The sequence below is a fragment of the Thiomicrorhabdus sp. zzn3 genome, assembly GCF_029767755.1.
Taxonomy (GTDB): domain Bacteria; phylum Pseudomonadota; class Gammaproteobacteria; order Thiomicrospirales; family Thiomicrospiraceae; genus Thiomicrorhabdus.
Genome location: NZ_JARUQS010000001.1, coordinates 345,367 through 806,739 on the forward strand (window position 1 = coordinate 345,367; position 461,373 = coordinate 806,739).

Sequence of the window (461,373 nt, forward strand, 5' to 3'; positions counted from 1 at the left end):
TATTTGCGGATGTGTCGCGCGATTCGCAGAATATTACGCCGGAATCGGTGCGCGCGGTGTTATCTCCGAAGACGAAGGCGGTTATGTGTGTGCATTTGGCGGGGTGGCCGTGCGAAATGGATGGCATGATGGCCTTAGCGGATGAGTTTGGCCTCTATGTTATTGAAGACTGTGCTCAGGCACATGGGGCAAAGTATAAGGGCAGGCCTGTTGGTTCTATTGGACATATTGGTGCGTGGAGTTTTTGCCAGGATAAGATTATGAGCACTGGAGGCGAAGGCGGTATGGTGACCACCAATGATGAGGCTTTATGGAAGACGATGTGGGCCTATAAAGATCATGGCAAGTCTTGGGATGCGGTGTATAACACCGAACATCCACCGGGGTTTCGCTGGTTGCATGAATCTTTCGGTACAAACTGGCGTATGACGGAAATGCAGGCTGCAATTGGAAGAATTCAGCTTAGAAGAATGCCCGAATGGCATCAAAAACGTTTGGCGTATGCGAATCGCATTTGGCAAACTGCACAATCTCTAAAAGGGTTACGCGTTCCCGAAGTACCAGGCTGTATCGATCATGCTGCTTATAAATGTTATGTTTTTGTGGAACCGTCCGAGCTGGCTGAAGGTTGGGATCGTGATCGTATAATGCGAGAAATAAATGCAATGGGTGTGCCATGTTATTCAGGCTCTTGTTCTGAAGTGTATTTGGAAAAGGCATTTGATGGCACCGAATTTAGACCGAATCAGAGATTGCCGGTGGCTAAAGAACTGGGTGAGACGTCATTAATGCTTTTAGTTCATCCGACGTTGTCAGAATCTGAAATAAACTTCACCTGTGAGGCTATCATTGCAGTGATGCAAGCTGCAGGAAAATAGGTTTTTAATGGTGCCAGTCAAGTATTTACTCTCTCTTCCTCGCTTCCAAAAGCGCCTGATCTCTATTATGGTAGATGTCATCGGTTTATGGTTTGCGACCATATTTGCAATTTGGTTGCGATTTGGGGAATCGGTATTTCCTATTACCGAATTTGTTCCGGCGATTGTGTTGTTGCCGGTTGTGGCCTTACCGGTATTTATTAATCAGGGCTTATATCGGGCCGTTATTCGCTATATTGGTCACCGCTTTGCCATTACCGTATTAACCTCGGTTTCTATTGTGTTTGCCTTGTGGGCGGCAGCTATATTTATGCTTGATTTGGCGTTTCCCCGTTCGGCGATTGTTATTACTTGGTTGTTGGCTCTGCTTTATATTTCCAGTACACGTATTTTGGCGCGCTGGTTATTGGCAGAAGGTGCGGTTACGGGCAAATCCAACAAGCATAAAAATGTCGTTGTATTTGGGGCAGGGGCATCGGGCAAACAGTTGGTGAGTGCGGTTCAAAAAATTCCCTGGATCAAGGTGATCGGCTTTATTGATGATGACCCTAATTTACAAAATCATGACATTTATTCGGTAAGGGTGTTTGCTCGCCAAGATTTGGATCGTCTGATTGCCGATTTTAGTGTGGCTGAAGTGTTTATTGCGATTCCTTCGCTTTCCGCTCTGCAGCGTAAACAGGTGATTGAATGGCTTGAGCCCTATCCGGTGAAGGTTTCTACGTTGCCGGGTATGGATGAAATTGTTTCCGGAAAAATTTCCTTTTCTGATATTCGCGAGGTGAATATTGAGGATTTGCTCGGGCGAGATCCGGTGCCACCCAAGCCGGAATTACTATCTCAATGCATTACCGATCAAGTGGTGCTGATTACCGGTGCCGGCGGGTCGATTGGCTCTGAGCTATGCCGCAAAGTGTTGCGACAAAAGCCGAGTGTTTTAATTTTGTATGAACTGAGCGAATTGGCGCTTTATACAATCGAGCACGAATTAAAGCAGATGCTGGATCCCAGTCAAACGGAGCTGATTACGATTTTGGGCAGTGTGTTGGATGAAGCCAAGCTTCGCCGGTTAATGCAGTGTTATAAAGTCAACTCGGTTTATCATGCCGCGGCTTACAAGCATGTGCCAATGGTGGAACACAATATTCGGGAAGGGATTGTAAACAATGCGTTTGGCACTCATGTGTGTGCCAAGGCCGCGGCCGATTGCGGTGTACAAAACTTTGTACTCATATCCACCGATAAGGCAGTGCGTCCTACCAATGTGATGGGGGCCAGCAAACGCTTGGCGGAGATGGTGCTACAGGCATTGCAGGAGGTGTACCCTAACACTCGTTTTGTAATGGTGCGCTTTGGTAATGTTTTGGGCTCTTCCGGTTCGGTGATTCCTCTTTTTAGAAAGCAGGTTGCTCAGGGAGGACCGGTGACGGTCACCCATAAAGAGATTACCCGTTATTTTATGACCATTCCCGAAGCGGCATCCCTGGTGGTACAGGCAGGTTCCATGGGTATCGGCGGCGATGTATTCGTCCTTGATATGGGCGAGCCGGTCAAAATCGACGCGCTGGCCAGAAAAGTCATCAAGCTTTCTGGTTTGGAAGTAATGGATGAAAACGGCGATGGCGATATTGAGATTCAATATTCGGGACTGCGTCCGGGGGAGAAACTTTATGAAGAGCTGTTGATTGGCGATAACGTCGATGGTACCGATCATCCTCGGATTATGAAGGCGCACGAAGAGTTTTTGCCTTACGATGTGTTACAGACTGAATTTATAGAGCTGGAAGCCGCTTTAAACCGCTATGACTTCGACTTGGTATTGAATCAGTTGGCAAAAGTGGTGTCGGGCTTTAATCATTCGTCGGGCATAGTGGACTATTTGAAGTGCGAAGCAGTCGATAAAATAACGAGGTGGTAGTATGAAAAAGGCGCTGCAAGATTGGATGAAACAGAACCCGGATAAGGGGGCTAAGCGTGGTAAGAGTAATCAGTTTGAGGCGTATAAAGAAGAGCTCAAGGTCTTATTGCAAGCAGGCTATACCACCCAAAAAATTGCTCTGTACCTTGAAGAGGTGGAAAAGGTAAAGTTTAAGAAAAAAGATGGGAAAAATGTGATAACCTCCTTGTCCTCTTACTTGCGCGAATTGGCGAAAGTGCATGGTATTAGCAGAAAGGGCCGAAATCCAACTTCTTAAATAAAGTGTATTTGTATCCCAATTAATTCAACAAAAATATTTTACTAGGCCATTTATTTATCATGCTAGAGAACTACTCACCGTTTAATCGGTTTGGTTTTGTGAAGGGTAAGTGTTCTGAGTATTTCTTGTTGATATTGTTGACGGCATTTTTTATTTCTATTGCAGGCCTTTTGAGCTGGGTTAACAGCTTGCTTGTAAGTGTCGTTATTCTCAGCGGAATTGTGCATTGGCATCAAAAATCTAGACCTATTCCTCAAAGTGTTAAGCATTATTATGCGATAAGCGTTGTCTTTTTTTTATATCTCTGTTTTACAGTTTTTATGTATGAACCATTGGTTTTTTTTGAAAACCGTTTTGAACCATTTCGATATCTAGTTCTTTGGTGGCTTGTTTTTTATTTTTTTCTAAACTGGTTTGATGATGAGGCTTTGCTTTTTAAGGCCCTTGTCGTTTCTGGATTCTTCCTTTTTGTTTGGGTTGTATTGGTCCTGATTGAGCAGCCACATCGTAGTCGGGGGTTACTTGAAGATCCTATTCAAAGAGGCAACTTAGCGATGTTGTTGGGCATAATGTCTCTTGTCGCTTTTTTTTACTTTAAAAGAGGGTGGAGATTTTTAGCTTTAGTTGCATTTTTATCGGGTGTTGTTCTTAGTATTCTTTCGGAGTCTCGTGGAGGCTGGTTGGCTTTGATCATTTCCGTTATCACTATTTTGCTGGTTTTGAGAAGACTGGATGACAAAGATTTCAAGTTAGGGGTTGGCTTGATTCTTATTTTTGGCTCGATTTTTCTATTGTTTCTTGAACAAACCCCGGTTCCAAGTCGACTTGAAAGAGCATGGTTGGATATATCCACTTATTTTTCGGGTGAGAATCTGAATACATCTTTGGGTGCACGGTTTGAGATGTGGAAAGTGGCTTTATTGGCTTTTATCGAAAAGCCTGTATTTGGTTGGGGGTTTGATTCTTTTAACGCTGTTTACAATCACTACTTTGAGGCACATGAAGCGATTAAACCTTCTAAAGCAAGTGGGTGGGGACAACCGCACAATGATTATTTGCAATTTCTAGTGGAAACCGGTGTGATCGGTTTTGGTTTGTTAATGATTTTTCTTTTGTATCCTCTCAAGGTGTATTTTAATGCACTGATATTAGGGTTAAAGCAGAATCAACGTAGACTCGTATTTGTTGCCTTATTGGGCATTGTGATGTTGGAATGCTTGTTGGAATTTATGTTAAGTGATCGTAACTTTACATTTCGACACACTTTGTACTTTTTTGTAACAGTAAATGTGATGTGTCTGATGTTTATAGCTCGGATTAAAAACGAGAGTTCGGAGGCAAGACTTGAAAAGACTGATATTTGATCTGGATGATACGTTGTGCACAACTTATAAGGGAGATTATCGTAATTCCGAACCTCGTTGGGAAGTAATTGAAAAGCTTAAACATTATCACGCTCAGGGATTCGAAATTGTGATTTCTACCAGTCGAAATGTGCGAACCTATGAGGGTAATGTTGGGAAGATCAATGCTAATACTTTGCCGTTAGTTATTGAGTGGCTTGAACGACATGACATTCCTTATGATGAGATTTACATGGCTAAACCTTGGTGTGGGTTTGATGGGTTTTATATTGACGATAAAGCGATCAGGCCTTCGGAGTTTCTAGAAAAAGATTATGAAGAGTTAAAAGCATTAATTGATGGTGAGAAATGTTTTTAATTCCATCCGCTGCATATATAGATCCAGAATTTCAGGCTGAACTAGGAATGTTGCCCCCGTCTTTGTTGCCCATCGCTAACCAGCGCCTGATTACCTTACAAGTTGGTTCCATAAGAAAATTTTCCGATGAACCTATCTACCTTTCGTTGCCGAAAGGTTTTCTTTTAGATGAAAAAGATAAGAATTTATTGCTCAAGCTAAGGGTTCAAATAATATGGGTAGATGCTAGCTTGTCTCTAGGTGAATCCATTAATCAGGCGTTGACCCAAATTGTTGAAGACGGAAAAGTTTCTATTCTTTATGGGGATACCTTACTAAAGGAGTTGCCCGACAAAACGAATTGTGTTGCTATTGCCGAAACGCATGAGAATTACAGCTGGTATGTAGATTCTGAATGTGAAGGAAAACAATTTGTCTGGGCCGGGTACTTCAGCTTTGACTGCAAGAATGACCTGCTGGAACAGTTAAAAATACAAGGGTTCGATTTTTTGGGATTCGTGCAAAAGTCTCTTGATGAAAAGAAGCTTGTAAGGGAAAAGGTCTCAAGTTGGTTTGATGCAGGCCACATTAATACTTATTTCAATACAAGAAGCTGTTTAACGTCCGAACGCTGCTTTAATTCAATCAGTATCAATAAAAATGTCGTGACTAAAAAAGGTTTACACGATGACAAGATCGCTGCTGAGGCATACTGGTTTCAGACTGTTCCTTCAGGAATTAAGCGCCTGACGCCTAATTTGATCGAATCGGGAATCGATGCTGATGGCCGAAGTTTTTATAGTATTGAGTATCTTTATTATATGCCGCTTAACGAACTGGCCGTGCATGGCAGGTTGCCTATTGAGGCGTGGGTTGGAATTTTTGATGCTTGTCTGGAATATTTTGAAGAGGCGAAACAGACACAGGTACCCAGCGAGCTTTTGGGGTATTTGTCCATTGAGAGAGAAACCCTATTTAAGCAAAAATCATATCTCAGGGTAAAGGCGTTTGAAAAAAACTCGAGAATTCGCTTTGATCAGCCAGTTTTGTTTAATGATCAACCGCTTCCAGCGATTAATCAAATTGTCGATGAATTAATCGGGTTAGCTTTAAAGATTCCTGCCCAATTTTCTGTAATCCACGGTGATTTTTGTTTCAGCAATATTATCTACGACAGCAGATCGAGGTCGGTTAAGTTGATCGATCCGAGAGGAATTATGTCGAACGGGAGCCAAAGCATCTATGGTGACTTAGTTTATGACTATGCAAAGTTTATGCATTCACTTGTGGGCTATTACGACTTTATTATTGCAGGGAGTTACGAATTAAACATTGAAGGACAAAATATCAAGTTTAAGATAAATGTCCGTGATGATATGGACTCACTATTAAGTTTGATTTTACACAAAGAAATCGTGGAGGGGATTAGTGCTGAATCTGTACTGCCACTCACTATTTTGCTTTTTTTCTCGATGTTGCCATTACATTCCGATTCGGAAGAAAGGCAATATGCGTTGTTAGCTAATGCATTAAGGTTATACTGCGAATATAAAGGAATTAAATGATTGTGATACCAATGGCGGGGCTCAGTTCTCGTTTTTATAAGGCTGGTTATACTGTCCCCAAATATGAACTGCCTTTAGGGGATAGAACGGTGTTTGATCATGCGGTATTGAGTTTTAAACGTTACTTTGAAGATGAGATGTTTTGCTTTGTGACGAGAAAGCATCTCGATGCGAAAAATTTCATAGAAAATTCTTTGAGTGATTTGGGGGTGAAGTCATTTAAGGTTGTTGAACTTGAGTCAGAAACATTAGGTCAAGCAGATACCGTATATCAGGTAGTCAAAGATATGGCGGATGAGTCACTGATTATTTTTAACATAGATACTTTCATTCAAGATTATATAAAGCCGAGCTGGCTCGGTGATTGTGATGGTTATCTTGAGGTTTTTCACGAAGAGGGAGAACACTGGTCTTTTGCGGTGCCAGGGCCTGAAAACACTGTTTTAAAAACAGCTGAAAAAGAACGTTTGTCAGATTTATGCTCAGATGGGCTTTACTACTTTAAAAGCAGTAAGGAGTATACCAATTTAGTGAGAGAAGCTATTGACTCTAAGTCGTTTGTCAAAGGCGAGTTATACATTGCCCCTCTGTATAACAGGCTGATTTCAAAAGGAAAAATAGTGAAGTATGAGCTGGTTAAGCGAGACAGAATTACGCTTTGTGGAACACCGGAAGAGTACAAGAGAGTAAAGTCCATTCTGGGTTAAGTAGTTATTTATGAGAGTAGCGTTGTGTATTTCAGGGCAAATGCGTTCTTTTGAAGAATGTTATCCAAGCCAGTATCAAAACTTGATTGAGATCTTCCAACCCGATGTTTTCATTCATACATGGTCGGACTTAGGGCAATCCATTAGAGAAAAAGTCGCTTCTGACGTGATTACTCCGGAAAGTTTGGATAATAAATTATCAAAGTTGTATGCACCAAAAAGAATGGTTATTGAAGATTATCATGCTTCTTATTGTGATCTCTTTCATGGTGTCAAGGTCCCCGAAGTTTTGAAAGAGGCTGAGCCCGTGAGTTATAAGGGGGCGTTGCCGATGTTTTATAAAATCTGGGCTTGTAACCAGCTCTGTTTAGAATATGCATTGGAAGTTGGTATAAAGTACGATTTGGTGATCCGTCTTAGACCTGATCTCTATATTGATGAACCTCTATCCGAATTTAAGCGTTTGGTTGGTAGAGAAAATGAACTGCTGTTAGGACATTTAACAGATGTTTTTGCAAGTGATCGCATCGCAGCCGGTTCTCCAGAGGCAATGAGCTACTATTGTTGTGTGTGGGAAAGGTTGGAGCAGTATTGGCAAAATCCTTTGCAGGATGGCAATAAAAATAACCACTTAGTCGGTGAACGTTTAATGCGTTGGCATTTACGTTGGTCAAAACTTGAGTACCGTTCAATGAGAGCGCTTACTCACATCAAACGATATGATGAATCCATTTCGGCAATACGAAAAAAGTTGTTTAAAAAGAAGGTTAAGCGGTTTTTTAGGGAGTTAGTGGGCGCATGAACTTTCAGTATATGAAGTGTTTGATTGGCTATGCATTGAAAAAGCCTATAAAACTATGGCGTTTCATTAAGTTTGGGTATGTTTGCGGAACTGAAGTCTGTGTCAATGAACAATATAAGGTCGCTTATGTTGTTAACCCGAAGGTTGCTTCAACATCGATTTTGGAGATGCTTTCTGGAGTAAATAGAGAACAGCTTCAAGAGCAGGGTGTGGATATCTCAGAGATTAGAAAGAGACTGCAAACCACACCAGTTACTTCATATAACCAATTGCGTGAGCTACAGGAGCGGGGCTATCTAGTCTTTACCTTTGTTCGAAACCCCTATGAAAGAGCGATTTCTTTTTATAAAAATAAGTTTCGCGATGAGGGAGGGCTTTTTTTAAAACCGGTGCTTTTCGCTGAACGTTGTGGCTTTGAAAAATGCCGTGGTTTTGAGGATGTTATCAAGCAAGTTATTCAAACACCTTCAAGCATCGGTGATGCTCACTTTATTCCTCAAACGGATGTTCTATACGGCAAGACTTCCGACTTTGATTTCGATTTTATCGGGCGTCTAGAAAGGTTTGAGCAAGATTATCAAGTTCTCAGCGGAAAGGTGGGTGGGTTGCCTGAAGTTAAAAAACGCAATACGACCGTTGAATCAAAGTCAATCGATGTGGATGCATGGTTTTCACCGGCCTTAAAGGCGGAATTTTATAAGAGATTTAATGAAGATTTTAATCGCTTTAATTACCCTGATGATTGTTAATCCTTCTTCGGAAATTGATTGTGAGACTTTTAAGTGAAAAATTTATGGAATGATAAAAAAAACAAACAAGTAGTATTTTTAGATAAGAGGCATTTCGTACTCGGGCTGTTTTTGATATTGCCTTTTGCAAAAATACAGGCTAATGATAGTAATGAAATTTCAGCTAACACTGTTTATGGTGCAACAGGCTTGCTGACAATTCCTGCCGCTCAGACGTTGGATTATGGAACGATTTCATTTGGTTACAATAATTTTGTAAACCCCGAATATGTGTCTCTGGGTAATCGTGAAGCGCAAAACTATCTGTTTGGTGTGGGGGTTTTTCCCGGGCTGGAGGTTTATGGGCGATTGGCGGAAGTACATCGCAAAGATTATGACCCGCATGCGTGGGGCGATTTTGACAGCCGGGATTTGATTGTCAACTTTAAGTATCGTTTGCCTTTGCCTGAAAGTTGGCCGGCATTTGCCGTGGGTATTCAGGATGCGGCCGGTTTGGCGGTGAAAGAGCGACGTTATTATGCTACTTCGACTTATCAAACACCTTATGTGGATGTGACACTGGGTTACGCCAAAAAAGGTGAGGATTCCTGTCATAATGCGATGTTGGAAGGCCTGTTTGGGGGTGTGGATGTTAAGCTGGCAGAGTATGCCCGTTTGCAAATGGAGCATGATGGTTTTGAACAGCGCGCAGGTGTGGCATTAAAGTGGCAGAAGCCGTTTGGTTGGGATGTGAATGTTTCAGCGAGTGGGGTTTTATACTCTTCGTTAACGGATGAAGAACCGAGTTTTTCGATCGGTTTGCAAATTCCGTTGATGGAAAATTCCTCATCTGGCTATTGGGTTGAACCTGATAATGACGATTCAGTCGTTAGTGATTTATCTCAAGAAGAGAGACAACAAGTCGAATACGTCAAACCACATTCCGATTACCAGCCCCCATCATTTTATCGGCAAACGCTTGATGCCACAGGTGAGTGGCTGGGAGCGTTTTCGGTGATGACATCGGATGACCTTAGATCACAGGATGAAAATATTGCCCCAGTTGCTCGCGATATGCTGGCTGAGCGTGTGCAATGGGCTGAGGATTTTAAAAACCGATTAGTTGAACATGGATTTGAATATATCGCCGTTGGCTATAAGGCAAAAGAAAATACGCTGACGCTCTCCTATGAAAACCGAGCTTTTGCACATGGTGATTTGGATGCGCTAAAAGCACTGTTTGAGCTTTTGGCTCAAGAAAAAGCGCTGAAGCAGTTTGAGCGCCTGCAAGTGTTGATATTAAAAGAAAAGCAGCCTTTGATCAAGCTGGATACGCAGGTAAGCTGGCTGCTGGAAAATGCTGGAAAATCTCCAAAAAACTTGCCGACATGGCAGCAGTTTAAGGTTACGTTTGCCAATCAATTTGACGATACAGGGGTGTTACTGGCTAAAAGTGAACGTAGCGAATGGTTGGATATAAAACTCTCTCCGGCCTACCGTGCGTATTATGGACATGAAAAAGGTGTTTGGGACTATTCGTTAGCCTTGCGAACTGATTTTCAGGTGCCACTGTGGCAAGGTGCTCGCGCAAGCTTTGTGCATGAACTCCCGGTGTCGCATAGTTATAACTATGATCATGGTGAAGTGTTTGAAGATAAACGCCACGAAAGCATGTGGCGTCAAGCGATGTTGTATCAGAACTTGCATTTATTACCAGGCCTGTTGAATGCTACGGTTGTGGGTCGTTTGCATATATATGATCGCCCTTATAATGCGATTATTAACAGCACGCGGCTGTATGCGTTTGACGGCAGTCACCAGCTGTATGCGCGGGTGGGGCAGCTGTATGGCGAGCTGTATGGCCCACATGACTATCGGTTAGCGGATCGCGAAGTGCGCATCTTTGGTTATGAATATTTATTAAGCCGTTATAATGTGGCGTTAAATTACGAATACGGACAGTATTACGAGCAGGACATTACCAGCAAACTGACTCTGAAATCGTACTTAGGCAATTCGACCGTCAATCTTCAGTATGTCAATTCCGATTTGGGCTGGGAACGTGTTGGAGTGGGCATTTCTGTGCCGTTATGGGCTAAGAAAAAAGTGACATTAGGTCCTTTGTCGATTTCAGGTGATGAAAACTGGACCCATCAGATTGCCACGACGATAGACAATCCAATCAATGCCGATGCCAATCTGACTAGCGCTAATGCGGGCTATGTCAATGTTGGTGTTGAACCGAGCGGTACTTACCGTCTGCACAACGATTGGATGCAGGGAGGGCGATTGACCCCAGATTACATTTTAAAGAACATTCAACTGCTCTTTTAAGGAGTTAGTAAAAACGATTATCTTTAAAAAATTAAATACTTAATTTTAAGAGCGGAGTGATTGACAATCTGTATTTAAGTGGGTGTAATTCATAAGTATTAAATGCTTGGCATTGTTGGTAATTTGTATTTTATTTTAATCGGAAGGGGATCATTATGAAGATGAGAAAAATTGTTTTGGCCATGTTTGCTTCAACGGCAATTGCGGGACTTTCTGGGTGTTTTAGCAGTAGCAGTAGTGGTTCGGATTTGGATACGAACACAGAAAGCGGATCGGTGGTGGACTGGTATTTGCAAAATGCATTTGTTTTTGCAGATTTTAATGGAAACAGTCAATACGATGCAGATACAGACGTTGCTGCTGAAGGGTTAACGGATGAAAATGGTGCGTTCACGTTGAATGTTCCGGCTTCTATGGGAACAGATTATGTCATCGTCTCTCAAGGTGGTACGGATACGGCTACGGGGGCAACCTTTAATGGTATTCTTAAAGCGACTCCAGGTGCCACAGCGGTTACTCCATTAACAACTTTGGTGCAGGCAACAGGCGATGCAGCAGCTGTGCGTTCGTTCCTGGGGCTGGCCGAAGATGCTGATCTTTCTGCAGATCCTGCTACAGATAAAACCCTTTATGCCGCATCTCAGGCGTTGGTTTATGTTATTTCATCAATCACCAGTTTGATTGATTACGCTACAACTGAGACCGTTGATGCTGCCACAGCAGAAACAACATACAGTAATTTGGTAACGGCAGCGATTGCTGACGCAATTGCGGCTGGTTCAACGACTTTTGATGTAGCATTTGTAACTCAGACTATTACCAATGTAGCAACAGATTTGGGTGTTTCGTCTGAGGATGCCGATACTTTAGCGAATAAATCAACTCAAATCGTTAATCAAACTTCTCAGATCATCGATGACATCAATGCCGTGGCTACTTTGGATGCAACTTCTGCTCAAACCGTGCAGACTGATGTTGAAACAAGTGTAGAAGCTGTGCTAGAAACAGCTCCTAGCATCACGCCGGTTGACGTTTCGGACGATTCATTTATTTCTAATGATGAAGTGGAGTATCTAACTGGTACTGGAACAGATACGGGTGCCGAGACTATTTAATGGTTGTTAAATGGCTTGATTAAAAACCTCCTTCGGGAGGTTTTTTTTTTTGCAATGCGCTAAAAAAATTAGGGTTGTGTGGGTTTTTGTCACAAAAAATGCTTATACTCTGTTATTGATTTTAAATTCGACGGTTTTTATCAGGTTTTTAACAATGCGATTCAGTTTTCGTCTTCCGACAGTGGCATTATGGTTTTTGGTGTTGATTTCTTGGCAGGTTCATGCGGCTGTGCCTAAGCTTGATCAGGACCAAATCGATTTATTTAAATCATTGCCGAAGGAGCAGCAACAAAAATTGCTGGACTCACAGGGCCTGAGTTCGGGTCTTCTCAAGGGCAATTTAAAGCAGGAAGAGGCTACCGAGCCTTTTGTCGATACGGTTAAACCTCTTTTGACTGACGATGAAGAGCTTCAGGACAATGGTGTTGACACAGTTTATGAAGTGGGAGTTCAACCTCTAAAACGTTTTGGTGCGGAGTTGTTTGCCGGTCAGCCCACCACCTTTGCGCCGGTTAACGATATCCCGGTACCAACCGACTATATTTTAGGGCCGGGCGATCAGTTGAAGGTTCAGCTTTACGGCGCTAAAAATAACGCTTACGAGCTGGTTCTGGATCGAAACGGGCAGATTAATTTTCCTGAAATTGGTCCGGTGAACCTGGCTGGCTTGAGCTTTTCCGAAGCGAAGTCCGTCCTGATCAAACGTATCGAAAGCTTGGGGATGGGGGTGAATGCCAGCATTACCATGGGGGAACTGCGCTCGTTTCGCATTTTTGTGATGGGCGAATCGAGAACGCCGGGATCTTATCTGGTGAGTGGTATGGCGACGATGACGCACGCGTTGTATGTCAGTGGCGGGATTTCAGAGATTGGTTCTTACCGAAACATTCAGCTTAAGCGAAAAGGCAAACTGATTGCTACGTTGGACTTATATGATCTGTTGGTGCATGGCGATACCCAAGATGATGCCCGCTTACAGCCGGGCGATACCGTTTTTATTCCACCCGCCGGTAATCTGGTGACTCTGCGTGGTGAAGTGCAGCGTCCAGCGATTTATGAATTAAAAAATGAAAAGACCTTAGCTGATGCCATGCGTTTAGCCGGGGGCATGAAGCCGACCGCCTTGACTTCAGGTGTTAATATTACGCGGATTGAGCATAATGGGCTGTCAGTAGTTAAAAGTATTGATTTGGCAGTGAGCGATGTACGTTCGGTGGAGTTGATTGATGGCGATGAGGTTGAAATAAAGCGCGTTTCCGATGTGCTTAATAGGGTTGTAGAATTGAATGGCAAGGTTCTGCATCCTGGAGTATATCAGTGGTCAAAAGGATTAACCCTGGGGCAGCTACTGGAAGGGTACGAAGATTTTGAAAGAGAGGCTGATTTAAGCTATCTGGTCATTCTGCGCCAGAAACAGGTAGGCGCACCTTATGAGGTGGTCAATGCTGATTGGAATGCGATTCGTAAAGGCACGGCGGCTGATGTGATTTTATGGCCTCAGGATCAGGTGTTTGTACTGGATCGCGATGATGGTGAGGCTAGAAGAGAATTGGTAGGCCGTATTTTAGACAAACTGTATCAACAGGCTACGTCCGAAAATGGCGCCAGTATCGCCTCGGTGTCAGGTATGGTGCGTTTTCCTGGCGTGTACCCGTTAGGCGATTCGGATCGTGTCAATGATTTGATTCGTGCCGCAGGAGGACTTAAAGAACAGGCCATGCTGAATGGTACGGATTTGGTTCGTTACGACATTGTGGATGGTGAGAAGCGTGAGGTAGAGCGTATTCACTTTAACCTGATGCAGGCCCTGAAAGGTGATGAGCAGAATAACTTCAAGCTCAAAGCTTATGATCAGTTAAGCATCAAGCAGGTGTCGGACTGGTCGGACGCCTCACACCAAGTCACGATTAAAGGGGAAGTGCGTTACCCTGGAACCTATACGATTGCACCAGGTGAAACGTTGGAGTCTGTTTTACAGCGTGCGGGAGGCTTTAGCGAATGGGCTGCACCTGAAAACGCGATTTTTATCCGCGAGCAGTTAAAAGCGCAGGAAGAACGGGAGTTGCAGCAACTGGCAATGGAGCTTGAGAAAAACCTGTTACTGGCGGCACGCCGTGATGCCGGTATTATGGAAAATAATAATGGCCCTGCGATGATTGCAATGGGGGAATCCTTGATTGAAAAGATCAAGCAAACCCCGGCGATTGGTCGCTTGGTTGTAGGGCTGGATCCGGATAACCCGGCTCGCTATGCCTCGACGATGAAGGTGGAAATGCGCGATAAAGATGTGCTGTATGTGCCCAAACGTTCTAATGAAGTGGTGATTATGGGTGAGGTATCACGCACCATTTCGGTGATTCATGAAGAAGGTAAACGCGCCACCGATTATATCGCGATGAGCGGTGGACTGACCAAGCGTGCCGACAGCGATTCCATTTACGTGGTACACGGTGACGGTGCGATTGAGCGTTTAGAGCTGGGCTGGTTCAGTACCGATGAAAATCTGGAAATTCTACCGGGAGACACCATTGTGGTGCCCATGGATGTAGAACGCATCAATCCGATTATTACTTGGACCAATGTGTCTAAGATTTTGGCAAATTTTGCTGTGTCTGCGGCAACCTTGAAGACCATTGGGGTGTTTGACTGATGAGTGAGTCACTGCAAAAACAATCAAGGCTAAATGAAACCCAGCAGGCCTGCTATTCAGGGATTGATCAGAGTGATGAAATCGACTTAGTGGAACTGTTTTCGGTACTCGCTAAAAGAAAATGGTTCATTATCCTGTTTAGCTTAGGGCTGGCCATGGTCACAGCGGTGATCGCTTTACAGATTCCCAATCAGTATCAGGCTAAAGTGCTCATGGTGCCTGTCAATTCCGGTTCCGGCGGCGGGCTGTCATCACTCGCTTCAAAATATGGTGGTTTAGCGAGTATGGCCGGCATAGAGCTGCCTCAGGCTGGCGGGGATATGACCCAGGAAGCGATCAGTGTTTTAAAGTCCAGACGCTTTATCAATAGTTTTATTACCGAACATGAGCTCAAACCGGTGTTGTTTTATGAGCAATGGGATGCCGATCAGAAGCAGTGGCGGGTAGAGTCGGAAGGTTGGGGCACAAGGCTGAAAGCCCTGGCAGGCATTGACACTTCGAAGAAAACGCCGTCTTACCCGGGGAAAGAGGAATTGAGTCCTGGCGAGCCCTCTCTTTGGGAAGCTTATAAACTTTTTAACCAAGGTATTCTTCAGGTCAGTGAGGATAAGAAAACGGCTGCGATTACTCTGTCGGTAGAATGGTACGATCCCGTTTTGGCGGCGCAGTGGGCCAATCAGTTGGTTAAGGAGCTGAATGCCAAATTACGCGACGAGACCATTCAGAAATCGCAGAGAACGATTGAATACTTGCAAGAACAGATTCAGCAGACGAATCTGGTTGAATTGCGTGAAATTCTGTTTGGACTGATAGAAGAGCACGTCAAGAAAATTACCCTAGCGAAAACCCACGAAGAATTTGTATTTAAGGTGATTGATCCGGCGGTGGTTCCGGAAGAGAAATCCAAGCCCAAACGAGGGCTGATAGTCGCTGTGGTTTTTGTATTAGGCCTGATGCTGTCTGTATTTATTGTGCTGATTCAGAATTGGCGAGCGCAAAATAAAGTATTAGACGATTTAAAAAGCTAAAAAAATAGATTGAGAGATTTCTCTTGGGCAGTTTGTTGCATTAGAGATAATAAAAAAGCCCCGCTATCTTAAAGGTGCGGGGCTTTTTATTTTGCCTTTATGTTATTAATTGGACTTGGCTGATGGATACAGGGTTTTGATGGTTTTTAATTGCTCTTCTGATCAGGGCGATAAAGACACCCAGCATCAGACCTAAAACCCCACCAACAGCCACAATCAGAGCTTTTTTGGGTTTGGCTGGGGAGGCTGGCGGTATGGCATATTGATCCACTGTGACCACGGCAAATTTGTTTACATCGAGCTTAAGTTCTTGTAGCTCGGTTAGGTTTTGTTGCAGGCCGCGCAACTGGCTAATGAATGGATCGTCATTTTCCCGTTTTCTAAGCGCGTTTAATTCGGCTTCGAGTAGTTTATAGCCCAGATAGTAGGTTGGCAGCCCTTGGTTGGCGACACCTTGAACATTGATTTGTGGGCCGGCGGACAATGGATCGGCCAGATTTAATGATCTGGCGATGTTAGCCGCTTCTTCAAGCCGGGCAATTCGATCCAGACGGCGCTCTTTTTCAATTTTTCTTAGGCTGGCGATTCTATCGTGCAGACGCTGTTTGCGGATATTCAGTTCGGATTGAATATCCTTAAGGTATTGCTGAGCTGTTTTTATCTGTGCAAGTCGCACCAGTTCATTCAAGATGTCTGCCGTTTCTTGAGGGGAACGTTTTAATGCAAGGTCAATTGAAACTTCATTGCTGGTACTGTTTTTCTTAGGTGTGTGCACACTGATGTCGCTGGAAAATGTTTCAAAGGCTATGTTTCGAATGGCATCTTGCTCGTTTTTAGCTTTTTTTTCAAAGTCCGGCTGGTATAGGGAAATCAGATTGAATTGGTTGAAAATAGCTTGACTGACATCACGAGATCTCAAGTGTTCAATAAAGTTCTTATACACCTCTTCTGGTTGATAGAAATCACTGCCGGTTACAAGGTTTAACGCATTCATCTCTTGCACGTCTTCGACAGAAGGCGGAAGGAAATAAGCGGTTGCTTTATAGACAGGCGTGGCTGTAAAGGCATATAGCAATGCAAGGAGGGTGGCAGCAAGAAAGCTGATGATGACAGTCCATTTCTCTTGGAGTATTCCATTCCATAGTTCAAACAGGTCTATTTCATCGTTATATGTGTTGTTAGAGGCTGGTAAAGAAGGGGCTTGGTTTTCTTGACTCATTGAGTAATTCCAGTCTGTGTGTATTAGCAAATTTCCGATGTATATTCAGAAAATCAGTGTAGGAAATTCTACTACATATGGCCTTTTTGTGTGGATTTATCCCTTTTTTATCTTCTTCAAGTTGGTGTGATTAACAAAATTCTAGTTTCTGAAAGTGGCTGTTTAAGAGTTTTGCTTTTATGATAAAAGTTTATTAGTATTAAGTACGTACTTTGTAGTACTTTATTTTTTTAGCTTGGAGAAATTAAGATGTTGAATAAAATCTTGGTATTGATTGGTGCTTTCATCGTTTCTGTTAGTGCTTATGCAAGTCCGGTGAATGTGAATACGGCGTCGCCAGATGAAATTGCTTCGGCTTTAAAGGGGATTGGACCGGCCAAAGCCGCGGCGATTTCTACCTATTGCAAAGAAATGTCTTGTTCCAAACCGGAAGATTTATTGGCCGTAAAAGGCATTGGAGAGAAGACGCTGGAAAAAATCAAAAGCGATCTTCGTTTTGAAAAATGAAGTTGATAGAAATTGTTGAGAGCTTTATGAAATCTCGAATTTGGACAGGCCTGGTGGTTTTACCGGGCCTTTTTTGTTTTTGGGCTGCTGCATTATTAGCAAATGATACTGCCCCAATTTCTGGTGAACCACCTAAGCTATTGCTGTTGAAGCACTATAATGAAAAACAGGATATAACTGGTTGGCTGATGAGTGAAAAGCTTGATGGTGTGCGTGCTTATTGGGATGGAAAATATTTAATCAGCCGTCAAGGTAAGCGGTTTGCTGTGCCCGCCTGGTTTACTCAAAACTTTCCACCTTTTGCATTGGATGGCGAACTGTGGTTAGGGAGGGGGAAGTTTTCCGAGACCGTTGCGATCGTTAATCGGCTTGAACCACATGATGGCTGGAGGGAATTAGGCTATTACATTTTTGAGGTGCCAAATCAATCTGGAGGCTTTCTGGCACGTTTATCGGTATTGGAAGACTATTTAGGCCGTTTTCCGGCGCCTTACTTGCACATCATTGAGCAGGTGCCAGTCCGGAATAATGATCACGTAAAGCAGTCCTTACAGAATGTGATTCATTCGGGTGGAGAAGGCTTGGTGGTCAGAAACCCAAAGGTACTTTATGCTGTTGGCCGATCCGATCAGGCGTTAAAGGTAAAATTAAAACAGGACGCAGAATGTACGGTCAGGGGGTATACGCTGGGAAACGGTAAGTATACAGGCCAGGTGGGGGCGTTATTATGCCGTTTGACTGACGGGGAGTTTAATCAGCTATCCGCAGATCAAAGAATCATTAAAATCGGTAGCGGCTTGAGTGATGCGGAGAGAAAACTGCCTCCGCAGATTGGTGCTTTAATCACCTTTCAGTATTCCGGGCTGACCAAAACAGGCCTGCCCAGATTTCCGGTGTTTTTGAGAATTCGTGAAGATAGAGTCGATTAACCGACTAAGCCTTCATAAACGCATTCATACGATCCAGTGCATTCACCAGATTTTCCATGCTGGTGGCAAAGGAGATGCGCAGATGTTTATCTGCTCCGAACCCTGAGCCCGGTACGGCTGCAACCAATTGTTCTTCCAATAATGCTGAAGCAAAATCGGTATCGGTTTCAAACCCTTTGATCCTCATGGCTTCGGAAATATCCATAAACGCATAAAAGGCGCCGTCGGCGTGAATGCATTTAAAGCCCGGAATCTGATTAACACGCTCTACCACATATTCGTGGCGTTTTTTGAATTCCGCCAGCATGGTTTGAATGCACGCTTGGGAGCCGTTCAGCGCTTCGACCGAAGCCGCCTGTGAAATCGAGCATGGATTAGAGGTGCTTTGCGACTGCACTTTGCGCATGCCGGTAATGATATCTGCCGGTCCGCCAGCATAGCCGATACGCCAGCCGGTCATCGAATAGGCCTTAGACACTCCATTCATGACCACGGTGCGGTCGTAAAGCTCCGGGCAGACTTCCAGGATGTTGGTAAATGGCATATCCCCCAGCAGAATATGCTCGTACATGTCGTCGGAGGCGATAATCACGTCCGGATGCTGTTTTAACACCTCTCCCAAGGCTTTCAGTTCATCGGCTGAGTAAACGGCCCCGGTCGGGTTGGATGGACTGTTGATGACGACCATGCGGGTGTTAGCGGTGATGGCCGCTTGCAGCTGTTCTGGGGTGATTTTGAAGCCTTGATCAATACCGGCTTCCACAATCACCGGTACGCCACCCGCCAATAAGGCCATATCGGGATAAGAAACCCAGTAAGGCGCTGGAATGATCACTTCGTCGCCGTCATTCAACACGGCTTGGCAGAGGTTAAAGAAACTTTGTTTACCACCGGATGAGACCAGAATTTGGTTGGCGGCATACTCCAGGTGATTGTCACGCTTGAATTTAGCGATAATGGCTTCTTTCAATTCTGGGGTTCCATCCACTGCGGTGTAACGAGTTTGTCCTTCTTGAATGGCTTTGATTCCGGCCGCTTTGATGTGGTCCGGCGTGTCGAAATCCGGTTCGCCGGCACCAAGGCTGATAATATCTTTTCCGGCACGTTTCAGTTCGGCCGCTTTGGCGGTAATCACAAGGGTCAGGGAAGGTTTTACTCGATTGACGCGATCAGATAGGGTTGCCATGTAGTGTTTCTCTCGAAATAGGGTGGAAGCCTGTATAATATTGCAATTTATTTGCAGTGTTCGGCGTGTTTTTCTGCCGAGGTCATAAAATTGTCATTTTACTGGATTTTAAGCTGGTTTTTAACCGATTTTATAAGCATTTAACGGGATTTTATCGTGGCAAAAGCATTTGAGTTGGTATCACAATATCAGCCTGCCGGCGATCAGCCTACGGCGATTGCGGAATTGGTTGAAGGACTGGAGGATGGTGAGGCCTACCAAACCCTGTTGGGGGTGACCGGTTCCGGTAAAACCTTTACCATTGCCAATGTGGTGCAAACGGTGCAGCGCCCAACGATTATTCTCGCCCACAATAAGACCTTGGCGGCACAGCTTTACGGTGAAATGAAAGGCTTTTTCCCGAACAATGCGGTGGAGTATTTCGTTTCCTACTACGACTACTATCAGCCGGAAGCCTATGTGCCGGCGTCCGATACCTATATCGCCAAAGACTCTTCGGTCAACGAGCAGATTGAGCAATTAAGGCTCTCTGCGACCAAAGCCTTAATGGAACGCGAGGATGTGATTTTGATTGCCACCGTGTCCGCGATCTACGGTTTGGGGGATCCGGAAATGTACCTGAAAATGATTCTGCAACTGCGTCTTGGCGACCAGATCTCTCAGCGCGACATCCTCAGCCGCCTGACCTCGATGCAGTACAACCGCAACGACATCGAACTGTGGCGCGGAACCTTCCGGGTGCGCGGCGATGTCATCGACGTGTTTCCGGCGGAGGCCGAAGAGTATGCGGTGCGTATTGAACTGTTTGACGACGAGGTGGAAAGTCTGGCCTGGTTCGATCCGTTGACGGGAGAGGTGATCGCGCGGCCGACACGGGTCACCGTGTATCCTAAATCGCACTATGTAACGCCCCGGGAACGTGTATTGCAGACGGTGGATCAGGTCAAGGAAGAGCTCAAAGCGCGTTTGGAGCAATTGCGCTCGATGAATAAATTGGTGGAAGCGCAGCGACTCGAAGAGCGTACCAAACTCGATATCGAGATGATGCTGGAGTTGGGTTACTGTACCGGCATCGAAAACTACTCGCGCTATCTCTCCGGGCGCGATGCGGGACAACCGCCGCCGACGTTGATGGATTACTTTCCCCAAAATGCGCTGCTGGTGATTGATGAAAGCCACGTGACCATTCCGCAGGTAGGGGGGATGTACAAAGGCGACCGTTCACGTAAAGAAAATCTGGTGGGCTACGGTTTCCGCTTGCCTTCCGCGCTGGATAACCGGCCGTTGATGTTCGAGGAGTTTGAACGTTTGATGCCGCAGACGATTTTTGTCTCCGCGACACCGGGTAAATACGAAGCCGAACACTGTTCCAAAATTGTCGAACAGGTGGTGCGTCCGACCGGCCTGCTGGACCCGGAAATCGAAGTGCGTCCGGCGTTGACTCAGGTGGATGATCTGCTCGGCGAAATCAAGCAGCGCGTCGAGTTGGATCAACGTATTCTGGTGACCACGCTAACCAAACGTATGGCGGAGAATCTGACCGAATATCTTGAAGATCATCAGGTGCGGGTGCGTTATCTGCACTCCGATATCGACACCGTGGAGCGGATTGAGATTATCCGTGACCTGCGCTTGGGTGAGTTTGATGTACTGGTAGGGATTAACCTGTTGCGGGAAGGGTTGGATATTCCGGAGGTCTCCTTGGTGGCGATTCTGGATGCCGATAAGGAAGGTTTTTTGCGTTCCGACCGCTCCCTGATTCAGACGATCGGGCGTGCAGCGCGTAACGTCAACGGTAAAGCCATTCTGTATGCGGATAAAATTACCCGTTCGATGAAAACCGCGATTGATGAAACCGAGCGCCGCCGTGCCAAGCAGATCCAACACAATGAAAAACTCGGCATCACCCCGCAGGCGCTGAATAAAAAAGTCAGCGATATTCTGGAGGATTCCCCGTACGCCGGCAAAGCCAGTCGCCCGGCTGCAGCGAAAAAATCCGCAGAATCCGACGCACATTATCATCCTGACATGGCGCACTTGAAGCCGGCGGAATTGGCGAGTCAGATCAAGAAGCTGGAAAAAGCCATGTATAAAGCGGCTAAGGATTTGGATTTTGAAGAGGCCGCTATGTTACGCGACCAGATCAAAACGCTGAAAGGTAAAATGGTTGGTGTGGGCGATTTAGGCAAACAGCAGTCTTAGTCGTTTGGATAGAGAGGGGGCGCAAAACTGAGCAGGCCTGCCCAGTTTTGAGGAGCATGTCTTACACTTCCGTATCATCTTGCACGCGGAAACCTTCGCTTCCATCTGCATTAATGATCTCTTCCTCGGCCATTTTCGGCAGCGGCAGCTTACTTTCCAGTTTAATTTTCAAACGCAGGTTATTCATTGAGTCGGCATTACGCAGTGCCTCTTCGTAGCTGATTTTCCCCGCTTCATACAGGTCAAACAGCGCCTTGTCGAAGGTCTGCATCTGCTGATCTTCGGAATCCTGCATCAGTTTTTTGATTCCGCTGATATCCGCCTTAAAAATCAGGTCCTGCATGCGCGGCGTATTGATCATGACCTCCACAGCGGCGACGCGACCGCCGTCGAGGCTTGGAATTAGGCGCTGCGAAATAATTGCGCGCAAGTTCAAGGACAGATCCATCAAGACATGGTTACGTTGGATCGGAGGGAAGAAGTTGATAATACGGTCCAACGCCTGGTTGGTGTTGTTGGCGTGCAGAGTAGACAAACATAAGTGCCCGGTTTCTGCAAACGCGACCGCATGATCCATGGTATCGTCAGAACGGATCTCCCCAATCAAAATGACGTCCGGAGCCTGGCGCAGCGTGTTTTTCAAGGCGGCATCATAGCTTTCGGTATCCACCCCGACCTCACGTTGGGTGATGATGCAGTTTTTGTGCGAATGGACGAATTCGATCGGGTCTTCAATGGTAATAATATGGCCGCTGGTTTTCTCGTTGCGGATATCGACCAAGCTCGCGAGCGTCGTGGATTTACCCGAACCGGTTCCCCCGACGATCAAAATCATGCCGCGTTTGGACATGATCAGCTCTTTCATCACCGGCGGAAGATCCAAACTCTCAAAGCTTGGGATTTCTGTGCGGACGGCGCGGATGACCAAGCCTGGGGTGCCGCGCTGGATAAAAATATTGACACGGAAACGCGCGGTCCCGGCAATGTGGTAAGCAAAGTTACATTCATTGGTTTCATGGAACTCGGCAAGCTGGCGTTCATTGGTAATCGCATTGACCAACTCGTGGAGCATGGCCGGGGTCAGTTTATCATCGGTGACATTAACGAAATTACCGTCTTTTTTCATTACCGCCGGACGTCCGGCCGTCAAAAACAGATCCGATCCTTCCTGTTTTGAAAAATAGATAAGCAGCTTATGCAGTTCTTCTTTTACGGCATCTGACATGAGGGCCTCCGGTCATATTCAAAGGGTATCGATTCAAGGGCTTTCGTTCAGCCATAACCCAGTTTTAGCTCATAAAGGTGTCTTTGTTTACAGCCTTGGTGCGAGCGTTTTCCAGCGAAATGATGCGCGCATTGACCAGACGCTTGAGGTCTTGGTCGAGGGTTTGCATCCCCAGTTGGTTAGAGGTTTGGATGGTCGAGTACATTTGGGCCACTTTGTCTTCACGAATCAGGTTGCGGATCGCGGCGGTGCCGATCATAATTTCATGGGCGGCTACGCGTCCGCCTTCGATGCGCTTCAAAAGCGTCTGCGAGATAACCGCTTTCAGCGACTCGGAAAGCATGGCTCGGACCATGGCTTTTTCGTTGGCAGGGAAGACATCGATAATACGGTCGACCGTTTTGGCGGCCGAACTGGTGTGCAAAGTACCGAAGACCAAATGCCCCGTTTCCGCGGCGGTCAAAGCCAGGCGGATGGTTTCCAAGTCACGCATCTCCCCGACCAAGATGATATCCGGGTCTTCACGCAGGGCCGAACGCAGGGCGTTGGAGAAGCTGTGGGTGTCGCGGTGGACCTCACGCTGGTTAATCAGGCAGCGTTTGGAAGTGTGTACGAATTCGATCGGGTCCTCAATGGTCAAAATGTGTGAGTTTTTGCGTTCATTCAGATAGTCGATCATCGCCGCCAGGGTGGTCGACTTACCCGAACCCGTTGGCCCGGTCACCAGCACAATCCCGCGTGGGGTTTCGGCAATATTTTTAAAAATTTCCGGTGCTTTAAGGTCGTCCAGAGTCAGTACCTTGCTGGGGATGGTACGAAATGCCGCTCCCAGTCCGCGGTTTTGCATAAACACATTGGTACGGAAACGCGCGATGTTCGGCAATTCAAAAGAGAAATCCAGTTCGTGGTGTTCTTCAAAGGTTTTACGTTGCTCGTCGTTCATGATGTCGTAGATCATTTTATGCGTTTCTTCATGATCCAACGGCGGTGTGTCGAGACGCTTGACGTCGCCGTCCAATCGAATCATCGGAGGCAGCCCGGCTGAAATATGCAAGTCGGAAGCGCCTTGGCTTACACTGAATTCTAGGAGTTGAGTGACGTCCATAATGGTATGTTTCCTCAAAGCGGAATGGCATGGAATTCGGAACCCGTAGGCCATCCTTTGTTGGTGTAAATAGCCGCTAGGTAAAATCTATTATATAGAAGTTTGCGTGAAAAAAGAAAGCGCCCAACGTCGAGGCGAGGAAGCGGACCATAGGCTGCAAGAAAGGAAAGCGAAAAAGCGAAAAAGCGGAAAAGGTAGGGAAGGCATGCTGAGGGGCGCCGCCTTTTTATGGCGCTGCCCCAACAGAAGCGACGAGCAGGAAGTGAGTTAGACGGATTGTTTCGGGTTGTCGCCATTTTCTTGTGATTCGCGGCGCTCTTCAGCTCGTCGTTCTTCTTCACGCCGTTCTTTATGACGGCGCTCGATCTCTTCCCAGTCGATGTTGTTGCACGCTTCGCATGGTTCTTCAATCAGTTTCAGCCATACGAGAAGTGCGTGGATTTTACAGCCAACACAAAAGCCGAGGACGGTTTCCAGCCACATAAAGCCGAGACAGATCCAGACCAAATACAGCGGGATCCAGTAGGGCATGTAGTTATAGGTGGTGGGAATCTCTGTACTGAACCAGTCGTTCATCCAGTTGGCGAATACTTCAGGGTTGAAGAAGATCAGGCAGGTGACGATAAACGTGGAACCCAGCGACCAGGCAAAACGTTTAGGAACCAGAGGTTTCCATACCGCTTTATGGTTTTTGGCTAAAAAGCTGGCAATCAGGATGGTTGGAGATAAGCGCGAAGTTGTGACAAACATGCCTGATATCATTTCAAACAGGGCGTACCAAAGTACCCAGGTTTGAATCGTGTAATCGTAAGTTCGTCTTACCGCCTCGACCGCATAGATAATTTGGTCATCCCAGTTGAGTTCATAGGTGTCGACCGCAGTGTTGCCGTCCACTACCCAAGTAGAGCCATACACCACATCAATAAGCGTGTAGAGCATGTAGATAGGGATAAACAGTAAGAATCCGGCGCGAATTCTGACCGCAGTATCATTGATAAAGACCGGTTTTTCTTTGGTATCACGGAACCAGAGGTTTTTGAAGGTATCGACGACAGTGTTCAGCATGATATTCCCTCTTTGAAATATGGAAATAAAACATATCACAGGATGGTTATATAAGAAAAATCCGATCTATTTATGTGAGTATAAAATTGCTTAGTGTAATGCTCGGTTTTTTGTTGGGGCCGCTGAGCAGGAGGTGGCCTGATGGAAGGTGGTGGTTTAACCAGATTTTTTAACGTTTGATGTTACTCCTTTTTCAAGTGTATGTATATGTAAAACAGCTTGATACTTTTTAACGGGTGTTTCTGGGTTTGGATGTTAGGGAACCTTTGATTTAAGCAGATATTCCTTAGGCAGAGGTTCCTTAGGCCAAAAAAACAGTCGTGGACAATTCGCCGCGCAGACGGGGCGTTTGTAAAATGCATTGACTTTTAAGGTTACATTCTTTTATATGATCTTTTATATGGTTGTATAATATCTGTATATATTTCGGTTTAGGTTAATTATGCTGCTGAATCAATCTGATAGTACGTTATCTGTATTTAAGCGAGTTTGGTGGAGCTTGGTCGCCAGTATAAGTATCCTTGTACTCGTCTCCAGTGTGGCCGGTTGTACGCAAAAGCCTGAGCCGGATCTACGAATCAGTTCGCTGTTGTGGCCTGGGTATGAACCTCTGGTGTTGGCTCATCAGTTGGGGTATTTTGAAGGCCAAAACGTTCATGTCCTGGATTACCTTTCCAATACCGATGCCATGTCGGCTTTTGAAAATCATAATCTGGAAGCGGGGGCCTTTACCCTGGATGAAGCGTTGCACATGCTCGCAGACGGGGCCGATCTTAAGATTGTTCTGATTATGGATTCGTCTTTGGGAGGCGATGTCATTATGGCGAATCCGGGGATAGATTCTGTACGCGAGTTAAAGGGTAAGGCGATTGCGGTTGAGTCTTCTGCGGTGGGGGCTTATGTTTTAAAGCGGGCTTTGCAGTTAAACCAGATGACGATGTCTGATGTGGATGTCATCCCTACCAATGCAATCGAACAGGTTCACAAATTTCAAAGCGGTGAAGTCGAAGCCGCAGTCAGCTTTAATCCTTATCAGTTCCAGCTTTCCGAGCTGGGTAAGAAGGTCATTTTCGATTCATCGCAAATCCCGAATGAGATTTTGGATGTGCTGGTGGTGCGAAATGACATTATCGAGCAGCAACCGGAAAAAGTCAGGCTGATCGTGAAGAACTGGTTCCGTGCGGTTGAGTATCAGGCTGAGCATCCGCATCAAGCGGCGACCCATGCCGCGGAGCGTTACAAAATGTCCCCACAGGAATATATCGGTTCCCTTTCCGGGTTGCAGTTTGTGGATGTGGCAACCAATAAGCGCCTGCTGAACCCGGATAACAGCCCTTTGTTGAATTTAGCGCCGCAAATGCTCGAAAACTTGCAAGCCTTGGGGCTGGTTAAGGAGGGGGATGATTATGGAGATCGTCTTCTAAAAACGGCGCTGACAACAGAGTTCTTGCCAAAATGAACCTTTTTTCCAAGCTGCCCATTATTTTCTTTTTTTTAATCGTTTCTACGCTCAGCAGCGGCTTTGTTACCACCTATTCATTTTGGTTCGGCAGTAAAGAGCAGATGGAAACATTTAAGCTGAACAAGCTTGAACAGATCAATCAACGACTGGTGGAGCTGCAGGGAACACTTAACGACTTCAATCGGCGCGGAAATGAGCTGGCCATGATCCGCGAGGTATCGAGGCTGACCACAAATCGCGAGCTGGAACTGTTGGCGATTGTCGATGCGGACAGATGGGTTTACTACGCAACCCGTGCGGAGCTCCGGCAAAACCGCCTTCCGGAAAGCTATACCCGATTTGCGAGTCTCAAGGGACAGCTCCATAACGCCGTGCAGGGCAAAGTTCACTACGAAGAGGATGTCCATAAGGTACATGGCGTTTTCCCTTTGGAAGCACTCAAGGTGGGGGAAAACCGGGGAAGCAAACATTACTATCTTTATGCCATTTTCAGTCTTGAGCGAAGCTGGCAGCATATTCTTTATCATTTTCAGCAGGAAATGATCAAAGCCGGTGTGTTTCATACGCTGTTTTTCTTTTTGGCTTTCAGTCTTCTCTATTGGGTCATTAAAGGTCGGATCAATAAGATCGTTTTCGGGGCACAGACCTTGGCTTCCGGCGACTATCGTCATCGCATCCGATTGCAAGGCGGTGACGAGTTTCAGCAGATTGGCTTAGCCATCGACAACATGGCCGCCGCTTTGGAAAAACAGACTGACCAGCTGATTGAACTGGCTGAAAAAGACGCTTTGACCGGTTTGTATAACCGGTATAAGTTTTTTAAATTGGTTGAAGATCAGATTGATCTCCATCCGGCGCAGCCATTTGCCATTTTTTTCATTGACCTGGATCGCTTTAAGGTGATTAACGACACTTTGGGGCACGATGTGGGGGATAAGTACTTGAAAGTGGTTGGGCAGCGCCTGAAACGGGTGTTGAGTAAGGGGGATATGCTTTCACGTTTCGGCGGCGATGAGTTTTGTATTCTCTTTCATGATATTTTTCCGGTTACGAAAATGGAGCGGCTGGGCGAACAGATTCTTGAATTGTTAAGAGAGCCGGTTATGATTGGCGAGCAGTCGCTGTTCAGCGGCGCCAGTATCGGAGTGTCACTCTACCCTCAGGACGGACGTGATATTCACGAGTTAATCAAAACCGCCGATATCGCTATGTACCACACCAAGAACGGTGAAAAAAACAGTCTTCATTTTTATCATGAATTGTTCGACCCTAACGATCCGGGGCTGCTCGAAATGACGGCTCATATTAAGCAGGAGATTGAGCGTGGGCATGTGTTTGCGTTTTTTCAGCCTCAGATTGATACCCAGTCGGGAAATACCACCGGCTACGAAGCTTTGGCACGAATGAAAGCGAAAGACGGTGGATGGTTAAGTCCGGCTCAATTTATTCCGATTGTTGAGGAAAACGGCTGGATGATTCAATTTTCGGAAGTGATGTATCGCAATGCACTCAAAACGTATTGTCAGTGGGTTCGGCGGCAACAATCAGATGATGTGCCGACGCTGTCGCTTAATTTGTCAGCGATTCAGCTGGACCATCCGCGATTTCTGGAGAAGCTCGATGCGATTCTGCAACAGTTTCCGGAAATGTCTCGCCATATCGAGTTGGAGATTACCGAAGATATCCTCATCAACAATATTGAGGAAAAAATAGCGGTACTGAAAGCCCTTCGAATCAGAGGTATTCGCATTGCGCTGGATGATTTCGGAACCGGATATTCATCATTGAGTTATCTGAAAAAAATTCCTTTGGACCGGTTAAAAGTGGACCAGTCATTTGTGCGCGATATCAATCAGGATATTAACAGTAATGCGATTGTTGAAACCATTATTGATATGGCTCATAACCTGGGGCTGGAGGTGATCTCCGAGGGGGTGGAAACCGAGGAGCAGCTCTCCTTTTTACAGGCACACAACTGCTATGCGGTACAGGGCTATCTGACGGGAAAACCCCAAGAACGGCTTCCTTAAAAGACACCACATAGATGTGTCGAGAAGAGGTGGAGGGGATTCGTGCTTTGTTTGGATTCAGAATCCGATTTTATGCACGGTCGGTTCGATGCCTTGGGCTTTGTACGCTTTGTAGCGTTCGCGTCCCATTTGCACCAAATAGTCGGTTTGATCCAAGATTTCGATAGTCCGTTGGTAGTGCTGGAACTGCTGCGGAAATTTCGGGTGCAGGTTCACCAACACGTCTCGGCACGGTTTGGCGATGGTTTCGCCATAGAGCTGGATCGGTGCCGGAAACTCATTCATCACACTGTGCACGATAAAACTCTGCGGGGTGTAATCCCACAGAGTCAGGTCGTAGCGTTGCGCTTCCTGTTCGTTTTCAAAACGCACGTCACAACGCCGATGTTCTTGCTGAATTTTATTGAGCAGTTTGCTCAGAAAGCGTGAACGCTTTTCCGGCTCGGTACTGTTGAGCACATAAAACAGCACGTCTTGAGACGATTGGGAAGCAGAGGTCGAAGCATCCGTCATGATTAAACGTTCCTAGCAAACACACTCAAATTCGGTTTTGATCAGGCCTGGTTCAACAGGAATTCGACCACCGCAGGCACTGGACGCCCGGTGGCGCCTTTCTTGTCGCCACTGACCCAGGCTGTGCCGGCGATATCCAAGTGAGCCCAGGAAACGTCTTGGGTAAAACGTGCCAGGAACTGTCCGGCGGTAATGGTTCCGGCAGAGCGACCGCCGATGTTGGCCATATCCGCAAAGTTGGATTTAAGCTGTTCGTCCCACTCTTCGCCTAAAGGCAGTTGCCAGAAGCGGTCATAGGTTTCCTGACCCGCCTTAAACAAGGCATCCGCCAACTCCTGGTCGTTGGCCATCAGTCCGGAAACGTGGTGCCCCAAAGCAATGATGCAGGCACCGGTCAGGGTGGCCATGTCGATGACTTTGCTTGGTTTATAAGTCTGCTGGGCATAGGTCAGGGCGTCACACAGAATCAAGCGGCCTTCGGCATCGGTGTTGAGGATTTCGATGGTTTGCCCGGATAGAGACGTGACCACATCTCCGGGTTTGATCGCGTTGCCGGACGGCATGTTTTCCGTTGATGGAATCACGCCGACCACATTGATGTTAGGCTTGAGTTCGCCCAGCGCCTTAAACACCCCAAGTACGGTGGCCGCACCGCCCATGTCGTATTTCATTTCGTCCATGGCTGCGCCCGGTTTTAAGGAGATCCCGCCGGTATCAAAGGTGACCCCTTTCCCCACCAGGGCAATCGGTGCCTCCTCTCCCGCGCCTTTATAGGAAAGGCAGATCATTTTCGGCGGGGTATTGGTGCCTTGGGCGACCGCCATAAAAGAGCCCATGCCCATGCGAATCATTTCGTCGCGGTCCAGAATGTGGGTTTCAAAACCGTAGGTCTTGCCCAGCTCTTCGGCCGTTTCTGCCAAATAGCTTGGCGTACAGAAGTTGCTCGGCATATTCGCCAAGTCTTGGGTCAGCGCCATGCCCAACGCGGTGGCCTGGCCTTGAGTCAGAGCGGCCTCATTGTCGGCGTTGTCTTCACAGGCCAAGGCCATGGCATTCAATTTAGGGTCTTTAGGGTGGTGTTCGCCGCGGCTTTCATGGGCGTAGTCGTAAAAACTCTGCTGGAAAATTTGTGCGTTCTGGCGCACCGACCAGGCCTGTTGAGATTCATGCGCTGTCGGTTGTACCAGTACCAAGGCGTTCAGGACGTTTTCGGCACCGCTGTTTTCAATGGCGGTGGCCGCGGCACGCACAGCAGTCAAGTAGGTCTTAACACTCAAATCATCGGCTTTGCCCAAGCCAACCAAGAGCGTGCGTTTAGGATTCTGTCCTGCGCCGGACATCAGCATCAGGGTTTTGCCAGGCTTGCCATCAAAGTCGCCGCTTGTGTTTAACTCTGCAACTTGTTCCGCCAACGCCGATGCGCCATCGAGCGCGTGGCAGTTTTCCGCCAGTTGGCCGTCGGCAAAAACCGGCAGGATTAGGGTGTCGAAATCGCGGGTTTGGGTGTGAAAACTAAAAGCAATGCGTTTCATGTTGATTGAGCCTTCCTTTATTCATGATGTTGGAGGACAGAAATTATCTGTTTTCGCAGGCAAAACACGCATCAATGCGTGAATTAAAACTTTGCCGGTGCGGTTTTTGTATAATGCAAAGCAAAGGCCGTTTTCGACGATAAGCTGAGTTCAAACTCGGCAGGCCTGCTTGGCATTTTGAGTCTTTGAAAGTGATCTCCAGCGGTATCGGTGTGCTACATCGATTGACGCCGCAACCTCGGCTGGGGAAAATGCCATTAATCTTATCATTTTACTGTTTCAGGGGACGGTTTTGCGAATTCTCGACCGATATTTATTAAAAGAGTTGGTTGCGACCTTTTTGGCCGTCCTTGCCGTACTGTTGCTGATCACCTTTGGAACCGAAACTACGAAGCTGCTGGCGTTGGCGGTGGAAGGCAAGTTGCCCTCTTCGGTGGTGTTTCAGGTATTGATGCTGAAAATTCCGCCTGCGCTGGAAGTGATTCTGCCGTTGGTGGCACTGTTAAGCGTGATGCTGGCGGTGGGGCGACTCTATCAGGATCACGAAATGGTGGTAATGAACAGTTGCGGCATCTCCCCGCGCTATTTCCAGAAAATCGTGTTTTGGTTTCTGTTGCCGATTGTGCTGCTCACCGCTGCCATCACCCTGTATGTGACGCCGTTGAGCTATGAAAAAGAGACCGATCTGATTCTTGAGGCGCAGACCAGTGCGCCGTTTGCCGGACTGGTTTCCGGTAAGTTCAATGAACTGCCGAACGGCAAGGGCGTGCTCTATGCACGGCAAATCGATGCCAACGGTCAGATGCTGGATGTCTGGATTCAGCTACAAGACAAAGAACGTGACTTGGTTCTGACGGCACCTTTAGGACGTTTTGAGTGGATTGACGAGCGTCTGGCGTTGGTGTTGTTAAACGGCAAAAGTTATGACGGTTTGCATCAGGTTCAGGAAAATTTGACCGTGCAGCACTTTGAACGTTTTGAAGGCTATCTGCCGGAAATTGAGGCGGTGACCAAGCACAAAGCCAAGGGCATGTGGGCACCAACCGAGGTGCTGCTGGCGTCGGACAAGCTGGAAGACCAGGCTTTGCTGCAATGGCGCTTTGTGGTGCCGTTCAGTGTGTTGGTGTTGGGATTGTTGGGCTTAAAACTCAGCAAAACCGGCCCAAGGGAGGGGCGTTTTGCCAAGCTTTTTATCGCGATCGTGTTGTATGTCGTCTATAACCAGTTGTTGATTACCGCCCGTGACGGGGTCAGTGATGGTGGCATACCGTTGGTGATCGGAGTCTGGCCGATTCCGCTACTGTTCCTGTGGTATGCCTTGTCCTTGAGCCGTGTCAGAGACACTCTGCGCAAATGGATGCCGCAAAAAGCGAAAACGGAGGCGACATCATGAATCGCACTGAACGCTATCTGGGGCAAGTGGTACTGACGCATACGCTGTTGGTGCTGTTGGTGTTATTGGTCATTCTCGGGTTTTCCGAGTTTATGATTCAGCTTGGCAAATTGACCGAACAATATACCTTGGCGAAAGGGGCGTTATACACGGTGCTGAAACTGCCGGTGTATGCCTATGAAATTTTTCCGGTGGCTTTGCTGATCGGTGCCTTGATGGGGCTGGGAGCGTTGGCGAACCACTCCGAGCTGACGATTTTGCGCGTGACCGGCTGGTCGATTGGACGCATTCTCTGGGGGGTGATGAAAACGGCGCTGTTGATGTGGTTGTTGGTGGCGTTAATGGGCGAGTTTGTCGCCCCGAGCAGTGAAACCTATGCCAAAACCCTGCGCAGTGAAGCCTTGCAAAAGGGCTTTTCCGTAGGCAGTGGCAGCGGATTTTGGATTAAGGATCCCAACCGTTATATTCATGTCGGCCAGGTAGTATCCAGCAGCGAGCTGCGCAAGGTAACCATCTACACCCAAAGCAACGGTGAAATCGAAACGGTGGTGTTGGCGAATAAGGCGGTTTATGAAGCGGGGCAGTGGTTGCTCAAGGGGGTTCGCCAGCAGGAGTTGAGTTTTACCTCTTATTCTCAGCAGGACGTAGCGCATGATGAAGCCAATGTTCCGCAAGCTGCGTTGGCCGTTCCCGTATTGGACTGGAAGCTGCAAAGGTTGGCGACCGGTCAAGTTGACTTTCCGTTACAGCCGCAAGTGCTGGAAAGCCTGAATATTGAAACCCGTTATATGAGTTTGGCGGATTTGTACGCCTATATCGATTTCTTAAAAGCCAATGAGCTGGATGCCGAAGAGTATCAGCTCGCTTTCTGGCGCAAACTGGCGATGCCGCTGGTGGTGATCAGTATGATGGCGTTGGTGTTTCCGCTGATTTTCGGCTCGCAGCGTCAAGTGAGTATGGGGCAGCGGGTGTTTGTCGGCATTCTTATCGGCATGGGCTTTCATCTGCTCAATCAGATGTTCGGTAATCTCAGTGTGGTTTACCATCTGCCTGCAGTGATCGGGGCGTTTGTGCCGGCGATGGTGATGCTGGTGATTTCGGTTTTCTGGCTGCAACGGGTGCGTTAATCCTGCTCAAGCCTGTCATTTGCATCGGATTGCAGATCAATCTGAGCAGGCCTGTTCCGTGTGAGTGAAACTTTTGGCTTCTTACTCTTCCACAAGCTGTTGCAGCTGATAAACGCCTTGCTTGCCCGCTAAAGTTTCCGCCAAATAGGGCAACGCACTTTCCATCTCGTTCCATAGTGTCCATGGCGGGTTCACCATGATCATGCCGCTTGAGGTCATACCGCGACCGCTATGATCGGCTTCCAGACCGAGTTCAAATACTTGAATATTGCGGATGCCGCTGGCTTGAACGGCGTTGAGCAGGCTGTCGATCTGACCGCGTTGCACCATCGGATACCAGATGGCGTAGGTGCCTGTGGCAAAGCGTTTATGACACTGTTTCAGGGTTTCAACCACGCGCTGGAACTCGTTGTCTTTGCCGGTTTTGACTTCGTACGGCGGGTCAATCAGTATCAAACCGCGACGCTCTTTGGGCGGCATGGCGGCAATCGCTTTTTGAAAACCGTCCTGGTTAAACATTGTAATGCGGCGGTCGCCTTTAAAATTGTCTACCAGGGTTTGGTATTCGCGTGGATGCAGTTCACACAGTGTCAAACGGTCGTGTTCACGTAACGTATGCGCCGCAAACCACGGCGAACCGGGATAGTGGGTTAAGCGCTTTGAATCTTGGCTGCATTCGAGCTGAAAGCGCTTGACCGTCTGTACATAGTTTTCCACGATTTCCGGCAGGCCTGTTCGGTTCCATAAGGGGCCAATGCCGTTTTCGAATTCACGGTTTTTTTGTGCTTCGCCAGTGGCGAGTTCAAAGCCGCCCGCTCCGGAATGGGTATCGAAATAAAGAAACGGTTTCGGTTTTTGTGTGAGGTAGTTCAAGCAGTGCAACAGAATGCTGTGTTTGAGTACATCGGCAAAATTGCCGGCATGGAATGAGTGCAGATAGCTAAGCATGGTCACGGCCTCCGGCCGCAAGAAGCAAAAAACGGATTATAGCCTGTTTAGCAAAATATAAGCAAAAATGTGCATTTGCTCTCTTTTGACTTTGGCAAAAAAGAGGTTCAAAATCAAAAGGGTATCAGAGAAGATAGCCGTATTTATTTGGGCTGAGTAGTATACTTGTTCTAATGCGGTCAAGGATCGGGTCGTAAGGTTTGTTGATTTCTGTACCTGATTACAGCGTCCGCTTAATTCGGTTCAAGAGCCGTTTTCTTGAAGGTCGGTAAGTATCGAAGCCCTTCTCTTTCGATGAAGTCGTCTCTGATTTGACTTTTTAGATTGGAGTTAACCTCCTCTATAAAAAGTTTGGTTGCAAACACAGAAAGGGGGCAAATTATGAATCAGTCAATCAAATCCTTGCTGCTGACATCGATTATTGGGTTTTCCACGTTTTCTTACGCCATGGCGGATGATTTTGAAAGACCTTATCACCATGGCATGATGGGGGGAGCGCCACCTATGGGCACTCCCTCTCAGGGCTACGGGCCGTGTTACGGGTATGGACCGGGCTATGGCATGATGTATGGTTATGGTGTGGGACCAGGATACGGCATGATGCAGGGCTACGGTATGGGGCCGGGGTACGGCATGATGTACGGCTACGGCATGGGCCCTGGTTATGGGATGATGTATGGTGGTCCGGGTATGTTGAATTTCAATGATTCCCAGATCAAACAGATGGACCAAATCCGTAATCGCCACTTCAAAAAACAAGAACCCTTAATGCGTGAAATCTGGCAAGAACGTAACCGACTGCAAAGGCTGCTGAACTCCGAACGACGTGACAGCAAAGCGATAGATCGTGCCTACGATAAAGTCAGGGATCTTGAGCGCAAAGCATTTAAGGAGCGTATGCAAATGCAAAATGAAATGGAGGGTATTCTTACCAAAGAGCAAAGAGAAGCATTACGCCGCGGTTACCCGGGAGAGTGATGGGGTAAAATCAATAAACTTGAATAATAAAAAAGCCAGGTCTTAATTCCACAATGGTGGATTAAGTACCTGGCTTTTTGAATTTGGCTCCCGATGCTGGACTCGAACCAGCGACATACGGATTAACAGTCCGGTGTTCTACCAACTGAACTAATCGGGATTGGTAACCAAGCTCGTCGCTTGATGAGTGCGTATTATAGGGAAAATTTTAGGGTGCGCAACCCTTTTTTTGAAAAAGTTTTCATTTTTATGACGCTTCTTTTAAACGGTATTGAAAATGCAAACGTTTTCTCTATTTTTGAGCAGGCCTGGTGTTTTAGTGCTCTAGATAAGCATCGCCGTAGTGCTTGCAGATGACTTTGTCTCGTCCGCTTCGTTTGGCGTCGTATAGGGCCATATCGGCTCGGCCAACCAGTTCTTCGAGGGTGTCTTCGCTATGCACCTGGGTCACCCCGAAACTGGCAGTAATGGTTTGATTCGGCAGCAGCGACAGGGTTTTGATTTTGCTACGCAGGTTTTCTGCAATCTGGCCGGCTTGTTCTATATTGGCCGAAGGCAGCAGGATGAGGAATTCTTCGCCACCCCAGCGACAAATCACGTCCACTTGACGTTGCTGGAGTTTGATCAGCCGGGCGACTCCAACCAGGACTTGATCGCCTTGGTTGTGGCCATAGGTGTCGTTGATGTGTTTGAAATGATCGATGTCGATCATGACCAAGGACATGGCGTTGTCACGTGATTTCATAGTGAGAAATTCGGTGGCAAACACTTCGGTGAATTTATGGCGGTTATAGAGCCCGGTTAACGGATCGGTAGAGGCCAGCGCTTGATAGCGCTTGTTTTTGTTTTCCAGCAGTTCGTTAAGTTCTTGCAGTTCTTCTTGAAATTGACGCATCAGCATAGCCCATTTGTTATAGGTCATGGCAATGAGATCGCGCTGCAAGATCATGCCTTCGAGTTTGCCGTCATCGTCGACAACAATCACCCGTTTAAAGGGTTTGGATTTGATAAAGACAATCGCATCTTTAACGGTGGTGTTTTTGTGAATGGTTTCTACAGGCTGTGTCATGTAGGCCGACAGCGGTTGCTCCAGGTCTGACTGTTTCTCGAACAGGTGCAGTACATCTTTAGTGGTGAATATGCCGCTTAGACCACCTTGAGGATTCAGTGCCAACACGCAGTCGGCGTTATGGGTGCCCATTTTATGAATGATCGAACGCGTGGGCTGGGTGTCGGATTCCCAGAGATCTCGGCGGTTTTTTTGTAAAACGTCGCCTATGGCGTAGTTGTCCATGAGGATTTCAGGGTCAATGCTGTTGATAAGGTCGGTATGAGTGAGCAAGCCGCAAAAATCGCCTTGTTCATCTTCCACGCCAAAATATTCATGCGCATCTTTAAGCAGGTGGATGCTCTCAAGAATATTATCTTGGGCTTTAACCATCGGTAAACGCGTTAACTCAAGCTGGGCTAAAGGGGTGGCGGTATCGAGGTGCTGGTTAAGGTTGAAACGTATGACATCTTCTATGAGCAAGATGTGGAAGTAGTGGCCGCCATCGACAACGATGTTGCGGTGTTGAGACTGAATCATCTTCTCAATGGCTTCTTTTAAAGAGGCCTGTTCAGAAATGGTTACGACATCGCGGGTGCAGATTTCCAAAATGCTTGGGAAGCGCATAGAACAACGGATCCTGTTTTTAATAAATGCAATTTTTTATTATCGCATAAATCGGGAAGTGTCCTCAAAAGGCTCAGGGTAAAAGGTGTTAGGGCGTCGGATGTGTACAGTGAGACGGATAGAAGAGAGCAAAAGCGAATTTATGCAGCAACAATCTGCGTAATCAAACGGTTGGAGAGTTTAGAAACGTTTTGGAATAGGGATAAAGAATGGTACGTCCGAGTGGATTCGAACCACCGACCCCCACCATGTCAAGGTGGTGCTCTAACCAGCTGAGCTACGGACGTAAAATGGTACCAGTGGGCGGACTCGAACCGCCACGCTATCGCTAGCATCGGATTTTGAATCCGACGTGTCTACCAATTTCACCACACTGGCTAAGTGGATGCGAATTATAGGAGCAATGAAAAGAGCTGTCAAGCAGGCTGTGAGCTTTTCTGTTTAAAAAGGCAAATTAAAGATTGTTGCGGTCGGTGTTAATGAATCCGAATGAGGGTGCAAGGATAGAGTGAAGATCCCTTGAATGTGATTAAAGCGATTGAATGCATTGACAATTTTAGGGTGTCGATAAAAATTTGTGTTTTGACCTCTCTAAAGGTTTTTTTAATAATTCTCTATCCAAAAAATTAATAATAAGTAAAAATTACAACACTAAAGAGGTGTTGGCTGCACTAGGGGTGGTTTTAAGTGGCGTTACTAAAAAGTATTCAATTTAAAGATTTGCTGCTGATTTATACCAAGTCTTTTTTGTTAGGCTTGCTGTTTATTATGCCGTTTGCCTATATTCAGTTTAGTCAGATTCAGTCTGATATGCAGGTCAGCTATTTTATTATGCCGGTCTTGGCGGCCCTGCTGGTAGGCGTGCTATTGTCACAGGTCTTGCTGCTTAAATCCAAAATCGCCAGGGAGCGCACGCTATTTAAAGCGGCGGTCGACTTTACCCTGGAGTTCACCTATATCCGTTCGGTCTCAGGGAAGTACGAGTATGTTTCACCGGCGGTTATGGATATTACTGGCTACAGCCAGGAGGATTTTTATAATCAGCCGAACTTTATGGACATGATTATTCACCCTGACGATCTGCATCTTTGGCATGGTCATGTGCACAATGTGAATGGCAATGGGGATCCGGAAAATATTGAATTCCGCATTGTGACGCGCTCCGGGGAGGTGCGGTGGATTCAGCATCTTTGCGGCCCGGTTCAAGGCGAGCATGGTGAAATTATCGCAGTGCGTTCAACCAATATCGATGTCACCGAGCGCCGCTTGCAGGAGGATCAGGTTAAGAAGATCGGTTTTTATGATCCGCTGACCAACTTGCCAAACCGCCGCTACATTGCAGATTATATGGAGAATTTGATTCGTAGAAACCAGATGGCGATTGAAGGGCAAGAATTTGCGGTGATGTTTCTCGATTTGAATCGATTTAAATACGTGAATGATGCCTACGGGCATTCCATTGGTGATGAGTTACTGGTTCAAGTGGCTCAGCGTTTTAATAGCAGTTGTGTGCAATCGCAAAAAGGCATGATCAGCCGTTTCGGCGGGGATGAGTTCTTAATTGTCAAGAATGAGGGGGTATCTGAGGCCGAAATTCGAGATTGCGTTTCGATGATGAATCAACTCTTAGAAGCACCTTTTATGGTGAAAGGGCACAGTCTTAGTGTCGGTGTGAGTGTTGGGGTGGCGGTTTATCCGCGTGACGGTTTGAATGCGGAAACTTTGATTAAAAACGCGGATGCGGCGATGTTCCAGGCTAAAAACCAGGGGTTGTCGATGAAATTCTTCTCTCAGGAGATGGAGGAACACGCCTCGAACATGGTGGGGTTGCAGGCCCGTCTGAAGAGCGCTCTGAACGAAGGGTTGATTCAGCCGTTTTATCAGCCTTTGGTGGACATGAAAACCGGGCATACTATTGGGGTCGAGGTCTTGGCTCGTTGGGTGACTCAAGACGGTTCTCAGGCCCCTTCTCCGGCCGTGTTTATTCCTGTTTCGGAAGAGACGGGGTTGATCTGGTCTCTCAGTGAAGTGATGATTTCCCAAGCGGGTCGGCAAATTTTGAAGTGGCAGGAACAGGGGGTGTCGATGAAATACTCGATCAACGTTTCTGCACGTCAATTTGCGGATGAAAACTTCTGTTCACAAGCGATTAATCAGTTTAAACGTCTGGGAATTGATCCGAGATCCGTGCAGATTGAATTAACCGAAACCGTTCTTTTGAATAATATTGAGCGCAGTATTGAAAAGGTGCAAATGCTGAAATCTGAAGGCTTTTCGATTGCTTTGGACGATTTTGGAACCGGTTTTGCCTCATTGCACTATTTGACCATGTTTCCGCTCGATACGCTTAAAGTGGATCGTGCTTTTGTGGTTAATATCCTGGAAGATGAACGCCAATACGCCATCGCGCGTTCCATTATCAATCTGGCGCACGACCTGAATCTGGTGGTGGTGGCTGAAGGGATTGAAACCGAGGAGCAGCGTAAACTGCTCGCCGAACTGGGGTGTGATATTGGCCAGGGCTATTTGTTCAGCCGTCCAGTTGAGCCGGAACACATTTCGCTAAGCCATATCGGTGGCGGCGACAGTTATATTCCTCGAGGAGCCTCATTGCAATAGCCGTGGAGTGAGGTGTTCCTATCGCTAACGGCTTGAAAGATCGAGTAAATTCGGCGAAAATACACGGCTTTATTTAAGGAAGCCGAAGAAGGGACCGTTCCCTTCGGTATAACCTCTCGTGAAACGACAAGATTTTTTCTTTGAACTCCCCGACGCATTGATTGCTCAACAGCCAGCCAAAGAGCGCCGTGGCAGCCGCCTGCTGGTGCTTGATCCTGCGCAGCCGACCGAACAAAGTGTGACCGATCGGCAGTTCCCCGACCTGCTCAATTATCTGCGCCCAAATGATTTATTGGTGTTCAACAACACCAAGGTGATTCCGGCCCGCCTGTTCGGGCAAAAAGCCACAGGCGGCAAAATTGAATTGCTGATTGAGCGGGTGATCGATGATCAAACCCTTTTGACCCATATCCGTTCCAGCAAGTCGCCGAAACAAGGCGCGGTGCTGACGATTGAAAACGCCTTTGATGTGGAAGTCGTCGGGCGTCAAGACGCTCTGTTTATCGTTAAAGTGTTGGCGGATAAAAATGCCTTGGAGCTGATAGAAACGCATGGTCATATGCCGTTGCCGCCGTACATCGAACGCCAGCAAGATCAAGAAGAAGACAAAGAGCGTTATCAAACGGTGTATTCGGCTAAGCCTGGAGCAGTAGCGGCTCCCACCGCGGGTTTGCATTTTGATGAAGCGCTGTTACAGGAGATTGCCGATAAAGGGGTCGATTTAGGCTTCGTGACGTTGCATGTGGGGGCGGGGACCTTCAAGCCGGTGCAGGTCGACGATATTTCCGAACATGTTATGCACTCGGAATATTTTGAAGTCGATGAACCGCTGGTTCAGCAAATTGAGCAGGCCCGGTCAAAAGGCGGGCGGGTGTTTGCCGTGGGCACGACCAGTGTTCGCTGTTTGGAAAGTGCGGCCTTGATGAGTGGCGATGGCCCGTTAAAGGCGTGCCGGGGTGAAACCGATATTTTCATTACCCCAGGCTATCAATTTAAACAGGTGGACGGTCTGCTGACCAATTTTCATCTGCCTGAATCCACACTGATTATGCTGGTCTCCGCTTTGGCAGGCTATGAGCACACTATGAACGCGTATCGACATGCGGTGCAGCAGCAGTATCGCTTTTTCAGCTATGGTGATGCCATGCTGATTTTGCCGAAATCCAAATAGATAAAATACAAGCAGGCCGTACCAACTGAGCAGGCCTGTTCCAACCCGATGAGCAATGGAATAAAACATGGAATTTGAATTAGATAATACCGATGGGCGAGCCCGCCGAGGGCGCTTGAAGTTTGAGCGCGGCGTGGTGGAGACGCCGGCGTTTATGCCTGTGGGAACTTACGGTTCCGTCAAAGGGATGACGCCGGAAGAGGTCAAAGCGACCGGCGCGCAGATTATTCTTGGTAATACCTTTCATCTGGCCTTGCGTCCGGGTACTGACATTATCGAGTTGCACGGTGACCTGCATGACTTTACCCACTGGGAAGGTCCGATCCTGACCGATTCCGGCGGGTTTCAAGTGTTCAGCCTGGGCAAGATGCGTAAAATCAAAGAAGAAGGGGTGACGTTCAGCAGTCCGGTAGACGGGGCCAAAATTTTTATGGGGCCGGAAGAATCCATGGAAATTCAGCGCAAGTTGGGATCCGATATCGTGATGATTTTTGATGAGTGTACCCCGTACCCGGCGAGTCACGAAGTCGCGAATGAGTCGATGCAGTTGTCGTTGCGTTGGGCGAAGCGTTCCAAAATTGCGCACGGCGATAACCCTTCTGCACTGTTTGGCATTGTCCAGGGCGGCATGTATGAAGATTTGCGCCGCGAGTCGATCGAAAAGCTCAAGGAGATCGGTTTTGACGGCTATGCGATCGGCGGCCTGTCGGTCGGCGAACCCAAAGAAGAGATGATGGCGACATTGGATTACACCGAGCCGCATATGCCGAAGGACAAGCCGCGCTATCTCATGGGGGTGGGTAAGCCGGAAGATATTGTTGAGGCGGTGCGTCGCGGGATTGATATGTTTGACTGCGTGATCCCGACACGCAATGCGCGCAACGGGTTCCTGTTTACTTCGGAAGGCGTGGTGAAAATCCGCAATGCCAAGCATAAAACCAGTTTGGAACCACTCGATCCGAATTGCGACTGCTATACCTGCCAAAACTATACCCGCTCGTATCTGCATCACTTGGACAAGTGCCATGAAATTCAGGGCGCGCGTTTGAACACCATTCATAATTTGCACTATTATCAGACCTTAATGAAAGGGCTGCGTGATGCCATTGCCGGCAATCGTTTGGATGCATTTGTTGAGGCGTTTTATGCGGGAATCGGTCAGCCGGTTCCGGCGCTTTAAGGTCGTTAAAGTTGCATAGCAGGCCTGCTGAGTTTTGGATTTGTAGAAAAAAATCAACAGGCCCGCTCTTTTAGGTGATTTTTAGCAGATTTTTCATTTTTCCTGTGCCACAATACACAGGTTTTATTACAGCTTATTGATAAGAAGAGACCTTTGTACGAGCCAATGCCATGGCTGAAAAGGTTAAAATCCACCGATTTTCGTTAAAAAACTGGGCAATAGCCTGCTATTACCTGCGTTTTTGTCTTAAATCGGCGAATTTTTCCACTTTTTCTACCTACGTCCTGACTCGTGCAAAGGTCTCCAGAATTAGGAGAAAATTATGAGCTTTTTCATCAGTGACGCGATGGCAGAAGGAACGGCAGCAGCACAAGGCGGCGGTTGGGAAGGATTGATTCCGCTGGTTCTACTGTTTTTGGTGTTTTATTTCTTGTTGATTCGTCCTCAACAGAAAAAAGTTAAAGAGCACAAAGCTTTGGTCGCGGCGATTAAAAAAGGCGATGAAGTGGTCACTTACGGCGGTTTATTGGGTAAAGTCCGCGAGCTGGATGAAAACTTCTGTGATCTAGAAATTGCTGATGACGTTATTGTGAAGGTTGAACGTCAAAACGTTGCGCGCCTTCTGCCAAAAGGCACCATGAAAGGCGAATAAGCGATTTAAGAGTAACGAAAGGGGCGGACAGCCCCTTTTGTCGTTTCATAACCTTGGTTTTAATCTTTTAAATTCGGAATTTCAATATGTTCCAAACACAGCAAAAAGTGATTGCAAACCGCTATCCGGCATGGAAATACCTGTTGTTGGTGGTGGTTACCGTGATCGGTTTGATTTATGCCATGCCCAATCTATTTGGGGATGATCCGGCCGTTCAGGTCTCTCCGGCCAAATCCGTGACATTTGATGAGGACACGCGTCAACAGATCGATCAGATTCTGACGCAGGCTAATCTGGCGGTGAAGTCGTCAGAGTTTGCAGAAGGTCGCTTTTTGATTCGCTTTGATAATACCGAAGATCAGCTTAAAGCCAAATCGTTGCTTAAGGATGCATTGGGGCGCAGTGCGGTGGTGGCGCTGAACTTGGCTCCGGCTACGCCGGAGTTTTTGCGTGCCATGGGGGCTCAGCCCATGTATCTGGGGCTGGATCTGCGCGGCGGGGTACATTTCCTGATGGATGTGGATATGGACGCTGCGGTTGAAAAAGCCTATTTGCGTTATGAAGACGAAGTCAAAGGTGCGTTGCGTGAAAACAAGGTGCGTTACTTAAGTGCGGATTATGAAAACGAGCAGTTATTGGTTAAGTTTCGCGATGTTGACAGCATGCAGGCGGGACAAAAGGTATTGCAAAATCAGTTTGGCGAAGAGCTGAAAGCGGTGGCGAACCAGGAAACGGCTACGCCATTGGTGGCGCTAAAATTGTCGCCAAGCAGTATCGCCGAAACCAAAAAGTTTGCTCTGCAGCAAAACATCACCACCTTGCGTAACCGTATCAATGAATTGGGGGTGGCCGAACCTGTGATTCAACAGCAAGGTGAACGCCGTATCGTCGTTCAGCTTCCTGGGGTGCAGGATACGGCGCGTGCCAAGGAGATTTTGGGCGCGACGGCGACATTGGAATTCCGCCTGGTGGAAGAACGTGGTGACCCATACCGTGCCGAAGAGACCGGTTATGCACCGCATGGTGCCAAGTTGTATAAATTCCGTGACGGCACGCCTTTGCTGTTGCAGCGCAGCGTCATTGTCAGCGGTGAAAACGTCATTAATGCCCAGTCGGGGATTGACCCTGAACAGGGCTCGGCCATGGTAAATGTGACCCTGGATGGTGCCGGTGGGCGCAAGATGTTGGCGACCACCAAGAAGAACGTTGGTAACCGCATGGCGGTGGTATACATTGAAAACCGTGTGGAAACCATTGAGCAAAATGGCGAGAAACTGAAAAAGCGCATTACCACCAAGGACGTGATCAATGCGGCCGTGATTCGCGGCCAGTTCGCCAACCGTTTCCAGATTACCGGTTTGGATTCACCGCAGGAAGCGCAAGACTTGGCGTTGCTGCTGCGTGCCGGTGCCTTGGCCGCACCAATGGAGATTGTGGAAGAACGTACTGTTGGGCCAAGCTTGGGTCAAGAAAACATCGACCAAGGTTTCATGTCGGTGATTGTCGGTTTTATTCTGGTGTTGATCGTCATGGTGTGGCGCTATAAAACTTTCGGCATGGTGGCTAACCTGGCGCTGACGTTGAACCTGGTGATTATTGTTGCGGTATTGTCGATGCTGCAAGCGACTTTGACCTTGCCGGGGATCGCCGGGATCGTATTGACAGTGGGGATGGCGGTGGATGCCAATGTGTTGATCTTCGAGCGAATTCGCGAAGAGTTGAAAAACAGCTCGATTCAGACGGCCATTTATGCGGGGTATGAAAAGGCATTTGTGACCATTGCCGATGCCAATATCACAACCCTATTGGCGGCGATTGTTCTGTTCAGTTTTGGAACCGGGCCGATCAAAGGCTTTGCCATTACCTTGTCGATCGGGATTCTGACCTCAATGTTTACCGCCATTTTAGGCACGCGCGCCATCATCAATTTGATGTATGGCAATAAGCGTGTTGAAAAGCTGTCGATTTAGGAGGTTCAGATGAGCGAAACAACCATGGAAAAGCAGATTAATTTTATGGGGCAACGTCATCTGGCGATGGCGTTGTCCCTGTTGATGATTGTCGGTTCCTTTGTCGGTTTATGGATGAAGGGATTGAATTTTGGGATTGATTTTACCGGCGGAACCCTGATTGAGGTGGCGTATCCGCAAGCAGTCGATCTTAAGGAAGTGCGTAGCGACTTGGCAAATGCCGGTTATGACGAAGCAGTGGCGCAGCACTTTGGTTCGGCCACCGACGTTCTGATTCGCATCGCTCCGCGTGAAGGCTTGAACTCGGCGCAGTTGAGTAATCAGGTAATGGACGCGTTAAAGGCGAGTACGGAGAACGGAATCGAGTTGCGTCGTGTGGAGTTCGTCGGCCCTCAGGTAGGGGATGAGTTGACTGAAGACGGGGCTTTGGCGGTGCTTTATGCGCTGATTGGGGTGCTGATTTATGTTGCGTTGCGTTTTGAGTGGCGTTTCTCTGTGGGGTCGGTCGCGGCGTTGATCCACGATGTTATCATTACCTTGGGGGTATTTGCCTGGACGCAGGTTCAGTTTGATCTGACCGTATTGGCCGCGATTCTGGCGGTCATCGGTTACTCGCTCAACGATACCATTGTCGTATTTGACCGGGTGCGTGAAAATTTCCGTACCATGCGTGAAGGTGAACCGGTCGAAGTGACCAATGTCGCCGTCAACCAGATGCTGGCCCGTACCATTATGACCTCGCTGACGACTTTGTTGGTATTGCTGGCACTGTTCTTCCTGGGAGGCGAAATTATCTACGGATTTGCTCTGGCGTTGATTGTCGGGGTGGTCGTTGGGACTTACTCCTCCACTTATGTCGCAAGCGCTGTGGCGTTGATGCTAGGTGTGTCAAAAGAAGACTTGATGAAAGCACCTAAGGAAGAAGGTGATAAAGAGGCGGAAGAGGCTGAATTGCAGCGCATTTTCCTGGAGCAGGAAGCGCGTCGCGAAGCGCGAGAAATCGCGAAGGCACAAAGACAAAACGCCGAAGAGTGATTTGAAATAAAACGGGGTAACATCAAAGGTTGCGTCGTTACGTTAAGCCGCTTAACTCTTAAGCGGCTTTTTTATTTTAATCGCTCTAGGTTACGGTTTGTATTTTGTCTCTAAAATTAGGTTGTTCGTTGTTTATTAAGGGATTTTAAGCGACAATAACGCCATTTTTGTAGTAACCCCAATATCCAGGTCTGGGATTTCACTGTCGAACTGTATTGTTAACAGGCCTGGTTGAACCAAAGAAGATAGAAGTTTCATGTCCAATTCAAATCTATTGGAAATCAGCAAGCGACGCACGTTTGCGATTATCTCTCACCCGGATGCAGGGAAGACCACCGTTACCGAGAAGCTGTTGTTATACGGCGGCGCAATTCAGATGGCGGGTGCGGTTAAAAGCCGTAAGACCGACCGTGGGGCCACCTCAGACTGGATGAAGATGGAGCAGGAGCGCGGGATTTCGGTGGCTTCATCGGTGATGCAGTTCCCCTATAAAGAGGTGATGATGAACCTGTTGGATACTCCGGGGCACGAGGATTTCTCCGAAGATACTTACCGTGTATTGACCGCGGTGGATTCGGCGTTGATGGTGATCGACGTCGCCAAAGGGGTTGAGGATCGTACCATCAAGCTGATGGAAGTCTGCCGTCTGCGTACCACGCCGATTTTGACCTTTATCAATAAGCTTGACCGAGAAGGGAAGGAACCGATCGACCTGCTGGACGAAGTGGAAGATGTGCTCAAAATCGCCTGCGCGCCGATGACTTGGCCGATCGGCATGGGCAAACGCTTTAAGGGTATTTATCATCTGTACAATGATACCGTGCGTTTGTTTGCACAAGCCGACGGCCAGCGTGCTTCGGAAGGGGAGTTGATTGAAGGGCTGGATAATCCGCGTTTGGACGAAGTACTTGGGTCCCAGGCCGAAGAGCTGCGTGAGGAAATTGAACTGGTGCGCGGCGCCAGTCACGAGTTTGATCTGGATGCATTTTTGCAAGGCGAGTTGACCCCGGTCTTTTTCGGTTCGGCGGTGAACAACTTTGGTTTGCAGGAATTGCTGGACGGATTTGCCATGTATGCGCCACCGCCGCATGGACGTGAAACGGAAACCCGTTTTGTCGAAGCCAATGAGGATAAGCTGACTGGTTTTGTGTTCAAGATTCAGGCGAATATGGATCCGCAACATCGTGACCGTGTCGCCTTTATGCGCATTGTCTCCGGTAAATACGAAGCGGGGATGAAGCTCAAGCAGGTGCGTATCGGTAAGGATGTGAAAATTTCCAAAGCAATTACCTTTTTGGCCAATAAGCGCGAGCAGGCGGAAGAAGCCTATGCGGGCGATATCATTGGTTTGCACAACCATGGCACCATCAAGATCGGGGATACCTTTACCCAAGGTGAGGAGTTGAAGTTTACCGGAATTCCGAACTTTGCGCCGGAGCTGTTCCGTCGCGCCCAGCTGAAAGATCCGATGAAAATGAAAGCGCTGCAGAAAGGGTTGACCCAGCTTTCGGAAGAGGGGGCAACACAGTTGTTCCGCCCGATTGCCAATAACGACCTGATTCTGGGCGCGGTTGGGATTTTGCAGTTTGAGGTGGTGGCGCAGCGTCTTAAAGACGAATACAACGTGAGCTGCATTTTTGAGCCGGTTAACGTCAATACGGCGCGTTGGGTCATCGGCGAGAAAGCGGAAATCGATAAGTTCCTGGATAAGGTGCGGGACAATGTCGCTTATGACGCCGCGGATCAGCTGGTTTATATTGCGCCGACACGCGTCAATCTGTCTCTGATCGAAGAGCGTTGGCCGAATTTGCAATTCGTTGCGACCCGCGAACACTGATCGACAGATAACGCTAATAAAAAAGCCCTGCAATACACCTGTGTTGCAGGGCTTTTTTATGGGTCGCTGTTACAAACCAAACAGGCCTGTTCGGTTTGTCGTTTGCATTAGATTTCGCTGATCAGGAAGGTAACACGGCGGTTTTGGCGTTTGCCTTCCGTCGTATCGTTGCTGGCAATCGGGCGGTCTTCACCGTAACCGTAAGTTTTAATGCGGTTACTGGCGATGCCGTTGTTCATCAGATGCAAAGCCACCCCTTTTGCACGGTTTTCTGAAAGCTGCTGGTTATAAGCTCTGGAACCGTCGGAGTCTGTATGCCCTTCAATATGCACAATGGTGTTAGGGTGGTTGTTCAGGGCATTGATCACCGGCGTTAAACGCGACAGTTCATAAGGCTCCAAGTCGGCAGAACCTGAGCGGAAGTTAACATTTTGCACGTTGACCTGGATGTACTCTTGATTGCCGATTTTGACCGCGTCTACCTGAGTGTTGGGATCACTGGCGGTATCTTTGTAGATTTCGCTGTACACCGCTCGTGCGGTTACCCCGGTAATCGCCCCGATAGCGACCTTGCCGACGTTGTTGTCGACACCAAGCGCATTGGCTGCAAGGATGCCGCCGATGACGGCCGCACCGGTTAGGATGTTTTTCTCTTGTTCGCGTTCTTCAGCTGTTTTATATGGGCTGCTTGAGCAACCGTTAAGCATGAGCGTTGAAAGTGCTAAAGAGGTGACGGCCAAAGTGGCTAGTGCTGATTTTTTCATAACCTGCTCCATTAAGTAAGATGCCGACGTTGGCATATTTTGAGGTCGTTAATCAATTTAACTCTATTTATAGACAGTTTGCGAATTAATTCAAGTGGTTTGCAGCAATCTCAAAGATATTTAAAGCCTATCGTCACCATTAAAACGGAACAGGTCTGCTGGTTTTTTTACAGTAAGACGATCGTCGCCAAGCCAAGGAACACGAAGAAGCCCAGGGAGTCGGTGACGGTCGTCAGCATCAAGCCGGAGGCCAGTGCCGGATCAATGCGCATGCGTTGCAGGACGAGCGGGATGGTCGCACCGGCGAGTGCGGCTGCGACCAGGTTAATCATGAGTGCGGAGGCGAAGATCAGGCTAAGAGCCCAGTCCTGGAACCAGATAAGTACGGCAATCCCGGTAAGCACGGCCCAGATCAGGCCATTTAACGCGCCGACGGTGGTTTCTTTAATCAGCAGCGAGCGGCTGTTTTGTGCTCCAAGTTTTCCGGTGGCCAAAGCACGAATGACGATGGTCGCGGTTTGCGTGCCCGCAATCCCGCCCATGCTGGCGATGATTGGCATCAAGACGGCTAAGGCAACGATCTTTTCAATCGACGCGTCAAACAGGCCGATGACGATGGAGGCGAAAATGGCGGTCAATAGATTGATGCCAAGCCAGAAGGTACGACGCTTGGCAGAACGTGTTGCTGGGGCGAAGATGTCCTCATCTTCATTCAGACCCGCGCTGGCCATTTGCGCGTGTTCACCTTCTTCACGGATGATGTCGACGACGTCATCGATGGTGATGCGGCCAAGGATTTTATTGCTGTCGTTGACGACGGCAATCGCGATCAAATCGTGTTTTTCGAACAGTTGAGCGACCTCTTTTTCCGGGGTAAAGGCTTTGATGGTCGGCTGTTGGCTATCGACGAGATCGGAAACCAGTGTATCCGGGTCGTGGGTTAACAAGGCATCCAGTTTAAGTGTGCCGACATAATGCTCTTCACGGTCCCGCACGAATAGATCGACAGTGGAACGTGGCAATTCGCCAAGTTTGCGCAGGTAGCGCAGCACGACATCGAGAGTGATGTCGGCACGGACGGCGATGAAATCGGTACTCATCAAACCACCGGCGGTATCTTCCGGATAGGAGAGGGCCATTTCCACCGCTGAGCGCTCTTCCTCATCGAGAGATTCCAACAGGGTCTGTTGACCTTCTTCACTCAGGGACTGGGCGATGTCGGTAATGTCATCGGTTTCTAAGTTTTCGGTGATTTCGGTCAGTTCATGGGGGGCAAGCTGCTCAAGCAGGCTGGCTCGAACTTCATCGTTGGTATGCGCGAGGATTTCCCCTTGAATGTCCGCATTCAACACGTCCCATAGAAAGTGACGCCCTTTAGGCGGCATGGATTCAAGAATTTCGGCGATGTCTTCAGCGACAAGGTGGACGCTGAGCTCAATGATTTTATCTTGATTTTCTTCCTGAACGGCAGCCAGAATCTGTTGAGTAATTAGGGTCTTATCTGTGACAGTGGTGCTTTGTGTCATAGTGCCTCCTGTGTGATTTTGGTTGCCGGTTAGGAATAAATTTTTATTATTTTAGCAGGGGAATATGGCAAGTTAATGAAAAAGAGCATCTATAAACGGTTTTCTTGTCATTTTAAGGCATAAAAAAACGCCCAAAAGGGCGTTTTCAGAAAGGTTAATGATCGCTCACCTCTGACTTAGGCTTCCGCCATGTTTTTAACACCGCCAGATTTTTGTTTGTGATCACCGATTTTTTCTTTATGTTTGATGATTTGACGATCCAATTTGTCGATCAAACCGTCAATAGAGGCGTACATGTCATCTGTATCGTGTTGGGCAAATAGATCTGTACCAGAGACGTGAACGGTCGCTTCCGCTTTTTGATTTTGTTTTTCTACAGTCAGAATGACGTGAACGTTGGTGACATGGTCGAAGTGACGTTCTAATTTGCTCATTTTTTCAGTGACGTAATCACGCAATGCATCGGTGACTTCTACGTGGTGACCAGTAATATTGATTTGCATTTTATCGCTCCTTTCTTCTTGTGTCATGCGATGATGAAATTCCTTGAAAAAGTCCTCAAGTCACTATTTTCATTGTATTTGGGCTTTAAGGTCACTTTTTAATTTCACTTTCAGTATAACATTAAGTACTCAAAAATTAGCAGATTAATTCCGGACTTTGCTGTTTGTAAAAACCGTTTTTGTGGCGTTAAACCGATTGGAGTCAGGAGTGGCTTGGTTGGCAGAATTAGGCAACAACGTTTTCTATGAAGCGAGGTGAATTAAGCAAAATCTTCACCTAAGTAGACGCGTTTGACTTCGCTGTGGTTGAGAATTTCTTCCGGCGTTCCCGAGGCGAGAATCGTCCCGGCATGGAGAATATAGGCGTGATCACATACGCCTAGGGTTTCGCGAACATTGTGGTCGGTGATTAAAACGCCGATACCTTTGTCTTTCAGGTGAAGAATGATGCTTTGAATGTCTTTTACAGAAATCGGATCCACGCCGGCAAAGGGTTCGTCCAGCAGAATGAAACGCGGCTCCATGGCCAAGGCACGGGCAATTTCCACGCGCCGACGCTCGCCGCCGGAGAGGGCTTGCCCGGGTTGTTCCAAAATATGGCCGATTTGCAAATCATCGATCAGGTGTTCAAAAATGGCATTGCGCTGATCCCGATCAAGCTCCGAGCGCATTTCCAGAATGGCACGGATATTCTCTTCCACGGTGAGTTTGCGAAACACGGAGGCTTCCTGTGGTAGATAGCCGATGCCGCGGCGGGCGCGTTCGTGGATCGGTAGGCGACTGATCTCCTCATTACCCAGGTAGATTTCACCGCTGTCATTGGTCACCAGCCCGGTCATCATATAGAACGTGGTGGTTTTTCCGGCCCCGTTGGGTCCAAGCAGGCCAACGACCTGGCCGTTGTACACATCCAGATCGACGGAGGTGACTACAGTGCGTTTTTTATAACTCTTAGCGAGGTTGCGAGCGTAAAAGTGAGTCACTGTCTAATCCTGTTGCTCTCGGTTTTTATCGGGTTGGTTTTCAGGAGTGATGGTCACGGAAATACGCTGCTTTTGTTGCGGTGTACTTTCCGCTTGCAGCGTCTGTTTTTGCATGTCATAGAATAGCTTTGGCCCTTTAATATTATGCTTTCCGGGCTGTTCCACTACGGCGTTACCGGTTAAAAGAACGGTTTTGGAGGTGGCGCGGTAATCGATAAAATCGGCTTGTCCGGTTACCCAGCTTTGTTCGACAGGGTCAAAACGTTTGAAACGAGCGGGTTGGCCGGTAACTTCGATTTTTTGGATGTCTCGTTGCGGGTGATAAAGTGTGACCTGATCGCCGTAGAGGGACATTTTGCCTTGAGTGATTTCCACGTTGCCTTTGTAAACGCTGATTCCTTTTAAGTCTTGAATGTCCAGCGAGTCTGCGGTGATGTGAATAGGCTGCTGATCGTCAGGCAGAGCTTGCTTCACCGTTTTCGTATTGTTGGCGTTTTCAGCCGCCGCCGAAGATGGGGCGATTGAAACAAATGCGGGAAGTCCAAGAAAGGTGGCTAGGAAAAGCGTTCGAAGCGGTCTCATTCACATTCCATTTTATTACTTGGGCGTTGATTTAGAGTGGCCAGTCTCTTCTACTTGGTATAGCCCTTCTACATTGGAGAGCAGTTGAAAATGGCGATTTGCAATGTCCGCTCTCAGGCCGGTTCCACTGGTCACATTTTTTTGGTGAGTCAGTGTGACCGGTAGATCCGTATAGGCCTGTTGAGTATTGGCATTATAAGTGATCTGTTCGGTTTTCAAGAGGCTATTTTGGCTTGTTGTTCCAATCTTTGCAATTGGCAATGCGTATTGGCGCAGCTGCACATGGCCCTCAAGTTCAATCAATGAGTCATCCAGGGTTTTTCCTGAGCGGCTTTCGATAGTGATGGTTTGCTCAGGTTCGATCAGTGTGATGACCGGTTGCCTTAAGTCGCTGCTTTTTTGCGATTCCTGATAAAACACGCTGTCTGCTTGGGTAATGATGTGGCGCGGTTCGCTCTTTTTTTCAAATTGCCAGGTCGTGCTGTTGAAAAGTTGCCAGCTGTAATCAGTCGACTTGAGTGACGAGTCGGTGATTTGAATCGAAGTGGGCGATTGTTTAAATGCAATCCATAAAGCGAGCGCGGATAAAAGTAGAGTGAAAATAATGAATCGGGCGTTAAACATCCGTTTCTCCGGTCATCGCTTGTTAAGTTACTTTACGCAATCATGCACTGGTTGAAAAGGCGGTGCGTTTGGTGGTCAGGCCTCTGTATTTTAGTACGAGTCGCCTTGGCGGAGAAGTTTTTTACGATAACCGTTGGTGAGGTTTAGAGCTGCCCTGGATGGATTTTTGGTTTAGAGCGACTCGCGCAAGTAGAAATCCATATGCTGTTGCCAACGGCCCTGCGCTTTCATTAGCAGTTCGCACATTTCGCGGACGCATCCGCGTCCTCCTTCAAAGGTGGAGATGTGATCCACACGAGATTTGACCTCCGGATCACCATCGGCAGGCGTCGCCGATAGGCCCACACGGGTCAGGATGGGGAGGTCAAGGATGTCGTCACCGATATAGGCCACTTCATCAAAGCCGATTTGCAAGGAATCCATCAGCTGGAGAAAAGTGGGTAACTTGTCAGGTACCCCCTGATAAACGTGTTTCACCTTGAGGTCACGCATACGATTGGCAACTAACTGAGATTTGCGCCCGGTGATAATGCCGATATCGACGCCGGATTTTTGCAGCATCACCATGCCGTGCCCATCGCGGGTATAAAAGCTTTTCAGTTCTTGTCCGTCATCGCTGTAATAGAGAAAATTGTTGGTGAGAACGCCATCAACGTCTAATAGCAGTAGTTTGATTTTTTCGGCTTTCGCCATCAACTTTTCTGAAAACATCATAAGACTCCGAGTTGGGCTTGTGTCTGGCTTAGGCGGCAATGGATCGCATGTATAGCAATGCGATATAGCTGATAAAGGCGATAAACAGAAGCACCCCTTTAAATTTATTGATCATTGAAGGGCCGCCGCGACGCGACAGGGCTAAAACCAGCATGGCAAGCGTAAAGCCAAGCATGATCGGGAAATCTTCGTTTAGCAGGGCGCTTTCAAGTACGGTCGGTGCCAGCAAAGCGGGAACAGACATGACGGCCAAAATATTGAACAGATTGGAACCGACGATATTGCCGATCATTAAATCGGCTTCGTTTTTGAGTGCAGCACTGATGGCGGCGGCTAATTCCGGCAGGCTGGTCCCGATGGCAATAATGGTCAAGCCAATGACCAGTTCCGAGACTTCAAAATATTGGGCAATCTCGACTGCGCCCCACACCATCATTTTGGCGCTTCCCATCAAAATAAGTAGACCGGTAATCAAGAGAATCAACGATTTTTTGAGCGGCATCTCCGACATGGTATCGACGGCTTGCGACGTCTCGCTGGTGAGCGGATCGCGTGGGTCGGCGTCTTTATTGACGCGAATCATCCAGATCATAGCAATCACCAGGCCTGCTAATAGAATCAGGCCGTCGATAAACTCCAAGCGTTGGTCGATGACGAGTAGGTATGCGCCAATGGAAATGGCCAGCAAGACAGGGATTTCGCGCTTGATCAATGACGATTTAACTGCAATAGGTGCGATGATGGCGGTCACCCCTAGAACGAGGCCGATGTTGGCGATGTTGGAACCAACAGCGTTTCCGATCGCCAGTTCAGGGCTGTTGTCAAGCGAGGCTTGAATGGCCACCAGTACTTCCGGCATAGAGGTTCCAAAACCAAGCACGACAACGCCGATAATCAGTGGTGAGATTGAAAGGTGTTTGGCGGTGCTGACTGAACCGTCAATAAAAACGTCTGAACTCCATACCAAAAGGGCAAGGCCAATCAGAAGAATAAAGCTGGGAAGAAGCAGGGCAGTTGCCATAATGTCTCAATCTGTCTGTTTTTGTCGCAATTTGCACGGTTTATTTAGCGCAACATTATAACTAAAGAGTCTTGTTTTAATAAGTTTTTTTTATGTCTAAGTCGGAATGATAAAAGATAGTAAAATAGCCGACATTTTAAATGCTATGGTGGAGCGTGCGTTTCTTATGTGGCCTGAAGATAAAGTTTTTCATGGTGATTCAAACTGGGCAATGGAGGAGCAAACGGTATGAATAATCTGCAAATTGGTACGTTTGGTTGGCAGCATGCGGATTGGCTTGGGACTTTTTATCCTGAAGATCTGCCGCAAGACTGGGAATTGGACTATTACAGTAATGCATTTCGCGTTGTGTTGTTGCCTCAGGCGCAATGGAGACAATGGGGAGAGGAGGAAATCGAAGATGCTTTGGATGCCGTGGAAGGCGATTTCTCATTCTTTTTGGCGTTGTCGGAACCCTTAAGTGAGGTGTTGGCTTCTCAGATTGAAGTGGTGAAATCACACATGGGGTCCAAGCTAGGAGGGGTGGTGGTATTTGCCGAAGATTGGCTACCGGATGAGTGGATTTGCGGTTTGCCGGTAAGTTTGGTGTCAAGCAGTCAGACGTTACCTGGCTGGCGCTGGCAATGGGCGAATCAGGTTTGCTCTGGAGCGCCTTTCGGTTTTGTGGCGGATCTGCCCAGAGAGGGGAAAGAGCAGGCAAAAATGCTACAGAACTTTATGCAAAGCTTGCCTGAGAATTTGCTGGGTGCCCCCTTTTTTATCGGAGGGGAATCCATTAATATGGCGCAGGTTACGGACCTTAAAGTCATCGGCGAGATTTCAGGTTATTAATTCAAACTAAGGTCTGAAATGAAAATGAAGTCGGCAGCTGGTTCGTTAATTCGCAAGTAAGCAGGCCTGGTGTCTTGTTCTAAATACAGTGTTTCTGTAAAACTGTTAAACATCCATTGTTCTAGGCAATGGCGTTACCATGAGAGAACGGTGTTATGTCGTCTGATAAGTTGATTGAAATTCAGAATCTGAGCTTTTCCAGAGGAAGTCGTAAGATTTTCGATCAGCTTGACTTGGTGATTCCTAAAGGCAAGGTGACTGCGATTATGGGGCCCAGCGGTACAGGTAAAACCACGCTGCTGAAACTGATTGCCGGCCAAATTAAGCCGGATAGCGGGCGTATATTGGTTGAAGGCGAGGATGTCCATAAGTTAAAACGCTCGCGCTTATATGCGCTTCGCAAGAAAATGGGGATGCTGTTCCAGAGCGGCGCCTTGCTGACAGATTTAAGTGTGTTTGATAATGTCGCCTTCCCTCTTCGAGAGCATACCAAACTTCCCGAATCTTTAATTTATCCCCTGGTTTTGATGAAGCTGCAGGCGGTTGGTCTCAAGGGCGCAAGAGATTTGATGCCTTCCGAACTTTCCGGGGGCATGTCGCGCCGAGTGGCATTGGCTAGAGCCATCTCCCTGGACCCGGAAATGATTTTTTACGATGAGCCTTTTGTCGGTCAGGACCCGATTACTATGGGGGTGCTGGTAGAGTTGATTCGCAAACTTAATGATAGTTTGGGTATTTCCAGTGTCGTGGTATCTCACGATGTGCATGAGGTGCTTTCCATAGCGGATCATGTTTGCGTGTTGTCGGAAGGGCGTATCATCGTGCAGGGCAGTAAAGATGAGGTGCTGAACTCGGGTTCTGAGTACGCTCAACAGTTTTTGCAAGGGTTGCCGGATGGGCCGGTGCCTTTTCATTATTCTTCTGAAGGTTATCTCGAGGCCTTGCGCCCAAAAGGTAAAAAGTGATGCAGGGTATATTGAATAAGCTGACCTATTTGGGGCGTTTTGCGCTTGATGTGCTCTCCGGGCTGGGCCGTATGGCGTTTTTCTTCGTGTCGATTCTGCCTGCGATTCCGAATGCGTTTGTGCGCCTGGAACTGTTGGTCAAACAGGTGTATGTGGCAGGGGTCTTGTCTTTACCGATTATTCTCACCGCTGGGCTGTTTGTGGGCATGGTTTTGAGCCTCCAGGGGTATAATATTCTTGTTGATTTCAACTCCGAAGAAGCCGTGGGAACCATGACAGCGCTGTCGCTTTTACGTGAGTTGGGGCCCGTGGTGGCGGCTCTGTTGTTTGCCGGACGAGCGGGATCGGCTTTAACGGCCGAAATCGGCCTTATGCGCTCGACTGAACAAATATCGGCTCTGGAAATGATGGCCGTCGATCCACTTAAGTTTATTTATGCGCCACGTTTTACCGCCGCTTTAATTGCGTTGCCGATGCTTTCGTTGTTGTTTATTGCGATGGGGGTTCTGGGCGGTTACCTGGTTGGCGTTGGTTGGTTAGGTGTGGATGAAGGGGCTTACTGGGCACAGATGCAGGATTCAGTTGATTGGCAGGATGATGTGGTTAACGGCATTATTAAATCCGTCGCCTTTGCCGTATTGATCGCAGTCATTTCGCTGTTTCAGGGGTTTGATGCGATACCGACTTCGGAGGGTGTGAGTAATGCGACGACCAGAACCGTGGTGCACTCCTCGTTAGGCGTTCTTGGCTTGGATTTTATTCTGACAACTTTAATGTTCAGTTAAGGTTTCGCAAACCCAAAGCGGGTAAAATGATTTTATAACGGTTAAGGAATGAAGATATGAAAAGACAACTTAAAGTCGAAATCTGGGTAGGGGCCTTTGTGTTAATGACCTTGGTTTCACTGGCGGTCATTGCTTTTCAGGTCAGTAACTTTAATAGCTGGAAAGATAAACCCAGTTATCAGGTTTCTGCGTTGTTCAACAATATCGGCGGTTTAAAGGTGCGCGCTCCCGTCAAGATCAGCGGCGTAGTGGTGGGACGCGTGGTCGATATCAGTGTCGACCCGAAAACTTATCAGGCTAAAGTCGTGATGAGTATTTATAACGAATACAATGACCTGCCGATCGACACGTCGGGTTCGATTTTAACTTCGGGGTTATTGGGGGATCAATATATTGGTTTGGTCATCGGGGCGGATGAAGAGGTCTTAAAAGACGGGGATCAGTTGGATCTCACCCAGTCGGCCTTGGTGTTAGAGGATTTGATCGGTCAGTTCCTGGTCAAGTTCAGTGAAGGAGATTGAAAATGTTGAGCAAAAAATTGCGCGTGTGGCTGATTGGTTTGAGTTTGATATTGACGGGGGGGGGTGCTAACGCTCAGGAAACGACGATTTCTCAAGATAATCCCGAAGTGATGATTGCTCAGTTATCCGAGACGGTGATGAATGCACTCAACGAGCAACGCGAAGAGTTGGAAGGGAATCCGCAAAAAATTAAAGCCTTTGCTCAGCATTATGTATTGCCGTATGTGGATACCCCTAAAATGGCGCGTTATGTCATGGGAAGATATTGGCGTACGACGACACAGGAACAGCAAAATGCATTTGTTGAAGAGTTTACGACGACGTTGTTGCGCTCTTATTCGCAAAGTCTGCTGAAACTGAAAATCACTCAAGTCGCAGTAAAACCGCAAGTTGAGGAGAAGCCCGGACGGGTCACGGTGCCTTCTGAAGTCACTCAAGCGGATGGGAATAAAACGGATGTGATTTATCGTGCGTATCTGGATAAAAAACAGAACAAGTGGATGGTGTACGATGTGACGGTTGAAGGTGTCAGTATGCTTTTGAGTTACCGTAAAACCTATGATTCTGAATTTTCCAAAGTCGGTGTCGATCAAGTGATCGCGACGATGAAAGAAAAAAATAAAGAGTTTAATGGGGCTTAATGGTGGTTAAAGCGGCAGAGGAAAATCAAAGTCTGCATTGGTTGAGTGAAACCAGTCTGGCGCTTCCCGGTGTGGTGACCGTCAAAACGGTTCCCACGCTGTTACGGCAGTTCGAAAAACAGCCGGGAAAAGTTGAGATGGTGGACTGTACAGCAGTGCATCAGGCGGACAGTTCGGCTTTAGCATTATTGCTTTCTTGGCAATCCCAGCTGGACCAACCCCTTAAAATCAAAGGATTGCCCGAGCAGCTGCAAACGCTGCTTCATCTCTATGATCTTGAATCGGTTCTGGTCATCTGAGCTGTTCTCATCATCTGTTTGGCGCTGTATCAAGCGCCAAAAATAACATTCTAAAATTTCGGATTGAAAACTAAGGTAAATAAGCAGTATGTCATCTGCGGTAAAGTTTGAACAAGTCACCAAACAGTACGGTGATTTTGAAGCGCTTAAAGGCATTTCGTTTGACGTGGAAGAAGGAGCTTTTTTTGGCCTTCTTGGACCGAACGGTGCCGGCAAGTCGACGCTGATTAATGCGATGTCGGGATTGTTGGTGCCGTCAAGCGGTCAAATTCGAGTACACGGTTGTGATGTCATTAAGGATTATCGCCAAACCCGTCGATTGTTGGGGCTGGTGCCTCAGGAGTTGATTTCCGACCCTTTCTTTTCTATCCGTCAGCTGCTTGAGTTGCAGTCGGGGTATTTCGGTTTGAAAGGCAAACAGCAGAAGGCGTGGATTGATGAACTTCTGCATCGCCTGGCCTTGGTCGATAAAGCGGATGCCATTACCAACCAGCTTTCAGGTGGCATGAAACGTCGCGTTCTGATTGCCATGGCGTTGGTGCATAAGCCTAAGGTGCTGGTGCTGGATGAGCCAACGGCAGGCGTTGATGTTGATCTAAGGCATACGCTTTGGGAGTTCACCAAAGAGCTGCACCAGCAGGGACATACGATTATTTTGACCACGCATTATCTGGAAGAGGCGGAAGCGCTGTGTGAAAAGGTCGCGATCATGCAAAAAGGCGAAGTCAAAGCGCTGGATACGACGAGTCAGTTGCTGGCGAGCCATCCTTTCCGCTATGTACGCGTTTCTTTTGAAGAGGCTAATCCGGATTTGAATGAGGCGTTGGCATCTCGTTTGGTCGAAAGTGACGCTTCCGGCCATTTGTTTAAGGTGGAAAAAGAGCAGACGATGTCCGAGATGTTGGGCATGATTCATAGCAGTGGCCTGCAGGTAAAAGATATCCGCAGTCGGGATGCCACGTTGGAAGAGGTCTTTATGCAGTTAACAGGAGCGGCTCAGGCATGATGGAGTTTAATTTTGCTGGGGCTTGGGCTCTGTTTGTTAAAGAGGTTCGACGCTTTTATTCGGTGGCGGTGCAGACGATTTTTGCGCCGGTGGTTTCAACCCTGTTGTACCTGTTAGTATTCGGTCAGGTGATCGACACCCAGATTGAGGTATTTAGTGGTCTGAATTACAGCCAGTTTTTAATACCGGGGTTGGTGATGATGGCGATTTTGCAAAACGCGTTTGCCAATACTTCATCCAGCTTGATCCAATCGAAAATGCACGGCAATTTGACATTTGCCTTATTAAGTCCGATCTCGCCGCTGGAATTTTACCTGGCGTTCATCGCTGCATCCGTGATTCGCGGTCTGGCAGTGGGAATTGGTATTTTAGTCGTAGGCAGCATCGGCTTTGACCTGGCGTTTAATGCGCCGGGGTGGGTTTTGCTGTTTGCCGTACTCAGCGCGGCGATGATGGGCGGGCTGGGCATGCTGGCCGGTATTTTGTCGGATAAATATGATCATCTGGCCGCGTTTCAGAACTTTATCATTATGCCTTTGACTTTTTTAAGCGGCGTGTTTTATTCGATTCATGCGTTGCCGGAGATTTGGCAAACCGTTTCTCACTTTAATCCGTTCTTTTATATGGTAGATGGTTTCCGTTATGGTTTCTTCAAACAGTCTGACGTATCGGCGGGGTTAAGTTTGGTGGTTACCGTCGGGTTCTTGCTGTTGATAACCGCGATTAATCTGATTTTATTGAATAAAGGCGTTAAAATACGCAAATAATTTTTAATAGGTCAAGATGTAACAGATGTCTCCAGATAAGATTAAAGAAATGATTCAGGCGGCGATTTCTGACGCGCAAGTGGAAATGTCAGGAGCGGATTGCAATTTTTCGGTCGTGGTCACCAGTTCCGAATTTGAAGGTAAAAGCCCGCTTCAGCGCCATAGAATGGTGAATGATATCTTTAAAACTCAATTTGAGAGCGGAGAGCTGCACGCTCTGTCGATTAAGACCCTTGTGAAATAAAGTTAGCGCAGATTGAGTTTAAGACGTAAAAGATGGATAAGTTAGTCATAGATAGCCGCGGTCAACTCGCTGGCACAGTTGAAATTTCGGGTTCTAAAAATGCCGCTTTGCCGATTCTGATGGGCTGTCTTATGGCTGAAACCTCGGTGACCCTATCAAATGTCCCACATCTTAAAGATGTGACCACCACGATTCAGTTGCTGGCGTCAATGGGGGTGGTGATCACCTTTGACGAACGTCTGAATATCGAAATCGATGCATCTCATGTGGTGGTCAAAGAGGCCGAGTATGATCTGGTCAAAACCATGCGTGCCTCTATTTTGGTCTTGGGGCCTTTGTTGGCCCGTTTTGGTGAGGCCAAAGTTTCCCTGCCCGGCGGATGTGCCATCGGTTCCCGCCCCGTCAATATCCATATTGAGGGAATGCAGAAGATGGGGGCGGAGATTCGAGTTGAAAACGGGTATATCATTGCCAAATGTGACCGCTTGAAAGGCGCAGATATTACGATGCATCCGGTGACGGTCACCGGAACGGAAAACCTGTTGATGGCGGCCGTTCTGGCGGAAGGAACGACCACACTGCGCAATGCGGCCAGAGAGCCTGAAGTAGTGGACTTGGCGCACTTTCTGAATGAGATGGGCGCGAAAATTTCCGGAATTGGCAGCGATGTATTAGTCGTCGAAGGGGTGGATGCGCTTAAAGGCGTGAATTACAGCGTGATTCCCGACCGGATTGAAGCCGGAACCTATTTGGCGGCCGCGGCAATCACCCATAGCCGGGTTACGGTAACCAAAGCAAATCCGGGGCATTTAACCGCCGTACTGGATAAGTTCGAAGAAGCCGGGGCGTTGATTGAAATAGAGGGTGATGCGATTACCCTGGACATGCGTGATCGTGCCCTTAAACCGGTCAATATTGTAACAGATCCTTATCCGGCATTCCCTACCGATATGCAGGCGCAGTTTTTGGTTATGAATACGTTGGCAGAAGGCGAGTCGACGATTACCGAAACGATCTTTGAGAATCGTTTTATGCATGTTTCCGAGTTGATTCGTATGGGGGCCGATATTCGCGTAGAAGGCAATACCGCTTATATCAAAGGGGTGAAAAAGCTGACTGGAGCACGCGTGATGGCGACCGATCTGCGCGCCTCGGCCAGTTTAATCCTGGCAGGCCTGGTGGCGGAAGGGGAGACCGTGGTCGAGCGCGTTTACCATATCGACCGTGGTTACGAACTGATTGAAGAAAAGTTCCATAAATTAGGCGCGCATATTTATCGCGTAACGGACGAATAGATTGCGTCTAAAAACGAATTTTAATTTTTAAGTGATTGATGTAGATTATGAAACAGCCTTTAACCATTGCACTTTCAAAAGGGCGCATTTATAAAGACACTGTGCCTTTACTGGAAGCCGCCGGGATTGAACCGCTGGAAGATCCTAGTAAAAGTCGTAAATTGATTATCCCGACAAACCACGATAATGTGCGCTTGTTGATTGTCCGTGCAACCGATGCGCCGACGTATGTGGCCCATGGCGCAGCGGATATCGGTGTGGCCGGTAAAGATGTGTTGATGGAAGCGCCTGCGGACAACCTGTATGAGCTTCTGGATTTGCAGATCGCTAAGTGTAAATTGATGGTAGCCGGTCCCGAAGTTGAAAAACCGCACGGCCATCGCCTCAAGATTGCGACCAAATATCTTAAATCCGCTCAGGCCTATTATGCCGAGAAAGGTGAGCAGGTCGATTTGATCAAATTGTACGGTTCCATGGAGATCGCGCCGTTGATTGATCTGGCGGATCGTATTGTGGATTTGGTGGATACGGGAAATACCTTGCGTGCCAATGGATTGGTTCCGCTGGAGCATATCGCCGATATCAGTTCGCGTTTGATCGTGAATCAGCATGCATACAAAACTAAATTTGAACAGATTAATGAAATTGTTAAACAATTCCAAACAGTGATAGAGAAACAAAATGCTTAATATTCGTCGTTTATCTGCTAACGCAGCAGGCTTTAGAGAAGAGTTGGATCAATTGTTGGCGTGGGAAACGGTATCGAACCAGTCGGTCAATGATATCGTCAACGAAGTCTGCGCACGCGTTCGTAACGAAGGTGATGCAGCTCTGTTGGAGTACACCGCCAAATTTGACCGTTTGTCGCTAAATTCCGCTGCGGAATTGGAAATCTCTCAAGAACGTTTACAACAAGCGTTGCAAGCGATTCCAGCCGATCAGCGCGAGTCACTGGAAATTTCTGCAGAGCGTGTGCGTGCCTACCATGAGCGCCAAATTCAAGAGTCTTGGACTTACGAAGAAGCCGACGGCACCATGTTGGGACAGCAGGTTACACCTTTGGATTCGGTGGGCCTCTATGTTCCGGGCGGAAAGGCGGCTTATCCATCATCCGTCATCATGAACGCGATTCCAGCGAAAGTGGCGGGCGTTGAAAAATTGATTATGGTGGTGCCGACCCCGGACGGTGAGGTGAACGAAATGGTGTTGGCGGCTGCCGCGATCTGCGGTGTAGATCGAGTATTCACGCTTGGCGGTGCGCAAGCGGTTGCCGCTTTGGCGTACGGTACGGAAACCGTGCCGGCCGTGGATAAGATTGTCGGTCCGGGTAACATCTTTGTGGCGACAGCCAAGCGTTTGGTGTTCGGAACCGTCGGTATTGATATGATCGCCGGGCCGTCGGAAATTTTGGTGTACTGCGACGGTAAAACCGATCCGGATTGGATTGCAGTGGATCTGTTCTCGCAAGCGGAGCACGATGAAGACGCGCAAGCGATTTTGGTGACGCAAGATGCGGAGTTTGCCGAAAAAGTCTATGAAAGCATGAACAAGCTGTTGCCGACCATGCCGCGTCAGGAAATTATCCGTAAGGCTTTAGACGATCGCGGTGCGATTATTGTGGTCGATAATGAAGAGCAGGCGGTGGAGATGATTAACCTCATCGCACCGGAGCACTTGGAGTTGTCCGTGGATGACCCTAAAGCGTTGTTGCCGAAGATCCGTCACGCGGGCGCCATCTTTATGGGTCGCTATACGGCCGAGGCGCTTGGTGATTACTGCGCCGGGCCTAACCACGTATTGCCGACTTCACGTACCGCGCGTTTCTCGTCACCGTTGGGCGTGTATGACTTCCAGAAGCGTTCCAGCCTGATTATGGTTTCTGAAGAGGGCGCTAACACGCTTGGTAAGGTGGCCGGTATTCTAGCCGACGGTGAAGGTTTGCAAGCACACGCGGCTTCGGCACGTTACCGTGTAAAAGGGTGATTTGAGTAACCTCTTCAAATAAAGCTATTTAAAAAAACCACCAATTTTGGTGGTTTTTTTTAGCCCGAAAAAGCGATTTAAACTCAGCAGGCCTGGTTTTGGGTGGTTTTAAATGCAAGGAGTCAGTTATGCAACGCGACGAGTTGGTTTCCTATCTGCAGACTTATTTACAGGTTGCGGACTATAAAGATTACGCGCCGAATGGACTTCAGGTCGAAGGCAAGCAAGAGATTAAAACGATTGTGACCGGCGTCACCGCGTGTCAAGCGCTGATTGACGAAGCGATTCGCCTGAATGCGGATGCAATCCTAGTGCATCACGGCTATTTCTGGAAAAGTGAGCCGGTTGAAATTGTCGGTTTTAAACAGAAGCGCATCAAATTGCTGTTGACGCACGACATTAATTTAATGGCCTATCATTTACCTTTGGATGGCCACGCCGAACTGGGGAATAATGCCATGCTCGGCAAGCTTTGGAAGTTGCAAGATATTACCCCGCAACCCGGCCTGCTCAGATTGGGCAAACTCAACAGGCCTGTTCAAATTGATGAGTTTGTTGAAACAGTTGAACGCTCTTTAAACCGGGCTCCGCTGCATTTGCCGGGCGGGCCGGAGCAAATTCAAACCGTGGCCTGGTGCAGCGGTGGTGCGCAAGGCTATATTGATCAGGCATTAGCTTGGGGAGCCGACCTGTATATCAGTGGGGAAGTTTCCGAACAGACCACCCATTTGGCCATGGAAGGAGGAATTCACTACCTGGCCGCTGGGCATCACGCTACGGAGCGACTCGGCATTAAGGCTTTGGGTGAGCATTTGGCGGATAAATTCGGCTTGAGTTGTCATTTTGTAGACATCCCCAATCCCGTCTGACAGGGCGAAAGCACTGTTCGTTACGTAATTAATCTATTGAATGAGATGTTATAGATAGAATTTATTTCTGGTATCATAAGCAAACTCATTTAAGTTTAGAACCCGCTTAGGTAAAATATAGGGCCTTTGCTTGTGAATAATAGGAAGACAATATGTCGACAAAAGAACAAAAAAGCACAGGCGTTGACCTGCAACGTCGCAAAATCCTAACAGGAGCAACGGGCGTTGTCGGCGCCGCTGGAGCGACCTTTTTGGCGGTCCCCTTTGTCAGCTCTTGGCAACCAAGTGAAAAAGCGAAAGCAGCCGGTGCGCCGGTGGATGTGGATGTCAGCAAACTGCAACCCGGTCAGATGTTAACTGTCTCTTGGCGCGGCAAGCCGGTATGGGTGGTTCGCCGTACTCCGGAAATGTTGGAGCGTTTAGAGTCATTAGACAAACAGTTGAGAGATCCGGCATCGCAAGAATCCATTCAGCCGAGCTATTGCCAGAACCCTTCACGAGCAATTAATAAAGAATATTTGGTAGTGGTTGGTATTTGTACCCACTTGGGCTGCGCTCCTCTTTATCGTCCAGCGATCGGTTCGCCGGATGTGGGTGCGGATTGGCAGGGCGGTTTCTTCTGTCCATGCCATGGTTCACGTTTTGATTTGGCCGGACGCGTGTTCCAATCGGTGCCTGCACCCACCAACCTGGAAATCCCGCCTCACCACTTTAAAACCGCGAACGTGATTCGTATCGGTGAAGATCCACAAAAAGAGGGAGTTGCCTAATGTCTTATCAAGAGTCTAATCAACAGGCTACCCAGAAAAAACAAAATTCACTGTTGGCTTGGTTGGATCGTCGCTATCCGCTGGTCAGCACCTGGAATGAGCATGTTGGCGAATACTATGCGCCGAAAAACTTCAACTTCTGGTATTTCTTTGGTTCATTGGCGTTGCTGGTGTTGGTGAATCAGTTTATTACCGGTATTTGGTTGACCATGAGTTATAAGCCAAGCGCCGCTGAAGCCTTCAACTCGATTGAATATATTATGCGTGATGTTGAGTGGGGATGGTTGATCCGCTATATGCACTCTACCGGCGCTTCAGCCTTCTTTATTGTCATCTATCTGCATATGATGCGCGGACTGCTTTATGGGTCGTACAAAGAACCGCGTGAGCTGGTTTGGCTGCTAGGAATGTTTATCTTCCTGGTATTGATGGCGGAAGCCTTTATGGGGTATCTGTTGCCTTGGGGGCAAATGTCTTACTGGGGAGCACAGGTGATTATTTCCCTGTTTGGTGCCATCCCTGTGATTGGCCCGGACTTGGCGGTTTGGGTGCGTGGTGACTTCGTTATCTCGGATGCCACCTTGAACCGTTTCTTTGCCTTGCACGTGATTGCTCTGCCGTTGGTGCTGATTATTCTGGTGTTCATGCACATTGTGGCGCTGCACCGCGTCGGTTCGAATAACCCGGATGGCGTAGAGATCAAAAAATACAAAAACGAAGCGGGTCTGCCGATCGATGGCATTCCGTTCCATCCTTACTACTCGGTGAAGGACACCATGGGGGCGGTCTTCTTTATGATTCCGTTTGCCTTGGTTGTCTTCTATTGGCCAGAAGGGGGCGGGTATTTCTTGGAACCGCCTAACTTTGAACCGGCCAACCCCTTGAAGACGCCTGAACATATTGCGCCGGTTTGGTACTTTACGCCTTACTATGCGATTCTGCGTGCAGTACCGGATAAGTTCCTGGGCGTGGTGGCCATGGGAGCGGCGATTGCCGTGCTGTTTGCGATGCCGTGGCTGGACCGTTGTAAAGTGAAGTCGATCCGTTATCGCGGTCTTTCTTTCAAGTTGCTGTTAACGATGTTTGTCATCAGTTTTATCGTTTTAGGTTGGTTGGGGACGCAACCCGCGACACCTGAGCTGACGAAAGCGGCGCAGATTTTCACGTTGTTGTATTTTGGATTCTTCTTAGTATTGCCGTTTACCTCGGCTAATGAGAAAACCAAGCCAGTACCGGAGAGGGTTCACTAATGAAAAAACTTATCGCTATTGCTAGTTTTTATTTAATGTTGCCTTTGTCGGTCATGGCGGCCGGCGGTCCGGCGATTGAGCTTGAACCCGCGCAGAACAATTTGCGCGATCAGGACTCTTTACAGCGTGGAGCCGTGCTGTTTTCCAACTACTGTATGGCCTGTCACTCTTTGAAGTATATGCGTTACAACCGTATTGCCCGTGACATCGGTTGGAGCGATGAAGAAGTGGTTGCCAAAATGGCTTATGGTCAGAATAAAGTGGTGGATGACGTCACCACGCGTATGCTTCCTGGCGTGGCCTTGGACGTGTTGGGTACCGAGCCGCCTGATCTTTCTTTAATGGCGCGTCTGAAGGGAACCGATTATATCTACACTTTCCTGCGCGCTTATCATCAGGATGAAAACGGCAACTGGGACAATACCGTATTGAAAGGCACCTCCATGCCGAATGTCTTGGAAGGGATTCAGCGTCATGCGTCGAGCGAAGATTATGCTCAGGCTGCGCGTGATATCGCTAACTTCCTAGAGTATGCCGGTGAACCGGGCAAGATGCAGCGTTTAGACCTGGGGTGGAAGGTCATTGCCTTCTTACTTGTCTTGTTGCTTCTGACTTATATTCTGAAGAAAGAATATTGGCGTGATATCAAGCACTGATGGCTGTTTGATCCTCGCTCTTAAAAGCCCGCTTTATGCGGGCTTTTTTGTTTGCCCTTATTGGTAGAGTACGTTTAAATAACTAGACAATTGGGTCCCCAAAGGTGCGGATAGGTTATGACAGAATCAATGACGACTTGGGTATCGGTCATTTTGCATTGGATGGCCGTTGGTTTTATTATCTTTGTCGGAATCGTTTCGGCAGGCCTGATCATTTTGTATTTCATCGATCGTTTCCAAACCGAGCACGCCCTGCGGCATAACTTTCCTCTGATTGGACGCTTTCGCTATCTGCTCGAATATCTTGGACAGTTTTTTCGTCAATATCTCTACAGTTCCGATCAAGAAGAATTTCCGTTTAACCGTGCACAACGCAGCTGGGTGTATCGAGCAGCAAAAAACCTGGCAAACACGCAAGGCTTCGGTTCCACACGGAATCTTGATCATAGCGGCAAAATCTTGTTTACCCACTGTGCGTTTCCAGTGTTGGAAAAGGAGACCGTATCGACGCCGCCTATGGTGATTGGCGAAGGCTGCAAATATCCTTATAGAGCGCCGTCCTTTTTTAATATTTCCGCTATGAGTTATGGGGCGCTTTCCAAGCCCGCTGTGTTGGCCTTAAGCAAGGGGGCTAAACTGGCCGGGTGTTGGCTCAATACCGGTGAAGGCGGTATCTCTCCCTATCACCTTGAAGGGGGCGCTGATTTGGTGGCGCAAATTGGAACGGCTAAATACGGGTTTTGTGATAAAAGCGGTAATCTGAGCAATGAAAAGCTCAGAGAGTGGGCCGCTCATGATCAGATCAAGATGTTTGAGATCAAGTTGAGTCAGGGGGCTAAGCCGGGAAAAGGCGGCATTTTACCGGCGAAAAAAGTCACCGCCGAGATTGCGAGTATCAGAGGGATTGCTGAAGCAAAGGATTCCATTAGTCCAAATCGCCATCCGGAACTTGAAGATAACGAAAAATTGTTGGAGATGATTCAGTTGGTGCGTGATGTGACCGGAAAACCGGTCGGCATTAAATTTGCCATGGGCTTGCCAAGCTGGTTCGAATCCCTCTGCCAGAGCATCGAACATAAAGGGGCTGAGCGTGCGCCGGATTTTATTACTATAGACGGCGCCGAAGGCGGAACGGGTTCCGCTCCTGTTGCCTTGATGGACGATGTGGGCTTACCTCTCGCCGAAGCCTTGCCTTATGTGATCGATACTTTGACGAAATATCGTTTAAGGCCAAGAGTTAAGGTGATTGCTTCCGGTAAATTGATCAATCCGACCAAAGTGGCCTGGGCGTTGGCGATGGGGGCGGACTTTATTAATTCTGCGCGCGGATTCATGTTTTCGTTGGGGTGTATTCAGGCGATGCAGTGCCATAAAGACACTTGCCCAACCGGGATCACCACGCACAACCCGCGCTTGCAGAAGGGGCTGGATCCGGAGAAGAAATTCAAACGAATAGCCCAGTATCATCAAAACCTGGTGCATGAAGTCTCCTCTATGGCGCATTCATGCGGCGTGAGCCAACCACGCGAACTGACGCGAGACCATGTCAGGATTGTGCAACAGACGGGCCGATCGATACCGTTGTCAGAACTGTATCCATATCAATAACTCAAAATCACCGGATTTGTTTAAAATAGCGTGTTTCTACATGAACGTTTACTCAGTTAACACGGGTTGAGAATGGCAAAAAATAAAAGCGCCTATGTGTGTACCGATTGCGGTGCCGAACACAGTCAGTGGCAAGGGCAATGCATGGCCTGTAAGGCCTGGAATACCTTAAAAGAAATTAAGCTTAGAAGCGGTAAAGCCAAGTCGCCTTCGGCTGCGGTCGGTTATGCTGGTGCGAGTGAGCAACAGGTCAAGGCGATCCATGAAGTGAGCCTGACGGAGGTGCCGAGGATGGCTTCCGGAATGTCCGAATTGGATCGCGTACTCGGCGGCGGGATCGTGCCTGGTTCCGTGGTGTTAATCGGTGGCGACCCAGGAGTCGGAAAATCTTCCATTTTGTTGCAGACGATGTGTCAGCTCAGTACGCAAATGCCTGCGTTGTATGTTACGGGTGAGGAGTCGCTACAGCAAGTGGCGATGCGCGCGAAACGTATGCAGTTGCCTGATGAGCATTTGCGTTTGTTGACTGAGACCGATGTCGAATCCATTGTCCAGGCGGCACAAAAGGAAGCGCCCAAAGTGATGGTAGTGGATTCGATCCAAACCATGCAGTTGGCAGACATTGGCAGTGCCGCCGGCGGGGTGTCGCAGGTGCGGGAAACCGCCGCGTTCTTGACCCGTTTTGCTAAACAGAACGATGTGGCGATTTTTTTGGTGGGCCACGTCACCAAATCCGGTGAGGTAGCCGGTCCGCGCGTGTTGGAGCATATTGTGGATACGGTGGTGTTTCTGGAAGGCCAGTCCGACAGTCGTTTTCGGACCTTGCGTGCGATTAAAAACCGTTTTGGCGCGGTCAATGAATTGGGCGTGTTTGCGATGACGGAGAAGGGTATGAAGCAGGTTAAAAACCCTTCTGCCATTTTCTTGTCGCGCGGAGAAGAAGCGGCACCGGGTTCGGTGGTTATGGTGGTGTGGGAAGGTTCGAGACCGTTATTGGTCGAAATTCAGGCTTTGGTGGATGAATCGCCCTACGGATCACCGCGTCGGGTCACGGTCGGCCTGGATCAGAACCGGATCGCCATGCTGTTGGCGGTGATGCATCGTCATGGTGGCATACTGGCGGCGGATCAGGATGTCTATGTCAATGTGGTTGGCGGGGTCAAGGTCAGTGAAACCAGTGCCGACCTGGCACTGCTGTGCGCCATTCTTTCAAGTATGCGCAACCAGCCTCTGCCGCAAGATTTGATCGTATTCGGCGAGGTAGGCCTGGCCGGTGAAATCAGACCTGTCCCTAGCGGCCAGGAGCGAATTATCGAGGCGGCTAAACATGGGTTTAAGCGTGCGATCGTCCCGTTTGCCAATGTACCTAAAGGTGGCGTGGCCGGAATGGAAATTACAGGCGTAAAAAGTCTGCAACAGGCGCTGGATGCGCTTTAGGTCAAGTTTTGACTAGGATATTGAGTGCTTTTATTCCTGAGCAGGTAAATTCAATCGAGCGAATTAACAAGCGTGATAAAATCGCGTAGTTTAAACAATCGAATTGAGGAATGAATATGAAACCATTTGCACGCATTGTATTTCCAGTTTTAGCGATGTCGTCTCCAGCGGCTATGGCATCCGGTTTTGCCCTGATTGAGCAAAGCGCCAGTGGGCAAGGGCTTTCCTATGCAGGTGCGGCGGCGAATACTGAAGATGCGAGCGTGATGTGGTTTAATGCCGCAGGTTTGACGGACATTGAAGGCAATCAGGCGATTGCCGGTCTGCATGTGATTTTGCCGGAAAATAAATTTACCAATAATGGTTCGAATATAGGCGGCGTAGTGCCTTTGACCGGAGACGATAATCCGGCAACGACCGGATTGGTTCCGAACCTGTATTGGAAAGGGGATTATGCCGGTTATGCGATCGGTTTTGGTGTGAATGTGCCCTACGGACAGAAGCTTGAGTATCAGGACGATTGGGCGGGAAGATACCAGGCACTGAAAACCGATCTGAAGTCGCTGAACTTGAACGCCAATGTTGCACGCAAAATATCGGATTCCACCTCGATCGGTTTGGGAATCAACGCTCAGTATGTCGATCTGGATATGTCTTCAGCGGCCCAGGTTGGAGAAGCGCAAATCAAGGCGAATAGTTGGGGCTATGGTTTTAATGTGGGGGTGTTGAGTCAGTTGACGCCGGCGACCAAACTGGGCGTGGCTTACCGTTCAGAGGTGGTGCAGAATGCCAAGGGGGATTTAGAGACCGTGTTGGGCACGCAAAAAATTCAGTCGGATGTAACCTTGCCGGCAACAGCGAGCATGAGTTTCGTTCATTCGGTAAGCGATAGAATGCAGATTTTGGCCGATGCGACCTGGACGAATTGGAAAGCGTATGATGAATTGGTCATTGAAGATTCAGCCGGCAACACTTTGAGTGAAACCAATCAGAACTTTAAGGACTCTATGCGTTATTCTGTGGGGATGATTTACGATTACAGTGATCGTTGGCGTTTGCGTACCGGTGTTGCGTTCGATGAAACGCCGGTTCCCGATGCGGAAAGCCGTTCTCCGCGTACGCCTGACAGCAATAAAACATGGCTGTCGGTCGGTTTTAATTACCAGGTTTCTCCATCCATGAGTCTGGATGCGGGCTATAGCCGTCTATTTGCCGACAAGGCTAAAATCAATAAATTCGACGCTTCATCGAACAGTTATCTTATTGGAGAGTATGAGACGTCAGTCGATATTATCAGCGCGCAGCTGGTGTGGAATTATTAAACGCGTCAAGACCCTTCATCATAAGTATATAAGTATAAAAAAACCGAACCGAGCAGGCCTGCTCGGTTCGGTTTTTTGCTTTATTGGGTTTATGGTTGTTATTGGGAGGCGTGTTGAAGATGGTTTTGCCAGGCTGTGAACAAGTCCGGCGTGGTCGCCGCCAGAGCTGATCGCTTGATCACCTGAGTGACGACGACGCATTCCCCATCCAGGGTGGCGCTTTTACCCCCGGCTTCTTCTAAAATAAGCCAACCGGCGGCGTAATCCCAAATGTTTTGTGCTCCATGCAGGTAAATCTGTCCGCGCCCGGCGGCAATCCAGCACCAATCCAAAGCCACCGAACCGAAGCTGCGTTGGGAAGAGTAGGGTGGCTGGGTGGCCAAATTAGCCGCTAAGGGCGCCTGAAGGCGTTTAAAATCAACTATGCCGCTACACTGTTTCAGGGCGTTTTTAGCGGTTGACGCGATGAGCGTTTGATCGTTTAATTCGGCTCCGAGTCCTTTTCGTGCCGCAAACATTTCATTTCGGCTTGGGTCATAAACCAGTCCTAAAACCAGTTCTCCCTTAATCATCAGGGCGAGCGAGACCGAGTAAAACGGAATGCCGCAAGCGAAGTTGCTGGTGCCGTCAACCGGGTCCAAGATCCAGCAGCCTTGTTCGCTTTCCATGGCTGCTTGCTGTTCTTCCAGAGTGGATTCTTCTCCCAATAAGGCAAATTGCGGCCAATGCTGCTTTAAAAAGGCCTTCGTATGAGCTTGCATTTGAGTGTCGGCTTCCGTCAATAAAGAGCCGTCGTCCTTGGTTTCGGCAGAGACTTTTTCAAAACGGCTCAATACCTCTTGCTGCGCCAGCTGGATAATGCCTTGCTTGAGTTGTTGCCATGTTTGCTGGTCTATAAAAGGATGTGTCATGATGTGTTAGTTTCAGTTTATGTGAGTTCAATCAATTTTACTTTTTCAATGGCGTTAGAGGAGGTTTCAAGAACTTCCAGAACATAGCCGTCGATGCGAATGCAGGTGCCGATGTTGGGCAGAGATTCAAGCTCTTCCTGAAGCAGGCCGTTTAGGGTTTTCGGGCCGTCGGTCGGCAAGTTGAATTGATACTGTTTGTTGAGCTCGCGGATAAATTCACCAGCATCGAAGGTCCAAGAACCGTCTTCATTCATCTCCACCGCTTGAGGTTCCTTGGACTTGGCGTCGGTCGACAGTTTACCGACGATCTCTTCCAATAGGTCTTCCATCGTCAGCAGTCCCTGGATGTCGCCATATTCGTCGACGATCAGCGCCATACGGCGTTTGTTTTTGTTGAACTTGTCCAACTGGATGTTCAGCGAGGTGGTTTCCGGCACGTAGTATGCAGGCCTGGTGAGTTTCACCAAGTCTTTCAGTGAGACATTGCTGCGCATCAGTGTCGGCAGGGCTCTGCGTAGATTCAGAATGCCGATCAGGTCGTCATCGATGGTGCCTCGATATAGGGGAATGCGGGTATAAGGCGATTTTTGAATCGCCTTTAGGATCGCCTCGATCGGCTGATCGATGTTGACGCCGTAAACTTCCTGCTTCGGGATCATGACGTCTTCCACGGTAACGCTTTCCAACTGTAAAATGCTGGTGAGCATCGAGCGATAATGAGACGGCAGTTGTCCCGTCGCCTCATCAATTAATGTGTGCAGTTCCTCCTGGCTTAAGGCGTAGGATTCCTCCTGGTGCAATCTGGCCCCAAACAGCTTTAGGAAACCGTTAGCAAAGAAGTTGACAAACCAGACGATCGGATAGAGCAGCTTGAGCAACGGCTCCAGAAAATAGGCGGCCGGGTAGGCGATTTTTTCCGGATACATCGCCGCCAGTGTTTTAGGCGCCACTTCGGCAAAAATCAAAACCACTAGGGTCAAAAGCCCCGCAGCCAGTGCAATGCCGGCTTCACCAAGCAGTTGCATCGCGATAATGGTGGCGATCGAGGAGGCGAAAATATTAACGAAATTGTTTCCAAGCAGGATTACGCCGAGCAGACGGTCGGGCGTTCGCAGGAGTTTTTGCGCTTTAATGGCCGCTTTATTTCCGGATTTGGCATGGTGTTTCAAGCGGTATTTGTTGAGCGCCATCATGCCGGTTTCTGAGCTTGAAAAAATGGCGGATAAAATAATGAGTAGCAATAAAATGCCAAACAGTATTGGAAGATCTAATGAGTTCAAAGGGGTGTAATTAGGTTGTGGATTGGAGTGAAATTATAACGGTTAATGGCAGGATTAAAAAGTCTTAAACTACATTTAATCCTGAATTTTTTGGAAGGGTTTAGGGGGTTAACTGATTATTTTTACATGGGTTTTAGTTATGACTGCATGAAAAAAAAGACCAGTTCAGTGCCGATGTAACTCAAAATCAAAAAGCCGTAGGCCCAGATGCTGTACTTGGCGGCTTTCTGCCCGCGCCAACCTCGTTGGAAATGCCCCAGAAGAAAGATCGCATAGATCGACCATGCCAGAATGGCAAAGAAGGTTTTGTGTACCAGATGTTGTGCAAACAGGTTTTCAATAAAGAACACCCCGCTTAGCAGAGCGAAGCTTAGGAAAACAAATCCAATGACAATTAACTGAATGAGGGTTTTTTCCATAATCTGCAAAGGCGGCAAGGCACGGAGCAGAGTAGAAAGCTGTTTTTTGCGGAAACGTCTTTCCTGAATACTATAAAGTATCGCTTGAGCGGTGGCTAAGCCCATGATGCTGTATGCAGAGATGGAAATCAGAACATGCGAACCGAGTTCATAAGGCAGTGGATGGGTATCCGTCAGGCCAAATGGCAATAGAGTGGTCAGGGCTGCCAGCGGGAAGATAAAAATTCCTAAGGTGTCGGTCTCTTTATTGAAGTTGGTGATCAGTAAAATAGAACTGGCTAACCAGGCGATCAGCGAAAGGCCGTTACCGAAGCCAAACAGAATTTCATTTTCACCAGCCAATGTGGCGTTTAAGGAAATGGCGTGAAGGGCAATGGCGATCACGGCAATGCCGAGGATGCGATTTCTGAGTGGCTTTTGAGTCTGTATTTTGTGCCACAGCAGGAAGCTGGCATACAGGTAGAGCAAGCTCGCAAAAAGTGCGCTGAAGCCACTTGTTATCATAAATCTTACAACCTTAGTTTTGTGAATGGATTTCTGAATCCGGTTTTTCTGCCAATCCGCTAAAAGATCAAAACAGGATTGCACAGCATAGAGTGTTTATCAGGCGCTTAAACAGCCGTTGTTTCTTTCTTTACGGGAAAAGAGATCGCAACTATTAAACCTGATATTCCGTTATAATAGCGGAATTAATCTTTGAATAGAAGAGCGTTTCTTGCCCGTGGAAATAGCAAGAAAGCGCGCTAGGAGAGTCTTCATGTTTGACAATCTGTCAGAACGTTTAACGAAAACGTTTAAAACCCTCAAAGGGCAAGGCCGCCTAACCGAAAGTAATATTAAGGATGCTTTGCGCGATGTGCGTCGAGCGTTGTTGGAAGCAGATGTGGCGCTGCCTGTGGTCAAGAGTTTCATTGCTAAAGTGCAAGAGCGTGCAGTTGGGCAGGAGGTGTCGACGAGCCTGAATCCGGGGCAGGCCTTTATTAAGATCGTACGCGAACAACTGACCGAAGTCATGGGGCAGGAAGCTGCGCCGCTGAATTTCAATGTTGAACCGCCGGCCGTAATTATGGTTGCCGGTTTGCAAGGTGCGGGTAAAACCACGTCGGTCGCAAAACTGGCCAAATGGCTAAAAGAGCGTGAGAAGAAAAAGGTGATGGTGGTGTCGGCCGACGTCTATCGTCCAGCGGCGATTAAGCAGTTGGAAACCTTGGCGCAACAGGTTGACGTCATTTTTTATCCCTCTTCCGCAGATCAAGATCCTGTCGAGATCGCGCGTAATGCGCATGCCGAGGCACGCAAGCAGTTTGTTGATGTCTTGATACTGGATACGGCGGGTCGTTTGCACATTGACGATGAAATGATGCAGGAGATTAAACATCTGCATGAACACGTCAAGCCGTCTGAAACCCTGTTTGTGGTGGATTCGATGACCGGTCAGGATGCCGCGAATACGGCTAAGGCGTTTAACGACGCCCTGCCTTTGACCGGTGTGATTCTGACTAAGACGGACGGGGACGCACGCGGTGGCGCGGCCTTGTCGATTCGTGAAATTACCGGCAAGCCGATCAAGTTTATCGGGGCCGGAGAGAAAACCGATGCGTTAGAAACCTTTCACCCTGACCGAATGGCTGGCCGCATTCTCGGCATGGGGGATGTGCTAAGCCTGATTGACGAGGCTGAGGCGAAAATCGACCGCAAAAAAGCAGAGAAGTTTGCGAAAAAGATTCAGAAATCGGGCGAATTCGATCTGGAAGACTTTCTGGAGCAGCTGCAGCAGATTCAACGTATGGGCGGTGTTGGCGGTCTATTGGGTAAATTGCCCGGCATGGGGCAGTTGAAAGGCCAGGTAGATAGTGAGCAGGCGGAAAAAGAGTTTCGTCGTTTGGAAGCGATTATTCACTCGATGACTAAGCAGGAACGGGCCTTTCCAGCCGTGATCAAAGGGTCACGCAAGCGCCGAATCGCGATGGGGTCTGGAACTTCAGTTCAGGATGTAAACAAACTGCTAAAACAGTTTACGCAGATGCAGAAGATGATGAAAAAAGTCTCCAAAGGCGGTATGAAAAATATGATGCGTGGTTTGGGTGGCAAGCTGCCTCCCGGTTTAGGAGGTATGGGGGGATTGCCCCCAGGGATGCGCTAACCCGCTGTTTTAATAAGTATTTAGAGTTGCAGGCCGCTGATCGCATTACGTCGAAAAGCGGTTTTTTGTTTGATTGATTATTTGTCAACTAACTGTTTGAAAAATCAATTTTTTATCTGTATAATTCCGCTTTTCCCTCAGTAGTGGGAAGTTGAGCTAGAAGAATTTGTTGGAGAGATTTCTCTTCATCGCCTGATTTAAATTTTGGAGAAAAAAATGGTAGTTATCCGTTTGGCCCGTGGTGGTTCTAAAAAGCGTCCTTTTTATAAAATCGTAGTAGCTGATCAGCGTAATAGCCCGACTGGCCGTTTTATCGAGCAAGTTGGTTTTTATAACCCGATCGCCAGCGGAAACGAAGAAAAAATCCGTTTGGATCAGGCGCGTATTGATCACTGGGTGGCGCAAGGCGCGCAACTAAGCCCGCGCGTAAAAAGTGTTATTAAAAGCGCATAATCGTTTTTAACTCGACCTTAATTGGAAGCGCCACACATGTCTGAACCTTCGGTTGATGAAAAAATCATTGTAGGACAGATCAGTGGCGTTTTTGGCGTTAAGGGTTGGGTGAAAATTTTTTCCCATACTGACCCCCGTGCCAATATCCTGAACTACTCCCCTTGGTGGTTGAACTGTAAAGGGGAGTGGAAGCTGGTTAAGGTGGTAGATAGCAAGACTCAGCAAGGCGGTAAAGCCTTGGTGGCTCTGCTTGAAGGTGTTGATGATCGTGATCAAGCCCGTGAATACATGGGGTGCGAGATCGCGATCAACCGTACTCAATTGGTGAATCCTGAAGAGGAGATGTACTGGATTGATTTGATCGGCTGTCAGGTCAAGACAGAAGACGGTACCTTGTTGGGAGAAGTGACAGGCCTGGTCGAAACCGGTGCACACGATGTGCTTCGTGTAGAGGGTCCGCACAGTGAATTGATCCCTTTCGTGATGGATGAATTCATTCTCTCGGTGGATATTAAAAACCGCGTGATTGTGGTTGACTGGGAAGTGGAAGCAGACCAGTGAGATTTGATGTGATTACCTTATTTCCGGAGATGTTCAGTGCATTGACGGAATCAGGAGTCAGTCGTCGTGCACTGCAATCAGGATTATACGAATTAAAAACTTGGAACCCGCGTCAGTTTACCCACGACAAGCATAAGACGGTCGACGACCGCCCTTATGGCGGTGGGCCCGGCATGGTGATGATGTACCAGCCGTTAAAAGAGACGCTGGATGCAATTCGTCAGCAATCTTTGGAAAAGCCGCATGTGGTGTATTTGTCACCGCAAGGGCGGCCGTTGACACAAAACAAGGTGGAGTCTCTTAGTCAGAAAGAGCAGATTGTTTTGTTGTGCGGACGTTATGAAGGGGTGGATGAACGTCTTCTAACTTCCGAGGTGGACGAAGAGATCAGTATTGGTGATTTTGTTGTCAGTGGCGGTGAGTTGCCGGCAATGATGCTGATGGACGCCGTGATTCGCCTGATTCCCGGCGCACTGGGGCATAACCAATCGGCCGAGCAGGACTCGTTTTCGGATGGTTTGCTGGATTGCCCGCATTACACCCGTCCGGAAGTGGTGGACGGCATGGCGGTTCCAAGTGTGTTGCTGGAAGGCAATCATGCAAAAATTGAAGCCTGGCGACAGGCGCAAAAGTTAGAGCGGACGCGTCAGCGCCGCCCTGACTTGCTCGAAACCGAACAAGACGACTAGTTCGTTTGTTTGGTTTCATCACAATTAGGGTTCAACCTCTGGCCAGTTTTGGGTGTATGTTGGATGGACGAAGTGGAAAATGCAGTTTGGCATTTTCAAGTCTGGAAACCAGTAGAAATGGGTCCAGGCGACAAATTGGAGAGCTTAAAGATGAGCGATATCATCAAGCGTATTGAAGCAGAACAGATGAATAAAGAGATCCCAGCATTCGGTCCGGGTGATACTGTTGTTGTTAAAGTAAAAGTTATTGAAGGGAAGAACGAACGTCTTCAGGCTTATGAAGGTGTGGTGATTGCCAAGAAAAACCGTGGCATCAACTCTAACTTCATCGTGCGTAAGATCTCTCACGGTGTGGGTGTTGAGCGTACTTTCCAAACTTACAGCCCATTGGTTGACAGCATTGAAGTGAAGCGTCGCGGTGACGTGCGTCGTGCTAAGCTTTACTATCTGCGTAACCTATCCGGTAAAGCGGCTCGTATCAAAGAAAAAGTATAATCTTTACAGTACTTTTTCATCGATGCTCGATGTCTCAAACGCCCTGTTTTTACAGGGCGTTTTTGTTTACGGGTTTAAACCTTGATTGTTTAGCCTGCTGAATAAACGGTTTTGCTATACTTCAACGTATGCGAAATGCCAAATATACCCAACCCCTTGCTTCGTTGTTTATCTCCTTTCTGGACTATTTGTCGATCTCCGAAGGCTTGAGCCGTAATACCCTTTTGGCTTATCGAAAAGATCTGCAAATCTACCAGGCCTGGTGGAGTGAGCATCAATCCGGCGATATTGTCCACGCCAATAAAGCACAGCTTGAGGATTTCCTGTTTCATCTTCAGCAGAGTGGTCGTCAGGCAAAAAGTAATGCCCGTCTGTTATCGACCCTAAAACGTTTTTACCAGTGGGGGGTTAGCCAGAATCATTTCGAGGCCGATCCGACAGGCCTGCTCAAATCCCCTAAAATTCCCAAAGCTATCCCCAAAGTCATCAGTGAGCAGCAAGTAGATGCGTTGTTGGATGCACCGGATTTGGGTACGCCTTTAGGTGTGCGAGACCGAGCGATACTGGAGTTGATGTATGCTTCCGGATTAAGGGTGTCTGAACTGGTTGAGTTGCCCTTTGAACAGATTAATTTATCGGCAGGCCTGGTTCAGGTGACGGGAAAAGGCAATAAAGAACGGATTGTCCCGATTGGCGAATTGGCCATAGAGTGGGTGGAGCGTTATTTACAGCAGGCCAGACCTCAACTGGCTAAAAATAAGTGGGTAGAAACCTTGTTTGTGTCTCGTCTTGGACGCCCGATGACTCGGCAGACTTTATGGCACCGGATTAAAAATCTGGCCTGGCAGGCGGGGATAAAAGGCAGCCTTTCGCCACATGGGCTGCGTCACGCCTTTGCGACCCATCTGATTAATCATGGCGCCGATCTGCGAACAGTGCAGTTGCTGCTCGGGCACAGCGATCTGTCAACCACACAAATCTATACCCATGTCGCCAAAGAACGTCTTCATCAAATTCATCAGCAACACCACCCCAGAGGGTAGACCTGCACAGAATAAGGCCATGATTACCTCAATAATTCCTTAATTTTATTACGGTTGGGGATCACTGTTGGGTGTGGTATAGTGCCGAGACTTCGTTTTGGATGAAAAGAGAATAAGATGATTTCGTATATGAAAAAAGGGATTTTATCCCTGTCCTTAGTGACGTTAAGCAGTATGGCCATAGCGGATGACAAGCAGGCCATTCAAGCTCAGTTGAAGAAAATTATCCCGGATGCGCCAGAAGCGGTCATTGAACAGAGTGTCGTCCCCGGGCTTTATCAGGTGATGGTCGGGCCCATGGTTGTCTATATGACCGCAGACGGCAAATACGCTTTTAACGGCAGCCTGATCAATCTGGAAACCCGAGAAAACCTGACCGATATGGCCAAGGCCAATGCGCGTAAAGCGGCTTTAGCAAAAGTGCCGGTAGAGACGATGATCGAGTATAAAGCCAAAGGGACTGAAAAGCATACAGTGACCGTATTTTCCGACATTGATTGCCCTTATTGCCATAAATTACATAAAGAGATTCCGGCACTCAATGAGGCAGGAGTAACGGTTCGTTACCTCTCATATCCGCGTGCGGGTATGAGATCTCCCTCTTATTTCAAGGCGGTTTCTGTGTGGTGTAGCGATGATCCGGCCAAGGCGATGGACGAGGCCATGAGCGGTAAGGCCGTGCCTAAGAAGCAGTGCGATAATCCAGTTGCTGAGCATATGCAGCAGGCTCAGTTTTTTGGGGTCAATGGGACACCAAATATCATTTTGGATAATGGCCATGTGATTCCCGGCTATGTTCCGGCAAAAGAGCTGATTCAGATGTTATCGCGTTAAAGGAAGGTTGAATAAGCGGGTACAGCGGGTACAAAAAAGCCCTCATAATGAGGGCTTTTTTGTATCCAAGATAAATGGGATAAGGTTGCTTAGAACTCACCCCATTTCTGGCGTTTTTTAGGTACTCTGAAAAAGCGGCCTAGCAACAATCCTAAGAGCAAGACTCCGCCGCCAGTGAGGAACCATTGACGTTTAATCGCATCGTCCGATTGATCAATCTGTTCACGCATAATGGCATTTTCGTCTTCGAGTCGTGAAAGGCGGGCTTTCATTTCCTGATTTTGCTCGTCCAGTTGTACCGCGTTGCTGGAAACCTCTTTCAGGTGGTTGAACTTTTGGTTAAGCTCAAACTTTTCCTGCTTAACGGTTTTGAGCTCGCTGCTGATGCCGTCAAAGCGAGTTTGCAGTGTATCTAGCTCTTGTTTGAGTTCATTGTATTTGGTTTCTACCGCACTGGTTTTTTCAATCTGAGCGGCCAGGCGAACGCGTGCCACCGGTTGGTTTTCCAGCATGATTGCGGGCATCCAGCCATCGGAACCCTTGTATTCGATGCGCGCCCAACCTTCCGGGTTCACTTCCAGCAACTGCACTGATTGACCCGAGGTAATCATGCGTTTGATGCGGTGCTTGTAAGAAGGGCCGCTGCGCATAGGGACTTCAATGGAGTCCGTTATATAACGCGTGGTGCTGCCGCTGGTTTCTGCCGCGTAGCTAGCAGAAGAGAAGCCGCTGCTCAGCACAAGTGAGGCTAAGCATACAGGTAGAATAGACTTAAAGCTGCTGAATTTTTTCATGTTGTTCCCTTAGGTTTCTCAACGCGGTTTCGTAATCGCCGAGTTTCTGACGCTCTTTGGCAACCACGGCTTCAGGGGCTTTGGCGACGAAACCTTCATTACTGAGTTTGCCGCTTAAACGTTTTATTTCGCCTTCCAGTTTGCCGATCTCTTTATCCAGTCGATTGAGTTCGGCCTCTTTATCAATCAATCCCGCCATTGGAATCAAAACTTTCATTTCGCCGACCAGGCTGACCGCTGATTCGGGCGCGGCTGACTCGTCATCGAGAACGGTGATGCTCTCCAGTTTGGCCAGGGTTTGCAGGAACAAGCGATTGTTTTCTAACCAGGCCTGATCTTTTTCATTCAGACTTGCCAGCAACACCGGCAAGGCTTTGCTCGGTGCAATGTCCATTTCTGAACGAATCTTACGCACGCCGATGATAAACTGTTTCACCCATTCCAGTTCGGCCATGGCTTCACGGTCAATACGGCTCTCATCTGTTTGTGGGTAAGCCTGCAACATAATGGTTTCGCCATCTTTGCCTGCCAGCGGTGCCACGGCCTGCCACGCTTCTTCGGTAATGAACGGAATGATCGGGTGCAGTAGACGCAGTAACGCTTCCAGTACGCGTACCAGGGTTTGACGGGTTCCGCGTTTGGCTGCATCCGAGCTGGTGTCGCTATTTAAAATTGGTTTAGACAGTTCCAGATACCAGTCGCAATATTCGTTCCAAGTGAACTCATAAAGCGCGGTGGACGCCAGGTCAAAACGGTAGCTTTCAAAATGTTTGCTGACTTCGGCTTCCACTTCCTGCAGGCGGGAGATAATCCAGCGGTCAGCCAGAGACAGTTCAATCGCCTGGCCCTCATCAACACCGGTGTCGTAGCCCTCGGTATTCATCAACACATAACGCGTCGCATTCCACAGTTTGTTGCAGAAATTGCGGTAACCTTCGGCCCGGTTTAGATCAAAGCGAATGTCGCGTCCAGTCGAGGCGAGAGAAGCGAACGTAAAGCGCAAGGCATCCGTTCCGTAGGCTGGGATACCGTCGGCAAACTGCTTGCGGGTGGCTTTTTCGATTTTGGCGGCTTTCTCCGGCTGCATCATGCCGTAGGTGCGTTTGGAGACCAAGCTTTCCAGGTCGATACCGTCAATCAGGTCGATCGGATCCAGAACATTCCCTTTGGATTTGGACATTTTTTGGCCTTCACCGTCGCGCACCAAACCGTGAACGTAAACCTGTTTAAAAGGCACTTCTCCGGTAAATTTTAGGGTCATCATGATCATACGCGCGACCCAGAAGAAGATGATGTCAAACCCGGTGACCAGAACAGAAGATGGGTGGAATTTTTCCAGTTCCGGAGTTTTTTCCGGCCAACCAAGCGTCGAGAAAGTCCAAAGTGCCGAGCTGAACCAGGTATCCAGTACGTCATCATCCTGGCTTAGAGCAATGTCGGCAGCCAAGTTGTGTTTCTCACGCACTTCCTGTTCGGAACGCCCAACGTAAACATTGCCTTGGTTGTCGTACCAAGCCGGAATACGATGCCCCCACCAAATTTGACGGGAAATACACCAGTCTTGGATGTTGTTCATCCATTCGAAGTAGGTGTTTTCCCAGTTTTTAGGCACAAATTCGATATCCCCGTTTTTAACCGCATCAATCGCCGGTTTAGCGAGTGATTCCACTGCGACATACCATTGGTCGGTCAAAAGAGGTTCAATGACGGCATGTGAGCGGTCTCCGCGAGGTACCATTAGTGTATGGGGTTTAATCGCTTCCATCAGGCCTAAAGCTTCAAGATCGGCTACAATTTGCTTACGAGCTTCATAGCGATCCAATCCCTGGTATTTCTCCGGGGCTTCCTCATTGATCGTTGCATCGACCGTGAAGATATTCAGCGTCGGCAGATCATGACGTTTGCCCATTTCGTAGTCGTTGAAGTCGTGCGCCGGCGTGATCTTGACGCAGCCGGTTCCGAAGTCCTTGTCGACGTAGTCGTCGGCGATGATTGGAATGTCACGGCCAACCAGTGGCAGGGTAATGGTTTTGCCAATCAGGTGTTGGTAGCGCTCGTCTTCCGGATGGACGGCTACGGCCTGGTCGCCAAGCATGGTTTCAGGACGCGTTGTCGCCACCACTAGGTGGCCTGAACCGTCGCTCAGAGGGTAACGCATGTGCCAAAGGTTGCCTTGTTCCTCTTCTGAAATCACTTCCAAATCCGAGACGGCCGTATGAAGCACCGGATCCCAGTTAACCAGGCGCTTGCCGCGGTAGATCAGGCCTTCATCGTAAAGTTGAACAAACACCTCTTTGACCGCATTGGATAACCCTTCATCCATGGTGAAGCGTTCACGGGACCAGTCTGGAGAGGCGCCTAGACGACGCAATTGCTTGGTGATGGTTCCGCCGGACTCGGCTTTCCACTCCCAAATTTTTTCGATAAAGGCGTCACGTCCCAAGTCGTGGCGACTCAAACCTTTCGCGGCTAGTTGGCGTTCTACCACCATCTGAGTAGCAATACCGGCATGATCCGTTCCAGGTTGCCACAAGGTGTCATTGCCTTTCATGCGGTGGTAACGAATCAAGGTGTCCATGATGGTGTCTTGGAAAGCGTGCCCCATATGCAGACTGCCGGTGACATTCGGCGGAGGAATCATAATGGAGTAGGGGGAGGATTGGTCGTATTTAGGCTTGAAGTAACCTTTGTTTTCCCAGGTTTGATACCACTTTGTTTCAATTGTATTGGGGTCGAAATGCTTATCCATGACTCTCTTGATTCTGAAATAGTAATAAGCCCAAAATTATAGCAAAGAGGCGTTCGGCGTGTTTGCCCGTTGTGCAGAAAAAATAGAAAAAAGATAAAAAAATCGGCCATTTCTGGCCGATGGAATGCTTCTAGGAGGAAGAAATTCTGGCTAATTATCCATGGAGTAGAAAATTAGCTTCCCAGAAGTTGTAATAAGGTGCCGCGCGACTGGTTGTTTTGCGCCTGCATGGCCGCGGAACTCTCATTTAGAATGTTCTGGCGAACCAGTTCAGTCATGGCGCGCGCCATGTCGGCATCGCTGATTTGACTGCGAGCGGCCATGGTGTTGAGGTTTTGTGAGCTTAGGTTGTCAATGGCTGAGGTGAGCCCATTTTGTTGCGCGCCAAATTGGCTACGCTGTGTCATAAGTTGTTCGCCTGCTAAATTAAGGCTTTCCATAGCCAATGACGCACTGGCCGGATCGGAGATGGAAAGGCCAGTCAAGCCTAAGCCGTCTGTTGTCATGTTTGGCAGGTTTAAAGTGCTGGATGAGTCACCTAAGGCGATGTCAACAGAGGCTGTATCCGCATTCAGGAGGTTGATGCCGTTAAAACTCGTGTTGTTGGCAATGCCATTAATGGTTTCCAGGTTTTGTTGGAATTCCATGTTGAGCATCTCACGCTGTGAAGCGCTCAACACGCCGTTTTGTGCCTGCACAGCAAGTTCGTTCATGCGTTGAAGGCTTTGGGTAATGGCTCCGCTGCCTGCATCTGCCGTTTGTAGAAGCGAAATGCCGTCATTGGCGTTGCGTGTCGCCATATCCTGTTCATTAACCTGGGTCGTCATGGTGGCGACGACGGCTTGCCCCGCTGGGTCATCTGCAGATTGGTTGATGCGAGAACCGGAAGCCATACTGCTTGTTGCCGACAAGCTTGAAGCGTAACTGCTTGAAGGGATAGGGCCAAAAGATTCGATTGCCATGATCCAACTCCACAACTTAAAATAATTTTCCTAATTTCAAATTTTACGCTTTTCAGGCGCTAAAGGAAAGAAAAATGTCTTGTTGTTCAGGAGGTTATTGTCAGTTTGAGTTTCCCGAAGGTCCTCCTTTGGTGGATAACCCGGTGACGAATTTAAATGCGGTTTACCAGTTTTTGCCTTATGGAACTTTGTTGCAGGAAGGCGAGGTGATTCGCATTTGGATGGAGTCTGGTAAAACCAAGACGGTTATTTTAGGTGAAAAAATCGCATTGAAATTCGGTGCTTCCGGACCCTATTCCGAAGATGGTCGAGTTTTACCGTGGCAGTTGATCGCGCTGGACTCAGGGATGGATTATGACGTCCTGATGCATTGGCAGGATCATCCTCTGAACAATCCGTTGGAAACGCCGGTGTTGCTGAAGTTTGATCACCCTATAGAAGTGAAGCCGAGTCTGAAAATGCGCCTGTTAAGTTGGCTGTATAAAATTCGCAATTTATAAAACCGGATATAAGATATAAAAAAGCCCCGGGAACCGGGGCCGTGTATTAAATTACAGGGTGTAATTTAAGACTAGGGGGGGGGTTATTTGTTTGCAAACTCAGGGTAGGCTTCCATTCCGCATTCAGATTGGTCTACACCTTCGTACTCTTGCTCTTCGGTAACACGCACGCCCATTACGGCTTTAATGATGCTCCAAGTAATGAAGCTGGCGACGAATACCCAAGCAAAGATCACTGCCGTACCGATTAACTGGGCACCGATTGATGCATCAGCATTAGTGAACGTCACTGCGATTAGACCCCAGATACCTACGATACCGTGTACAGAGATCGCACCGACAGGATCGTCAATTTTGAAGTTTTTATCCATCATTAGGATAGCGAACACGACGATCATACCGCCAATAAGTCCGATAATCGTTGCCGCTAGAGGCGTTGGAGTTAATGGTTCAGCGGTGATGGAAACCAGACCAGCCAAAGCACCGTTCAGCGCCATGGTTAGATCCACTTTTTTGAACAAGATCTTAGAGATGATGATCGCACCGATCACACCACCAGCCGCAGCCATATTGGTGTTAACGAAGATCATTGCTACTGCGTTCGCTTCTTCGATGTTAGAGATTTTAAGTTCAGAACCACCGTTAAAACCGAACCAGCCGAGCCATAGGATGAAGGTACCTAGAGCAGCTAGAGGTAGGTTGGCACCTGGAATCGCGCGAACTTCACCGTTAGGTCCGTATTTACCTTTACGAGCACCGAGTACCAATACACCCGCCAAAGCAGCCGCCGCACCAGTCATATGAACGATACCTGAACCGGCGAAGTCTAGGAAGCCAAGCTCGTCAAGGAAGCCACCACCCCATTTCCAGAAACCTTCTACAGGGTAGATGAAACCAGTCATCACGATCGCAAAGACGAAGAATGACATCAGTTTCATGCGTTCAGCCACCGCACCGGAAACTACTGACATGGCTGTCGCGACGAAGACCACTTGGAAGAAGAAGTCAGACATCGCTGAGTAGTAGGTGTCACCGTTGCTGGCAAGAACGTCAGCCGTTGCGTTGTCACCACCTAGCAAGAAGCTGATGCCAGGAATGTAGCTGTTAATGCTGTCGCCGTACATGATGTTATAACCAACCAGCATATACATAATACAGGCAATTGCGAATAGACCGACGTTCTTAGCTAAGATTTCGGTCGTGTTTTTTGTACGGACTAGACCCGCTTCCAGCATGGCAAAACCAGCGGCCATCCACATGACCAGGGCCCCTGACATTAGGAAGTAAAAGGTGTCTAGGGCGTAACTCAAATGTGTTATTTGTTCCATAATTCCTTTCCTTTATTATTGTTTAAAGAGCGACATCACCCGTTTCTTCGGTGCGAATTCGAACCGCTTGCTCGACTGGCATGACGAAGATTTTTCCATCTCCGATTTTGCCGGTACGTGCAGCCGATCCAATTGCTTCAACCACGCCATCAACCTTGTCGTCCGACACGGCAATTTCCAAGCGAAGTTTTGGCAAGAATTCGATGGCGTATTCAGCGCCACGGTAAATCTCGGTGTGTCCTTTTTGACGCCCAAAACCTTTTGACTCGGTGACTGTCATGCCATGCACGTCAACTTCGTGTAGTGCTTCGCGGACATCATCGAGTTTAAAAGGTTTGATAATTGCAACAACCAGTTTCATACTAACCTCTCTGATTTGATTGATATAAGAGTTCGAATGGTTAAAAACAATCATTGTGCCAATATGTTAAAAATATCTTTTTAATCAATGTGTTAATTGTGTTTATTGGTCTTTTTATTGGTTTTAATGTAGCAGTTTCAGGTGGGTTTTTTTCATAATGGTGCAATTAAGTTTTTGTTTGGTGCCGGTGGCTGAAAGGAAGATGGGATGGCGCTCTTAATCAAAGCACTGTTGATTCAAGTTTTTGCTTTTCTATTCGTATTATCCAGTACCTTTATTCTGCCTGTTTTTATCTCTCCTCCTTATCCGTTATGGGGGTATGTTGCCTTGCAGGCGCTCGCAGCAGTAAGTTTGAGTTGTTTGTTTCGGCTTCCTATGTGGTGGTGCTGGATTCAGCTGATATTGCCTGTAGGTTTGTATCTTGGTGTTTATCTAGAATCGGTATGGCAGCTAAGCGGTTTGTGGTGGCTTTTAATTTTTGCGTTGATGTGGCTGGTTTTTTTCAATGTGGGGCGAGAACGGGTACCGCTTTATTTGACGAATGCCGAGACCCGAAAAGCGCTGCAGCATTTGATTGCACAGCAGTCCAAAGTGTTGGAAAGAAAGATCAATTTTGTGGATCTTGGTTGCGGCTTAGGCGCAACGGTCTTGGAAGTCAGTCGTTTTGGAGCGGTCAACCGTTCTGTTGGCGTGGAAACAGCGCCGCTTCCCTATTTACTGGCCAAGCTCCGCAGTTTTATGGCTGGAGGGGAGGTTTACCGACAAGATCTGTGGAAGGTGCATTTGCGTGATTATGATGTGGTGTATGCGTTTTTGTCGACCGAACCTATGACGTCTCTATGGCGGAAGGTTTTGCGTGAAATGCAGCCGGGTTCCTTGTTTGTAAGTAACAGTTTTCCGGTGGAAGGCGTTGCGCCTTCCGAGGTTTGGGAGTTAGCAGACCGTAGGCAAACCCGATTGTTTATTTACCGTATTGGCGAATGATGGATGGATATTGATCATTGTTAAGTGCTCGCACATCGAGAGCTGGCATAATGTTGCTGGGATTTAGTTGGCCGGACTATACAAGTGTTTTAGGCATTATAAGTTAAGTATTGCCATTGCGTATACTGATTAAGATTTGAGGAGTTTCAGATGGATTACAACCTACAGGCGATAACGGAGTGGAGTCGATTTGTCGAGATGGTGGGGCGACGTTATCCTCAGGTCTTGGAGGAGAGTTATTGGCAAACTGCTTTTGCTGACGGTGAGTTATATCGATCAGTTTACAAAGCCGTCATTGAGGCGGAAGACGAGGCGAGCTTGAAAAAGCGATTGCGTCAGCAGCGTAATCAGCAGATGGTCCGCATTGCCATTCGCGATTTAGCAGGTCTGTCTGGTTTGGAAGAATCTATGCGGGATGTTTCGGACTTGGCGGATGCTTTGGTGTCTGCGGCTTTGGATTGGCATTATGTGCGGTTCTGCGAACGCTATGGTACACCAATAGGAAGCGAATCCGGATTGCCGCAGAAACTGATTGTGCTGGGAATGGGGAAGTTAGGTGGTCAGGAATTAAATTTTTCTTCCGATATCGATCTTATTTTTGTCTATCCGGAAGCCGGCGAAACTCAGGGGGCTGGGCGAGCCATTTCCAACGATCAATTTTTTGTGCGCTTGGGGCAGGCGTTGAATAAATCATTGGTTGAAGTCACTGAAGACGGGTTTGTCTACCGGGTGGACATGCGTTTACGGCCTTTCGGTGATGCCGGGCCTTTGGCGATCAGTTTTGCCGGGATTGAGCATTATTATGAAATTCATGGCCGTGCGTGGGAACGTTACGCCTTGGTGAAAGCGCGTGCGATGGCTGGCGATAAAGAAGAGGCGCAATCTCTGTTCAATATTCTGCGTCCATTCGTCTATCGGCGCTATGTTGATTTCAGTGCGATGGAATCGCTGCGAGAGCTTAAGCGCATGATCGCCGTTGAAGTGAATAAAAAGGGCATGCAGGACAATATTAAGTTGGGCCCGGGCGGAATTCGTGAGATTGAGTTTATTGTTCAAGCCTTTCAGTTGGTTCATGGGGGGCGGGATCGAACTCTGCAAGGACGATCGTTGATGCCGACTCTGTCTTTATTGTTGGAGCGTGGGTTTATCGAACAAGATGCCCACGATGGGTTAATGGCGGCGTATCACTTTTTGCGCCGTGCCGAAAATCGGCTGCAAATGTGGATGGATCAGCAAGTCCATAGCCTCCCTGAGGAGTCACATCATAGAGAAATGTTGGCCCAGTCTATGGGGTTTGAAAGCTATGAGGCGTTTGACCAGGTGCTGCAAACACACCGCGATTACGTCCAGGCCCAATTTGTTCAATTGTTTGCTGAAGAAGAGCAAACTGAAGAGGCCTGTCAGTTGGCCAATGTCTGGTTGGGTGATCTGACCTCTGTTGATGATTTGAGTGGACTGGCTCTAGACGATAAGGAAGGCTTTCTCAAGCAACTGCGAGACTTTAAGGCGACGCGTAGCGTAGGACGATTAAGTCGCGAGGGAGTGGAGCGTTTAAATGCGTTTATGCCATTGCTATTGAATGAGTTTATTCAGCATGGCAGTTCACTGGAGACCCTAAACCGCTTGTTAAAAGTGGTTGAAAGCGTGGTGCAGCGAAGCGTGTACTTGGTATTGCTTAAAGAAAACCCTAAGGCTTTGAAGCATTTGGTGGATCTCTGCGAAGTCAGTCCTTGGCTGGCGGATATGTTGTCACGCTATCCGGCATTGATGGATCAGTTGTTGGATGAGCGAAGTCTTTATGCCCCTTTGGAACTCGACGCGCTTAATCGAGAAGTGACGCGATTGCTGGATGAAGTCGGTGAAGATGAAGAGCGCTTTATGGAGCAGATTCGGCAGTGGCGACATGCCCAGGTTTTTAAGGTGGCCGCCGCCGATGTCACTGGGAGCGTGCCTATCATGAAAGTCAGTGATTATCTGACGTGGATTGCTGAGGCGGTGTTAAACGGCGTGGTGCAGTTCGCGTGGCAGTTTATGTTGAAGCGTAATGGAATTCCCGGTGGTTTGGATGCGGCTAATTTACGCAACCCTTTTTTGGTATTGGGTTACGGTAAGCTGGGTGGAATCGAACTGGGTTATGGGTCAGATCTTGACATAGTGATGCTTTACCAGGGCCTAGAATCCGGTGCCTATGCAAAAAACGAGAGAGGGCGAGAGCTGGAAAATTCGCTTTATTTTGTCAGAATGGGGCAGAAAATCATTTCATTGATGACGACATTGATGCCATCGGGTGTGTTGTATGAGGTCGATACCCGTTTGCGTCCAAACGGGGCTTCCGGTTTGATGGTGACCGACCTGGAAAGTTATAAAAGTTATATTGAGAATAAGGCGTGGAATTGGGAGCATCAAGCCTTGATTCGCGCTCGGGCGGTGGTTGGTGATCAGTCATCACGGCAAGCGTTTGATCAGTTTAGATGCCAGTTCCTGCAACAGGCCAGGGATGCGGAAAAGGTCAAAGCGGAAGTGGTGGAGATGCGCCAGAAAATGCGTGAGTCGCTCGACAAATCCGATCAAGCGATTTTTGATCTTAAACATGGCGAAGGGGGAATTGTCGATATTGAATTTATGGTGCAATATCTTGTTTTGGCGTGTTCGGCACACTATCCGCAATTGGCTGTCTACAGCGACAATATTCGTATTCTGGAAGCTCTTCAGGAAACCGGCGTGTTGCAGGCGCGTCAGGTTGAGGCATTGACCAGCGCTTACAAGGTATACCGTTCCAAGTATCACCGTGTGGCTCTTCAGAATCAAAAACCTCTGGTTGAGCAGAGCTGTTATCTTCAAGAGCGGGAGTCGGTCAAAGCGATTTGGCAGCAATTGATGCGGTAGAGCATCGAGGATGGGGTTCTGACCAGGCCTGATTGATTTTGTTTTGTTGTCGGTGAAATAAGCTATAAAAAAACCCGCATAAAGCGGGTTTTTTGCTTTTGGGCTAACTGAATTAGCTAGAGTAGTACATGTCGAACTCGATTGGGTGAGTCGTTGCGCGCATACGAGTAACGTCTTCCATTTTTAATTTAATGTAAGAGTCGATCGCAGCGTCAGTAAATACGCCACCCGCTTTCAAGAATTCGCGGTCTTTATCCAATGCATCTAGCGCTTCTTCCAAAGACGCACAGACTGTGTTGTAAGTCGCTTCTTCTTCCGGCGGTAGATCGTATAGATCTTTTTCCGCTGGCTCGCCTGGATCGATCTTGTTAAGAATACCGTCAAGGCCGGCCATCAAGCTGGCAGCGAACGCTAAGTATGGGTTGGCTGTCGGATCAGGGAAGCGCAGCTCAACACGGCGTGAACGCTCAGATGGTGCATATGGGATACGGATAGACGCTGAACGGTTTGAGCCTGAGTAAGCTAGTAGAATGGGCGCCTCAAACCCAGGAACCAAACGCTTGTATGAGTTGGTGCCAGGGTTGGTGAAAGCGTTCAATGCACGCGCATGCTTCATCAAACCGCCGATATACCATAGGGCTTCTTGTGAAAGGCCTGAGTAGACATCACCCGCGAAGATGTTCTTGCCATCTTTGGAAAGGGATTGGTTGATGTGCATACCGGAACCATTGTCGCCAACGATAGGCTTAGGCATGAAAGTGGCCGTTTTCCCTAGAGCGTGACAGGTGTTGTGAACCGCATACTTAAGGATTTGAACTTCATCCGCTTTAGCGGTTAGGGTGTTACCGGCAACTGCAAGCTCACACTGGCCGCCAGCCGCTACTTCGTGGTGGTGCGCTTCTAGGGTAAGCCCCATTTCTTCTGCCATAGCACAGATGTCAGCACGCACTTCATGCAACTGATCCACTGGAGGAACAGGGAAGTAACCACCTTTAACTTTAGGACGGTGACCGATGTTACCATCGTCGTACACTTTTTCAGAATCCCATGCAGACTCACCTGATTCGATCTTAACGAAGCAGCCTGACATATCTGCGCCCCAGCGAACGTCGTCAAAGATGAAGAATTCAGGTTCCGGGCCGAAGAATGCCGTGTCAGCCACACCGGTTGATTTCAGGTAAGCTTCCGCTTTCTTTGCAATGCCACGAGGATCTTTTTCGTAAGATTCCATGGTGGATGGTTCAACGATCATACAACGAATGATCAAAGTAGGATCATTGGTGAATGGGTCCATGTAGTAGCCGTCTGTCTGAGGCATTAACAACATGTCGGAATTGTGAATTCCCTTCCAGCCTTGGATAGATGAGCCGTCAAACGTTTCACCGTCGGTGAAGAAATCTTCGTCAACTTTAGAAGCTGGGATGGTGACGTGCTGTTCTTTACCATGGGTGTCGGTAAAGCGCAGATCAACCCATTTGACGTCGTTGTCTTTAATTAAATCTAAGATTGCTTGTGGCATTTTAATCTGTCCTTCTAAGGTGGTTTTATAAAATTTTCACGTGTCTGATAATAGCTTGAACCGTGCCAAATTTCCAATAAATTTTATTCCAAGAGCAACCCTTTGATTTGGCGTTGTTTTTAGCAAAAATGACGGGAGGGTCGGAGGATTAGGGGGTGAAATTTCATGAACCTAAATGGTGCCATTGATTATTTTTGGTGCGTATAAAGCCATGTTTATGGCGTTGAACTCCTTTAGAATAGGCGATTCAAAGTTCAAGGGTAAAAATTTCTAAAATGAAACCTATTTGTAACATAAAAAAAGTATAGTACGTGCAAAATTCAATTTATAGTCAGCTCATCGAGTTGTAGGGTAGTAATTTTATGAATAGTCAAACGCAACAAATGTTGGATAAGGCCTTAAAGGGGCCGGAGTTCGAAAAGCGCGTCAGACGCCGAAATGCAAAAGATACGGCTTCAAAGGTGGGAATTTCTGTCGGCGGTGTCGGAGTCATTCTTTCGGTATTGTTGATTATGTTCTTCTTGCTTTATGTGGTGTTGCCGCTGTTTGCACCTGCAACAGTCAATAAAAGCGTTGAATATGCTATTCCAGGTTCCGATAGTGAAACTACTCTTTATTATGGTATGGATGAGTACCAAGAAACAGCCTTGCGTTTTACCCAGTCCGGGAGGTTGTTCGGTTTTGATGTGGTGCAAGGAAAGCTGATTTCAGAAGACGTTTTACCACTGCAGGGGCAAACGATTACCAGTTTTTCGGTGATTTCTGAAATGGATAACTTGCTTGCATTTGGACTTTCCAGTGGAGGCGTGCTGGTCGCCAAATATGAATACTCGGTTAGCTACCCGAATAATGTCCGTACGATCACGCCCAAGGTGCTCTTTCCATTCGGTGAGGAGGCTGTTGAGTTAGGCACGGCTGAAATTGAAAAACTTGCCGTCAGAAAAATGGATTCCGATCTGGTGTTTGCTTATGCAGAAAAAGGCTCTCATGAGATCAAGATTAAACAGTTTTCGACAATTGAATCGATGCTAAGCGATACCATTTCTTTAGAGGAAGGCTATAGCGGTAGCTTTGTCAGCGAACAAGCGAGTGATTGGCTGCTGTTGGACGGCAGTATGCGTAATTTGTACGTGATCGATAAAACAGGACAAACCAGCTACTATGACATTCGCGATATTGAGTCGCCTCAGAAAGTTGAACAGGTGCAGATGTTGCAAGGCGATGAGACGCTGTCGACCGTGCGTTTCCTGCTGGGTGATTACTCTTTGATGCTTGGCACATCTAAAGGTCGTGTTATTCAGTGGTTCCCGGTACGTGGCGAAAATAATGAATTTTCTTTGCATGAGATTCGCAGCTTTAATGTGGGGGATGCACCGATTCACACGATTGCCATTGAGAAGGCGCGTAAGGGGTTTGCGACAACAGACGCTTCTGGTGCATTTAACCTCTTTCACTCAACTGCGGAACGCCATCTGAACCAAACTCAGGTGTCAGACTCGTCGACAGGATTTGTCGTGATTTCAAATCGAGCGAACGGCGCTTTGGTTGAAACGGGAGACGGCCAGTTAGTCCATTACCTGATTGATAACCAGCACCCAGATGTTTCGGTCTCTAGCCTATGGGGCAAGGTTTGGTACGAAGGTTACACAGAGCCGGATTATGTTTGGCAGTCTTCATCTGCCAGTTCCGACTTTGAACCTAAGTTTTCGATGATGCCGTTGACCTTCGGGACCATTAAGGCTGCACTATACTCGATGCTGTTTGCGGTCCCAATTGCCGTCTTGGCTGCGATTTTTACCGCCTTCTTTATGGATAAGAAAACCCGTCAATGGGTGAAGCCTTCCGTCGAATTAATTGAAGCTTTGCCTACTGTAATCTTAGGTTTCTTAGCAGGCCTGTGGTTAGCGCCTTATATGGAAGCGAATCTACCTGGTTTCTTTGCCTTGTTGTTGGTGGTGCCCATCGGGATTTTGGCGTTTGGTTTTGCATGGTCCAGATTGCCAGAGCATATTCGTCTGCTGGTACCGGTAGGGAAGCGAGCAGTCTTAATGATTCCTGTGGTATTTTTTCTTGGGTGGTTTGCTCTGCAGTTAAGTGCGCCAATTGAAGATGCTCTGTTTAATGGGGATATGCGCCACTGGTTGACTTTTAGTGCCGGGATTGATTTCGACCAGCGAAATGCAATGGTTATCGGGTTTGCGATGGGGTTTGCATTGATTCCGACGATTTTCTCAGTGACCGAGGATGCGATTTATAACGTGCCGAGCTATCTCGTGAACGGCTCCCTTGCTTTAGGTGCGAGTGGCTGGCAGACGTTGGTTGGTGTCGTGCTGCCGACAGCAAGCCCCGGGATTTTCTCGGCGATTATGCTCGGATTCGGCCGAGGGGTTGGGGAAACCATGATCGTACTGATGGCGTCAGGAAATACCCCGTTGATGGAGGTAAACCTGTTTGAAGGTTTGCGTACGCTTTCCGCCAACCTGGCTGTAGAAATGCCGGAAGCTGCGGTAGACAGCTCACACTATCGTGTGCTGTTCCTTTCCGGTTTGGTTCTGTTTATCTTTACCTTTATTTTTAACACTCTGGCCGAAGTTGTTCGTCAACGTATGCGCCGTAAATACGGATCGTTATAAGGAGTCTGCGCATGAAAGATTGGTTTAGAAAAGGCGAACATTGGATTTGGTTTAGCGCATCCACAGTCAGCATCAGTATGGTGCTGGTTTTTGGTCTGTTGGGCATGATTGCCTACAAAGGGTTGATTCATTTTTGGCCGCATGAGGTGTATCACGTTGAAGTACTGCATGCTGACGGCCAGAAAGAGATTGTCGTGGGTGAACTGCATGATTCTAAAACCAAAGAGGTTGAAGATCCTACGGCGGAAAATGGCCATAGAGAAATGGCGCAATACCTTTTTAAAGTCGGTAACCGAGATGTTTATGGTATTGACTTTAGATGGATTAATGCGGATGAGATTGTCGGCGGAATTAATGAGCTTGAACAAGACGTGCTGGTTATCGAACGCTATGAGTATGGTAATGTTTATGGCCACATTCAGTCGGTCAGTGTAGACGGCCAGACGATTTCGGATAAGAAGCAGGCATTGAAAATTTTGCAACAGCAGGTCGAAAAAGGGAGTCGCCTGCATAGCGAAATTCGCCATATAGAGAAAATCAGCATTGGTGAGATCAACTATAAAATTGAAGGATTGCGCCTCGAAGAGAAGAAGTTGCGCGCCAACAATGCGTTTGATGCACAGGAAGAAGCGCGTTTGCAGGCTGAACGATCGGCGCTTCAAGAAGAGTTTGATGTTCAGCATGCCAGTGTGCAGTTGCTTTACAAGCAGGCGGATAGTCTAGGTCAGGTGACCGTCGAGATTGCTGGCGGCAAGCAGCTGGTCGTGCCGGTTAAAAAGATTGTGCATTTCTGGCAGCCAAACAATATGACCTTTGCTCAGGAAGTTGGGTTTTTCTTTAATGCGGTGGGTAATTTCCTGGTCGATGATCCTCGGGAAGCGAATACTGAAGGCGGCGTGTTCCCGGCTATTGTCGGTACGGTGACGATGGTGATGCTCATGGCCGTATTCGTGACTCCTATGGGGGTCATTGCCGCGATTTATATGAGTGAGTATGCGAAGGAAGGTACCGTTCTAAAAATGGTGCGCATCTCGATCAATAACCTCGCCGGTGTGCCGTCGATTGTGTTTGGTATCTTCGGTCTGGGCTTTTTTGTTTACATCATGGGGTCGTCGATCGATGAGCTATTCTATAGTTATGCGTTGCCAAGCCCAACCTTTGGAAGCCCGGGGCTTTTGTGGGCTTCCTTGACGATGGCGCTGCTTACGCTACCGGTGGTGATTGTGTCGACACAGGAAGGTTTGTCTCGAATTCCTCGTGCGTTGCGAGAAGGAGGCCTGGCTTTAGGGGCGACTAAATCCGAAACCATTATGCGTATTATTCTGCCGATGACCATGCCTGCGATTATGACCGGGTTGATCCTGGCGATTGCGCGTGCAGCGGGTGAGGTGGCGCCGTTAATGTTAGTGGGTGTGGTCAAGCTGGCACCGGAGTTGCCTTTGGATACGATTGCCCCGTTTGTGCATTTGGACCGTAAGTTTATGCACCTTGGTTTCCATATTTATGACGTTGGTTTTCAAAGTCCTAACGTAGAGGCATCGCAGCCTCTGGTCTATGCAACTTCGCTGCTATTGGTTCTGGTGATTTTGAGCCTGAACTTTGGTGCGATTACGATTCGTAACAAGTTGCGTGAAAAATATAAGTCATTGGATAACTAATAAAGGACAGCACCGGATTGGATAGGTGTATTGGCATTCAGAATATTAGGATTGATTAACTAGCCTGTTGCAGGTGTGGAATAGGTTGAAAGGATTAAGAAAGATGAGCGAGCAAAATATTAATGTAGCCTTGGATCGAGATCATCGCAGCTTGTCGCTGGAAAACGAAAAGGTCGCAATGGAGGTGAAAGACTGGAATCTTTATTATGGTTCTAAGCAAGCCTTAAAAGGAATCAATATGATTGTCCCGGAAAACCGCGTTACCGCGTTTATCGGTCCGTCAGGGTGTGGTAAATCGACGCTGTTACGTTGTTTTAACCGTATGAATGATCTGATTGATATTGTTCGCGTTGAAGGTCAAATGACATTGCATGGTGACGATGTCTACGCTAAAGAAATGAACGTGGCTTCCTTGCGCCGTCGAGTGGGAATGGTGTTTCAAAAACCGAATCCGTTTCCGAAATCAATCTATGAAAATGTGGCTTATGGCCTGCGTTTGCAAGGCATCAGTGATAAGAATGTATTGGATGAAACCGTTGAGTGGGCTCTAAAAGGAGCTGGGCTGTGGGACGAGGTCAAAGACCGTTTGAATGAAAATGCTTTGGGCATGTCGGGGGGGCAGCAGCAACGTCTGTGTATTGCTCGCGCGATTGCAATCAAGCCTGAAGTGTTGTTGCTTGATGAGCCGACCTCCGCTTTGGATCCTATTTCAACCTTGGCGATCGAAGAACTGATTTTTGAATTGAAAAAAGAGTTTACGATTTTGATTGTGACCCACAATATGCAACAGGCGGCACGTGTTTCTGATTATACGGCTTTTATGTATATGGGGGAGTTGATTGAGTATACTGATACCGATAGCTTGTTTACCAACCCGCAAGTTAAGCGAACTGAAGACTACATTACCGGACGTTACGGTTAATTGTCTGTAGTGAAGATTATCGATTTCCGGTAGATCAGATTAAGAGGATAGGTCATGGAAAGAACAGAATTTAAAAGCCATATTTCAGAACAGCTTAACCGTAACTTGGAGGATCTGTTCAATCAGGTCCTTGAGATGGGTGGGTTGATTGAGCGTCAGCTTGAAAATGCGGTAACAGCGGTACAAAATGCCGATGTTAAGCTAGCCAAGCAGGTATTGAAGCTCGATAAAGTCATTAATAATGAAGAGCTTGAAATTGATCGTTTATGCGCGCGCGTTTTAGCCCGCCAACAACCGACCGCATCTGATTTACGCTTAATTATCATCGCTATTCGTATCGCAGTTGATTTAGAGCGCATGGGAGATGAAGTGGTAAAAACAGCCAAATTAGTGATTAAGATGGATGAAGAAGGCGTTGCTTGCCACACTTTACCCGGATTCTCTTCATTATTGGAAATCACTACCTGTGCGAACTCGATGCTTAAAAAGGTCCTAAATGCGTTTGCACGTTTGGATCTTTCCGAAGTGATGGACGTGATGGATGATGAAGAGCGTATGGATGAAACCTTAAAATCGGCTCTGGCCGAGGTAACGGAAGGGTTTAAGACATCTGATCTCCCGCCCGAGTGTTTGCTGGAAATGGTTTATTCGCTGAAAGCGAGTGAAAGGGTGACCGATCATGCGGCTAACATCGCTGAAAGCATCGTTTACCTTGTAAAAGGCCAAGAAGTTCGTAATATCGATCCAGAAAAACTGGCAGAATACCTGCAATCTGTTACTGAATAAGTCTATCTTGATAAGGAACCTGTGACTTCATGAGCAAGCACACCATACTGATTATCGAAGACGAAGCGGCCATCCGCGATATGCTTAAATTTACCTTAAGTTCTGCGGAGTACGATGTGCTGGAAGCGCCTAATGCCGAACAGGGCTGGCAGATCGCTTCCGAGAAACAGCCGGATCTGATTTTATTGGATTGGATGCTGCCCGGTGTCAGCGGTGTTTCGTTAGCGCAACGCATTCGACAAAATGAAAAGACGCGCGCCATTCCTATTGTCATGTTAACGGCAAAAGGAGAGGAAGATGATCAGGTGCAAGGCTTTGAAGCGGGTGCGGATGACTATGTGGTTAAGCCATTCTCTCCACGAGCTCTGGTGGCCAGAATTAAGGCGTTATTGCGCCGTCAAGACACGGAAGCCGGTGAAGAAGAAAAAATGGTAGCGGGTCAAATGACGCTGGATTTAAGCAGTCACCGTTTTATGGTGGATGATCAAGAGGTCCGTTTGGGACCGACCGAATTCAAGTTGATTCATTTCTTTATGACGCATCCAAACCGTGTGTATTCGCGAGTTCAGTTATTGGATCGTGTCTGGGGTGAAAACGTGGTGGTGGAAGAGCGCACCGTCGATGTGCACATTCGGCGCTTGCGTAAATTGCTTGAACCGGTTGGCGTCGCCGATTACATTCAGACAATTCGCGGTTCGGGTTACCGTTTTTCCGTCGTAGAGGCCTGAATTGTTCTCATCGGGTGTCACGCGTGAATTGACATGGGTGATTACCACTCTGTGGTTACTTCTGTTTTTCTGCTGGCTCACGGATTGGTGGGTTGAAAGTTTAATTGCCTATCTTGTGCTCTATATCTTTCGTCAGTTATGGAGTATGCGCAAGTTTGAAAAATGGATTGAAGGCGGCACGGTTAAAGCCTTTCCTCCTGCCTCCGGTTTTTGGAGTCAGCTGACTTATCTTGTTTCACGTAAACAGCGCGCATTAGAAAAACATGCGGATCTGCAACTCTACAAATCCGAGCAGTTTAAGTCCGCCTCCATGTTGATCCCTGACGCGATCGTATCGCTTGATCAAGAAAACCATATTGAGTGGTTTAATGCCTCATCTGCAAAAATCCTGGAGCTAAGACGTCAGGATGTCGGACGCAAAATAGAAGGGTTGATTCGTCAGCCGGAATTTATCCACTATCTAAAAGACGAACAGTACCAGGACACCTTAACCATTCATTCTTTGCAAGGTGTGCAACGGACCTTTAGTGTGCGTGTGATTCCTTATTTTGATAGCCATAAGCTGTTAATCGTTAAAGACATTACCGAGCTTTATAATCTGGCGCAGATTCGCCGCGATTTCATTGCCAATGCTTCTCATGAACTTCGCACTCCGTTAACGGTTCTTAAGGGGTATTTGGAGGCGATGATCGATACGCCCGGTGAACACCAGAAAATGTGGGCGCCGGCTTTGCAGAACATGCAAAACCAGTCTGATCGCATGCAGGCGATTATTGAAGACCTTTTGACGCTCTCCAAAATGGAATCGGAAACCTTTTCGTCAGAAGTTGAAGTGGTGGATGTTCCCGCTATGTTGACCAGACTCAGGGTCGAGGTCGAGCAGTTAAGTCAAGGGCAGCACCAATTTAGCTTTCATATTGATCAAGATTTGAAGCTGAAAGGGTATGCCGAACCTTTAAAAAGTGTGTTCATGAACCTGGTCTCTAATGCGGTGCGTTATACGCCCGAACAGGGTCGCATTGAAGTACGCTGGTTTTCTGACTCAGACGGTGCGCATTTTGAGGTGGAAGATAACGGTATTGGGATCGCCAAGGAGCACATACCGCGTTTGACAGAACGTTTCTACCGAGTCGATACGGCACGTTCCCGCGCGACTGGCGGTACCGGTTTGGGGCTTGCGATCGTCAAACATGTGCTTGAGCGTCATCAGGCGACTTTGCATGTGGATAGCCTGATCGGCAGAGGTTCCATTTTCAGTTGTAATTTCCCTGTGCAGCGCGTGGTCCATCAGCGTTCGGATTCGGCGTTGTAAAGCTTTAAAAAAACGCATCTTGCAACTTTGAAACGGCAAGATAAGGTTTGAACAGGCCTGTTCAGTTTGGTGAACATCCGTACTTGTATCTTGGGTTATTCGCTGTAGTGGCTTTTAATGTGTTTTCAGAGAGGCAACAGGTCAGGCGTGCTGACCTGTTGAGGGCATTCGAAGGGTTAGGGAAGCATCATGCCGCGAATCGCAAAATAGAAGATGGCCGCTAAGGTGGCTGATGCCGGAACCGTAATGACCCATGCCGCTACAATTTTCAAGAAGGCGGAACGTTTAACAAGCTCTTTTTGATAAACCTTATTCAGTGATTTGCGTTCTTTTTTAGTCAGTTCAATATCCGCTTTTTTCTGTTTTAACTGAGCCAGCATCTCTTTTTTCTCTGCCAAAGACGCTTTTTCAAACTTTTGAATAAACAGATCAACTTCTACTTGGTCCTGTCCCTGATAGTGATCGCGAATCTCTTGAATGGTTTTGGCGTAACTGCGTTTAAGGTACTCACGCAGGAAGCCAACCCCGAAAATGCCGCCGACAGCGATATGGGTGGAACTGACGGGTAACCCGAGCTGGGAGGCAATAATAACGGTAATCGCTGCCGCCATGGCGATGGAGTAGGCGCGCATTTGATCGAGTTCGGTAATTTCCTGGCCGACCGTGCGAATCAGTTTCGGGCCGAACAGGAGCAGACCTAAACTGATCCCCAGTGCGCCGATCAGCATCACCCACAATGGAATTTCCGCTTTGGTGGAAACACCGTGGGTCTGGATGGCATCATTGATCGCCGCCAGAGGGCCGACGGCATTGGCGACGTCGTTAGCACCATGCGCAAAGCTGAGCAGGGCCGCAGCAAAAATCAAAGGGATGGTAAACAGTGAGTTAACACTGGCTTTGCTGTTTTGCAAGGCTTGGGCTTGTCGGGCGATCATTGGTTTGACGATCAGGTAGATGGCGACAGCCATCGCCAGTCCAAGGAGTAAGGCAGTCATGAAATCGACCTTCCATACCTTTTTTAACCCTTTCATAATCAGGTAGGTTGAGAAGGCCCACGCCATAATGGCGATCAACAGCGGCAGCATTTTCTTGGACGCCGCAATCATATCGTCCTTATAGGTGATGCTGCGTTTGATCCACATTAAAAAGGTCGCGGCAATTAACCCGCCTATCACCGGAGAGATCACCCAGCTTGCAGCAATGGCGCCCATTTTATCCCAGTTGGCAATTTGCCAGCCGGCGGCGGCAATACCTGCGCCTAAAACCCCGCCCACAATCGAGTGCGTCGTCGAGACCGGTGCGCCAATCGCCGTAGCGACATTTAGCCACATAGCGCCGGCGAGAAGAGCCGCGATCATCAGCCAGATAAAGGTATCGCTGTCGCCGATCAGGGCCGGGTCAATAATGCCTTTTTTGATGGTGCTGACCACGTCCCCCCCGGCAATCAGGGCTCCGGAAGACTCAAATATGGCCGCGAGAATAATCGCGCCGGTCAAGGTCAAAGCTTTGGAACCCACCGCTGGGCCGACATTGTTGGCGACGTCGTTGGCACCGATATTCAATGCCATATAGCCACCGATCATGGCGGCAATCACCAGTTCAACACTCACCACACCGGTACCGGTTTGCAGGTTGGCGGTAAACAGCATGATGAGAATAATGAACAGAAGGGCCGTTCCGAAACGGAACATCTCTTTACGGCTTTTATGCGTGGCGTGTTCAATGTCGTTGATATCGCGGAATTCCATAATTGAATCTCTGAGCTTGTAAGTTGAGCGAGACCGCACAATACAGGCGCTATCGGTTGTGTCGCGCCTGATTGTTCAATAGGCCTGGACCGGGTCCCGAATTGAATCTTCGCATATTGTAAGGGGTTTGCATGCGTCTGTCATATATATGTCATAATTCCTTAAAAATACTGTTATGGACGCTTCCTATAATTTGCCCTGTTGAAACGATTTACTTTTTTTCTATTTGGAGAATACTCACATGTTGAAACGTCAAGTGCTTCTAGCAATGGGTCTGGCTACAGCGGTAGCTTCACAAACAGCTTACGCAGCAGTCGATGCAGATCTGCCAACTTATGAAAAAGTTTCTGGTGTCTCTGGTAACTTGAACTCAGTCGGTTCTGATACTTTGGCTAACCTAATGACTCTATGGGCTGAAGAGTTTAAGCGTAACTATCCTAACGTAAACATTCAGATCCAGGCCGCTGGCTCTTCTACTGCACCTCCAGCCTTGACTGAAGGAACTTCAAACGTCGGTCCTATGAGCCGTAAAATGAAGTCTAAAGAAGAAACGGCATTTGAAAAGAAATGGGGTTACAAGCCGACTCCAATCGCAGTGGCGATCGACGCTTTGGCCGTTTATGTGAACAAAGACAACCCAATCAAAGGTTTGAGCATTCCACAAGTTGATGCGATTTTCTCTTCTACGCGCAAGTGTGGTCACGCTACTGACATCACGACTTGGGGTGAAGCAGGTGTTGAAGGTGCTTTAGCGGCTAAGTCTATCCAGATTTACGGACGTAACTCAGTATCTGGTACTTACGGTTACTACAAGAAAAAAGCCTTGTGTAAAGGTGACTACAAGTCTTCTGTTAACGAACAGCCTGGTTCAGCGTCTGTCGTCCAGTCTGTATCAGCTTCTATCAACGCGATCGGTTACTCTGGTATCGGTTACAAGACGGCCGGTGTAAAAGCCGTTCCGTTGACCAAGAAAGAAGGTGGTAAATTCATCGAAGCAACCAACGAAAACGCGTTGAACGGAACTTACCCTCTGTCTCGTCTGCTTTACGTTTATGTAAACAAAGCGCCTAACAAGCAAGTTGAACCAGTTGTTAAAGAGTTCTTCAAGTTGGTTCTTTCTAAGAGCGGTCAGCAAGTGGTAGAAAAAGATGGTTACATCCCGCTACCAGCTAAAGTGGCTGCTAAAGAGTTGGCAAAATTGAACTAAGTTCAACTTAGCTAAGTCGGATAAAAACCCCGCTTATGCGGGGTTTTTTTATTTCTGAACAGCAGACTTCCCCGATCTAGGGGCTTAAATTTGAACAGGCCTGTTCAAACTCTATTGGACGAACCCCGTTTCGTAGTTACGAATGGTCCCGCCTTGATTTAAAGCAGTTCGATCTCAACGTCGGTTAAAGGAATGACGCTGCACGTCAAAATTTCGCCTTCGCGAACATCATAGGCTGGAGATTGAATTTCTTCGACATCACCTGATAAAAGCTTGACCGCGCAAGCTCCGCAATTCCCTCCGCGGCAGCTGTAAGGCATATCAAACCCATTCTCATCCAAGGCTTCGAGCATGGAGAATTGTCCTTCAAATTCACATTCACCTTGTCCGACGACTGTAATTTTTGCCATTTTTAATATCCCGATTTTTTTATTCAAAGCTGCATTTTAACAATTTTAATTACAGGCCATTTGAGTAGAATATACAAAAAATTTATAGCAGGTTAATAGAGGTTTATAAAGCATAATGACTTGGCAAGATTTTCAGTTGAATTTTCAACGTATTAGAGACAATAAGCTGTTTGAGATCTTTGTGATTACCATCATTTTATTCTCTTCCTTAATGATCGGTATTCGCACCTATCAACTGCACCCGATTGCGGAGAATGTATTAGCGTTTCTCGATTATGCCGTCACGCTGTTCTTTTTGGTCGAGATTCTGATTCGCATGGCCGCAGAGCCGCGCCTGCGCGACTTTTTCAAGAAGGGATGGAATGTCTTTGATTTTGTCATCGTCGTCGTCAGTTTGATTCCGTTGGACGATTCCGAATACGCCTTGATTGCGCGCATGCTGCGTCTGTTCCGCGTGATGCGTTTGATCTCTTTTATTCCGGAGCTGCGCGTTTTGGTCTCAGCCCTGATCAGTGCGTTGCCACGCATGGGGTATGTGGCCTTATTGATGTTTATCATTTTTTATCTGTATGCGGTCATCGGTAATCTACTGTTTTCGCAGATCAATCCTCAGCTTTGGGGAGATTTGGGGATCGCCTTGCTGACTTTGTTCCGTGTCGCCACTTTCGAGGATTGGACCGATGTCATGTATGAAACCATGGCCGTCTATAGCCTAAGCTGGATGTACTATATTTCGTTTATCTTTTTCTCGGCATTCGTGTTTCTGAATATGATGATTGGGATTGTGGTGGATGTCTTGGATGAAGAGCATAAAAAAATGGCAGCGGAAAAGCTGGGGGAGACATTGGAAGAGCATGAAACGTTCGAAAAACGGATTGAGTTAGAAGTGGCTGAATTGCATCGTAAACTGGATCGTCTTTTAGAGCAGAAAAGTACCCGGCCCTGATCTTTTTTCAGCGGTGATTTCGACCAGGCCTGTTCAGTTTGACAGGCCTTTTTTATAAGTGGAATTCAGTAGTGGAATCGGCGGTTAAAACCAAAACTAATATCCTTTAAAAGGCTTGTTAATTCATAGGGTTATTGGGTGTTTAACAGATATTTAATTTTCAACTTCTTGATTTTTAAACTAATTTTATTTATAATGACGCACTAAGTTAATAACCCAAAAGGTTAAACCATCAATTTATCAGTTGTATCTAATACACTGTCATTTGCGTTTAGGCGCCTTTCTTATTTAGACCTGTATTTTGTCAAAAACGGGTCGAGTCTAATCCAAAGGACGAGTCCTGAGGAATCAATCGTATGGCTTTCGCCAAGCTCTATTCGTGACTTCTTTAAGTCTTTTGTAGCTCAGCATGCCATAGTCAGTCCTGTATCCTTGTTGATGCATATTTTCCTATTCCTGCGATTGGTTGAAACATTCACCTTCAAAGAAAAACGGTAAATCATCATGGAGACCGATACGTCAAAGAAGACGACATCAAAAACAACAGACAACACCCCAACCCATTATTCAGACATTTCATTTCGCCACCCGTTGCTTGCCGATGGCAAAGCAATTTATGAATTGATCCGGCGTTCACCGCCTTTGGATCTGAATTCACGCTACCTCTATTTTCTGCAGGCCAGTCACTTTGCCGATACCTGTGTGATTGCGGAGTCTGAGCAAAGAATCGTCGGGTTCATCTCGGCTTATTTCAAACCCAATGAACCCGACAACTTATTTGTCTGGCAGGTCGCGGTGGATGAAACCATGCGGGGCAGAGGGTTGGGCGTCAAACTGCTTGAAGAGTTGGTTGCTTTGCAGAATAACAGCGAGCTTAACCGAATCTCAGCGACGATCAGCCCGTCTAACATCGCTTCACAAAAGCTTTTTGCACGTTTTGCGAGCCAACATGGTTATCAGGTTCATAAGGAATCCTATATTGAAGCCGAACAGTTTGGCGAAGATGCCCATGAAGCGGAAGAGCTCTATACCTTAACCCGTATAGAAACGGAGTAGGGCGACACACCAGAATAATCCAAATTAACGTTTAATTTTTCCTCGGCCTAGTGGGGTTGGGGAAGCTATGTAATTTTTATTTAAGTAGAGTGATTAAAAGGAAAAATCATGTCTTTATCTATTTTTGACCAGTATGAATCTGAAGTGCGCGGTTATATTCGTTCGTTTCCGACGACGTTTGCCAAGTCCAAAGGCGCGGAAATCTGGGACGAAGCCGGGAAGCGCTATATTGACTTTTTTGCCGGTGCCGGTGCCTTGAACTATGGACACAACAATCCGGTTATCAACAACGCGGTGATTGATTATCTGCAAAATGACGGCATCGGCCACGCGCTGGATATGGCGACCGTCGCCAAACGCAATTTTATTGAAGGCTTTGTGAATAATGTGCTTAAGCCACGTAATCTCGATTACAAATTGCAATTTGTCGGGCCGACCGGAACCAATGCGGTGGAAACGGCACTGAAAATTGCACGTAAAGTAAAAAAACGCACTCAGGTGATGTCTTTTACCAACGGATTCCATGGTATGACCATGGGCTCTTTGAGTATTACCGGTAACAGTTATTACCTGGACGAAAACTACGGTGTGCCGGCTTATACCACTCAGGTGCCATTCCATAACTATCTGGGATCGGAAGTGAACACCATCGCCTATTTGCGCAAAATTCTTGAAGATGAATCGAGTGGAACCGAGTTGCCTGCGGCTATTGTCCTGGAAACCATTCAGGCCGAAGGCGGGATTAACGTCGCCGGGGCGGAGTGGCTGAAAGAGCTAAGAAAAATTTGTGATGATTTCGACATTCTCATGATCGTCGATGACATTCAGGCCGGTAACGGACGTTCAAGCGACTTCTTCAGCTTTGAACGCGCCGGTATTGAGCCGGATATTGTGACCCTTTCCAAGTCAATTGGTGGTGGACATCCCATGTCATTAGTGTTGTTGAAGCCGGAACTGGATAAGTGGAGTCCGGGGGAGCACTCCGGTACTTTCCGCGGAAACAACCTGGCGTTCGTTGCGGCCAATGCGGCGATTCGTGAATACTGGGGCGACGACCAATTCTCTACCGAGGTCAAAGCTAAATCACAGCTGGTCGAAAGCAAAATGCGCGACATGCAGGCGAAGTACCCTGAGCAGATTGTTGACGTGCGCGGTCACGGCATGATCTGGGGGGCCGAGTTTAAAGACCCTGAACTGGTTTCCAATACTTGCAGTATTGCTTTCGACAAGGGGTTGGTGATTGAAACCGCCGGATCGGAAGGTCAGGTGATTAAGTTCTTGGGGCCATTGATCATTAGCGAAGCATTGATCGAAGAAGGCTTCGCCATTCTGGAAGCGGCTTTGCAAGCTGCGATGCAACGAGCCTAATAACTCTCAAAGGAAAAGAAGATAGATGATTGTTCGAAATTTATATGACGACATTATTGGTACCGAAGCCGATGTAGACAGCAAACAGTGGAACAGCCGACGTTTGTTGCTGGCTAAAGACGGCATGGGCTTCTCGTTGCACGACACCTTGATTAAAGAGGGCGAGGATCTGCACCTGTGGTACAAAAACCACTTGGAAGCGGTCTACTGCATCGAAGGTGAGGGCGAGATCGTTGAGAAAAAAGACGGTACCGTACACCCGATTCGTGAAGGCACCGTGTATGCGCTGAACGAACATGACCAGCATATTTTGCGTGCCAACAAAGGGGTGGCGATGCGTATGGTTTGCGTGTTCAATCCACCGGTAACCGGGCGAGAAGTCCATGATGAAGACGGCTCGTATTCTTTGCCTGACGCCTAAGACTTATCCTGAAAAACTGATTTAAGGCGAAAAAAACCCAACAGGCCTGTTGGGTTTCCATTCGTTACCTTCAATCGGACTTAAGTGAAATACACATCCTAAAGGAACCATGTCACAGTTAACAGTTGAAAAAATTGGTGGCACGTCAATGAGTGACTACCAAGCGGTAAGAGACAATATTATTCTTTACCCGGAAAATCCCTATCAACGCATTTTTGTCGTCTCGGCTTACGGCGGCATTACCGATGATCTTTTAGAGCATAAAAAAACCGGACAGCCAGGCGTGTATGGCCTGTTCGCCAATGACGATGTCGAAGACGATTGGCGCATTGCGCTGGATCGACTCAGTCTGAAAATGAATAAAATCAACGCGCGACTGTTTGCCGATGAACGCCTGCGCAGCATGGCCAATGATTTTATTGACGAACGCATCGCCGAAACCAAGCAGCTGCTCAATCACCTGCAAGATTTGTGCAGTCACGGCCATTTTTCACTGGAACAGCACCTGTTGACCGTCCGTGAACTGCTTGCTTCCATTGGCGAAGCGCACAGTGCCTGGAACCTGGCTCACCTGCTGCAAACCGAGGGGGTGAACGCACGCTTTGTCGACCTTTCCGGTTGGCAGTCTAATGAGACTTTGCCGCTCGATGAGATGATTCAGAAGCATCTGACGCACATCGATTTTTCACAAGAATTGCCGATTGTCACCGGTTATGCGCACTGTCGCGAAAACCTGATGCACACCTTTGACCGAGGGTACAGTGAGATGACGTTCAGTCGCATCGCTGTGTTGACACAGGCGCATGAGGCGGTCATCCATAAGGAGTATCACCTGAGCAGCGCTGACCCTCGTCTGGTAGGCGAGGAGTGTGTGGTGCCGATTGGAAAAACCAACTACGATATTGCCGATCAGCTGGCGAATTTGGGGATGGAGGCGATTCATCCCAAGGCGGCGAAAGGGTTGCGTCAGGCACAAATTCCTTTACGCATCAAAAACACGTTTGAACCAGAGCATCACGGCACGCTGATCACCGACGATTACGTTTCTGAATCGCCACAAGTTGAGATCATTGCCGGCATGAAAAACCTCATCGCCGTTGAGGTGTTCGATCAGGAGATGTTGGGGCAGCAGGCGGATTATGAGCGTGAGCTGCTGAATATTCTGCAGCGTTTGCGCTGTCAGGTGGTCACTAAGGATTTTAACGCCAATACCATTACCCTGTATGTGAATGCCAGCTTGAAAAAAGTGAAGCAGCTGACCGGGCAGATCGAAACCGCCTTGCCATGCGCAGCCGTTTCAACCAGTAAAGTGTGCCTGGTCTCGGCGATGGGAAGCGATATGGCCATCAAAGGATTACTGTCAAAAGCCGTGCAGACGCTGTATGAACAGAACATTAACATTGAAGCGTTGCACCAGAATACACGCCAGGTTGAGATGCAGTTTTTACTCAATGAATCCGATTTTGAAACTGCAGTACAGGCTCTGCACGCGGTTTTGATTGAAGTCCACGATCACGGTACCGCGATATGCGAACATTAATTTTTACTTTGTTGCTGGCGTTGCTTCCAGCTTTTGCACAAAGCGCAGAAGAGCGTCACGACAAGCAGACACATTCTTTGGAAGAGCTCAATTCGCTTGATGAGCCGATGTACAACCCGTTTATAGAGCGCTATGTCATAGACGAACTGCGTCAGTTGCGGGTGGATATGAATGATCTGCACGTTGAGGTGACCAAAGAGGTGACCAATCGGGAGTTGGAAGCAACGACCTTGGCCGTCACCTATGCGTCGGATACGGTGACCTATTTTTTCTATCTGATCGCCGGAGTCTCCTCCATTTTGGTGTTGGTGGGCTGGAATTCGATTCGAGACATTAAAGAGAAGGTGCATAGCCTGGCCGATACCAAGGTCAATCAGGTGATTACCGAGTATGAACAGCGTTTGGAACATCTCGAAGAGGAGCTGAATCGCAAATCTCGCGGGATCACCAGTGCGCAAAAACGCATCAGTCAACATCAGGATATTCACAGCCTATGGCTGAAGGCCGGCCAGGAATCGATCCTAAGTAATCGCATGGCGATTTACGATCAGATCCTGGAATTGGACCCGGAAAATACCGAAGCCTTGACCTACAAAGCGGATGTGGCTCTGGAGATGAACGAACCTCAATGGGCTTTGAATCTGTGTAATCAAGCCTTGAGGATTGATGGGGATAATAAACACGCTTTCTATCAAATGGCAGGTGCTTACGCGTTATTGTCCAAGCCCTCGGATGCGATCGAATATCTCAAAAAAGCGTTAGAAGACTCGGAAGGGTATAAGGATCAGGTCAAAAACGATCCGGTATTTGACTCGCTGCATGAGCATGAAGAATTTCAAGCACTGATTGAAATGAAAGAGTAGAGGGGCTGCCCTTGTCGCTTGGTCTAAAAAAACCGCCATAGAGCGGTTTTTTTAGACTGTATCGCTAGCTATCAGGAAAAGGGTTACCATACAAGAAGCTTATAGCCTTCTTCTTGCAATTCCATTAGCGCTGCAGCACCTACTTCTGCGTATTCGGCAAACGGACGGATGTCCGAGTGGTTCCAGTGAATCGTATTCATCGTATTGCCGCAGGCAATCCAACGTACCTTGTAGTCCTTGGCAAAGCTTTCAATGCGATCGTAAGTGAGAGGGTCTACCTCTCTTTGGGGTTCTTTCGCCAAGGCATGCAGCCCCGGACCGATTGCCACCACCGCGATTTCGACGTTGTCGCCATACTTTTTAATCATCGCTTTGATCGAGTTGAGAATCGCTGTCTGATAAGCGGCGTCCGCTTTATTCCACATATAGACGGCCTTATGTTCCGCCGGATCGCCTGGAAAGCGGTCGCTTGGTGGGTCTTGCAATTCCGGCACGGGTTTCAGTACGAAGGTCGGGTTCGTCGATTCGCCAGCCGAACTGGCTGCAAATACCGTACTGGTCATTAACAAGCTCAATGCCATGATTGCGATCTTGGTAACGGGCATAACAAAACTCCTAATATTTTAATTTCTTATGCATTATACTGAGGAATTTCGATAAGATGAGAAGGTTGGGATATAAAATCTTTTTATAAAGAGGGTTGCAATCCGTCAGGCTTTTTCACGGCTTTAATTTAGTGTTATGTTTAAGAGGTAGGGCCATGTCAATTCAGTCTCAGATTGAACAAGCGATTCAATCAAACTTTAAGATTTCTTTTTTTGATTTGAAAAACGAAAGTCATATGCATGCCGGCCCGGATACGGAATCGCATTTCAAATTGACCTTGGTATCGGAGGATTTTGACGGCGTTACCAAGGTGAAGCGTCAGCAAGCGGTCTATCGTGCTTTAAAAGAGATTATGCCGAAGTTTCATGCCTTGGCATTACATACCTATACGCCACAAGAGTGGGGAGAACTTCAACAGGTTCCGGCGTCTCCTCGCTGTAGCGGCGGACACTAAAAGCCTAAAGCAGGTTTTATGCGCTCTGTTCCGCTTCCGAATCCGCTTCCTCATCCGCAACCAATTCCGGATGTTGTAAGTGCCAGATTTTGGTGAATTTTTCCAGTTTTAACTGAGTTTGCAGTAAAGCGACGGCTTGAATGTACTGATCGATATACATATAGCGGCCTTTACGCAGCGATTGCCAGAGATGACGATATTTCTCCGGCAAAAAGTCTTTAAAGTGCGGCACCAGGCCAAATTCACCTTCGGTGGCGGCAATGCGTTGAATGACCACATTGCGTGCCTGAAGACGAAACTGCTGATCGTATTGGTCCAGCAGGCGGGCGATAAAATAGAGCAGGCCTGCTGAGATGAGAAAGCTGGCAATCAGGGCATTAAACAGAAAGGCGCCGAGCAAAGTAAACAGAACCAATAGGATGGCGCTCACCGGGATAGTCAGGATCGAAATCCACTGTTTGTTGCCCTTAAGCTGATTGGTGGTTTCAATCACATCAAACTGTGCTAAATCGACCGATTTTAAACGGTTAAACATCTCTTCCGCACTAGGAACCGTCGGTTCCTGCTGAAGGTTTTCCGCTTCTTCGATCGGCGCTTGTTGTGCTGCATCCATAGACGGGTTAGCTCTCTGTTATTTTAAGCATACGGGTCGGTTTGGTTTCGACCGCATCATGCCGTGGGTGAACTATTTTTTCTTCTTTTTAGGTTTGCTGTGCTGCTTGCAGGCAAGTGTATGCCGCTTGCGGGTTTCCAAGCAATAAGCCGTTAGTTTACCGCCCCATAAACAGCCGGTATCCGTTGCATGAACCTGGTAGGCGTCGATTTCACCCAAGGTAGACCAATGCCCAAAAAAGATTTCATGGGTTTTGTTTTTACGGTTGTCGAAGACAAACCATGGTTGATATGGCGTATCGTGCTGACCGGGTGCGGATTTGAGTTTAAACTCTAATTCGCCATCGGCATCGCAGTAACGCATGCGTGCAAACGCATTTACAATATAACGAATTCGTTCCCAGCCGCCAAGCGTATCGTTCCAACGATTAGGTTCGCTGCCAAACAGGTGTTCGGTCACGAAAGTCTGCCAGTCTTCGGCTTGAAGATGTGCCTCGACTTCTTTTGCATGGCTCTGAGCTTCAGAAATGGTCCATTGCGGTGGAATGCCGGCATGAACCATCACCGCTTCATAAACCGGGTGGCTGACCATCAGTGGCTGATGACGCAGCCAGTCAATCAATTCGGGGGCGTCGTGTGCTTCAAAAATCGGGTCCAGAGTATCCGATTTGGACTGAAAACGTTTCAGGCCGGAATAGGCGGCCAACAAGTGAAAATCGTGATTGCCCAGAACCATCTGCGCCTGGCCTTGCTGTTGCAGTTGTTTGACAAAACGCAGGCACTCTAGAGACTTGGGGCCACGATTGACAATATCGCCGACAAACCACAAGTGATCGGTTTCCGGACGGTAGTCGATCTGTTGCAACAGGGCTTGCAGTTCGTCGAAACAGCCTTGGAGGTCGCCGATCACATAAGTGGCCATAATGGGGTTATTCCTGTGTATTGTCCGGGTTAGAGGTTTTGAGTTGGGTAAAATAATTACTCAGTTGCACAAATTGTGCCACACTCAGGCTTTCCGCGCGGGCACCAGGGTCAACATCGCAGGCTTCTATCTGCTCGCTGTTCAGCCAGCCTTTCAGGGTATTGCGCAATGTTTTGCGTTTTTGACTGAACGCCTGTTTGACCAGGTCGGCAAAATCGCTCTCATTTTCGGCGACAAAAGGCTTTTGCGCGTAGGGTACCAAACGAACAATGGCCGAGTCGACCTTGGGCGGCGGGGTGAAGTTTTCCGGCCCGACGGTAAACAGGTACTCGGTCTGGCAGGCGTATTGCATCATGACGCTCAAACGGCCAAAGGTTTTGCTGCCCGGTTCGGCGCAGATACGGTCCACCACCTCTTTTTGCAGCATAAAATGCATGTCACGAATATGCGGGGCGTAGTTAAGCAGATGGAATAGCAGTGGACTGGAAATATTGTAGGGCAAATTGCCGACCACGCGAACCATTTCACGGTCGTGTTCCAAGAGCGTGGCGTAGTCCAGGCTCAAGGCATCGGTATGGTGCAGATGAAACGCCGGGTTGGTTCCAAAACGTCGGGTTAGGGGAGCGATCAGATCGGTATCGATTTCAATGATGTCCATCTTGCGGACAACCTGCAACAGCGGTTCGGTCAAAGCCGCTTCCCCCGGACCGATTTCAATCAGGTGGTCGTCGCTTTGCGGACGAATTGCGGCGACAATCTGATCAATAATGCGCGGATTGTTGAGAAAGTTCTGCCCGAACTGTTTTTTATGTTTGTGTCCGCTTCCTTTTGGAGAACGTTTTTTTTGCATGGCCATAGTTGTCTGATCGGCTTGGTTATTTTTAGTTAGAAGAGGTCGGCGTTGCATGGATCATCTGCAAGGCGACCTCGATGGCATAACGGAAACTGCCGGTATCCGCTTTTCCGGTTCCGGCCAGCTCCAGCGCGGTACCGTGATCGACCGAGGTGCGCACGAACGGCAAGCCGAGGGTGACGTTAACCGCCTTGCCGAATCCCATGTGTTTGAGCACCGGCAGTCCTTGGTCATGGTACATGGCGACTACCGCATCCGCCTGCTCCAGATATTTCGGGGTAAACAGGGTGTCCGCTGGCAGTGGTCCGTAAAGTGCCATCTGCGCCCTTAAGGTTTCCAGAACCGGTTCGATGATTTCAATCTCTTCACGCCCCATATGACCGTTTTCACCGGCGTGCGGGTTCAGTCCGGCGACGAGCATTTTGGGATCCGCAATGCCAAACTGCTCCACCAAGGCGCGGTGAGTAATGGTGAGGATTTCGGTCAGCAGGGGCTGAGTGATGGCTTTAGGGACATCCGCCAAGGGCAGGTGGGTGGTGGCCAGCGCCACACGTAAGCCGGGGGTGGCGAGCATCATTACCACTCGATCGGTATTGCTCTCTTCAGCCAGAAGTTCGGTGTGGCCGCTGAAAGGCAATCCGGCTTCGTTAATGACGCCTTTATGCACCGGGCCGGTGACCATGCCGGCAAATTCGCCACTCAAACAGCCGTGAATGGCGCGTTTCAGCATGGCAATCACACTCATGGCATTGGCCGGGTTCAGTTTGCCGGGTATCACCGTTTCGGCAACTGGAACGGACTCCAGGATCATCTCGCCGGCACGACTTGGTTGAGGGGAGGCTTCGGCATCGTAGGATTTGAAGTCGATGTCAACATTCAGCTGACGAGCCCGTTCGGCGATTACCTTATGATCGCCAAGAATCACCAGCTCCACTGGCCAATCCGATTGAGCCAGTTGCAAAACCAGGTCAGGGCCGATACCGGCCGGTTCGCCAGAGGTGATTACCAAACGCTGTGTCATAGAGTCATGTTCCTAAAAGCGCGCAGGCCTGCTGAGAGTGAAGGTGAGCAGGCCTGGCCAAAGTGTGAAAAGCGCGGCTGATCGCCGGGCTTTATTTACAGTCGAATATCAATAAAGGCTTCATCTTTTAAGCGGCGCAGCCAGATTTCAAAGGTTTCGTTGGCTTTGCGCATGCGGATCGCTTGAATCGCTTGTTGGCGCTCATTTTCTTCGTCGGCATTGACTTGACGGATGCCTTCAACAAAGAACAGCACCCAGCCATTGTCCACTGCCACGGGGGGAGCCATCTGTTCAGGCGCTAATTGTCCTATGTCACGCTGCAGGGCCGGGGTCATCTCTTGTGCCGTTTTCCAACCTAAATCCATATTGGCATTCAGGTCGGCAGGCAGGTCGGAATAGCGTTCTTTTAACTTGTTGAACTCCTCTACGGAGTTGATTTCGCGTACCAGTTGTAGGATTTCCAATGGCACTTGATCATGTTCCGCTTGATCGCTCAAAATCATAAAGCGGTGAAGATGGTACTGAGTAATGGTTTTCTGGCTGCTGTCGCGCGTTTCCACCAGTTTAATCAGATGGAAGCCGCTTGGGCTGCTGATGACGTCACTGGTCTGGCCGTCTTCGAGACCATCCAGGGCGTCGGTAAAGAAGGTCGGTATTTGATCGCGCTTGAGCCACCCGAGATCACCGCCGCTTAACGCTTTGCTGCCTTTGGAATAACGCACCGCGAGCTGGCTGAAGGATTCGCCCTGGTTAAGACGTTGCGCAATGTCGTCAATTTGGTTGCGCGCTTGCAGGCGCTGCGCTTCGGTGGCCGATTCCGGAAGGGTAATCAGAATATGCCGCAAATGGTATTCGGTTGAACGGGTGTCTAATTTGCTGCGTTGCAGGTAGTTGTCGATCTCTTCCTGGGTCACCAGAGTGCGGCTGATGATCTCTTTGTCACGCAGTTTTTGAATCAGGATTTGCTGTTGCAGCTTGTCGCGAAATTGCGAGAAGCCGTTGGGGGCTTGGGCATTCAGGCGATCGCGCAATTGCAAAATCGACAACTGGTTCTGATTGGCGATTTTGAGCAGCTGTTCGTTGACCTCTTCATCCGCAACCGACAGTCCGAGTTCTTTGGCGCGCTGCTTCTGCAGAATTTCCAGAATCATATTGTCCAAGACCTTGGCTTGCAGCTCTTGCAGACTGTTGATAGGAATCTGCTTGGCCATCAGTTCCTGGGCGGTTTCCTGAGTACGTTGTTGAAGCTGGCTTTGCAGCACGATCTGATCATTGACGACGGCGACCACTTTATCCAACAGGCGATCTGCGTGTGCCGCAGGGCTTAAGGCCATAAAAACCGCTAACAGCGAAAAAAGTGTAAAGTTGAAAAGCTGTGAGGAACGTTTTGTCATTCTATAGACCTGTCGTCAATTTAAAGGTGGATCGATTTAAAAATTGAGCCGTCGGCTGAGGGTATCTTTGAAGGTTCGGCCGCTGGTACTCAAGCCCTTAAGTTCAATCATAAACTGAAAGCTGTAATTATACAGACCATTTTCCAGTTGTGTCTCTTCTACGGAAAATTCTCCGGCCCAGCAGCAATCATCGTAACGCAGCGCATATTGCACTTCGTTGCGGATTTCCTGGGTAAAGTCGTAATTCCAGTAAGCCCCGCCTTGCCACTTGTTGGCAATTTCAAAGGTGGCACCTAATCCGAGGGTGGCCTGTTCGGTCGGTAAATTATTGTCGGTGAGGGTGTAGTTCACCAGAACCTTATCGGTATCGGAGAGATCCCAGCGTAGGCGGCTGTTACTGTTCACCAGATCGGTGTCTTCTTGGGAGAACTGGCTGGTTGAATAGAAATAGAGAGCCTGAGCGGTCACGCCGAGTTTGACGAAATAATCCGATTGTTCCGCGGTTTCCAGAGTGTTGCCGCTTAAGCTTACTTGACGGTCATCCAGATAAAAAATCTGCCCGATGCCCGCTTCAAGCAGCGGGGTGCCGTTTTGGTTGAGGATTTTGCTGGTCAAAGCGGCGGAAACCTGAGTGGTATCGCCGATGCGGTCATAACCGGAAAAGCGGTTCAAAGCAAACAGATTGGAAAAGTGCAGACTTTTGTTGGTGGTGTCAAACAGCGGCACGTCAGACTGGTCTACATAGGGAACATGCAGATATTGCAGCTCCGGCTCCAGGGTTTGAATCAACGGCACGCCGGAAAAGTCAAAGTCGCGTTCAAAGACCAAGCCGCCACGCAGTGCATATTGCATGACGGTGTGTTCAATATCCAGCTCATCGCCGCTGTAATTGCCGTTGTCGTGAATGGAATAGCGCAGGTGGTTAGCGGTCACGCTGGCCTGCAGGTTGCCCCAAGGTTGGTACATCCCGTAGCGAATTTCCGGCACCAGGCGTGCGCGCAGAGCTTCCGGTTTGTTATGCGAGCTTAGCGGAACATCAAATTCGGTCGCTTCGCTGAGAACCGACCACTGGAAATCGCCGAACTCATTCTGATAGCGCGCGCCCACTTCCGGGCGCTTTTCATAGTTGACCGGCGCGTCTCTCAAACGCAAGTAGCTGTACAGCTGCGTATAGGCCTGCCAATGGGCATCGCGATAATTTAATGTCACATAACGCGGGGTGGAGGTCACGGTTTTCAGCGCGTTTTCCACCGGGATGTCGGAGAAGAAATTTTCGTCAGACGTTTCATGCCATAAAATCTGGCTGGTCAGCCCCGGAGCCCATTGCTGACTGGCGAGTAGTTTGCCGCGCCAGCGTTGTTCGATGGGTTCGCCGTAGACCACATCGTCGCCCAGCAGATAGGCCAGACCCTCGCTGGCGGTCTGCTGATCATTCAAGAAGGTGGCGGTAAACTCCGCTTGATGACGAACCGAACCGCTTTTGGCCAGATAGCGGAATTCGTTTTCCAATATCGGCCCGCGGTTTTCCATATACATCAGCGTCAAGGTGTCGTCGTAATTGGGTGCCAAATTGAAGTAGTACGGCAGCTTGACGTAAAAACTGGAACGGTCTTCGGTAATCGCTTTATAACCGCCAAATTCGGGAAACAGCAATCCGCTGGCGCGATCATCCAAGGGGTAGTCGAAATAGGGGGTGTAGAAAATCGGCACATCATGGAACAGCAGCGTGGTGTGTTTGCCGATCACTCGGCGGTTGTGGTTGTTGATCTCCAAGTCGTCAAACTTCAGCTGCCAGGCCACCTGTTCCTGGTTTTCCGAAGCCAGGGTGCCGTCCTGCAACCGGTTTTGAATCGGGCAGGTGGTGAGGGTGGCCTGGTGCAGATGCGCCACCTCTTTTTGCTGATTCAGGTCAATGGTTTTGGCGTGACCGTGAGTGCGGCTCGGTATAAGCTGGTAGCGGGTGTGTTGCAGTTTTGCGGTTTGCTGTTGATTGTCCAGCTTCGCGTGCTGTGCGGTGAGCAGCAGGTCGTTGCGGTGCAATTCCACCTGACCGCTGGCCTGCGCCTGCTGAGTGTCTCTGCGGTAGCGAATTTCGTCGGCCAGCAACACGGAACCCGGGTGATGCACTTCGGCTGAACCGGTCAGACGAAATTCGTTCTGGTCGGGTTGAGTCAAACGGTCGGCTTCCATTTGGGTAGCTTGGGGAGTGGTTTGGTCTGTTTGCTCTGCGGGCACCTCGATCGGCTGGGCAATCCATTGCGGCAGACACTCCGCCGCACGTTGTTCTGCTACGGGCAACAGGGGTTGCGTTTGTGCCAAGGTCGGCTGACTCAATAGCGCTACGCTTGCACTCAGCGTGATGACCTTGCAATTTGAACAGGCCTGGTGGCTTTGAAAAAGTCTGTAAAAGCGTACAATCCGGTTTGACATCAAGCAGAGAATCATTAATTATTCGTGAATTGTCTTATTTTAACCGAGTATTTTCTTTATGAATGAAAGATTTCAATGGATGTTGGACTGGTTGGATGCCTTGCCTATTTTGCAAGGGCGTGCAGTCAGCCAGCCGGTTTCCGCGTCCAGCGATGCCAGCTTCCGCCGTTATTTCCGCATTGAGGTAAACGGTCCGCAAGAAAAGGATCTTGCCAGCTACATTATTATGGATGCGCCGCCCGAACATGAGGATTGCGAACCCTTTATCCATGTTTCCGCTCAAATGGCGAAGTTGGGGCTGAACGTCCCCAAGGTGTTAGCGCAAAATCTACAGCAGGGGTTCTTACTGTTGACGGATTTGGGCAGCACCACCTACCTTTCGGTTTTGAATTCGGCCGATGAAAGCGAGGTGGATCGCTTGTATTGCGACGCTTTGAACGCCTTGGTGATCTTGCAGGAAAAGGGCGCGCAGGCCGCCCCGGAGTTGCCAGCGTATGATGAGACCTTGCTGAATAACGAGATGAACCTGTTCAGCGATTGGCTGCTCGGCACGCATCTGGAAATGCCTTTGAGTGTGCACCAGCAAATGGACTGGCAGCAGATTAAAACCCTGTTGACGCAGTCGGCACTGGCGCAGCCTAAAACCTATGTGCATCGCGATTACCACAGCCGCAACCTGATGGTGACAAGTCAGGGCAATCCTGGCATTTTGGATTTTCAGGACGCGGTCTATGGCCCGTTAACTTACGATGCAGTGTCGTTGCTGCGCGATTGTTATATCGCCTGGCCAAGCGATCAGGTGCGCGAGTGGCAGCGTTATTATTTTCTCAAATTGTGTGAGGTCAATCTGCTCAAGCGGGATGAATGGCACGGCTTCTTAAAGGCGATGGATTTTATGGGGATTCAGCGTCATCTGAAAGCGTCGGGCATCTTTGCACGCCTCTATCACCGTGACGGCAAGGACGGCTATTTGAACGACATTCCGCAAACCCTACAATATATCGTCGATGTCGGGCGCGACTATCCGGAAATGAAATGGCTGGTTGAGTGGGTGGAAAACCGCATGTTGCCGCATACACTTCTGCAAAAAGCCGGGTAATGCCATGACGCAAGCTTCACGACCTGTCAAAGCGATGATTCTCGCCGCCGGACGCGGCAACCGTCTGCGGCCGCTGACCGATTCGATTCCCAAGCCGTTGGTGCCGCTGTGCGGCAAACCGCTGATTGAGTATCACATCGAAAAACTGGCCGCCGCCGGCGTGCAGGAGATTGTCATCAATCACGCCTGGTTGGGTGAACAGATCGAGCAAACTTTGGGCAACGGTAAGCACTGGGGGATTAAAATTCATTATTCGCCGGAACCGGAAGGCGGCCTGGAGACCGCCGGCGGGATTATCAACGCCTTGCCACTATTGGGCAAGGAACCGTTTCTGGTAATCAACGGCGACGTCTTTTGTGAATTCGATTTTGCCGAATTGATTGCCCAGGCCTGTTCACTTTCACAAAACACTTTGGCGCATCTGGTTCTGGTGCCCAGCCCCGAGTTCAATGCCAAGGGGGATTTCGGCTTGAGTCAAGCAGACTCAACAGGCCGAGTAGCAAGCCAAGGGCAATATACCTTTGCCGGTCTCAGTGTGATTCATCCAGACCTATTCAAAAACATGGCCGTCGATTTCATCAAACTCGCGCCGATTCTGCGTGAGGCGATGGACGCCAACCGGGTTAGCGGCCAACTCTACCAAGGACTCTGGTCTGACATCGGCACCTTGGAACGTTTGCAGGAGATGGAGCAAACGCTTTGCCAATGAGCAGGCCTGTTTAAATCCAATTAATCATGCGCATTAACCGATATCTCAGTCAGGCCGGTCTGTGTTCCAAGCGTGAAGCCGATCGCTGGATCGAACAGGGGCGGGTGCGAGTAAACGGCGAACCGGCCAGTTTGGGAATGCGACTCTCCGACAGCGATCGGGTGACGGTGGACGGCGAGCCGGCTCCCTCTTTTCCTGAGCCGGTCCACCTGCTGTATCACAAACCGGTCGGGGTAACCTGCACACACGATGAAGATGTGGAAGGCAATTTGACCGAAGCGGTGGGCTATCCGCAGAAAGTGTTTGCCGTGGGGCGTTTGGACAAGGCGTCCGAAGGCTTGCTGTTGCTGACCAATCAGGGCGAACTGTTCAATAAAATCCTGCGCGCGCAGAACGGCCACGAAAAAGAGTATCTCGTCACCGTGGATCGTCCGCTCAGTGAGGCGTTTCTGGAGCAGATGCGCAGCGGAGTGGAGGTCTTGAATACCGTTACCTTGCCCTGTAAGGTGGAGAGGTTGGATAGTCACCGTTTTAAAATCATCCTCAAACAAGGTTTGAACCGCCAGATTCGGCGCATGTGCAAAGCCTTGGGTTACCGGGTAATGCGTTTGCAACGACTGCGGATCATGAATCTGCACCTGGATGATCTGCCGAGTGGTCAGTGGCGGCCGCTTTCTTCGCATCAACAAGCGACTTTATTGGCGCAGTTGGCCGACTCTGAATCGTAGAAATGCGCTTAAATGGCTTTCAATATAAGCAAAGGCTTAATCTCAGATAAGTTTCGATGCGCTTTTGCAGCGACTCTGCGGTTTTGTTCTAAAATGAAATTAAAGGAAATGCACTTTCATTACTCAAAGAAGAGGACAAACCTATGAGCCATAAACATAAAGCCATTATTGAAAAGATTTTTGCGCATCCAATTGCGACCAATATTGACTGGAAAAAACTGGAGCATGCGTTGGAGCACTTTGGTGCCGAAATCGAAATCTCCAATTCCAACCGTGCCAAGATCGTGCTGAACGGTCAGGAATTGAGCATCAGTTTGCCGCATCATGGTCATGAAATTGCGGATAAAACTGAAGTCACCCAGCTGCGACACTTTTTAGAAGCGGCGGGAATTACTCCGGATGCAGTGTGATAATTTCATCTGAATAAGAAAACAGCAAAATAGACAGGCCTGGTAGGAGTGATTCCTACCAGGCCTGTTTGTTTTCGGATGGCGTTACCGATTTGGAGAGTATAAAGGCAATATGTTTTTGAATATCGTGATCGTCAAGAGCACGGAAACCAGTCCAACGACTGAAAACTCCAATGCCCAAATTGCGCCAAACTGTTCCCATATTTGCCCGATAATCAGGCTGCCAACTGCCGTCGCCAGCGCGGTTCCCAAATAAAAAATGCCATAAGCACGCCCTTTTTTATGTTCGGTCTGCCCGATGCGGCTGCGCATGGCATTCAAACCGGTCACCATAAACACTCCCTGAAAAACAAATGCCAACACCAGGCTGACCGGGCTTTGCATTAACAGCAGGCCTGCTGAGATCACCCCCGCCCAAAGACTTGTCTGCATTAAAAAACGTGCGCCATTGAACTGGCCGGTAGCATCTACACGTTTACCCGCCCGGTAGCTGATAAGGGTTTGAGTAAGGGCCGAGCTGACCATTAACAGCGGCAGCCATTGTGTGGCAATGCCGATCTCACTGCCTCTAATCACCATAAAGGCATCGCTTAACATAAAGAATACGGCCAAAAAGTAGATTGTAAACCAGCCCCATAATGAGCTGTCCATCTGACCTGAGGTCGTTTCTGGTGCAAGGGGTTTAGGCTGTTTTTGAATCAGGTCTTTGACCCAAAAAATCAGGATAAACAAGCCTAGCAGACCCGGCAGCAGGCTGAGCTCAAAAATGATTCTGATCCAGTGTTCTGATTGCCCCAGCCAAGTTAACAGTAAAAAGGCCAGAATGCCGCCGAGCATTTCTCCGGCAATGTCGAGGGTTTTATGCACGCCAAAGGCGCGCCCCTGTTGTTGTGGTTGCGCCGAAGCAGAAATAAGCACATCTTTGGGTGCGCTGCGGATCGCTTTACCCAACCGTTCGGTTGCACTGATGGCCGCCACGCTTCCCCAGTTTTCGGCCAAAGAGAAAAGCGGTTTCATAATGGTGGACAGGGCGTAACCGATCAGCAGCAGCGGTTTGGTTACCTGCAGGGTGTCGCTCAGCCAGCCTCCAAACCAGCGGAACAGATAAGACACCAGAGTGGTAATGGCGATGACATAACCGAGTTTGTCGACCCCCTGATGAAGTACGAGTACCACATAGATCGGGATGAGCGGTTTGATCATCGCGGTGGCCAGGTCGGTAAAAAAACTGACCCAGCCCAGTGCCCAGATATTTTTGGAAATGGTGGACATAACGGATGTCGACCTGGCGGCTCTCAGAGAGCGTTGGTGTTTCTATGCCTGTTTGCGGTTGACCCACCAGGCAAAGGCGGCACCGCTGACGAACATCAACAGAGAATAGGTCACGGCTGGAATCATCATAGCACTGTTTCCGATTAAAGTGCCGGCAACGACCAATGCCAGGGTACCGTTTTGAATCCCCACTTCAAATCCAATTGAAACCGCTTGCGGATGATTCAGCTTCGCCCACTTGGCGATCTGATAACCCAATAATAGAACGCTGGCATTGAGCAGCAGGGTCGCGATTCCCGCCTGGGCAAAGAAGCTGGCCATGTTGTTGGCATTTTTCAAGACGATAAGAGCAATAATCAGCAGCAAAAAGAGCACCGCAAACCATTTGAGAATCTGTTCAATCTTGGTTGCGGCATTTGGCCAGCGTGAAAGAACCAACATGCCCAATGCCACCGGAATGACGGTGATGACTAAAAGTTGCACAATGGTTTGGACGATCGGCAAGCTGAACTCGGTGCTGTTGCCCATGAAATAGGTCATGGACAGGGCGGAGATGATCGGAATGGTGAAGGGAGTGATCAGGCTGACCAGGGCGGTCAGGCTGATGGAGAGCGACACATCGCCTTTCGCCAGATAGGTGAACATATTGGAGGTGGCGCCACCGGGTGCCAAGGCGATAATCATCAATCCCACAGCGACTTCCTCCGGTAGCTGTAATATGACCGCAATGGCAAATGCGATCAGCGGCAACAGAATCATTTGCCCGAGCAGACCGATTGAAACGGCTTTGGGGGCACGCACGACCGCTTTGAAATCCGCCACTTTTAAAGAGAGCCCCATGCCAAACATAATCAGAAACAGGGCGGCGGGCAGAATGACTTTGGTTAGAATATCGGGGGACATGGTGGCTCCGTGGTTGGTTATCAATCAGTCACGGATTTTAGCCTAAAGCGTTCTGCCGGCCTATTAAAAAGCCTTATTCGCCAACAAGTCGGAATAAGGCTTACAGAGCGATATCGGAAACGTTCGGGTTAAAAAGCATCCGCACCGGCGACCGTTAATCCCACTGAGGTCCAGTCCTGCATGCCGCCTCGATAGTATTTGATTTTTTCTGGCGGATACCCCAGTTTAAGCAGAGAGTAGGGGGCGTATTTGACTGCATAAGGCGTCATGGCGCAGAAATGGCCGTTTGAGTAGGCAATGACGGTTTTGGCGTCGTTGAAGTTCAGTTCACCGGAATCGGTGGTGGTGACATTCAGTTTGCGCTCCAGCACTTCGATGGCGGCGAATTCGTTTTTAAAGAGCCGTGGCGGAATATTGATGGCGCCGGGAATATGTAAACGTTCATAAGGCAGAAAAGGGCGCGTATCCACCAGAACAATGGAGTCATCGGTTTGCATTTTCCGCATCCATGCAAGCACTTCCAGTTCTCCCAGCGTCTCTACGCTCGGGGCGAGTTGTATAGGCTGCAGAAATCCTACCGTGGTATTGGTAAACAGTGGCGTCAAGGTCACATTGGGGTCTTGATTGCGCTGAATCAGCCAAGATTGCCCCTGCAATTGCAGCGACACCTCTCGAACATCGTGAGTGATGAGCACTTCGCCTGGTTTTGGTGTTTCAACGGTCGGATCTGTGGGGTCAGGATAGGCGCGCGGGGTCAGTACCAGCCCACAGAACACAGTCATCAGAATCGCTTGTAAAGCCGTCATGACAACCTCCTGCTTTAGAGGGCATGACTTAATTTTACTTTAAATGAGAGTGATTATTGATTGAATTTACTTTTGAGGTTTCATGCCTTATTGGTTATTTTTATTCTATGAGGCAACGGTTTGGAGCCGTTTTCAGTTAAAGGCTTCTTCACCGATGACTGTCAAGCCAACCGAGGTCCAGGCTTGCATGCCACCGCGGTAGTATTTGATTTTCTCAGGCGGGTAGCCGAGTTTGAGCAGGCTGTAATCCGCATGTTTGATGGCGTCCGGGGTGTAACCACAAAAATGGCCGTTACAGTAGGCGACGATGGTTTTGGCCTGGGAAAAATCAAGTTCACCGTTGGCGTTGGTTTTGACATTAAATAGTTTTTCCAACGTTTCAGTTGCGGTCAGTTCGTTCTCAAAGGTCGCGGGCGGCACATCAACCGCACCGGGAATACGAATGCGGTCAAACCAGGATTTAGGGCGGGTATCAATTAAAATAATCGAGTCATCCGTCTGCATGCGTTGTAAATAATCCAGGACCTCAACTTCGCCGATGGTTTCCACCCCCGGGGCAAGATGAATCGGCTGCAATTTACCGACCGTGGTATTGGTGTAGAGACTGGTGATGGTAATGGTGGGATCTTGGTTGCGCTGAATGACATAGGTTTGATTACCAAGAGTAAGGGTAATGGATTTAACATGCGGTCTGAGCAGCACTTCGCCAGAATAAGCTGCTTGAGAGAAAGTCAGCACTAGAGCTGTTAGCAGGAAAATAAACAGTTTCATGGTACCTCCTGGGTTACCGATATGGATTCGGTAAGGATGTATTAAATACAATGGTACCTTAGCTTGTGCGTTCAAGCACTTATTTATTGTCGTTAATGTTCGGATGAAGAAAGAATCTTTGCCTTTGCTGAGGGGCTGATGGTGAGCGATTGTGTTTCCGTAAACAGTCCATCAGCATGGCCGCCGGCATGGGTTTGGCAAATAAAAAACCTTGTCCGATATCGCACTCCATGGCTTTGAGGTGTTGGGCCGTTTCCACGTCTTCAATGCCTTCTGCGACGACGGTTAAATTTAAGTTATGGGCCATTTTTATCGTATCGTTGGTGATGCTTTCCAAGCGCCGGTCGTGAATGAGTTTATCCACAAAAACGCGATCAATTTTGAGCTCGGTGAAAGGCATGCGTTTGATATTTTCGAGCACCGCTGTTCCGGTGCCAAAATCATCTATCGAGAGTTTGAAACCTTTTAAACGGAGTCGCGCAAGAATATCCAGGCCGGTCCTTAAATGTTTAATCGCGCTGCTTTCGGTGATCTCAATCACAAAATTTTCTGGAGAAATTCCCGTCTCCTTGGCTTGTTGGGCTAGGATGTCTGGAAATTCCAGATTATTCAGGTCAAGCGCAGAGACGTTAATCGAAATATTTAACTGGGGGTAGTCGCTAAAGTATTTTTGGTAATCGATCATGAGCTGATCAAGGATTTGTTTTAAAAATAACGTATTCAACCCGGAGGCTTCAATAGTCGGTATGAATAGAGCAGGAGGAACAATGGTGCCGTCCTGTTTTTTTAGGCGGGCCAATGTTTCAAGTCCGATGACTGCATAATCACGTAAACGAACCTGAGGCTGATAGTAGAGTTCAATACGTGATTCACGAAAGGCCTGTTCTATTTCAGAAGCATTAAGCGGTTTTTCGCTGCCCGCTACAGCATAAGAGGGCTTTTTATTATTGTCTGGAGAGTGAAAAACAAATTCAGAGATCAGGTTTTTAATACTCTCTATACTGAACGGTTTTTTTAAGCTGGGTAGCAGGTTGAGTTCATAGCTTTCTGCCAGGTCATAGGCGGTGCTTAAAACACTCTCATCAAAACCGCTCATTAAGACGAGAGCACCGTCAAAGTTTTGGTTGCCTAGGGAGCGAATGATTTCAACCCCATCCCGTTCCGGCATATTGAGATCTAAGAAAATGATTTGCGTGTGCGGATATTTCGCAAGTTCCGCTTCAAACTGTGAGGGTTGGGAGGTGTAAGCCGCCCCTATACCTACCATTTCTGATACTTCTGCAATCAATTCACCAAAGTCGGGATCGTCATCCATAATAAATATTTTAACGTTCATGGCTTGTTTCCCCTTTTAAAAGCTTTAGCAAGTGCTTCTTCTAAGGCCTTTCTTTGGTAAGGTTTGCGAAGGAAAATAAAATCTTGCGGGAGTTTTTGCTGGTTGTGTAGCATCTCCTCTGAAAAGCCGCTACTGAGGATAAAACGTATATTCGGGTATTGCGCTTTTGCCTGATGGTATAAGGCGAGCCCATCCAGTTTGCCAGGCATGACAATATCGGAAAGAATGAGGTCATACTCTTTTTTCTGCAGTTGTTCCCAGGCTTCATCGGCATTGTGGCATACCTCGCAAGCAAACCCTAAGTGGCTTAAAAAAGACTCGGCGACTTCAGCCAGGTCGGTCTCATCATCAATCACCAACGCTTTAAGGCCCAGATAGTTTTCCGAGAATTCAATTTGAGGATAGGTGGCTTTATCCCGGTTTTCAGACTCCGTTTCTTGTGCGACCGGAAGGTAAAGGTGTATGCTGGTGCCACGTCCAACTTCACTGTAAATTCTCATATGGCCATGAGACTGCTTAATAAAACCGTAGATCATCGCCAGCCCCAGTCCCGTGCCTTTGCCTTTTTCTTTGGTGGTGAAGAAAGGCTCCAGAACCTTATTAATCAGTTCTCTGGGGATGCCTTCTCCGGTGTCGCTGACCTCAATTAAGACATAATCCCCGGTGTCGATTTTCTCAGGCAGGGTGCGAATGTATTCTTCGGATAGAATGACATGAGAAGCATTGATCTCAATCACACCGCCTTCGGGCATGGCGTCTCGTGCGTTGACCGCCAGGTTGATTATGGCATTGGTGAGTTCATTAGGATCGGCATTGATTAAGGGCAGATTATCTTCAAGATTTAATGTTAACTTTATCTGGCCTTTAATGCTGTGTTTGAGAATAGCGACGACTTCCTCCAAAAGCGGTTTGAGCCCCAAGGTTTCGTTTTGTAAGGCTTTTTTTCTTGAGAAAGCGAGCAGTTTTTGGGTGAGTTCGGCCGCAGACAGTACCGCTTTTTTGATCTTGGTAAGCTGTTGAAAGGCTTTGCTGTCTGGCTCGATCTGCATTTCCATGAGTTCCAGGTTTCCGAGAATGATTCCAAGCAAGTTGTTGAAATCATGAGCGATTCCGCCGGTAAGCTGGCCGAGCGCTTCCATTTTTTGTTTTTGGCGGATCTGTTCCTGGTAAGAGTGTTGTTCCGTGACATCATGGATCAGAGTAATGGCTTTGACTTCCTTGCCAACCCTTACGGGATCGATCATGACTTCAATCAGGCGTTGGTGTCCACTTGGATGCGTGTATTGAAACGGGTGGTTTCGAGTCGCATGAATCCGTCTTGGGGATTTATTGAACTGCTGGCGGTAGGTTTTGTGTTTTTCCTGGAAAGATTTCGGCATGAGGGATTCAACGTCATTTCCCAGCAATTCAGACTCTAAGCGTCCTAGCATGACTTCGGCGGCCGGATTGACTTGCTCTATCGTGCCGTTGTGACCCACAACAAGCAGACCATCGGGGATGGCATTGAGCAGTGTTTGGAATTGATCGTTGGCTTCTCTTAAATCCCCTTCTCTTTTGGATAGGGTTTTGACCAAACTGCTCAGGCGGTTTCCTGTTTTTAGCGCAAAAACACCAATAAGGCTGAGCAGTAAGGCGATGAGATAAGGCCATTGGTTTTGCCACCAAAAACCGTTGATCGCGCTGTTTTTATTGAGTTTAGCCAAAATGTACCAGGGAAGATCTCTGGCCTGGGTGGCAAGCATGTTTGCGGCAGGGTGTTGATCACACTCGCCCAGTCCACAGATTTTATGGAAGCTGTAATAGTGGTCTTGAACCTCCAATTCACTAACAGGTCCAGATTGTTGCATTTGTTGCCAGAGAACCGGATCTATGGCGCTAAGCGAAGCGCTTTTTTGATTAAACATAAACCCCCATAGAGGGAAGGTCTTGTCGGTACTAAACAGGATGTAGCCGTTCCGGTTTAAAATTGAAAATTCCCCTAAATCCTTATTTAATAAATAATCCACTTTGGTTAAGAGCCGGGTGGCGTCATAGTTGAGGATCATATAACCGATGGTTGTTTGACCGCTGTAGTCCGTGATGGGGGTGGCGAAACGGAGCATCGGTTTCCATGGCGTTTCAATCTCGCCGTTTTCTACGTTCAGGTCAAGTTGGGATTGGTATATTTCCCCCGGTTTTAGCTTTTCTGACTCTGCAAAATAGTAGCGGTCCGCCTTATTTTGTAATCTGTTTTCCTCGATTCTGAAGCTGCGACCTTTTTCCCGATCGATTCGCACCACTTCTTGGCCGGTTATATCCAAAAGACGTATTTGTGCATACCTTTTGTTTTGTTCCGAGAAGAGAAGGTATTCGTTACATAGATGATTGGTAATCGCGGTGCTTTCGCCAAGCAAAACCTCTCTCGCTTTGGTTTGATGGCTTAGGTAAGTGAGATCGGCATACACTTGAGAGAGTTCATTAACAATGGTATGGCTGATCTGTTGAACCGTGTTATTGAGCTGTTTTTGACTGGCTTGCTGACGTAGCTGTTTATCCATATAAAACACAGCCAGCATTAATCCTATAATCAGGATGAAAACGGGAATTAAGAATAGATACTGGCGTTGTTTCATAAAGATCCTTAACAATCTTTGACATTTTTCAACACAAAGGCATACGCCTGATTCAATCATAACGCTGTATTATTACCAGGATAATAATTTTTACTTATGTATAAGGTGTTTTTTTAAATAACCTATCTTTTCAGTAGGAAATTATAGAATGTGGGGGGTTCGCAGTAAGAGAATGTTTTATAATGTTCCGGTTAAGTTTAGAAAAGAGGATTGGGTCGATGTTGATGCTTGTTTCCCCCGCTAAATCACTGGACGAAAGTACGCCCGTACAAACTGAAATGCATTCACAATGCGCTCTGTTGGATCAAGCGGCACAGCTGATCGACGAGTTAAAGCAGATGGGGCCGGTAGAGATCGCTCAGTTAATGCATATCAGCGATAAATTGGCGGAACTGAACTATGAGCGCTTTCAGGAGTGGCAATTGCCGTTTCCTGAAGAGAAAGCCAAGCAAGCGGCCTGGTTGTTTAAAGGCGATGTGTATCAAGGATTAGATGCCTATTCGTTAGACGAAAAAGGGGTTAACTACATTCAAAACCACCTGCGTATTCTGTCCGGGCTGTATGGGGTGTTGAAACCCTGCGATGATATGCTGCCGTATCGCCTGGAGATGGGGACCAAATTTGCCAATGCCCGAGGCAAGGACCTATATGCGTTTTGGGGAAGTCGCATTACGGAATTGCTAAACACAGACTTGGTGGAGCAGGGCAGTCAAACCGTTGTTAACCTGGCGTCCAACGAATATTTCAAAGCGGTCAAGAAAAAAGAACTTAACGGGCGCATCATTACGCCGATTTTTAAGGATTGGAAAAACGGTCAGTATAAAATCATCAGTTTTTACGCGAAAAAAGCGCGTGGCTTGATGGCGCGTTATGCCGCGGATCATCAAGTGGAAAATGCTGAGGATTTGAAATATTTCGATTATGAAGGCTATGCGTTTGCCCCGGATCTTTCCTCCGAGAGTGACTGGGTCTTTACCCGCAAGCTTGACGCTTAATCGCACGCGTTAAAGTTATCTGAAACGGAACAGGCCTGGTAGGAATGCCTGTTACCCGGCCTGTTCCGTTTTGATGAGCAGGTTTATTGCAAAGTGGTACTCACATCATCGTCTTTTTTCTGATCGGTAAAGAGGGCGTCAATGTCCTCAGCATTAAATCGCATATGGAAATTACAGATTTCATTGTGAATGACGATTTCCCCCTGTTCTTCCAGCAGACGGCGTAACTCTTCCTCTCCCAACGATTTGAGCATGGCTTCCACGCATTCACGGTCTTGCGGGCATTCATAGATCACTTCTTCTTCTTTGAAGAGCTCGATGGTCTCTTCATGGAACAGACGGTGCAGTAATTCCTCTGCTTGGAGATTCAGCAGCTCGTCGTCTTGGACGGTGGTGGTGAGGTGGGTGATGCGATCCCAGCCGTCCTCATCGTGTTTGTCGGTCTCCGGCATTTTTTGAATCATCACGCCGCCAATATGGGCTTCATCAGCCGCCAGCCAGATCTTCGACGGCAGCTGTTCCGATTGACTCAAGAAGGCTTCAAAGGCTTCACTGATGCTGTGGCCTTCGCGAGGCACAAACGATTGGAAATGGTGGTTGGTCTGGGTGTTTTCCAAGGTCATCAAAATTTGCCCGTCGCCCAACAGCTCATCCAAGGAGGTCTGTTCCCCTACCGTCTGATTGGTTTTTGCGACGCCGCGAATTTTCAGGTCGTGCGTCACTTCGACTACCAGCAGGGTCACCGGCCCGGAGCCTTGTACTTGAAAAGTAATGCGGCCCTGATGCTTCATGCCGTTGGCCATTAACACTGACATGGCGGTCAATTCACCCAGCAGCTTGATAATAGGCTGTGGATAATGGCGGTCTGTCACCATCTTTTGCCAGCTCTCCTGCAGGCGAATATGTTGACCGCGGATATTCAGTTCTTTAAACAAAAAGCGTTGAACAGCGTTGTCTGACATGGTTGCAATTACTCACACTCAAAATAGTTTAGTTTAACCGCCTCACCCTTTAGTGGGCGATCTCTTTGGCCTGTAAGTCGGCGTGATACGAGGATCGTACCATCGGGCCGGAGGCCACGTTGGTGAAGCCCATTTCATAACCGGCTTCTTCAATCTGTTTGAACTCTTCCGGTGTCCAATATTTTTTGACGGCTAAATGGTAAACGCTGGGTTGCAGGTACTGGCCGACGGTGAGCATTTCCACATCGTGTGCACGCAGATCGCGCATGACCTGCAGCAGTTCATCCATGGTTTCGCCCAAACCAACCATGAGACCGGATTTGGTGGCGACCTTGGGATTCATGGCTTTAAAACGTTTAAGCAAATCTAGAGAGGCCTGGTAGTCGGCACCGGGACGTGCTTCCTCATACAGGCGTGGGACGGTTTCCAGGTTGTGATTCAGGACGTCAGGCGGATTTTGACTCAAGGTCTCCAGGGCGACGCTCAATCGGCCGCGGAAATCGGGCACCAAGGTTTCAATCTTAAGTTCCGGCAGGGCTTGACGCAGTTCACTGACGCAGTCGTTAAAGTGCCGGGCTCCGCCGTCACGCAGATCGTCGCGGTCGACCGAGGTGATGACGACATACTTCAGACGCATGGCTTCAACAGTTTCTGCCAGATGTTTAGGTTCATTTTTATCCAAAGGCTTGGGTCGGCCGTGAGTCACATCGCAGAACGGACATTTACGGGTGCAGATGTCGCCCATAATCATAAAGGTGGCGGTACCATGGCCGAAACACTCTCCCAGATTCGGGCAGGAGGCTTCTTCGCATACGGAATGCAGACCTTTTTCGCGCATAATCGCTTTGAGTTCGGCGACGCGATGAATGTCTTTGGCCTTGGGAAGCCGGGCTTTGATCCAGCGAGGTTTTTTCAGGCGTTCGGCATTCGGATCAGGACGATGCTTCAGGGACTTGGTTTTATATTGCCCCTTCGGCATTGCTTGATTGCGTTCTTTAAGGCTTTGGTCATGCTTGCGGTTGCCGATGGCGTCCAGCCCGATTTCCTGAATTTGAGGAGATTGAGACATCTGATCGTTCACAACTTAGTGGTTAAGTGACGCCTATTATAAAGGATTACGCGATGGCTTGCTTGCACCGCTATGCTGGAGGATATTTTGCGCTAACAGCTTGGAGAGTTGCTCTCCGAGTTCAGTCAAATCTGGACAGGCCTGGTCAATTAACCGATCACACAGCTGGGTCATCTGCATGCCTTGCAGTCCGCATGGATTGATCATTTGAAAAGGGGTGAGGTCCATTGCCACATTCAACGCCAGCCCGTGATAGCTTTTCTGTTTGCGGATTTTAAGGCCTAAAGAGGCAATTTTTTGCCCTGACACATAAACGCCCGGGGCATCGGTTCGTGCCTGCGAGACAATGTTGAAGCGGTTCAGCAGCTCGATAATCGACTCTTCCATTGCGGTGACCAGGGCGCGCACTCCAAGTTGCGCGCGCTTTAAGTCCACTAATACATAAATTACCAGCTGGCCCGGACCGTGATAGGTGACTTGACCGCCGCGGTCAGTTTGCACCAGGGGGATTTGCGGAGCCAATGCCAGCAGGTGTTCCGCTTTGCCATTCAGCCCCTGAGTGAACACCGGCGGGTGCTCAACCACCCACAACTCATCGGGCGTATCGGCATTACGTTGATCGGTAAAGGTCTGCATGGCCTGCCAGGTTTCCCGATAAGGACGCAGGCCGAGGTAACGTATTTTCATGAAAGGCGCGGAGTAACAGCAAAAAGCTAGAGGGTCATCAATACTTCGGGGTGCTTTTTCAAGTCGCCGTAGATTCCGTGAATCTGTTCGATGCAAGTGGCGTAGAAAGTGATGTTGACGGAAATGAATTTCTTTCCTTTGGAATCTTTGATTTCGATGTGCTCACGCGTAACGCCGGGCGCGTATTTTTTAGTCACTTCAAATACCAGATCAATAAAGGCTTCGGTATTGTGTCCCATCGCTTTCAGGCGGTAGTCACAAGGAAACTCAATTAGGCTCTCACTGTCGGGGGCGTGTAAGTCTTTGGTCATAAAGTTACTCTTTTGGGTTACTCTCAAATCGCGCAGTTAAAATGTTGATAGCGCATATTATAGAGGTTTTTTGCATGAAAAACCGCGTCTTTGATTTTAAATGTCTATAGGTTTCAACTGGTTAGCTGTTCTGTTGGGCAGAGATAAAGGCTTCTTTGTAGTGCTGATAATGTTTGCGAAGCACTTGCCACATAGGGCCCGGCTGCCCGTTTCCAATCGGCTGCCCATCCAGCTGGGTGACCGGCAAAGCCTCTTTGGTCGACGACGTCAGCCAAATTTCATCGGCCTGTTGCAGGTCTTCGAGTGTCAGCTCTTGTTCGTTAAGTGTAATTTGGTGTTCAGCGACGACTTTTTCAATGACTGTGCGCGTGACGCCTGGCAGAATTTTATGACTGTTTGGCGGTGTCAGCAGGGTATTGTTTTTGACAATGAATACGTTGCTGGCCGTGCCTTCGGTGATCTTGCCTTCACGGGAGACCAAAATAGCGTCATCGGCTCCCTGCTGTTTTGCGGCTAATTTCATCATGACATTCGGCAGCAGGGTGATGGCTTTAATGTCACAGCGCAACCAGCGTATGTCTTCCAGAGAGATGACTTTAATGCCGTTCTGCAACACACTCTCGGCGAGCGGTTTTAATGGATTGGTATAGGCGTAAATGGTTGGGGTTAGGCAGTCGGCAGGCAGATGATCACGTTGCATCTGGATGCCGCGCGTGACCTGCAGATAGATAAATTGATCTTGCCAAGGGTGCTGTTCAACCAGGCCTGCTAGCATGGAAAGCCACTCTTCGTCTGTCAATGGGTTGGGAATGCTAACGGCTTCTAAGCTGTTTTTTAAACGTTGCAAATGTTCCGGCCAGGCAAACAGTTTTTTGCTGTAGACCGGAATGACTTCATAAATTCCGTCGCCAAATAAGAACCCGCGATCTTGAGTCGAGATTTGAGATTCGCACATTGGCAGATATTGACCGTTTAGATAAACGACTTGCTGTTCAATGACAGAGGCAGTTTGAGTCATGTATGTAGTTTCCACAAAAGGCTTAAAAGCCGGTTTTTAAAGAGCGTTAAGTGAAAGTGAATGGGCTTGTTCAAAACGTCAGAAGGGTGGCGCAATGCCACCCTTCCTTGGTGTCTCAATTAGCCGGGATTCGGCGGTTGCCGTGTTTTCTCGGCGGTTAATCCAAAAAGCTGAAAATGGAGCTGAACATGCGCTTGATCTGATCAATCAGCTTTTTAAAGAAAGAACCTTCTTCAACGTCAGATAGGGCAACCAATGGTTGTTCTACCAACACCTCACCATTTAATGAAACATGCAATTGTCCCAGTTCCTGGCCAGTCGTGATTGGTGCTACGATTTCAGGCTGCAGGCTGGTCTCAATGTTCAGGTTTTTATACTGTCCGCGCGGAATGGTGATAAACAAATCGTTTTTCAGTCCCACACCCAACACATCTTTGCTGCCTTCCCAGACTTTGACGTCGTTTAGACGCTGGTTGGCTTTATACAATGGATGGGTTTCAAAGAAACGGAAGCCGTAATTCAACAACTTCTGACTTTCTTGAATACGCTTTTCCATGCTATTGGTACCGAGCACGACACTGATCAAGCGCATGCCGTCACGTTTGGCAGAGGAAACCAGACAGTAACCGGCCGACTCGGTATGGCCGGTTTTTAAGCCGTCAACGCTTGGGTCTTGCCATAGCAGTTTATTGCGGTTGTATTGGGTAATGCCGTTAAAGGTAAATTTCTTTTCGGAGTACCATTTGTACTCTTCCGGGAATTTGGTGATGAGCGCTTTAGTCAGAATCGCCAGGTCGCGTGCCGTTGTGTAGTGGTCTGGGTGAGGCAGGCCGGTGGCATTCATGTAATGCGTGTTGTTCATGCCCAACGCTTTGGCGTATTTGTTCATCAGTTGAGCAAAGACTTCTTCACTTCCGGCAATGTATTCCGCTAAGGCTACACTGGCATCGTTACCCGATTGAATGACCATCCCCTTGATCAAGTCGCGTACCGACACTTTTTTGCCGACTTCAATGAACATTTTAGACCCCGGCATTTTCCAAGCTTTTTCACTGATGGTAACCATTTCGTCCAAGCTCATATTGCCGTTTGTCAGCTCGTTGATGACAACGTAGCCGGTCATGATTTTGGTCAGACTGGCTGGTTCAACTCGACTGTCTGCGTCCTTTTCGGCGAGTATTTTACCGCTGTCAAAGTCAATCAGCAGGTGCGACGTTCCCGAAACTTGTGGTGCTGAAGGCACAACATGCGGGATGGCCGGTGCCGGGACAGCGAGTGGTTGCGTATCAGCATGAGCAAAAAAAGGAATCAACAAGAAAAGTAGAGCGAGGAAGCGAGAACTGAGTGTTTGCATAATATCCACTGTGAATCATTTAAGCGTTCGGTTAAAAGAATCGGCCTTGAAAAAGCGATTGCCCGCCAGCTTCGGCGAACCATTGAGTGGGTTAATTTACCATATTACGGGGCAAATCTAAACGCTAAACTCGGCTCATTTTGTGAGCATTTTCTTGTGGGTGTGAATTGACATTAAGATCCCAAAACTGATCATCAGGGTAACAAGAGCGCTGCCTCCGTAACTGATTAAAGGCAGAGGCAGTCCCACCACGGGTAACAGGCCACTTACCATGCCGATATTGACCAAGACATAGATGAACAATGTCATCATTAAGCTGGCTGCGATCAGGCGTGTAAAGTTGTCCTGTGCTTGAGTGGCGATGTACAGGCCGCGAGCGATGACAAAGACATACACCGAAAGCAGAATGATCACCCCGATCAGGCCGAACTCTTCGGCGAGTACGGAAAAAATAAAGTCGGTGGTGCTTTCGGGTAAAAACTCTAGATGCGCTTGGGTGCTCCCCATAAAGCCTTTGCCTTCAATACCGCCCGAACCGATGGCGATTTTTGATTGAATAATGTGATAACCGCTGCCCAAGGGATCGGATTCCGGGTTAAGAAAAGTGAGAACGCGTTGTTTCTGGTAAGCGTGCATAAAATGCCAGACGATGGGCAGGCTGACAATGGCGGCGAAAACCGCGCCTAAAATCACCTTCCAGGGCAGGCCTGCAAAAAACAGAACAAATAGGCCGCTCATGGCAATCAACAGCGAGGTTCCCAAATCTGGCTGAACCACGATAAGCCCTGCGGTGAAAGCAATCAGAGCCGCACCGAACAGAAGGCGTCGGTAACTGGGCGGAAAGCTCGAGTGCGCAAACAGCCAGGCGACGGTCATTGGGAGAACCAGTTTCATTAATTCGGAAGGTTGGAAGCGCACAGGGCCAAAGTCAAGCCAGCGTTGTGCGCCTTTGCCTACATCTCCAACCAGGATAACGGCGATCAGCATAAGGATGCCGATTCCAAACAGCCAGGGGGTGAATAGGTAGAGGATATTGGGTGGAATTTGTGCAAACAGCAGCATCAGCCCCATCGCAAAACCGATGCGTACTAAATGGCGATAGACAACATCCCAGTCCCCACCTGACGCGCTGTAGACGAGAAGGGTGCTCCCGGCTAAAAGCATAAGGATACCAAGCAGTAACCAGCCATCAATATGCAGGGCTTCTAGCAAGCCTTTGTTTTTGCGATAGACGGTTTGTGGGCTGTTCAGTGCGATTTTCATAGGTCAGCTATCAATTTATCCGCGGGGTTTACAGGTGTTCCTGCAGATATTTTTTCATTACATTCACCGCCATTGGAGCAGCGGTTCGGCTGCCGCTACCGCCGTTTTCAACAATGACGGCCACGGCGATTTTCGGGTTTTCAAATGGTGCAAAGCCGATAAACAGCGAATGGTCATGCAAACGTTTGTCGATATTTTCTTCTTCGTAATCGGCTTCATTCAGACTGAATACCTGAGCGGTTCCCGTTTTTCCAGCCATCTTGAACGGCAGTCCGATTCCGTGGCGTCGCGCCGTGCCTCTTGCACCGTGCATGACATCACGCATCGAAGCGATCACTCGGTTCCAGTTTTGACTGTTTTTGATCTCAATCTGTTCCGGCGGTGGTCTTTGCGCATCTCTTACCAGGTGAGGTTGAATGATTTTTCCGCCATTTGCCAAAATCGCGGTTGCTTTGGCCAGCTGTAGCGGCGTGGTCAAATTATAACCTTGGCCGATTGAGCTGATAATGGTTTCGCCACGATACCACGGCAAGCCCTTTGTTTCTCGTTTCCAGGCTTGTGAAGGCAGAATGCCTTTTGACTCGCCTGGAATGTCGATGCCGGTTTTTTGCCCAAAGCCAAACGGGGAAAGGGCATCGTGAATAGTGTCAATCCCCATGTCCAGGCTGAGTTCATAGAAATAGGTGTCGCAAGATTGAACAATCGCATCGTGCATATCCACTAAACCGTGGCCGGTGCGTTTCCAGTCGCGATAACGGTGGTTTTTATACTCAAAGTAGCCGGGATCATAGATTTTTTTGTTGGGCGAGATAATGTTGTTTTCGATCGCGCCAAGGGCCACAAAGGGTTTGATGGTTGAACCGGGGGGGTATTTACCGTTAATTCCACGGTTAATAAAGGGTTTATGCGGGTTTTTCAAAAGGCTTGTATAAGACTTTTGATCGATACCATCCACAAAGAGGTTCGGGTCAAAAGTCGGCATGCTCACGTAAGCCAAGATTTCGCCATTTTGCGGATCCATTGCAACAATCGATCCCCGTTTGTGTTCTTTAAATTGGGATTCGGCAAATTGTTGAAGGCCGATATCGATGGTCAGCTGAATGTCTTCACCAGGAACGGCTGGAACGGTTTCGAGCTTTCGGAGTACGCGTCCACGTGCGTTGGTTTCGACCTGCTGGATACCGGGTAAGCCGTGCAATCTTTTCTCATAAAATTTTTCGATGCCCGACTTGCCAATGACTTCTGTACCCCGGTATTCGCTTTCGTTGAGTTTGCTGAGTTCTTTACTGTTGATTCGGCCTACGTAGCCTAAAGCGTGCACACCGGTTGCCCCAAACGGATAGGTGCGTTTTAGTCGAGCAGTTAGGGAAACCCCGGGAATCAGGTGGCTGCGTGCGGCAAAGCGCGCGGCCTCTTCTTCACTGAGGCTGTATGGGAGTAACAAGGATTTAGAACGGCTGGTTCTGCGGAGTTTTTCAAAGAAATCTTCTCGGCGCTGTTGGTCTAAGTTCGGTAGCAGTTCGGCAATCTGCTGCTCGACTTCATCCACATCGTTCATTTTTTCCCGTGTCATTTTGAGGGTGAACACCGGCTGATTGTCGGCCAAAAGGATCTGGTTGCGGTCGTAAATTTTGCCTCGAGTCGGGGGGAGGGTTTCGACTGAAATACGATTATCTTCGGCCAGCAAGTGGTAGCGCTCGAAGTCAAACCACTGCAGATAGGCCATGCGTCCGATCAGTACCGAAAACAACAGTATAACCACTCCGAAAGCAAACAGAATACGGCCGCGAAACAGCTGTTTCATCGCTTGGGATTCGGCATCACTGTTGAAATCCAGGTGCGGTGTCATTGCACAATTCTCTGTCGGCTCGGTTTACGGGGCAATTATTGGGTAATCAGTTTTTGTGTTAGCCATCTCAAGCTGAGTGCCAGTAGCGGCCAAAAAACCAAAGCCGTCAACGGCATGATCCAATAATGAATCTGCTGGGTTTCTTCCAGCACCGGTGCAAACAGAACATAACCCATAAATTGATATGCGTAGAGGTAGAACGCAATGACCAGGGCTTGTTGTAGAACCGAGTGGGAACGAAACAGTAGGCGATAACGCAACATGATAAAGGTTAAGATGATGAACATGAGCGCGTGCGTACCGAGAACGGTTTGGTAAAGCGCGTCCAGTAACAGGCCAAGCACGAAAGCGGAAACAAAGTGGGTGTGCTTCAGAAATTGTGCGCTCCAGTACATTTGCAACAGCAGGGTGAACGGTGGAATCAGCAGGTTGGCGTTCTGCATAATCATCATCGTGTCCAGGAACAGGGCGATCAGGTAGCTGAAAATAACCAGCCAGCGTGCCTGAGACAGTTCAAGGTTGATAAAACGGTCGGTCACGGTTTTTTCTCCGCGTCGTAGGGGGAGATGATCAGAACTTTATGCGCCTGGCGGAGTTGGGCCACCGGAGTGGCAATGATCTCCAGATAGGGCTCCTCTTCCTGCTTATTGATTTTGGTGACTCTCGCGACAGGATAGCCTGCGGGGAAAATCTCTCCGAGTCCCGAGCTTTCCAGCAAGTCACCGATTTCCACCGAGCTGTTTTGCGGAATGAATTGCAAGCTTAATGAATCATAACCGGTACCATTTAAGATTCCGCGTTGACCGGTGCGCTGAATGCGTACCGGAATTTGATGGTCCGGATCCGTGATCAGCAGAAGCCGAGACGTGGTCGGCGTGGTGTGGATAATCTGTCCCATAATCCCTTGCTCGTCGATGACAACCTGTCCAGCCTTCACTTCATCCAGTTGTCCCTTGTTTAAGGTTAGAAATTGCGAAAGGGGATTGCTGCTGAAAAAATTGACCGTAGCGATTTGAACTTTGCGGTCGTTCATTTTTCCGGTGGTGCCCAGCAGGCCTTCGAGGCGTTGAATTTCCAGTTCCATATTGGCGAGCTGTTGGGTCTTGGCTTTTAATAGCAAAATCTCCGTTTTGAGCTTTTGATTTTCCAGTTTCAGCTCGTCCATCGAGGTAAAGTCGGTGGTGACGAGATCGTAAACTTGTTTAGGGAAAGTGGCCGCCTGTTCGATTGGACTCAGAGTGGTTAGAAGTGCGGAGCGTACGCTTCCCATTAGCTGACCGTAATAGTCGGCTGCCATTAACGCAATGGCCAGAATGAATGCAATGACAAATTGCAGGCCATCTTGTTGTGGGGAAGTCGCGTTGAGGTTGATGACGGGTCTCCTGACGTTAACCGGCCCATTAAGAGTGTTTCAAATTAAGCCGGTTGAAAAGAATTGACGTTTCAATTATTCAAAAGAGAATAGATCCAGCCCTTTCTCGTCCATAAGTTCAAGCGCGCGTCCACCGCCACGAGCAACACAGGTTAGAGGGTCATCGGCGATGATGACCGGAATGCCGGTTTCTTCTGAAAGCAGGGTTGGCAGGTTTCGCAATAGAGCGCCACCGCCGGTTAAGACAATGCCATGTTCGGCAATGTCAGCCCCCAGTTCCGGCGGGGTGTTTTCCAATGCGGTTCGCACGGCGCTGACGATGGCCGACAGAGGCTCCTGAAGGGCTTCAAGCACTTCGTTGCTGTTTAGGGTAAAGCGGCGAGGGACGGCTTCAGCAATGTTACTGCCGTGAACTTCCATGGTATCCGGCTCTACCTGATGATAGGCGGTACCAATGGTTTTTTTGATTTTTTCCGCAGTACTTTCACCGATGACCATGCCATAGTTGCGGCGAACGTATTTGATGATGGCGTCATCAAAACGGTCTCCGCCGACTTTAACCGAGTCCGACCAGACGATGCCGTTAAGAGATAGAGTGGCGACTTCGGTGGTGCCTCCACCAATGTCTACAACCATGGAGCCGGTTGGTTCGCTGACCGGCATTCCCGCACCGATAGCGGCGGCCATCGGTTCTTCGATCAGGTAAACTTCACGTGCCCCTGCGCCGGCGGCGGATTCACGGATGGCACGGCGCTCTACTTGTGTTGACCCGCAGGGAACACAGACCAATACACGCGGGCTAGGTTGGAAAAATTTAGCTTCATGGACCTTGCGGATAAAAGCCTGCAGCATTTTTTCAGTGACTTCAAAATCTGCAATGACTCCATCTTTCATCGGACGAATGGTTTGAATGTCCTGATTCTCTTTTCCGAGCATCAGCTTGGCGTTTTCGCCGACGGCGACAATTGAGCGACTGCTCGATCCACGACGGTTGTTACGAATAGAAACGACAGAAGGCTCGTTAAGCACCATGCCTTTGCCGCGCACATAGATCAGTGTGTTAGCGGTTCCTAGGTCGATAGAAAGGTCGTTGGAAAAAAGTCCCATTAATTTGCGAAACATGAATTCGTGTCCTTGAAAATGAAGCAAAATGAATCCCCCTATTCTAACGCAACAAATAGGGTTTAAGTAGAAAAATATAGATCGCAAATTAAAAAAAACTTATCGCGTTTTAAAGCGTGTTTTTGAGCAGGAATAAGGGGAGTCAGTCATTTCCTTAGACTCGGTTCAGATGCGTCCAAAAGCGAATGGATGCTTGCTTTTTAAACGGTTGGAAACTGAACAGGCCTGGTCGGCAATATGCCGTCGTGCCGGCAGGCGCTGGGTGATGGAATTTGGTTTTGTTTTCCGGGAAAACTCTACAAAAAAGTAAGCGGCTTAACATCGCCTTTCTCTTTAGGGAAACAGCAAAATATGGTATTTTACACGGCTTACTGGAAATTAGATGTGTTTTGGCCAGCGCCACCGTTCGTAGGATCAGTTTTTAAGGCAATACAGCTTTAGATTAAATGATCATCATGGTGAGGCGAAAGCATAATTAGGAGTGTGGTGTGTCTTTAGGAAAAACCGAAGTGGAATACATTTCTCGTTTGGCGGCGATTGCGGTGGACGAGAATGAGGTGGAGCAGGTCGCCGGCAAATTGTCGAATATTCTCGATCTGTTTAAGCAGATGGAAGCGGCGGATACTGCCAATGTCGAGCCGATGGCGCATCCGTTGGATCAGGTTCAGCGTTTACGGCCGGATGTGATTACCGAAACCGATGAGCACGAAAAGTTGCAGTCGGTAGCGCCGGCCGCCCAAGACGGCCTTTATTTGGTGCCACAAGTGATTGAGTGAAGAAGACAAGATGCACAATTTAACTATTAAACAAATGAGCGAAAAGCTGCATGCCGGGGAAATCACCAGTGTGCAATTGACCCAACATTATCTGGATCGCATCTCAAAATACGATGCCGAGTTGAATGCCTATGTCACGGTGACGCCGGAACTGGCGATGGCGATGGCGGAAGAGGCGGACAGGCAGCTGTCGGAGGGCACAGCCGGTCTGCTAACCGGAATTCCGGTGGCGCATAAGGATATTTTCTGTACTGACGGCGTCAAAACGTCGTGCAGTTCCAAAATGCTGGATAACTTCATTGCACCGTATGATGCGCATGTGGTCACGCAACTGAAAAAAGCCGGTATGCCGATTTTGGGTAAAACCAATATGGATGAATTCGCCATGGGCTCCTCATCTGAAAGCAGTTATTACGGACCGACTAAAAACCCTTGGGATCATCAAGCGGTTCCAGGAGGGTCTTCCGGTGGTGCGGCGGCGGTGATCGCAGCCGGGCTGGCGCCTATGGCCACTGGAACCGATACCGGGGGTTCGATTCGTCAGCCGGCGTCTTTTTGCGGTATTACCGGGATCAAGCCGACTTACGGTACGGTATCGCGTTTCGGCATTGTCGCCTATGCCTCCAGTTTTGATCAGGCGGGTCCAATGACGCGTTCGGCGGAAGACGCCGCTTGGTTGTTGGATGCTATGGCCGGTTTTGATCAGCGCGATTCCACCAGTTTGCATCGCGAAAAAACCGATTACGCCGCCGGATTGAATAACTCGCTGAAAGGCTTGAAAGTAGGCGTGCCAGCGGAGTATTTCGGTGAAGGCTTGGATCCGCAAGTAGAGAAAATTGTTAAGGACGCGATTGCCGAAGTGGAAAAGCTGGGGGCGGAAATCGTGGAAGTGAGTCTGCCAAATAAAGATTTGGCGGTACCGGCCTATTATGTGTTGGCTCCGGCAGAGGCCTCTTCCAACCTGTCGCGTTTTGACGGTGTGCGTTTCGGGCACCGCTGCGAGAATCCGAAGGATTTGCAGGATTTGTATAACCGTTCCCGTTCCGAGGGGTTTGGTGCCGAAGTGAAACGCCGAATCATGGTGGGCGCCTATGCATTGTCGGCCGGTTTCTACGACGCCTATTACGTGAAAGCGCAGAAATTGCGCCGTCTGGTGCGCGATGACTTCACGCGTGCGTTTGAACAATGCGATGTGATTATGGGGCCGGTCGCGCCAACACCGGCGTTTAATATCGGTGAAAAAACCGACGATCCGACCAGTATGTATCTGGCCGACCTGTATACGATCCCGGTCAACTTGGCAGGCCTGCCAGGCATGTCTGTTCCGGCTGGGTTTGTCAACGATCGTCCTGTTGGGCTGCATATTGTGGGGCCGTACTTCAGCGAAACCAAGCTGTTGAATATTGCTCATCAATATCAACAAGTGACCGACTGGCATACGCGTATGCCGGCGCAGTACCAATAAGCAGGGGGAGAGTATCAATGAGTTGGGAAGTAGTGATCGGTTTGGAAATTCACGCGCAGTTGACCACCCAAACCAAGATTTTTTCCGGTTCCTCCATCGCTTATGGTGCGGAACCGAATACACAGGCCTGTGCCATCGATTTGGGGATGCCGGGGATGTTGCCGGTGTTAAACGAGGCGGTGATTGGCAAGTCGATTCGATTAGCGCTGGCGTTGAATGCGGAAATCGGCAAAAAATCGGTGTTTGAGCGTAAAAACTATTTTTATCCGGATTTGCCAAAAGGCTATCAGACCTCGCAGTTGGAGTATCCGATTGTCGGGAAAGGCCACTTGGAAATTGAAGTCGACGGCGAGAAGAAAAAAATCGGCGTTACCCGTGCGCACTTGGAAGAAGATGCCGGAAAGTCCGTGCACGGTATTGTGCCAGGGATGAGCGGGATCGATTTGAACCGTGCCGGTACGCCGCTGCTGGAAATCGTTTCCGAACCGGATATGCGTTCTGCTAAAGAGGCGGTGGCCTATGCGCGCAAAATGCACGAGCTGGTTCAATATTTGGGTATTTGTGACGGCAACATGCAGGAAGGTTCTTTCCGTGTCGATTCTAACGTGTCTGTGCGTCGTCCGGGCGAGCCTTTAGGAACGCGTACCGAGCTGAAAAACATCAACTCCTTCCGCTTTATCGAGAAAGCGATCGAATTTGAGATCGAGCGCCAGATCGAAATCTTGGAAAGTGGTGGTAAAATCGTACAGGAAACCCGCCTGTATGATGCCGATAACGATGTGACGCGTTCAATGCGTACCAAAGAAGAGGCCAACGATTACCGTTACTTCCCATGCCCGGATTTGTTGCCGGTGATGATTACCGATGAAGATATTGAAGCGGTTCGTGCGCAGATGCCGGAATTGCCGGATGCCAAGCGTGCCCGATATGTCAGTGAATTCGGTTTGAACGACTACGATGCAGGGGTATTGACCGCGTCTCGTCAGCTGGCCGAGTATTATGAAGCGGTGGTGTCGCAGACTCAGGGTAAAGATCCAAAGCTATGCGCCAACTGGGTGATGACTGATCTGTCGGGGGCTTTGAATAAGGCAGGCCTGTCGATTTCCGACTCTCCGATTACAGCCGAGCAGCTGGCGGGGATGATTGAACGGATTTTGGACGACACCATTTCCGGCAAGATCGCCAAACAGGTGTTTGATGCGATGTGGAAAGGCGAAGGCACCGCGGATGAAATCATTGAAAGCAAAGGCTTGAAGCAGATCACCGACAGCAGTGCCATTGAAGCATTGGTGGATGAGGTTCTGGCGAACAATCCTTCTCAGGTAGAAGCGTATAAAGGCGGTCAGGAGAAGATGCTAGGGTACTTTGTCGGTCAGGTGATGAAAGCGTCCGGCGGTCAAGCGAATCCTGGGCAGGTCAATCAAATCCTTAAAGCCAAGTTGAGCGATTAACGCGGTGTTTTTCAAGTCTTAATGGCCTTGAAAAGTATTAGGATGGAACTTAAAAACGGAACTCAGTGATTGGGTTCCGTTTTTTATATCGAATTCAATAAATAAATGCATTATTTGCTTGAAAGGTTATAAAAAAACCTTATATTAATGATACGTTGAATTAATCTATATAGTCGACGGAAGTGGTAAGGGCTTTCGCCGGATTCAGCCTTTAAGGAGAAAACAATGAAGCGTATTGCTCTATTTCTGTTAACGAACATCGCTGTGATTGCTGTGGCGATGATTACCATGAATATTTTAGGTGTCGGTTCCTACATGGAAGGGACCAGCCTGAACTTGAATAACCTGTTTATGTTTGCCTTGATCTTCGGCTTTGCCGGATCGTTCGTCTCTTTGGCCATGTCGAAATGGATGGCCAAGATGTCAACCGGTGCGCAGGTGATTGAGCAGCCACGCAACGCGGATGAAGCTTGGTTGTTGGAAACTGTGCGCCGTCAGGCGGATAAAGCGGGCATTAAAATGCCGGAAGTGGCGATTTACGACTCGCCGGAACCGAATGCTTTTGCCACCGGGATGACGAAAAACAGTTCGTTGGTGGCGGTTTCAACCGGCCTGTTGCGTAATATGCGCCAGAACGAAGTGGAGGCGGTGCTGGGCCACGAAGTGGCGCACGTCGCCAATGGCGACATGGTGACCATGGCGTTGCTGCAAGGGGTAGTAAACACCTTTGTCATCTTCTTTGCCAAGATCGTCGCTTATGTCGTGGACCGCGTCGTTCTGAAAAACGAGGAGGAAGGCCACAGTTTAGCGTTTATCGTGGTGGATTTGGTTGCGCAGATTCTGTTCGGCATTCTGGCAAGCATGATCACTATGTGGTTCTCACGTAAGCGTGAATTCCATGCTGATAACGGTGGGGCTTACCTAGCGGGTAAAGAGAATATGATTGCCGCATTGCGTCGACTGCAAACCATGCATCCGGGTGAATTGCCGGATCAAATGGCGGCATTCGGTATCTCTGCCGGTGGCAGCAAGTTCGGTGCGCTGTTTATGTCTCACCCGCCGCTGGAAGATCGTATCGCGGCATTGGAAGCCACACCGAACAATGCGCTGAAAATCGCTTAATTCAGTTTAAACGTTCCGTTTAATCTGAACAGGCCTGGTCGAACCGGGCTGACTTAAGCCATAAAAAAGCCCGGAATGAGCTTGACTCATCCGGGCTTTTTTTGTGCTTGTTACTAAGTTTCAGTCTTATTCACCGGTGCCGTAGTTGTCCACCACATAGTCGATGTCTTTATCGCCACGGCCGGAGAGGTTGATCAGGATGGTGCTTCCCGGATTCTCCTGACCATATTTCATTGCCCACGCCACGGCATGTGAGCTTTCCAGCGCCGGAATGATCCCTTCCAGGCGTGACAATTTATAGAAGGCATCCAGAGTTTCGTCATCGGTCACGGCATGGTAATTGACCTTGCCGATGGTTTTCAGATAGGAGTGTTCCGGACCGACCCCCGGGTAGTCCAGGCCGGAGGCGATCGAGTGCACCGGTGCAGGATTGCCTTGTTCGTCTTCCAGAACCAAACATTTAAAGCCGTGAATCATGCCCGGCTTGCCGTAGGTCATGGTGGCGGAGTGCTCACCGAGGTTGGTGCCACGCCCTAAGGGTTCAACGCCGTTTAGACCGACTTCGTCGTCGTCGATAAAGCCGGCGAACAGCCCCATGGCGTTGGAGCCGCCGCCGACACAGGCTCCGACCTGATCCGGGAGCTCGCCGGTCATTTCCAGGAATTGTTCACGCGCTTCATGTCCGACGACCGACTGGAAATTGCGCACCATCAATGGGAACGGGTGCGGTCCGACGACGGAACCGATGGCAAACAAAGCGGTATCCGCCTGCGGCACATAAGATTGGAAAGCGGAGTCCACCGCTTCTTTCAGGCTGCGTCCGCCGAAAGAGACCGGGACCACCGTGGCACCCAGCAGCTTCATGCGGGTGACATTTGGGGCCTCTTTGGCAATGTCGATTTCCCCCATATGAATTTCACACTCCAAGCCGAAGTAGGCGGCCGCAGTAGCCAGTGCGACACCGTGTTGGCCAGCACCGGTTTCGGCAATCAGTTTGGTTTTACCCATGTGCTTGGCGAGCAGGGCTTCAGCCATGCAGTGGTTGAGTTTGTGTGCACCGGAATGGTTTAAATCTTCACGTTTAAGGTAGATGTGTGCCCCGGCGTGTTTGCTGAGATTGTGAGCATAGTAAACAGGTGTCGGGCGACCTTGATAATGTTTACGAATGTATTTCAGTTCATTAAGAAAATCCGCTGAACGCCCCAATTCCAGATACGCTTTATTGATCTCTTCAAAATGCGGTTCCAGCTCAGGCGGCAAAAAGGCACCGCCAAAGTCGCCAAAGTAACCCTCTGGATTTGGGGTGTTTTTTAAATAAGACATTCGTCATCCTCCATCCTGTTGTAATGGTTGTTTTATCATCCGTTTTGGTGAGATTAAAAGGATACCTTGAAATCAAAGACGGATGAAGGGGGGGGAAATGAAATTTTCGCTTTCAAGAAGAGAGGAATGAAAGCCGCAGTTGGAAAAGATAAGCGGCTTTATAAATCGGGTAACAGGGTTAGGCGGAAAGACGCTTTTGCCCTTCGCTCTGAATGCGTTTGATCATATGATAGAGGCCGGTTGAGCGGTTTGGGCTTAACTGTTGAAGCAAGCCGATTTTGCCCAAAAATTCCAGCGGGGCTGAGACGATTTCTTCAGGGGTGCGGCCATTATAGACGCGGAGCAGCAGGGCGATCAGACCGGAGACAATGGCGGCATCGCTCTTGGCTTGCATATAAAGACGGCCGTCATGTTCTTCGATATGAATCCATACTTGAGATTGGCAGCCATGGATGCGGTTCTCTTCGGTTTCAAAGCTGCTGTCCATCTGTTGTAGCTGTTTACCCATATCGATTAGGTATTTATAGCGATCCTTCGGATTGGCGAAATGGGTAAAGCGTTTAACCAAGTCGTTTTGCACTTCTTCAATGGTTTGTTGGGGAGGGGTCAATTCCACACTGTTTTCCTCGGTTATTCTGTTGGCGCACATCATACCATTTTTAAATACGTATCTGAAATAGAAGCCTTTTCGTCTGTCTGTCGGCTGGTGCCGGATAGATGACGTTTTGTGAACGTGAGATTGCGTATTGCGGTTTATAGATCGCACGAGTATAGTTGTCGGGTTAAATTTTTATGAATCATTTGGAGTATCGCACTTATGAAACGTCGCGAGTTATTGAAATCTGCTTTCGGTTTGACTGCCGGTTTGGTCGGAATGTCGGCATTAAAGCCGCTCTATGCGAATACGGATTTAGAGTTTAAAGCGGATCCTATGTATGATGTGCCTGTGACTAAAGTCAGTGATCGCTGTTATTACATTTTGGCTAAGGATCCGGAGCCAACGCCTGAGAACCATGCCTTTTTTAATAACCCTGGTTTTATTGTAACCAGCGAAGGCGTGGTGGTGATTGATACCGGTAGTTCTGTCCAAATCGGTGAAATGGTGCTGCGCCAGATTAAAACCGTGACCGACAAGCCAGTCATTGCTGTGATTAATACCCATTATCACGGTGATCACTGGTTGGGTAATCATGCCTTTATTGCACAGAATCCTAAGTTGGATATCTATTCTCACCAGGCCACAATCGACAATATCAAAAACGGCGGTGGCGAGTTCTGGGTTGGCTTTATGCAGCGCATGTCGAACAATGGTATTTCAGGCACGGTTGTGACTCCCCCGAATAAAACGCTTGAAGGCGGCGAAATCTTAACGTTTGGAGATACCACTGTGAAAGTTCACCAGTTCGGTAAAGCGCATACTGAATGTGATTTAATCGTAGAAGTGGTTGAGGACAAAGTGGCCTTCTTGGGTGATACCGCGATGCGTCGTGTTGCCAATATGGCAGACGGTTCTTTCCCGGGTACGATTGAGACTATGAAGAAAGCCAAGGAATTAGGGTGTGATCAATATATTCTGGGGCATGGTCCTCATGATGGCAAGGCGATCTGTGACGACATGCAGACCTTCTGTGAAGTGATCTACAATAACGCTGTTAAATACTATGATGAAGGTTTGTCTGACTTTGAGATGAAGCCTAAGATTATGGATGAACCGTTTATGAAAGAGGTGGCTTCAACATGGCCTGGTTATGAACATACTATTGGTAAGTTCATTGCTGTTGCAGTTGCCGAAGTAGAGAAAAACATGTTCTAAAGCTTCTGGTGCTTGAAAATAAAAAGCCGGCGTAATGCCGGCTTTTTTATGCGCATGAAAAACGGAACAGGCCTGTTCCGTTTGAATGTGGTTTTGTGGAGTTTGTTTGCTGGAATTAAGCAATAAAGTCCAGAATGGCATCCAATCCGCGGTAATTCAGCGCGGTATCCGCCTGCTCCTGAACCGTGGGTTTGGCGTGGTAGGCAACGCTTAAACCGGCTTCTTTCATCATCATCAAGTCATTGGCACCATCGCCGACGGCAATGGTCTGACTCATTAGAATTTCCATCTGATCGCACAATTCAATCAGAAAATCCGCCTTGGCTTGCGCCCCAACGATATCGCCGACAACGCGCCCGCTGAGTTGATGACCTTCTATTTCCAATACATTTGCACGGGTAAAGTCAATGCCCAAGCGTTCTTGCAGGCGTTGGGTAAAGAAGGTGAAGCCCCCGGAAACTAACGCGAACTTGATGCCTTGTTCTTTGAGCCCTTCAATCCAGGTTTCCGCGCCCGGATTTAGAGTGAGGCGTTCGTCATAGACGTGTTGTAAGGCATTGGTTTCTAAGCCTTTCAGTAGTGATACGCGTTCTGTTAACGACTCTTCAAAGTTAAGCTCACCACGCATGGCCGCTTCGGTAATCGCCGCCACTTGGGGTTTGACATTAATGAAGTCGGCAATTTCATCCACGCACTCAATGCTGATCAAGGTGGAATCCATGTCGCTGATCACCAGCTTGACGGTTTTGCTATCAAAGTTGGCTGGCAGTACATTGATGTCGAGTTCCAGTTCCTGTCTCAGCTGGACCAGTTGTTCGTGGGTTGGTGCGGTTTCGACTTCGGCGCGATAATGATTATGAACGGCGCTGAGTTTACCGAATTTACGCTCGAGTGTCTTGCTTTGCTCAAAGTTTAGGGTGTTACTGTGAATAATGATGGTGGCCATAAACGTCCTGTTAATGTTCAGTAGGTAGCCGTCTTCTCTTCAAACGGCTGGGCTTAGCTTTCGTAAATGGGCTCTATTTTAGTCTTTGCCAAGATATCCTGCAAAGATTGTCGTTTGGCGGAAGTGAATAGAGTGATCCAGCCGATTAAGCAGAACAGAACCGCGTAAATAAAGCGGATATTGGCATTATGCCGGGTCAAAAGGTAACCGTCTTCTCTGACCAGGCGTAGTTTCCAGGTGCGCAGTCCGGGTGTTTGTCCTGAATTCACCCAGAAATAGGTCAGGTAGAGATAAGTGATGGCCAGCAAGTAAATTTGGAAAGCAAAATTGGCCACCGGGCTGTCCTGAAATTCACCGCCTTGCCACATCACAAACGGAATGGCGGCGACGAACCAGACGGCGCACAATAGAATGAAGTCGTAGAGCAGGGCAAAAAGAATTTTAAATTGGTTCATAACGTGAGCCATTTATAATATTGGTCAGTATTGTACACTGTATTAACCGATCTGTTGGCTTAGACAAAAGCCGTTATGTAATGGAGAGAATATGAATTTGGTCGCAGACAGTTTTGCTTTGCATTGGCTGGTAGGCGGTCTGTTGATTTGGGCAGGCCTGTTTGCATGGGCGTTGAAAACCGCGCCCTGGTATAAGGTTCAAGGTGACAAGCCTGCGCAGCATGTGTTGTTGGGGGCGGCGTTTGTGGTGTTTTTGGTGTGGATTTTTGGTGCCAGCTTGGGGGATGGCATTACCTTTCACTTTCTGTTTATGACCACTTTGACGTTGATGTTTGGGCCGCAGTTTGCGTTTATGGCCATGAGTTTGGCGTTGCTTGGGGTAACCTTGCAGCTGGATCTCGGGTTAATGGCATTGGGTTTAAACGCGGTGTTAATGGGAGTGATCCCTATTTTGATTACCTGGTGGATGGCGCGTTGGGCTTTTCGTGTTTTGGACCGGAATATTTTCGTGTTTGTGTTTTTTAACGCCTTTTTATCCGCAGCGCTCGGCGTCGTGGTCTCGTTAGGCGTTGCAGCCTGGGTGCTTTATGCCGCCGATGTGCACAGTTACAAGATGCTGAAACAGAGTTTTATTCCCTATATTCCTTTGTTGGCCACGCCTGAAGGCTTTGTGAACGGTATGTTGATGATGGCGTTTGTGCTGTTTAAGCCAGAGTGGGTCAGTTCGATAAATGATCGGGATTATTTTAAATAGGTCGGCTTTTCATGAAAAAAGGTTGGCGGCTGTGTGAAATATTTTAGGCATAAAAAAACCGGCCTAATGCCGGTTTTTTTATGCCTAAGGCGAGAGATTATTTTTCCCAAGCCGCCGTTAGGTTTTCGTTGTTTTTGATCTGGGCAACTTCCGCTTTAGCTGTTTTCAAAGCTTCTTTCGCATATTTGACGGCAGCAGCTTCGTCGCCTTTCTCTTTTGCTTTAGCGGCTAGATCAAGGTAATGCTCAACATATGGAAGCTTCATTTTTTTCTGTTTCCATACGTTATGCATTGCTTTTGCTTCAGCGTGAGTCGCAGTAGCTTCTGCTACGATAGAATCGTAAGAGTTGCTTTGTGTTGCCATGCTAGAGCAAGCGGTTAGGTTAAAGGCAGCGGCGATTGCAGCACCGATAAGAAGTTTCTTCATTATTGTTTTCCTCCAATTGAAAGAGCTCTGTTTAAGCCAATCTTATTTTAAAGAGTAGTTGGCTGAATGTAAAAGCTAATTAACGACCAGTTTTTTTACTGTTTTCGTTTAGATGCATACGTTATTAAGTTTACCCCGCCCGTGTCAATCTTTATAATGGCCCCTAATATTTTAAAAATTGGTTATTTTTTAACGTAAAAACCCTTAAAAAACACATAACTTATTGAATTTAAAGGGGTGTGTTGTTTGGGCGGGGTCTATTGGAGAGCGTTAGAAAAATAACTAATTAGCCTATAAGTTTTATATTCAAGGTGCAAAACGATGCGAATTCTACAAGAAGCTTTAACTTTTGATGATGTTTTGTTGGTTCCAGCCCATTCTACGGTGTTGCCTAAAGATGTGTCTTTAAAGACTAAGTTGACCCGAAACATCTCTTTGAATATTCCGTTGGTTTCGGCTGCGATGGATACGGTGACCGAAGCGCGTTTAGCGATTTCTATGGCGCAAGAAGGCGGAATTGGGATTATTCATAAGAATATGACGGTTGAACAGCAGGCGGATGTAGTTCGTAAAGTTAAAAAATATGAGCACGGTGTGATTTTAGAACCGGTCACGGTTCAATGTACGGATTCCGTAGCGGATGTGATCGAAAAAACCAAAAAGAACCGTGTTTCCAGCGCGCCTGTCATGGATGGCCGTGATTTGGTCGGAATCGTCACCAGCCGTGATATCCGTTTTGTAACGGATATGAGCCAGCCGGTTTCTAAAATCATGACGCCAAAAGATAAGCTGGTCACGGTGAAAGAAAAAGAAGATCGTGATGTGGTTCTGGACCTTTTGCATAAACACCGTATTGAACGTGTCCTGGTAGTGAATGATGACTTCCAGCTAAGAGGTATGATTACCGTATCCGATATGATGAAGTCCTCTGACCATCCAAATGCTTGTCGTGATGATAATGGGCGTTTACGTGTAGGGGCTGCCGTGGGTACCGGTGCAGAAACTGAACAGCGTGTGGCCGCTCTGGTTGAAGCTGGCGTGGATGTGATTATTGTTGACACGGCGCACGGCCACTCTCAGGGTGTGTTGGACCGTGTGGCTTGGGTAAAACAGAATTATCCTGAAATTGATGTGATCGGCGGTAATATTGCCACTGCCGAAGCGGCATTGGATTTGGTCAAAGCGGGTGCGGACGGCGTTAAAGTCGGTATCGGACCAGGTTCTATTTGCACAACGCGAATCGTGGCCGGTGTGGGTGTGCCGCAAATTTCTGCGATCTCCAATGTCGCGAAAGCCTTGCAGGGAAGTGGCGTGCCATTGATTGCCGATGGTGGATTGCGTTTCTCGGGTGATGTCGCCAAAGCGTTGGTCGCCGGTGCCTCTGCCTGTATGATTGGTAGCATGTTCGCCGGTACGGAAGAGTCTCCAGGTGAAATCGAATACTACCAAGGGCGTGCTTACAAATCATACCGTGGAATGGGATCGTTAGGTGCGATGGCGCAGCCGTCAGGTTCGAGTGACCGTTACTTCCAGGCCTCAAATGCGGAAGACAAGCTGGTGCCGGAAGGGATCGAAGGGCGCGTTGCCTACAAGGGGCCTTTGGCTCCGATCATCCATCAGTTGATGGGCGGGGTTCGTTCGAGCATGGGATATACCGGTTGTAAGGATATCCCAACCATGAACACCAAGCCTTCATTTGTGCGTGTTACTTCAGCGGGTATGGCAGAGAGCCACGTTCACGATGTCACCATGGTGAAAGAAGCGCCAAACTACCGTCTGTAATATCAGGCCGATTTTGAACTCATTTATTACTTTATGTTGGAACCTCTATGACACAAGCAAATATTCATGACCATCGAATTCTGATTTTGGATTTCGGTTCTCAGTACACTCAGTTAATTGCGCGCCGTATTCGCGAAATTGGCGTTTACTGTGAAGTGGAGCCGTGGGATATCGATGCTCAGGATGTTGTGGACTTCGGCGCACGCGGTATTATTTTGTCCGGTGGTCCGGAAACGGTTATTGGCGACGATGCGCCTGAGGCACCGAAAGTGGTGTTTGAGCTAGGTGTTCCTGTTTTGGGTATCTGTTACGGCATGCAGACCATGGCCGAGCAGTTGGGTGGTAAAGTGATTCATGCGGACGAACATGAATATGGTTATGCCCAGGTGCGTGCGCATGGTCACACCAAGTTGTTTATCGACATCGAAGATCATGTCACTCCAGAAGGTTACGGGATGCTGGATGTCTGGATGTCTCATGGCGATCGCGTGGATGCTATGCCAGATGGCTTTAAGCTGATGGCCAGTACCCCTAACTGTCCAATTGCCGGTATGGCGAATGAGGAAAAAGGGTTTTACGGCATTCAATTTCACCCGGAAGTGACACATACCAAGCAGGGTAAACGCATTATTGAACGTTTTGTTATTGAGTTGTGCGGTTGTGAAAAGTTATGGACAACAGAAAATATCATTGACGACAGTATTGCACGCATTCGTGAGCAGGTCGGCTCTGATGAAGTCATGCTGGGCCTGTCTGGAGGTGTGGATTCGTCTGTTGTCGCAGCCTTATTGCACAAAGCGATTGGTGATCAATTGACTTGCGTCTTTGTGGATCACGGTTTGCTGCGTTATCAAGAGGGCGATCAAGTGATGGCCATGTTTGCCGAAAACATGGGGATTCGCGTGATTCGTGCAGATGCCGAAGATCGCTTTATGAGCGCTTTGGCAGGAGCAACAGATCCTGAGGTGAAGCGTAAAATTATCGGTCGTGAATTCATCGAAGTGTTTGACGCCGAATCGGCTAAGCTTAAAGGCATCAAATGGCTGGCGCAAGGCACGATCTATCCAGACGTGATTGAATCTGCCGGTTCTAAAACCGGTAAGGCGAAAGTGATTAAATCACACCACAATGTAGGCGGGTTGCCAGAAGATATGGAAATGTCTTTGATTGAGCCGCTTCGTGAATTGTTCAAGGACGAAGTGCGTAAGCTTGGAGTGGCTTTAGGGTTGCCTTACGATATGGTCTATCGTCATCCGTTCCCAGGTCCGGGTCTTGGAGTGCGCATTTTAGGTGAGGTTAAAAAAGAGTACGCCGATATTCTGCGTTTAGCCGATCATATCTTTATTGAAGAGTTGCGCGCCGCCGATCTTTACGATAAAACCTCACAGGCTTTTGCGGTGTTCTTGCCGGTCAAGTCTGTCGGTGTGGTCGGGGATGCGCGCCGTTATGACTATGTCATTGCGCTGCGTGCCGTGGAAACCATTGACTTTATGACCGCGCGTTGGGCTCATTTACCGTATGAGTTTCTGGAAAAGGTGTCTAACCGCATTATTAACGAAATCCCGCGCGTTTCCCGAGTGACTTACGATATATCGAGTAAGCCGCCGGCTACCATTGAGTGGGAATAATGTTTACTAGCTAATGAGTGAATGAAAAGGCTTTCATTAAGAAAGCCTTTTTTATTTATGCCCTTATGAGTGATAAAAATATTCAACGAACGGCACCAGCAGGACTGAGTCAGTCGGAATTAGACCTGTTTTGGATGGAGCAGGCTTATCGGTTGGCGCTGCGTTCGCAACAGGAAGGAGAAGTGCCGGTTGGAGCCGTCGTGGTGCAAGATAATCAATTGATTGCCGAGGGCTGGAATCGCCCTATTCAGATGCATGATCCGACGGCTCATGCGGAAGTGATGGCGCTGAGGCAAGCAGGGGAAGCGGTGCAAAATTATCGGTTGGTAAATACCACATTATATGTGACCCTTGAACCTTGTCCGATGTGCGCCTCAGCGATGGTTCATGCGCGAGTTAAAAGGTTGGTTTATGGTGCGGCTGATTTAAAAACGGGTGCGGTGGATTCCAGATTTAATTTAGTGCAAAACTCCCATTTAAATCATCAACTCGAAGTCGTGTCAGGAGTCATGGCAGAAGCGTGCGGTAATCTGTTAAGTGACTTTTTTAAACGCAGAAGAGCGGAACAGAAAAAAGCCAGGTTACAGGAAAGTGAAAAGAACGAAAAACCGATGATTAGAACTTGATAGCCCTGGCAAACAATGCGAATATAAGCCTCTGAATAGGATGAAAGACAAAAATGGATTGCGAATGCATCAACGGTGAGTATGCGCGGAAAATTGTCTGTCACGATCTGCTCATAATCATTTGTATGGGATTTAAATCGTAAAATATGCAAATCAATCTTGATCCTGCCGAAGGTATTACCTCCGTGAAAATCTTACCGGGTGAGTTTTATGTTACCCAGAAGAATGAGCGTATTGAGACCGTATTAGGTTCATGTATTTCTGCTTGCGTTCGCGATCCGATCGCGGGTGTCGGGGGAATGAATCATTTTATGTTGCCTGTGGATAAGGGGAATGGCGCTCAGAGTGAGCTATCTGATGCCAACCGTTATGGTAACTATGCAATGGAAAATCTGGTAAACGCGTTACTGTCGGCAGGCGCCAAGCGGGAACGGCTGGAGTTCAAGTTATTCGGCGGTGGACGAATTATGAGCTCGATGACCAATATTGGTTGGTACAATATTGGGTTTGCGTTTGATTACGTTTATACCGAAGGGTTTAAAATCGTCTCTCAAGACATTGGTGATGTCTACCCTAGAAAAATTTTGTATTACCCTTTAACGGGACGGGTTCGAGTCAGGCGTTTAAATACTATGCACAATCAATCACTGGCGGATCAAGAAAGTCGCTATATTAACAACATTGGATCAAAGCCTGTTGAGGGTGATGTTGAACTGTTCTGAGGAAACATGTTATGGATATGATGGAAACCTTTCGTCAAACCTATCTTGAAGAGAGTTTTGAAGGGCTGGATGTAATGGAGGCAGGCCTGTTGGAATTGCCTCCCGGAGAGCCGGACAAAGATAAAATCAATGAGATCTTTCGTGCTGCCCATTCGATTAAAGGCGGCAGTGGAACCTTCGGTTTCATTGAAATTGCTGGTTTTACCCATGTTTTGGAAACTCTGCTAGATGAAATGCGAGATGGGCGCCGAGACGTTACTCAGGAAGCGATCGATGTGATGTTGTCCGCGGTGGATGTATTGCGTGACATGCTAACTAAGTTGCAAGATCATCAGCCTATTGATGAAGAGCGTGCTAATGAAGTGCAAGGCCAATTAGAACGCATTTTGGGAATGGAAAGCGATGAAGGGGTTTCCCAAGCTTCTACAGACACTGTTGCCTCAGAAGCAGTTTCAGGAAGCGGTGAATGGAAAATTATCGTTATTCCTGAAAAAGAACTGTTGCAGACCGGTAATGAGCCGTTACGCATCTTCCGTGAATTAGAAACATTAGGTGAGCTGTCTGTTGATGCTGATTTAAGCGCTGTTCCCGAGATTGGGCAGTTTAACCCAGAAGAACTGTACTTGAAATGGACGCTTACCCTTAAAGGCGAAGGTATTCAGGAAGAAGACATCAAAGAGGTCTTTGAATGGATTGATGGCGATGGCGCGGAGATTCAAATTGTCGCACCAAATGCAGAAGCAGGAGATGGGGTAGCCGCTTCGCAAAGTGCCGGAACAGGAGTGTCTGAAGTCGAAGCGCCTGAAGTGGCACAAGTTGAAAAGGTTGCTAACATTCAACCGGCCCGTTCAGAAGCCAGCGCAGCCAATGCGAAAAAAGAGTCCTCTGCTGGTAAAGCAGCTCCGAAACAGGAAGGATCCATTCGTGTTGATTTGAGCAAGATTGATCAAATGGTCAACCTGGTGGGTGAATTGGTTATTACCCAGTCGATGCTGAGTCAGTTTGGTGAACAAGCTGAGCAGGCGCAAGAGCAAGGCGCTCGCAGTACCGAATGGATTGATAAGCTTAAAGAAGGTTTGACGCATCTGGAGCGCCACACGCGCGAGCTTCAAGAGTCTGTGATGAATATTCGAATGTTGCCGGTGAGTTTTGCTTTCAATCGTATGCCGCGTATTGTGCATGATGTCAGCCAAAAGCTCGGCAAAAAGATTGATCTGGTGATGGAAGGGGAAGGTACTGAGCTCGACAAAACCATGTTGGAACAGTTGACCGATCCGCTGGTGCACATTGTGCGTAACTCCATTGACCACGGTGTTGAAAGCCCTGAAACACGCCTTGCGGCTGGCAAACCTGAACAGGGTACTGTCAAACTGGCGGCTTTCCATGAGGGCGGGAATATTTTGATTCAAATCACCGACGATGGTGCGGGGATTAATCATGAAAAAATCGAAGCCAAAGCGATTGAAAAAGGCGTCATTGAAGCGGATCACAATCTTACCCAAGATGAAATCATTGATTTGATTTTTCACCCGGGCTTCTCGACGGCGGATGTCGTGAGTGACATTTCTGGCCGAGGCGTCGGTATGGATGTTGTGCGCAGAAATATCAAGAGTTTGGGTGGATCTGTTGAGGTTGAAACCACGCTAGGTAAAGGCAGTGTCTTTACGATTCGTTTGCCGTTGACGCTGGCCATTCTTGACGGGCAGTTATGCCGAGTCGGTGAAGAAACTTACGTCTTCCCTCTGGTATCCATTATTGAATCGATCCAGGTGGATAAGTCTCTGGTCAAAGGCATTGCAGGACAGGCTGAACTGTACAAGCTACGCGACAGTTATATTCCGGTGATTCGACTGCATCAAAAACTGGGGGTTAAGAATGCCTGTGAAGACTTGTCGGAAGGGTTATTGGTTGTAGTCGAAGACGGTGGCAAGCGCGCCGGTATTTTTGTCGATGATCTTTTAGGACAGCAGCAGGTCGTGATTAAGAGCTTGGAAAGCAACTTTATGAAAATCGACGGCATCGCCGGTGCAACGATTTTGGGTGATGGCACAGTTTCGTTGATTCTTGACGTTAAAGAGACTGTGCAAAATCACAAAGGTGGGCATGTTCCACCGCAAATGCACGTTGCATAACAGACCGTTGGATTAAGTAAAGGAAACAGAATGACTGCACCGGCAGGAGATTACGCTTTAGGAGCAAAAGAGGTTCAGGAAACGATCCTGATTTTAAATTTATCCATCGCACAAATTGATCTATCCCTTTCTGAGGGGGATAACTCGGTTAATGCGTTGATTGATTCGTTCACCTTTATGTCTCAGCATATTGAAGCGATTCAGACTTCGAGCGAGGGCATTTTCGAATTGCTTGGCGAAGATGAGGCAGCTCAAAACTATAAGGCGTTGTTGAGTACTCAAACCAGTGAGTTGGCGGCCAAAATGCAACAGGCGATTATCGCCTTTCAATTCTACGACAAACTCAGTCAGCGTTTGACTCATGTTTCTCATGGTTTGTCCGGTTTGGCGGAAATCGTTTCTCACGAGATGCGCGTAAAAAGCCCGGAAGAATGGGAAGCATTCAAGCAAAGTGTGCGTAAGGGCACCTCAATGCGCGAAGAAGAGGAGTTGTTTGAACTGATCTTCGATCAAAATGTTCCGGTTGAAGAAGCCATTGATATTATGTGTCAGCGTATGCGTTCACGTATGGCGGAAGACGAAAAAGTGGATGACGAAGACGAAATTGAACTCTTTTAGCGAATTCGTTTTCTACCCTTAGATTGCTTCTTAAAAGGCCCCTGAATGGGGCTTTTTTATTGTCTTTTTATTATTAAGTACTGTTTATTACTTATTTATTCATAAGTTATTTTGATTTTTAAACCATAAAAAAATTTATAACAATGCAGACTGGTTTGCTAAAGATAAAAAATAATCGAGGATATTTATGAAACAGTTACATGCACTTTGGTTCGCTGCCTTAACCGCTCTGGCGTTAAGTTGTGCGCCGGTATCAGCCTGGGCCAAAAATCATATGCCTTTTATTTTAGGCAGTATGGAATCGGGGGCCTTGGCGGATGTTGCAGACAAAACTCAAACGGCACTGAAAGAGAAGGGCTTTGAGATTGTTGGTGAGTATGCGCCGAATGCGGATACAAAAGTTTTAGTGGTGACCAATAAAGACCTTAAATCCATGGCGGCACAGTCTGAAAATGGAGGCTTCGGCGCCATGGAACGGGTGGCCTTGGTGAATAAAAATGGACAAGTTCAGGTCAGTTACACCAATCCGGAGTATATGTGGAACGTCTACCGTATGACGGGAGAAATCCAGTCGGTGCAGCAAGCGATGGAGTCGGCTTTGGGGGCGCAAAAACAATTTGGTGCCGAGGCTGGATTGAGCGCCGAAGAGTTGCGCGAATACCATTACAAAATGATGATGCCTTATTTCGATGATGAAGATGAATTGGCGGAATACGACTCTTATGATCAGGCGATCAGCAAGGTTGAAGCGGGACTGGCTTCAGGCAAGGCCGGCGCTAAAAAAGTCTATCGCATTGATATTCCCGGCAAACAAATGAGTGTGTTCGGGGTGGCTTTAGCTAATGGTGAAGCAGCCGATCAGTTTATCCAAAAGCAGATTGATTTAGGCCAGGAAAGTCATGCGGCGCATTTCCCATATGAGCTGCTGGTGGTCGAAGATAAAGTGATTGCCTTGAACGGAAAATTCCGCATCGCTATTAACTGGCCAAGTTTGTCGATGATGGGATCCGGAAGCTTTATGAGCATCTCCAATGCGCCGGATGATATTGCCAAAGCACTGGAAGCTGTGGCTAAAAATCAAAAGATGGATCAGGGGGCATCGGAGTTTTAAATTGAAAGGTTTTTACCTTCCTCCTCTTTTAAGCACAGGTTTCTGTGCTTTTTTTATTTTTGGGGCTTGAAATCCAGCAGGCCTGTCCCTATACAAATCCGAGTTTGACTAACCTTATTAACCTGGCCGAACTCGATGCTTTCTTGGTTTAAAAAGTTATCTGGGCGGTCATTTAAACCTCAAATCATTGGAGATGAATTCATGAGTGCATTAGAAACCCATGCGTTTCAAACCGAAGTAAACCAACTATTAAAACTGATGATTCACGCGCTGTATTCCAATAAGGAGATTTTCTTGCGTGAGTTGATTTCCAACGCTTCAGATGCCTTGGATAAGTTGCGTTTTGAAGCGGTTTCCGATGACAGTTTGAATGAAGGTGATGAAGAGCTGGCGATTCAAGTCTCTTTTGACAAAGATGCGCGAACCATCACGATTGCCGATAACGGTATCGGCATGACCCGTGATGAGGTCATTGCCAATATCGGAACCATCGCCAACTCCGGAACCAAAAAATTCCTTGAAAGCCTAAGCGGTGACCAGGCAAAAGACTCGCACTTGATCGGTCAATTCGGGGTCGGCTTTTACTCCTCTTTCATTGTCGCTGACGAGGTGGTGTTGACTACGCGTAAAGCGGGCACAGAGGCTGCGGAAGGTACGCGCTGGGTCTCCAAGGGTGAGGGTGAGTTTACTCTGGAAACCGTTGAAAAAGCACAAAAAGGGACCGAGATCGTTCTCCACCTGAAAGAGGATATGGATGAGTTTCTGGATCAGTTCCGTCTGAAGAACATCATTACCACCTATTCGGATCACATCAACTTCCCGATCAAAATGTTCAAAACCGAATGGGATGACGAAGCTAAAGCACAAAAAACGACCGACGAGCTGGAACAGGTTAACAAAGCGACCGCCATCTGGACGCAGCCAAAATCGGAATTGAGTGATGAAGATTACACCAATTTCTATCAGACGCTATCACACGACTTTAATGAACCGCTCGCACACATCCACAATAAAGTCGAAGGAACGCTGGAATATACTTCATTGCTGTATATTCCAAAGCAAGCGCCGTTTGACCTTTATGACCGTGAACGCCGTTATGGCTTGAAGCTGTATGTGAAACGCGTGTTTATTATGGACGACGCCGAGCACTTGATGCCGACTTATCTGCGTTTCGTCCGCGGGGTGATCGATTCGGCCGACCTGCCGCTGAACGTGTCGCGTGAAATTCTGCAAAGTAACAAGGTGGTGGATAAAATTCGTTCGGCCTCGGTCAAGCGCGTATTGGATCAATTGGCAAAAATGGCTAAGGCTGAAGACCAGAGCGATTACAACACCTTCTGGGATCAGTTCGGTCAGGTCATGAAAGAAGGGGTGGTTGAAGACTTTGCCAATAAAGAGAAAATCGCCAAGTTGTTGCGTTTTGCCTCTACCCACGATGACGCGGCTGAGCAACGTATTTCGTTGGAGCAGTATGTGGATCGCATGCCGGAAGATCAGGAAGCGATCTACTATATTATTGCGGATACACACGCGGCCGCCAAAGGCAGCCCACACCTTGAGGTCTTCCGCAAGAAAGGCATTGAAGTGCTGTTGATGTCCGACCGCATTGACGAGTGGCTGGTGTCACACCTGAACGAGTTTGAAGGTAAGCCACTGAAATCGATTACCTCTGCCGATCTGGGGCTGGATGAAGAGGCGGATAAGGATTTGTCTGAAGAGGATAAACAGGCGCGTGAAGCCTTGACGGAAAAAGTCAAAAAAGCTTTGGAAGAGCAGGTTTCAGATGTCAAAGTGACGCATCGTCTGACAGATTCTCCCGCTTGTGTGGTGAACGCCGAAGGTGATATGTCGGCCCATATGATGCGTATTATGGAGCAGATGGGACAAAGTGTGCCGAAACAGAAGCCGATTCTGGAACTGAATCCGGATCATGCTTTGGTGAAAAAGCTGGAATCGCTGGAGGATGAAAATAAGATCAAAGAGTGGTCATTGTTCCTGCTTGAGCAGGCACAATTGGCGGAAGGGGATCAGTTGGAGGAGCCAGCCGCCTTCATTAAACGTATGAATACCTTGCTCAGCGAAATGATCTGAATCGCTTAAGGTTTCATTTTCTGATCGTATATAGCCGCGACAAACTGAGCAGGCCTGTTCAGTTTGTCGCGGTTTTTTTGTATGTGGATTTTTTCTTGTATTTCCGCCATTTAACGTCAGTTTATGGCAAAATATCGCCTTTTTTAATTCTTTAACTACTTACGGGGCAGTTCATTGATTTCCACTTCCAATATCACCATGCAGTTTGGCGAAAAACCGCTTTTTGAAGACATTTCCGTTAAATTTGGCGACGGTAACCGTTATGGTCTGATCGGGGCCAATGGTTGCGGTAAATCCACCTTTATGAAAATTCTTGGCGGCGATCTGGAACCGACTTCGGGTAATGTCAGCGTCGACCCGGACGATCGCGTGGGGAAACTGAAGCAGGATCAGTTCGCTTACGAAGAGTTCAGTGTCGTCGATACCGTGATTATGGGGCAGCCTGAGTTGTGGGAAGTGAAGCGTGAGCGTGACCGCATCTACTCGCTGCCGGAAATGTCCGAAGAAGACGGTCTGATCGTAGCCGATCTGGAAATCAAGTTCGGTGAAATGGACGGTTATACTGCGGAATCGCGCGCCGGAGAACTGCTGTTAGGCGTCGGCATTCCGGTTGAACAGCATTATGGGCCGATGAGTGAAGTGGCACCGGGATGGAAGCTGCGTGTGCTGTTGGCGCAGGCGCTGTTTTCCGATCCGGATATTCTGTTGTTGGATGAACCGACCAACAACCTGGATATCGATACCATCCGTTGGCTGGAAAATACGCTTAACGAGCGTAAGAGCACGATGATCATCATCTCTCACGATCGTCACTTTCTCAACAGTGTCTGTACCCATATGGCGGATCTGGACTATGGCGAGTTGCGCATCTATCCGGGCAATTATGATGAATATATGATTGCATCGACTCAGGCTCGCGAACGCTTGTTGGCTGACAACGCCAAAAAGCAGGCGCAGATCAATGAGTTGAAAACCTTTGTCAGCCGTTTCTCGGCCAACGCTTCCAAGGCCAAACAGGCTACCTCCCGCGCCAAACTGATCGATAAGATTCAGCTGGAAGAGGTTAAGCCGTCAAGCCGGGTCAATCCGTTTATTCGCTTTGAACAGGATAAAAAACTGTTCCGCTTGGCGTTGGAAGTGGAGCATTTAAGCAAAACCTATCATGATCCCGAGAACGGCGACAATGAAGTCATTCAGGATTTCAGCCTGATGCTGGAGGCGGGAGAACGGTTGGCGGTGATCGGTGGCAACGGAATTGGTAAAACCACTTTTTTGAAGTGTCTGACCGGAGATACCGAACTGACTTCAGGTACCGTTAAGTGGTCGGAAAATACCAAGATCGGTTATTACGCTCAGGATCATGCCGCCGATTTCGAAACCGATCTGAACTTGCTTGATTGGATGAGTCAATGGAAGCAGGAAGGCGATGACGAACAGGCCGTGCGTTCAATTTTGGGGCGTATGCTGTTCTCGCAGAAAGAGATTGATAAGTCCGTTAAGGTGCTTTCCGGTGGTGAACAAGGGCGTATGCTGTTCGGTAAACTGATGATGCAAAAGCCCAATGTCTTGATTATGGATGAACCGACCAACCATCTGGATATGGAATCGATTGAATCTTTGAACCAGGCGTTGGAGCAGTATCCCGGTACGGTGATTTTCGTCTCTCACGACCGAGAGTTCGTCTCTTCGATTGCTACCCGCCTGATGGTGATGCGAGAAAATGGTATCGAAGATTATCGCGGTGATTATGAATCTTATTTGGCCACGCTGGATGGTTAACATTCATTTAAAAGCGTCATAAAAAAGCCTGCATCATGCAGGCTTTTTTCTAGAATCAAACCGGTTAATTCGAGATTAAAATTCCATCAATAGATGTGGAGACCAATCAGGGATGCTGTCACCCGCATCCGGGTTGGCGGCCATGTGATGGGCAGACGCCGTCGTGGTAATTCCGAAAGTCAGTAGTGCGGCAAAAATAATCTTTTTCATCTCTGTTTCCTTATTTCTTACAAATTAGTTCCGTTTAAGCGTGGCTTAAAATTCCATCAATAGGTGTGGAGACCAATCAGGGATGCTGTCACCCGCATCCGGGTTGGCGGCCATGTGATGAGCGGACGCTGTTGTGGTAATTCCGAAAGTCAGTAGTGCGGCAAAAATAATCTTTTTCATCTCTGTTTCCTTATTTCTTACAAATTAGTTCCGTTTAAGCGTGGCTTAAAATTCCATCAATAGGTGTGGAGACCAATCAGGGATGCTGTCACCCGCATCCGGGTTGGCGGCCATGTGATGAGCGGACGCTGTTGTGGTAATTCCGAAAGTCAGTAGTGCGGCAAAAATAATCTTTTTCATCTCTGTTTCCTTATTTCTTACAAATTAGTTCCGTTTAAGCGTGGCTTAAAATTCCATCAATAGGTGTGGAGACCAATCAGGGATGCTGTCACCCGCATCCGGGTTGGCGGCCATGTGATGAGCGGACGCTGTTGTGGTAATTCCGAAAGTCAGTAGTGCGGCAAAAATAATCTTTTTCATCTCTGTTTCCTTATTTCTTACAAATTAGTTCCGTTTAAGCGTGGCTTAAAATTCCATCAATAGGTGTGGAGACCAATCAGGGATGCTGTCACCCGCATCCGGGTTGGCGGCCATGTGATGAGCGGACGCTGTTGTGGTAATTCCGAAAGTCAGTAGTGCGGCAAAAATAATCTTTTTCATCTCTGTTTCCTTATTTCTTACAAATTAGTTCCGTTTAAGCGTGGCTTAAAATTCCATCAATAGGTGTGGAGACCAATCAGGGATGCTGTCACCCGCATCCGGGTTAGCCGCCATGTGATGAGCGGACGCTGTTGCTGAAATTCCAAGAGTTAAAAGAGCTGCTAGGATCATCTTTTTCATATTCATTTCCTTTTGACGTTGTTAAAAACGTTTGAGTTCTGATTAAAAGAAAAAGTGATTTAATGCGCGCTGTTACTGGTATAGAAACAGTGGATTAAGTCACCACCCGTTTAAATAAAAATGGAGTTTTTTTCCATTTGTTGAGGCGTAGTTTAAATGTGAAAATTTTCCATGTCAAAGGTTTTTTGCAATTTTTTTATCAAAATGGAGTTGGATTATTTGAAGGTTTCAGGCGAAGAGGTTTTATAAAGTCATTTAAATCAAATGGTTATTTTGTTTTTTTCGGTCTTTGTTTTGGGATTGAAAAATTCAGGTTTTCAGATTTATGATTGATTGAAAGAGCATTTGCCTTTAGAGTGCGTGAGGATAAAACGTGCTATTTAGTTCATATAATGAGTGTGACCAAAGCGCTATTTTTAAGTTTAAAATCGATTGGGTGGGGTGGTTCGATCACACCAGAACCGAATTTGAAGTGCGCAATGTGATAAAAAAACTGGAAGGCGAGTAGTGAAACTCTTGTTAGCAGAAGATGAAACTTTGTTGGCCAACAGCTTGGTCAAACAGTTTACTCAACATGGATTCGTCGTTGATTGGGCGGCCGACGGCGAGGAAGCCAGTTATCTTATCAATGAGCACCCCTATGATCTGATCATTTTGGATTTGGGGCTGCCCAAAAAGCCGGGGTTGGAAGTACTGGAAAGTTTACGCGCCCAACAGCATGTGACCCCGGTTTTGATTCTTACCGCCCGCAATGGCTGGCAAGAGCGTGTTGAAGGTTTAAAAAAAGGGGCGGATGACTATTTGGGCAAACCGTTTCATTTTGAAGAATTACTGATCCGCATTCAAAATCTGTTAAAACGTTCTTCGGTTGAGGGGGGCGTCAACTCGGTTCTGGAGAGTAACGGTTTAAGCTTGGATGTAGAAACTCAGCGAGTGACCACGGAAGATGGTCTCGAGCATGATCTGACGCATACGGAATTTAGACTGCTGCGTTTTTTAATGAGTCATCCAAATAAACTGCTGTCAAAGTCGGATATTATGGCCAAAATTGTCGATCAGAATTACGATCGCGACAGTAATGTATTAGAAGTTTATATTCGCCGTTTGCGTAAGGTGATTGGCAAAGAACGGATACAAACCCAGCGCGGACAGGGATACCGCTTTGTCACGACCTTGCCTGAGGAACCCAAATGAAATCGCTTGAAAAGCAGCTCTCATATACGTTGACGTTGAGTCTGGTGGGAATTTTTGTCGCCTTCTGGTGGGTGATGACCTACACCATTCACGAACTCACTGAGCGTTATGTGGTGACACGCCTTGAACATGACGCGGAAACCTTGCTGAAGCACTTAGAAATTAAAGAGGGTCAGTGGCACCTCTCTGCCAATGCCGCGGAAGTGATTTACCAGCGCCCCAGGTCGGGCCACTATTACCTGATTAAGTCTAAGCCGCCTGCGTTGATTCGTACGCAAACCTCGCCGTCTCTGGAAGGCTACCTGTTTTATTCGCCGGTAAGTGAAAGCCTTGCTGATGCGGTCTATGAAACCCATGAACCGGACAGCTTTAATGCGTTGGTGTTGAGAGTGCCTTTTGAATACCAGGGGTATCGCGGTTACCTTTTTGTGGCTGAAGATCACTCCCCGATTCAGGAGAGTTTGAAAACCTTTGATGTTCTGTTCGCATTGTTTTCTCTATTCGGGTTGGCGGCTTTATTGTGGACGCAGCGCCGAATCTTGAAGAAAGGCTTTGACTCTTTGCAGCCGGTCAAGCAGGCCCTGAATGATGTCCAAGAGGGTAAACAGGTTGCGATTCAGGCCGAGGTGCCGAGTGAAATTGAACCTCTGGTCGATACCTTAAATCAAGCGTTGTCACAATTACAGGCACGTTTAGCACGCTCTCGTCAGGCAACCGGAAATTTGGCGCATGCATTGAAATCGCCCTTGAATCTGATTTACCAGTTACTGGATGATCAGCGGTTGGATGCGCATCCACAATTAAAGCAGGCCTTACAGGAGCAGGCACAGAGGTTGTATGACTTGATCGAACGAGAGCTCAGCCTGGCGAAGACGGCCGGCCGAGGCATGACCTTGAATACCTTCCGCTTTCCGGAAGATCTGGATGATTTAACCGCAACCATGGCGCAACTGTATCGAGATAAGGCGTTGCATTTTGAAACACATATAGATGTCAAGCACGCCTTGCCGTTTGACCGCGAGGACCTGTTTGAACTGCTGGGTAATTTACTCGAAAATGCGGCTAAATGGTGCCGTCAAACCATTCGCATTGTGGTAAAAACCGACCAGGCCTGTTTGGTTTTGCAGATTGAAGATGACGGGCCGGGCGTCGCTCAATCATTAATGGAGCAGATGCAGCAGCGCGGAACGCGTTTGGATGAATCCCGGCCGGGACACGGTCTGGGACTATCGATCGTCAAGCAGATTGTCGAGGCCTACTCAGGAGAGGTGATCTATTCCCAAGGCGAGCGTTTTATTGCCCATACTCCGGCGTTGTCCGGCCTGCAAGTGACCATCAAATTGCCTTTGATATAAATTTCAGAGGCGATATTTCATTGTTCTTTTTAATTAAGGGGATGTTGGCCCCCTTAATGTTCTCCTTTTTTATGTGATCTCAAACTGATTTTGTTCGTTTATTGCGTTTTCAGTTTCGTTTCAGCTTGATTTTGTAGAGTAACGGCCATGAACTCAAAATGGAGTCGGTTTATGCAGTTTCTGCGGATGAATTCAACTAGCACGGCGTCACAGACGCGTCTTCAAATGAAACCTTTGGCGATATCAGTAAGTAGCGTACTGTGTGCGGCTTGGCTATGGGCGGCGCCAGCCAGTGTTCAGGCCTCTGCCGAAGCGGCAAGCCAACAGGCGCACGCTTTGCCAACGCTGCAATCGGTTGTCCAAGCCTGGTTAGCCAAACAACCGGAACAGCAGACGCTGACGGGGCTGGAAGCCCTGTCCGCTGAATATCATTCCGCATCGTCGTCCTGGCTGGCGAACGGGGTGAACCTGTCAGTGCGTCACGAAAGCGATGCGTTGACCGACGACACCGGTTTTCAAAGTTGGGAGACCGGCGTCTCTATGCCGTTGGATTTCGGCGAGCAATCCAATGCCTATGGACAAATGAGCGAGCAGACTGAGAAAGAGAGTACGGCCTTCAGAACGCTTTTGAATTGGCAGACCTCTTTACACGTTCGTCGCGTCATTTGGGAGCTCAAGACGGCGGAGGTGGCCTGGCAGCGTAGCCAGCAAAATGAAGGATTAGTGTCTGCTTTGGTAGAGAAAGTCTCCGAATTGGTCAATGCCGGAGAAAGCCCGCAAATGGATTTGGTGTTGGCCCGTCAGGAATTGGCTGCGGCGCAGCAACGTACCTTGCAAGCCCAGGGGCAGTATCAACAATGGGTGGATCAATACCGCTATTGGAGCGGGTTTTCACAACTGCCTGAAAATATGAATGAAGCGTCTGATGCCCGTATGACAGGAGTCGAGGAAACCTCGCTGGCGAAATTCTTGGAGCGTTTGGCGCAGCATCCTCTGCTGCTTTGGGAGAGTACTCAGTTGGAAAAAAGGCAGGCGCAGAAACTGTTGGTTCAGGCGCAGTCCAAATCCCGTCCCGAGCTGTTTGTGGGGGCTAAATCGGAAGAAGATGATCAAACGGCGGCGCGAACCAGCTTGATGGTGGAAATGAGTTTTCCTCTGGGGCAACCGGTGGCCTACCGGGCTCAGCTGGCCGAGCAGAATCAAAGTGTCATTGAGCAACGAACCCAATTGAAGAAAACCTTGCAAACGCTGGAGGTTGAAGCGACGCAAGCTTATCAAGCCTGGCAGCAAGCGCAGCAGCTGTTAGTCGCATCCCAACAGCAGGTCGAATTGGCTCAACAAAGTCTGGAGATGGCTCAAAAAGCCTACGAATTGGGGGAAACCAATATTCAAACCTTGCTCCAGGTGCAAAAACAGGCACTGCAGGCTTTGATGGAAGTGGAGCTGCAACAGGTCAGGGTGTATCAAGCGTATGCACTGTTGCGTCAGGCGCTAGGCATCAGCCTGACCTAGAGAACCTTTGGCGGTTTATTCATTTGAGATTACAAAGTGAGCAGGCCTGTTCAATCGACAGTGTTTGCTCGATTCAAACAATAGCCATCCCTTTAAAAAAGGGAACACAACGTGAAATGAGAGAACATCATTATGTCAGTCAGTCCCGTTTTAAATTCGCTTACGTTAGCTAACAAACAGAGCGGCACCGTCGCCTCTCAAGGTGTTTTGTCGCGATTCCCGGCGTTATGGAAAGGCAGTGTCCTGTCTTTGCTATTCTGCACGATGCCAGTGCTGGCGCAAACCAATCAGGTGGTCTCTTTAACTCAGGAACAACAGCAGGCGATGGGCTTGCATTTTGCCGACTTGAACCCCGTGTCGGAGTTAAAAAGCTACGCCTATCCGGCGAACTTGGAACTGCCTATGGCACACACCCAGTGGCTGGCGGCACCGATGGATGGCTTGGTGACGCAGATTTTTAAAGTGCACGGTTCCGTTGAACAAGGCGAGGCGATTGTCGAACTGCAAAGTGCCGATTTGCTCAAGCGTCAAGAAAATTATCTGGCCACCCGCGCCGACTTCAAGGTGGTTCAGCAAGAAGCCAAGCGAGCGCGTAGCCTGGTTCAATCCGGTGTGGTGTCCAAGAAGCAACTGTTAGCCACGGAAAGTCGCCTGGCCACCTTGAAACAACAAGTTCAGCAGCTGGAACAAGATCTGATGTTAATGGGAATGAGCCAAGAAGCGGTCGCTCAGTTAAAACAATCGCATCGCCTTCAGCCTGCGACCTTAACCATTAAAGCACCTGAAAAGGGCGAGTTGTTTGATATGCAGGTGGCGGTAGGGATGCGCCTGCAGATGAATACGCCGATTGCGCGTTTTGCGGAACTAAACCGCTTGGTGGCCGGGGTGTTTGTGCCGATTGAAGTCGCTAAAACCCTGAAGGTGGGGCAAAAAGCACGGATCTTCAACAAACAGGTGGCCGGAGAAATTGCCTACATCAGTCATCAGGCCGATCCAATGACGCAGACCGTCGAGGTGCACTGCCTGTTTCCGAATGAAGCAGGGCATTTAACGGCCGGTGCTTTGGAGCGCGTTGAATTCATTCATGAAAGCGGTGGCAGCACCTACTATGACGTGCCCGCCAATGCCTTGACCAGCTTGGATGGGCAACCGGTGATTTTTCTGCTGGACAAACGCAACAACTACTGGATTCGCGTGCAGCCGGTCACGCGCTTCGATCAAGCGCATCAGCGTGTGGCGGTCGCCTTGCAAGGCGATCAGCCAAAAGATCTATCGCAATGGCAGGTGTTGACGCATGGCAGTGCCGCGATGTTATCCGTGCTGGCTGCGGCGGAAGAGACTGATCAAGAAGCGACGCAGGAAGGAGCGGAATAATGCTGTCACGGTTTATGGCTTTTTTTCTTGCCCAACGCATGATGGCTTTGCTGTTGGCGGTCGGGCTGGTGTCAGCCGGGTGGATGGCGTTTCAAAAAACGCCGATTGATGCCTTCCCGGATGTATCCCCAACTCAGGTGAAGATTATCATGAAAGCACCGGGCATGACACCTTCCGAGGTTGAGTCGCGCATCATTGTGCCGGTTGAGATGGAAATGCTCGGCGTGCCCGGTCAAAAGATGTTGCGCTCTTTAGGTAAATACGGGATTGCTGACATTACCATCGATTTTGTCGAAGGCACCGATATCTATTGGGCGCGACAGCAGATTGCCGAGCGTCTCTCTGGAGTCGACTTGCCGGAGGGGATTTCCGGCGGGATCGCCCCGATGACGACGCCGTTGGGTGACATCTTTATGTTTACCATTGATGGTGACACTCTCAGCAATATGGAAAAGCGCGACCTGTTGGATTGGGTGATTCGTCCGGCGTTGCGAGCAGTGCCGGGGGTGGCGGATGTCAATGCCCTCGGTGGTGAGGCCCGTGTCTATGCGGTGGTGCCTAACAGCGCCAGAATGGCGGCGATGAATATTCCGTTTACGGCGTTGACCGATGCGTTGCAAGCCAATAACCGCAATGACGGTGCCGGGCGTTTGACTCAGGGGGAGGAAGCGCTGCTGGTGCGCACCCTGGGTAATTTAGAGGATGAGAACGATATTGGCGATATTGTGGTGGCGACACGCGAAGGGCGTGCAGTGCATGTGCGCGATATCGCCGAGGTGCGTATCGAAGCGCTGACCCGTTACGGCGCGGTGACCGAAAACGGTCAGGGCGAAGCGGTGGAAGGACTGGTGATCGGTCTGCGCGGCGCCAATACCAGTGATGTGATTAAAGGGGTGCGCGAACAGTTGGAGTTGTTGAAACCGGCGTTGCCGCAAGGCATCAGCGTCAATGTGTTTTACGATCGCGGTAACCTGATTGACAAGGCGATTCATACCGTTTCAAAGGCTTTGGTCGAGGCGGTCGTGTTGGTGGTGCTGTTGCTGTTACTGTTTTTGGGGAATGTGCGCGCTGCGGTCACGGTGGCATTGGTCCTGCCTCTGTCCGCGTTGATGACGTTTATTTTCATGAACGGGTTTGGCCTGTCTGCCAACTTGATGTCTCTGGGTGGTTTGGCGATTGCGATCGGAATGCTGGTCGATGCCGCGGTGGTGGTGGTTGAAAATATCGTCACCCATCAGGCTAAGGAGGCGGAACTGCATCATGGACGCTTGCCTAAGCTGCACATTATCTACCGCGCGTTGCAAGAGGTGGCGGTGCCGGTCATTTCCGGGATTGGCATTATTATGATTGTGTTCCTGCCGCTGCTGACGTTGCAGGGGCTGGAAGGGAAGCTGTTTGTGCCGGTGGCGTTGACGATTGTCTTTGCCCTTGGCAGCGCCCTGATTCTGTCGTTGACCATTATCCCGGTGATCGCTTCCTATATTCTTGGTAAGCCATCGCATGATCTGCCCTGGCTGATGCGTCAGGTCGCGCGTTTTTACCGCCCGGTTCTTGGTTGGGTGTTGCAGCACGATAAGCTGGTCTTGTCACTGGCGGTAGGGGCTTTGGTCATCGCCGGGCTGCTCTATACCCAAGTGGGCAAGACCTTTATGCCGCAGATGGATGAAGGGGATTTGATTGTCCAGCTTGAAAAAATCCCGTCGATCTCTCTGGAAGAATCCAAACGGATTGATCAGCAGGTGCAAAAAGCTTTGTTGGCTCAAGTTCCGGAAATCGAACGCATCGTGGCGCGTTTAGGGTCGGATGAAATCGGTCTGGATCCGATGAGCTTGAACGATACCGACAGTTTCTTGGTGCTCAAACCCAAAGAGCAGTGGCGCATGCAGACTAAAGAGGCCCTGATCGAAGAGATCCGTCATGTTTTGGAAACCCAGTTTCCGGGCATTAATTACGCCTTTACCCAGCCGATTCAGATGCGGGTGGATGAGATGTTGACCGGCGCACGCGGCGATGTTGCGATTAAAATCTTCGGTGATAACCCGCAGAAGCTTACGGATACGGCGGAAAAAATGGCGGCCTTGATTGAAACGATTGATGGAGCGGAAGACGTTTTCACCTCGCAAAACGACGGCATGAAATATTTGCAGTTGCAAGTCGACCGCTATCAGGCCGGACGTTTGGGGATTTCGGTCGATGCCTTGGAAAGCCGTTTGCGCGCCTATCTGGAAGGGATGCCGGTGGGCAAGATTTATCAAGACAGCCGTCAAGTACCGCTGCTGGTGCGTGCGGATGCGTTGCATCGCGCGTCCAAGTTGGAGTTTTTGAATCAGCCTTATGTTCTGGATGACGGGCGTTCCGTCATGTTGAACCAAATCGTTCAGGTTGTCGAAGTGGACGGACCGGTCTCGATTCAGCGCGAGCTGGGGAAACGCTTCTCGGTGGTGGTGGCGAACGTCAGCGGGCGTGATCTGGTGAGTTTTGTGGAAGAGGCCAAACAGAAAGCGTCGCAACTCGATGTGCCCGCCGGTTATTACTTTGTCTGGGGCGGTGAGTTCGAGAATCAGCAGCGCGCTGCGGAGCGTTTAGGAATTGTGGTGCCGGTGGCCCTGGTGCTGATCTTTATGATTCTGTTTTCGACGTTCCGTTCCGCAGGGCAAGCGGCCATGGTGCTCTCCAATATTCCGTTTGCCTTGATCGGAGGGGTAGTGGCCTTATGGTTGACTGGCGAATATCTGTCGGTACCGGCCTCGGTTGGATTTATCGCATTGCTGGGAATTGCTGTACTCAACGGAGTGGTGATGATGAGTTATTTCAACCAGTTGGTGGCACAAGGGCTGCCGATTGAAGAGGTCGTGGTCGAAGGGGCGATGCGTCGTCTGCGTCCGGTCTTGATGACCGCGAGTATTGCCGCGCTCGGGCTGATCCCCTTGGTGTTCGCCTCCGGACCGGGATCGGAAATTCAACGACCGTTGGCGATCGTGGTGATTGGTGGTTTGATCTCATCCACGATTCTGACTCTATTGATTTTACCGATTATTTATCGTCTGTTCGGCTTGCGCTCTTTGGGGCTGGTAGACGCGACAAAAAATAAAGGAGTGGAAACGGTATGACGAATTCCATGACCAACTTGACCGACTCTTCCGTCACGCATGTGATGGAGGAGCATAATGTGATGTTGCATCTGATCCTGCCTGCCAATCAGGTGAATGATGTGGTGGACTGCTTGTTGGCGGAAAAGCCGGCCCTGTTTTTTACCGTGATTCAAACCCAAGGGTATGGACAGCCACAGGAGCGCCTCACGGTCAGAGAGCAGGTGGCTGGCTATCAAAATAAGATGATGGTGCAGATCGAGTGCTCAGAAGCCCTGGCTCGCCAGTTATTGGTGAACATTAAACAGGAGTTGCCGACGGCGACGATCAATTACCGGATTCTGCCTCTGATCGAACACGGTCAATTGTAAGTATCCATTTCAATTGAATTTTGAACAGGCCTGCTCGGTTTAATTCTGAGCAGGCCTGTTGTGTTTTTAGGAACGGCATTATCTAAGGCGATTCTGAAAACAGTGTCGGCTAAAACCGTCAGGCATCTTAAATTCAGGAATAAAAAAAGCCCGTTAATAAATGTCACTAACGGGCAATGAGGATCACTTGAAAGATCTCTAAGAAGAGATTTTAAGACTACATGAAAAAAACAATGGCGCTTTTCGCATTAATTTGCGATAGTTAATGTAAAAAAATACCATTTATTTAAGGATCGGGGTTGAGTTTAAATGTAAAAAATTACCATGTCAATTTTTTTTTGATACAATATGCATATGAAAGAAATTACCGATACCCAACAAACTGCATTATTTAAAGCGATCAAAAAGATTTTACGGCCGCTGGTTAGTCTATTACTGCGTCAGGGCATTACCTATACGGCGGTGATTGATCTGTTGAAAACCACTTACGTGGAGGTGGCCGATCAGGAATTTACCATTAAAGGTAAGAAGCAGACAGATAGCCGCATCAGTGTGTTGACCGGCGTGCATCGTAAAGAAGTCAAGCGCATTCGTGAAGAAGCCCCATCCGAATTGGATGTCAAAGAACGCAAAGCCAGTTTGAGTGCCCAGTTAATGGCCACCTGGCTGGGCGACCCCGATTACATGGATGAACACGGCAATCCAAAACCGCTGCCACGCAATTCGGAAGGCAATGAGCGTTCGTTTGATACTATGGTGCGCTGTGTGACCCGGGATGTGCATCCCCGTTCGATTCTTGATGATTGGTTGCACAAAGGGGTGATTAAGTTGGATTGCCAAGGTCTGGTTATTTTGCAAGAGTCCGGCTATGTGCCTGAAGCCGATTTTGAAGAAAAGCTGTTTTTTGCCGGTAAGAACATTGGCGATCACCTTTCGGTTGTGACCCATAATCTGGCCGGAGAATCGGTGCCGATGTTTGATCGGGCGGTTTATTACACTGATTTGAGCGAGCAATCAGTCCAAAAGTTGGAAGCTTTTGCCAAAGAAGGGTCGCTCAATCTGTTGACCGAAGTCAATCAGATGGCGAGCCGTTTGCAACAGCAAGATCAAGCACAAGGCAGTCACCAATACGGCATGCATTTTGGTAGCTACTTCTATCGTGATGAACCGTTGAGTGATGACGATTCCTCAGAAAAAGGGCCAAAACAGTGAACGCCCTGAAATGGCTTTTACAGGCCTTGCTATTCTTGAGCTTGGCTTCACTTGCTGCCTGTTCAAGCAATGATTCTGTGAAGTCGGGTTCAACTGACTTAAAGCCGATTTATTCCGAGCAGGCCTCTTCCGGTTTCGGTGGTACCGGTAAAACCGGAGAGCCTATTCAATTGGCAACATTGGATGCGGTGCGCCACTCCATGGAATTGGACAGTGGTTTTGGCGGCACCGGCCATACTTCGAAAGGTTTTGGTGGAACCGGTATTATCGGTACGATTGACCAGTTCGGCAGTATTTGGGTGAATGGCATTGAAGTTGGGCTTGGCCAAAAAACGCAAATTTTCAGTAACTTGCCCGAGCGACGTGATGGTTTGCCGGCAAGTGCGCTGCGTCTAGGACAGCAAGTGTGGCTGGAAACCCACCTTGATAACGACAAGACAACCACGGCGGCTATTCATATCTATTATCCGTTAGCCGGCAAGATTGAGGCGTTAACAAGCTTGGATATGGCGACTGAAATTCTGGTCAACGGTCAAAGGGTATATATCGATCAGGCCACGCATTTGGACTCGACGCTGAAGCTGAAAGTAGGTGAGTATGTACGCATCAGCGGCTTGCCTGTTTATCAACAAGGCACGAATCAGCGCGAAAATGCTTGGCAGGCCACATTGGTAGAGCCTCAGGCGGAAGCGGTATCCTGGCTGAAAGCAGTGCCGGATGTCAGCTTCTCTGATCAGGTTAATCGTGTGGTGATGCAGGAGAATTGGTTAAGGGCTTACCGTGCCGGTGAATTGGTGAATTTGAAACAAGGGCTTTCCACTCAGCCAAAAATTAAAATGTTGGGCAAGGATCTCGAAGCCGCCAATTCAAACCAGTCCACTGTTGTAAACCGCACAGATAGGGTGAATAGGGTACAATCATCTCGTTCCGGTCTGTCGGGCACGGGGCGTACCATTGATTCACTTCAGGGGGTGAATCGAAATGCATCGAGTTCGCCGATGGGAGCACCAGCAATGGGTGGCAGCGGACGCCGTTAAGCTATGTACAATAAAGAGGATTGGTTATGAAAGGGATTTATGCGATTTTATTGGGGGCAACTCTGCTCATCTCGGGCTGTTCGGCTGAAGTCGGCAGCGAAGAATGGTGTGCGCAGATGAAAGAGAAGCCGAAGGGCGAATGGACGGCGAATGAAGCATCCGATTACACCAAGCATTGCCTCCTAAAATAAGAGAGCGTGTATGCAGTCATCTGCATATTGATGCATCAAGAATCGTCACAAAAAAAAGCCGGTGCTCAAATGAGGACCGGCTTTTTTATTTTCGTTGCTTAAATTGGAATTCCATAATTGCATCGTTGGATGCAATCATGGTGTTTAGGGATTACGCCAAGATCGATTATTCGGTGTAATCTTTACGCTGTCCCCAGATGTCACTGCCGAGCAGATAATCTGCGGCGCTTTCAGGGGCTTCTTCAGGATCCAACTCTTGCAGCCAAATGGTGTACAAGGTACTGCCGTCCGGAGAAGCGATGTTCTGCACCTCTTTCTCTTCGGCAACCGAGTTAACAATCGCTTCGTTGGTTGGCGAGCCGTCAATGGTGGCCGGAACGGTATCCCAGGTATCTCCATTGTCGGTGGATCGGGTTACATAGAGATCCAACTCCAGTCCAGTGGCCATCTCCGCCGTCCCGTAAGTCACAAAGACCGTGTTCGGTGCTGCTGTTTCCTGTCCTGGAATCGGCTCCGAGGTCGGAATCAAACGCGGATCCAGAGTGGTAATGATGTTATTGGAAATGTTGGATACATTAATCGGTTCTTGCCATGTGCTTCCATTGTCAAACGAACGGATGACATTGAAATTGTTGGACAGGTGACCGACCGAGGCAACACGCCATGACTGGGTGTATTCATAACCGATAAAGATGGTGTCACCTCGGAGGAAGCCGCGTGGTGAGAAGGTATTCTCCCAGTTGTTTTCCCAGGTGGCATCGTCCAGGTTACTCGCATCCCAAGTGCCAATGACGGTTTCTTCGGCATCGGCGGTACGTGAACTCAAGTTCCAGCTGTGGGAGCTCCAGTTTTCATCGCCCATGATGGTTCGCATGTCTTCGACCGTATTCAGGTCATCAACCGAGTAACCGCCTTTGGCCAGACGTAAATACATGTCCGATGAAGCCCCCTGGGTTTCAATGCCGGACTTGTAGAGAATGCCCCATAGGTGATTGTCGGCTGTCGCTTCAGAAGCATCGACTTGGCTGACCATGGTCAAACGACGCACGTTTTCCAATACCGGATCACGGTCCGGGTTATCCTCGGTCGCTTCTTCCGGCACACGCAGATCGTTGACAATGGTACCCGCAGAAACCGGGGTAGGTTCTGTCATCTTAAACGAGTGTACATAGGCAATCTTACCTTGATCTTCCACCGGAATGCTGTCCAGCGTTTCCGTATTCGGCACGCCAGGCAGGCTTTCCGCTTCCCCTTTGGTCTCTTCATAACCGAGGATGACATTGTCACCGAACAGACCAAGAATCGGTCGAGAAGCTCCAGTATCCCCATTCAGAAGCTGTTTGGCGGTACTGGTTGGGTCGTAAATGGCACGGATTGGATCCAGTTCACTGGTGTAGCATTTACCGTCATCATTGCTTTCTGGATCGTCTAGGTAACCATTAGCGGCACAGATACTGGCACAGTAAAGCGCACTGGTTCCTGAATCAACGTTTTCCTGCTTACAGACCGCGTTGTCGCTGATCGGTACCGGATAAGAAAGATTGTGTAATGACTGGGGTTTCACAGAAGTATCTGTCGTTTCTTCAGTGGCCGCGAAATAGTCATTCCCCATTTCGTCTTGCATAGGAATGTAGCTGTACCAGATATCGGTTCTATGGTTAGTGGACGCGCCACTCCAGCCTTCACCCGGTCCGGCACCGCCACCAGGACGCAGTCCAACCGGGTCTTCCTGCCAGGCCACCACAAACCCTTCTTCGCTGGATGCGATGGTGATCTTGTTGGAGTCGCGTCGTCCAGACGTTAACTGCATCGGAGCGTGCCAGTCAATATCGTGAGTCTCTTCATTGAAAACACCACGCGCCGTCCACACACAGCTGAAAGGCACTTCATGCGCTGGCACAACGTCTTCACCATAAGTTTCAATACCTTCATAGTTAATTGTGCCTTGCGGGCCGTTCACCAGATAGAGATCTTCCGTGCTTGGATCGGCCAATTCCGAAGGGTTGCCGCTTGGACAGTATTTATCGTTCCAGGCGACCAGGACTTTATTGCCTTCGGTTTTGATCGCCGGTTTGAATGAGTGGCCGTAGTAGTCGTGCTTGACGCCGTCACCCCAGAAGTCGACTTGAATCGAACTTTTGTCTGCCGTATTGGAAATATTGATAGGCTTCCAGCTCACTCCCTTGTCAAGCGACAAAGCGACAAAAGTGTCGGCCACATGGTCGATGTCCGGGATTTCCGAACTCCCTGTACCCATCTGGAAATCGCCGGTGACGATGTCGGTGTAACTGACCAGCAGAGGACGTGTTAAAGCGGTTTCCTCTGAGGCCTCACCGGAAGCGTGATATTGTTCCGTGTGCAGCATCATGCTGGTGATGCTGTGACCGCCACTGCCAGCACCTGGCGTGCGGGAAATGTTTTTATGCAAGGTGATGTCGCCACCGATGGTGGTGAAGGTAAAGTGCTCAACCGCTTCCTCTTCGGTGACCACGCCATCTTCATCGCCCTCTGCGGTAGGTGGTGTCGCGGCGACTACATCGGTGAGCGTCGGGATTAAAGTGGCGTCAATAAAGGTGCGGGCCTCTTCAACCGTCATTTCCGAAAAGTCGATGCCATCGAGCAGTCCACGTTCTTGCAGTACGCGCTCCAGTTCGGCAATCGCGCTGTTGGAGATATTGATGCCATTGCCGGCGTCGTTGTCTTCATCCAAAGACTGCAATAAGATGAGAATGGCGACCACGCGCGGGTCGTTGACATCAGCACCTTCAAAGAAATCCAACGGAGAAACATTGAAGGTGCTGCCTTTGAGGGTGCCCAGGGTAACCTTGCTACCGAGTGAGAAGGTGACCATGCCGTTTTCTTTAAAGCGGTACTTTCCACCATCGGATGTCGTGCCGCTGACATCACCGCTGTAGGTCAAACCATTGACGGGTGAGTCGACAAAGGTACCGGTTTTAATGGTCGTGTCCGAGGTGGTGTCACCCGATGAAGAGCTGCTGTTACAGCCGCTCAGTGTGATTGAAGACCCCATGAGCACAGCCAGTGCTGCGACTAGGGGACGAGGGGAAACAGGTTTCATGTGATCCTCCAGGTGTTTTTTTATAAAGTTTATGTACGCATAGTTCACTATACACCTAACGATTACGTATTTAATCCCCCGTTCGGGTGAATCTGCTACTTTTTAGATTAAATGTGATTTAAATCAATTTGCTATGAAGTTGGCATAAAGGAAACCGTTTGGATATGAAATTAGCCGTTTTACAGATGGACAGTGTTTGGCAAGATTCGCGAGCCAATATGCAGCAGCTGGCTGAACAGCTTGCAAAGCTTTCCGATGAAGATATTGATGTGCTGGTCTTGCCGGAGCTGTTTCACAGCGGTTTTTCCATGGATATCGAGAACGTTGCCGAAACGAAACAGGGAGCCGTTTACCCAGGGTTGATGAATTTGGCGCGTCAGCATCAGTGCTATTTGATCGCCGGTTTTGCGGAGCGTATAGATGGGATGACGAGGGAGGCCCCTGTTTTGGCCCGTAACTGTGCCTTGGTATTCGATCGAAATGGGAATGAACAGGCTTGTTATCTTAAAAACCATCCGTTTTCATTGTCTGGCGAACAACACTTCTATCAGGCCGGCAGCCAAACCGTTTTATTTGAAATTGACGGCGTGCCGTGCAGTGTTTTCATCTGTTATGATCTGCGTTTTCCCGAACTGTTCCGCAAGGTGATGCCGCAAACGGAAATGGTGTTTGTCATTGCCAACTGGCCGAGTAGCCGCCAGCGCCACTGGGAAATCCTATTGCAGGCGCGGGCCATTGAAAACCAGTGTTTTGTGGTTGGAGTCAATCGCACCGGAACGGACGCGAACGGTTTGCATTATGCGGGCGGCTCCATGGTGGTGGATCCGCTCGGTGACGTGCTGGCGCATTGGCCGGAAGTCGAGCAATACGGCTTGTTCACAGTGGATACAGAAAAAGTCAAACAGGTGCGTCAACAATTCCCGTTTTTACAGGACAGAAAGTGAATCTTGTTTCATTTTGTTGCTGGTAAACGGAACAGGCCTGTTCCGTTTTTAGAGGCCTAAATGCAAAACAGTTATAGCCATTTGAGCTTAAACATTTCTTTAATGGCGGAGAGTACAAAAGTCGGCAGGGCGGCGATAAACAGAATCATGGCCAGATGAATCGGTTCTAGCGGAGCGGTGCCTAAGGCCAGGTTGCCGAGCGGCAGATAGACCATTAGCAGCGACAAGCTGGCGGCGATGAGCACGGCACCAACCACCCAGAGATTGCCGAACGGATTGCGTCGATAGAGGCTGCTGAAGGTGCGGCTGTCGAAAATCAGCACCAACTGGCCGAAAATCAACGTCATAAAAGCCAGGGTTTGCGCATAGGCCTGGCTGTAACCGTGATTCATCGCATATTGGAACATGAGGTAGGTGACCGCTCCCATCACCAGACCGCGAATCAGGATTTTTTGGCTTATGCCGCCGGAGAAAAAATGCTCTTCACGATTTCTCGGCGGACGTTGCATGACGTCATGCTCTTCGCCGTCCATTCCCAATGCCAAAGAGGGCAGACCGTCGCTGACCAGGTTGATCCACAGGATCATCATGGGGGCTAAAGTCAGTAACGGGTCTTCAATCAGCAAAATAAAGGCAAACAGAATCGCGGAGACTTCGCTGACGTTGGTGGTCAAGTCTTGACGGATAAACTTGCGGATATTGTCGTAAATACGCCGTCCTTCACGCACCGAATGGACTATGGTGGCGAAGTTATCGTCCAACAGGATCAGGTCGGCGGATTCCTTGGCGACATCGGTGCCGGTGATGCCCATGGCCACGCCCATGTCTGCGGTTCGCAAGGCCGGGGCGTCGTTGACGCCGTCGCCGGTCATGGCTACAACCTCGCCATTGGCTTGCAACGCTTGGACAATACGCAGTTTGTGCTCGGGGGTGACGCGGGCAAATACATGAATATGGTGTACTTTTTGTCTTAATTCTTCATCGGAGAGGGTATTCAGATCATGGCCGGTGAGAATGACCTCGGATTGCGTTTGCGAATCCAGTGTTTCATCGACAATGTTCATCTGCTTAGCAATCGCCAGAGCAGTGGCGGCGTGGTCTCCGGTGATCATGATCACGCGAATCCCGGCTGAGTGGCACTCGGCAATCGCTTGTGTCGCTTCGGGACGCGGTGGGTCCATAATGCCGTGAATGCCGATAAAAATCAGGTTATTCTCCAATTCGTCATGCGGCTGATGAATCTCGTCCGGCTGCAGTTTGCGATAGGCGATCGCCAGGGTGCGTAGGGCTTGATGGGCAAACTGTTCCACCACATCAGCGATAATTTGGTTGTCACTGGGGAGATCGCCCAGATGATTTTGCAGCTGCAAAGCTTCGGAATGATGCATGACCACATCCGGCGCGCCTTTGCAAAACAGCCAGTGATCGCCTTTGCGATCACGCATAATCACGCTCATCATTTTGCGTTTGGAGTCAAACGGAAAGCGTTTGATCAGTTTTAAATCCTCATTCGGATTGTCCAGCGACAAGCCGGATTTTTCCGCGAGTGAAAGCAGGGCGCCATCGGTGGGCAAGCCATGCAGAGCGGTGCGATCTGTGTGGTGAATCAATTGGGCATCGTTACACAAAGCGGAAATAGTAAAAAAGTGATCCAGATGCAGGCCGCTTTGCGCGGTCACCGGCTGGCCCTCGGCGTCGCGGATCTGGCCGTGCGCTTCATAGCCGGAACCTTCCGCATGGTAGTACTCGCCCGCTACCCAGAACTGAGTCACCTGCATTTTGTTTTGCGTCAGGGTGCCGGTTTTATCGGTACAGATCACCGAAGTGGATCCTAAGGTTTCCACCGAAGCGAGTTGTCTGACCAGGCCCTGGTTGTGCATCATCTGTTTGGCGCCAAGAGTGAGCACGATGGTGAGGATCGTCATCATTCCCTCGGGAATGGCGGCCACCGCCAAAGAGATGCCGGTGGCGACGATGTCCTCTGTATTCATGCCGCCGAGCAGGCCGGTGGCCATGACAATGGTGACCACCACGAGTGCAGCGGCAATCAGCACTTTGGAGAGCTTATGTACCCGTTGTTGCAGGGGGGTCAGCTGGGTGTCGGCCGTTTGCATCAGGTGGGCGATTTTTCCCACTTCGGTGTGCATGCCGGTGTCGCAAACAATCGCCAACGCATGACCATGCACCACATGTGTGCTCATAAACGCCATGTTGCGCTGGTCGCACAATGCGGTGCTCTCCTCTGTGATCGCATCGCAATGTTTATGCACCGGTTCCGATTCGCCAGTCAAGGCGGATTCATCCACTTGCAGTTGATGGCTCTCAAACAGGCGTACATCGGCCGGCACGGTGGCGCCGTGGGCCAGTTTGACAATATCCCCCGGTACCAGTTCCGCTGCCGCGAGGGTTTGCCATTGGTGATCACGCATGACCGTTGTTTGCGGTGCCGCCATCTTGCGCAGGGCGTCAATCGATTTTTGTGCCCGATATTCCTGCACAAAACTGATGGTGGCGTTGATCAAGATGATCACGCCGATGGCAATGGCATCGCTGATATGCTGACTGTACAGGGAAAGCAGCACGCCGATGGAAAGAATCACCAGCAACGGGTTTTTGAGCTGATTAAGCAGAATTTTGAAGGGGGAGGCCTGTTGCGTTTGCACCAGCTTGTTGGCACCGAAATGCGTCTGCTTCTCAGCGGCTTGGGCGCTGGACAGGCCGGTTTGCATATCGGTTTTCAAACGTTCGGCAATGCGCTCAACGCTTTGCTGGAACCATTTCATAGTCGCCTCGCTCGGAAAATAAGGGGTGAGCCATTGACAAATAAGCCTTTTGAAATCCAGGCTGTATGGACACTATAAACCAACCGGAAACGGAAGATAAAGATGCAAACTTAAGATTGTATGAAAATCGATTAACGGTGTTATCTGAAAAGATAGGGGAACAGTGCGCGCAGTTGGGTGTCGGCTAAACCGCAGACGGTTTCGATATTGCGCTCCGGAATCTGTTCGGGGTTGGGATAGTGTTGCAGCACCTGTTCCAGGCTGGCTTCGCGGATCAGGTGTAGAATGGGGTAGGGGGCCCGATTGGTGAGGTTTTCACAGTCATCGGGTTGGGTACCGGCAAACTGGTAATGGGGGTGAAAGCTGGCGAGCTGAAAATGACCGCTCCAGCCCTGAGTTTCCAGCAGGCCTTCCGCCAAATCCAGAAAATCGTTGTAGTCGTAAAAGTCGCCGAGCATATACGGTAGCGCGATCAAGGTGGTCTCGATCTCCTTGGGAGCATGATCGGCGAGCCACGTCAACTCGGTTTGCAGCTGTTCGAGCAGACAGGTTTCGTCTTCACAGTCGCTGACGACGATACGCACCTGATTGTCCAGATAGGGTTTGGAAGCAAACGGGCACAGGTTAAGACCGATCACCACCTGTTCCAGCCAGTTTCGGCAGGCCTGTTCAATTTGAGATGCGGAATCGGTCATTGTCCGTCTGCCTTTATGCGTTTGAACACCTTAAATGACATGCTGTTGCAATACAGAGGCGTTTTTCAAGGCAATCTCTGCGCCATTGGCGTGTGCTTCGATGTCTTGCAGGGCGTTCTGACTGGCATCATACACATACACTGAAAGAGAATCCCCCGGCTGTAGGAAGACGCTTTCGCCAAACGCGGTATAGCTGGTGGCGCCGAGACTGATCATAAACTGCTGCGGACAGCCGGCCTGTTGAATAATCGCCGCCAGGTCTTCCAATGGACCGAAATCCGCCTGGTGGTTGAGCTGGTGCAGAATCCAATTTTTCAGCTGGGTGTAGAAATAGTTGTAAGTCAGCACCGGGCTGTCTTCGCCATAGGCATGCAGCTGTCCGTCGCGCTTGACAAACGAGGCGATGTGGAACGGATCCATCTCACCGCCGCGTTCAAACTGAGTGAGCGGCAGAAAACTGGCGGAGACCCCTTTACTGCTGGGCCCCCAGTTTTTCTTTTCGCTGATTTTCTTCGCGCCTTCTTTGCGGATCGAGCAGTCGTTGAACGCCGCAAAGGCTTTGGGCGTCAGGTCGACGACTTTCTGATCATGGTAGGTCACATCGAACAGCACGCACACTTCCGCTTCGAGATGCAGATGGGCGTTGCGTTCCATATTTTGCGGATAACGGATGTGCGAGTGCGACAGCGGATAGGTGCCGACAAAGCGATCCGAACCGGGCACATAGTAGGGAAACAAGCCTTTGGGGGCGTTTTCGGCTTCGGTGGTGACATGGACAAAATCGGCGTTTTCACCGGCTTGCTCCAAGTGGTGGGCGAAGTTGCCGGCGATGCCGAAACACAGAGTTTGGGTTAAATCAAAATTCATCGTATTGCTAATGTAATATTTTGTGTTGTTATTTTTTGCCGAGCATGCGCTTCAGCGTGTTGTCTTTATAGATAAAGTGGTGTTTCAGCGCGCCGGCGACATGCAGCAGAATGACCACAATCATCAGCGGCCCGACCGTGCCGTGAATGCCTTCGGCGATCTCGTGAACGGTGTCGTTCTCACCGACCAGGGTTGGCAGCACAAATAGATCGAAGAACGCCACTTCATGACCGCCGGAGTTGGACATGATCCAACCGGAGATCGGCATAACCAGCATTGCCAGATAGAGAATGCCTTTCACGCTGTGCGCCAAAATGTGTTCGAATTTGTTATGGGAAAGCTGTTCCGGGTTCGGGCTGACTTTGAGCCATACCAGACGCAGAATCATCAGCATCAACAGGCCGATCCCCAATGACTTGTGCAGATCGTAAAGTTCAAACTTTTCCGGGCTGCGCGGCAGTTCGTGCATGTAGATGCCCAGGGCAATCAGACCGATAAACAAAAAGGCGGAAAGCCAGTGGTTAGCCCGGCTGACCACGCCGAAGGTTTGTGCGCTGTTTTTCAGTTCCATTTGGGTATCCTCGTATGGTTTTTATGGAATGTGTTGGTATTTTTTTGCTCTATTTTAGGTGGCTTTGATGACAAGGTGTTTGCAATTTATGCCTTGTTGATGCTTAACAGGCACCTATTTCGGTGCGTCAAGCAGTTGCTTGAGGGCGTAGAGTGTCTCCAAAGCCTGTTTCGGAGTGGTCTCGTCCGGTTTTAGTGCTTCGACCGCCTCCTTTAGGGCCAGCAATTTCGGATCCGGCTCACCACTGCCAAACAGATCAAACTGCACTGCGGCGGTTGCGTTGCTGGCTTTATTTTGAACAGGCCGGTTGAGCCTGTCTTGAGAAGCGGTTTGCAGGCTTTGATTTTCCAGTTCAATCAAATGTTCCTTGGCGCGCTGAATGACCGCTTGCGGTACGCCTGCCAAAGCCGCCACCTGCAAACCGTAACTCTGTGACGCCGGGCCTTCCTGAACCTGGTGCAGAAAGACGATCTTGTCATCGTGTTCCATCGCATCCAGATGGACATTGACGGTATTGTTAAATTGCTCCGCCAAGGCGGTGAGCTCAAAATAGTGGGTGGCAAACAGGCAGTAGCCTTTAATGTGCGCGGCCATCTGTTCGGCAATCGCCCAAGCCAGCGCCAGACCGTCAAAAGTGGAGGTGCCGCGGCCGACTTCATCCATTAAAATCAACGATTGTTCGCTGGCATGGTGGAGAATATTGGCGGTTTCGGTCATCTCAACCATAAAGGTCGAACGCCCGGAAGTCAGGTCGTCGGACGCACCGATTCGGGTAAAAATGCGGTCAATCGGGCCGAGGGTCGCGCTATCTGCCGGGACGAAGCTGCCCATATAGGCGAGCAGGGCAATCAATGCGGTCTGGCGCATATAGGTGGATTTACCGCCCATATTCGGTCCGGTAATGATCTGCAGTTGGCGCCGTTCGTTAAATTCGGTGTCATTGGGGATAAAGGGGTCGCTGGAGAGCGCTTCGACCGTCAAGTGGCGGCCTTGGGAAATACGCATGCCGGGCTCTTCGCTGAGCACGGGACGCGTTAGATTGAGGGCCATCGCCTGGGTGGCCAGATTGGTCAGCACATCCAGTTCCGCCAGCGCCTGAGCGGTTTTTTGCAGCGGGTGCAGCGACTGGTTAAGGGTTTCCAACAGCTGCTGGTAGAGCCATTTTTCCCGTGCCAGGGCTTTTTCACCTGCGCTGAGGATCTTATCTTCAAAGGTTTTCAGCTCGGGAATGATGTAGCGTTCCTGTGCCTTCAAGGTTTGGCGGCGCACATAATCGGCCGGGATTTCGTCCGAATGAATTTTGCTGATTTCGATGTAATAACCGTGTACCCGGTTATAGCCGACTTTGAGGGTTTGAATGCCGGTGCGTTCGCGTTCGCGCTGTTCCAGTTGCAGCAGGTAATCGCCCGCTTCATGCTTGAGGTTGCGCAGTTCATCGAGTTCGGCATCGTAGCCTTCGGCAATGACGCCACCGTCGCGGATCAATACCGGCGGATTGTCGATGATGGCGCGGTCGAGTTCCTCGGCCAGTTCCGGATAGCGGTTGATCTGTTGCGCCAAGGTTTGCAGTTTTTGAACCTGATGGTTTTCCAGCAAGGTATGCAGTTCGGGCAAGGTGTTCAGGGCGCGCCCCAGTTGCAACAGGTCGCGCGGACGCGCCGAATAGAGGGCAACCCGGCTGAGAATGCGTTCCATGTCGCCGATCTGTTTCAGCGACTGGCGTAACAGTTCGTCATTTTGCAGGGCAATGATCTCTTCCACCGCATCCAGACGCGCATTGATTTTATCGCGGTTGCGCAGCGGCTGATTCAGCCAGCGTTTCAGCAGACGGCTGCCCATGGCGGTCGCGGCATGGTCGAGAATCGCCGCCAGGGTATTATTCTGGCCACCGCTTAAATTGGTGTCGATCTCCAGATTGCGGCGGCTGATGGCGTCCAGCACCAGGCTTTCGTCGGTTTGATAAGTGTGCAGGCTCTGAATGTGTTCCAGGGCGTTTTGCAGCATGCTGCGCGCATAGTGCAGAATGCCGCCGGCCGCCTCAATCACCGCGGGTTTCTGTTCGCAGCCGAAGGCGACCAGATCCTGAGTGCCGAAATGGTCGCACAGCCGTTTGCGGGCACTTTGGACTTCAAAGTGCCAGCCGGGATAGCGTACCCGGCCGCTGCGACTGAGCACGCTTTCTGGCAAAGCCTGCATCAGCAGATCGTCGTCCGGCAGCAGCAGTTCGGAAGGCTTTAAGCGTTCGATTTCGGCACCGACTTGGGTGGCGTTTTCCAGTTCGGTTGCTTCGAAGCGTCCGCTGGCGACATCCAGAGCGGCCAAGCCGAAGTGATCGTTATGCAGGGTAATAGAAACCAGCAGGTTTTCCTGGTGGTCTTCCAGAAGCGATTCTTCCACCAGGGTGCCGGGTGTGATGATGCGCACCACCTTACGTTCGACCGGTCCTTTACTGGTGTTGGGGTCGCCGATCTGTTCGCAAATCGCCACCGATTTGCCGAGCTTGACCAGCTTGGCAAGATAGCCGTCGGCAGAGTGGTGGGGGATGCCCGCCATCGGAATCGGCTGACCGCCGGATTTGCCGCGTGCTGTCAGGGTGATGTCGAGCAGGTCAGCCGCTTTCTTGGCATCGTCGTAAAACAGCTCATAAAAATCCCCCATGCGGTAGAAGAGCAGATGATCGGGATGCTCGGCTTTGATCGCCAGATATTGCTGCATCATGGGGGTGTGTTTGGTCTGTTTTTCGGTCATTTTGCTGGTTGTTGTATCGGGTGAAGTTGATTCAAAACTAAAAAAGGGTATGCTAGGCGATATTGCATCGTTTCGCAATAAACGTAAATTGAAACGGTCGGGCAGATTCACGGTTCGGAACAGGCCTGCTCAGAATGTTTAAATTATGAAGAATGCAAACACAGTTGGAATGAAATCATTAAAACGGAGTGATGGGAATGGGGTTTGAGACGCTGGTAGCAGAAGTGGGGAAAGCACTGGTGGAAAAGCAGGCGATGATTGTGACGGCCGAGTCTTGTACCGGAGGCATGATTGCCGAAGCGTTGACGTCGATTGCGGGCAGTACCGCCTGGTTTGATCGTGCCTATATCACTTACAGCTACGAGTCCAAAAAAGAGATGCTCGGCGTCAGTGAAACGACCATTCAGAAAAAAGGCGCGATCAGTCAGGAGTGCGTTGTAGAGATGGCGGTCGCCGCACTGCAGCAATCTCATGCCCGTGTCAGCGTCGCTTGCAGCGGTATCGCAGGGCCGGGAGGCGGTACGCCGGACAAGCCGGTAGGAACCGTATGGATTGCCTGGGCGATGCAGGGCCATGACCGGGTAGAAACGCAAAAGTTTTTGTTTTCCGGTGATCGCTTGGCGGTGCGTGAACAGACTACCGAAGCCGCGTTAATGGGAGTGATGAAATTGCTGCAGGGAGCGGCGGAATAAAAGCCTCTGGGTTACGGACGGCAGTGGTCTTTGCCGAATTCTGAAACGTTCTCTACATTATTTAAGCAGCTTAAACGGAGCAGGCCTGTCAGGATGCTCCGTTTTTGTTTAGGGAGAGGTTGAATTCCAACTGGGTAAACACGTCGTGTCGACGAGTCTGTTGCCGTAAAAATAAGGTTATTCTGTTGTGTGACCCTACTAGGATTTAGTTTTAAAGTATGGGATAATTCCGCGCTTATTAAGCAACGGATTTTCTACACAATTTTGCCTCTTGCTGAGGCAGGGATTATGTAAAATTTTCCCTCGTTTTAGGGGGCTTGGTTTGTCCAAGATCACTCCGTTTGTGAAAGATGGATTTGCAACCCCCCAAGTGCCAATTACAGGACATCAAAGGACCTTACAATGGATGAGAATAAGCAAAAAGCGCTGGCCGCTGCGTTAGGCCAAATTGAAAAACAGTTTGGTAAAGGCTCTATTATGCGAATGGGCGATAATGGCGTAGCGCGTGATATTGAAGCGATCTCCACGGGTTCTTTGGGATTGGATATGGCGCTTGGAATAGGCGGTTTTCCAAAAGGTCGTATTGTTGAAATCTACGGGCCGGAATCTTCCGGTAAAACGACTCTGACTCTGCATGCCATTGCCGAAGCGCAAAAGATGGGTGGGACAGCGGCGTTTGTGGATGCCGAACATGCTCTGGATCCGGTCTATGCTGAGAAGCTGGGAGTGGATATTGATAATCTATTGGTTTCTCAGCCGGATACCGGCGAGCAAGCATTGGAAATTACCGATGCATTGGTACGTTCTGGTGCGGTAGACATTGTGGTGGTCGATTCGGTGGCCGCCCTGACCCCGAAAGCGGAAATTGAAGGGGATATGGGGGATTCGCACATGGGGTTGCAAGCGCGTTTGATGTCGCAAGCGTTGCGTAAGTTGACCGCCAATATCAAGCGTACCAATACCTTGGTGATTTTTATCAACCAGATCCGTATGAAGATCGGTGTCATGTTCGGAAGTCCTGAAACCACCACGGGTGGGAACGCGTTGAAGTTCTATGCGTCGGTCCGTTTGGACATCCGACGTATTGGTTCGATCAAGAAAGGTGACGAGATTTTAGGGAATGAAACGCGCGTTAAGGTGGTGAAAAACAAGGTTTCGCCTCCGTTCAAGCAGGTTGAATTCGATATTCTTTATGGTCACGGCATTTCACGCGAAGGTGAAATCATTGATCTGGGTGTGAAAGAGAAACTGATTGAGAAATCCGGTTCTTGGTACAGCTACAACGATCAGAAAATCGGTCAAGGGAAGGACAACGTCCGTCAATACCTGATTGATAATCAGGAGGTGGCCGAAGAGCTGATGGCGCAAATTAAAGAGCGTCTGATGCCGGCACGCAAGCCTCAGGCAGAAGCCGAAGAAGCAATGCAAGCGGCAGAATAAGAAGCGATTAGCTTACCGATGTCTCGTGTGTGGGAGTGCAGTAAGCTCACCACACGCTAATTACTAGGGTGGCAGCAGTTTGAAAAGCGCAGAAACGTTTTTAAAAGAGCTGGGAACCTGGGACGAGTCTGATTCGATAGCGCGTGGCCAAAGTCATCATGTCGAGACGCTGGATGATGACACCAATCCACTGGCGGATGCGGATGATGAAATCGCTGCGCTGGCGCAGCAGATTGAATCTAAAGCGGTGGCATTGTTGGCGACTCGTGAACATGGTGCCAAAGAACTTAAGCGCAAACTGTTGCAGAAGTTTCCGGAAACTGAAGCCTTGTTGGCGCTGACTGGGGAACCTGTCGGACTGGTGGCGCAGCTGGTGGATGAGGTCATTGCAAAATGCCAAGAGAACCGCTGGCAAAGCGATGAACGTTATGTGGAACAAGCAGTATACAGTTACCGTTTGAAAGGGCATGGTCCACTGAAAATCCGTCAGAAATTGCAGCAGGCCTGTTCAGATTCCGTTGCGATTGATGCAGCACTGGATTTAGACGTTAATGATTGGTTAGAAATGATGCGTGAAGTTTTGGAAAAAAAATACGGTGATGCGCACAAACCGGCCAGTCGAAATGAACAGGCAAAACGGATGCGTTTTATGCAGAGCCGTGGATTTCCGGCGGAGTGGATCTGGAAAGTGTTCCGTTAACGCCGTCGAGGTGAACGCAGCTTCACTTAACAGGCGGTGGCTACACAGAAGGCGTGACAGGTGATCACGCCTTCTGTGGTTTTAAATGCAAAGAATTTAGGTGATGTGGCTGGCGCATTTGGGCGCCTTGTCGCAGCACAAGCGGCTTTAGAAAAAATTGAATTTTATTTTTTGACTTTAAGGTTTAAACCCTATGACCAGTGCAGAACTCAGAAAGGCTTTTATAGACTTTTTTGTTAAGCAGAACCACACGGCAATTCATTCCAGTCCCGTGGTGCCGGCCAATGATCCAACCCTGCTGTTTACCAATGCGGGAATGGTGCAGTTTAAGGAAACCTTCCTTGGACAGGAACAGCGTGATTACAATCGTGCGACGACGGTACAACGTTGTATTCGTGCCGGCGGTAAACACAATGACTTGGAGAACGTGGGGTATACTGCGCGTCACCATACTTTCTTCGAAATGTTGGGGAACTTCAGTTTCGGTGACTACTTTAAGCGTGAAGCCATTAAGTTCGCCTGGGAGTTTTTGACTCAAGAGTTGAAACTGCCAGAAGAAAAGCTTTGGGTGACGGTGTTTGAAGAGGATCAGGAAGCCGAAGATATCTGGTTGAAAGAGATGGGGGTTTCCGCAGAGCGTTTTTCACGTTGTGGAGCGAAAGACAACTTCTGGTCAATGGGAGATACCGGGCCGTGCGGGCCTTGCTCGGAAATTTTCTACGATCACGGCCCGGATGTGGCCGGAGGTCCTCCAGGTTCACCGGATGAAGACGGCGACCGTTACATCGAAATCTGGAACTTGGTGTTTATGCAGTTTGACCGTGCCGCTGACGGTACCTTGACGCCGTTACCGAAGCCATCCGTTGATACGGGGATGGGCTTGGAACGTTTAGCCGCCGTCATGCAGGGTGTGCACAACAATTACGATATCGACCTGTTCCAGGCATTGGTCAAAAAAGCGTCTGAATTGACCGGTGAGAAAGATCTCACCAACAGTTCGTTGCGCGTGATTTCCGATCATATTCGTTCGTGTGCTTTCATCATTACCGACGGCGTGATGCCTTCGAATGAAGGGCGCGGCTATGTGTTGCGCCGGATCATTCGTCGTGCGATTCGTCACGGTTACAAGCTGGGGCAAAATCAGGCGTTTTTTCATAAGCTGGTGGGGACGCTGGTTGAGCAGATGGGTGAGGCCTATCCGGAATTGGCCAAAGAACAAACCAATGTTGAGCGCGTACTGAAACTGGAAGAAGAGCGTTTTGCCGAAACCTTGGAAAACGGCATGAAGCTCTTGGAAGAGTATATCGCCACAATGCAAGGCACGGTGATTGAAGGTGATATGGCCTTCAAGCTGTATGACACCTACGGTTTTCCAGTGGACTTGACCGCGGATGTAGCGCGTGAAAAGGGGTTGACGGTGGATGAGGTCGGCTTCGAGCGTGCGATGGAAGCTCAGCGTGAACGTGCCCGTTCTGCGAGCAGCTTTGCCGGTGGTGCTCAGGAGCGTGTGGATTTTGAAGGTGAAACGATTTTCTTAGGCTACACTCAAGATGAAGCGGATTGTGACATCCTCGCCATTTTTGTGGAGGGGCAGTCGGTTGAGAGTGCCGCAGAAGGGAGTGAAGCCATTGTGATTCTGGATCAAACCCCGTTTTATGCAGAGTCCGGTGGGCAAGTGGGTGACAGCGGCAGCCTGACCGAAGGCATGCACAGTTTCCATGTCGATGACACTCACAAGCAGGGCAAGCTGTTCCTGCACAAAGGGAAGGTCACCGCGGGGACGATCGCCGTTGGACAGACAATTCATGCCAAGATCAATATCGCGCACCGCCGTGCCAGTGAAAAGAATCACTCGGCCACGCATCTGTTGCACGCCGCCTTGCGTACGGTTCTGGGAACCCATGTTCAGCAGAAAGGCTCTTTGGTCAGTCCGGAGCGTCTGCGTTTTGACTTCTCTCATTTTGAGCCGATTACCGCGGCACAACTGCGTGAAATTGAGCAGTTGGTTAACCGTCAAATCATGTTGAATGAAGCGGTTAGCACCAGCGAGATGGATATAGAATCGGCCAAGGCGAAAGGCGCGATGGCGCTGTTTGGTGAGAAGTATGGTGATGTGGTACGCGTCGTCGATATGGGGGATTTCTCAGTCGAGTTATGCGGTGGAACCCATGTTAACTCGGTCGGTGAAATCGGGCCGTTCCGCATTGTCTCCGAAAGCGGTATTGCCTCCGGTGTACGTCGTATTGAAGCGGCGACCGGTGAAAAAGCCTGGGCGATGATCTATGAGGATGAAGCGCGATTGGAGCAGATTGCTCAAACGGTGAAGTCGGATAAAAACCAAGTGGCCGACAAGGTCGAGCAGGTGATGGCCGATTATAAGGCGCTGGAAAAAGAATTGAAGCAAATTCAGTCCAAGATGGCGGCTTCGCAAGGCGCCGATTTGGCTGGTCAAGCGCAAGAGATCAATGGGGTGAAAGTGTTGGCGGCCAAGATGGAAGGCGCCGACAACAATACGCTGCGTGATACCTTGGATAAACTGAAAGATAAATTGGAACCTGCGGTGATCCTTCTGGCTGCGACAGAGGGTGAAAAAGTGATGTTGGTGGCCGGTGTCAGCAAGTCTGCAACCGATCGCTTTAAAGCAGGGGAATTGGTCAACCATGTCGCACAACAGGTTGGTGGTAAAGGGGGCGGCCGTCCAGATATGGCGCAAGCCGGCGGAAAAGACCCAAGTAAGCTAGACGAAGCGCTCGCCTCGGTTTCGGCCTGGGTAGAGTCTAAATAAGAAGAAAATAGAAGCAATGGCACTGATTGTTCAAAAATATGGTGGTACCTCGGTAGGAAATATCGAGCGTATCCAAAACGTAGCGAATAAGGTCGCTAAGTTTGTCGATGAAGGGCATCAGGTGGTGGTGGCCGTTTCTGCAATGAGCGGAGAAACCAACCGTCTGACGGCGCTGGCGCATGAAATTCAAGCGCGTCCCTCTAAGCGCGAAATGGATGTTTTGTTGACCACGGGAGAGCAGGTGACAATTGCATTGCTGAGCATGGCGTTGCAAGAAAAAGGGTATCCTGCAGTGTCTTATACGGGGTGGCAGGTACCGATTAAAACCGATGCCGTGCATAGCAAAGCACGTATTGAAGATATTGATTCGGAAAAAATCTTTGGCCAGCTCAATGAGGGCAAAGTCGTCGTCGTTGCCGGTTTCCAAGGCGTTACACCGGATGGCGATATTACCACTTTGGGGCGCGGTGGCTCGGATACTACCGCAGTAGCCCTTGCCGCCGCCTTAAATGCGGATGAGTGTCAGATTTACACCGATGTGGACGGGGTGTATACCACCGACCCGCGTGTTGTGCCGGAAGCCAAGCGTCTGGATCACATTACCTTTGACGAAATGTTAGAAATGGCCAGTTTAGGGGCCAAGGTTCTACAGATTCGTTCGGTCGAGTTTGCCAGCAAATACAACGTGCCGTTGCGCGTACTGTCTTCAATGCAAGAGGGCGGCGGTACTTTAATCATTTCAGAAGAGAAGTTTAAGGACATTGAAATGGAAAAACCGCTGATCTCGGGTATCGCGTTCAGTCGCGACGAAGCGAAATTAATGATTTTAGGTGTGCCAGACAAGCCAGGTGTGGCTTATCAAATTCTTGGGCCAATTTCGGATGCGAATATCGAAATCGATATGATCATCCAAAACCAAGGCGTAGACGGTACGACTGATTTCACCTTTACCGTAGCACGCGGCGATTTGGCGCCAGCTTTGGAGATTCTGCAAAGCACTGCGAATAAACTGGGCGCGCGTGAAGTGTTGTCGGATGACACCATTGTTAAGATTTCAATGGTCGGTGTCGGAATGAAATCGCACTCAGGCATTGCCAGCCGTATGTTCAAGACACTGGCGGACAACGACATCAATATTCAAATGATCGGTACGACGGAAATTAAGATTTCAGTGGTGATTGATGAATCTAAATTGGAACTGGCTGTACAATCGCTTCATGAGGCGTTTGAGCTGGATAAATAATCCCAACAGGCCTGTTCAGTTTTTAAGCCCGGTTTATCCGGGCTTTTTTGTTTTTAGGAGCGTGTTTTTTATTATTAAGCCTATACGTTTGTTTGCTTATTATAGAATTTATCTGGCCAAGATAAGAACTTTGAATTTTTAACGCCTCCTCTCCGGTGTTTTAATGGAAATAATCCTATGTTTTTTAGGGAATATTCGGTACCAGGAGGGTTGCCATGCAAGAGTTCTTACGTTTTAGACAATCCCATGCTGTTTTATGCAAAGCCAGTATGGTTTTTCTGATAGCCGCAGCCGTGGGTGGCTGTAGCAGTGGTGGCAATGGTGACGTTGAAGTGTGTAATGTTCCCCAAGAAGCCTTTTTAACCACCCAAGAACGGATTGGGGGCGCCATTTCCTCCATTGAAATCACCGATAAAGATGGCACGCAATGGGCCATTTATAACTTGGCCAATGAGCTGCGATCAACGGTTGTGGGAAATCTTAAAAGCAGTGAGTATTCCGTTGAGCTTGGTGGATTTATCCGAGACATCGCCTTGGTGGATTTCAATGGAACTCAGTACGCTATTCTTGCCATGGGGGATGAAGGGATTGCGGCTGTTGATGTGAGTGATCCTATGAACATGTCTGTCGTAGCCAGTGTGAAGGTCAATTACGAACAAACCGGTTTGATTTGGACCGAAGGTGGCGGCGATATAATCGGCGATGATGAGGAGACCAACACCATCTCCAGTAGCCGTGCACCGATTACTTCTGTAGCGGTTTACGATGACGGTGACGAGAACACGCCGCTGCAACTATTAATCGGAGATGAAGGTTACGGATTGCATAAAACGGATTTGGCGAATCTATTTGATACCGAGTTGGGCCGTGAACTAGATGGAACACTGAAAATTGATTCTGAAGCATATACATTGCAGTATGCAGGTGAGAACCCGTGGGGAGGCCCTAAAGGGCTGACACTTTATGGTTCTGGGGCAGATCAAAAATTGTTTGTTGCCCAAGGTTTTCTGGGGTTAGGGGTATATGATCCGCAGACACTGCAAAAAGTGGGACAATACAACCTTTACACGGATGCAAGTGAAACGAACGGAGGAGAGGACTGGTTTATTGATCTGAATGTCGCTACCGCTGTTCAAGGTGCCGATTATCTGGATGCGTGTACCGGAATGCCTAACTACATGCAGGCGAATTTTGAGATTCAACAGGTTTGGCATGGTGATGTAGAGGCGCCCACGCCATGGGCTGATTTTGATCGATATGGAAAATACTACTACGACGCGCGTGATGTGACCGTCAATACCTTTAATGCCGGTACAGGATCCGAAAAAACTATTGCCTATGTTGCCTATGGTTTAGCCGGTATGGTGGCAGTGGATGTTACCGGTTATCAAAACGCTGGGGCACGTAATGAAGTGTGTGATGCAAACTTGGATGATGCCAAGCCATTTATGGAGGGAAGTTATTTAGGCTACGTACCTGCCGTTCCAGCTCACGGACCGGATGATGTGACCGGTGAAGAAGCCCAAAGTCTCTATCCGTATTTTGGTGTGGGGATGCTCAAAGAAGCGGGTATTGTCGATGTTAAATTGGATACGGTAAACAATCATGTGTATTTCTCGGATCATTTCGCGGGTTTGATGGCGATTGGTAATGCCGATGATCCTAGCCAGTGGCATGGTTCTGCTGCCCCTTATAATAACGATGAAGCAGGGGGAACATTAGGTGATCACTGGCCAGACTACGAGTTTGTTACCTCTTATGATATGACGCCGATTCCAGACGGTGAAGAAGAGATACCGAGTTTTATTTATGAAACACCTATTCTGCTTGCGACGGGAGAAGTGAGCGGACACGGTAATCGTTTTGCATTGACATCAACTTTTGACTCTTCGGCTTCAGGTTCTGTGGATGTCACGCTGACCGCGGGCGGTGGCGGATTGAACTTTATTGATATCAATCTGGGTGCCGATCCTAAATTCGAGGTACCGGTGCATTTTGCAACGACGGATGAAGTTGGCGCAGCCGTCGATGGCAGTGCTACGGCAGAAATTAACATCGGTCATTCGGAGGGGGTAACCTCTTACGGGAATCTACTCTTTCTGGCGGACGGACCCCATGGTATGACTGTGTGGAAGATCGCGGACGAAGAGTGTAATGCCACGGATGATGTGCATGTTGTAGCCAATACCTTGCAAAGCGAATATTCCGAAACACTGGGGGCAGAGACGATTGAACCAACGCCTCATGCATACGATGTGGTGCTGGATGTAGAAAATCAAGCCGCGCTGGTGATGTCGCAAAGCCGTGGTTTACGTCGGGTAACCGTACCGGAAGAGGGAGAGGTAGGTACGCCTGTCCTGCTTTATCCGACGGCGTCCGATATTTTTGAACACAATACCGATTCCGGAAATGTGGTCGATTATCTTCACATGCAAGATCATACTTATGGCGTGGCGTTGAAAGGCAGTCTGGCCTTTACGGCCGACGGCAGTAATGGCTTGACTGTTTACGATCTCAGTAAAGACCCGAGTGATCCAACCAGTGGTTTTGTCGTGAGTAACATTGGCGGTGAAACCGATTCTCAGCCGGATTTGGGTCGAGCTTCCAGTGTGGCACTTTGGGATGATGATACGACAGGTAAATCCTACGCTTTCGTTGCTGCCGGCAGTAACGGTGTCGGTGTGGTAGATATTACTGACGTGAATAACATGGCCCTGGTCAAAGTGTTTGAACCTAAAAAAATGGAAGACGACCATGTTGGTAAAGCAGACGGTAAGAGCGTTGTCGTTAAACTGGTTGATGATCATGCCATCTTTACCTACGACAGTTTTGGCGTGGTGGCCTACCGAATCAGCGATCTGATCGAACCCTTAGCGGAAGGGACGGATCCAACCAAAATATGGGCCCATGGTGGTGATGATCAACGCCCTGATGCGGTTGCCCGTTTCAAACTGCAAGATCCAACACTATTTGGCAGTGCTGATTTAGCTGAGTTAGATGGCGGAGCGGCCGGTATGGAAATTGTTGAAGTGGGCGGTAAAAACTGGGTTTATATCGCTTATGGGGATGCGGGCGTGATTAAGGTCGATTGGACCACTCTAGCCAACCCTATATTGAGTCAACATATGAATACGGTGGGTTCTGCATTGGATGTCACCGTGATTAATGGTCGGGTTTATGTGGCCGACAGTGGTGGCGGCCTGGTGTTGATTAAATAAAAATCGTGTTGTTCTTTATAAAAAGCCCGCTAAGCGGGTTTTTTTATATCTGGTAGGAATTAATAATAGTGGGTTAATAAATATTAGATAATACTTATAAAACAGAATAAAAATTCTCAATTATCTGAAAGACGACAAAGGCTTACACTTAATTTAACAGGTTAAGGAAGAATTGTTATGTTGGTGCTAACACGCAAGGAAGGAGAGTCGCTGTTGATTGGCGACAATATCAAATTAACCGTTCTTGCCGTTAAGGGGGGGCAAGTGCGTGTCGGAATTCAAGCACCGCAAGAAGTCAATATTCATCGTGAAGAGCTTCTGGCAGATGGTGGGGCTGAGGAGATCTTAAATGCAACTTCGCTGAGTACAGCGACTAAAAAGTGCTGTTAAATCCCAGAGTTGCAAAATCATTCGCGGATTTCATTTACAAACACTTCAAATCTAAATCGAATATCAGGGGTAAAAAAAACGCATAAAATTCCCCTAATTGGTTTACAACCTCCCTTATAAACGGTATTATACGCGCCTGAATTCGGAGACGTGGCCGAGAGGCTGAAGGCGCTCCCCTGCTAAGGGAGTATGGGGTTTGTAGCTCCATCGAGGGTTCGAATCCCTCCGTCTCCGCCATTTTCAGTTGTTGTGGTTTGACTGAAACAAAAATCTAAAATTAGAGTTGACTCTCCAGGATTTCACTCTATAATACGCCACATCAAAACAAAGCGCCCGTAGCTCAATTGGATAGAGTACTCGGCTACGAACCGAGCGGTTAGGGGTTCGACTCCCTTCGGGCGCGCCATTATTCTTAAACCCCGTTTAGTCATCAGATTAAACGGGGTTTTTTATTGCCTGTAATTTTCCATTTTTGCTTGTTTGTCCATTCCGCGAAAACTTTATAGTAAAAAATGTTTTCAAAACTGTTTCTATTATTTAGGATTAAATGATGCTTTGATTGAAATGCACTGTTATTAGGATGTTTGAAAGGAGCGGGGTATGACTCAACCAAGAGATCTTTATTTCTATGGCTTGGCGGCTTTTGCAATTACGGTCAGTGCCCTTGCTCTTTTTGTATCATGGCTTGCAGGTGCCGATTATAAAGTGGTTCTAGATGCGTTGACTGTTGGGGTGGTGATTCTTGCGGGGGCTGCGATGATGACAATGCTGTTTGATCTCTCCGCTGCTTTGACTTTAAATGGCGCGTCCTGGTTGATCTGGATGAATATGCGTCCGGTGTTTGAGAACCTGAATTTAAAGTCTTCCTATGAAGAAGATTATGTGGCCGGTTCGGCCACGTCTTTGTTTCAGGAGGTTCCCTGGTGGTCGGAAGACCTGTTCTTTTACCTTTTTTTGGCAGGTATTGTGGTCATCTTTATTGCGTTTTTCTTTCGACGATAAGGCCTAAAATTGATTAAATGCACGGTTTATTGAATTTAAAAGTTAACTTGTATGAATGAAGGTAAGGCTAATCTACCGGGGGTGAATATGGATAATCAGGGGAGGTTGTTTTATGTCATGGGGCCTTCCGGCGCAGGAAAAGATACCTTGATGAATTATGCCCGTGATCGTTTGGCAGAGGCGCCGGTGGTATTTGCCCACCGTTATATCACTCGCCCGGTGGAGTTGTTGGGGGAGAATCATATCCATCTTTCCGAAGCGGAGTTTGCTAACCGCTTGGCGCGTGGTTGTTTTAAGTTCGACTGGTCGAGCCACGGCTGGCGTTATGCCTTGGGCAGAGAAGTCGATCTGTGGTTGTCTATGGGGCTGAATGTGGTCATGAACGGGTCGCGCGGCTATTTTGAACAGGCCTGTTCACTTCATCCGGAGTTGGTGCCGGTATTGATTACCGCATCGGAAGAAACCTTGCGCCAGCGCCTGATTCAGCGGGGGCGTGAAAGCGCATCGGAAATTGAAGAGCGTATCCAGCGTGCTGCAGAGTATGAAAGTGTGCAGCACCCTGCGCTTTGTCGAATTGAAAATGAAACCACCATTGCAGATGCAGGTGATCGTTTGGCGAAACTGTTAAATCAGGCCGAAGACAACAGTTTGAGACGAGGATAAATATTCTATGAGACGACGCGGTTTAAAGTGGGCAGGCCTGATGAGTCTGCTGTGCATTTTCAGCTCTCCGGTGTCTGCTCAAACCTCTCAGGCCAATGAGGAGATGCCGATTTTTGATAGTCACCTGCATTATGGCGGGGAAGACACGAAAGCGTTTACTCCCGAACAGATTATGGCGATCTTTGACCGTAACCGTGTGACGCATGCGTTGATTTCCAGTACGCCGAATGATGGTACAGAAGCCTTATATCGTTATGCTCCGGATCGGATTATTCCATTTTTGGGGGTGTATGAAACCCTGAAAGATAAGCGCGATTGGATGCATGACGAGAGCGTTCTGCCAAAAGTGGAGCTGGCGCTGAAAAAGGGGATTTACCGCGGGATTGGTGAGTTTCATATTTTCGCTCAGGACCGTCACAGTCCGGTGTTGAAAGGTATCGTCAAGCTGGCGCAAAAACACGGACTCATGTTACAGGCGCACGGAGACGCCGAGATTATTGACGAGATATTTTCGATGGCCCCCGATGTGACCGTGTTATGGGCACATATGGGAACGCGTCCGCAGCCGGATTTTCTGCGTCAGGTGTTGCAGCGTCATCCACACAACCTCTATATCGATACCTCCGTGCGCGACACCTTGTTGTTAGGGACGGACGGTTACTCCGATCATCGCGGTTTAACCCCCGAATGGAAGCGGCTATTTATCGACTATCAGGATCGTTTTATGGTCGCGGTAGACACCTTCAGTGTGAACCGTTGGAAAACATTTGATTCAGTGGTCACCGATATTCGCGAATGGCTCTCTCAATTGCCGGAGCCGGTAGCGAGAAAATTGGCCTATGAAAATGCCCAGCGCCTCTTTTTGAATAAACAGGGGCGTGAATAAGTTTAAAAGAGAGAGATCCGGATAGAACAACGGCCCATTATTTGGGCCGTTTGTTTTTAAAGGTAGATAGTGTGTGTTAATTAAGAGGCTGAAGGCGCTTCCACAACGGGAGCGCTAATCTCTACTGAGGAGGTTTCACCAGCGGTGACAGCTACATTTTGTGTGCCGATGAAGTAAAGTTCGTCTCCTGATACCTCAGTGTCTTCCGCGTCGGCATGGCAGGTAAAGGCAACGGTGTAACTGCCTTCGGTCAAATAGCCCGCTTCAAACTCATAGGCGCTAGATTCACCGTTATATGTGACCAAAGCCGTCGTCACCGGATCGGTTTCCGCCCCACTGATGTCATTTAGAGTGGCATCTGAACCACTAAACAGATAAACCGCATTGTAGGTATCCGGATCTTCATCCGAGCAGCTCCAGTTGTCAGCATTGCTGGTGACGAGTTCCGTTGCAACGCTTCCGGAAATGTGCCCGGTCAAATCATCCTGGGTCAGTTTCAGCACAGGTTTCAATTTATATTCGCCGTTGCCTTGAACCACAATCGATTTACGCACGTCGAAATCAATAGTAAATGCCGCTTCGCCGTTTTCTGGAATGGTGATGTCGCCTTTCACTTTTAAGCCGGTTTGTGAGCCGCTAGGAATGTCCAGTTCGTGTTCTGAGTTGTCGGATAAAACGATATACGAATCGTAGACATCGTCCTGAACCGCATTTACATGCAGGCGGAATTCAGAGTAGGCTCCGCTTTCCAGTGCTTGACCGGTAAGCAACTGATAGTTTTGGCTGCCTTGAAGCTCTAAAAGGTTAATTTGTACCGGTTCGTCAAAAGGAATTTCGATCCACTCTTCAGTGGCAGTCGTTTCCTCAGTGGTGGCTTCGATTTGTTTTTTAATCGACACGCCGGTGAACTCTATCCATACCGCATTGGCTTCATCGATAGGAGCATCCGTTAAGCTGAGGTTTAGCGTTCCGGTTCCGCTTGAGCTGTCGCCGGAACCACCGCCACAGCCGGTTAATAATATCGGCAGTGCCAACAGGCCTGCTGTCATCATTCTCTTCATGGTTCGCTCCCTATTATGGTGTTATTGCATGAGCCATTATAAACAATAAACAGAATGTATGAGTGTGTGAAATAATCCCATTTACGTAGAGTATAAAGTCATTGAATGGGTAAAATATTTTGACCAGGCCTGGTCATAAAAAAGCCCCGAAAAACGGGGCTTTTAGGCTGGTGGATAGCAAGGGTTACGGCAATACAAAACCGATGGTTTCGTGTACTGCTTTTAAGGTTTGTTGTGCCTGTTCACGGGCTTGATCCGCCCCTTTTTGCAGAATAGCGCGCAATTCACCCTCGTCTCCGCGGATTTGATGGAAGCGTTCTTGAATTGGGCGCAGATATTCCACCACCAGTTCACCGAGTTCCACCTTCAAGTGACCGTACATTTTGCCTTCAAAGTGTTTGACAACCTCTTCGATTGACTGGTCGCTAATGACCGAGTAGATGGTGAGCAGGTTGGACACACCGGGTTTGTTTTCAACGTCATAGACGATTTCGGAGCCGGAGTCGGTGACCGCTTTTTTGAACTTTTTAATGATTTTCTTAGGGTCGTCCAGCAGGGCGATAAAGTTATCTTTGTTTTCGTCCGACTTGGACATTTTAGACGTCGGGTCCTGTAAGCTCATAATGCGTCCGCCGGAGGTGGCCGGAGGAATAAACGGTTCAGGCACTTTGAACAGTTCTTTTTCAAAGCGGTTGTTGTATCGCACCGCCAGATCGCGTGTCAGCTCCAAATGCTGCTTCTGGTCAGCACCAACAGGCACCATCTCGGTTTGATAGAGCAGAATATCAGCCGCCATCAATACTGGATAGTCAAACAACCCTACATTGATGTTTTGCGCGTGCTTTTGGGATTTATCCTTGAACTGAGTCATGCGGTTCAGTTCGCCCATGTAGGTTGAACAGTTCAAAATCCACGCCAGTTCAGCATGTTCCGGCACATGAGACTGGATAAACACGGTGCTTTTTTCAGGATCAATGCCGGAAGCCAGATACAAGGCCACAAAATCCAAGCTGCGGTTATACAGGTCTTGCGGATCTTGTTCCACGGTAATGGCATGCATGTTGACCAGTGAGAACAGGCAGTTGTAGTCATCCTGCATTTTGACCCAGTTTTTGATCGAGCCAATGTAATTGCCGATCATCAGATCGCCGGAAGGTTGAATGCCGCTGAAAAGAGTGGGTTTGCTGTTTGTCATGATGAATGCTTAATGTGAATAATATTTAAAGTGTTAATCTTGCTTTCGAAAATGGGCGTTATTTTCTCACTTTCTGAGCCGAAAGACTAGCCGCTGCGCGTGTTTGTCTGCTTAAAACAGAAAGGGGATGAGACGCTTGCTGCGTTGTTGGTAGCCGATGTATTCCGGTAGGTTTTCACTCAGCAGGTGCTCTTCGTAACTGAGTTTAATCAGCAGTACCAGAAACAAGGCCGTATACAGCCCGATTGCGATCCAGTCGGGATAGCGAACCAGCAGTGGGATGAAGAACAGCAAGATCGAGAAATACATCGGGTGACGTATAAAACGATAGGGGCCGTGAGTAATGATTTCAGTGTCTTCCCGCGGGTCGGGCACGATATTGAATTCGCCCAAATGCATAGTAGCGACGGCCCAGATGCCAATGGCGGCGGCAATGATCTGTACGGCGAGAATAAACGGGTTAAGGCTTAAAGGCAATACGAGTAACAGGGCGACGATAATCGCAAATTGCGCGGTGACGAGGGTAAAGGAGGCAAAAGGGTGTTTAATGTGAGTCATGACCAGGCCTGTTGAACATAAAAAATTCTATCTAAACGCGCCAGCCATATTGAGTGAAATGACTGGCAGCGCTAAATGAATAGGTGAAGTTGATGATTTTATTGTACACAGAAGCCGGAATGAAAAAACCTTCTTCAGGTTTTACTCAAAACTCTGTCCTAAATCACCGCCGGTCATTTCCCGGTAAATGTGGCTGGCGTTCTGTTTGTGGGTCTGCTCGTAGACCGGGCGATGGCGGTACGCGGATTGATCAATCGTTTCCGCATCAGCTTCGCTGCCGCCGCGAGCAATGAGTTCCGCGACCTCTTTATGCATGAACTTCAGATAATCGTAGGTATCCTGTTTTACTTGCTGCAAAGTGGTCGGAGCGCCGTGGCCGGGAATCACGATTACGTCTTCTGGCATAGCATTCATAAAGTGCTCAAAGGTTTCCACCCATTTTTGTGTGTCCGTATAGGAGAATAGCGCCAGCATGCGCTGGTTGTAGGCGAGGTCACCGGGTAAGACAATGTTGCGTTTAGGCAGGTATACGATGGTGGAGCCAGGGGTGTGTCCTGGGCCAAAATTCAGGATTTCTACTGTTTCGCCACCACCGACATCGACGGTGATTTTGTCATCAAAGGTGGTGAAATGATCCGATACGTCGCGCGCGCCTTCCGTCAATTCGTGGCCCACGCGCGTTCCCCAGCTGTGTTTGATGTGTTCAAAAGCGTTATGAAAATCGCGGTTAGCTACGCTGTGCGAGTAAAGGTTTTTGACGCCGATATCGACCCAATAGCTTGCACCCAGATAGGCGTGTCCTTGACTGTTTTCCACGGCGACCCATTTAACCGGCTTATCGGTAATCTGCTTGATCAGCTGATGGAAAGAGTAAGCAACAGCCGGACTGGGGCCGGCATTGAAGACAAATACACCGTCTGTAAACTCGATGAATGTCAGGTTGTTATTGAGGCCAAAGTTGGACGGGTTGTGCCAAATCAGGCTGCCAACCACGGTGTACACGCCATCAGCTACTTTGGCTGGTTTAGGAAGCGGGAGGGTTGAGCCAATATATCCGGCCTGCCTGAGTGTGCGGTTTACTTCTTGGTGGTATTGGTTTATCGCTTGTGCGCTAGCGGTAAAGCCGTATTTTTCAAGTTCTTTGGCATAGGTAGCAAAGCTGTCGCTGTATACGTCGTTGGCTTGGCTGGGTGCGATGAATACGGTCGGAATGAGAGAAAAAAGCGTGGTCAGAAGAGTCGTTTTCTTCATGTCGATATGCTCCTTTGCATAAATTGAATCAAGGGTGAGCGGAATTAGGGTTGAACGCTGCCAGTGACCGGTTTGCTAAAAAAGGTGCTGACGATGAGTCTGATACTGTAAGGGTGTTTTTTGTTCCACGGCATCAATGCCATGCAGCGGGCCAGAAAGCAGTAGTCGAACAGAATCATGGCGGTGGTGCCGAGAATGACCAGGTAGTAGATGGAATAGAGTCCTGGCACTAAAGCCACAAGAAGCAGTAGCAAATAGGCGATGCGTACCTGAACGGCAAAATTGGAGAGTTGCGGCGTCATTGCATAAAAGTGCAGTGTTTGTACTAGGGTTAAGCCGATGGTGACGTAGAGGAGAATGGGATCCCAGATGACGCCGGCAATGAGGAGTAAATCGGTAAGTGTCCAGTAGATCCAGATTTGGTTAATTTGAGGTTTAGGCATCGGCTTAATCGTTTGTTAATCGTTGGCGATACTCCGCCAACAGGTTTGTGTAATTTCATCCAAATAGCTCATTAACGGTCGTTCGAGCATATGGTCCAAGTTAAGCTGAATCAGGCGCATAATGCCGCCGAAACTGCTGGCTGCCGCCACCATGATATCCATGTCGCGCACCACGCCTTCTTCCATGCCTTGAGCAATCACGTCGCGCAAGGTCATAAACGGTTTGGATGAACAAACGGGCGGTAACTCCGGCATAAACTCTTTGTGGCGGGCATTGAGCAAAAATTGCATGACGTGTGGATGCTCCACCGCCGTTTGCATCATCCATTCACAGAAAGCATAAAAACGAGACCAGCTGTCTTGATGTTGGGATAGGATCGCCTGTTGTTCATTGTCAATTTGTTGCAACAGTACCGCCATCAAGGTTTCCGCAATGGTCTGTTTATCTTTGAATGCGTGATAAATAGAGCCTGTACTTACGCCACTGTGTTTGACCAGATCGGGGATCGAGGTGTTAAAAAACCCTTTATCCACGAATAAGCAAAGAGCGCTGTTCAGCACTTTCAGTTGGGTGGCTGGAAGTGATTGATGGTTCAGGTACGACATAGTATGAAATTTCCTAGTTTTAGAATTTTCATTCTAGAATGTTTATTCTAGTCCGATTGGTTGAAATAAGCAAGTGACTTACAAATGGGTTTGAAGCAAAGTGAACAGTCTGTGAAGCCATGATCACCCTTTACGCCTTTAAGGGGCAGGGCGTTTTTCTCAAAAAGGAACTTTGCATTGAAATATAAGCCGTTACGCTCTATTTTACCTTGCTTGGCAGAGGATAAGGCTTTGGGTTGGCATGAATGATTTAAATAAGGTACTAATGTGGGTTTATGCGAATGCGTAAAGGCTTTTAACTAAGATCAAAAGCCGCTAAAATGATCTTTTAAATATATCTAACGCTTATTTTGGCATTCTATGCAACGAATCATTCGTACACTCACCTCTTTTTTCTCGAATCGGGTCTCTTCTGCTCACTCTGGCGCTCCGGGCGGCCATCCCCCTAAAGTCATCTCCAGATCGACGCATGGCATATCGCGCAAGGATATCGATAAATCTGCGCTGGATGTGCTGTACGGATTAAAAAGAGCGGGGTATGAAGCCTATCTCGTGGGCGGCTGTGTTCGCGACCTGCTGTTGGGTCTCGAGCCTAAAGATTTTGATGTCGTCACCAATGCAGAGCCGGAGCAGGTTAAGGAAGTGTTTAAACGTCGCTGCCAGTTGATCGGCCGACGTTTCCGCTTGGCGCATGTCCGCTTTGGGCGTACGGTGATCGAAGTGGCCACATTTCGCGGTAATGGAGAAGGGCAGGATCGCAAAGATTTCTTTGGGCGTAATGGCAAGTCAAGTGGTCGAGCCCGTGAGGTGGACGACTCCGGGCGTTTATTGCGCGACAACGTTTACGGCACGATTGACGAAGATGTCTGGCGTCGCGATTTCACCGTGAATGCGCTTTATTACAATATTAAGGATTTCAGCGTCATCGATTATGTCGGCGGCATGAAAGACATTAAAGCCGGAAATTTACGTCTGATTGGCGATCCGGTGACACGCTACCGTGAAGATCCGGTGCGTATGATCCGTGCCGTGCGGTTTGCGGCAAAACTTGGATTTAATATTGAAAAGGCGACGGAAAAACCGATCAGTGAGATGGCAAATCTGCTTGGTGATGTATCCAATGCGCGTCTTTTTGAAGAGGTGTTAAAGCTCTTTCATAGCGGCCAAGGGGTGGAAGTGTTTGAAAAGCTGCGCCACTTCGATCTGTTTAAATATCTTTTCCCGCTTACGGAGCAGTTGTTATCTCAAGAGTCCAACCATTTTCCACGCATGATGGTGATCGAGGCGCTGAAAAGTACCGATGCGCGCATTCGTTCCGGTAAGTCCGTTAATCCGTCCTTTCTGTTTTCAGCAATGTTGTGGGAGCCGATGATGCAACGTCGTCAGGCGCATTTGGATAGTGGAATGGTGCCGCAGGATGCGTTTTATGCGGCGGCGAATGATGTCATTGAACAGCAGATCCGTGCCACAGCCATTCCCAAGCGTTTTACCGCGCAGATGCGTGATATTTGGAACTTGCAATTCCGCTTGCATCGCCGCCAAGGCGCGCGTGCGCAAAAATTGGTGGAGCATCCTCGCTTCCGTGCCGCCTATGACTTTCTTGGCGTGCGCGTCGCTGCAGGAGAGAGTGAATTAAAAGCGTTGTTTGATTGGTGGACGGAGTATCAGGAAAAGGATCCGGTTGCGCGGGTTGCATTCGCGAATACGGTGGATAAAGGCGGCAAAAAGCGCCGTAGAAGACCAAGAAATCGTAACTATTTGCGTAAGCGCAGCCAGAAAAACCGCAGCGACTCTGGCGACAGCCAGTCTGAACAGGCCTGATCAGGGTGACAAAACACAGTGTTTATTTAGGATTGGGCAGTAATCTGGATCAGCCGATCATGCAGATTCAAGATGCGTTGGCGGCTGTAGATGCTTTGCCGCAAACTTGTTTGAAGCAACGCTCCAGGCTGTACGCTTCCAAGCCGTTGGGACCACAGGATCAACCCGATTTTGTCAATGCCGTTTGCCGCATTGAAACTGAGCTCTCTCCATGGGGCTTGTTGGAGGCGTTGCAGGGCATCGAGCAAACTCAAGGACGGATAAAGAAACGTCATTGGGGCGAACGCTGTATTGACCTCGATATTTTGCTTTATGATGATTTACAGATTTCCGATGCGCATTTACAGGTGCCGCACAAAGAGATTGCCCTGCGCGATTTTGTACTCTTGCCTTTGGCGGAAATCGCACCAGGCCTATTGATTCCTGGAAAAGGGCGTGTAGACGTTTTAATTTCGCAATTGACGGAAACTTATGTCATCCCTTTGCAAACCGATCAAACTAACCAACCTGGTGTCGGTTAAATTCCCACTTTTTTATTTGGATTGTCATGCGTAAAACATTGTCACAATTAAACAAGCTCTATCGTGAGGGCGAAAAGATTGCCTGTCTCACGGCGTACGATGCCAGTATGGCGCACTGGGTAGCAGAGTCCGGTGTGGACGTGATCCTTGTAGGGGATTCATTGGGCATGGTCGTACAAGGTCACTCTACGACCTTGCCGGTGACGTTGGATGAGATGATCTATCATACGCAGATGGTGCAGAGAGGCAATCAGCAGGCCTGGTGTATTGCTGACTTACCATTTATGGCGGATGCCAGCATGCATGATACCTTGCACGCCGCAGGGCGCTTGATGAAGGAAGGTGGCGCCAATATGGTGAAGCTCGAAGGTGGCGAACGTGTTGCTCCGATGGTTAGGGCATTGAGTGACTTAGGCGTTCCGGTTTGCGGACATCTTGGGCTTTTGCCGCAGTCGGTGGAAAAGTACGGTTATCAAGTAAAGGGTCGAGACCGGGAGTCAGCCGAAAGATTGCTCGAAGAAGCGATGATGCTGCAGGAGTCGGGCATTGATATGCTGGTGCTGGAGTGTGTGCCTTCGGAGTTGGCGAAAAAGATCACGCAAACTTTGTGTATTCCTGTCATTGGAATCGGTTCTGGAGCAGATACTTCCGGACAAGTATTGGTAATGCACGACCTGCTTGGGTTAACGGTGGGCAAAGCGCCGAAATTCTCACACAACTTTTTGCAGGACGCCAACAGTATACAGGCGGCTTTTGCCGCTTACGTACAAGCGGTTAAAAATGGGGCGTTTCCTCAAGCCTGTCATGAGGTAGGGTAATGCAGGTTTTCGAACAGGTTTGCGCACTAAAAGAGCAGGTTCGTCATTGGAAATCCGAGGGCTTGCGCATTGGCTTTGTACCGACGATGGGGAATTTGCATGCTGGTCATTTAAGCCTGGCTGAATTGGCCAAGCAGAAAGCCGACCGAGTGGTGGTGAGTATTTTTGTGAATCCCCTTCAGTTTGGCCCAGATGAGGATTTTGAACGTTATCCGCGTACATTTGAAGCGGACTGTGAGCAGCTTCAGGCGCACTCGGTCGATGCGCTGTTTTTTCCGCAGGTGGATGAGATGTATCCATCCGGAACATCGCAGACACGGGTGATTGTTCCAGACGCATTAACCGGTTTGCTTGAAGGCAAAAGCCGTCCAGGGCATTTTGATGGTGTGACGACAGTGGTTGCTAAGCTGTTTAATGTGGTTCAACCGGATGTGGCGGTCTTTGGTCAAAAAGATTTTCAACAGTATGCCGTAATCGAGCGTATGGTGACTGATTTGGCAATGCCGGTGGAATTGGTTCGTGCTCCGATTGCCCGCGAAGAGGACGGTTTGGCACTGAGTTCGCGTAATCAATATTTGAATGAAGCTCAAAGGCAAATCGCTCCTAAACTTTACACGGTTTTGTGTGATGTGGCGACGGCGCTCGAATCAGGCAACCGCAATTTCTCCGACTTGGAAAGTGTCGCGACACAAAGTTTATTGGCAGAAGGATTTGATGCGGTTGATTACATTGCAATTGTCGATCCGCTTACGTTGTTACCTGCAGTAGAGAGTCAAACCCGTTTTGCTGTGTTAGCGGTGGCTCGAATGGGAGCGACACGTTTACTGGATAATATTCTCGTCACGTCCGCTTGAACCGATGCTTTTTAAACGCCTATATTAGAGATAACAATTTCTTGATTTTATGAGCTTTTCTACCCTGATCGGTTTGTTTGCCGGAATTTCAATCGTGCTGGTGGCGATGTCAATGGGATCTTCCATTTCGCTGTTTGTTAACGTCCCTTCTGTGATGATTGTGGTGGGGGGGACGATAGCGGCTACGATGATTCGCTATTCGATGAAAGAGAGTTTTGAGGCGATTGGGCTTTCGTTTAGTGTGTTGAAAGTCGATAAGCAAATCAAGGATCTGAACCAGCTGGTCGATATTACCGAGGATCTGTTGCGTCTGGTGCGCAATAAAGGGATGCTTGCCATGGAAGGCTATGAAATCAATCACGATTTTTACCGCGATGGCGTGCGTATGCTGGTGGATGGCTATTCCCCTGAGCTGGTGAAGCAGAGATTAAAAGAGCAGAACCGGATGCTGGTGGATGGAGCGGAAACCGCGGCCGGCGTATTTCGCTCGATTGGTGAAGCCGCTCCCGCGTTCGGGATGATGGGAACCCTGGTGGGGCTGATTCAAATGTTGGCCAATCTCAGCGATCCTAACAGCATCGGTCCGGCGATGGCAGTGGCGATGCTGACCACGCTTTACGGTGCGATGATCGCCAATTTGTTTGCACTGCCTACTGCCGATAAAATAGAGTCCTGGGCGCAAGGGGAGTCCTATCGTCAGCAGATGATTATCGAAGCGATAGACAGCGTTGCCCAAGGACATAACCCAGCGGTAATGCGCGATTTGCTTGCCCCTTATCTTCATGCTAAACAGAAGCGAGCGCTTGAAGATGGCTAAAGCAAAAGGAGGGGCGCCTTGGCTGGTGACCTTTGCGGATTTAATGTCTTTGCTGATGGCGGTATTTGTGCTGCTTTTTGCCATGTCCTCTTTAGAAATTCCCAAGTATAGAACGATAGTTGAGTCTTTGACGGATGCCTTGGGGCATGGCATGACCTTGTCGAATGATCAAGTGGCTTATTTTAATGCCCTCAAAGCAAACGATCAGACACAGCAGGACAGCGAAAAGACTCCGATTGACCAGTTGTACCCGCTTTATGAGAGTCTGATTGAGCGCTTTGCTCAAGACGAAAGTCAGAGCGGAGCGAACACCGTGAAAATAGATTATGATCCCTTGAAGGATGGCATTTTGGTGACCTTTCCCGAACAAATCGCATTTGATCCGGGTAAGGCGAAATTGAAACCGGAGTTTGTGTCACTGCTTTATAGGTTTGAAGGCTTTAAGCAGCCGGGTGTTTTTGTGAAGGTGATCGGCCATACCGACTGTCGTCCTGTGATCGGTGGGCGCTTTGAATCGAACTGGGAGCTTTCCAGCGCGCGTGCGGCGAGCGTGATCGAAGCGTTGATTAATCAAGGATTGATTGATCCTGCAAGGGCTCAGGCAATAGGGGTGGCGGATACCCGTCCGGTCAGTGATGGTGATAGTGAAGAGGCTTTGGCTAAAAACAGGCGGGTAGAGATTTGGGTGCGTAGTAAAGAAGCCGAATCCATTCCGCTAGCCCAATAAAGCACAATGGAAGGCTCGGAGGCAACCAGGCCTGTTCGGTTTAGTGTTGTGGATTTACAAAATAAAAAGCCACCTAAAGAAGATTGCCTTAGGTGGCTTTTCTGTTATAGCTAAGCTGTTTTTAGCCGGCTTTCATCATTTGCACCGGAATGGTGTTGCGTGTGTGGGTGATTTTATTCTCGCCGTCTACGTACACCAGCTTCGGTTTAAATTGATCCGCTTCACTCTCTTCCATGGAGGCGTAAGCGGCAATAATCAACAGATCGTTAGGATTGGCTTTATGTGCGGCTGCGCCATTTACAGAGATGATTCCGGTGTTTTCTTCGGCGCGAATCGCATAGGTAGTAAAGCGCTTACCATTGTTAATGTTGTAAATCTGGATTTGCTCGTATTCACGGATACCGGCAACGTCCATTAAATGGCCGTCAATGGCACAGGAACCTTCATAATCCAGTTCAACATGCGTCGCGGTGACACGGTGTAATTTGCATTTTAAGAGTGTAACTTGCATAGGAATCTCTTCTGTTCGATTGAATGGGATCACCATTACTCAACTTAAATTCAAATTCAAGCTGCGAAATCAGTCGTTGAGCGCGATATTATACTGACTTTTAAAGAAAAAAACAGAAAACAAAAACCCCGCGTTTAAGCGGGGCAATTGAGTGATCTGAAGAAGGGCGGAGTGATAACGTTAGGCCCAACCTGAATCGCTTTAACCGGTGTTACGCATCCCTGCGGCAATCGCATTGATGCTGTTAAGCAGCGGCGTCAGCCAAACATTGCGTTCTTCTTCACTTAAAGATTCGTCTTTATAGCGACGCAGCACGGCAACTTGGATGTTGTTCAACGGTTCCAGGTATGGCGTACGGCGGCTCAAAGAACGAGCTAAGCCGGGTGTTTCCGCCATCAGGTACTCATTTCCGGTGATCTCCAGAATATGCTTGACGCCACGAGTATGTTCTTCAGCGATCATGTTATAGATCTTCTGAGCGACTTCCTGATCGTGCCCTAATTTGGTGTATTCGGCACCGATTTTCAGGTCGGTTTTGAACAGCGCCATTTGGATGTTGCTGAGCAGACCATTGAAGAACGGCCAGTTTTTATACATCTCTTTGAGCATGGTATCGTCACCGTGCTCCTTAATCCAGCTATCCAAAGCATAACCGGTTCCTTGCCAAGCCGGGAAGGTTAAGCGTGCTTGCGCCCAGCCGAAAATCCATGGAATGGCACGGATTGACGATTTGGACAGGTTGCCTTTCTTACGGTGAGAAGGGCGCGAGCCGATATTCAGTAAACCGATTTCCGTTACCGGGGTAGCCTGGTAGAAGAACTCGAAGAAACCTTCGGTATGGTCGGTCAGCTCACGGAAGCACTGCTCTCCCTGCTCAGCCAGTTTCTGCATGGTTCGCAGGTATTCTGGGTTATCCGCCTTAGGTGGTTTGATCAGGCCGGTACTGGCTTTCATCAACCCGGTCACACCCAATGAAAGTTCATACATGGCGGTTTCGGTGTTGCTGTACTTGTATGACAGTACTTCACCCTGTTCAGTGAATTTGATGGCTCCGCGAACCGTTCCGGTTGGCTGAGACAGGATCGCATGATGGGTTGGTCCGCCTCCACGGCCCACTGTACCACCGCGACCATGGAATAGACGGCAATCGATGCCATACTGGTCTGCCAGCTCCATAATGGATTGCTGAGCTTGATACAGGCTCCATGCTGAGGATAAGTTACCGCCGTCCTTAGCGGAATCGGAGTATCCCAGCATGATTTCTTGCTGATTACCGGATGATTCCAGCATCACGCGATAGGTGTCGTTTTCCAGCAATGCTTGAGTCACCGGAACAATGTGTTTCAAGTCCTCAATGGTTTCAAACAGAGGGCTGATGCGGATATCGCAATAAGGTTTTCCGGCATTGTAACCAGCCAAACCGGCTTGGTGCGCGAGGAACAGCACCTCCATGACATGGCTGGCTTCATGCGTCATGGAGATGACATAATTGTTAAAGGCCTTAGGGCTGATTTCCTTGCGCATTTTGCGAATAACATTAAAGACTTCCAGCACCTCTTTGGTCATGTCTTTAAGGTCAAGGTGCTGAGTGTCGATGATGGTCGCTGAACCGACATGCTGTGCCAGGAGTTCGAGTTTTTCCGACTCTGAAAGCGCGTTATAGTCAATATTCAAATGTGACAGCAGGTCGGCAACGGCTTCGCTGTGCACGGTCGATTCTTGGCGAATGTCCAGACGCATCAGATAGAAACCGAAGGTCTGCACCAAGCGGATCAAATCTTGTAGATCGGCGTTAGCCACGTTTTCATCACCGTGTTCACACAAGGATTTATGAATCAATTGCAGGTCGCTCAGCAATTCGTCTTCCGAGTTGTAAGCAAACGGTGATTTCTTGATTGGACTGCCGTTCAGTTTGGCTTCTACGTAATTCAGGTTTTGTTGTAGGCGTCCGCGAATCAGGTAAAGGAAACGACGGTAAGGTTCATCACGGAAACGTTCCGGGCGTTTTTTAAAGACCATTTCCATCAGGTCAGCGTCCACAATGGTGGCCTTGTTGATCAGGTCCTGATTGATGTCGCTGATAAAACGAGAGTGAGTCAATTTATGACTTAAATCGAAGACGCGGTTTTGATATTCATAAAGTACCGAACGCGTTTGCAGCAGAAGCGCTTTAACCGTCGTGTCATGGGTGACGAACGGGTTACCATCACGGTCACCTCCGATCCAGGAACCAAATGTCAGGAAATTCGGCGTCTCGATTTTGTCGTCCGGATAGAAGCGGCCAAGCGCACGTTCCATGTAGCGGTAGACTTGCGGAACCGCACTGAACAGCGACTGGCGGAAGTAGTAGATCCCGTTACGGATTTCGTCTTCCACGGTTGGTTTCATGCGACGCACTTCGTCGGTTTTCCACAGGACTTGAATTTGGTACTGCAGCTTTTTGATGACTTCTTCTTGTGCGTAAGGGTTGTTATAGGCTTCCGCCTCATTCAGTTCGCCCAGGGTCAGGAATATTTTGCGCAGGTTTTCCATCACGGCACGACGTTTCGATTCCGTCGGATGCGCGGTAAACACCGGGATGTAGTTCAGCTTGTTAAGCAGAAGTTGCACTTCGTCGGCACTGTAACCACGTGTTTTGAATTCTTCAATGGTTTTAAGGACAGAACCTTCCCATAGTGGGCCGTCCGATTTCAGTTGACTTTGACGTTCGTGATACTGGTGCTCCTCTTCCGCCAGGTTAACCAGGCTAAAGTAGATGTTAAAGGCGCGAATAATCAGAATCAGATCGTCTGCAGATTGTTCTTCGATAAACTTGGTCAATTCGGCGCGAAGTTCCGGGTCATCCTGTTCGTGAAGTTGAATGTACCCAGTGCGCAGTTTTTCGATTGCATCCAAAACGGGTTTGCCGACTTGGGTTTCGATGATTTCACCTAGAAGACTTCCAAGTAACTTGACGCGTGCTCTAAGTTGCTTATCTCGCTTTTCTGCAGCCATTTTTACTCTCAGTTTTTATAAACAAAATTGGGGGAATTATAACAGAATCTATAGGGGAGTTAACAGAGACTTGGCCCTAATACGATTTGTCTTTTGAGGTTAGCCAGTCTTGATTAAGGCATAAAAAAGCCCCAAGAATGGGGCTTTGAAAGGAGGCGAGATTACGCCTTTTCCTCATATTGTTTGGCACCGGCTAGAATTTCTTCACGGGCGGCATCCACGTCACCCCAGCCGTCAATCTTAACCCATTTGCCAGGTTCAAGCGCTTTATAGTGGCTGAAGAAGTGCTCGATCTGCTCTTTAAGAAGCGGAATTTGCTCAACCGCGCTGATGTCCTTGTAGATCGGCGTCAGCTTGTCAACCGGAACGGCGACCACCTTGGCGTCTTCACCACCGTCATCGGTCATTTTAAGAATGCCGATCGGGCGACAACGGATCACTGAACCAATCATTAAAGGGTGTGGCGTCACGACCAAAACGTCAACCGGATCACCGTCGTTGGCCAAGGTGTTGTTGATGTAGCCGTAGTTGGCCGGGTATTGCATGGTAGCGCCTTGAATACGGTCTACCCAAACCAGGTCGGTCTCTTTGTCTACTTCGTATTTGATTGGTGAAGCAAACGCCGGGATTTCAATAATGACGTTAATGTCGTTTGGAAGTTCATTTCCAGCAGGAACGGCTGCGTAACCCATAATCTATTTCCTTGTTTTAAGCAGGCCTGTTCAGTTTTAAGCAGGCCTGTTCAGTTTTAATCGCAAATCAATTCGGTTTAAAGCAAAACACCCGCTTGAAGCGGGTGCTTATCAGTCCAGTGAACTTGGCTTATTACGCCTTGTGGTAGGCAACCACTTTAGCCACTTCGTTCTTCGATCCTAGTACCACTGGTACGCGATCGTGGATTCCTTGAGGCTCAACGTCCATGATGTCCATGCGACCTGTAGAAGAAGCACCGCCGGCTTGTTCCACGATCATCGACATTGGGTTCCCTTCGTACATTAGACGCAGTTTACCGGCCTTTGATGGATCACGGTTGTCGTATGGATACATGAAGATACCACCACGCACCAAGATGCGGTGAACTTCAGCCACCATAGAGGCTACCCAGCGCATGTTGTAACGTTTGCCTAAAGGACCTTCTTCACCTTTCAAACAGTCGTCGATGTACTGCTTCATTTCTGGTTCCCAGAAACGCTGGTTAGACATGTTGATCGCGAATTCTGCGGTGTCTTCTGGGATCGTGATGTTTGACTTGGTCAATACAAACTCACCGATGTTGGTGTCTAGGGTAAAGAAGTTAACGCCGTTACCGGTTGTCATGACCAAAATAACAGAAGGACCGTAAAGAACATAACCTGCGGCTACCTGGTTGCGACCGTTTTGTAGGAATACTTCTTGTTGATCGCCAGAACGATCGTCTTTCGCTTCCAGGATAGAGAAGATTGTGCCGACAGAAAGGTTGACGTCGATGTTTGAAGAACCATCTAACGGATCGAATGTTACCAAGTATTTACCGTCAGCATTTCCGGCCACAGTGTAATCTTCTTCTTCTGAACCGATTCCGCGCACGTATGGGTTTGAAACCAAGATGTCTTTCAACAGGTCGTTAGAAATAACGTCCAGTTTCTTTTGAGTTTCACCTTGAACGTTTTCATCTTCGGTTGCACCTAGGATGCCAGCCAACTCACCTTGGCCCAGTTTGTAGGCGATGTCTTTACAAGCGACCATAACGTGGTTGATGACCAGTTCCAGTTCGGCTGGTACACCGTCGGCGGCTAATACTTGATCAAGTCTTTTCATCGAGATTCTCTCTATATTGAATTGAAAATTGAAAAAAATTGCGGCAATTCTATCATGTTGACTTTAAAAGGTACAAGTTCATCAAGGTGGATGACAATCGCTTAAAGGGCGGGTTTGGTTGCTTTAGTCGTGAATGGCGCGGTTTGAGATGGTCTTGGGTTAACGGTTTTTTATCTGTTGGGTAAACTTGGTAGAATAGGCGTTTTGCAATCGGATAACTCCCTCAGCGGTACAGGCTTTTATGAAATTCATCGTTAAATTTTTCCCGGAAATTATGGTCAAGGGGCATGCGGCCAAGAAAAAAATGGTCAGTCAGTTGAACGACAATCTGCGCACCTTGCTATTGCGGGTGAATCCGCAGGTTGAAATCAAGCGTTTCTGGGACAAAATCGAAGTGCAGACGGCAGATGAGTTTGTGCCTGCGGTGCGTAAGGTGCTGTTGCAAACGCCAGGGGTGGAGCACATTCTGGAAGTGATCCAGTATTCGAATCTGGAGACTCTGGAGGCGATGGCGGACAAGGTGGCGGAGCATGCGGTGCCGTGGATTGAAGGTAAAACGTTTGTGGTACGTGTCAAACGCAGCGGAACCCATGAGTTTAGTTCGTTTGATGCCGAGCGTTTTTTGGGCGGGGTGTTGCTGCAAAAAGGTCAAGCCAAGAAGGTCGATTTACATCATCCGGAGGTCAAGGTCGAAGTTCATATTAGCCAGCAGGATCTGAATATCGTCACCGCAAAGCGAACGGGCCTGGGTGGATTTCCGATGGGATCACAAGGTCAGTTGTTGTCGTTGATGTCCGGCGGGTTCGACTCGACGATTGCCAGCTATTTGACCATGAAACGCGGTATCAAAACCCATTTTATCTTCTTTAATCTCGGCGGTGCGGCTCATGAAATCGGCGTTAAACAGGTTGCGCTGTATTTATGGAGCCAGTTTGGCGCCTCGCATCGAGTCTCGTTTGTTACCGTACCGTTTGAGGCCGTGGTGGAAGAGATCTTCCGTTCTACCCATGAAAGCTACATGGGGGTGACGTTAAAGCGTTTGATGTTGATGGCGGCGGAAAAAGTGGCCAAACAGATGGGGATTGATGCGTTGGTCACTGGAGAGAGTGTGGCTCAGGTGAGCAGTCAAACTCTGCGTAATCTCGCGGTGATTGACAGCGTCACCAACATGCTGGTGTTGCGTCCTTTGGCGACCATGAACAAGCCTGAGATCATGGCGTTGGCCGACCACATCGGAACGCGGCATTTTGCGGAGAATATGCCGGAATATTGCGGGGTGATTTCCAAGAACCCGGTGACCAATGCGTCGTTTGAACGTATGGAAAAAGAGGCGGCCAAGTTTGATTATGCGGTATTGGATCAAGCCGTTGAATCGGCGGTCACCATTCCGGTCGACCAAATCGTTCAGGATGTGACCGAAACCGCGCATATAGAGATTCTCAACGACATTCCTGATAACACGGCGGTAATCGATATCCGGGCCGAAGCCGAACAGCAGGCACGCCCTTTAAAAGGGTTGGAGAGTGTTGAGGTATTGAGCATCCCATTTCATCAGCTCAACAAATCCTTTGCGAAACTGGACCAAGGGAAAGGCTATCTGCTCTATTGCGAAAAAGGGGTGATGAGCCAGCTTCACGCCCAGTATTTGCAAGACCAAGGGTTTGATAATGTCAGGGTGTATCGTCCCGCCGATCATTGAACGGTGTCCGAGGTGTTTTGCTGAGCTTCTTGTTGTTCGGATGAGGTGGCAATCACCTCTTCGTCCAAGTCGTTTTCAAGTTGTTTGGCTTTGAGGAGCTTTTTGGTGTCCGAAAGCGTTTTGTAACTTTTTAAAGCGAATTTGGTTTTTTGGATTTTGGTTACATAATCCACCGTTTCATGGCCGATGGTATTGCGTGCGACCACCTCCACATTGTAGAACCATTTGTTCGGATTCAGCCCTAAATTGTGCGCTTGGCGCTGCATCTTGCGCACCCGTCCCGGTCCGGCATTATAAGCGGCTAATGAAAAGTTGATTTGGTCTTCCGGGCTGTATTCCGGTCCTGAAAAATAGGTGTCACGCAAGAAGGCCAGATATTTCACGCCGGCGTGGATATTGTTTTCCAGTGTTTTAATGTTTTTGATGCCGACGTTTTTCGAACTCGCCGTCGAAGGTTTGATCTGCATGATGCCATAAGCGCCGGCGTGGCTGGTGAGGTTTTGGTTAAACTTCGACTCCTGATAGGCCTGGGCGGCAATCAAGAACCAATCAAAACCGTAGAACTCCGAATATAGCTGTAGGTAGTAGGAGAGACATTCGGTATTTTCAATTTCGGAAAGCAGTTCGGGTTGGCGAATCCAGTAGGCGTTTTCGAAGTATTTGCGGTAGAGGCTGTTCCCCAGAAGGCGGCCTTGTCTGGCGTAGGTGTGAATAAAGGCATTTAACGACTCTTTGAGTTCGGGAAGGTGGCGGTTCAATGCCCAGGCGATTTGTCCGCCGTGATGAAAGACCATGTCTTCATGCACTTCAATGTTTTCTAACGCTTTCTGGTAGATTTCTGCAATGTGATTATCGGCGACGGTATAGAGGTAAATGCCGGCATTAACCAGTTCTAAAACATCTTCCGCTTCAAACAAAGGGTCGGCTTGCACGATTTCAATTGGCTCCAAGCCGTGCAAGCCTAAAAACTGATTAAACATGCGCAGGTGAATGATGTAGCTGCTGTTGGCCACCGCGATGATTCGTTTTCCAGCCAGGTCTTCAAGTCGGGTAATCGGGGGCGCGCCTTTATGGCTGATTAACACTTCCTGGATGTCGGTGATGTAAGGGTCGGTGAAGTCGACCAGTGCACTTCGTTCAGGGGTGATGGTCAGGCCGGAAGCGATTAAATCCCCTCTGCCTTGCAACAGTTCATTAAACAGTTGGTTAAAAGGGCGGACCAAAAAAACCACATGGGTCTTGTAGCGTTCGCGGCGCGGGCCGCGATTGAGGTAGTTTTCATAAGCACGCAGCAGATCGTATTCGATTCCGCGTCGACCTTTGCGGGTTTCAAAAAAGTTGGTGCGATTATGACTGACTAAGACGCGTAATATTCGCCGTTCTCGAATTTGTTCCAAGTCTCCGATGAAGGATTGTTGAATTCGGTCGGTCAGCGAGGTGGTTTCAACGGTCTTTTGGGCGAGTGAAGCCGGGCTTAACAGCAAAAAGCCGGTGATTAGCAAGATAGATGTCTTGGTTGTCTTCAGCAATGGATGAAACCACACAGTGAAATTGAATCTATTGTAGACAAGTTTTCAGGCCTGACAAACCTTAATTTTAATTCCGTTGAGTCTAAGTGGTTTTGCTTAACGTTTAAATTCGTAAATTGTTGGAATAAACGCCTTGTGCCTATGTTGTTGCCGGGTAAAATGGAGCTTTCAATATCAAGTTTTTAAGGGAGTCGGTGGGCGATGCGTAAGGTCAAGTATGCCATTATCGGAGCAGGAACATCAGGGCTCACGGCGATGAGTACGATTCGTAAGCAGACAGAAGATTTTGTGCTGATTAATGGCGGTCATTATGGTACGACTTGTGCACGTGTGGGCTGCATGCCATCCAAGGCGATGATTCAGTCTGCGAATCTGTTTCACAAACGTTATCAATTTGCCGAGTTTGGCGTCCAAGGTGGAGAGGCTTTGCAAGTTGATCAGCAGGCCGTGCTGAAACGGGTGCGCCGTTTGCGCGATCGATTTACCGGCGGGGTGAAGGCAGGTACCACGGATGCATTGCCAGAATCGCAGTTGATTTCAGGCTATGCGCGCTTTACCGGAGAAAACCGGCTTGAAGTGAATGGTCAACAGATTGAAGCCGAATGCATCATCATCGCTACCGGTTCGGAACCGGTGGTTCCAGCAGCGTGGCAGAATCTGGGGGATCGCCTGCTGACCAGTGATACCATTTTTGAACAGGACGTTCTGCCAAAGCGCATGGCCGTCATCGGGCTGGGGGTGATTGGTTTGGAGTTGGGACAGGCGATGTCTCGACTGGGTGTTGATGTCTCCGGCTTTGAGTTGTCCGATTTTATTGGTGGACTCTCTGTGCCGGAGGTCAATCAAAAGGCGATTGAGTTGTTTTCCCAAGAATTTCCTCTTTATTTGGGGGAGGCATCAAGCTTGGAGGGGGGCGCTAACGGGGTTAAAGTGGTGACCTCAAAAACAGAGGTTGAGGTGGATGCGGTATTGGCTTCATTGGGGCGGCGCCCTAACTTGGATTCTCTGAACCTAGAGGCGGCTGGGATTGAATTGGATGGGCGAGGAATGCCTAGCTTTAATCGGCACACGATGCAGGTTGAAGACAAGCCTATTTTTATTGCCGGCGACGTGAACGGTTACCGGCCGATTCTGCATGAAGCCGGGTATGAAGGTAAAATAGCGGCGCTGAATGCGTTAGCCTTTCCGGAGGTCGAGGCGTATGAGCGCAAAACGCCATTGGGTATCGCGTTTACCGATCCGGAAATGGCATCGTTTGGCGTTTCGTTTAAGAGCTTGAATCCCGACCGTATTGAAATGGCGACATTTGATTTGGAACGTAATAACGGACGGGCAATTGTCATGCACGAGGACCACGGCCTGATTTGTTTATATGCCGACAAAATCAACAAGTGTTTGTTGGGTGGCGAGCTGATTATGCCGCATGCGGAACATTTCGCCCACCTGTTGAGCTGGGCGGTGGAACAGCGCATGACGGTTTTGGAGTTGATGCGTATGCCGTTCTATCACCCGGTGTTGGAAGAGGCGATACAGTCTGCGGTTCAAAAACTCTATTATGCGGTTTATGATGAAGACGAAAGGCCGATGGCACCAGAATTAACACTAATGCAATAAAAAGATAGTGTTTTTTGGTATAATGCGGCCGGTTTTTAAATTTAATTAGCCCCGTCAAACGTCTCGGTCGTCATGATGGCGGGACCTCTAGGCGGGGCTTAAACTTATATGGTGTCGAGTGACTAAACAATCTGAAGAGCTTCGCGATTTAAACGGTGATAACAGCGGCGAAACGGGCGCGAATGATCCTTATGCCCAGCGCGAAGCGCAAAAATACGATAATCCTATTCCGAGTCGCGAATTTATTCTAGAAACCCTGGAAGCGGTTCAACAGCCCATGCGTCTTTACCAGCTAGCGAAAGAGCTGGATATTTCGGAAGAAGATGAAGAGCGTTTTGAAGCCTTGTCCCGCCGCTTAAAAGCGATGGTGCGTGACGGGCAGTTAATTCGTAATCGACGTGGTGCCTTCGGGTTGTTACAGAAAATGGACCTGATTAAAGGGCGCGTGCTGGGTCATCCTGACGGGTTTGGTTTTGTGGTGCCGGAAGATGGCAGTAAAGACCTATTTCTGTCGGAAAAAGAGATGCACAAGGTTCTTCACGGGGATATTGTGATTGCCTCGATCAGTGGTGAAGACCGTCGTGGTCGTCGTGAAGGGGTTGTTGTCGAAATTGCCGAACGTGCCAATCACCAAATTCTAGGGCGTCTTGCTTTTGAAGATGGTTTGGCCTGGGTGCGACCAAATAACAATCGCATTACCCAGGATGTCTTTATTCCGCAGGATGGTTTGTTGGATGCTAAAGAAGAACAAATCGTTCTGGTAGAAATTATTCACCAGCCGTCGATGCGCTCCGGTCCAATTGGAAAAATCGTTGAGGTGTTGGGTGATTATATGGCCCCGGGGATGGAGATTGATTCTGCCATCCACGATCACGGGATTCCAAACAGTTGGTCGGATGCCTTGCTGGCGGAGTTGGAAGCCATTCCGGATGAAGTTACCGAAGCGGATCTCGAAGGACGTAAAGATCTACGCGCTTTGCAATTGGTGACGATTGATGGCGAAGACTCTAAAGACTTTGACGATGCGGTCTTTGCCAAGCGCCGTAAAAATGGTTGGCGCCTTGTGGTGGCCATTGCCGATGTATCGCATTATGTGAAGCCGGGAACCGAGCTGGATAAAGAAGCTTATCAGCGCGGTAACTCAGTCTATTTCCCTCAGCGCGTGATTCCGATGTTGCCGGAGAAGCTGTCTAACGGAATCTGTTCTTTGAATCCGCAGGTTGACCGTTTATGCATGGTGGCAGATATGTCGATCAGTGACGATGGTACGCTGGAGAGAAGTCAGTTCTATCAGGCGGTGATGAATTCCAAAGCACGTCTGACCTATAACCAGGTTCATGATATTTTGACGAATGAAAACAGCGAACACCGTGAAACCTTTGCGGAGCTGGTTCCGCATTTGGAAGAGCTGAATTCATTGTATCAGGCGTTGGTTAAAGCGCGTGGCGAACGCGGTGCCCTGGATTTTGATACCACGGAAACACGTATTGTTTTTGATGAGTCACGCAAGATTGATTCGATTGTTCCCGTCAAACGCAATGATGCACACAAGCTGATTGAAGAGTGCATGTTGATGGCCAACGTGGCGACAGCCAGATATTTGAAATGGCACAAAATGCCGATGGTTTATCGTGTGCATGAGTCACCGAGCGAAGAAAAACTGGCTAATTTGCGTACCTTCTTGGGCGATTTTGGTTTGCAGTTGGACGGCGGCGATGCACCGACTGCTCAGGATTACGCCAAAGTGGTCAACCAGGTGGAAGGACAGCCTTATCAGCATTTGGTGCAAACCGTTCTGTTGCGCAGTATGAGCCAAGCGGTGTATCAGCCTGAAAACAAAGGTCATTTCGGTCTGAATTACGAACACTACACTCATTTCACCTCGCCGATTCGCCGTTATCCGGATCTGTTAATTCATCGTGCAATTCGTCATGCTTGGACAAAAGCCGGAGCAGACGCTTTCCTTTATGATGATGCAAAAATGGCTGAGTTTGGTGCTCACTGTTCGGATACAGAGCGCCGTGCGGACGAAGCGACGCGTGATGCCGTGACCTTCCTGAAATGTGAATTCCTGTCTCATCGTATTGGTGAAGAATATGAAGCCGTGATTACGGCGGCGACTAACTTTGGGTTGTTTGTTGAGATCGATAATCTCTATGTGGAAGGATTGATTCATATTACCGAGTTGGGTGACGATTATTTCCATTATGACGGTGCGCGTCACTGTTTGAAAGGTGAGCGGACCGGCAAGGTTTACCGTTTGGGAGATCGTGTTAAGGTTCAGGTCGCACAGGTCAATCTGGATGACCGCAAGGTAGATTTGCGTTTTATTGGTGATTTATCTGTAACTGGCGATGCCTCTGTTGAAGAGGTGGTTGCTGAAGAGGCTCTTCAAGATGATGAAGATGGCGCCAAGAAGAAACGTGGTAAAAAACGTTATTATCGCAAGAAGAAACGTGGTTCAGGTTCTAAAAAGGCCAAGGCTAAAGCGTGAAAAAGCAGGAAGTGATCTACGGCTTGCATGCGGTTGAGAAGTTTATTAAGCAGTCGCCGCATCTTGTCTTCCGTCTGGCGGTGATGAAGGGACGTTTGAATAAACGTCAGCAATCCCTGGTTGATCAGGCTAAAGCCTTAGGACTTCACGCGGAATTTGTCGCAAAAAATCAGTTTGATTCTTTGCAGGATGTTAACCACCAGGGGGTAATGGCGTGGGTGCAAGCGCGTCCTGAAATGAGTGAATCCGATCTTCAGGCATTGATCGAACGGCTTGATAATCCACTCTTCCTGTTTCTGGATGAAGTGCAAGATCCGCACAATTTAGGCGCTATTTTGCGAACCGCTGATGCGGCTGGTGTGGATGCGGTTGTTATTCCTAAACACAATTCTGTCGGTATCAACGCCACTGTACGCAAGGTGGCTTGTGGTGCCGCTGAAAGTGTCAATTTGATTGTGGTGTCTAACTTGGTAAGAACCATGAAAAGTTTGCAGCAATCCGGCATGTGGATGATTGGCTTGGCCGGGGAAACCGATCAAACGATCTACGAGCACAACCTCACCGGTTCTTTAGGTTTGGTCATGGGGACCGAAGGTAGCGGCCTTCGACGCCTGACTAAGGAAGCTTGCGATCATTTAGCCGCGATTCCCATGGTGGGACAGGTTGAGAGCCTGAATGTGTCAGTAGCGACAGGAATAACGCTTTACGAAGCCTTCCGTCAGCGGAGATTGTAGCAATGTGATCGATGGTTGCGGGTAGGAGGAGGGTTAGCAAACCTAAATGAAAGTGAACAGGCCTGCTTATTTTAAGCAGGCCTGTTTGGTTTTAGAGGTTCAGTTTAGACGGCGTAAATATCGCCGTTGTCTTCCACACGGATTTCAACCGCTTCTAGGGCCTCATCCCAGCATGGGCCTTCTATACAAACACCGTCTTCAATTCTAAAAAAGGCGTCATGTACGGAACATTTCATGGTTTTTTCAAATGGATTCACATCAATTTTGTAGGCTTCATTCAGTGGCACATCCTGGTGCGGACAGTTGTTGATATAAGCTTTAACTCCATCTTCATATTTAATCAGCACCACGGATTTTCCTAGATTTTCAGCCTCAACCACCAATGTTTTAGCATTGCTTAATTGCTTAATGTTGGCAATCGGTTTCAGTGTATGCGCGCCTTGCATCAGGTTGTCCAGGCCGTGTTGCAGGCATTTTTGCGCGGCAAGCTTACTGGCCTGTTGTACCGCAGACCGCAGGGATTCGCCGTTGATAAGATGATGGATTACGGCCGCATTGAAGGTGTCGCCGGCTCCTAAGGTATCGACAACCGGTGAAACCCGTTCGGCAGCAACATGTTCAATAGAACTGCCCGCTTCACAGAGCCAGGCGCCTTGAGCTCCCCAGGTGCAAATAAGGCGGCTGTTAGGAAGTTGTGCTTGCATGGTTTTTAAAAGCGTTTCGCCATTTTCAAACCCTTTGGCAGAGGCGTAGTGGTGTGAAAAGAAGATGACGTTGGCTTGAGGTAGCAGGGCTTCGATGCCGTCACGCGGTTTCTCCACCTCCAAAGAAATGGGTTGATGCGTCAAGAAAGTCTTGGCGATATTAAGCATACCTTTGAGGTTATCGATATTTCGTCCTTCAAAGTGCAGCCAGTCATAGTTTTCAATTTCGGTTTTGGCAAAATGATCAAAACTCAACTCTGGAAGGTCGCGGAAGTGCACAATAGCACGGTGACCATTTTCAGCATTTAGGGTGATGTATGAGGTTGGAGTGCGCCCTTTGATAAAGCGTTGTACGAGTGAGGTGTCAATTTGACGTTGTTTTAACCCGTTCATTAGTTGTTTGGCTTCCGCATCGCCACCCAGTGTGGTGCAGATAGCTGTCTCATGACCTAATTGATTGAGTACGTAGAGAGAGTTGCTAACGTTGCCACCCACTTGAACATGTCGCTGACTGGCACGCAATTCCTCATCATCATGGAGTGCGTGTGGAACTCTAAGGACAATATCTAAGACCGTATTGCCGATACCAAGAATTTTAGCCATGTTAAACCTTTTTCCGAAATTCGTTGTGTTTGTTCGCTAATGAAACAGATGGGGGTGAATTTTAGCATAGCCAGTGAAATGAGTAAGGTTTTGCGTTGTCAAGTGTATAAGCGTGAATAATTTATCCTAAATGGATTGTTGAATTTGGCGTTAAGTTACTTTTTTTATCTTTAATTTGGATTAGATTTGCTATTTAAATTGTTGAAACAAAAGGTATATAAGTTTCAGTTTGGTGGGGTGTAAAAAGGATTGATTGGACTGGCTATTATCCACAAAAGCTGTGGATAACTTTGTGAGTAATTGAATAAAAAGGAACTTAAGTGCTTTAAATTAGCCGATAAATATTAAATTGCTTATTTTTTAGACAGTGAAATAAATACGCATAATATTGGTAGAAAAAGAAGTTAAATTTATAGGCTTGAATAGAAATATTTTGTCGTATAGACGTGCAAAAAAAATAAAACACTATACAATTAATTTCATATCTTCTACGTTGAAGTGAGCTAGCTATGGCAGAAGTGAAAACGGCTTTTAATGCAAGCTGTCTAAACTGTGGACTGCAAAAAATTTGTTTCCCGACAGGGTTGTCTAGAGCGGAAATGGACAGTTTGGATCATATTGTCCAGCGCAAGCCGCCGTTACAAAAGAATCAACTGCTGTTTGCAGCGGGAGATCCTTTTAAGTCACTGTATGCTATTCGCGCTGGCGTGATGAAAGTATTCTCATTCACGGATGGCGGTGAAGAAATTATTCATGGTTTTTATCTGCCCGGCGATGTGGTTGGAGTAGATGCCTTAGCTGGCAAGGTCCACATGTTCAGCGCGATGGCACTCGATGCCACCAGTGTGTGTACCTTACCGTTCGATGAGCTGAGTGACCTGTCCAGAGAGATTCCTCATCTTAATAAGCAGGTGTTTAGCATCTTAAGCAAAGAGGTAGTCGATGGCCGACTGCATTCCGAGCTGTTAACCAAAAAGAATGCGGATCAGCGTATTGCCCAATTTTTATGGAGCATGGCCGAACGCTTCAAAAATCGAGGTTATCACTATTTAGAGTTTCGTTTGAGTATTTTGCATCGCGATGTTGCCATCTATTTGGGATTAACTCCGGAAACGGTTTCTCGCATTTTGGCTAAGTTGCATCAGGATGATATTGTGACTTGGAAAAAGAAAGAGGTGCAAATTCATAATGAAGAAGCTTTAAGAACTTTGGCGGGAACGCACTATTGCGATTCCAACTCTTGCTCAAAAGTTGTATGGTTATAGCATTCGTTATAAATAAATTTTTTATAAAAGCAGTTTTCTCATTTTTAAGTAATTAATTGGATGGATAGAATGAAATTTCAAAGTCTTAAACACTTGTTTGCTGTGGCGTTGGTAGGTTTTACGATGGTTGGTTGTAGTTCAACACCAACTTCGGAAGAAAAAGAACCAGCCTCTCAAGAAGTAGTGGATAAGTCGGTAGCAACGACTGAAGTTGCAGAACAGTCTGCTGTCAGCTCAACGGACCTGAGTGAAATGCAAGCTAAGTTAGCATCAATGGTCGTGCGTTTTGATTTTGACCGTTCTGAAATCAAGCCGGAGTTCTTTGAAGTGATCAAAGCCCATGCGGAATATTTGAATGCAAACTCAGACGCTAAAGTAACCGTCAGCGGTCATTGTGATGAGCGCGGAACACGTGAATATAACTTAGCTTTAGGTGAGCGCCGTGCAAATTCGGTTAAAACCGCTTTGATTGCCGAAGGTGTCAGTGCGGATCGTATCACTGTGATCAGCTTTGGTGAAGACAACCCAGTTGCTGAAGGACATAACGAAGCGGCTTGGTCCCAAAACCGTCGCGCTGAATTTGCTTACTAAGTTCGGTTAAAGCTGTTGCCCCAAAGGCCTTCCTGGCATTGTCAGGAGGGCTTTTTTGTTTTTAGGGTTTCGCCTTACTCCTGAGGCTTTGCCTGAAACCGTTATTAAGCCGACTGTGTTGGTGTATTCAAAAGATTGTTGTTAGAGATTTGTATGATGAGTGTTGTTGAGCCAAAAGTTCATTATTTAACCGATTATCAACCTCCTGGTTTTGAGGTTGAGTCCGTGTATCTGGAGTTTGATCTTCATCCAAACCATACGTTGGTCACCAATCGAATGGTCATGAGGCAGCTTAATCCTGGAGAACTTTTGCAGCTGTCAGGTGAAGAGTTGACATTGGTTCGTGTGGCTTTAGATGGCGATGACATTACCCGGCGGTGCAAACTCTATGAGGGTGGTTTGTCCTTGGGGGTTGAGCAAGAGCGGTTTGAGCTTGAAATTGTCACGCAAATTTCGCCACAAACCAATACCTCGCTGGAAGGGCTTTACCGTACCAGTGGCAATTACTGCACCCAGTGTGAGGCTGAGGGTTTTAGAAAGATCACCTATTTTTTGGATCGGCCAGATGTTTTAACCTTCTATACCACCAAAATTGTGGCGGATAAAGCGGATAATCGTGTTTTGCTGTCAAATGGAAACCTGATAGAGTCGGGTGAACTGCCGAATAACCGTCATTATGCGATTTGGGAAGACCCATTCCGTAAGCCGAGCTATCTGTTTGCGTTAGTCGCAGGCAATTTGGATTATATTGAGGACCACTACATTACTGCGGATAACCGTAAGGTGACATTGCGTATTTATGTCGAACCGCAAAATATCGATAAATGCGAGCATGCGATGGCTTCTCTCAAGAAATCGATGCGCTGGGATGAGGAGCGCTTCGGTCTGGTGTATGACCTGGATATTTACATGATTGTGGCGGTGGATGACTTCAATATGGGAGCCATGGAAAATAAAGGGTTAAATGTGTTTAACTCCAAATATGTTCTCGCCATGCCGGAAACCGCCACCGATGTCGATTATGAGGGCATAGAAGCCGTGATTGCCCATGAGTACTTCCATAACTGGACCGGAAATCGAGTGACCTGTCGCGATTGGTTCCAGTTGACGCTTAAAGAAGGCTTGACTGTATTCCGAGATCAGGAGTTTACTTCCGACATGCTTTCGCCAGCGGTAAAGCGTATCGAAGACGTGAAGCGCCTGCGTAACCATCAGTTTCCCGAAGATGCCGGGCCGATGTCCCATCCGATTCAACCGCAGTCGTATATTGAAATGAATAATTTCTATACGATGACGGTGTACGAAAAGGGAGCGGAAGTAGTGCGTCTCTATCATACTTTGCTGGGAGAAGAGGGTTTCCAAAAAGGGATGAAGCTCTACTTTGAACGCCACGACGGCCAGGCGGTTACGGTGCAAGATTTCAGACAAGCCATGGCCGATGCCAATGACGTTGATCTAAGCCAAATGCATCACTGGTACGTTCAAGCCGGCACGCCGAAGCTTACTGTGCGTACAGAGTATGACTCGGCAAATCGTCGTTACTCGCTGTATTGTGTTCAATCCTTGCCAAAGATGGAGTCTGAATTCAAGCCGCTGTTGATTCCAATCAAAATGGGCTTGTTAAACGCTGAGGGGAACGCGTTGCCGTTGTTACCCTCGCAAGCGTGTGCTACGTCGGTTCAGGTCAATGGCCGTGAGGCATTATTGATTATGACTCAAACCGAGCAGACCTTTACCTTTGAATCAGTCGGTGAAGTGCCGGTTCCCGCCTTGTTAAGAGGATTTTCAGCTCCGGTTCAGCTCGATTACAAGTACAGTGACGCGGAGTTGAGCCTATTGAGTCAAGCTGACAGCGACTCTTTTGTACGCTGGGAGGCGATGCAGACTCTGTCGTTAAATGAGATCAAACGTAATATTGAGCGTTACGAAGCAGAGCAGCCTTTAATGTTATCGGATGCGTTTTTGAGTGCATTTGTATCGCTGCTGGACGATAAACAAACGGATCCGGCGTTGATTGCCTTGGCCATTACTATGCCGGATCTGACCTATATTGGCGAGCAGTACCAGCAGATCAATGTAGATGCGGTTTATGCCGTGCAGCGTTGGGTACGGGGCGAACTGGCCAAGCGCTTCTCAAATCGTTTGCTGGCGATTTACCAAGCCTTGGCGCTGCGTTTGCAGGAAAAAGGCAGTTACGCTTACGTCAAAGAGGATATTGCCGAACGCATGTTGAAAAATACCTGTCTGGGGTATCTGCTGATGTTGGAAGCGGATTTCTTTGAAATGGCGGAGGGGCAGTTTGATGCACAGCACAACATGACCGACGTGCTGGCTGCACTCCAGGCCATTTCGCATACCACGCATGAAAATAGACAGGCCTGTTTGGATCGTTTTTATCAGCGGTGGTCGCATGATCCGTTAGTGCTTGATAAATGGTTTGCTTTGCAAGCCGGTTCTCATCATATTCATGCATTAGAACATGTAGAGGCGTTGGTGGAGCATCCTGATTTTCACTATGAGAATCCAAACCGGGTACGTAGTGTGCTAGGGGTTTTTGGACGTTTGAACCTGTTGGGCTTCCATCGTGCGGATGGCCAAGGGTACCGCTTTTTGGCGGATCAGGTGAGCAAATTGGATGAGATCAATCCACAGGTCGCGGCCCGAATCGTGGCGCCGTTTACACATTGGAAACGTTACGATGAGGATCGGCAGCAGTTGATGAAACAGCAGTTGGAGCGTTTGTTGGCCAAACCGGTGCTTTCAAAAGATGTCTATGAGATTGTCTCTAAATCTTTGGCGTAATTTAGAGTCTGTTGGGATTTAGTCTCTGATATCAACAGGTCTACTAAAAATGAATATTGAGATGTGAAGCGGGGTAGCAGCTTGGTAAGTGGATGGGGAGTGAGACGGCGATTGGCTTTAGTGGCTTTAAGCTGTATGTTGCCGATTCTGCCGGCGGCAAGCCTTGCCGCGTCGCAAGAGGAAATGAGCGCTGATCTCAGAAAACAGATCGAACAGATTGATCAGGAAATCTTGCTGCTGAGAGCTGAGCTGGCCCAAAGTAATGGCGATATAGAGACATTGCGCCGCTATCTGAACCAGCTAGAACAGATGACGCTTCCTGATCGTTTTCTGGTCCGTGTCCAAGCTCTTCAGGAATTTATTCGCGATTATCGACCATCTTCGCCCGAGCAAGGCGAAATCTTAGAGTCAGGGTTTAGTCTGCCCCAAGGTGACTCAACGGTGGTGGTGCTATTGCCGCTGACAGGGGATTATGCCGTTGCCGGAGAGGCTATTTTATCCGGCCTTAAGAGCCGCTGGCCGTTCCATAAGGATTTCATTGTGGTTGACAGCGCGCTTTACCCAACTATGTTCGAGCTTTGGGAGCTGGTGAAGCTTTATTCTCCGGAGTTTGTCATTGGGCCTTTAAATAAAGAGAATGCGTTAGCCTGGCAGCAATTGAATACAGGGATTTCGACACTTTATTTGAATCAATTGCCTGCATTTAATGTGAATGAGAAAGCAATAGCGCCAAGCAAGTTTGATGGCTTGACGCGTTTAACCCAGTTTGCTGACAACAATGCTTTGCGCCATCTCTTAGTTTTAACCTCAGAAAAAGACAATGCGCTGCAACTGCAATTTCAACAGGCCTGGTTGGCTCAAAATCCTTTTGCTCATTATGATGTGTCAACGGTCGATCCTGGTGTGGATCAGGGAGTGAAACAGGGACTGGGCGTCAGTGCCTCCTATGATCGCAAAGCCTGGTTGCAAAGGACGCTGCAGACGGAGTTGGAGTTTGAGCCGCGCGCACGTCAAGATTTGGATGGTGTCATCACATTTTTAGATATGGACGAAGCCGTTCAGGTCAAGCCGTTACTGAATTTTTATCACCTCTTTGATGTCTATCATCTTTGGTATCCCGTTTCTTACCCAGATAAGGAGGCTTTTCAAGCCAATCTGCCGTTCTGGCAGCAAACTTACGCCTTTCTCCCGCCTTATATTGTTGAATCCTCCCGTGAGGATGCGGATAACTTTGACTCTTCTCAACAAGTTGGCCTGCTTTATGCTTTAGGAAGCTTGGTGGCAGAAAGCGTCAATAATCCGCTTATTCTGCAGAAGGATCGTTATGTCCAGCACTCTTTGATCGGTGAGTTGGTGAATGATTCGCAAGGACAGTTACAGTTATTACCCAACGTCTATTGGATGGATGACAATCAGTCGCAAGCGTTTTCTTATGGCGAGACGGCTGCAGAGTAATTTGTTGATTACCCTAAATTAGCCAGCAATAGTGTCTTTTTCTGAAGAAAGCGGGTTGTATTGTCTTTAAATATTAGGCGATTTTGGTATATGAAAAACAAAGGACAAGTTTGTGGCATCTGCAGATGAAACTTTTGATCCGAATGATCTGGACAGCATTGATGCGCTTCTAGATGAAGCGGAGCAAGAGGTGGTTGAGTCCGTTGCTGAACCGACTCCCCCGGCGGAAGAGGTTGTGGAAGACGTGCCAGCGGCATCCGTAGAGCCTGAACCAGAACCCCCTGTGGAGTTGGCTGAGCCTCAGGCGGAAGCGGAAGCTTCTGCAGAGCCACGTGTCAGCCAAGAAAAGATCGCGGCTGTAGAGGAGGCTGTGTCACCTGCTGAGAAGCGCTTTTCGGAGGCCGACGCTGACGATTTTGTCTCTAAGCGAGCGGCCGCACAGAAACAATCTAAAAATGGATTATCGGCGGCAGAAATGGACGCAATTAAAAAACACATTACGATTTTTGGCTCGGTTTTAATTGTGCTGGTCATCACGGCAATTGGAATTGGAATCTGGAGTGCTTTAGCTTCTTCAAGCGGCCTGGACGAAGAAACACAGTCCATGATTGAAGATATTAAAGTCGGTACAGAGCGAAATACCATTCTGGCTAATACCGGATCGGAAGGGCTGAAAGAGTTAAGCAAAAAATTAGACGCATTAAGTTTTCAACTTGAGCAACTTACCAGCGATGTGGTCGCGTTGGAGCAAAAAAACGGTGTTGCCGCGCCGATCGTTTCGGGATCTTTGACGGGGCATGGTGCCAATAATCTTTCACAAGATAAAACGTCTGAAAAGGTGCCACCTGCTCATGGAACGGCAATGCCTGCCGCTACACTACCTGTAGCCACGCCACAGGCAATGAATATGGCAACAGATCCAGCATTAAAGGATAAGTTAAATGCCGTTTACGCCAAGGTTGCTAAGGCGCAAAAACGCATTGATGAAGTGAATCGTCGGGTTAAAGAGGTTCAAGGCCAATACGGCTCACTACTGCGCAGTGTGAAGGTGGTAGAAAAACAGTTGATCGATCAGCAGGTGAAAAAGGTCAAAGACGAGAAGAAAGTCGAGAAACCGGCTGGCGGTGACAATATGTATCAGTATTCCGCTCCGGATGGCGGGTTTTACGATCAAGCCAATCCGGATAGTTATCCATAAATGGCAATGAGTAGTGTGATATGAACGGAATTCATAAGTGGGCAGGCCTGGTATTCGCTACAGCGTGTGTCAGCGCCTTATCCGCGTGCAGTCTGTTTCCGTCATCACACTACCATCTACCGGATTATTATGAGACTCGGACCATGCCGAAGACCTATTCGGTTGGTGTGCGTTATGAATTGGACGATTTGCGGTGCAGTCAGAACGGGGAGGGATGTTCAACCCAGAAGATTGAGCCGCGGCGTCAGTATGAAAAACCTTATTATTTGAGTAAATAATGGAGAATGTCATGAAAAGAAATACTTTAATGTTAGTCAGTGCACTGACGGCAGCTTCTTTAGCGGGCTGTTCAAGTACTTCTGAAGTGAAAACAGCGGCCACACCAACCGCTGAACCGACGCAGGTTCAACCTAAAATTGTTTATAAACCGCGTGAGCGAGTCAAAATCACAGGGATTGGCTATGGTGCGGAAAGTACTTTTTCTGCTTACACGCCAGGCCAACGTCGTCTGATGGCCATTCGTGCTTCAAAGTTAGATGCATACCGTGCTTTGGCGGAACAGCTCTATGGAATCAAAATCGACAGTAATACCGCCATTTCGACGTTGACGGCTAAAAACGACAGTTTCCGCGCACGCGTCAACGCTGTTGTTCGAGGAGCGCGCGTCGTGAGTGTTACCCCTATGGCAGATCACAACTACGAGACCGTTTTAGAAGTGTATGTGGATAAAGGTTTTTTTGAGGACACGTTTGTCTACAGTGGTTCCAAAGGCGTTACGATGACGCCAATGGAAGCCTGCATTAATTGCCAAGATATCAGTTCTTATTAACAGGCCTATTTAGATTGTTATAGGTGTGTTTGAGCGGTCACCTAGTACACTGGGTAGATCGAGGAGTAGCAGCGAAATGATCAAGCAGAAAACCGTGATAGCGAGTTTTATTGTGCTGTTCGTTTGGGTCGAAGTGGCTCAGGCAGCGAGTATCAGTACGCGTGTAAGGATTTTAGAAAGTAAGGTTTCAAAGTTTGACCGAAAAATTCAAGCGGAATCCGCCGCACGCAAAGCTTATGAGCACCAGGTTAATGAAAAGCTGGGTACTGTGGATGACTTGCAAAAACAGGTGACTAAAATCGTGCAAGAGATGGAAGCCAAGAAAAAAGCGAATGGTCAGGATTCGCGTTACGCCTTTCCGTAAAAGCTCTTTAAATTTACTCAAATAAAAAAGCCCGGCAAGTTTGATTCTGCTTGCCGGGCTTTTCTTTTTTCGTCTGAACATTGTTATTCTGTCTTATCTTCCATCTCTTTATTAGCAGGATTGCGTTCCATTTGGGCAAATTCAATTTCCTTCGATTGAATAAAGTAGAGCAGCTTGCGGCGGTCTTCTTCTGAAAGTTTTTGATACTCTAGAGCGACACGGAAGCAGTTCTTTTCATCCGCTATAGGCGTGATGGATACGATGTTGCAGCGTACCAATATTGGCGACTCGTTTTCCAGTGGCTTTAAAAGAAGGTCGATTTTGTCTTCAATATCGACCGGTTCGTTAATGGTAAAAGAAATGCCGCCACCGCTCAAGTTAACGAGTTTTTGAGGGATGGCGCGACTCAGTTGATCGGCATTGATGGTTTGCATCAAAAAGTTAATCTTACTGTTCATTGCCATCAATGCGGTTGCCAATAGACTGCTTTTGAGGTTGATCTGTGAGATGATCTCATTCAACTGTTCATCAAGCTCGATCAGATTCTTCATGAAATATTCTTCGATGTACTTCGCATCGGGTGTATCGGGAAGAACCAGATTGTCGGCTTCATCTGGATGCACGATGCGATAACTGCATGGCATCATGACATCAATTCTGAAAAATAAACGTTGGTCGTTTTTCATTGAAACTCACTTTTTATGCACACTAAATGGGCATGTGCCTGTTAGGTTGCTTTGTATCGGCTGTTAAATATTTAGGGCTACCTTTATCGCCCATAGCCCGGCTTGTCTTGAGAGTAAGCTTAGCAGAAACCGAGCCAACCGCAAATAAAATGCGAAGAGAGGCGGCAGATGGTCTATATGTCGTAATGAGGATAGAGAGGTTAGGCTTTAGCGATTGGTGAGCGCTTGTCACCGGTTTGAGTTTCGCCTTTTGCACTGTAGGTATTGGTTGTCTGTTCTGGCCCACCGCTTAAAATGCGTAAAGAAGCCTGATTAATGTTGCTAAGCATTTGTACGCTGATGCCGTTAGCTAGGTTCAAATCACTGCATGCCTGGCTTAGTGTTAAAACGTCTTGAATTTGTTTTTTAAGAGCGTTGTCAAGATGTTCAGAATGCGGGGGGGCGAGCACTTGCGACAAGTGTTGTAGTTCAGAAGTCTTAAGGAAGCTTTCTAAGCTATGTTGGCTTGTTTGCAGTTGTTCTGCCAACTCGCTTTTCTGTTGCAGGGTTTTAGTCAGTTGGTCGGAAGGAGGCAATTTTAAAAGGTCTGACTCAGACTTTAGAGTTTCTAGGAAAAGGCTAAGCAACTCTTTTAATTCGCCGATGTGAGAGGCAAATTCTGTTGAATTAAAGAGGGTTGCTGCCTGTTGACTCATCGCTAGATGTGTCTCCTGTTTATAGTGTTGCCAGGAGTGCGTCTGATTGGATCAAACGTTCCGCGATTTTTTGAGTGTTGACTTGATAAGAACCATCTTCGATCGCTGCTTTCAAGGCTGCGATTCGATCTTCGTTATTCACTTCGACCTTGTCCGCTTTCTGTTCAAGATCGCGAACTTCGGTCAGAAAGCTGGTTAAGGTTACCTTATCAGTAGATTGTTCTTGACTATCGGCTACTGAGGTATGGGTTCCAGCAGATCTTTCTTGTATCTTGACCTGTTCAGCAGCTCGACCAGAACCGATGTTGTTGTTTAGGTTTTTAATATCCATGACGGTTTGCCTCACATCCGTTTGTTGGTAATTTTACCAGTAATTTTAAGAATCTAATAGAGTTATCGGCCTCTTTACAGAATCTTTAGCTCATTTTTTTTACAAAAGTGAAAGATTATGGAACCAGTACGGTATTCGGAGCAATAACTATGCCTCTTACCGTTTTTCCGGTTGCGCTGTTTTCTACTTGTACCTGTTCGCCTTCAACTGCGTCGCTTAACGCCACACCCTTGGTCTTAACCTCTACCGTGCCTATTTTAGAGATTAAATTAACGGGGTGCTTTTTAAATACCCAATAAGGGGGCTGTAAATCACGAATCGTCAAAATTTCGTTAGGGCCTATGGCTTTTTTCGCGCGCATGCCAATGGCCTTTTCTGCGGAAATTAGGCTGTCATCGCCAACTTTTTTATAATTGACATAGACCTGTTTAACGTCTTCTGGTTTTATAACGGCCTGTTTTAAAATTCCTTGAGTGGAAATCACCGCTGCAAGCTCACCTTCTATGGTGGCGCTTAAAAAGGTTTGCCAGGCTGGGTTCTTGCATTTAATGCCGAGAGTGACGCGGCCTGCGATTTTATTGGGCGTGCGATCATGAATTTGCAGTGGCGTTTCACAGCGTGGTAAGCGAATACGGGAAGAGAGTTTTTTTAGATGGATTTTAGGGTTGTGTAACTTTTGGTCAACTTTTTGCTTTAAGAATTCCAACGCCTGGGAGTGAATGGCTTCAAGAGGCTGGTGCTCAGGGCTTGGGCTGGTGGTGCTCAATGCCGGAAGGGGCATAAACGCTAAGATTGCCATGCACATAAAAGTTGCTTTGGGAGAGGTAAGATTTGCCATAGGTGAAGTCTATCATGTGTTAAAGCGACTTTTAAACATCCTTGAGTTATAGTAACGGGCAGAAATCAAAAAATAATGAATGATCTATGGATAAGGTGGCGAAACAATGTCTAGCTTTCTAAAAGGGGTTGACCAAAGAACGTCGTTGGCCGGCATGAACCGTATGGAGCTGCTTTTGTTTACAATTAGAGGTAAGCAGCTTTTTGGTATTAATGTGTTTAAGGTGCGTGAAGTGATTCGCACGCCGAAAATTTCTGCTGTGCCTAAGGCAGACCCACGCGTAGTGGGGGTTTCGGACATTCGTGGCTTAACGATGCCGATGATTGATCTGGCGAAAGCATTGGATTTAGAGCCGGTTGATCCAGAGCGTTACCCTGATACCTTGACCATTGTGACGGAATTTAATAGCTCGGTGCAGGGGTTTTTGGTTGAGGATGTCGATCGAATTGTGCATTTGCGTTGGGAGGACATTTTGCCCCCTCCGGATAGCCTGCAAGGTGTCAATTATTTAACGGGGATAACCCGGGCGCGTGAACAGATTGTTGAAATTGTGGATGTGGAAAAAGTGCTGGCAGAAGTGTCCGGTTTTCCAGAAGGCGCTTCGGATGAGTTTGTGGATGCGCAAAAATTTAAAACCAGCGGGCATGATTATTTTGTGTTGGGGGCTGATGACTCTACAGTGGCGAGAACGCTTCTCAAAAGCACATTGGACAAGTTGGGTATTCGCAATAAAATTGTCAATAATGGCAAGCTGGCACTGGATCTACTCAAGAAGTGGGCGGATGAAGCAGAGGAAGGGGTTGCGCCTCCAGTGAGTGAACGTGTTTTAATGGTGATTTCGGATATCGAAATGCCGGAAATGGATGGCTATACCTTGACCTCAAGTATCCGTAAAGACGACCGTTTAAAAGATCTTTATGTGGTCCTGAATTCTTCGTTAAGTGGAGGGTTTAATGAAAGCTTAACGGAAAAGGTTGGAGCGAATGTCTTCTTGTCAAAGTGGCATGGTGAAGAGTTGGCCCGTGCCATTGTGCATCGTGTGGATGACGTTTCTCGTCAGAACGAGCTGAAGGAAGCTTGAACATGTGGCTATCCAAAGAAGGGTGGGGTGTGAACCGGTTTTGTGCCATGCTGTACGTTGTGTCATTCGCCTTGATGTCATGCCAGGCCGTCGCACAAACAGAAATGAATCCGTTTTTGGACCCTTCTTTGGAACCTGTCGTGATTTCGCCAATTTATGGCGAGTTGCCATGTTGTGGTGCTTCTAAACCCAATTCAAACCAGTCTGATTTGCCAGCATCTGTTGCAGGTAATACTGGGTCGCATCAGGATCAAGATCTTTTGTGTATTACGGTCATGGGAACCGCCAGTACCGAAGGCGTTGATGAAGCGTTTGCTCGACAGATGGCGATTCGTAACGGCCTAACCTTTGCCAGCTTAAATCACAATGTCAGCGTAGCATCTGATCAGGCCATGGAGGGGTTTGATGTTACTCGGGACGCAACCCGGTTTACTTCGCATACTAAAATCAAAAGTTATCAAATTTTGGAAGAAGGATTGGAAGAGCCGTTTGATCAATATGGCGAAGAGATCAAACGAGCTCTGCATTACCGAGTGAAGATGCGAGTCTGTCTGACGGACGACCCGCAATATTGTGAAAATCTTGCAGCGAACCTGTATCAACCTCGGCTGGCTATCGCGCCTTTAGTCGTGGCTGACAGTTATCAGGCTCGAGATATTTCTAATCTATTGGCGGGCTATCAAACGGAATTGAATCGCCGCCTAAGTCAACAGGGTTACCGTAATTTAACGGTGTTAAAAAACCGTTTGGCGGTCGACCCCAATCAGCTGATCGCGCCAAACCTTTCGCCGGAAGTGTTGGAGCCGATTCGCGACCAAAGCGGTGCTCAATTTGTGTTACTTTCTGTGTTGCGTTCGGTTTCAATGCACGAAGAAGATAGTCCGAATTGGAATCAGGTGAAACGCTTCTATAACCTGGAAGTCAAACCGGACAGCCGTTATCTTGAGGTGGATTGGTATATCGTTGACCTTATGAAACGCACCGTCGTGCATCAGCAGCGCGGCGGTTTTGACGTCAAGGGTGATGTGCGTGTCGGTCGTGAGCGTCCGTTTGGCAGTAATGCGTTTTTTGCCACCGACACAGGCATGGCCTTTCATGCTTTATTGCATAAGCAGGTTGAAGATGTGGTGGCTGCATTGCGCTGCCAGCCATTGGAAACCCAGATTATCGATGTGCGGAATAACGAATATGTGCTTTACCTAAATGCGGCTTCGGGCGTGAAAGTTGGCGATCAGCTTGCCGTTTATCAACGACAGGGACGTGGGGTTGAATTTCAGGGGGTGAATCTCGGCCATGATGAAGTGCCGGGTGCCTTTATTAAGGTTAAACGTATTTTGCCACGTTTTGCAGTCGCAGAACTTGTCGGTAAAAAAGGGGTTATTCAGGTTGGAGACCGTGTCAGACCCTGGTAGCTTTTTGCAAAGCTGTGATGGTAAGAAACTTATCCATCTCCATTCTATAAACAGTCGCTTGCAGCTTAACCGTTAGGCTATTCTTTTTAAACTGAGCAGGCCTGTTCAGTTTATTCATTTGTTATTTTAATTGTGTTCTATCTGGTTCGCTTTTTTCTCGTATAAGGGAACTGTCAGTTTTTTGTCATTTCATTTCGCTTATTGTTTTTTTAGGCGGGGCAGACTTTGTCTTTCTTCTATTCTTTTTAGCATTTGGCCACTTTTTTTAATCTCAAGGTCTTAAAAAGAGTCACTCGGCCGATTTGCTCAAAACTTGAGTCTTTTTTTAATAAAAAATCCAGTTTTTTAGTTTTTTGGCATTGCTGTTGCTAAATTCTCAGCAAGTTAAATGGTTCTTTGACGTATACCCGAGTGGTGTTCACTCAAGAACGGTAAATTGGACATGGAGAATAGCGATGGCGGACTCTATTTTTGGTATTCATGAACGTGCCTTGCAAATTCGCACTATGCGCGGAGAGCTGCTGGCTAACAACTTGGCAAATGCCGATACGCCTAATTTTAAAGCACGCGATATCGATTTCCGCAAGGCGATGACGCAAGCGAGTGAAGAGTTAAGCACCTCTAAGCCAGATATGGTTCGAACCAATGCACGTCATATTGAAGGGTTTGCCGAGACCACGACGGAAGATTTTTTGAAGTACCGCATGCCAACGCAACCTTCACTGGATGGCAATACGGTTGAAACCCATGTGGAAAAAGCCCAATTCATGGAAAACGCCATGCAGCACCAAGCGACATTGGAGTTTATTAACAGCAAAATTACTGGTATTCGCGGTGCCTTGCGCGGTGAGTAATCCAAAACGTTGATAGAGGAAGGTAATCATGTCGATGTTTAATGTTTTAGATATTTCCGCTTCAGCCATGCATGCGCAGACGGTGCGTTTGAATACCGTGGCTTCAAATCTTGCGAATGCCGATAGCGTCAGCTCCAATGCGGATGAAACTTATCGCTCCAAACAGCCGGTGTTCCAAACGATTCTGGATCGTACAACTCAAGAGCCAAAAGGCGGGGTGCGTATTAAAGAGATCGTAGAAAGCCAAGCCCCATTGAAGATGGAGTATAACCCAAACCATCCTATGGCAAATGAAGAAGGCTATATCTACCGTCCGAATGTCAATGTGGTGGAAGAGATGGCGAATATGCTGTCCGCATCACGCTCTTACGAAACCAATATTGAGGTGATGAATACTTCGAAACAACTGCTTTTAAGAACCATTCAGCTAGGGCAATAGCCAGCGCTCAGGAGATAGAACATGGCAGACAACTTAACTGTAAACACTAGCTCAACCGACTATATGGCTGCAATGCAGCAGAGTTCGAATCCCGCGTCTTTTGCTCCAAGCAATGAGATGGGGCAGACCGAATTCTTAATGCTGCTAACCACACAGATGCAGAACCAGGATCCGACAAAACCGATGGATCCGACTAACTTTATATCAGATCTGACACAGATGAGTCAGTTGGAAGCGACGACTCAAATGACCGAGTCGGTTAAAGCCATGACTCTAGGGTTTCAAAATATGCAAACCCTGCAGGGGGCTTCCCTGATTGGCAGAAACGTTCAAGTCAATGGCGAGGAGTTCTCTCATAACCAGGGTGTCTCATCTCAGTTTCGTTTGACGGCGGACCAGCCGCTGACAGATGTCACTGTGGTGGTTTCAAATGAAGACGGTGTGGTTAAAGAGATTGATGTGGGCAGCTTACAAGAAGGCGAGAAAACGATCGATTGGAACGGTATCGATAAATATGGAGAGGAGCGCGCCAGTGGAGTCTATAACCTAACCGCTTACGGAACCGATGAAAACGGTGATTTGCAGTCTATCGATACCGTAGTCGGTTCCAGAGTCAATACGGTCGGGGTTAATACCGATGGAACCATTACTTTAACGCTGGCGACCGGAGAGCGGGTCTCGATGGATGCGGTCAGAGAAATCAGCGGTTAAATAAAAAAATAATATTAATCTGAAAATTTCAAATGCTTAACACAATTCAAGGAGAGATAACTCCTGGAATTGAATCGTACACAAGGAGAATATCATGGGTGTCTCATACGATTTAAATGCCTTAAGTGGTATCAATGCAGCCTCAACTGGATTGGGGGTGATTTCGAATAACCTGGCTAATGCTCAGTCGGTCGGCTTTAAAGGATCTCGTGCCGAGTTTGCGGACATGTTTTCTGGTGCACAAAACTCACCTGGTAATGGGGCGCGAGTCGCTGCAATCACTCAAGATTTCAGTCAGGGTACCATCAACGGCACCGGGCGTGAGTTGGATATGGCGATTGACGGCGAAGGTTTTTTTGTTTTGGAAGATCAAACCGGACGCTATGACAATATTTACACGCGCAATGGTTCTTTTAAATTAGATAAGGATGGTTATTTGACTTCCCAGGAAGGCAATAAGGTTCAGGGGTATTTGTTGAACCAGACACTGTCCACAGAAACTAACCCTGTATTTGAAACCACTTTAGGATCAATTGATTTGGATGAATTGAACAAGATTCCTAAGGCAACGGATGAGATGACGTTCGATATTAACCTGGATGGTCAAGAGATCAACAATATTGACACCAGCACGGCAGTAGCGACGGAAACCAGTGTCGGGTCGGTAACTAACTTGCCTAACCTGATCGGGGATACTTATGGCGGGTTCCCAAATTTCTCAACGAATAAGATTGTGCATGATACCTTGGGTGGTGAACATCGCTTGACGGCTAACTTTTATAAGCGTGATGTGATCGATTCAACTATCGCTGGGGGGAATTCTGATTTGGCCTCTGGTGAAAAATACACCAGTTGGCTGGTTCAGTACACCATGCAAGATTACGATGAAGCGACAGGGCAGTGGGTACAAAGTGGTGAACGTTATGATAACGGTGCTGATGGAATCACCGGTACTGGTGACGTTGGTGAAGGCCCAACAGGTGAATTCGGTCAGATTTTTGAATTGCGTTTTGATACCAACGGAAATCTAATCGATGTTCGTCAACCTGAGGATCCAGCAAGCCCTGGATTGTATGATTCAGCATTTGTTGGTGGTGAGCAGACTGACTCACAGCAACCATTAGGTGCGACAGCGGGCAACTGGGCTTCCGTAGGTACGGAATCAGAGCTGAGCTTTCAAATTACCAACCCATTAACCGGTGCAACGGATCCTTTAGGTTTGAACGATCCAGCCAATAACCGCATTAAAATTGATATCGACTTTTCTGAGATGACTCAATTTGCAGGTACTTACAACCTACGCGGTGTATCGCAAAACGGTTATTCGGTCGGTGACTTGGTTGGTTTGAATACCGGTCTTGACGGAGTGATTGAAGCGCGTTATTCAAACGGGCGTTCAGTTCCGGTAGCGCAGCTGGCTCTTGCCAACTTCTCAGATAAGAATGCGATGGAAAAATTAGGTGCTCAGAACTACGCGGAATCATTTGCTTCCGGCACGGTTCAATTGGGGTCACCGCAAAGCAGTGGTTTGGGATCCATTAATGCCGGTTCGTTGGAGTACTCTAACGTAGATGTCGCCGCAGAACTGGTGAACATGATTCAAACTCAACGTACTTACCAGGCTTCAGCCCAGGTTATTTCAACCTCTCAGCAGCTGACGCAAACGATCTTGAACTTGTAATCCATTTTATTACAGCTTTTTTCTGGTCTTGCCGGCAAACCTTTGCCGGCCTTTTTGCCATATGGCAAACCTTTCCTTATAAGTTTATCGACTGCTTTTCTAAAACCTTTAATCTTTTTTTAATTAAAGTTGGCACGGTGCCTGCTGTACTCTTTCTGACTATAAAAGAAAGTGTCAAAAAAAAGACATTTCGCTAAACACACAAGAGAAACGCCGTCAAAAACGGCATTTATAAATAACAGTCTCACTACGTTCAAGTTGGAAGAATCGTTATGGATCGGATGTTATACATTTCAATGAGTGGCGCCAAAGAGGTCATGTTGTCGCAGGCGAATAATGCCAATAATTTGGCGAATGCGAATACGGATGGCTTTAAGCAGGACTTTAACGAGTTCAGAGCGCAACACATGGAAGGTCCGGGTTGGCATACGCGTACCTACTCTCTGGATGAGCGTCCGGCGACAGATTTTACGCCAGGTGCTCTGAAAGTGACCGGACGCAATTTGGATGTGATGACTCAGGAAGACGGATTTTTGGCGATTCAGACCCCGCAGGGTGATGAAGCTTACACTCGGACCGCCAGCATGCAGCTGACCGCCAATGGTGACCTGGTTGATGTCAAGGGTAATCCTATTCTGAACGTAGGCGGGGTGCCGATTAATATTCCACCTTCAAAAAACATTACCATTGGAGATGACGGCACTATTTCCATTGTTCCAGAAGGTGCGCCAACCAACCAGTTGGTCGTATTGGATCAGTTGCGATTAGTGCAGCCGGATCTGAAATCCTTGCAAAAGGGTGAGGATGGCTATATCCGCCAGCTTGAGGGTGAACCCCCTTTAGAGCAAGGGATTGTTAAGGTGGTTTCGGGTGCTGTTGAAAGCAGTAATGTGAATACGGCTGAAGCACTGGTGAATATGATTGAGCTTTCGCGTAAGTATGAGATGCAGGTAAAAATGATGTCAACGGCAAAATCTCATGCCCAAAAGTCTGACCAATTGTTATCGATTAGATAGTAAAAAAACGTTAGGGGAATCGTTATGAACAGAGCATTATATGTTGCCAAAACAGGCTTGGAAGCACAGCAGTTCCGCCTGGCGGCTATTTCGAATAACCTGGCCAACGCCAATACTTATGGTTTTAAATCCGGGCGGGCTGAATTTGATGATTTGATTTATCAAAATGTTCGTCAGCCCGGTGCGCAAGCCACTCAGGATGAGGCGAATACCTTGCCTTCCGGTTTGCAGTTGGGTACAGGGGTGAAAGCGGTTGGCGTCCAGAAAATTCATACCCAGGGTAACATCATCGTGACGGACAATCAGCTGGATATTGCCGTTGAAGGAAAAGGCTTTTTCCAGGTTCTGGATGCTAACGGTGAAATCATGTATACCCGTGACGGTTCATTCCAGATTAACCAGAACGGCGATATTGTGACTTCATCAGGTTATTTGCTGGAACCCAATATCAATATTCCTCAGGATGCGACTGAAATTTCGATTACCCGAGACGGTGCCGTATTTGTTACACAGCCGGGTAATGTAGCGCAAAACCAAGTTGGACAAATCGAGCTGGCTACCTTTATAAACCCAGCCGGTTTGGAATCGATCGGGGGGAATTTTTATAGTGAAACCACTGCCAGTGGTGCGCCGAACATTAACAACCCTCAGACTGCCGAAGCGGGAAGTGTTTTACAGGGCGCTTTGGAAGGGTCTAACGTCAATACGGTGGAAGAATTGATTGGCATGATCGAAGCTCAGCGCACTTACGAGATGAACTCAAAAGCTATCTCGGCTGCGGATGGCATGATGCAATACCTGAATAACAATACTTAATTGGACTTAAGTTGATATAAGTCGTTAAGAGGACAGAACCATGAATGTTTTAAGACATACTTCCAAAATTTCAACAGGCCTGTTCGTTTTTACCGTGGCGTTGTTGAGCGGATGCAGTTCAACACCGGAACGAGTTCAACAAATGAGTTTTGAACCGAATTACCCGTTGAATATTCCGCAACAAACTCAGCCGAATAATGGATCGCTTTATCAAACCGGGGCCATGACGCTGTTCGATGATTCGCGCGCGCACCGTGTTGGAGACATTATTACCATTACCTTGACGGAAAAGTTCGACGCCAAGAAAAAGGATGAAGCGAAGTACAACAAATCTAATTCACAGGATTTTGGAGTCAGCACACCTTTAAACGTATTTGGTCGCAGTGCCGGGCAAGTCGCTTCTGAATTGGGAACCTTGGGGGTTGGCTACGGTTCAACCGGGTCTTTCCAGGGTAAAAGTGATGTGAAACAAAATTCCAGTTTGACAGGGGCCATCGCGGTGACCGTTGTAGAGGTCATTCCAAATGGTAATTTGGTGGTGCGCGGTGAAAAACGCTTGGCCATTCATGAGGGGGATGAAGTGATTCAGTTTGCAGGGATTATTCGCCCCCAGGATATCCGTCCGGATAACAGTATCGATTCGACCAAGGTGGCAGATGTAAGACTGGTTTATAAAGATGTTGGTATGTCGGGCGACACCGGCCGTCCAAGCGCCTTGACGCAGTGGATGAATAAATACTGGCCGATTTAATTGGGTGTCTAAATCAATATTCATTACACTTTTATTACTTGGTATAATACCGCAATCAAATTATTGACTTAGTGTATTTCCGTTGATTCTATGCTAAGTCGCATCGTTTTCTACCGGCCTGTTTTTCAAATCTCCTTTTTGCAGGTCGGTTTTTTCTCTCTTTCCTGTTCCTTCCGAATCCTGTTTTGATTTTAGGAGTGTTTCACTTTCTCTTTGGCACACCTTCTGCTTTTCTAATATCAAAATCCATGTAATTATGTGAAAAGTGTCACTTTTTGCGCATTGCATAAAATACGAATATATAACTAAAACAACAGGTTATTCTGATTAGGAGGAATATCAATGTTGACCAGAAAAGCAGTCATATTTTTGACGTTAATGATATTGTGGAATGGACAAGCCTGGGCAGAGCGTGTCAAAGACCTGGCCAATGTTGCGGGGGTGAGAACCAACCAGTTGGTTGGTTATGGTCTGGTTGTCGGTCTGAATGGGACCGGTGACAAAACGCCGTTCGCCGAGCAAAGTTTGCTGAGCATGCTCAATAAGTTTGGTATCCATGTACCACCAGACGTGAAAACCAACTCCAAAAACATTGCAGCCGTGGCCGTTCATGCCGATTTGCCGGCGTTTGCCAAGCAAGGTTCCAAGATCGATATTACGGTATCGTCTCTAGGAAATGCCAAAAGTTTGCGTGGAGGGACTCTGTTGCTGACACCACTGAAAGGGGTTGACGGCAATGTGTATGCTTTGGCTCAGGGGAATCTGGTTGTCGGTGGTTTGGATGCCAGTGGAGCGGATGGTTCGCGAATTACCATTAATATTCCGAGTGTTGGACGTATTCCTAATGGCGCGACGGTGGAGCGCACGGTGAATACCGGTTTTGACTTGGGCAATACCATTACCCTGAATTTGAAAGATGCTGACTTTACCACCGCCACCAATATGGTCAATTCCATTAACGCCATGTTGGGAGAAGGCACGGCAAGTGCGCGAGATGCCGAGTCGATTGATGTCATGGCGCCGCGTTTGCCAAACCAACGTGTTGCATTCTTGTCGGTTCTGGAAAATATTGAAGTCACGCCTGGAGAGGAAGCCGCTAAGGTGATTGTGAACTCTCGTACAGGTACAGTTGTCATCGGTCAGCATGTTAAGGTCAGCCCAGCCGCCGTTACTCACGGTGGACTGGTGGTTAAAATCAGCGAAGATCCTGCGGTCTCACAACCTAATCCGTTTGCTGGCGGCAATACGGCCGTCACACCACAGACCAATGTTGAGGTTCAAAACCAGGGTGACGGACGCATGTTTGAGTTTCCGCAAGGCGTTTCTTTGAATGATATTGTGCAGGCGGTGAATAAAGTGGGTGCCGCTCCTGGAGACTTGGTCGCCATTTTAGAAGCCTTGAAGCAGGCCGGTTCATTGAAAGCCGAACTGATGATTATCTAAATCTAAAGAGGGCATAATGATGGGGATTCAAAATTCATCCGATTTGCTATCAGGGTCACAAGGTGGCCTGAAAAACTATCAGAATTATGCGGATATCGGTGCGTTAAATGATCTTAAGAAGCAAGCTCGTGAAGACGAGCGTGCCGCTTTGAGACCGGTTGCCGAACAGTTTGAGGCTCTTTTTGTCCAGCAAATTTTAAAAGAAGCGCGCAAGGTCAGTTTTGACGACGGCTGGCTGGATGGCAATCAGGGCGATTTCTATAAAGATTGGTATGACAAACAGTTGGCACAAGATTTAGCCGCTAAAGGAACGTTGGGATTTGCCGATAACATTGTTGAGCAACTTGCTCCGCGGGATCAAGGCGTGTCAAAATGGCCTACAGAAGCTAAAGCGGATGCGGTTGACTCTACTCAACAGGTATTGGCACTCAGAAAGATTAAATAACAGCCATGCGCTAAACGTAACCTGTTTGCTTGACCAGAAAAGGAATACATTATGTCAGATCTTCTGATTATTGGCTCAAATGCGACTAACGCGTACAAGACGGCGCTTGATGTCACCAGTCATAACGTTGCCAATGTCGGTACCGAAGGGTACTCACGCCAAAGAGCGGAAATAGCCGCGAATACTCCATCTGTTGCTGGTCAAGGTTTCCTCGGAAGCGGGTCGCGGGTCGATACGGTAACTCGAATTCAGGCTGATTACATTCAAAAGCAGCTTAACAGCAGCAACTCTCTAGTCGAACGTTATGATCAGCAGTTGCAATTGTCTCAACAGGTTGAAGGGATTGTGGCCAGTAACGACGAAGGCGTGCAAGAGTTTATGCAACGCTTTTTCGATAGCTTACAAGAGGTTGCCGATAACCCGACTTCAACATCCACGCGTCAAATGGTTTTGGATGAAGCCAATAATATGGAAAGCCAGATCCGCAATATGACCGCGGTGCTTGGTGAGGTTCATGAACAGGTAAACGATCAAATTAATACCTTGGCGGTCGAAGTAAATGATCGTTTAAACACGATTCAAAGAATTAATGAAGAAGTCTCGCGGGCTTTGACGGTTGGAACGCAACCTCCCAACGACCTCCTGGATCAGCGAGATCAGGCGATTCTTGAGCTCAGTGGTTATATCGATGTACAGGTCTTTCAGCAAAATGACGGGCGCATAGATATTCATACGGCCAATGGGCGCTTACCTTTGTTAAGTGACGGTACCGTTACTTACTTGGAGACAGATTTCAGTCCTTACCGTGATGAAAACCGCGTTGAAGTCTATATGAGTATTGGTGGCCAAAGAACCGTCATCAGCGATTATCTGACGGGGGGGCAGATGGGGGGTGTTTTAGACTTCAGAAACAACATGTTGGATCAGGCGCAAAACGATCTTGGTTTAACGCTAAATGGTTTTGTGGCCTCAATGAACTGGCAGCATTACCAGGGCTACGATATTAATGGTGATGCGGGAGCTGAATTGTTTCAACCGCTTACTTCAAATGTAATTAAAAACATCAATAACGATCCTGCATCAGGCAGTGGGAGCGGGTTGACGGTAACCTTTAATCCTCTGCAACCGGCCGCTGGCTTTAATGGTGAACCACCATATACGCCGGCGACACAGCCCACAACCTATGGGGACAAAGAAGAGTATCTCAATAATGCTTTCACGGCCATTGGTGAAATGCAGCCCAGAGAGTATGAAATGGTTTTTAATGCGGGTACCAACTCTTTTGATGTATATGAAAAGGGAGAATCGACGTTACTCGGTTCGTTTGCGAATGATCCGCTCACTCCGGCTATTATTGATGGACTGGAGTTTAAAGCGGATGGCGGCGTTTATGCTGATAATGATCGTTTCTTAGTGAAACCGCATCAAGATATTTTGGATCAGTTTGAATCGGTGATTGCCGATTCGGACTTATTGGCTACGCGAGGCCAAAGTCCCGTTGATTCTGATAACGACGGTTCTTTAGCCGATGAGATACCCGCGCCAGGTGCCTATGGCGATAACGTCAATGTGGCGAATATGGCCAGCTTGCAATCCAAAAAACTGCTGTTGGCAGACAATAATGGAATTGCGTCAGAAACCCTTTTAGGCGGCTATTCGACTATGTCCAGTAAAGTGGGGATGTATGTTCGCGGATCGGAGATACAGCTTACCGCTCAGACGAATGTGTACAATCAGATTATGAATCAAAGAGAATCCTTGTCGGGAGTCAGTCTGGATGAAGAAGCGGCTAATTTGATGCGTTTTCAGCAGGCCTATGAGGCTTCCGCACAAATTATTTCTACCTCACAAAGTATATTTCAAACCCTGTTAGGCGTGGTGAGAGGATAAGAGAATGAGAATTTCAACCAACATGTTCCAAAGTCAGGGAATTGGGTCCATTCAGAAGCATCAAAGTGAACTGATGGATATCCAGGAAAAAATGAGTTCTGGAAAGCGAGTGAATGGGCCTGGAGATGACCCGGTGGCGATTACTCAAATTCACTCTCTAAACCGTATTATGGATACGATTGATCAGTATGCAAAAAACGGTGATTATGCGCAAATTCAATTAGTGCAAGAGGAAACCGCGATTAACGATACGGTTGAGTCTGTTCAGCGAGCTCGAGAACTTGCTATTCAGATGATGAACGATACTTACAATTCAGCTGATCGCCAAGCCGCAGCAGAAGAGGTGGGCCAGATTGTCAAACAGGTTTTCAATATGATGAACTATACCAATTCTGATGGTGAAAAACTGTTTGCGGGAAGTAATGTGGATGCAGAGTTGGCGTTTGTTGAAGACCCGAACAATCCGGGTTACTACGCCTATATTGGAAGTACCAATGCCATTGGACAGGTAGACTCAGCGGGCAACCCGGTTTATGAACCTTTGGCGAATTATGGTTCCCGTTTTGTTCAAATCAGTTTTGATGCAGATAACAAGCTGGATCCGGATGATTTGGGTGATCCGAGCCGTGTACGTGTTACGGATAATGGCGATAAGGTGTTCCAAGTGCCGGGTGCCACCACGCCCTTTACCTATAATACCGGTACCGGTACACCGGACAGTAACCTCCTGAATGTATTGGTTGAGCTTCAGAATGCATTGGCTGCTGGGGATTCGCCACCGGATGAGGTGGTCAGCGATATGGATGCATCCATCGGACAATTGACACGTGTGCGCGCTGAAATTGGTGGGAGACAAAACCGTATCGAATCCCAATATGATGCCGGTGAAGCCTTTAAATTGGCGCTTGAGGAGCGACGCTCGAAGTTGGAAGACATGGACGTTGTCGAAGGGATTACCGACTTGACTAAAAATGAAAATGCTCTGCAGATGGCGCAACAGATTTTCACCCGAGTCCAGGGGTTATCACTGTTTGAGTACCTAAGATAGGTTTAATTGGCCTTGCTTTTGCTAAAGCCTCCTATATGGAGGCTTTTTTGTGAAATTATCGAATTCTCTTTTTTCAATTTTGATTGCATCAGGCCTGTTGCTCTTTGCCGCGGGAAGTGCCTTGTCAGGTTTTCAAAACTGGGTTCAATACCAAGCTGTAAAGCCCCAGAAAGCTTTGGTTGAGGCTTATGAGGTCACAGGTATACGCCTTATCAGCAGCACTTCACTGCCTGCGGATGAGAGAAAGAGCGGATCTTCGATTCAAGTTGCAGTTAGTGATGTCAAAAAGCCCACACCCGTTGTGGTGGAGCCATTGACTGAGAACGATTCGACATCGCAAGCCACTGTCCAGCATGAGTCTCTGTCTGCAGAGACCACAGAAAGCAGCTCTGTTAATGCTTCACCCTTAACGGAAGTTGCTCCGCTTCAGCCTACAGTGGTGATGTATGAAAATGAACTGGTGGTTGAGTTTCCGGAATCAATTGCCACTAAAGCTCTGATGAAGCGTGCCATTGCACGCCTCTTGCTCAGTGATGATCCGTTTTCTGAAGACTTGCTTGGCCGAGGTAGCCTTACTTTTCAAAATCGCCCTCACTTTTATCGCCAGGTATTGGATCAAAACCGGAAGCCGATTAAATATCCAGTCAATGCGTTTGAGTACGCCGACTACCTTTTAAAATCGGAGCATCTTGAAAAACTGCAAGATGAGGAAGGAAGTTTCGTTGCCGTTTCCATTCCGTTAGTGTCTCCAAGTTACCCAAAGCCCGTTGAACAATATCAGCACTGGGTGTCGGAGTACGCACAGACCTTCAAGGTCGATCCCGCTCTGGTCTTCGCCGTTATGGAAACGGAAAGCCGTTTCAAGCCCGATGCGGTCAGCCGTTCCAATGCGTTAGGGTTGATGCAATTGAAAGCGGCAACGGCGGGACGTGATATTTATCAGTACATCGATCAAAAACCGGGCATGCCCAAGCCCGAAGAGCTGTTTGACGAGCAGAATAATATTCGCATGGGGACGGCCTACTTAGGGCTTTTGAAGCACGAGTATCTGGCCGATGTGCGAAACCCGCAAAACAAAGAGCTGCTGTCGATCGCATCCTATAATGGCGGTTTGTCAACGGTACTGAAACTGTTTGGTCAAACCCCGGAGCAGGCCGTAAAGAGCATCAATCAGTTGCACCCGCGCCAGGTTTATCGTAAGTTACGTTTTGAGCACGCGTCGAAAGAGACGCGCGAGTATCTGGATAAGGTGTTAAAAGCCAAAGATCGTTATCAGCAGATACTTTCGGCTTAATAAAAAATTTTAAAAAAATACGTTATTAAGCCGTTAATAATAAAAAAATCAGCATAAAACACGGACACTGGGAATGAGTCACTGGCAAGGGAAGCAGGTATTGGTAACGGGCGCGGACGGCTTTATCGGTTCGCATCTGGTTGAAACACTGGTGGAAGCAGGGGCGAAAGTTAGGGCCTTATGTCTTTATAACTCCTTTAACGACTGGGGGTGGCTGGAGCAGAGTCCGCTATTGAGTGAAGTAGAGATTGTCAGTGGCGATGTCCGCGATCCATTTCTGTGTAAAAAAATCACCCAAGACTGCCATACCGTGTTTCATCTGGCGGCGTTGATCGCCATTCCTTACTCGTATATTGCGCCCAACTCCTATGTGGAAACCAATGTCAATGGCACCCTGAATATGGCCCAGGCCTGTCTGGAAAACGGCGTACAGCGCTTTATGCATACCTCCACCTCGGAAGTCTACGGCACCGCGCAATATGTGCCGATTGACGAAAAGCATCCCACCCAGCCGCAATCACCGTACAGTGCCAGTAAAATCGGCGCGGATGCGATGGCGATGTCCTATTTCAACGCCTTTGAAATGCCGGTGTGCATTGCGCGTCCATTCAATACTTACGGACCGAGACAGTCGGCAAGGGCGGTCATTCCCACCATCATCACCCAAATTGCCAACGGCCAAAAAGAGATTCAATTGGGTGACACCTCGCCGACCCGCGATTTCAATTATGTCACCGACACCTGTCGGGGGATGATGGCGATTGCCGCCTGTGATGAAGCCATTGGCCAAACGGTCAATATCGGTTCCAACTATGAAATTTCCGTGCAGGATACGCTGGAACTGATTAAGGAGTTGATGGGCAGTGACGTGGTGTTTGTTCAGGATGAACAGCGTATGCGTCCTAAAGATTCCGAGGTGTTCCGCCTGTGGTGTGATAACCGTTTGATCCATGAGTTGACTGGGTTTGAACCGCAACACGATATTCGATCAGGCCTGTCTAAAACCATTGAGTGGTTTACTCAGGATGACAACCTCAAGCGTTATAAAGCGGGTATTTATAATGTGTGACCAACCGTTGGAAATGGCTCTGAATCAATGACAACGCACGCGCAGGATTACACCGATTCTTTGATTGCGCAAATTCGTGCGCATTATCAGACCGATCATTTTATTCCATTGCACGCCCCCTGTTTTGGTGGCGAAGAAAAACGCCTGGTCACCGACTGCATTGACAGCACCTTTGTCTCCTCGGTCGGGGAATATGTCAGCCAATTTGAGGAAGCGTTTGTCCACTACACCGGCGCCAAACATGCGGTGGCGGTGGTCAACGGAACCATGGGTCTGTTTTTAGCGTTAAAAGTGGCGGGCGTGCAGCCCGGTGACCTGGTATTGACACAATCGTTGACCTTTGTCGCGACGGCCAATGCTATCAAAATGCTGGGCGCCGAGCCGGTGTTTCTGGATATCGATGCTGCGTCCTACGGCTTGTCTGCCGACGTATTACAAGCGTTCTTGCATGAGCAGACCGTTGTAAAGGATGGCCTTTGCATTCATGAGAGCAGCGGACGAGTCGTTAGGGCTTGCGTGCCGATGCACACCCTGGGCTTCCCGGCGGAGATTGATCGTCTTGTGGATGTGTGTGACGGGTTCAAGATAAAACTGGTTGAAGATGCGGCGGAGAGTTTAGGCAGTTTTTATCGAGGCAAACATACCGGTACGTTCGGTGATCTGGGCGTGTTCAGTTTCAACGGTAATAAGATTCTGACCACCGGTGGTGGTGGCATGTTAATTACCAATGATGACGCATTGGCGCGGCATGCCAAGCACTTGAGCACCACCGCCAAAGTGCCGCATGCCTGGCGGTTTGAACACGATGAGATTGCCTATAACCTGCGACTGCCCAATCTCAATGCGGCATTAGGGGTGGCGCAAATGGCGCAGCTGGACGCTTTTCTCGCCGAGAAACACGCTTTGGCTCAACATTATCAAAACGAAATCGCCAAACACCCAGGCCTGTTGAGTTTGCAGGGATTGGCACCGAGCCAACCCAACTATTGGTTAAATGGTCTGATTGTCAAACAGGCGGTAGAGCGAGATGCGTTTTTACAAAGGACGAATGAGGCCGGCATTCAAACGCGTCCTTTATGGACGCCGATGCATCAACTCGATATTTATGCCGATTGCTTACACAGTGAGATGCCGAATACCGAGTGGTTAGCGGAACGCGTCGTCAATTTACCCAGCGGAGTGAGGTGTCATGGCTGAGATGGCAAAAACACCATTACTTCTGATTGGCGGCGGAGGGCACTGTCGAGCCTGCATTGATGTGGTCGAAAGCACTGGGCTTTACGACATCGTCGGCATTGTCGAAGCAAAAGGAGCGGTGCCGGATGCAAAAATGCCTTATCCGATCATCGGTGACGACGCTGACTTGCCCGATCTGATTCAACACACACCACACTGTCTGATTACGGTGGGCCAGCTAAAAAATGCGTCGGTTCGCAGCCGATTGTTTCAAGAGTTAAAACATCTCGGCGCGGTTTTGCCAACGATTATTTCCCCCTTGGCTTACGTTTCTGCAACCGCACGGCTGGGCGAGGGCACGATTGTCATGCACCAGGCCTTAGTCAATGCGTATGCGCAGATTGGTGAAAACGGCATCGTTAATTCTCAGACACTGGTCGAGCACGATGCGGTTGTCGGTGCGCACACTCATCTTTCTACCGGTTGTAAAATCAACGGCGGCGTCACGCTCGGCCACGCATGTTTTGTCGGCAGTGGCGCGGTCATCAAACAGGGCGTGACGATTGCGGATAAGGTGGTCATTGGCGCCAACAGCACGGTGTTGTCCGACATCACCGAAGCAGGCGTGTTTTCGGGAGTGGTGAAATGACAGTGTTTGTGATTGCCGAAGCCGGGGTGAATCATAATGGCTCTTTGGAATTGGCAAAACAACTGGTGGATGCCGCGGTTGAGGCCGGGGCGGATGCGGTCAAATTTCAGACCTTCAAGACCGAAAACCTGGTAACCGAAAGTGCGCAACAGGCCGACTACCAAAGCGAAAATACCGGGGTGAAGGAAAGTCAGTTCGCCATGCTCAAGCGCTTGGAACTCAGCGAGCAGGATCATCAGGTTTTGTTTGATTGCTGCGCAGAGCGCGGCATTGAATTCATGTCCACGCCGTTTGACGACGACAGTATTGTTTTTCTGCATCAACTGGGCATGCAACGCTGGAAAATTCCTTCCGGCGAGTTGTTGTCGATTCCCTATTTGCGCAAGATCGCCGCTTTCAATCAACCCACCATTCTGTCGACCGGTATGGGCAATCTCGAAGAGGTGGCGCTGGCGATTGAGACGTTGTTTCAGGCAGGCCTGTCCAAATCCAATTTAACCGTTTTACATGCCAATACCGCTTACCCGACGCCCTATGAAGATGTGAACTTACGTGCCATGAATACGCTGCAGCAGCGTTTTCAAGTCTCAACAGGCCTGTCCGACCACTCCCCGGGCATAGAGGTGCCGATCGCCGCCGCTGCATTGGGTGCGAGTGTGATTGAAAAGCACTTTACCTTGGATCGAAATATGCCCGGCCCGGATCATAAAGCGAGTCTGGAACCGCACGAGCTGAAGCAGATGGTCCAAGCCATTCGCCATATTGAATTGGCGATGGGCAGCGGCGACAAGGTCGCTTCCGCTTCTGAGCAGGGCAACCGCAGTGTCGCGCGTAAGCGTATTGTGGCGGCTCGTGACATTTCCGCTGGCGAGGTGTTTAGAGAAAGTAATTTAACCCTTAAACGCAGTGATCAAGGGTGTTTTGCGCAGCAGTGGGATCAATTGATTGGCAAGGTGGCCAGCAAGGATTATCAGTTGGGGGAGGGGATTGATGTCTGAAACCAGCCCGACTGCATCCGGTAAAAAGGTCTGTGTGGTCACCGGTACCCGCGCGGAATATGGCTTGCTGAGCCGAATCATGAAACAGATTGGTCTGCATCCGGCGCTGACATTGCAGGTGGTGGCTTGTGCCGCGCACCTGTCTGAGAAACACGGCATGACCATCCATCAAATTTTGGCGGACGGTTTTACCGTGGATGCACGGGTTCCGATGCTGGCAGTCGGAGATGATGAACATGCAGTGGCCCAGTCGGTGGGGCAGGGCGTGATCGGATTTGCAGACGTATTTCGAGATTTGAAGCCGGAACTGTTGTTGATTTTGGGGGATCGCTATGAGATTCTCGCTGCCGCGCAAACGGCGCTGCTGATGAATATTCCGATTGCGCACATTCATGGCGGTGAGGTTACCGAAGGTGCGGTGGATGAAGCGATCCGCCATGCGATCACCAAAATGGCAACTTTGCATTTTGCCGCCGCCGAACCCTACCGTCAGCGTATGATCCAAATGGGGGAACAGCCGGATCGTGTCTTTAATGTCGGGGCGCCGGGTTTGGATGTGATTCATCACACCACATTAATGGATAAAGAAACCCTGCAAGCCGATCTGGATTTTACCTGGAACGGCCCCCTTTTTTTGGTAACCTATCATCCGGTCACTTGGGGGGAAGCCGCAGGCATTGAGGCGGTTCACCAACTGTTTGCCGCGATCGAAGCCTTTCCGCAGGCGGCGATTATCTGGACGGCACCCAATGCCGACGCACAGGGTGAGGCGCTGCATCAGGAGATTAAACTCTGGTCACAAAACACCACGGCCAAGGTCAAGCTGGTGACGTCGCTGGGATCGTTGCGCTATCTGAGCGTCATGCAGCAGGCCTCTCTGGTTCTGGGCAACTCCTCCAGCGGCATTATCGAAGCGCCGGCAATGGGGGTGGCCACGGTCAATATCGGTTCCCGCCAGCAAGGGCGCTTAAGAGCGCCATCCATTATCGATTGCGGTGAAAGTCGTGAAGAGATCATCGCCGCGATCCAGCAGGCGACGAGTGAAGCGCATCAGGCTTTGAGTCAGACCAAGCCCAGTGTTTACGGGCAGGGCGAATCGGCGGAGCTGATTGTCGAACAATTGGCAAAAACCGATTTTTCAGCACTGAAAAACAAGCCGTTTTATGATTTGGACATGGAAGATAGGCCTTAAGATTGAACGGTTTTAGCCGATATAACAAACATTAAAGACCCATTTACAAGACGACTTGCCAACAGAAGCGGTCGCCTAAAAAGCAAAAAATAACAACAAGGATATCCATGAGCTTTCTAATCCCGAAACCCCAACCGGTCGATTTATCCAAATTTGAACTTCCTGAAGATCAGCTTGAAACCAAATACGGCCTCCCCAGGGAAGTGAAGTTCTGTAAAAAATGTACCATTTCCAACCAGCGCCCAAATTCGGCGGTGGAGTACAAGCACACCAAGGACTCCAAAAAGGCCACCATTCACTTTGATGAAGAGGGGGTGTGTGACGCCTGCCGTGTCGCCGAAGAAAAAGAGCACACCATCGATTGGGGGATGCGTGAAGAAGAGTTGATGGCGCTGTGTGACCAACACCGCTCCAAGGATGGCTCCTATGATTGCCTGCTGCCCGGTTCCGGCGGGAAAGACAGTTTTTATGCGTCGCACATTCTCAAAGAAAAATACGGCATGCACCCGTTTACCGTGACCTGGGCGCCGCACATTTATACCGAATGGGGCTGGCGCAATTTCCAGCGCTGGATTCACGCCGGGTTCGATAATCAGTTGATGACACCGAACGGTCGCGTGCACCGTCTGTTGACGCGTCTGTCGGTCGAGAAACTGTTTCACCCGTTCCAGGCGTTTATGATCGGTCAGAAAGCTTTGGCACCGAAAATGGCGGCGATGATGAATATTCCGTTGGTGTTCTTTGGTGAAAACGAGGCTGAATATGGTAACCCGAAAGGCGATACCGAAAAAGCGCAGCGCGACTGGCAGTATTTCACCATGACCGACGAAGCCGACATCAATATCGGCGGGGTATCGATTAAATCTTTGAAAGAGGATTTTGGACTGACCAAAGCGGATTTGGACCCTTATATGCCCGCCGATCCGGAAAAATTGAAAGAGACCGGCGTGGAAGTGCACTATTTGGGTTACTACCTGAAATGGCACCCGCAAAGCTGTTACTACTACGCGCATGAGCATGGCGGTTTCGAGGCTTCACCGGAACGTACTCCGGGCACCTATTCCAAATACAACTCCATCGACGACAAGATCGACGACTTCCACTACTACACCACCGGTGTCAAGTTCGGAATCGGGCGTGCCACCTACGATGCGGCGCAAGAGATCCGTTCCGGCGATATTGAACGTGAAGAGGGCGTAGCCCTGGTGAAACGTTTTGATATGGAATTTCCGGAACGCTTCGCCGAAGAGATTTTCCAATACCTGTCGATCCCGGAAAAAGAGTTCCCGATTGCCTCAAAAATGTTTGAACAGCCGATTATGGATCGCGAGTATTTCGATACTCTGACCGACACCTTCCGTTCACCCCATCTATGGAAAAAAGAGAACGGTATTTGGGTACAGCGTCATACGGTTTGGAAGTAGTAAAGGTTAGTTGATGAAACAATTAGTTGAGGAACTGGAAAGTCAGGTTAGCTTATCGCCAAACAAAGATGTACTGGAAGAACGAGGAGCGTTAGCTTATTTTAACTTATGGCTGGGTATTCTTTATTTTCCAGCTATTATTGGATTAAGTATTGACTGGTCGCTTACAAATGATGTGTATAACCTAAACTTTTTCACTGCTTCAGTAGTGATTTCAATAGTGGCATTGTTAGTTATTGAACTGATTACGTGGTTCACTGATCGTAATATTCTTTTTCTAAAAAGTTATGTAAATACAGAGGCAGTAGATAGGCATTTACAAGACAAATTGATGGATTGTTTTCAAACGAAAAATGTTGATTTTAAGATAGCTTATGATTTTTACAAAGAAAGGCATGAGCTTAAGTTTAAGCAAGCAAAGTACAATATGTCTAAATTGTTTTCTTTGGAGCTTCTGATTGCGATAGTTAGCTTATATATGGCGTACCAAGGACTCAATATGCCTGAAAGTGGAAATAACGAGGAAGTTAGACTAAAAATTATTGAAGGTAGTGTAAATATTATTTTATCCTTTTTTATATTAAGAATTTCGTTATTTCTGATTTCAGATATTTACAAATTCTATTCCGGCTATGTTCGTAGTGAAGCAATTTTAAGGTTTATGTTTAATAACATAAAATAAGAAAAAATGATCCGTCTAATTCCCCGTCTTGATATTAAAGGCCCCAATCTGATTAAAGGCGTGAAGCTGGAAGGCTTGCGCAAGATCGGCAATCCGAATGAGTATGCGCGAAAGTATTACGAGCAGGGCGCCGACGAGCTGCTGTATATGGACGCGGTGGCGTCGCTTTATGGGCGCAATAATCTGACCGAAATCGTCAAGGAAACCGTCAAGTCGGTGTTTATTCCGATTACGGTAGGCGGCGGCATTCGCTCGGTGGACGATGCGCGTGAAATTCTGCGTTCCGGAGCCGATAAGGTGGCGATCAATACCGCGGCGGTCGCGCGGCCCGAACTGATTACCGAGATGGCGAATACTTTCGGTTCGCAATGTGTGGTGCTGTCGGTCGAGGCGATTAAGCAGAGTGAAGGCAAGTGGCTGGCGTTTACCGATAACGGGCGCGAACACACCGGTTTGGACGTGGTTGAATGGGTCAAACAGGCCGTGGAACTGGGCGCTGGGGAGGTGTTGTTGACGTCGGTGGACCGTGAAGGCGGCCGCAAAGGTTATGATTTGGAGCTGATTGAGGCGGTTTCCAGTCAGGTGAACGTACCGGTGATCGCTTCCGGCGGCATGGGGCAGGCGATGGATGGCGTTGACGCGGTAGACGCCGGAGCGGACGCGATTGCCATGGCCGATATTCTGCATTATGAACGCGATACGGTCGCGGGGATTCGAGAAGCGTGCCGCCAAAACGGCTTGAATGTCCGGGCCGAGGAGGCGATCGCATGAGCGGCAAAGTCACATTAATCGATTACGGTGCCGGCAATTTGCTCAATGTGCAGCGCGCGTTTGAGCACCAAGGCGCGCAAGTAGAGATTGCCACTACGCCGGAGGTGGTGTTGCAGTCCGACCGTTTGGTGTTCCCAGGCGTCGGGGCGTTTCCCGAAGCCATGGCGCAGTTACAGAAACAGGAGTTGGTGGAAGCGATTCAGCAAGCGGCTCAGAACAAGCCGTTTCTGGGAATTTGTCTGGGCATGCAGATGATGCTGGAAGCGGGTGAAGAGTTTGTGGAAACCGAAGGTTTGAAACTTCTTCCCGGGCGCGTCAAGCAACTGCCACAACTGGGCGTTAACGATGAAGCCATGACCATACCGCACATGGGTTGGGCCAAGGTGGAACCCAATCAGGTAGCGTGGGACGGCACCCTGTTCGATCAGGTCGCGGAAAACAATGCGTTTTATTTTGTGCATTCCTATTTTGCCGATGTGTCCGATCCCCAGGATCAATTGGCGGTATTTGATTTTGGCGGCCACAGAATTAGCGCTGCGGTGCAGCGCGATAATCTGTTCGGCTGCCAGTTTCATCCCGAAAAATCGGGTGAACCGGGCTTGCGCTTGATCGAAGCCTTTTTAAAGATTTAAGCGTTCGAAAACTGAACAGGCCTGGTGTAAGGAGCAGCTATGAGTGAAACAACTTGCGGTTATTGGCAACAGATTCAAACCTCCGGCCGTCCGCTGTTTTTGCCCGATATTGGCACCTATTTCAATCAGGATATGCAGCAGGCCGAGGCGTTGGTGGACTCTTTGGCCGAGGCCGGAGTGACCACGATCAAAGGCGAAATTCTGCAAACGGCGGAAATTTGCCTGGATGCCCACCTGTCCGGAAACGAACGTTATTGGGGCCACAAAGATGGCCAAGTCGTCGAAGAAAATTACCGCGCACTGATTGAACGCAAAGTCTTGCCGCTTTCGGCCTACGAGACGCTTTTCCGTTATGCGCAACGTAAAGGTATGGATGTCGTGGTGTCGGTATACGATTTTGAAGGCGCCGATTTTGCCAAGCAGATCGGCTGCAAGGCGATCAAAATAGCGTCATCGAACGTGACGCATCAGCCATTGATTGAATACATCGCGACGCTGGGATTGCCGACGATTTTCGACACCGGTCATACCTCGCTGGAAGAGGCGGCGCGGGCAGTGAACTGGGCGACGGATCAAGGGGCGACCGATATTTTAGTCGAGCACAGCCCACCGGGGCCGCCGAATCCGCCGCAGATGCATAATCTCAAGTTTATGCAGACTTTGGGGCACAGTTTGGGCGTGCCTTACGGCCTGTCGGATCATCACGGTGGCGAAGAGATGCTCTATGCGGCCACCGCGATGGGCGCACTGGTATTGGAAAAAGGGGTGTGCCCCGATGACATGGGCAACGAACAGGACGGCGGCCATGCGATGCCGGTGAGTCAGGTGAAATCCGTATTGGGCAAAATCCATAATATCGCTGACGCGTTGGGTAACGGAATACGTCACCTGGATCGCAAGCGTGAAAAATATGTCTCGCGGATGGGGCTGGTGGCCAAACAGGATTTGCAGCCCGGCGATATTGTTTCGGTCGAGACGGTCCATTTCGCTTTCCCGGCCAAAGGCATTAAAACCGAATATTGGTCGGAGGTGGTCGGGCATTGCATGACGCGTCCGGTCAAGGCGGGCGAAGTGATCGACTGGCCGGATATCCAGTTTAACGGAAGCTAACATGGCGACAGACTTTTGGTTGCCGGATGCGCCTGCCTTTTTGGGATTTCATCCTCCCGAGCTTGACTGGCAAGCGTTCGACTTGGATCAAGAAGCAAAAACTGAACAGGCCTGGTCAGATTTGTTTGCCGTGTTGCACGATCACTATTCACAACCGTTTCAACTGCTGAAATTGCAGACTCATCATCCAATACCCTATGGTTTTTTTCGTGTGGTAGGTGAAGGCTTTGACCATTTTCTTAAAGTGGTGACAGCGCAACAGGCCGATAGATTGATTCAAGCCAACGAGGTGGCAGGCTGGCTGAATCAGCAGGGAATGGGGGTCAGCCTACTGCAGAATGCGCCGGGCTGGCAACTGAATTCCGAGGCCCACCTTCTTAGCTACCGCTATCTGAACGGACGTTTCGGTTCGGCATCGATCACCGATATGCAACAACTCGGTGAAGCTTTAGCCAAACTGCATTTGGCGTTGGCCGACTATCCCGATCAACACGCAGTCGAACAGTCAGGCACGTGCCGACATAATGGATTGAAAGCGCGTTTAAAGGAGGTAAGGCACGATAACGCTGATCTGCCTGAGGAAGTTAAGGAAATTTTATATCGATATCCCGAAGACAGTTTGGACGTCTTGGTGGAAGATGCCCAGATGGTTCACGGCGATCTGAATATGGGGAATGTGTGGTTTACCGAGCGGGAGTGCGTGTTTCTGGATTTGGAAGACAGTTTGACCGCCTGGTTTTCCCCGATGAAAGATTTGGCGTTTGTCTTGGAGCGTTTTGTCCTGACTCATAACCATCGGGAGCATCAGGTTTTGGGCGAAGCCTTTCTTCAGGCCTACTACCGGATGCATCACAATCGTTTTAATCATCCTGAGCATGCTGCCGACTTGTTACAGGCGCTTGCGGTGCGGGCGTTGTTGATTTTGATCGAATCGGCGCGGCATCAGCAAATCCCCTTAGCGAATGAGTGGAAAAAGTTCGTGTTTTTGTATAAGCTAGCTGACCATAAGCGAACTCTTTTACAAAGCATTTTATGTCGAGCTGCCGAAAGCGCATCAAGCTGTTAATTACTGCACGGGATCCTGCGACGGCAGTCTCTTTTCAAATTCTGATTCCGCAACTTATCAAACATCACGGTTTTGAGATCAAAGTTCTGGCGCAAGCGCCTGCCTCTGACATGCTCATGGCCGTTTATCCGCAGTTGGATGAATTTTTCCCTCAATCGAGCCTTGAGCTGAAACAGCAAAAAGTCAAAGCCGTCATTGACGCTTTCAAACCCGATGCGGTGTTATGTGGCATTTCCGGGCCCGATATCGGTGTGGATGAAGCGACCCTGAAAGTGGCGCAGGATCAAGGCATAGAAAGTTATGCGCTGCAAAGTTTCTGGGGTGATATCAACCAGCTTTCAGGTGCGGTGCCAAAACATGCTTTCGTATTGGATGACGAGGCGGTTCGACTCACCGAACAGCGTTATCCGCAAATTCGTTCCATTGCGATCGGTTCGATCAAACATGCCGACTTCAAAGGGTATGACGTTCTTAAACTCCGCGATCAAAAACGAACAGGCCTGCTCAAGAAGGATGAAATTCTGGTCAGCTTTTACGGTCAGCCAATTTTAGAGGTAGAAGGCTATTTCACCACCTTGGAAGCAATGGTTCGCCAGCTTACAAAGTGGTCGAGACCGTTTAAACTGATGTATCGACCGCACCCAAAAGAATCTCAGGAACTGTTTGATAAAACCTGGCAGTTGTTCAGTGATGCGTTTTCGGAGCGATTATTGCTTGATCAATCCGCAGACATTGTTGAAAGTTTATGCATGAGTGACCTGGTGGTCAGTGTGTTCTCAACCTGCGGGTTTGACAATCTTTATCTCAATGAGATGTCGGCTCAGCCGTTTAACAGCAGTGTTTATCTATGGTTTGACCCCAACATGATTGAATGGTGGCAGAGATACAGCGGATTAACGGAAATGCCGTTGATCAGTGAAGGTTTACTGCTTTCGGCCGATACAGAAGATGAAATTCTGACGGTTTTTGACGAAGGCTTGAATCCGGACGTGCAAAAACGGCTGTGGATCAAAGCAAAACAGCATTTGCCGGATCCTTCACTAGCGGTGAAGACCATTATTGATACCTTACTGGATGATTTAGATGCAGCTATTTGATTGGCGTGAAGTCGCGGTTAAAGAGAGCGACGATATTCGTACGGCGTTGAGTGTTTTGGATCGCGCATCACTGCAAATTGTATTGGTGGTGGCGGATGACCAGACTCTGGTTGGAACCCTCACCGATGGTGATGTGCGTCGTGCGCTGTTGCGAGGCGAAACCCTTCACAGCCCGGTCAGTTTGGCCATGAACAAGCAGCCGGTGGCTGGTTTGAATACCGACAGCGAAACCGCCTGGCGCAAAATCCTCCTTGAGAAAGCCTTGCGCCATCTGCCGATTTTGGATGCCAACCGTAAAATCGTTGGTCTCTATTATGGCAAGCAGGCTCTACAGAAATGTCAAAACCCGGTGGTATTGATGTTGGGCGGGATGGGGATGCGTTTGCGCCCGCTGACGGAAACGGTACCCAAGCCGATGCTGAAGGTCGGCGACCGTCCGATTTTGGAAACCATTGTCAGCCACATTGCCGAGCAGGGATTTACCGAATTTTATTTTTGCATTAATTATCTGGGTGAACAGATACGCGCCTATTTTGGCAATGGCGAGCGTTGGGGGATTCGGATTCACTATATTGAAGAGAACGAACGCTTGGGCACGGCCGGTGCTTTGAGCTTGATTGAAGATCAGCCCCGACATCCGTTTATTGTGATGAATGGTGATCTGTTGACTAAAGTTGATTTGCGATCGCTGTTGAATTTTCATGAGGAACACGAAAATTTAGCCACCGCCTGTGTGCGCGAGTATTCGCAGCAGGTGCCTTATGGTGTGGTAGAGCTTGAAGGCGCGGCCGTTTCGCAAATTGTTGAGAAACCGGTTTACCGCTATTTTGTCAATGCGGGTATTTATGCTTTGTCGCCAGAAGCGCTTAAAAAGGTGCCAAACAACACCTTTTACGATATGCCGACGTTGATCGATGAATTATTGGCTGATCAAGAAAATGTGGGTGGTTTCCCGATTACCGAATATTGGATGGATATTGGGCAGATGCCCGACTTTGAGCAGGCCCAGGCCGATTATGATGTGCATTTTACCAAGCGTTAAAGGAGCTTTTTACTGAGTATGAAAAGCGCAAAGAAGATATTAGGGCTGGTGCCAGCGCGTGGGGGGTCAAAAGGCATTCCCAAAAAAAATCTGTATCCGATCATGGGCAAGCCGTTGCTGCAATATACGTTTGATGCCGCCAAAAAAAGTGACTTTATCACAGACATAATGATGTCAACGGAAGACAGCGAAATTCTCAATTATGCACACCGTAGTGGGGTGGATACCCGTTATGTGCGCCCGCAACATTTGGCAACCGATGAGGCGACGACCATTGATGTGGTTTTGGATGCATTGGACTGGCTAGAAGAGCAAGGGGAGCTGCCGGATATTTTGGTGTTATTGCAGCCGACCTCGCCATTGAGAACCGAGCAAGAGATTGATGACGCTCTGATTCAGTTTATGGAACGCCAGAGTGTTTCCATGGTCAGTGTGCACGAGATGATTGAGCACCCTTATAAGTGTCTGCATCAACAAGGCGATGGTTGGCAGTTCTTGGCCAAACCCGATCAATATGTGTCACGCCGTCAAGATTATCAGAACCACTATTATGCGATTAACGGCGCGCTGTATATCGTCACTCCGCAATGGCTGAGAGAAAAAGGCAACTTTGTCATTGAAGGGGAAACGGAACTTTACAAAATGAGTTCGGTATCGGGTACGGATGTGGATGAACTGGCCGATATTTTTCAGGTGGAAGCCTACTTGAAAATGGCCGCGAAAAATTAAATAACGAGATGATGAGAGAAAGGGGAAGCATGGAATTCGATTTTGGACAGTTAACGACAAACCAGTTTGGAGAAGCCTATTTTCAAGCGATTAACCATGACACCTTTGCAGACCACTCGGCGGAATCCGTTTATCAGCGTTACTATCCAGAGATTCTAGAAGAAGAGGATCGCCTTAATATTATCGTCGGTTCCGACTCCGGGCTTTTTTACCGTTATTTGACTTCTCTGGATACGCTTCCGAAAAACAGCTTTTTTATCTTCATTGATTACGCCAATGCCTTTGAGCATTTGGAGCTTGAACCTTCATCAATCAGTGATCAGGTGCAGATTTACGCGGACCCGTTTGATTTCGATCAGTTGGCGGTCCATTTCATGCCTTATGTGATCCGCCAAAAAGTCTCTTTGATTCGTTCCCTGGCCGTACAGGATGCGCAGCAGCCAGCGTATAAGACGTTAGCCAACTATTACGAAGAACGCTATGGCCATTTCATTCGCCAGGAACTGATCTCATTAAACTCAAAGCCCTTTATTGATGCGCAATTGGATAACATTGCCGATAACTTGGTGCCTTTAAGTGTGGTAAGAAACCAGTTGGAAGGGGCGACCGCTTTGATTCTAGGCGGTGGGCCGACACTCGATCAAGCGATTGAGTGGATTAAGGAAAATCAGCAGAAAGTGGTGATCTTTGCCGCTGCGCGTATTGCGAAACGCCTTTTAAAAGAAGGGATTAAGGTCGATATTTTTGTTTCAGTGGATCCGCATGATGTCAGTTTTGACAACTCTAAAGGCATCTTCAGTTTTGCTGAAGAAAGTCTGCTGATACACAGTCATCATATTAATCCTCGCTTGTTGTCACAATGGACGGGAGTCAGCACCTATCTCAAAGACCGTTACCCGTGGAGTGCAGGAGAAGAACCGAATGTTTCCTCACCGGGTCCGAATGTGATGAATACCGCAACCAACATCGCGGTCGAACTGGGCTGTAACACCATTATTTTTTCCGGTGTCGATTTATGTTTCGTGGGAACGCAGGCCTTCGAGTCTGGCAGTGCGGAAGCGAAAGTGGGTGGAAAGTATGTGTTTGCCGACGCGCAGAAAGTGGAAACCAATGCCGGCACTGTGAGCGAGACCCAGCCAATGTACGCGGCGAGTAGAGAGATGCTGGAACAGCAAGTCTCTTTGTATTTGCAACAAAAGCCGTCACTTCAGTTTGTGACTTTAGGTTTGGATTCGGCCAGAATTCAAAATGTTCAATATGTAGCGCCCTCCGAGTTAGTTCTCTCGGGAGAGAGTATTGCGTTTGAAATTGAGTTGATGCGACAGAACTTGTCGATTGAACCGGCCGAGCGTCTTAAAAAGCTGAATGAAACCAAGAAAGAGCTGCAAAAGCAGCAGAAGCGCTTCCATGAGTTGTCTAAAGTCGGTAAAGAGTCGTTGAAAACCATATCGAAGTTGTATGACGATAACGGCCAAGAAAACCTGAAGGCGTCTAAGAAAATCCATAAAAGCAAAAACCAAGTGTTCAAGTTGATCGGCGATGACGGGGATATGCTGTTCCACTATGAGCAAAGTACCCTGACCAATAACTTCAAGCCCATTGAAAATGAACTTGAGATGGCGCAGTCCGATATTACGGAACAGCTCGAAAGCTTTTTCAATGGTATCAGCAGAGCCTCCGAACTCTTTTTGGAAGCGCTGAAAAAAGCGGTCGATCGAGTAGATCTTAGAGTGCGTGAGCTTAAAGGCGATTCGCCTATGGATTTGCACGAACAGTGGGAGGCCTGTGCAGAATATGGCAGAGCTCTGTTGTGGGAGAAATGGAATCCAAGTCGTTTAGCGACCTTATCTGAAGCGGAACAAGCTGTTTTGGAAAAAGAAAAATCGCTCTTTCAGCAGGAAGTTGAGCAAGAGCAGACTCAGCAACTGGCTTCTCTTAAGGAAAGTAGTGAAAACCTGCCTCTCTTATTGCGAAGAGCAGATAAAGCCTTTGAGGATAAGGATTTTCAGGAGCTGGAATCTATTCTGGGGCATCTGGAGTCGATTACAGGCCTGACAGGGCTGGATGACCTAAAGCAATATGTGTCTGCGATGCAGTTGACCTTAAAAGCAGAAGGGCAGGCCGCCTTGACTCAGTTTGAAGCGATTGAGTTTCTGCCGATTCGTCACCAGGCCCTAAAAAGAGCGCTGGATATTGCCACTCAGGCAAGAATGAACGAGAAGGCTTTAGAGCTACTAGAGGCATTGTGTCGTTTTTCACTCGACTATATGCTTCCTTATGCCAGCCTCTTGGAGATATTGGGCCACCCGCAAGTGGCGATCGAAGTGATTAAACTCTATTTACAGAATCATCCCAAAAATGAGGCGGTAAAAGTTCAGCTGGCTCAACGATATATTCGTCTTCAAGCGTTAGACGAAGCAAAAGAAATATTGCACCAAGTGTTGGTGGATTCGCCAAACAACCAGACGGCACGGGCATTGTTAGAGCAATTGAGTTGAAAACACTAGAAGTGAATCCCTTGAAAAGCCGCTATTTAAGCGGCTTTTTTTATGTTTGCTAAAAAAAATAAAAAAAATGTGTCAAGAAAAATTTTTTGTGTCGATAACTTAATTGAAGGCAGGAAACACTGCCACCAAAACAAAAACATAGACACACTTAGATGCTTATATAAAGCAAGGGAGAAATATCATGGCAATGGTAATTAACACAAATATTGGTGCGCTTAACGCAGTTCGTCTTTTGGATCGTTCGGCCAGTGAACAAAGCACAAGTATGGAACGTTTGACTTCTGGTCTACGTATTAACAAATCAGCTGATGATGCAGCTGGACAAGCGGTAGCAACCAAAATGACCACGCAGATCCGCGGTACGGATCAAGCGATTAGAAATGTAAACGATGGTATTGGATTTGTGCAAACACAAGACGGTGCCATGGAAGAAGTGGTTACCATGATGCAGCGCATGCGTGAGTTGGGTGTTCAATCACTTAACGGAACCTACACTGCAGAAAACCGCAACCAAATGGATGCTGAATTCCAGGAGTTGGCCGCTGAAATTCAACGTATCGGTCAAACGACTACTTTTAACGGTGTGAACATCATGAACGGTTCTCTTAATGCGATGAGTATTCACGCCGGGTGGGATATCGGAGCAAACAATAAGATCCAGATTTCCACTTTTGACGTCAGTGCCCTTGGGGTGAGTTTGGATGCCCGTGATGTCACTACGGTAGCTAACGCATCGGCCGCGATCTCGGTTATCGATGCCAAGCTGAGTGATGTGAACACCATCCGCGCTAAATGGGGTGCGTTGCAAAATCGTTTGGAATCAACGGTCTCTAACCTGTCCAACGTAAATGAAAATATGAACGCGGCGCGTTCGCGAATTCAAGATGCCGATTTCGCTAAAGAATCAGCAAACTTAGCCAGAACACAAGTATTGCAACAGGCTGGAATGAGCATGCTCTCGCAAGCTAACCAGCAGTCACAAAATGTGATGCAGTTGTTGCAATAAAAAATTTGAGGGTTAGGTCAATTGTCCTGACCCTTAAATATATTAGAGCCCTGCTCTAAATAAGCTGCCAATTATAGGTAGTGCAATATAGTTAGAAACCCACAAGGGTTCAAGCTAACAACTCAAAAAGGAGATTTATCATGGCAATGGTAATCAATACAAACATGGGCGCAATTAACGCAAACCGCACCCTTGAAATGACTTCTCGTGACCAGGCGACTGCAATGGAACGTTTGACGTCCGGGTTGCGTATCAACAAGTCGGCTGACGATGCAGCTGGGATGGCGATCACCAATAAGATGACTTCCCAGATCATGGGTACCGATCAGGCCGTACGAAATGCGAACGACGGGATCAGCTTTGTGCAGACCCAAGATGGAGCCATGGATGAAGTGGTAAACATGATGCAGCGTATGCGTGAGTTGAGTGTCCAGGCACTTAACGGAACCTATACGGCTGAAAACCGTAGTCAAATGGATGCGGAATTCCAGCAGTTGGCGGCGGAAGTCACGCGTGTTGGTCAAACGACGACCTTTAACGGTGTAAATATCATGAATGGTTCGGTTGCAAAAGTGAGCCTTCATGTTGGTTGGGATAAAGGTGCCAACAACCGTATCGAAGTGTCTACATTTGACGTGAGTGCTCTAGGTGGAAGTTTGGACGCACGTGATGTTACAACAGTGGCCAATGCGTCTGCCGCGATTTCGGTGATCGATGCCAAGTTGAGTGATGTGAACACCATCCGCGCTAAGTGGGGTGCGTTGCAAAACCGTTTGGAATCAACTGTATCTAACCTCACGAACGTTAACGAAAACATGAATGCCGCTCGTTCAGCGATTCAAGATGCAGACTTTGCTAAAGAAAGTGCTGAATTGGCTCGAACTCAAGTTCTGCAGCAGGCAGGTATGAGTATGTTGAGTCAGGCTAACCAGTCTGGGCAAAACGTTCTTTCCCTGTTGCGTTAAAATAAGCTCGCTCTTTAAAATTAAGCGCAGTTTAGGAGAGCAGGTATGGAAATTAATTCATTAACATCACCTGCTGCGATCGATCGCTCCTTACAGTCGTCTTCTAAATCGACCGGGGGGAGCGAGACCAATCGGCAACAGGCTGAAGTATCCGTTAAAGCTTCTTCATCTAAAACAACGATGGAAGAGGTGGTTGCTCAGAGTCAAAAATTAAACCAGCAGTTGACCCAAATGGGACAGTCGTTGGCTTTTTCAATTGATGAGAGCACCAGTTCTTCGGTCGTTAAGGTGATTGATAAAACGACGGATGAAGTGATTAGACAATTTCCGACGGAAGGTTCTTTGAAGATTATGCATAATATTCAAAATTACCTGAACTCGGTGCAACAGAGTGGATCTTCCGCTAAAGAGAGTTTGACAGGCACCTTGTTCAATGAAATCATATAGATATCGATTGTTCAAGGAGTGGTTATGGCAGACTTTAGTATTATGCCGCCACAAGGCGTGGAAAACTTTCAAGCGGGAGCCTCTCGGAAATTGGCAGGTTCAGAAGCTGAGCGAATAAATGTTTCAGGAAAATCGATTCAAAATAAGGTTGATCGAAATGGTGAAACACCCGTTCAAACAGCTTCTGAGACCTCTCAATCTGCAGGACCAAAAGCTGAGTTTTTCAATTCTGCTGAGTCGAAGTCGGTTTCTCAAGGTATGGAAAACTTGCTTGAGAACTTAAATCAACAGCTTGAAAAGCTTAACAATTATCTACGTTTTGAAAAAGATGAAGAGTCGGATCGGATGGTGATCTTCATCAAAAATAGCGAAACGGGCGAAGTGATTCGTCAAATTCCATCTGAAGAATTTTTGGCCATTTCAAAAAACATCAAACAATTTTTAGAAATGCGCCAGCAGCCATTGGAACAAATGGCTACTCCTGTGGGCCTGATTACCGATGAAAAGGCCTGATATTTAGTTTCCCTTGTGTGTTTAGCGGTCTTTGACCGCTTTTTTTATGTCTGCTATTTTTTTATTATTAAAGTTATCTGTGTCATGGCCGCTAAAAAGGTTAGATGGCATTTATTATGCTGGTTAAACACAGATTCACTAAAATAAGTGAACAGCTTAAATCTTATCGACCAGGAGCCCCGTTATGGCAAATGAAATTGGAAATGCGTTACTTACAAGCTTAACAAACAGTTCTTTTGATATTGGTAATATGTCTAAAGTATTGGCTGAAGCTGAAGTGGCGGGGCCTAGAGCAATTCTGGAAAAAAATCAGGAAAAGGTTTCTACAGAATTGGATGCTTTAAAGTATCTGAAAACAAACCTGGAAGCGTTTAATACCTATTTAACGGATTTATCCTCTCCCGATACATTTGGACAGAAAAATGTCACATCGTCGAATGATGGTATTGTATCGGTATCTGCATCGAGTACAGCGGCCTTAGCCTCGTATCAAATTGAGTCAAAACAGCTTGCTCAAGCTCATACCTTGGTGGCTAACCAGGGTTATAGCTCGCCGTCGGATACAATTTCCGCCGGGACGCTCTCCATTCAAGTCGGTGGACAGTCTCATTCGATCACCGTCGATGCCTCAAATAATACTTTAGAGGGACTGCAAAAAGTGATTAATAATGGGGATTACGGTGTCACCGCCTCCATTATTAATAACGGCGGCAGCTATCAAATGATGTTTACCTCTAAGGAAACCGGTGCAGCTGGCGAGGTTAGCATTTCTGGTCTAGCCGATTTTGATACGGCTGGATTCACCACAACGGCAGAGGCACAAGATGCCGTGATGGTTCTAAATGGGTTGACAGTGACCAGTTCTACCAATACCTTCGATTCGGTCATTGAAGGGGTTAGTTTTCAGCTTAACTCGGCTTCTCCTGGGGTGATGAATGCCGTTTCGGTAGGTCAAGACTCGGAAGGGGTTAAAGAGGCCATTACCAGCTTTGTTGATGTCTATAACCAACTTGATACGATCTTGGACGAATTGGGAAGTTACAGTACCGATGAACTTACCGCCGAAGAGCTTGAGTCTGAAGAGTATCAATACTATGGCGATTTGGCCGGAAGCAGTTTGCTTCGATCGGTCAAATACCAGGTGCGTGAATCTCTGTCTGGGGCCATGGAAATGTTGAGTGGCAGCAGTTATCAGTCCTTAACAGATATAGGTATTAGCTTTGATCGTGAAGGGAAGTTGGTACTCGATAGTGCTAAATTGGATTCGGCTATTTCAAGTGATATGCAAGCCGTTTCCAGTTTGTTCTCTAAAGGAGGTTCCAGCAGCGATCCCCTTATCAATGTCATTTCCGGTGGAGACAATACACAAACAGGAAATTACGACCTGAACATTACCCAATTGGCGGAGCGCGCAGCCGTTACCGGTGGGGCGGCAATATTTTCCACAGATCAGCGTCTTTCTGGTGATCGGGTCATTGACAGTACCGCGGCATTAACCATTGATGCCGGTGCTTCTTTTACTTTAGATGTCGTGGGGGGGCCTAACGCCGGTACCTTTAATGTCGATTTGACTGCGGTAGCAGGAACCTATGCCAGTAAGGATGAGGTGGCTGCAGCGATCCAGTCACAGCTTGGTGGTGCGCCTGTCACGGTGGCTTATGATAGCGCCCAGTCACGGTTTGAAATTACCGCTAACGCCGGGGAAGGTTCTGTCACCTTGTCTAATATTGTCGGCTTAAATAATCAGGGCTTTTCACAAGCCTCTTATGCAGGTGAAAACCTGATTGATTTGAGTGGTGCAGATGCTACATTTAATGTCAAAATTGATGACGCAACGGCTTCGGCGGTGACCATTCAGGCCGGGCGCTATACATTAGATGAGTTGTCTCAAACCATGGCGACGAGCATTAATAACAACGCCGATGTTAAAGCGGCGGGTGCTCAAGTGAGTGTGACTAACGATGGTAATGCGATGACGATTACCTCATCTCGTTTTGGCGCATTCTCTACGGTTGAATTAACAGGGTTTACAGGGTTTGCTTCAGCAGGGTTTACTGCCGATTTGACTGATGTTGGTCAAAATGTGGATGGCACCATCACCACGGCAAGCGGAACACTTAATATCGGTGCTTATGCGGATGCTGAGGATGGGCGTTTGGTTAAAATCAGTGATTATGCGGTCATCGCAGGTAACCCGGCTGAAGTTCAAGGTTTGCAGTTTGAAGTGCTCGGCGGTTTGACCGGAGCGCGCGGCACGATCACCTATGAGCAAGGTTTTGCCAGTAAGCTTGAAGAGACTATTGGCAACCTGTTTGATTCCGATTACGGCTTGATTGGGCAAAGAATTGATAGCTTGAACAACAAAATGGATAAGTATTCAGAGAAGTCGGATGATATTGACGCTCGTTATGAGCGTTTATTGATGAAATATCAACTTCAGTTTTCTGCTTTGCAGTCGATAATATCCAGTACAGAGCAGACAAGAAATTATCTGTCGGCGACATTCAGCAACAACAATAACAATAATTAATTAGAATCAGACTCAGCAGGCCTGGTTAAAGGTTAAAAAGCTAAGCGAGGGAAAAATAATGAATATGGCGATGAGAAACAAGTTTGTACAGCAGTATGCAAACAACTATGTTGAAACAGCCGTGACTGAAGCTACGCCCCACAAACTGGTGGAAATGCTGTATGACGGCGCTATCAAAAATTTGACCTTGATGAAAGTGTTTATGGAAAAAGGCGATTTTGCTAAGAAAGCGGAGTTTTCCAATAAAAGTTTAGCTATTATCAATTCCTTGCGCGCGGGTGTGGATATGGAAAAAGGCGGTGAAGTCGGGGAAAACCTATTTGCATTGTACGACTATTGTTACCGCCGCGTATTGGAAGCGTCATCCCAAAACAGTCTGGAAATGATCGATGAAGTGATCGGTCATCTCAAGGGGCTGAAAGAGGCTTGGGCTGAGATGCCGGAAAATATTAAGCGTGCGTCTAAAGAGCAAATTGAAAAGATGAGTGCATAATGGACGCTTTAGAAAAAGCAAAGTTAGTGTTGCTGGCACATTCAAAAAACATGCTTAATTCGGCCCTGTCTCATGATTGGGAGGCGTTTGAAGTTTTGGATAAGCAGTGGCAGCCTAAGCTAGAAGCGGCGGTTGAACAATTTGGCGATCAGTTGACGCCAATCAGTGAGCAGTTAATGCAGGATAATCAAAAAATATTATCCTGCATTAAACAGGCTCAGCAGCATTTAGCCGCTGAGCTCCAAAAAAACACTCAAGCCACTTCAGCGCTTAAAAAGTATCTTAAATAAAACGGGTGAATAAACCCCGTTAAAAACAATGCCAAATTTTTGACATTCTGCAAAAACCCGTATATAAAGTTACTTAATCTCAACGAACAGATGACGGGTACATGTCTCAAGAACTCTTCTCTTCTCTGGTTGGCAACGGGCCGGCCATGCAAAAAGTCAAAAAACTCATTCAACAGGTTGCTCAAACCGATGCGACCGTCTTGATATTAGGAGAGTCGGGAACCGGTAAGGAAGTGGTCGCCCAAACTCTGCATAACGCCTCTTCACGCGCAGGCCGCGCTTTTGTTCCGATTAACTGCGGTGCCATTCCAGGCGAGCTTTTGGAAAGTGAGCTGTTTGGACATGAAAAGGGCGCGTTTACCGGGGCGATTACTGCGCGTAAAGGGCGTTTTGAAATGGCGGAAAAAGGCACCATTTTCTTGGATGAAATTGGTGACATGCCGTTGCCAATGCAAGTCAAATTGTTACGCGTGCTGCAAGAGCGCACCTTTGAGCGTGTTGGTGGGAATAAGAGCTTTGAATGTGATGTCCGTGTGGTGGCGGCGACGCATCGAAATCTAGAAGATAATATTGCGGAAGGGTCCTTCCGTGAAGACCTGTTTTATCGTTTGAATGTCTTTCCTATTGAAATGCCGGCACTCCGAGAGCGCCCGGAAGATATACCTGGCCTGCTTGAATTTATGTTTAACAAGATTCAGGAAAGTGGCCGTCAGGTGCCTCAGCTGACTGAAAAAGCGCTGATCGCCCTTCAACACTATCAATGGCCGGGTAATGTAAGGGAGTTGGGGAATCTGGCGGAACGCCTTTCTATTTTATTCCCGGATTTACCCGTCGATTATGATGATTTGCCGCAGCGTTACCAGGTGGAGTTGCCTGAGTCGGCGGCGCTCATTCAAACCGATCCAAACGACATTGTACTAAGTGAGACAGAGCCGAATCGCGAGGCCGCTTCCGACGAGACTATTGACGTCGCCAGGCCGGTTGAATCGGGTGTTTTGGACAGTTCTACTCCTATGGGGTCAGAACAAAACACGGCCTTTGGTGTTCCAAGTTTGGAAGAGGGGTTAGATCTGAAATCCTACCTGGTCGAGATGGAAGTTCAGCTTATCCAGAAAGCGCTCTCGCAAACGGACGGCAATGTCTCTCAGGCGGCTAAACTGTTGCAAACCAACCGAACCACCCTGGTTGAAAAAATCCGTAAATACGAGTTGAATTAGGTCAAGAGGCCATTGGGGAGCATTGTTGTGCTGAATGAAGTTGAAAAAAGCAGGTTGGCAGAGCTTGAACAGGCGTTTGAACTGTTCAATGAAACTTCATTGCAACTCACTCAGGCTTATGAATCGCTTCAGCAACAAGTCGCTGATTTACAGAGGCAGCTGGCGCAAAGTGATCGTGAAAAACGCAAAGTGGCCGACCGCTTAGGTCGGTTGCTTAAATTATTGCCTGCCGGTGTCATAGTGTTGAATCAGAATGGTCAGGTTATTGAAGTGAATGCCAGCGCAGAGGCGATTCTCGGTCAAGATGTGATGGGCCGAAGCTGGGACGTGGTGATCAAAAACGCTTTTTTAACGACCAACGATGCTGGCGAACTCATTACTCACGATGGAAAAATCTTTCAGCTATCGGAAACGCGACTGGATGAAACCTTAGGTAAAATTCTCTTGATTCAAGATGTTACCTCAGCGCGCCATTTGCAAGATCATATAAACCGTCATCAGCGCCTGCATTCTATGGGTGAGATGGCCGCTTCTCTCGCCCACCAAATTCGAACCCCATTAGCATCGGCACTGCTTTATGTGTCGCAGATGAATTCTGAACAGCTTGATGAAGCAAAACGCACCAAGTTTGTCGATAAAGCCTTACATAGCCTAAAACACCTGGAAGGCCTGGTGAAGGATATGTTGCAATATGCTAAGGGTGGAAAAGGCAGTGTGCACCGTATTGAAATCGCTGATTTATTCGAGCGAGTCAAGCAGGCGGTTGAGACCCAAGTTAAAGTAACCGATAGTGAGTTAACCTTTGCTTCAAATGCATCCGGGGTAGCGATTAACGGTGACCTGGACGGGATGGCGACTGCGTTGCAGAACCTGATTAGCAATGCGATTGATGTTGTTGGTAAAGACGCGAAAATTGAAGTGCATTTAGAAAAAGCTGCGGACGATCAAATCGATATTATTGTCAGTGACCAAGGTCCCGGCATAGAGGCCGATAAGCTGGAAAAAGTATTTGAACCTTTTTATACGTCGCGTGCAAAAGGAACGGGCTTAGGTTTGGCGGTTGTAAGAGCCATTGCTGAAGCGCATAATGGGCAGGCCTGGGTAAAATCGATTCCAGGGTATGGTTCTAAATTTGGTATTCGTTTGCCGCTCGCTGAAACGAAGGAGATTCAATGAGTATCGCTAAGATATTGATTGTAGAAGATGATCAAGAGTTACAAGAAGCTCTAGTCGATACGTTGACTCTCAATGAATTTGAGGTGATTAGCGTTAGCAGTGCAGAAGAGGCGCTGGTGGCTTTGGACGATGATATTGGTATGGTGTTCAGTGATATCCGCATGGATGGAATGGATGGGTATACGCTGATGACCCGCATTCGGGCGATTAAGCCCTATCTGCCTATTGTTCTAATGACGGCCTACGGTACGATTGAACAGGCGGTTGAAGCGATGAAACTGGGAGCGGTAGATTACATTGTCAAGCCATTCGAAGCCTCCGTATTGGTCGAGAAAGCCAAGTCCTATTTCAACCGTGATGCATCCAGTGAGGACGATTTTGTGGCTGCCGATCCGGTGACGCAAAAAGTAAAAGCCATGGCTCAGAAAGTCGCCAATAGCGACGCAAGCGTCTTTATTAGCGGAGAGAGCGGGACCGGAAAAGAAGTACTGGCGCGCTATATTCATGCGCATTCCGAGCGTAGAGATAAACCGTTTGTTGCCATTAACTGCGCAGCGATTCCGGAAAACATGTTGGAAGCGATGCTGTTTGGGTACGAGAAGGGAGCGTTTACCGGAGCAGCCAAATCAATGCCTGGTAAATTTGAGCAGGCCCAGTATGGCACGATTTTTCTTGATGAAATCGGAGAAATGAAGCCGGATTTGCAAGCCAAATTGCTCCGTGTGCTGCAAGAAAGGGAGGTCGAGCGTATTGGTAGCCACAAAGTGGTGAATCTTGATGTACGGGTTTTGAGCGCCTCAAACGTGAATATGCAACAAGCGATTCAAAACGGCGTTTTCCGTGAAGACTTGTTTTACCGTCTGAATGTGTTTCCAATGCGTTTACCGCCTTTGAAAGAGCGGCCTAAGGATATAGCGTCGATTGCCGAACGCTTGCTGCAACGTCATTGTGGCCGGACCCGAATTGAACCGATGATCTCGGCACCCGCCATGAAGCGGCTGATTGAATACTCATGGCCCGGCAACATCCGTGAATTGGATAATGTCATTCAACGGGCTTTAGTGATGATGTCGGGAGATACGATTCAGCCGCAAGATATTTTACTGGATGGCATGGAAATGCAATCGACGATGACAGACGGTTTTTCCAGCGTTGGGATATCGTTGAATGATCAGCAAAATGATTTGCCGACAGACCTTAAAGCCAGAGAAGTGGCATTGATTCTGGAAACGCTTAAACAGCATAATGGACACCGTCAAAAAACGGCGGAAACGTTAAATATCAGTCCGCGCACGTTACGTTACAAATTGGCTAAATTAAAGGAACAGGGGGTGGATGTTCCTTAGCCTTTTAGGTGCTTGGTTGCTTATTATCGTTAACTCAATTTAATGTTAACGGCAGGATGCACTATAATTAAACCGAATATCAAAAAAATGACGCTTTTTATGTAAAGTATTGGCATATCAATTGCTGTTGCAATGAAAGCGAAAAACCTAAACGAGAAATAACGAAATCCCCTACAAGGGGTGGTTGGAGTTCAAAAGCGAATGAGCACAATTGATACACAGAGCTTGATGTTACAAATGCGTTCCCTGGCAGCGCAGGCTGCCTCTCAGCCTGGTAAAGTTGATAACTCTGTGGCTGAAAGCGGAGAAACCCAGACGGACAAATTTGCCGATTTGTTGAGTCAATCCGTGAATGCGGTCAATACCGAACAACATAAATCTGCCGATATGAAAGCGGCATTTGAACGTGGTGACTTGGATGTCGAGCTGTCTGAAGTCATGCTTCAAGCTCAGAAGGCCAGCCTCTCTTTTCAGGCGATGACCCAGGTGCGTAACAAACTGACAGAAGCCTATAAAGATATTATGAATATGCCAATTTGATTTTTAATATCCAATCTTTCACCAACTCTCTATTTCTTAATCATAAAGAAGATAATCTATGGCTGATCAGCAAGCGTCAATGGATCCAACCTTAACTCCCCAGCAGCCGACGGGGTTTGGTTCGACGCTTTTGAATAATCTGATGGCGCTTTCCGTTGCTAAACAGGTCAGTCTCGTAATTGCGTTAGCAGCGGCTGTAGCTCTTGTTGTCGGTATCCTGCTCTGGTCACAAGATAAGCCTTATACACTGTTATTTGGTAGCCTGGATGCTAAAGATGTCAACGAAGTCGTTCAAACCCTTGAACAAGAGCAGGTGGATTATCGTATTGACCAGACCAGCGGAGGCATTTTGGTGCCTTCGGATCAAGTCTATTCACTCCGTTTAAAGCTGGCAGCAGCCGGTTACCCTAAGCAAGCCGCTACCGGCTACCAGCTTCTTGACGTTGAACAGGGCTTTGGTATTTCTCAGTTTAAAGAAACCACACAATACCATCGTGCACTTGAAGGTGAGTTGGCAAAATCGGTTGCATCCATCAATGCGGTGAAATCCGCTCGAGTCATGCTGGGGATGCCCAAACGTTCTGTATTTGTGCGCAAGCAGCAAAAGCCGTCTGCATCAGTCGTGGTTAAGCTTTACCCAGGACGAAGCTTAAATGATGAGCAGGTCAGTTCAATTGTCTACTTGGTCTCTTCTAGTATTCCCAATATGGACGTCAAAGATGTCACTGTCGTCGATCAGAACGGTAATTTATTGACGGGTGATGCGCATGCAAGCGGTACTTTGAATATGAGTATTAAGCAGCTTGACTATACGCGTATGGTTGAAGAAACCCTATCGAATCGAATTATTAAACTGTTAGCACCTATTGTTGGTGGGGAAAACAAGGTTCGAGCGCAAGTCACAGCGGAGTTGGATTTTACGCAGCAAGAGCAGACGCGTGAAAATTATGAACCGGATCCAGAAGCAATCCGCTCTGAGCAAAAGATCAAGGAAATCAACCGTAATGAAGGTCCAACCGGCATCCCGGGAGCCTTAACTAATCAACCTCCTCGGGCGGGTATTGCGCCTGAAGAGGGGTATAGTGGACAAAACGCCGACCCTAATTTGCGTAATTCTTCAGAAAAGACCACTAAGAACTATGAGCTAGATCGAACGGTCAGTCATATTAAAAATTCCGTAGGAAATATTCACCGCCTTTCCGTTGCGGTGGTGTTGGATGATAAAACTTCTTTGGATGCCGAACAAAATTTGGTGCGTACCCCTTTAACGGAAGATGAATTGCTGCGTTATCGCCGTCTGGTGAGTGATACGGTTGGCTTGGATGAAGCCCGAGGAGACACCTTAACGGTGGTCAATGCTTCATTTGTCGTCGCTCCTCAAGAGGAAGAAGAACCTGCGCCGATCTGGCAGCAAAACTGGTTCTGGGATTTGGTCAAGCAATTGCTGGCAGGCCTGGCGGTATTGATTATTATCTTTGGCGTGATTCGACCCATGTTGAAAGAGTTGTCGAAGAAAGAAGAAGTGGTTACTTATCTGGAAGAGGTGCCTGAGGAAGAAGAGGAAATTGAAAATGTCGATGAAATTTCCAAGGCACTCGAACAGATGAATGAAGAAGTTGAGCAAACCGCTGCTGAGGCCGAGGCTGAGTCGGATGAGGAGCATGACATGATTGAGAAAGTGCGTACGCTTGTGGCTTCTGATCCTAAGGTCGCAGCCCATATTATCAAGCAATGGATGTCAGGGAGTAAGTGATGCCGGACGCAAGAGGTGAAATTGAAGAGGTTAAAGAATTAAGTGGCTTGGATCGTTCGGCCATTTTTCTTCTCGCGTTGGGTAAAGAGAATGCCGCTCAAGTGCTTAAGCACCTCAATCCAAGAGAAGTCCAGCAGCTCGGTTCGGCGATGACATCGGTTGAGAACGTGACGCGTCATGATATTCATCAAGTGATGCAAGCGTTTCTGGATGAAATGGGCGAGGATGCGCTGGGTGTGGATCCTAACGAATATGCACAGGCTTTGATGGCGGATGCCTTGGGCGAAGGCGGCGGCCACCTGATGGATGCCGCTTTGTTGGGTGATCAAGTGAAAGGGCTTGAAGCGCTCAAATGGATGCATCCGTCAACCATCTCCAATATGCTCAGAAATGAGCACCCTCAGGTGGTGGCCATTGTGCTTTCTTATTTTGATCCAGACCAAGCCGCTGAAGTGTTAAGAGGGATTCCGGAACGCTTTCAGGCTGAAGTTATTTATCGTATTGCCACTTTGACGACGATTCAGCCCCGTGCGTTATTTGATTTGAATGATGTGCTTGAAAAGGCGTCGAGTGATGGTGAAGGCGGCAAGCTGGCCACGATTGGTGGAGAGAAGCGGGCGGCTGAGATTCTCAACTTGGTTGGTAGCGGCGTGGACTCACGAATTTTGGATGATATCGCGATCGAACACGAAGATGTCAGTAAAGCGATTCAGGACAAAATGTTTGTCTTTGATGATATTGAAGGCATTGACGATCGTGGTATTCAAACGATTGTTGCCGAAGTGCCCAATGAGGTCTTGTTGTTGGCTCTCAAAGGTGCGGACAATAAGCTCAAAGAGAAGTTCTTGGCGAACGTCTCCAAGCGTCAAGCGGATATTATGCGTGATGATTTGGAATCAGGCGGTCCAGTTAAACTCAGTGCTGTTGAAGAGGCGCAGCGTACGATTGTCCAAACTGTACGTCGCTTAGCAGATGAAGAGAAGTTGATGATGCCTGGTTCTGGTGAGGAGTTTGTGTAAGTGGATGAGGCCCAATCAACAAAGGCTCCTTCACTTGACGAAGAGGAGATCGAACTGGCTACGGTCATTCCGGCCGAGCAGGTGGCTGCACCTGAAATCCGTCCCTGGACATTGAATAATCTCGAAGAAGAAGAGCGGTTTAAGGCCTTAGAAACCGAACAAAAGGTCTATGAAGAAATTCAAGAACGCTTAAAGCCAGAGATTCAACGCCAAACAGAAGTTTTGAAAAAAGAAACCTACGAATTGGCTAAACGCGAAGGTTTCGATGCGGGGTACGAAGAGGGCAAGAAGCTTGGGCAGCAGGAAGCCAAAGAGATTGCCTTGGCTGAAGCAGAAAAGCAGCTGGCCAATGAGTTAGAGCGTATGGATGGGGTAATATCATCATTAAATGCCCCATATAGGCTGTTGGAGAATAAGGTTTATGAAAGTCTGACTCACTTGGCGTTACAGGTCGCTGAAGAGGTCATACAACAAGAAATTAAAGGGCGCTCTGATTGGGTCTTTAAAATCATCCATGAAGCGGTTAATACGCTCAATGACAGTCTGGCGCCGATTGATGTCTTTTTACATCCTAACGACCTGAAGTTGATTGAAAGCCACTCTGATGACGTTGCCAAAAACTGGCGTTTACATGCGGATGAGGCGGTTTCAGAAGGGACGTGCCGAGTTAAGCAAGATTTTTCTTCCATCGATCATAATTGGAAAAACCGGTTTCAAACTATGGCGGTAAAGCTACAGGCACAAGCCGTGGCTGAAGACCAGCAGCGCTCTCAAGCTCATGTTGATGTTCATGATTAGGCCCCACCTCTCTTCTATTCGTTTTACGATACCGTTTATTTCTGGCGTTATTGAGCCTTAATAAAGGAGTGAAGATGAGTTTTTCTCAAGACTTAAATCAATCCTTGTTGGATAAGCTTGATCGCCTTTCTCAACAAATTTCCCTGCCTTCCTCATTAATGGTTTCCGGTCGTTTAGTGCGCATGGTCGGAATGACCTTGGAGGTTGTGGGTACCTATGCCCCTGTTGGATCAAGGTGCCAAATTGAGAGCAAGCATGGCGAACCAATCGAGGCGGAAGTGGTTGGTTTCCATGATGACCGCCTATACCTGATGCCGATTGGGGATACCCAGGGGTTATCTCCGAATGCCAAAGTGACTCCGGTTCAAGGTGGGGTAAAAGTCCGAGTAGGCCATGCTATGTTAGGTAGAATCGTTGATGGGTCAGGTCAGCCTTTAGATAATAAAGGGAGCATTGAAACCGAGCAAGAAGTGCCTTTATCAGGAAGGCGGATAAATCCGTTGAAACGCGCGCCGATTTCCGAACCTCTGGATGTCGGGATCAAAGCGATTAATGGCTTGCTGACACTGGGCAGAGGTCAGCGTATTGGTTTGATGGCTGGAACCGGGGTGGGTAAAAGTGTGTTGCTGGGCATGATGACTCGCTACACGAATGCGGATGTTGTGGTGGTTGGTCTTGTTGGAGAACGTGGCCGTGAAGTGAATGATTTTGTTCGCAATAACCTGGGCGAAGAGGGGTTGAAGCGTTCAGTCGTCGTCGCTACGCCAGCGGATGACCCTCCATTGATGCGGCTGCATGGCGCCATGATGGCAACGGCTATCGCTGAATATTTTCGTGATCAAGGTTTGAATGTCTTGCTCTTAATGGATTCCTTGACGCGTTTTGCACAAGCTCAGCGTGAAATCGCGCTGGCTGTAGGCGAGCCCCCAGCCAGCAAAGGCTATCCCCCGTCGGTTTTTTCGAAGTTGCCGCAACTGGTTGAAAGGGCGGGTAATGGCCAAGAGGGGGCAGGGTCGATTACCGCTATTTATACTGTCTTGGCAGAAGGTGACGATCAATCTGATCCGGTAGTGGATTCTGCACGGGGAGTTTTGGATGGCCACATTGTCCTGTCTCGTGAGATTGCGGATTCTGGGCGTTACCCCGCCATCGATATCGAATCGTCGATCAGTCGTGTGATGGTAGAAATTGTTTCTAAAGAGCAGTTGGGCCTGGCTAGACGTTTCAAGCAGCTTTATTCGACTTACCAGCAAAACCAAGATCTCATTAATGTTGGAGCGTACCGTAAAGGAACGGATCCGCAAATTGATGCGGCTATCCAGAAATATCCGCTGCTTAACCAGTTTCTTTCCCAGGAAATTGGGGAATGTTTTGATGTTAAGCACAGTACGCTTGAACTGCAGAAAACGCTTGGTGAATAGCGTTTGATTTCCATTCATTAACTAAAAGTTATTCTTGGGGTTTTTGTGAGTTCTCGCATTCAAAAAATTCAGACATTAGTCGGTTTAGCCGAATCAGAAGAGGATAAGGCTGTCAAAACGTTGGCTGAATTGCAGGGACAGTATCAATTGCACGCCCAGCAGTTGGAAATGCTGCGTTCCTATGTTTCAGATTACTCCCCTTGTTCTACCGCTAATGGTTCTACGATCCAGCCGATTCAGGTGCTTTCAACTCAGGCATTCATTAATAAGCTTCAAGATGCCATTACCGCGGAAAGTCAAAAAGTTGATGATTTAGCTCACACCGTAGAGCGCGCCCGAGACATGTGGTTGGAAAAGAGAAGTCGCCTGAAAGCATTGCAGAAATTGCTGTTACGTCTTGAGAAAGATGAGCAGGCCCGTATTAACCGGGCTGAACAGCGCTTTTTGGATGAACTATCCAGTCAGTCTTCTTATCGAAACAGCTAATAATATTCATTTTATATGTTAAGTCTGAGCTTTAGGCACATAGATTGCTTTGTGGATGATGCAGATAAATATCTATGTGGTAAAACGCAATGTTAGAACAAGTACTATTAACCTCAAAAGGCTATGAATCAGCGGCTGCGGATGCCTCTCTACGGCAAAATTTGCCCTCTCGAGGGGGCTTTGCCGAAGTCTTTGGAAGTGCCGTTAATGATCAGGAAGGCGGCGCGCCGGGATTTTTAGCAGGCCTGGTCAAAAAAACATGGTCGGAAAGCGGGAGCCCCGTTGGGCTTTCGGCGGCGTCGCTCGCCCATGTAAATGTCGGTGCACTCGCCGAAGACAGTGGGGTTGATGGAAAAGTAGCGACGTCCGGGGAGGCTGCACAAAAAGAAGCAGGTATTTTTCCGTTCTTAGCGTTTAAGGAGGGGCTGCCTTCGGAATCGGAAGTGGTTGCACCGATTGATGCGGATGCCACTTTCCCCTCCCTAGGCGTGCAAGAGGCTTTATCTGAAGGGGGAGAGTCCGCATTATCTGATGAAGCCGTTTCGCTAAGTGGGGTTGCTCAAGCAGCGCAAAAAGTGGCGGATGTGACGCCGGAGTCTGCAAAAGAACGCGCTCAAGGATTTGTGTTTCATCCTGAGGAACACGAACTGTCTCTCCATGAATCCGGGCGATCAAGCGATGGGGCAACCTTGAAAGCAGGAGAGCACAGTACGAGTGAAGCAGCTGTCCCTGCATCGTCGATCATGAAAGAGCATGCAGTGTCTGCGATTGAGCACGCTAGCAGGGTACAACAAGCCTCTAAGAATGATGGATTGAGTGCAGTAAAACAAGAGCAGCCTAATCACGTGGATATATTGCGCTCACCGAAACGAAATATAGGAACGGTTGCGGAACAGTCAAAAGTAGCACATCTTTATGCAGATGATGAAGTGACGCAATTTGTAAGAGCTCGTTCTGATATTGAAGATTTGAAAGGGTTGCAAGACGCTTCTGCTTCTGAAGAGGCGTCAACACTTCGATCGACCGTGACAGGTTTGCCATTGAATCATTGCCGTGCTGACGATCAGACTGGTGAAAACACCGTTGCTTCTGAGAATGCGCCACAATGGTTCCGCAGTGAAAATCAAAAGCATGCTTTTCTCAATAAGAGTGAATTGCCGTCTATAGAAAAGTCCGCAGCAATCCAAGCCCTTGCTTCAGGGGAAGAGGAGATGGGTGAAGCGGCACTTGCTGAAGTCAAAATGCTGGGGCAGGTAACCCCGATGCCTGCTGGTAGAGTCGGGGCTGCTCTGGTAGAATCCGACGGCTCTGAAAATGCAGATGGCTTGGGGATTGTCGCTAAAGACGAGCTGGAGGGTAGTCTCGAGACTACCGAAGTGACTTTGCAAGCAGATGCCGCCGGTAGCCCTGAGCTGGTGAAGACAGAGTTGGATGCTTCTGCCGAGCAAAGACGTGAGGTGGTTGGCGAGTTCATGGAAAACGCTCCACAGGATGATGCGGTCCTTGCCTCTGCTTTTGGCGCGTCTGAGCACACGGCTGTTAAACAGGAAGCGAAGCCGGATATGACTTCAATGCGTATTAATCTATCTCAGGATGGTGCGGGGAATTCTCACCAGGCCAATAATAGAAGCGCATTAGGTGGCGATTCTGGGCAAAGTGGAATGAATTCGTCCGGGCAGGGACAGCAGCAGTCAGGACAGCAAAATCAAGGACAAGCCACTCAGCAGCAGTTTATGCAGATGGCACAGACGATGGCTCAAAATGTACAAACGGTGCGCCAGCAGAATCTACAACAGAATATTGAGCGAATTGCTACCCAAAACCCGAACGTAGACATGACCGTCTTAGCCTCCGATACAGAGACGACTTCTGATTTAGATATGCTGCATACCACTGTGTCATCGGACAGACGAGGCCAATTGCCTCAAGGGTTGCAGAGTATCGGTTTGCCGGTCAACCATGCTCGGTGGGGTAACTCATTTGGTCAAAGAGTGGTCTATATGGCCAATAACCAAATTCAGCAGGCGCAAATTACCTTGAACCCTGAAAAGTTGGGGCCTGTGCAGATTAAACTACATGTCGACAGAGATCAGCAGGTCCATGTGGTAATGAGTGCTCATCACGGTTCTACGCGAGAAGCGATTGAGCTCGCAATGCCGAGGCTGCGTGAAATGATGGAGCAGGCAGGCGTTGATCTTGGATCCGTGGATGTGAGTGATCAAAGAGAATTTGCTGAAAATATGAATGGAGAGGATGAGACGTCCCAACAACAAGGAAGCAACCCTTCTACTGCAGAATTGGGGATGGAGGCCTCTAATGAAGCCGACGTTACGACTCATACTACCGATAATCTCGTCGACTTTTACGCCTAGGAGCATAAGATGAAAAGTTTTCACAAAACAGCAATGGCTATGGTTCTGTTTTTGCCCACAATGGTGTTGGCCGGTGAAGGCCAAAATACAGGGGTGCCGACTGCAGGCTTTATTGCAATTGCGGTTGGGATTACAACGGTAATAGTGGCTTCGTTGGTTTATTTATTATGGTGTAATAAGTCATCAATTTGTGAGCAAACAGAGCTGCTTGAAGACCTACAAAAGTTATTGAAAACAGGGGAGTTGAGTGCTTCTCTGAAATCGGAAAACACTAATCCCAAACTGTTGAAGAAAATTAATCAGTTGCTCTCAACGGCCCAGGAAAAAATAGACTATGCTGAGCAATCCAAGCAGCAGTTGGAACGACAGGTTTCAGAAATGGAAAGTCAAATTCAAGAGCTTAATCAAACTTTAGAGGCTTGCTATCACCAACAGAATGAAATGGCGGCGAGTGCATCAGGTGTTGAGAATGAGCACGAGAGTTTTGAACTTAAAAATACTTCGGAAAAATTAGCCACTGTGGTTGAGTTATTAAACGAAGGTTCGGTGCAAGGTAAAGAGTCTGTTGACCATGTCATTGAAGAAGTGATTGGTTTGAATGAAGAGGTGACTCACGCCTCTGAGGTTATTAAGCGTTTAGAAGAAGACAGCAGTAATATTGGAACGGTGTTAGTGTTGATTCGAGATATTGCAGAGCAAACCAATTTACTTGCATTGAATGCGGCTATTGAAGCTGCACGTGCCGGCGAGCACGGCCGTGGATTTGCTGTGGTTGCCGATGAAGTGCGGATTTTAGCCGGAAAAACTCAGCAGGCCACGACAGAAATTCAAACGATTATTGAAGAGCTTCAACAGCGCGCTCGTAATGCGGTAGAGGTTATGGAGCATGGCCAACAGCGTGTGGAAGCGACCCAAACTCAAGCGGGTAGAGTTGGGGATGTTTTGGGCCAGATTAATGATAATTTGACTCAGTTGTTAGATGCACAAAAAGCATTGGCTTCAATTGTTCAAAAACATTAAATAAACTCTGAGTGAAAAAGATTAAAACAAGGTAACTCTGGTATGAAAGCAATTGTTGGTACTCTGGTTGTGATAGGAACGCTTTTAGGTGGGTATCTGCCTCATGGTAGCGTTGGGATATTGATCCAGCCGCTGGAAGTGCTGATTATTTGTGGTGGCGCACTAGGCGCCTATGTCATCGCTAATCCTGGATGGGTGATCAAAGCCGGATTTAGCCAGGGCTTAGGGCTTGCCAAACCCTCTCCTTACACCAAAGAGTTACATATGGAGTTGTTGGGGCTGATGTTCAGTCTTTTTAATAAGGCTCGTCGTGAAGGTTTGATGTCAATCGAAGCCGATGTCGAGGAACCTCACTCTAGTGAGTTATTCAATCGATATCCTTTGGTAGCGAAGGATCATCATGCGATTGATTTTATCTGTGATTATTTGCGCTTAATGATCAGTGGCGCTTCGAACCCTTACCAGCTGGAAGATCTGATGATTTTAGAATTGGATCAGCATCATCACGAAGCTTTGATGCCTTCAGAAGCCGTGGGCAAAGTGGCAGAGGGGCTGCCTGCCTTTGGTATTGTGGCCGCGGTATTAGGGATTGTTATCACCATGTCTTATTTGGATGCCGGACCGATGGAAATTGCTCACCATATGTCGGTTGCATTGGTCGGAACCTTTTTAGGGATCTTGGTGGCTTATGGATTTGTTGCGCCTATCTCTAACGACTTGGCTAATAGAGCCAATGCGGGGAGCGCGTTTTACAGTGTGATTAAAACTTGTTTAATGGCGAATTTGAATGGTTACGCGCCTCAGGTGGCGGTTGAATTTGGTCGAAAAGCCATACCAGGCGACATCCGTCCCAACTTTCAAGAACTGGATGAGTATCTTCAAAGCCAAAAATAAGTAGGCTTAACAAGATAAGAGAGTCGCAATGAGTGATGAACAATCCATAATAATTAAGCGGATAAAAAAGTGTCCACATGGTGCACACGGTGGTGCGTGGAAAATTGCATTCGCCGATTTTATGACCGCTACGATGGCGTTTTTCCTATTGCTTTGGGTGTTGAGCGGCGTTAATGATGAAGAGATGAAAGCGATTGCTGAATATTTCCGGGATCCAACGGTGATCGAAGCAACGCCAATGAAGTTGATCGAGTCTGAGAGTAACAGTCCTTCTGACTCCATGATCGATATGGGTGGCTTTCAGGATGCCCCTAAAGGCGAAATTGAAAACTTAGACGGGGCCAAAGAAAAAGAACAGCTTGAATCAACAAAGCGCGCTTTGGAGCAAAAGTTAAATGAGAATCCAACCCTAAATCAGTTAAAAGAGCAGTTAAAAATCGATATTACTCCAAATGGTTTGGAGGTGCAGATTTTGGATGATCGTAAAAAACCGATGTTTGAATCTGGAGTGGACTTGCCTAGGGATTATGCTGCAAATCTGTTAAAAGAAGTTGGAAAAGTGCTTGCTAAAACCGGAAATAAAATCAGCATTACCGGGCATACCGATTCTTCTGCGTATCATCGTAATGCTGAGTATACAAACTGGGAATTGTCGGCAGATCGAGCCAATGCGGCGCGTCGTTTGCTTCTGGATGGCGGGGTAAAAGGGGATCGCATTGCCCAAGTGGTGGGTCTGTCTGATACCGTTCCTTTTGATAAGGAAAACCCTTATAACCCAAGAAACCGTCGAATCAGTATTGTTGTTCTGACCAAAGAAGCGGAAGCGCGCCTGAAAAGTTTAAGTGAAGCCCCGGTGCTAGAGGATTTAAATAAACAATTGGCAAACCCCGGCGGTTAGCTATAATTGGATGGATTTTTAGGTTTATGTGTCTAACTATGTGGACGAAATAGAGTTAAAGGACAAAGAATGGCGGAAGAAGAAGTAAAAGAGAAAAGTGGCGGTGGTAAAGGCCTGATTATTATTTTACTGGTTGTAATGATTCTATTGGTTATCGGTATAGGGGTTTTGGTCTTCTTGCTGATGAGCGGTGGCGACAAGTCAGATGGTAATGGTGCCGCGGATACCGAAATGCATGCTGATGCGAATCATGGTGGAGCAATTGACCCTGAAAATCCAAATGCCATCAGCTACTCACCTAAATACAAACAATTTGATCCGCCAACGCCGGAAACGCCGCCGATGTATTTCACCATGGATAAGTTTGTGGTGAATTTTAACGGTGATGGCCAAGCTAAATTTTTAGCGGTCGATCTTAAGTTTCTTTCATATTATGCCCAGTTGGTTGGGCCGGATGGCGAAATGGAGCACCTGCGTCCTATTCTGAAAAATGATATTCAGCGCCTTCTAAGAAACCAGCATTACAACGATTTAAATACTCCTGATGGGCCCGATAAGCTAAGAGAAGAAATTTTGGCAACGGCCAGAGGCATTTTGGAAAAACATAAAATCTATCCGGATTTATTAGTAGATGTTTATATGACACGTTTTGTCATGCAGTAGGATAGAAAAACAAGGCGCTATAAATGGATGATATTCTAAGTCAAGACGAAGTCGATGCTCTGCTCCGAGGTATGGGGGGCGGTGATATTGATACCGAGGACGATGATTCCGGTGAGAATACATCTGCAAAGGTGTATGACTTTACTAATCAGGAACGCATTGTACGTGGGCGTTTGCCGGCACTGGATATCATTAACGAGCGTTTTGCAAGAGGGTTTCAAAGGCATTTTAATGAGATGGTGATGGCCAGTGTCGAGGTCACTCCTGGCGAAGTCAAAATCATTAAAATGATTGATTACCTGCGAAATCTATTTGTACCGACCAGCTTGAATATTTATCGCATTAACCCTTTGAATGGGGTCTCGCTATTCACTTTGGATTCAAAGCTTATTTTTACAGCGGTAGATATCTATTTTGGCGGTACTGGATTGCTTCCTTTCAAAATTGAAGGCCGCGAATATACGCCTGTAGAAATGAGCATGGTTCGCAGTATTCTGGATATTTCATCTGATAACTTGCGTAAAGCTTGGGGTCCGGTTATGGACATCGAAGTCGAGTATATGCATTCGGAGATGAATCCTAAGTTTGCGGGAATTGTCGATCCAACCGACATGATTGTCGTTAGCCCGATTAATGTTCGTTTTGAGGGGGTTGAAGGGCGTGTTGATATTGTCATGCCCTATGCGATGCTTGAACCGATTCGTGATAAGCTTGAAGAGGGCATGCAGAACTTACAAGGTGAAAGTGATAATCGATGGTCGCGTACCCTGAAAGAAGAAGCTAAGAATATTGAAATAGGCCTGTCCGCGAATTTACTGGAATTGCAGATGAGTATGGACGACCTGGTGAAGATGGAAAAAGGCGATATTATTCCGATTGAAATGCCGAAACAGGTGACGGTGAAAGCGGAAGGAATTGCCATCATGCGTGGCAAGCTTGGTGAAAGCCATAATAAGAAAGCCATAAAGATAGAAAGTATTTTACATCACCCGGCATATCAAGAACGCCGTGTGGACAATGTGAAGGAGTGGTATGATGAGTGATGAAGAAGATTTGAGTGCATGGGGTGATGCTTTGGCTGAACAAGCCGAAGCGGAGGCGGATTCTGACGAATCTGCATCTGCTGAAGATCCTTGGGGTGCGGCTTTAAATGAGCAAGCCGCAGCAGAATCAGACGCTCAGACTTCAACTTTGGATGAGCTGTCTGCAAGCCGTGGTGACAGTTCTGAAAAAGTGGATTTAGATGTTCTATTGGATATTCCGGTCACTTTACAGCTGGAGATAGGGCGAACTAAAGTTTCGATTCGCAATCTGCTTTCTTATACGCAAGGTTCGGTGATTGAAATGGATCGTCTAGCCGGTGAACCACTCGATTTATTGGTTAATGGGACGTTGATTGCTCATGGTGAAGTTGTGGTGATAAATGATAAGTTTGGCGTGCGTCTCACCGATGTTATCAGCCCGCAAGATCGAATAAAGAAGCTTAAATAGCTATGACGGTTTTTCCAATTACAGTAATGTGTACGTGTCTAAAAGTAAGAGGTTCTTTGCAACCTCTTTTTGCGTTTATAGTCACCGTGTTTTCGTCTTCGAGTTTTGCTCAAGAAACGGCTAAAATTGGCGATTCTGTGACTCAGCCGAGCGATTACTTTGTTCAAATTCTCTTTTCTCTGCTACTGGTTCTATTGATCATTTTTGTCGCGGCTTGGCTCTTGCGTCGATATGGTCGTTTCCCCGGAGTTGCTGATGGGAATTTGAAAGTTCTTGGAGCCCTTTCTGTCGGGCAAAGAGAGCGCATTTTGCTGCTGCAGGTGGGTAAGGAGCAGGTGTTGGTAGGAGTAACCAGCAGTAAGATCAGTACCCTCCATCAGTTGCAAGAGCCCGTTTCTATGCCACAATCCGAAAGCAACAACATTTCATTTTCTCAAAGGTTTCAAGAGGCTTTAACGCCGAAGCGGGCGGTTAACTCGGGCGCTTTACAAGAGGTGGAGTCTGCAGTGGCGGAACAAAAGAGTAAGGGATGACGTAACCACAGTGAAAGTCTTTAATTCGATTCTATTTGCACTTCTTGCGTTATTTCCTGTGTTAAGTTGGGCCATGCCAGGAATCCCGGCATTTACGGTTGAAACGGATGCGGCAGGTAACCAAGATTATACTTTAACCATCCAGATACTGTTGCTCATGACCGGGTTAACGCTGCTCCCAGCAGCGTTAATTGCCATGACCTCTTTTTTAAGGATTATTGTTGTGCTAGCCCTGCTGAGACAGGCGTTAGGTACAATGCAAACCCCTTCAACCAAAGTACTCATTGCTTTAGCCTTGTTTTTGTCTCTTTTCATTATGTCGCCGGTGCTAGACAAGGTATATGATACGGCGGTAGCCCCATACCTGGATGAACAGATTCAGTTTAAGGAAGCTGTCGAGAATGGCGCCAAGCCGATGTATCAGTTTATGTTGCAACAGACGCGAGAAGACGACTTGGGGATGTTTGCAGAGATGGCAGGTGTCACGCTTGAGGATCCACAAAATATTCCTTTTAAGGTTTTGATTCCTGCTTTTATGACCAGTGAACTGAAAACAGCTTTTCAGATCGGGTTTATGCTGTTTATTCCGTTTCTGATTATCGATCTTGTGGTTGCCAGTTTGCTTATGTCAATGGGGATGATGATGCTTTCCCCAATGATCATTTCATTACCCTTTAAACTGATGCTGTTTGTCTTAATTGATGGCTGGGCACTGGTTATGGGAACATTGGCGAACAGCTTTGTTGTGCCGGGAGGTGTCTGATGCAACAGGATATGGTTTTGAGTCTTGGCCAAAAAATGCTTGAAGTCACAGCGATGCTGGCTGGACCACTATTAATACCAGCCTTGATCATTGGTCTTCTGGTGGGAATGTTTCAGGCAGCGACCCAGATTAACGAGATGACTCTAAGTTTCATTCCCAAGTTGGCTATTGTTGGGATAGCCTTGGTTATCTTTGGGCCTTGGATGCTGACGACGTTGATCTCTTTTACTCGGGAACTGTATGAAAATATTCCCGCATTGATTGGGTAACTATGACCTTTAGCTATACCGAATTTTTGCAACTGCTGGGATTGTATTTCTGGCCGTTTGTCAGAATCGGTGCCATGCTTTCCATTCTCCCTCTATACAGTGTTTCTGTGGTTACCCCGCAAACCCGTATTATTCTGACGTTATTGATTACTCTTGTGGTTGCCCCGAATTTAACCCTGCCGCCTCCGGTAGACCCCTTTACTTGGATGGGAGTGTTGTATCTTGTTCAGCAAATTTTGATCGGCCTGGTAATGGGAACAGTCTTCTTGATTGTATTTCAGGCATTTGTGATGGCGGGGCATTTGATCGCGACGGCGATGGGGCTGGCATTTGCACAGATGGTAGACCCAGCTACAGGGGTAAACTCTCCTATTGTTTCTCAATACTTTACCATTATTGTGACCTTGTTGTTTTTAGCGCTAAACGGTCATCTTCTGGTGATTCAAGTGGTTGTAGACAGCTTTGAATATTTGCCCATCGGAACTAATTTTTTAACCCAGCAGAGCCTGCGAGAGGTGGTCGAGTTTGGCGGTTATATGTTTTCAGCAGGTGTTTTGGTGGCCTTACCTGCGGTGACGGCATTATTATTGATTAATGTGGCTTTTGGTGTGGTAACGCGTGCCGCACCAGCGCTGAATATTTTTGCTGTCGGTTTTCCGGTTACATTGTTAGCAGGCCTGGTCATGTTATCCTTGACGACGCCGTTGATTCTGCCTCATCTTCAGGAAATGATCCATCGTTCATTGGATCTGATTTCCGGTCTTCAGTTAAACACAGGTAACTAAGATGGCTGAAAACGAAGACGGTACAGAAAAATCCGAAGAACCCACCGAGAAAAAGCGGCGAGAGGCCAGGGAAAAAGGCCAGATACCGCGTTCTAGGGAGTTGACAACCTTACTGTTAACGCTCTCTGCGGCCTTCTTTTTACTGTTTTATGGTGGGCAAATGCTATTGGAGGTTCAGGCGATCGCGATCAAAGGGTTGAGCTTTGATCGTGATCATGCGTTTGATCTACTAAAAATGTGGGAGCTGATTCAAAGCATGTTGCTCGCTTCCATTTATATGGTATTGCCATTTATGCTGTTGATGGCGTTTATCGCTATTGTTTCTCCTTTGTTGCTTGGTGGCTGGGCCTTCAGTGCTAAAGCAATGGCTCCCAAGCTCAGTAAGTTGAATCCAGTTTCTGGCATCAAGCGAATGTTTTCGTTTAAAGCGTTGTTGGAACTGGTGAAAGCATTGGCCAAATTTACGTTGGTGATTGCGATTGCAACTGTGTTCTTATATATGGTGTTTGCCGAGCTTTTGGGCTTGGGGGCAGAACCTCTTAAACAAGCCTTGGCACATGCCGGTACCTTGATTATTCAAGCGTTTATTTTTGTAAGCCTTTCCTTAATTATTGTTGCAATGATTGATGTGCCATTTCAGTTATGGGACCACAATCGACAATTAAAAATGACTAAGCAAGAAGTCAAAGAGGAGTTTAAACAACAGGAAGGTAATCCGGAGGTTAAAGGCCGTATTCGCCAGGTTCAGCGCGAGATGTCACAAAGCCGTATGATGCAAAATGTTCCACAAGCGGATGTGATTGTCACCAATCCGACCCATTTTGCAGTGGCTTTGAAATACGATGCGGAAAGCATGCAAGAACCGGTTGTATTGGCGATGGGAGCCGATTTTATGGCCAGTCAGATTCGCACCATCGCTCGGGAGCATGATATTCCGATTATTGAAGCACCACCACTGGCCCGTGCGTTATACTATAATGCGGAAGTGGAAAGACCAATTCCGTACGAGTTATTTAAAGCGGTCGCAGCTGTACTGGCTTACGTCTATCAATTAAAATCTGGCGGCCGAGTAACGGATACAAACTTTAAAGATTTACCGATTCCGGAAGAGATGCAAGCCGAGTCGAGTGAATAAGGTACAGTGATATAAACACATAATGGATTTTCAACAGCTTCTGGCCACTATCAGGCATAATTTGACTCGCGGATTGGGCGTGCCCATCGCTGTCCTTGCATTGTTAGGGATGGTAACGATTCCGCTTCCTCCAATGCTGTTGGATGTTTTCTTTACCTTCAATATTGCGCTTTCTCTAGTGGTACTGATGGTAACGCTTTATGCAAAGCGCCCGTTAGACTTCGCGATTTTTCCGACCATTATTTTACTGGCTACTCTGTTTCGCCTAGCGCTGAATATTGCCTCTACCCGTGTCATTCTGTTGGAGGGGCATCAAGGTGGCGCTTCAGCCGGCCACGTCATTGAGGCGTTTGGTGAGTTCGTGATCGGTGGTAACTTTGCCGTTGGTTTGGTTGTCTTTGCTATTTTGGTTGTCATCAATTTTGTGGTGATTACCAAAGGGGCTGGCCGTGTCGCCGAAGTGAGTGCACGTTTTACATTGGATTCCATGCCTGGTAAGCAGATGGCGATTGATGCCGATTTGAATGCAGGGTTGATTACTCAAGAGCAAGCGCAAGAAAGACGTCGGGAAATCGCTTCAGAAGCCGATTTTTATGGCTCGATGGATGGGGCGAGCAAGTTTGTTCGCGGTGATGCCGTCGCCGGGATTATCATTCTTTTTATTAACTTGATCGGTGGTTTTTCCATAGGGATGGGGCAGCACGGTCTTGGCTTTGGTGAGGCGATCCAGGTTTATACTATTTTGACCCTGGGGGATGGGTTGGTCGCACAAATTCCCGCTTTACTCCTGTCAACGGCAACCGCGATTATTGTCACCCGGGTCTCGGGTGATCAGAAAGAGATGGGCGAGCAGATGCAGATGCAGATGTTCGCCAACCCACGCTCTCTTGGGATGACGGCGGGTATTGTCGGTGTTCTGGGGTTGATTCCTGGGATGCCAAATTTAGCGTTCCTTTCGTTTGCCAGTGTGGCCGGGGCCGGTGCTTACTTGATTCACCGTAAACAGCAGCAGGCGCCTACGGAAACAGCCCAACCAACAGAAGAAGCCGTTGAGGAGAGCAAACCACCTGAACTGAGTTGGGAGGATGTCCAAGCGGTTGATATTTTAGGTTTAGAAGTCGGATACCGTTTGATCCCAATGGTGGATCAAAGTCAAAACGGACAGCTTCTGGATCGGGTAAAAGGGGTGCGGCGCAAAGTTTCTCAAGAGCTTGGGTTTTTGGTTCCCCCTGTACATATTCGCGATAACTTGGACCTAAAACCAAACCAATATAGAATTATGCTCATGGGGGTAAACCTCGGTGAAGGAGAGGTCTTTCCTGATAAGGAATTGGCGATAAACCCCGGACAGGTTTTGAGTGAGGTTCCGGGAATTACCACTACCGATCCGACGTTTGGATTGGAAGCGGTTTGGATTGATGTCAAAGATCGCGAGCAAGCGCAGGCATTCGGTTATACCGTGGTGGATGCGAGTACGGTGGTCGCCACACATATTAGTCAGATTGTTCAGGATTATGCTTTCGAGCTGTTGGGGCATGATGAAACGCAGCAGCTGTTGGATAAGTTAAAGCAGTCATCGCCTAAGTTGGTGGATGAACTGGTACCGGATCGCTTGTCATTGGCTACGTTGGTTAAAGTGTTGCAGAATCTCCTGCAGGAAAAAGTGTCTATTCGCGATATGCGCACCATTCTGGAAGCATTGACGGTTAAAGCGCCGATGACTCAAGATGCGAGTGAACTCACTCAGCATGTCCGTTCGGCTTTAGGTCGTTCCATCGTGCAGGATATTGTCGGTAACGCTTCTGAGTTAAAAGTGATTACGTTAGAGCCAGGGTTGGAACAGTTGTTGCTGCAAGCTACCCAAGGGGCGCCAGAAGGACAATTGGCAATTGAACCCGGTTTGGCAGAGCGCTTGCATGCAACGCTGAAAGAAGAGTCTCAGAAGCTTGAGATGGAAGGGCAGGCAGCGGTTCTGTTAGTCGCTCCGCAAATTCGTGCGCAGTTGGCAAGGCTGTTCCGTTACAGTTTGCCGACATTACATATTTTGGCGTATTCTGAGGTGCCAGAAAACCGACAGATCAGTGTGGTGGCAAATGTGGGACAGGGAGGCTAAGTGAAAATTAAACGTTACTTTGCTCCGTCTATGCGGCAAGCCATGCTGTTGGTTAAAGATGAGTGCGGTGAAGATGCCGTCATTCTTTCAAGCCGGACCACGGATGATGGGGTTGAGGTGGTTGCAGCCGCAGATCCGGAAGCGCAGGATTACCAGCAAAAACAAGCGGAACAAAAATTTGGAAGTAGCTTTGTCTCGCCAGAGATGCCTTTGATGCCTAATGCCGAAACGGTGAGTTCAACATCGCCTAACTCGGCAGAGCTGTCAAGTATGGCCCAGGAGTTGAAGCAGGTCCGAGCCATGCTGGAGAATCAGCTCTCAGGACTGGCGTGGGGGCATAACGAACGCGTCAACCCAGAGAAAGTCGCGTTGATAAAGAAATTAGTGAAACTGGGTGTTGGCTGGTCGCTAAGCGAAAAGCTTGTCGACTCAGGTTTGCAATATGGTCACCAGGCCTGGTCAGAAATTCTTGCGGACATTGAGCAAAGAATTCCTGTGGAAGAAAGAGATGTTATTGAGCGTGGCGGAATCGTCGCTTTAGTTGGGCCAACGGGGGTTGGGAAAACCACAACGATTGCTAAAATGGCCAGTCGTTTTGTCATGCGAAACAGTCCATCTGAGCTCGCTTTGATCACGACCGATTGCTATAAGATTGGTGCTCAAGCACAGTTAAAAACGTTTGCCGACCTGATCGGTGTGCCAGTGCATGTTGTTAACTCCCAAGGTGAGCTTTACGCATTATTGGCTTCGATGAGTAGCAAAAAACTGGTTTTGATCGATACCGCCGGGATGAGTCAAAGAGATTTGCAGCTGTCGCAACAGTTGACTTCTGAACACGAAGGGGTCAGTAGTGTCCGCAATTATTTGGTGATGTCGGCGGCCACGCAGTTAAATGTAATGAAAGACATTGTCAAGTCGTTCGGAGCCGTGGGCTTGAGCGGTTGTATTTTAACTAAAGTCGATGAGGCTTTGCAGTTAGGCAATATTTTAACGGTGTTGATCGAGCACAAATTGCCTTTGGCTTTTCTGTCCGAGGGGCAGCGTGTTCCTGAAGATTTAAACCCGGTAAATCCACGACAGCTGATTGATCGCGCGATCGTATTAGGTCAACAGAATTCGCAGATTGATAATGATGAGAGTGCATTCCTGATGGGAATGGGAAAGGAGATAAGTGATGCTCAATGACCAAGCAGCCGGCTTGCGAGCAATGCAATCAAACCAAGTGCAAAGTGCTACACCAGCCGCTAAGCCCGTGCGAGTGTTGGCGGTTGCGAGTGGTAAGGGGGGAGTTGGGAAAACCAATGTGTCCGTTAATCTTGGGATCTCATTAAGTAAATTGGGCAACCGAGTCTTGTTAATGGATGCGGATATGGGGCTAGCCAATGTCGACATTATGCTCGGCTTACAGACTCGTTATAATTTGTCTCATGTGCTTGATGGTGAAAAAACACTTAAGCAGGTTATTGTTGAAGGGCCAGCAGGTTTGAAAATCATTCCGGCCGCTTCTGGGGTCAAGCGTATGGCTCAATTGACCGCTATGGAAAATGCTGGAATAATTAACGCGTTTTCGGAGCTGAGCGACGAATTAGACGTGCTTATCGTGGATACGGCTGCGGGAATCGCCGACAGTGTCGTAAGTTTCTGTCGAGCTGCGCAGGAAGTGATCGTGGTTGTGACTGATGAACCGGCTTCTATTACCGATGCCTATGCACTTATTAAAGTCTTAAGTCGGGACTATCAGGTGACGCGTTTTCGTTTGTTGGCCAATATGAGCCGATCTGAGAAGCACGGGCGCCAGCTGTACGAGAAATTAGCAAAAGTCAGCGAACAGTTTTTGAATGTATCATTGGACTATTTGGGGTCCGTCCCTTTTGATAATGATTTACGAGAAGCCGTTCAAAAGCAGGTTCCGGTGACGGTGGGTAAACCCCATAGTTCGGCTGCACAGGCGTTTAAAGAAATGGCATATGAGATTGATTCATGGCCGATACCTCAAGGCGCTACAGGCTACTTGCAGTTTTTTGTCGAAAACCTATTTCAATCAGGTCATTAGGAAACAGGCATGAGCGCAACGGATCTATATAGTGCGGTTCAAAGACAGGGAGCACAACGCTCCCATAATGATTTAGAGCAGTATCTACCGTTGGTCAAGCGTATTGCGTACCACATGAAAGGGCGTTTGCCGGAAAGCGTCTTTGTTGATGACCTGGTTCAGTCAGGCATTATTGGTCTAATGGAAGCGATGCAGAAATTTGATGCCAGCCAGGGGGCCAGTTTTGAAACCTATGCCGGAATTCGTATTCGCGGAGCCATGTTGGATGAGATTCGCAAGGGCGATTGGACGCCTCGGTCTGTACATCGAAAATCCCGAGAGGTCAGCGATGCGATTAATCGTATTGAGTCTCGCAATGGCCGTGAAGCCAAAGACGATGAAATTGCTCAGGAATTAGGGGTTTCGATTACCGAGTACCATGCCATTTTGCAGGATACGACGGGAGCGCAGTTACTGTCGATTGATGAACCGGACCATGATGAGTTGTCAGAAGATCGAATCACAAGTTCGTCTTTGACGCCGTTTGCTGAATTGACGGAGTCGGGTTTTCAAGAATCTCTGGCGGAGCAAATTGGCCAGTTGCCTGAAAAAGAGAAACTGGTTATGGCTCTCTACTATGATGAAGAATTAAATCTTAAAGAAATTGGGGAAGTGCTTGGGGTGAGTGAATCACGAGTGAGTCAGATTCACAGTCAGGCCATTAAGCGCTTACGATCCAGATTAGCGGACTGGATGTAAAGGATTAGAAAAAGGACGTTAAGGGAAACGATATGCAAATTAACAGAGATATGAATATTTTGGTTGTAGATGATTTTTCAACCATGCGTCGTATTGTTAAAAACTTATTAAAAGAGTTAGGGTTTAGTAAGTTTGACGAAGCAGATGATGGCGCAACGGCTTGGCCAATGGTGCAGTCAGGCAAATACGACTTTATCGTCAGCGATTGGAATATGCCGCAGATGACAGGAATTGACCTGTTGCGTCACGTGCGTGCCGATGAGAAACTGAAAGACACGCCTTTTCTGTTAATTACGGCTGAAGCCAAGCGTAGTCAGATCCTGGAAGCGGCTCAGGCAGGTGTTGATGGTTATATTGTTAAACCATTTACAGCCGCGACGCTAAATGAAAAAATTCAGAAGATTTTTGAACGCGTAGCCGAAAAACAAAATAAATGATTCGTTTCGGTTTTCGTTAATTCAAGATAAAGAAACCCCGTCTGCAAGTGTTTGCAGAAGGGGTTTTTTTTTGACCAGAGGAAGGAACTCATGACATTTTCTACAGATATTCACGTTGATAAGGTTCGTGCTTTGTTGCAAGCAATGGAAGCGGGTGATGAACGCTGTACCGTTGAAATATTGGATGACATTACTCAGATTCGCAAGAGTGAATTGCACCAGCAGCTCAGCGAGTTGACAAAAAACTTGCATCAAACCTTGGATGATCTGGATGTTGATACACCGGTGTTGCTTCACGCCAAGCATGACCTTCCTGATATTACCGAGCGTCTTCAATATGTGCTAAATGAAACTCAGAAAGCCAGTGATAAAACCCTGGGCTCATCTGAGAATACCTTAGGACTGCTGGAAGAGGTTGGCACAATGCTCGAAGGTTCAGATGAAGTGTCAAAAATCCAACCTCTGCTCGATCAGGCGAGCCAGGAATTAACCAATATTATGTTGGCACAGTCATTTCAGGATTTAACGGGACAGGTTTTGAATCGCGTTATTTTGATTGTGACGGAGCTGGAAGAAAGTCTGAAGGCCCTTATTGAGCGTTCACGTCATGATTACGACGCCATTCCGCAGAAAACACAGAGTGAAGCCGAGCAGAGTGCCGAGCACGAAAAAGGAGTCGGCCCGAATGTCACGGCAAAATCAAAGTTGGATGCTGTCGAGTCGCAAGCAGATGTGGATGATCTGTTAAGTGATTTAGGAATTTGAGATCTCGATTTTCATGTATACGGTGAATTCGTGGCATGAGTTTTGCTGTAAGAGCCCTATAGATCAGAGTAACAATCCAATCACAGCTTTGAATAGCTGATGAGAGATGAGGTATAGGTTGTGGATGAGGATATTTTACAGGATTTTTTGGTAGAAGCGACCGAACTGGTTGATCAACTGAATGAGCAGTTGGTTGATCTGGAGCAGGCGCCAAGTGATCGAGATTTATTGAACGCGGTTTTTCGTGGTTTTCACACCATTAAGGGGGGGGCTGGATTCCTCGGTATTACTCCCTTGATTGAGGTCTGCCATCGAGCGGAAAACGTGTTTGATAAAATCCGTAATGGCGACGTGGAATATGATGCCGTTGTGGCCGATGTAATTTTGAGAGCATTTGATGTGATTAGTGATTCCATCGAACAACTGAACAGCGGAGCCAGAGACCTGCCTGAAAATGACCAGGGCTTGTTGCAGGAGCTGGATGCGATTACCAAAGGTCAGGCGGTACAAGAAGTTGAAACACAAGCAGATAATGCAGCCACAATGACAACGGATATTAAACTGGAACTTCCAGAGGGGGTTGATCCTGATGGTGAGATTTCGGATGACGAATTTGAAGCGTTGTTGAATCAAAGAGATATGCTTTCTGAAGCATCGTCCTCTTCCCCGCAAATTCCTGAAGAACCTAAATTAGAGTTGCCGGAAGGGGTCGATCCAGATGGAGAGATTACCGATGATGAGTTCGAGGCCTTACTTAATCAAAGAGATTTAATGGATTTTGCACAGGTTGATGAAACGCTTTCAATGCCTGAGCCTGCTTCTGAACCGGTGCCACAGGCAAAACCTGCCGATACAAAACCTGCCGCTCCTAAGGAGTCTGCACCGAAGCCCTCGGTCGCTCCTGCGGGTCCTGCTAAAGCGTCCAGTAAAAATACAGCCGAATCAACGGTTCGTGTCGATACTCGTCGTCTTGATGAAATTATGAACCTGGTAGGTGAGCTGGTGCTGGTGCGCAACCGCTTGCTCACGTTGAGAACCACTCAGGGAAGCAGTGAAGAGTTATCGAATGCGGTAGCCAATTTGGATCATGTTACTACAGACCTGCAAACTTCTGTCATGAAAACCCGGATGCAACCGGTTAAAAAGGTATTCGGGCGTTTTCCACGGGTGGTACGTGATTTGGCACGTAAGCTTGGTAAGGAAATTGATCTTGAGCTGGTCGGTGAAGATACTGATTTAGACAAAAACCTGGTGGAAGCTCTAGCCGATCCTTTGGTGCATTTGGTCCGTAACTCGGTTGACCATGGTATTGAGATGCCACAAGATCGAATTGCTGCCGGCAAGCCAGAAAAAGGCACGGTCATTTTAGCGGCTCAGCAAGAAGGGGATCATATTCTGTTGTCGATTACTGATGACGGTAAGGGGATGGATCCTGATGTACTGCGTCGCAAGGCGGTGGAAAAAGGCTTAATGGATGAGATGACGGCGAATCAGCTGGATGATAAAGCCGCCTTTGAATTGATTATGTCGGCCGGTTTTTCTACAGCGGAGCAGATCAGTGATATCTCAGGGCGTGGCGTTGGGATGGACGTGGTCAAAAGCATGATTACCAAGCTGAACGGCAGTATTGATATCCACTCCGTGTTGGGAGAGGGGACTCGCATGAGTATTCGAGTTCCTTTGACATTGGCGATTTTGCCAACCTTAATGGTGGCTTTTGATGAAGATAATTACGCCATTCCTTTAACCAGTGTCCAGGAAATCTTTGATTACGAATCCGATAAGATCAATATGATTGACGGGCAAATGATGGTCAGATTAAGAGAGAAAAGTATTCCACTGTACTTTTTATCAGAGTGGTTAGCGCCTGAAAAAGTCAAAGAGGATTATGATGGCGACAAGGTCGTCATCGTATCGATTGGCAATCAGCGTGCTGGTTTAGTGGTTGAACAGGTAAACGGTCAGGAAGAAGTGGTTATTAAGCCTCTGGGCATGATGCTTAAGAAAATTTCTGGCTATGCTGGTGCCACGATTACCGGCAACGGCAGTATTGCGTTGATTTTAGATTTACCTGGTGTTATCCAGCGTTTTCAGTATTAATGGAGAGGTTTATAAACGATGGAATTACAAACAGCCTTACCTGAAAATAGCGGCTTAGCAACCGGGTTGGAAGAGGATTCAACCTATATCGGGCCGAGTGCGCGTTGTGTGCTCTTTACCTTGCAAGATGAAATTTACGGCATTTATGTTAAAAAAATTCGTGAAGTGCTGCGTGTAGGAACGATTCGTAAGGTAGCCGGGACGCCGCCACATGTGTTGGGAGTTATTAATGTCCGTGGTGTGATTGTCACGGTGGTTGATACACGCACCATTTATGGAATGCCGAGCAAGCCGGTAACGGATCTATCGCGCATTATTATTGTTGAGTTGGATGATGAACAGACCGTGGGCATGATGGTGGATTTCGTGATGGAGGTAAAAGACATTCCAGAAAGTAAATTTGAACCGCTGTCATCGACAAAAGAGAATGCATCCCGCTACATTCAGGGAATTGCGCACTATCAGGATAATGTGATCATTTTGATCGACGTGGACAATATGCTTATGAACTTTGAGTAGTCGTTGAAAACAGTTCTTACTGGTGATGAAAAAGCCCCGTTTAACGGGGCTTTTTCATATACTGATTTGCAGTCCATAGAGACTCAAAGTCTCAGAATAGAGGGGAATTAATCTGGCTTTTCAACAGGCCACTTTTCGCTTATTTGGAATGCAAAAGCAAGTACCTGGGCGACCGCTTCATACAGCACTTCAGGAATTTCCTGGTTCAATTCAACTTGGCTTAACAGTTCGGTTAGCTGGGGGTCTTGCTTAATAGGGATTTGATACTCTTCTGCCAGAGCAAGGATTTGTTCAGCGATGTGGCCGGAGCCTTTCGCAGTCACAATCGGCGCGCCTTCCCCTTCGTATTGGAGGGAAACGGCAACCTTTTCATCAAGACGAGGCATGTTTCATGCAGGTTGAAAGTAATTAAGCTAATTTTAGCGCTTCACTCAGCCCAATATTGTTGGCCGACGTCATAAACAGCTCATTGGTGTTTTGCCAGCTGATAGAGCGCTGGTTGCTTTCTGCTGTGCGAATCAGCATGAGCAATGACTGCAATCCACTAGTATCAATGGTTTCCACTGCACCGGCGTCGAAGACGATCTCTTCTCCCGTCTCCTGAATTTTTTGGTTAAGTTCGGCATAGGAGTCGTTGATGGTATGAATGGTAAGATTTTCAGGAAGGTTGATGATATCTGCCATGAGGATTACCTTTGAGAAGATCGAGTTTCAGCCTAGCCAATAGCAATGTGACCAGGCCTGTTAGAAACGGGTTAAAGGACTCGGTTGATGACCGAAAGCAGTTTTTCCGGGCTGAATGGTTTAACAATCCAGCCGGTCGCACCCGCTTCTTTCCCTTTCGTTTTCATGTCGCCAGACGATTCAGTTGTCAAACATAAAATCGGTGTGAATTTATAATTCGGCAAAGCACGCAGCGCTGTAATCAACTCTATACCATTCATGTTCGGCATGTTGATATCTGTGACGATTAAATCAAATTGAGCCTGTTTGGCGATGTTCAATGCTTCTGCACCGTCTTCCGCTTCCGTGACATCATGTCCCGCTGATTTTAGAGACATACTTACCATTTGACGCATCGACTTAGAGTCGTCTACAGCTAGAATTTTTGACATTGTTACTCTCTCACACTTTTAAATAACTAAAAATGAAATACTAAAAAATTTAAAAAGGATTGATCTTCAGTGACCAAGATTATTCTGCATTTAAGCTTTTCTTAATGGAGGCCAAGATGCCTTCGTTGATCAGTTGATTTACATTAAGAACGACCAACATTTTGTCTCCTACTGTGGCGAGGCCATTGACGTAATCGGTATGAATGGTACCGTTCATGTCTGGAGAACCTTGGATTTCAGTCGCGTTGATAGAATAGACGTCGGACACGCCATCTACCACTAGGCCGATGATTTTTTGACTGCCCGATTCATCCTCCGCGCGCAGAATGATGACAACGGTGGATTCATTATAGGTAATGTTATCCAGTCCAAAACGAACACGTAGATCGATAATAGGAACAACCGCTCCACGTAGGTTGATGACGCCCATCACATATTCCGGCGTGTTCGGAATAGCCGTGGTTTTTTCCCAGCCTTTAATTTCTTGAACCGTAAGAATATCAACGCCATACTCTTCGCGGCCTAAAATAAAGCTTAGTACTTGGTCATCGTGGTCATTCTTTTGGTTGATCTGTTCTTGAATGTTCTCAAGATTGGTGTCCATTATTTACTCGCTCGAGTTCATTAAACTATAAGGGGTAAAGTACATGATTCGAGCTTAAAGGTCTAGTCTTAAAGAAGGGGAATTTTCATTTTCTGAATAGGTATCCCCCTATTTTAAAGGAAGATAAGGGAGGTGGTGATTCAGACGCTAATGTCAATGAGGGCGACCTGAGTGGATGTTGTCGATGGGGAAGGTTTGAGTTTGGTTGTCTGAACGGTATTGACGCGCAGTCCGAGTTCTTGGAGGCGCTGTGTTAGGCTTGGAATAAAAGGAGCAATCTGGCTTTCAATTTCCTCTGTTTCATACCAAATGACGCATGTTAGATCACTCATATTCGATTGAAGGCTGAGTTTAAACGCGAGTTCTTGATGGTTTAAGTGCAGGTTCATCAGTACTTCCCAGACCTCTTCAGAGGAAGATCTGTTTTTATAGAACTTAAGTTGTACCGCGTCTAACCGACTTTCTGGGGGCAGGGGGAGTTCTAGGTTAAGCATCTGCGGGTTTTCGTATTGCTGCAGCTGCTGAATGGTGATTCGGTTGAGCGCTTGTGAAATAGCTTGCAAAGCCTTTTTCGCAGGGGAGGACTCGCCTTTTTCGGCTATTTCGGCGAGTGCCATTTGTTGCAGTTTAAATAGGATCGCTTTCATATCCTTGGTCAGCGAGTTGTTTGTTGCCGTTTGTTGGGATGAGTTTACACGATGTTCAAAAAACAAGCCGCTGTTAAGCAGAGCGTGTTTAAGCTCTCTGCCGCTTAGACTTGTGGACGGTTTTAATAGCTGTTCCACCAGTTGGTTAAGCAGGGATTGGATGGAGGCGGATAGATTCGGTAATTGGTTTAACGTTTGTACCGCCTGATGAATTGGAATTTGTTGTGCAATGTTAAGTTTATAGGCTGTTTGCAAGATGGGCTGCTGATTGGGTATTGGGCTTTGGTTTGTTTGAGTGGGGGGGCGTAAAGTCAGTACTAATGTGGGTTCAAGTTGTTTCACCAGTGCCTTAAACGTGCCGGTCAAAGCCGGTGATAATTTATGTTCCGCTACTAGGGTTTGAGTGCCTAGGGTAATTTGTGCCAGATTGCCTTTAAAGGCATGAATCTGCAAAGTCACTGTCTGACCGACTTGGAGTTTCAGCTCTCCAAGGGTTGGATTGGCTTTTATTTGTAGGCTGTCGAAGTTCAATTGCGGTATATTATTCATTGCGGTTTTTCGCCTAAATAGGCCAGCTCGATCGGAGAAGGATGACGGTAGCCAAGTTTCTTTCTTACAAACTAACATAACATTCCTTCTTTCATTGTGCCATTGGCAAAAGAAGAATAGCAACGCTGAGCGCTTGACAAATAGGTAGACGACATTAATGAACGAACGAGAGTTTACTTTTACAGACCAGGATTTTTCCCGGATTAAGAAAATAGTCTATGACTTTGCAGGAATTGATCTAAACGATTCCAAAAAAAACTTGGTTTACAATCGCTTGGCAAAACGCATTCGTTTTCTGGAGCTGCAGAGCTTCAAAGAGTACCTGAATTATGTACAGGAGCAAGGTGAAACCGAGTTTGTTAATTTGATTAATGCGGTCACGACAAATTTGACGTTTTTCTTTAGAGAAAACCACCATTTTGACTATTTAGCCAACACGGTCATCCCTCTGCTTCTCGAAACGAACAAGGCAAGCAAAAAGATTCGTATTTGGTCCGCCGGGTGTTCCACAGGGGAAGAACCGTACTCATTAGCGATTGTTCTCAAAGAATCTGTACCGCAAGGCTGGGACGCTAAGGTCATTGCAACGGACCTAGATACGAATGTGGTTGATACGGCAAGAACGGGTATCTATCCTATTGAACGTTTAAAAGGGGTTGATGAAACGCGTAAAAAGCGTTGGTTTTTGAAGGGAAGTGGAAAGCAAGCAGGCCTGGTCAAAGTCAAGTCTGAGTTACAAACCTGTATTGAGTTTGGTCAAATTAATTTGATGCACGATTGGCCCATAAACGATCCGATCGATGTGATTTTTTGTCGTAATGTTGTGATCTATTTTGATAAGCCGACTCAGGCAAGGTTATTTGATCGTTACGCAGACCTCTTGCCTGAGCATGGACACCTGTTTATTGGTCATTCTGAATCTTTGTACAAAGTGTGTGATCGTTTTGAATTGATTGGACAGACAATTTACCGCAAGGTGCGTTAAAGAGGATGAACAAGGCAAGTTATAAAGAGTTGAGCATTTTATGAAAAAAATTAAAGTCTTGATCGTCGACGATTCCGCTTTAGTTCGCAAAATGTTGCAAGAGATGTTGTCGTCAGATCCGGAATTAGAGGTCGTCGGTACCGCTTCGGATCCTTATATGGCGAGAGAAAAAATTAAAGAGCTCCACCCTGATGTGCTGACCTTGGATATTGAAATGCCGAGGATGGACGGGGTGACCTTCTTAAAAAATCTGATGCGATTGCATCCACTTCCAGTGGTCATGGTATCGACCTTGACCGAACGTGGTGCGGACATCACTTTTGAAGCGCTGGAACTGGGGGCCGTGGACTTTGTGACCAAGCCTAAAATTGATTTGGTCAATACCTTCGAGCAATATCAGGCAGAGATTTGTCGCAAGGTTAAAACGGCGGCGCGGGTTAGTAAAATAATGCTTGAACGCAAATATGCGCGGTATATACAAAATGCGCAAAAGCCTAAAGCCGCGCAGTCCATCTCAGTGACGGAAAAGTTAAGCGTAGACGCCGTTATTGAGAAAAAGAGTTTTAACCGGCGTCATTTTAAGACCACGGATAAAATTGTGGCATTGGGCGCTTCCACCGGAGGGACAGAAGCGATCAAGGAAGTGTTGATGAAATTGCCTGCCAGTGCGCCAGGTATCGTGATTACTCAGCATATTCCAGCGGCATTCAGCCAGCCGTTTGCACAACGTATGGATTCATTATCCGCAATGACAGTGCTGCAAGCAGAAGATGGACAACAGATATTGCCGGGGCATGTCTATATTGCCCCAGGAGATCGTCATTTATTGGTTGAGCGCGATGGTGCAAGATATGTCTGCCGCTTAAATGACGGCCCGCCGGTTAATAGGCATAAACCTTCGGTAGATGTGATGTTCCGTTCTGTTGTGCAGAATGTCGGTCCGAATGCGATTGGCGTTTTGCTGACGGGGATGGGAGATGACGGTGCGCGAGGGTTGAAGGAATTGCAAGGGGTAGACGCGCCTACCATTGCCCAAGATGAGAAGACGAGTGTGGTGTGGGGGATGCCTGGAGAGGCGGTTAAGTTAGGCGCCGCGGATTCCATTTTGCCATTGGAGAGTATCGCTCAGAGAATTTTGGACTATGCTGCAAAGTAAACGGAGTTAGATCAAACTGGCACATAGCCTGCTTCTGCCTTAGGGCGGGGCAGGCTTTTTTGTAACGGCCTTTTACTCGGTCAAAAAAACTTATCATTAACCAAGTTTTTTAAATGGCTTATAATCCCCCAGTTGAATGACTGCTGGATCGCTTGTGGTTCCTCAGTTAACTCGTTGATATTTAGTGCATTATTAGGTAAGGACAGTGCCTCATGCTTCAAGTAATAAAGACGTATTGGATTGCGTGGCTATTCACCATTCTAGGGGGGATTCTTAGTTTTATCGAGATTCCCTATATTGAACTTCTGAGTATGTTGATCATTTCATTGGTCTGGACACTTCAGGTGGCAAGAGTTGCCATGCCTGAGCCAAGCGATCAAGAATCCCCTGTTTCGCCTATGCCGCAAGCTGCAGCCAGTCATGCCCTGATTCCTATCACTAAAGTTGATGAGTCGTTGAAAAGTGTTGCTGAAGATTTTGACCAGGCTATTGATCATGAATCGGAAGTCATTAAAGAGGAACTGGTTCAGGTTAAAGAATTGATTGCCGAAGCGATTGAAACTTTGAATAACAGTTTTTCAGATTTGCACGACCAGACGAATGCCGAGTATAAACTGGTACTTTCACTGCTTGAAAACTTGGGCGGTGACGCAAGTTCCAAGCACATGAGTGTGCAGCGCTTCTCATCTGAAATCAAAGTGGTCTTGCAATATCTGATTGACCTGTTAACGGCAGCCAGTCAGCGTAGCACTCAGACTGTCGATAAAATCGATGATATGGTTGGACAGATCGAAGCGATCTTTACCCTGTTAGAAGATGTAAAAGGCATTGCCGATCAAACCAATTTGCTTGCTCTGAATGCGGCGATTGAAGCGGCGCGTGCCGGAGAAGCCGGTCGAGGGTTTGCCGTGGTCGCGGATGAAGTTCGTAAACTGTCATTGAATTCGAACCAATTGAATGAGCAGATTCGCAAACAAGCTGAAAAAGCGCGAGGCACGGTGGATCAGGTAAGAAGTATTGTCAGTGAAACCGCCAATAAAGACATGGAGCACGCCGTCTCTTCACAAACAAAAGTGGACGGCATGCTCCATGACTTGGAAGAGATGAATAACGGCATTTCAGAAAACCTTGGAGATGTCTCCGGGATTATCTCCGAAATCGAAGTCAGTGTTTCCAACGCCATGCGTTCTTTGCAGTTTGAGGATATTGTCCGTCAGTTGGTGGATCAAGTCATTCATCATCTGGAAAACCTGAATGAGTTTTCAGATAAGATTAATGCATTTCTTGACGAGAGTCGGACTATTCCGGTCTCTTCCGAAAGTGAGCACCAGGAACGTATCGATCAGTTAAAAATGGTGGTCGCTCAGCAGCGCCAACATATGGAAGAGTTCCGTATGAAGCGTGTACAAGCGGATAGCATGGAAGAGGGGGATGTCGATCTATTTTAAAATCGATTTGTAATCCAGTCCTTACTAAAACAAAAAGCCCTCTAGGTGATCCACTTAAAGGGCTTTTTTAATGCTTGAATAGAGCGCTGTTTTTAGGACGGCGCCATTCCCCCCATTTGGTCGTTCCAAAGACTGCCGAAAATTAAGCTGAAAAACAGTCCGGTTGCGAAAACGATATACCAGTAGCGACGTTGTTTTTTCTGCCACTCATTCTCTTCTTCGGGTCTGTCTTTAAAAAAGATAAACAGAAATCCGATTGCTGAAATAAAGCCGGCAATATTGGCAAAATAATGAATCTGAGTCAGCATGGAAGTAATGCCAAGCAGTAGAATAACAGCATAGGTGATGAGTATCGGTCTCATATCAATCCTTTTTATTTTTCATTGAAAGGTGAGCGTGCCTTTTTAGGCAATTCGCTTATTGTATTGAATTTATCCTCGTAGGGTAAAATTTTGGTCGGAGAGGGAGAGGTTAGGTGTTTAAGTTAAATGTGTTCATTCCTGAAACCCATTTGGAGGTGGTAAAGCAAGCACTGTTTGATGCGGGGGCCGGTAAGATCGGCAACTATGACGCTTGCAGCTGGCAGGTGAAAGGCGAGGGACAATTTCGTCCTCTTGAGGGGAGCCAGCCATTTATTGGTCATCAACATCAGATTGAAACCGTTACTGAATATAAAGTGGAAATGGTATGTGATGCAACGCGGATTGCCGAAGTCATTCGCGCCTTAATTCAAGCGCATCCATATGAAGAGCCGGCGTATGAAGTTTATCAGCTGGTTGATGTAAATGCCTTGAGCATGACTTCTTAAGAAGGGCGCTTATTCGATTAGTTGATGGAGTTTTATAAAAATTATTTATTTTTGAGCAAAAATAAAAATATAAGAAAAGTTTGATATAGGCAAATGATTATATTAGTATGGCTCCGTTGTTTTAACCAACACTCCTCTTGAAGAGCAACTTCATATTGACCGTATAGGTAAGCCCAGTTAATTGATTTAACTGGGTTTTTCTTTTTATAAATGCTTATTCCGATTTGTCGAATTTAATCAATTCAATCGTAAAGATTAATGTTGAGTTCGGGCCAATACGATCACCAGCACCTTTTTCTCCATACGCGAGCTCCGCAGGGATATAGACTTCCCATTTTGATCCTGCTTTCATCATCTTTAAGGCTTCCTGCCAGCCTTTAATTACGTTGCTGACCGGGAATTCGATCGGTGTTCCGCGTTCGTAAGAGCTGTCGAAGACGGTGCCATCAATCAGGCTTCCTTTGTAATGTGCGGTGATGACGTCACCGTCTTGAGGAGAAGGACCATTACCGGTTTCAATGACTTTGTATTGAAGGCCGCTGTCGGTGGTTTTAACGCCAGGTTTTTTCTTATTTTCAGCTAAAAAGTCAGCCCCGGCTTTCGCATTGGCTTCAGCCTGTTTTTTGCGAGCCTCCAGTTGCTTCTGCATCATCGCTTGTTTGACTTCATTGACCGCTGTTTGCATCTCTTCTTGGGTCAAACGAAGCGGTTTCTGGTTCAGTGCATCTTGCATCCCTGAAGTGAATGCCTCTACATCAATATTCAAGCCTTGTTTGGTAAAGTTCTTTGCCAAGTCGACGCCCAAAGTGTAGCTGGCTTTCTGTTCATTGGTTTTCAGTTGTGAATCTGCTGCCAGGGCATGATGAGTCAGGCCGAGCAACGTGGCAACCAAGAGAGTTTTTTTCATAAGAGATTTCCGTTTTTAATTAAGGTTGAACTGTGTATAAAAAAACCACCTTGGAAGGTGGTTTTTTAATTTTGCGAGATTAGCTTCCCAAGTTGTCCAGATATTTTTCAGCATCCAGAGCCGCCATGCAGCCTGCACCTGCTGACGTGATGGCTTGCTTGTAGTGTTGATCCATGACGTCACCGGCTGCAAAAACGCCAGGAATGGAGGTTTGGGTTGCATTCCCCTGTAGGCCGCTTTGCACTTTGAGGTAACCGTTTTCCATTTCCAATTGGCCTTCAAAGATGCTGGTGTTAGGCGTATGACCAATGGCAATGAATACACCGGCCACGTCGATTTCTTTGCTTTCACCGGTTTGATTGTTTTTCAAGCGAAGCCCTGTGACCCCCATGTTATCGCCCAGAACTTCTTCCAACTGACTGTTGAATTCAATCTTGATGTTGCCGTTTTCAGCTTTTTCCATTAGGTGTTTAGCCAGGATTTTTTCAGAGGTGAAGTGGTCGCGACGGTGAACAATCGTGACTTCAGCCGCAATATTCGAAAGGTAAAGCGCTTCTTCGACGGCGGTATTACCGCCACCAATCACCGCGACTTTTTGGTTGCGGTAGAAGAAACCATCACAGGTTGCACAGGCTGAAACTCCTTTCCCTTTAAAGGCTTCTTCGGATTCCAGTCCTAAATACTTAGCAGACGCTCCCGTTGCAATGATTAAGGCATCGCAGGTGTATTCACCTGCATCACCGATCAAGCGGAAAGGTTTTTGAGTGAGTTCAGCGGTGTGGATATGATCAAAAATGATTTCCGTACCAAAGCGTTCCGCATGCTTTTGCATACGTACCATTAAGTCTGGTCCCGTCAAGCCTTCCGGATCTCCGGGCCAGTTGTCTACTTCTGTGGTCGTCGTCAGCTGGCCGCCTTGCTGCATTCCAGTGACCATAACGGGTTCAAGGTTTGCTCGTGCAGCATAAACCGCAGACGTGTAACCGGCCGGACCAGAACCTAAAATCAGTAGTTTGCAATGTTTTGCAGCCATGCAGGACTCCTTTTTTATCTCTTTTTTGTGTTAAATTCTTTTCGTTTAAACCCAGTGCTTAACAACCCTAAAAAAGCGCGGCCTTGATTATGCTAAGCAGCGAAACAGCTGAGTTTGTCTGTTACGGATGTGCTAAAATTTTAGCAGTTTTTAGGGGATAAACCAGACCTTAGCGCAGACCTTAGCATGAAAAAGGTCAATCTGGCTATTATTTGCTGTTGTAGTATTTGAGCTTATTGCGAAGTTTGAAATGATTGATCCCAGCCATCAAATAGAGAAACAGATTCTTTTATGACTTTTAAGCCTGTTAAAACGTCTTCTTCTGCCGTTGAAAAAATCGATGAACATGTCGAGCCTAACCGTCTTCATTGGCTCATTAAAGACACCCTGGTATTAAGTTGCATCGGCCTGGCTTTCTTCTTGTTTATTGTGTTATTCAGCTATGAACCGGCCGATCCGGGATTTGATACCGCCGGCAATACGCATCAAATCCAAAACTATGGCGGCAAGACCGGCGCTTGGATTTCATCGATGATCCTGTATGTCTTTGGAATTTTCGGTTTTCTGATTCCATTTGGTATTTTATTGGCCGGTTGGGTGACCTTAAAAATTCGTTCCGGCAGCGATATGGATTACCTGCGCTTTGGTTTGAGCCTTATCGGTTTATTGCTGTTAATTACCGCCGGTTCCGGGCTGTCCAATCTTTATATGGATCCGAATGGCGGTTTGATTCAGCTACCCTATTCGGCCGGCGGCGTGCTCGGCTATGAATTGAGCCAAGCTTTGGTCGATTCCATTGATTTGCTTGGCGCAACGCTGTTTTTATTGGTGCTGTTTGCCATTGCATTCAGCTTGCTCACCAGTTATTCGTGGTTAACCATTATTGAGGTAACTGGGCAGTTGGCCTGGCAATTGGCTGAATGGAGCCGTGATCTCTGGGAGAACAAAGTTCAGGCGTCAGAAAAAATGAAAGGCCTTTCTTCTAATAAGGCCTCCGCTGCGGAAAACGCAACAGGCCTGTCCATTTCCAGGCGACAGGATGTTCACGCCCAACCTACGGATGAAAAGCCGTGGCAGAAATGGGTGGCGGCGATTAAGCGCAAAAATGAAAAAAGAGGTTCCTCTGCCTTGGGCGTGGAAACGACTGAAGGCGCCTTTGAGAGCACGGTGGAGCCACAGCTGCAGAGCGTCGAACAGGCTCAAGTAGAGCCTGAGCCGGAACCTGCTACAGCGGCAAAACCAGCCATTGAGGTCCCTAAGTCAAACGAGCCTAAAGTCGGCAGTCTTTCCCATGTCAAGGTGGAGAGCAAGCAGAAACCGACTTCCACCGTACCGATTGTGCAGTCCGGCGATTTACCCGGTTTAGATTTGCTGAATCCTCCGCCGGACTATGAAGAAGGCTTCTCCGAGGAGGAACTCAAGTCGCTTTCCAATCAGTTAGAGCAGCGTTTATTGGAATTTGGGGTCACCGTTAAGGTGGAATCGGTCCAGCCGGGCCCAGTGGTCACGCGTTTTGAAATCTTGCCGGCGCCTGGAGTAAAGGTCAGTCAGATCAATAATTTGGCGAAAGACTTGGCGCGCGTGCTGTCCGTTAAGTCGGTACGCGTGGTAGACGTGATTCCGGGTAAAGCGTTTGTCGGAATCGAAATTCCTAATGAGCAGCGTGAACTGGTCAGCTTCCGTGAAGTTCTGGCATCGGACGAGTTTCAGCGTTCCAAATCGCCATTGACCGTGGCGCTCGGTAAAGACATTGCCGGTAAGCCGGTGGTGGCCGATATCGCGAAGATGCCGCACTTATTGGTGGCGGGGACCACGGGTGCCGGGAAATCGGTTGGCGTCAACAGTATGATTTTGAGTCTGCTGTATAAGAGCCGTCCGGATGAAGTGCGCCTGATCATGGTGGACCCTAAAATGTTGGAACTGTCGATCTACGAAGACATTCCGCATCTGTTGACTCCCGTGGTGACGGATATGAGCGATGCCGCCAATGCGTTGCGGTGGTGTGTCTTTGAAATGGATCGCCGCTATCAGCTGATGGCCAAATTGGGCGTGCGTAATATCGCCGGATTTAACCTCAAGGTGCAAGAAGCGATTGATAAAGGCGAGCCTTTAATCGATCCGCTCTATCAGCAAGCGGCCAACTTTGGCCACGAGTTGGGCGAACAACCGCCGACCTTGGAACCATTGCCGTATATTGTGGTGGTGGTGGACGAGTTTGCCGACATGATTATGGTGGTCGGTAAAGAGGTCGAACAGCTGATTGCGCGTATTGCACAAAAAGCACGTGCGGCCGGGATTCACTTGATTCTGGCAACCCAGCGTCCCTCGGTGAATGTCATTACCGGTCTGATCAAAGCCAATATTCCGACGCGCATCTCGTTTATGGTCAACACCAAAATCGATTCGCGTACCATTCTCGATCAAGGCGGTGCGGAACAGCTTCTAGGAATGGGGGATATGCTGTTCCTACCGCCCGGTTCCGGGTCGCCGCGACGAGTGCATGGGGCCTTTATGACGGATGAAGAGGTGCATCGAGTGGCCGAGTTCATCAAGTCGCAAGGCGAACCTCAATATTTGGAAAGCATTACTCAGTCGCCAGCGGCGGAAAGTGGAGGTAATGGCGGTGATATGGGCGATGCCGAGCAGGATGCGCTGTATGACGAGGCGGCCGAATTTGTCATTCAGGGTGGACGCGTCTCTATCTCTTCGATTCAGCGCCGTTTTAAAATCGGCTACAACCGCGCTGCGCGCATTGTTGAAGCGATGGAGGCGGCCGGCTTGGTGTCTCCAATGCAGGCGAACGGTAACCGTGAAGTATTGGTGCCAAAGCCGCAAGATTAGCTTTAAAACCTGTAAACGAATGAACTAAAACTGAACAGGCCTGGTGGGATTGTGTATCGATTCAGGCCCGTAGCGGGAACAGAGAATGCAAAACAGACAAACACGATCTTGGAAAAATTTTGGTTTGAGTGTGCTGACCTCCGGCCTGGTGCTGTGGGGGACAGCCGCGCTGGCCCAGTCGGAACTGCAAACCTATGTCAACCAGCTTAAAACGTTCTCCGCCACGTTTGAGCAAATTCAACCGGATGAAGAGCGTTTCCAGCTCAACCAGTCGAGCGGCTACTTTCAGTTGCAGCGCCCGGGTAAATTGGTGTGGCATTATGAAAAACCGGAATCGCAGAAAATCGTCGTCGACGGTGTGAATCTATGGGTTCAGGACGATGATCTGGAACAGGTCACGGTGCGCCCGATAGACGAGGTCCGCTCGGAAATTCCGCTGAGCTGGTTGCTGTATGACGAGCCGATTGAAGAGCGTTTTACCATTATCGAATCCGGCAGCAAAGAAAGCATGCACTGGTTCAACCTGCAGCCTAAGGAAGCGACCTATTTTCAGAGTATTGAAATCGGCCTGAAAGACGGGCAGATGCGGGAAGTGTGGATGTATCAAAGTTCGGACAACGTCACCAAGGTGCGATTCGAAAACATTCAGTCCAACCAGCCATTGAATCCGGATGCGTTTGTTTACCGCCTTCCCGGACATTTCGATTTGATAGGTCAGCCGCAGTAAATGTCGCTCTATCAACCGTTATCGGACCGCTTGCGTCCGCAGTCGCTGGATGACTATGTCGGGCAAACGCATCTGCTGGGCCCTAACCGTGCCTTGTCGCGTATGTTCGCCAGCGGCAAACTGCATTCCATGGTGTTTTGGGGCCCGCCGGGGACCGGTAAAACCACCTTGGCACGGCTGATCGCCCAGCATTCGGATTTGCAGTTTATCAGCTTGTCGGCGGTGCTGGACGGAGTCAAAGAGGTGCGTGCCGCAGTGGAGCAGGCCAAATTGCATCGCGAGCAATTCAAGCAGGGCACGCTATTGTTTGTCGATGAAGTGCACCGTTTTAATAAAGCGCAGCAGGACGCGTTTTTACCGTTTGTCGAGGACGGTACTTTTATCTTTATCGGTGCCACCACCGAGAATCCGTCCTTTGAACTCAATAACGCCTTGCTGTCTCGGGCGCGTGTCTATGTACTTAGAAGTCTGGATGAGTCCGAGTTGCAGGAGGTGCTGCTCAGAGCGCAACAGTTGCTGTCGGACGATTTGCAGGCCTCCACCGGACAGCGTTTGCAAATTGAAGAAGGCGCACAACAGCTATTAATTCAGGCGGCCGATGGCGACGCCAGGCGAATGTTGAACCTGCTTGAACAGGCGGTGGATTTTGCCGAACCGCTAGAGCAGGAAGGGGGGGAGTCAACAGGCCTGCTCAGTTTGTCTGTGGCACATTGCCGTGAAGTGGTCCAAGGCGGCGTGCGCCGTTTCGACAAAGGCGGGGAAGCGTTTTACGACCAGATTTCGGCACTGCATAAATCGGTACGCGGTTCTGATCCGAATGCGGCACTCTATTGGCTTGTGCGCATGCTCGATGGCGGGGTGGATCCGCGTTATCTGGCACGCCGCCTGATTCGCATGGCCAGTGAAGAGATCGGCAATGCGGATAATCGTGCGTTGCAGCTCACAATTAATGCCGCCGAAGCTTACGAGCGACTGGGTTCTCCTGAAGGCGATTTGGCGCTGGCGCACGCGGCCACCTATCTGGCGGTGGCGCCAAAATCGAATGCGGTCTACATGGCGTATAAGGCGGCGTTAGCAGACGTCAAAGAACATGGCTCCTACGAAGTGCCACTGCATCTGCGCAATGCGCCGACGAAGTTGATGGCGGAACTGGATTACGGCAAAGGGTATCGTTACGCGCACGACGAACCGGAAGCCTTTGCCGCCGGTGAATGTTATTTCCCGGACGAAATGGAAGAACGCCGTTATTACCAGCCGGTGGAGCGCGGTTTGGAAATTAAAGTGGCTGCAAAGATGGCGCATCTGCGTCAGTTGAACGAGCAGGCCATTCACAAACGCCGGGATGCAAATTGGGGAAAACTGGATGAATCGTAACGGGAGTGGAGTATGACGGGGTTAAGTTGGTTAGCTGTAGCCGCGGGTGGGGCCTTGGGCGCGGTTTCACGCTTTGCCATGTCGCATCAGGTCTACCAATGGTTCGGGCGCGAGTTCGCGTGGGGAACCCTGTCGGTCAATGTGCTCGGTTCCTTTATAATGGGCTTGGTTGCGGTACTGCTGGTCGATAAATTAGGCGCTTCCAATGAATGGCGTGCCTTTATTATGGTGGGATTTCTTGGCGCCTTTACCACCTTTTCCACCTTCTCCTACGAGACTCTGCAATATATTCAGATTGGTGAATTAAGCAAAGCGGTGATGAATATCGGTGTAAGTGTCGTGGTGTGCCTGTTGGCCGTGCTGTTGGGAATGTTGATCGCTCGTCAGTTCTAAAAAATGCCGAGATGGCGTATGTTGCATGAAAGCCGTTGGCTTTACTTTTATTGCCCGCCAATGTCATGAAATCACCTGTTTAGATAGGGCATTTATTGTAGAATAAGCCACATTTAAAACGCCCATTTGTGGCAACAAGAATTCGAATTAATCAATACGAGAACCAGAATGTTAGACGCAAAGTTACTGAGAACCGAACTGGACACCGTCGCGGCCAAACTGAAGACCCGAGGTTTTGAACTGGATACCGCGCAGATCGAAGCGTTGGAAGCACAGCGTAAAGAGTGGCAAGTCAAAGCGCAAGATCTTCAGGCCGAGCGCAACAGCCGTTCCAAGGAGATCGGTAAGGCCAAGGCACAGGGTGAGGATATCGCGCCGTTGTTGGCCGAGGTTGCCAATTTGGGTGACCAGTTGGAAGCGGCTAAAACGGCGTCGGAAGAGGTTCAAGCACAGTTGGAAGAAATTTATGCTGGGATTCCAAATCTTCCGCATGAATCAACCCCAGTGGGCAGCAATGAAGACGATAACGTCGAAGTGCGCAAGTGGGGCGAGCCGATCCAGTTTGATTTTGAAATTAAAGACCACGTCGATCTGATGGAGGCACGCGGTTGGTATGACAATGACGCTGCGGTGAAAATCGCCTCTTCACGTTTCTCGGTACTGAAAGGACCGGTTGCCAAGCTACAGCGTGCGTTAACTCAATTTATGCTCGATACCCATGCCGAAAACGGTTACGAAGAAGTGTATGTGCCCTACATCGTCAATCAGCACAGCTTGCGCGGCACGGGACAGTTGCCAAAATTCGAGCAAGACCTGTACAAGCTTGGCAAACACGAAGAACACGACACCAACGACCGGGATCTTTATCTGATTCCAACCGCTGAAGTGCCGATTACCAACCTGTTCCGCGATGAAATCATCGATGAAGAGCAGTTACCGATCAAGCTGGCCGGACACACGCCTTGTTTCCGTTCCGAAGCCGGTTCTTACGGGCGCGATACCAAAGGATTGATCCGTCAGCACCAGTTTGAAAAAGTTGAGATGGTTCAGTTGGTTCATCCGGAAAAATCGTATGAAGCCCTGGAAGAGTTGACGGCACAGGCTGAACTGATTTTACAGAAATTGAATCTGCCATACCGAGTCATGACTTTGTGTACCGGAGATATCGGTTTCTCATCTGCCAAAACCTATGATTTAGAAGTTTGGTTGCCGGGGCAGAACGCGTATCGCGAGATTTCTTCTTGTTCAAACTTTGAAGACTTTCAGGCGCGTCGCTTAATGGCCCGTTTCCGTTCTGGACAAGAAAAACCGCAACTGGTGCATACGCTTAACGGTTCCGGTTTGGCGGTAGGGCGTACCTTGGTCGCGGTATTGGAAAACTATCAGAACGCGGATGGCACGATTACCGTACCGGAAGCATTGCGTCCTTATCTGGGCGGTATCGAAACTCTGTAACTCTATCTTAAAACGGACAGGCCTGTTCAAACTCAACAGGCCTGTTGAGTTTTTCTTAGCTTGTTGTTTTTAGTTATCGGTAAACACAAAACAGATCTCATCTAAATTGACGATACGTCCGTCTGTTACCTCAACGCCTTCCTGTTTTAATAAGGCCTCTTTCCTTTCTTGTCCTAAGGCATAGCCGCCTAATTCCCCATTGCTTTTCACCACTCGATGACACGGCACTTCAATCAGATTAGGATTGGCTGACAACGCTTGACCCACCGCTTGGTAAGATCGGCAGTGCAACGCCTCAGCCAGTGCTTTATAGGTCGTCACCTGACCGCACGGAATTTTCATTAACAACGCGTAACAGTGCTTCTGAAACAGGCTGATGGAAGGGGGGTTGGTAGCAGTTTTAGATTTCATGAGTAGCTGATTTGCGGAAAATGGGCACGGTTAAAGGTTTTTGAATTATTCGCTCAAAATTTTACAAAAATATGACTTAAATGCCTTGCAAAAAACTCTGAGCCCTCTATAATACGCCCCATCAAACAAAGGTGGACTGGCTGAGTGGTTGAAGGCGGCGGTCTTGAAAACCGTTGTAGGTTAATAGCCTACCTGGGGTTCGAATCCCTAGTCCACCGCCATATTCTTAAATTAACCCGCATTACGCGGGTTTTTTTATGCCTCTAGAAACGTAAAATCAATAACTTAGCTGTATTTTGCGCTATTATCGGGTATTATTTGTATTACCACTGCTTATAAAAATGGGGTTAAGATTGGGGTTAATGCTCTGAGTTAACCCCAATGCATGTAAAGCGTTAACCCCAGGAGGTGTTCTAATGCTTACCGATACAGCGCTAAAAGCTCTCAAACCTAAAGAGAAAATTTACCGCAAGGCCGACAGCGAAGGACTGCAGATTGAGGTACGAACTACCGGCCGTAAATACTGGCGGTTCAAATATCGCTTCAATGGAAAACAAACGCTCTTAGCTTTGGGAGAATATCCCGCAGTAGGGTTAAGGCAGGCCAGAGACCTGAGAGACCAGGCAAAAGCACTTCTGGCTCAAGGCATAGACCCCAATCAACATAAGAAAGAACAAAAGCAAGCGAACAAAGCTGCTGAAGTCGATAGGATTATAGAAGAGAGCCGGCTTAACTTTACGCAACTGTTTGAACAGTGGCACTCACATAATAGTGAGAGTTGGAGTTATGCTCATTCAAAAGACATTCACGAACGGATCGAAAAACATCTGCTGCCAACACTTGGCAATTTATCCGCAGATGACATTAAACCGAAAGACCTGATTAGAACACTCAAGCGATTAGAGGAAGCCGGTACTCTGGAAACCCTGAAAAGGGTTAAACAATATGCCAGCCGTATTTTTCGTTACGGTGTCGGAATGGGGCTTTGTGATCGAGATCCAACTCGCGACCTCCCAAACGACATTTTCAAAAAACAGGAAAAAGGCAATTACCCGCATTTAACGGGCAGGGCTGATCTCCACCAGCTTTTAAACGCCATTGATTCCTATGTTGGTGACTACAGCACCCAAATTGCTCTTAAACTCGCACCACATCTGTTTTTAAGGCCCAATGAACTAGCTGGCCTGCGTTGGGATGAGGTGGATTTAAAACACAGTTTAATTACTATCACTGCACAAAGAATGAAGATGAAGCGTCCACATCTGGTACCGCTATCTAAACAATCCCTGGAAATGATTAAACAAATGCGTAATTTCAGCACCGGGGATTTTGTTTTTCCCAGTCCGCGAACCCAAAGCCGCCCGATCAATGAACAGAGTTTAAATGCTGGGCTGCACCGGATCGGATTTAAGGGACGGCAAACAGCCCACGGTTTTCGACATACTGCCAGCACCCTTTTAAATGAAATGGGGTTTAATTCCGATCATATCGAAAAACAGCTAGCTCATGAGCAGGTAAACAAAATACGCGGAACCTATAACAAAGCTGAATATTTACCGGAAAGGGTCAAGATGATGCAGGTTTGGAGTGATCATTTGGATGCCATTAAATCCGGTGGTGATGTGGTTTCTATTTACAAAAAAGACTCGTCCCGCCATTAGTACGTTTAATTTTTACAGGGACGGACGGGACGAGAGGGACGGTCCCCGTGGTTACAGGGTTTTAGCCGTCCCGTTTTAGGTTTTTACCAAAGGGACAATAGGGACGGGCTCCCAAAAAGACAAAATTGGCACGGTCTAGAACAGTCGGCTTATTCATCCCTAGCCATGCCATGCTTTTTTCATGTGGATATATTTAGAGGGGGATACGAAGTGTTATTACCATTACCTGAAAAACCCAACATTCCAATAATTCTGAACGAGTTTTCGAAACTTGGTGATGATGTGTTTGACTCGCAGTCTGCCAGGATATGTCAGTATGTCAATGAAGGTCTTTTGGAACTTTATTTTGATTACTCTGGCATGTCTTTTTATCGTTCAATTTACCTTGTTGAAGCCCTTGCTAATTTGGTTGATTTCAAATTTGATTCTAAGAAGGAATTGGATTCGTTTGTTGATGAGTTTAGACAATTTGAAGAATTACTGAATGAAAGAAATTTAGATATTAATGTCCATGACTTTGAGTTGTCGGAATTTATACATAAACGATTGCCTCTAGATTATGGGTTTTTCAATACAAAGCCCTTAACAAACCAGGTGGGTACTATTGGCAATCTTGGTAATGGAAGAATCAGTTTGGTTAATCTTGATAGAGTCTTAAGAGTTGGAGTTTCTATAAGAGTTGGGCAAATAGAAGAAATAACTCAAGACCATATTTTATTTGGCATAGATTTTAGTGCGATTAGATTTACACCATATCAAGATCGAGAAAATGGGGGGCTTGAAGTACTAATGAATTTTAAAATGCCATTGTCAGAAGTTTATACCAACAAACTAAGTTTGGAACTTCTTTTAGGAATAAAAAGTCCAATAATTGAACAAGTCAAACCAGAGTTTCAAGACATTGAAAACAAATATTATTCCAGAGAGTTAGATATTTCAGTGAAAGCCCATCAGGCTGTTTTTAAAGGCGGCTATGGTAATCAAAGACATGCATTAACCACCAGAATTAGGACATGGTTAGAAGAAAATTATCCAGATGAATCCGACGCTTTTTATAGAAGGGTTGTTACAGTAGTGAATCCTAAAAAATAGGGGTGTGTGGGTATTACTGGTCAAAATAACATAGTGTTGCTGTAACAATTTCCCCAGTAATTGCTGTTTTACCCTTCCCATAAATTGCTATTTATTTGGATCCACTTTGAACTAAATTAGCTCCCACCGGTAAATAAAAATATAATATTTGAGGAAAAAAATAATCTTTTGAACGAGGTGTTATATGAAATTTCATTTATTTCACGAATTAATGAGAGAAGCATCAGACCTTTCAATCAAATTTATATTGCCTGATGGACGTGCGATTCCTACACAATTTCATATAACTGATATTGGAGTGATCAGCCGTAATTTGATTGATTGTGGTGGTGTTACGCGACATGAACAGGCTGTTCATTTTCAACTATGGTTAGGTGATGATTTAGATCACAAACTGACTAGCTCAAGGGTATTGAAAATTATAGAACAGAGTCAGAGTGTATTGAACTCTGGTGAAAGTGAATCGGTAGTCATAATTGAATATCAAGTAGAAGTTGGTGAAATGTCATTGTTTGCACTATTTGAGATTATTGATTATAAAAAGACAGGTACACAACTGGTATTTTATCTGGATAGTGTGAAAACCAATTGCCTTGCTGCAGATAGAGCGAGACAAACCAGCTCATCTTGTTGTAATGCAACTAGCTTAGATACGGGGAAACAGACTTGTTGTGCAACTTCAAAAGATACAAATGGTTGCTGCTAGTTGGCTGAAAAATATTATAAATTTATGACCTTGTCGCTACTTGTCACCCAGTTAGATAGGTCTTTCATAGTAGATTTGTCAACGCCGAGAATATATGGCTTGTTTTTATATATGCCGCAACGCGACATACAGGTTCCACAAGCTTTTATTTTAACTCCTTTTTCAATAAGATTATTCAGAATGGAGACCAGGTCTTGATCATAGGTTTGATTGTCAAGATTTATGTCTCGGACTAAATCAACCGCATCATTCATAATAAATATTCTGACTTCATGATTATCTTCATGTAATTGGTTAGCTAACCTCAGACCATTCCAAGTGACATCAGTACCATCATAAGGCTCTTTATTGAAAATCAAGAGTACTTTCATATAGCCTCCATTTGCTGAAAACAAGTAAGAACACTTTCCTCCCACCTTTGATAAGAAAGGGCGGGAGGATTGAAAAAGTTAAAGTCAGTTAGCTTGAATAAATTCCACAACGGCTGTCGCCATATCTTCATTCGCAAAATCAAGAAAAAGGTGGTCAGCATCTTCTAGCATCAAGCTCTTTACCTTCCCCGAATCCACAAGAGGTGTGATTTTTTCTGGAAGGTCAGGCACGACAGTATCTGCACTTCCCATAATCACCAATGTCGGCTTTTTAATATTTTGCAAAACTGTAGGTGTGTCAAACTGTGGTTTTGGATCATAGTAATCAACAAATGATGCCGCAGTTACCTGAGCTTTTTTCAAAATTGGGCTAAGCGGCTTACCGTATTTATGTTCATACTCATTAGCAGACTGCTGCTTACCGGTAGCCGGTGCAATCAATACCACATCTTTAATTGCATCACTGTCATGCTCGGCCGCATACCACGCAGTCTGATTACCACCACGCGAATGTCCCATGAGAGTGACTTGTTTAGTGCCTTGCTTCTTTAACCAATTTAGCCAAAAATCAATCTCTTTAAGCGCATCAGTATGTTTATGAGTGTGTGGCACCGCACAATCGTACTCGCCGTGTCGATCATTCACACCTAGGAAAGGTTAATCGCAAGCGAGCTAACACCTTGTGAAGCTAGATTTTTTTGTAGTTGTGCATAGGTGGAACGGTCTTTATGCGTTAATGTGCCATGTGTTAGCAATACCATTTCATCGCCATAGCCTTTTCCGTCCGCCATCATTAAGTTCGCGTTGACCATTAGGTCATTGTAAGTTTGCTTAATCTCTTTCATTTCTGTCGCATGGGCTGAGAATGCAGACAGCAGTAGCTGCATACCTAACAAGAATGAAAGAAAAGATGTCGATGTCTTTTTCATAACCTATCTCCTTTGATTGGGATAAAAACCATGCCTTATCAACGATAAGGGCTTTATGTTAAAAATTATACATATAAGTATTCAAAAATCTTTATCAGCCTAAGTTTATAAACTGTTACGCCTCATTAGGTTTTAACGCAAGTTTGACCCACAGGCCGGACAATAACATCATTACGCCCACGAAATAGAAAGGCCAAATAACGGATTCGGTATAGTAGGCCAAGGCTCCCATGAGTAAAGCACCAGCCGCATAACCAAAATCACGCCAAAAACGATAAATTCCCAAAATGCTGGCTCGCCATTTAGGCTCGCTCACATCCGCCACGGCTGCCCCCAGTGTTGGGTAGAGCATGGCCATTCCAAAGCCCATTACAGCCGCCAATAATGACCATGCCCAAACGCTTTCAACCCAAACAAATAAGATACTGCTGATTCCGCAGAGCCAAAAGCCTCCTACGATTAACCCGCGGCGTCCCCATTTGTCTGATAGAGGTCCGGTAATCAACTGTGATGCACCCCATACCACACCATAAACAGCTATAATTGCGCTGGCTTGAATTAGAGTTTGAGCTTGACTCATTAAGAATACCGGCATAAAAACCCATACCAGTGCATCAATGAACTTCTCTACAAGCCCTGCCTGATTGAGTGCTACAAGTTCTCTTTGTTTAAATGTGGCATAAATCATCATACTTTTCAGTGAAACCGACTCATTACTGACAGTTTCGCCTTTAGCTGCCAAGGCCTCTCGGTGAACTTCTTGATGCAATTTTGACCATGGGTGAGTATCGATTACTTTCCACAATGCCAGAAATAACCCAAGACCGATGACAACTAATCCGAATCCGAGTAATGCTTCGCGAGCGCCATATTGTTCCGCTAAATAGGCCGTAATCCATCCAGCAATACCCACTGCTGCGTAACCTGAGAATTCGTTAAATCCGTTGATCAAACCTTTCTGGCTTGCTTTTGCCAAATCCAGTTTGCTGTTAAGAGACATTGACCAACACAAACCTTGGTTAAGCCCGAGAAAAACCATCGCCCACAATATCCATTCCCACGATTGTGCGTAAAAAATTAGAAGTGGGACTGGTATAGCTAGAAGCCAACCCGCAATCAATAAACGGCGACGGCCAAAACGGTCACTAAGATGACCGGCCAGCAAATTCATAATGGCTTTAACAAGCCCAAAGATCACGACAAACAAAGCCAGACTCATAAAAGCTTGTGCTGCAAGTCCAAACTCACTTTCCGCAAGTCCCGGCACAACAGTCCGGGTCATTCCAATGGTTAGGCCAACAAGAAATACTTGTATTAACTGCTGAATGACTTGTTGTAGGTTCACATGGATACCATGCTGGACGTTTGAAGTAAGGGACATGTGTTACTCCTGAGAGAAATATAATTCAACTGAATGGTTGAATAATAAAGTTATTTATTAAATAAAGCAAACCAAGAGACTTTTTTTCTCCCTAAAAGAATTGATGAAGAGCAAAAAACTTTAATCAACCATTTAGTTGAATAATGGTGTGAAGATGGGTATAGTGACTAAAATTCAACTAAATGGTTGAATACAAGTATTTAACTAAGCAGTGCGCATTCAACATGCATTTAAAACTTTTGAAAGTCATAGAGGAATATACTCATGTTTTTATTTCAACATACACCGGTATCAGAACCTGGTTCTTTGTCTTATCTGTTAGGCTGTGTTGGCCAAGGCTTGGGGATTGCTGTAGATGTTCACCAAGATGAAATTGATTTGTATTTGGATGTAGCAGAGAAAAAAGGCATCAAAATTGCCTACGTTATTGATACACACGTTCATGCAGATCACTACTCTGGTGGTTATGAGCTTGCACAAAGAAGCGGTGGGCAGTATGCACTTCACAAAGATTCTCCTGCACAGTGTGATTTTATGCCACTGGATGACCGTCAAATCGTGAAAGCCGGAAACGTAGAGGTAGAAGTCATGTATACACCAGGGCATACCGATGACAGCATCATCTTAATGGTTACAGACCGTTCCCGAGCAGATGAACCTTGGTTTCTGGTAACAGGTCACACCTTATTTGTAGGCAGTGTCGGGCGTCCGGATCTTCACGGAAGAGAAGAGGAAATGGCGAATAAGCTATACGACTCTATTCACGGACGTATCTTGCCGCTACCCGACACCATGGAAATTTTGCCAGGGGCTCAAGCAGGAAGTGTATGCGGTGCAGGCATTAGCGGGAAACCCATGTCTACCCTTGGTTTTGAAAAACGTTACAACGCTACGCTAAAGCTGGATCGTGAAGCGTTTGTAAAACAGGTCGCAGGAACAGTTTTACCAGAGCCGGACTCGATGAAAGGCATTGTGGCCTTCAATCTTAACCCTACCCAAAAATCATAACCTTTAAAAAAGAAATAAAAAGTAATAGACATCCTTGAGTCTCATAAGCGAGATTTGTTGGATGCACCGAGGAAAACAAATATGGAATTATTAACGGCTTTCTGGCCTTATTACATTGGTATATTGGCATTAGCGGTGATCTTTGGATTTACCGCTCAACGCAGTGCGTTTTGTCCTGTCGGTGGTATGCGTGATTGGATGAGTCAAAAACAATTTGCCCGTTTAGGCACTTATTTCGGTGCAATAGCAGCGGCCATGATTTTTACATCGATTGTTGAGGGCACCAACTGGGTTGACCTTTCACAGACGATGCCTCCGTATCGCAGTGCTGAATTTAGTTGGGGACGCTATATCATTGGCGGGTTCATTTTCGGCTTCGGGATGGTTTTAGCGGCTGGATGCGGGATGCGCAACCTAGTACGTGTTGGACAAGGAAGCTTTAAAGCAATATGGCTGGTGGCATTGATGTCTCTGATGGCCTACTTGATGACACGCACGGACTTTTATGCAAATTGGGTTTTGCCAATCGTATCTCCGCTGAGCGTAACTTTTGAACAAAGCGGCGCGCAAGATCTTGCCAGCATCATCAGCGGTAAAAGTGAGTATACAGCTACATTGCGTTGGATTTTAGGTGTACTAATCGGCCTTGGCGTATTCTTCTGGTTGCTGAAATCCTCTGCATTTAAGCAGGCCAAGCCAATCGCAACGGCTTTGATTATTGGTGGTGTCATTACAGCAGGATACAGCCTTACAGGTGGTTCTTATGCTGAGTATATTCAAGGTGAGGCGTCTTTTATGGATATTCCACCAGCTGGACTAGGCACTCAATCATTTACGTTTGCCGCACCTATGGGCGATGTCGTTTACTGGTTATCTGAACCGAATTGGGCGTTGGTAAGTTTTGGCGTACTGGCTGTATTAGGCATGGTCATTGGCGCGGCTATCAGCTCGCTACTTCAAGGAAGCTTTAAATTGGAAGGGTTTTCATCCGGCAAAGACTTTATCATTTCAAGCCTTGGAGCCTTGTTGGTCGGGTTTGGCGCCGTATTGGCAATGGGATGCTCAATCGGTCACGGTCTTTCCGGCGCAGCGACGCTTGCGCTAGGATCATTTGTCGCCTTAGCATCAATTTTGGCCGGTGCTTACACCGGTATTCGCTTAGAGTCACGTTGGCAATAACATTGATTGCCGCAATTTAACTCAATGGATTGCTAATAAATGAAAGTTCCGCAAAGCGACATGCCAGAACAAGAGCTATGGGAAAGCTTTTTTAACCCTACTGGACTAATGCAAACTTTTCTGCCAGATGCACCTCTGGCAGGAGATGTAGCTGAACTCGGTGTGGGTTATGGCACCTTTACCAAGGCTTTGATGGCATCGGTTAAAGGAAAAATACATGCCTATGATATTGAGCCTGAAATATGTTCAGCTTTGCAAGCGCGCTTTAATGATTTCACACCAGATAGATTTGAGATTTATTGTAAGGATGTGTTATCTGAGGGGACTGGACTCCCTTCAAACTCGCTTAGTTTGGTAACGGCATTTAACTTGTTACACTTTGGTAATCCTCAGCGTTTATTAAGCCATGTTTATGACATCTTAGAGCCAAGAGGACATCTTCTGATTATTCATTGGCGTAGTGATATTGAAACGCCCCGTGGGCCAGATTTAGAATTACGACCAACTCCTGAAACGGTGAATCAGTGGTGTCAGGAAGCTGGATTCAATCTGCTTCGAAACCCAGATATTAGTGATAGCTGTCCGTGGCACTTTGCGGTCATCGCAACTAAATAGATTCGACTTACAGCAAACCGGCATTACACATCATCATTTAGATGATGTTACTGTCGTTTTTTCATATAGAATGAATTTTCTATTTATAGAAGAATGTTAACCAATGTCATCTCAACCACTTAAACGCAATTTATTTGAGCAGCTTGCACAGGTAAGTAAATCCTTGGGCCAAGCTAATCGTCTGATGATTCTGGACATACTGACACAGGGTGAGTGCGATGTGGATACTCTCCATCAAAAACTGGGATTGAGTGTTGCCAATGTTTCGAAGCATTTACAGAATCTCAAGCAGGCTGGATTGGTAAGAAACCGTCGTGAAGGTCTGCGCGTTATTTACGCCTTAAGTGACGACTCTGTGTTTCGCTTAATTGTAAGCCTTCGAGAAGTCGCCGAAACCCAACTTGAAGAAATGCAGTCATTGTTAGCCGAACACATCAGGCCAAATACGCCATTAGAGCCGATTTCGTTGCAAGCGTTAAAGAAAATGCAACTCAATGACGAGCCTTTCACATTACTTGATGTGCGTCCACAAGATGAGTTTTCAGCAGGTCATCTTCCCAGCGCCATTAATATACCTATTAATGAATTGCCAAAAAGCCTTGGAAAACTTAATAACCAGAAACCAGTAATCATTTACTGTCGTGGACCTTATTGCATGTGGTCACATGAAGCCGTTCAAACTCTTCGTGCAAAAGGGTATGAAGCGAAACGTTTGAATGAAGGTTATCCTGAGTGGCAAGCACAAGTCTACAATAGCAATGTGTGAACCGGTTAATTTCGGTAAACCTTTTAACACTTCTGTCAGATTCGCGTCTGATGCTTTTTGCCTTTGTACATGAAGGCGGATTTCAGTCTGTCTTTTATGTTCCTTAAAAGCTTGTCTGGCTTTGAGCAGTTGTTCTTCTTCCTTTTTCTTTTCCTCGATATACCGTCTTTCAAAAGCTATACGTTCATTTTCAAACTCTGGTAAAAGGGAATTTGAATAATGTAACCAAGAAGATGATGAGTTAGGTTGAGTCAAGAATGTACGCATTGCGCCATAAGTGATTTCTGGCAAATCTTTTACATTGATTTCAATTGTAGGAATATCTAGTTTTATAATTTTTTCAAGCTTACTTTCATCGACAAAATGGGTATTGGCAATTTCCACTAAATGTTCCCTGTCCTCAATTTTCACAATTAGATCAGGACGTATGCCCCCTAACCATTTCTCAACTCTAACGGAGTTAACGGTGGTCAAATCGTAAGGAATTTTTTTCTTCAGGGTGTGAATACCTGAGTGATGTAGCATATTATCTGTAAGCCATGCGGCTTCAATTGGTAAATAATTTATTTGATAAAGCTTTATTTTTTTTCCACATAAATGTGAGTCTAGGCCTTTGGCGTGGGAGGGAGTTCGGCTGAAAAATTCATAAGAATTTTCAGGTTTTCTTATTGGAAGCAAAAAAGTATAGACCGGTATACACATCGGCAACCAGATTTCCTGTTCGTTCTCGATCACCTCTTTGGCAAGTAGATGCAACGTGCTTTCTAAGCCACCACCAGAACATTCCTGACCAAGATGATAAAAGTGATAAGTGCCGTTTTTGCTAATTCTACGTCTCAGTTTACCGTTACAATCTGGACAGAAGTAATCCTGTCTTTTTTTTGCTCTTGCTGCTGGGATTAATTCATTGTATCTGGTCACTGGAACGAGACTGGGTTTGGCATATGGCGTCTTTATAATACTTTTGGTCAATCAAAATCCCCTTTTCCAAGAAAATTACATAAAGTGGGAATGCAAGGTTTCGTAATATCTCAATTGTGAATTTGAATCAAAGGACTGAGAAAATTCATTAAATTGTATTTTAAGCTCATACACTGGATGTCCTTTTTTAACAGGTATATGGTCAGTATAGGTATTTGTGAATTTGTAATCAAAACCATTCAAAAATTCAGACTAAATCGTCCAAAACAAAAAGTTACCTAACCCTAATTGAATTCTGTTTTAAAAGGATTTCAGTTTGTTTATCTGTTCAAATTCAACCCTACCTTACCCTATGGGGTAATCTTACCTTTTTACTGATAGTCATTAAGCTAGCACCTGAATTCTATTAAGGCAAACCACTAAATATTAAAGGGTGCAGTTATGAATGAAAACACAACCAAACTAATAAGGATTGGTGAGGTATCTAATCTCACCACCATTTCTAAATCCCATTTATATTATTTGATTAGAAATAATAGGTTCCCGCGTCCAATAAAAATTTCTGAACACACTAGTGTTTGGGATATTAAAGAAGTTAACGATTGGATTCTCTCTAAAAAATCAGCTAGGGGAGAAGAACAATGACAAGTCAATATACAGCATTGAAGGATCTGATTGGTGAGGTTACTGGCTTTGAACTTCCTGATCACATTCCGGAAATTGGAAAGCAGTATGATACGGCTATTCCAAACCCTGACGTTTACAAAACAGCAAATCGAGGCGCTTACTTTGTTTATTTTGGGGATGGAAATTTACTTTTGCACTCCAGGGTCACGGGTGAACAGTACCGTTTTGATGGTATTGAAAAGGACTATGCCGATTTTGAGAAAAAAGCACGGGGCTGGCGTAAACAAGAAGAAAAGATTTTGTGCAAGAAACTTTACCAAAATGCGGATAAAGTCGATTTAAAAGGGCATCCAGTAGCCAGTAAATGGAATGTAGATGACCTGATTCAGATGGGGGTAGTAAGTCATGAAGACTTTGCTCCTGATGGTATTTCGTTTGGTGAGTTGCGTTGTCATGATGATGATTTGGTTCAGGCGTTCTGGGCATTTGAAAAAGAAGATGGACGGTATCGTGTTGAGTCCGGCCATGCAAATTTGGTTGCGGTACGTATGCATGGTGCGAATGGGATTCATGATCCCTTTTCTACCGAAGATATTGAACCTTGTTTACACATTCACCAGATGGTTTTCCAGTCAGAGCCGACGTTGCCATTCAAACGTTATGCGACAGAGCGGCCTGGCACACCGGTTTTCTGGACATGCGGGATTGAGAATGCTTTGAGGGCTCGACGTGACTATCCAGATTTCACCATTGTAGAGGCTTTTAATGTTGAGCACCTGAATAGTCTGGTCGATAGAAAGCTGTTCGGTAATGGTGATGAGTATGTTGGTTTAAGTTCAAACGATCTGCGCGCGTTTATGTCGACTTATAGGGTGCATCCAAGGGAGGCCATGCGGTGTACCGGTGGTGTCACTGTTGTACCGATGAGGGCCGCTTGATGAAAACGGATGATAAGTTAGAGCCGGTTGATCTGGCCACTCTTTGCAGTATGCTGGATTTTATTTCGGCAGACCAGCCGCGTGAAGAGTGGACGCGGCTTTTGATGGCGGCTAAGTCTGAATTTGGTGACGGTGCCAAAAGTGTGATGCAGGCCTGGAGCGCTACCGCACCGAGTTACGATAAAAACGCCTTTCTAAGTACCTGGAAGAGCATTAAGGCTTCTGGTGGTGTGAGTATCGGCACCTTGATTCACGAAGCCAAACAGAACGGCTTTAGGTTTGCACCTATCAGCAAAGAAGAAAGGAAAAGGTTAAAAGCCGAACAGCGAAAACGAGAGGCGCAGCGTAAGCAGTCAGAAGCCAAGGAACGACAGGAGCGCGAGAAGTTACAAAGTGATGCTAAAGAACGCGCTCAAAAGTTGTTATCGGAGCGTGCATTCCTAGCTAATCCTGAACATCCGTATTTTGTGAAAAAGGGCATTAATGGAGAGGTAAACCGGTTGAGTCGTGTTTATCAGTTTGCTGAAACATTAATGATACCGGTGTATCAGCTAGATAAGCGTGGCGAATTTGAACTCTGCAGTTTGCAATTTATCGGGCCAGATGGCGAAAAATTTTTTCTGAAAGGAGGCCTGACCAAAGGCGGGTTTTACCCGCTGCGTTTTAGTGGGCAGATTGTCACGATTGTGGTTTGTGAGGGCTTTGCCACCGGTGTGACGGTGGCGCTTCACTATGAGCCATTAGCGGAGGTAATTTGTGCTTTTAATGCGCGTAATCTGGCTCCGGTTGCCAGAGCGTTTAAACGGCGTTATCCGCTGGCCAGAATTATTATTGCCGGTGACAATGACCGGAAAACCGAGAAAAAGACCGGTGTTAATGTTGGGGTGGTCAAGGCCTCTGAAGCGGCGCGCCTGGTAGACGGCGCCTTATTGATACCGGAGTTTGCAGAGCATGAAGCCGGTACTGATTGGAATGACCGATATTTGTTAGACCTGGCAAATCACACGGCAGCGAATGAAGCGGCGGGAGGTGCGGCTTATGGGTGAACTGCAAGCATCCAACCGCGAAATTGATTTGACCGAAGCCGATCGGGCCAGTGAGAAAGTGAGCATCGTGGCCCAGAGAAAGGTTAATGAGCTTCCGGAAGGGTATTCCTTTGGTGAGAATGGCTTGAGCTATCTGGATCCGCACAATGATAACGCCAACCCTGTTTTAATTTGTTCAAAATTAGAAGTGACGGCGATGACGTGTGACACTTCCGGAAATAACTGGGGTAGGGTGTTGGAGTTTTCCGATCCGCAAGGGCGTTCTAAAAAGTGGGTTATGCCTATGGAAATGCTGGCCGGTCGTGGCGATCTCCTGCACAGTACGCTTCTGAATATGGGGTTAAGACTTTCCACCAGCAGTAAGGCTAAATCACTGCTGGCTCACTATATTCAGTCATGTACGGGTAATGGGATCTCAATTTGTGTTAACCGCATCGGCTGGTTTAAGAATTGCTATGTATTGCCTGACCGAACTATTGGCGATCGTGACGGTGAAGAAATATTGTTTCAAACGGACCACCCAACCAGTTTAGGTTTTAGTGTTTCAGGTACTCCGGAAGAGTGGCGGGATAATGTGGCTGTTTTTGGTATTGGAAACAGTCGTATAGCTTTTGCGATTAGCGCGGCGTTTACAGCACCATTGCTTTCTATGCTGGGCATTGAGGGCGGTGGTTTCCATTTTCGCGGTGAATCGTCAAAAGGTAAGACCATTACGCTGTATGCTGGCGGTTCGGTTTGGGGTGGGCATGATCGAAAGAATACCTGGCGTGCGACTTCTAATGGGCTGGAAATGACTGCCTACCAGCACAATGACAGTTTGCTGCTGCTGGATGAAATGGGTGAGATGAATCCCAGAGACATTGGAAATACGGTTTATATGTTGGCAAATGGCCAAGCAAAGCAGCGCATGAATGACGCTACCCCAAAGCAGTGGCGGCTGTTTTTTCTTTCTACCGGAGAGATCGATTTAAAAAGCGCAATGAGTGAAGTCGGAAACATCACACGTGCCGGTCAAGAGGTACGCCTGGTGGATATTGAGGCGGTGGCTGGTGAATACGGTGTATTTGATCGGTTGGCCGAAGGGTTTGCGTGCAGTAGAAGCCAGGCAGAACACCTGCAGGAAATGACCGGGAAATTCTATGGGGCTGTCGGCCAGGTGTTTTTGGAGAGGTTTACCCTGCTTAAACAAGAATCGCTGGATTATTTTAAAGAGGCACGGGAAACGTTTAATCGAGAAAATGCGCCCGACCAGGCTAACAGCCAGGTACAGCGGGTGCTTAACCGTTTTGCGATTGTGGCCGCCGGTGGCGAGCTGGCGACCAGTTACGGTTTGACAGGCTGGGAGCAAGGAGAAGCATATAGCGCTGCCAAGGCGTGTTTTAACAGCTGGCTTTCAAATTTGCAAAGCGCAAAAGACTCACAAGAAGAAATCCAAGCGATTGACCAGATCCGGCTGTTTATTGAACAGCATGGAGAGAGCCGATTTACCGATCTTGACCATTACAGCGAGAGCAGGCCGATTAAAACCATTGATAAAGTCGGCTACCGGGCGGGTGAGAATGATGGTGGGCCAATTATGGTTTATTACTTCTCTCCCAGTGCATTTAAACAGGTTGTATGTAAAGGAATAAGCTGGAAACTTGCGCTCAATGCCTTAAAAAATAGAGGATTCTTAAAACACGAACAAGGTAAATTACAATGCCGTACCCCCAAAGAGACGGAAAAGGGAAAAAGAGAGGGGTGTTATGCGGTTAAAGATTTAATTCTTCAGGATTTGTAAGAGAGTTAAGCAAGTATTAAGGTTGGTTTAATGTGTATTTCGTGTTATTTCTTTGTTAAGATGTGAATAAATATCTTTATTTGACATATTTTGTCATATTTACTCTTAAATTCTTATATGGGTTCCCTATGTTAATTGAATTCTCTGTTTCGAACTTTCGTTCGTTTAACTCAACCCAAACATTTTCAATGTCTGCTGGTAATTTAAAAGAAGAATCTGCAGATCGCTCCTTTAATTTGTCTAATAGTGAGTACTTAGAAAATCTTACGCTATTAAAAAGTGCTGTTGTTTATGGGGCAAATGCAGCAGGGAAGTCGAATTTTATTAAAGCTATTGGGGCCATGAAGCGCATTGTTACAAGGTCAGCTAAGTCTGGACAAAGGGGCGACTTATTACCTGTAAGTCCATTTAAGTTGAACTCCAAAACAGTTGGTAATCCATCTGAGTTCGAGGTTATTTTCGTTTCGAATGGTGTTCGATATCAATATGGTTTTTCAGCTACATCTGAACAAGTCTATGATGAATGGTTGTTTGCATACCCTAAAGGGAGAGCGCAAAGATGGTTTTCTCGTGTGTGGGATAAAAGTTCAAATGATTATGACTGGGAATTTGGAACTAGCTTACTGGGAGAAAAACAGGTTTGGAAGAAGGCAACTCGAAAGAATGCACTATTTTTATCGACGGCAGTGCAGCTCAATAGTGAGCAGTTAAAACCGGTTTTTGATTGGTTTAGTGATACATGCCGTTTAATAGGTGTTAACGGCTTTCCGACTGAATTTAGCGCAAAATATTGCCATAAAGGTGAGAGTGAAGAGGTATTACGGTTTCTAAAAGAAGCTGATTTAGGTATTGACCACATTGATATTACACCTAATAAATTCGACGTTAATGAAGTTTTACCTGACGATATGCCTGATGCGTTACGTGAAGCTCTTGTGAATGAAATGAAGGACATTGATCAAGAAATTTATGAGGTAACAACCTATCACAATAATGAAAAGGGTGAAGCTGTGCCTTTTGAAATTGATGAAGAATCCACAGGAACACAAAAACTGTTTGCATATTCAGGGCCATGGTTGGATGTACTTAAAAACGGTTATGTTTTAGTAGTTGATGAATTGCATGATAACCTTCATCCTAGATTAGTTCAGTACTTAGTCGAATTATTCCATCAACCAAAAACAAATCCTAAAAACGCGCAGTTAATTTTCACAACTCATGAAACATCAATTTTAAATCAAGCTGTTTTTCGCCGTGACCAAGTCTGGTTTACCGAAAAAAATGATCTTTCAGAAACAGAGATTTATCCTTTAACTGATTTTAAACCAAGGAAAGGAAGAGAAAACTTAGAGGCAGCCTATTTGGCTGGACGTTACGGTGCTGTACCTTATGTAAAAAGCTCGGTGAAATAGGTGCGTTTATGGGATCGGATAACATGCATCACAAGAGAAAAGCAAGAAATGCGAGAACTCTTCATCGTAGAACGTCGAAAAGGTCTCCTTATGATAAGGTTTTAATTGTATGTGAAGGAGAAAAAACCGAACCATACTATTTTCAAGAGTTGATTGATCACTATCAAATTAATACCGCAAATGTCGTTGTGGATAGCAAATCTGGCTCTAGTCCAGACCGAGTTTTGAAAAGAGCAGAAGACTTATACAAAGAGTCCGTAAAAACTGGAGATAATTACGATAAAGTTTTTTGTGTCTTTGATAAAGACTCTCATAAGCATTTTATATCCACAAAAAAAGCTATAGAAATAAAAAAACCAAAGGGTGTCTTTGTATCTATTACGTCAGTTCCTTGTTTTGAATATTGGGTGCTACTTCACTATAAGTATTCAGATGCCCCTTTTGTTAGAGGTGGTTCAAAATCGATTTGTGATAATGTTGCAAAAGAGGTCAAAATCTTTGACAAAGACTATAAAAAAGGAGCTAGAGGTTTATTTTTTAAATTAGAAAAAAATTTATCGATAGCTAAAAAGCATGCTGATATGTCATTAAAAGCAGCATTATCAACTGGAACTGATAATCCAACGACTAATATTCATGAATTAGTTGATTATCTGCAAAACTTGAAAAAGTAATCTTAATAAGGGAAAAAACTTCTTTAAGAAATCGAGTTCTCTTTTCCCAAAAGAAGAATACCGCGCGCAAAATCTGTATTTTTCAGAGGGTCCCTGTTGCATAAAGTCCTGTACGGGTGCGTAGAGGCGCGGTTTTCCGCTAGATTTTCACTTGAACGTATAGGCAACTTACCCGCCTCTGCAACAATTCACCAGCCTGGTGCAAGTTTAAACGGTATAAATCATTAAAAGAATTTCGTCCCTTTCGTCCCTGTCTTGTCCCTTAAAAGGGACGGCTTCAAATCCTTTATAAAAGCGGTTCGTCCCTATTGTCCCTATTGTCCCTTTAAAAAATATAACTGTTTACAAAAAAGCCTTGTTTAATGAGAATGATCGGCGCGTGAATTTGGTTGTGATCGGATAAATGACTAAAATCTGCGCGCGGTATTTTCCTTTTGGAAAAAAACAAAAAACGGCTTTTTAATTATCCAGCGCAAAATATAGAGTGGCGAAATGAAATGGGGTTAAGATTGGGGTTAAAGTTTGCTGATTGGCTTTTAACCTTATGTTTTAAAAGGGATGTTTTATCCCTAGTCCACCGCCATATTTCAAAAGAACCCGCATAATCTCAAGGTTATGCGGGTTTTTTTATGCCCAAAATAAGTTGTTGACTGGTTTAAGCTTTAGAGATTGCCTTGGTTTACCACCACGCGATCTTTACCGCTGTTTTTAGCTTGATAGAGTGCTTTGTCCGCTTCGTGCCAGAATTCTTCAAGGCTGCCTTCGGTAAGTGCGATTCCCGCGCTGGCGGTGATAGAGAATTGACTGTCCATACTTGGACATTGAACGGTGGTGTTACGCACCTCTTTTAGAATGTTTTGGGCAATATCGGTGGCGTCGTTTAGATTACAGCCGACTAACAGCATGGCAAACTCTTCCCCGCCTATTCTGGCGACTAAGTCATGCTTTTTGCGATGATGGGTGAGGATTTGCGCAAATGAGATCAGGGCCGCATCACCCGCACAGTGTCCGTATCGGTCGTTAATCTCTTTAAAGTTATCGATGTCAAACATCACAAAACAGCAGGGGGTGATGTTTCTTTGAGCTTGACTGAGCAGGCCTTGTGCTTGTTCAACCAGGCCATGCCGATTCTGTACTTTGGTCAATTGATCGAGCGTGGCAAGTTCTGAAAGCAGGCGATTGCTTTTTTTGAGCTCCACTGAGAGTCTGCGGAATTTGACAATGATTAGACCGGCAATCAAAAGCAGGGCTGCCGCGCCAACGGTTATCTGGAATGCGAGCTTATAATCTCGCTCTTGAGGTGCTTCAAAGAGAAAACCGTTCAAGTTAGCGTCAACAGGGGCCATGTTGAGTTGTTGGTAACTCTCTGCGATAAACTGCCAGCGTTCGGGGTTCATATGTCCGACTTGAACCAGTTCCGGCATGATGAGTTTTTTGAGGGTTCTCGCTTCATAGCGCAGATGGTCAAGGGTTTTTTTGGGGGCGTATTTCTGGTGGAGAAGCTGTACCGTCTCTTCCAGATGTTTTAAGGCGTACTCCCAACCTTTTAGGGTGGCCTGTTTAAAACGCATGGCGAGTTCAGGGCGTTTGCGGGCGATTTGTTCACTGGTAATCAGTACGTCACTGTAAAAATTGATGCCGTAGTCTCTGGGGTTAATCAGGTTGTACTCAATGCCTTGCTGCTTGAGATAGTAAGGCTCGTTGGAGAGATAACCGTCGTAGGCATCGGCTTGACCATCAATCAGGTCTTCGATGCGATAGCTGGTCGGTTTGATATTGATCTGCTCCATACTGATGCCTTCCCGTGTCAACATGGTCAGCAATTCGGCGCTTTCAGGCGGCGGCATAATCAGCAGTTTTTTGTCTGCCAAATCGAGTGGGCCGCGAATATTGGACGACTTTAAGGTGATCCAAACGATGGGTGAGGTCTGCATAATGGCCGCCAAAGCCACGACCGGCTTGCCATTCATTCTATCGATGACCACGCCGGAACCGGTGACGGCAAAATCCACCTTGCCGCTGAGGACATCATCAATCGGTTTTAAAGCGTGAGGGCCTCCGGGAATCAGTTCAACATTCAAGCCTTGTTGTTGGTAAAACCCTTTTTCTTGCGCGATGTAGTAGCCGGCAAATTGGAACTGATGCAGCCAGCGCAGTTGAACTTTTACGTTTTCAAGTGCAGAAACCGCAGGGCTCAGAGCCAGTAGGGTTGTTAGGATGAAGAAATGTCGGGTTAGGGAATGAATCATAAAGGATTGTCTTATAGGCTGTGGGTTAAAAACCGAATCTTTCAAATTAGGGCTCTATGACTGAGGGGGCAAAATGGATTTGGTTTTTACCACTTTGTTTGGCCAGATACATGGCCGAATCTGCACTGTCGAGCATCTGTTCAAGCGAGAGAGGGGCGTCTTCGGTGGAGATGGCGATGCCAATACTGGCACTCATGCTGATTTGGACAGACTCGATATGCATAGGGGCACAAATGGCTTCCAGTAGCTTTTTGCCCAGATGACGGGCGCTGTTCTGTTCATTCAGATCCGGCGTGATAATCACAAATTCATCTCCTCCCATGCGGATCACAATATCGCTGGAACGGACGATATTTTGCAACCGTTTAGCAATGATTTTGAGCACTTCATCGCCGATATGGTGGCCGTATTCATCGTTAATGGGCTTAAAACCGTCAAGGTCAATAAAGAACAGGGTGAGCGGCGGGTCTAGATTGATTCCCAACAGGCCTGTGTGCTCTTTGTCATGAAACAGAGCGTGACGGTTATAAGCCCCGGTCAGCTCGTCGTGATACGCCATGAACTGGGTACGGTTTTGGTAATAGCTTTTATCTGAACGATAGCTCGCTAAAATAAAGGCGATGAACGCCATGACGATTAAAGAGATGATGATAAAAAATCGTGCTTCTTTGAGTTGCTGATCGGTGTTGTAGGCGAAGTTGGTTTTCGGTAAAAAAGAAACCAGTATCCATTCGTAATGTTCAATTTGGCTATTAGTGACGAAATGGTGTTGTTTAAAGTCATAACCACTGAAGTTTGGAAAGGTACTGGGCTCAAGGGGGGAGAGGGTTTTAAAAGTGTAAAGCCCTTCCTTGGTTAAGATTTGTCCGGCTTTTAACTGCTTAAGCTTTTGCCACAGATGAGGCTTTTGTTTAGCCAGGGTCATGTGCTGTTTTTCTTCAAACATGAATCCCCACTCTTTTTCAGGTTCTACATTTTTTAGCCAATAGCCGTTCTGATCCAGAAGCGAAAGTTCCGAGTGTCCGTCCTGAGAATGAATCGGTGGCTTGAGTGCTTGGCGCATGTGTTCCGCCAGGTAGTTCAGTACCACCATCCCCATAGGCGAGCCATCGGGTGAAAAGAGTTTTACGCCCACTCTAATCATGGGTTTGAAAGGTCGTTCGACGAGGTTGTGCTCGATATTGAGGTCCATTCTGGAAACATAAATCTGATTTAAGCCCAGTTGGCTAATGTCCTGAACATAGTAGCGGTGCGATTTATTTTGTAGATGGTTCTCTGGAACGATACTGGGCTGGCCGTTATTGTAGTTGATGCGAATGATTTCCTGGCCGTCGTTGTTTAAAAAGCGTATTTGATCATAACGGGCGCGGGTTCTGGATATGTTCAAATAGGCTTTGGCCAGTTGTCTTTGGATTCGTTTTAATGGTGTTTGATTACTTGTTAAAGCCTCGCAGGCAGGCAAGGCGGTAATGGTTAACAAGTCGGACAAAACCTCTTCATATTCGCGCATAACGGCCTTTTCATAGGCGGCGATCAGCTGCCTTTCCTGGGCTTCGTGCAATTCATATTCGTGCTGCGCTTCAAATTGATACCAGAAGGCGATCAAGAGGACGAAAAGCAGAATCAGAATGGAGTACGAGATGAGGAAGGATCTAAAAATAGGTGGATGATTGCGCTGCTTCGAAGAGTGATTCATAGCTTACTCGGCAGTGGGAGAAAGGAATGCGGAGTTGGTCAACGCCGTTGAGGTTGTTGAGTAATAACTGTCTAACATTCCATTGCCTTTCAGTATGACTTAATTAGGATTATAGGCAAAGGTGAAACGGAGTGGTATAAGTAATTATTCTTATATTTTATATAAGGAGGCGGGGTGAGTGAAGAAATGGAGTTATTTTCGGGACTGAATGCGCTCACGGACGGCGCTAAAAGCTTCTAGCCAGTGAAAATAAGCGATTAGGGTATAGAGGACGCCACCAATCATGAGACCTAGCATGATATTGCCGAAATAGAAGGCTTGCCAAATATGTGGAAACACCTCTTCAAACCACTGTTCAGAAGCGATGGGAATATTCGAAGAGAGGTGATACAGATCCGGTGTGCCTAGCACCCAGACCCCGAATTTGTAGCCCCCATACCAGATCGGCCACATGGTCAGCGGATTGGTTACCCAAGCTAAGGCTGTCGCTAACGGAATGTTGGCGCGAAGGTAATAGGCAAATACCGACCCCAATACCATCTGGAAAGGGATGGGCAACATCATGCAAAAGGAGCCGATAAATCCTGCACGTGCAAACGATTTACGATCTCCCGCCCAATAGACGCGATCTTTGAAGCGTGGAAAGTATTTGTTCAGAAAGGCCGACTGTTTGGTTTTACGACCTATCTGATGAATTTTTAAACGCAGGTATCGCAGCATATCAATCAATAGAACTCAAAATACGGCTGAAAGTCACCTCAACAGGCCTGTTGAGATTTACCGAAAAGTATTAGAAAAACATTATTTTAACGCAATCTAAACAGGACTGCTGAGGTTCTATTGATCTGCTTGAAATGGGATTCACTCACAATGGGAATCCCCCACGGTCACTTGACTGCGGTGTAGCGAGCCAATTGTTTAGGGATACGCCCGAACTGGAGCGGTTTTAATGCCGGCAGGCCGTTTTCAAAGGGTAACGGGCGCTCCCCTTGAATTAAGGGTAAGAGGTAATCCAATCCGGCCTCGCTGATATCCATACCGTCTGCACTTAAAAACGCATCCGGCACGCGGTATTCCAGATCGGCGACCGCAAACAGCTCAATGTTTTTAAAACGCCATGTAAACGGACTGTCACCGGTTTTTTCCACTACCGGCAGGACACCGTGTTCATGGTTTAAAGCGGCTTGAACCGCAGCTTGTCCGGCTTCGTAAGCGATCTGCCAGTCTGTTTGCGAGACAATATGGCTTGCGGCTCGTTGCAGGTAATCGGGCACGGCACTGTGAGTTTTGCAGCCGAATTCGTTGGCGACGATTTTGGCAATACTGTGCGCTACGCCGCCTAACTGGGTGTAGTCTTTGAGATGTGTATGCTCGACGTTTTCGATTGAAATGTAATCGCCGTTTTCGTCGGTCAATCCTTCGGAAACAATACAGGTGCAGTAGCCATGAGTTGCAAAATAACTGCGCACTTTTTGCAGGAAGGCCTCGCGTATAAACGGGCGTTCCGCCGGAAGAATAATCAAAGGCACGTCCGGCATTTGGGTTTTGATCAGGCCTCCTGCCAGAGCCAGCCAACCGGCATTGCGTCCCATGGCTTCCAAAGCAAAAAAGCGCGTGGAAGTATTGTGCATCGAGTAGAGATCCAGGGTGGCCTCAAGCAGACTGGTGGCCAGGTATTTGGCCGCGCTGCCAAAGCCTGGGCTGCAGTGTGACAGGGCCAGGTCGTTGTCGATGGTTTTGGCGATGCCAATGCAGATGACCGGATGGCCGTGTTCCGAACAGTAATCGGAAACTTTTTGCGCGGTGACCATTGAGCCGTTACCGCCGTTATAAAAGAAATAGCCGATGTCGTAGGTTTTAAACACTTCCAGCACGCGTTGGTACTGCTGAGGATTATCTTCCACCGGGTCCAGATCAAAGCGGCAGGCTTCAAAGGCGGCTCCGGGCTGTGACTTAAGACAATCGAGCGTGGCTTGAGACAAGTTGCTGACATCCACCAGCTCCTCTTCCAATACCCCTTTAATGCCGTTAATGGCCGCAAACACTTGGCCGAACGTTTGTGGGTTCTGTTGACACCGTTCGATCACGCCGGCGGCACTGGCGTTAATGACGGCGGTCGGTCCACCGGCTTGGGCATAAAGGACGTTTTTGGAAACGGAAATATGAGCAAAGGTGGCGTTCATTGGCGTTCTCTTACATGTGCCTGTTCGATTAACGGGGTTACTTTTTGATCGGAATTATAAACGATTGCCTGCCGCGCTTAATGGCAATTTAATGACGATGCTATGCCGGATGCTTCAGTAGGGTTTAAAGATTAATCGCCCTTGCTCTATCTGTAAGCTGGCCTGGGATTGCAATAGCCTTTGCAGCGGTTGCAGCACCAGCAGTGCCCGCCAACCGGTCAGGGAAGAGTGTTGCGGTGAGCGGATTAATTCCAGCAGTTCCGCTTTATGAATCAGGTTGTGGGGATTGAGACGGTAATCAAGCGCAATCTGTTGGCAAAAGCTTAAGCACAGACTGACCAACACGTCTTCCTGAGGTGAGGACGGGGCTGGCTTGGCTTCGGGGTGAGGCCAACTTTCCGGTTCCGCGGCAAACACCTCATCGATGCATTGAATCCACTGCTCACCATGAAGTTTGACCGACGAGGCTTTGATGTTCGGTACCTTGTACAGCGCTTCCGCCACTTTAGGCGGGCGTTTGGCAATGGCGGTAATGACTTCGTCGCTCATCACCCATTTCTTAGGTTGGTTGTGTTCTATGGCGAAGCGTTCTCGCCATTCGGCGAGCGCATAAACGATCGCCAACTGTTTGGGTTTGAAGTTGCGTGTACCTTTGATTTTTTCCCCGGCCTTTGCCGGGTTCGCCTTATATAAGGATTCGTCCAGAAGGGCATCGCAATCCTGTTTGACCGCTTTGAGTTGTTCGTCAGTCAGCTTGGCCATAAGGGTTTCATAGAGCGGAGCGAGATAGCGTACATCGTCAATCGCGTACTGAATCTGTTCTTCACTCAGGGGGCGGGCATGCCAATTGGTGCGGGTTTGGCTTTTTGGCAGCTTGTGCCCCAGTTCGGCTTCGACCACCCGGGCAAAGCCGGCGATGTCGCCGTGTTTGAAAAACAGCGCCGCCAGTTGCGTGTCAAAAATTGACACCGGCATTTTTTGGCCGACTTGATACAATACTTCGATATCCTGGCGCGCGGAGTGAAACACTTTGAGCAGGCCTGGATCGGTTAGAATGGATACCAGACCTTCGAGCGGATTGGAATCAGGTGAATCGGAGGCGCTCTGTTTGATCGCCAGCGGGTCGATAATGGCCACCTCGCCAAGGCAATCCTGAATTTGCACCAGACTGAGTTCAGGGAAATAGGTGTCGGTGCGGACAAACTCCGTATCCAATGCAATCCAAGAGATGGCGTCAGTGGTGATGAGGTGCTCGGCATAGCGTTGCAGAGTCACTTCATCCTCGATCGCCAGATAGGGGGTTTTCGCGTTAACAATCTTTTGGGTTTGCGGGCGTGAGTCGGCGTTTGAAATCGAATTGGACATGGGGCGCGGCGCTGTATTCATTATTTTAGTGACTATATGCCTCAAATTATAAAGTAACCGATTCCTGAGCGTACAATGGATTTGACGGTTTTTGTCCCGCCCTGACGAATAAAATCGTCATAATAAAAAAACAACATTTGTATTTTAGAAACGGCATCAGAGCAAGGACATCTGTGTGAAACAACAAACTATTCATATTCTTGGCATCGCCGGCACCTTTATGGGCGGCATCGCGCAGCTGGCGAAAGCGATGGGGCACCATGTCAGCGGTTCCGATAAAGCCATCTATCCGCCGATGAGTACCCAGCTGGAAGCCGCAGGGATTGCCGTGGCCGACGACCAGGATGTGAGTTTTCTCAAGAGTGAACCGGACGCAGTGGTGGTAGGCAATGCACTGAGTCGAGGCCATTCTGCGGTGGAAGCCACACTGAATGCGCAGCAATTCTATACTTCGGGGCCGCAATGGTTAGCCGAACAGATTTTGAAAGATCGCTGGGTGGTCGCGGTTGCCGGCACCCACGGCAAAACTACGACCGCTTCGATGGTGACCTGGGTTCTGGAATATGCCGGTTTGAATCCGGGCTTCCTGATTGGCGGCGTACCCGAAAACTTCGGCGTTTCCGCCAGATTGGGGGCGTCACCGTTTTTTGTGGTGGAAGCCGACGAGTATGACACCGCCTTTTTTGATAAGCGTTCCAAGTTTGTTCACTATCGTCCTCGCACCTGTGTATTGAACAATCTGGAGTTTGACCATGCCGATATTTTTGATTCGGTTGCCGATATTCAAAAACAGTTCCATCATCTGGTGCGCACGGTGCCGGGCAATGGTTTGATTGTGATGCCAAATGACGAAGCTAATTTGAACGAAGTGATTGAAAAAGGCTGTTGGACGCCGATTGAAAAGCAGGGTTCGTCCGCCGAATGGAGTTATCATTTGTATGAAGCCGATGGTTCGGAATTTGAGGTGCGATTTCAGGGCAGCTGTTTAGGGCGTGTACAGTGGGATTTAACCGGTTTGCACAATGTGCGCAACGCCTTGAGTGCGGTCGCGGCTGCGGTACATTGCGGCGTGCCGGCGCGCACTGCGGTGGAAGCATTGTCGGAGTTTAAAGGCATTCGTCGCCGAATGACCTTGATTGGCGAGGCCAAAGAGATTCAGATTTTTGACGATTTTGCCCATCATCCTACCGCCATCGCCACCACGCTTGAAGGGGTTAAAAACCGGCTGCATAAACTCAGCAGGCCTGGCCGGTTAGTCGCGGTATTTGAACCCCGTTCCAATACGATGCGGATGGGGGTGCATGCACAAACGTTACCCGCTGCGTTTGACCAGGCGGATGCGGTGTTTGCCTTTATTGACCCGGACTGGAATTGGCAATTGCCAACCGATGCATTCAAAGCGCCACTGACGATCTCGGACAGTTATGACGCCTTGTTAGCCGATTTGTTGGCGCAGCTGCAACCGAATGACACCGTGGTGATTATGAGCAACGGCGGCTTTGGCGGCATTCATCAGAAGCTATTGGCCGCTTTGCAGGACGCCTAACAATGTGGGCGTTGTTAGAAATTGTTCTGCTGATGCTTCTGGTCGGTTGGATTATATGGATGATTAAGCCGCCAAAACGAACCTCCCAAAGAAAAAAATGAATTAACACAAAGGAAACGCTGTGTCTCAAAACCCTCTGCCACCCATTTCACCGCAGCTTGAAGACAGTTTGTGGCAACTGTTAGGGTCCGGTAGGCGCTGGACAGAATACCAGTTAATGAAGGTTTTAAGTGGGCAGGATGAAGAGCAGGTAGTTGCAGATAGGATCTTTCCTGAGTTTACTCCCAATTTGGATTCTCTGGAGATGTTTCGTTCCCACTTCTTGTTGTTTCATGTACTTTACCGTTTGCAGGATCAGTGGCTGAAAGCGGGACAAGGCCGATTGCACATTCATACTTTGGGTATTTATTTGCAATCTGAAACCGATAAGAGGGAGGGGGCAGAAAGCGAAGCGAATGCAGAGGCATCCCAACACACGGCAGGCCTGATCCAACAAGATCCGTTAAAAAGCTATTATCTGGATTATGATGAGTTTTTAAACACTCAGCAAGCGGATGTGATTGCGCTTTTGGATGCGTTTTGGGAACGTATGGATGACAAAGGACGTTTTGAGGTGAACGGGCGAAGCCGTGAACAATCGATTCAGCAAGCCTTGAATACCCTCGATCTGTCACAAGAGGAAGCGGTTAGCGCTGAAAGCGTCAATGTGCGATTCCGCCACCTCTGTCAGCGTCACCACCCCGATAAAGGGGGAGATGCGCAACGTTTCCGAGCCATTTGTGAGGCAAGGGAAGTGCTGATCGCTGCCTTGCCTTAGTTCGGTTAGATGCGATTATTTGCGAGTTGCACGCAACATCCATGCGGTCTTTTCATGGACGCGCATGCGATCCGAAACCAGGGCCGTGGTCGATTCGTCTTCACCTTCTTGGGCCAGTTTTAGCACTTCACGGCAAGTGCGAATCACCTGTTCATGTGCTTCGGTCAGCAGGTCCACCATTTCAGTAGCGGGAGGAACCCCTTCGGCCTGTTTGATCGCACTTAAACGTTCAAATTCCTTAAAAGTACCGGGTGCGGCGACATCCAATGTGCGAATGCGCTCGGCAATATCATCCACTGCAACGGCCAGTTCGGTATAGTGCTCTTCAAACATCAGATGGAGCTCACGGAATTGCGGACCGGTCACATTCCAATGAAAGTTATGGGTTTGTACGTAAAGGGTATAGGAATCGGCCAATAGACGCTTAAGTCCTTCGGCGATTTTGAGACGGTGCTCTTCGGTGATGCCAATATTGATGCTTGTCATGACACTCTTCTCCATGGTTCGATCATTCCAAAAACCGCAAGGCCGGCAAAGACCATTGCTGCGTTGCAAGTGGCTAGGAAATGGAATTGCCGTTTCCGTATGGAAACCATTCGCGAATTCTTCGGATTTAGCTTAGCAGGGATGAAATTCAAATACCACCCTAATCGCTTAGGATTTGGAGTGTGATGGCCGAGCCATTCGGCTTAAGGTTCTAGGCAGGGGTACTAATCAGGAAGCTGGTTAAATTCTTGAATTTTAAGCGGTTTTTGAGGGCGGTAATGGGCAATCAGAGCCTCTGACCACATTTGGGCGCGTTTGGGCAGGCCGGTGGTCAGGTAATCGTGCACCTGTTCTAAGACCGCCTGTTTAAAGTGTGCAGATGGCTGGTTATTCAGCGCCAGATTGTCGGCGCTGAAATGAAAGCGGAAGTTGGCGGATTGAGAGAAGATCCACTCCAGAGCCTGTGGTTTGACCTCAACCCTTTCAAATTCTGCCTGACGTTCGGCGCTGCGTCCGTCCGGTTCATACCAATAGCCGAAATCTTCCAGCAGACGCCGTTCTTTGCCGGCGACGCACCAGTGAGCGATTTCGTGCAGCGCACTGGCAAAAAAGCCGTGGGCAAAGATAATGCGGTGGTGTGGATGGGAGGCATCCGCTGGGCGATAAATCGGTTCTTCCTCGCAACAAATCAGTTCGGTGTTGTAAGTGGGGAGGAATAGGTTGTTGAAAAGGCAGACGATTTGTTCAGGTGTGTGTTTCATATAACAGCGGGTCGGAAAAGCAGTCAGACAATACCAATTAAAAAGGCGCTTAGAAAGCGCCTTGTTCCTTACTCTGTCAGTTACAAGCGATCAGAGCTTGGCCATGACACGACGTGCGGCTTCGATGGTGGCATCGATATCGGCATCGGTATGCGCAGCGGAGACAAAGCCGGCTTCAAAAGCCGAAGGCGCTAGATAAACCCCTTCATCCAACATTCCATGGTAGAAGGCCTTAAAGCGCTCCATATCTCCTTTTGCCACTTGTGCGTAACGACGGATGTTTTTCTCTTCACTGAAGAAAAAGCCGAACATGGCGCCGACCTGGTTGGTGGTGAATGGAATGCCGGCTTCGTCTGCCGCCGCCTGTAAGCCTTCAACCAGGCGTGTGGTTTTGGCTTCCAGCGCTTCAAAGAAACCGGGTTCGCTGATCAGTTCCAACGTTTTCAGTCCCGCCGCCATCGCAATCGGGTTCCCCGACAAAGTCCCCGCCTGATAGACTGGACCCAGTGGGGCGATGTGTTCCATGACTTCGCGTTTTCCGCCGAAGGCCCCCACCGGCATGCCGCCGCCGATGACCTTACCGAAGGTGGTCAGGTCCGGGGTGACCTGGTAACGGCCTTGCGCGCCCTGCAGACCCACACGAAAACCGCACATCACTTCATCGAAAATGAGGACGCTGCCATGCTCATCGCATACTTCACGCAGGGTTTGCAGGAAACCGTCTTCCGGCGGAATGCAGTTCATGTTGCCAGCAACCGGTTCGACGATGATGCAGGCGATTTGATCGCCGATTTCAGCAAATACTTTGCGTACTTCGTCGGCATCGTTGTGAGTCAGAGTCAGGGTTTCTTCGGCCAGTGCGGCCGGTACACCCGGTGAAGAAGGCACGCCCAATGTCAGTGCACCGGAACCGGCTTTAACCAGCAACGAATCAGAGTGACCGTGGTAACATCCCTCGAACTTCACGATTTTGTCGCGTCCGGTATAGCCGCGTGCCAAACGAATCGCGGTCATGGTCGCCTCGGTACCCGAGCTTACCATACGTACCATATCCATGGATGGAATCAAGTCGCAAACCAAATCTGCCATGGTGGTTTCGATTTGAGTTGGCGCCCCGAAAGAAAGCCCGGATTCCGCTTTTTCCTGTACCGCTTTAATCACTTCAGGATGAGCGTGACCTAAAATGGCCGGACCCCAAGACGCGACATAGTCGATATAACTGTTGTCGTCCTCATCAACCAGATAGGCGCCTTTGGCGGATTTGAAAAAGACCGGATCGCCGCCGACGCCTTTAAAAGCACGCACTGGCGAATTTACGCCGCCCGGAATGTGTTGCTGGGCGGCTTGGAATAGGTCGTGGGATCTGCTCATTGGGATTCCTTTATGCTTTTATCGGGATAAGAGGCAACGCCTAAAGTTGCGGGCTCATTTGTTTGATGCGCTCGGTCACCAGGTCAAACTGAACTTCACCCACCTGGCGGTAGACGATATTGCCGTTGGGAGCGATCAGGAAACTGGTTGGAGTCAACAATACTTCGCCAAATGCCTGGGCAATTTTACCGTCACTGTCTTTGACAAAAATAAACGGATAAGGGTTGGTTTCAATAAACTTTTGTACCTGGTCGGCCGGGTCATATTGCATGGAAACGGCCACCAGTTCGAAACGGTCACCAAGGGCGTTTTTCATTTGTGCCAGGTGGGGCATTTCTGCAATGCAGCCGGGACAGGAGGTGGCCCAAAAATTAACCAATACCGGTTTTTTCGGTTGGCTCAGATTGATGCTTTGTCCTTGGGGGTTCTTGACGGTAACATCCGGGGCTTTACCGAGGCCGTCAGAGAAGACGGTAAAGTAAAGCAGGGCGCCCAGAAGGACAATGACCAATAAGCCAAAAAGTTTGCTGCCGAGATTATTCATGAGTGGTATTCGCTTATTTATTAGGTTTGAATAAACCGAATCGAATAAATAGAAAAACGGGTAAAAAAGACCGCGCTTTAGCATCCTGGAATGCGGCCAATGTAACAGGCCGCTTACCAGGCCTGTTCACTTTTTGTGGGGGATTCCCCCGAAATTACTCTGCGGTAATCGTTTCCACGCCATTAAGTGTGCCGCATAGGAATACATCGGCTTTGCGGGCCGCGAACAAACCGTTAGTCACCACGCCGACAATGCTGTTCAATTCCGTTTCCATCGCAACCGGGTCGGTGATTTCCAAACCATGAATATCCAAGATGACATTGCCGTTGTCGGTCGTAAACCCTTCACGTAATACCGGCTCACCACCGAAACGCTTAACCACTTCACGTGCGACATAGCTACGGGCCATAGGAATGACTTCGATCGGCAGAGGGAATTTCCCCAATACGTCGACTTTTTTACTTTCGTCGGCAATGCAGACGAACTTTTTCGCGACGGCTAATACGATTTTTTCACGCGTTAGCGCACCACCACCGCCTTTGACTAAGTGCAGGCCCGGATCCGCTTCGTCAGCGCCGTCAATGTAAACCGATATTTCCGCGACACTGTTCAGATCCAAAACCGGGATACCATGACCTTTCAGACGTTCTGCCGTCGCTTCTGAGCTTGCAACCGCGCCTTCGATCGATCCTTTGATTTTGGCCAGTTCATCAATAAAGAAGTTGGCGGTTGAACCTGTGCCGACACCGATAATGGTATCTGGAACCACGTATTCGATCGCAGCTTGGGCAACTTTTTGTTTCAATTCATCTTGTGTCATGACATTCTCTTCTCTGTCTTATTATTTGGTATTGATTTTTTTCTGACCGGTAATTGTAATCAATCTACGGTCCGTTGTATAGCGCCGGAGGGAGACAATGAATTCAGGCCGCTCACCAAGGCGAACAGGCCTGTTAATCAGGTAGGAAACGAATCGAGATTATTTAGGGTGGCTATATAAAACCGGTGGGGCTTCCACTTGCGGCTTGTCTGCCACCAGTTTTGGCGGCATCGTGCCTTCTTTGCGTTCGTAAGCGGCGACAATCATGCCGGACTGTGATACATAGTACATATCCGGATAGACGTGAACGGCCTTAAAGGTCATCGGGCGGATCTGACGAGATTGTTCCGCCAGGGGTTTGCCCAGTGCCATATACATGCCGCACATGGTCGAGCTGGTGCCGACTTCTTTTTTCGCCAAACGTGCGTGGTCTTGATGGCTGAGCTGGCCACGTTGATCAAGTTCTTTAAAATAGGCCTGTTTGTCCGCTTCCGTTTCTAGGGTGGAGTAGGCGACACACAGATCCAAGCTGTTCATTTTGTGCAGATCGGTTTCGCTTGCTTGAACACTGCCAAAACAGAGGGCGGAAATCATTACGCCCAAACCAGTATGATGTACGAACTTTTTCATCTAACTACCTATTTTTATTATGGTTTTCGGTTATGTGAAGCCGAAAAGGCCTCATAGTCTAACGCGTTTTGGAGGCAAAAATCCAGTTTTTGCCGCCAGGGGCGAAAATGCCTAAGAAAGAGTCAAGGGTTTGCTGGAAAAATTGGCGTGTTTTTCCCTTAAACTCCGATTAATGCATATGTTGCATCGTGCCCATGCCTTTTAGAGATTTTACCGGCATCGAGACCGTTTTATGGCTACCATCTTCGAATTTCAAGTCCACGCTGACGGTTTGTCCGTTTTTCAACGGTTGTTTTGGGCCGATCAACATAATGTGCAGTCCACCTGGCTTTAATACGGTTTGGCCGTTAGCGGGAATGCTGATCGCTGGAATCTGACGCATGCGCATCACCCCGTTGTCGTTAGTGTGGGTATGCAATTCGACTACTTTGGCCACGTCTGAATCGGCGGCAACAATCTTAATTTCTTCGTCACTGAGGTTGTCCAGTGTCATAAAGCTCGCGCTGGCTGGAGCGCCTGGAGGCACTTCGCGAGCATAAGCGTTGCTGACATCAATGTGTTCTGCCTGATCGGCTTGTGCACTAAAAGCAGACAAGGCGGTCAGGCCGCCAAAAATAAGAGCGCTCAAATGAGTTTTTAGAGACATTATCGATTCCTTTTGGGTTTGAAAATTAAAAAAGTAACCAGGCCTGGTTGTTTAACGATTATTCATTCGTGTTGGGTGCAACCTTGTTTAAATAGTGACGAATGGTTTTTACAAACTGATCAGGGCGGGTGGCATGCGGCAACTGAGTTTGTAAGCGTCCTTGTTGATCCACCACGTAGGTAAAGGCGGAATGGTCCACTGCATAATTGGTGCCGTTATTGGGATCGTCAACCTTGGCGTAGACCACACCATAGCGTTGGGCGATTTCAGCTAACTGTTCCGGTTTGCCGGTTAAGCCCAGAATGTTGGCCTCAAAATAGTCGGCATACTGCTTGAGTCTGGCCGGAGTATCTCGTTCCGGATCAACGGAAATAAACAGGATTTGCAGTTGCTGTTTTTCGGAAGGTGTTAGCTGACGATACGCAACCGATAGGTTTCCAAGGTTGGTCGGGCAAATATCCGGACAATAGGTGTAACCGAAATAGATCAGTACCAGTTTGCTCTTAAAGTCGCTTAGTGAGTGTTGACCATCTACAGCGGTCAAGGTGAAGTCACCGCCTTGCGGTTCATTCTCACTAATCAGTTTGGCCCGCTGTTCCGCATGATGATTCAGTTTGCCTGGAATCAGAAACAAGGCCGCACCGATCAAGGCACCAAGCAGGACTATGCCGAGAATGGTTTTGGTTTTCATAAGTCACCTTTAGTGGACGTGATCTTCGTCCGTTTTACCCGAATTTTAAACTCAAAAACCGCCGTAGGAAAATTCCACAGGCGGTGTTGAGGTTAACCGGGTCGCTTTAGATTAAAACTGTGCTGAGACACGGGCCCAGACATTACGACCGGGTTCGTAGGTTTTGTAAATATCACCTTGGGTTGGGTCGTAACGGTTAATGTGGCTGTAGTAAGCATGGTCAAACAGATTATCGACACCGGCCGACAGTGTAAAGGTTTTATTGACATGGTAGCCCGCATACAGATCCACGGTGCTCCAGGCTGGCGTTTCGGTTTCGCCAATCACGTCGTAAACCGAATCCTGCTCTGTCGCAAAGTTAAAACGACCACCTGCGTACAGGTTGGCGGTGTAGTACTCGGCAAACACATTACCCGATAAAGGGGTCATGCCCGCAAGGTTGTCTTTGTCAGTGGTGTTGTCGCCACGCGTCAACGCAACATTAAGACCGGTTCTGACATGGTCGTTGGCAAAATAAGTGGCCGCCATTTCCAGTCCGTAGAGCGCGGCGTCCTTGTTAAGGTAAATCACTTTCGTACCGCTGGCGTCTTTGGTTCTTAGAATATAGTCATCCACCTGGTCGTAGAAGGCGCTCACGCTCCATTGATAGTTTTGTGTGCTTTGGCTGATTCCGGCATCCAATTGTTTGTGAACTTCAGGGTTCAGGTCTGGGTTACCGATCCAATTGCCTTTGTTGATAAAGCGTTCGGTTGCGTCGGCAGTACGCGTAGTACGGCTGATACCGATATGACTGTTAAGCCCGTTATCGTAACCTCGTTCATAACGGGCCAATAGGTTCCAATTGCCTTCTTGCACTTTCGTATCGCCAGAGTAGTCGGCGTAATTCATGGTGTAAAGTGCAATGGCTGTCGGAGAATCCGGGTTGTCGGGTTTAACGTCCGCTTTACGCGCCTCTGCGGTGACTTGGTCATAGCGTAGGCCAAGAATCACTTTCTGGTTATCTTTGAATAACGAAGTGCTTTCAGCAAACACACTGTTCTGTTCGGTCAATACATCCGGCCACATCAAGTGGGCTGAAAGATCGTTGTTGCGGTTGTAAAGGGTCGCATTCTTAACTTCCGACTGCAGAATCACACCATAGTCCAAAGAGGTATGACCAAACTGACTGGTCAATTTGATTTTGCCTCCCGTGGTTTCCGTATCCGACAGGGTTTCCATGCGCATTGGCATTCCCATTTTAATCGGCGGTTCCCTGAGTTCGAAGTTGTTCATGACGTGCTCAACCGTGGATTGATAGATTTCCACTTCAAGCGCTTGAAGGTTTTTCGCCAGGTTTTTGCCTTGATAGCTTAGGCGCTTGATTTCGCCGTCAGACAGCGGGGCATCCATCATCGCATCTTCATACAGTGCGTCTTCAGTACGGCTGGTCTCGTAAGAGAATTTGAATTCGTTATTGGCATCCGGGCGCCAGCCTAAATCGATATGACCTTGTTGGCTTTCGTAACTGGAGCGCACTTCGTCTCCATTGCCGTCTTCATAGTTTTCGGCCGATTTTTTTGAACCCTGCAGGACGACATAGAACTTGTCGCTGCCAGCCTCTACCTTAGCGTTAAGGTCTTGTGTTAAGCCGTTTGATGCCGTTGCGGCACTGATCTCACCATTCAAAGGTTTGCCGTCTTCGAAAGTAGGAGAGGAACGCTCAAAAATGACCGTCCCGCCGGTTCCGCCAGCTCCGTGCTCCAGGGTTTGCACTCCCTTGATCACCGTCACTTCATCATAGCTGTTGATGTCAGCGTAAGAGGTCGGAGGGTCCATGCGATTTGGGCAGCCTCCGGCGATTTCGGCACCGTCCAGAATCACATTGATTTGCGTGTTTTGCTGGCCGCGAATCACCACGTCAAGCCCATGTCCCCCCATGCGCACTGCATCAACGCCATTGAGTTGACGTAGTACTTGTCCGGTTTCGGTATTACCGGTTTGGATCAGTTCTTCTTTTTCTACCGTTTCCGAAGCGGTTAAGCGCTCTTCGCTTACTGTGATCGGGGCAATTTCGGTTGCCAGTGCAAGGGAAGGGGCTCCAAAAGAAGTTAAAATGGCCACAGCCAGTTTTTTACGAGGGAACATAGGGGAAATCCTTTAGCCTTAAAATATCTTTGTATTGTTGTTATTTGCTGCGTATTTTACGGAATCCTTTTGAATACAATCCTTGAGATAGATTGAATGGAAAAACGACAAAATTGAGGGAGTCTATATAAAGTATTGAGAAAGTATGGTTACTTAATGGCGCTCAATTTTTTGATCGAAAATAAAATTTCCCTGCCAAAGCTTTACTGGGTTATTTCAGTAACTCTTGAGATGGGTGAGCAGGGTTGAATAGCAGTGTTATAATGGCCCGCAGTTTCCAATAATTATTGCCGTTAACCCCTTTGTATTAAGGGGGCACAAGATGGATAGAGAAGAATTGATGCCAGAAGAAATTTTGCGCCGTGTGCTCACCGTTCCCGTTTATGATGTGGCGGAACAGACGCCTTTAGAGAAAGCCCCTTTGCTGTCAAAACGCTTACAGAATCAGGTTTGGTTAAAGCGTGAAGATCTGCAACCGGTTTTCTCATTTAAGTTGCGCGGCGCCTATAACCGGATGGTGCATTTGAGCGAAGAGCAGAAGGCGGCCGGAGTGATTGCTGCTTCAGCGGGTAATCATGCCCAGGGTGTGGCGTTGGCGGCCAGTAAAATGGGCATTAAGGCCACGATTGTCATGCCTAGAACCACGCCACCGATTAAAGTCAATGCGGTGCGTAACCTGGGCGGTCATGTTGAACTGCACGGCGACACCTATGACGAAGCTTCGGCCTTTGCCAAAAAATTGTCTGAAGAGCAGCGTCTGACTTTTGTGCATCCTTATGATGATTTGGATGTGATTGCCGGGCAAGGAACGATCGCGTTGGAAATGTTGCGTCAGCACTCCCACCCATTTGATGTCATTTTTATTGCTGTTGGCGGCGGCGGACTCATTTCCGGGATCGCGTCGGTGATTAAACAGGTCTCTCCGCAGACACGTATTATCGGCGTGGAACCGGAAGATGCGGCCTGTATGACGCGAGCTTTGGAAGCGGGTGAGCGTGTCGTGCTTGATCAGGTTGGGATTTTCGCCGATGGCGTGGCCGTTGCTCAGGTAGGTGAGATCCCGTTCCGTATCGCGCAGAGTTGTGTGGATGAGATGATCACGGTCAAGACCGATGAAATCTGTGCTGCGGTCAAAGACATTTTTGAAGACACCCGTGCGATCGCCGAACCGGCCGGTGCGGTCGCTTTGGCCGGAATGAAGAGGTTTGTTGAGAAGTACGGGGTTTCCGGCTTGGAAATGGCGGCAATTGTCAGCGGCGCCAACATGAATTTTGACCGTTTGCGTCATATTTCCGAGCGTACGGAACTCGGTGAAAAGCGTGAAGCGATTTTTGCAGTGACCATTTCCGAGCAGCCGGGAAGCTTCAAACAGTTTTGCGAGTTGTTGGGCGGTCGTCGCGCCATTACCGAATTCAACTACCGATACTCCGATCCAAACAGTGCGGTGGTGTTTGTCGGGGTGCGTACCGAAGGCGGACAGGCGGAACGTCAGGCAATCAAGACGCAGTTGGTTGAGCATGGCTATGCGGTTGAAGACATGACTGACAATGAAATGGCCAAGCTACACTTACGCTATATGGTCGGTGGGCACGCTAAAGGGGTTCACAATGAATTGCTGTACCGTTTTGAATTTCCGGAAAGACCGGGGGCCTTGTTGCAATTTTTGACGCAAATGAGCGAAGAGTGGAATATCAGCTTGTTCCATTACCGGAACCACGGCGCCGCTTACGGACGCGTCTTGGTGGGAGTACAGGTTCCGCCTGAACAGAGTGCCGACTTTGAAGTTTATCTGAAGAATCTAGGTTACCGCTACGCTAACGAGCAGGATAACCCGGGCTATCAATTGTTTTTGAGACCGACCGAATAGGGCGCTGATTATTCACCACCGGGCCGGTTGAAAACTAAGCAGGCCTGGTGATGTCAATGCCACGCCTGTTCAGCGGTAGTGACGACAAATGGGGTCGTCTTGATCCTGAGCGATGTTTTCCAACGTCAGAGGGGCCGGCGGCATAAAACCGCTGTGGCGCATTTCCGCACTGCATGCCTCAATTTGTTGAAAGGTTTGCGACGCATCCAGTTCATGTGCAAATGCCATCGCTTTCTGTTGCGCTTGAGCTTCTTTACCCGCTTTACAGAGTTGGCGCAGCTCACTTTCTAATGCATTAATCTTTTCTTCATATCGATGCAGCGCCATTTCATCCACTTCTTGTAGGCATTGCTGCATTTTGTGCATCTGATGAATCATTTGTTGCATCTGCGGCGTCTTCATCGGTGCCATATTTTCGGCCTGTGCCGTCTGGATGAATAAGCCGATTAACAGCGGGGTCAAGACTGAAACAGCCTGGTTCTTGAAGTTCATGCAAGGGGTCCTAAATGGTGTGAATGGACGAGTGGAATCGGTCTCCACTCGTCAAAAAGGTGGGTAGAGTTTTACAGTTCGGATTGGCGGAAATCGCTTAAACGTTTCAGTAAATATTCCAGTTCCGCGCGTTTTTCTTCTTTTTCGTGAACCTTTTCTTCAATAAAATCGACCACCGGAATTTGCAGTTTCTTTTTATCCAGTTTGTTGATATTGCTGATGCCGCCCGGGTTAAGGACGTTTACTTCCAGAATCTTGTCACCGATCATGTCGACGCCGACAAAGTAGAGACCGTCGGCAGCGAGGCGAGGGCCGATTTTTCGACACACCGCCATTTGAGAATCGGTCATTTTGTATTTATGCGCGGTGCCCCCAACTTGGATATTGGCGCGCACATCGCCTTCAGGCGGTTTGCGATTGTAGGCGCCAATGAACTTGCCGTTTAGCATCAAGACGCGCACATCGCCATGTTCGGCCCCTTCAATATACTCTTGAATGATGATGTAGTTGTCGTCACCTTGACCGTGGATATAAAAATCGAGAATCGAGTTGATGTTCGACTGGGCATTTTTCTCCAAAACGATCACGCCGTGGCCGCCGGAGCCGACCAGCGGTTTTAGAATGACTTTGTCGCCAGGCATTTCATCGATGATCTGGCGGATAAATTCCTTGTTTTTAGAGACATAGGTGATCGGCAGGAAGCTGTTGTTCGGATCGTTGAAAGTCGTGGTGTAAAGCTTGTTATTGGCTTTACGGATCCCGTCGATATCGTTCAGAATCACACACTCATCCTTGATGGAATCCAAAAAGTTGAACGTGATCGGATCAATTGGCGGATCTCGGCGAATCATCAAACTGTCCAATCCGTGCAGCGGCGACAATGCCTGCTTGAATTTGACCTTCTTGTAAAAATGCACGATGTTGTCAGGTACTTTATCCATCGGCTCAATGCGTTTCACGTAACCGTATGCGACGTTGTTGCGTACCGTCAAATTTCGCGGGCTCAAGATGGATACCTTGTGGCCGCGCTTAATGCATTCGCGAATAATTAGGATGGTGGAGTTTTTGGTCGGATCGATCTGATCCCAGTCAGCAATCATAAAGCCAATGTTCATATCGGATTACCTATTAGATTCCCTAAAACTTGAGGGTGAAGAGGGTTTTTAGGCCACTTTTTTCGCCCGGTTTGAACGGGCTTTTGAACCGTCAAACGGCATTAGTGCAATTAAGGGCAATTATCGGACAAAAACGTAAAATGTAAAGTAAAAAGAGAATTGGGCGGGTAAAAATGAGCCGGATATATTTTGAAGAGAGCTGTGAGCAATAAGGGAAGCAGGCCGGTTCGCGTTAAGTGAACAGGCCTGTTCAATTCAAGCTGGGTTACTCGCCCAGCAGGTCGAGCTGAGCTTCGTCTTTCTGGTCTTGGTTGATCCGGCTGGCAATCGGGCCTTGCTGATCACGGTATTTCGCGTCGGCGCGTTTGTTGTACGGTTTGACCGAGGCGCTGGAAAGGGTTTCGAAGTTAATCGCGCAGATATCCATGCCCGGACGCAGTGCTAAAGGCAGCTTCCCACTGTTAAAAATTTCCAGCACAATTTGGCCGTTCCAGCCTGGGTCAATACGATGCGCCGTTACATGAACCATAAGCCCCAAACGCGCCAAGCTGGAACGCCCGTCTAGCCAGCCGACTAAATCATCCGGAATCGTCACCGATTCATAGGTCGCGGCCAAGGCTAACTCGCCGGGGTGCAGGAAGAAGGCTTCCCCTTCCGGAATCAAAATCTCTTCTCCCATGACGGTGTCCATGATTTTTTGCACTTCGTCACGCGGTCCGCTCAAATCGATAAATGGGGCGGTGTGGTCATTGAACACGCGAAAACGATTATCCAGGCGTAAATCAACACTGATGCCTTTGATTTTTTCCGGTTTGGGTTGGGGGTCAATGGTTATTTTGCCTACCTTAAGGTGCTGGATAATGTCGCGATCGCTCAGTTTCATAATGTTTTCGGAGGTTCTTCTAGTAATAAAGTGATGGTTTTGTCTTTTTCAATATTATAAACCTCAATCCGTCCCGGGAAGTAGTCATATGCAGGTAACAGCCAGATTTTTATTTTGGCTTTTGGAGTTTCAAAAGCCAACCCCTGGGCTTCCACGGTGGTTTCCATGTCGGCCAGATCGATGCGGCTTTTGCCGTTCAACGCCTGGATGGTGACAGCGTCCTGGCTGCCGGTATCTTGCAGGTGAAAGCCAGTGAGTGGTTTTTGGTTCAGTAGATAAAATTGCAGGGCATACGCAATGGAGACCATGTCAAATACATTGGGATTGTGCGGCCAGAAACGGTCTTTCTCGACGTAGTGAACCTGGTTGTCGTCAGTGGCAATAAAACGTACGGTTTTGCTGACGTTGCCTTTCTTGAATGTGGTTTTCTGATAGCTTTGCCAAATAAAATCGGTATCCGATTGCTGCAGATGAATGATTTCTTCGGTTTGTTCGTTGACAAACAGACTCGCCAAACCACTGGGTTTGGCGGTAGCCGTCAAAGTGCAGTGGGCTTCTATACATTTCAGTTCCTGCTCCGAGGTGCCGAGCTTGATGCCAAAGGCATCGACTTCAAATCGAGCTTGGAACTGGGGCAGCGGTTTGGCGAAAGCATAATCGGGTAGAGCCAGAATGGATACAGCCATTAAAGTGAGTTGAATGTGCCGAAAGAGGGAAGGAAGGTGCATATTAAACTCCGTTAAGCTAACCTAAGCCCGTTGGCTTTCAATTTGCCGATTGTTTCGGCGGGGCGTTATTGAACCGTGGCCTCTTCAGGAAGTGATTCCAGCTGTAGTGGTTCGTTAAGCGGTTGGTTTTGATACCAGGCCTGGCCGTTTTTAAAACGCAATTTTTCTTCTGCAAACCATTGTATAACCAAAGGATAAGCAAGGTGTTCCTTTTGATGCACTTTCTGCTGCAGGGTGTCAGCCCCTTCTTGCGCTTCGATCGCCACTTTGGCTTGCAAAATAACCGGTCCGCCATCCAGTTCCGGTGTGACGAAATGGACGCTTAAACCATGGTAGCGGTCTCCCGCGTCAATGGCTTTTTGATGTGTGTTCAATCCCGGGTGTTTAGGCAGTAGCGAAGGATGGATATTGAGCATTCTGCCCAAATAGTGCTCGGTAAAGCCATCGCTGAGAATACGCATAAACCCAGCCAACACCACAAGGTCGACCTGTCTTTGGTCAATTTGTTTTTGCAGTTCAGAATCAAAGCTGACGCGGTCTTCGTAGAGCTGGTGCTCTACAACACAACATTCAATTCCGGCGTTTTGCGCGCGTTGCAGACCATAGGCATCCGCACGGTTCGAAAGCACCAACACAATCTCATACAGATCCGCATGCCGCTGCTGATGATCAATGATGGCTTGTAAATTGGAACCGTTGCCGGAAATCAGTACGGCAATGCGTAGAGGGTGTTTCATATCTGGGTGTTCGAATGTTGCTGGAAAGCCGGGTTGTAAAAGTGAGGCTTGAATGATTCTTTGCCGATAGAGGAGAGGTTCAAGCCTTTTCTTGCCTCGGCCACTGGTTTTTAACCGATGGCCGATTGAGTCTGAAAATCTTAGCCCTTATAAAGCACGACCGTTGGTTCAGCCTGCTCTGAAGATTCGATTTCGCCGATGACGGAAACGGTTTCACCCGCTTGGGTGAGCAGGTCAATCGCCTTTTTCTGGTCGTTTTGGTCGACAACCAACACCATGCCGATACCGCAGTTAAAGGTACGATGCATCTCTTCATATTCCACATTACCGGCTTTTTCCAGCCAGTCGAATACCGCCGGACGTTGCCAGCTGTTGGTGTCGATTTTTGCCATGGTGTTTTGCGGCATGACGCGTGGCAGGTTTTCTAACAGGCCTCCTCCGGTAATGTGAGAAAGCGCATGAATTTCGACCGACTTCATTAACTCTAATAGTGGCTTAACGTAAATACGGGTTGGTGCCATCAGAGCATCAATCAGAGGCTGACCGTCGATTTCGGTATTCAGGTCGGTACCGGATACTTCCAGAATCTTACGGATCAGTGAGTAACCGTTGGAGTGAGGGCCGCTGGAAGCCAAGCCAAGCATGACATCGCCGGCTTTGACTTTGGTACCGTCAATCAGTTCGGATTTTTCCACAATACCGACACAGAACCCGGCTAGGTCGTAATCGCCTTTTGGATACATGCCTGGCATTTCTGCGGTTTCACCACCAATTAGGGCACAACCTGACTGCAAACAGCCTTCACCAATGCCTTTGACAACGTCGGTGGCGACATTGACATCCAAATGGCCAGTCGCATAGTAATCCAAGAAGAATAATGGCTCAGCACCCTGAACAATCAAATCATTAACGCACATCGCTACCAGGTCAATTCCCACCTGATCGTGCTTGCCGCTATCAATCGCCAAACGCAATTTCGTGCCCACACCATCGGTACCCGATACCAAAACAGGGTTTTTGTACTTGTCCATTGGCAGCTCAAACAGGGCTCCAAACCCACCTAACGATGCACTGACTTCTGGTCGCGCGGTGGCTTTGGCAATCGGTTTAATGGCATCTACCAGGGCATTTCCCGCATCGATATCGACACCGGCGTCTTTGTAGCTGATTGATTGGGTGTTTGCAGTCATAGTGTTGTTAACTTCCGTTGCTATGGCTCATTTAGCCGTGTTAATTTTGAGCGGTGTTTGACTTAATATTGAAGCCTCATCAGGCTACCGGTTACTTTTAATGCAGATTTAAAAGCCCAAATAATAGCCGTTTATTGTGGTTAACTCAGTGAAAAAAACGAGTTAAAAGAATGTTTCAGAGTTTCCTAATAAAAGTCTCTACCGACTACACAAAAAATATTATGATATTGTATCGAAAATTTAAGAGTCAGATATGAGAAGTTTCATTCAAATTCTTTTAATTCTGGGAGTGAGTGTCATTGCTGGCACTGCAAATGCACAAGGGGCGATCAATGCTGAACAGGGGGGAGCGCTGTTCACCTTGACCGAGGCGTTTGACCCCGAGGTGGATGATCAAGGCCAAATTGTCGGTAATCCCGATCTCAACCAACGGATGCGCCAAGGGATGCGCAATTTGCTCTTGCGCCTGACCGGCGATGACGCGGTGGTGCATAGTCCTGAAGGTCAAGATTTGATTGCAGAGGCCAAAAAATGGTTGAGCAGTTATCATTTCGAACCTCGCAAAGAAGAGGGGGTGACGGTTGGACAGAATTTGGTGCTTGAGTTTGACCGGCAACGTTTGTTGTCACGTTTTCAGTCCCAAAATATTATTATTTGGCCTCGTTCCGAGCGTCCTAAAACCTTGGTGATGGGCTCCTATCTGGAAGCGGGAACGATCCTGAAGCTCACGCCTGAAAATCTGGGGTATCGTCCGGATATTGAGTTTCGCAGCTACCCGCAGCTGCTGGCTTTGCCAATGCGATTTCCGCACCGTGAGTCCTCCTGGGTGTATCCGATAGAAGGCGGTCTTTCAGCGGAGCAGGCTCAGGAGCGGCTACTGGCGAATGACAGCCAGTATCTTTTGACCTTTCAGCTTAAGCGTCTTGCACCTAATCAATACGATTTACAATGGCGTGTTTATGACCAAAAAGGCTCTGATGTGCTAAGTGGTTCGAGTCAGGGCGCGCGCAATGCGGCTATGCTTGAAGCGATGTTCGATCGTGTGATGGCGCTTTATTCTTATGGCTATCGGCAAAGTGCTAGCGTGCTGGGCAGCGCGACCGTTAAAGTCGATCAATTGTTGAGTGCCGAACAAATTGTAGCGATTGAATCCTTTCTGAAATCACAAAAACCGACTGTTCACCAAGTGTTTTTGCAGGCGGTTGAGGGCAGCCGTGCAGATTTTGATGTGGTGTATCAGGGGCGTTATGAACAGTTGTTAGCGCTATGTCGCCGTATTGACGGCAGTGAGCTGGTTTCTGAAAGTGCGCTCACCGGCGAAATTCATCTGAAGCTTTTTGGGTTGAATCAACGCCCAGAAACTCAGTTGATTGATTTGTCAAAAGAGTACGAGGCGACAATGCAGGAAGAGGGACGTTGAATGTTTGTGCAGATGCCGTTAAAAATCGGTTTACGGGACGATGCGTGTTTTGAAACCTTTGTCACCGAACAGGAGTCGGTTGCCGTGGCTCTGAACGCATTGCAGTCCGCCTTGAAAGCCCCCAAGGGAAGTGCGTTTTATCTGTATGCCGAAAGCGGTGCCGGGAAAACACATTTACTGCAGGCGGCTTGCCGCTATGTGACCGAAAAAGGTCAGGCCAGCGTCTACTTGCCGATGCAGGACAGTGCCTTACCCCTGATTCCTGACGTTTTGATCGGACTCGAGCAGACGCCGCTGGTATGCCTTGATGATATGGAGTTGATTATCGGTCAGCCGAAATGGGAATTGGCGTTAGCCAATCTGCTGACCAAATCCAGTGTGCAGGGACACAATGTGATTCTGGCAGGTGAGCACTCTGTGGTCGATTGGTCGTTAGCGACGCCGGAATTGACGAAAGCGTTAATGACCGTGTTGCCGATCAAACTCTCCAGTTTGAATGAAAAAGACGAAGTCATTATGGCACTGCAACGTCATGCAAAACGGCTGGGTTTTGAATTGCCGATAGAGGTTGGTAATTATCTGATTAAACAGTTTTCCAATGATCTTCAAGAGTTGCTGGCGGTTCTGAAGATGCTCGAACAAGCAACCCTGGTTGAAAAACGCCGTCTTACGCTGCCTTTCGTTAAAAAAGTGTTGGGGCATGCCTGAGGGAATGAACGGACCCGAATCCGTTCAGTAAAATCGAATAAACGAAATTAAGTGAGAAAGAATGCAACTAACGAACATGACTAAACGATTAACTTTACTTTCTAATTGTCTATTTCATAACGTCAAGCAGCGAATGAAAGTCCTATTTTCTCTGGCTTTACTGAGCGTTGCCACGGCTGCCATGGCGGAACCGCCAAGCAAACCGATTGAACTGGTTGACCTGGATGGCAAGCCATCCCTGCTTTCAGACTACAAAGGCAAATGGGTGGTATTGAATCTGTGGGCGACTTGGTGTCCTCCTTGTCTGGTTGAAATTCCCGATCTGATCATGTTCCATGAGGCGCACAAGGATAAAGACGCTATTGTGATTGGGGTAAATTACGAAGATAATGATCCGCAAAAGGTCAAAGCGTTTGCAGAATCGCAAATGATCAATTACCCCGTTGTTCGTTTTAAGCAGAAAATAGATGGCAAGACGACCCCTCTTGGAAATCTGAATGGGCTGCCGACCACCTATATGGTGGCACCGGACGGTACGGTAGTGGCTGCACGTACGGGTATGGTGGATCAAAAAATGCTTGAAACCTTTATGCAGCGTTATGAACAGATGCAAAAAGAGAAACCATAAAGAGCGGTTTTAAAGGATCGCCTTACCGGTTTTGAATTGGTTCCAAAAGGATATTCGCTATGAAAAAATGGTTGTTGAGTTTTATCCTGGCAGGCCTGTCGGCCTTTAGCGGCAGCGCCTGGTCGCAGGCAGGCAGTTTTTTCGATGAGTCTTTCGGTAATTATCAGGAAGAGCTTGAAGTTGCCAGAGAAAACGGCAAGAAAGGCATCTTTATTTTTTTCCATATGGAAGAGTGTCCTTTTTGTCACCGCATGCGCAGCACCATCATGACCGAACCGGATGTGATTAAACTGTTTAAAGACAACTTTATGACGTTCGAGGTGGATATTGAAGGCAGTAATGAGGTGACGGACTTTGATGGCACGGTTTCGACCGCACAAGATATGTCGGAGAAAAAGTATCGTGTGCGCGCCACCCCCGTGATGATGATCTTTGACCTCGACGGTAAGCCGATTCTGAAATACACCGGTCCGACGCGTACCAAAGAAGAGTTTAAATGGTTGGCGCAGTATGTGATTGATGGTGCCTACAATGAGATGCCGTTCACCAAATACAAGCGTCAGCAGAAACAAGCTGCGCGCCAACCGTAATCCAAGCCGGGAATTGAGTATGAAAAACCTCGTTAGATCCATGCGTTTGGTACTGATTTCGGCCGGGTGTATTTGCTGTTTGGCGACTTCTGCACAAGCACAAGCACAAGCGGAACCGTCTCAGGCCGAAGCGATTCAAAATCCGAGCTTGCCAAATCCGTTGACCTTGGAATATGTCTTGTCCCTGCCTTTGGCCGAGCATCCGGCGTTGATGTTGCAACAGGCCAGACAAGCGAAGCTGCAATCCCAGCTGACGCAACAGCAGGCACAGGATCGACCGCAATTGGATTTGGTCGGCCGCTTGGCGTGGCGTGAATACGCGGAAAAGGACGAAGATTTTCACCTTGCAGCGGTGCACGCCAATCAAAAACTCTATGATTTCGGACGCAACCAACATCTGATTGAATCCGTTCAGGCAAAACAAGCGGCTCAAGCAGAGCTGTTCAGGGAAGCGGAGCAGCAGCTTAAATTAAAGCTCATGCAGAGTTATTTCAATGCACTGTTGTCCGATTTCCAGTACCGTATCGATAACGAAGCGATGGCCGTTGCCTATATCAGTTTTGATAAGGCAAAAGATCGTCTGGAACTAAAACGCATTTCCGACGTCGATTATCTGGAAATGGAAAATGAGTATCAAAAGATTTTGGTGAAACGCTCACGTTCTGAATTCAACCAACTGCAAACACGGCTGAATTTGGCGAATTTAATGGGCATGCCGAAAGCGCGTCCGGATGAGTTAAGCTTCCCGAATTTGGATCGATACGCCAAGCGTGATGTGAAGGCATTGCAGTTGGAGGTATTGCAACAACAGGTGTTGGAGAGCAATCCTCAAATCTTGGCCATGCAGCAAAAGCACAAGGCGCTGGAATCGGAACTCCAAAGTTATCAGGCCTCTAAAATGCCGGAGTTTGATGTGGATGCCTGGGCGGGTAAATTGTCCAGTTATCCCGAGATCCGTGAAGGCAGCTGGTTGATTGGACTCAATATGAAGGTACCACTGTATGACGGCGGTAGCCGCTCATCGAAAATCAGTGAAACCAAAGCGCAAATGCAGGTGTTGCAGTCAAACATGCGTTTGCTGGAGCAGCAGTTACGAGACCAAGTCGCGGATCTCTATTTTCAGCTCAAATTGTTGCCGACGGAGCGTCAACAACATCAGATTTTTGGAGATTATGCGGATCTGTACCTCGACTACAGTCGTGCTCTCTATGAGAATGAAACCGCGACCGATTTAGGTGATTCCATGGTGCGTCTGTCGCAAGCCAATTACAACCACGTCGCTTGGCAGTTTAAGCAGGCATTGTTATGGGCGGAGTTGGACTTCTTAATGGGAAAAGAAGTGTTCCCCGATACGAGTTCCACCGCCAAGCTAAATTCTGAAACCTCTGCATCAGATTCCGCTCAATCAGTTCAAGGAAACCCATCATGAAAGTATTTGAGTTTAAAGCTACTAAACCGTTTCGCCGCATTGCCGGGCAATGGCTTGCCGTTGGCGTTTTCAGTGTTTTTCCCGTGTGGGCGATGGCTCAGAATGTCACGATCGGAGCCTTGGTTAGCGGTCAAGTGGTCAAGGTCAATGCCAAGGAGGGGGATTCGGTCAAGGCCGGTGCCTTGTTGATGGAAATTGATCAACAGGTGTATCGTGCAAAAATCGAGGCGATGCAAGCTGAAGTCAAACTGAGAAAGTTGCAGTTGGATGACGCCAAAATCGAATTGGAACAGGCGTTGGATCTGTTTGATCGTACGGTGACCGCGCGGCGTACTCTGGATGCAGCGCAATTGGCTCATGATGTCGCCGAAGCCTCGCTGCTTAAGGCAAAAGCACAGTTGAAAACGCAACAGGCCTGGGGCAAGTACTACCGCATTACGGCACCGTTTGCGGCTACAGTGGTGAAGGTATATGCTCCGCAGGGTTCGACGGTGTTTAAAGAGAACAATCCCCTGATCGAACTGCAACCGCAATAATTTTTTCATCTAGAGTGTCTTGGAGACGGAGAACACATATGTTATCCACACGAATTCGTTATGCCCTGAAATATTGGCGTTTAGCCATTCATTTGCTGTTTAAAACGAAGCATTTTGGGGTCAATAATGTGTGGTGGGCATCACAGCCTTCTGCGATTGGCTGGCACTGGTATCAAATTCTCTGGGGGGTGTTAACGATTATGCCGATCGTGCGCAACTATCAGTCACTTAAGGTGCGCAGTTGTTTGGGATGGATTCCCGAAGCGGAGTGCCTGGCTTTAGGGTTTAAACCCAAATCGTAATTAGGTAGTGCAGGTGTCCGAATCGATTCAAGACAATGAGCAGAGACAATCTTCCCGGTTTCGTCGCCGCTTCTGGGTAACGGATCATGAAGATAGCGCTTTTACCGAACCCTTTGAAGGTTATGACGTTAATTTAACCGGCTTAAGCTTCTGTGTGAACGAAGCCGATCTGTTTTTTCCAGAACAGCCGCTGAGTTTGCGCATCAAAAATCTGGAGACAGATGAGGTATATTGCTTGGAAGGGGCCGAGGTGGTGCATCTATATGAAACGCCTGCCGGTTTTATCTGTGGTTGCCACATTACCCATGTGACCAGTTCTCAATTGTTAGCGCACCACCGTTTGGTGATGACCGACGAAAACAGCGCCGCGCTTTCTATGCGTGACAGTGATATTGCGGAATTCCATTTTGTTGAAGAGGGCTCCCCGCTTTCCCGGGATCGAGCGGACTATCAGCAGGCCAGCATGGCGTTGAATCTGGCCGTTTCTCAGTTGCTTGACGGTAAAGAGGAGGGGTTGGCGCGTTTGACGGAGCTGCGGAATAAAATCTCAGCGTTGCAGAGTGTTCCTCAAGCGGATGAGATTCAATCGCTTATCGAGCAGTTAATTGCTTCATATCGCTCCATGTCGGAGACGACCTTAGCACTGAGTATGTTGGCCAGACTCCTGGTACACACACCCGATCGTGAAGAAGATAAGCAGGCGTGGCAGACGATGATTGCCGACTTTGAAAATCGTTTTCTGAATGAACGGCAGCAGGTCGCTTATGATTTTATGCACCAAGGTCTGAGTGCTGAGGAAGCCTTGATTGCAGCGGAGCAGTATTTAAGCGAAGCGGACAATTCATGAGCACAGCCAAAAAATGGCGTTTTTTCAGCGTTTCTATTGAAGGTGTTTTATAAACCAGTTTTTAGCGGTTTCTGCCGCGGCTGGCAGAGTTCCCGGTTCCTCAAATAGATGGGTCGCACCCTCGATTGTCACCAGTTCGCAGTGCGCACGCATCGCTTCCTGTGCCTGTTTATTCAACTCCAGCACCTCCCAATCCAAGCTGCCGACAATTAGAAGCGTAGGGGCGAGCACATCCGGTAATGAGGGCATGGCCAGATCCGGTCGGCCACCGCGAGACACCACGCATTCCACTTCATTCGGGCGGGCTTTAGCCGTGTTGAGTGCGGCCGCGGCTCCGGTACTGGCCCCGAAAAGACCAATTGAGAGTTGGCTCAGAGTGGGGTGTTCGCTCAACCAATCTACAGTCGCGATGGTCCGGCGGCTCAGCAGGTCAATATCAAAACGGAATTCACGCGTCATGGTGTCAATACGGTTCTCCTCCTGCGTCAGGAGATCAAACAGCAAAGTCGCCAGGCCTGCCTGGTTTAAGAGGTCGGCTACATAGTGATTACGCGGGCTGAAACGACTACTGCCACTGCCGTGAACAAACACGACTAATCCCTTGGCTTGTTCTGTTGGTGAGGGGACGTTTAGAATTCCTTCTAACTGCACATCTCCGGCTTCAATCAGCACTGTTTGCTCGGCTTCAAAAGGCTGGTGGTTTGACATTGCTGCGACTCTTAGTAAACGGTTCATGATCAGGTTCGCTTTCGTGACGTGTATTTTTCGTTTTCCCAAGCTTGAGCCAATTGGTTCATGACTTCAGCATCACTGACTTGGCTGAAGTCTGTATACCACTGTCCAATGGAGGAAAACCCGCTCGGTTGTATCGGACAGATGACCTGATCGACCATTTTTTCCAGTGCAAGGACGGTATCCGGTGGAGCAACCGGGACGGCCACTACGATAGTTGAAGCTCCATGGGCTTTTACGGCATTAATCGCGGCTTTCATGGTAGAGCCGGTTGCGAGTCCGTCATCCACTAGAATAATGGTTTTTTCTTTCAATTCAGGATAGGGACGTTGGCCACGATATAAGCCTTCGCGGCGTTGGAGTTCTTGTTGTTCATTTTGTTCAACCGCATCAATCGCATCGTCGTCAATGCCATAGGCACGAATCACCTGTTCATTCAGTACGCGAACGCCCCCGCTGGCAATCGCACCCATAGCCAGTTCAGGAAAATGAGGCGTGCCCAGCTTTCGCACCAGCATGAGATCCATTGGCAGTTTGAGTTGATCAGCTACTTCAAAAGCAACCGGAACGCCTCCGCGTGGGAGAGCAAGAATCAAGGTGTCAGGCCGTTGTTGGTAGTCAGATAGAAGCGAAGCCAGAGTTTGCCCGGCCTCAACTCGGTTAGTGATAGGAACCTGCATCTCCAACTCCCATGCTTTGTAATTTGGAAACAGTGGCTTCAGCTTAGAAAATCGTTAGCGCCTTTTCAATGTGAAATACGTTGTTTGGGCAGGAATCGTATAAATACTTGTTTTAAATCAAAATATGACCAGAGAATATTCAGTTTGGTCATCTTGATGCATTCTATTCGTGACGGAGTGCCACGATGGGATCCAGTCTTGCGGCTTTGCGTGCCGGAAAATAGCCGAAAAAGACGCCAATAACCGCTGAGAACAGGAATGCAAGAAGGATAATCCACAGGTTGAGTACAAATGGAATGGCCATGGCGATGGACAAGCCATAGGAGACCACAATCGCCAAAAAGATTCCGAACAGGCCTCCAAAGGTAGAGAGTACCACCGACTCTACCAAGAACTGCAACAGCACCTCTTTTTCGAGCGCGCCGATGGCCAGACGGATACCGATTTCTCGCGTGCGTTCGGTCACCGACACCAACATGATATTCATAATCCCGATACCGCCGACCAAAAGACTCACCGCCGCCACGGAACCGAGCAACATGGTCAGGACTTCGGTGATATTGCTGAGCATGCTGGCGATCTCTTTCATGTCCATCACCGAAAAATCATTCTCTTCGTTGTCAGAGAGACGGCGACGTTCACGCATCAGGTTTTCTATTTTGGTTTTATACTGTGCCGTATCTAAACCGTGTTGAATCGCCACCTGAATACGATTGATGTCGGTATTACCACTAATACGTCTTTGAAAAGTCTTTAATGGCATGATGATCAAATCGTCCTGATCGGAACCAAACGTACTTTGTCCCTTGGCCTCAAGGATGCCGATGACTTGGCAAGCCATGTTTTTAAAACGAATTTTATTTCCCAGCGCGGTGCCGGCAGCAAACAGCTCTTTTTTGATGGTTTCCCCGATGACGCACAGCGCACGACCGGAGCGTTCTTCTGAGGCCGTAAAGATGCGCCCAGAACGGATTTTCCATTCCCGTACGGTGAAGTATTCAACCGTGGTGCCTGAGACCGTGGTGGACCAGTTTTGATTACCATAAACGGCGGTAATCCCTTCACTGGATATGGGAGCTGCGGCTTTCACGCCGCGAATATCGCGTTGCAATGCGGTGGCGTCATCGCGTTTAAACAGAGGGGCGGTGTTGCGCGCTCCCATGCTCATGCGTTGGCCGGGTCTTATATTAATGAGGTTTGACCCCAGACTAGCCACATCCTGGGTCACCTGTTGGGTTGCGCCACTGCCTAAAGTGACCATGGTAATGACTGAAGCCACACCGATGACGATGCCTAATACGGTCAAGAAGGAACGCAGTAGGTTGCGGCGTATTTCGCGCAAGGCAAGAAGAAAAGCGTCCCAAATCATGGTGCGTTGTCCTCCATTGAGGTGGAGCTTGCCCTTGACGGCGTGATCTGATGTTGATCCGTTGACGTCTGGTGGTCATAGCCCTGTTGGCTAACGATTTGCCCATCCTTGAAAAGAATGCGTCGGTCAGCGTAGGCGGCCATCTCTTCTTCGTGGGTCACCATGATAATGGTAATGCCTTGTTCCTGGTTAAGTTGACTGAGAATCTGCATGATTTCATGGGAATGGCGGCTGTCCAGGTTTCCGGTGGGTTCATCGGCCAAGAGCACTTTGGGTTGGGTGACAATCGCTCGTGCAATGGCCACACGTTGTTGCTGGCCTCCTGACAATTCTCCGGGAGTGTGATCGGTAAAGGTTTCCAGGCCCACACTTTGTAATGCCTGTAGAGCTAGATTACGGCGTTCTTTAATCGATAATCCCCGGTAGATGAGAGGCAGTTCGACATTTTCCAGTGCGGAGGTGCGATTAAGCAGATTGAACCCCTGAAAAACAAAGCCCAAGTAGTAACGACGCAGCAAGGCACGCTGGCGGGTGGTCATGCTTTCGACGTGCAAGCCGTCAAATTGATAGGCTCCCGACGTCGGGGTGTCGAGACAGCCGAGGATATTCAAAGTGGTGGATTTGCCTGAACCGGAATGGCCCATAATGGCGACAAACTCACCTTGCTGGATAGTGAGATCAATGTTCTTGAGTACGGTTGAACGTGCGGCGCCACTCCCATAGCATTTAGTGACGGATTGCAGCTGGATCAGAGGGGGTGGATTGGGCGCACGTTGAGAGGTCATGGCGTACGGCCTTCCAGGGTATCGATAATGACCGCTTGACCAAGCTCTAGCCCACTGGTAATTTCGGTATGGAGGCCATCGGTGAGGCCGGTTTGCACTGAGATTTGCTTGGGCACGCCGTTTTCCAAAACCCAGACATGATCGGCTTTTTGATTTGAGTGTGCGGTTTTTTCTTCTCTTGGTCGTCGTGGCAGCAGTTGGCTGACTACGCTGCTAGAGCCCGATTTTGACGCTTTAGGCAATTCAAAGCGTAGCGCGCTGTTGGGCACAAGCAGAGCATTGTGAATGTGTGCCACCGTAATGTCCGCAGTCGACGTCATTCCCGGTTTTAACTTAAGTTCGGGGTTGTCGACTTTTAATCTGGCGGGGTAGGTGACCACGCCATCCACCGTTTCAGAGGCCAGATGAACTTTGGTGATGGTAGCGGGAAACGTCTCTTCGGGAAAGGCATCCACGGTAAAAGTGGCGGTCTGGCCTTCTTTAACCTGGCCGATGTCGGCCTCATCGATATTTAACAGCAGTTCCATTTGCGTCAGTGTGCGCGCGAGCGTAAACAGAACCGGAGCCTGGAGGGATGCGGCCACGGTCTGCCCGGGATCTATTTTCCGGGAAAGCACCACGCCGTCAAGCGGGGAAACGATGATCGCTTTGCGCAACTTGTCTTGCTGTAATGCAAGTGTTGCCTGCATCTGTTCGAGTTGCGCTTGCGCTGACTCCAGGTTCGCTTGGGCTTGTCGGAAAGCCGAGCGTGCGGTATTCACCTCTTCTTTGGAGATAAACTCTTTAGGTTCCAATTCGGCTTTGCGCTGGAACGTGGTGTGAGCTTCGTCATGCTGAACTTGAGCCTGTTTAAGCTGGGCTTGGGCGGCGTTGACGTTAGCTCGTGCTTGTTCGACTTGGGCTTCCAACGTGGTGGTGTCCAGTTTCAGCAGGACTTGCCCCTGTTTGACCTGATCGTTTTCATCCACCAAAACGGCTTTAACCGTTCCTGACGTTTCCGAGCTGATATCCACTTGATCAAGCGGGTTGAGCGTTCCGGTGGCGGTAACCTGAATTGTGAGATCTCCTTTCGTGACCTGTTCCAGGTCATAGCGGTATTGCGTGCGTTCTTGCGTGCTGTACTCCCAGGCCAACCACAGACCGATTGCGAGCAGCAAAATGAGCAGGCCTGATACCCAGATGGCTTTGTTTCGGCCACGAACTGGCGAGGCACCCAAAATTTCGTCTTTGAAGTTTTGTTCAGGTGATGGATTCCGTGTTTCAGGTTTCGAATCGGTACTAGGAGAGTGGGGCATGGCGAACTCCAAAAAAGGCCGTGTTTGAATTTATGATAGCACGCCATTTTGCAGAGCATGGTACTTTAAGTGCAATGAGTGTAATGATAATTACATTTTTTGATTTGGATCAAATTTGGACGGTTTGGAGCGATTTAGGGAAATAAGCAGGCCTGTCATAAATTGAGATGAATGTGACTCTTAAGCGAGAGGCCTGTGATCTTGTTATGTCGATTAAAGGGTCATCTTGGTCAGGATAGAAATTAACGATTGCGTTTACGTTTGCTGCGTCTGGCCGCTTTTTCGGCTTCACGCGCTTTTTTCTTCTCTTCTTTCTGTCGGCGAATACGTTCCACCTCTTTGAGCTCGGTTTCCATCATTTGCGGCGTTTCCAAAGTGATCGGGCCGAGTTTGTTGTCACGGTATTCCATAATCAGAATGCGAGAAATCTTATCCAGATCGACCATGCCGCCGGAACGCAGACAGCCGCGTTTTCGGCCGATGGTTTCCAAAAAGTCGATGTCGCTGAGCGGCAATTCGTCCAAATCAAAACGCGACTTCAACGCATCCGGATAGGCTTCAAGCAGGTATTCCGCGGCATAGGAGGCGATATCGGGCAATTCAAAGGCGGTTTCCTTGATTCCTCCAGTGATCGCCAGGCGGTAGCCGCTATTCTCATTTTCAATATTCGGCCAGAGCATGCCCGGGGTGTCGATCAGAGTGATTTTCTCTTCCAGCTTGATGCGCTGCTGATTTTTAGTGACGGCCGGTTCGTTGCCCGTTTTGGCAATGGTGCGTCCGGTAATGCTGTTGATCAGAGTGGATTTGCCGACATTGGGAATGCCGATAATCAGGGCATGAATGGTTTTAACACTGTCGGCTTTTTCCGGTGCCATTTTTTTGATCAGGCTGATGATCTGTTCACGTTTGTCGGTTTGTTGGGCGTTGAAAGCGAGGGTTTTCACGCTTTTTTCACGTTCAAGATAGTCCTGCCAAGCCACTGTTTTCTCTGGGTCTGCCAAGTCGGTTTTGTTGAGGATTTTGATGGTGGGCTTGTCTTTACGAATCTGGGCAATCAACGGATTTTCACTGCTGAAGGGAATGCGCGCATCCAGCACTTCGATAAAAACATCGACCTGATTGAAGATTTCACGCACTTCCTTTTGCGCCTTGTGCATGTGTCCCGGATACCATTGAATGCCCATTTCTGTGTCCTTTGTCTTAGGTTATGCTCATTATAGCGTTTTACGCGGGGTTTATCTGTTAGCGGATTTGTCAGAGCTTTAAAAACTCAACGGGCCTGGTCTAAAAAGAGGAGATGATAAGTTGATCGAGTCATCAAAAAAAGTAATTTCCTAGTGGTTTACTTGGTTTATACTGGAACACAGAGGTAAGGTCTTTACGGCGCTGTTAGTCAGCGTTGAATCCACGTTTCTGCGAAAGGAGAAAGGCATGCCGACGGTGCGAAAACTGCAACCTAAGATGTTACCTCAAAAACCTTCTGTTCATTCAACAGCTTCATCTGAAACGCCGTGCGCGGTGTACGACTTTCAGGCCAAACAAAGGGATCAGGAAGTCGATATGATGCCGGGCGATTGGGCAGAAGCCGGCAATCCCACCCCTTATGAACTGCGTGTCACCATTCATACCTGTAAACGGCTGTGGCAGCTTAATCAAGAGGCGTTGAATCATCCAGATTGTGATCGGGAAGTCACCGAGCAAAACATTAAAGTGCTGGAGAAGCTCTATCTGGTTTTAATGGACTATCTGGTGGAATGAACGGGGTTGGATCGGCTGAAGAAAATCAACCTAGCGGATCTTGGCGATAAAACAGCGCCAATTGTTTATAGATCGCCGGAAAAGCGTGTTGTAGATGGCGGGGCGTGGTAAAAAAGTACTCGCTGCACACCGCAAAAAATTCGGCAGGAGCCGTGGCGGCATAGGCGTTGATGGCCGGTCGCTGCCGATGCTCAATTTGCCGCTGCAGGCTTTCATACCCCTCACTAAACGCCCGTGTCCACTCGGAACGCACCATGTCAGCCGGCAGGGGGGGCATACCGTTGGCTTTGCCGTTGAGCATATCCAGTTTGTGCGCAAATTCGTGGATCACGAGGTTATGTCCCGATCTAGGTGTTGTTAAATCGGTTTTGACGGTCTCCCAGGAGAGAATGACCGGACCGTTTGACCAGGCCTCTCCTCCCAGAAAAGAGTCTTCATGCGAAACCAGTCCGATGCTGTCGGTAACCTCGCGATTGACTTTGAAAGCCGCTGGATACACCACAATATCCGACCAGCCTCCGTAGTCATCCAGAGAGCGCTTGAGAGTGAGAAGGCAGGCCTGTGCGGCGATCGCCACGGTCATCTCTTTGGTCACGGCCAGTTCTTGGGTGCCGATAAAGTTTTTCCTCTGCAGGAACAGGGTACATAATTCGCGCAGGTGCGCTTTTTCAACCGCGCTCAGCCCATGAAACAGAGGGGCCTGATGTATCAGCATCCGCCAGATGTGATGCGGAACAGGGTGGTGGTGGAGCTGATAACGCGTCAGCCAATTCTGGAGCCATTTCATAACGAGCTCAGCACCGCTTCAGCTGGCATAAAGTCCAGTTTTAGACTCTCGGCCACGCTTTGATTGGTCACTTGTCCGCAACACACATTGAGTCCTTGCATAAATCCGCTGTCTTCCAACAGGGCTTTTGGGTAGCCCAGATTAGCCAGTTTGAGAATATAGGGCAGGGTGGCGTGATTGAGCGCAAGCGCGCTGGTTCTCGGCACGGTACCGGGCATATTGGTGACACAGTAATGCACGACCTCGTCGACCATATAGATCGGCTGTTCGTGCGTCGTTGGATGGGCGGTTTCAATGCAGCCGCCTTGATCAATGGCGACATCGATAATGACCGAACCCGCTTTCATCTGTTTCACCTGCTGCGCAGTGACCAGTTTGGGCGCGGCCGCCCCGGGAACCAATACCGCTCCCACCACCAGATCGGCTTCAAGCAGGTGGTTGTTTAGTGCATCGGCAGTGGAAAACACCGTTTTGATGCGGTTGCCAAACTGCATTTCAATACGGCGCAGTGCATCAAGGTTACGGTCGAGCACGGTGACATCGGCGCCTAGGCCAATCGCCATTTGTACGGCATTGCGACCGACGGTTCCGCCGCCGAGGATCACGACTTTGGCGGCTTCCACTCCGGTGACCCCGGCGAGGAGAATGCCACGGCCGCCGTCCATTTTTTGCAGATAGTGGGCGCCGACCTGAATCGAGAGACGTCCGGCCACTTCGGACATGGGGGCCAGCAAAGGCAAACGGCCATAGGCGTCTGCAACGGTTTCATAGGCGATGCAGATCGCGTTGCTTTCGATCAGCGCGTTGGTCTGTTGAGGATCTGGCGCGAGGTGCAGATAGGTAAACAGAATTTGGTTTTCGCGTAACCAGGCATATTCGCAGGGTTGAGGTTCTTTGACCTTAACGATCATCTCGGCGTCATCATAGATTTCTTTGGCGGTGGTAAGAATCTTTGCGCCGGCTTGACGGTAATCGTCGTCGCTGAAGCCGATGCCATTGGCCGCTTGGGTTTCCACCCAGACCTGGTGACCCTGTTTGACCAGTTCATGCACATTAGCGGGAATCAGGCCGACGCGGAATTCGTTGTTTTTGATCTCTTTCGGGACGCCGATCAGCATGGTGTTGCCCCTCATTTTGGTTCACGTGAAGTTTAGTGTATACCAATTGCAACGCGAAAGTGGCACCTAGGCGATAAACCACGGGTAAGCTAGGAGAAAAACCGCATCAGCCAGGGACGCAATACAGTCCGCTGTGAATGGATTGTGTGCCCGACGGCTGCTTTGGGTGATATCATTTTTGTTTTCAATGCTGTCATTTAGGATAAACAGGTTATGGCACCCCCTTCGGCATTATTGTTGATTATTGTTGTCTCTCTAGTGAGTATGATGGCGCCGTTTTCGATTGATACTTACCTGCCGTCGTTTCCAGCCATAGAGCAGGAATTGCAGGTATCGCGCGAACTGATGACGCAGACATTGGCGATCTACCTGGGCTCTTTTGCGGTGGCGACCTTAGTTTGGGGCCGATGTCGGATCGTTGGGGACGGCGCAAGATCGTACTTTGGAGCCTGCTTGGGTATTTGCTGGCTACCGTCATCTGTGCCTTGGCACCCTTCTACGAGACGCTATTGTTCGGGCGTGCTTTGCAAGGGGTTATGGCGGCCGGTAGCCTGGTGGCGAGCCGGGCGATGATCCGAGATGCTTTCCCGCCTCAGGAGGCGCAAAAAGCGATGGCGATGGTGATGATGCTGTTTGCGGTGGCCCCGGCATTGGCACCGATTATTGGCGGTTGGCTTGAAGTGCACAGTGGCTGGCGTTCGGTTTTCTATTTTCTCGCCATTTATGCCGGCCTGATTTTAATTCTGTTCTATTTACGTATTGGCGAGACCCAGCAGGTGGAGCACGTTCAGTCCATCCATCCGCTGAGTATCACCCGATCTTATTGGCACAGTCTGATGCATCCGCACTTTTTACGTTTGGTCGTTGCCCAAGGGTTGCTGGTTGGCGGGTTTTTTGTCTATGTCGTCGGTTCGACCAGTTTGATCTTTGATCATCTGCACCTTCAGGAGCAGGATTTCTGGGTGTTTTTCGTGCCGGTGGTGGCGGGGATCTTGATCGGTTCTTTCGGATCGCACCGTCTAGCGCATAAGCTATCGGCGCCCCGGGTGATTTCGTTGGCCTTGCTGTTCGGTTTATTTAGCGTGGTGAGCAATATGGCACTGGAAAGTTGGTTTGATCAACCCAGGGTTTGGTGGGTAGTAGGGCCTTTGGTATTTTATGCCATTGGGTTTGCATTGGCCAATCCGGCGCTGAGTATTGTGGCCTTGGATTGTCTGCCGAGTAAGCGCGGCCTGGCGGCTTCAGTGCAAAGTTTGATGCAGATGGGAACGGCTGCGCTGGTGGCCTCTTTTGTGGTGCCGTTGGTCCACCACAGTTTATGGCTGATGGCGTGTTCGCAAGCGCTTATGCTCTTGATTGCAGGTGCTCTCTGGTTGAGTGTTCGTCACCAGCTCAGCGATTAAAAGTGAACAGGCCTGTCTAAAACTGGAACTTTGGTTTCAAAATAGCGATCATATTTGATTTTATTTATTGATTTTATTTAGAAATTTTTTTCTAAGAGGAGTAGAGTAGAAAAAGGCGTTTCAAATCAGTTCAAAGTTGTTGCATGCGATAGCGCAACTTAAGGAGCAGAGATGACGAAGCAGAAAATCCTGAAGCAAAGGCGCTTGCAAACGGTCTGGTTTGTTGTGCTGGCTACGCTGGCCGCACTGGTGGTGCAAAGTGCTTTGGCCAAAAGTATTCAGGAAGATGCGTTTAACGCAGGCGATATTGCGCTTTTACGCATTGAGGGCATTATTGGTCCGGCAACGGAGGATTATGTTTCACGTGCTCTGCAAACGGTCTCCTCTCAAAAGTCCCAGATGGTGGTGATTCAAATGGACACGCCTGGCGGACTCGATTCTTCCATGCGCGGCATCATCAAAAATATCGTTAATGCCAACCTTCCGGTCATCACTTATGTGGCGCCCAGTGGGGCCAGAGCGGCCAGCGCCGGAACCTATATCCTCTATGCCAGTCATATTGCCGCCATGGCCCCTGCGACCAATTTAGGCGCGGCGACCCCGGTTTCTCTGCCGTCTATGCCCAATCCGGCTAAAGCCATTCAAGAAAAAGTGTTCGACTCGCAGCCCGCTGATCCCCATGAGTCTGAGGCCAAGCAGAGGTTTGCGCCTGCCGCCGCAGAACCGAGTCAATTGAAGGCGGTTAATGATGCAGTCGCGTATATTCAGGGGTTGGCTGAATTGCGCGGTCGCAATGCGCAGTGGGCCGAAAAAGCGGTGCGGGAGGCCGCGAGTCTAACGGCGCAAGAGGCGCTGAAACTCAATGTCATTGATGTGGTGGCCGAGAATCTGCACGATCTGTTGCGTCAATTGGATGGGCGTATTATCACACTGAACGATCGAGTGGTGATGTTAAAAACACAAGGGGTGCCGGTGCATGCGTTTACACCCGATTGGCGCAGCCGTCTGTTGAGTGTGATTACCAATCCGAATGTCGCCTATATTTTGATGCTGATCGGTATCTACGGCCTGATTCTGGAGTTTTACAATCCAGGATCCGTTCTGCCCGGTACCATTGGCGGGATTTCCCTGTTGCTGGCACTGTATGCGTTTCAACTGTTGCCGATCAATTATGCCGGTATGGGGCTGATTCTTTTGGGCGCTATTTTAATGATTGCGGAGGCCTTTGAACCCAGTTTCGGGGTGCTTGGAATAGGCGGTGTCACCGCCTTTGTCATCGGTTCGGTGATTTTAATGGACACTAAAGCCCCCGGATTCGGCATTGATTGGGCGGTGATAGCGACCTTTTCGGTGATTAGCTTGGCGGTATTGGTGGTGATTGTCGGTTTGGCATTGAAATCACGCTCAAGGCCAGTGGTCAGCGGAGCGGAGGAGATGGTCGGCAGTGAAGGCGAAGCGGTCAATGAATTCGTTGCTAAAGGGATCGAAGGCGCAATAGGCTTTCAGGGACATGTATTGATCCATGGTGAACATTGGCAGGCACGGAGCGATGTGCCGCTGCATAAAAACCAGCCAGTCAGAGTGGTCGAGATTCACAATCTGACATTAAAGGTGGAACCGGTTTAAATCAGAGGGGAAATGGTTATGAATGAATATGCGCTTTATATTGTCGTCACGCTGGCGATTCTGTTTTTCGCCAGTGCCATTAAGATCCTGCGCGAGTACGAACGCGGGGTTATTTTTCTATTGGGACGTTTCTGGAAGGTGAAGGGCCCCGGCTTCATTATCGTCATTCCGATTATTCAGCAGATGGAACGGGTGGATCTGCGCACCATCGTCATGGATGTGCCGAGTCAGGATGTGATTTCCCGTGACAATGTGTCGGTGCATGTGAATGCGGTGGTCTATTTTCGGGTGATTCATCCGGATAAGGCGATCATTCAGGTGGAAAACTTTTTCGAAGCGACCAGTCAGTTGGCGCAGACGACCTTGCGTTCGGTGCTGGGGCAGCATGAACTGGACGAGATGCTGGCCGAGCGCGACCGTTTGAACGCCGATATTCAAAGTGTGCTCGATCAGCAGACCGATGCCTGGGGGATCAAGGTCAGTAATGTGGAAATTAAGCACGTCGATTTGGATGAGAGTATGATCCGGGCGATTGCCAAACAGGCGGAAGCGGAACGAACCCGCCGCGCCAAAGTCATCCACGCGGAAGGGGAGATGCAGGCATCGGAAAAACTGTTTGAAGCGGCACAGATTCTGGCCCAGCAGCCGCAGGCTCTACAGTTGCGTTACCTGCAAACCCTAACGGAAATCGCCAATGAGCGTTCCAATACCATCGTCTTCCCATTGCCGATGGAATTGATCGATTCGTTATTGAAGAAATAGAAATAGTCCAGCAGGTGGAGGATAGGAAAAATCGTGTTATATCAACTGGCGGCCGATCTGATCGTATTGCTGCATTTTGCGTTCATTCTGTTTGTACTTTTTGGAGGCTTTCTCGTATTCAGATGGCCTTGGCTGCTCTGGTTGCAAGTACCTGCTGCCGTGTGGGGTGCTTTGATTGCCTTGATCGGTTGGACGTGCCCTTTGACAACGATGGAGAGCCGTTTTCGACAAGCGGCGGGATCGGAAAACGTCTATGACGGAGGTTTTATTGACCGTTATCTGGTGACACGTATCTTTTCACAAGGTTCTACTCGTGAAATGGACATCGCTATGGGCATTATCGTCATTGTGATTAATGTCTTGGCGTATCGATTAATCTGGTTGCGCAGTCAAAAGGCACAAGGTTAATAGATCGGTTTTTGACCTTTTCCTTAACTTGTTTGACAGCATTACATACCCCATGAATGTATCGCTTCAAGTGGCAATATCGGAAACGATAGTGAATTTCTGTTTGCCGCTTCGATCCGTCGCTTTAGTGTATATTACCAAATATAGGCACTGGCTTTTTTACCCAGAACACGAAGTTCGAATACTTGGGAACAGGCGCGCTGGGAGACGCCGTAACAGACATGTAGTGGCAGCAAGTGCTCCTCTCTGGGGTGACAGTAGCGTGCAAACGGAGCCTGTTGCCAGTTTTCGAATCGATGGGTACGTTCCTGTTCGTCAATGTCTCTGTTGGAACAGGTGTCGATGAGCCAGGCTTCAAACGATTCGTTCATGTTCTGAACTTCCACATCGGGTGGACTGAAAAAAGCGCGCATATTATGGAATGTGAAACCGGATCCGACGATCAACAGGTTTTCATGCCGGAGTTCCGACAGTGCCTGACCGATTCGAATGTGCTGCCTGGGATCCAAAGTATTGACCAAGGACACTTGGACGCAGGGAATATCTGCTTTAGGGTACATAATCTTCAGTGGAACGAACAGGCCGTGGTCGAAACCGCGTTGGCCATCCAGCTCGGCACCCAGTCCGTATTTATTCAGTAACGCATGGATTTTCGAGGCCAACAGTGGATTGCCTGGAGCGGGGTATTCGATTTGGTAGGATTCGGGCGGAAAGCCCCTGAAATCGTAAACAAGCGTTGGCTGCGCTGCGCTGGTGATGATTGGACAGTTAGCTTCCCAGTGGGCACTGATCACGATCATGGCCGACGGTTTTCCTATCCTTTCTGACATGGTTTTCAGGTTTGCGACCAGCTCTTTATGCCCGACGTCGCCAAGCAACGGCATGGGGCCGCCGCCGTGAGAGAGGAACAGCACTTTGGGGGCGTTTGAAATGTTTGAATTGTTCATGATGGCTTCGAGGCGTTATCGCTTTCTTGAATTCAGTTTAAACCGTTTGAGTCTTTGAATGTAGGTTGATCATGAATAGATCGTTGCCATAATGAGAACGCTCCAAGTGATCTTTACAATACTATTGTTTTTCCTTTGCCTAATGGGGTTAGTACAGTTTTTTAAAAAATAGTTGATATTAATAGGGTCAAGTTTGATGAATGTTTGCCGATTAATAGCGTAACAAAAGAGCTATTAAATGATATTTAATGCAAATTAGTAACTCACAATCTCTAAATATCCAGAGAATGATGCATCATAACTCTCTTTCGATAAATGGAAGTCAGGAGAAGTTGACAAGCGGTGTTCGTATTAATCAAGCTGCAGATGATGCGGCTGGTTTGGCGATCAGTACCAAGCTAAATTCACAGTTGATCGGCGATGAACAGGCCTTACGAAACCTGAATGACGGCATTGCTGTTCTACAAACCCTTGATGGTGCTGCAGATGACGTAGTGTCGATGTTACAGAGAATGAGAGAGTTGTCGTTACAGGCGATGACGGGTACGTACAGTGATACGAATAGAGTCCAAATGCAAGAAGAGGTTACTCAGCTGGCTGAAGAAATAAAGCGTGTGGGCGATACCTTGAAATTTAATGGTCAAGCTTTAAGTGAATTAAATGGAGCTGGTAAATTAACCATTCATGGTGGGGCTGATATTGGTGACGAAAATAAAATTGAGGTGCCGTTGGCCGATTTTAAGATCATTGGTGCCGACTTTGTAATAGATGGAATTGCAGGAGCATTTTTTATAACAACGCAGGTTGAGGCTGAAGCTACTCTGGACAGAATTGACGTTCACCTGGATACATTAAGTAATAATAGGGCTGTTTGGGGGGGCGATTCAGAACAGAGTTGAATCTTCGATTCAAAACCTTACCAACAAGTCGATTGCACAACATGGCACATTCAGTCAGATTACAGATACGAATTACGCTAAGGAAAGTGCCAATTTGGCGAGCCGGCAAGTTTTAAATCAAGCTGCAACCAGTATGCTTAGTCAAGTCAATCAATCACACGAGAGGGTGTTAAGTTTGATCCAATAGCGTTTATTGGAGAGTCAATGAAATTTTGAAAACAGGGGGCAATTCCCTGTTTTCAAAAAGATTAGCAGAGACTAACCATTTAGTTTTTCCATTAAGAAGTTGATAAAGCCCTCTTGAGCAACATCTTGAGATTTTTCATCGCGACGGTGTTTATATTCCAACATGCCGTTGTCCAGTCCACGCTCACCGATGACGATACGGTGCGGAATACCGATCAGATCCATGTCGGAGAACATAACGCCTGGACGTTCCGCACGATCATCCAACAACACCTCAACCCCTTTGGCCATCAGCTCTTGATAAAGTTGTTCGGCGACTTCGGCCACGCGCGGTGATTTATGCATCTGCATTGGAACGATACAGACCTGGAACGGGGCAATGGCTTCCGGCCAGATAATCCCTTTATCATCGTAGTTCTGCTCAATGGCCGCGGCCACCACACGGGTGACACCAATGCCGTAACACCCCATCTCTAAAATTTGCGAACGGCTGTTTTCGTTTTGCACTGTGGCGTTGAGAGCCTGAGAATATTTGTTACCCAGCTGGAAGATATGACCGACTTCGATACCGCGACGGATTTCCAGTTTACCTTGTCCATCTGGGCTCGGATCGCCTTTGACCACATTACGGATGTCGGCGATGGCGGTTGGCGTTGCGTCGCGCTCCCAGTTGGCACCTGTATAGTGATAGCCATCTTCATTCGCACCGCAGACAAAATCAGCCGAGTGCGCAGCGGTACGATCCACAATCACGGGAATAGTCAAACCAACCGGGCCGATGGAGCCGGCACCGCAGCCAGCGGCCTCTTTAACCTCCTCGTCACTGGCCATTTCCAAAGGTGACGCAACCAAGTCCAGTTTTTCGGCTTTGATTTCGTTCAATTCATGGTCGCCGCGCACCACCAGTGCAACCACCGGTGCCTGTTCCGTTGCTCCTTTAACTAACAGGGTTTTGAGAACCTTCTTTTTCTTCAGTTGCAGGAAGTCACAGACTTCTTCAATGCTGTGTTTGCCTGGTGTCGCCACTTTAGCCAGCTCTTCACTCGCTGCAGGGCGATCACCGCGTGGCGCCAATGCTTCGGCCAATTCCACATTCGCTGCATAATCGGATTCGGTAGAGAAGGCGATGTCATCTTCACCCGAGTCGGCGAGCACATGAAATTCGTGTGATCCTTCGCCACCGATCGAACCGGTATCAGCCTGCACTGGACGGAAGTCCAAGCCCAAACGGGTAAAGATGCGGTTATAGGTGTCATACATGTCGCTGTAAGTTTCTTGCAGACTTTCGCGATCCATATGGAACGAGTAGGCGTCTTTCATAATGAATTCACGCGACCGCATGACGCCGAAACGAGGACGGATTTCGTCACGGAACTTGGTCTGAATCTGATAGAAATTGGCTGGTAGCTGTTTGTAGCTGCGGATTTCACGGCGGATCAGGTCGGTAATGATCTCTTCGTGTGTTGGCCCCAATGCAAAATCACGCTGATGACGATCTTTAAAGCGCAGCAGTTCCGGGCCGTAGTCTTCCGCACGACCGGACTCTTCCCAAAGCTCTAATGGTTGCACTACCGGCATGAGTACTTCCTGAGCTCCTGATCGGTTCATTTCTTCACGGATAATAGCCTCAACTTTGCGAAGTACACGAACCCCGAGTGGTAACCAGTTATACAGGCCGCCTGCTAAAGAGCGGATGATACCGGCTCTAATCATCAATTGGTGACTGATGACGACTGCGTCGGCGGGAGTTTCACGGGTAGTGGATAGCAATAAATTGGATGTTTTCATTATGCGGCAATACCTTAACAGCAACTAAAGGATTAAATAGGCGGTATTTTAACATAGGGGGGGATTTATCTGCGCAGCAAAACCTCTGTAATGAAGGGAAAAATTTAGAGGTCAGTGGCAGAATTTTTCAGCAATGCGTTCACGAATAAACGTCTCAAACTTTTTCGCCGGGAGCGGCGCGGAGCAGTAATAACCTTGATAGCTGTCACAGCCTATGCGCTTGAGGTATTCAAGTTGGTCATGGGTTTCGACACCTTCCGCGACCACTTGCAGTTTAAGGGTTTGTGCAATCTTAACAATGGTTTCGATAAAGGCGGCCCCGGTTTCCGAAGCGTAGTCGTCCATAAAGGATTTATCGATTTTCAGTGTATTGAGTGGGAAACTTTTTAAATAGGCCAGAGATGAGTAGCCGGTTCCGAAATCATCCAGCGAGATAGTCGCGCCCAGTCTGGAGATGCGTTCCAGCGAGTTTAAATTACCTTGGGAACGTTCAATAAACACCGATTCAGTAATCTCGATATCGAGTTTGGATGGCGCAAAATCACGCGTTTGAATGAGCTCTTTAAAGGTCTGGTCAAAGTGATGATCCAAGAATTGGACGGCCGACAGGTTGACCGAAATCGACAGATCGATCAAGCCCTGTTTTTTCCAATCCATCTGCTGGCGAATCGCTTCTTTGAGGATCCACCAGCCGAGTTCGACCATCAAGCCATTTTTCTCAGCAGCCGGAATGAATTTGTCAGGAGGGATGAGCCCTTTTTCGGGGTGGTTCCAGCGTACCAGGGCTTCTGCACCAATGATGCTGTAATCACGCAAAGAAATTTTAGGTTGGTAGTAGAGTTGGAATTCACCATGATCAAGGCCGTGGCGAATGTCGTGTTCCAATTCGATTTCAGACAAGACCTGTTGGTGCAGTTCTTCGGTAAAGAATTTAAATTGGTTTTTACCGGAGTTTTTTGCCTCGTACATGGCGATATCCGCGTTTTTCATCAGGTCGGTGATATCTACGCCGTCCTTAGGATAAAAAGACACCCCGACACTGGCCGACACCTTAACCGGATGGCCATCCACGATGTGGACCTCTTTGACGCGCTCCAGTACTCGTTGAATGATATGAATCAGTTCCAGATTGTTATTGTAATGGCTTAATACCACCACGAATTCATCCCCGCCGACACGGGCAATAATGTCGTATTTTCTTAAGACATCCTGAATCAGGCCGGCGACATTTTTTAAGAGTTTATCGCCGACTTCGTGGCCTAGAGAGTCATTCACTTTTTTAAAGTCATCCAGGTCCAAGAACATCAGGGCGAATTCAGAATGATTATGTGAGGCTTCGGAGATGAGCCAGCCCAACCGCTCATTGAGTTGGTTACGGTTAGCCAAACCGCTTAGATCATCAGTACGTGCCAGGCGATAGAGCTCATCCCGCTCTTGTTCTAGTCGATCAAACGTTTGCACCATGGAAGATCGGACATATTCGAGTTCACGAATCTTAAACTTGGAAGGAATTTCCGACTGATAATAAGCATACTGGCGCAACAGTTCGAGAGGATTGGTCACGAAATATCTCAGTGCGAGCCACAGCAAACCAAATACAATCAGAGGGATCAGGCCAAAAACAATTAAGAAGTTAAGCTGATGTTGAGAGAAGTAGTTGACGAGGTAGGCCTGGTCGGGATAGATAAACAGGCTTAAGTCGTGTGGCTTATCCTGTATAAAAAAGTGGATATGGGTTTCAAAAATTTGTTTCTCTACCAGCTGGGAGGCTTTAAGGTCATAGATTTTAGAAATGGTCACCTGTCTCGGTGGCGGTGTGGTAATGCCGGCATCCGTCGTGAGAATGATTTGGTTGCCGTAAGCGACCGCCATGGCTTCGATAAGCGGGTTGTTGGCCACTTTGCGATTTAGAAAAGAGGTGAAGTTTTTAATCCTTTCAATACTGTCCATTTCCGAAGAGATGACGTAGGCACTTTCCGACAGATCGTGACGGATATTCTCCAAAATCAGGTCTGTTTTACGTTGTTGGTCTTCCAGAAAATAGTAAAAGAACACGCTGTAAAAGACCGTGATGATAAATAGGATGGAAGAGAGTAAAAAGGATTGAATGCCGAACATTTATAAGAGATCCCTGATCGGAAACTGTGCTTCATTTAGCCTGTTGATCAATGGTTCAGACAGCTCTTCATTGAGCCAGAGAATATCGTTCAAACTTGCTTCAAAGTCTTCATAAGAACCATTTTCAAGATAGGGCTTAACCGTTTGATAATATTTTTTAGGATCAGTTTTCAGTACCTTAACGGCATCATCGATGGCTTTTTTCAGTCCTTTGAATTGTGCTCTATGCTTCAGTAACACATCCTTTGGCGTGTACAGGGCGTCAACCACCAGCAGGTTGAGATTGTCGGCGGTTGAGGTAATGACATTAAAGCCTTTTTTTTGCAGTTCATAGTTGTAAGGGATATAGGTGACGATAATGGCCGGCTTGTCACTGTGATCTTCCTCTATGGAAGAGACGATTTTGACCTGATCTTTATTGATGAAATTAAACTGGCGGCTATTTAGGTTATTTTGCTTGACAAAGTCCTTAAAAACCAAATGATTGACGGTATCGAGTTCCAGGTAGACGTCAATCGTCTCGGTCGTTGCTTGAAGTTCCGCAATTGAGCGGTTGCTCATCACCATGTCGCCGCCATTGGAGCGGTCAAACATAATAATTGGCACCAAATCAGGCTGGGATTTTAAAACGCGCTGAAATTCATACTGGGTTCCGGTAAAAGCGTGTTTTTGCGCGGTTTGATAAATATGCACGTTTTCGCCAAGCGAGACAACATTGGAGAGTTTGATATTCAGCGGGTCAAGCCAACCTTGCTCTTTGGCGTAAAACAACGGCGAGAAGCCAATCCAGGAGTTGGTCATGATTTCCAAACGCTCGGATTGTTTGGAACTACAGGCTGAAAACAGTGAAGCAACTAAAAAAAAGAAGAGAGCATAATGCAATAAAGGGCGCTTTTTACCTGTTTGTTTCATAGCTGACTGTATCTTCAAATTGGCTGTATTGGTTTAGTTTCAAATTTACCACAACTTTTGTCATTGTGTACAAACTATCGATACCTATAAGTCCGAATTTAATTTGTATTTAATAATGGTGTTTTTGCAACTGTGGGGCCTCCTGGCGCCTGATGCACCGGCATTATTTCAATGCGATTAATGTTTACATGGGCGGGTTGCTGCAAGATCCAGCGCACGGTTTCAGCCACGTCCGCCGCCTTGAGAGGTTGCAAGCCTTCATAGACTTTATCGGCCCGCTGGGCATCGCCTTTAAAGCGTACCAGTGAAAATTCACTGTCGTTGAGCAGGCCGGGTTCAAGATTGGTGACGCGTACCGCCGTGCCCAATAAATCGCTTCTCAAATTGACTGAGAACTGTTCAACAAACGCTTTGGTGGCGCCATATACATTGGCTCCTTTGTAATGATAGGTGCCGGCAATGGAGCCAACATTGATGATGTGACCGTGATTGGCTTTGACCAGGCCTGGTAGGATTTGGCGAGTCAAAAAGGCCAGTGAGAGACAGTTGGTTTCAATCATGGTTTGCCAGTCGTTCCAGTCCGTTTCGTGAGCTGGATTCAAGCCCAGAGCCAATCCTGCATTGTTGATGAGCACGTCGACGGGTTTAAAAGCATTGGGAAGAGCGTCGAGTTCCGCTTTAAGCTGAATATGGTCGTTAATGTCACAGGCGATAAGATGACATTGCGTATTGCAGTCGATTTCCAGTTGTGACTTTAAAGCTTCTAACCGGTCTTGGCGGCGGGCAAGCAGAATCAATTTATAACCTTCAGCCGCCAATACTTCAGCTGTGGCTTTACCGATGCCTGAAGAGGCACCGGTAATGAGGGCGGTTTGGTAGACCGGAGCATGAGGGTGAGGTGACATTAACTTTGTTATTTCCTTTTTAGCCGATGTCCGAGAAGGTTTTAGAATTTGAACCCTTTCAACAGATTGCTTTTCAGGTCCTCTTCCAATTTTTTCTGGACTTCTTCTTTTTTCTCTTCGATTTTCTTTTCGACTTCTTGCTTGGCCTTAGCTTCAAGCAGTGATTCAAGATCCAGTGAGACTTTAGGACCCGTCAGAGCCCCTTTAAGCTTGACCGGAATGGTCAATCCATTAAGTTCCGTGAGTTCTTCTCCACCTTGCCCTTTGTCACTGCCGACAATTTTGGCTTTGACCAGATAATCCAGATTTTCCTTGACCAAGTTAACCTGGCCGTCACCGGTAATGCGCATAAACGGGGCTTGAGCAAGCAGTTTACGGGTGTCGACGACACCGTTTTTGATATCCACTTCGGCCACCAGAGAGCTGAAGTCGGTTTTTAACTCTTCGGAAGAACCGGCGGCTTTTTCCCCGGCAATTTTGGCTTTGGCCTGACGAATCGACTGCGCCAGATTAAACCCTTTAATTGCGCCGTCTTTAAGGTTAACCGCCGCTTTACCGTTAAGGTTTTGTTTTAATAGTGAGAGTTTTTCTCCGGCAGAAGTGATATCGGCATTCACGGTTCCTTTTCCGCTTAAACGATCATTGCCGGTAAAGGCGATTAATACATCGCCAACCGGAACATTTTTGGCGTCGGTTTTAAAGGCATATTTGGCCATATCACCGCGTACGTCGAGTTTGGCTGATGCAGTAAGCTTGGTTTCAAACATGTCCATTTGCAGCGGGCTGAGTTGAATTAAGCCGTTTTTGCCTTCTACTTTGGCCACAATATTTTTTGGATTCAGTTTGTCATATATTACGCTACCCGCTTTGAAGGTTCCGTTGAGCGTGAGTTTTCTCAACGGCTCTTTAGGAATTTCAAAACGGATATCCTCGGCGGCGGGTTGTTTTTCAGCCTCTTTCTGTTCCTGCTTTGGAGGTAGATAGCGGCTAACATTGATTTTATCGAGTGCCAAATCAAACGCGATATTGGGTTGATCGAAGTTTTTCAAGGAAGCGGAACCTTTGAGTTCGCTGTCGTCCAGCTTGAATCGTATCTGAGTCAGTTTGGCGGATTGTTGAGCTGTATCCGCTTTAAACGCAAGATCGCCAGTGAAGGCGGTAAGCGTTTTTTGATCGGACATATTTTTCAGCGCCTCTTTTTCCATGCCCAGTTGTTTAAGCAGTGTTCTCAGGTTGGTTTGTGCAATGCTTAATTTACCGTCTACAGAGGGCTTGTCCAAAAGTTTTTGAATATTGGCTTCGCCTGTGGCGGATACATTCAGGACTTGTAGCGTGAGTGCTTTTAACGCGGCGGTTTGTGCTTTTAAATCCAGCATCGGCTGAACTTCAAATTGCACTTGTCCTTGGCCGTTTGGCAATTGTGCTCCTTTGAGCTCGGCACTGAGTTGTAAAGGACCGGATTCAAAACGTTGGGCGGTGCCGTCGAATTTGGCGCCTTTAACGATGGCCAGCCCTTGAGCCGATTGGATAGCGAAGTCTTTTTGACTGGTAAATTCATAGGTCAGGTTTACGTCATTAAGGTGCATATCTTGGTTTTCAGTCAAGGTCAAGTTTGGTAATTTAAGTTCGGTATTCAACGTTTTTACCGGCAGGCTGTCCGAAGAGACTAAGGTGGTTTGCACTAAGTTTTTTACTTCGATTTTTCCGCTCTCATTCAGTTTAATGTCCGCTTCCAGTTCGCTTTGGGTCTTAAGGTTCGGATTGGTGATTTCGGTATTGGCCTGAAGGGTCAAATGGAAAAATTCGCCCAAGGTAATGGCGCCACTGGTCAGATTGAACGGGGCGAGTTTGAAGGTCTGATCTGCTTGTTGATCCTGCCAGAAAATTTCACCGTTGCGAATATCCAAGCCACCGATATTCAGTGCGGCGAGTTTTTCCATTGGATCGCCTTCATGGCGTTCTTTTTCGTGTTTTTCTTTTTCAGTTTCAGCGCCACCGGTCAGGTCGTCCCAGTTGGAGTGACCGGTTTTGTCACGCTGAAGGTTTAGGCGGAAATCATGCAGGGTTAAAGTATCGACTTGAAGTTGTTTGCTGAGCAGAGGCAGAATCGCAACCCCGAGGTTGACCTCTTTCACGGCCACAAAAGGCGCATCGCCAAAACCAGGGGCATTGCTTAGTTGGGCATTTTGTAATTTCAATCCCAGGTGCGGGAAAATCGACAATTCCATTTCCCCGAGCCGCAGGTCGCGTCCGGTTTTCTCTTTCACCACCTGGGTGATCTCGTCACGGTAGTCGTTAGGATCAACGGTAGCGATCACCACAGCAATGGCTGCGACCGTTAAGAGAATCAGCGCAACGACCCCCATCACGATTTTTTTGATTAGGCTCATGGTCGGACTCCTGCAAACTTTTTTGATTAACGTTTAAAAACCTGTCATTGTCGGCGATGTGCCCGCTGTTTTCCAACAGGCCTGTTCAGATGAGGTTCGAATTCTCTCTCATCACTGCATTAAAAGCCATTTGTGCGATGGGATCGAGACCCTCTCTTGCTTCAATTTAAACACAAAACGCCACGGAGTGAAACGGCCATTCTATGAAAGAGCGGGAGGTTAGTTAGAAGGGGGAAGAGCGGCAAGTTGACGATTGTGGAGTCGGCTTAAAAAGAGCAAGGCAAAAATGGCGCCGCTCAGTGCCCAAAACATATCCGACTGGGTATCCCACTCATACCCTTGAGTGCCTAGAAATGCTTCGGCGGCCTCTTCGGAAAGTAACGCGGCCGCCCATTCAAGCAATTCATAGGTGGCGCTGACGGCCAGTACAAAGCAGAGGATAAAGAAAGCCTGCCAGGCTTCGCCGCGGATGACCTGGAGGCGAATGATAATTTCTCGGGCAACGATCGCAGGCACAACTCCTTGGGCAAAATGCCCCAATTTATCATAGTCATTGCGTGCGGTCCCCAGCCAGTGTTGCAGTTCGGTAAACAGCGGGACTTCAGCATAGGTGTAATGGGCACCGACAAACAGAATCAAACAGTGGAACAGAATCAATTGGTAAGTCAGTGGTGTGAGTTGAAACTGACGATAGGTGGCGGCCAGCAGCAGGGCTGCAATCAGCGCGGGGGTGGCCTCCAATACCCAAGTTAATCCGTCTTTGGGAGCTATGATTGACCAAATCAGTACCGTGCTGTAAATGGCTATCCATAAGAGGATGGATAGCGGTTTAGGGGAGTGTGCTGTCGCCACCATTAAGAGGCTCCTACGAATTGAAACAGTTTAAACAACACCAAGGCTCCGCTGATTACAAACCCCATGAGCGGTACCCAACGAGGAACACTGAAGTTGCCATAAGGAGCAGGTTGGTGTTTTTTGACTCGCCATAATGCGAGATTGACCAGCGTGAACACACTTAGCATGATGATTGAAGTGGCTTCGGCTAAGGTTGGCAGGTCGCCAATCAATGCCAGCGTCAACACGATTAACCCCGCTAAGCCCGTGGCATGCAGTGGAGTATGGCTCTTAGGGTGAACCGTGCTGAGTATACTAGGAAGCAGTCCACGGCAGCTTAAACCGTAAAGCACCCGCGACGCCATAATGACTTGAATCAACGCCCCGTTAATAATCGCAAACATCCCAATCAGGCTGATGATGGTCGCGGGTTGGCCCGTGTGATGTTCATAGAGGAGTGCCAAGGGAGCGTCGCTCTGAGAGAGCGTCTCGGGCGTAAAGGAGAGCAGGGCGAGAAGCATGATGCTGATGTAGAGAACAGCGGTGATTGCAAGCGTCAAGAGAATCGCCATTGGCAGAGTGCGGCGGACGTTTTTGATCTCCTCGGCCACATCAACCATATCTTCAAAGCCGATAAAGGCAAAAAAAGCGAGCAACACGCCAGCATAGATTAGAGATAAGCTATCCAGTGACAGGCTCGGTGCCAGGTGTGTACCGAGTTCTGGGAGTTGACTAAGACTGGGGGAGCTTACCCCAATGACTAAAACCAGTCCGCCGACTTCGATCAGCGTGATCAGACTGGCAATGAATACGGATTGAGCGATTCCCCAGGCGGCTAAACCGACAATGATCGCCACCAGCAGGAAAATGGTGACAAAGGGTTGCAGCTCGATAAATTGGGCTAAATAACCGATAAAACCGTTCATTAAGGCGGCGGCAGAGACCAATCCGGCGAGTACCACCAAGAGTCCGACGCCGGTGGAGAGGGCATCCGAATTGAACCCTTGTTTGACATAGAGTGCCGCGCCCGCCGCTTGTGGAAATCTTCCGGAAAATTCCGCAAACGACATGGCGGTCATGCCTGCGAGCAAGGCGGCGAAAAGAAAAGCGGTTGGGGCTAGGTAACTGGAAACTGCGGCCAGCTCTCCAATGAGTGCATAGATGCCTGCGCCGATGGTGGTGCCGAGACCGTAAAGCACCATTTGCGGCAGGGATAGGGTACGGTTGAGCTGACTCTGCATTTTTATACTAAGAAACCAGTAGCACTATTTGTATTTTTGTTTACAACGCGCTACGGCTGTCCAGTAGGCGCTGTTCTTTTTAGGGTCGTCTTGGGTACTGTCCCATAAACCGCTTTGGCGATCAATGCAGGCTTCTAGTTCGGGGTTGCCGCACGCACTGAGAAGAACGGAAAATGAAAGCATAAAGAATAACTTGTGCGTTTTGCGGATGATAAGTTGGCACTGATGCTTAGACATTGAAGTACTCCGTTGCTCTTGTTTGCACGTTCGTTTAACGACTGTTGAACTTGAATGCGATAAATAACTTATAAAATTAGTAAAAGCGTAACTCAATCTCTTCCATCCTGTCATAAAATTTATTTTATACCCCCTTAATCCATTCATTTTTCCATGGGGACCTTGGGAGAGGCGGCAAAACGGGGCGAAAACTGAACAGGCCTGGTCCTTTTTTGTTTTGTGATGACGTTATCGGCGAAGATTCGAGAAAAGCAACTCAGATAATAAGCCGTTTACCCCTTAAATAGGTTAAGTTGGTTTGGTGATAACGGTATGAGCTTGCATCGCGGCGGGGTTTGCGTAAGATAGCAAGCTGTTTGCATTTGGTTGTTTTTTAATAAAAAAGCCTTTTTTGTTTCTCTGCAGTGACTGACGGGAGCCTGATATGGAATACCTGCACCATCCGATCTGGACGCAACGCTATACTGATTTTTTAAATGGACAAGATTCCAGACCGGCACGCATTGTCTACCAACGTGATCGTGCGCGTGTCATTCATTCGGCCTCGTTCAGACGTTTGCAAGCCAAAACCCAGATTTTTGGTCTTAGCGAATCGGACTTTTATCGCACTCGTCTGACGCACTCCATGGAGGTGGCCCAGATCGGTTCCGGACTGGTGGAGCAGTTGATGACTGTTGGGTTGGCAAATGATCTTAACGGCGGCAAAGAGGCCGATTACCTGCCGTGGCTGCCTTCAGTCTATTTGATTGAAGCGATCTGCCTGGCTCATGATTTGGGGCATCCGCCTTTCGGACATGGCGGTGAGGTGGCGTTGAATTACATGATGCGCCACTACGGTGGCTTTGAGGGCAATGCGCAGACCCTAAGAATTTTGGCTCGCTTGGGTGAGTATACCCCGGTCAATGGGTTGGATCTGTCACGTCGAACCACCTTGGGGGTGATGAAGTACCCGGCACTTTACAATGAAATGATTGCCACGAATGAAAACTATCAACGTCAGTTGGCGGAGCCGGAAGTCACCGATTTTAGAACCTTGCAAATGGACCGCTGGTCGCCGCCTAAAGGCTTGTATCAAGAGGAAAAGGCGGTCTTTGATTGGGTGTTGGCACCGTTTTCTGAATCGGATCGCCAGCAGTTTACCGAGCTTGCACCATGTGATGGCAGTTGCCATGACCGTACCAAGTACAAGGCATTGGATACGACGATTATGGAGTTGGCAGATGACATTGCTTACGGCATTCACGACCTGGAGGATGCGGTGGCGATGAAGATGGTTTCGCGCGACCGATGGCAGGCCGAGGTTATGGAAAACCCGGTGTTCAAGCATTATGCGTTGTGGGGCGACGAAATGACAGAACGCCTGTTCAGTGACTCTTCGCGCGCACGTAAACACGCCATCAGCAAGATGGTGGGCATTATGGTGGAAAGCATCTATATGGCGGAGAATAGCCGTTTCGAACACCCGTTATTGCGTTATCAGGCAAAATTAGCGGAAGGCGAAGCGGCGGTGTTGGATCTGTTGAAGGCGTTCGTGTTTAAAAACGTTATCACCATTGCCGAGGTCAAAGGAATGGAGTACAAGGGGCAGCAGATTGTACTCGACCTGTTTAAATCGCTACGGGCCAACCCCCATACCTTGCTGCCGGCGAGCTCTTACGCCAAATACCAAGCGGCTGAAGGAGATCAGGCCCAACAGAGGGTGATTTGCGATTATATCGCCGGTATGACCAATACTTATGCGTCGCGCCTGTACGCCAAACTGTTCTTGCCAGCGCAAGGTTCGGTATTCGACATGCTTTAAAAACGGCTGAGCGTGTTATTGGCCGTTTTTAGATTGAGATGATTTGGGTAGATAGTATTTCGGCGCTTTAAACGGCTTTGGAGCGGAGGCGGTTTTTTGTTTCTGCCCCTCCTGCTTATCAGAACTGTCGGGAATTGGATTGACTCTGTTTTGGCTATTTTCTAGCCGCTCTCTTAGAGTATTTTGTGCCCAAACGATATGTTCGTCGACCAATTCATTGATCTGTCCGATTTCCTGCTGAAGTGCGTGTAAAACCTTGGTTAACAGGCTGACTTCTCCGTGAATATTCCCCAGTGCGATGGCCAGATTGCGTTTCCATTGCGCATAACCAATTCGGCGGATCGGAGAGCCGGCAAACTTCTGCGAAAAATCGCTTTCTTGCCATTGCCACAGTGTCAGCAGATCCAAACGGTCAAGTTCGTGGCGCGGTTTAAAATCAGCCTCTTGGGTCGGACGGGTGAATTTATTCCACGGGCAGACCAATTGACAGTCGTCGCAGCCGTAAATGCGGTTGCCAATCCGGCTGCGAAATTCAAGCGGAATCGACCCTGAGTATTCAATGGTCAGATAGGAAATGCAACGGCGTGCATCCACCAAGCCATTATCCAGAATCGCTTGTGTGGGGCATTCCTGAATACAGGCCGTACAAGGGCCGCATCCCTGTTTATCAAAAGGTGGGTCTGCCGGGAGCGGCAGATTGGTATAGAGTTCGCCGAGAAAAAACCACGAACCGGCACGTGGGTGAATTAACAGGCTGTTTTTACCAATAAATCCCAAGCCGGCCTGTTCGGCAATTGGACGCTCCAGGACCGGCGCGCTGTCGCAAAACGCCCGATAAACAAAGCCGTCGATCTGTTGTGCGATTTTTTGTGCCAACTGCTGTAAGCGCTTGCGCATCAGTTTGTGGTAGTCACGCCCCAGCGCATAGCGGGAAACGTAGGCCTGTTCAGATTGGTGTAATTGCTGTAGAGGAGAGCATGCATTCAGGTCGAGATAGTTCAAGCGAACGCTGATAATCGACGTGGTTCCGGGTACCAGCTCCGCGGGGCGGGTGCGTTTGCTGCCATGGGCGGCCATATACGCCATTTCGCCATGAAAGTTGTCACCTATCCAGTTAAAATAATCGGCTTCGTAATGCGAAAGATTGGTGTGGGTAATGCCGATGTCGGCAAATCCGAGCTGTTCTCCCCATTGCTTGATCTGTTCACCAAAGTGAGCGGGCAGACGAGGGATGGCAGGGGCGGTTGCATCAGTCAATTTAACGTCAGCCGTTTGAAAGGGATCGGAAGCTTGCATAATGACAAATTCTAAGACAGTTTGTGAAAAACGGGAACTCTTTTTAAGTGATGAGGCCGAGACCGCGGCGTTTGCACAGCAATTGGCGAGGGCATGTGAGGCGCTGGAAAGCTACCAAAACGGCCTGATGATCTATTTAAAAGGGGATTTGGGCGCTGGAAAATCCTTCCTTTCCAGAGTCTTTATTCAGCATTTTTTACCTGGCCAAAAAGTCAAAAGTCCGACGTATACTATCGTTGAAAGTTATAAATATTATAAATTTTCAATACATCATCTTGATTTATATAGACTTTGCGATCCCGAAGAGTTAGAGTACTTAGCTGTTAGGGATCTTTTATCAGGCAACTATGTCGCTTTGGTAGAGTGGCCGCAAAAAGCAGAGGGGGTTTTACCCAATGCGGATTTGGAGCTGAATCTAAGCCACGAAACGCCCGGTAGAAGGCTCTTGATGCGTGCTTACAGCGAAGCGGGCAAAGCGCTTTTGGAGGCTTTGACGGAACAATGACGTTTTTCTGACGCTTTTTTGGCACGTTGTTTGTTTAAACCTGGGTAAACAAAAAACAACTTAAAAAATAACTTGAGAGATAGGTCATGAAATCACTCAGTTTTGCCAGAAAAATGATTACCACTATTCTTGCACTGACGCTGCTGAGCTACAGTGCGCTTGCTTTGTCTAAAGCGGATTTGGTTAATTTGCGTGTCGGTCAGAAAGTCGATAAAACCCGAGTCGTCTTTGATATTAAGCAGAACCATAACTTCAAAGTTTATAAGCTAAATAATCCTTCTCGGGTTGTGGTGGACTTCTTTAAAACCGATAACCACCTGGATTTCAAAAATAAGTATTTCAAAGATTCCCGTCTGTACCGCGTCCGCGTTTCAGATTCTGCCAAACGGTTACAAGTCGTATTAGATCTGCATAAAAACTTTGATTATGAGTTTTTTACTTTGGGCAAAAATCGCCAAGGGGCGGAGCGTTTGGTGATTGATTTGACGCAACCGGTTGGTGCCAATGCCGGTAAGCCTGCTAGAACAAAAACAGCCAGTGTTAAAAGGAACAAGCCGCAGGGACAAATTGTGGCCAAGACGGCAACAAAAGCAAAACCGTTAATTGATCAATCGGTAAAAAAATCGAATTTAAGCCGAGAGATTGAAGGCAACTCGGCGACGCAAGCCTTGTTGAATCGTGACAGTGCCGTGTTGGTTAAGAAGCAGGAATTGATCGTGGCGATTGATGCCGGACACGGCGGTAAGGATGTTGGCGCTGTAGGCCCTAATCGCGTTTATGAAAAAGTAGCGACTCTGCAAATGGCAAAAGAGTTGAAACGCTTGATTGATCAGCAGCCCGGTATGAGTGCGGTGCTGACTCGTGATCGCGATGTGTTTATTCCCTTGCATGAACGGGTCAAAATTGCCAAAAAACACAACGCCGATATTTTTATCTCCGTCCACGCGGATGCGTTTCATGACCACTCGGTAAGAGGAGGCTCGGTGTATGTCCTTTCGAAAGGCGGAGCCAGCAGTGTGATGGCTCGTCTGTTGGCGAAAAGTGAAAATGCCTCTCTGCAAGATATTCCGTTACAGGGCCGTGATCGTGATGTGGCGTTTGCTTTGAGCGACTTGACTCGTGAAGCGAATATTCGTGCAAGCCGCAAGCTGGCGAGCAGCGTGATCAAAGAAATGCAGAAGTCCGTTAAGATGCACAAGCATACAGTTCAATCGGCCGAGTTTGCGGTGCTTAAATCGATCGATATGCCGTCGCTGTTGGTTGAAACCGCTTTTATTTCCAATCCGCATGAAGCGCGTAGGCTGATGGATCCAAGTTTCCAGACCAAAATGGCGAGTGCGATTGTGCGTGGTTTAAACCGTTTTGTTGAGCACAATGGTGAAAAACCACGTTGGGGTGAAACGTTGTATGTGCACTATAAAGTCCAGCCTGGCGATACGCTTTCTGAAATTGCCAGCAACTACAATATCTCTACTTCGACTCTGAAAAAGCTGAACCGCATTAAAAATGCAAACCAGCTTTATGTCGGAAAAGTGGTTAAAATCCCACTGTCCGAACAGGTGGTGGCCGGCCTTTAATCGAGTATTTATTTTAGGTTTGCACTCTGGCTTGTGTGAATTGATTAATCAGACGTGCAAAACCTAGGTCCTTTCTCTTCTGGCTTCACATTTCTTAATGAGCACTTGGACGAGTGTGTTTCTGAGAAAAATTAAAAACGAATAAAACCTGTTTCGTTGATCAGTCCGTCGAGTGGCACATCCCAAGGCTCACTAGGCAGTTGGCTGACTTGCTGGCAGCTGTGAGCCCAACCGATCAGCGTGGGGGAGTGTTCTGCTGTTGCGGATTTAAGTTTGAAGGCAAAGGTGCGGTCGTAATAACCGCCTCCCATTCCGAGACGATGGCCCTTAAGGTCGTAGCCAACTAACGGCATGATTACTAAATCCATGTCCTTGCCGTTCAGGTGCTGGTTTCTAGGAACGTCCGGTTCCGGAATGCCGAAGCGATTGTTTATAAGTGCAGAATCCGGGGTGTAGCGTGAAAACCCCATATGCCAGTCCGGCTGGGTTTCTAAAGCGGGCAGATAAAGCTCAACCGAATTTAGCCGCCAAAGTCGTTGAATCAGTGTGGAGGTGTTGAGTTCGCCATCTTGGCTGAGAAATGCCGCAACCTTATAGCGTTTATTAGTATTGGTGTCGAGTAGATTGGCGTCAAAAAAATGTTGGCAGGCCTGGTCGGCATGAAGCTGTTGCTGGGTTTCGCTGAGCCCCTGACGTCGTTGTCTGAGCTCGGTTCTGAGAGAGGCGCTGTCAAATTCGGCCATATAGTGCGGGGTCTGTTTTCAGTTTTTTGGATCGTGAGATCGCTTTATCGAATAGAAAGGAGCACGGCACCACTGAACGAAAATCCCTGAACCGAAAAGTTCAGGTGGCAGTCTCGGCTAGAAACTTAGGCTTCTCGGGTTAGCCGGGGCTAACGAGATGCTCACCGCTTAAAGCTTCTGACCCCAAGGTTGTAAGTATCGGAAGGGGGTTTATGCCCAGCAGAACCGTGTCCGAGGCCATTATAACACGTCTGCTTTTTAAGCCTAAAGCAGAATCATTACGTATTGGTATGATTTATTTTATTACTGCGGATAAAAGGAAGTGATTGTTCAGTTTGTGGAAGCTGGGCCAGCAAGATGGCGTTGTTGCTCGGTTAGTTTGATTCACTTGCCAGTTGAGTCACCATGCTGTCTACCTGGTCTTCAAGGCGTAAGGTGTATTGGACGGTTTCGTCTTTCATTTGCAGATAGTCGTAGGCTAAGTTAAGCGCCAGCATTAACACCTTACCTTCACCTTTAAGGCTGGGAAGTTGCTCCAGACGGTCTTCAATCAAGGTTGCCGCTTCGATCAAACGTTCTCGGTCTTCCGGTTCGCAAGGGATTTCAAAAGTGTGATTCATCAAGGTCAGGGTTAGCACAACGGACTCCTTAGCACGCAGATTAATGAGGTTGCTGAGTTATTCAGGGACGCCTTAAATATGGTATTATTCACGAATGTTTTACGTTTAACAAGAGAATGTACCGAATGGATTTTGATCAGCTGAATTCTGCGCTGGAACCTTACCCCGAATTAGAGTCGCCCTCCTTTATTCAAGGGATGTTGATCGGGCTTATTTGTGGGGATAACGATATTGAAGAGAGCGTTTGGATTCGTAAATTACTTGAAGAGGCGCAGGTTAAGTCGGTTAAGGAATCTTTTTTGATCAGCTTGCATGAGCTCTACCTTTCTACCGTAAAAGGACTTAACGGCAGCGGCTTTGAGCTGCAATTGTGCCTGCCGGACGATGAGCAGGATATTATTGCACGTGCCGCCATGTTGGGACAGCTGTGTGAAGGGGTGTTATATGGCCTGGGGCTGATTGGGCGTTTGCAGGATGCGGAAGAGAGTTTTTCCAGAGAAGTGCAAGAGCTGATTCATGACCTGGGTGACATCGCGCGTATTGATGTTGACGGTTTGGCGCAAATGAAAGAGTTGGGTGAGGCCGAAGAAGACGACCTCATGCAATTGGTCGAGTTTGTGCGAGTGGGGGTTCTCATGCTTAATGAAGACCTGAATCCGACACAAGCGCCACCGGTGATGAGTGAAGGGGTTGAACCAACTGAAACCATTCACTGATCGTCATGGTTAACGCTGTGGAGAGTGGAGCTGTTTTGCTCTCTACATTCATCACAAAACGCACTTATTGTTACTGGTTATCTACCGTTTATGAACTCTGAAATTCCCTCTCTTACGTCTCCCGAGTTAACCGGCCTGGATTGGATTAATCTGGCCGTAGAGCACCGTCAGGCCCTGCTCGACAAGCTGCCGGACAACAGTGCGGCTTTGGTCTCTTCCGGACATGAGCAGATACGCAACCGTGATGTAGAATACCCGTTTCGGGCGCAAAGTGATTTTTTCTATCTCACAGGGTTCTCCGAGCCTGATTCGGTTTTATTGTTAATTAAGAAACAGCAGGTGAAATCCATTCTGTTTTTACGTCCGCGTGATCCGGAACAGGAGACCTGGCAGGGACGTCGATTAGGCGTTGAGCGTGCACCGAAGTTGTTAAAAACGGATCAGGCCTGGTCGATTGACGAGCTGGATGAACAGGTTCCACCGGCTTTGGAAAATATTGAACAGCTGTATTTCAGTTTTTCCTTGTTGGACGAATGGATGGCTCCAATTCAGGAGTGGTTGAGCCTGCTTAAAAGTCAGGTTCGAAAAGGTGTGACTGCGCCAAGCAAGCTGTGCGATTTGGATGAGGTGCTGCATGAGATGCGCCTGTTTAAATCGCCACAGGAGGCTGAAGCATTACGTCATGCAGCCCGTATTTCTGTGGAAGGGCATTTGGCGGCGATGCGCCATGTGCGTCCGGAAATGTATGAATACCAGCTGCAATCTGCGTTGGAGTCGACCTTTATGCAGTATGGTTCGCAAAAGGTCGCGTTCAACTCGATTGTCGCCAGTGGCGAGAACGCCTGCATTCTACATTACACCGAAAACAGTGACCGTATTGGCGATCACCAGCTGGTTTTGGTGGATGCCGGTGCGGAACTGAACAGTTATGCGGGCGATATTACGACGACTTTTCCGGCGAATGGGAAGTTTACCGCGGAGCAAAAAGCGCTGTATGAGTTGGTGTTGAAAGCACAGCAGGCAGCGGTGACTTTGATTAAACCGGGAGTGCGTTACGATGTGCCGCATCAAACCGTGATTGAGATTTTGACCGCAGGCCTGCTTGAACTGGGTATTTTGCGGGGTAAGCTAAACAAGTTGATCGAAGAAGAGGCTTATAGGCCCTTTTTTATGCACGGTACTGGCCATTGGTTAGGTATGGATGTGCATGATGTCGGAGCATACAAAATAAATGGTGAGTGGCGCTGTTTGGAGCCGGGGATGTTGTTGACCGTAGAGCCGGGGTTGTATGTCGCGCCGGAATCGCCAGGTGTTGACGAGCGATGGTGGGGGATCGGTATTCGTATTGAAGACGATGTGCTGGTGACCGAAGAAGGGCATGAGGTGTTGACGCAAGGTTTGCCCAGAAGTGTGGCAGAAATTGAGGGTTGGATGGCCGAACATAATGTTCACTTAAAAACGAGTTAATCGAATTTAAGAGGACTGGGATGCGTTGGGTGGAACCATTATGGTCACGGGCATAGCGAGTTAAGCAATGAATGAAGCAGAATCAAAAAGCACTCGATTAGAAACAGATGTCGTCATCAGCGGCGGCGGCCCCGTCGGATTGATGTTGGCGTTGGGCCTGGCTCAAAACGGTTATCAGGTGGTTGTGGCAGAACGTTTTGCACACGACGAAACCGCCGATACACAAAGTCAGACGCAAAAAAGCTCGTTTGACGGGCGTGTTCTGGCGCTTTCTTTCGGCTCGGCGCAGGTGTTGCAAAAGTTACGGCTATGGCAAGATTTGCGTCCGTTTTTAACCGATATCCTGCATGTTCATGTCTCCCAGAAAGGCTATTTGGGCTTAACCAAATTACATGCCGCGGAAAGCGGTGTTCCGGCTCTTGGCTACAGTGTTCAATCCAGTGATTTGGGGAGAGTGCTGTGGCAGCATGTTCAGAAACAGGCGGGCATTACCGTGTTGTGTCCTGCCACCTTGCTTGAGTTTGAAGAGAATGCTCAGGGAGTGGTTGCCAAGATTCAATCAGGCCAACAACAAACGGATATTGTCGAAGTCCAGGCTCGTCTAATGGTTGGCGCAGATGGCACGGACTCCCAAGTGCGTAAGCAACTTAAGCTGCCGATTGAAGAAAAATCCTACGATGCTTTTGGCGTGATTGCGCAGATTGAAACCCGCGATGCCCCTGACGGCTGGTCGTTTGAACGCTTTACCGAAGAAGGGCCGGTGGCGCTATTGCCGATGCAAGGGCATTTTCATAAGGCAGTGCTGGTCTGTCCTCAAGAACAATTGGAACAGGTTATGAGTTTGGATGACGCCGGTTTTATCGAACTGTTTGCCTCCAAAATGGGAGAGCGTTTAGGCGGGTTTGTGTCGGTAAGTCCGCGTATGGCTTACCCGCTTAAAGAGAGTTATGTTCCGCAAATGGTGCAAGGACGAGCGGTATTAATGGGGAATGCGTCGCATACTCAGCATCCAGTCGCTGCGCAAGGACTGAATTTGGGGATTCGCGACATTGACGACTTTATCGAAGCCTTGGCAAAAGCCGGTCTTGATCAGCAGAAGCTTTGTGATCCCGGTAAGAGCGAACTGTTGCAGAACTATGCGCAAAAACGTAGAGAAGATCATGCTCGCGTGATGAATCTAACAGATGGTTTGATTCAAGTCTTTCAACATCGTTCGCCAATCGTCGGTCATTTACGCGGTGTTGGCTTGATGGCGATGCAGGCGATGCCGAAGTTGCGTCGGCGTTTTGCACGTTTTGCCATGGGAGGCCGTCAGGCATGAGTACTCCGCTAAATAAGGTTTCTTATCACTTCCCTGGTCAAGCTGAGTTGGATGGAGTGTGGGACGTCATTGTTGTCGGCGGAGGTATGGTTGGTGCGGCCTTGGCCCTGGGCTTGGGGTTGCGCGGTTTTTCCGTACTGTTAATGGAGCGCGAAGCCGTGCAGACTGATTGGCAGCCGGATCGCGCTTATGAACCCCGAGTGAGCGCTTTGACCAGGGCGTCGGAAAACATTCTGAAAAATCTCGGTGTGTGGCCGGGGATCGAGCAGCGCCGATGTCATGCTTTTACGGCCATGCATATCTGGGATGAAGCGACGCCGACGGAAATCCACTTCTCGGCCGAGGAGGTGGGCGAACCTAATTTAGGGTATACGGTTGAAAATCGAATCATTCAGGAAGCTATCTGGGAACAGATTGCGCAATGCGATGCGATTAAAGTAATGTTGGCTGCACAAATTGAACGGGTTGAATTACAACATGAACAGGCCTGTTTAGTTTTGGACGATGGTCAGCAATTAAAAACACAGTTGTTAGTCGGTGCGGACGGCGCGCGCTCGCAGATTCGCCAAAAGGCCTTTATCGGTTTGGATACGCATGACTATGAGCAGTGTGCTGTGGTCGGCTGTGTGAAGACCGAGTTGTCGCATCAAGATACCTGCTGGCAGCGCTACCGTCAGGACGGTCCGTTTGCTTTTCTGGCAATGGGCGAGAATATCAGTTCCATCGCCTGGTACCTGCCGAGTGAAAAGCGAGAGTGGGCGTTAAGTCTTTCCGATGCAGAGTTTGCGCGTGAAATCACCCATGCGTCAGAAGCTCGTTTAGGGCAGGTGATTGAAGTGGCGCAACGTGTTGCTTTTCCATTGGTGCGTCAGCATGCCGAGCATTATGTCAAACCAAATTTGGCGCTGGTGGGGGATGCGGCGCATACCATTCACCCGCAGGCAGGGCAGGGCGTGAATCTGGGGTTGTTGGATATCGCCGCTTTAATAGATGTGCTTACCGAAGCGCAAGCGCACTCTCGTCCTATAGGGCAGTGGTCGGTATTGAGACGGTATGAACGTTGGCGCCGCGGAGATAATGCGATTGTTCAGCGCTCCATGGAGGGATTTGATTGGCTGTTTAAGCAAGATAATGCTCTTAAGACCCGTTTGCGCTCGCACTTATTGCCTTTGGCCAATCGTCTTGAACCCGTTAAGCGTTGGCTGATAGAACAGGCTTTGCGTGGCCGGGAGCCTTTGCCTGAACTGGCGCGAGAAGTTTGCAGAAAAGGTCTCTAAGATTCTTTAATCCTTTGTTAATGGACATCAGAAGTTTGGCAAAAATTTGGAATAGCTCGTATGGATTTTAAAGCGGTACTGGGGATTGCCGGGGTTAATTATCGAGAAAATGCGCGTGCAAAACGCATCGGTGCACAATTTGAAGTGTTGGTGCTGTTGGCCCTGTTTGCGGTATTTGTACAGCTCTTGATGTTCTATTCCGGCTCGACGGTGGATACCGCTTGGGTGTCGACCCTGATTTGGCTGGTGTTCGCGGCAGAATTGTCGATTAATGTTTATAACGTGACCGATCGTGGACGTTACTTGCGGCAAAACTGGTTGAATGTGGTTATTGTGATCGTTGCATTTCCATGGATTGATTGGGGAAGCGATTGGGCGGTGATTATCCGTTCGCTGCGACTGGTGCTTTTTCTGCGTTTTTTCGCCCACTTTTACAAAGATGCGGTCACCATTCTCAAACGGCACCGTTTAGGGCAGATTCTTATCGGAGCGGCCTTTATGATTGTCGGGGCTGGAGGCCTGTTTGCATACCTGGAGGATCGTGATTTTGTTGATGGTATCTGGTACGCCATCGTCACCGTTACGACCGTCGGTTATGGGGATGTGGTGCCGCAAACCGAAAACGGGCGTCTATTTGGCACTGCGCTAATCTTGTTTGGTGTTGTGCTGTTCTCTCTGGTCACGGCGAATATTTCAGCCTTTCTGATCGGTAGTGGTCAAAGAAAGCAGGAGAAAGAAATTTTGAATTACGTGCGCTTGATGGAAGAGAAATTGGAAAAGCAGACGCTTGAAAACCAGGAGCATGTAGAAAAAATCATTTGTCATATGACAAAAGAGATTCGTGACCTTAAAACACAATTGAATGAAGTAAAGACAAAGTAATTCAATAGGTTATTTCAGGCAAGGGCGTCTAATTGCAATGTGGCTCGTAAAATTAGGTAGTTGACGCCCCTTTGATGGGTTTGACTTTTATGCTTGAAAGGCCTATATTCAACGGGTTAAAAATTATTTTATCTCGACCATAAAGGAAATTTTCGGATGGCAGATAGACGTCTCCAGGTATTCCACACCGTTGCCAAAGTGATGAGTTTCACCAAGGCGGCTGAAACCTTGCATATGACTCAGCCTGCGGTGACCTTTCAGGTTAAGCAGCTTGAAGATTTCTTCAACACTCGTCTTTTTGACCGTACCCACAATAAAATCACCCTGACTGAAGCGGGTAAAGTCGTCTACGACTATGCCGATCAGATTCTGGAACTCTACGAAAAGATGAACAGTGAAGTTCGTGAGTTAACGGGTGAAGTCACCGGCAGTCTGGTGATCGGTGCGAGTACGACGATCGCAGAATATATGTTGCCAAGCTTGCTGGGCGCGTTTAAGAAGCAGTTCGAAGACGTTAATATTCGTTTGCAGGTTGGAAACACCGACGCCATCGTCTCTATGGTTGAAAATAATATGATCGATCTTGGTTTGGTTGAAGCTCCGGTTCACAACAAAAACTTGGAAGTGGATGTTTGTCGTTTGGATGAGATGCAGTTGATTTGTCCAATGGATCACCCGTTAGCCAAGCGTGATAAGGTTTCAATCGAAGACATGAGAAAGTACCCGTATATCTCCCGTGAAGAGGGGTCGGGATCGCGTTCCGTGATCGATAACTACATCCGTGAACAGGGCTTGAGCTACAGTGACTTGAATGTGGTTATGGAGCTGGGAAGTCCTGAAGCGGTCAAGATGGCCGTAGAGTCTGATGTTGGGGTAGCGATTGTGTCTCGTACGACGTTGAGTAAAGAGCTGCGCTTAGATACGTTGAAAGCGATTCCTTTGGATCCGCCAATTATGCGCCCGTTCTCGCATGTTCGTCAGAAGCACAAATTCCGTCACCGTGCGGTCGGTGAGTTGTTGGATTTTGCCATTAACTACTGTCGTGATCGAGCTTTGGAGCAAGGTTTTGCATTGCCTGAAGAGGTGATGAAGGAGCGTGAAAACAGATAGTTTAAATATCTTTGAGCTCGATCACCTAAAACAGAAAAAAGCCGCATTATGCGGCTTTTTTTATTGAGGCTAATTGGTTGCTTAGTGTTGGATAGCGGAAAACAAAATGTTTTAAATCCAAGGCTCGGTTACCAGGCCTGTCGAATTTTACAGAGATTCCGAAGCAAACAGTGCCAAACGTGAACGTTCGCCTTGCTGCAGGGTAATGTGGGCGCCGTGCTCCCAGTTGCGGAAGCGGTCTACCACATAGGTCAGACCGCTGGTGGTTTCGGTCAGATAAGGCGAGTCAATCTGGCCGATATTCCCGATACAGACAATTTTGGTTCCGGCACCGGCGCGGGTGATCAGGGTTTTCATCTGTTTGGATGTCAGGTTTTGCGCTTCATCCAGGATAATGAATTTGTTCTGGAAGGTGCGGCCACGCATAAAGTTGAGCGATTTGATTTTGATGCGTTTGCTCAACAGCTGCTGGGTGCTCTCTTTTTCCCATTCGGTGGTATTGGAGCCGTCGGCTTCGGTCAGTACTTCCAGGTTGTCCATCAGGGCGCCCATCCATGGGGTCATTTTTTCTTCTTCGGTACCTGGTAGAAAACCAATATCTTCGCCGATTGGAATCGTGGCGCGGGTCATGATGATTTCATTGTAGATGTTTTGATCTAGCGTCTGTTCTAATGCGGCTGCCAGGGCAAGCAGGGTTTTACCGGTTCCGGCCATACCCAGTAGTGAGACAAAGTCGATTTCAGGATCCATTAAAAAGTTCATGGCCATGTTTTGTTCCGGATTGCGGGCATGAATTCCCCAAACTCCCTGGCTGTCACGTCCATAATCATGCATGTATTCAAGCGTGGCTTTGTTATCTTTTATGGCGCGCACGATCGCGTTGAAGCCAGCTTCATTTTCGCTGATGAGGCATTGGTTGACGTGCCAGTCGCACTCTTCGTCCACTTCCAGTTCATAGAAGGTGCGACTGCCATCTTGCCAAGACTTCATATGTTTGCCGTGCGTTTCAAAGAAATCCGCAGGCAATTGTTCCCAGCCGGTATAGAGCAGGTCGGCATCTTCCAGTACCTGGTCATTGTAATAATCTTCTGAGTGCAGTCCCACTGCCGAAGATTTGATTCGCATATTGATGTCTTTGGTGACCAGGGTGACATTGCGTTTTGGGTATCGTTCTTTAAGGGCTAGGCCGGTTTGCAGAATATGGTTGTCGGCTTTATGACTGGGTAAGGAGATGGGGAGTTCAACCAGAAGAGGTTCGGTTTCAAAAAAGAGGTTACCTAAGTGAGAGGTGTTCTTTTCCGCATTTGGGTGGATGCGTTCTAGCGGTAATCCTTGCTTAATTTCTTCAAAACTGGCGTCGCTGATGATTTGGTCAATCAGCCGGTTGGTTTCACGCACGTTGCGGGAAACTTCGGATATCCCTTTTTTGGCTGCATCCAGTTCTTCAAGAACGGTCATGGAAATAAAAATATCATGTTCTTCAAAATTGAACAGGGCCATCGGGTCGTGCATCAGGACGTTTGTGTCGAGAATGAATAAGCGTCTTTGTTCGTTGGTCATGCAGCGTTTCCTGTATTGAAGTAATAAGCGTCAGGCGCGGATAACTAGGGTGAGGGGATTAGGTTAGAGTTTTAAGCTTTGCAAGCACCTCTTGGGCGTGTCCCTTAACTTTGACTTGACGCCATTCAGCCACCAGTTCAGCTTGTGGGTTAATTAAAAAAGTACTGCGTACAATCCCCATGTATTCTTTGCCGAAATTTTTCTTAAGTTGGTAGGTACCGAACATCTTGCAGAGTTCCGCGTCTGGATTGGAAATGAGGTCAAAGGCAAAACTCTGCTTGCTCTTGAAATTCTCGTGACGCTTCATGGAATCCATAGATACACCAAAAATTTGCGCATTCATGGCTTCAAACTCAGATTGGAGAGCAGAGAAGTCATTACCTTCAGTTGTACAGCCTGGAGTGCTGTCTTTGGGGTAAAAGTAGAGAACGGTGTAGCGATTCAGAAGGTCTGCGTCAGTGATGGTGCGATCGGAAGTGGCGGAAAGAGAAAAGGGAGAGACTTTTTGTCCTAGGGTTATGCTCATAGGTACGTCCATTTTTCGATGAATTTGATTCAAGTATGCCGCCTTTTAAAAGGCGTTTCAATAAAATATCAGGATTATTTTTTTGACGCTTTTGAAGTGGCTTGAAAGAGGTTTTATCGGGACCTAATTTAAGTTGAAGTGTAGGGGGGGAAAGGGTAATATTACTGTTTTTTGAGTTAGCGTTAATCTATTGGAGAGTTTTGCCGTGTTTAGAGGCAGTATGGTGGCGTTGGTCACACCCATGTTGGACGATGAATCAATTGATTTTGCAGCCCTAGAAAAATTAATTGAATTTCATATTGCATCGGGAACGGATGCCATTGTTGCGGTAGGCACAACCGGTGAATCGGCGACGTTGGATATGCAAGAACACTGTGCTGTGGTTAGATTCGTTGTAGACAAGGTTAATAAACGCATTCCAGTAATTGCGGGGACTGGAGCTAACTCGACTACAGAAGCGATTGAATTAACTCAGTGCGCCAAAGAAGCGGGCGCTGATGCTTGTTTGCTGGTGACGCCATATTACAATAAACCAACCCAGGAAGGCCTCTATCTGCACTATAAAAAAGTGGCAGAAACGGTAGATATTCCGCAAATTCTATACAATGTACCAGGCCGTACGGCATGTGATCTGTTGCCGCAAACAGTGATTCGTCTTGCCCAGGTTCCAAATATTATCGGCATCAAAGAGGCGACAGGTGATCTGTCACGCATCGCCCAGATCAAGGCAGGGGTATCTGACGACTTCGATCTCTATACCGGCGACGACGCAACAGCGGTTGACTTTATTTTGGCCGGTGGCCACGGCGGTATTTCGGTGACTGCCAATGTCGCTCCTAAGCGTGTGCATGATGTTTATATGGCAGCGTTGCAGGGGCAAGCGGATGAAGCGAAAGCATTAGATGCGCCTTTAGCTGCATTGCATCGAGATCTATTTGTTGAAGCCAACCCGATTCCAGTGAAATGGGCTTTGGCGGAAATGGGATTGATTGGCAAGACGATTCGTTTGCCTTTAACCGTGCTTTCAGAAGCGTACCGTCCTACGGTTCGTGCCGCTATGCAAGAAGCGGGGATTGCCTAAGCAGGCTTTTCCTCTTCCGAGCCAAGTTTTATTTATTCAAATTCAAGAGCAAAAGCCAATAAGATGCGTCCAACCAAAAGATTCTTACCTGTTGCACTGACTGCCGTCTCTCTTTCTGTTATGGGACTCAGTGGATGTTCTACTATTTCTAACTTGACCGGTTCGGATGGAGAGACGGATTATCGTGAAAGCGAAAGCCGTTTGGCCAAAAACCTTGAGATGCCGCCAAACCTATTTCATCCTTCTAAGAAGCAGCAAGAGATGGAAGTGGTATTTCAGGATTTTAAAGGACCTGAACAGCAAAATGATTTTATTCCAACCTATAAAACCGATGGGGTAAGCGTTAAGTCGAACCTTTCGGAGCGTTGGCTTGAGTTGGATACTGGCAACAGCGATCACGTGTGGGAAAGCATTAAACATTTCCTCAATACGCTGGGCATGAAAGTCGAGGAAGAGCGTAAAGACATCGGGATTATCAAAACCGAGTTTACTAAACGTACCGAATTGGTTCCTCTTAAAGATGTAGGCGTTCTGACGCGTTTGTTGAACAGTTGGCGTCCAGAACTGGCTGAAGGGATTTATGACCGTCTCGTTGCGCGCATTGAAACCGATCCGGCAACGAGTAAAACACGCGTGTATTTCCATCATCATATGGTGTACTCACCGGATACCAATGCTGAAATCAGTGGGGACGAACGCTGGCGTATTAAGCCTTATAATCCGCTGTTTGAAGCCGAGGCTTTATACCAGGCGATGATTTTCTTCGGTTCTTCAGCCGAGGTCGCGTTGGCTCAAGTGCAGGTAACCGGCAAAATGACCGAAGAATTTAACGGAGAGCAAGAGTTGGCAGGCCTGCTATTGCACGCCAATTTATCGCAAAGCTGGAACTATCTTCAGGCGATGGTTTACCGTGCCGACTGGCAAGTCGACAAGTCTGATCCAGGTGTTCACAAAATGTGGGTAAAAGTTCCTGACAGTGCGCGAAAAGATGATTCTTTGTTAGGCACATTGGCGTTCTGGAAGGACGACAGTGAAAAAATGCAGTTGCCTAAAATTGTCTTGCTGCAGCTGGAACAAGATACAGAACAACCTGACCGAAGCTACCTAACTGCGAAAGCGTTAGAAAATGACACGCCGCTGGATGAAGAGAAACGGAAATATCTCTTTGAAAAGTTGGGGTTACTGGGTCAATAGAATGAATGATTTTTACCCTCGAATTTCGGGGGTTTTTGTTTTTTGAAGGACACATCTATGCAGATTATTTGGGGAAAACCAGCACATTCAGAGTATCGACTGAATCAATTGTTAACGAAGTTACAAACCATCGGTCAAGTCGACGCGTTGCGCTCTCAGTATGTTTACTTTGTTGAAGTTAAGCAGGCCTTGTCTGAAACGGAAGAAAAACACCTTAAAACGCTGTTGAATAACAGTGAAGCGAATTTCGATTCTGAATTAAATGCAGCGAGCTGTATTGTCACGCCTCGTTTGGGCACCATTTCCCCATGGTCTTCCAAAGCAACGGATATTACCCATACATGCGGCATTGATGCCGTACAGCGCATTGAGCGAGGCATTGTTTATTTTATCGAAGGGGCTGATGAAACGGATAGAGCGGCCATGGAAGCGTTACTGCATGACCGTATGATGGAGCAGGTTTCCCATGATTTTGAGGTGCTAGCAGGTTTATTCTCTCATCAAACGCCTAAGCCGATGACCACGGTCGATGTGCTCGGCGGTGGCCGTGAAGCTCTGGTAAAAGCAAATGCCGAAATGGGGTTGGCCCTGAGTGATGATGAAATCGACTATCTGGTAGACGCGTTTACGGGTTTACAGCGTAATCCGGTGGATGCCGAATTGATGATGTTTGCGCAGGCGAACTCAGAGCACTGCCGCCACAAAATTTTCAATGCCGATTGGACGATTGATGGTGAAAACAAGGATCGTTCGCTATTCGGTATGATCCGCAATACTTATCAAAACAACCCTGAAGGGGTGCTTTCGGCGTACAGCGATAATGCCGCTGTTATCGAAGGGGCTAAAGCGACCCGTTTCTTCCCGGATCCTGAAAGCCGTCAATACGGCTACAGTGAAGAGCCTGTCCACTTCCAAATTAAGGTTGAAACACATAATCACCCAACGGCCATTTCACCTTGGCCGGGGGCCGCCACTGGTTCCGGTGGTGAGATTCGTGACGAAGGGGCAACCGGACGTGGTTCGAAGCCAAAGGCTGGATTGACTGGTTTTACGGTTTCTAACTTGAATATCCCGGGTTTTAAGCAGCCTTGGGAGCGTGATTATGGCAAGCCTGGTCGCATTGTTTCACCTTTTGAGATTATGATCGAGGGTCCATTAGGTGCAGCGGGCTTTAATAATGAGTTTGGCCGTCCTGCGATCAACGGTTATTTCCGTACTTACGAAAATGCGCAAATTACCCACGATGGTGAAGAGATTCGAGGTTACCACAAACCAATTATGCTGGCGGGGGGGCTGGGGAGTATTCGTGAAATGCATATCCAGAAAAACGATATTCCTGTCGGTGCCAAATTGGTTGTTTTGGGTGGTCCGGCGATGTTGATCGGTCTCGGTGGTGGAGCGGCTTCTTCCGTGGATAGCGGGGCCGGTGCAGAAGACCTGGATTTTGCCTCAGTACAGCGTGAAAACCCGGAGATGGAACGACGCGCGCAAGAGGTCATTGATCGCTGTACCTATTTGGGAGAAGCGTCGCCAATCGCATCGATCCATGATGTCGGTGCTGGTGGGCTGTCTAATGCGTTTCCTGAATTGGTCAACGATGCCGGCAAAGGGGCGATTTTTGATCTGCGCAAGGTACCAAACGATGAGCCGGGGATGTCGCCAATGGAGATTTGGTGTAACGAATCCCAAGAGCGTTATGTCATCGCCGTTTATCCGGAAAAAATTGCGGAATTTGAAGCCTTGTGTCAACGCGAGCGCTGCCCTTATGCCATTGTCGGGGAGGCGACCAAAGAGCAAAAATTGGTCGTAAACGATACCGTTTTCGATAACAACCCGGTGGATATGCCGTTGAACGTACTGTTAGGTAAGCCGCCTAAAATGCATCGTACGGTCGAGTCGCGCCCTTTGCCACAGCCTGGGTTTGAAACGGCGGTCATTAATTTGGAAGAAGCCACTGAGCGTCTATTGAAGTTGCCGACCATTGCCAGCAAGTCTTTCCTGATTACTATTGGCGATCGCACCATTACCGGTATGGTGACGCGTGATCAGATGGTTGGGCCTTGGCAGGTACCGGTGGCCAATGCCGGGGTGACCTGTTCGGACTATAAGGGCTATACCGGTGAAGCCATGGCTTCCGGTGAGCGCCCACCGGTGGCGTTGATTAACCCTAAAGCTTCGGCGCGTTTGTCCATTGCAGAAGCGATTACCAATATTGCCTGTGCCAAGATCAATAAAATCAGTGATATTAAGATCTCTGCAAACTGGATGGCGGCGGCGGGCCACCCTGGAGAGGATTCCGCACTTTATGATGCGGTTGAGGCCGTGGGGATGGAGTTGTGTCCGCAGTTGGGTATTGCCGTACCGGTGGGGAAAGATTCTATGTCGATGAAGACCGTCTGGAAAGAAGGGGGGCAAGATAAAGCGGTGATTTCGCCGGTTTCCTTGAATATCACCACCTTTGCGCCGGTTGAAGATGTGCGCAAAACGGTGACACCGCAGTTGCGTACCGACCTAGGCGATACAGCACTGCTAGTGATTGATTTGGGGCGCGGTCAGAACCGTATCGGCGCGAGCTGTCTGGCGCAAGTTTATAATCAGATTGGTGATGTCTCTGCCGATTTGGATGATGCACAGGACCTGATTAACTTGTTTGATGCCACGCAAAAAATGATGGCTGAAGCGCTGATGGTTGCATATCATGATCGAGCGGATGGCGGATTGTTGGTCACCTTGCTTGAAATGGCGTTTGCCGGTCACTGCGGTTTGGACGTGGATGTTTCCGCTCTGGGGAGTGAGCCGGTTGCGGCACTGTGTGCTGAAGAGATCGGTGTGGTCGTTCAGGTTAAGGCTGCGGACAAAGAGCGTGTTAATACCATTCTGGCGGAACACGATCTGGATGCGATGTCACACTGGATTGGCCAGCCAGCAAGCAACGACCAGATCACTATCGCTGCTCATGGTCAGACGCTATTAAGCAAGTCGCGTAAAACGTTGCAGGCCTGGTGGTCGGAGACCAGTTACCGCATGCAAGCGTTGCGGGATAACGAAGCCTGCGCACAACAAGAATTTGATGCGATCGAAAATGATCAGAATACCGAACTGACGGTTCATCTGACTTTTGATATTAATGACGACATTACTGCGGAGTTCACCGGTCAACCTCGACCCAAAGTGGCGATTTTGCGCGAGCAGGGCGTCAATGGTCAGCAGGAGATGGCGGCGGCGTTTGATCGTGCCGGTTTTGATGCGGTAGACGTGCATATGTCGGATGTCTTGTCAGGAGCGGTTAAGTTTGATGACTTCCGCGGGCTGGTGGCCTGTGGCGGTTTCTCTTACGGCGACGTTTTAGGCGCCGGTCGCGGTTGGGCTAACTCCATTCTCTTCAATGATACGGCGCGTTCGGAGTTTGAACACTTCTTCCAGCGTGAAGACACTTTTACCTTGGGCGTCTGTAACGGTTGTCAGATGCTGTCTAACTTGAAAGAGATTATTCCGGGTGCGGAAGCTTGGCCGCAGTTTGTGCGTAACCGCTCCGAGCAGTTTGAGGCGCGTTTCTCGTTGGTGGAAATTCAAGAATCCCCTTCTATTTTGTTAAAAGGGATGGAAGGCACGCGCATTCCGGTGGCGGTCGCTCACGGGGAAGGGCGGATGGAGTTTGTTGACGGTTCGTCACAGGATGTGGCAGGCCTGGTTGGCTTGCGCTACGTCGACGCGGCCGGCAACCCAACCGAAACCTATCCGTTTAACCCGAACGGCAGTGAAGGCGGAATGACTGGTCTGACCACCAAGGATGGTCGCGTCACGATTATGATGCCGCATCCAGAGCGCGTCTTCAGAACAGTTCAGAACTCGTGGCATCCAGATGATTGGTTGGAAGATGGGGCCTGGATGCGACTGTTCCGTAATGCACGTAAGTGGGTAGGATAATTCATTAAATAAATGAAAACCGGGTGCTTGATACGTAATTTATATTAGTGTTTTCTTATAAGTCTTTTCTTGGCTAGGATAACTTTAGTTTATTTGACTTTAAAACCCTGATTCTATAAATTTGTTTGACTTTAATTTCAGGCGATCGACCTTAGCGGGTACGGTTGGCAAATCTTAAAACTAAAACGGAGAGAGACCTAATGTCTTTAAATCGTCGTGAATTTTTACATGTAATGTCTATGGCAGCGGCTGCTGGGATGTTACCAGGTACTGCAAGTGCGATGTCTTCAGGGACCGATAAAGCGGCTCTTGCTAAAGCAACAGCAGAAATTTACAACCAGCCAATGAAAGGTAAGGTTCGTCTTCTGCACATTACGGATACACACGCGCAATTAAAGCCAATCTATTTCCGTGAGCCAAACGTAAACTTGGGTACAGGTCCTGCTTTTGGTAAATTGCCACACGTTGTTGGGACTAAGTTGATCAAAGAGTTGGGTATCCAAGAAGGTACGCCTCTTGCGCACGCTTTCACATACCTGAACTTCCAAGATGCTTCTGAGCAATACGGTAAAGTCGGTGGTTTCGCGCACGTTAAAACTCTATTGGACAAGCTGCGTGAGCAAGCCGGTGGTCGCGATAACACTTTGACCATGGATGGTGGAGACTTGTGGCACGGTTCTGGTACGGCCCTATGGACGCGTGGTGCGGACATGGTTGAAGCCTCTAACCTGTTGGGTGTGGATATCATGACTGGTCACTGGGAATTTACCTACACTGAAGAAGAAGTTCTGCGTAACCTGAACAACTTCAAGGGTGAGTTCCTGGCGCAAAACATTCGTATCAAAGAAGACTCTCTGTTTGGTGATGCATACCGTGAAATGGTTGACCGTCATAACGGTACTGGTCTATTTGACGAAGATGAAGCGCGTGCCTTCAAACCATACACGATCAAGATTGTTAACGGTGAGCGTATCGCCGTTGTTGGTCAAGCTTTCCCACGTACGGCTAACGCTAACCCGCAATCGAACTTCCCGGATTGGTCATTCGGTCTTCGTGAAGATGCGTTGCAAGAGTTGGTTGCGGATATCCGTGAAAACGAAAAACCAGCTGCGGTTGTGATGATTTCTCACAACGGTATGGATGTTGATATCAAGATGGCTTCTCGTGTTAGCGGTATCGATGCGATCTTCGGTGGTCACACTCACGATGGTATTCCTAAGACAATCAATGTTAAGACTCCTGAAGGTGGCGTATGTTACGTAACTAACGCTGGTTCTAACGGTAAATTCGTTGGTTGCATGGACTTGGATATCCAGAACGGCAAGTTGAAAGGGGTTGATTACAAGCTATTGCCAGTGTTCTCAAATATTTTGGATGCTGACAAAGAAGTGACTACATTCATCGATCACCTGTATGCACGTAAGTATGACACCAACATCATCGAATCACGTAACCCTGATAACTACTACAGCAAAGAGCGTCTAGGAAAAACTTACGGAGAAATCTTGAGTGAAGAACTGGCGGTAGCTGAAGATACTTTATACCGTCGTGGTAACTTCATGGGTACGTGGGACCAAATCATTGTAAACTCTCTACGTGAAGAGCACGACGCGCAAATCGCCATGTCTGCCGGTGTTCGTTGGGGTACTTCAGTACTAGCGGGCGAAACCATTACGATGGAACGCGTTATGGATGAAACGTCTATGACTTACGGTGAAACTTATAAGTCTGAAGTGACGGGTGCTCAAATGAAGGATATCCTAGAAGGTATCTGTGAGAACTTGTTCCAAAAAGACCCATACCTGCAATCTGGTGGTGATATGGTTCGTCTAGGTGGTATGGACTACACTTGTGAACCTAATGCGACTCTAGGTAACCGTATTTCTGATATGCGTTTGGATGACGGTACACCACTTGAGCCAAACAAAACTTATACTGTTGCTGGCTGGGCGCAAGTTGAAGCGGTCGGTGAAGGTCGCCTGATGTGGGACGTTGCCGCTGATTACCTACGTCGTCATAAAGGTGATATGAAGCTTAAGAAGGTTAACCATCCTAAGCTTAAAGGTGTTAAAAATAACCCTGGTATCGAAGCATACCCAGGTGAAATGGCTTAATTCCCAATTAAGTTTAATGCCTCCAAAAAAGCCGGCTTTATGCCGGCTTTTTTGTTTTTTGTCTTTATGAAATATTCCATAAATCCATTAAGGTTTCTTAAATGCGGATATAAATTTAATTTATTGGTTTTGATGTGGTATTTCTATTGGATGCCTGAGAGTGAATCTTTTATAGTCCGACTGCAACATTAATATAAGGAAAATATAATACTATGATAAAAAGAAAATTAATCGTTGCCGGGCTACTGACAATCGCAGCGCTGCCCGCGTCTGCGGTAGACCGCGGTGAATTGTTGGCAAATAGCTGCTTCTCCTGCCATGGATATGATGGTAAGGCAACCGGAGGGGCCATTCCTCCTTTGGGTGAATACCCAGCGTCTCTCATTGTTTCGCAAATGAAAGCCTATCGCGACGGCACCCGCAATGGGACGATTATGAACCGCCATGCACGCGGCTACACCGATGAGGAGATTGAATTACTTGCAAAATACATTGGCAAGCAAGGCATTTAAGGAGGCAATGGTATGAGTCAAAATAAACATTCAGTTTCACGCCGTAACTTATTACGTTTGAGTGCAGCCGGTCTAGCCGTTCCTTCAGCCTTGTTGAGTGCCGCTTGCAGTCGCGAAATGACGCGTAAAGGTGAGGGGGAAGTGGTGGTTATCGGCGGAGGGTTTGGTGGTGCCGCTGCAGCCAAATATTTAAAGCGTTACAACCCAAAAATTAATGTCACCTTGATCGAACCCAAGAAAGCGTATGTGACCTGTCCGGCCTCCAACTGGGTCATTGGCGGTTTGGTTGAGATGGAAGAAATTACCCATACTTATGACGGCTTAAAGAAACATGGCGTGAATGTGATGCATGAAGTGGTCAGCAGCGTTGATCCTCAGAAGCGAGTGGTAACGCTTTCAGATGGCCAAAAAGTGAATTACGATCGTTTGATTGTTTCACCAGGAATTGATTTCAAATGGGGTGTGCATGAAGGTGTCGATGAAGACGTAGCGAATATCATTCCACACGCATGGAAGGCTGGAGATCAGACGCGTTTGTTACGTGATCAATTACGTTCAATGCGTCAGGGCGGTACTTTTGTCATGGTGGCTCCGCCAAATCCTTTCCGTTGTCCTCCGGGCCCCTATGAGCGTGCTGGTATGGTGGCGCATTACTTGTCAAAGCACAATCCGACCGCGAATATTCTGATTTTGGATCAGAAAAACAAATTCTCGAAACAGGCGCTGTTTATGGAAGGTTGGCGCAATAACTACGGTCAAATGATTGAGTGGGTTGCCGCCATGGACGGTGGTACGGTGTTTGGCATTGATGTCGCGAATAAAATCATCGATGCAGACTATGGAGAGGTTAAGGCGGATGTGATTAACTACATTCCGGCACAAAAAGCCGGCGTTTTGGCCGATCAGATGGGGTTAACGGATGAGTCCGGTTTCTGTCCGGTTAATCAACAGACTTTTGAATCCAAGGTGCATCACAATATTCATGTCATTGGAGATGCCGCTATGGCCGGTCCCATGCCTAAGTCAGGGCATTCCGCAGTCAGTCAGGCCAAAATTTGTGCGGCCAATGTCGTCCAGTCTTTGGCAGAATTAGACCCCATTTCGGCTAAGAACGCTAATACCTGCTATTCGTTGATCACTCCTGATTATGCGATTTCGGTGGCGGCCGTTTACGATGTGAAAGATAAGCAAATTGTCCCAGTAGAGGGGGCCGGTGGTGTTTCTCGAATGAATGCCAGTCTGCAAGAGTATCGTATGGAAGCCAACTATACGCGTGGTTGGTACAAGAGTATTACCGACGAAGTTTGGGGTTAGTCCAAAATAACCATGCTTCAAACCAAAAAGCCCGCATTAATGCGGGCTTTTTGGTTGAACAGGCTTGTTCAGTGTTTGAGGCTTAAATATTACTGAACTTTTAAGTAGGCATAGCCTTCACTTTGCAGTATGGCAATTTTAGCGACGCCGGAAGGTGCGAACTGAATGCCTTTGTACACTTTTTCACGTGGCAGGCCAACTTCATCACGGGTTTTGTCGCAGAGGTGGACTTTTACGCCACGTACATTGATGAGCGCATCCAGGCGGCCTTTCAGTTCCGCACGGCGTTCCACTAATGGCTTGTCAGCTTCATACGGCGTGCCTTTAAGGTCGTCATCTGTTGCAAAGCGCAATCCATAACCGACAAATACCAAATGCACTTCGGGTTCCATCAATTCCGATTCATAAAAGTTGAGAATGTTGTTGATAGAGGTCAGGGTGGCGGAATAACGCGTCGGATCTTTAAAATCGACATGATAAACTACCTTGGCCCCGTCATCCGCCGCTTGAGCCATGGTTGAAAACCCCAGTAGCGTCGCGAAAGTGACTAGGCCTGCCCAGAATAAAGCCTTGACACGCTGTTTGAAAAATTGTGTTTTGGTTTTAAATGACATAGCAGGCCTCCTTTGGCTTTGGATTGGACGATTACAGGATTTTGGTGATTTCACGTGACTTGGCGATAGATTGAATGGCTTCATTCACGCGTTTAAATAGGGCGTGACTGTCTTCTGACGGATCGCGCAATTCGGTAATGCCGGCTTGACTGGTTAGGCAGGTGGAAACATTCTCTTCCAGTTTGATTGTCTGTGCCGAGATCGTTTCCTGGGCCAGCTTGGCGATGCGGAAAGCATCCACCGCTTTGACTTCAGGCAGTACCACCATAAATTGATCGCAACTAAGGCGTCCGACATAGCCTAAATCCTTAACGACGGTTTCAATGGCGTGAGCTGCGGTAAGAATCGCTTTGTCGCCCATTTCGTGACCGTAGCCGTCGGTAATGCGTTTAAAGCAATCCAAGTTGATTTTGATGAATGACAGGGCCTTATTGTTCAGTTTGGCTTTGTTCAGCTCTTCATCCACAATGCCTAGGAAAAAGTCACGGTTATACAGGTTGGTCAACGGATCAGTAGAGGAGAGGTGTTCAATCTGTTCCTCCATGTGCTTGCGGCTGGTGATATTGATCGCCAGCCAGATGACCGCTGGTTGTCCATACGCATCCGAATCGATTGGGTAGATGCGTGCCTCATACCACTGTCCACCGGCAGGACCTTCGGCAACGCCATTGACGTCGGCATTGGCAAGCTGATATTCAATCTCCTGAAGTTGACCCGTTGAGATGGATTTTTGTACTACCTTTAAAAAGCGCTCGGCCATTTTTTCCGGCAATACATCAAAATAAGTTTTACCGATCAAGCTCGAACCGTCCGCATAAAGGCTGCGTTCCTGACCGCCGATGATATCCAGATAAGTGCCGTCCTGGCCCATGACAAAAATCGGGTCGGGCATGGCGTTGGCTATCGCAATCAGATGAGAGTTTACATTGGTTTCTATCATGGCGCTCAGTCCTTGCTAATCGGTTTGTATTTGATACGGTGAGGTTGTGCGGCTTCGGCCCCTTTGCGGCGCTTCAGGTCGTCTTCGTAGTCTGAGAAGTTTCCTTCAAACCACTCGACATGCGAATCCCCTTCAAAAGCAAGAATATGGGTGGCGATACGGTCCAGGAACCAGCGGTCGTGGGAGATGACAACAGCACAGCCGGCAAACTCCAGTAAGGCTTCTTCCAGGGCGCGCAGAGTTTCCACATCCAGATCGTTGGTGGGTTCATCCAGTAGCAGGACGTTTCCACCGCTGCGCAGGGTTTTGGCCAAATGCACACGGTTACGCTCACCACCTGACAGTTGACCAATCTTTTTCTGCTGATCGCCACCACGGAAATTAAAGCGACTGCAATACGCGCGTGAATTGAACTCTGTATTGCCCACCATAAAGACATCATCACCGCCGGAAATCTCTTCCCAAACCGTATTGTTGTCGTTTAATGCATCGCGGCTCTGATCGACATAGGATAGCTGTACGGTTTCACCGAATTCGATGCTTCCGGAATCGGGCTGTTCCTGGCCGGTGAGCATACGGAACAGGGTGGATTTACCCGCCCCGTTAGCCCCGATAATCCCGACAATGCCTCCTTGAGGCAGACGGAAGGTCAGGTCATCAATTAACAATCGGTCGCCAAAGCCTTTTGAAATGTGATTTACTTCAATCACTTTTTCACCCAAACGTTCAGCTACCGGAATGTAGATTTCATTGGTTTCGTTGCGTTTTTGGTGTTCCTGACTGCTCAGTTCCTCAAAGCGTGCCAGACGCGCTTTGGATTTGGCGTGTCGGCCTTTCGGGTTGGAACGTACCCACTCCAACTCGTTTTTCATGGTCTTAATGCGAGCGGCTTCGGTTTTGGCCTCCTGTTCCAGGCGTTTCTCTTTCTGTTCCAGCCAGGATGAGTAGTTGCCTTGATATGGAATCCCTTCGCCGCGATCCAGTTCCAGGATCCATTCCGCCGCATTGTCCAGGAAGTAACGGTCATGGGTGATGGCCACTACGGTACCAGGAAATTCCAGCAAGAAACGTTCTAACCAGGCGATGGATTCGGCATCCAAGTGGTTGGTTGGCTCATCGAGCAGCAGCATGTCCGGTTTTTCAAGCAGCAGTTTACACAGTGCGACGCGACGGCGCTCACCGCCGGAAAGTTTCGTGACATCGGCATCCCATGGTGGCAGGCGCAGTGCGTCGGCGGCAATATCTAGAGTCCGTTCGATGTTGTGGCCGTCTTTGGCTTGGATCAGGTCTTCGATTTCGGCCTGTTTTTTAGCCAGTGCATCAAAGTCCGCATCGGGTTCGGCGTAAGCGGCATAGACTGCATCCAGCTCGGCCAGCGCCTCTTTTACGTCAGCCACGGCTTCCTCAACGTTGCCACGGACGTCTTTACTTTCGTCAAGTTGCGGTTCCTGAGGCAGATAGCCGATTTTAATCCCCGGCTGTGGGCGGGCTTCCCCTTGAATGTCGGTATCGATGCCGGCCATGATTTTGAGCAGAGTCGACTTACCTGCTCCATTCAGACCCAAAACACCGATTTTGGCACCAGGAAAAAAGGAAAGAGAGATGTCTTTTAAGATGTAGCGTGAAGGTGGTACCACCTTGCTGACGCGATTCATGGTGTAAACAAATTGAGCCATGTTGTGTCGTTGTTCCTAATTGGTTCTTTTAATCAAATAAATTTAAGCAACTTTACCGAAAAAACCGTGCTTTATAAAGTGAAAGTGGCCATTGCGTGAATAAGAAATCTAAATCGCTGTATTAGCGTGGTTATTTGCGTTAAAAACAGTTAAAATTCTTTTCTTTGAACTCTTTAAATTCTGAGATGGAGAACCATTCATGTTCACAAAGTCTATGACCATTGCCGGTTTCGATGATTTGATTGCAGACGCGATTCAGAACGAAGAAAAGCGTCAGGAATCCCACATTGAGTTAATTGCTTCGGAAAACTACACCAGTCCGAGAGTAATGGAAGCACAAGGCTCTTGTTTTACCAACAAGTATGCTGAAGGTTATCCTGGCAAGCGTTATTACGGCGGTTGTGAATATGCGGATATCGTCGAACAAGCGGCGATTGACCGTGCTAAAGAGTTGTTTGGTGCCGACTATGCAAACGTTCAGCCTCACTCCGGTTCTCAGGCGAATGCTGCCGTGTATATGGCATTGTGTGAGCCCGGCGATACGGTGTTAGGGATGAGTTTGGCACACGGCGGTCATTTGACGCACGGTTCTCATGTGAGTTTCTCAGGAAAAATTTACAACGCAGTTCAGTACGGAATTGATCCGGTTACCGGTCAAATCGATTATGACGAAGTTCAGCGTTTGGCAGACGAGCACAAGCCAAAAATGATCATTGGTGGCTTCTCTGCCTACTCTCAAGTGATTGATTGGGGTAAATTCCGTGAGATTGCCGATTCGGTCGGTGCTTACCTATTTGTCGATATGGCGCACGTTGCGGGTCTGGTTGCGGGTGGTGTTTATCCCAACCCGGTTCCGTTTGCGGATGTGGTGACGACAACGACACATAAAACGCTTCGCGGTCCCCGTGGTGGCCTGATTTTGGCAAAGTCCAACCCGGAACTGGAGAAGAAATTGAACTCGGCCATTTTCCCAGGTGGACAGGGTGGTCCTTTGGTTCATGTGATGGCGGCCAAAGCGGTGGCGTTCAAAGAGTGTTTGGAGCCAGGTTGGAAAACCTACTGCGAAAACGTCGTCAAGAACGCTAAGGCCATGGCGAAAGTCTTTATGGAGCGTGGTTGTGACGTGGTTTCGGGCGGAACTGAAAACCACTTGTTCCTGGTGAGCCTGATTGAAAAAGGCTTGACCGGTAAGCTGGTGGACGCTGCGTTGGATGCGGCACATATCACGATTAACAAAAACTCCGTGCCTAACGATCCGATGTCTCCGTTTGTCACCAGTGGTATTCGTGTTGGAACCGCTGCCGCAACCACGCGCGGTTTTGATGAAACCGACTGCACCAATCTGGCGACGTGGATGTGCGATGTGATTGATGCTTGTGATCAAGAAAATGAAACTTGGGATGAAGCGGTCATTGCTGAGGTTCGTGAGAAAGTGTCTGCGTTGTGTCAGGCTAAACCGGTTTATAAGTAATTCGGTTTCAGATGGGAAAATGACTTGTACTTATCTGACAAGTCATTCATGCTTAAAAGCCACCAGGCCTGGTGGCTTTTTAGTATGTATAGGTTTATAAATAAATAGTTGTTTTATATGAATGTTTTATCGTTTTCGTTGCGGTTTTTAATTGTTCCTTCTTTAAAAAGCGGAAAACGTTTTTATAAAGTATCTAATTGATAAGGTCTTCCTAGAAGATTGTTTGCAATGACGAGGTTGGGTTATGCATTGTCCGTTTTGTAACGCACCAGATACCAAGGTGGTCGATTCCCGTCTGGCGACAGAAGGCACGCAGGTACGTCGCCGCCGTGAGTGTCTACAATGCGGTGAACGTTTTACAACCTATGAGTCCGCGGAACTTTCTTTACCGCGCGTCGTGAAAAGCGATGGTAACCGTGAACGTTTTGATGAACAGAAGATTCGCCGAGGTTTGATCAAGGCGTTAGAAAAACGTCCGGTCGAAAGTGACGCGATCGATAAGATTATTTCGCAGATGACCAAACGCTTGATGGCGGAAGGGGTGCGAGAAATCCCTTCTTCTCAGCTGGGTGAATGGGTGATGGAGGCGCTGCGTGAATTGGATCAGGTCGCCTATGTGCGTTTTGCCTCGGTGTATCGTTCGTTTCAGGATGTGAACGCCTTCCGTGAAGAGATTGAACGTTTGGTGCAGGCGACCACGGCGCAAAGGGACAATAGCGGATGATGGCCGAACCTTTTTCCGAGCAGGATCAACGCTTCATGGCGCTGGCGATTGAGCTGGCAAAAAAAGGGCTCTATTCCACCAAGCCCAATCCAGCCGTCGGCTGTGTGCTGACTAGAGGTGACAAGATTGTTGGTCAGGGTTGGCACAGACAAGCGGGAGAGCCGCATGCCGAACGTGTCGCTCTGGCGGAAGCCGGTAGTCTGGCTGAAGGGGCGACTGCCTATGTGACATTGGAGCCGTGTTCGCATTACGGGCGGACACCGCCCTGTGCGGACGGTTTGGTGGAGGCTGGTGTGGCGCGTGTGGTGATTGCCATGCAGGACCCCAATCCTTTGGTTGCTGGTGGCGGTATGCAAAAATTGCAGGCGGCCGGCATTCAGGTTGAAGTGGGTCTTATGGAAGATGAGGCCAGAGCATTGAATCCGGGATTTATTCAGATGATGGAAAAAAAACGTCCTTTTGTACGCTTGAAAATGGCCAGCAGCCTGGATGGTCGAACGGCCATGGCGAATGGTGAAAGTCATTGGATTACCGGTGAGTTGGCACGTCAGGAAGTGCATAAACTTAGGGCGCGCAGCGGAGCGATCATTACCGGGATCGGGACGGTGCTGGCGGACGATCCCTGTCTGAATGTCCGTCTTGCCGACGAGCTATTGGCTGAAATGCATCTGACGGCGGACTCATGCCATCCGTTGCGTGTGGTGCTTGACCCGAATTTGAGTATGCCGCTTAATGCCAAAATGTTGGGCTTGCCGGGCAGAACCATTGTCATGACCTCCAAGGAGACGGTGGAACGCGATGGCGAAGCCGCAGAGAGCGTACTCTCTGCTGGAGCAGAATTGGTTGCGGTCTCGGCGGAAGAGGATCGTTTGGATATTGATTCGGTTTTACGTTATTTGGCGGAAGAAGAATCGATTCGAGAAGTGATGGTTGAATCGGGCGCAATTGTGGCCGGGGCCTTTATTCAAGCCGGCGTGGTGGATGAGTTACACAGTTTTGTTGCCCCGATCCTGATGGGAGATCAGGCGCGCCCAATGTTCGTGCTTCCTGGATTGGAACGCATGCAAGATAAGGTGCCGTTTAAAATTGAATCAGTGACGCCGTTCGGGGAAGATGTGCGACTGATTTTAAAACCGAAAACGATTGAAGTAAGTGAATAAAGCAAGCAGGCCTGTTTGTTTTTAGAAGGTGGTAAATGTTTACAGGAATCATTCAAGCGGAAGGTAAGATTGAAAAAATCGAACCGCGTCAAGGCGATTGGCGAGTTACCATTCATACCGGCAAGCTCGATATGAGTGATGTGGCTTTAGGCGACAGTATTGCCGCAAACGGTATCTGTCTGACGGCGATTGAGTATAGCGAGCACAGTTATACTGCAGATGTGTCGGCCGAAACCTTGTCTGTGACCACGGCCGGAGAGTGGAAAAAAGGCACGCCGGTGAACCTGGAAAAAGCGTTACGCTTACAGGATCGACTCGGTGGCCACTTGGTCAGTGGCCATGTGGACGGTGTGGGTGAGGTGAAGTCGATTCAACAGGACGCGCGTTCTTGGCGTTATCAGATTGAGGCCCCTAAGGCGCTTTGCAAATATATTGCGGCCAAGGGTTCCATTTGTATCAATGGCATCAGTCTTACGGTTAACAAGGTCGAAGATTGCACATTTGATGTGAACATTGTACCGCACACGCGCCAAGAAACGACCATCAAGCACTTTAAAGAAGGGACAAAAGTGAACCTTGAAGTGGACCTGTTGGCACGTTATCTGGAAAGAATGCTCTCTGCGAGCCAGCCTGAAAAAGAAACGAAGATTACCGCCAGCTTTTTAGCGGAAAATGGGTTTAAATAACCGCTTTACTCAAGAATCAATGAACAACGGACGATAAGATGCAGCTGAATACCATCGAAGAACTGATTGAAGATTACAAGCAAGGCAAAATGGTCATTTTGATGGATGACGAAGATCGCGAAAACGAAGGTGATCTTTTGGTGCCTGCGGAAACCGTCACCGCTGAAGATATCAATTTCATGGCACGCTATGGACGTGGCCTGATCTGTTTGACGATGACGCGCGAGCGTTGTAATCAGCTGCATCTGCCTTTGATGGTGCGCGACAATACCGATCCGCACGGCACCAACTTCACGGTTTCCATTGAGGCGGCCGAAGGGGTGACCACCGGTATTTCGGCCGCAGACCGCGCGGTGACAGTGCGTACCGCAGTGGCAAAAGACGCAGGGCCGTCGGATATCGTGACCCCAGGCCATATTTTTCCGCTCATGGCCCAGCCCGGTGGCGTATTGACGCGTGCCGGACATACCGAAGCGGGTTGCGATTTGGCGCGTTTAGCCGGTTTTGAAGCGGCTTCGGTGATTGTCGAGATTATGAATGAAGACGGTTCTATGGCGCGTCGTGACGACCTGGAAACCTATGCTCAACAACACGGGTTAAAAATCGGAACCATTGCCGATTTGATCCAGTATCGGTTGCAACATGAAAAAACGATCGAGCGGGTTTCCGAATGCAAATTGCCGACGGAGTTCGGTGAGTTTAAATTAATCGGTTATCAGGATGTTGTTGAGCATAAAGCCCATTTTGCTTTGGTGTATGGGCAGGTTGATCCGCAACAGTCCACCGCGGTGCGGGTGCATATGCTGGATACGCTGTGTGATGTTTTCGGTTCCACCCGCGGAGAATGTGGATGGTCCTTGCAAAAGGCGATGAAACAAATCGTTGAAGAGGGCTGTGGTGCAATTGTCGTTTTACGCAAGCACGAAGAGGCGGGCGAGTTACTGGATAAAATCCAGCAATTCCAAATGAAGGATATGGGGATTAAGGCGCCGGAACGTCACACGGAAGATGATATGAAAACCTATGGGTTGGGCGCACAGATCATCGCTGACCTGAACATCAAAAAGATTAAGGTGATCGGTTCGGCGTGGCGAATGAATGCTTTGAGCGGTTTCGGTTTGGAAATTACGGAAGTCTTGCCTAAAAAGGATGGTTAAGCTAGGTAATTTTCAACTTACCGGACAAATATGGCAAAATAAGCGCTCGTAGATTGTGGTGTATTGCGATCACAATTCGTTGGCGCACATGAGTTACAGATTTAACGTCTATGCATCAAACGATGCATGGCACAAAGAGTAGAAAGAGAAACAGCATGAATACAATCGTTGGAAACTTAACCGCGGCAGATATGAAAATCGGCCTGGTCGTAGGACGTTTTAACAGCTTTATCGTTGACCATTTGGTCGAAGGTGCCATTGACACCATCGTTCGTCACGGTGGCGATAAAGCAAATATTGACAAGGTTTTGGTACCTGGCGCGTTTGAGATTCCATTGGTTGCACAAAAAATGGCTAACTCTGGCAAATATGATGCAATTGTTGCCCTGGGTGCAGTCATTCGTGGTGGTACACCGCACTTTGACTATGTCGCCGGAGAATGTGTAAAAGGTTTGGGACAAGTTCAGCTCACCAGCGGCATTCCGGTCTCTTTCGGGGTTTTAACCGTAGACAGTATTGAACAGGCGATTGAGCGTGCTGGAACCAAAGCCGGAAATAAAGGTGAAGAGTGCACCCTGGCAGCGATTGAAATGGTTAATGTACTAAAACAACTGTAAGAAGAATACTGAATGAAACATCAAGATCAAATTCACCCTGGTCGGGGTGAAGAGATTCCGCAAGAGGAGAAAAAAGTTTCTCCGCGCTCTCAGGCTCGACGTGTCGCTCTGCAAGCGCTTTATCGCTGGTTAATGAATGCTGACGAACCTGTTGTTATCAGTCGCCAGTTTATTGAGGATGGCCTACTCGCCAACGCGGATATGGAACTGTTTAATGAGCTGCTGACCCAAGTTTCTGCTCAGGCTGAAACGCTGGATAGCGTTTATGAGCCGATGCTGGATCGCGCCGTTACAATGATTGACCCGGTAGAGAAAACGGTTCTGCGCATGGGGGTGTATGAACTGCAGAACAAGTTGGAGATTCCGTATAAAGTTATTATCAACGAATGCGTTGAGTTGGCGAAGCGTTTTGGTGCGGAAGAGAGTCACAAATACATTAATGGTATTCTGGATAAGGTAGCGCAGCAGCTACGTGCCCTGGAAGCGAACGCAGCCTCTTCCTAAATCCAATTAATCCATTTCAAATTATTTAAGGCCTCGTAAGCTGAGCTTTCGAGGCCTTTTAGTTTTAAGTGAAAGTAAAGATGGGACAAGAATTCAGTCTGATTGACCGTTATTTCCGGCCTTTGAGTCAAGGGTTATCCCAAGATGAAATCGGAATTGGCGATGATGGCGCAGTGTTGACGCCGCCGCCGAAACATCAGTTGGTGGTAGTGACCGACACCTTGGTAGCCGGCGTGCATTTTCCGGAACATGCCACTGCCGATGATATTGCCTGGAAAGCGGTTGCGGTCAACTTAAGTGATTTGGCCGCTATGGGGGCGAAGCCGAACTCTTTCACTTTGGGATTAACCTTGCCAGAACATAATGAAGCTTGGCTGCACGATTTTGCACAGGGATTGAAGGCGATTTGCCAACGATATCGAGTGCCGTTGGTGGGGGGAGATACGACCAAAGGGCCTTTGACACTGACGGTGACCGCCAATGGCTGGGTACCGACCGGTACGGCGTTGTTAAGAAGTGGTGCCAAAGAGGGTGATAAAATTGCTGTGACCGGTGAGTTAGGGGATGCGGGATTAGGTTTGAAGATCGCCTTAAACCGGCTGTCACATACTGAACAGGCCTGGTTGGATGAGCCGCATAAAAACTATACGGCATTGCTGTTGTCGGCACTGAATCGACCGCAACCGCAGCTGGAGATCGGTCAACGTCTCATAGGGTTAGCGTCCTCGGCAATTGATGTTTCTGACGGGCTGCTGGCAGATTTAGGGCATATCCTCGAGTGCTCTAACCAATTAAATGAGTCTTTAACAGATGAGCTTGCAGCAGAAGTTGAGTTGGGCCAATTGCCGCTTTCGGATGCGATGCAGCATTGGTTTAGACAGCGTCCAGAATGGACACTGCCACTTGCGGCCGGGGATGATTATCAACTCTGTTTTACCGTGCCGCCGAAAAATTGGGATGGGGTGGTGAGACTTGCCGAACAGTTGGGCGTCAAGGTGACAGAAATAGGGCGAATGAAACGTGCTGCACAGGCCAAGCGGGGAATTTATTTTAGTGACCGCAGTCGGGAAGTGTTTGCAGATGACTCGGCCTATGACGCATTTTTACAGACGATTAAACAGTCTGGTTATCAGCATTTTTGATCAGTGTTGTAATGGCATTGAACAGGCCTGTTCATTTTGAAAGAGTGTGTTTGGGCTATTTGAGAATGTGGACAGTTGTAGACGCGCACAAATTAACCTTTGCACGCGCCGGGACAGTGGAAACGTATCCAGCTTAGGCTTGGTGCTGACGGCGTTTTTGTACGCCATCTGCAAGGATATCGAGAATTTTTTCGCTGTCTTCCCAGCCGATGCAGGCATCGGTAATGCTTTGACCGTAAGTCAGCTCTTTGCCTGGTTTCACATCCTGACGACCTTCCAGTAAGTGGCTTTCGATCATGGCACCCATCAAGTGATACGAACCGGAAGCTAACTGTTCGGAGATGGATTCGGCCACCACCAATTGACGCTCATGTTGTTTCTGGCTGTTTGCGTGGCTGCAATCCACCATTAGCTTATCTTCCACTCCGGCATTTTGCAGCAGTTCTACAGCTTCTTTAACATGCGCTTCATCGTAATTCGGTCCAGTATTTCCACCACGTAGGATCACATGACAATCCGGGTTTCCAGAGGTTTCAAAAATGGCCGAATGGCCGGCTTTAGTCAGTGACATAAAGATGTGCGGATTGTTGGCGGCGCGAATGGCATCTACGGCTATCTGGAAGCTGCCGTCGGTACTGTTTTTGAAGCCGACCGGGCAGGAAAGGCCGGAAGCCAATTCACGGTGCCCCTGGCTCTCGGTGGTACGTGCACCGATCGCACCCCAAGAGATCAGGTCGGCAATATACTGCGGTGAAATCAGGTCCAAGAATTCAGTGGCTGCCGGGACGCCCATATCGTTGATGTCCAGCAGCAGCGAGCGTGCGACTTCTAAGCCATAGTTGATCTGGAAGGATTCATCCAGGCCAGGATCGTTGATTAACCCTTTCCAGCCAACGGTGGTACGCGGCTTTTCAAAGTAAACGCGCATCACCACCAGCAGGTCGTCTTTATGTTTGGCTATTTGCGCTTTGAGTTTTTCGGCGTAATCGCGCGCCGCTTGCGGATCATGGATTGAGCAGGGCCCAATAATGACCAGCAGACGGTCGTCACGCCCAGAAAGGATGTTGTGAATTTGCTGACGCGTATCATACACCGTCTTCGCCGCCGACTCGGTAATTGGAAACTGTTCGTGCAGTTCGCAAGGGGGGCGGACTTCGGTAATATTTTTGATACGTAGATCATCGGTTTGATACTGCGTCATAATTTTTCCTAATAAAACTCGATTACAAAAGCTCAAAAGACCTCAGCACGGATCGTTTAAGTTATGATCACGGCTGTTTTGGGAACAAAGTATTATGCCATGTTATACGTTGAAATGCTTGAAGATTTTGTGTTCAATCCGCGGTTCAAGCGCACCTTATTGAAAATGCAGGCTTTTCATTTTGAGCAGGCCTGTTGATTTTTTATCTCATTGAAAAAATTGATCAAAACGATTGAAAAAAATCACTTAAAAAAGCGTGGCTAAGCCGCTGTTAACGGTGGCGATTAGCCGTTTTTATGCTAAACTTACACCCTAATTAATTCTGAGCAAATTTGATTTGTTGAACACATAAAAACAATACGCGGACAAAACATCGTGCACTGCAAATATATCATTCAAGGATACACCGAAGACGGGCGTAAATTTAGACCGAGCGATTGGATCGATCGCATCTCCTCTATGATGGCGAGTTATGGCAGCTCCCATCGTTTGGTGTTTTCTGAATTGCTGCACCCTGAATTGTATGAGGGTGAAAAGTGTTTGATTATCGATACGGAACTGGAAACAGTGAATCCGGTTATGTTTCAGTATGTGATGAACTTCGTGAAAAGCAATAAGCTGAAGATGTTTCAGGTCTGTGAAGAAACCGAAGCGAAGTTGGGAAGCTGATTGAACAATTAAATAGTATTTCTGTCTCACTCTAAAAGCCGCTGAAGAGTTTGTTTTCAGCGGCTTTTTTGTTGATGCGAGGGGGTGTTTTCGGTCGGTTAAATAAGCTGGCTTCCCGCAATCAGTGTCACCCAGCCTCCGAGCGCCAAAAAAGGACCGAATGCTAGGGGATTGTCGTAAGCGCGTTTTTTCAGGAATACTCCGCCAAAACCAATCACTAAGCTGGTCACAGAGGCAATCAGAATGATTTGCGGGAGCGCCGCCACTCCAAACCATGCGCCAAGAGCGGCCAATAGTTTAAAGTCTCCGTAGCCCATGCCTTCTTTGCCGGTAAGCAACTTGAAGCTGTGGAATAAAATCCATAGCAGCAGATAACCTACCGCAGCCCCCCAAACGGCTTCATTGAGAGGCACAAACAGAGATTGTGTATTGATCAGTAAGCCCAGCCAGAGCAAAGGTAGACTCAGGACATCTAAAATCAATTGGTGCTCAATGTCGATGATGCTGATGGTAATCAGGACCCAACTGAATATCAGTGCGGCAAACCCCATCGGTGTTAGGCCATATAGCCAGACAATCAGCACGGTGGTGACGGACGTGGCCAGTTCTATCAGCGGATAACGCACCGATATCTTAGTCTTGCAATGGTGGCAGCGGCCACGACTGGCCAACCAGCTAAATAGGGGAATCAGGCGATACCACGGCAAACGCTCGTCGCAATGTGGGCATTTGGAGCCCCCGACTGAAATGGATTTAAGCAGATTTGGTTCTTCTTCCATAAGCAGGCGAGGTAGACGCCAACTGAGCATGGAAATAAAACTCCCTAAAATAAGTCCGATGAGTGCACTGAAAATCAGAAGTACGCTAGGGTCAATGGCGGTCGTGGATATCATAAAATCGGTTTTTAAAAAAGTTGGGATTAAGAATAACAGCCGATTTTAGCAGGCCTGTTGTGTTTTGACAGGCCTTTTTAAACAAACTCTATTGTTCGGAGTAGGTGACACAGTTGCGATCGTTTTCCCACACGGTCAGACTGTGCATTTTGACTTGATCGGTTGAGATGCGTGACTGGATTTCACGGTAGAGATAGACCGCGATGTTTTCCGCGGTTGGATTGTGCTCTTTGAAGTAAGGGTGGTCATTCAGAAAAGTATGATCCAGTTCTTTAATGACTTCTTTAGCGTGTTTTTTGATCTCTTTAAAATCGATGACCATGCCGATTTCATTCAGCTGATGGCCCGCTACTTGCACTTCAATTTTCCAGTTATGGCCATGCAACTTGGCACAGTCGCCGGGATAGGCGCGCAAACTATGCGCAGAGGCGAAATCCAATAGGGTTTTTAAAACAAATGTCTGGGCCATAACCGCAAAATCTTCTTAAATAACAAGGAGAACGAATTATATCGGAAACCCGACGTGATTCAAAGTAGAGCGATTTTTATATTTATGGATAAATTTGCTTGTTCAGTGATTGCGTTTGGCAATGTAATCAATCAGTTGCGCTAAGAATGGACTGTTGATATTGAGTGCTTCAAACTGCGTTTTGGCCTGAAGAATCAACTTGTCGCGATAGCTTTTTGAAGCCTCGAGCCCCATCAATTTGGGATAAGTCGATTTTCCAGCTTGCAAGTCGCTTCCTTGGGGCTTGCCAAGGGTTTCCGTCTCGCCCTCTATATCGAGAATGTCGTCCTGAACCTGAAACGCCAGACCGATGCTTTCACCTAACAGCCTTAAGCCGGATTCCAGTTCGTTAAATCGTGAGCTTTGAACTGCGCCCATTAACAAGGCCGCCTTGAGCAGGGCACCGGTTTTCATCTGGTGTAAAGTTTGCAGAGTTTCAAGATCCAAATCTTGATTTTCCGATTCGAGATCGATCATTTGTCCGCCGATCATGCCTCTTGCTCCAGAGGCTTGGCTCAAAAGCTGGATCAATTTCACTTTGTGAGTGTCTGATACCGAATGATCTTGGCTAAGAATTTGAAAGGCCAGCGCCTGTTGAGCATCCCCCACCAAAATAGCGGTGGCTTCATCGAATGCAATGTGGCAAGTGGCTTGGCCGCGGCGCAGGTCATCGTCATCCATGGCCGGAAGGTCATCATGAACCAGGGAGTAGCTGTGAATCAATTCAATAGCGCAGGCCGCACTGTCGAGCTTGTTTATGGGGATTTCTAAAGACTCACCGACTGCGTAAATCAAGGCAGGACGAAGGCGTTTTCCGCCGTTTAGAGTGGCATAATGCAAAGCATCGTTTAATTTTGGACTGAATTGATTAAGTGACTCTTGCTGAAGATAGCCGGTAAGTTGAGTATGAATACGTTCCTGATAGAAATTCAGCTGCTGTTGCATTGTTTCTCCCAATAAAAAAGGCTGTCAATTTGACAGCCTTCTATAAGCTCATTGATTGGGGTTATTTTAATGCTGAATGCATGGCAAATAAAACCCTAAGCTTTATTTGGGGCAAATTATAGCTCGTCAGCGTGCTCGCTTAAGTATTTAGCCACTCCTTCAGGAGAGTCTTTCATACCTGCATCCCCTTTGTTCCAACCAGCCGGGCAGACTTCACCCACTTCTTCGTGGAATTGTAAGGCTTCAACCATACGTACCATTTCATCAACGTTACGACCTAGTGGTAGATCATTCACTACTTGATGACGAACAACGCCGTCCTTGTCGATAAGGAAAGCACCACGCAGAGCGACATTACCTGGGTGGGCGACACCATAAGCTTCCATGATCGCACCGCCAAGGTCAGCTACCAATGGGAACTTAACCGGGCCTAAACCACCTTGATCTACAGGCGTGTTACGCCATGCGTTATGGGTAAACTGAGAATCTACAGAGATACCTACTACCTCAGTGTTGAGTTCTTTGAATTTTTCCACACGGTGATCGAACGCCAAAATTTCAGATGGGCAGACGAAGGTGAAGTCTAAAGGATAGAAGAACACCACAGCATACTTGCCGGCAATGTGGCTTTTTAGGTTAAAGTCTTCGACAATTGAACCGTCTGCAAGAACTGCAGCAGAAGTAAAATCAGGGGCTTGCTTCGTGACCAATACGGACATTTTATTTCCTCAGATAATGTTTGATTTATCGATTTCTTTTGAAAGTTTGTTGAAGTTATGCTTATTGAGCATAAACTTACTCGCAAAAAATAATAGTATAGTTAAAAGCAAGGAAATTATTCAAATCGAAGATGGGAAATGTCTTAAATAAAGCTTGTTTTTAGTCTTTTTTACGTATCTTTGATTTAATGTTCTTGCAGTTAAGCCGATAAAAAAGTTATGACACTCTAGTTTGGAGCGAGTTTTAAAGGAGAGGGGAATGTTTGTCGTTTACAGTCCGGAGGGACAAAGTTTTATCGGCGCGGCGCATAATCTCCCAGCGTTAAAAGTTGATCCTGCTAGGCGAGTGACGGAATCTCCTAAAACGGAGTTGGCCGATATGAATATGGAACCGGATCATTCCAACCCGTATTTTCAACGTCAGTTAGCGTTAAAGCAGTATCAGCGCGCCCAGAAACCAGCTGGTGATCGCCATGTTGTGGTCAAGGTGGCGGAGATCATGATTCAGCCAGTAACAACCGTCACACCCGAAGCTACGATTACGGAAGCCTGGAATATCATGCAGCAGCAAGATATTAATCATCTTCCTGTGGTCGGCGAGGCGGGGCTGGTTGGGATTTGTGCGCAGGGCGATCTGTTGAAGAAGGCGATATTGAATGATGCGGGTGAGTTAGAAGACATTCGAGTCAGCCGCATTGCAGAGGTTATGCAAAATCAAGTTGTGACTGCACGTCCTGAGACAGAGATTCGCCAAGTGGCGATGGCCTTGACGCAATATCATATCGGGGCACTGCCAATTGTCAGTGAGAAGGGGGAAGTCGTTGGTATTGTGACGCTTTCTGATCTGGTTCGGCGACTATCTCAGGAACCGCCTGTTGAGATTTATGTTTAGAAAAATAATGGATCGGCACTAAATGGCCGGGCCATCTAATCAAAGAAACGTGATTAGAAAGCTCCAGCCGTGTGCCGCAGGGCAGGGATTACTGCTGCTGCTGAGCTTCAGCCAAATCTTTATGAACCTTTTCCATATCCAGTTCTAGAAGCTGTTTAATGCCTTCCTCCAAAGCACTGCCTGGAATCGCGCCAGGATTGGAGAAGACAACAATTTTTTCTCGCATAAATACCAGTGTAGGAATTGAACGAACTTGGAACATGCCCGCCAACTCTTGTTCTTCTTCAACGTTGACCTTTGCAAAAACAATCTCCGGGTGTTTTTCAGAAATTTCTTCAAATACCGGTGCAAACTGTTTGCAAGGGCCGCACCATTCAGCCCAGAAATCAAAAATGACGATTTCGTTATTGTTAATGGTTTCTTCGAATTCAGCGGCGGTCAGATTAATAGCGGCCATGTAAGACTCCTTATTCTCAGATTAAAATTAAATGCTTGGGTTTCCGCCCTGAGTCAACAAGGCCGGGTTTAGGTATTGTTTTAAAGTGTCTCGATCCAGGTCAGTCATCTCTAAAGCAACGTCCAATACGGGGCGTCCGCTTCGATAAGCTTCTTTGGCGATGGCGGCTCCTTTTTCGTAGCCAACAACGGTATTTAATGCGGTTACCAGGATCGGGTTGATGTCTAATGCTTTTTGAATATTGTCATGATTGACCGTAAAACCATGAATCGCCAAATCCGCAAGCTGGATTGAAGCGTTGGCAGCGATTTCAATGCTTTGTAGCAGGTTAAATGCAATCATTGGCAGGGCGACATTCAGCTGGAAGTTTCCTGTCTGAGCGCCAACGGTAATGGCTGTATGATTCCCCATGATTTGTGCAGCAACCATACAAACCGCTTCCGGAATCACGGGGTTAACTTTACCGGGCATGATTGAACTTCCAGGCTGCAGTGCCGGTAATTGAATTTCTCCCAGACCTGCGAGTGGCCCCGAGTTCATCCAACGTAGATCGTTGGCGATTTTCATTAAAGAGGCGGCGAGCACATTCAGCTGGCCGCTTAACTCCAATGCCGTGTCTTGACAGCTTAGGCCGACATACAGGTTATCCATCTGTTCAAATGGTACCGCGGTGATCGTTGAGAGATTGGCGGCGACCAGACGGCCAAATTCAGCCTCAGCGTTGATGCCGGTTCCTACTGCAGTGCCACCTTGTGGTAATTTGTGCAGACGTTTTTGCGTATCTTCAAGGCGTTGAATGTTGTCGCTGATTTGTGCGCGCCAACCGGAGAGTTCTTGACTCATTTTTACCGGCATCGCGTCCATCAAGTGAGTGCGGCCTGTCTTGACGACATCGGATAGTGTTTTTTCTTTGTCTTCGATGACTTCTGCTAGGTGGCGTAAAGCGGGTAATAGTCGTTCTTCCAGGCTGATAGCGGCCGATACGTGAATGGTTGTTGGGATGACGTCGTTCGAGCTTTGGCTCATATTAACGTCATCGTTAGGGTGAACGTCCACACCGGTTAAGGATTTAGCCAGTGTAGCGATGACCTCGTTTGCATTCATATTGGTACTGGTGCCGGAACCGGTTTGGAATACGTCAATTGGAAATTGGTCCAGGTACTCGCCTTTAATGATACGGTCGGCTGCAGTTTGAATGGCGTGGGCTTTCTCTTCGCTTAACAATCCTAACTCGCGGTTGCTGTCGGAGCAGGCAAATTTGACATAGCATAGCGCTTTAATAAAACTGCTCGGCATCGGAGTGCCGCTGATAGGAAAGTTGTTGATAGCGCGTTGTGTTTGTGCGCCATAAAGGGCGTCAGCTGGAACTTGAAGTTCGCCCATGCTGTCTTTTTCAATGCGGTATTGTTTTTCTGTCATGTTATTGATGTTCTAAGAAATTGCGATGAAATTGATTGTAGGCTGCATGGCAAACCGAGTGACCAGGCCTGTTGAAAGTCATACAGGTCTCTCAAAAGGCATTTTTATCTCGTTAAAATTGTGAATACGACTTTGATCGGTTTTAATAAACAATAACGAGCGATCACGAATTGTTACCTAACTTTTGGTTAAAGAGGGTTTTATGGAAAAAACCGTAAAACCTCCGGAAAACTGGATAGGCAAGAGGGTTCAAGTCGGTTTTATATGCTAAGCAAAATATGGCTCATCATTGTACGCGTCTTTCAGCCAAAATAACAGAACAGTCTTTTTATGAAGTTAGATCAACAGAAATTCAATCAATGGCTTGCCGATGAGGTGGTGTGGTGGTGCTGCGAAATCTCTGCCGATTGTCAGTTTTTTGCCTGTTCTAAAGGAATGAAAAAGCTGTTTTCCCATCCGCTGCGCGGGTTGAAAGACTTGACTGGTGAGGATGAAGAGCATCTGATTCGCCTCAAAATACAAGAGCTGCTCGATTCATCGGAAAATGAAGTTCGTTTTGTTTGCAGTTTTAACACGCGTTTCGGTAAAAGCTCGTTTCAGCACCGTTTGAAGGTTATGACGCTGGGGAGCGAAGAGTGCATCTTTGCCGAATGCGTTGATGTTACCGAGATGGTGCTGTTTGAGCAGGAAATGATAGATGCTCAGGGGCGTTTATCCTTAAGTCAACTCTATGAGCGTCAAGAGATGCTTGAAGAGCAAAACCGGGTGATTCAGGATTCCTATGCCAAGCAGTCCCGTTTCCTGGCGTTACTGAGTCATGAGCTGCGTTCTCCTTTGTTGGGTATCAGCAGCATGGTGGCAAATCTTAAGCAGCATTACCCGGATGATGTTTACCTCAACGAACGTCTAAAAGTGATTAGTCTGACCAGTGAGCAGATGGTGTTTCTGGTTAACGATATCTTGACCTATTCCCAGACCGAGTACGATGCCATTACATTGCACCCACGGCGTTTTTCTCTTAAACAAACTTTTGATTATGTAAAGCAATTGACCAAGTCAATCGCGGCGGAAAAAGGCGTGTTTGTTTCTCTGGTTTATCTTGGAGAGAGTGACTGGGTGTATGGCGATGGCATCCGTTTGTCACAAATTCTGATTAACTTGATCGTTAATGGCATTAAGTTTACGCACGCCGGAGGCGTCTCGGTAGAAGTCCGTCAGCAGAACCGGGATCATTTCAGCTTTATGGTGATGGATTCCGGGGAGGGGATAGAAGCTCAAAAATTACCCCACATTTTTGATCCCTTTGTTCAATTTAAAACAGAGGGGGCTACACGGACATTGGGTTCCGGTTTAGGGCTCTCAGTGGTTAAGCAGTTGATTGATGTGATGGGAGGAGATATTTCTGTTATTTCAACGGTGGGGGTCGGAACGCGATTTAACTTTAGCTTGAGATTGCCCTTAGCAGAGGATGAGCGCGAGTTACCTTCTATTGAAGAGAGTCGCTTGTCCACTCCCCTTGATGGCCAAGCTGATGAAGGTTCTTCAGGCTTTCAATATCGAGTTTTAGTCGTAGACGATTCTCAAATCAATCGCATGGTATTGAGCGGGTTTTTGAAAGAACTGGAATGCCAGGTGGTTGAGGCACAAGATGGCCAGCAGGCTTGGTCACTCTTTCAGCAGCAGTCATTTGATATTGTTTTCTTGGATATTCAGATGCCGGTTATGGATGGTTTTGCGGTAATGGAAAAGATCCAGCAGGCGAAGTTATCTGGCGGTGCCGATGCATTGCAAGCCGTGTTTGCAATTACCGCTGGTGGTGGTGAAGAGTTGATCCCTGATGGTCACAATTTAGAGAGTCTGGGGTTTAAAAAGTGGCTGGTCAAGCCGATCAGTAAAGCCCAGGTTTTTGAGTTGTTAGAATCCGTGCAACGAAAAAACGGAGCGATCAAGTCTTCGGAAGACGAGACATCAGAAACTGAGGATATGGCGAGTTCCCTTGAAAAATCAGTGGATTGGCCTTATAGCATGGAAGAAGGCGATGAGCTGCAAAAAGCTGATCGAATTCCTGAGCAGTTTGAGCACCTGGCTTCGAGTTTTTTTGTTGAGATGCGAGCCAACTTGTCCGAATTGGATGAAAAGCTAAAACAGTCGCAATGGCACGAGATTAAAGCACTGGCGCATTACATGAAAGGCAACTGTATGGTCTTTCAGCTGGAGCGTTGGGTTAAATGGCTACGCGAAATTGAAGCCCAAGCTGAAAATGAGTTGCCTGAGCAGGTGCGCAAACAAAATATTGCACATCTTGTCGGGCTGATTAGGAAGGCGCTAAATTTCCTTGAGAAATCATAGGGAATTAGCCATAATACCCGTTAAATATATGGACTGTATTCGGAATATTCCGAACTGTCTTGCTCCGATCCCTTATTGAGGTATGAGATCCATGACAAATAAAGTAACGATTTTATTAGCAGAAGATCATAGTCTGGTAAGAGCTGGATTTAAATCGATTTTAGAATCGGAAGACGATTTCTCTGTTGTTGGAGAGGCGGAAGATGGTTTGGAATGCCTGGAGTTGGTTAGAACCAAATCACCAATGGTCGTTCTGCTTGATCTGTCTATGCCAAAATTGAGTGGTTTGAATGCGATCACGCACATCAAAAAGCGCTACGCAGAGACTAAAATTATTGTGCTGACTGCAGCCGAAACCCCGAGCGTGTGGATGGAAGTCCTGGATATGGGGGTGAACGGCATTGCGATGAAATCGGTTTCACAGAAAGAGTTAATTTCAGGCGTGCGTAAAGTGGTCGCGGGCGATACGTTTATCCATTCGGAAATTCAACCGATCCTGGATGCCGAACTGGATAAACTGTCTTCGAACAAGAAACTCTCTGTTCGCGAGAAGCAGGTGGTTAAGTTGGTGGCTGAGGGTTATAAGACGAAAGAAATTGCGGAAATTCTGGATATCAGTGACCGTACGGTTTCTAAGCATCGTGAGAACCTAATGACTAAAATGGGTGTGACGTCAACGGCCGAGATCACCAATTATGCCAATGAATCCGGTTTGACTAAGGTTCGTTTGGAAGAAATTGAATAAGTCCAAACTGAACTCTAAACCCAAAAAGGAGCGTTTAGGCTCCTTTTTGGGTTTTAAAGGAACATATTACCCTCAGGAATCACCCTGAGGAATCGCTTGATTTCTCAGGGTTTTCAGAAACTTCTGTAGCTTCCGAAGAGCTTGTCAAGGGTTCTGTTTCTGCCGTTTCGGTTTCAGGGTTCAGATAATTCTCTTTAAAGGCTTGCAATCCCTGCTGGACTAATTGGAAGGTTTGTTCAATGTTGTCGGCAACCTCACCTTCCAGTACATTCAAGTCTCCCAGCACTCCCTTGGCTTGATCAAACCCCTGAGTGATGCCGTTGCCAATCACATCCATAAAACGGTTAATCAGCGCCTCGCCCTCTAAGTTCGGGTTGGCTTTTTGAAAAGCGGCAAGCATTGCGGTGCTCCCGTCTACAATGCGCTTAGCGGTATTTTCCGGGCTCCAATATTCTAAGCCGCCTTGCGCTTGTAGGGCTTCATCGCTGATTGGTTTGAATTCGGTTTGTCCTAACTCTTGAGTCAAAATCTCATTGAGTTTGTCAATCGCTTCTTGAAAGGTGATTTTTAAAGCCTTATGAGACGTTTGTTCAGGGTTGCTAAACAGATGAGCGACTAAATCGGCTTGTTGTGCTTGACGCAATGTTGTTCGGCTTTGATGGACTTCAACCGCTTTCTCCGACGCTTGCACAGGCAATTCCGGATTTCCGTGCGCCCGCTTTCCTTGATTTTCGGGGTTGGCTTGCGCAGGGGTTAATGCGTTGGTTTTTTGATAGGCGTTAATAAGCCCTTTATTGACAGGGTTGATCGCCATGGTCGTTACCTCTTATTAATCTGATTGAAATCCAACTTTTCATGATTCATTTTACGCTTGTTGATAGAGATAAAACAAGCGCTAGTGAAAATGGTATGCAGTAGGAATGGTTTAATTACAATAAGTTATCGGCTAAGTTGTATAAAACTTTAAACTTTATATATATGGATGGGAATCCAATAAGGTCAAGCAAAAAAGTTTAAATACTGGTATGATTCCCGTTTATTTTTTAAGCGGATAATGAAAGGTCTGACGACATGGAATTAAACCCGGTTTATAGCCGATTAAGCGATTATCAGGAACGTACGGAATCGCTTAGGGGGTATCTTTGACTATGAGACAAAATCTGAACGCCTAGTTGAGGTTTTGCGCGAGCTGGAAGATCCGGAGGTTTGGAATCGTCCGGAGCAAGCTCAGGCACTGGGTAAAGAAAAATCCCAGTTGGAAAATATCGTTTCTACCATCGAAGAGTTGGACGGCGGTCTGGAATCCTGCAAGGAACTGCTGGAACTGGCAGAAATGGACGCCGATGAAGAGATGGTTGAGGAGGTGAAATCCGAACTTGACCGTCTAGGCGGCAAGTTGGATCAGCTTGAATTCCAGCGTATGTTTTCCGGTGAATTGGACGCCAATAACTGCTATGTGGAAATCCAGTCTGGTTCCGGCGGTACCGAGGCCCAGGATTGGGCAAACATGCTGTTAAGAATGTATTTGCGCTGGGCGGAAAGTCATGGCTTTAAAGCCGAACTGTTGGAGGTCACAGACGGCGATGTAGCCGGTATCAAGAGTGCTACGATTCACGTACAGGGTGACTACGCCTATGGCTGGCTGCGTACTGAAACCGGTGTGCACCGTTTGGTGCGCAAATCGCCGTTTGATTCGGGGAATCGCCGCCATACCTCGTTTGCATCGGTGTTTATTTCGCCGGAGATTGACGACAGCTTTGAAATTGACATCAATCCCGCGGATTTGCGAATTGACGTTTACCGTGCAAGTGGGGCCGGCGGTCAGCACGTTAACCGAACCGAATCCGCAGTCCGTATCACGCACTTGCCGACCAATACGGTAACTCAGTGTCAGAATGGACGTTCGCAGCATCAGAATAAGGCCGAAGCGATGAAACAGTTGCGTGCCAAGCTGTATGAGCTGGAAATGATGGAGCGCAATGCAGAAAAACAAGCATTGGAAGACTCTAAATCCGATATCGGTTGGGGAAGTCAGATACGTTCTTACGTGTTGGATTCCGGGCGCATTAAAGATTTGCGTACCGGTGTGGAAACTGGAAATACCAACGCCGTGTTGGACGGAGACTTGGATCAGTTTATTGTCGCCAGTCTAAAAGCGGGTATTTAACGCAAGAAATTTAAGCGAAACCGTTGTAAAAGATTTAACGAAACCGGGCAGGGTTGAAAAGCATCAGGCCTGTTGAGAATGTTAAGAGAGTATTAAATGTCAGAAACACAGAATAACGTACCAGAAGTGGATGAGAACAAAATCATTGCGGAGCGTCGCGCCAAGTTGAATGCACTGCGTGAGATCGGTCATTCCTATCCAAATACCTTCCGTCGCGAAAACACCTCGGCGGAGCTGCACGGTAAGTACGACGGCATGAGCAAGGAAGAGTTGGCAGAGGCGGAACCGGTTCGCGTTAAGGTGGCTGGAAGAATGATGTTGCGCCGTATTATGGGTAAGGCCAGCTTTGCCACTTTGCAGGACTATGAAGGACGCATTCAAATTTATGTGACTCGTGATGAATTGCCGGAAGGGTTCTATAACGAACAGTTTAAAAAGTGGGATCTGGGGGATATTGTTGGAGCCGAAGGAACGTTGTTTAAGACCAATACCGGCGAGCTGTCGATTCATGTTGACCATATCGAACTGATCACTAAATCGATCCGCCCGTTGCCGGATAAGTTCCATGGGTTACAAGATCAGGAGGTGAAATACCGCCAGCGTTATGTGGACCTGATTGTGAATGAAGAGAGCCGCGAAACTTTCATTATGCGTTCGAAGATCGTTCAGCATGTGCGAAACTTCCTGATCGAAAAAGGCTTTATGGAAGTGGAAACGCCGATGATGCATGTCATTCCTGGGGGGGCGACGGCCAGACCATTTAATACCCACCATAACGCATTGGATATGCCGTTGTACCTGCGCATCGCACCGGAATTGTACCTGAAGCGCTTGGTTGTCGGCGGGTTCGAGAAAGTGTTTGAAATCAACCGTTCTTTCCGTAATGAGGGACTGTCCACTCGCCACAATCCGGAATTCACCATGGTGGAATTCTATTCGGCTTATACCGATTACCACCAGTTGATGGATTACACCGAAGAGTTATTAAAAGAGCTGGCGGAATTGACAGTCGGTTCGACGACCGTGCCATATCAAGGACAGGAGTTTGATTTTGGTAAGCCGTTTGCGCGTTTGACGATGAAAGATGCGATCTTGCAATACAACCCGGATGTGACAGCTGAGCAGCTTGACGATTTGGAGGCCGCGCGGGAAGTGGCGAAATCACTGCATATCAAAATTGAGGACAGTTACGGTCTTGGAAAAGTGCTGACCGAGATTTTTGAAGAGACGGTTGAAGAGAAGTTGATGGATCCCACTTTCATTACCGAATATCCGGCCGAGGTCTCTCCATTGGCGCGCCGTAACGACAAAAATCCGTTCATTACCGACCGTTTTGAACTGTTTATCGGCGGGCGAGAGTTGGCCAACGGCTTTAACGAGTTGAATGATGCTGAAGATCAGGCGGAACGTTTCCGCGCTCAGGTTGAAGCGAAAGAGGCCGGGGACGACGAGGCGATGCATTATGACGAAGATTACATTACTGCGTTGGAGCACGGTATGCCGCCAACCGCCGGTGAAGGAATCGGGATTGACCGATTGGTGATGCTGTTTACCGATAAACCGAGCATTCGCGATGTGTTGTTGTTCCCGCATATGCGCCCTGCGAGCTGATCTGACGTTTAGATTTGAGTCCGTGAAGAAAACTGAACAGGCCTGCTCAGTTTTCATTCAAAACAAAAAAGCCCTGCCATGCAGGGCTTTTTTTATGATTTACAGTCAGGTCAAACTGCTTATTCTTCGTCGGTAATGCTGTAAGGCATAGGTTCGATAACAGCCGCATGACCGGATTCGGTTTTGAGTTCACCCTGAGCGCTTTCTAGCGACTTTAAGGTGCCAACCGCCAGGCAGCGTGTACCGCTGAGTACGTCCGGATTGGCCAAAATCACTTCCAGTTTGAAGCTCTTGTCCGCATTGTCCTTAAGGGTCAAGGTGTCTCCGGCGTTTAGTTCCACGAGTTCATCCAGGCGGACACGGAGCATGCGTTTGGTCACTTTGCCGCGGTAGTGGATGCGTGCAATGATCTCTTGTCCGGGAAAACAGCCTTTTCTGAAATTGATGGCATCGAGCTTATCCAGATTTAAAAACTGGGCGGTGTATTTGCCACTGGTGGCCGTTGTCACTTCCGGTACGGCCGCAGCAATGTTTAACAGATTCCAGTCCTGAGTGTTGGTGACATCACAGTTTTCACGCAGTTTAATCCATGCCTGCTGAATTTCTTCAGCCGGACCGAACAGGTCGTATTTATGGTAAGGGCCGGGTACCTTAACCACGCAGATGTTCTGCATGCCTTCGGCTTGCACCATGCCGGTTTCGTAGGTCTCTTTAATTTTGGTGCTTAAGCGACGCTGAACATCCAGGTCGGCGAACTCTCCGGCAAATCCGATGTGAATCATTTCTTGAGCGACATCACTGATTTGGACGTCAGAACGCAGCACAAACATTTTCAGACGCTTTTCAATACTCGCTTGTAAAGAACCGTGAAAACTTAAATAGAAGGCCTCACCGATTTTAAAGACGGTAAATACAGCCAGCACGTTTCCTTGAGGATCACAATAAGAGGAGAGTTGTGCACGGTTTTCGTTAACTTCGGTTAAGTCACTGCTCAGTTGCCCTTGTAAAAAATCAAACGCATCGGAACCGGACACCTTGAGCAAAGCATGATGGCTCAAGCTGGTAATGACCGGTCCGTGCTTGATTAAGTAGCGCTCCACTTCGCTATGACCAAAGGTGATAATGCGCTCGCCTGAGTCATCGAATTGAGCCCCTTGTTCTTGCAAAAAACGAGTCCAAACAGGATTGGTTGTGGTACTTTCGCTGTTCATATTCTTTCCTTCGTTTCAGATGTGCACAAATGATACCCGTAGAGCGCTTAAATCGCAAAATTCAGCGTCAAACGAAGGGCTTGAATCAGGTGACAGACAAAGCGGGTAAATTATTTGAATTTTTACGAATCGGCGGTTACTATTGGTGATTATTAATGATTTTTATAAACTCACTCGGCGTGGTCTGAAAGCTCCTTTCAGTACCGATGAATAAATTTGGAGAGCGTTGGTGGCAGAAGCAAAAAAGGATTTTTTAACGTTCCGTCTGGGCCAGGAACAATTTGCAGTTGAAATTTTGCGAGTTCAGGAGATCAGAGGTTGGGAAAAACCTATGCCTCTTCCGAATGTGCCTCCTTTCGTAAAAGGGGTGGTAGACCTGCGTGGCACAGTGGTACCGATTATCGACTTGCGAGAGCGTTTTAACTTAGATGCCAGTTATGATGCGACCACGGTGGTGATTGTGGTGCATGTGATTACCTCGAAAGGGGAGCGCGTAGTTGGCTTGGTTGTGGATGCCGTATCGGATGTGCAGCAGTTTGATGTGGATTCACTGCAGCCAGCGCCAGACATTGCGGCTACGATTGATAATCAGTTTATTCTTGGGTTGGCGACGATTCCGGGAGAGGCGGTTAAAGAAGACGCGACTTCCGAAGAGACAGAGAAAGTGGCCAAAAACAAAATGGTTATTCTGATTGATATCGATAAGTTGGCTTCAGAAGGTTTGATTGAACAGATGTCAAAAAGTGAAGAAGAGTTTATGCCAATGGGGAATGGCTAAGTCCTAAAGTGATCCCCCGCTGTGTATGCAAAAAACCGGCGAATTGAACCTTCAATTCGCCGGTTTTTTTATATCTGTGTTGAGTTAGATCTCTTAACGTTAACGTCGGTGGTTTTTTTTCGGTGATAGAACTGTCGGTCTAGCCTTTGGCAAAGTGTCTGGATAATCCAGGTTATAGTGTAAGCCGCGGCTTTCTTTGCGGCGTTGGGCACTTTTCACCATCAGTTCCGCCACCAGAGCTAGATTTCTCAATTCCAACAGGTCGCTGTGGACAGTGTGTTCGCAGTAGTATTCATCAATCTCTTTTTGCAGATTGCGAATGCGTTGACGGGCACGTTTTAACCGCTTGTTAGTGCGTACTATGCCGACATAGTCCCACATGACGCGTCGCAACTCATCCCAGTCGTGCGCAACCAGAATTTTTTCTTGCGGGTCGGTAACCTTGCTGCTGTCCCAGGGACGTGGGGGGGCTTGATTGCTTAACGGTTTTTGATAGGCCAGCTCAATACTTTGCCGTGCGGTTTCGGCAAACACCAAGCCTTCTACCAGTGAGTTGCTGGCAAGGCGATTAGCCCCGTGCAAGCCGGTATAGGCGGTTTCACCAATGGCGTACAGGCCTTCTAGATCTGTTTTGCCGTGCAGGTCGGTGACGATCCCGCCGCAGGTGTAATGCGCTGCCGGTACCACCGGGATTTGCTGTTTAGTGATGTCAATGCCGACCTTTAAACAGCGTTCGTAGATGGTTGGGAAGTGCTCTTTGATAAATTCTGCTGACTTATGGGTAATGTCCAAATAGACGCAATCCAGGCCATGTTTTTTCATTTCATGGTCAATGGCACGGGCCACGATATCACGCGGTGCCAGGTCTTTGCGCTTGTCGTATTTCTCCATAAACGCAGTGCCGTTAGGTAGGCGTAAAATGCCGCCTTCTCCGCGTACCGCTTCACTGATCAGAAAAGAGCGATCATTGGGATGGTAGAGGCAGGTCGGATGAAATTGGTTGAACTCCATGTTGGCGACCGAGCAGCCTGCGCGCCAGGCCATGGCGATTCCGTCTCCCGTTGAGGTATCCGGATTGCTGGTATAGAGGTAGGCTTTGCTGGCGCCACCGGTGGCAAGAACGGTAAAGTCCGCCCAAATATCGTAGACGCTGTTATCACACTTGTTAAGCACATAGGCACCAATGCAACGATTACGTGGCTTATTCAGAATCAAGTCGATGGAGATATGTTCCGGAAGCAGGGTGATGTTCGGGTGCTTCTGAACATTTCCGATCAGGGTTTCTGTAACCGATTGGCCGGTATGGTCGGCGGCATGGATGACGCGGCGATGGCTATGACCTCCTTCTTTGGTCAGGTGAAATGGGTATGTGCATTGAGCCCCTTCACAGCGGCTAAAAGGCACGCCCAGTTCGATTAATTCGTTGATGGCTTTAGCCGCATGTTTGGCGACCAATTTAACCGTTTTGGCTTTGCACAGGCCTGCCCCGGCTTCCAGTGTATCGTGAATGTGAGAGTCAATGCTGTCAAAAGGATCGAGTACCGCAGCAATGCCGCCTTGTGCATAGTTGGTGCTGCCTTCGGTGAGCGAGGATTTGGCTAGCACCATGACTTTATGATGCTGAGCAAGTTTAAGCGCAATGGATAAACCTGCAATGCCACTGCCAATCACCAAGATATCGGTTTTTAAACTTTTTGAGCTGTTCACTCACATTCCTTTATGATTGCTATCAGAGGTTGGTTTGGGTGACAAAACTGTCGCCAAGAACCGTGTAGTGTGATGAGTTTAATACGATGATGTAAGCGGTCGTATTGAATGAGTATTGAGTCAATATTATAGAGAAACAGCGGGTCGGGGCGAGTTTTTTATGTTAATTTATTTTCTTGTGTCAGGCCTTTGCCGTGTAAGTTCAGGTGAAATATGCAACCAGTCAATGAAAACGATCAAAACCTGCGTTCAGATTCTCTCTTGGTGACCCAAGGGCAAGTGATTGACTTGTCGGGCGAATTTGCCTTGGTGGATGTTCAGCGTCAAACCGGTTGTGGTGGATGCGCCTCACAGTCCGCCTGTGGCACAAGCGCATTGGCAAGTCTGTTTGCCTCCACGACCGCTAAGCCATTAAGGGTGCCCAATCGCATTCAGGCCAAAGTCGGGGATTTGGTTGAGCTGAGTTTGGATGAATCGCGCTTGGTTAAGCATGCGTTTATGGCTTATGGCTGGCCTTTGGTGGCGTTGTTTGTCGGGGCGTTGGGCTTGAAATATCTCGCCCAAACCTTATTAGGGGTAAGTGAAACTTCAGCGGATCTGTTTTCCATTGCAGGTGGGGGATTTGGATTGATCTCAGGTTGGGTGGTCACCCGCCGTGTTTATCGGCCGGTTCTCCCTGTTTTAAGCAGAGTTGTGAAAACGGCTGAGTCTCAATCCTTTTGTAAGGATGTATCGCTTTAAAATTGGTTAGGATTGAAGTGTTTCTTATATCAATCGATTCGTTCAACGAATTTAATTGGTTGTATGGTTATGCCCAACTTTTTTTGCAAGGCGTTGACCATACAAAGTGATGACCTGTTTTGACGATAAGGTGATGAAAATGAAAAGACGTTCTTTTGCAGGAACTTTAGCCGCTTGCGTAATGACTGGTATCTTATTTATGTCGCAAGCGCCTTATGCGATGTCTAGTAATGAGTCGGAAATCAGGGCACAGCCAAGTGCTCAAGCCTACGGGCTCCCAGATTTTACCCAACTGGCTGAAGAGAATAGTCCGGTTGTAGTGAATATCAGTACCAGCAAAAAAATTAAGCGTCCTAATGTCCCGCAATTTCAGGGGATGCCTGAAGAGCTGCTGCGTTATTTCTTTGGTATTCCTGGTTTTCAAGGACAGCCTGATCGCAATGCGCCGCAGATGCAGCAGGAAGTCCACTCTTTGGGTTCTGGATTTATTATCAGTAAAGACGGTTATATCTTGACGAATAATCACGTGATCGATGGCGCGGACGACATTATGGTGCGTATGCGCAATCGTAAAGAGTTAAAAGCGGAAGTGGTGGGTGCAGATCCGCGTACAGATGTAGCCCTATTGAAAATTGAAGCTAAGGATTTACCGGTTGCTAAGATCGGAACCTCGAGCACGCTAAAAGTAGGGCAGTGGGTATTGGCGATCGGGGAACCTTTTGGTTTGGATTATACGGTAACCCACGGGATTGTCAGTGCGATTGGCCGCTCTTTGCCGGATGATACCTATGTGCCGTTTATTCAAACGGATGTGTCAATTAACCCAGGTAATTCGGGTGGACCTTTATTTAATTTGGCCGGTGAAGTCGTTGGGATTAACTCCCAGATTTACAGCAAGCATGGCGGTTCCATGGGGCTATCGTTCTCGATTCCCATCGATATTGCGATGAATGTGGCTGAGCAGCTTAAAGACAGCGGTAAGGTTGCACGTGGGTTCCTGGGGGTACAGGTTCAGGAGGTCACCAGCGATCTGTCCAAATCATTCGGTTTGGAGGCCCCAACAGGTGCGCTGGTCGGCCAAACATTCCCGGATACACCTGCTGAACGTGCCGGGATCCGTGCCGGTGATATTATTCTCGAATTTAACGGCCATAAAATCAAAAAATCGGCTGATCTACCTCCATTGGTCGGTGTAGCCAAAATCAACAAGCCGCTTAAGGTGGTGTTGCTTCGTCAGGGCAAAGAGATGACTGTGACCGTGAAGTTGACTGAGCTCGATAAAGCCCAGCAAGTTGCTTCCGGCGACGGCGGTGCCATGAAAAACAATCGTTTAGGCGCAACGGTAGAAGCCTTGGATAAAGACACTTTAGAGGCTTTGAATTTGCCATTCGGTGTCCGAGTGACCGATATTGAGGAGGGTGCGGCAAGTAAAGCCGGTATCCGTCCTGGCGATATTATCGTGACGATTGATTTTCAGCCAGTCAAGAATGTACAGGTGTTGAGTCAGATTCTGCAACAGGCTCCGGCTGGACGTTCGCTACCGGTGCGTGTCGTGCGCAACAAACGTTCTCTGTTCTTGCCACTGGTGTTGGAAAAATAATTAGCGGAGTTGTCGCACAGTGTGGTCGTGGTTATAGACCGTGAAATTGCAGTTGGTATGCTAATTTGTCGGTGCGTTAGCGCTTGAATTATCGTAAAATAATCGCAATTTCATTTTAGACCATACCCTGTTCTTGAATACTTTTGCAGATGCAAGAAAATTGAACGGGAGTAAAGGGGCCATTCGCCCCTTTTTTTGTAGCGTACGTTAACAGCATTAAGTTGGGTAGCGTGATTGTTGGAGCATAGATGTCAGACGCACTGAAATTCATTCGTAACTTTTCCATTATTGCCCATATTGACCATGGTAAATCCACCATCGCAGACCGTTTTATTCAGGTTTGTGGCGGATTGACCGAGCGTGAAATGGCCAACCAGGTTCTTGATTCAATGGATTTGGAGCGGGAACGCGGTATCACCATTAAAGCGCAGAGTGTGACGCTCAACTATAAGGCTCAAGACGGAAACACCTATCAACTGAATTTCATTGATACACCGGGTCACGTTGATTTTTCTTATGAAGTTTCCCGTTCACTGGCCGCTTGTGAGGGTGCGCTGCTAGTCGTTGACGCTTCTCAAGGGGTAGAGGCCCAGACCGTAGCCAACTGTTACACTGCGGTTGAACAGGGACTGGAAGTGTTGGCGGTACTGAATAAGATCGATTTGCCGGCCGCAGAACCGGAACGGGTGATCGAAGAGATTGAAGAGATTATTGGTATTGAAGCCCAGGATGCGGTTCGTGCCAGTGCCAAGGCAGGAATCGGTATTGAAGAGACGCTCGAAGAGATCGTCAGCAAGATTCCGGCGCCGCAGGGGGATCCGGATGCGCCTTTGAAAGCACTGATTATTGATTCATGGTTTGACAACTATCTCGGCGTCGTCTCTTTGGTGCGTGTAATTGACGGTAAAATCGGCAAGAAGACCAAAATGAAGGTCCTTTCGACCAAAGAAGAATACTTGGTGGATGATGTCGGAATCTTCACTCCCAAACGGACCTCGAAACCCTACCTGTCAGCCGGTGAAGTAGGTTATGTGATTGCCGGAATCAAAGACATTGATGGCGCTCCGGTGGGGGATACGCTCGCCGATGCCAGCAAGCCCGATGTCGAACCTTTACCCGGATTTAAGCCGGCGCAGCCGCGCGTTTTTGCGGGGCTCTTTCCGGTCACTTCAGAGCAGTATGAAGATTTGCGCGAGGCTTTGCGTAAACTGCGTTTGAATGATGCGGCACTGCACTTTGAACCGGAAACCTCCGAAGCCCTTGGTTTCGGTTTCCGATGCGGCTTCCTGGGCATGCTGCATATGGAAATCATTCAGGAGCGTTTGGAACGCGAATACAACCTGGATTTGATTACCACGGCACCAACGGTTGTCTATGAAGTAGAAACCAAGGCGGGGGACGTTATTAAGGTTGATAACCCTTCTGAGCTGCCTGATCCAAGTAAAATCAATGAAATTCGTGAACCGATCATTCAGGCCAATATCCTGGTGCCGCAAGAGTATGTCGGCGCGGTGATGAAGCTCTGTATTGAAAAGCGTGGGGTGCAAAAAGACATGCAGTACTCCGGTGGACAGGTTTCGATGCATTATGAAATGCCGCTGAATGAAGTGGTGCTGGATTTCTTTGATCGCTTGAAATCATGCAGTCGTGGCTATGCCTCGATGGATTATGAATTCAAACGTTTTCAGGCAGGCGACCTGGTGCGTATGGACTTCCTGATTAACGGTGAGCCGGTTGATGCCTTGGCGGTGATTGTGCACCGCAGCTTTGCGGTGCAGCGCGGTAAGGTGATTATTGAAAAACTGCGTGAAGTGATTCCACGTCAAATGTTTGATGTTGCGATTCAGGCGGCGATTGGTTCAAAGGTCATCGGGCGTACCAACGTTAAAGCCTTGCGTAAAAACGTCACCGCCAAGTGTTACGGTGGTGACGTATCACGTAAGAAGAAGCTGCTGCAGAAGCAGAAAGAAGGTAAAAAACGCATGAAATCCATCGGCAGTGTAGAATTGCCGCAAGAGGCCTTCTTGGCCATTCTCGATACAGGAGGGGAGGCCTGATGAGCTTTGAACTGATTTTAGTGATTGTCACCGCGGTGACCGGAGTGATTGCCTATGTCGACCGTCTGGTCTGGCGCCCTAAACGTGAAAAGTCCATCACCACCGAAAGAGAGCCGGTGATTATCGAATACGCGCGTTCCCTGTTTCCGGTGTTTATTGTGGTGTTGATCCTACGTTCATTTGTGGTTGAGCCTTTTCGCATTCCTTCCGGTTCCATGTATCCGACGTTGGAAATTGGTGACTTCATCGCAGTCAGCAAGTTCTCTTATGGCATTAAACTGCCGGTGACGCAGACCAAAATCATTCCAGTTGGTGAGCCTGAGCGTGGCGATGTCGTGGTGTTCAGTTACCCGAAAGATCCCCAAGTCGATTACATCAAACGTATTATCGGCCTGCCAGGTGACGAACTGACTTATGTTGATCGCACCCTGTTTATTAACGGCAAGCCGGTTAAGCATGAAATTAAAGGCAAATACTTAGGAAACGATTCCGGTGCGATGATGAATGGTGCGCAAATCGTTAGCGAAACCCTGGATAACGGCCATCAGTACAATATCCTTTGGGATTTGGATAAAATCAGCCGTAATACCGACGTCATTCGTGTGCCTGAAGGCCATTATTTTGTGATGGGCGACAATCGTGATCACAGTAATGACAGCCGTTTCTGGGGCTTTGTGCCGGAGAAAAACCTCAAAGGCAAGGCGTTCGGTATTTGGATGAACTGGGATAACGGCATCCATTTGAACCGATTGGGCATGGGAATCGATTGAGCATGAAAAACAACCGCTCCGCACTGCTGTCAACCGAACGTCAGGCCAAGTTGCAACAACTGTCAAAAAAGCTCGGTTACGAGTTTAATGACATTAGCTACCTGCAACGTGCGCTGACTCATCGCAGCATGGGCGCCACCAATAACGAGCGCCTGGAATTTCTTGGAGACAGCCTGGTGAATTTCATTATTGCGGATATGCTGTTTCACCAGTTTACCAAGCTCCCGGAAGGCGACATGAGCCGAGTGCGCGCGCATCTGGTCAAAGGAGATACACTGGCCGTGATCGGTAAGGAGTATAACCTGAGCGACTATTTGGTACTGGGGCCGGGCGAACTCAAAAGTGGCGGTTTTCGGCGTAATTCGATCATCGCCGATTCGGTTGAAGCGATTATTGCTGCCGTCTATGAAGATGGCGGTTTGGAGGCCTGTCGCGATTTGGTGAACCGTTTTTATGAGAAGCGGTTGCAGGAACTGGATCCGAAAAAAATCGGTAAAGACCCCAAAACCCGTTTGCAAGAATATTTGCAATCTCAGCAACAGCCGCTTCCGGAATACAGCATTATCAGCGTCAATGGGGCCGCCCACGCTCAGGAGTTTACCGTTTCCTGCTATGTTGAAAAACTGAATACCAAATTTGAAGCCACGGCTTCGAGCCGCCGCAAGGCGGAACAGAAGGCGGCAGAAACCGCACTGGAAGCTCTGGATCAACTGTAGCCCTGGCGGAGCTCGATGTTATGACGGCTTGCTACGTTAGAGCCAAATACTACTGAGCAGGCCTGTTCAAATTAAGCAGGCCTGCTCAAACTCAACCATCATTCTGATAAAAGGGATTGAATGCAACATTCAGATACCTCTTCCAAGACCTCAAGCCTCCCTTCCGGAGAAAACAAGGGGACTTACCAAGCCGGATTCGCTGCGGTGATCGGCCGTCCCAATGTCGGAAAATCGACCTTGATGAACGAGTTACTGGGGCAAAAACTCAGTATCACGTCCCACAAACCGCAAACGACGCGGCACCGCATTCATGGCATTCACACCACAGATCAGCATCAAATCGTGTATGTGGATACGCCGGGCATGCACCTGGGCGGACAAAAAAGCATTAACCAATACATGAATCGCACCGCTAAAAGCGCGTTTGCGGATGTGGATGTGATCTTGTTTGTGTTGGAAGCCGGGCGCTGGACCGATGAAGATCAGGCCGTGGCCAGTCAGCTTAAAGGCCTGGATATTCCTGTGGTGGTGCTGGTTAACAAGATCGATAAATTCAAGAACAAAGAAGAGCTGATGCCGTTTTTGCAGACGGTGTCCGAAAAGGTCGAGTTCGATACTCTGATTCCGGTGTCGGCTTACCAGAAAAACGGCCTTGAACAGATTGTGGAAACCGTACTGAAGCACTTGCCGCATCAGGAAGCGATCTTTCCGGAAGATTACATTACCGACCGTTCCAGCCGCTTTTTGGCATCGGAAATTATTCGCGAAAAACTCATGCGTACTTTGGGCGAGGAGGTCCCTTACGGTACCACCGTGGAAATTGAACAGTTCCAGTACGACGAAGAAGAAGGGCGCTGGGTGATCCATGCGTTGATTTTGGTGGAACGCCCGGGACAGAAAAAGATCGTGATCGGAAAAAAAGGCGAAATGATCAAGAAGGTGGGCACTCAGGCGCGCAAAGATCTGGTGGCCATGCTCGACAGCCGTGTCCACCTGGAATTATGGGTCAAGGTTAAAGAAAACTGGTCGGATGACGCGCGGGCGCTGGCCAGCTTGGGCTATAACGACGATTATACGACCTAATCGCACCAGTTAAGTGACACAATCTGTGGACGGCTTGAATAGCCAAGAGACTCAATCTAGAGCAGGCAACCGATGGAAATCACTCAACAGGCCTATATTTTGCACGCCCGACCCTACCGGGAAACGAGCCTGTTGGCGACCTTGCTGACAGCGGAGCAAGGCAAAATCAATGCGGTGATTCGGGGCGCCAGAGGTAAGGGGCGTGCAGCGATGCACAAAAGCGCCTTGTTGCAACCTTTCCAAAAGCTGTTGCTACAGTGGCGCGGCAAGCAGCATGCCTCTTCCGATCTGGTTACCGTGCGTGCATTGGAGGCGGAGCCACTGCGCTTTCCTCTGGAAGGCGAAGCCAGTTTCTGCGGTCTCTATATTAATGAGTTGCTCTACCGTCTGTTGTATCCAGGGGTTTCGGTTGAAACGCTGTTTGGGCGTTATGAAACCGCTCTCTATGAACTGTTGAAAACCCAAAATCGAAATCAACAGGCCTGGGTGTTGCGTCGTTTTGAATTGCAAATCCTGACGGCACTGGGGGTGGAAATTCAATGTAGGGAAGACGCGCACCAACAACCGGTTCAGCCGCAACGGCTCTACCACTATTACGCAGAGATGGGGGCTTATCCTTTGAGTGATGCGGGGAGCGAAGAGATTTGGCTGCAAGAGAGCCAACAGCCAGTCGGGCAGGGGGTAGCCATCCAAGGGGAGTGTTTGCTGAAATTGGCCGATGAGGCCTATTGCGAAATCTGTTTGCCGCAGTGGAAAGCGTTGCTTAGACAGATCTTAAAGACCTATTTGGGCCCTAAACCGATTTTGGCCCGCCAACTGTTTAGATAAGTTTGTTTGGCGTTTTTCTTTGTTGCTGTATTTATCTCAAGTGCAACGAAAATGCGCCGTAATTCTATTGGGATGACCTTTTAAATTTTCGGGAGAGTAAGTATGTCGCCAATTTATTTAGGATTGAATATTGATCACGTCGCCACTTTGAGGCAGGCACGCGGCACGCGTTATCCCGATCCGATCAAGGCGGCGTTGGATGCCGAAATGGCCGGAGCGGACAGCATCACGCTGCATCTGCGCGAAGATCGTCGCCACATTCAGGACGAGGACGTTGCCCGGATTTCGATGATGCGTCAGACCAAAGTGAATTTGGAAATGGCCGCCACCGAGGAGATGGTACAGATTGCCTGCCGTTATCACCCTGAAGATATTTGTCTGGTACCGGAAAAACGGGAAGAGCTGACCACCGAAGGCGGTTTGGATGTGGCGGGACAAAAAGCCTGGCTGACCGAAGTGTGTGCCCGTCTGGCCGAAGCCGGTTGCCGGGTGTCGCTGTTTATCGACCCGGACGAAGCGCAGATCGAAGCGGCCAAAGAAGTCGGAGCGCCGGTGATCGAACTGCATACTGGAACCTATGCCGAACTGGAAAAACCGGCGGAAGTGGCGGCCGAGTTGGAGCGTATCCGTCATGCGGCCGAATACGCCCATCGTTTAGGGCTGGTGGTCAATGCCGGACATGGTTTGCACTATCATAATGTGCAGCCGATCGCGGCGATCAAAGTGATCGAAGAGTTGAACATCGGACACGCCATCATTGCCCAGGCGGTGTTCTCCGGTCTGCCGGACGCGGTGCATGAAATGAAGCGTTTAATGGTTGAAGCGCGTCAACAGGCCTATTTAAACGACTGATGAACCCGCTTCATCTTAAGGCCGGCATTATAGGCAGTTCGATATGATTATTGGCATTGGAACCGATATTGTCGATGTGGCGCGCATCGCTGAAGTCTATCGCCGCCAAGGCGAAGCGTTTGCTCGCCGCATACTCGCCGATGCGGAATGGGCGCGCTTTTGTGAACACCGCTTCCCCGAACGTTATCTGGCCAAACGCTGGGCGATTAAAGAGGCGGTCTCCAAAGCCTTGGGGACCGGCATTGCCCAAGGCGTGTCCTTTCACGATATGGTCATTGAAAACCGCTCGAGTGGTCAGCCGGTGTTGCGCTTGTCTGGTGGAGCCCGGCAGAAATCTGATGAACTTGGCGTCGACAACTGGCAGATCAGCGTGAGTGATGAAAAGACCCATGCGGTGGCGTTTGTGGTTGCCGAAAAGTGTGACTGACGGCCTTTTTCAATTCTAATCTTGCATTCGATGAGGTTTAAATTGTATGAATAAAAGTTTGTTGACTAATTTTCTGGCCGGTTTGATTTTGCTCAGTGGGGCGGTCATGGCCGAACCGATTCTGTTTTGGACAGGCCTGTTCGCTCTGTCCGGTGCCTTGACCAACTGGCTGGCGATTTATATGCTGTTTGAGAAGGTGCCCGGCTTGTATGGCTCGGGCGTGATTCCCAATCGGTTCGAGGCGTTTAAAGCGGCGATTCGTCAGTTGATGATGGAGCAGTTTTTTAATCAGCAGAACATTGACCGTTTTGTCAGCGGCCAAAAAGAGTTGCACAGTCATTTGAATCTCTCCCCGGTGATTGAAAAGGTCGATCTGACCCCGGCGTACGATAAGCTGGTACAGGTGATTATGAACTCCTCCTTTGGCAGCATGCTGGGGATGTTTGGCGGGGCCGACGCCCTCAACCCGCTAAAAGAACCGTTTATCACCAATATGAAAAGCGCATTGATCGAGATGACGCAGGAAGAGCGCTTTTTGCAATTATTGCAGGAAGAGATCGATCAGCCGGATGTGATGGGGGAGATCCAGGCAAAAATCGAAGCAATTATCGAAGCCCGTTTGGCGGAACTGACACCGCAGTTGGTGAAGCAGATGGTGCAAAACATGATTCAAGAACACCTTGGCTGGTTGGTCGTGTGGGGCGGCGTATTCGGAAGTGTGATTGGACTGATTTCCGCGTTATTGGCGAATGCGCTGCCGTTTTAAGGTCGCGCTTAGATAATGAATGGATACTGACTTTTCTGTGTCGTTTTTAGCCAATTAAAACTGAACAGGCCTGTTCAAAATGCAACGTTTGAGTTTTTTATTCACTTTTCCAATGTGGGCGCTGTTTGCTGCGTTACTGGGGTTCTATTGGCCGCATTATTTTGTAGGGCTTAAAGAGTGGATTGTGCCTCTGTTGATGGTGATTGTATTTTGTACCGGTTTAAATCTTCGCTTAAGCGACTTTGAACGCGTTTGGTACAAAAAGGAGGTGGTGGCGATCGGAGCCGCCGCGCAGTTTGGCGTTATGCCTTTAGCCGCGTTTTTATTGTCGTTGGCGTTTGGCTTGTCTGACGAGTGGACCATCGGCATGATGCTGGTTGGGGCGACTGCGGGCGGTACCGCCTCCAGTGTCATGACCTATCTGGCCCGTGGGGATGTGGCACTATCGGTGAGTATGACTTTGGTATCAACCGTGTTGGCCGTTGGTTTGATGCCGTTGTTGACCTGGATTTACCTCGACAAGAGCTTTGATGTACCGGTGTCAGGGATGTTCTTGAGTCTGCTCAAATTGATCCTATTGCCGCTGAGTTTGGGGATGTTGGTCAACCACTTTATGAGTCACTGGGTGAAACCGGTACGCTTTTTACTGCCACTCTATTCGATGGGGGCAATTGCATTGATCATTGCGACGGTGGTGGCCTTGAATCATATGGAATTGGCACATGTCGGCGCGATGTTAATTGTTGCGGTGATGCTGCATAACCTAATCGGTCTGTTCAGCGGCTATTGGATTACGCGAAAGTTGGGCTACGATTCCGTCATTGCGCGGACGGTAGCGTTGGAAGTGGGGATGCAGAATTCCGGACTCAGCGTGGCTTTGGCCTTGCAGTATTTTTCGGCCGCCAGTGCTCTGCCCGGGGCCTTGTTCAGCATCTGGCACAATTTGTCCGGCGCGTTCTTTGCTTCTTATTGGCAAAGCAAATCCAAATAAAACCTTTGCTACCATGCCTCTTTGTTGCCCCTCTTCAATTAGCAAATTGAATTTTTCCCCAAAGTATATGTAAACATCAGTAATAAATTTGAAAAAATACTTGACTAAAATTAAAGGTTAATTTAAAGTGCCTCGCCATAAATTTGTTGTGCCAAACTTGTTGTGAAGCAAGGACGGAAAGCTAGGGGTCTTAGGGATCAATTCAGTTTAAATCCTAAGATAGCCCGGTTGCCAAATGATCAAGCAGATGCCTGTTTTCGTGGCATTGTGTCTCTGAGTGTAGACAATTTCTAGCTCGTTCACCTTCACTTCATTCTTGTTTGCGCCTTCAACTTTAATTGAGACTGCAAACAGACTCATCGGTTTAAATATGCCGAATACCTCTTTTTAGATTTAACCGGATTTTAATGTCGGCGGACTTAAGTTTCGCATCCATTCCTGCTGTCTGTAATCCAACCGATTTACGGTTTACTTCTAAGGGCCGGTCTGCCCATGTTGCAGTAGACGTAGGTCAGCACAATTGCCTAGGGACGTTGTGATCGTTTGTAAATTCACTGATTGTTCAGTAATAGGTTGAAAATTAATTGGTTTTTAAGTTTTTAATTGCCTTTGGCAATGCAATAAGGAGAAATGTATGACGGTGAAACTCAGGCTGATACTGGCCTTTTCAGTATTAATCTTGATGACGGTTATTTTGGGTGTGGTGTCGTTGATGAAAATCGATAGCATCAATAATTCATTGGATTTGGTGGTGGATGATCGTGTCCCTAAGGTAGTGACACTATTGGGAATCGATCAGCGCCGGGTATCCGTTGAACGGGATATCGGCCAGCTGATTCAGGCACGAGAACAGGTAGAGCGTGACGAAGCACTTCGCCGAATCGGTGACCGCAGAGCTTTGAATGAAGAGGCCTATCAGTATCTGGATGAATCTATTCAGTCAAAAGAGGGACGGGCACTCTTGGCAAAAACGAGTGAAGCCCGAAAGGCGCAAAGTGAAAATTTAAATCGCATGATTGAGTTGGCCAAGTCAGGGAAAACTCAAGAGGCACTGGATATTTATCTTTCAAAAGAAACACGTGACTTGAGCCGAGCCTATCGAAATGCAGTTCGTGAGTTTGTAGATTTTCAGAAAGAGTTAAGTAAACAAGCTTCGGATGAAGGGAGTGCCGCTGGCGAGTTTGCCATGAAAATCACGCTGGTTATTTTAGTGATTTCATTAATCGTCGGTGGTGGATTTTTTGCGTGGATTATGCGTGTGGTGGTGCGTCCGGTGGTGGCCATGCAGGAAGCGATGCAGGAAGTGGTTAAAACTGGACAGTTTGACAAGCAGGTTGAAGTGTTGAACCGTGATGAAATCGGCCTATCAGTGGAAGCGCTGAATGCTCTGTTAAAAAGCATGGAATATGCGATTGCTGATGCTAACAACACGATTGGCGCATTGGCCCAAGGAGATTTCTCTCAACGCATTACCCGTAACTATGTTGGTGATCTGGACAAACTTAAACTAGGTATTAACAACAGTGCCGACAATGTCACCAATATTATGAACGAGCTAGGTCGTGTAATGAAGTCGCTTTATGAGGGTGAATTTGATGTTGACGTCAATACTGATGCGCAGGGCGAATACCGTAGCATGCTGGTGAATACCTCTGAAGCGATGAATGACATCAACAACGTAATTTCCAACATTAACAGTGTCATGGAAGCGTTGCAAGATGGCCGTTTCCAGGAACGTGTTAACGTTGAGGCGCGCGGTGAACTGAATTTGATGAAACAGCGCATCAACAGCTCTATGCAGGATTTGGACAGTGCGATGACAGAGATTATCCGTGTAGTGGTGGCGCAGTCGGAAGGGGATTTGACCAATACAATCAATGCGCAATATCGTGGCGATTTGGAAACCCTGAAGCTGGCTGTGAATACCTCGGCGCAGAAACTGATTGAAGTAGTTTCAAAAGCGGTTACCGCATCTAATATCGTTAATGGCGCAGCCGAAGAGGTTTCCCGTGGATCGTCTGACTTGAGCCAGCGTGTTCAGGAACAAGCCGCTGCGTTGGAAGAAA

The 461,373-nt window shown here is 48.0% G+C and carries 430 protein-coding genes, 6 tRNA genes and 1 riboswitch (2 of these 437 cut by a window edge); of the genes, 279 read left to right on the plus strand and 157 right to left on the minus strand.

What is annotated here, in order from left to right:
- From QCB44_RS01520 to QCB44_RS01580, 13 genes are all read left to right on the plus strand, one after another.
- Positions 1-878, plus strand: partial view of a DegT/DnrJ/EryC1/StrS aminotransferase family protein gene (locus QCB44_RS01520; protein ID WP_279407547.1) — the 3' portion only. The gene continues 298 nt to the left of window position 1, outside the view; only the last 878 of its 1,176 coding nucleotides appear in the window; the start codon falls outside the window, past its left edge; the stop codon is at positions 876-878.
- A gap of 7 nt (positions 879-885) precedes the next feature.
- Positions 886-2,796 (plus strand): nucleoside-diphosphate sugar epimerase/dehydratase, encoded by a 1,911-nt coding sequence (locus tag QCB44_RS01525; RefSeq protein ID WP_279407549.1) that lies wholly within the window; start codon positions 886-888, stop codon positions 2,794-2,796.
- Position 2,797: 1 nt separating this feature from the next.
- Positions 2,798-3,073, plus strand: coding sequence for a hypothetical protein (locus QCB44_RS01530; RefSeq protein ID WP_279407551.1), 276 nt, complete (start codon positions 2,798-2,800; stop codon positions 3,071-3,073).
- A 62-nt stretch (positions 3,074-3,135) separates the two neighbouring features.
- Positions 3,136-4,440, plus strand: coding sequence for an O-antigen ligase family protein (locus QCB44_RS01535; protein ID WP_279407553.1), 1,305 nt, complete (start codon positions 3,136-3,138; stop codon positions 4,438-4,440).
- On the plus strand, positions 4,421-4,798 hold the full coding sequence (locus tag QCB44_RS01540; protein WP_279407555.1) for an HAD-IIIC family phosphatase: 378 nt from the start codon (positions 4,421-4,423) through the stop codon (positions 4,796-4,798). Before QCB44_RS01535 ends, QCB44_RS01540 begins: the two co-directional genes overlap by 20 nt.
- Positions 4,789-6,342: a hypothetical protein gene (locus QCB44_RS01545; protein ID WP_279407556.1), complete on the plus strand. Its 1,554-nt coding sequence runs from the start codon at positions 4,789-4,791 to the stop codon at positions 6,340-6,342. The genes QCB44_RS01540 and QCB44_RS01545 overlap by 10 nt, the downstream gene beginning before the upstream one ends.
- On the plus strand, positions 6,339-7,049 hold the full coding sequence (locus QCB44_RS01550) for a glycosyltransferase family 2 protein (protein WP_279407558.1): 711 nt from the start codon (positions 6,339-6,341) through the stop codon (positions 7,047-7,049). The genes QCB44_RS01545 and QCB44_RS01550 overlap by 4 nt, the downstream gene beginning before the upstream one ends.
- A gap of 10 nt (positions 7,050-7,059) precedes the next feature.
- A complete protein-coding gene (locus QCB44_RS01555) occupies positions 7,060-7,851 on the plus strand; it encodes a hypothetical protein (RefSeq protein ID WP_279407560.1) in 792 nt (263 codons plus the stop codon).
- The gene (locus QCB44_RS01560; protein WP_279407562.1) at positions 7,848-8,600 is read left to right on the plus strand and encodes a sulfotransferase family 2 domain-containing protein; all 753 of its coding nucleotides are present in this window, start codon (positions 7,848-7,850) and stop codon (positions 8,598-8,600) included. Before QCB44_RS01555 ends, QCB44_RS01560 begins: the two co-directional genes overlap by 4 nt.
- A gap of 33 nt (positions 8,601-8,633) precedes the next feature.
- Positions 8,634-10,913 carry a YjbH domain-containing protein gene (locus QCB44_RS01565; protein ID WP_279407564.1) on the plus strand — a complete coding sequence of 760 codons (2,280 nt, stop codon included), beginning with the start codon at positions 8,634-8,636 and terminating at the stop codon, positions 10,911-10,913.
- Between the two features lie 155 nt (positions 10,914-11,068).
- Positions 11,069-12,028 (plus strand): hypothetical protein, encoded by a 960-nt coding sequence (locus tag QCB44_RS01570; protein ID WP_279407566.1) that lies wholly within the window; start codon positions 11,069-11,071, stop codon positions 12,026-12,028.
- A gap of 154 nt (positions 12,029-12,182) precedes the next feature.
- The gene (locus tag QCB44_RS01575) at positions 12,183-14,678 is read left to right on the plus strand and encodes an SLBB domain-containing protein (RefSeq protein WP_279407568.1); all 2,496 of its coding nucleotides are present in this window, start codon (positions 12,183-12,185) and stop codon (positions 14,676-14,678) included.
- Positions 14,678-15,706, plus strand: coding sequence for a Wzz/FepE/Etk N-terminal domain-containing protein (locus tag QCB44_RS01580; protein WP_279407570.1), 1,029 nt, complete (start codon positions 14,678-14,680; stop codon positions 15,704-15,706). The genes QCB44_RS01575 and QCB44_RS01580 overlap by 1 nt, the downstream gene beginning before the upstream one ends.
- A gap of 97 nt (positions 15,707-15,803) precedes the next feature.
- On the opposite strand, the gene QCB44_RS01585 is transcribed toward QCB44_RS01580, so the two are convergent.
- Positions 15,804-16,925, minus strand: a complete 1,122-nt coding sequence (locus QCB44_RS01585) for a Wzz/FepE/Etk N-terminal domain-containing protein (protein ID WP_279407572.1) — start codon at positions 16,923-16,925, stop codon at positions 15,804-15,806.
- 249 nt (positions 16,926-17,174) lie between these two features.
- Between QCB44_RS01585 and QCB44_RS01590 the strand changes: the two genes are divergently transcribed.
- Together QCB44_RS01590 and QCB44_RS01595 are read left to right on the plus strand one after the other, a co-directional pair.
- Positions 17,175-17,432, plus strand: a complete 258-nt coding sequence (locus QCB44_RS01590) for a helix-hairpin-helix domain-containing protein (RefSeq protein WP_279407573.1) — start codon at positions 17,175-17,177, stop codon at positions 17,430-17,432.
- Positions 17,429-18,361 carry a DNA ligase gene (locus QCB44_RS01595; protein WP_279407575.1) on the plus strand — a complete coding sequence of 311 codons (933 nt, stop codon included), beginning with the start codon at positions 17,429-17,431 and terminating at the stop codon, positions 18,359-18,361. The genes QCB44_RS01590 and QCB44_RS01595 overlap by 4 nt, the downstream gene beginning before the upstream one ends.
- Positions 18,362-18,365: 4 nt before the next feature.
- On the opposite strand, the gene QCB44_RS01600 is transcribed toward QCB44_RS01595, so the two are convergent.
- Complete coding sequence (locus QCB44_RS01600; protein ID WP_279407577.1) at positions 18,366-19,547, minus strand: pyridoxal phosphate-dependent aminotransferase; 1,182 nt, start codon at positions 19,545-19,547, stop codon at positions 18,366-18,368.
- A 156-nt stretch (positions 19,548-19,703) separates the two neighbouring features.
- Between QCB44_RS01600 and uvrB the strand changes: the two genes are divergently transcribed.
- Complete coding sequence (gene uvrB / locus QCB44_RS01605) at positions 19,704-21,749, plus strand: excinuclease ABC subunit UvrB (RefSeq protein WP_279407579.1); 2,046 nt, start codon at positions 19,704-19,706, stop codon at positions 21,747-21,749.
- A 61-nt stretch (positions 21,750-21,810) separates the two neighbouring features.
- Here the strand turns inward: uvrB and QCB44_RS01610 are convergent, their stop codons facing one another.
- The 3 genes from QCB44_RS01610 to QCB44_RS01620 form a co-directional block, all read right to left on the minus strand.
- Positions 21,811-22,974 (minus strand): PilT/PilU family type 4a pilus ATPase, encoded by a 1,164-nt coding sequence (locus QCB44_RS01610; RefSeq protein ID WP_279407581.1) that lies wholly within the window; start codon positions 22,972-22,974, stop codon positions 21,811-21,813.
- 64 nt (positions 22,975-23,038) lie between these two features.
- Entirely contained in the window at positions 23,039-24,079 is a 1,041-nt protein-coding gene (locus QCB44_RS01615; RefSeq protein WP_279407584.1) for a type IV pilus twitching motility protein PilT, read from the minus strand.
- A 267-nt stretch (positions 24,080-24,346) separates the two neighbouring features.
- Positions 24,347-25,144 (minus strand): DUF4395 domain-containing protein, encoded by a 798-nt coding sequence (locus QCB44_RS01620; RefSeq protein ID WP_279407585.1) that lies wholly within the window; start codon positions 25,142-25,144, stop codon positions 24,347-24,349.
- A 442-nt stretch (positions 25,145-25,586) separates the two neighbouring features.
- Here QCB44_RS01620 and QCB44_RS01625 point away from each other — a divergent pair, with 442 nt between their 5' ends.
- Both QCB44_RS01625 and QCB44_RS01630 read left to right on the plus strand, forming a co-directional pair.
- On the plus strand, positions 25,587-26,603 hold the full coding sequence (locus tag QCB44_RS01625) for an ABC transporter substrate-binding protein (protein WP_279407586.1): 1,017 nt from the start codon (positions 25,587-25,589) through the stop codon (positions 26,601-26,603).
- Complete coding sequence (locus QCB44_RS01630) at positions 26,600-28,636, plus strand: GGDEF domain-containing protein (protein ID WP_279407587.1); 2,037 nt, start codon at positions 26,600-26,602, stop codon at positions 28,634-28,636. The genes QCB44_RS01625 and QCB44_RS01630 overlap by 4 nt, the downstream gene beginning before the upstream one ends.
- A 57-nt stretch (positions 28,637-28,693) precedes the next feature.
- Here the strand turns inward: QCB44_RS01630 and QCB44_RS01635 are convergent, their stop codons facing one another.
- Positions 28,694-29,149 (minus strand): DNA polymerase III subunit chi, encoded by a 456-nt coding sequence (locus QCB44_RS01635; RefSeq protein WP_279407588.1) that lies wholly within the window; start codon positions 29,147-29,149, stop codon positions 28,694-28,696.
- A gap of 41 nt (positions 29,150-29,190) precedes the next feature.
- Complete coding sequence (locus QCB44_RS01640) at positions 29,191-30,681, minus strand: leucyl aminopeptidase (RefSeq protein WP_279407589.1); 1,491 nt, start codon at positions 30,679-30,681, stop codon at positions 29,191-29,193.
- 292 nt (positions 30,682-30,973) lie between these two features.
- On the opposite strand from QCB44_RS01640, the gene lptF reads away from it, so the two are divergent.
- Together lptF and lptG are read left to right on the plus strand one after the other, a co-directional pair.
- The gene (lptF, locus tag QCB44_RS01645) at positions 30,974-32,074 is read left to right on the plus strand and encodes an LPS export ABC transporter permease LptF (RefSeq protein ID WP_279407590.1); all 1,101 of its coding nucleotides are present in this window, start codon (positions 30,974-30,976) and stop codon (positions 32,072-32,074) included.
- On the plus strand, positions 32,071-33,201 hold the full coding sequence (lptG, locus tag QCB44_RS01650; RefSeq protein ID WP_279407591.1) for an LPS export ABC transporter permease LptG: 1,131 nt from the start codon (positions 32,071-32,073) through the stop codon (positions 33,199-33,201). The genes lptF and lptG overlap by 4 nt, the downstream gene beginning before the upstream one ends.
- Before the next feature lie 81 nt (positions 33,202-33,282).
- On the opposite strand, the gene rlmJ is transcribed toward lptG, so the two are convergent.
- On the minus strand, positions 33,283-34,149 hold the full coding sequence (rlmJ, locus tag QCB44_RS01655) for a 23S rRNA (adenine(2030)-N(6))-methyltransferase RlmJ (protein ID WP_279407592.1): 867 nt from the start codon (positions 34,147-34,149) through the stop codon (positions 33,283-33,285).
- Between the two features lie 381 nt (positions 34,150-34,530).
- Between rlmJ and QCB44_RS01660 the strand changes: the two genes are divergently transcribed.
- Complete coding sequence (locus tag QCB44_RS01660; RefSeq protein WP_279407593.1) at positions 34,531-35,127, plus strand: Spy/CpxP family protein refolding chaperone; 597 nt, start codon at positions 34,531-34,533, stop codon at positions 35,125-35,127.
- A gap of 84 nt (positions 35,128-35,211) precedes the next feature.
- On the opposite strand, the gene QCB44_RS01665 is transcribed toward QCB44_RS01660, so the two are convergent.
- The 4 genes from QCB44_RS01665 to QCB44_RS01680 form a co-directional block, all read right to left on the minus strand.
- A tRNA-Asn gene (locus QCB44_RS01665) sits at positions 35,212-35,287 on the minus strand.
- Positions 35,288-35,443: 156 nt separating this feature from the next.
- Positions 35,444-36,802, minus strand: coding sequence for a diguanylate cyclase (locus QCB44_RS01670; protein ID WP_279407594.1), 1,359 nt, complete (start codon positions 36,800-36,802; stop codon positions 35,444-35,446).
- Positions 36,803-37,012: 210 nt separating this feature from the next.
- Positions 37,013-37,089, minus strand: a tRNA-Val gene (locus QCB44_RS01675).
- 4 nt (positions 37,090-37,093) lie between these two features.
- Positions 37,094-37,180: transfer RNA gene (locus QCB44_RS01680), tRNA-Leu, on the minus strand.
- Between the two features lie 309 nt (positions 37,181-37,489).
- Between QCB44_RS01680 and QCB44_RS01685 the strand changes: the two genes are divergently transcribed.
- The 7 genes from QCB44_RS01685 (at position 37,490) to QCB44_RS01715 (ending at position 47,266) form a co-directional block, all read left to right on the plus strand.
- Positions 37,490-39,421: a bifunctional diguanylate cyclase/phosphodiesterase gene (locus QCB44_RS01685; RefSeq protein WP_279407595.1), complete on the plus strand. Its 1,932-nt coding sequence runs from the start codon at positions 37,490-37,492 to the stop codon at positions 39,419-39,421.
- A 118-nt stretch (positions 39,422-39,539) separates the two neighbouring features.
- Complete coding sequence (gene queA / locus QCB44_RS01690; protein WP_279407596.1) at positions 39,540-40,592, plus strand: tRNA preQ1(34) S-adenosylmethionine ribosyltransferase-isomerase QueA; 1,053 nt, start codon at positions 39,540-39,542, stop codon at positions 40,590-40,592.
- Positions 40,593-40,659: 67 nt separating this feature from the next.
- Complete coding sequence (gene tgt, locus QCB44_RS01695; protein ID WP_279407597.1) at positions 40,660-41,772, plus strand: tRNA guanosine(34) transglycosylase Tgt; 1,113 nt, start codon at positions 40,660-40,662, stop codon at positions 41,770-41,772.
- A 322-nt stretch (positions 41,773-42,094) separates the two neighbouring features.
- The gene (yajC, locus tag QCB44_RS01700) at positions 42,095-42,424 is read left to right on the plus strand and encodes a preprotein translocase subunit YajC (protein ID WP_279407598.1); all 330 of its coding nucleotides are present in this window, start codon (positions 42,095-42,097) and stop codon (positions 42,422-42,424) included.
- A gap of 86 nt (positions 42,425-42,510) precedes the next feature.
- Positions 42,511-44,394 (plus strand): protein translocase subunit SecD, encoded by a 1,884-nt coding sequence (secD, locus tag QCB44_RS01705; protein ID WP_279407599.1) that lies wholly within the window; start codon positions 42,511-42,513, stop codon positions 44,392-44,394.
- A gap of 9 nt (positions 44,395-44,403) precedes the next feature.
- Positions 44,404-45,429 carry a protein translocase subunit SecF gene (secF, locus tag QCB44_RS01710; protein WP_279407600.1) on the plus strand — a complete coding sequence of 342 codons (1,026 nt, stop codon included), beginning with the start codon at positions 44,404-44,406 and terminating at the stop codon, positions 45,427-45,429.
- Positions 45,430-45,685: 256 nt separating this feature from the next.
- Positions 45,686-47,266: a peptide chain release factor 3 gene (locus QCB44_RS01715; protein ID WP_279407601.1), complete on the plus strand. Its 1,581-nt coding sequence runs from the start codon at positions 45,686-45,688 to the stop codon at positions 47,264-47,266.
- 107 nt (positions 47,267-47,373) lie between these two features.
- Here QCB44_RS01715 and QCB44_RS01720 read toward each other — a convergent pair whose 3' ends face one another.
- From QCB44_RS01720 to QCB44_RS01755, 8 genes are all read right to left on the minus strand, one after another.
- The gene (locus QCB44_RS01720; RefSeq protein ID WP_279407602.1) at positions 47,374-48,030 is read right to left on the minus strand and encodes an OmpA family protein; all 657 of its coding nucleotides are present in this window, start codon (positions 48,028-48,030) and stop codon (positions 47,374-47,376) included.
- A 167-nt stretch (positions 48,031-48,197) separates the two neighbouring features.
- Positions 48,198-49,556 (minus strand): magnesium transporter, encoded by a 1,359-nt coding sequence (mgtE, locus tag QCB44_RS01725; protein ID WP_279407603.1) that lies wholly within the window; start codon positions 49,554-49,556, stop codon positions 48,198-48,200.
- Positions 49,557-49,732: 176 nt separating this feature from the next.
- Entirely contained in the window at positions 49,733-50,059 is a 327-nt protein-coding gene (gene raiA / locus QCB44_RS01730) for a ribosome-associated translation inhibitor RaiA (RefSeq protein WP_279407604.1), read from the minus strand.
- 260 nt (positions 50,060-50,319) lie between these two features.
- Complete coding sequence (lptB, locus tag QCB44_RS01735) at positions 50,320-51,042, minus strand: LPS export ABC transporter ATP-binding protein (RefSeq protein ID WP_279407605.1); 723 nt, start codon at positions 51,040-51,042, stop codon at positions 50,320-50,322.
- A 3-nt stretch (positions 51,043-51,045) separates the two neighbouring features.
- Positions 51,046-51,624: a lipopolysaccharide transport periplasmic protein LptA gene (gene lptA, locus QCB44_RS01740; protein ID WP_279407606.1), complete on the minus strand. Its 579-nt coding sequence runs from the start codon at positions 51,622-51,624 to the stop codon at positions 51,046-51,048.
- Positions 51,625-51,639: 15 nt separating this feature from the next.
- The gene (gene lptC / locus QCB44_RS01745) at positions 51,640-52,248 is read right to left on the minus strand and encodes an LPS export ABC transporter periplasmic protein LptC (protein WP_279407607.1); all 609 of its coding nucleotides are present in this window, start codon (positions 52,246-52,248) and stop codon (positions 51,640-51,642) included.
- A 171-nt stretch (positions 52,249-52,419) separates the two neighbouring features.
- Positions 52,420-52,962, minus strand: coding sequence for an HAD hydrolase family protein (locus QCB44_RS01750; protein WP_279407608.1), 543 nt, complete (start codon positions 52,960-52,962; stop codon positions 52,420-52,422).
- A 28-nt stretch (positions 52,963-52,990) separates the two neighbouring features.
- Entirely contained in the window at positions 52,991-53,983 is a 993-nt protein-coding gene (locus tag QCB44_RS01755; RefSeq protein ID WP_279407609.1) for a calcium/sodium antiporter, read from the minus strand.
- A gap of 228 nt (positions 53,984-54,211) precedes the next feature.
- Here QCB44_RS01755 and QCB44_RS01760 point away from each other — a divergent pair, with 228 nt between their 5' ends.
- From QCB44_RS01760 to QCB44_RS01850, 19 genes are all read left to right on the plus strand, one after another.
- On the plus strand, positions 54,212-54,814 hold the full coding sequence (locus QCB44_RS01760; RefSeq protein ID WP_279407610.1) for a hypothetical protein: 603 nt from the start codon (positions 54,212-54,214) through the stop codon (positions 54,812-54,814).
- A gap of 155 nt (positions 54,815-54,969) precedes the next feature.
- A complete protein-coding gene (locus QCB44_RS01765) occupies positions 54,970-55,779 on the plus strand; it encodes an ATP-binding cassette domain-containing protein (RefSeq protein ID WP_279407611.1) in 810 nt (269 codons plus the stop codon).
- Entirely contained in the window at positions 55,779-56,564 is a 786-nt protein-coding gene (gene mlaE / locus QCB44_RS01770) for a lipid asymmetry maintenance ABC transporter permease subunit MlaE (protein WP_279407612.1), read from the plus strand. Before QCB44_RS01765 ends, mlaE begins: the two co-directional genes overlap by 1 nt.
- A 56-nt stretch (positions 56,565-56,620) precedes the next feature.
- On the plus strand, positions 56,621-57,085 hold the full coding sequence (gene mlaD / locus QCB44_RS01775; protein WP_279407613.1) for an outer membrane lipid asymmetry maintenance protein MlaD: 465 nt from the start codon (positions 56,621-56,623) through the stop codon (positions 57,083-57,085).
- 2 nt (positions 57,086-57,087) lie between these two features.
- The gene (locus QCB44_RS01780) at positions 57,088-57,726 is read left to right on the plus strand and encodes an ABC transporter substrate-binding protein (RefSeq protein ID WP_279407614.1); all 639 of its coding nucleotides are present in this window, start codon (positions 57,088-57,090) and stop codon (positions 57,724-57,726) included.
- Complete coding sequence (locus tag QCB44_RS01785; protein ID WP_279407615.1) at positions 57,726-58,025, plus strand: STAS domain-containing protein; 300 nt, start codon at positions 57,726-57,728, stop codon at positions 58,023-58,025. The genes QCB44_RS01780 and QCB44_RS01785 overlap by 1 nt, the downstream gene beginning before the upstream one ends.
- An 88-nt stretch (positions 58,026-58,113) precedes the next feature.
- Positions 58,114-59,031, plus strand: a complete 918-nt coding sequence (locus QCB44_RS01790; RefSeq protein WP_279407616.1) for an ABC transporter ATP-binding protein — start codon at positions 58,114-58,116, stop codon at positions 59,029-59,031.
- On the plus strand, positions 59,028-59,798 hold the full coding sequence (locus tag QCB44_RS01795) for an ABC transporter permease (protein WP_279407617.1): 771 nt from the start codon (positions 59,028-59,030) through the stop codon (positions 59,796-59,798). Before QCB44_RS01790 ends, QCB44_RS01795 begins: the two co-directional genes overlap by 4 nt.
- A 25-nt stretch (positions 59,799-59,823) precedes the next feature.
- Positions 59,824-60,042: a BolA/IbaG family iron-sulfur metabolism protein gene (locus QCB44_RS01800; RefSeq protein WP_279407618.1), complete on the plus strand. Its 219-nt coding sequence runs from the start codon at positions 59,824-59,826 to the stop codon at positions 60,040-60,042.
- A gap of 32 nt (positions 60,043-60,074) precedes the next feature.
- A complete protein-coding gene (gene murA / locus QCB44_RS01805; RefSeq protein ID WP_279407619.1) occupies positions 60,075-61,337 on the plus strand; it encodes a UDP-N-acetylglucosamine 1-carboxyvinyltransferase in 1,263 nt (420 codons plus the stop codon).
- A gap of 47 nt (positions 61,338-61,384) precedes the next feature.
- A complete protein-coding gene (hisG, locus tag QCB44_RS01810; RefSeq protein ID WP_279407620.1) occupies positions 61,385-62,026 on the plus strand; it encodes an ATP phosphoribosyltransferase in 642 nt (213 codons plus the stop codon).
- Positions 62,019-63,320, plus strand: coding sequence for a histidinol dehydrogenase (gene hisD / locus QCB44_RS01815; protein WP_279407621.1), 1,302 nt, complete (start codon positions 62,019-62,021; stop codon positions 63,318-63,320). The genes hisG and hisD overlap by 8 nt, the downstream gene beginning before the upstream one ends.
- Before the next feature lie 128 nt (positions 63,321-63,448).
- Positions 63,449-64,189: a Nif3-like dinuclear metal center hexameric protein gene (locus tag QCB44_RS01820; protein WP_279407622.1), complete on the plus strand. Its 741-nt coding sequence runs from the start codon at positions 63,449-63,451 to the stop codon at positions 64,187-64,189.
- A gap of 152 nt (positions 64,190-64,341) precedes the next feature.
- Complete coding sequence (gene petA, locus QCB44_RS01825; RefSeq protein ID WP_279407623.1) at positions 64,342-64,959, plus strand: ubiquinol-cytochrome c reductase iron-sulfur subunit; 618 nt, start codon at positions 64,342-64,344, stop codon at positions 64,957-64,959.
- Entirely contained in the window at positions 64,959-66,209 is a 1,251-nt protein-coding gene (locus tag QCB44_RS01830; protein WP_279407624.1) for a cytochrome bc complex cytochrome b subunit, read from the plus strand. The genes petA and QCB44_RS01830 overlap by 1 nt, the downstream gene beginning before the upstream one ends.
- The gene (locus QCB44_RS01835) at positions 66,209-66,865 is read left to right on the plus strand and encodes a cytochrome c1 (protein ID WP_279407625.1); all 657 of its coding nucleotides are present in this window, start codon (positions 66,209-66,211) and stop codon (positions 66,863-66,865) included. Before QCB44_RS01830 ends, QCB44_RS01835 begins: the two co-directional genes overlap by 1 nt.
- 117 nt (positions 66,866-66,982) lie before the next feature.
- Positions 66,983-68,473 (plus strand): FMN-binding glutamate synthase family protein, encoded by a 1,491-nt coding sequence (locus tag QCB44_RS01840; RefSeq protein ID WP_279407626.1) that lies wholly within the window; start codon positions 66,983-66,985, stop codon positions 68,471-68,473.
- A gap of 72 nt (positions 68,474-68,545) precedes the next feature.
- Positions 68,546-69,910 carry a DNA repair protein RadA gene (gene radA, locus QCB44_RS01845; RefSeq protein WP_279407627.1) on the plus strand — a complete coding sequence of 455 codons (1,365 nt, stop codon included), beginning with the start codon at positions 68,546-68,548 and terminating at the stop codon, positions 69,908-69,910.
- 116 nt (positions 69,911-70,026) lie between these two features.
- Positions 70,027-71,232 carry an outer membrane protein transport protein gene (locus tag QCB44_RS01850; RefSeq protein ID WP_279407628.1) on the plus strand — a complete coding sequence of 402 codons (1,206 nt, stop codon included), beginning with the start codon at positions 70,027-70,029 and terminating at the stop codon, positions 71,230-71,232.
- A 98-nt stretch (positions 71,233-71,330) separates the two neighbouring features.
- Here QCB44_RS01850 and QCB44_RS01855 read toward each other — a convergent pair whose 3' ends face one another.
- From QCB44_RS01855 to ccsA, 3 genes are all read right to left on the minus strand, one after another.
- Positions 71,331-72,143 carry an inositol monophosphatase gene (locus QCB44_RS01855; RefSeq protein ID WP_279407629.1) on the minus strand — a complete coding sequence of 271 codons (813 nt, stop codon included), beginning with the start codon at positions 72,141-72,143 and terminating at the stop codon, positions 71,331-71,333.
- A 17-nt stretch (positions 72,144-72,160) separates the two neighbouring features.
- Positions 72,161-73,423, minus strand: a complete 1,263-nt coding sequence (locus tag QCB44_RS01860; RefSeq protein ID WP_279407630.1) for an HlyC/CorC family transporter — start codon at positions 73,421-73,423, stop codon at positions 72,161-72,163.
- A 137-nt stretch (positions 73,424-73,560) separates the two neighbouring features.
- On the minus strand, positions 73,561-74,346 hold the full coding sequence (gene ccsA / locus QCB44_RS01865) for a cytochrome c biogenesis protein CcsA (protein WP_279407631.1): 786 nt from the start codon (positions 74,344-74,346) through the stop codon (positions 73,561-73,563).
- A 253-nt stretch (positions 74,347-74,599) separates the two neighbouring features.
- Here ccsA and ffh point away from each other — a divergent pair, with 253 nt between their 5' ends.
- The 7 genes from ffh (at position 74,600) to QCB44_RS01900 (ending at position 80,060) form a co-directional block, all read left to right on the plus strand.
- The gene (gene ffh, locus QCB44_RS01870; protein WP_279407632.1) at positions 74,600-75,985 is read left to right on the plus strand and encodes a signal recognition particle protein; all 1,386 of its coding nucleotides are present in this window, start codon (positions 74,600-74,602) and stop codon (positions 75,983-75,985) included.
- A gap of 216 nt (positions 75,986-76,201) precedes the next feature.
- Positions 76,202-76,438, plus strand: coding sequence for a 30S ribosomal protein S16 (gene rpsP, locus QCB44_RS01875; RefSeq protein WP_279407633.1), 237 nt, complete (start codon positions 76,202-76,204; stop codon positions 76,436-76,438).
- Positions 76,439-76,474: 36 nt separating this feature from the next.
- Positions 76,475-76,999 carry a ribosome maturation factor RimM gene (gene rimM, locus QCB44_RS01880; protein WP_279407634.1) on the plus strand — a complete coding sequence of 175 codons (525 nt, stop codon included), beginning with the start codon at positions 76,475-76,477 and terminating at the stop codon, positions 76,997-76,999.
- Positions 76,996-77,688, plus strand: a complete 693-nt coding sequence (gene trmD, locus QCB44_RS01885; RefSeq protein ID WP_279407635.1) for a tRNA (guanosine(37)-N1)-methyltransferase TrmD — start codon at positions 76,996-76,998, stop codon at positions 77,686-77,688. The genes rimM and trmD overlap by 4 nt, the downstream gene beginning before the upstream one ends.
- A 150-nt stretch (positions 77,689-77,838) precedes the next feature.
- Positions 77,839-78,183, plus strand: coding sequence for a 50S ribosomal protein L19 (gene rplS, locus QCB44_RS01890; RefSeq protein ID WP_279407636.1), 345 nt, complete (start codon positions 77,839-77,841; stop codon positions 78,181-78,183).
- A gap of 128 nt (positions 78,184-78,311) precedes the next feature.
- Positions 78,312-79,226 carry a site-specific tyrosine recombinase XerD gene (gene xerD / locus QCB44_RS01895; RefSeq protein ID WP_279407637.1) on the plus strand — a complete coding sequence of 305 codons (915 nt, stop codon included), beginning with the start codon at positions 78,312-78,314 and terminating at the stop codon, positions 79,224-79,226.
- A gap of 117 nt (positions 79,227-79,343) precedes the next feature.
- The gene (locus QCB44_RS01900) at positions 79,344-80,060 is read left to right on the plus strand and encodes a DsbC family protein (RefSeq protein ID WP_279407638.1); all 717 of its coding nucleotides are present in this window, start codon (positions 79,344-79,346) and stop codon (positions 80,058-80,060) included.
- Positions 80,061-80,149: 89 nt separating this feature from the next.
- On the opposite strand, the gene QCB44_RS01905 is transcribed toward QCB44_RS01900, so the two are convergent.
- From QCB44_RS01905 to QCB44_RS01915, 3 genes are all read right to left on the minus strand, one after another.
- The gene (locus tag QCB44_RS01905) at positions 80,150-80,854 is read right to left on the minus strand and encodes a TIGR04211 family SH3 domain-containing protein (protein ID WP_279407639.1); all 705 of its coding nucleotides are present in this window, start codon (positions 80,852-80,854) and stop codon (positions 80,150-80,152) included.
- Positions 80,832-83,603: a valine--tRNA ligase gene (locus tag QCB44_RS01910; RefSeq protein WP_279407640.1), complete on the minus strand. Its 2,772-nt coding sequence runs from the start codon at positions 83,601-83,603 to the stop codon at positions 80,832-80,834. The genes QCB44_RS01905 and QCB44_RS01910 overlap by 23 nt, the downstream gene beginning before the upstream one ends.
- 173 nt (positions 83,604-83,776) lie before the next feature.
- A complete protein-coding gene (locus QCB44_RS01915) occupies positions 83,777-84,565 on the minus strand; it encodes a flagellin (RefSeq protein WP_279407641.1) in 789 nt (262 codons plus the stop codon).
- Between the two features lie 74 nt (positions 84,566-84,639).
- Between QCB44_RS01915 and QCB44_RS01920 the strand changes: the two genes are divergently transcribed.
- Entirely contained in the window at positions 84,640-85,065 is a 426-nt protein-coding gene (locus QCB44_RS01920) for a hypothetical protein (RefSeq protein ID WP_279407642.1), read from the plus strand.
- 83 nt (positions 85,066-85,148) lie between these two features.
- On the opposite strand, the gene QCB44_RS01925 is transcribed toward QCB44_RS01920, so the two are convergent.
- Together QCB44_RS01925 and QCB44_RS01930 are read right to left on the minus strand one after the other, a co-directional pair.
- Complete coding sequence (locus tag QCB44_RS01925; protein WP_279407643.1) at positions 85,149-86,393, minus strand: ammonium transporter; 1,245 nt, start codon at positions 86,391-86,393, stop codon at positions 85,149-85,151.
- A 22-nt stretch (positions 86,394-86,415) separates the two neighbouring features.
- Positions 86,416-86,754 (minus strand): P-II family nitrogen regulator, encoded by a 339-nt coding sequence (locus tag QCB44_RS01930; RefSeq protein ID WP_279407644.1) that lies wholly within the window; start codon positions 86,752-86,754, stop codon positions 86,416-86,418.
- Positions 86,755-86,961: 207 nt separating this feature from the next.
- Between QCB44_RS01930 and QCB44_RS01935 the strand changes: the two genes are divergently transcribed.
- Positions 86,962-87,738 (plus strand): hypothetical protein, encoded by a 777-nt coding sequence (locus QCB44_RS01935; protein ID WP_279407645.1) that lies wholly within the window; start codon positions 86,962-86,964, stop codon positions 87,736-87,738.
- Positions 87,739-87,888: 150 nt separating this feature from the next.
- Positions 87,889-90,624 (plus strand): bifunctional [glutamate--ammonia ligase]-adenylyl-L-tyrosine phosphorylase/[glutamate--ammonia-ligase] adenylyltransferase, encoded by a 2,736-nt coding sequence (gene glnE, locus QCB44_RS01940; RefSeq protein WP_279407646.1) that lies wholly within the window; start codon positions 87,889-87,891, stop codon positions 90,622-90,624.
- A 112-nt stretch (positions 90,625-90,736) separates the two neighbouring features.
- On the opposite strand, the gene glnA is transcribed toward glnE, so the two are convergent.
- Complete coding sequence (gene glnA, locus QCB44_RS01945) at positions 90,737-92,143, minus strand: type I glutamate--ammonia ligase (RefSeq protein ID WP_279407647.1); 1,407 nt, start codon at positions 92,141-92,143, stop codon at positions 90,737-90,739.
- 362 nt (positions 92,144-92,505) lie between these two features.
- Here glnA and QCB44_RS01950 point away from each other — a divergent pair, with 362 nt between their 5' ends.
- From QCB44_RS01950 to phoR, 6 genes are all read left to right on the plus strand, one after another.
- Positions 92,506-94,776: an ABC transporter permease subunit gene (locus tag QCB44_RS01950; protein WP_279407648.1), complete on the plus strand. Its 2,271-nt coding sequence runs from the start codon at positions 92,506-92,508 to the stop codon at positions 94,774-94,776.
- Positions 94,777-94,787: 11 nt separating this feature from the next.
- Positions 94,788-96,434 (plus strand): phosphate ABC transporter permease PstA, encoded by a 1,647-nt coding sequence (gene pstA, locus QCB44_RS01955; protein WP_279407649.1) that lies wholly within the window; start codon positions 94,788-94,790, stop codon positions 96,432-96,434.
- A 103-nt stretch (positions 96,435-96,537) separates the two neighbouring features.
- Entirely contained in the window at positions 96,538-97,356 is an 819-nt protein-coding gene (gene pstB / locus QCB44_RS01960) for a phosphate ABC transporter ATP-binding protein PstB (RefSeq protein ID WP_279407650.1), read from the plus strand.
- Positions 97,357-97,410: 54 nt separating this feature from the next.
- Positions 97,411-98,142, plus strand: coding sequence for a phosphate signaling complex protein PhoU (phoU, locus tag QCB44_RS01965; protein WP_279407651.1), 732 nt, complete (start codon positions 97,411-97,413; stop codon positions 98,140-98,142).
- Positions 98,143-98,171: 29 nt separating this feature from the next.
- Positions 98,172-98,870, plus strand: coding sequence for a phosphate regulon transcriptional regulator PhoB (gene phoB, locus QCB44_RS01970; protein ID WP_279407652.1), 699 nt, complete (start codon positions 98,172-98,174; stop codon positions 98,868-98,870).
- A 1-nt stretch (position 98,871) separates the two neighbouring features.
- The gene (phoR, locus tag QCB44_RS01975) at positions 98,872-100,182 is read left to right on the plus strand and encodes a phosphate regulon sensor histidine kinase PhoR (protein WP_279407653.1); all 1,311 of its coding nucleotides are present in this window, start codon (positions 98,872-98,874) and stop codon (positions 100,180-100,182) included.
- Between the two features lie 176 nt (positions 100,183-100,358).
- On the opposite strand, the gene QCB44_RS01980 is transcribed toward phoR, so the two are convergent.
- On the minus strand, positions 100,359-101,930 hold the full coding sequence (locus QCB44_RS01980) for an inorganic phosphate transporter (protein WP_279407654.1): 1,572 nt from the start codon (positions 101,928-101,930) through the stop codon (positions 100,359-100,361).
- Positions 101,931-102,171: 241 nt separating this feature from the next.
- Here QCB44_RS01980 and QCB44_RS01985 point away from each other — a divergent pair, with 241 nt between their 5' ends.
- Positions 102,172-103,137: a phosphate ABC transporter substrate-binding protein PstS family protein gene (locus QCB44_RS01985; RefSeq protein ID WP_279407655.1), complete on the plus strand. Its 966-nt coding sequence runs from the start codon at positions 102,172-102,174 to the stop codon at positions 103,135-103,137.
- Positions 103,138-103,295: 158 nt separating this feature from the next.
- Here QCB44_RS01985 and QCB44_RS01990 read toward each other — a convergent pair whose 3' ends face one another.
- Positions 103,296-103,547 (minus strand): 2Fe-2S iron-sulfur cluster-binding protein, encoded by a 252-nt coding sequence (locus tag QCB44_RS01990; protein ID WP_279407656.1) that lies wholly within the window; start codon positions 103,545-103,547, stop codon positions 103,296-103,298.
- A 115-nt stretch (positions 103,548-103,662) separates the two neighbouring features.
- Between QCB44_RS01990 and QCB44_RS01995 the strand changes: the two genes are divergently transcribed.
- From QCB44_RS01995 to QCB44_RS02020, 6 genes are all read left to right on the plus strand, one after another.
- Positions 103,663-104,493 (plus strand): ion transporter, encoded by an 831-nt coding sequence (locus QCB44_RS01995; RefSeq protein ID WP_279407657.1) that lies wholly within the window; start codon positions 103,663-103,665, stop codon positions 104,491-104,493.
- Positions 104,494-104,997: 504 nt separating this feature from the next.
- Positions 104,998-105,549 (plus strand): diaminobutyrate acetyltransferase, encoded by a 552-nt coding sequence (ectA, locus tag QCB44_RS02000; RefSeq protein WP_279407658.1) that lies wholly within the window; start codon positions 104,998-105,000, stop codon positions 105,547-105,549.
- Positions 105,550-105,657: 108 nt separating this feature from the next.
- Positions 105,658-106,917 (plus strand): diaminobutyrate--2-oxoglutarate transaminase, encoded by a 1,260-nt coding sequence (gene ectB / locus QCB44_RS02005; RefSeq protein ID WP_279407659.1) that lies wholly within the window; start codon positions 105,658-105,660, stop codon positions 106,915-106,917.
- Positions 106,918-106,942: 25 nt separating this feature from the next.
- Entirely contained in the window at positions 106,943-107,338 is a 396-nt protein-coding gene (locus QCB44_RS02010; RefSeq protein WP_279407660.1) for an ectoine synthase, read from the plus strand.
- Positions 107,339-107,447: 109 nt separating this feature from the next.
- Positions 107,448-108,878 carry an aspartate kinase gene (locus tag QCB44_RS02015; protein WP_279407661.1) on the plus strand — a complete coding sequence of 477 codons (1,431 nt, stop codon included), beginning with the start codon at positions 107,448-107,450 and terminating at the stop codon, positions 108,876-108,878.
- On the plus strand, positions 108,866-109,741 hold the full coding sequence (locus QCB44_RS02020) for a hypothetical protein (protein WP_279407662.1): 876 nt from the start codon (positions 108,866-108,868) through the stop codon (positions 109,739-109,741). The genes QCB44_RS02015 and QCB44_RS02020 overlap by 13 nt, the downstream gene beginning before the upstream one ends.
- 83 nt (positions 109,742-109,824) lie before the next feature.
- Here the strand turns inward: QCB44_RS02020 and QCB44_RS02025 are convergent, their stop codons facing one another.
- The gene (locus tag QCB44_RS02025) at positions 109,825-110,346 is read right to left on the minus strand and encodes a DsrE family protein (protein WP_279407663.1); all 522 of its coding nucleotides are present in this window, start codon (positions 110,344-110,346) and stop codon (positions 109,825-109,827) included.
- A 155-nt stretch (positions 110,347-110,501) separates the two neighbouring features.
- Between QCB44_RS02025 and QCB44_RS02030 the strand changes: the two genes are divergently transcribed.
- Positions 110,502-110,801, plus strand: coding sequence for a BolA family transcriptional regulator (locus QCB44_RS02030; protein WP_279407664.1), 300 nt, complete (start codon positions 110,502-110,504; stop codon positions 110,799-110,801).
- 16 nt (positions 110,802-110,817) lie between these two features.
- On the opposite strand, the gene QCB44_RS02035 is transcribed toward QCB44_RS02030, so the two are convergent.
- The 6 genes from QCB44_RS02035 to lptD form a co-directional block, all read right to left on the minus strand.
- On the minus strand, positions 110,818-111,414 hold the full coding sequence (locus QCB44_RS02035; protein WP_279407665.1) for a hypothetical protein: 597 nt from the start codon (positions 111,412-111,414) through the stop codon (positions 110,818-110,820).
- 72 nt (positions 111,415-111,486) lie between these two features.
- Positions 111,487-112,335, minus strand: a complete 849-nt coding sequence (locus QCB44_RS02040) for a symmetrical bis(5'-nucleosyl)-tetraphosphatase (protein WP_279407666.1) — start codon at positions 112,333-112,335, stop codon at positions 111,487-111,489.
- Positions 112,336-112,342: 7 nt separating this feature from the next.
- Positions 112,343-113,185 carry a 16S rRNA (adenine(1518)-N(6)/adenine(1519)-N(6))-dimethyltransferase RsmA gene (gene rsmA / locus QCB44_RS02045; protein ID WP_279409174.1) on the minus strand — a complete coding sequence of 281 codons (843 nt, stop codon included), beginning with the start codon at positions 113,183-113,185 and terminating at the stop codon, positions 112,343-112,345.
- A gap of 31 nt (positions 113,186-113,216) precedes the next feature.
- Positions 113,217-114,209, minus strand: coding sequence for a 4-hydroxythreonine-4-phosphate dehydrogenase PdxA (pdxA, locus tag QCB44_RS02050; protein ID WP_279407667.1), 993 nt, complete (start codon positions 114,207-114,209; stop codon positions 113,217-113,219).
- Positions 114,210-114,304: 95 nt separating this feature from the next.
- Entirely contained in the window at positions 114,305-115,603 is a 1,299-nt protein-coding gene (locus QCB44_RS02055) for a peptidylprolyl isomerase (RefSeq protein ID WP_279407668.1), read from the minus strand.
- A gap of 36 nt (positions 115,604-115,639) precedes the next feature.
- The gene (gene lptD / locus QCB44_RS02060; protein WP_279407669.1) at positions 115,640-118,033 is read right to left on the minus strand and encodes an LPS assembly protein LptD; all 2,394 of its coding nucleotides are present in this window, start codon (positions 118,031-118,033) and stop codon (positions 115,640-115,642) included.
- A gap of 58 nt (positions 118,034-118,091) precedes the next feature.
- On the opposite strand from lptD, the gene QCB44_RS02065 reads away from it, so the two are divergent.
- From QCB44_RS02065 to QCB44_RS02080, 4 genes are all read left to right on the plus strand, one after another.
- Positions 118,092-119,132, plus strand: a complete 1,041-nt coding sequence (locus QCB44_RS02065) for a phosphotransferase (protein WP_279407670.1) — start codon at positions 118,092-118,094, stop codon at positions 119,130-119,132.
- Positions 119,133-119,136: 4 nt separating this feature from the next.
- A complete protein-coding gene (murU, locus tag QCB44_RS02070; RefSeq protein WP_279407671.1) occupies positions 119,137-119,841 on the plus strand; it encodes an N-acetylmuramate alpha-1-phosphate uridylyltransferase MurU in 705 nt (234 codons plus the stop codon).
- Positions 119,842-119,867: 26 nt separating this feature from the next.
- Positions 119,868-120,569: a pseudouridine synthase gene (locus QCB44_RS02075; RefSeq protein WP_279407672.1), complete on the plus strand. Its 702-nt coding sequence runs from the start codon at positions 119,868-119,870 to the stop codon at positions 120,567-120,569.
- Positions 120,570-120,712: 143 nt separating this feature from the next.
- Positions 120,713-120,979, plus strand: coding sequence for a hypothetical protein (locus tag QCB44_RS02080; RefSeq protein WP_279407673.1), 267 nt, complete (start codon positions 120,713-120,715; stop codon positions 120,977-120,979).
- A gap of 84 nt (positions 120,980-121,063) precedes the next feature.
- On the opposite strand, the gene QCB44_RS02085 is transcribed toward QCB44_RS02080, so the two are convergent.
- The 6 genes from QCB44_RS02085 to QCB44_RS02110 all read right to left on the minus strand — a co-directional run bounded on the left by QCB44_RS02085 (position 121,064) and on the right by QCB44_RS02110 (position 128,679).
- On the minus strand, positions 121,064-122,251 hold the full coding sequence (locus QCB44_RS02085; RefSeq protein WP_279407674.1) for an MFS transporter: 1,188 nt from the start codon (positions 122,249-122,251) through the stop codon (positions 121,064-121,066).
- A 42-nt stretch (positions 122,252-122,293) separates the two neighbouring features.
- The gene (locus QCB44_RS02090) at positions 122,294-123,154 is read right to left on the minus strand and encodes a bile acid:sodium symporter family protein (RefSeq protein ID WP_279407675.1); all 861 of its coding nucleotides are present in this window, start codon (positions 123,152-123,154) and stop codon (positions 122,294-122,296) included.
- A gap of 128 nt (positions 123,155-123,282) precedes the next feature.
- Entirely contained in the window at positions 123,283-123,960 is a 678-nt protein-coding gene (locus tag QCB44_RS02095) for a rhodanese-like domain-containing protein (protein WP_279407676.1), read from the minus strand.
- Between the two features lie 132 nt (positions 123,961-124,092).
- Positions 124,093-124,731 carry a rhodanese-like domain-containing protein gene (locus QCB44_RS02100; protein WP_279407677.1) on the minus strand — a complete coding sequence of 213 codons (639 nt, stop codon included), beginning with the start codon at positions 124,729-124,731 and terminating at the stop codon, positions 124,093-124,095.
- Positions 124,732-124,810: 79 nt separating this feature from the next.
- Complete coding sequence (locus QCB44_RS02105; RefSeq protein WP_279407678.1) at positions 124,811-126,067, minus strand: EAL domain-containing response regulator; 1,257 nt, start codon at positions 126,065-126,067, stop codon at positions 124,811-124,813.
- Positions 126,064-128,679 (minus strand): ATP-binding protein, encoded by a 2,616-nt coding sequence (locus QCB44_RS02110; RefSeq protein WP_279407679.1) that lies wholly within the window; start codon positions 128,677-128,679, stop codon positions 126,064-126,066. The genes QCB44_RS02105 and QCB44_RS02110 overlap by 4 nt, the downstream gene beginning before the upstream one ends.
- Before the next feature lie 218 nt (positions 128,680-128,897).
- Between QCB44_RS02110 and yaaA the strand changes: the two genes are divergently transcribed.
- Positions 128,898-129,674: a peroxide stress protein YaaA gene (yaaA, locus tag QCB44_RS02115; RefSeq protein WP_279407680.1), complete on the plus strand. Its 777-nt coding sequence runs from the start codon at positions 128,898-128,900 to the stop codon at positions 129,672-129,674.
- Positions 129,675-129,757: 83 nt separating this feature from the next.
- Here the strand turns inward: yaaA and QCB44_RS02120 are convergent, their stop codons facing one another.
- The 11 genes from QCB44_RS02120 to QCB44_RS02170 all read right to left on the minus strand — a co-directional run bounded on the left by QCB44_RS02120 (position 129,758) and on the right by QCB44_RS02170 (position 140,681).
- Positions 129,758-130,636, minus strand: coding sequence for an Hsp33 family molecular chaperone HslO (locus QCB44_RS02120; protein WP_279407681.1), 879 nt, complete (start codon positions 130,634-130,636; stop codon positions 129,758-129,760).
- Between the two features lie 49 nt (positions 130,637-130,685).
- Complete coding sequence (gene lipA / locus QCB44_RS02125; RefSeq protein WP_279407682.1) at positions 130,686-131,705, minus strand: lipoyl synthase; 1,020 nt, start codon at positions 131,703-131,705, stop codon at positions 130,686-130,688.
- A gap of 36 nt (positions 131,706-131,741) precedes the next feature.
- Positions 131,742-132,392, minus strand: a complete 651-nt coding sequence (lipB, locus tag QCB44_RS02130; RefSeq protein ID WP_279407683.1) for a lipoyl(octanoyl) transferase LipB — start codon at positions 132,390-132,392, stop codon at positions 131,742-131,744.
- 26 nt (positions 132,393-132,418) lie between these two features.
- Complete coding sequence (locus tag QCB44_RS02135; protein WP_279407684.1) at positions 132,419-132,703, minus strand: DUF493 domain-containing protein; 285 nt, start codon at positions 132,701-132,703, stop codon at positions 132,419-132,421.
- 121 nt (positions 132,704-132,824) lie between these two features.
- Complete coding sequence (locus QCB44_RS02140) at positions 132,825-133,721, minus strand: D-amino acid aminotransferase (protein ID WP_279407685.1); 897 nt, start codon at positions 133,719-133,721, stop codon at positions 132,825-132,827.
- A 157-nt stretch (positions 133,722-133,878) separates the two neighbouring features.
- A complete protein-coding gene (locus tag QCB44_RS02145) occupies positions 133,879-135,075 on the minus strand; it encodes a D-alanyl-D-alanine carboxypeptidase (RefSeq protein WP_279407686.1) in 1,197 nt (398 codons plus the stop codon).
- A gap of 135 nt (positions 135,076-135,210) precedes the next feature.
- On the minus strand, positions 135,211-136,338 hold the full coding sequence (rodA, locus tag QCB44_RS02150) for a rod shape-determining protein RodA (RefSeq protein WP_279407687.1): 1,128 nt from the start codon (positions 136,336-136,338) through the stop codon (positions 135,211-135,213).
- Between the two features lie 28 nt (positions 136,339-136,366).
- Positions 136,367-138,187, minus strand: a complete 1,821-nt coding sequence (gene mrdA, locus QCB44_RS02155) for a penicillin-binding protein 2 (RefSeq protein WP_279407688.1) — start codon at positions 138,185-138,187, stop codon at positions 136,367-136,369.
- Positions 138,188-138,222: 35 nt separating this feature from the next.
- Complete coding sequence (gene mreD / locus QCB44_RS02160; protein WP_279407689.1) at positions 138,223-138,726, minus strand: rod shape-determining protein MreD; 504 nt, start codon at positions 138,724-138,726, stop codon at positions 138,223-138,225.
- Positions 138,723-139,559: a rod shape-determining protein MreC gene (gene mreC, locus QCB44_RS02165; RefSeq protein WP_279409176.1), complete on the minus strand. Its 837-nt coding sequence runs from the start codon at positions 139,557-139,559 to the stop codon at positions 138,723-138,725. The genes mreD and mreC overlap by 4 nt, the downstream gene beginning before the upstream one ends.
- A gap of 75 nt (positions 139,560-139,634) precedes the next feature.
- Positions 139,635-140,681 (minus strand): rod shape-determining protein, encoded by a 1,047-nt coding sequence (locus QCB44_RS02170; protein WP_279407690.1) that lies wholly within the window; start codon positions 140,679-140,681, stop codon positions 139,635-139,637.
- Positions 140,682-141,169: 488 nt separating this feature from the next.
- Between QCB44_RS02170 and gatC the strand changes: the two genes are divergently transcribed.
- The 4 genes from gatC (at position 141,170) to htpX (ending at position 145,495) form a co-directional block, all read left to right on the plus strand.
- Positions 141,170-141,457: an Asp-tRNA(Asn)/Glu-tRNA(Gln) amidotransferase subunit GatC gene (gene gatC / locus QCB44_RS02175; protein ID WP_279407691.1), complete on the plus strand. Its 288-nt coding sequence runs from the start codon at positions 141,170-141,172 to the stop codon at positions 141,455-141,457.
- Positions 141,458-141,467: 10 nt separating this feature from the next.
- A complete protein-coding gene (gatA, locus tag QCB44_RS02180) occupies positions 141,468-142,922 on the plus strand; it encodes an Asp-tRNA(Asn)/Glu-tRNA(Gln) amidotransferase subunit GatA (protein ID WP_279407692.1) in 1,455 nt (484 codons plus the stop codon).
- 17 nt (positions 142,923-142,939) lie between these two features.
- Positions 142,940-144,373 (plus strand): Asp-tRNA(Asn)/Glu-tRNA(Gln) amidotransferase subunit GatB, encoded by a 1,434-nt coding sequence (gatB, locus tag QCB44_RS02185; RefSeq protein WP_279407693.1) that lies wholly within the window; start codon positions 142,940-142,942, stop codon positions 144,371-144,373.
- 225 nt (positions 144,374-144,598) lie between these two features.
- On the plus strand, positions 144,599-145,495 hold the full coding sequence (htpX, locus tag QCB44_RS02190) for a protease HtpX (protein WP_279407694.1): 897 nt from the start codon (positions 144,599-144,601) through the stop codon (positions 145,493-145,495).
- A 126-nt stretch (positions 145,496-145,621) separates the two neighbouring features.
- Here htpX and trpB read toward each other — a convergent pair whose 3' ends face one another.
- Positions 145,622-146,818 (minus strand): tryptophan synthase subunit beta, encoded by a 1,197-nt coding sequence (gene trpB, locus QCB44_RS02195; RefSeq protein ID WP_279407695.1) that lies wholly within the window; start codon positions 146,816-146,818, stop codon positions 145,622-145,624.
- 178 nt (positions 146,819-146,996) lie between these two features.
- A complete protein-coding gene (locus tag QCB44_RS02200; protein WP_279407696.1) occupies positions 146,997-147,434 on the minus strand; it encodes a SufE family protein in 438 nt (145 codons plus the stop codon).
- Positions 147,435-147,635: 201 nt separating this feature from the next.
- Between QCB44_RS02200 and QCB44_RS02205 the strand changes: the two genes are divergently transcribed.
- Entirely contained in the window at positions 147,636-148,631 is a 996-nt protein-coding gene (locus QCB44_RS02205) for an MBL fold metallo-hydrolase (protein ID WP_279407697.1), read from the plus strand.
- A 115-nt stretch (positions 148,632-148,746) separates the two neighbouring features.
- On the opposite strand, the gene serB is transcribed toward QCB44_RS02205, so the two are convergent.
- Entirely contained in the window at positions 148,747-149,577 is an 831-nt protein-coding gene (gene serB / locus QCB44_RS02210; RefSeq protein ID WP_279407698.1) for a phosphoserine phosphatase SerB, read from the minus strand.
- A 53-nt stretch (positions 149,578-149,630) separates the two neighbouring features.
- Positions 149,631-150,032 (minus strand): RDD family protein, encoded by a 402-nt coding sequence (locus QCB44_RS02215; RefSeq protein ID WP_279407699.1) that lies wholly within the window; start codon positions 150,030-150,032, stop codon positions 149,631-149,633.
- A gap of 91 nt (positions 150,033-150,123) precedes the next feature.
- Between QCB44_RS02215 and QCB44_RS02220 the strand changes: the two genes are divergently transcribed.
- Positions 150,124-150,786 (plus strand): energy-coupling factor ABC transporter permease, encoded by a 663-nt coding sequence (locus tag QCB44_RS02220; RefSeq protein ID WP_279407700.1) that lies wholly within the window; start codon positions 150,124-150,126, stop codon positions 150,784-150,786.
- Between the two features lie 97 nt (positions 150,787-150,883).
- Here QCB44_RS02220 and QCB44_RS02225 read toward each other — a convergent pair whose 3' ends face one another.
- Positions 150,884-151,213 carry a hypothetical protein gene (locus QCB44_RS02225; RefSeq protein ID WP_279407701.1) on the minus strand — a complete coding sequence of 110 codons (330 nt, stop codon included), beginning with the start codon at positions 151,211-151,213 and terminating at the stop codon, positions 150,884-150,886.
- Between the two features lie 321 nt (positions 151,214-151,534).
- On the opposite strand from QCB44_RS02225, the gene guaB reads away from it, so the two are divergent.
- The 9 genes from guaB to QCB44_RS02270 all read left to right on the plus strand — a co-directional run bounded on the left by guaB (position 151,535) and on the right by QCB44_RS02270 (position 163,702).
- The gene (gene guaB, locus QCB44_RS02230) at positions 151,535-152,995 is read left to right on the plus strand and encodes an IMP dehydrogenase (protein ID WP_279407702.1); all 1,461 of its coding nucleotides are present in this window, start codon (positions 151,535-151,537) and stop codon (positions 152,993-152,995) included.
- A 47-nt stretch (positions 152,996-153,042) separates the two neighbouring features.
- A complete protein-coding gene (gene guaA / locus QCB44_RS02235) occupies positions 153,043-154,623 on the plus strand; it encodes a glutamine-hydrolyzing GMP synthase (protein WP_279407703.1) in 1,581 nt (526 codons plus the stop codon).
- A gap of 65 nt (positions 154,624-154,688) precedes the next feature.
- A complete protein-coding gene (gene tadA, locus QCB44_RS02240; RefSeq protein WP_279407704.1) occupies positions 154,689-155,249 on the plus strand; it encodes a tRNA adenosine(34) deaminase TadA in 561 nt (186 codons plus the stop codon).
- Positions 155,250-155,395: 146 nt separating this feature from the next.
- Positions 155,396-155,971, plus strand: a complete 576-nt coding sequence (cheD, locus tag QCB44_RS02245; protein WP_279407705.1) for a chemoreceptor glutamine deamidase CheD — start codon at positions 155,396-155,398, stop codon at positions 155,969-155,971.
- Positions 155,972-155,982: 11 nt separating this feature from the next.
- Positions 155,983-158,103, plus strand: a complete 2,121-nt coding sequence (locus tag QCB44_RS02250; protein ID WP_279407706.1) for a chemotaxis protein CheA — start codon at positions 155,983-155,985, stop codon at positions 158,101-158,103.
- Positions 158,104-158,133: 30 nt separating this feature from the next.
- Positions 158,134-158,721, plus strand: a complete 588-nt coding sequence (locus QCB44_RS02255; RefSeq protein ID WP_279407707.1) for a hypothetical protein — start codon at positions 158,134-158,136, stop codon at positions 158,719-158,721.
- A gap of 187 nt (positions 158,722-158,908) precedes the next feature.
- Positions 158,909-159,832: a hypothetical protein gene (locus QCB44_RS02260; RefSeq protein ID WP_279407708.1), complete on the plus strand. Its 924-nt coding sequence runs from the start codon at positions 158,909-158,911 to the stop codon at positions 159,830-159,832.
- A gap of 201 nt (positions 159,833-160,033) precedes the next feature.
- Positions 160,034-161,923, plus strand: coding sequence for a molecular chaperone HtpG (gene htpG, locus QCB44_RS02265; protein ID WP_279407709.1), 1,890 nt, complete (start codon positions 160,034-160,036; stop codon positions 161,921-161,923).
- 174 nt (positions 161,924-162,097) lie between these two features.
- On the plus strand, positions 162,098-163,702 hold the full coding sequence (locus QCB44_RS02270; protein WP_279407710.1) for an ABC-F family ATPase: 1,605 nt from the start codon (positions 162,098-162,100) through the stop codon (positions 163,700-163,702).
- Between the two features lie 75 nt (positions 163,703-163,777).
- On the opposite strand, the gene QCB44_RS02275 is transcribed toward QCB44_RS02270, so the two are convergent.
- From QCB44_RS02275 to QCB44_RS02300, 6 genes are read right to left on the minus strand one after another with little or no spacing between them, the layout of a single operon-like run.
- Entirely contained in the window at positions 163,778-163,912 is a 135-nt protein-coding gene (locus QCB44_RS02275) for a hypothetical protein (RefSeq protein WP_279407711.1), read from the minus strand.
- 45 nt (positions 163,913-163,957) lie between these two features.
- Positions 163,958-164,092 (minus strand): hypothetical protein, encoded by a 135-nt coding sequence (locus tag QCB44_RS02280; RefSeq protein WP_279407711.1) that lies wholly within the window; start codon positions 164,090-164,092, stop codon positions 163,958-163,960.
- Positions 164,093-164,137: 45 nt separating this feature from the next.
- Positions 164,138-164,272, minus strand: coding sequence for a hypothetical protein (locus tag QCB44_RS02285; protein WP_279407711.1), 135 nt, complete (start codon positions 164,270-164,272; stop codon positions 164,138-164,140).
- Between the two features lie 45 nt (positions 164,273-164,317).
- Positions 164,318-164,452: a hypothetical protein gene (locus QCB44_RS02290; protein ID WP_279407711.1), complete on the minus strand. Its 135-nt coding sequence runs from the start codon at positions 164,450-164,452 to the stop codon at positions 164,318-164,320.
- 45 nt (positions 164,453-164,497) lie between these two features.
- A complete protein-coding gene (locus QCB44_RS02295; protein WP_279407711.1) occupies positions 164,498-164,632 on the minus strand; it encodes a hypothetical protein in 135 nt (44 codons plus the stop codon).
- 45 nt (positions 164,633-164,677) lie between these two features.
- Positions 164,678-164,812 (minus strand): hypothetical protein, encoded by a 135-nt coding sequence (locus tag QCB44_RS02300; protein ID WP_279407712.1) that lies wholly within the window; start codon positions 164,810-164,812, stop codon positions 164,678-164,680.
- A gap of 507 nt (positions 164,813-165,319) precedes the next feature.
- Between QCB44_RS02300 and QCB44_RS02305 the strand changes: the two genes are divergently transcribed.
- From QCB44_RS02305 to QCB44_RS02345, 9 genes are all read left to right on the plus strand, one after another.
- Positions 165,320-166,006, plus strand: coding sequence for a response regulator transcription factor (locus QCB44_RS02305; RefSeq protein WP_279407713.1), 687 nt, complete (start codon positions 165,320-165,322; stop codon positions 166,004-166,006).
- Positions 166,003-167,361 carry a sensor histidine kinase gene (locus tag QCB44_RS02310; protein WP_279407714.1) on the plus strand — a complete coding sequence of 453 codons (1,359 nt, stop codon included), beginning with the start codon at positions 166,003-166,005 and terminating at the stop codon, positions 167,359-167,361. The genes QCB44_RS02305 and QCB44_RS02310 overlap by 4 nt, the downstream gene beginning before the upstream one ends.
- Positions 167,362-167,547: 186 nt before the next feature.
- Positions 167,548-168,873 carry a TolC family protein gene (locus tag QCB44_RS02315; RefSeq protein WP_279407715.1) on the plus strand — a complete coding sequence of 442 codons (1,326 nt, stop codon included), beginning with the start codon at positions 167,548-167,550 and terminating at the stop codon, positions 168,871-168,873.
- Positions 168,874-169,005: 132 nt separating this feature from the next.
- Positions 169,006-170,247 (plus strand): efflux RND transporter periplasmic adaptor subunit, encoded by a 1,242-nt coding sequence (locus tag QCB44_RS02320; RefSeq protein WP_279407716.1) that lies wholly within the window; start codon positions 169,006-169,008, stop codon positions 170,245-170,247.
- Positions 170,247-173,357, plus strand: coding sequence for a CusA/CzcA family heavy metal efflux RND transporter (locus tag QCB44_RS02325; protein WP_279407717.1), 3,111 nt, complete (start codon positions 170,247-170,249; stop codon positions 173,355-173,357). The genes QCB44_RS02320 and QCB44_RS02325 overlap by 1 nt, the downstream gene beginning before the upstream one ends.
- Positions 173,354-173,707, plus strand: coding sequence for a DUF3240 family protein (locus QCB44_RS02330; RefSeq protein ID WP_279407718.1), 354 nt, complete (start codon positions 173,354-173,356; stop codon positions 173,705-173,707). Before QCB44_RS02325 ends, QCB44_RS02330 begins: the two co-directional genes overlap by 4 nt.
- 348 nt (positions 173,708-174,055) lie before the next feature.
- Positions 174,056-174,919 (plus strand): DUF6502 family protein, encoded by an 864-nt coding sequence (locus QCB44_RS02335; RefSeq protein WP_279407719.1) that lies wholly within the window; start codon positions 174,056-174,058, stop codon positions 174,917-174,919.
- A gap of 77 nt (positions 174,920-174,996) precedes the next feature.
- Positions 174,997-175,956 (plus strand): DUF5666 domain-containing protein, encoded by a 960-nt coding sequence (locus QCB44_RS02340; protein WP_279407720.1) that lies wholly within the window; start codon positions 174,997-174,999, stop codon positions 175,954-175,956.
- 26 nt (positions 175,957-175,982) lie between these two features.
- On the plus strand, positions 175,983-176,147 hold the full coding sequence (locus QCB44_RS02345) for a DUF3012 domain-containing protein (RefSeq protein WP_279407721.1): 165 nt from the start codon (positions 175,983-175,985) through the stop codon (positions 176,145-176,147).
- Positions 176,148-176,313: 166 nt separating this feature from the next.
- Here the strand turns inward: QCB44_RS02345 and QCB44_RS02350 are convergent, their stop codons facing one another.
- Positions 176,314-179,226 carry a choice-of-anchor O protein gene (locus QCB44_RS02350; protein ID WP_279407722.1) on the minus strand — a complete coding sequence of 971 codons (2,913 nt, stop codon included), beginning with the start codon at positions 179,224-179,226 and terminating at the stop codon, positions 176,314-176,316.
- 164 nt (positions 179,227-179,390) lie between these two features.
- Between QCB44_RS02350 and QCB44_RS02355 the strand changes: the two genes are divergently transcribed.
- Complete coding sequence (locus tag QCB44_RS02355) at positions 179,391-180,170, plus strand: carbon-nitrogen family hydrolase (protein ID WP_279407723.1); 780 nt, start codon at positions 179,391-179,393, stop codon at positions 180,168-180,170.
- 71 nt (positions 180,171-180,241) lie between these two features.
- On the opposite strand, the gene QCB44_RS02360 is transcribed toward QCB44_RS02355, so the two are convergent.
- From QCB44_RS02360 to mutS, 5 genes are all read right to left on the minus strand, one after another.
- On the minus strand, positions 180,242-182,953 hold the full coding sequence (locus QCB44_RS02360) for a cation-transporting P-type ATPase (protein WP_279407724.1): 2,712 nt from the start codon (positions 182,951-182,953) through the stop codon (positions 180,242-180,244).
- Positions 182,954-183,093: 140 nt separating this feature from the next.
- Complete coding sequence (locus QCB44_RS02365) at positions 183,094-183,648, minus strand: DUF1415 domain-containing protein (protein ID WP_279407725.1); 555 nt, start codon at positions 183,646-183,648, stop codon at positions 183,094-183,096.
- 30 nt (positions 183,649-183,678) lie between these two features.
- Entirely contained in the window at positions 183,679-184,515 is an 837-nt protein-coding gene (locus tag QCB44_RS02370; RefSeq protein ID WP_279407726.1) for a DUF5718 family protein, read from the minus strand.
- A gap of 28 nt (positions 184,516-184,543) precedes the next feature.
- Positions 184,544-185,086, minus strand: coding sequence for a cytochrome b (locus QCB44_RS02375; RefSeq protein WP_279407727.1), 543 nt, complete (start codon positions 185,084-185,086; stop codon positions 184,544-184,546).
- A gap of 114 nt (positions 185,087-185,200) precedes the next feature.
- Entirely contained in the window at positions 185,201-187,834 is a 2,634-nt protein-coding gene (gene mutS, locus QCB44_RS02380) for a DNA mismatch repair protein MutS (protein WP_279407728.1), read from the minus strand.
- Positions 187,835-188,031: 197 nt separating this feature from the next.
- Here mutS and QCB44_RS02385 point away from each other — a divergent pair, with 197 nt between their 5' ends.
- From QCB44_RS02385 to QCB44_RS02445, 13 genes are all read left to right on the plus strand, one after another.
- Positions 188,032-188,526, plus strand: a complete 495-nt coding sequence (locus QCB44_RS02385; protein ID WP_279407729.1) for a CinA family protein — start codon at positions 188,032-188,034, stop codon at positions 188,524-188,526.
- Positions 188,527-188,928: 402 nt separating this feature from the next.
- Positions 188,929-189,966, plus strand: coding sequence for a recombinase RecA (gene recA / locus QCB44_RS02390; RefSeq protein ID WP_279407730.1), 1,038 nt, complete (start codon positions 188,929-188,931; stop codon positions 189,964-189,966).
- 79 nt (positions 189,967-190,045) lie between these two features.
- Positions 190,046-190,666, plus strand: coding sequence for a regulatory protein RecX (locus tag QCB44_RS02395; protein WP_279407731.1), 621 nt, complete (start codon positions 190,046-190,048; stop codon positions 190,664-190,666).
- 60 nt (positions 190,667-190,726) lie between these two features.
- Complete coding sequence (locus QCB44_RS02400; protein ID WP_279407732.1) at positions 190,727-190,906, plus strand: hypothetical protein; 180 nt, start codon at positions 190,727-190,729, stop codon at positions 190,904-190,906.
- Positions 190,860-193,451: an alanine--tRNA ligase gene (gene alaS, locus QCB44_RS02405; RefSeq protein ID WP_279407733.1), complete on the plus strand. Its 2,592-nt coding sequence runs from the start codon at positions 190,860-190,862 to the stop codon at positions 193,449-193,451. Before QCB44_RS02400 ends, alaS begins: the two co-directional genes overlap by 47 nt.
- A gap of 16 nt (positions 193,452-193,467) precedes the next feature.
- On the plus strand, positions 193,468-194,694 hold the full coding sequence (locus QCB44_RS02410) for an aspartate kinase (protein ID WP_279407734.1): 1,227 nt from the start codon (positions 193,468-193,470) through the stop codon (positions 194,692-194,694).
- 215 nt (positions 194,695-194,909) lie between these two features.
- Positions 194,910-197,912, plus strand: a complete 3,003-nt coding sequence (locus QCB44_RS02415; protein ID WP_279407735.1) for a hypothetical protein — start codon at positions 194,910-194,912, stop codon at positions 197,910-197,912.
- Between the two features lie 177 nt (positions 197,913-198,089).
- Complete coding sequence (gene csrA / locus QCB44_RS02420; RefSeq protein WP_279407736.1) at positions 198,090-198,302, plus strand: carbon storage regulator CsrA; 213 nt, start codon at positions 198,090-198,092, stop codon at positions 198,300-198,302.
- Between the two features lie 144 nt (positions 198,303-198,446).
- A tRNA-Ser gene (locus QCB44_RS02425) sits at positions 198,447-198,539 on the plus strand.
- Between the two features lie 92 nt (positions 198,540-198,631).
- Positions 198,632-198,708: transfer RNA gene (locus QCB44_RS02430), tRNA-Arg, on the plus strand.
- Positions 198,709-198,902: 194 nt separating this feature from the next.
- Positions 198,903-199,304, plus strand: a complete 402-nt coding sequence (locus tag QCB44_RS02435) for a hypothetical protein (protein WP_279407737.1) — start codon at positions 198,903-198,905, stop codon at positions 199,302-199,304.
- 51 nt (positions 199,305-199,355) lie between these two features.
- Positions 199,356-199,967 (plus strand): phosphonate metabolism protein/1,5-bisphosphokinase (PRPP-forming) PhnN, encoded by a 612-nt coding sequence (gene phnN, locus QCB44_RS02440; protein ID WP_279407738.1) that lies wholly within the window; start codon positions 199,356-199,358, stop codon positions 199,965-199,967.
- Between the two features lie 7 nt (positions 199,968-199,974).
- Positions 199,975-200,853, plus strand: a complete 879-nt coding sequence (locus QCB44_RS02445; protein WP_279407739.1) for an amidohydrolase family protein — start codon at positions 199,975-199,977, stop codon at positions 200,851-200,853.
- 80 nt (positions 200,854-200,933) lie between these two features.
- Here the strand turns inward: QCB44_RS02445 and QCB44_RS02450 are convergent, their stop codons facing one another.
- The 6 genes from QCB44_RS02450 to QCB44_RS02475 all read right to left on the minus strand — a co-directional run bounded on the left by QCB44_RS02450 (position 200,934) and on the right by QCB44_RS02475 (position 205,967).
- Complete coding sequence (locus QCB44_RS02450; RefSeq protein WP_279407740.1) at positions 200,934-201,914, minus strand: DUF4382 domain-containing protein; 981 nt, start codon at positions 201,912-201,914, stop codon at positions 200,934-200,936.
- A gap of 184 nt (positions 201,915-202,098) precedes the next feature.
- Positions 202,099-203,109 carry a tryptophan--tRNA ligase gene (gene trpS / locus QCB44_RS02455; protein ID WP_279407741.1) on the minus strand — a complete coding sequence of 337 codons (1,011 nt, stop codon included), beginning with the start codon at positions 203,107-203,109 and terminating at the stop codon, positions 202,099-202,101.
- Between the two features lie 111 nt (positions 203,110-203,220).
- Positions 203,221-203,667 (minus strand): isoprenylcysteine carboxylmethyltransferase family protein, encoded by a 447-nt coding sequence (locus QCB44_RS02460; RefSeq protein WP_279407742.1) that lies wholly within the window; start codon positions 203,665-203,667, stop codon positions 203,221-203,223.
- Between the two features lie 141 nt (positions 203,668-203,808).
- Complete coding sequence (locus QCB44_RS02465) at positions 203,809-204,918, minus strand: MBL fold metallo-hydrolase (protein ID WP_279407743.1); 1,110 nt, start codon at positions 204,916-204,918, stop codon at positions 203,809-203,811.
- Positions 204,919-204,962: 44 nt separating this feature from the next.
- Complete coding sequence (locus tag QCB44_RS02470; protein ID WP_279407744.1) at positions 204,963-205,361, minus strand: hypothetical protein; 399 nt, start codon at positions 205,359-205,361, stop codon at positions 204,963-204,965.
- A 15-nt stretch (positions 205,362-205,376) separates the two neighbouring features.
- Complete coding sequence (locus QCB44_RS02475) at positions 205,377-205,967, minus strand: TetR/AcrR family transcriptional regulator (protein WP_279407745.1); 591 nt, start codon at positions 205,965-205,967, stop codon at positions 205,377-205,379.
- A 360-nt stretch (positions 205,968-206,327) separates the two neighbouring features.
- Here QCB44_RS02475 and pcnB point away from each other — a divergent pair, with 360 nt between their 5' ends.
- The 6 genes from pcnB to QCB44_RS02505 are packed head-to-tail and all read left to right on the plus strand — an operon-like array spanning position 206,328 to position 211,525.
- Positions 206,328-207,788 carry a polynucleotide adenylyltransferase PcnB gene (gene pcnB / locus QCB44_RS02480; RefSeq protein ID WP_279407746.1) on the plus strand — a complete coding sequence of 487 codons (1,461 nt, stop codon included), beginning with the start codon at positions 206,328-206,330 and terminating at the stop codon, positions 207,786-207,788.
- A 5-nt stretch (positions 207,789-207,793) separates the two neighbouring features.
- A complete protein-coding gene (folK, locus tag QCB44_RS02485) occupies positions 207,794-208,309 on the plus strand; it encodes a 2-amino-4-hydroxy-6-hydroxymethyldihydropteridine diphosphokinase (protein ID WP_279407747.1) in 516 nt (171 codons plus the stop codon).
- A 26-nt stretch (positions 208,310-208,335) separates the two neighbouring features.
- Positions 208,336-209,127 carry a 3-methyl-2-oxobutanoate hydroxymethyltransferase gene (panB, locus tag QCB44_RS02490; RefSeq protein ID WP_279407748.1) on the plus strand — a complete coding sequence of 264 codons (792 nt, stop codon included), beginning with the start codon at positions 208,336-208,338 and terminating at the stop codon, positions 209,125-209,127.
- Positions 209,127-209,981 carry a pantoate--beta-alanine ligase gene (gene panC, locus QCB44_RS02495; protein WP_279407749.1) on the plus strand — a complete coding sequence of 285 codons (855 nt, stop codon included), beginning with the start codon at positions 209,127-209,129 and terminating at the stop codon, positions 209,979-209,981. The genes panB and panC overlap by 1 nt, the downstream gene beginning before the upstream one ends.
- Positions 209,982-210,030: 49 nt before the next feature.
- On the plus strand, positions 210,031-210,798 hold the full coding sequence (locus QCB44_RS02500) for a MotA/TolQ/ExbB proton channel family protein (RefSeq protein WP_279407750.1): 768 nt from the start codon (positions 210,031-210,033) through the stop codon (positions 210,796-210,798).
- Entirely contained in the window at positions 210,791-211,525 is a 735-nt protein-coding gene (locus QCB44_RS02505; protein ID WP_279407751.1) for a flagellar motor protein MotB, read from the plus strand. The genes QCB44_RS02500 and QCB44_RS02505 overlap by 8 nt, the downstream gene beginning before the upstream one ends.
- Positions 211,526-211,646: 121 nt before the next feature.
- On the opposite strand, the gene panD is transcribed toward QCB44_RS02505, so the two are convergent.
- From panD to QCB44_RS02525, 4 genes are all read right to left on the minus strand, one after another.
- Positions 211,647-212,036 carry an aspartate 1-decarboxylase gene (gene panD, locus QCB44_RS02510; RefSeq protein ID WP_279407752.1) on the minus strand — a complete coding sequence of 130 codons (390 nt, stop codon included), beginning with the start codon at positions 212,034-212,036 and terminating at the stop codon, positions 211,647-211,649.
- A gap of 201 nt (positions 212,037-212,237) precedes the next feature.
- Complete coding sequence (gene ppc / locus QCB44_RS02515) at positions 212,238-215,030, minus strand: phosphoenolpyruvate carboxylase (RefSeq protein WP_279407753.1); 2,793 nt, start codon at positions 215,028-215,030, stop codon at positions 212,238-212,240.
- A 161-nt stretch (positions 215,031-215,191) separates the two neighbouring features.
- On the minus strand, positions 215,192-215,722 hold the full coding sequence (ppa, locus tag QCB44_RS02520) for an inorganic diphosphatase (protein WP_279407754.1): 531 nt from the start codon (positions 215,720-215,722) through the stop codon (positions 215,192-215,194).
- A 133-nt stretch (positions 215,723-215,855) separates the two neighbouring features.
- Positions 215,856-216,827, minus strand: a complete 972-nt coding sequence (locus QCB44_RS02525) for a class 1 fructose-bisphosphatase (RefSeq protein WP_279407755.1) — start codon at positions 216,825-216,827, stop codon at positions 215,856-215,858.
- Positions 216,828-217,068: 241 nt separating this feature from the next.
- Here QCB44_RS02525 and thiI point away from each other — a divergent pair, with 241 nt between their 5' ends.
- Entirely contained in the window at positions 217,069-218,526 is a 1,458-nt protein-coding gene (gene thiI, locus QCB44_RS02530) for a tRNA uracil 4-sulfurtransferase ThiI (RefSeq protein ID WP_279407756.1), read from the plus strand.
- On the opposite strand, the gene QCB44_RS02535 is transcribed toward thiI, so the two are convergent.
- Positions 218,520-220,028, minus strand: a complete 1,509-nt coding sequence (locus tag QCB44_RS02535) for a transporter substrate-binding domain-containing protein (protein WP_279407757.1) — start codon at positions 220,026-220,028, stop codon at positions 218,520-218,522. The genes thiI and QCB44_RS02535 overlap by 7 nt on opposite strands.
- Before the next feature lie 228 nt (positions 220,029-220,256).
- On the opposite strand from QCB44_RS02535, the gene QCB44_RS02540 reads away from it, so the two are divergent.
- The 3 genes from QCB44_RS02540 (at position 220,257) to rlmB (ending at position 224,897) form a co-directional block, all read left to right on the plus strand.
- Complete coding sequence (locus QCB44_RS02540; RefSeq protein ID WP_279407758.1) at positions 220,257-221,669, plus strand: dihydrolipoyl dehydrogenase; 1,413 nt, start codon at positions 220,257-220,259, stop codon at positions 221,667-221,669.
- Between the two features lie 118 nt (positions 221,670-221,787).
- Positions 221,788-224,163 (plus strand): ribonuclease R, encoded by a 2,376-nt coding sequence (gene rnr, locus QCB44_RS02545; protein ID WP_279407759.1) that lies wholly within the window; start codon positions 221,788-221,790, stop codon positions 224,161-224,163.
- Positions 224,160-224,897 carry a 23S rRNA (guanosine(2251)-2'-O)-methyltransferase RlmB gene (rlmB, locus tag QCB44_RS02550; RefSeq protein WP_279407760.1) on the plus strand — a complete coding sequence of 246 codons (738 nt, stop codon included), beginning with the start codon at positions 224,160-224,162 and terminating at the stop codon, positions 224,895-224,897. Before rnr ends, rlmB begins: the two co-directional genes overlap by 4 nt.
- Positions 224,898-225,001: 104 nt before the next feature.
- Here the strand turns inward: rlmB and QCB44_RS02555 are convergent, their stop codons facing one another.
- Entirely contained in the window at positions 225,002-226,204 is a 1,203-nt protein-coding gene (locus QCB44_RS02555) for a PfkB family carbohydrate kinase (protein ID WP_279407761.1), read from the minus strand.
- A 509-nt stretch (positions 226,205-226,713) separates the two neighbouring features.
- Here QCB44_RS02555 and fnr point away from each other — a divergent pair.
- From fnr to QCB44_RS02595, 8 genes are all read left to right on the plus strand, one after another.
- Positions 226,714-227,469 (plus strand): fumarate/nitrate reduction transcriptional regulator Fnr, encoded by a 756-nt coding sequence (fnr, locus tag QCB44_RS02560; RefSeq protein WP_279407762.1) that lies wholly within the window; start codon positions 226,714-226,716, stop codon positions 227,467-227,469.
- 69 nt (positions 227,470-227,538) lie between these two features.
- Positions 227,539-228,060 (plus strand): peptidoglycan-associated lipoprotein Pal, encoded by a 522-nt coding sequence (gene pal / locus QCB44_RS02565; protein WP_279407763.1) that lies wholly within the window; start codon positions 227,539-227,541, stop codon positions 228,058-228,060.
- 153 nt (positions 228,061-228,213) lie between these two features.
- Positions 228,214-230,862, plus strand: a complete 2,649-nt coding sequence (gene pepN / locus QCB44_RS02570; protein WP_347710083.1) for an aminopeptidase N — start codon at positions 228,214-228,216, stop codon at positions 230,860-230,862.
- Between the two features lie 99 nt (positions 230,863-230,961).
- Entirely contained in the window at positions 230,962-232,317 is a 1,356-nt protein-coding gene (locus QCB44_RS02575) for a hypothetical protein (RefSeq protein WP_279407764.1), read from the plus strand.
- Positions 232,318-232,429: 112 nt separating this feature from the next.
- Positions 232,430-233,515, plus strand: a complete 1,086-nt coding sequence (locus QCB44_RS02580; RefSeq protein WP_279407765.1) for a hypothetical protein — start codon at positions 232,430-232,432, stop codon at positions 233,513-233,515.
- A gap of 20 nt (positions 233,516-233,535) precedes the next feature.
- Complete coding sequence (locus QCB44_RS02585; protein ID WP_279407766.1) at positions 233,536-233,793, plus strand: hypothetical protein; 258 nt, start codon at positions 233,536-233,538, stop codon at positions 233,791-233,793.
- Positions 233,794-233,804: 11 nt separating this feature from the next.
- A complete protein-coding gene (locus tag QCB44_RS02590) occupies positions 233,805-234,344 on the plus strand; it encodes an LPP20 family lipoprotein (RefSeq protein WP_279407767.1) in 540 nt (179 codons plus the stop codon).
- Positions 234,345-234,420: 76 nt separating this feature from the next.
- The gene (locus tag QCB44_RS02595) at positions 234,421-234,708 is read left to right on the plus strand and encodes a hypothetical protein (RefSeq protein WP_279407768.1); all 288 of its coding nucleotides are present in this window, start codon (positions 234,421-234,423) and stop codon (positions 234,706-234,708) included.
- Between the two features lie 83 nt (positions 234,709-234,791).
- Here QCB44_RS02595 and QCB44_RS02600 read toward each other — a convergent pair whose 3' ends face one another.
- From QCB44_RS02600 to flgA, 4 genes are all read right to left on the minus strand, one after another.
- A complete protein-coding gene (locus QCB44_RS02600) occupies positions 234,792-235,394 on the minus strand; it encodes a PilZ domain-containing protein (RefSeq protein ID WP_279407769.1) in 603 nt (200 codons plus the stop codon).
- 200 nt (positions 235,395-235,594) lie between these two features.
- A complete protein-coding gene (locus QCB44_RS02605; protein ID WP_279407770.1) occupies positions 235,595-236,089 on the minus strand; it encodes a flagellar protein FlgN in 495 nt (164 codons plus the stop codon).
- 19 nt (positions 236,090-236,108) lie between these two features.
- Positions 236,109-236,420, minus strand: coding sequence for a flagellar biosynthesis anti-sigma factor FlgM (gene flgM, locus QCB44_RS02610; RefSeq protein WP_279407771.1), 312 nt, complete (start codon positions 236,418-236,420; stop codon positions 236,109-236,111).
- 115 nt (positions 236,421-236,535) lie between these two features.
- On the minus strand, positions 236,536-237,225 hold the full coding sequence (flgA, locus tag QCB44_RS02615) for a flagellar basal body P-ring formation chaperone FlgA (protein WP_279407772.1): 690 nt from the start codon (positions 237,223-237,225) through the stop codon (positions 236,536-236,538).
- Positions 237,226-237,364: 139 nt separating this feature from the next.
- On the opposite strand from flgA, the gene QCB44_RS02620 reads away from it, so the two are divergent.
- From QCB44_RS02620 to QCB44_RS02940, 65 genes are all read left to right on the plus strand, one after another.
- On the plus strand, positions 237,365-238,339 hold the full coding sequence (locus tag QCB44_RS02620) for a chemotaxis protein (RefSeq protein WP_279407773.1): 975 nt from the start codon (positions 237,365-237,367) through the stop codon (positions 238,337-238,339).
- 2 nt (positions 238,340-238,341) lie between these two features.
- The gene (locus QCB44_RS02625) at positions 238,342-239,751 is read left to right on the plus strand and encodes a hypothetical protein (protein ID WP_279407774.1); all 1,410 of its coding nucleotides are present in this window, start codon (positions 238,342-238,344) and stop codon (positions 239,749-239,751) included.
- A gap of 455 nt (positions 239,752-240,206) precedes the next feature.
- Positions 240,207-240,605 (plus strand): flagellar basal body rod protein FlgB, encoded by a 399-nt coding sequence (gene flgB / locus QCB44_RS02630; RefSeq protein WP_279407775.1) that lies wholly within the window; start codon positions 240,207-240,209, stop codon positions 240,603-240,605.
- Positions 240,606-240,633: 28 nt separating this feature from the next.
- Complete coding sequence (gene flgC, locus QCB44_RS02635; RefSeq protein ID WP_279407776.1) at positions 240,634-241,044, plus strand: flagellar basal body rod protein FlgC; 411 nt, start codon at positions 240,634-240,636, stop codon at positions 241,042-241,044.
- A 21-nt stretch (positions 241,045-241,065) separates the two neighbouring features.
- Positions 241,066-241,755, plus strand: coding sequence for a flagellar hook capping FlgD N-terminal domain-containing protein (locus QCB44_RS02640; RefSeq protein WP_279407777.1), 690 nt, complete (start codon positions 241,066-241,068; stop codon positions 241,753-241,755).
- A 94-nt stretch (positions 241,756-241,849) separates the two neighbouring features.
- A complete protein-coding gene (locus QCB44_RS02645) occupies positions 241,850-243,436 on the plus strand; it encodes a flagellar hook protein FlgE (RefSeq protein ID WP_279407778.1) in 1,587 nt (528 codons plus the stop codon).
- Between the two features lie 272 nt (positions 243,437-243,708).
- Positions 243,709-244,452 carry a flagellar basal body rod protein FlgF gene (locus QCB44_RS02650; RefSeq protein ID WP_279407779.1) on the plus strand — a complete coding sequence of 248 codons (744 nt, stop codon included), beginning with the start codon at positions 243,709-243,711 and terminating at the stop codon, positions 244,450-244,452.
- A 24-nt stretch (positions 244,453-244,476) separates the two neighbouring features.
- Positions 244,477-245,268, plus strand: a complete 792-nt coding sequence (gene flgG, locus QCB44_RS02655; protein ID WP_279407780.1) for a flagellar basal-body rod protein FlgG — start codon at positions 244,477-244,479, stop codon at positions 245,266-245,268.
- A 40-nt stretch (positions 245,269-245,308) separates the two neighbouring features.
- Complete coding sequence (locus QCB44_RS02660; RefSeq protein ID WP_279407781.1) at positions 245,309-246,019, plus strand: flagellar basal body L-ring protein FlgH; 711 nt, start codon at positions 245,309-245,311, stop codon at positions 246,017-246,019.
- Positions 246,020-246,361: 342 nt separating this feature from the next.
- The gene (locus QCB44_RS02665; RefSeq protein ID WP_279407782.1) at positions 246,362-247,462 is read left to right on the plus strand and encodes a flagellar basal body P-ring protein FlgI; all 1,101 of its coding nucleotides are present in this window, start codon (positions 246,362-246,364) and stop codon (positions 247,460-247,462) included.
- A gap of 16 nt (positions 247,463-247,478) precedes the next feature.
- Complete coding sequence (locus tag QCB44_RS02670; protein ID WP_279407783.1) at positions 247,479-247,907, plus strand: rod-binding protein; 429 nt, start codon at positions 247,479-247,481, stop codon at positions 247,905-247,907.
- 51 nt (positions 247,908-247,958) lie between these two features.
- Positions 247,959-249,797, plus strand: coding sequence for a flagellar hook-associated protein FlgK (gene flgK / locus QCB44_RS02675; RefSeq protein WP_279407784.1), 1,839 nt, complete (start codon positions 247,959-247,961; stop codon positions 249,795-249,797).
- A 4-nt stretch (positions 249,798-249,801) separates the two neighbouring features.
- A complete protein-coding gene (gene flgL / locus QCB44_RS02680; protein WP_279407785.1) occupies positions 249,802-250,845 on the plus strand; it encodes a flagellar hook-associated protein FlgL in 1,044 nt (347 codons plus the stop codon).
- A 49-nt stretch (positions 250,846-250,894) separates the two neighbouring features.
- Positions 250,895-252,139 (plus strand): murein transglycosylase domain-containing protein, encoded by a 1,245-nt coding sequence (locus QCB44_RS02685; RefSeq protein ID WP_279407786.1) that lies wholly within the window; start codon positions 250,895-250,897, stop codon positions 252,137-252,139.
- 73 nt (positions 252,140-252,212) lie between these two features.
- Positions 252,213-253,208 carry an NAD-dependent 4,6-dehydratase LegB gene (locus QCB44_RS02690; protein ID WP_279407787.1) on the plus strand — a complete coding sequence of 332 codons (996 nt, stop codon included), beginning with the start codon at positions 252,213-252,215 and terminating at the stop codon, positions 253,206-253,208.
- Between the two features lie 27 nt (positions 253,209-253,235).
- Positions 253,236-254,405, plus strand: coding sequence for a LegC family aminotransferase (locus QCB44_RS02695; protein ID WP_279407788.1), 1,170 nt, complete (start codon positions 253,236-253,238; stop codon positions 254,403-254,405).
- Positions 254,398-255,033: an acetyltransferase gene (locus QCB44_RS02700; protein ID WP_279407789.1), complete on the plus strand. Its 636-nt coding sequence runs from the start codon at positions 254,398-254,400 to the stop codon at positions 255,031-255,033. The genes QCB44_RS02695 and QCB44_RS02700 overlap by 8 nt, the downstream gene beginning before the upstream one ends.
- On the plus strand, positions 255,030-256,031 hold the full coding sequence (gene neuB, locus QCB44_RS02705) for an N-acetylneuraminate synthase (RefSeq protein ID WP_279407790.1): 1,002 nt from the start codon (positions 255,030-255,032) through the stop codon (positions 256,029-256,031). Before QCB44_RS02700 ends, neuB begins: the two co-directional genes overlap by 4 nt.
- Positions 256,024-257,223, plus strand: a complete 1,200-nt coding sequence (gene neuC / locus QCB44_RS02710; protein WP_279407791.1) for a UDP-N-acetylglucosamine 2-epimerase — start codon at positions 256,024-256,026, stop codon at positions 257,221-257,223. Before neuB ends, neuC begins: the two co-directional genes overlap by 8 nt.
- 107 nt (positions 257,224-257,330) lie before the next feature.
- Positions 257,331-258,647: an N-acetyl sugar amidotransferase gene (locus tag QCB44_RS02715; protein WP_279407792.1), complete on the plus strand. Its 1,317-nt coding sequence runs from the start codon at positions 257,331-257,333 to the stop codon at positions 258,645-258,647.
- A 13-nt stretch (positions 258,648-258,660) separates the two neighbouring features.
- Positions 258,661-259,329: a hypothetical protein gene (locus tag QCB44_RS02720; protein WP_279407793.1), complete on the plus strand. Its 669-nt coding sequence runs from the start codon at positions 258,661-258,663 to the stop codon at positions 259,327-259,329.
- A 6-nt stretch (positions 259,330-259,335) separates the two neighbouring features.
- Positions 259,336-260,100: an imidazole glycerol phosphate synthase cyclase subunit gene (locus QCB44_RS02725; protein ID WP_279407794.1), complete on the plus strand. Its 765-nt coding sequence runs from the start codon at positions 259,336-259,338 to the stop codon at positions 260,098-260,100.
- Positions 260,097-260,732, plus strand: a complete 636-nt coding sequence (gene hisH / locus QCB44_RS02730) for an imidazole glycerol phosphate synthase subunit HisH (RefSeq protein ID WP_279407795.1) — start codon at positions 260,097-260,099, stop codon at positions 260,730-260,732. The genes QCB44_RS02725 and hisH overlap by 4 nt, the downstream gene beginning before the upstream one ends.
- Positions 260,733-260,771: 39 nt before the next feature.
- On the plus strand, positions 260,772-261,842 hold the full coding sequence (locus QCB44_RS02735) for an N-acetylneuraminate synthase family protein (RefSeq protein WP_279407796.1): 1,071 nt from the start codon (positions 260,772-260,774) through the stop codon (positions 261,840-261,842).
- 1 nt (position 261,843) lies between these two features.
- Complete coding sequence (locus QCB44_RS02740; protein ID WP_279407797.1) at positions 261,844-262,908, plus strand: phosphotransferase; 1,065 nt, start codon at positions 261,844-261,846, stop codon at positions 262,906-262,908.
- The gene (locus tag QCB44_RS02745) at positions 262,875-264,005 is read left to right on the plus strand and encodes a hypothetical protein (RefSeq protein WP_279407798.1); all 1,131 of its coding nucleotides are present in this window, start codon (positions 262,875-262,877) and stop codon (positions 264,003-264,005) included. Before QCB44_RS02740 ends, QCB44_RS02745 begins: the two co-directional genes overlap by 34 nt.
- Entirely contained in the window at positions 263,992-265,047 is a 1,056-nt protein-coding gene (locus tag QCB44_RS02750; RefSeq protein WP_279407799.1) for a nucleotidyltransferase family protein, read from the plus strand. Before QCB44_RS02745 ends, QCB44_RS02750 begins: the two co-directional genes overlap by 14 nt.
- 18 nt (positions 265,048-265,065) lie before the next feature.
- Positions 265,066-265,776, plus strand: coding sequence for an acylneuraminate cytidylyltransferase family protein (locus QCB44_RS02755; RefSeq protein WP_279407800.1), 711 nt, complete (start codon positions 265,066-265,068; stop codon positions 265,774-265,776).
- 29 nt (positions 265,777-265,805) lie between these two features.
- Complete coding sequence (locus tag QCB44_RS02760; RefSeq protein ID WP_279407801.1) at positions 265,806-268,274, plus strand: 6-hydroxymethylpterin diphosphokinase MptE-like protein; 2,469 nt, start codon at positions 265,806-265,808, stop codon at positions 268,272-268,274.
- A 190-nt stretch (positions 268,275-268,464) separates the two neighbouring features.
- Positions 268,465-269,289, plus strand: a complete 825-nt coding sequence (locus QCB44_RS02765) for a flagellin (protein ID WP_279407802.1) — start codon at positions 268,465-268,467, stop codon at positions 269,287-269,289.
- Between the two features lie 140 nt (positions 269,290-269,429).
- Positions 269,430-270,254, plus strand: a complete 825-nt coding sequence (locus tag QCB44_RS02770; protein ID WP_279407803.1) for a flagellin — start codon at positions 269,430-269,432, stop codon at positions 270,252-270,254.
- 45 nt (positions 270,255-270,299) lie between these two features.
- Positions 270,300-270,701: a flagellar protein FlaG gene (locus QCB44_RS02775; protein WP_279407804.1), complete on the plus strand. Its 402-nt coding sequence runs from the start codon at positions 270,300-270,302 to the stop codon at positions 270,699-270,701.
- A 24-nt stretch (positions 270,702-270,725) separates the two neighbouring features.
- Positions 270,726-271,214 carry a flagellar protein FlaG gene (locus tag QCB44_RS02780; protein WP_279407805.1) on the plus strand — a complete coding sequence of 163 codons (489 nt, stop codon included), beginning with the start codon at positions 270,726-270,728 and terminating at the stop codon, positions 271,212-271,214.
- Positions 271,215-271,398: 184 nt separating this feature from the next.
- Entirely contained in the window at positions 271,399-273,744 is a 2,346-nt protein-coding gene (gene fliD / locus QCB44_RS02785) for a flagellar filament capping protein FliD (RefSeq protein WP_279407806.1), read from the plus strand.
- Between the two features lie 58 nt (positions 273,745-273,802).
- Positions 273,803-274,237 (plus strand): flagellar export chaperone FliS, encoded by a 435-nt coding sequence (gene fliS / locus QCB44_RS02790; RefSeq protein ID WP_279407807.1) that lies wholly within the window; start codon positions 273,803-273,805, stop codon positions 274,235-274,237.
- The gene (locus QCB44_RS02795; RefSeq protein ID WP_279407808.1) at positions 274,237-274,527 is read left to right on the plus strand and encodes a hypothetical protein; all 291 of its coding nucleotides are present in this window, start codon (positions 274,237-274,239) and stop codon (positions 274,525-274,527) included. Before fliS ends, QCB44_RS02795 begins: the two co-directional genes overlap by 1 nt.
- A gap of 101 nt (positions 274,528-274,628) precedes the next feature.
- The gene (locus tag QCB44_RS02800) at positions 274,629-275,744 is read left to right on the plus strand and encodes a sigma-54 dependent transcriptional regulator (RefSeq protein ID WP_279407809.1); all 1,116 of its coding nucleotides are present in this window, start codon (positions 274,629-274,631) and stop codon (positions 275,742-275,744) included.
- Positions 275,745-275,771: 27 nt separating this feature from the next.
- Positions 275,772-276,920 carry an ATP-binding protein gene (locus tag QCB44_RS02805; protein WP_279407810.1) on the plus strand — a complete coding sequence of 383 codons (1,149 nt, stop codon included), beginning with the start codon at positions 275,772-275,774 and terminating at the stop codon, positions 276,918-276,920.
- The gene (locus QCB44_RS02810; RefSeq protein ID WP_279407811.1) at positions 276,917-278,266 is read left to right on the plus strand and encodes a sigma-54 dependent transcriptional regulator; all 1,350 of its coding nucleotides are present in this window, start codon (positions 276,917-276,919) and stop codon (positions 278,264-278,266) included. Before QCB44_RS02805 ends, QCB44_RS02810 begins: the two co-directional genes overlap by 4 nt.
- Positions 278,267-278,467: 201 nt before the next feature.
- The gene (fliE, locus tag QCB44_RS02815; RefSeq protein ID WP_279407812.1) at positions 278,468-278,806 is read left to right on the plus strand and encodes a flagellar hook-basal body complex protein FliE; all 339 of its coding nucleotides are present in this window, start codon (positions 278,468-278,470) and stop codon (positions 278,804-278,806) included.
- A 58-nt stretch (positions 278,807-278,864) separates the two neighbouring features.
- Complete coding sequence (gene fliF / locus QCB44_RS02820) at positions 278,865-280,559, plus strand: flagellar basal-body MS-ring/collar protein FliF (RefSeq protein WP_279407813.1); 1,695 nt, start codon at positions 278,865-278,867, stop codon at positions 280,557-280,559.
- Positions 280,559-281,578: a flagellar motor switch protein FliG gene (gene fliG / locus QCB44_RS02825; protein WP_279407814.1), complete on the plus strand. Its 1,020-nt coding sequence runs from the start codon at positions 280,559-280,561 to the stop codon at positions 281,576-281,578. Before fliF ends, fliG begins: the two co-directional genes overlap by 1 nt.
- Positions 281,579-282,376 (plus strand): FliH/SctL family protein, encoded by a 798-nt coding sequence (locus tag QCB44_RS02830; protein ID WP_279407815.1) that lies wholly within the window; start codon positions 281,579-281,581, stop codon positions 282,374-282,376.
- A 74-nt stretch (positions 282,377-282,450) separates the two neighbouring features.
- Positions 282,451-283,797, plus strand: a complete 1,347-nt coding sequence (gene fliI / locus QCB44_RS02835; protein WP_279407816.1) for a flagellar protein export ATPase FliI — start codon at positions 282,451-282,453, stop codon at positions 283,795-283,797.
- Positions 283,798-283,842: 45 nt separating this feature from the next.
- Positions 283,843-284,283 carry a flagellar export protein FliJ gene (gene fliJ / locus QCB44_RS02840; RefSeq protein ID WP_279407817.1) on the plus strand — a complete coding sequence of 147 codons (441 nt, stop codon included), beginning with the start codon at positions 283,843-283,845 and terminating at the stop codon, positions 284,281-284,283.
- A gap of 89 nt (positions 284,284-284,372) precedes the next feature.
- Complete coding sequence (locus QCB44_RS02845) at positions 284,373-286,655, plus strand: flagellar hook-length control protein FliK (RefSeq protein ID WP_279407818.1); 2,283 nt, start codon at positions 284,373-284,375, stop codon at positions 286,653-286,655.
- Between the two features lie 9 nt (positions 286,656-286,664).
- Positions 286,665-287,675 (plus strand): methyl-accepting chemotaxis protein, encoded by a 1,011-nt coding sequence (locus QCB44_RS02850; protein WP_279407819.1) that lies wholly within the window; start codon positions 286,665-286,667, stop codon positions 287,673-287,675.
- A gap of 42 nt (positions 287,676-287,717) precedes the next feature.
- The gene (gene motA / locus QCB44_RS02855) at positions 287,718-288,569 is read left to right on the plus strand and encodes a flagellar motor stator protein MotA (RefSeq protein WP_279407820.1); all 852 of its coding nucleotides are present in this window, start codon (positions 287,718-287,720) and stop codon (positions 288,567-288,569) included.
- Between the two features lie 28 nt (positions 288,570-288,597).
- Positions 288,598-289,467: a flagellar motor protein MotB gene (motB, locus tag QCB44_RS02860; protein ID WP_279407821.1), complete on the plus strand. Its 870-nt coding sequence runs from the start codon at positions 288,598-288,600 to the stop codon at positions 289,465-289,467.
- Positions 289,468-289,536: 69 nt separating this feature from the next.
- Positions 289,537-290,130 (plus strand): flagellar basal body-associated FliL family protein, encoded by a 594-nt coding sequence (locus QCB44_RS02865; protein WP_279407822.1) that lies wholly within the window; start codon positions 289,537-289,539, stop codon positions 290,128-290,130.
- Between the two features lie 23 nt (positions 290,131-290,153).
- Positions 290,154-291,173: a flagellar motor switch protein FliM gene (fliM, locus tag QCB44_RS02870; protein WP_279407823.1), complete on the plus strand. Its 1,020-nt coding sequence runs from the start codon at positions 290,154-290,156 to the stop codon at positions 291,171-291,173.
- Positions 291,166-291,621, plus strand: a complete 456-nt coding sequence (fliN, locus tag QCB44_RS02875; protein ID WP_279407824.1) for a flagellar motor switch protein FliN — start codon at positions 291,166-291,168, stop codon at positions 291,619-291,621. The genes fliM and fliN overlap by 8 nt, the downstream gene beginning before the upstream one ends.
- A gap of 2 nt (positions 291,622-291,623) precedes the next feature.
- Entirely contained in the window at positions 291,624-292,154 is a 531-nt protein-coding gene (gene fliO / locus QCB44_RS02880) for a flagellar biosynthetic protein FliO (RefSeq protein ID WP_279407825.1), read from the plus strand.
- Between the two features lie 73 nt (positions 292,155-292,227).
- Positions 292,228-292,917 carry a flagellar type III secretion system pore protein FliP gene (gene fliP, locus QCB44_RS02885; protein WP_279407826.1) on the plus strand — a complete coding sequence of 230 codons (690 nt, stop codon included), beginning with the start codon at positions 292,228-292,230 and terminating at the stop codon, positions 292,915-292,917.
- Positions 292,917-293,186, plus strand: coding sequence for a flagellar biosynthesis protein FliQ (gene fliQ, locus QCB44_RS02890; RefSeq protein ID WP_279407827.1), 270 nt, complete (start codon positions 292,917-292,919; stop codon positions 293,184-293,186). Before fliP ends, fliQ begins: the two co-directional genes overlap by 1 nt.
- A gap of 2 nt (positions 293,187-293,188) precedes the next feature.
- Complete coding sequence (fliR, locus tag QCB44_RS02895) at positions 293,189-293,971, plus strand: flagellar biosynthetic protein FliR (protein WP_279407828.1); 783 nt, start codon at positions 293,189-293,191, stop codon at positions 293,969-293,971.
- A gap of 1 nt (position 293,972) precedes the next feature.
- Complete coding sequence (gene flhB, locus QCB44_RS02900; protein WP_279407829.1) at positions 293,973-295,106, plus strand: flagellar biosynthesis protein FlhB; 1,134 nt, start codon at positions 293,973-293,975, stop codon at positions 295,104-295,106.
- A gap of 22 nt (positions 295,107-295,128) precedes the next feature.
- Positions 295,129-297,219 (plus strand): flagellar biosynthesis protein FlhA, encoded by a 2,091-nt coding sequence (gene flhA, locus QCB44_RS02905; RefSeq protein WP_279407830.1) that lies wholly within the window; start codon positions 295,129-295,131, stop codon positions 297,217-297,219.
- A complete protein-coding gene (gene flhF / locus QCB44_RS02910) occupies positions 297,220-298,404 on the plus strand; it encodes a flagellar biosynthesis protein FlhF (protein WP_279407831.1) in 1,185 nt (394 codons plus the stop codon).
- Positions 298,394-299,272 carry a MinD/ParA family protein gene (locus tag QCB44_RS02915; protein WP_279407832.1) on the plus strand — a complete coding sequence of 293 codons (879 nt, stop codon included), beginning with the start codon at positions 298,394-298,396 and terminating at the stop codon, positions 299,270-299,272. The genes flhF and QCB44_RS02915 overlap by 11 nt, the downstream gene beginning before the upstream one ends.
- 9 nt (positions 299,273-299,281) lie before the next feature.
- Positions 299,282-300,010 (plus strand): RNA polymerase sigma factor FliA, encoded by a 729-nt coding sequence (locus QCB44_RS02920; protein WP_279407833.1) that lies wholly within the window; start codon positions 299,282-299,284, stop codon positions 300,008-300,010.
- A 38-nt stretch (positions 300,011-300,048) separates the two neighbouring features.
- Positions 300,049-300,447, plus strand: a complete 399-nt coding sequence (locus QCB44_RS02925) for a chemotaxis response regulator CheY (protein WP_279409179.1) — start codon at positions 300,049-300,051, stop codon at positions 300,445-300,447.
- Between the two features lie 90 nt (positions 300,448-300,537).
- The gene (locus QCB44_RS02930) at positions 300,538-301,212 is read left to right on the plus strand and encodes a protein phosphatase CheZ (RefSeq protein WP_279407834.1); all 675 of its coding nucleotides are present in this window, start codon (positions 300,538-300,540) and stop codon (positions 301,210-301,212) included.
- Between the two features lie 120 nt (positions 301,213-301,332).
- Entirely contained in the window at positions 301,333-303,312 is a 1,980-nt protein-coding gene (locus QCB44_RS02935) for a chemotaxis protein CheA (protein WP_279407835.1), read from the plus strand.
- An 18-nt stretch (positions 303,313-303,330) separates the two neighbouring features.
- Positions 303,331-303,831, plus strand: a complete 501-nt coding sequence (locus tag QCB44_RS02940; protein ID WP_279407836.1) for a chemotaxis protein CheW — start codon at positions 303,331-303,333, stop codon at positions 303,829-303,831.
- 107 nt (positions 303,832-303,938) lie between these two features.
- Here the strand turns inward: QCB44_RS02940 and QCB44_RS02945 are convergent, their stop codons facing one another.
- The 5 genes from QCB44_RS02945 to QCB44_RS02965 all read right to left on the minus strand — a co-directional run bounded on the left by QCB44_RS02945 (position 303,939) and on the right by QCB44_RS02965 (position 306,746).
- Complete coding sequence (locus QCB44_RS02945; protein WP_279407837.1) at positions 303,939-304,217, minus strand: EscU/YscU/HrcU family type III secretion system export apparatus switch protein; 279 nt, start codon at positions 304,215-304,217, stop codon at positions 303,939-303,941.
- 22 nt (positions 304,218-304,239) lie between these two features.
- Positions 304,240-304,515 (minus strand): STAS domain-containing protein, encoded by a 276-nt coding sequence (locus QCB44_RS02950; RefSeq protein WP_279407838.1) that lies wholly within the window; start codon positions 304,513-304,515, stop codon positions 304,240-304,242.
- 71 nt (positions 304,516-304,586) lie between these two features.
- Positions 304,587-304,946, minus strand: a complete 360-nt coding sequence (locus QCB44_RS02955; RefSeq protein ID WP_279407839.1) for a response regulator — start codon at positions 304,944-304,946, stop codon at positions 304,587-304,589.
- A 79-nt stretch (positions 304,947-305,025) separates the two neighbouring features.
- The gene (locus tag QCB44_RS02960; protein WP_279407840.1) at positions 305,026-305,550 is read right to left on the minus strand and encodes a chemotaxis protein CheW; all 525 of its coding nucleotides are present in this window, start codon (positions 305,548-305,550) and stop codon (positions 305,026-305,028) included.
- A gap of 140 nt (positions 305,551-305,690) precedes the next feature.
- Complete coding sequence (locus QCB44_RS02965) at positions 305,691-306,746, minus strand: hypothetical protein (protein ID WP_279407841.1); 1,056 nt, start codon at positions 306,744-306,746, stop codon at positions 305,691-305,693.
- A 157-nt stretch (positions 306,747-306,903) separates the two neighbouring features.
- Between QCB44_RS02965 and QCB44_RS02970 the strand changes: the two genes are divergently transcribed.
- The 3 genes from QCB44_RS02970 to QCB44_RS02980 all read left to right on the plus strand — a co-directional run bounded on the left by QCB44_RS02970 (position 306,904) and on the right by QCB44_RS02980 (position 310,335).
- Entirely contained in the window at positions 306,904-307,731 is an 828-nt protein-coding gene (locus QCB44_RS02970; protein ID WP_279407842.1) for a protein-glutamate O-methyltransferase CheR, read from the plus strand.
- A gap of 40 nt (positions 307,732-307,771) precedes the next feature.
- The gene (locus tag QCB44_RS02975; protein WP_279407843.1) at positions 307,772-308,887 is read left to right on the plus strand and encodes a chemotaxis response regulator protein-glutamate methylesterase; all 1,116 of its coding nucleotides are present in this window, start codon (positions 307,772-307,774) and stop codon (positions 308,885-308,887) included.
- 212 nt (positions 308,888-309,099) lie between these two features.
- Entirely contained in the window at positions 309,100-310,335 is a 1,236-nt protein-coding gene (locus tag QCB44_RS02980; RefSeq protein ID WP_279407844.1) for a methyl-accepting chemotaxis protein, read from the plus strand.
- Between the two features lie 92 nt (positions 310,336-310,427).
- On the opposite strand, the gene QCB44_RS02985 is transcribed toward QCB44_RS02980, so the two are convergent.
- The gene (locus QCB44_RS02985) at positions 310,428-310,697 is read right to left on the minus strand and encodes a hypothetical protein (RefSeq protein ID WP_279407845.1); all 270 of its coding nucleotides are present in this window, start codon (positions 310,695-310,697) and stop codon (positions 310,428-310,430) included.
- 113 nt (positions 310,698-310,810) lie between these two features.
- Between QCB44_RS02985 and QCB44_RS02990 the strand changes: the two genes are divergently transcribed.
- A complete protein-coding gene (locus QCB44_RS02990) occupies positions 310,811-311,143 on the plus strand; it encodes a YqfO family protein (RefSeq protein WP_279407846.1) in 333 nt (110 codons plus the stop codon).
- 214 nt (positions 311,144-311,357) lie between these two features.
- Here the strand turns inward: QCB44_RS02990 and QCB44_RS02995 are convergent, their stop codons facing one another.
- Together QCB44_RS02995 and trxB are read right to left on the minus strand one after the other, a co-directional pair.
- A complete protein-coding gene (locus QCB44_RS02995) occupies positions 311,358-312,050 on the minus strand; it encodes an FKBP-type peptidyl-prolyl cis-trans isomerase (RefSeq protein WP_279407847.1) in 693 nt (230 codons plus the stop codon).
- Between the two features lie 79 nt (positions 312,051-312,129).
- Positions 312,130-313,083, minus strand: coding sequence for a thioredoxin-disulfide reductase (gene trxB, locus QCB44_RS03000; RefSeq protein WP_279407848.1), 954 nt, complete (start codon positions 313,081-313,083; stop codon positions 312,130-312,132).
- 291 nt (positions 313,084-313,374) lie between these two features.
- Here trxB and QCB44_RS03005 point away from each other — a divergent pair, with 291 nt between their 5' ends.
- From QCB44_RS03005 to serS, 5 genes are all read left to right on the plus strand, one after another.
- Entirely contained in the window at positions 313,375-315,924 is a 2,550-nt protein-coding gene (locus tag QCB44_RS03005; RefSeq protein ID WP_279407849.1) for a DNA translocase FtsK, read from the plus strand.
- Between the two features lie 85 nt (positions 315,925-316,009).
- Positions 316,010-316,651, plus strand: a complete 642-nt coding sequence (locus QCB44_RS03010) for an outer-membrane lipoprotein carrier protein LolA (protein ID WP_279407850.1) — start codon at positions 316,010-316,012, stop codon at positions 316,649-316,651.
- Entirely contained in the window at positions 316,652-318,025 is a 1,374-nt protein-coding gene (locus QCB44_RS03015) for a replication-associated recombination protein A (RefSeq protein ID WP_279407851.1), read from the plus strand.
- 12 nt (positions 318,026-318,037) lie between these two features.
- On the plus strand, positions 318,038-318,418 hold the full coding sequence (crcB, locus tag QCB44_RS03020; RefSeq protein WP_279407852.1) for a fluoride efflux transporter CrcB: 381 nt from the start codon (positions 318,038-318,040) through the stop codon (positions 318,416-318,418).
- Positions 318,419-318,586: 168 nt separating this feature from the next.
- Complete coding sequence (gene serS, locus QCB44_RS03025) at positions 318,587-319,873, plus strand: serine--tRNA ligase (protein WP_279407853.1); 1,287 nt, start codon at positions 318,587-318,589, stop codon at positions 319,871-319,873.
- A gap of 69 nt (positions 319,874-319,942) precedes the next feature.
- Here serS and QCB44_RS03030 read toward each other — a convergent pair whose 3' ends face one another.
- Complete coding sequence (locus tag QCB44_RS03030) at positions 319,943-320,284, minus strand: MGMT family protein (protein ID WP_279407854.1); 342 nt, start codon at positions 320,282-320,284, stop codon at positions 319,943-319,945.
- A 130-nt stretch (positions 320,285-320,414) separates the two neighbouring features.
- Here QCB44_RS03030 and QCB44_RS03035 point away from each other — a divergent pair.
- The 4 genes from QCB44_RS03035 to QCB44_RS03050 all read left to right on the plus strand — a co-directional run bounded on the left by QCB44_RS03035 (position 320,415) and on the right by QCB44_RS03050 (position 323,743).
- A tRNA-Ser gene (locus QCB44_RS03035) sits at positions 320,415-320,505 on the plus strand.
- Between the two features lie 195 nt (positions 320,506-320,700).
- The gene (locus QCB44_RS03040; RefSeq protein ID WP_279407855.1) at positions 320,701-321,945 is read left to right on the plus strand and encodes an integrase arm-type DNA-binding domain-containing protein; all 1,245 of its coding nucleotides are present in this window, start codon (positions 320,701-320,703) and stop codon (positions 321,943-321,945) included.
- A 210-nt stretch (positions 321,946-322,155) separates the two neighbouring features.
- A complete protein-coding gene (locus tag QCB44_RS03045) occupies positions 322,156-323,037 on the plus strand; it encodes a hypothetical protein (protein ID WP_279407856.1) in 882 nt (293 codons plus the stop codon).
- Positions 323,038-323,221: 184 nt separating this feature from the next.
- Entirely contained in the window at positions 323,222-323,743 is a 522-nt protein-coding gene (locus QCB44_RS03050) for a DUF6428 family protein (protein WP_279407857.1), read from the plus strand.
- Positions 323,744-323,757: 14 nt separating this feature from the next.
- Here the strand turns inward: QCB44_RS03050 and QCB44_RS03055 are convergent, their stop codons facing one another.
- The 4 genes from QCB44_RS03055 to QCB44_RS03070 all read right to left on the minus strand — a co-directional run bounded on the left by QCB44_RS03055 (position 323,758) and on the right by QCB44_RS03070 (position 326,424).
- Entirely contained in the window at positions 323,758-324,114 is a 357-nt protein-coding gene (locus tag QCB44_RS03055) for a DsrE family protein (RefSeq protein WP_279407858.1), read from the minus strand.
- Positions 324,115-324,198: 84 nt separating this feature from the next.
- On the minus strand, positions 324,199-324,726 hold the full coding sequence (locus QCB44_RS03060) for an alpha/beta hydrolase (protein WP_279407859.1): 528 nt from the start codon (positions 324,724-324,726) through the stop codon (positions 324,199-324,201).
- Between the two features lie 35 nt (positions 324,727-324,761).
- Positions 324,762-325,043 carry a hypothetical protein gene (locus tag QCB44_RS03065; RefSeq protein WP_279407860.1) on the minus strand — a complete coding sequence of 94 codons (282 nt, stop codon included), beginning with the start codon at positions 325,041-325,043 and terminating at the stop codon, positions 324,762-324,764.
- A 115-nt stretch (positions 325,044-325,158) separates the two neighbouring features.
- Complete coding sequence (locus tag QCB44_RS03070) at positions 325,159-326,424, minus strand: MFS transporter (protein ID WP_279407861.1); 1,266 nt, start codon at positions 326,422-326,424, stop codon at positions 325,159-325,161.
- A gap of 264 nt (positions 326,425-326,688) precedes the next feature.
- On the opposite strand from QCB44_RS03070, the gene QCB44_RS03075 reads away from it, so the two are divergent.
- The 4 genes from QCB44_RS03075 (at position 326,689) to QCB44_RS03090 (ending at position 329,992) form a co-directional block, all read left to right on the plus strand.
- Positions 326,689-327,432 (plus strand): MBL fold metallo-hydrolase, encoded by a 744-nt coding sequence (locus QCB44_RS03075; protein ID WP_279407862.1) that lies wholly within the window; start codon positions 326,689-326,691, stop codon positions 327,430-327,432.
- An 81-nt stretch (positions 327,433-327,513) separates the two neighbouring features.
- Complete coding sequence (locus QCB44_RS03080; protein WP_279407863.1) at positions 327,514-328,611, plus strand: YeeE/YedE family protein; 1,098 nt, start codon at positions 327,514-327,516, stop codon at positions 328,609-328,611.
- Positions 328,612-328,650: 39 nt separating this feature from the next.
- Complete coding sequence (locus tag QCB44_RS03085) at positions 328,651-329,226, plus strand: class I SAM-dependent methyltransferase (protein ID WP_279407864.1); 576 nt, start codon at positions 328,651-328,653, stop codon at positions 329,224-329,226.
- 103 nt (positions 329,227-329,329) lie between these two features.
- Entirely contained in the window at positions 329,330-329,992 is a 663-nt protein-coding gene (locus tag QCB44_RS03090) for a metalloregulator ArsR/SmtB family transcription factor (protein WP_279407865.1), read from the plus strand.
- Here the strand turns inward: QCB44_RS03090 and QCB44_RS03095 are convergent.
- Positions 329,888-330,964: a hypothetical protein gene (locus QCB44_RS03095; RefSeq protein WP_279407866.1), complete on the minus strand. Its 1,077-nt coding sequence runs from the start codon at positions 330,962-330,964 to the stop codon at positions 329,888-329,890. The genes QCB44_RS03090 and QCB44_RS03095 overlap by 105 nt on opposite strands.
- A gap of 390 nt (positions 330,965-331,354) precedes the next feature.
- On the opposite strand from QCB44_RS03095, the gene QCB44_RS03100 reads away from it, so the two are divergent.
- The 6 genes from QCB44_RS03100 to QCB44_RS03125 all read left to right on the plus strand — a co-directional run bounded on the left by QCB44_RS03100 (position 331,355) and on the right by QCB44_RS03125 (position 337,390).
- Entirely contained in the window at positions 331,355-331,558 is a 204-nt protein-coding gene (locus QCB44_RS03100) for an AlpA family phage regulatory protein (protein WP_279407867.1), read from the plus strand.
- Entirely contained in the window at positions 331,555-332,478 is a 924-nt protein-coding gene (locus tag QCB44_RS03105) for a hypothetical protein (protein WP_279407868.1), read from the plus strand. Before QCB44_RS03100 ends, QCB44_RS03105 begins: the two co-directional genes overlap by 4 nt.
- Entirely contained in the window at positions 332,478-333,524 is a 1,047-nt protein-coding gene (locus QCB44_RS03110) for a PriCT-2 domain-containing protein (RefSeq protein ID WP_279407869.1), read from the plus strand. The genes QCB44_RS03105 and QCB44_RS03110 overlap by 1 nt, the downstream gene beginning before the upstream one ends.
- Entirely contained in the window at positions 333,517-335,304 is a 1,788-nt protein-coding gene (locus QCB44_RS03115) for a DUF927 domain-containing protein (RefSeq protein ID WP_279407870.1), read from the plus strand. Before QCB44_RS03110 ends, QCB44_RS03115 begins: the two co-directional genes overlap by 8 nt.
- 128 nt (positions 335,305-335,432) lie before the next feature.
- Complete coding sequence (locus tag QCB44_RS03120; protein WP_279407871.1) at positions 335,433-336,716, plus strand: ATP-binding protein; 1,284 nt, start codon at positions 335,433-335,435, stop codon at positions 336,714-336,716.
- Between the two features lie 8 nt (positions 336,717-336,724).
- The gene (locus tag QCB44_RS03125; RefSeq protein ID WP_279407872.1) at positions 336,725-337,390 is read left to right on the plus strand and encodes an RloB family protein; all 666 of its coding nucleotides are present in this window, start codon (positions 336,725-336,727) and stop codon (positions 337,388-337,390) included.
- Between the two features lie 662 nt (positions 337,391-338,052).
- Here QCB44_RS03125 and QCB44_RS03130 read toward each other — a convergent pair.
- The 5 genes from QCB44_RS03130 to QCB44_RS03150 form a co-directional block, all read right to left on the minus strand.
- On the minus strand, positions 338,053-339,639 hold the full coding sequence (locus QCB44_RS03130; RefSeq protein ID WP_279407873.1) for a GGDEF domain-containing protein: 1,587 nt from the start codon (positions 339,637-339,639) through the stop codon (positions 338,053-338,055).
- 46 nt (positions 339,640-339,685) lie between these two features.
- Entirely contained in the window at positions 339,686-341,335 is a 1,650-nt protein-coding gene (locus tag QCB44_RS03135) for a GGDEF domain-containing protein (protein WP_279407874.1), read from the minus strand.
- 192 nt (positions 341,336-341,527) lie between these two features.
- Complete coding sequence (locus QCB44_RS03140; protein ID WP_279407875.1) at positions 341,528-342,055, minus strand: DUF2062 domain-containing protein; 528 nt, start codon at positions 342,053-342,055, stop codon at positions 341,528-341,530.
- 167 nt (positions 342,056-342,222) lie between these two features.
- Positions 342,223-343,518, minus strand: coding sequence for a 6-phosphofructokinase (locus QCB44_RS03145; RefSeq protein ID WP_279407876.1), 1,296 nt, complete (start codon positions 343,516-343,518; stop codon positions 342,223-342,225).
- Between the two features lie 114 nt (positions 343,519-343,632).
- Positions 343,633-344,883, minus strand: coding sequence for an HRDC domain-containing protein (locus tag QCB44_RS03150; protein ID WP_279407877.1), 1,251 nt, complete (start codon positions 344,881-344,883; stop codon positions 343,633-343,635).
- A gap of 220 nt (positions 344,884-345,103) precedes the next feature.
- Here QCB44_RS03150 and mpl point away from each other — a divergent pair, with 220 nt between their 5' ends.
- A complete protein-coding gene (gene mpl, locus QCB44_RS03155) occupies positions 345,104-346,429 on the plus strand; it encodes a UDP-N-acetylmuramate:L-alanyl-gamma-D-glutamyl-meso-diaminopimelate ligase (protein WP_347710090.1) in 1,326 nt (441 codons plus the stop codon).
- Positions 346,430-346,550: 121 nt separating this feature from the next.
- On the plus strand, positions 346,551-347,246 hold the full coding sequence (locus QCB44_RS03160; RefSeq protein ID WP_279407879.1) for a DNA-J related domain-containing protein: 696 nt from the start codon (positions 346,551-346,553) through the stop codon (positions 347,244-347,246).
- Positions 347,247-347,261: 15 nt separating this feature from the next.
- Here QCB44_RS03160 and QCB44_RS03165 read toward each other — a convergent pair whose 3' ends face one another.
- The 9 genes from QCB44_RS03165 to QCB44_RS03205 all read right to left on the minus strand — a co-directional run bounded on the left by QCB44_RS03165 (position 347,262) and on the right by QCB44_RS03205 (position 355,319).
- A complete protein-coding gene (locus QCB44_RS03165; RefSeq protein ID WP_279407880.1) occupies positions 347,262-347,732 on the minus strand; it encodes a DNA starvation/stationary phase protection protein in 471 nt (156 codons plus the stop codon).
- Between the two features lie 224 nt (positions 347,733-347,956).
- Entirely contained in the window at positions 347,957-348,493 is a 537-nt protein-coding gene (locus QCB44_RS03170) for an elongation factor P hydroxylase (protein WP_279407881.1), read from the minus strand.
- A 90-nt stretch (positions 348,494-348,583) separates the two neighbouring features.
- Entirely contained in the window at positions 348,584-349,864 is a 1,281-nt protein-coding gene (gene hemL / locus QCB44_RS03175) for a glutamate-1-semialdehyde 2,1-aminomutase (protein WP_279407882.1), read from the minus strand.
- A gap of 40 nt (positions 349,865-349,904) precedes the next feature.
- A complete protein-coding gene (locus tag QCB44_RS03180; RefSeq protein WP_279407883.1) occupies positions 349,905-350,408 on the minus strand; it encodes a TlpA disulfide reductase family protein in 504 nt (167 codons plus the stop codon).
- Between the two features lie 154 nt (positions 350,409-350,562).
- Entirely contained in the window at positions 350,563-351,228 is a 666-nt protein-coding gene (gene rpiA, locus QCB44_RS03185; protein WP_279407884.1) for a ribose-5-phosphate isomerase RpiA, read from the minus strand.
- A 159-nt stretch (positions 351,229-351,387) separates the two neighbouring features.
- The gene (locus QCB44_RS03190; RefSeq protein ID WP_279407885.1) at positions 351,388-351,858 is read right to left on the minus strand and encodes a hypothetical protein; all 471 of its coding nucleotides are present in this window, start codon (positions 351,856-351,858) and stop codon (positions 351,388-351,390) included.
- Positions 351,859-352,027: 169 nt separating this feature from the next.
- A complete protein-coding gene (locus QCB44_RS03195; protein WP_279407886.1) occupies positions 352,028-352,504 on the minus strand; it encodes a copper chaperone PCu(A)C in 477 nt (158 codons plus the stop codon).
- Positions 352,505-352,562: 58 nt separating this feature from the next.
- Positions 352,563-353,195, minus strand: a complete 633-nt coding sequence (locus QCB44_RS03200; RefSeq protein WP_279407887.1) for an SCO family protein — start codon at positions 353,193-353,195, stop codon at positions 352,563-352,565.
- A 111-nt stretch (positions 353,196-353,306) separates the two neighbouring features.
- Positions 353,307-355,319 carry a TonB-dependent receptor gene (locus QCB44_RS03205; protein WP_279407888.1) on the minus strand — a complete coding sequence of 671 codons (2,013 nt, stop codon included), beginning with the start codon at positions 355,317-355,319 and terminating at the stop codon, positions 353,307-353,309.
- Between the two features lie 340 nt (positions 355,320-355,659).
- Here QCB44_RS03205 and ilvA point away from each other — a divergent pair, with 340 nt between their 5' ends.
- Positions 355,660-357,186, plus strand: coding sequence for a threonine ammonia-lyase, biosynthetic (gene ilvA / locus QCB44_RS03210; protein ID WP_279409181.1), 1,527 nt, complete (start codon positions 355,660-355,662; stop codon positions 357,184-357,186).
- Positions 357,187-357,255: 69 nt separating this feature from the next.
- On the opposite strand, the gene QCB44_RS03215 is transcribed toward ilvA, so the two are convergent.
- The 6 genes from QCB44_RS03215 to purM all read right to left on the minus strand — a co-directional run bounded on the left by QCB44_RS03215 (position 357,256) and on the right by purM (position 362,331).
- Positions 357,256-357,678, minus strand: a complete 423-nt coding sequence (locus tag QCB44_RS03215) for a hypothetical protein (protein WP_279407889.1) — start codon at positions 357,676-357,678, stop codon at positions 357,256-357,258.
- A gap of 71 nt (positions 357,679-357,749) precedes the next feature.
- Entirely contained in the window at positions 357,750-358,793 is a 1,044-nt protein-coding gene (gene gshB / locus QCB44_RS03220) for a glutathione synthase (protein ID WP_279407890.1), read from the minus strand.
- A gap of 265 nt (positions 358,794-359,058) precedes the next feature.
- On the minus strand, positions 359,059-359,676 hold the full coding sequence (gene dcd, locus QCB44_RS03225; protein ID WP_279407891.1) for a dCTP deaminase: 618 nt from the start codon (positions 359,674-359,676) through the stop codon (positions 359,059-359,061).
- Positions 359,673-360,404, minus strand: coding sequence for a DUF3108 domain-containing protein (locus QCB44_RS03230; protein ID WP_279407892.1), 732 nt, complete (start codon positions 360,402-360,404; stop codon positions 359,673-359,675). The genes dcd and QCB44_RS03230 overlap by 4 nt, the downstream gene beginning before the upstream one ends.
- Before the next feature lie 65 nt (positions 360,405-360,469).
- Positions 360,470-361,141 carry a phosphoribosylglycinamide formyltransferase gene (gene purN / locus QCB44_RS03235; protein ID WP_279407893.1) on the minus strand — a complete coding sequence of 224 codons (672 nt, stop codon included), beginning with the start codon at positions 361,139-361,141 and terminating at the stop codon, positions 360,470-360,472.
- 140 nt (positions 361,142-361,281) lie between these two features.
- Positions 361,282-362,331: a phosphoribosylformylglycinamidine cyclo-ligase gene (purM, locus tag QCB44_RS03240; protein WP_279407894.1), complete on the minus strand. Its 1,050-nt coding sequence runs from the start codon at positions 362,329-362,331 to the stop codon at positions 361,282-361,284.
- Positions 362,332-362,584: 253 nt separating this feature from the next.
- Between purM and QCB44_RS03245 the strand changes: the two genes are divergently transcribed.
- The 8 genes from QCB44_RS03245 to QCB44_RS03280 all read left to right on the plus strand — a co-directional run bounded on the left by QCB44_RS03245 (position 362,585) and on the right by QCB44_RS03280 (position 368,791).
- Positions 362,585-363,751: a DUF2066 domain-containing protein gene (locus QCB44_RS03245; protein WP_279407895.1), complete on the plus strand. Its 1,167-nt coding sequence runs from the start codon at positions 362,585-362,587 to the stop codon at positions 363,749-363,751.
- Entirely contained in the window at positions 363,752-364,459 is a 708-nt protein-coding gene (hda, locus tag QCB44_RS03250) for a DnaA regulatory inactivator Hda (protein WP_279407896.1), read from the plus strand.
- Between the two features lie 133 nt (positions 364,460-364,592).
- Positions 364,593-365,087 carry a TlpA disulfide reductase family protein gene (locus tag QCB44_RS03255; protein ID WP_279407897.1) on the plus strand — a complete coding sequence of 165 codons (495 nt, stop codon included), beginning with the start codon at positions 364,593-364,595 and terminating at the stop codon, positions 365,085-365,087.
- 59 nt (positions 365,088-365,146) lie between these two features.
- A complete protein-coding gene (locus QCB44_RS03260) occupies positions 365,147-365,677 on the plus strand; it encodes a thioredoxin fold domain-containing protein (RefSeq protein WP_279407898.1) in 531 nt (176 codons plus the stop codon).
- Positions 365,678-365,696: 19 nt separating this feature from the next.
- Positions 365,697-367,106, plus strand: a complete 1,410-nt coding sequence (locus QCB44_RS03265) for a TolC family protein (protein WP_279407899.1) — start codon at positions 365,697-365,699, stop codon at positions 367,104-367,106.
- A complete protein-coding gene (locus QCB44_RS03270; RefSeq protein ID WP_279407900.1) occupies positions 367,103-367,642 on the plus strand; it encodes an efflux RND transporter periplasmic adaptor subunit in 540 nt (179 codons plus the stop codon). The genes QCB44_RS03265 and QCB44_RS03270 overlap by 4 nt, the downstream gene beginning before the upstream one ends.
- A 38-nt stretch (positions 367,643-367,680) precedes the next feature.
- Positions 367,681-367,944, plus strand: a complete 264-nt coding sequence (locus QCB44_RS03275; protein ID WP_279407901.1) for a hypothetical protein — start codon at positions 367,681-367,683, stop codon at positions 367,942-367,944.
- Positions 367,945-367,957: 13 nt separating this feature from the next.
- On the plus strand, positions 367,958-368,791 hold the full coding sequence (locus QCB44_RS03280) for a PilZ domain-containing protein (protein WP_279407902.1): 834 nt from the start codon (positions 367,958-367,960) through the stop codon (positions 368,789-368,791).
- A gap of 33 nt (positions 368,792-368,824) precedes the next feature.
- Here QCB44_RS03280 and QCB44_RS03285 read toward each other — a convergent pair whose 3' ends face one another.
- The 6 genes from QCB44_RS03285 to ylqF form a co-directional block, all read right to left on the minus strand.
- Entirely contained in the window at positions 368,825-369,499 is a 675-nt protein-coding gene (locus QCB44_RS03285) for a dienelactone hydrolase family protein (protein ID WP_279407903.1), read from the minus strand.
- A gap of 29 nt (positions 369,500-369,528) precedes the next feature.
- Entirely contained in the window at positions 369,529-370,203 is a 675-nt protein-coding gene (locus QCB44_RS03290) for a phosphoribosyltransferase (protein WP_279407904.1), read from the minus strand.
- Positions 370,204-370,366: 163 nt separating this feature from the next.
- Positions 370,367-371,572: an ABC transporter permease gene (locus QCB44_RS03295; RefSeq protein WP_279407905.1), complete on the minus strand. Its 1,206-nt coding sequence runs from the start codon at positions 371,570-371,572 to the stop codon at positions 370,367-370,369.
- Positions 371,569-372,357: an ABC transporter ATP-binding protein gene (locus QCB44_RS03300; RefSeq protein WP_279407906.1), complete on the minus strand. Its 789-nt coding sequence runs from the start codon at positions 372,355-372,357 to the stop codon at positions 371,569-371,571. Before QCB44_RS03300 ends, QCB44_RS03295 begins: the two co-directional genes overlap by 4 nt.
- Positions 372,354-373,652: an efflux RND transporter periplasmic adaptor subunit gene (locus QCB44_RS03305; RefSeq protein WP_279407907.1), complete on the minus strand. Its 1,299-nt coding sequence runs from the start codon at positions 373,650-373,652 to the stop codon at positions 372,354-372,356. The genes QCB44_RS03300 and QCB44_RS03305 overlap by 4 nt, the downstream gene beginning before the upstream one ends.
- 242 nt (positions 373,653-373,894) lie before the next feature.
- Positions 373,895-374,836: a ribosome biogenesis GTPase YlqF gene (gene ylqF / locus QCB44_RS03310; protein ID WP_279407908.1), complete on the minus strand. Its 942-nt coding sequence runs from the start codon at positions 374,834-374,836 to the stop codon at positions 373,895-373,897.
- Between the two features lie 247 nt (positions 374,837-375,083).
- Between ylqF and QCB44_RS03315 the strand changes: the two genes are divergently transcribed.
- Complete coding sequence (locus QCB44_RS03315; protein WP_279407909.1) at positions 375,084-375,410, plus strand: hypothetical protein; 327 nt, start codon at positions 375,084-375,086, stop codon at positions 375,408-375,410.
- A 25-nt stretch (positions 375,411-375,435) separates the two neighbouring features.
- Here the strand turns inward: QCB44_RS03315 and QCB44_RS03320 are convergent, their stop codons facing one another.
- Together QCB44_RS03320 and ald are read right to left on the minus strand one after the other, a co-directional pair.
- Positions 375,436-376,197, minus strand: a complete 762-nt coding sequence (locus QCB44_RS03320; protein WP_279407910.1) for a zinc-dependent peptidase — start codon at positions 376,195-376,197, stop codon at positions 375,436-375,438.
- Positions 376,194-377,315 (minus strand): alanine dehydrogenase, encoded by a 1,122-nt coding sequence (gene ald / locus QCB44_RS03325; protein ID WP_279407911.1) that lies wholly within the window; start codon positions 377,313-377,315, stop codon positions 376,194-376,196. The genes QCB44_RS03320 and ald overlap by 4 nt, the downstream gene beginning before the upstream one ends.
- A 398-nt stretch (positions 377,316-377,713) precedes the next feature.
- On the opposite strand from ald, the gene QCB44_RS03330 reads away from it, so the two are divergent.
- The 4 genes from QCB44_RS03330 (at position 377,714) to QCB44_RS03345 (ending at position 381,514) form a co-directional block, all read left to right on the plus strand.
- Positions 377,714-378,718: an MFS transporter gene (locus QCB44_RS03330; protein WP_279407912.1), complete on the plus strand. Its 1,005-nt coding sequence runs from the start codon at positions 377,714-377,716 to the stop codon at positions 378,716-378,718.
- A 171-nt stretch (positions 378,719-378,889) separates the two neighbouring features.
- The gene (locus tag QCB44_RS03335) at positions 378,890-380,344 is read left to right on the plus strand and encodes a nodulation protein NfeD (RefSeq protein WP_279407913.1); all 1,455 of its coding nucleotides are present in this window, start codon (positions 378,890-378,892) and stop codon (positions 380,342-380,344) included.
- An 18-nt stretch (positions 380,345-380,362) separates the two neighbouring features.
- On the plus strand, positions 380,363-381,106 hold the full coding sequence (locus QCB44_RS03340; protein WP_279407914.1) for a slipin family protein: 744 nt from the start codon (positions 380,363-380,365) through the stop codon (positions 381,104-381,106).
- Positions 381,107-381,139: 33 nt separating this feature from the next.
- The gene (locus tag QCB44_RS03345; RefSeq protein WP_279407915.1) at positions 381,140-381,514 is read left to right on the plus strand and encodes a DUF2784 domain-containing protein; all 375 of its coding nucleotides are present in this window, start codon (positions 381,140-381,142) and stop codon (positions 381,512-381,514) included.
- Positions 381,515-381,648: 134 nt separating this feature from the next.
- Here QCB44_RS03345 and QCB44_RS03350 read toward each other — a convergent pair whose 3' ends face one another.
- Positions 381,649-382,461, minus strand: coding sequence for a class III extradiol ring-cleavage dioxygenase (locus QCB44_RS03350; protein WP_279407916.1), 813 nt, complete (start codon positions 382,459-382,461; stop codon positions 381,649-381,651).
- Between the two features lie 248 nt (positions 382,462-382,709).
- Here QCB44_RS03350 and QCB44_RS03355 point away from each other — a divergent pair, with 248 nt between their 5' ends.
- Complete coding sequence (locus QCB44_RS03355; RefSeq protein WP_279407917.1) at positions 382,710-383,360, plus strand: flagellin FliC; 651 nt, start codon at positions 382,710-382,712, stop codon at positions 383,358-383,360.
- A 258-nt stretch (positions 383,361-383,618) separates the two neighbouring features.
- On the opposite strand, the gene QCB44_RS03360 is transcribed toward QCB44_RS03355, so the two are convergent.
- The 8 genes from QCB44_RS03360 to QCB44_RS03395 all read right to left on the minus strand — a co-directional run bounded on the left by QCB44_RS03360 (position 383,619) and on the right by QCB44_RS03395 (position 393,971).
- A complete protein-coding gene (locus QCB44_RS03360) occupies positions 383,619-385,334 on the minus strand; it encodes a proline--tRNA ligase (protein ID WP_279407918.1) in 1,716 nt (571 codons plus the stop codon).
- Positions 385,335-385,445: 111 nt separating this feature from the next.
- Positions 385,446-387,452 (minus strand): EAL domain-containing protein, encoded by a 2,007-nt coding sequence (locus tag QCB44_RS03365; RefSeq protein ID WP_279407919.1) that lies wholly within the window; start codon positions 387,450-387,452, stop codon positions 385,446-385,448.
- Positions 387,453-388,364: a hypothetical protein gene (locus QCB44_RS03370; RefSeq protein WP_279407920.1), complete on the minus strand. Its 912-nt coding sequence runs from the start codon at positions 388,362-388,364 to the stop codon at positions 387,453-387,455.
- 98 nt (positions 388,365-388,462) lie between these two features.
- The gene (locus tag QCB44_RS03375; RefSeq protein ID WP_279407921.1) at positions 388,463-389,269 is read right to left on the minus strand and encodes an SDR family NAD(P)-dependent oxidoreductase; all 807 of its coding nucleotides are present in this window, start codon (positions 389,267-389,269) and stop codon (positions 388,463-388,465) included.
- 41 nt (positions 389,270-389,310) lie between these two features.
- On the minus strand, positions 389,311-391,659 hold the full coding sequence (locus QCB44_RS03380) for an AsmA family protein (protein WP_279407922.1): 2,349 nt from the start codon (positions 391,657-391,659) through the stop codon (positions 389,311-389,313).
- 219 nt (positions 391,660-391,878) lie between these two features.
- Complete coding sequence (locus tag QCB44_RS03385; protein ID WP_279407923.1) at positions 391,879-392,514, minus strand: DUF2238 domain-containing protein; 636 nt, start codon at positions 392,512-392,514, stop codon at positions 391,879-391,881.
- Positions 392,514-393,734 carry an amino acid permease gene (locus tag QCB44_RS03390; RefSeq protein ID WP_279407924.1) on the minus strand — a complete coding sequence of 407 codons (1,221 nt, stop codon included), beginning with the start codon at positions 393,732-393,734 and terminating at the stop codon, positions 392,514-392,516. Before QCB44_RS03390 ends, QCB44_RS03385 begins: the two co-directional genes overlap by 1 nt.
- A 24-nt stretch (positions 393,735-393,758) precedes the next feature.
- Entirely contained in the window at positions 393,759-393,971 is a 213-nt protein-coding gene (locus QCB44_RS03395; RefSeq protein ID WP_279407925.1) for a hypothetical protein, read from the minus strand.
- 424 nt (positions 393,972-394,395) lie between these two features.
- Here QCB44_RS03395 and QCB44_RS03400 point away from each other — a divergent pair, with 424 nt between their 5' ends.
- A complete protein-coding gene (locus tag QCB44_RS03400; RefSeq protein ID WP_279407926.1) occupies positions 394,396-395,772 on the plus strand; it encodes an anti-phage deoxyguanosine triphosphatase in 1,377 nt (458 codons plus the stop codon).
- 15 nt (positions 395,773-395,787) lie between these two features.
- On the opposite strand, the gene queG is transcribed toward QCB44_RS03400, so the two are convergent.
- Positions 395,788-397,068: a tRNA epoxyqueuosine(34) reductase QueG gene (gene queG, locus QCB44_RS03405; RefSeq protein WP_279407927.1), complete on the minus strand. Its 1,281-nt coding sequence runs from the start codon at positions 397,066-397,068 to the stop codon at positions 395,788-395,790.
- Between the two features lies 1 nt (position 397,069).
- Here queG and tsaE point away from each other — a divergent pair, with 1 nt between their 5' ends.
- Together tsaE and QCB44_RS03415 are read left to right on the plus strand one after the other, a co-directional pair.
- Complete coding sequence (gene tsaE / locus QCB44_RS03410) at positions 397,070-397,573, plus strand: tRNA (adenosine(37)-N6)-threonylcarbamoyltransferase complex ATPase subunit type 1 TsaE (protein WP_279407928.1); 504 nt, start codon at positions 397,070-397,072, stop codon at positions 397,571-397,573.
- 86 nt (positions 397,574-397,659) lie between these two features.
- On the plus strand, positions 397,660-399,150 hold the full coding sequence (locus tag QCB44_RS03415) for an N-acetylmuramoyl-L-alanine amidase (RefSeq protein WP_279407929.1): 1,491 nt from the start codon (positions 397,660-397,662) through the stop codon (positions 399,148-399,150).
- A gap of 131 nt (positions 399,151-399,281) precedes the next feature.
- On the opposite strand, the gene QCB44_RS03420 is transcribed toward QCB44_RS03415, so the two are convergent.
- Complete coding sequence (locus QCB44_RS03420) at positions 399,282-399,893, minus strand: 5-formyltetrahydrofolate cyclo-ligase (protein ID WP_279407930.1); 612 nt, start codon at positions 399,891-399,893, stop codon at positions 399,282-399,284.
- Positions 399,894-400,267: 374 nt separating this feature from the next.
- On the minus strand, positions 400,268-400,531 hold the full coding sequence (locus QCB44_RS03425; protein WP_279407931.1) for a cell division protein ZapA: 264 nt from the start codon (positions 400,529-400,531) through the stop codon (positions 400,268-400,270).
- 107 nt (positions 400,532-400,638) lie between these two features.
- Between QCB44_RS03425 and QCB44_RS03430 the strand changes: the two genes are divergently transcribed.
- The 6 genes from QCB44_RS03430 (at position 400,639) to QCB44_RS03455 (ending at position 407,286) form a co-directional block, all read left to right on the plus strand.
- A complete protein-coding gene (locus QCB44_RS03430; RefSeq protein WP_279407932.1) occupies positions 400,639-401,229 on the plus strand; it encodes a UPF0149 family protein in 591 nt (196 codons plus the stop codon).
- A 90-nt stretch (positions 401,230-401,319) separates the two neighbouring features.
- Complete coding sequence (gene pepP, locus QCB44_RS03435) at positions 401,320-402,696, plus strand: Xaa-Pro aminopeptidase (protein WP_279407933.1); 1,377 nt, start codon at positions 401,320-401,322, stop codon at positions 402,694-402,696.
- A gap of 67 nt (positions 402,697-402,763) precedes the next feature.
- Positions 402,764-404,017 (plus strand): FAD-dependent monooxygenase, encoded by a 1,254-nt coding sequence (locus QCB44_RS03440; RefSeq protein ID WP_279407934.1) that lies wholly within the window; start codon positions 402,764-402,766, stop codon positions 404,015-404,017.
- Positions 404,014-405,294 carry a UbiH/UbiF/VisC/COQ6 family ubiquinone biosynthesis hydroxylase gene (locus QCB44_RS03445; RefSeq protein WP_279407935.1) on the plus strand — a complete coding sequence of 427 codons (1,281 nt, stop codon included), beginning with the start codon at positions 404,014-404,016 and terminating at the stop codon, positions 405,292-405,294. Before QCB44_RS03440 ends, QCB44_RS03445 begins: the two co-directional genes overlap by 4 nt.
- 60 nt (positions 405,295-405,354) lie before the next feature.
- Positions 405,355-406,176, plus strand: coding sequence for a potassium channel family protein (locus QCB44_RS03450; protein WP_279407936.1), 822 nt, complete (start codon positions 405,355-405,357; stop codon positions 406,174-406,176).
- 156 nt (positions 406,177-406,332) lie between these two features.
- Positions 406,333-407,286, plus strand: coding sequence for a LysR family transcriptional regulator (locus QCB44_RS03455; protein ID WP_279407937.1), 954 nt, complete (start codon positions 406,333-406,335; stop codon positions 407,284-407,286).
- A 147-nt stretch (positions 407,287-407,433) separates the two neighbouring features.
- On the opposite strand, the gene QCB44_RS03460 is transcribed toward QCB44_RS03455, so the two are convergent.
- Both QCB44_RS03460 and QCB44_RS03465 read right to left on the minus strand, forming a co-directional pair.
- Complete coding sequence (locus tag QCB44_RS03460) at positions 407,434-408,846, minus strand: PhoH family protein (RefSeq protein WP_279407938.1); 1,413 nt, start codon at positions 408,844-408,846, stop codon at positions 407,434-407,436.
- A 58-nt stretch (positions 408,847-408,904) separates the two neighbouring features.
- Positions 408,905-409,372: a peroxiredoxin gene (locus QCB44_RS03465; RefSeq protein WP_279407939.1), complete on the minus strand. Its 468-nt coding sequence runs from the start codon at positions 409,370-409,372 to the stop codon at positions 408,905-408,907.
- Between the two features lie 205 nt (positions 409,373-409,577).
- Between QCB44_RS03465 and dapA the strand changes: the two genes are divergently transcribed.
- The 6 genes from dapA to QCB44_RS03495 all read left to right on the plus strand — a co-directional run bounded on the left by dapA (position 409,578) and on the right by QCB44_RS03495 (position 419,514).
- On the plus strand, positions 409,578-410,453 hold the full coding sequence (dapA, locus tag QCB44_RS03470; RefSeq protein ID WP_279407940.1) for a 4-hydroxy-tetrahydrodipicolinate synthase: 876 nt from the start codon (positions 409,578-409,580) through the stop codon (positions 410,451-410,453).
- 63 nt (positions 410,454-410,516) lie between these two features.
- The gene (locus QCB44_RS03475; protein WP_279407941.1) at positions 410,517-411,647 is read left to right on the plus strand and encodes an outer membrane protein assembly factor BamC; all 1,131 of its coding nucleotides are present in this window, start codon (positions 410,517-410,519) and stop codon (positions 411,645-411,647) included.
- Positions 411,648-411,704: 57 nt separating this feature from the next.
- Positions 411,705-415,574 carry a phosphoribosylformylglycinamidine synthase gene (purL, locus tag QCB44_RS03480; RefSeq protein WP_279407942.1) on the plus strand — a complete coding sequence of 1,290 codons (3,870 nt, stop codon included), beginning with the start codon at positions 411,705-411,707 and terminating at the stop codon, positions 415,572-415,574.
- 200 nt (positions 415,575-415,774) lie between these two features.
- A complete protein-coding gene (locus tag QCB44_RS03485; protein WP_279407943.1) occupies positions 415,775-417,688 on the plus strand; it encodes a 5'-nucleotidase C-terminal domain-containing protein in 1,914 nt (637 codons plus the stop codon).
- 212 nt (positions 417,689-417,900) lie between these two features.
- Complete coding sequence (locus QCB44_RS03490) at positions 417,901-418,200, plus strand: c-type cytochrome (RefSeq protein WP_279407944.1); 300 nt, start codon at positions 417,901-417,903, stop codon at positions 418,198-418,200.
- Between the two features lie 12 nt (positions 418,201-418,212).
- Entirely contained in the window at positions 418,213-419,514 is a 1,302-nt protein-coding gene (locus tag QCB44_RS03495; RefSeq protein WP_279407945.1) for an NAD(P)/FAD-dependent oxidoreductase, read from the plus strand.
- A gap of 89 nt (positions 419,515-419,603) precedes the next feature.
- Here QCB44_RS03495 and QCB44_RS03500 read toward each other — a convergent pair whose 3' ends face one another.
- Genes QCB44_RS03500 through ettA form a run of 3 tightly spaced genes read right to left on the minus strand, consistent with a single transcriptional unit; the run spans position 419,604 to position 422,744 of the window.
- Positions 419,604-420,128 (minus strand): DsrE family protein, encoded by a 525-nt coding sequence (locus tag QCB44_RS03500; protein ID WP_279407946.1) that lies wholly within the window; start codon positions 420,126-420,128, stop codon positions 419,604-419,606.
- A 31-nt stretch (positions 420,129-420,159) separates the two neighbouring features.
- A complete protein-coding gene (locus QCB44_RS03505) occupies positions 420,160-421,068 on the minus strand; it encodes a GGDEF domain-containing protein (RefSeq protein ID WP_279407947.1) in 909 nt (302 codons plus the stop codon).
- Between the two features lie 5 nt (positions 421,069-421,073).
- Positions 421,074-422,744 carry an energy-dependent translational throttle protein EttA gene (gene ettA, locus QCB44_RS03510; RefSeq protein WP_279407948.1) on the minus strand — a complete coding sequence of 557 codons (1,671 nt, stop codon included), beginning with the start codon at positions 422,742-422,744 and terminating at the stop codon, positions 421,074-421,076.
- 199 nt (positions 422,745-422,943) lie between these two features.
- Here ettA and glyA point away from each other — a divergent pair, with 199 nt between their 5' ends.
- From glyA to thiL, 8 genes are all read left to right on the plus strand, one after another.
- A complete protein-coding gene (glyA, locus tag QCB44_RS03515; RefSeq protein WP_279407949.1) occupies positions 422,944-424,215 on the plus strand; it encodes a serine hydroxymethyltransferase in 1,272 nt (423 codons plus the stop codon).
- Positions 424,216-424,459: 244 nt separating this feature from the next.
- On the plus strand, positions 424,460-424,939 hold the full coding sequence (gene nrdR / locus QCB44_RS03520; protein WP_279407950.1) for a transcriptional regulator NrdR: 480 nt from the start codon (positions 424,460-424,462) through the stop codon (positions 424,937-424,939).
- Positions 424,936-426,099: a bifunctional diaminohydroxyphosphoribosylaminopyrimidine deaminase/5-amino-6-(5-phosphoribosylamino)uracil reductase RibD gene (ribD, locus tag QCB44_RS03525; protein WP_279407951.1), complete on the plus strand. Its 1,164-nt coding sequence runs from the start codon at positions 424,936-424,938 to the stop codon at positions 426,097-426,099. The genes nrdR and ribD overlap by 4 nt, the downstream gene beginning before the upstream one ends.
- A 35-nt stretch (positions 426,100-426,134) precedes the next feature.
- Entirely contained in the window at positions 426,135-426,785 is a 651-nt protein-coding gene (locus tag QCB44_RS03530) for a riboflavin synthase (RefSeq protein WP_279407952.1), read from the plus strand.
- Between the two features lie 38 nt (positions 426,786-426,823).
- Positions 426,824-427,942, plus strand: coding sequence for a bifunctional 3,4-dihydroxy-2-butanone-4-phosphate synthase/GTP cyclohydrolase II (ribBA, locus tag QCB44_RS03535; protein WP_279407953.1), 1,119 nt, complete (start codon positions 426,824-426,826; stop codon positions 427,940-427,942).
- A gap of 155 nt (positions 427,943-428,097) precedes the next feature.
- Positions 428,098-428,559, plus strand: a complete 462-nt coding sequence (gene ribE / locus QCB44_RS03540; protein WP_279407954.1) for a 6,7-dimethyl-8-ribityllumazine synthase — start codon at positions 428,098-428,100, stop codon at positions 428,557-428,559.
- A gap of 12 nt (positions 428,560-428,571) precedes the next feature.
- The gene (nusB, locus tag QCB44_RS03545; protein WP_279407955.1) at positions 428,572-429,063 is read left to right on the plus strand and encodes a transcription antitermination factor NusB; all 492 of its coding nucleotides are present in this window, start codon (positions 428,572-428,574) and stop codon (positions 429,061-429,063) included.
- 80 nt (positions 429,064-429,143) lie between these two features.
- Positions 429,144-430,205: a thiamine-phosphate kinase gene (thiL, locus tag QCB44_RS03550; protein ID WP_279407956.1), complete on the plus strand. Its 1,062-nt coding sequence runs from the start codon at positions 429,144-429,146 to the stop codon at positions 430,203-430,205.
- 133 nt (positions 430,206-430,338) lie between these two features.
- Here thiL and aroG read toward each other — a convergent pair whose 3' ends face one another.
- Positions 430,339-431,406 carry a 3-deoxy-7-phosphoheptulonate synthase AroG gene (gene aroG / locus QCB44_RS03555; RefSeq protein ID WP_279407957.1) on the minus strand — a complete coding sequence of 356 codons (1,068 nt, stop codon included), beginning with the start codon at positions 431,404-431,406 and terminating at the stop codon, positions 430,339-430,341.
- A gap of 375 nt (positions 431,407-431,781) precedes the next feature.
- Here aroG and QCB44_RS03560 point away from each other — a divergent pair, with 375 nt between their 5' ends.
- Entirely contained in the window at positions 431,782-432,075 is a 294-nt protein-coding gene (locus QCB44_RS03560) for a DUF3579 domain-containing protein (RefSeq protein ID WP_279407958.1), read from the plus strand.
- A gap of 98 nt (positions 432,076-432,173) precedes the next feature.
- On the opposite strand, the gene QCB44_RS03565 is transcribed toward QCB44_RS03560, so the two are convergent.
- The 4 genes from QCB44_RS03565 to QCB44_RS03580 form a co-directional block, all read right to left on the minus strand.
- Entirely contained in the window at positions 432,174-432,968 is a 795-nt protein-coding gene (locus QCB44_RS03565; protein ID WP_279407959.1) for an A24 family peptidase, read from the minus strand.
- Positions 432,969-433,056: 88 nt separating this feature from the next.
- Entirely contained in the window at positions 433,057-433,437 is a 381-nt protein-coding gene (queD, locus tag QCB44_RS03570; RefSeq protein ID WP_279407960.1) for a 6-carboxytetrahydropterin synthase QueD, read from the minus strand.
- Between the two features lie 102 nt (positions 433,438-433,539).
- A complete protein-coding gene (locus QCB44_RS03575; RefSeq protein WP_279407961.1) occupies positions 433,540-434,421 on the minus strand; it encodes a farnesyl diphosphate synthase in 882 nt (293 codons plus the stop codon).
- Positions 434,422-434,537: 116 nt separating this feature from the next.
- Positions 434,538-435,140, minus strand: a complete 603-nt coding sequence (locus tag QCB44_RS03580; RefSeq protein WP_279407962.1) for a peroxiredoxin C — start codon at positions 435,138-435,140, stop codon at positions 434,538-434,540.
- Positions 435,141-435,399: 259 nt separating this feature from the next.
- Between QCB44_RS03580 and QCB44_RS03585 the strand changes: the two genes are divergently transcribed.
- Positions 435,400-436,032 carry a CBS domain-containing protein gene (locus QCB44_RS03585; protein ID WP_279407963.1) on the plus strand — a complete coding sequence of 211 codons (633 nt, stop codon included), beginning with the start codon at positions 435,400-435,402 and terminating at the stop codon, positions 436,030-436,032.
- Between the two features lie 88 nt (positions 436,033-436,120).
- Here the strand turns inward: QCB44_RS03585 and trxA are convergent, their stop codons facing one another.
- Positions 436,121-436,489 (minus strand): thioredoxin, encoded by a 369-nt coding sequence (trxA, locus tag QCB44_RS03590; protein WP_279407964.1) that lies wholly within the window; start codon positions 436,487-436,489, stop codon positions 436,121-436,123.
- A gap of 27 nt (positions 436,490-436,516) precedes the next feature.
- Positions 436,517-437,908 (minus strand): class II fumarate hydratase, encoded by a 1,392-nt coding sequence (locus QCB44_RS03595; protein ID WP_279407965.1) that lies wholly within the window; start codon positions 437,906-437,908, stop codon positions 436,517-436,519.
- Between the two features lie 330 nt (positions 437,909-438,238).
- On the opposite strand from QCB44_RS03595, the gene QCB44_RS03600 reads away from it, so the two are divergent.
- Both QCB44_RS03600 and QCB44_RS03605 read left to right on the plus strand, forming a co-directional pair.
- A complete protein-coding gene (locus tag QCB44_RS03600) occupies positions 438,239-440,257 on the plus strand; it encodes an ATP-binding protein (protein WP_279407966.1) in 2,019 nt (672 codons plus the stop codon).
- A 91-nt stretch (positions 440,258-440,348) separates the two neighbouring features.
- On the plus strand, positions 440,349-441,002 hold the full coding sequence (locus QCB44_RS03605; protein ID WP_279407967.1) for a response regulator transcription factor: 654 nt from the start codon (positions 440,349-440,351) through the stop codon (positions 441,000-441,002).
- Between the two features lie 79 nt (positions 441,003-441,081).
- On the opposite strand, the gene QCB44_RS03610 is transcribed toward QCB44_RS03605, so the two are convergent.
- Positions 441,082-441,816: a DUF5610 domain-containing protein gene (locus QCB44_RS03610; RefSeq protein WP_279407968.1), complete on the minus strand. Its 735-nt coding sequence runs from the start codon at positions 441,814-441,816 to the stop codon at positions 441,082-441,084.
- A 257-nt stretch (positions 441,817-442,073) separates the two neighbouring features.
- Between QCB44_RS03610 and prfB the strand changes: the two genes are divergently transcribed.
- A protein-coding gene (prfB, locus tag QCB44_RS03615; RefSeq protein WP_279407969.1) for a peptide chain release factor 2 occupies positions 442,074-443,169 on the plus strand; the annotation gives its coding sequence in 2 pieces (ribosomal slippage) (positions 442,074-442,145 and positions 442,147-443,169; 1,095 coding nt in all).
- A gap of 96 nt (positions 443,170-443,265) precedes the next feature.
- On the plus strand, positions 443,266-444,780 hold the full coding sequence (gene lysS, locus QCB44_RS03620) for a lysine--tRNA ligase (RefSeq protein WP_279407970.1): 1,515 nt from the start codon (positions 443,266-443,268) through the stop codon (positions 444,778-444,780).
- Between the two features lie 119 nt (positions 444,781-444,899).
- Here the strand turns inward: lysS and QCB44_RS03625 are convergent, their stop codons facing one another.
- Positions 444,900-445,991, minus strand: a complete 1,092-nt coding sequence (locus QCB44_RS03625) for a folate-binding protein (protein ID WP_279407971.1) — start codon at positions 445,989-445,991, stop codon at positions 444,900-444,902.
- Positions 445,992-446,220: 229 nt separating this feature from the next.
- Between QCB44_RS03625 and QCB44_RS03630 the strand changes: the two genes are divergently transcribed.
- Positions 446,221-446,769 (plus strand): chemotaxis protein CheW, encoded by a 549-nt coding sequence (locus QCB44_RS03630; RefSeq protein WP_279407972.1) that lies wholly within the window; start codon positions 446,221-446,223, stop codon positions 446,767-446,769.
- A gap of 99 nt (positions 446,770-446,868) precedes the next feature.
- Here QCB44_RS03630 and nadB read toward each other — a convergent pair whose 3' ends face one another.
- On the minus strand, positions 446,869-448,476 hold the full coding sequence (gene nadB, locus QCB44_RS03635) for an L-aspartate oxidase (RefSeq protein WP_279407973.1): 1,608 nt from the start codon (positions 448,474-448,476) through the stop codon (positions 446,869-446,871).
- A 213-nt stretch (positions 448,477-448,689) separates the two neighbouring features.
- On the opposite strand from nadB, the gene QCB44_RS03640 reads away from it, so the two are divergent.
- From QCB44_RS03640 to QCB44_RS03695, 12 genes are all read left to right on the plus strand, one after another.
- Positions 448,690-449,217, plus strand: coding sequence for a SoxR reducing system RseC family protein (locus tag QCB44_RS03640; RefSeq protein WP_279407974.1), 528 nt, complete (start codon positions 448,690-448,692; stop codon positions 449,215-449,217).
- Between the two features lie 139 nt (positions 449,218-449,356).
- On the plus strand, positions 449,357-450,817 hold the full coding sequence (locus QCB44_RS03645; protein WP_279407975.1) for a DegQ family serine endoprotease: 1,461 nt from the start codon (positions 449,357-449,359) through the stop codon (positions 450,815-450,817).
- A gap of 248 nt (positions 450,818-451,065) precedes the next feature.
- A complete protein-coding gene (gene lepA / locus QCB44_RS03650) occupies positions 451,066-452,874 on the plus strand; it encodes a translation elongation factor 4 (protein WP_279407976.1) in 1,809 nt (602 codons plus the stop codon).
- Positions 452,874-453,644: a signal peptidase I gene (gene lepB / locus QCB44_RS03655; RefSeq protein WP_279407977.1), complete on the plus strand. Its 771-nt coding sequence runs from the start codon at positions 452,874-452,876 to the stop codon at positions 453,642-453,644. Before lepA ends, lepB begins: the two co-directional genes overlap by 1 nt.
- Before the next feature lie 2 nt (positions 453,645-453,646).
- Complete coding sequence (gene rnc / locus QCB44_RS03660) at positions 453,647-454,360, plus strand: ribonuclease III (RefSeq protein WP_279407978.1); 714 nt, start codon at positions 453,647-453,649, stop codon at positions 454,358-454,360.
- Between the two features lie 120 nt (positions 454,361-454,480).
- Positions 454,481-455,443 carry a GTPase Era gene (gene era, locus QCB44_RS03665; RefSeq protein WP_279407979.1) on the plus strand — a complete coding sequence of 321 codons (963 nt, stop codon included), beginning with the start codon at positions 454,481-454,483 and terminating at the stop codon, positions 455,441-455,443.
- Between the two features lie 72 nt (positions 455,444-455,515).
- Complete coding sequence (gene recO / locus QCB44_RS03670; RefSeq protein ID WP_279407980.1) at positions 455,516-456,271, plus strand: DNA repair protein RecO; 756 nt, start codon at positions 455,516-455,518, stop codon at positions 456,269-456,271.
- Between the two features lie 102 nt (positions 456,272-456,373).
- The gene (gene pdxJ / locus QCB44_RS03675; protein WP_279407981.1) at positions 456,374-457,123 is read left to right on the plus strand and encodes a pyridoxine 5'-phosphate synthase; all 750 of its coding nucleotides are present in this window, start codon (positions 456,374-456,376) and stop codon (positions 457,121-457,123) included.
- Between the two features lie 43 nt (positions 457,124-457,166).
- The gene (gene acpS, locus QCB44_RS03680; protein ID WP_279407982.1) at positions 457,167-457,550 is read left to right on the plus strand and encodes a holo-ACP synthase; all 384 of its coding nucleotides are present in this window, start codon (positions 457,167-457,169) and stop codon (positions 457,548-457,550) included.
- Positions 457,551-457,596: 46 nt separating this feature from the next.
- Positions 457,597-458,316 carry a DUF445 domain-containing protein gene (locus QCB44_RS03685; protein WP_279407983.1) on the plus strand — a complete coding sequence of 240 codons (720 nt, stop codon included), beginning with the start codon at positions 457,597-457,599 and terminating at the stop codon, positions 458,314-458,316.
- A gap of 79 nt (positions 458,317-458,395) precedes the next feature.
- Entirely contained in the window at positions 458,396-459,307 is a 912-nt protein-coding gene (locus QCB44_RS03690; protein ID WP_279407984.1) for a bile acid:sodium symporter family protein, read from the plus strand.
- 140 nt (positions 459,308-459,447) lie between these two features.
- A riboswitch (cyclic di-GMP riboswitch) is annotated at positions 459,448-459,543 on the plus strand.
- A 398-nt stretch (positions 459,544-459,941) separates the two neighbouring features.
- Positions 459,942-461,373: the 5' portion of a methyl-accepting chemotaxis protein gene (locus QCB44_RS03695; protein ID WP_279407985.1), read on the plus strand. It continues 794 nt past the right edge of the window; 1,432 of the gene's 2,226 nt are visible here — the first part of the coding sequence; it begins with the start codon at positions 459,942-459,944; its stop codon lies off the right edge, out of view.

Bases quoted from the DNA above. Each gene is read 5' to 3' on its own strand.
- QCB44_RS02285 (WP_279407711.1), bottom strand. From the start codon at position 164,272: ATGAAAAAGATTATTTTTGCCGCACTACTGACTTTCGGAATTACCACA.
- panC (WP_279407749.1), top strand. From the start codon at position 209,127: ATGCAGGTTTTCGAACAGGTTTGCGCACTAAAAGAGCAGGTTCGTCAT.
- QCB44_RS02140 (WP_279407685.1), bottom strand. From the start codon at position 133,721: ATGACTCAAACTGCCTCTGTCATTGAACAGCAAGTCGTTTATCTAAAC.
- purL (WP_279407942.1), top strand. From the start codon at position 411,705: ATGCAGATTATTTGGGGAAAACCAGCACATTCAGAGTATCGACTGAAT.
- gatA (WP_279407692.1), top strand. From the start codon at position 141,468: ATGCACAATTTAACTATTAAACAAATGAGCGAAAAGCTGCATGCCGGG.
- QCB44_RS03165 (WP_279407880.1), bottom strand. From the start codon at position 347,732: ATGACAAGCATCAATATTGGCATCACCGAAGAGCACCGTCTCAAAATC.
- QCB44_RS03600 (WP_279407966.1), top strand. From the start codon at position 438,239: ATGAAGTTAGATCAACAGAAATTCAATCAATGGCTTGCCGATGAGGTG.
- QCB44_RS02010 (WP_279407660.1), top strand. From the start codon at position 106,943: ATGATTGTTCGAAATTTATATGACGACATTATTGGTACCGAAGCCGAT.
- phoU (WP_279407651.1), top strand. From the start codon at position 97,411: ATGGAAAGAACAGAATTTAAAAGCCATATTTCAGAACAGCTTAACCGT.
- QCB44_RS01910 (WP_279407640.1), bottom strand. From the start codon at position 83,603: ATGGATAAGCATTTCGACCCCAATACAATTGAAACAAAGTGGTATCAA.
- QCB44_RS01835 (WP_279407625.1), top strand. From the start codon at position 66,209: ATGAAAAAACTTATCGCTATTGCTAGTTTTTATTTAATGTTGCCTTTG.
- QCB44_RS02250 (WP_279407706.1), top strand. From the start codon at position 155,983: ATGGATATGATGGAAACCTTTCGTCAAACCTATCTTGAAGAGAGTTTT.
- QCB44_RS02145 (WP_279407686.1), bottom strand. From the start codon at position 135,075: ATGCAAACACTCAGTTCTCGCTTCCTCGCTCTACTTTTCTTGTTGATT.
- QCB44_RS02930 (WP_279407834.1), top strand. From the start codon at position 300,538: ATGACATTTTCTACAGATATTCACGTTGATAAGGTTCGTGCTTTGTTG.
- murA (WP_279407619.1), top strand. From the start codon at position 60,075: ATGGATAAGTTAGTCATAGATAGCCGCGGTCAACTCGCTGGCACAGTT.
- ccsA (WP_279407631.1), bottom strand. From the start codon at position 74,346: ATGATAACAAGTGGCTTCAGCGCACTTTTTGCGAGCTTGCTCTACCTG.
- csrA (WP_279407736.1), top strand. From the start codon at position 198,090: ATGTTGGTGCTAACACGCAAGGAAGGAGAGTCGCTGTTGATTGGCGAC.
- trxB (WP_279407848.1), bottom strand. From the start codon at position 313,083: ATGGCTGCAAAACATTGCAAACTACTGATTTTAGGTTCTGGTCCGGCC.
- QCB44_RS01715 (WP_279407601.1), top strand. From the start codon at position 45,686: ATGTCCAATTCAAATCTATTGGAAATCAGCAAGCGACGCACGTTTGCG.
- QCB44_RS02970 (WP_279407842.1), top strand. From the start codon at position 306,904: ATGAACGAACGAGAGTTTACTTTTACAGACCAGGATTTTTCCCGGATT.
- QCB44_RS03445 (WP_279407935.1), top strand. From the start codon at position 404,014: ATGAGTACTCCGCTAAATAAGGTTTCTTATCACTTCCCTGGTCAAGCT.
- QCB44_RS02660 (WP_279407781.1), top strand. From the start codon at position 245,309: ATGAATGTTTTAAGACATACTTCCAAAATTTCAACAGGCCTGTTCGTT.
- QCB44_RS03130 (WP_279407873.1), bottom strand. From the start codon at position 339,639: ATGATTCATTCCCTAACCCGACATTTCTTCATCCTAACAACCCTACTG.
- fnr (WP_279407762.1), top strand. From the start codon at position 226,714: ATGGCAGAAGTGAAAACGGCTTTTAATGCAAGCTGTCTAAACTGTGGA.
- alaS (WP_279407733.1), top strand. From the start codon at position 190,860: ATGACCAGTGCAGAACTCAGAAAGGCTTTTATAGACTTTTTTGTTAAG.
- htpX (WP_279407694.1), top strand. From the start codon at position 144,599: ATGAAGCGTATTGCTCTATTTCTGTTAACGAACATCGCTGTGATTGCT.
- QCB44_RS03415 (WP_279407929.1), top strand. From the start codon at position 397,660: ATGAAATCACTCAGTTTTGCCAGAAAAATGATTACCACTATTCTTGCA.
- htpG (WP_279407709.1), top strand. From the start codon at position 160,034: ATGAGTGCATTAGAAACCCATGCGTTTCAAACCGAAGTAAACCAACTA.
- QCB44_RS02750 (WP_279407799.1), top strand. From the start codon at position 263,992: ATGCAGCTATTTGATTGGCGTGAAGTCGCGGTTAAAGAGAGCGACGAT.
- pstA (WP_279407649.1), top strand. From the start codon at position 94,788: ATGAAAGATTGGTTTAGAAAAGGCGAACATTGGATTTGGTTTAGCGCA.
- tsaE (WP_279407928.1), top strand. From the start codon at position 397,070: ATGACAAATTCTAAGACAGTTTGTGAAAAACGGGAACTCTTTTTAAGT.
- guaA (WP_279407703.1), top strand. From the start codon at position 153,043: ATGACACAAGCAAATATTCATGACCATCGAATTCTGATTTTGGATTTC.
- QCB44_RS02775 (WP_279407804.1), top strand. From the start codon at position 270,300: ATGGAAATTAATTCATTAACATCACCTGCTGCGATCGATCGCTCCTTA.
- QCB44_RS02555 (WP_279407761.1), bottom strand. From the start codon at position 226,204: ATGGCTAAAATTCTTGGTATCGGCAATACGGTCTTAGATATTGTCCTT.
- QCB44_RS02105 (WP_279407678.1), bottom strand. From the start codon at position 126,067: ATGAACGTTAAAATATTTATTATGGATGACGATCCCGACTTTGGTGAA.
- QCB44_RS03380 (WP_279407922.1), bottom strand. From the start codon at position 391,659: ATGAGCCTAATCAAAAAAATCGTGATGGGGGTCGTTGCGCTGATTCTC.
- ribE (WP_279407954.1), top strand. From the start codon at position 428,098: ATGAATACAATCGTTGGAAACTTAACCGCGGCAGATATGAAAATCGGC.
- QCB44_RS01755 (WP_279407609.1), bottom strand. From the start codon at position 53,983: ATGGCAACTGCCCTGCTTCTTCCCAGCTTTATTCTTCTGATTGGCCTT.
- QCB44_RS02665 (WP_279407782.1), top strand. From the start codon at position 246,362: ATGTTGACCAGAAAAGCAGTCATATTTTTGACGTTAATGATATTGTGG.
- QCB44_RS02645 (WP_279407778.1), top strand. From the start codon at position 241,850: ATGGGTGTCTCATACGATTTAAATGCCTTAAGTGGTATCAATGCAGCC.
- yajC (WP_279407598.1), top strand. From the start codon at position 42,095: ATGAGCTTTTTCATCAGTGACGCGATGGCAGAAGGAACGGCAGCAGCA.
- QCB44_RS03450 (WP_279407936.1), top strand. From the start codon at position 405,355: ATGGATTTTAAAGCGGTACTGGGGATTGCCGGGGTTAATTATCGAGAA.
- QCB44_RS02325 (WP_279407717.1), top strand. From the start codon at position 170,247: ATGCTGTCACGGTTTATGGCTTTTTTTCTTGCCCAACGCATGATGGCT.
- QCB44_RS02980 (WP_279407844.1), top strand. From the start codon at position 309,100: ATGCTTCAAGTAATAAAGACGTATTGGATTGCGTGGCTATTCACCATT.
- QCB44_RS02445 (WP_279407739.1), top strand. From the start codon at position 199,975: ATGAGACGACGCGGTTTAAAGTGGGCAGGCCTGATGAGTCTGCTGTGC.
- motA (WP_279407820.1), top strand. From the start codon at position 287,718: ATGAAAGCAATTGTTGGTACTCTGGTTGTGATAGGAACGCTTTTAGGT.
- radA (WP_279407627.1), top strand. From the start codon at position 68,546: ATGGCAAAAAATAAAAGCGCCTATGTGTGTACCGATTGCGGTGCCGAA.
- QCB44_RS03585 (WP_279407963.1), top strand. From the start codon at position 435,400: ATGTTTGTCGTTTACAGTCCGGAGGGACAAAGTTTTATCGGCGCGGCG.
- thiI (WP_279407756.1), top strand. From the start codon at position 217,069: ATGAAATTCATCGTTAAATTTTTCCCGGAAATTATGGTCAAGGGGCAT.
- QCB44_RS03140 (WP_279407875.1), bottom strand. From the start codon at position 342,055: ATGCTGCGATACCTGCGTTTAAAAATTCATCAGATAGGTCGTAAAACC.
- QCB44_RS03420 (WP_279407930.1), bottom strand. From the start codon at position 399,893: ATGGCCGAATTTGACAGCGCCTCTCTCAGAACCGAGCTCAGACAACGA.
- lptD (WP_279407669.1), bottom strand. From the start codon at position 118,033: ATGTCAAACCGGATTGTACGCTTTTACAGACTTTTTCAAAGCCACCAG.
- cheD (WP_279407705.1), top strand. From the start codon at position 155,396: ATGCAAATCAATCTTGATCCTGCCGAAGGTATTACCTCCGTGAAAATC.
- neuC (WP_279407791.1), top strand. From the start codon at position 256,024: ATGTCTGAAACCAGCCCGACTGCATCCGGTAAAAAGGTCTGTGTGGTC.
- trpS (WP_279407741.1), bottom strand. From the start codon at position 203,109: ATGACAAACAGCAAACCCACTCTTTTCAGCGGCATTCAACCTTCCGGC.
- neuB (WP_279407790.1), top strand. From the start codon at position 255,030: ATGACAGTGTTTGTGATTGCCGAAGCCGGGGTGAATCATAATGGCTCT.
- QCB44_RS02950 (WP_279407838.1), bottom strand. From the start codon at position 304,515: ATGGCAGATATCATCAACCTTCCTGAAAATCTTACCATTCATACCATC.
- QCB44_RS01990 (WP_279407656.1), bottom strand. From the start codon at position 103,547: ATGGCAAAAATTACAGTCGTCGGACAAGGTGAATGTGAATTTGAAGGA.
- ffh (WP_279407632.1), top strand. From the start codon at position 74,600: ATGTTTGACAATCTGTCAGAACGTTTAACGAAAACGTTTAAAACCCTC.
- QCB44_RS02640 (WP_279407777.1), top strand. From the start codon at position 241,066: ATGGCAGACAACTTAACTGTAAACACTAGCTCAACCGACTATATGGCT.
- QCB44_RS03385 (WP_279407923.1), bottom strand. From the start codon at position 392,514: ATGGTGGCGACAGCACACTCCCCTAAACCGCTATCCATCCTCTTATGG.
- QCB44_RS03395 (WP_279407925.1), bottom strand. From the start codon at position 393,971: ATGTCTAAGCATCAGTGCCAACTTATCATCCGCAAAACGCACAAGTTA.
- nrdR (WP_279407950.1), top strand. From the start codon at position 424,460: ATGCATTGTCCGTTTTGTAACGCACCAGATACCAAGGTGGTCGATTCC.
- ectB (WP_279407659.1), top strand. From the start codon at position 105,658: ATGTCTTTATCTATTTTTGACCAGTATGAATCTGAAGTGCGCGGTTAT.
- gatB (WP_279407693.1), top strand. From the start codon at position 142,940: ATGAGTTGGGAAGTAGTGATCGGTTTGGAAATTCACGCGCAGTTGACC.
- QCB44_RS03530 (WP_279407952.1), top strand. From the start codon at position 426,135: ATGTTTACAGGAATCATTCAAGCGGAAGGTAAGATTGAAAAAATCGAA.
- QCB44_RS01985 (WP_279407655.1), top strand. From the start codon at position 102,172: ATGTTGAAACGTCAAGTGCTTCTAGCAATGGGTCTGGCTACAGCGGTA.
- QCB44_RS02865 (WP_279407822.1), top strand. From the start codon at position 289,537: ATGGCGGAAGAAGAAGTAAAAGAGAAAAGTGGCGGTGGTAAAGGCCTG.
- trxA (WP_279407964.1), bottom strand. From the start codon at position 436,489: ATGGCCGCTATTAATCTGACCGCCGCTGAATTCGAAGAAACCATTAAC.
- flgK (WP_279407784.1), top strand. From the start codon at position 247,959: ATGTCAGATCTTCTGATTATTGGCTCAAATGCGACTAACGCGTACAAG.
- QCB44_RS02120 (WP_279407681.1), bottom strand. From the start codon at position 130,636: ATGTCAGACAACGCTGTTCAACGCTTTTTGTTTAAAGAACTGAATATC.
- mutS (WP_279407728.1), bottom strand. From the start codon at position 187,834: ATGACCGAAAAACAGACCAAACACACCCCCATGATGCAGCAATATCTG.
- lepA (WP_279407976.1), top strand. From the start codon at position 451,066: ATGTCAGACGCACTGAAATTCATTCGTAACTTTTCCATTATTGCCCAT.
- thiL (WP_279407956.1), top strand. From the start codon at position 429,144: ATGGGACAAGAATTCAGTCTGATTGACCGTTATTTCCGGCCTTTGAGT.
- QCB44_RS02985 (WP_279407845.1), bottom strand. From the start codon at position 310,697: ATGAGACCGATACTCATCACCTATGCTGTTATTCTACTGCTTGGCATT.
- QCB44_RS02100 (WP_279407677.1), bottom strand. From the start codon at position 124,731: ATGAAACTGTTTATTTTCCTGCTAACAGCTCTAGTGCTGACTTTCTCT.
- QCB44_RS02025 (WP_279407663.1), bottom strand. From the start codon at position 110,346: ATGCCCGTTACCAAGATCGCAATCATGGCATTGAGCTTGTTAATGACC.
- QCB44_RS02020 (WP_279407662.1), top strand. From the start codon at position 108,866: ATGCGAACATTAATTTTTACTTTGTTGCTGGCGTTGCTTCCAGCTTTT.
- QCB44_RS03440 (WP_279407934.1), top strand. From the start codon at position 402,764: ATGAATGAAGCAGAATCAAAAAGCACTCGATTAGAAACAGATGTCGTC.
- fliN (WP_279407824.1), top strand. From the start codon at position 291,166: ATGAGTGATGAAGAAGATTTGAGTGCATGGGGTGATGCTTTGGCTGAA.
- QCB44_RS03640 (WP_279407974.1), top strand. From the start codon at position 448,690: ATGCAACCAGTCAATGAAAACGATCAAAACCTGCGTTCAGATTCTCTC.
- phnN (WP_279407738.1), top strand. From the start codon at position 199,356: ATGAATGAAGGTAAGGCTAATCTACCGGGGGTGAATATGGATAATCAG.
- QCB44_RS03135 (WP_279407874.1), bottom strand. From the start codon at position 341,335: ATGAATCACTCTTCGAAGCAGCGCAATCATCCACCTATTTTTAGATCC.
- QCB44_RS01535 (WP_279407553.1), top strand. From the start codon at position 3,136: ATGCTAGAGAACTACTCACCGTTTAATCGGTTTGGTTTTGTGAAGGGT.
- serB (WP_279407698.1), bottom strand. From the start codon at position 149,577: ATGGCCACCATCATTATTCACAGTAACACCCTAAACTTTGAGCAAAGC.
- QCB44_RS02500 (WP_279407750.1), top strand. From the start codon at position 210,031: ATGAGCTTTTCTACCCTGATCGGTTTGTTTGCCGGAATTTCAATCGTG.
- QCB44_RS01660 (WP_279407593.1), top strand. From the start codon at position 34,531: ATGAATCAGTCAATCAAATCCTTGCTGCTGACATCGATTATTGGGTTT.
- QCB44_RS01995 (WP_279407657.1), top strand. From the start codon at position 103,663: ATGACTTGGCAAGATTTTCAGTTGAATTTTCAACGTATTAGAGACAAT.
- QCB44_RS01920 (WP_279407642.1), top strand. From the start codon at position 84,640: ATGTCTTGTTGTTCAGGAGGTTATTGTCAGTTTGAGTTTCCCGAAGGT.
- lptG (WP_279407591.1), top strand. From the start codon at position 32,071: ATGAATCGCACTGAACGCTATCTGGGGCAAGTGGTACTGACGCATACG.
- QCB44_RS02450 (WP_279407740.1), bottom strand. From the start codon at position 201,914: ATGAAGAGAATGATGACAGCAGGCCTGTTGGCACTGCCGATATTATTA.
- QCB44_RS03005 (WP_279407849.1), top strand. From the start codon at position 313,375: ATGACTTTTAAGCCTGTTAAAACGTCTTCTTCTGCCGTTGAAAAAATC.
- lepB (WP_279407977.1), top strand. From the start codon at position 452,874: ATGAGCTTTGAACTGATTTTAGTGATTGTCACCGCGGTGACCGGAGTG.
- mlaE (WP_279407612.1), top strand. From the start codon at position 55,779: ATGCAGGGTATATTGAATAAGCTGACCTATTTGGGGCGTTTTGCGCTT.
- QCB44_RS03265 (WP_279407899.1), top strand. From the start codon at position 365,697: ATGAAAAACCTCGTTAGATCCATGCGTTTGGTACTGATTTCGGCCGGG.
- QCB44_RS02280 (WP_279407711.1), bottom strand. From the start codon at position 164,092: ATGAAAAAGATTATTTTTGCCGCACTACTGACTTTCGGAATTACCACA.
- QCB44_RS02335 (WP_279407719.1), top strand. From the start codon at position 174,056: ATGCATATGAAAGAAATTACCGATACCCAACAAACTGCATTATTTAAA.
- QCB44_RS02720 (WP_279407793.1), top strand. From the start codon at position 258,661: ATGAAACAATTAGTTGAGGAACTGGAAAGTCAGGTTAGCTTATCGCCA.
- QCB44_RS03475 (WP_279407941.1), top strand. From the start codon at position 410,517: ATGCGTCCAACCAAAAGATTCTTACCTGTTGCACTGACTGCCGTCTCT.
- murU (WP_279407671.1), top strand. From the start codon at position 119,137: ATGACGCAAGCTTCACGACCTGTCAAAGCGATGATTCTCGCCGCCGGA.
- aroG (WP_279407957.1), bottom strand. From the start codon at position 431,406: ATGACGCAGTATCAAACCGATGATCTACGTATCAAAAATATTACCGAA.
- QCB44_RS03145 (WP_279407876.1), bottom strand. From the start codon at position 343,518: ATGAACGCCACCTTTGCTCATATTTCCGTTTCCAAAAACGTCCTTTAT.
- QCB44_RS02625 (WP_279407774.1), top strand. From the start codon at position 238,342: ATGTGGCTATCCAAAGAAGGGTGGGGTGTGAACCGGTTTTGTGCCATG.
- QCB44_RS03300 (WP_279407906.1), bottom strand. From the start codon at position 372,357: ATGACCTCTCAACGTGCGCCCAATCCACCCCCTCTGATCCAGCTGCAA.
- QCB44_RS03085 (WP_279407864.1), top strand. From the start codon at position 328,651: ATGAAAGTTCCGCAAAGCGACATGCCAGAACAAGAGCTATGGGAAAGC.
- QCB44_RS01980 (WP_279407654.1), bottom strand. From the start codon at position 101,930: ATGGAATTCCGCGATATCAACGACATTGAACACGCCACGCATAAAAGC.
- QCB44_RS03485 (WP_279407943.1), top strand. From the start codon at position 415,775: ATGTCTTTAAATCGTCGTGAATTTTTACATGTAATGTCTATGGCAGCG.
- QCB44_RS01950 (WP_279407648.1), top strand. From the start codon at position 92,506: ATGAATAGTCAAACGCAACAAATGTTGGATAAGGCCTTAAAGGGGCCG.
- QCB44_RS03500 (WP_279407946.1), bottom strand. From the start codon at position 420,128: ATGTCATTTAAAACCAAAACACAATTTTTCAAACAGCGTGTCAAGGCT.
- QCB44_RS02590 (WP_279407767.1), top strand. From the start codon at position 233,805: ATGAAAAGAAATACTTTAATGTTAGTCAGTGCACTGACGGCAGCTTCT.
- hisG (WP_279407620.1), top strand. From the start codon at position 61,385: ATGAAACAGCCTTTAACCATTGCACTTTCAAAAGGGCGCATTTATAAA.
- QCB44_RS01555 (WP_279407560.1), top strand. From the start codon at position 7,060: ATGAGAGTAGCGTTGTGTATTTCAGGGCAAATGCGTTCTTTTGAAGAA.
- QCB44_RS02800 (WP_279407809.1), top strand. From the start codon at position 274,629: ATGTCTCAAGAACTCTTCTCTTCTCTGGTTGGCAACGGGCCGGCCATG.
- pepP (WP_279407933.1), top strand. From the start codon at position 401,320: ATGAACTCTGAAATTCCCTCTCTTACGTCTCCCGAGTTAACCGGCCTG.
- QCB44_RS01635 (WP_279407588.1), bottom strand. From the start codon at position 29,149: ATGACGGATGCTTCGACCTCTGCTTCCCAATCGTCTCAAGACGTGCTG.
- era (WP_279407979.1), top strand. From the start codon at position 454,481: ATGCAACATTCAGATACCTCTTCCAAGACCTCAAGCCTCCCTTCCGGA.
- QCB44_RS02080 (WP_279407673.1), top strand. From the start codon at position 120,713: ATGAGCCATAAACATAAAGCCATTATTGAAAAGATTTTTGCGCATCCA.
- QCB44_RS01620 (WP_279407585.1), bottom strand. From the start codon at position 25,144: ATGCTGAACACTGTCGTCGATACCTTCAAAAACCTCTGGTTCCGTGAT.
- fliP (WP_279407826.1), top strand. From the start codon at position 292,228: ATGCCAGGAATCCCGGCATTTACGGTTGAAACGGATGCGGCAGGTAAC.
- QCB44_RS03030 (WP_279407854.1), bottom strand. From the start codon at position 320,284: ATGAAATCTAAAACTGCTACCAACCCCCCTTCCATCAGCCTGTTTCAG.
- QCB44_RS02135 (WP_279407684.1), bottom strand. From the start codon at position 132,703: ATGACCAAAGACTTACACGCCCCCGACAGTGAGAGCCTAATTGAGTTT.
- secD (WP_279407599.1), top strand. From the start codon at position 42,511: ATGTTCCAAACACAGCAAAAAGTGATTGCAAACCGCTATCCGGCATGG.
- QCB44_RS01525 (WP_279407549.1), top strand. From the start codon at position 886: ATGGTGCCAGTCAAGTATTTACTCTCTCTTCCTCGCTTCCAAAAGCGC.
- QCB44_RS01905 (WP_279407639.1), bottom strand. From the start codon at position 80,854: ATGAAAAAATTCAGCAGCTTTAAGTCTATTCTACCTGTATGCTTAGCC.
- QCB44_RS02850 (WP_279407819.1), top strand. From the start codon at position 286,665: ATGAAAAGTTTTCACAAAACAGCAATGGCTATGGTTCTGTTTTTGCCC.
- recO (WP_279407980.1), top strand. From the start codon at position 455,516: ATGGAAATCACTCAACAGGCCTATATTTTGCACGCCCGACCCTACCGG.
- QCB44_RS01900 (WP_279407638.1), top strand. From the start codon at position 79,344: ATGATTTCGTATATGAAAAAAGGGATTTTATCCCTGTCCTTAGTGACG.
- QCB44_RS01800 (WP_279407618.1), top strand. From the start codon at position 59,824: ATGTCTCCAGATAAGATTAAAGAAATGATTCAGGCGGCGATTTCTGAC.
- fliG (WP_279407814.1), top strand. From the start codon at position 280,559: ATGCCGGACGCAAGAGGTGAAATTGAAGAGGTTAAAGAATTAAGTGGC.
- QCB44_RS03110 (WP_279407869.1), top strand. From the start codon at position 332,478: ATGAAAACGGATGATAAGTTAGAGCCGGTTGATCTGGCCACTCTTTGC.
- rpsP (WP_279407633.1), top strand. From the start codon at position 76,202: ATGGTAGTTATCCGTTTGGCCCGTGGTGGTTCTAAAAAGCGTCCTTTT.
- secF (WP_279407600.1), top strand. From the start codon at position 44,404: ATGAGCGAAACAACCATGGAAAAGCAGATTAATTTTATGGGGCAACGT.
- yaaA (WP_279407680.1), top strand. From the start codon at position 128,898: ATGTTGATGCTTGTTTCCCCCGCTAAATCACTGGACGAAAGTACGCCC.
- QCB44_RS02470 (WP_279407744.1), bottom strand. From the start codon at position 205,361: ATGCCTAAACCTCAAATTAACCAAATCTGGATCTACTGGACACTTACC.
- QCB44_RS02525 (WP_279407755.1), bottom strand. From the start codon at position 216,827: ATGAAAAGACTTGATCAAGTATTAGCCGCCGACGGTGTACCAGCCGAA.
- mpl (WP_347710090.1), top strand. From the start codon at position 345,104: ATGGGCGGCATCGCGCAGCTGGCGAAAGCGATGGGGCACCATGTCAGC.
- QCB44_RS01760 (WP_279407610.1), top strand. From the start codon at position 54,212: ATGAATAATCTGCAAATTGGTACGTTTGGTTGGCAGCATGCGGATTGG.
- QCB44_RS02375 (WP_279407727.1), bottom strand. From the start codon at position 185,086: ATGGAACTGAAAAACAGCGCACAAACCTTCGGCGTGGTCAGCCGGGCT.
- QCB44_RS02295 (WP_279407711.1), bottom strand. From the start codon at position 164,632: ATGAAAAAGATTATTTTTGCCGCACTACTGACTTTCGGAATTACCACA.
- QCB44_RS02410 (WP_279407734.1), top strand. From the start codon at position 193,468: ATGGCACTGATTGTTCAAAAATATGGTGGTACCTCGGTAGGAAATATC.
- QCB44_RS03605 (WP_279407967.1), top strand. From the start codon at position 440,349: ATGACAAATAAAGTAACGATTTTATTAGCAGAAGATCATAGTCTGGTA.
- QCB44_RS03205 (WP_279407888.1), bottom strand. From the start codon at position 355,319: ATGTTCCCTCGTAAAAAACTGGCTGTGGCCATTTTAACTTCTTTTGGA.
- QCB44_RS02065 (WP_279407670.1), top strand. From the start codon at position 118,092: ATGAATGAAAGATTTCAATGGATGTTGGACTGGTTGGATGCCTTGCCT.
- QCB44_RS03040 (WP_279407855.1), top strand. From the start codon at position 320,701: ATGCTTACCGATACAGCGCTAAAAGCTCTCAAACCTAAAGAGAAAATT.
- QCB44_RS03015 (WP_279407851.1), top strand. From the start codon at position 316,652: ATGTCGCTCTATCAACCGTTATCGGACCGCTTGCGTCCGCAGTCGCTG.
- QCB44_RS03230 (WP_279407892.1), bottom strand. From the start codon at position 360,404: ATGCACCTTCCTTCCCTCTTTCGGCACATTCAACTCACTTTAATGGCT.
- petA (WP_279407623.1), top strand. From the start codon at position 64,342: ATGTCGACAAAAGAACAAAAAAGCACAGGCGTTGACCTGCAACGTCGC.
- pcnB (WP_279407746.1), top strand. From the start codon at position 206,328: ATGCAACGAATCATTCGTACACTCACCTCTTTTTTCTCGAATCGGGTC.
- QCB44_RS02915 (WP_279407832.1), top strand. From the start codon at position 298,394: ATGCTCAATGACCAAGCAGCCGGCTTGCGAGCAATGCAATCAAACCAA.
- QCB44_RS03215 (WP_279407889.1), bottom strand. From the start codon at position 357,678: ATGAACTTCAAGAACCAGGCTGTTTCAGTCTTGACCCCGCTGTTAATC.
- rimM (WP_279407634.1), top strand. From the start codon at position 76,475: ATGTCTGAACCTTCGGTTGATGAAAAAATCATTGTAGGACAGATCAGT.
- QCB44_RS02955 (WP_279407839.1), bottom strand. From the start codon at position 304,946: ATGTCAAAAATTCTAGCTGTAGACGACTCTAAGTCGATGCGTCAAATG.
- ectA (WP_279407658.1), top strand. From the start codon at position 104,998: ATGGAGACCGATACGTCAAAGAAGACGACATCAAAAACAACAGACAAC.
- QCB44_RS03505 (WP_279407947.1), bottom strand. From the start codon at position 421,068: ATGATAGAAACCAATGTAAACTCTCATCTGATTGCGATAGCCAACGCC.
- QCB44_RS02810 (WP_279407811.1), top strand. From the start codon at position 276,917: ATGAGTATCGCTAAGATATTGATTGTAGAAGATGATCAAGAGTTACAA.
- QCB44_RS02945 (WP_279407837.1), bottom strand. From the start codon at position 304,217: ATGCCTCGTCTTGATGAAAAGGTTGCCGTTTCCCTCCAATACGAAGGG.
- panB (WP_279407748.1), top strand. From the start codon at position 208,336: ATGCGTAAAACATTGTCACAATTAAACAAGCTCTATCGTGAGGGCGAA.
- fliR (WP_279407828.1), top strand. From the start codon at position 293,189: ATGACCTTTAGCTATACCGAATTTTTGCAACTGCTGGGATTGTATTTC.
- QCB44_RS02460 (WP_279407742.1), bottom strand. From the start codon at position 203,667: ATGACTCACATTAAACACCCTTTTGCCTCCTTTACCCTCGTCACCGCG.
- QCB44_RS02690 (WP_279407787.1), top strand. From the start codon at position 252,213: ATGAGTCACTGGCAAGGGAAGCAGGTATTGGTAACGGGCGCGGACGGC.
- rodA (WP_279407687.1), bottom strand. From the start codon at position 136,338: ATGAAAATCGCACTGAACAGCCCACAAACCGTCTATCGCAAAAACAAA.
- QCB44_RS02090 (WP_279407675.1), bottom strand. From the start codon at position 123,154: ATGTCCCCCGATATTCTAACCAAAGTCATTCTGCCCGCCGCCCTGTTT.
- QCB44_RS02960 (WP_279407840.1), bottom strand. From the start codon at position 305,550: ATGGACACCAATCTTGAGAACATTCAAGAACAGATCAACCAAAAGAAT.
- QCB44_RS03565 (WP_279407959.1), bottom strand. From the start codon at position 432,968: ATGATATCCACGACCGCCATTGACCCTAGCGTACTTCTGATTTTCAGT.
- pepN (WP_347710083.1), top strand. From the start codon at position 228,214: ATGATGAGTGTTGTTGAGCCAAAAGTTCATTATTTAACCGATTATCAA.
- ribBA (WP_279407953.1), top strand. From the start codon at position 426,824: ATGCAGCTGAATACCATCGAAGAACTGATTGAAGATTACAAGCAAGGC.
- guaB (WP_279407702.1), top strand. From the start codon at position 151,535: ATGCGAATTCTACAAGAAGCTTTAACTTTTGATGATGTTTTGTTGGTT.
- QCB44_RS03170 (WP_279407881.1), bottom strand. From the start codon at position 348,493: ATGAAACACACACCTGAACAAATCGTCTGCCTTTTCAACAACCTATTC.
- QCB44_RS01795 (WP_279407617.1), top strand. From the start codon at position 59,028: ATGATGGAGTTTAATTTTGCTGGGGCTTGGGCTCTGTTTGTTAAAGAG.
- QCB44_RS03685 (WP_279407983.1), top strand. From the start codon at position 457,597: ATGAATAAAAGTTTGTTGACTAATTTTCTGGCCGGTTTGATTTTGCTC.
- QCB44_RS03320 (WP_279407910.1), bottom strand. From the start codon at position 376,197: ATGAAATGGCTCCAGAATTGGCTGACGCGTTATCAGCTCCACCACCAC.
- pstB (WP_279407650.1), top strand. From the start codon at position 96,538: ATGAGCGAGCAAAATATTAATGTAGCCTTGGATCGAGATCATCGCAGC.
- QCB44_RS03180 (WP_279407883.1), bottom strand. From the start codon at position 350,408: ATGAATAATCTCGGCAGCAAACTTTTTGGCTTATTGGTCATTGTCCTT.
- QCB44_RS02780 (WP_279407805.1), top strand. From the start codon at position 270,726: ATGGCAGACTTTAGTATTATGCCGCCACAAGGCGTGGAAAACTTTCAA.
- rplS (WP_279407636.1), top strand. From the start codon at position 77,839: ATGAGCGATATCATCAAGCGTATTGAAGCAGAACAGATGAATAAAGAG.
- fliM (WP_279407823.1), top strand. From the start codon at position 290,154: ATGGATGATATTCTAAGTCAAGACGAAGTCGATGCTCTGCTCCGAGGT.
- QCB44_RS02310 (WP_279407714.1), top strand. From the start codon at position 166,003: ATGAAATCGCTTGAAAAGCAGCTCTCATATACGTTGACGTTGAGTCTG.
- QCB44_RS03270 (WP_279407900.1), top strand. From the start codon at position 367,103: ATGAAAGTATTTGAGTTTAAAGCTACTAAACCGTTTCGCCGCATTGCC.
- QCB44_RS03275 (WP_279407901.1), top strand. From the start codon at position 367,681: ATGTTATCCACACGAATTCGTTATGCCCTGAAATATTGGCGTTTAGCC.
- QCB44_RS03430 (WP_279407932.1), top strand. From the start codon at position 400,639: ATGGATTTTGATCAGCTGAATTCTGCGCTGGAACCTTACCCCGAATTA.
- QCB44_RS02735 (WP_279407796.1), top strand. From the start codon at position 260,772: ATGAGTGAAACAACTTGCGGTTATTGGCAACAGATTCAAACCTCCGGC.
- QCB44_RS03195 (WP_279407886.1), bottom strand. From the start codon at position 352,504: ATGTCTCTAAAAACTCATTTGAGCGCTCTTATTTTTGGCGGCCTGACC.
- QCB44_RS03625 (WP_279407971.1), bottom strand. From the start codon at position 445,991: ATGAACAGCGAAAGTACCACAACCAATCCTGTTTGGACTCGTTTTTTG.
- rpiA (WP_279407884.1), bottom strand. From the start codon at position 351,228: ATGACACAAGATGAATTGAAACAAAAAGTTGCCCAAGCTGCGATCGAA.
- QCB44_RS02290 (WP_279407711.1), bottom strand. From the start codon at position 164,452: ATGAAAAAGATTATTTTTGCCGCACTACTGACTTTCGGAATTACCACA.
- glnA (WP_279407647.1), bottom strand. From the start codon at position 92,143: ATGCCACAAGCAATCTTAGATTTAATTAAAGACAACGACGTCAAATGG.
- panD (WP_279407752.1), bottom strand. From the start codon at position 212,036: ATGCAAGTTACACTCTTAAAATGCAAATTACACCGTGTCACCGCGACG.
- QCB44_RS01575 (WP_279407568.1), top strand. From the start codon at position 12,183: ATGCGATTCAGTTTTCGTCTTCCGACAGTGGCATTATGGTTTTTGGTG.
- QCB44_RS03355 (WP_279407917.1), top strand. From the start codon at position 382,710: ATGCAAATTAGTAACTCACAATCTCTAAATATCCAGAGAATGATGCAT.
- QCB44_RS01595 (WP_279407575.1), top strand. From the start codon at position 17,429: ATGAAGTTGATAGAAATTGTTGAGAGCTTTATGAAATCTCGAATTTGG.
- QCB44_RS01545 (WP_279407556.1), top strand. From the start codon at position 4,789: ATGTTTTTAATTCCATCCGCTGCATATATAGATCCAGAATTTCAGGCT.
- QCB44_RS02345 (WP_279407721.1), top strand. From the start codon at position 175,983: ATGAAAGGGATTTATGCGATTTTATTGGGGGCAACTCTGCTCATCTCG.
- QCB44_RS02370 (WP_279407726.1), bottom strand. From the start codon at position 184,515: ATGAATTTTGATTTAACCCAAACTCTGTGTTTCGGCATCGCCGGCAAC.
- phoB (WP_279407652.1), top strand. From the start codon at position 98,172: ATGAGCAAGCACACCATACTGATTATCGAAGACGAAGCGGCCATCCGC.
- rnc (WP_279407978.1), top strand. From the start codon at position 453,647: ATGAAAAACAACCGCTCCGCACTGCTGTCAACCGAACGTCAGGCCAAG.
- QCB44_RS01670 (WP_279407594.1), bottom strand. From the start codon at position 36,802: ATGCGCTTCCCAAGCATTTTGGAAATCTGCACCCGCGATGTCGTAACC.
- QCB44_RS01530 (WP_279407551.1), top strand. From the start codon at position 2,798: ATGAAAAAGGCGCTGCAAGATTGGATGAAACAGAACCCGGATAAGGGG.
- QCB44_RS03245 (WP_279407895.1), top strand. From the start codon at position 362,585: ATGAGAAGTTTCATTCAAATTCTTTTAATTCTGGGAGTGAGTGTCATT.
- QCB44_RS02085 (WP_279407674.1), bottom strand. From the start codon at position 122,251: ATGTCCACCATTTCCAAAAATATCTGGGCACTGGGCTGGGTCAGTTTT.
- QCB44_RS03285 (WP_279407903.1), bottom strand. From the start codon at position 369,499: ATGTCAAACCACCAGCCTTTTGAAGCCGAGCAAACAGTGCTGATTGAA.
- QCB44_RS03375 (WP_279407921.1), bottom strand. From the start codon at position 389,269: ATGTCACCTCACCCTCATGCTCCGGTCTACCAAACCGCCCTCATTACC.
- QCB44_RS01930 (WP_279407644.1), bottom strand. From the start codon at position 86,754: ATGAAACTGGTTGTTGCAATTATCAAACCTTTTAAACTCGATGATGTC.
- QCB44_RS02220 (WP_279407700.1), top strand. From the start codon at position 150,124: ATGAATTTGGTCGCAGACAGTTTTGCTTTGCATTGGCTGGTAGGCGGT.
- QCB44_RS01610 (WP_279407581.1), bottom strand. From the start codon at position 22,974: ATGTCAGATGCCGTAAAAGAAGAACTGCATAAGCTGCTTATCTATTTT.
- QCB44_RS02700 (WP_279407789.1), top strand. From the start codon at position 254,398: ATGGCTGAGATGGCAAAAACACCATTACTTCTGATTGGCGGCGGAGGG.
- queG (WP_279407927.1), bottom strand. From the start codon at position 397,068: ATGCAAGCTTCCGATCCCTTTCAAACGGCTGACGTTAAATTGACTGAT.
- QCB44_RS03365 (WP_279407919.1), bottom strand. From the start codon at position 387,452: ATGTTCGGCATTCAATCCTTTTTACTCTCTTCCATCCTATTTATCATC.
- xerD (WP_279407637.1), top strand. From the start codon at position 78,312: ATGCGAAATGCCAAATATACCCAACCCCTTGCTTCGTTGTTTATCTCC.
- QCB44_RS02055 (WP_279407668.1), bottom strand. From the start codon at position 115,603: ATGACAAAACGTTCCTCACAGCTTTTCAACTTTACACTTTTTTCGCTG.
- ald (WP_279407911.1), bottom strand. From the start codon at position 377,315: ATGCTGATCGGCGTCCCGAAAGAGATCAAAAACAACGAATTCCGCGTC.
- QCB44_RS01590 (WP_279407573.1), top strand. From the start codon at position 17,175: ATGTTGAATAAAATCTTGGTATTGATTGGTGCTTTCATCGTTTCTGTT.
- ppc (WP_279407753.1), bottom strand. From the start codon at position 215,030: ATGGCTGCAGAAAAGCGAGATAAGCAACTTAGAGCACGCGTCAAGTTA.
- QCB44_RS02360 (WP_279407724.1), bottom strand. From the start codon at position 182,953: ATGAAATGGTTCCAGCAAAGCGTTGAGCGCATTGCCGAACGTTTGAAA.
- QCB44_RS02315 (WP_279407715.1), top strand. From the start codon at position 167,548: ATGAATTCAACTAGCACGGCGTCACAGACGCGTCTTCAAATGAAACCT.
- ylqF (WP_279407908.1), bottom strand. From the start codon at position 374,836: ATGGGCATTCAATGGTATCCGGGACACATGCACAAGGCGCAAAAGGAA.
- lptC (WP_279407607.1), bottom strand. From the start codon at position 52,248: ATGTTTAACGCCCGATTCATTATTTTCACTCTACTTTTATCCGCGCTC.
- QCB44_RS01630 (WP_279407587.1), top strand. From the start codon at position 26,600: ATGAACCTTTTTTCCAAGCTGCCCATTATTTTCTTTTTTTTAATCGTT.
- QCB44_RS02760 (WP_279407801.1), top strand. From the start codon at position 265,806: ATGGAATTCGATTTTGGACAGTTAACGACAAACCAGTTTGGAGAAGCC.
- QCB44_RS02540 (WP_279407758.1), top strand. From the start codon at position 220,257: ATGCGTAAGGTCAAGTATGCCATTATCGGAGCAGGAACATCAGGGCTC.
- QCB44_RS03075 (WP_279407862.1), top strand. From the start codon at position 326,689: ATGTTTTTATTTCAACATACACCGGTATCAGAACCTGGTTCTTTGTCT.
- fliO (WP_279407825.1), top strand. From the start codon at position 291,624: ATGACGGTTTTTCCAATTACAGTAATGTGTACGTGTCTAAAAGTAAGA.
- gshB (WP_279407890.1), bottom strand. From the start codon at position 358,793: ATGAACATTGGCTTTATGATTGCTGACTGGGATCAGATCGATCCGACC.
- QCB44_RS02920 (WP_279407833.1), top strand. From the start codon at position 299,282: ATGAGCGCAACGGATCTATATAGTGCGGTTCAAAGACAGGGAGCACAA.
- QCB44_RS03460 (WP_279407938.1), bottom strand. From the start codon at position 408,846: ATGACCAACGAACAAAGACGCTTATTCATTCTCGACACAAACGTCCTG.
- QCB44_RS03120 (WP_279407871.1), top strand. From the start codon at position 335,433: ATGTTAATTGAATTCTCTGTTTCGAACTTTCGTTCGTTTAACTCAACC.
- QCB44_RS02595 (WP_279407768.1), top strand. From the start codon at position 234,421: ATGATCAAGCAGAAAACCGTGATAGCGAGTTTTATTGTGCTGTTCGTT.
- motB (WP_279407821.1), top strand. From the start codon at position 288,598: ATGAGTGATGAACAATCCATAATAATTAAGCGGATAAAAAAGTGTCCA.
- QCB44_RS01790 (WP_279407616.1), top strand. From the start codon at position 58,114: ATGTCATCTGCGGTAAAGTTTGAACAAGTCACCAAACAGTACGGTGAT.
- lipA (WP_279407682.1), bottom strand. From the start codon at position 131,705: ATGTCTCAATCTCCTCAAATTCAGGAAATCGGGCTGGACGCCATCGGC.
- QCB44_RS01780 (WP_279407614.1), top strand. From the start codon at position 57,088: ATGTTGAGCAAAAAATTGCGCGTGTGGCTGATTGGTTTGAGTTTGATA.
- QCB44_RS02505 (WP_279407751.1), top strand. From the start codon at position 210,791: ATGGCTAAAGCAAAAGGAGGGGCGCCTTGGCTGGTGACCTTTGCGGAT.
- tadA (WP_279407704.1), top strand. From the start codon at position 154,689: ATGAGTGATAAAAATATTCAACGAACGGCACCAGCAGGACTGAGTCAG.
- QCB44_RS02670 (WP_279407783.1), top strand. From the start codon at position 247,479: ATGATGGGGATTCAAAATTCATCCGATTTGCTATCAGGGTCACAAGGT.
- fliI (WP_279407816.1), top strand. From the start codon at position 282,451: ATGAGTTTTTCTCAAGACTTAAATCAATCCTTGTTGGATAAGCTTGAT.
- QCB44_RS03295 (WP_279407905.1), bottom strand. From the start codon at position 371,572: ATGATTTGGGACGCTTTTCTTCTTGCCTTGCGCGAAATACGCCGCAAC.
- QCB44_RS02740 (WP_279407797.1), top strand. From the start codon at position 261,844: ATGGCGACAGACTTTTGGTTGCCGGATGCGCCTGCCTTTTTGGGATTT.
- QCB44_RS03115 (WP_279407870.1), top strand. From the start codon at position 333,517: ATGGGTGAACTGCAAGCATCCAACCGCGAAATTGATTTGACCGAAGCC.
- flgB (WP_279407775.1), top strand. From the start codon at position 240,207: ATGGCGGACTCTATTTTTGGTATTCATGAACGTGCCTTGCAAATTCGC.
- QCB44_RS03335 (WP_279407913.1), top strand. From the start codon at position 378,890: ATGACGAAGCAGAAAATCCTGAAGCAAAGGCGCTTGCAAACGGTCTGG.
- QCB44_RS01915 (WP_279407641.1), bottom strand. From the start codon at position 84,565: ATGGCAATCGAATCTTTTGGCCCTATCCCTTCAAGCAGTTACGCTTCA.
- QCB44_RS01850 (WP_279407628.1), top strand. From the start codon at position 70,027: ATGAAACCATTTGCACGCATTGTATTTCCAGTTTTAGCGATGTCGTCT.
- QCB44_RS03340 (WP_279407914.1), top strand. From the start codon at position 380,363: ATGAATGAATATGCGCTTTATATTGTCGTCACGCTGGCGATTCTGTTT.
- QCB44_RS01720 (WP_279407602.1), bottom strand. From the start codon at position 48,030: ATGAAAAAATCAGCACTAGCCACTTTGGCCGTCACCTCTTTAGCACTT.
- QCB44_RS03150 (WP_279407877.1), bottom strand. From the start codon at position 344,883: ATGTCCAATTCGATTTCAAACGCCGACTCACGCCCGCAAACCCAAAAG.
- QCB44_RS02465 (WP_279407743.1), bottom strand. From the start codon at position 204,918: ATGAAGAAAACGACTCTTCTGACCACGCTTTTTTCTCTCATTCCGACC.
- flgA (WP_279407772.1), bottom strand. From the start codon at position 237,225: ATGTGCATGGCAATCTTAGCGTTTATGCCCCTTCCGGCATTGAGCACC.
- QCB44_RS01925 (WP_279407643.1), bottom strand. From the start codon at position 86,393: ATGGAACAAATAACACATTTGAGTTACGCCCTAGACACCTTTTACTTC.
- QCB44_RS02435 (WP_279407737.1), top strand. From the start codon at position 198,903: ATGACTCAACCAAGAGATCTTTATTTCTATGGCTTGGCGGCTTTTGCA.
- QCB44_RS02995 (WP_279407847.1), bottom strand. From the start codon at position 312,050: ATGAAAAAAACTCTCTTGGTTGCCACGTTGCTCGGCCTGACTCATCAT.
- QCB44_RS02715 (WP_279407792.1), top strand. From the start codon at position 257,331: ATGAGCTTTCTAATCCCGAAACCCCAACCGGTCGATTTATCCAAATTT.
- QCB44_RS01580 (WP_279407570.1), top strand. From the start codon at position 14,678: ATGAGTGAGTCACTGCAAAAACAATCAAGGCTAAATGAAACCCAGCAG.
- fliQ (WP_279407827.1), top strand. From the start codon at position 292,917: ATGCAACAGGATATGGTTTTGAGTCTTGGCCAAAAAATGCTTGAAGTC.
- QCB44_RS03490 (WP_279407944.1), top strand. From the start codon at position 417,901: ATGATAAAAAGAAAATTAATCGTTGCCGGGCTACTGACAATCGCAGCG.
- pdxA (WP_279407667.1), bottom strand. From the start codon at position 114,209: ATGACACAGCGTTTGGTAATCACCTCTGGCGAACCGGCCGGTATCGGC.
- QCB44_RS03465 (WP_279407939.1), bottom strand. From the start codon at position 409,372: ATGAGCATAACCCTAGGACAAAAAGTCTCTCCCTTTTCTCTTTCCGCC.
- QCB44_RS02110 (WP_279407679.1), bottom strand. From the start codon at position 128,679: ATGAAACAACGCCAGTATCTATTCTTAATTCCCGTTTTCATCCTGATT.
- QCB44_RS03455 (WP_279407937.1), top strand. From the start codon at position 406,333: ATGGCAGATAGACGTCTCCAGGTATTCCACACCGTTGCCAAAGTGATG.
- fliE (WP_279407812.1), top strand. From the start codon at position 278,468: ATGAGCACAATTGATACACAGAGCTTGATGTTACAAATGCGTTCCCTG.
- raiA (WP_279407604.1), bottom strand. From the start codon at position 50,059: ATGCAAATCAATATTACTGGTCACCACGTAGAAGTCACCGATGCATTG.
- pdxJ (WP_279407981.1), top strand. From the start codon at position 456,374: ATGTCGCCAATTTATTTAGGATTGAATATTGATCACGTCGCCACTTTG.
- QCB44_RS03190 (WP_279407885.1), bottom strand. From the start codon at position 351,858: ATGAAAAAGTTCGTACATCATACTGGTTTGGGCGTAATGATTTCCGCC.
- QCB44_RS02745 (WP_279407798.1), top strand. From the start codon at position 262,875: ATGTCGAGCTGCCGAAAGCGCATCAAGCTGTTAATTACTGCACGGGAT.
- QCB44_RS03050 (WP_279407857.1), top strand. From the start codon at position 323,222: ATGAAATTTCATTTATTTCACGAATTAATGAGAGAAGCATCAGACCTT.
- QCB44_RS01615 (WP_279407584.1), bottom strand. From the start codon at position 24,079: ATGGACGTCACTCAACTCCTAGAATTCAGTGTAAGCCAAGGCGCTTCC.
- QCB44_RS02605 (WP_279407770.1), bottom strand. From the start codon at position 236,089: ATGAGTCAACAGGCAGCAACCCTCTTTAATTCAACAGAATTTGCCTCT.
- QCB44_RS02095 (WP_279407676.1), bottom strand. From the start codon at position 123,960: ATGACGGCTTTACAAGCGATTCTGATGACTGTGTTCTGTGGGCTGGTA.
- QCB44_RS03125 (WP_279407872.1), top strand. From the start codon at position 336,725: ATGGGATCGGATAACATGCATCACAAGAGAAAAGCAAGAAATGCGAGA.
- mgtE (WP_279407603.1), bottom strand. From the start codon at position 49,556: ATGACACAAAGCACCACTGTCACAGATAAGACCCTAATTACTCAACAG.
- QCB44_RS01625 (WP_279407586.1), top strand. From the start codon at position 25,587: ATGCTGCTGAATCAATCTGATAGTACGTTATCTGTATTTAAGCGAGTT.
- QCB44_RS02330 (WP_279407718.1), top strand. From the start codon at position 173,354: ATGACGAATTCCATGACCAACTTGACCGACTCTTCCGTCACGCATGTG.
- lptA (WP_279407606.1), bottom strand. From the start codon at position 51,624: ATGAGACCGCTTCGAACGCTTTTCCTAGCCACCTTTCTTGGACTTCCC.
- ettA (WP_279407948.1), bottom strand. From the start codon at position 422,744: ATGGCTCAATTTGTTTACACCATGAATCGCGTCAGCAAGGTGGTACCA.
- QCB44_RS02300 (WP_279407712.1), bottom strand. From the start codon at position 164,812: ATGAAAAAGATGATCCTAGCAGCTCTTTTAACTCTTGGAATTTCAGCA.
- QCB44_RS03010 (WP_279407850.1), top strand. From the start codon at position 316,010: ATGCAAAACAGACAAACACGATCTTGGAAAAATTTTGGTTTGAGTGTG.
- QCB44_RS03400 (WP_279407926.1), top strand. From the start codon at position 394,396: ATGGAATACCTGCACCATCCGATCTGGACGCAACGCTATACTGATTTT.
- QCB44_RS03370 (WP_279407920.1), bottom strand. From the start codon at position 388,364: ATGAAACAAACAGGTAAAAAGCGCCCTTTATTGCATTATGCTCTCTTC.
- hisD (WP_279407621.1), top strand. From the start codon at position 62,019: ATGCTTAATATTCGTCGTTTATCTGCTAACGCAGCAGGCTTTAGAGAA.
- hemL (WP_279407882.1), bottom strand. From the start codon at position 349,864: ATGAGCAGATCCCACGACCTATTCCAAGCCGCCCAGCAACACATTCCG.
- QCB44_RS03070 (WP_279407861.1), bottom strand. From the start codon at position 326,424: ATGTCCCTTACTTCAAACGTCCAGCATGGTATCCATGTGAACCTACAA.
- QCB44_RS01765 (WP_279407611.1), top strand. From the start codon at position 54,970: ATGTCGTCTGATAAGTTGATTGAAATTCAGAATCTGAGCTTTTCCAGA.
- QCB44_RS01560 (WP_279407562.1), top strand. From the start codon at position 7,848: ATGAACTTTCAGTATATGAAGTGTTTGATTGGCTATGCATTGAAAAAG.
- QCB44_RS02475 (WP_279407745.1), bottom strand. From the start codon at position 205,967: ATGTCGTACCTGAACCATCAATCACTTCCAGCCACCCAACTGAAAGTG.
- QCB44_RS03255 (WP_279407897.1), top strand. From the start codon at position 364,593: ATGAAAGTCCTATTTTCTCTGGCTTTACTGAGCGTTGCCACGGCTGCC.
- serS (WP_279407853.1), top strand. From the start codon at position 318,587: ATGTTAGACGCAAAGTTACTGAGAACCGAACTGGACACCGTCGCGGCC.
- QCB44_RS01785 (WP_279407615.1), top strand. From the start codon at position 57,726: ATGGTGGTTAAAGCGGCAGAGGAAAATCAAAGTCTGCATTGGTTGAGT.
- QCB44_RS03055 (WP_279407858.1), bottom strand. From the start codon at position 324,114: ATGAAAGTACTCTTGATTTTCAATAAAGAGCCTTATGATGGTACTGAT.
- QCB44_RS03080 (WP_279407863.1), top strand. From the start codon at position 327,514: ATGGAATTATTAACGGCTTTCTGGCCTTATTACATTGGTATATTGGCA.
- QCB44_RS03100 (WP_279407867.1), top strand. From the start codon at position 331,355: ATGAATGAAAACACAACCAAACTAATAAGGATTGGTGAGGTATCTAAT.
- flhA (WP_279407830.1), top strand. From the start codon at position 295,129: ATGGATTTTCAACAGCTTCTGGCCACTATCAGGCATAATTTGACTCGC.
- QCB44_RS02585 (WP_279407766.1), top strand. From the start codon at position 233,536: ATGAACGGAATTCATAAGTGGGCAGGCCTGGTATTCGCTACAGCGTGT.
- QCB44_RS03350 (WP_279407916.1), bottom strand. From the start codon at position 382,461: ATGAACAATTCAAACATTTCAAACGCCCCCAAAGTGCTGTTCCTCTCT.
- QCB44_RS02650 (WP_279407779.1), top strand. From the start codon at position 243,709: ATGGATCGGATGTTATACATTTCAATGAGTGGCGCCAAAGAGGTCATG.
- QCB44_RS03610 (WP_279407968.1), bottom strand. From the start codon at position 441,816: ATGGCGATCAACCCTGTCAATAAAGGGCTTATTAACGCCTATCAAAAA.
- QCB44_RS02600 (WP_279407769.1), bottom strand. From the start codon at position 235,394: ATGAAAAACGACCAACGTTTATTTTTCAGAATTGATGTCATGATGCCA.
- QCB44_RS03595 (WP_279407965.1), bottom strand. From the start codon at position 437,908: ATGACAGAAAAACAATACCGCATTGAAAAAGACAGCATGGGCGAACTT.
- QCB44_RS02695 (WP_279407788.1), top strand. From the start codon at position 253,236: ATGACAACGCACGCGCAGGATTACACCGATTCTTTGATTGCGCAAATT.
- QCB44_RS01750 (WP_279407608.1), bottom strand. From the start codon at position 52,962: ATGATGTTTTCAGAAAAGTTGATGGCGAAAGCCGAAAAAATCAAACTA.
- purM (WP_279407894.1), bottom strand. From the start codon at position 362,331: ATGACTGCAAACACCCAATCAATCAGCTACAAAGACGCCGGTGTCGAT.
- flgL (WP_279407785.1), top strand. From the start codon at position 249,802: ATGAGAATTTCAACCAACATGTTCCAAAGTCAGGGAATTGGGTCCATT.
- dcd (WP_279407891.1), bottom strand. From the start codon at position 359,676: ATGAAACTGAGCGATCGCGACATTATCCAGCACCTTAAGGTAGGCAAA.
- QCB44_RS02030 (WP_279407664.1), top strand. From the start codon at position 110,502: ATGTCAATTCAGTCTCAGATTGAACAAGCGATTCAATCAAACTTTAAG.
- fliS (WP_279407807.1), top strand. From the start codon at position 273,803: ATGAATATGGCGATGAGAAACAAGTTTGTACAGCAGTATGCAAACAAC.
- QCB44_RS02015 (WP_279407661.1), top strand. From the start codon at position 107,448: ATGTCACAGTTAACAGTTGAAAAAATTGGTGGCACGTCAATGAGTGAC.
- QCB44_RS01830 (WP_279407624.1), top strand. From the start codon at position 64,959: ATGTCTTATCAAGAGTCTAATCAACAGGCTACCCAGAAAAAACAAAAT.
- queD (WP_279407960.1), bottom strand. From the start codon at position 433,437: ATGGCCCAGACATTTGTTTTAAAAACCCTATTGGATTTCGCCTCTGCG.
- QCB44_RS02365 (WP_279407725.1), bottom strand. From the start codon at position 183,648: ATGACCGATTCCGCATCTCAAATTGAACAGGCCTGCCGAAACTGGCTG.
- QCB44_RS03065 (WP_279407860.1), bottom strand. From the start codon at position 325,043: ATGAAAAAGACATCGACATCTTTTCTTTCATTCTTGTTAGGTATGCAG.
- QCB44_RS03495 (WP_279407945.1), top strand. From the start codon at position 418,213: ATGAGTCAAAATAAACATTCAGTTTCACGCCGTAACTTATTACGTTTG.
- QCB44_RS02770 (WP_279407803.1), top strand. From the start codon at position 269,430: ATGGCAATGGTAATCAATACAAACATGGGCGCAATTAACGCAAACCGC.
- hda (WP_279407896.1), top strand. From the start codon at position 363,752: ATGTTTGTGCAGATGCCGTTAAAAATCGGTTTACGGGACGATGCGTGT.
- fliF (WP_279407813.1), top strand. From the start codon at position 278,865: ATGGCTGATCAGCAAGCGTCAATGGATCCAACCTTAACTCCCCAGCAG.
- tgt (WP_279407597.1), top strand. From the start codon at position 40,660: ATGGAATTTGAATTAGATAATACCGATGGGCGAGCCCGCCGAGGGCGC.
- hisH (WP_279407795.1), top strand. From the start codon at position 260,097: ATGAGCGGCAAAGTCACATTAATCGATTACGGTGCCGGCAATTTGCTC.
- QCB44_RS02320 (WP_279407716.1), top strand. From the start codon at position 169,006: ATGTCAGTCAGTCCCGTTTTAAATTCGCTTACGTTAGCTAACAAACAG.
- QCB44_RS03580 (WP_279407962.1), bottom strand. From the start codon at position 435,140: ATGTCCGTATTGGTCACGAAGCAAGCCCCTGATTTTACTTCTGCTGCA.
- flhB (WP_279407829.1), top strand. From the start codon at position 293,973: ATGGCTGAAAACGAAGACGGTACAGAAAAATCCGAAGAACCCACCGAG.
- QCB44_RS02415 (WP_279407735.1), top strand. From the start codon at position 194,910: ATGCAAGAGTTCTTACGTTTTAGACAATCCCATGCTGTTTTATGCAAA.
- QCB44_RS01600 (WP_279407577.1), bottom strand. From the start codon at position 19,547: ATGGCAACCCTATCTGATCGCGTCAATCGAGTAAAACCTTCCCTGACC.
- QCB44_RS02845 (WP_279407818.1), top strand. From the start codon at position 284,373: ATGTTAGAACAAGTACTATTAACCTCAAAAGGCTATGAATCAGCGGCT.
- ilvA (WP_279409181.1), top strand. From the start codon at position 355,660: ATGCCAGAAGAAATTTTGCGCCGTGTGCTCACCGTTCCCGTTTATGAT.
- QCB44_RS02205 (WP_279407697.1), top strand. From the start codon at position 147,636: ATGAAACGTCGCGAGTTATTGAAATCTGCTTTCGGTTTGACTGCCGGT.
- QCB44_RS03690 (WP_279407984.1), top strand. From the start codon at position 458,396: ATGCAACGTTTGAGTTTTTTATTCACTTTTCCAATGTGGGCGCTGTTT.
- flgG (WP_279407780.1), top strand. From the start codon at position 244,477: ATGAACAGAGCATTATATGTTGCCAAAACAGGCTTGGAAGCACAGCAG.
- QCB44_RS02940 (WP_279407836.1), top strand. From the start codon at position 303,331: ATGGAATTACAAACAGCCTTACCTGAAAATAGCGGCTTAGCAACCGGG.
- purN (WP_279407893.1), bottom strand. From the start codon at position 361,141: ATGAAACACCCTCTACGCATTGCCGTACTGATTTCCGGCAACGGTTCC.
- lysS (WP_279407970.1), top strand. From the start codon at position 443,266: ATGTCAGAAACACAGAATAACGTACCAGAAGTGGATGAGAACAAAATC.
- flgM (WP_279407771.1), bottom strand. From the start codon at position 236,420: ATGGATATTAAAAACCTAAACAACAACATCGGTTCTGGTCGAGCTGCT.
- lipB (WP_279407683.1), bottom strand. From the start codon at position 132,392: ATGAAAATACGTTACCTCGGCCTGCGTCCTTATCGGGAAACCTGGCAG.
- QCB44_RS01855 (WP_279407629.1), bottom strand. From the start codon at position 72,143: ATGACACATCCTTTTATAGACCAGCAAACATGGCAACAACTCAAGCAA.
- QCB44_RS02275 (WP_279407711.1), bottom strand. From the start codon at position 163,912: ATGAAAAAGATTATTTTTGCCGCACTACTGACTTTCGGAATTACCACG.
- acpS (WP_279407982.1), top strand. From the start codon at position 457,167: ATGATTATTGGCATTGGAACCGATATTGTCGATGTGGCGCGCATCGCT.
- QCB44_RS02355 (WP_279407723.1), top strand. From the start codon at position 179,391: ATGAAATTAGCCGTTTTACAGATGGACAGTGTTTGGCAAGATTCGCGA.
- QCB44_RS02385 (WP_279407729.1), top strand. From the start codon at position 188,032: ATGGGGTTTGAGACGCTGGTAGCAGAAGTGGGGAAAGCACTGGTGGAA.
- QCB44_RS02350 (WP_279407722.1), bottom strand. From the start codon at position 179,226: ATGAAACCTGTTTCCCCTCGTCCCCTAGTCGCAGCACTGGCTGTGCTC.
- rlmJ (WP_279407592.1), bottom strand. From the start codon at position 34,149: ATGCTTAGCTATCTGCACTCATTCCATGCCGGCAATTTTGCCGATGTA.
- QCB44_RS02215 (WP_279407699.1), bottom strand. From the start codon at position 150,032: ATGAACCAATTTAAAATTCTTTTTGCCCTGCTCTACGACTTCATTCTA.
- crcB (WP_279407852.1), top strand. From the start codon at position 318,038: ATGACGGGGTTAAGTTGGTTAGCTGTAGCCGCGGGTGGGGCCTTGGGC.
- nusB (WP_279407955.1), top strand. From the start codon at position 428,572: ATGAAACATCAAGATCAAATTCACCCTGGTCGGGGTGAAGAGATTCCG.
- QCB44_RS01640 (WP_279407589.1), bottom strand. From the start codon at position 30,681: ATGAAACGCATTGCTTTTAGTTTTCACACCCAAACCCGCGATTTCGAC.
- QCB44_RS02260 (WP_279407708.1), top strand. From the start codon at position 158,909: ATGAAACAGTTACATGCACTTTGGTTCGCTGCCTTAACCGCTCTGGCG.
- QCB44_RS01570 (WP_279407566.1), top strand. From the start codon at position 11,069: ATGAAGATGAGAAAAATTGTTTTGGCCATGTTTGCTTCAACGGCAATT.
- QCB44_RS03090 (WP_279407865.1), top strand. From the start codon at position 329,330: ATGTCATCTCAACCACTTAAACGCAATTTATTTGAGCAGCTTGCACAG.
- QCB44_RS01585 (WP_279407572.1), bottom strand. From the start codon at position 16,925: ATGAGTCAAGAAAACCAAGCCCCTTCTTTACCAGCCTCTAACAACACA.
- QCB44_RS03105 (WP_279407868.1), top strand. From the start codon at position 331,555: ATGACAAGTCAATATACAGCATTGAAGGATCTGATTGGTGAGGTTACT.
- QCB44_RS03260 (WP_279407898.1), top strand. From the start codon at position 365,147: ATGAAAAAATGGTTGTTGAGTTTTATCCTGGCAGGCCTGTCGGCCTTT.
- glnE (WP_279407646.1), top strand. From the start codon at position 87,889: ATGGATTACAACCTACAGGCGATAACGGAGTGGAGTCGATTTGTCGAG.
- QCB44_RS03360 (WP_279407918.1), bottom strand. From the start codon at position 385,334: ATGAAAACATCCAATTTATTGCTATCCACTACCCGTGAAACTCCCGCC.
- trpB (WP_279407695.1), bottom strand. From the start codon at position 146,818: ATGTCTTATTTAAAAAACACCCCAAATCCAGAGGGTTACTTTGGCGAC.
- ppa (WP_279407754.1), bottom strand. From the start codon at position 215,722: ATGGGTTACGCAGCCGTTCCTGCTGGAAATGAACTTCCAAACGACATT.
- QCB44_RS02795 (WP_279407808.1), top strand. From the start codon at position 274,237: ATGGACGCTTTAGAAAAAGCAAAGTTAGTGTTGCTGGCACATTCAAAA.
- QCB44_RS03305 (WP_279407907.1), bottom strand. From the start codon at position 373,652: ATGCCCCACTCTCCTAGTACCGATTCGAAACCTGAAACACGGAATCCA.
- glyA (WP_279407949.1), top strand. From the start codon at position 422,944: ATGTTCACAAAGTCTATGACCATTGCCGGTTTCGATGATTTGATTGCA.
- QCB44_RS02975 (WP_279407843.1), top strand. From the start codon at position 307,772: ATGAAAAAAATTAAAGTCTTGATCGTCGACGATTCCGCTTTAGTTCGC.
- QCB44_RS02725 (WP_279407794.1), top strand. From the start codon at position 259,336: ATGATCCGTCTAATTCCCCGTCTTGATATTAAAGGCCCCAATCTGATT.
- QCB44_RS02765 (WP_279407802.1), top strand. From the start codon at position 268,465: ATGGCAATGGTAATTAACACAAATATTGGTGCGCTTAACGCAGTTCGT.
- fliD (WP_279407806.1), top strand. From the start codon at position 271,399: ATGGCAAATGAAATTGGAAATGCGTTACTTACAAGCTTAACAAACAGT.
- ribD (WP_279407951.1), top strand. From the start codon at position 424,936: ATGATGGCCGAACCTTTTTCCGAGCAGGATCAACGCTTCATGGCGCTG.
- QCB44_RS02170 (WP_279407690.1), bottom strand. From the start codon at position 140,681: ATGTTTCGCAAATTAATGGGACTTTTTTCCAACGACCTTTCTATCGAC.
- rsmA (WP_279409174.1), bottom strand. From the start codon at position 113,185: ATGCAAAAAAAACGTTCTCCAAAAGGAAGCGGACACAAACATAAAAAA.
- QCB44_RS02620 (WP_279407773.1), top strand. From the start codon at position 237,365: ATGTCTAGCTTTCTAAAAGGGGTTGACCAAAGAACGTCGTTGGCCGGC.
- QCB44_RS02075 (WP_279407672.1), top strand. From the start codon at position 119,868: ATGCGCATTAACCGATATCTCAGTCAGGCCGGTCTGTGTTCCAAGCGT.
- mrdA (WP_279407688.1), bottom strand. From the start codon at position 138,187: ATGACACCGCACCTGGATTTCAACAGTGATGCCGAATCCCAAGCGATG.
- pal (WP_279407763.1), top strand. From the start codon at position 227,539: ATGAAATTTCAAAGTCTTAAACACTTGTTTGCTGTGGCGTTGGTAGGT.
- QCB44_RS02255 (WP_279407707.1), top strand. From the start codon at position 158,134: ATGACTGCACCGGCAGGAGATTACGCTTTAGGAGCAAAAGAGGTTCAG.
- QCB44_RS01840 (WP_279407626.1), top strand. From the start codon at position 66,983: ATGACAGAATCAATGACGACTTGGGTATCGGTCATTTTGCATTGGATG.
- QCB44_RS02225 (WP_279407701.1), bottom strand. From the start codon at position 151,213: ATGAAGAAACTTCTTATCGGTGCTGCAATCGCCGCTGCCTTTAACCTA.
- QCB44_RS02755 (WP_279407800.1), top strand. From the start codon at position 265,066: ATGAAAAGCGCAAAGAAGATATTAGGGCTGGTGCCAGCGCGTGGGGGG.
- QCB44_RS01550 (WP_279407558.1), top strand. From the start codon at position 6,339: ATGATTGTGATACCAATGGCGGGGCTCAGTTCTCGTTTTTATAAGGCT.
- QCB44_RS02035 (WP_279407665.1), bottom strand. From the start codon at position 111,414: ATGGATGCAGCACAACAAGCGCCGATCGAAGAAGCGGAAAACCTTCAG.
- recA (WP_279407730.1), top strand. From the start codon at position 188,929: ATGGATGAGAATAAGCAAAAAGCGCTGGCCGCTGCGTTAGGCCAAATT.
- QCB44_RS02965 (WP_279407841.1), bottom strand. From the start codon at position 306,746: ATGAATAATATACCGCAATTGAACTTCGACAGCCTACAAATAAAAGCC.
- mlaD (WP_279407613.1), top strand. From the start codon at position 56,621: ATGAAAAGACAACTTAAAGTCGAAATCTGGGTAGGGGCCTTTGTGTTA.
- QCB44_RS01820 (WP_279407622.1), top strand. From the start codon at position 63,449: ATGCAACGCGACGAGTTGGTTTCCTATCTGCAGACTTATTTACAGGTT.
- QCB44_RS03390 (WP_279407924.1), bottom strand. From the start codon at position 393,734: ATGCAGAGTCAGCTCAACCGTACCCTATCCCTGCCGCAAATGGTGCTT.
- QCB44_RS03575 (WP_279407961.1), bottom strand. From the start codon at position 434,421: ATGCAACAGCAGCTGAATTTCTATCAGGAACGTATTCATACTCAACTT.
- QCB44_RS03645 (WP_279407975.1), top strand. From the start codon at position 449,357: ATGAAAAGACGTTCTTTTGCAGGAACTTTAGCCGCTTGCGTAATGACT.
- QCB44_RS01935 (WP_279407645.1), top strand. From the start codon at position 86,962: ATGGCGCTCTTAATCAAAGCACTGTTGATTCAAGTTTTTGCTTTTCTA.
- QCB44_RS03315 (WP_279407909.1), top strand. From the start codon at position 375,084: ATGCCGACGGTGCGAAAACTGCAACCTAAGATGTTACCTCAAAAACCT.
- QCB44_RS03200 (WP_279407887.1), bottom strand. From the start codon at position 353,195: ATGAAAACCAAAACCATTCTCGGCATAGTCCTGCTTGGTGCCTTGATC.
- QCB44_RS02040 (WP_279407666.1), bottom strand. From the start codon at position 112,335: ATGGCCACTTATGTGATCGGCGACCTCCAAGGCTGTTTCGACGAACTG.
- QCB44_RS03290 (WP_279407904.1), bottom strand. From the start codon at position 370,203: ATGCAGGTTCCTATCACTAACCGAGTTGAGGCCGGGCAAACTCTGGCT.
- flgC (WP_279407776.1), top strand. From the start codon at position 240,634: ATGTCGATGTTTAATGTTTTAGATATTTCCGCTTCAGCCATGCATGCG.